This is a genomic window from Klebsiella sp. JN_Kp121 (assembly GCF_040062145.1).
GTDB lineage: Bacteria > Pseudomonadota > Gammaproteobacteria > Enterobacterales > Enterobacteriaceae > Klebsiella > Klebsiella aerogenes.
The window spans coordinates 1-351,155 of sequence record NZ_JBEAHX010000007.1; the positions used below are offsets into that span (position 1 = coordinate 1).

The following is a 351,155-nucleotide window of genomic DNA, read 5'->3' on the forward strand; positions in this document are numbered from 1 at the left end:
CGCAACGCGCCGCCATCCGGGGGTATTCCCTGCTCGCGCTGCGCTTAGCAGGGCTACGGTTCCGGGCCGTTGGGTAGCCCGGATAACGCGGATTCAGTGGCTTTTGCGGATCAGGTAGCGGTACGGCAGGGCTTCGGTTTCCTGCGCCACCAGCTCATGCTCCATAAAGAGGCAAAAACCGGGGATATCGCGGGTGGTGGCCGGATCGTCGGCAATAATCAGCAGGGTCTCGCCCACCGGCATGGTACGCACGGTTTTACGCACCATCATCACCGGCTCCGGGCAGCGGAGCCCAAGGGCGTCCAGCGTATGGTCAGGACTGGAAAAAAGTTCGCTCATTTTTATCTCACTTCAACAAAACGGCCCTAGTTTACCCCCACTTCGCCAGTACGCAAGCCAGGTTAACGTTTGCGCGAAAAACAACCATTGCATTACGCTCGCAACGCAGTATCATGCAGCCGTTTTTAATTGGGTTCCCTCACCCCAACGTTCCGCTCCCGATTCCTTCATTGGTATGAAGCATGACGGACATAAAAAGGTCACAATATGAATCCCTTTACTACCGTACAGCGTAAGAAAGCGCTCGTCTGGCTTTCGCTATTTCATCTGCTGGTGATCACCTCCAGCAACTATCTGGTCCAGCTGCCGATCTCCATTTTTGGTTTCCATACCACCTGGGGGGCGTTCAGTTTTCCCTTTATTTTTCTCGCCACCGATCTGACGGTGCGCATTTTCGGCGCCCCGCTGGCGCGACGCATCATCTTCGCGGTGATGCTCCCGGCGCTGATTATTTCCTATGGCATTTCGGCGCTGTTTTATATGGGCGAATGGCAGGGCTTTGCCGCGCTGGGCACCTTTAATCTGTTCGTCGCCCGTATCGCCGCCGCCAGCTTTATGGCTTATGCGCTGGGGCAAATTCTCGACGTCCACGTTTTCAACCGCCTGCGTCAGAATCGTCGCTGGTGGCTGGCGCCGACGGCGTCGACCCTGTTCGGTAACGTCAGCGATACCCTGGCCTTCTTCTTCATCGCCTTCTGGCGCAGCCCGGATCCGTTTATGGCCGCCCACTGGGGAGAAATCGCCATGGTCGACTACTGCTTCAAAGTGCTTATCAGCATTGTCTTCTTCTTGCCGATGTACGGCGTGCTGTTGAATATGCTGTTGAAAAAACTGGCGGATAAATCTGATTTGTCGGCATTGCAGCCAGGTTAAAGGTACTCGCTAACGGTTGTGATAAGATAACCGGATGAGCCGTTAATGGCCGTTTATCGAAAGGAAGATGTCAATGCGCAATTTGGTTAAATATGTCGGTATTGGCCTGCTGGTTATGGGGCTTGCGGCCTGTGATAACAGCGATTCAAAAGCGCCGACCGTCGGGGCGGCAGCAGAGAGCAATACCAGCGGCCAGGCGATTAGCCTGCTGGATGGTAAACTGAGCTTCACTCTGCCCGCGGGCATGGCCGACCAGAGCGGTAAGCTCGGTACCCAGGCCAACAATATGCATGTCTATTCTGACGCCACCGGCCAGAAAGCGGTGATTGTGATTGTCGGCGACAACACTAATGAAGATCTGGCGGTGTTGTCCAAACGTCTGGAAGATCAGCAGCGCAGCCGCGACCCGCAGCTGCAGGTTGTGTCTAACAAATCGATTGAGATTAAAGGCCACACCTTACAGCAACTGGACAGCATTATCTCCGCCAAAGGTCAGACCGCGTGGTCTTCCGTACTGCTCGGTAAGATCGATGACAAGCTGCTGACCCTGCAGGTCACTCTGCCAGCGGACAACCAGCAGCAGGCGCAGACCGAAGCGGAAAGCATCGTCAACACGCTGGTCATTAACTAATTTTATTGCCCTGATGCAGCGGCCTCCGGTTCAGCCACCGGGGGCCGTTTTTTTAACCGCCAGCCCAACAGTAGCGCGGCCATCACCAACCCTGCCGCCGCCAGATAAATCGCCGGTATCCCGGTCCACGCCATCAAAAGCCCGGCCAGCGGCCCGGTTATCCCCAACGACAAATCCATAAATACGGTATAGGTCGCCAGCGCCGAGCCCTGATTGTGCTGCGGCACGGCTTTTACCGCCACCACGCCCAGCGCCGGGAAGACCAGCGAGAAACCCGCGCCGGTGAGGAAAGTCCCGACTTTCGCCATCAGCGGCGTTTGTGCAAAGCCCACCAGCAGCAGGCCAATAACCTCCACGCTAAAACAGAGCATCGCCACGTTCAGGCCGCCGAGGCGGTTAATACCGTTGGGAAAAAGCAGCCGCGTGCCGACAAACGCGCAGCTGAACAGCGTTAACGCAAAGGCCGCGCCGTCCCAGCCTTTCGCGTCATAAAACAGGGTAATAAAGGTCGCGATAACCCCAAAGCCGGCAGAAGCCAACGCCAGCGCCATGCCGTAAGGCCAAACCCGGCCCAGCACCGCGCGAAATGACATCGCTTTCCCTTTCGTTGCCTTCACCGCCGTTCGCGGTAGCGCGCAAATGATAGCCACCAGAGCAACCGCCATAATGACCATCGCCAGGCCGCTGAGGCCAATGTATGAATAGCACAGCACGCCCAGCGGCGCGCCCATCGCCATCGCGCCGTAGGTCACAATGCCGTTCCACGAAATCACCCGCCCGATATGCAGCGAGCCGACAACGCCTACGCCCCATAGCGTCGACCCCGTGCCGGCAAAGCTCTGGCCAATGCCGAGGATCGCTCGTCCAAGGCATAACAGCAGCAGACTCAGCAGTGGCCAGCTGCTGCTCCAGGCTGCCAGCAGGTAGCTCAAACCACTCAGGAAGCAGCCGCACAGGCCGAAAACGACAATCTTTTTCGGCCCGAGCAGATCGGCGTAGCGCCCGGCGTGCGGTCGGCTCAGCAGCGTGGCGAAATACTGGAGACTAATCACCAGCCCGGCCCAGAAGGCGCTAAAACCCATCACATCGTGAACGTAGCCCGGCAGAACCGCCAACGGCAGGCCGATAGTGAGATAGCTGGCAAAGTTGAAAATAACGACGGAGACAATCCGCAGATTAAGGCGCAGTCCATTGAGCGCCGGTTCGGCGACGGGTTCGGGCATCAGGTTCCACCAGATATTGGCAACAGATATCTACTATTTACCATGTCCGGTCGGTAATTGCAGTTCCCGCTATTGGCGCCATCTATTCAGCGGAATTATCATCCTTTATGGGGAGATTAACGCAATAAATTGCACTAAGCGGTGAAAATACCGAAAATACAGCATTATCTCATCGCAAAGTTTTGCGCTGCGGATATGCTTGGCGTCACCCTTAGCTGGCGAGGCTGATTTTCGGTTGCAAAGCCCCCAATTAACGGCTTCGTGATGGTTATCGCCGGGTTTCGGGTTCTATAAACGTCGCGATCATAGAACTACAGGCTTACCGCGGACGCGCGTAGATGAATTTTACCCTGAACATAATCGACTGGCAGGCGAGAGCGCCTGGGCTTTGCGAAGCCGAGCAGTGGCAGCAATGGTCACGGGATTCACACGCCATCGATCCGGCGGCCCCGGCGGCCAAACTCAACGAACTGCCAATGATGACCGCTCGCCGACTTAGCTCCGGCAGCAAGCTGGCGGTTGAGTGCGGGCTGGCGATGCTGCGCCGCCATGAGATCGACGCCGTTCTCTATACCAGCCGTCACGGCGAACTAGAGCGCAACTATCGGATCCTCCACGCCCTGGCGATGGAGCAAGCGGTTTCGCCTACCGATTTCGCCTTATCGGTACATAATTCCGCCGTTGGTAATCTGACGATTGCGGCGAAAAAACCCATTGTATCATCATCGCTTTCTGCCGGGCGCGACACTTTCCAGCAGGGATTATACGAAGTCATGGGGCTTCTGCAGGCAGGTTATCAACGCGTGTTGATGGTTGATTTTGATGGTTTTCTGCCGGAGTTTTACCATTCGCAGCTGCCGACGGCTATGCCGACCTGGCCCTATGCGACGGCCTGGGTTATTGAGTCCGGCGGCGAATGGCAGTGCCAGGCCGAGCGCCATGATGCCGTTCCTGAAAGCCCCCTACCGCAAAGCCTGCTGTTTTTACGGCACTATCTGCAGAATTCCCGTACGTTCACCCTGCCCGGCGAGCGCGTGCAGTGGCGCTGGAGCCGCGCATGACGCCGCTTTTCCAACGGTTAAATCGCCTGTGGCGCGCGGCGATGACCGGATTCTGTTTCGCACTGTTTGGCGTCGGTGGGCTGCTGCTGTCACTGATCTGGTTCAATCTGCTGCTGATCGTAGTGCGCGATAGCACCCGCCGTCGTCATCTCGCGCGGCGCAGCATTTCCGCCAGCTTTCGCGTTTTTCTTAACGTCGTGAAAGCCGTCGGCGTACTGGACTACCAGATTAAAGGGCGCGAGATTTTACGTCAGGAGCGCGGTTGCCTGGTGGTCGCTAATCATCCCAGCCTCATCGACTACGTGATGCTGGCCTCGGTGATGCCGGAAACCGACTGCCTGGTGAAAAGCGCGTTGCTGAAAAACCCATTTGTCAGCGGCGTGATCCGCGCGGCGGATTATTTGATTAACGATCGCGCCGATACCCTGCTTCCGGCCAGTCGGCAACGCTTACAGCAGGGCGATACTATTTTGATTTTCCCGGAAGGAACCCGAACGGTGCCGGGAGAAAAAATGCAGCTGCAGCGCGGCGCGGCCAATATCGCCGTGCGCTGCGGCAGCGATTTACGCGTCGTCGTTATCCGCTGTACCGAGCATATGCTGGGCAAACAGAGCAAATGGTACGACCCGCCGCGAACGAAGCCGTTATTTACCGTTGAAGTCGGAGAACGGCTACGAATAGACCAATTTTACGATGCCAACACACAAGAACCGGCGCTGGCCGCACGGCAGTTAAACCGGCATATTTTGCTTAAATTAGAATCAGGCGTTGCGCCTGAAACAGGAATTAATGATGGAAGCGCTCTATCTTGAAATTAAAAATCTGATTATCAGTACATTGAACCTGGACGAGTTGTCCGCTGATGATATCGACACCGATGCCGCGCTGTTTGGCGATGGTCTGGGTCTGGACTCCATCGATGCGCTGGAGCTGGGTCTGGCGGTGAAAAAACAGTACGGCGTGGTGCTGTCGGCAGAAAGCGAAGAGATGCGCCAGCACTTCTTTTCCGTCGCCATGCTGGCATCCTTTATTCAAGCGCAGCGTGCCTGAGGAGAACCGTTATGACCGAACAAAAAGCTATTTACGAAGAAGTCTCCGCGCTGCTGGTGAAGGTGTTTGAAATCGATCCGCAGGATATTAAACCTGAGGCCCGCCTGTACGAAGACCTCGAACTGGACAGCATCGACGCCATCGACATGATCGTCCATCTACAAAAGAAAATCGGCAAGAAAATCAAGCCAGAAGACTTTAAAACCGTACGCACCGTGCAGGACGTGGTCGATGCGGCGGATCGCCTGCTGAAAGAAGCGTAATTCACCGTGTCGGGCATCCGCTCGCTGCCGGTCGTTTCAATTATGACGGGGTTATTACTGCTGACCTGGCCATTTTTGATCTGGTTTGGCCTCGCGCATAACAGCCTGCCATGGCTGTTGCCGCTAATGGCGCTACTGCTGTTTTTACGCTTTCGCCAGACCCGGCGACAGTCAGGGCCGTTGAGCGTGGTCACTCAGATCGTTGCGGTAGCCGGCATGACGCTGTGCATTGCCAGCTACCTGCTAAAGACCCATCAGCTACTGCTATTTTACCCGGTGGTGGTGAGCGGCGTGATGCTGGCGGTGTTTGGCGGTTCGCTGTGGTCAAGTATGCCTGTAGTCGAGCGCCTGGCGCGGTTGCGGGACCCGGTTCTTTCTGAGCAAGCCGTGCGCTACACCCGCCGGGTCACCCAAATCTGGTGCGCCTTTTTCATCGGCAACGGCGGTATAGCGCTGGTTACCGCGTTATACGACGATATGTCGCTATGGACGGCGTGGAACGGCATGATTTCCTATCTGCTGATGGGCATGTTGATGGCCGGAGAGTGGCTGGTGCGCCAGCGGGTGATTAAACGAGATAAACCATGATGCAGCCCCTCACGCTGGCCCAGTGGCTCAGCGCCCCGCGTCCGCCGCAAACGCTGATTGCGTGGCAGGAAGCGCACAGCTGGACGCTGGCGCATCTGCGCTATGATGTCGCTCACCTGCTTAACAACCTGCAACAACAGCCAGGCGAGCGTTGGGCGCTCTGTTTTGACAACAGCTACCTGTTTTTGGTCGCGCTGTTGGCCACGCTGCATGCGGGGAAAACGCCAGTGCTTCCTGGCCATAGCCGAGCGGCGTTATTACACGAACAGCGAGCGCTTTTCGACGGCATCCTGAGCGATAAGACGCTGCCATGGCGCGGGCCGCTGCGGGTTATCCAGTCCGCCATGGCGACCGCATCCCACGAATACGCGTTCCCGGCGATCGGCGATAACGCCTGCATTGAGCTTTTTACCTCCGGTTCTACCGGTGAACCAAAGCGAATTAGTAAGCCCGTTAAGAGTCTCGACCGCGAGGCGGCGCTGATAGCCGCGCACTATGCCGGGCGCCTGACAGGCAGTCGGGTAGTGGCATCGGTCGCGCCGCAGCACTTGTACGGCCTGACGTTCCGTCTGTTCCTGCCAATGGCGCTGGGGTTGCCGCTGCACGCGGCGATGATTGAGTACGCCGAGCAGCTGGCGGCATTAAGCCATGATCATCATTATTTGTTTATCAGTAGCCCGGCTTTTCTCAAACGTCTCGACTATCGGCTTATCCCGCCGCCGGTCGCGATGATTTTGTCCGCCGGCGGCAAGCTGCCCTGGCAGGATGCCGTGCACACCGCTAACTGGTTCAATACCTGGCCGGATGAAATCTACGGCAGCACGGAAAGCGGGGTTATCGCCTGCCGCCAGCGCCTGCAGGATAATGCGCCGTGGCAGCCGTTCCCCGGCATCCGCTTTCAGCCGCAGGGCAACACAATTCGTCTATTTTCGCCGCTTATCGCCGACGATAACGGCCTGGTTATCGATGATATTTTGCATTTCAATGAAAGCGGTCAATTCCAGCTGGCAGGCCGTCGCGACCGGGTAGTGAAAATTGAAGAGAAGCGCATTTCACTAAGCGAAGTGGAATACCGGTTACTGCAACTGGATGGCATTCTTGAGGCCGCCGTCCTGCCGATTACCCGCGGCAGCCGCCAGAGCGTTGGCGCGTTGTTAGTGCTCGATCATGACGCCCGCCGCCGCTGGGGGAAAAGCCAGGAATTACAATGGCGGAAAGCGCTGCGCGCCTCGCTGGAACCTGTGGCCATCCCTCGCTACTGGCGGGTGGTTGACGAGATCCCCGTTAATAGCATGAATAAGCGTGTCTACGCGCAATTACAGGAGTTATTTCATGAAGCCCCATGAAATTGAGCGCCGTCAGCCGCAAGCCGATCGGGTTGAAATCGTGCTCTCTCTCGACCCGGCGCTATTCTGGTTTCGCGGCCATTTTGCCGTGCAGCCGCTGCTACCCGGCGTCGCACAGATCGATTGGGCGATGCATTACGCCACCCGCCTGCTCGTGCCCGGCTGGCGCTTTCATGACATTCAGAACGTGAAATTTCAGTCGCCGCTGCTGCCGGGCGCGATCGTCACGCTCACCCTGACATGGCAGGAGGCGCGCCAGACCCTGACCTTTAACTATCAGCGCCATGACGGTGAAACCCGGCACACCGCCAGCAGCGGGAAAATTCGCTTATGCCGCTAGCTTTCTCTCCCTGCGTGCTGATCCCCTGCTATAACCACGGCGCCATGATGCCGCAGGTGCTGGCGCGCCTGCAGCCCTTTGGCCTGCCTTGCATCGTGGTGGACGACGGCAGCGATAGCAGTACGCGGCAGCAGTTGGAGCGGCTGGCGGCGGAAACCGCTAATCTGACCTTAATCCGCTTACCACAGAACGCGGGCAAAGGCGCAGCGGTGATCCGTGGGCTACAGGCCGCAGCGCAAGCCGGGTTCAGCCACGCGGTGCAGGTCGATGCCGATGGTCAGCACGCCATCGAAGATATTCCGCAACTGTTGGCGCTGGCGCAGGCCCATCCCGAAGCGCTGATTTCCGGGCAACCGATTTACGACGACTCCATCCCACGTTCCCGCCTCTACGGGCGCTGGATAACCCACGTCTGGGTATGGATTGAAACGCTGTCGCTGCAGTTGAAAGACAGCATGTGCGGTTTTCGCGTCTACCCGGTGACGCCAACGCTACAGCTGGCGCAGCGCGTGTCACTCGGCCAGCGAATGGATTTTGATACCGAAGTGATGGTGCGCCTCTACTGGCAGGGAAATACCAGCTATTTTGTGCCAACCCGCGTGACCTACCCGCCGGACGGTTTGTCGCATTTTGATGCCATCAAAGATAACTGCCGCATCTCGCTGATGCACACGCGTCTGTTCCTCGGCATGCTGCCGCGGATCCCCTCGCTGTTGTTTCGCCGCGCCTCGCCGCACTGGGCGCGTCAGCAGGAGGTAAAAGGATTATGGGGAATGCGCCTGATGCTACTGGTGTGGCGGCTGCTGGGGCGCAAGGCGTTCTCGCTGCTGCTTTATCCGGTGGTCGGCGTGTATTGGCTGACGGCCGCGACGGCCCGCCGTGCTTCGCAACAATGGATAACCCGCGTGCGCGAACAGTTCGCCGCTCGCCAGATGCCGATACCGCCAACGCTAACCAGCTATCGGCACTTCCAGCGCTTCGGCGAAGCGATGCTGGATAAAATCGCCAGCTGGCGCGGCGAATTGCAGTTCGGCCGCGACGTGGTTTTTACCGCAGGCGCCGAGGAGACGCTAAATATCAGCGATCCGCGGGGGAAGCTGCTGTTGGTTTCGCATCTCGGCGATGTCGAAGCCTGCCGCGCGCTGGCGCAACTACAGGGCGGCAAAACCATCAACGCTCTGGTATTCAGCGAAAATGCGCAACGTTTTAAACAGATTATGACGGAAATGGCCCCTCAGGCCGGGCTCAACCTGATGCCGGTGAACGATATCGGCCCGGATACCGCCATCCTGTTGCAAGAAAAGCTGGATCGCGGCGAGTGGATCGCGATTGTCGGCGACCGTATTGCGGTTAACCCGCAGCGTGGCGGCGAATGGCGTGTCTGCTGGAGCCGTTTTATGGGGCAAGCCGCCCCCTTCCCGCAGGGGCCATTTATCCTCGCCGCCATTTTGCGCTGCCCGGTTAATTTGCTTTTCGCTCTCCGCCAGCAGGGCAAACTGCGCATTTACTGCGAGCCGTTCGCCGACCCGCTGCTATTACCGAGCGCCGATCGCCAACAGGCATTGCAACACATCATCGACCGCTACGCCGAACGGCTGGAACACTACGCGCTGCAGTCGCCGCTCGACTGGTTTAACTTTTTCGATTTCTGGCGTTTGCCGGATCCCAAAGACAAGGAGTAAAGGGTGCTTAACGATCCCCGTTTTACTGCTGAAGTAGAGCTGACTATTCCGTTTCATGACATCGATATGATGGGCGTCGTGTGGCATGGCAACTATTTCCGCTACTTCGAAATTGCCCGTGAGGCGCTGCTTAACCAGTTCAACTACGGCTACCGGCAGATGAAAGCCTCAGGCTATTTGTGGCCGGTGGTCGATACCCGCGTGAAATACCGCGACGTTATCACCTTCGAGCAGCGCATTCGCGTGCGCGCGCGGATAGAAGAGTTTGAGAACCGCCTACGCATTGGCTACGAAATTTTTGATGTCGATAGCGGCAAGCGCACCACCACCGGCTACACCATCCAGGTTGCGGTGGATGAAAACAGCCGCGAGATGTGTTTCGTCAGCCCGGATATCCTGTTTGAACGCATGGGGGTTACGCCATGAGATTACTGCTGCTGTTAGGGCTGTTTATCAGCCCGCTGGTCAGCGCCCTGACGCTTGATGACCTGCAAAAACAATTTAGCGAACAGCCGGTGGTGCGCGCCCATTTCGATCAAGTTCGCACGATTAAGGATCTGCCGCAGCCGCTGCGATCCCAGGGGCAGATGTTGATCGCCCGCGATAAGGGGTTGCTGTGGGATCAAACCTCGCCATTCCCGATGCAGCTGTTGCTGGATGACAAACGGATGGTGCAGGCGATCAACGGCCAGCCGCCGCAAACCATTACTGCCGAAAACAATCCGCAGATGTTCCAGTTCAACCATTTGCTGCGCGCGTTGTTCCAGGCGGATCGAAAAGTTCTGGAAGATAACTTCCACGTGGAATTTGCCGATAAAGGCGAAGGCCAGTGGACGCTGCGCCTGACGCCCATCACTACGCCGCTGGATAAGATTTTTGCCCGCATCGATTTGGCCGGGAAAGACTATCTGGAACATATTCAGCTCAACGACAAGCAAGGCGATCGCACCGAGATCACGCTTTCCCAACACCAATTGACGCCTGCGCAACTGACCGATGACGAACGCCAACGCTTTGCCGCCCAGTAAACGCCCCGCGCTGTTATGGGCCGTCGTCTGCCTTCTCCTGGCGGGCGCGCTGCTGGCGCTGCTGCCGCAGGCCCGGCTCAACAGCAGCGTACTGGCGATGCTGCCGAAGCAGACGCTTGGCGCAATCCCGCCCAGCCTGAACGACGGTTTTATGCAGCGCCTTGACCGCCAGCTGGTCTGGCTGGTCAGCCCCGGTAAACAGGCCGACCCGCAGGTGGCCGGCGACTGGCTGCGTCTGCTGCAAACCTCGAAGGCGCTGGCAGACGTCAAAGGCCCAATCAATGCCGATAATCAGCAGGCCTGGGGGACCTTTTTCTGGCAGCATCGTAACGGTTTAATTGACCCCGCTACCCGCGCGCGCCTGCAAAACGGCGGCGAAGCGCAGGCGCAATGGATCCTCTCACAGCTCTATTCGGCATTTTCCGGCGTCAGCGGCAAAGAACTGCAAAACGATCCGCTGATGCTGATGCGCGGCTCGCAGCTGGCGATGGCGAAAGGCGGCCAGCGGATGCAACTGCAGGATGGCTGGCTGGTGACCAAAGATGCCCAGGGCAACCTCTGGTATCTGTTGCATGGCGAACTGGCGGGTTCCTCATTCGATATGCAGCAAACGCACCGGCTGGTCACTACGCTCGGCGAGCTGGAGAAGCAGTGGAAAACGCAGCATCCGCAGGCGCAGCTGCTGTCGCGCGGCACCGTGTTCTATAGCGATTACGCCAGTCAGCAGGCGAAGCACGATATTTCTACACTCGGCGCGGCGACGCTGTTCGGCGTGATCCTGCTGATCGTCGTGACGTTTCGTTCGCTGCGCCCGCTGCTGCTGTGCCTGATTTCCATCGCCATCGGCGCGCTGGCCGGCACCGTCGTCACGCTGCTGCTATTTGGCGAACTGCATCTGATGACCCTGGTGATGAGCATGAGCATCATCGGCATCTCCGCCGACTATACGCTCTATTATCTGACCGAACGGATGGTGCATGGCGCGGAATCAACCCCGTGGCAAAGCCTCGCCAAAGTGCGTCATGCGTTGCTGCTGGCGCTACTTACTACTGTGGCGGCTTATCTGATTATGATGCTGGCCCCCTTTCCGGCGATTCGCCAGATGGCGCTCTTCGCGGCGGTCGGCCTGAGCGCCTCGTGTCTGACGGTAATTTTCTGGCATCCATGGTTGTGCCGTGGACTTCCCGTGCGCCCGGTTCCGGCGATGGCATTGTTGTTACGCTGGCTTGCCGCCTGGCGACGCCATAAAAAGCTGTCCATCGGCCTCCCCGTCGCGCTGGCCCTGTTCTCGCTGGCGGGTCTCGCGACGCTGCGGGTGGATGATGATATTTCGCAGCTCCAGGCGTTGCCGCAGGATATCCTGGCCCAGGAAAAAGCCATCACCGCGCTCACCGGGCAAAGCGTCGATCAAAAGTGGTTTGTGATTTACGGCAAAACGGCCCAGCAGACGCTGCAGCGCCTGGAGGCATTTATGCCCGCGCTGACGCAGGCGCAAAGCGACGGCCTGCTCGGCGGATATCGCGCTATCCCCCTGAATTCACTCGCTCGCCAACAGCAGGATCTTGCCCTGCTGCAACGCGCCGCGCCCACCGTCAGTAACGTGCTGAACCACGCCGGACTGGCAACGATCGATCCCGATCTCAACCCGATGCCAGTGACCGTCGACGTCTGGCTTGCCAGCCCGGCCAGCGAAGGTTGGCGACTGCTGTGGCTGACGCTGCCGGATGGCGAAAGCGGCGTACTGGTCCCGGTGAGCGGCGTGAAAGACAGCGCGGCGCTAAAAACGCTTAGTACACAACAGGCTGGCGTTGCGTGGGTCGATCGCAAAAGCGATTTTGACCAGCTGTTCGCGTTCTACCGCCACATTCTAACCGGCCTGCTGGGCGTTGCGCTGGCGGTGATTGCCTGCGGCGCTATGCTCCGCCTTGGATGGCGCAAAGGGCTGGTTAGCCTGGTGCCGTCGGTATTGTCGCTGGGATGCGGGCTGGCGGTGCTGGCATTTAGCGGCCACGCGGTTAACCTGTTCTCCTTGCTGGCGCTGGTGCTGGTACTGGGCATCGGCATTAACTACACGCTGTTTTTCAGCAACCCGCGCGGTACGCCGCTGACATCGCTGCTGGCGGTCACCCTGGCGATGATGACCACCTTATTGACGCTCGGCATGCTGGTGTTTAGCGCCACGCAGGCCATTAGCAGTTTTGGTATTGTTTTGGTAAGCGGCATTTTCGCCGCCTTCCTGCTTTCGCCGTTAGCGATGCCGACCAAAAAAGAGAAAAAGAGACGATGAGAAGACCATCATTCTGGCGCGCCTTCGCGCTACTCGCCGCCTTATTGCTGGCCGGCTGCAGCCGTTCGCAGCCGGAGCCGCAAGGCCGCCCGCAGGCGTGGCTGGAACCGGGTACGCGCGTTACGTTACCGCCGCCTGGCATCTCGCCGGCTATCAGCTCGCAACAGTTGCTCACCGGCAGCTTCAACGGCCAAACCCAGTCGCTGCTGGTCATGCTCAATGCCGATGATAAAAAGCTCACGCTGGCGGGTCTGTCGTCCGTCGGTATCCGCCTGTTCCTGGTGACCTATGATGAAAGAGGGCTGCGCGCTGAACAGTCGATGGTGGTTCCGCAACTGCCGCCAGCCAGCCAGGTGCTGGCCGATGTGATGCTCAGCCACTGGCCGGTTAGCGCATGGCTGCCGCAGTTGCCAAAAGGGTGGACGTTGACCGAGCGCGGCGACAAACGCGAACTACGTAACGCGCTCGGGAAGCTGGTCACCGAAATCACCTATATCAACCGCCAAGGCCAGCGCGTGCCGATCAGCATCGAACAGCACGTCTTTAAATACCACATCACCATTCAATACCTGGGTGACTGAGATGATCTACATTTCTGCCGTCGGCATGATTAACGCGCTGGGTCGCGATAATGATGAAGTCGCCGCCAATCTGGCTCGCGGTATCGCGCCCGGCATGCGCCCGCGCGAGGGGTGGCTACAGGGACATCCGCAGGCGGTTTTCGCGGGCGTGGACGGCGAATTACCCGCCATTCCCGATACCTTTAGCGCCCATCGTTCACGCAATAATCAACTGCTGCTGGCGGCGCTGGCGCAAATTCAGCCGCAGGTGGATGACGCCATCGCCCAATACGGGCGTGAACGCGTTGCCGTAGTGCTTGGCACCAGCACCTCGGGGCTCGACGAAGGTGACGCGCACGTCACGTTGACCCTTAGCGGCGCGGAAAGCGCGGCCTGGCAATATCCGCAGCAGGAGCTGGGAGACCCGTCGCGTTTTCTCAGCCACTGGCTGGCGCTGGATGGCCCGGCATTTACGCTGTCAACCGCCTGCTCATCCAGCGCCAGAGCCATTATCAGCGGACGCCGACTGATTGAAGCCGGGCTGGCGGATGTGGCGATTGTCGGCGGCGCGGATACCCTCAGCCGAATGCCGATCAACGGCTTTCACAGCCTGGAGTCGCTCTCCACGACTCAGTGCCAGCCGTTTGGCCGCGATCGCTGCGGCATCACTATCGGCGAAGGGGCGGCGCTGATGCTGCTGACCCGCGAGCCGCAGCCTATCGCGCTGCTGGGTATCGGCGAGTCCAGCGACGCCTGGCATATTTCCGCCCCGCATCCTGAGGGAGAAGGGGCAATTCGCGCTATCCAGCAGGCGCTGGACGATGCGGGCATCGCCCCTGAACAGGTGGGCTATATCAACCTGCACGGCACCGCCACGCCGCTGAACGATCGGATAGAGTCTCACGTCGTCAACGCGCTATTTGGCGAGCAGGTGCCATGCAGCTCCACCAAACATCTGACCGGGCATACGCTGGGCGCGGCGGGGATCACCGAAGCCGCCATCGGCATGCTGATCCTGCAACGCAATCTGCTGCTGCCGGCGCAGGACTTCAGCCAGTCGCCGCGCGACGCGACCCTTCCGCCGTGCGGGATTATCGAACGTCCCCTACCGTTGCCGCGACCGATTATCCTGTCGAACTCTTTTGCTTTTGGCGGTAACAACGCCAGTATCCTGCTCGGGAGCATTCAATGAACCACTATTTATCGCCCGGCGACTATCTACCGCACGATGCACCGATGCTGCTGCTGGAAGAGGTCGTCAATGTGACCGACGAAACCGCGACCTGCCGGGTCACGGTCTCGCCCCATAGCGTCCTGGCGCCATTTCTCGATGCCGAGGGCAATCTCCCCGGTTGGTTCGCCCTTGAATTAATGGCGCAAACCGTCGGCGTCTGGTCCGGCTGGCACCGCCTGCAAAAAGGGCAAGCGTCCATCTCATTAGGTATGGTGCTTGGCGCGCGAGAATTAGTCTGCGCGGCCGGCTCCCTGCCGCGCGGCAAAGCACTGTCCATTACCGTTAAACTGCTCATGCAAGACGAGCGTTTCGCTAGCTTCGAAGGCGCCGTGATGGCGGACGATGACCTGCTGGCCAGCGGAAGGGTTAATACCTTCCAGCCAACGCCAACAGAACTTAACACCCTATTTCAACAAGGAGCGTCAGAATGAGTCGTTCAGTTTTGGTTACCGGCGCCAGCAAAGGTATCGGTCGCGCCATCGCCTACCAGCTGGCGGCGGACGGTTTTATGGTAGGCGTCCACTATCATCGCGACGCGTCAGGCGCGCAGCAGACGCTGGAGGCGATTACCGCCGCCGGCGGCGCGGGGCGTCTGCTGAGCTTTGACGTCGCCAATCGCACGCAGTGCCGCGAAGTCCTTGAGCAGGATATGGCCGAACACGGCGCGTGGTACGGCATTGTCAGCAACGCCGGCATCGCCCGCGACGGCGCCTTCCCGGCGCTCGGCGAAGACGACTGGGACGCGGTGATCCACACCAACCTCGACAGCTTCTACAACGTCATTCATCCGTGCATCATGCCGATGATTAGCGCACGCCAGGGCGGGCGTATCATCACGCTCTCGTCCGTATCCGGCGTGATGGGTAACCGCGGTCAGGTCAACTATAGCGCCGCCAAGGCGGGGATCATCGGCGCCACCAAAGCGCTGGCGATTGAGCTGGCGAAGCGCAAAATCACCGTGAACTGCATCGCCCCCGGGCTTATCGACACCGGGATGATCGAAATGGAAGAGGCCGCGTTGAAAGAGGCGATGTCGATGATCCCGATGAAACGCATGGGACAGGCGGAAGAAGTGGCGGGGCTGGCGAGTTATTTAATGTCGGATGTGGCGGGTTATGTCACCCGGCAGGTCATTTCCATCAATGGAGGGATGTTATGACACGCCGTGTGGTCATTACCGGGATGGGCGGCGTCACCGCATTTGGCGAAAAATGGCAGGATGTCTCGGCGGGGCTGAAGAGATATAAAAACGCCGTACGCGCCATGCCGGAGTGGCGTATTTACGACGGGCTGCATACGCTGCTGGGCGCGCCGATCGATGATTTCACCCTGCCCGACCACTATACCCGCAAGCGCATTCGCGCGATGGGGCGCGTATCGTTGCTCTCCACCCGCGCCACTGAACTGGCGCTGGAGCAGGCCGGGCTAATCGACGATGCCATACTGAGTAACGGCGAAACCGGCATCGCCTACGGTTCATCAACCGGCAGTACCGCCCCGATGAGCGAATTCGCCACCATGTTGACGGAAAAGCACACCAATAATATTACTGCTACCACCTACGTGCAGATGATGCCGCATACCACCGCCGTCAATACGGGCCTGTTTTTTGGCCTGCGCGGCCGCGTGATCCCGACGTCCAGCGCCTGTACCTCCGGAAGCCAGGCGATTGGTTACGCCTGGGAAGCGATTCGCCACGGCTATCAAACGGTGATGGTCGCCGGCGGCGCGGAAGAGCTTTGCCCGTCGGAGGCCGCGGTATTCGATACTCTGTTTGCTACCAGCCAGCGCAATGAGCAGCCCGACATTACCCCCTCCCCCTTTGATGTGCTGCGTGATGGGCTGGTGATTGGCGAAGGGGCCGGTACTCTCATTCTGGAAGAACTGGAGCACGCCAAAGCACGCGGGGCGACCATTTACGGCGAAATCATCGGCTTCGCCACCAACTGCGATGCTGCGCATATCACTCAACCGCAGCGTGAAACCATGCAGATCTGCATGGAACAATCATTAAAAATAGCAGGCCTGAGCGCCCGGGATATCGGCTACATTTCGGCCCACGGCACCGCGACCGACCGCGGCGATATCGCCGAAAGCCAGGCGACGGCGGCGATTTATGGCGATAGCGTGCCGATCTCCTCGCTGAAAAGCTATTTCGGCCATACCCTTGGCGCCTGCGGGGCGCTGGAAGCGTGGATGAGTCTGCAGATGATGCGCGAGGGCTGGTTCGCGCCAACGCTGAATTTGCATAATCCGGACGCCAATTGCGGAGAACTGGATCACATCATGGGCGAAGCGCGCCAGATTGATTGTGAATTCCTGCAGAGTAACAACTTCGCCTTCGGCGGTATTAACACCTCAATGATTATTCAGCGCTGGTCCTGAAATGTATCAGCTTATCCTTGGCCAAATCTCAACGCTTAGTGCCCTGCCGTTACCGACTGGGTTAGCGGCCCAGGCCCCTGATGGCCCGCGGCGGGCAAGCTGGCTTGCCGGGCGCGCGCTGCTGGCGCATGCGGCGGCCCCGCTGGCGGATATTGCGTATGGCGAGCAGGGCAAACCGGCTTTCCCGCCCGGCTGCGGGCGGTGGTTTAACCTTAGCCACAGCGGCGACCATATTGCCCTGCTGCTGAGCGATGAAGGCGAGGTTGGCTGCGATATCGAAGTGATTCGTCCGCGCAACGGCTGGCAGCGGTTGGCCAACGCCCTGTTTAGCGAGGGCGAGCATCAGGAACTGGAGCGCGAACCGCCGGAGCGGCAGCTAGCCGCCTTTTGGCAAATCTGGACGCGCAAAGAAGCGCTGGTAAAGCAACGCGGCGGCAGCGCCTGGCAGATGGCCTCTGTTGACAGCGCCTTTCGCGGCGCGCTGTCATTAAGCCAGATTCAGTATCAAGGGTTAAGTATTGCGGTCTGTACGCCAACGCCGTTCTCGCTGACGGCGGCGCACATTCAATGTTTCAACGGCGCGGCTTGACCGGCCAGAAGATAGTCAGCACGCCGGCGATAATAATCAGCACGCCCAGCAGCGATTGCCAGTAAAACGGCTCGTGCCAGCCGGGCAGCCAGATGGCGGCGGCCCACACCAGAATGTAGCTCAGGCTGAGCAGCGCGTAAGCTTTGGCCAACGGTAAGCGGTGTAGCGCGAAATACCAGCAGACCATCGACAGCAGATAGCCAACCAGGCCGAAACCCAGGCTGAAGGTACCGGTGCGCAAATGCAGTAGATAATTGAGAAAGGTCAGGATATCGGTCAATGGCGGCAGCTCGACCATCGCGCTGCGCAGTAACAGCTGCGCGCCGCTGACCAGCCCGACGCTCAATAACGCCCAGATTAACCCCATCAGACGCTACTCCCCAGAACGGCGATACCGACGACGATCAGCCCGACGCCAAGCCAGTGGCGGCGCGCCACCGGCTCGCGCCAGATGCCCCATGCCGCCAGCGTCACCCAGACAAAATTGAGGCTCAGCATCGGATAGGCAATACCGACCGGGATTGCCTGCAGTACCCCCAGCCACAGCAGCATACCGCCGCCGAGCGCCAGCAGGGCTAAGCCCAGCCACAGCAAAATATGCCGCCCGCGCCGCCCGCTACGGGACGGCCGGGTCGCCTGCTTCTGGCACAGCTGACCGGCGCAGCTAAGCAGACTGGCGAGTATCAGACAGAACCAGACACTCATTGCGGCAGATACTGAATAAACACCACGCGCCCCAGCTCGTAGGAGTTATCAGGTTTCGGTAACGCCAGTTCGTTCATCGTTTCACCTTTATCCATCAGCAGCACCAGTGAGATCGGTCCCTGCTGGCGGTGCGCCGCCAGCCAATCAGCAAAAGCTTGAGTCGACACGAATTTGCTCTGCGCATCCGGCCAGCCGAGGCCATATTTTAGCTCCCCCTGCCTTTCATACAGGATGATGTCGTCACGCTTGAGCTCCCACGCCAGCCCCGCTCCGATACCGACGCTGTTGGTCAGTACATAGCGGCTTGGCGCCAGCGATTCGCTAACAATATCCACCAGAAACTGCGGCTGTTTGCTGTCGATAACCCGATCCGGGATAGCGAAGCCCACCAGCAGCGCCACTCCCAGCGGACAGATGGCGGCCAGCGTCCAGCGACGACCGTTGTCTTTTATCGCCAGCCAGCCCATCAGCGCCCATACGGCAAAGGCAATCGCCGCCAGCAGACATTTATACAGCTCGATCTTCGTCCACACCGGCTTATGCATGACGCCCCACGGCGAGACCACCAGCACGGCGACCAGGCCGATCAGACCAAAACCGAGGTTGATCATGCCGTTGATGCGCAGCGCTTTCGCCCCCGCCTTCGCGGCATCCAGCGCGTAGCGGGCCATCAAAATCGACAGCGGCATAAAGCACGGCAGAATGTAGGTCGGCAGTTTTCCCTTGGCGATGCTGAAGAACAGGAACGGCATCGCTATCCAGCCTAGCAGATACAGCGCGCCGCGGGCATCATCGCGCTCGCTCCAGCCGCGCTTCAGCGCGCCCGGTAACAGCGCCAACCACGGCAGGCTGCCGGCAATCAGGAACGGAATGTAGTACCAGAACGGCGCTTTATGCTGCGCGTCTTTCTCAGCGAAACGCTGAATATGCTCGACCCAGAAGAAATAGCGCCAGAAATCGGGTTCGCGATTGGCAATAGCCAATCCCCACGGCAGCACCACCAACGTACAGACCGCCACCGCCAGCCAGCCGTAGGTCAGCACTTCGCGCCAGCGTTTACGCGCCATCACCCACGGCAGCACGCCAACCACCGGTACCGCCAGCGCCAGGAAGCCCTTGGTCATCACCCCCATACCGCAGGCGACTCCCAGCAGGACATAACCCAACATCTTCCCGCTGCGGCTCTGCGCCTGGGAGGCTCCCCAGAAGCTGCACATCGCCAGCGCCAGCCACATGGTGATCATCGGATCCAGCACCGCATAGGTTCCGATACCGTATACCAGCATCGCGGTCAGGAAGATAACCGGCGACAGGATCGCCACGCGTTTATCGCGGAAAATACGCCACGCCAGCCACGCCACCAGCAACGCGCTGACGGTAATGGCGAAGACCGAACCGAAACGCACGCCAAAGTTATTATGACCAAATAGCCACTGACCAATACTGTTAATCCAGTAACCGGCAATCGGCTTTTCAAAGTAACGCAGGCCCAGCAGATGCGGCACCACCCAGTCGCCGGAGGCCAGCATTTCACGACTGATCTCGGCATAGCGGGTTTCATCAGGCTGCCACAGCAAACGGAAATTTAACGGCAATAAGTAATACAGCGCAAAGAGTACAACCAGAGAGATGCCATAACGAATGCTTTTCATACACCCGAGCCCAGTAATTGTTCACGTCCAAGCCAACCTTCCCGGCCAGCCAGCTCACCACGGACCACTTTGCCTGACGGCAGCTCGCTAAAGTCAGCGGGCAGCAGCTGGCTCAGTGGGCAAAATTGTATTTCTTCTTCCTCCGCCATGGTCAGCAGCGCATCGAACTGATCGGCGTAGGCAATGCCTTCCACTTCGGCGTGGATGGTATAGACCGGCGTTCCCTTGTCACGATGAATGCAGTCCAGCAGATAGCGGTTGAAGCCAGCGGTATCGACGGCGCTACCGACCACTTCATCCCAGGTGGGAAGCGTCACCGGAATTTGTACGGTGCCGGAGGCCCCGCCGCCAATCTGCGGCAGGAATGGCCGCGTGCCGCGACAATCGCTGTTGTAGAGGAAATCGAAGGATTCTTTCGCTTTTACCACCCGCTGGTCGGCACGCCAGCCGGCGACGGCGGAGCAGGTCACCGGGCGGCCGATAATGCGTTCCAGTTCGAGCAGACCGCGTTCAATTTCCAGCGTCAGACGTTCCTGCGGCCAGACGCCGCTCCACGCTTGCCAGCTGTAGTGGTCCCAGGCGTGCAGGCCCACTTCATGGATGTGCGCGGCGGCGCGAATAACCTCTTCGTTACCCGCGCCAATCCTGCGCCCCGGCCACGCGGTGCCGGCCAGCAGAATATCCCAGCCATACAGCGAGGCCGCGTTGGAGCGCAGCATTTTCCACAGAAACTTCGGTTTTACCAGGCGCCATAAATGGCGCCCCATATTGTCCGGCCCGACGCTGAAAAAGAAGCTTGCCTGAATCCCGTGCTTGCCCAGCAGGGCCAGCAGCCGCGGTACGCCATCACGCGTCCCGCGAAAGGTATCGACATCTATGCGTAAGCCGACTTGTTTCATGAGTTTTTATCGTCCGTGAGCTCAACGGTGCGCAGGAAGAAGTCCAGAGTGTGTTCAACGGTCTCTTCCATCTCGACGGTCGGTTCCCAGTTCAGGCAGCGTTTCGCGTTGCGAATGCTCGGTTTACGATGCTCAACGTCCTGGTAGCCTTTACCGTAGTAATCGCTGCTTTCCACTTCGCGGAAGCCGGCGAACGGCGGGAAGCGATCGCGCAGCGGATGGCGCTCGAAGCAGGCGAGCAGCATTTCCGCCAGCTCTTTGATGCTAGCTTCGTTTTCCGGGTTACCGATGTTGATGATCTGACCATCGCAGCGACCATCTTTGTTCTCAATGATGCGGAACAACGCTTCGATACCGTCGCTGATATCGGTGAAGCAGCGCTTCTGTTTGCCGCCTTCGATAAGCTTAATCGGCGAACCTTCCACCAGGTTGAGGATCAGCTGAGTGATGGCGCGGGAGCTACCGATACGTGCGGCATTAAGGTTATCCAGACGCGGCCCCATCCAGTTGAACGGACGGAACAGGGTGAACTTGAGGCCGTTCTTATCGCCATAGGCCCAGATCACGCGGTCCAGCAGCTGTTTAGAAACCGAGTAGATCCAACGCTGTTTGTTGATCGGCCCGACCACCAGATTGGAATTATCTTCGTCGAAGTTTTTGTCGGTGCACATGCCGTACACTTCCGAGGTCGACGGGAAGATAATGCGCTTATTGTATTTCACGCAGTCACGGATGATCTTCAGGTTCTCTTCGAAATCCAGTTCGAACACGCGCAGCGGGTTACGGGTGTATTCGATAGGCGTCGCGATCGCGACCAGCGGCAGTACCACATCGCATTTCTTAATGTGGTATTCGATCCACTCGGAGTGAATGCTGATATCGCCTTCAACGAAGTGGAAACGCGGGCAGTCAAGGAAACGGCTGATGGCGTCGGAGCCGATATCCAGGCCGTAAATCTCATAGTTGTCGTCCTGCAACAGGCGCTCGGTCAGGTGGTTACCGATAAAGCCGTTGACGCCGAGGATCAGCACGCGGGTACGGCGCTTCACCGCCACCACCGGTTTGCTGCTCAGCACCGCGCTGCTCACCAGCCCCAGCGCCTGCGCCAGCTGGGCGCCCTGCATGTAAACGCCGCGTTCGGTCTGGCCGGTGACGATTTCCAGCGCCCCCTGCTGACAGGCAACCACTAGCGGCGCGACGGAGATAACGGTGCCGGGCTTCGCCGCCGGCAGATCGGCGCGCACGCGGGATTTCCAGACGATAAATTTGTTCGCGCCGGCATAGGCGAAGGCGCCCGGCCACGGATCGGATACCGCACGCACCAGGTTGTGCAGAGTCTGCGCCGGTTTGTCCCAATCGAGACGCCCGTCTTCCGGGGTACGACGGCCAACGTAGGTCGCCTGGCTGTGGTCCTGCGCCCGCTCCTCAGTCTTACCCTCACGAATAGCCGGCAGCGCCTGGCCCAGCAGATCGGAGGCGGCGGCACACAGCTTACGGTGTAGCGCCAGCGCCGCGTCATCCGGGCCGATAGCCACAGCTTGTTGAGCGACGATATCGCCCGCGTCGGCGCGGTTAACCATCCGGTGCAGGGTCACACCGGTTTCGCTTTCGCCGTTGACCAGTACCCAATTCAGCGGCGCGCGACCGCGGTATTTCGGCAGCAGAGAACCATGCAGGTTGAAAGCCCCCTTCGGCGCGATATTCAGGATCTCATCGCACAGCAGGTTGCGGTAGTAGAACGAGAACAGCACATCCGGCTTCATCTCGCGAATACGTTCAATCCACAGCGGATGGTTAACATCTTCCGGCGCCCATACCGGGATACCTTGCTCGGCGGCAATGCGGGCAACGGAACCAAAGAATTGGTTTTCGCCAGGGTTATCCGGATGGGTGAAAATAGCGGCAATGTCATACCCGGCATCCAGCAGTGACTGAATACCTGCGCAACCCATATCGTGATAAGCGAAGACTACTGCTTTCATGAACGATCTTCCTCTTGAGACGCCGTTTCCGGCTGGCGAACAACACGTTGAATAAAGTAACGGGGACGGGCGCGAACATCGTTATAGATGCGGCCGATATACTCCCCGAGCAGGCCCATACCGACAAACTGGGCGCCGATGAACATGAACAGCACGGCGAAGAGCATAAACACCCCTTCCGCCGCCCATTGCGGACCGAAGGCCAGACGCAGCACCACCAGCAGCAGGCCGAAGGCGAAGCCCAACAGGGCTATCACGCTGCCGAAAATACTCAGTAAACGCAGCGGGGTGGTGGTCAGACAGGTCACCAGGTCATACATCAGGTTAATCAGACGCATGAAGCTATATTTGGAGTCGCCGAATTCGCGCTCGGCGTGCATCACCGGGATCTCGACCGCCCGGCGGGCGAAGGTATTCGCCAGAATCGGGATAAAGGTGCTGCGCTCATGGCAGTTGAGCATGGCGTCGATGATATGGCGGCGATAGGCACGCAACATGCAGCCGTAGTCGCCCATGGCTTTACCGGTGGTTCGCTGAATCAGGCGGTTAATCATCTTCGAGGCAGATTTACGGAAGATGCTGTCCTGACGGTTCTGGCGCACGGTACCGACCACGTCATAGCCTTCATCGGCTTTTGCCACCAGCCGCGGGATCTCTTCCGGCGGGTTTTGCAAGTCGGCATCGAGGGTGATGATCAGATCGCCGGTGACATGGCTGAAACCGGCCATAATCGCCGAGTGCTGGCCGTAGTTGCGGTTCAACAGCACCGCCACCACGTGGCTGCCTTCGGCTTCGGCGGCCTCGGTCAGCATGCGCGCGGAATCGTCGCTGCTGCCGTCGTCGATTAGCAGAATTTCATATTGGCGTCCTAGCGTCGCACAGGCGGCGTCGGTCCGACGCAGCAGCTCCGGCAGACTATCCTGTTCGTTATAAACCGGGATCACCACCGAGACTTTTTTTACGGGAGGATAAGTAAGCATATCAACGTCCTGACAACTGATGCAGCGCGGTAATGACGCGGGTGACATCGTCGTCGGTCATATCCGGGAACAGCGGGATAGAACAAATGCGCGCGCTGTTCCATTCGGTATTCGGTAACGAAACTTCAGGAAAACGCTCGCGGTAATACTTTTGCGTATGGGCCGCGCGGAAGTGCAGACCGGTGCCTATGCCCATGGCTTTGAGTTTTTCCATCAGGACATCGCGGCTGATGCCGCAGGCCGCTTCATCAACGCGGATAATAAACAGGTGCCAGGCGTGTTGGTGATCCCATGCCGGAATGGTCAGCGGCTTAAAGGGGGTATCCGCCAGCTCGCGCAGGTAGCGTTGGGCGATTTCAGCGCGACGTTGATTCGCCTGCGCCAGCTTATCCAGCTGCACCAGCGCCAGCGCGGCGTTGATATCGGCCAGATTGTATTTGAAGCCGGGGGTAATCACTTCCGCCTGCGGTGCGCGGCCGTGGGTCTGGCGGTCGTAGGCGTCAACGCCCAGGCCGTGGAATTTGAGGCTGCGGATGCGGGAAGCCAGCTCGTCATCATCGGTGACGATAAGCCCCCCTTCGGCGCAGGTCATATTTTTGATCGCGTGGAACGAGAAAATCGCGGTGCCGCGCCAGCCGACGTGGCGGCCTTTATAGTGCGTTCCCGCGGCATGCGCGGCATCTTCGATTACCGGTATACCGTGGCGCTCGCCAACGGCGCGGATCGCATCGATATCCGCAGGCGCGCCCGCGTAGTGGACAGGTATAATCGCTTTCGTCCGCGAAGTGATCGCCGCTTCCACCGCCTCAGGGGTAATCATCAGATTGTCGTGGTCGACATCGATCATCACCGGCGTAGCGCCCAGCAGACAGATCATGTTCAGCGTCGAGACCCAGGTTTGCGAAGGGGTGATCACTTCGTCGCCAGGGCCAATGCCCATCGCCATTAGCGTAACGTGCATACCGCCGGTAGCGGAGCTGACGGCGATGGCGTGGCGGTTGCCGGTCAGTTGGCAAAACGCCTCTTCCAGCGCCTGGTTTTTAGGACCGGTAGTGATCCATCCTGATTGCAAAACTTCACGCAGCGCAGCCAGCTCTGCGTCGCCCATCGACGGGCGCGAAAACGGCAGAAATTCGCTCATCTTTTTCCTGTTCTATTAATAACCCACTAAAAAAGGGGGCCGGTAGAAAGAAATATCCTGCGCCAGCGGACTTAAACAAAATGAAAATGAAGTCGGTTCACCGCCACATTTCATTCCAGGGTATTTCGACGGTTATAAATCTAGTCGCTGTTGCTTAGGATAATATTAAGAAATTAATATTTTTCGCGAGAATAGTAATATCTCATTTAAAATCAGATAGATAGTATTTTCTTATGACAGGAATTAGCAGCAAAAAGCCCCAGTTTCATAGAGAAAACTGGGGCTTAACGGGTGAAAGTAAACGAATCGTCAACCAGCCCGCAATAAATATTTATTTACGTTTTAATCTAGCGGAAAAATTAGCGTTAGATCACAGAATTATTTCTGCTGTATTACAAATTTGCAGGAAAATCTGCGGGTAATTCATTAGCCGGGCAATTAATTACATCGTTATTATCCGCGCCGCAATCGCGAACAAAGGTGATAGTCGCGAATTCATCAATCACTTCGGTCGGGTAGGCCGGGCCGGCGTCACGGTAGGCGTTCATTAACGGAATATGATCGTTCTGGAAGCAGACGGTTTTTTCCGGGTTATTCATGATCCAGCGGGGGAAGAAAATGGTGCCGTGGAACAGTTTGTCGCCCAGGTTGACGATCAGGCTGACGTCGGTACCGGTTGGTTCAGTCCAGGAAATTTTATAAATGCTTTCGCCTACCCGCACGATGTACGCATGCTGGTCTTTCACCCAACGATTAGCAACGATACCGCTGTGAATACGATAGTCCAGAGTGGTGCCATTTTTAACGTAAATTTCGTAGTTCCAGCCGTTGTCGTAGGTATAAACCAGATGTTTACCGATAAAGCCGCTGAGGTCATGTTTGTCGAAAGTGCTCATTATTTATTCTCCTCTGTTTCGTTGAGGTAAGAATACGGCTTTAAAAATTGAATGAATAACGCTATGTTTGAATGAAAATGATCTAATTTTTAGATGAATTATGCACAAGACCACGCTGGAACAATGGGCGCTGCTGGAAAAGGTGATTGAGCTGGGCAGCTTTGCCAAAGCCGCGGAAGAGACCAACCGCAGCCAGTCTTCGGTGAGCTATAACCTGGCGCTGCTGCAGGAACGTTTAGGGGTGGCGCTGCTGGCGCCGTCCGGGCGACGGGCGGTGCTGACGCCCGCTGGCGAACTGCTGCTTAATCAGGTGAAACCGTTACTGAAGGCCTTTTCGTGGGTTGAGACCCACGCCGCGACGCTGCGCAACGGCGCGCGCACCCGTCTGGATCTGGTCGTCGACAGCATTTTTCCCCGCCAGCGGCTCTTCGCTATTTTGCGTCAGTTTCAGCAACGCTACCCGCAAACTCAGGTTCGGCTGACCGAAGTGCTGGAAAACATCGATGAGGCTAGCGCCGCCCGCAGCGAGGCCGATGTGATGGTCTTAACCCGTCGCCAGGATATTACCGGACGCGGCGAATGGCTGATGAATATCGATTTTATCGCGGTCGCCCATCGCGACCATCCGCTGTCGCAATCGGAAGAACCGCTGGACGACAACGCGCTGGCCCCCTGGCCGCTGATCCGCATTGCCGACCGTAGCGGCGATGCCTCATCCACCCGCGATGCCTGGACCTTTTCTACTATTGATGCCGCCATAGATGCGGTGCTGTATCAGGTGGGATTCGGCTGGTTGCCGGAGGAGCGGATCCGCGCACATCTGGAACAGGGCGTGCTGAAAGCGCTGCCGCTGAGCCATGGCGCCCGCCGCGCCACGCCGCTGCATTTGATAGTCAAGCGGGACCTGGCGCCGCTCGATGAACAGGTCACCACCCTGTTGGATTTGTTCAGACAATCGTAATCTTATGCTACATATGATTTTGTTATGGTTTTCTCCCATCATATTGATCCAGGTTACTCCTTAAGTATGACAAATTATTAAAATCGTCATACTTTTCGTTCCTTCTGGATGTAAACCTTGTCTATTTTCCGCACCATCTTGCTGGCGCTCTGCGCCTGCATTCCTCTGCTCGCGCCCGCCGCCATGCATGAAATCGCCATCGCCTGGCCGGTTAACGTCGGTCCTCTCAATCCACATCTGTATACGCCGAACCAAATGTTCGCCCAAAGTATGGTGTATGAGCCGTTAGTCAAATATCAGGCCGATGGCCGGGTTAAACCCTGGCTGGCTACCCGCTGGATCCACTCAGCCGATGGTAAAATTTGGCGTTTCACCCTGCGCGATGATGTCTACTTCTCCAACGGCGAACCGTTTAACGCCCAGGCCGCAGTGGCCAATTTCCAGGCGGTGCTGGCCAACCGCCAGCGGCACGCCTGGCTGGAGTTGACCAATCAGATAACCGACGTTCAAGCGCTCAGCGATAACGAACTACAAATCACCCTGAAAAGCGCCTACTACCCGTTCCTGCAGGAACTCGCCCTTCCCCGCCCGTTTCGTTTTATCGCCCCCTCGCAGTTTGTTGACGGTAGTACGCAGCGAGGCATCAAAGCGCCCATCGGCACCGGTCCGTGGATGCTGTCCAGTTCGCAGCTTAATCAGCAGGATGTGCTGGTACGCAACCCGCGCTACTGGGGCAAAAAACCGGCGCTTGAAAAAGTCACCGTGAAAGTGATCCCCGACGCCACCAGCCGGGCGGTCGCCTTTGAAACCGGTGAAGTTGATCTGCTGTACGGTGATGAAGGGCTACTACCGCTGGATACGTTCGCCCGTTTTCGCCAGCAGGATGAGTATCACACGCGTCTTTCCGCCCCGACGCAAACCGTGATGCTGGCGCTCAATACGCTGCAAGCGCCCACGAATGATTTAGCGGTACGCGAGGCGCTTAACTATGCCGTCAATAAACAGGCGCTCATTGACGGCGTGCTGTACGGCACCCAACAGGTCGCCGACACGCTTTTCGCGCCCTCGGTACCTTACGCGCCGGATGATCTGCCGCCGCGCCGCTTCAATCCGGATAAGGCCCGTACGCTGCTGGAAAACGCCGGCTGGACGCTAACGCCCGGCAAGGATATTCGTGAAAAAGAGGGGCGCCCGTTGCGACTTGAACTGGCGTTTATCGGCACCGATGCGCTGGCCAAATCGATGGCGGAAATCATCCAGGCCGACCTGCGCCAGGTAGGTATCGATGTCGCGCTGGTCGGCGAAGAGGAGAGCAGTATCTACGCTCGCCAGCACGATGGCCGCTTCACGATGATTTTCAACCATACCTGGGGCGCGCCGTTCGACCCGCACGCGTTTATGAGCTCAATGCGCGTCGCTTCGCACGCCGACTATCAGGCGCAGCGCGGCCTGCCGGATAAAGCAGTGATTGATAAAGAGATCGGCGAGGTCCTGACTACCACCAACGAGGGCCGCCGTCGCGAGCTGTATCGCGATATCCTCACCCGTCTGCACAACGAAGCGGTCTATCTGCCGATAAGCTACGTCTCGCTGATGTCCGTCGCCCGCAAAACGCTCGGCGAAGTGCCCTTCGCGCCGGTGACCACCGATCTGCCGTTAGAGCTGATTACGCCGGTGGCGCCATGATGCTGAAATATCTCCTTCGCCGCCTGCTCCCGCTGCCGTTGATGCTGCTTGCCGCCTCGGCGATCATCTTCCTGTTATTACGTCTTGGCGCCGGCGACCCGGCGCTGGACTATCTGCGTCTCTCCAACGTGCCGCCCACCAGCGAAATGATTGCCGCTACCCGCGAGCAGCTCGGGCTCAATCAGCCGCTGGCGCTGCAGTATCTACACTGGCTGTGGCGCGCGCTGCATCTCGATTTTGGCGTCTCCTACGCCAGCCAGCGCCCGGTGCTGGACGACCTGCTGCATTTTCTGCCCGCGACGCTGCAGCTCACCGGCGCGGCGCTGGTGATTATTCTGCTGACCTCGCTACCGCTGGGGATCTGGGCGGCGCGGCATCGCGACCGCTTACCTGATTTCGCCGTACGATTGATTGCCTTCCTCGGCGTCTCAATGCCCAACTTCTGGCTGGCATTTTTGCTGGTAATGCTCTTTTCCGTCCATCTGCGCTGGCTACCGGCGATGGGCTACGGCGGCTGGCGACATCTGCTACTACCGGCGTTTTCCATCGCCCTGATGTCGCTGGCGATCAATGCCCGTCTGCTGCGCGCCAGCATGCTGGAAGTGTCCAGCCAGCGCCACGTGGTCTGGGCGCGTCTGCGCGGGCTGAGCGAGGGTCAGGTGGAGCGGCGACACGTGCTGCGTAACGCGACGTTGCCGGTAGTGACGGCGCTGGGTATGCACATCGGCGAGCTGATCGGCGGGACGATGATCATCGAAAATATCTTCGCCTGGCCCGGCGTCGGTCGCTATGCGGTTTCCGCGATATTCAATCGCGACTACCCGGTGATCCAGTGCTTTACCCTGATGATGGTGGCGGTGTTCGTGCTGGCCAATCTGGCGGTCGACCTGCTTAACGCCGCGCTCGATCCGCGCCTGCGCCGCCATGAGGAGGCCGCCGTATGACGCTGTTCGCGACCTTCCGCTGGCCGGTAAAACTGGCGCTACTCATTATTGCGCTGCTGGCGGCAATCGCCATGAGCAGCGGCTGGTGGCTGCCCTATGACCCGGCGGCCATCGATCTCCATCAACGTCTGCTCTCTCCGGGCGACGCCCACTGGCTCGGCACCGATCATCTCGGGCGGGATATTTTCTCGCGCCTTCTCGCCGCCACCCGCGTCTCGCTGGGCGCGGTGATGGCCTGCCTGCTGCTGGTGCTGCTGATCGGCCTTACGGTGGGCGGCGCCGCCGGGATGGTGGGCGGACGTGTCGATCGCGGCCTGATGCGCCTGGCCGAGCTGTTTATGACCTTCCCGACTTCAATACTGTCATTCTTTATGGTCGGTGTACTCGGTACCGGTCTTAGCAACGTGATTATCGCCATTGCGCTGTCGCACTGGGCCTGGTACGCAAGGATGGTGCGCAATCTGGTGGTCTCTCTGCGCCAGCGCGAGTTTATTCTCGCCGCGCGCCTGAGCGGCGCGGGACATTGGCCATTGTTTCGTGACCATCTGGCCGGCGCGGTGATCCCTTCGCTGCTGGTGCTCGCCTCGCTGGATATCGGTCATATGATGCTCCACGTAGCCGGGATGTCATTCCTCGGCCTCGGCGTCAGCGCGCCGACGGCGGAATGGGGGGTGATGATCAACGACGCCCGCCAGTACATCTGGACGCAGCCGCTGCAAATGGTCTGGCCCGGACTGGCGCTGTTTATCAGCGTGATGGCTTTTAATCTGGTGGGCGACGCGCTGCGCGATCGTCTCGATCCTCAGCTGATCGCGGAGCATAACCACTGATGCCGCAAAAGATCCAACTGGAACAACTTTCGCTCGTCGCCGACCGTCCGCTGGTCAGCGACGTTTCCCTAACCCTGCGTCGCGGTCAGGTACTGGCGCTGCTCGGCAGTAGCGGCAGCGGTAAATCGCTGACCTGCGCCGCCACGCTCGGCATTTTACCGCCCGGCGTCAGACAAACCGCGGGCAGGGTGCTGCTCGACGGTATCCCGGTATACGGTGAACAGCTGCGCGGCGCGACCATCGCCACCATTATGCAAAACCCGCGCAGCGCCTTTAATCCGCTGCACACCATGGCGGCGCATGCGCGGGAAACCTGCCGGGCAGCGGGCCACGAGGCCAATAACGTCGCGCTGCTGGCGGCGATGGAAGAGGTGGGGCTGGAAAATCCGCTCTCGCTGCTCAAGCGCTATCCCTTCGAGATGAGCGGGGGCATGCTGCAGCGGATGATGGTGGCCCTGGCCCTGCTCAGCCGCGCGCCGTTTATCATCGCCGACGAACCCACCACCGACCTTGATGCCGTCGCCCAGGCGCGCATTCTCGACCTGCTGGCGGATATCGTCGCCAACCGAGGGCAGGGGCTGCTGCTGGTGACCCATGATATGGGCGTTGTCGCCCGGCTGGCGCATGACGTGGTGGTGATGGAAAACGGCCGTCTTGTTGAACGCTGCGACGTTAACACGCTATTTAGCGCCCCACAGCACCCGCTCAGCCAGCGCCTGCTGGCCGCCCATCTGGCGCTATATGGCCTGGAGAAAACACCATGAATTTACTCAGCGTGAACGCAGTGAGCCACGATTATCCCCACCACGGTGCGGTATTGCGCGATATCCAGTTCGACATCGCCCTCGGTGAAACGGTGGCGCTGCTCGGGCGCAGCGGCTGCGGCAAAAGTACCCTGGCACGGATGCTGGTCGGTCTCGAAACGCCGCGGTATGGCGATGTCGCCTGGCGCGGCGCATCGCTGACCTCCCTGAAGGGGGAGGCGATCGGCGCCTTTCGCCGCGATATTCAGCTGGTGTTTCAGGATGCCATTAGCGCGGTGAATCCGCGCAAAACGGTGCGCGAGATTATCAGCGAGCCGCTGCGGCACCTGTTTAGTTTATCGCGTGAAGAGCGTACGCAGCGGGTGGAGGAGATGCTGCTGGCGGTTGACCTCGCCCCGGCGCTGCTCGACAAGCGTCCGGCGCAGCTCAGCGGCGGACAGCTGCAGCGCGTGTGCCTGGCGCGGGCGCTGGTGGTCGGGCCGCAGCTATTAATTCTCGACGAAGCGGTATCGAATCTCGATCTGATGCTTCAGGCGGATATTATCGCCCTGCTCAAACGCCTGCAGGCGCAGTTCGCCACCGCCTGCCTGTTTATTACCCACGACCTGCGGCTGGTGGAGCGTTTTTGCCAACGGGTACTGGTGATGGATAGCGGACGCATCGTCGAAACGGCCGCAGTAAGTTTGCCGCTGCGCCTTACATCCGCTGCCGGACAGGCGCTACAACGCGCGGTACTCCCGCCCTTTCCCCGCACTCTGCTTAACGAGGCCATGCTATGCAGCGCGTAACCCTGACTCTGGATGATGATCTGCTGGCCGCGCTCGACGCGCACAGCGCCCACCGCGGGTACCACAACCGCTCGGAAGCGGTGCGCGATATTCTGCGTGACGCTCTTCATCACAATCCGCTACAGCAGCCGGCGCAACGCGGCTATGCGGTTCTGTCGTACGTGTATGAGCATGAAAAACGCGAACTGGCGAGCCGGCTGGTCGCCTCTTCGCATCAGCATCACGATCTCTCGGTCGCCACGTTACATGTCCACATCAATCATGATGACTGTCTGGAGATCGCGGTGCTAAAAGGCAACATGGACGAAGTACAGCATTTTGCCGACGAGGTGATTGCCCAGCGCGGCGTGCGGCATGGGCATTTGCAGTGTTTAGCGGATGATAATTAAAACGATGGCAATTTGATGCAGATTGTTTTAAGCCTGTTTGAGACGTTCATTGAGCGTCTCAAGGATCCAGGTATTTACGGAAACCTGCTCCTCTGCAGCGGCGGAGCTAAGACGCTCACCAAATGATTCAGGATAGCGCAATGTGAAGGTTTTCAGCTTTTCCGGCTGAGCATAAGGCTCGATGCCCGCTTCACGACAATCAGCAAGATATTCCTGTAATGATATCTCGCCCTCCTGTTGTAACCCTTGAATGCTATCGGAAACAAAATCGCAATATCCTGATAATCCCAGGAACTTACCGCGGAATGCATTGAGTTCAGGCACGTAGTTAATAACAGCAGGCTGCCCGGCAATCTCCATTGAATTTGGCGTTTTAGGTTTGATCATGGTTTTACCCCTATAGTGATTAACCAATCGCGCACGCTCTCCACGGCGCCTTTGTCAGTATCCGGCGAAGGGTGAGGCCTGTGAAAGCTGGCAATGCTGTGGTTCAACAAAAATTTACAGCGCGAGCCGCGTCCTTCTTTAATCTCCCCACCTAACGCTTTAATTAGCGATTCAATGTCGGCCCATTTAATACCCTGCGGCACGGGGGTTTTAAACAGCTGCTCCAGCGTGTTGCGCTGTTTTTTACGTAAAGATAAAACCTGCTGCTCCATCGCCTTGCTCCATGACTTCATCCATTGAAGTCAATATCATGATAGCACAAGATGAAGTCAAGCTGTGTCCTGATGAAGTTTGTTTATCAACAGTTGATAAACCACATAAACTATACGCTTTGTTAATTATCCCTGTTCGCCAATAATGGCGCCTCATTTAACGATCTCGTTATGGCGAGGCTCCTGCATAAATACAAGTTACCGCCCTGTTGGTATCGAGAGAGACCACTCAGGGAAATACAGGCTTCCATCGAATCAAGGTGTTGCCAAGGTAACTTCTGGCGGTATTAACCGTTCAGATACGTTATGCAGTGCTAAAACCAGGACGTAGGGATCTGCCTGCGCTAACCCTGTCTTGTTCGCCCCTATGAGTGATTTTTTATAGGGATTTTAATCATGTCTTCCATTCAACTCTGCGCCGCGCATCAGGCGACCTCTGGCTTCGACGGCGATGCGATCGCCCAGTACATGCGTACCGACTTTATTACGCTGCAGGAACATTTCAGCGTCCATGAGGCGCGTGAACACTTTATCTCGCAGCTCGCCAGCGACGATATTCCCGGCCAGGTATTTGTCGTCGCCGGTAACAAGCTGCGCGGCAGCTTATCAGTCAAAAAACTTTTGCAGGAGGCAGAGGTAGGCCAGTCTATTCGCTACCTGATGGACAGCTGTCTGTTTCGCGTCAAACCCGACGATGAGCGCCCTCAGGTTATTGCCGAACTCACCGAGCGCGGCCTCGATCTGGTGCCGGTTGTCGATAAAGGCGAGCTGGTCGGCTGCCTGATGGAAAAAGAAATTGCCCATCTGCTGGAGGATGACGTCACCGAAGACGCCCAGCTGCAGGGGGCGACGCTACCGCTGGAAAAACCGTATCTGGAAATCAGTCCGTGGACGCTGTGGAAGAAACGCTCGGTCTGGCTGCTACTGTTATTTGTTGCCGAAGCCTACACCAGCAGCGTGCTGCAGCATTTTGAAGAGGCGCTGGAATCGGCCATCGCACTGGCCTTCTTCATCCCGTTACTGATCGGCACCGGCGGCAACAGCGGAACTCAGATCACCTCAACGCTGGTGCGTTCGATGGCGCTGGGTGAAGTCCGTTTACGTGACATGGGACGGGTTATCCGCAAAGAGGTGTCGACCTCGTTTCTGATTGCCCTGACCCTGGGTCTGGCGGGCTGCCTGCGCGCCTGGATGATGGGGATTGGCATGGAAATCACGCTGATCGTCAGCCTGACGCTGGTCTGCATTACTTTGTGGAGCGCGGTGGTGTCTTCGGTTATTCCGATGTTGCTTAAGCGGATCGGTATCGACCCGGCGGTGGTTTCCGCGCCGTTTATCGCCACGCTGATAGATGGCACCGGGCTGATTATCTATTTCAAAATCGCCCAGTATTTTCTTGGGTTGAACTGATCGAAACAGCCCGGGCGCCAGGGTGCCCGGGCTCTCTGATTAAGCTTCCGCCAGCGCCTGCGCGCAGGCCCAGGCGCTTGACCACGCCCACTGGAAGTTATAGCCGCCAAGCCAGCCGGTGACGTCCATCACTTCACCGATAAAGTAAAGCCCCGGCGCTTTGCGCGCCTCCATGGTGCGTGACGAAAGCTCATTGGTATCCACGCCGCCGAGGGTCACTTCCGCGGTACGATAACCTTCAGTTCCGTTCGGCTGCACGCGCCACGCGGTTAGCGTCTCCACCAGCGCCTGCTGATCGCGAACGTTCAGTTGCTTCAGTGTCACATCAGGTATCTGCCCAAGCTGCTGTAAACATTCGACCAGCCGCTTCGGCAGCTGCATCGCCAGGGTATTTTTCAGGCTTTGGTTGGGATGAGCGCCCCGCTGCTCGTTGAGGAACGCCTCAAGATCGCAGTCCGGCAGCAGGTTGACGGTGACAAACTCGCCGGGCTGCCAGTAGCTGGAAATCTGCAGCACCGCCGGGCCGGAAAGGCCACGATGGGTAAATAGCAGGTTTTCGCGAAACAGCGTACCGTTCTCGGCGGTAATCGTAGAGGGCACCGAAACGCCGGAAAGCACCTGCAGCTGCTCAAGCAGCGGTTTATGCAGGGTAAACGGCACCAGACCCGCGCGGGTCGGCAGCACCTTCAGACCAAACTGTTCGGCCACCTTGTAACCAAACGGCGACGCGCCCAGCCCCGGCATCGACAGGCCGCCGGAAGCGATCACCAGCTTCTTCGCCGTCAGCATTTCGCCGTTCGCCTGTAGCCGGTAGCCTTGTTCATCGCGTTCGACGCTGAGAATTTCGCTGCGCAGACGGATCTGTACGCCGCCTTTTTCACATTCCGACAGCAGCAGATTGACGATTTGCTCCGCGGAATCATCGCAAAACAGCTGACCTAAGGTCTTCTCATGCCAGGCAATACCATATTTGCCAACCAGCTCGATAAAGTCCCACTGGGTATAGCGCGCCAACGCAGATTTGCAAAAATGCGGGTTTTGGCTGAGATATGCCGCGGGTTCGACATACATGTTAGTAAAGTTGCAGCGGCCGCCGCCGGACATCAGGATTTTGCGCCCCGGCTTTTTGCCATTATCGAGCAGCAGCACCCGGCAGCCCAACTGCCCCGCCTGCGCCGCACAAAACATTCCCGCCGCACCGGCACCGATCACAATGGCATCAAACCTTTCCACTCAACTTTCCTCATTCCCCAATTGTCGGGAATTGTAAATATTTCACTCTGGTCACACCAGCACGAAAAAAACAACATTCAGTTACGTCTTTGAAAGATATAGGATTACTCCCAACCGGGTAGAAACCAAACAGGAAGAAAATCAAAAAAAGTCTATATTTCACTTTGCCCGCGCCGCTAAAGTCACTGATAATGCGCCGCGTTCATGTCCTCAAAATGGCGTAACGTCCTATGCTACATTTATTTGCCGGTCTGGATTTACATACCGGACTATTATTATTGCTTGCTTTAGCTTTTGTACTGTTTTACGAAGCGATTAACGGTTTTCATGATACCGCAAACGCAGTTGCAACGGTGATTTACACTCGCGCAATGCGGTCGCAGCTTGCTGTTGCGATGGCGGCACTCTTCAACTTTTTCGGCGTTCTGCTGGGCGGTCTCAGCGTAGCCTATGCCATCGTGCATATGCTGCCAACGGACCTGCTGCTTAACATGGGTTCCGCACATGGCCTCGCCATGGTGTTCTCTATGCTGCTGGCGGCAATCATCTGGAACCTCGGAACCTGGTATTTCGGCCTACCGGCCTCCAGTTCTCACACCCTGATTGGCGCCATCATCGGTATTGGTTTAACCAATGCGCTGATGACCGGTACTTCAGTGGTGGATGCGCTGAATATCCCGAAAGTCATCGGCATTTTTGCCTCACTTATCGTCTCGCCGATTGTTGGCCTGGTGGTAGCGGGCGGCCTGATTTTCATTCTGCGTCGTTACTGGAGCGGTACCAAAAAACGCGCTCGTATACACCTGACCCCAGCGGAACGCGAAAAGAAAGACGGTAAGAAAAAACCGCCGTTCTGGACCCGTATCGCGCTGATCCTGTCCGCTATCGGCGTGTCGTTCTCGCACGGCGCCAATGATGGGCAGAAAGGCATTGGTCTGGTCATGCTGGTACTGATTGGCGTCGCGCCGGCGGGCTTCGTGGTCAACATGAACGCGTCTGGTTACGAAATCACTCGTACCCGCGATGCAGTCAACAACGTGGAAACCTTCTTCCAACAGCGCCCTGAGCTGCTGAAGAAAGCCACCGGCGTTGATCAACTGGTTCCGTCACCGGAAACCAATACCGCGGCCAACGGCGAGTTTCACTGCCATCCGGCGAACACCATCAACGCGCTTGACCGCGTGAAGACAATGCTCACCGGTACGGAAAGCTACGATACACTGTCAGTGGATCAGCGCGGCCAGCTGCGTCGCATTATGCTCTGCATCTCCGACACCACCGACAAAGTGGCCAAACTGCCGGATGTGAGCACTGACGACCAGCGCCTGCTGAAGAAACTGAAAACCGATATGCTAAGCACCATCGAGTACGCGCCAATCTGGATCATTATGGCGGTCGCGCTGGCGCTGGGTATTGGCACCATGATCGGCTGGCGCCGCGTGGCGACCACTATCGGCGAGAAGATTGGTAAGAAGGGTATGACCTACGCGCAAGGTATGTCCGCCCAGATGACCGCCGCGGTTTCTATCGGCCTTGCCAGCTACACCGGCATGCCGGTTTCCACCACCCACGTGCTCTCTTCCTCGGTTGCGGGGACGATGCTCGTTGATGGCGGTGGTCTGCAGAAGAAAACCGTCACCAGCATCCTGATGGCATGGGTACTCACCCTGCCGGCAGCCATTTTGCTGTCAGGCGTGCTGTACTGGCTGGCTCTGAAGCTTATCTAAGCAATAGCCATGCGAAAAATGGGTCAGGAAACTGGCCCATTTTTTTTGCACTCAATTCAGGCAGCTCAATGCCAGATAAGCAGTGCAATCATACTCACCAGCACCAGACCACACAGCGCGCTGGTCAGGATGAACTGCCGGCGAACACGCTCACAGCGACGAATAAACTCGTCATCATGATGATCGCGATATCGTTGGGCATAGATATACCAAACCAGCCGCATTTGTTTACTGGGCTGCCCATGCGAGGTGAAAAAACCTCCGCCATCAACATATTGATAGAGCAAGGGATCGCAACCACGTAGCACAACCAATAATGCACGCAACGATGAGAAGTAACGTGCCATATTCACCACACAAACGATACACAGGGCCCAAAACAGCGCAACAGTGCTGATCATACTTCCTCCCCGGCGACCCATCCACGGAGATCCCTCCGGGACTACCGCTCCCCAATATCATCCAACCCACCGTACAGTAAAAGAGTGCGATTCCGGTCACGTTTATTTATCCGACCGGCTCATTAAATAGTGTAGGAGATCAGTTAATTTTTTTACCACAAGGTTAATCGTTATCAATACGTAAGACGGAATAATTTGTTTAACTAACGGTGAACCAGGTGCATTGACGGAGTGCGAGGGGCGCTATATTGTAGAAATTATCTTCTACAATTAAGTCCTTAAAGGCTTACCCCCCGCGAATCTAGCTTGCAGGACGCGGGCGAATCGACAGCACAGGCTGTCTGGTCCAACGGTCATCGACAACTTATGGAAGGAGTAACACTATGGCTTACAAACACATTCTTATTGCAGTAGACCTATCACCGGAAAGCAAAGTGCTGGTAGAGAAAGCGGTTTCTATGGCGCGTCCCTACAATGCGAAAGTTTCCCTGATTCACGTGGATGTGAATTACTCCGACCTCTACACCGGTCTTATCGATGTTAATCTGGGCGACATGCAGAAACGCATCTCTGAAGAAACGCACCACGCGCTGACCGAGCTTTCCACTAACGCTGGCTACCCGATTACCGAAACCCTGAGCGGCAGCGGCGATCTGGGCCAGGTGCTGGTCGATGCGATTAAAAAATATGATATGGACCTGGTGGTCTGCGGTCACCATCAGGATTTCTGGAGCAAGCTGATGTCCTCCGCGCGTCAGCTGATCAACACCGTTCACGTTGATATGCTGATCGTACCGCTGCGCGACGAAGAAGACGAATAATCGCTTTTCCTCGCCAGCCAACGCCCGCGCCTGCGGGCGTTTTTGTTTTTATGCTGTATCCCGCCTGAAGCGCACCGATCCCATCAGGATATCAATCCAGATAATTAATATCGGTTAGTGTGATCAACCATTTATTAGAATTAATATCTATATAATAATCTATACATTCAGCCAATGGCCGAATCATTATGGGCCATCAGACTTTTTCGGCGCGTTTTGGCAGACGCGTTCATACTTTTTGGGATAGCACTAAAAGGCGAAGGAATATGAAAACAACTGCACCTACGGGTTTGCTACAGCAACCCCGTCCGTTCTTCATGATTTTTTTTGTAGAGTTATGGGAGCGTTTTGGCTATTACGGCGTCCAGGGCATCCTGGCGGTGTTCTTTGTTAAACAGCTTGGTTTCTCTCAGGAACAGGCATTTATCACCTTTGGCGCCTTTGCGGCGCTGGTCTACGGCCTCATTTCCATCGGCGGCTATGTCGGTGACCATCTGCTTGGAACCAAACGCACGCTGGTGCTCGGCGCCATCGTGTTGGCAATCGGCTATTTTATGACCGGTCTGTCGCTGCTCAAACCCGACCTTATCTTTATCGCGCTTGGCACTATCGCCGTCGGCAACGGGCTGTTTAAAGCCAATCCCGCGAGCCTGCTATCAAAATGCTATCCGCCTAAAGATGCCCGTCTCGACGGCGCCTTCACCCTGTTTTATATGTCGATTAACATCGGTTCGCTGCTCTCGCTGTCGCTGGCGCCGGTTATTGCCGATAAGTTCGGCTATGCGGTGACCTACAATCTGTGCGGCGCCGGGCTTATCGTCGCGCTGCTGGTCTACTTCGCCTGCCGCGGAATGGTGAAAGATATCGGTTCAACCCCGGATCATCAGCCGCTGAGTTTCCGTAATCTGCTGTACGTGCTGGTCGGCACCGTGGTGATGATTTTCCTCTGCGCCTGGCTGATGCATAACGTTAAAATCGCCAACCTGGTGCTGATCGTGCTGTCCATCGTGGTGACGATTTTCTTCTTCCGCGAAGCTTTCCGCCTCGATAAAACCGGCCGCAACAAGATGTTCGTCGCCTTCATCCTGATGCTCGAAGCGGTGGTGTTTTATATCCTGTATGCCCAGATGCCAACCTCGCTGAACTTCTTCGCCATCAATAACGTGCATCACGACATTCTCGGCATCGCAATTAACCCGGTGAGTTTCCAGGCATTGAACCCGTTCTGGGTGGTGGTCGCCAGCCCGGTACTGGCGGCTATCTACACCCGTCTTGGCAACAAAGGTAAAGACCTGACCATGCCGATGAAATTCACTCTCGGCATGTTCCTCTGCGCGCTGGGCTTCCTGACCGCCGCGGCGGCCGGGATGTGGTTTGCCGACCCGCAGGGGCTCACCTCGCCGTGGTTTATCGTGCTGGTTTATCTGTTCCAGAGTCTCGGCGAACTGCTGATTAGCGCCCTGGGCCTGGCGATGGTTGCCGCGCTGGTTCCGCAGCGGCTGATGGGCTTTATTCTGGGGATGTGGTTCCTGACTCAGGCCGCCGCGTTCCTGATGGGCGGCTATGTCGCGACCTTCACCGCGGTACCGGAAAATATAACCGACCCGCTGCAGACGCTGCCGATCTACACCAACGTGTTTAGTAAAATTGGTCTCGTGACCCTGGCGGTGACGGTGGTGATGGCCTTTATGGTGCCGTGGCTGAACCGGATGATTAATACCCCGGCCAGCGCCGAGTAACCGTTTGAGATGGCCGATCCGCTGGCGCCGTTTGTTTAAATATTGAGGTTCCCGGCTCGCGCTACAATTTGGTAGCCCGGATAAGGCGCTTTGCGCCGCTATCCGGGTGATATCACAACGGCGAAAAATTACGCCGGAGTACCGGCGTAAATATCAAACCGATGTCCTTTGGTCACTACCGCGTTAGGCGTGGCGACATCCGCCAACGGCGGCGCATAGTCCGGACGCTTCACCACCACTCGTTTGGTTGCCAGCTGTCGAGCCGGCGCCAACAGACCATCGGCGTCTAAATCCGGCCCCACCAGCGACTGAAATACCCGCATCTCTTTTTTGACCAGCGCGCTTTTCTGCTTATGGGGAAACATCGGATCCAGATACACCACCTGCGGGCGCGGGGTGATATCGGTCAACGCATTGAGGCTGGATGCATGAATCAACTGTAAGCGCTCCTGCAGCCAGCCGCCGATCTCCGCATCGGCATAGCCACGTTTCAAACCATCGTCGAGCAGCGCGGCGACCACCGGGTTACGCTCAAGCATCCGCACGCGGCAGCCGACCGACGCCAGCACGAAGGCATCGCGCCCCAGGCCGGCGGTGGCGTCAACCACATCCGGCAGATAATCGCCTTTAATACCCACCGCTTTGGCTACCGCTTCACCGCGGCCGCCGCCAAACTTGCGGCGATGAGCCATCGCGCCGCCGACGAAATCGACAAAGATGCCGCCAAGCTTTGGCTCATCGCGCTTACGCAGCTCCAGATGCTCGTCCGTCAGCACCAGCGCCATCGGATTCTCTGCATCATGCTCCAGCCCCCAACGGGCGGCCAAAACAGATAAGGCGCCGTCACCGGCGCCTGTTTCATCAATTAAGCAGATCTTCACGTAGCAATCAGCCTTTAATCCCGTAATGCTCAAGCATCGCGTCCAGCTGCGGCTCGCGCCCGCGGAAGCGTTTGAACAGCTCCATCGGCTCTTCGGAACCGCCGCGGCTCAGGATATTGTCGAGGAATGATTGACCGGTTTCACGGTTGAAAATTCCCTCTTCTTCGAAGCGCGAGAAGGCATCCGCCGCCAACACATCGGCCCACAGGTAGCTGTAGTAGCCCGCCGCGTAACCACCCGCAAAGATGTGGCTGAACGCATGCGGGAAGCGGCCCCAGGTTGGGCCCGGCACCACGGCGACCTGCTTTTTAATCTCGGCCAGAGTCTCGAGGATTTTCGCCCCCTGCTCCGGCGAGTATTCCGCGTGTAGACGGAAATCGAACAGACCGAACTCCAGCTGGCGGAGAATAAACATCGCCGCCTGGTAGTTTTTCGCCGCCAGCATTTTCTCCAGCAGTTCCTGCGGCAGCGGTTCACCGGTTTCGTAATGCCCGGAGATAAAGGCCAGCGCTTCCGGCTCCCAGCACCAGTTTTCCATAAACTGACTCGGCAGCTCGACCGCATCCCACGGCACCCCGCTGATGCCGGAAACACCAGCAGTATCAATGCGGGTCAGCATGTGGTGCAGACCATGGCCAAACTCGTGGAACAGGGTAATCACTTCATCGTGCGTGAACAGCGCCGGTTTGCCGTTTACCGGGCGGTTGAAGTTACAGGTCAGATAAGCGACCGGTTTTTGCAGGGAACCATCCAGCTTACGCATCTGGCCGACGCAGTCGTCCATCCACGCCCCGCCGCGTTTATGTTCGCGGGCATACAGGTCAAGATAGAAGCTGCCGCGCAGCTCGTTATTTTCGTCATACAGCTCGAAGAAACGCACTTCCGGATGCCACACATCGACATCGGTACGCTCTTTGGCGGTAATGCCATAAATACGCTTAACCACTTCAAACAGGCCGTTAACGGCTTTGTTTTCCGGGAAATACGGGCGCAGTTGCTCATCGCTAATGCTGTAGAGATGCTGTTTCTGTTTTTCGCTGTAGTAAGCGATATCCCACGGCTGCAGTTCATCGACGCCAAACTCGGCTTTGGCGAAAGCACGCAGCTGAGCCAGCTCTTTTTCGCCCTGCGGACGCGCGCGTTTTGCCAGGTCGGTCAGGAAATCGAGGACCTGCTGCGGATTTTCAGCCATTTTGGTGGCCAGAGATTTAAAGGCGTAGCTGTCAAAGCCCAGTAGTTGCGCCAGGTCGTGACGCAGCGCGAGGATCTCCGCCATCACCGGGCTGTTATCCCATTTCCCGGCGTTCGGGCCCTGATCGGAGGCGCGGGTGGAATAGGCGCGATACATCTCTTCGCGCAGCGCCTGATTGTCGCAGTAGGTCATCACCGGCAGATAGCTCGGAATATCCAGCGTCAGCAGATATCCTTCCTGCTCTTTCGCCTGCGCCTGGGCCTGAGCGGCGGCCAGCGCGCTTTCCGGCATGCCTGCGAGATCGGCGACGTCGGTCACCAGCTTGTTCCAGCCCATGGTGGCATCAAGCACGTTGTTGCTGTACAGATTGCCAAGCTCAGAGAGGCGCGCGGCGATTTCACCGTAGCGTTTCTGCGCTTCTGCCGGCAGCCCAATCCCGGATAATTCAAAATCGCGCAGCGCGTTATCGACCGCCTTTTTCTGCGCGGTGTTCAACGTGGCGTAGTTATCGCCGTCGCGCAGGTCGCGGTAGGCTTTATACAGGCCTTCATGCTGGCCGACCCAGGTGCTGTACTCGGAGAGCAGCGGCAGCGTCTGTTCGTAGGCTTCACGCAGCTCCGGGCTGTTTTTTACCGAATTCAAATGGCTGATTGGCGAGAAGATGCGTCCCAGCACATCGTCCACTTCCGCCAGCGGCTGGCAAAGATTTTCCCAGCTATACGGCGCGCCGTGCGCCACCGCGCTTTCCACCGCGGCCCGGCAATCATCCAGCGCTTTGGTGACCGCAGGGACCACGTGCTCCGGTTTAATTGCAGAAAATGGCGGCAATGAAAAAGGCGTCAGTAATGGATTGGTCATATGCGCTGTCCTGTTGAAGAGGGTGAATGAAGCGCGCGTTCCGGCGCTTTTGCATGAGATCTAGAATGGGGGATAGTTGCAGGAATTTCAATGACAGGCGGTGCGACAGCGGCAATCCTGGGCGAACTGCGGTAAACTGTCGGTTAACTTGTTTATTTCCGGAATCTCTGCATCCATGCTCAGTTATCGCCACAGCTTTCACGCAGGCAACCACGCCGACGTCCTTAAACACACCGTTCAGAGTTTGATCATTGAATCGCTGAAAGAGAAAGAAAAACCGTTTCTCTACCTGGACACCCACGCCGGCGCGGGCCGCTATCAGCTGAGCGGCGAGCACGCCGAACGTACCGGCGAGTATCTTGAAGGCATCGCCCGTATCTGGCAGCAGGACGATCTACCGACCGAACTGGAGCCGTATATTTCGGTCGTCGAACACTTCAACCGCAGCGGCCAACTGCGTTACTACCCTGGTTCGCCGCTTATCGCCCGCCAGCTGCTGCGCGAGCAGGACAGCCTGCAGATGACCGAACTGCACCCGAGCGATTTCCCGCTGCTGCGCGCCGAGTTCCAGAAAGACAGCCGCGCGCGCGTCGATAAAGCCGATGGCTATCAGCAGCTGAAGGCCAAGCTGCCGCCGGTTTCCCGCCGCGGTCTGATTCTTATCGACCCGCCGTACGAAATTAAAACCGATTATCAGGCGGTGGTCACCGGGATCAACGAAGGTTATAAACGCTTCGCCACCGGCACCTACGCGCTGTGGTATCCGGTGGTGCTGCGCGCGCAAATCAAACGCATGATCAAAGATTTAGAAGCCACAGGTATCCGCAAAATTCTGCAAATCGAGCTGGCGGTGCGTCCGGACAGCGACCAGCGCGGCATGACCGCCTCCGGGATGATCGTCATCAACCCGCCGTGGAAGCTGGAACAGCAGATGAATAACGTGCTGCCGTGGCTGCACAGCAAACTGGTTCCAGCCGGTACCGGTCACGCGACCGTGAGTTGGATCGTACCGGAGTAATCGCAACCATCGGTGGAACCTTTTAAGCCTCGCGCTACAATCGCGGCAATTAACGATTAAGGACATATGGGCATGAGCAAACATTATGATTACCTCGCCATCGGCGGCGGCAGCGGCGGCATCGCCTCGATTAACCGTGCGGCGATGTACGGCCAGAAGTGCGCGCTGATTGAAGCCAAAGAGCTGGGCGGCACCTGCGTTAACGTCGGCTGCGTGCCGAAAAAAGTGATGTGGCATGCGGCGCAGATCCGCGAAGCAATCCACCTGTATGGCCCGGATTACGGTTTCGATACCACCATCAACCATTTCGACTGGGATAAGCTGGTTGCCAGCCGCAGCGCCTATATCGACCGTATTCATACCTCTTACGACAACGTGCTGGGTAAGAATAAAGTTGATGTTATCAAAGGGTTCGCGCGCTTTGTCGATGCCAATACCGTGGAAGTCAACGGCGAGACCATTACCGCCGATCATATCCTGATCGCCACCGGCGGCCGCCCGAGCCACCCGAACATTCCGGGTGTGGAATACGGTATTGATTCCGACGGTTTCTTCGAACTGCCGGCGCTGCCGAAGCGCGTAGCGGTAGTCGGCGCGGGCTATATTGCCGTTGAACTGGCCGGCGTGATTAACGGCCTGGGCGCCGAAACCCACCTGTTCGTGCGTAAACACGCGCCGCTGCGCAGCTTCGATCCGCTGATCGTTGAGACTCTGGTGGAAGTGATGAACGCCGAAGGTCCACAACTGCACACGAACGCAATTCCGAAGGCGGTAGTCAAGAATGCCGACGGCAGCCTGACTCTGGAGCTGGAAGATGGCCGCAGCCAGACCGTAGATTGCCTGATTTGGGCGATTGGCCGCGAACCGGCGACCGATAACTTCAACCTGGCGGCAACGGGCGTTAAAACCAACGATAAAGGCTACATCATCGTTGATAAGTTCCAGAACACCAATGTGCCGGGCATCTACGCGGTGGGCGATAATACCGGCGCCGTTGAGCTGACGCCGGTCGCCGTGGCCGCAGGCCGTCGTCTGTCCGAACGCCTGTTTAACAACAAGCCGGAAGAGCACCTCGACTACAGCAATATCCCGACCGTGGTCTTCAGCCACCCGCCAATCGGCACCGTCGGCTTAACCGAGCCGCAGGCGCGCGAGCAGTACGGCGACGACGCCGTGAAGGTGTACAAATCGTCCTTCACCGCAATGTATACCGCCGTGACCTCTCACCGCCAGCCGTGCCGCATGAAGCTGGTCTGCGTCGGCCCGGAAGAGAAGATTGTCGGTATTCACGGTATCGGCTTCGGAATGGATGAGATGCTGCAGGGCTTTGCGGTAGCGCTGAAAATGGGCGCCACCAAAAAAGACTTCGACAATACCGTCGCCATTCACCCGACCGCAGCGGAAGAGTTCGTCACCATGCGTTAATCCGCGAAGCCCCGTCTCAGGACGGGGCTTCATTTTGACTCCGTCACCAGATTACGTAGGATCTGATGGCCGATGTAGTTACTCCAGTTAAAGCTGTTTTGCAGCACCACCACCGCATTCTGATTCGCTTTATCGAAGCCGATATAGCTTGAATAGCCGCCGATGTATCCCACCTGATAAGTTAATCGCTGCCGACCAAATGTGTCGGTCACCCAGGCAATGTTCGCCGCTTCGACCCGCCGCGGATAATAATCAACGCTAACGTCTTTGAACGCCCGATCCAGTGCCGCCTGCCCCGTGGGGGCGAAGTGAGCGCGGGCATAGTTAATCAGATCGCCGGCGTCGCTGTACAGACTCGCCGCGCCAACCATGTTATTCGTGAACTGCCAGTCCGGCGTCAGCGCGCCGCGCGGTTTAAACTTCGGCTGATCGCCTGCGTGTCCCAGCGCCCGCCACGGATATTCATGCAGCGTTTGCGGCAGGAAGCTGGTATTCCCCATCGCCAATGGCCGGAAGATCATCCGTGACGCCAGCGTCTCAATCGATTCGCCGGTTTGGTATTTGAGAAGATACCCAAGTATCGCAAAACCCAGGTTGGAGTAACTCGGCTCGCGCTCCAGCGGCGCATTGAAGTTGCTCAGATAGCTCAGCACCCCGTCGGCATCGAGTTCGTGATAAAAGTTTTCACCGTTGTTGAGATAGGCCAACAGATGCTCAAGCGACAGCATGTTCATCGGCTGACGCGGCAGCCCGGAGGTATGAGTGACCAGCTGCAGTAAGGTTATCTTGCGGGCATCTTCACTGAGCACGGACCCCGGCGGCAGCAGGGTTTGCAGCGTATCGTTCCAGTGTAAACGCCCCTCGTTGACCAGCATCGTCACCACTTCAGCGGTAACACCTTTACTTAACGAACCGAGGGCAAAAAGCGTTTGCGGGGTTATCGGGTAGCGCTGCTTATCATCCGTCACGCCGAAGCAGTGAAACTCCGCCGGGCCGTTGTGATGAATAATCGCCACCACCACGCCGCTGACCTGCTTCTCGCGCATGTATTGGCTGACGAAAGTATCGACGGAAAGCCGCTGCCCGTTATGCCCCACCAGGCTGGTTTCATTGCTGGGAGGGCTCATTTGCGACAGCGTGCCGGCGCAGCCTGAAACCAACAGTAATGCCAATAGCACAAGGCCTAACCGCCTGTTCAAACTCCACCTACCTGCCGCGCGTTTTTGGGATGAGATAAAAAATAGACGCGGATCGTAGCGGCATTACCCCGCCGGCGCAAAGCGAATACGCTGAAAAATAAATAAGGCCGTCGGCACAGACAGCCGACGGCCCGGGCTTTATACCAGTCCGGTGGCGTAGTAAACGCCGATAATGAAAAAGGCACCGAGGATTTTAAACAACGTGATGCCGAGAATCGGTTTATAGGCCTGGCGATGCGTCAGTCCGGTCACCGCCAGCAAAGTGATGATCGCCCCATTGTGCGGCAATGTATCCATGCCGCCCGCCGCCATCGACGCCACACGGTGCATCACTTCCAGCGGGATCCCCGCAGCATGGGCCGACTCCACAAAGCGATCCGCCATCGCCGCCAGGGCAATACTCATTCCACCGGAGGATGAACCGGTGATCCCGGACAAAATATTGATCGTAATCGCCTGATTGAGTAAAGGATTTGGGATCGCTTTTAGCGCATCGGCCACCTGAACAAAGCCCGGCAGCGCGGCAATCACCCCGCCAAAACCATACTCTGATGCAGTATTCAACGCCGCCAGCATCGCGCCGCCAACGGCGACTTTGCTACCGTCGGCCAGCTTACCCTTCAGGCTACGCCCGGCAAACAAGAAGATAGTGATAATTCCGCACAATAACGCCGCCATCACCGCCCAAATCGCCACCATCTTCTTCACGTCGCTTTCCATCGGCGCTTTCAGTCCCGGCAGGTCAATCAGGAAATGGCTACCGTACGCCTGAGGGATAAGCCAGGTAAACAGCAGGTTGGCGACGCCGACGATAATCAACGGCAGCAGCGCGATCACCGGGTGCGGCAAGTTAAGGTCTGCCGGGGTTTCAGGTTCATTTACCAACTCGCTTCCATAACCTTCTCCCTTGCGCTGCGCTTTACGCCGCATCGCCTCCAGATATAACCAGCCGCCAATAGCCACAAATGCGGAACCCAGCACCCCAAGCCAGGGCGCTGCCCAGGAGGTCGTACCGTAAAAAGTAGTCGGAATAATATTCTGAATCTGTGGCGAACCCGGTAGCGCATCCATCGTAAAAGTGAAGGCGCCCAGCGCGATAGTCGCAGGCATTAGCCGTTTCGGAATTTGGCTCTGGCGGAACATCTCAGCGGCGAAGGGATAGACCGCAAATACCACCACGAATAGCGAAACCCCGCCATAGGTTAACAACGCGCAGACCAGAATAATCACCGGCATCGCCTTGTTTTGCCCCATCAGCCGGGTAACAGCACTCACGATTGACCGGGAGAATCCGGAAAACTCAATTAATTTCCCGAAGACCGCGCCCAGTAAAAATACCGGGAAATAGAGTTTTACGAACCCGACCAGCTTATCCATGAAAATATCGCTGAATACCGGGGCAACGGCGGCTGGCTGGGTGAGTAATACGGCGCCGAGCGCAACCAAAGGGGCAAAAAGGATCACGCTATAGCCGCGATAGGCGGCGAGCATCAGCAATCCTAACGCCAGTAAGGCAATCAATACGTCCATAGGGTTATCCGTCAGCATGGCCGCCGCTTATTTCCTTGTTATCGGGCGGCCGATGTTAAGTTGGGGAGCGTATCCCGCTTCCCGTTTCAGACCTTACGGGTTATTCAGGAATCCCAGCGTAAGGAACGTCTTTATTGCCGTAGCGGCGCACGCGGACGTTGGCCTGTTCACCATGGCCGGAGAAACCTTCGAGGGCGCACAGACGCGAACAGTACTCGCCGATCTGCGCGGAGGCGCTATCGGTAAGAACCTTTTGATAGGTGCAGGTTTTGATGAACTTCCCAACCCACAGCCCCCCGGTATAACGCGCCGCTTTACGCGTCGGCAGGGTATGGTTGGTGCCGATGACTTTATCGCCGTAGGCCACGTTAGTACGAGGTCCCAGGAACAATGCGCCAAAGTTCTGCATATTTTCGAGGAACCAGTCCGGGTCGCGGGTCATTACCTGCACATGTTCGAACGCCAGCTCATTGGCGATTTTCAGCATTTCTTCCCGGTCTTCAGCCACAATGATTTCGCCAAACTTCGCCCACGACTGGCGCGCGATTTCCGCGGTGGGCAGCACCGCCAGCAGACGATCGATTTCCGCCAGCGTTTCGCGCGCCAGCGTTTCCGAGGTCGTCAACAAAATCGCCGGAGAATCAGGACCATGCTCAGCCTGACCTAACAGGTCGGTGGCGCAGATTTCACCATCCACGCTTTCATCGGCAATGACCAGGGTCTCCGTCGGCCCGGCGAACAGATCGATACCGACGCGGCCAAACAGCTGACGTTTGGCTTCAGCGACAAAGGCGTTGCCCGGCCCCACCAGCATATCCACCGGTGCGATGCTCTCGGTACCGACGGCCATCGCCGCCACGGCCTGAATACCCCCCAGGCAGTAGATTTCGTCGGCCCCCGCCATATGCTGCGCCACCACAATCGCCGGCGCCGGTTTACCGTTAAACGGCGGCGCACAGGTGACAATGCGCGGCACACCTGCGACTTTCGCGGTGATAATCGACATATGCGCCGACGCCAGCAGCGGGTATTTCCCGCCCGGCACGTAGCAGCCCGCCGCGCTGACCGGAATATTTTTGTGTCCCAGAATGACGCCCGGTAGCGTTTCAACCTCGATATCTTTCAGGCTGTCGCGCTGGTGCTGAGCGAAGTTACGCACCTGCTCCTGCGCAAAGCGGATATCGGCAATATCGCGCTCCGACAGCTGCGCATAGCAATCATCGATTTCCTGCTGCGACAGGCGGAAGTTTGCGCGATCGAGCTTATCGAACTTAATCGACAGCTCGCGCACCGCTGCGTCACCGCGCGCTTCAATATCCGCCAGGATTTTCTCTACCGCTTCACGAACCGTACGGTCGTGAGATTTCACTGCTTCAGATTCCGCACCGCGCTTGAGCCAGATAGCCATAACTTGCCTCACTATGATGTTAATGAAATGCTAATGCATTCGAATTCACTTGCATCCTGGCGTGAATAAAATGTTATGTGAAGCAGCAATGCATTCGAATGCAACGGAGATCGCAAAATTAGTGACAGGGGGGAAGATTCACGCATAATGGCGGGGCATGGGTCAGGAGAGGCAACGGAATGGCAGGTCAAAACAAACGAGCAGTCACCAGTTACGATGTCGCGAAAGCGGCTGGCGTCTCGCAATCTGCGGTATCCCGCGCCTTTACCGAAGGAGCGAAAATTTCGCCAGCCACCAAAGAAAAGGTGCGTAAGATCGCCGCCGAGCTGGGCTATCGTCCGAGCTTTATCGCCCAGTCGCTGATCACCCGCCGCTCAACGCTTATTGGTGTTGTCGTTCCGGGGTTGGTGAATCCCTTCTACGCCGCGGTTCTGGATGAACTGTCACAGGCGTTGAACCTGATGGGATACCGGGTACTGTTGTTTTCGATGTACCGCGATGATGACACTACCCCCATCATGGAAGAGATTCTGCGTCATCGTGTTGAAGCGCTAGTGCTGGTGTCCAGCAGCCTTTCTTCACACTTTGCTCATGAATGCCAGCAGCTCGGCCTGCCGGTGCTGCTGCTCAACCGCAAAAACGACAGCCGGTCGGTTTCCAGCGTCACCAGCGATAACCTGGCTGGCGGCGCCGCGATTGCCGATTTCCTGCTGGATCTCGGCCATCAGCAGCTGGCATTTGTTGCCGGTAGAGATACCTCCTCTACCAGCCGCGACCGGGAGACAGGCTTTCGACAGCGTCTGGAGGCCCGCGGCGCCCGCCCGATGCTGCGCGATAGCGGAATGTGGTCGATAGAAGAAGCGATGAACGCCACCCGCAGGCTGATGGCGCTACCAACGCCGCCGGACGCGCTATTTTGCGCCAACGATATGATGGCCATCGCCGCCCTCAACGTGGTTGTCGGCGAAATGGGCATGAAGGCGGGCGAAGATATCTCCATCGTCGGGTTCGATGATATCGCCATGGCCAGCTGGCCGCTGATAAATTTAACCACCTGGGTCCAGCCGCTATCGGAAATGGTGGATACCGCCATCGCCGTACTGAAAACGCAGCTAGGCGCGGCTGAAACCAGTGCCGTTCAGCACGTTCTGCAGGGGAAGCTTATCGTCAGGGGCAGTACCCGCCCGCGACGCTAAATCAGCGGCTACGCTACGCCGTTATTGCCGTGGCGCATAAATGCCGGGCGCTGGTTAAGGGCCATATACCATCGTTCGACGTTTGCCATCTCCGGATGGGCGAACGGCGTCATTTTCCAGCGATGAACCGAAAGCCCCAGCACGATATCCGCCAGCGTAAACGTCTCGCCGGTCAGCCACGCGCCGGTGCGCTGTAGCTGATTGTCGACAATCTGTACGCAGCGCGTCCACGCGGCAATACTCTCTTTAATTGCCGCCGGATCCTGAAAACGCGGATCTTTACGCACCAGCCCCGTGAACGCGTAGCGCCACGCGCTGTTAAACTCCGTCGCCTGCCAGTCCATCCAGTGTTCTACCTGCGCCGCGGCACGTAACTCAGAGGGCAGCAAATCGTCACGTCCGACCTTACGCGCCAGATAGCGGCAGATGCTGTTCGACTCCCAAAGGACAAAATCGTCATCCACCAGCACCGGCACTAACGCATTTGGATTCAGCGCCAAAAATTCCGGCGTATCAAGCGGGCTATAGCCGCTGCCATAATCTTCCTGCTGATACTCGATACCCGCCTCTTCGCAGGTCCAGAGGACTTTACGCACGTTAATAGACGAGCGTTTACCCAAGATTCTTATCATCGTCAGCAACCTTTTTTCGTAATATGGCAGACATGAAGCTTGCCGGATAATGTGTATAGTGGATTGCAGAATAATTATCCACTACAGGTACCCTTACACATGGTCACTCCCTTCAACATTTTAACGCCCGGCAATATCCGCTTTGGCCGCGGGCAGGCCCGCAGCGCCGCGCCGTGGCTGGCGCAATATGATGCCCCGGTGCTGCTGGTTCACGGCGCGACCAAAAATCGCGCCCAGTTTTTACTGAACGAACTGACCGCATTGCATCTTCAGGTCAGCACTGTTGCTATCGCCAATGAACCCACGCTGGACGATATTGAACGCGGCGTACGGCTGGCGCGCGAGCGCGGCGTCGGCGCGGTGGTCAGCCTCGGCGGCGGCGCGGTCATTGATGCTGGTAAAGCCATTGCCGCGCTGGTCCCGGCAAGCGGGCCTGCCATCGACTATCTGGAAGTCGTCGGAACGGGGAGAATACTGGAAGCCAGCCCGCTACCGTTTGTCGCTATTCCCACAACGTCCGGCACCGGCGCGGAGGTTACTAAAAACGCGGTCATCAACGTCCCCCAGCAGCAGCGCAAAGTCAGCCTGCGCGACGATCGCATGCTGCCGCAACTGGCGATTGTCGATCCGGCGTTAACGGATAACGCCCCCCGCGCCGTCACCCTCGGCTCCGGCCTTGATGCCTTAACTCAGGTTATCGAACCCTGGCTGTGCACCCGGGCGACGCCCTTCACCGATGCCCTGTGCCGGGAGGCGATCCCCCGCGGCATCGCCGCGTTAAAAACGCTGATGGAAAAAGAGTGTGCCGACAGCCGCGACGAGCTGGCATGGGTCAGCCTGTGCGGCGGGCTGGCGCTCGCCAATGCCGGCCTGGGTGTGGTTCACGGTCTTGCGGGGCCGCTTGGCGGGCTAAGCGATGCCTCCCACGGCGCGCTCTGCGGCTGCCTGCTGCCTTTTGGGCTGGAACTCAATGAGTCGCAGGTAACCAATCCGGCGCTGCGCCAGCGTTTCCTCGACGTGCGCCAGTGGATCGCCGCCGGACTTGGCGTCTCGCCGGATGACGCCTGGCAAAGCCTGCGCGAATGGAGCCAGCGCTCAGGGCTCGGCAATTTACGCGACCTCGGCGTACCGCGCGAAGCGCTGGAACCCGCCGCGCTGGCGGCCAGTAGTTCATCGTCGATGAAAGCCAATCCGGTCACGCTGGAGTCAGAGCAACTGCTGGAGATGCTGGAAGCCGCCTGGGAGTAAACGAACCAACCGCCTGCGTTTACCGGGGCGGTTCAAATTTTGTTGCATAATGAATGCTCCGAATTTCGTTTTCGCGCATCCACCACAGCGGTAAATATTCACCCTTTAATTTCAAATACCTGCTCGTCTTACCTGCCATTTTTATGCACTGAAAAGCGTGACCTGACGCACAGTTTATCTTCCGCAGACCGAAGCGAGTGTCTACGCTTATTAGAGAGCCCGGGCATGCCCGGCCCCTAAACTCACGCTATCCGGAGGCCTGTATCGCTATGTTCAGCCAGAAACTACGCAACGTTGATGACGACGAGTTGAGGATCGAAAACGATCCGTGCTACGAAGCCGATCCGTATGAGTTAAAACTGGATGAAATGTTCGACGCCGAACCGGAGCCGGAGATCATCGAAGGGCTACCGGCGTCTGACGCCCTGACCCCCGCCGACCGCTATCTCGAGTTGTTTACCAACGTCCAAAAGTCGCGCATTTTTCTTGATAGTAAAACCTTTCCCGACTGCGCGCCGAAACACGATCCGCTGGATATCCTGATGCACTACCGGCGGGTTAAGCGTACGCCGGAGTTCGATTTGCGTCAGTTTGTGGAAGACAACTTCTGGTTGCCAGATAACCGCTCCGATGAGTACACCTCTGACCCGAAACTGACGCTAAAAGAGCATATTGATAAGCTGTGGCCGGTGCTCACCCGTGAACCGCAGGATCATATTCCGTGGTCATCGCTGCTGGCGCTACCGCAGTCGTACATCGTCCCCGGCGGGCGTTTTAGCGAGACCTACTACTGGGATTCCTACTTCACCATGCTGGGGCTGGCGGAAAGCGGCCGTGAAGATTTGCTCAAATGCATGGCCGACAACTTCGCCTGGATGATTGAAACCTACGGCCACATTCCCAACGGCAACCGCACCTACTATCTCAGCCGCTCCCAGCCGCCGGTATTCGCCCTGATGGTGGAGCTGTTTGAGGAAGATGGCGTTCGCGGCGCGCGCCGCTATCTCGACCATCTCAAATTAGAGCACGCCTTCTGGATGGACGGCGCGGAATCGCTGATCCCTAACCAGGCCTACCGTCACGTGGTGCGTATGCCTGATGGTTCACTGCTTAACCGCTACTGGGACGACCGTGATACGCCGCGCGATGAATCCTGGCGAGAAGATGTCGAAACGGCGAAGCATTCCGGCCGGCCGCCAAACGAGGTCTATCGTGACCTGCGCGCCGGCGCGGCTTCCGGCTGGGACTACTCCAGCCGCTGGCTGCGCGATATCACCAGGCTTGCGAGTATCCGCACCACCCAGTTTATTCCCATCGACCTCAACGCTTTTCTGTTTAAGCTGGAAAATACCATCGCCAATCTTTCCGGCCTGAAGGGCGATCGCGAGGCTGAAGCCGAATTTCGCCGTAAAGCCAACGCGCGCCGGGAGGCGGTTACCCGCTACCTGTGGGATGAAGAGTGCGGCTGTTTTCGCGATTACGATTGGCGCCGTGAGCAGTTGGCCTTGTTCTCCGCCGCCAGCATCGTCACGCTGTATGTCGGGATGGCGACCCACGCCCAGGCCGAACGGCTGGCGGATGCCGTACGCGCGCGTCTGCTCACCCCTGGCGGCATCATGGCGACGGAATATGAAAGCGGCGAACAGTGGGATAAACCCAACGGCTGGGCGCCGCTGCAGTGGATGGCGGTACAGGGATTCAAAATGTACGGCCACGACCCGCTTGGCGATGAAATCGCCCAGAGCTGGCTGCAGACGGTGAATCAATTTTATCTCAAACACCACAAGCTGATTGAGAAATATCATATCGCCAGCGGCGTACCACATGAGGGCGGCGGCGGGGAATATCCGCTGCAGGATGGCTTCGGCTGGACCAACGGCGTGGTGCGGCGGCTTATCAGCCTGTACGGCGAGCCGAGGTCTTCGTAAGGCACTTTCCGTCGGCAGGCTGTGCTGCTAAGGTTTTATTTTCCCTTTGCCAGAGCCGACAACATGCCCGAACTGCTTACGCCGCGGCTGCGCTGCTCGCCGCTGCAGCTTGACGACTGGTCTTTTTTTCTCAGCCTGCAACAGGATCCGCAGGTGATGCTCTATGTTGCGGATAACCGGCCCATCGCCGATATCCGCGCCGCGTTTGATGCACGCCTGCCGCTCTGGTCGCCTAAGTCCTCGCACTGGCTATGCCTGGTGGTTCGCGATCGGCAAAGCCATACGCCCCTTGGCCTGACCGGCTATTGCCATCACGATGATGATATCGCCGAAGTGGGCTTTCTCTTCGCCCCACAGGCGCAGGGGCTAGGCTATGGATATGAATCACTGTGTGCGCTATGTGATTACGCATTTTCTACAGGCGGCATTCGTCGTCTTACCGCCAGCGTCACCGCCGGAAACCAGGCCTCAAAACAGCTGCTGCTAAAAACAGGATTTATACAGGAAGGAGAGCTACGCGAGAGCTACTGGCTACATGGCCGTTGGCACAATGACTGGCTGTTTGGCCTGATGCGCCACGATTACCAATAAGGCCCTGGGCCATCCGGCGAATGGGGGCGACCCCGCTTTTCCTCTACACTGCCGCCAACAATAGAGGAAAAGACCATGACTATCACCACGTTAAGCCTGGCGGGACTGCGATTTATTCAGCAAACGCAAGGGCTGGCGCTACTGCCATATCAGGACCAGTTTGGCCAATGGCGGGTCGGCTATGGCCACGCTATTGATGAAGATGAGAAAGAGACGCCCATCACCGCTGAACTGGCGATGATGCTATTGACGGTAGACCTGCTGCAGTGCCAACAGATTCTACAGCGCAGGTTGGTCGTGGAACTGACTCAGCCGCAGTACGATGCCCTGCTGGCGCTGGTATTTAGTTTAGATGGCAGCGCCCAGCCGCAGCTGGACGCTATTTTGCATTATCTTAACGGCCACAACATGACGCAGGCGCTGACGATATGGCGGAAAATTGACCGCGATAACGCCTTCCGCCTGCAGGAGTGCGAGTGGTTTTGTCAGGCCAGTTAGTTTTCACCGACGTTGTTAAACGCCATCGCCGCCTGGGTCCTGTTTTTCACATCCAGCCGCCGATATAACGACTCAAGATGCGCTTTCACGGTCCCGGCGCTGATATTTAACGTACGGCTAATTTCCTTATTAGAGCTGCCTTCCGCCAGCAGTTTTAAAATTTCCTGCTGGCGACGACTTAAATGTACAGCGTGCTTTCCGCGCTCCGCCGAAGTCATTAACCAGGTGCCAGGCAGACACATCATGCCCAACATGATGCTATTAATGATCTGGGCAAACATATCGGCGCTATCCTCACGCTGGGCAATGGCGCGCACGTTCCACGCCAGCGCCCGTTGCAGCCAGCTTTTATTATCATCCGAAACCACTAATAATACTTTGGCATGCGGAAAACGCTGCTGCTTCTCCTGGAGCAACCAGCAACAAAATTCACTGTTCAGATCGCCATCAAGTATGAGGAGCGCCTGCGGATGAGCCGTGAGCAGTTGCCACAGCTGTTCTGCCTGACAGGTGCTATGAATATTAATTTCAGGAATACGTTGTTGTAAGCCGACCTTCATTCCATGAATAAATATTGACTGCCTGTCAAACATGATTACTTGCATGGACTGCTCTCCATCGAAAATACCCCTTTTAAAAGTGGGTGAAGGGTAATATCAGCCGACAAAAATAAGAACTCGCCGTATGACCTAAGCCATTTTACCGATGGAGGAGATGATATAAACATCATGATGATGAATAGTTACACGCCAGCGCGGAACGATTACTCATTCATAATATTTATTACATTTGATATGAGGAATTCCTTAATTAAACGGATAGCTAACAGGATAATAATATTATTTCTTCCAGTGTAATCGAGTCGCTGAAAATCAGCGATACGCATGATGCAAAAGAGTGTTACGGAATAATAAAAAGCACAATATGAAGGCGCCCTACGCTATTATGCGCAGGGCGTGATCATTATAAAAACATGCCGCCGGAAACCTCAACGCGCTGGGCGTTCATCCAGCCAAGCTCGTCACTCAGCAACGCGGCGATAGCATCGCCGATATCATCCGGCAGGCCGACGCGGCCTAGCGCCGTCTGGGCGGCAATATGCTGGTTAAGCGGGGCATTATCGCGCACCGCGCCGCCGCCAAAGTCGGTCTCAATCGCGCCGGGGGCAATGATATTAACCGATATTCCGCGAGCGCCGAGCTCCTTCGCCTGATAACGGGTTAACACTTCCATCGCCCCTTTCATCGCCGCATAAGCGGAATAGCCCGGTAGTGCAAAGCGTGCCAGCCCGCTGGAGACGTTCAGAATGCGCCCACCGTCTTTAAGCAAAGGCAGCAGCTGCTGGGTAAGGAAGAACGGTCCCTTAAAGTGGATGTTCATCAACTCGTCAAACTGCGCTTCGCTGGTCTCGCTAAACGGCGCGGTCAACCCGATGCCGGCATTGTTCAATAAATAATCGAAGCTGTCGCGCTGCCACTTCTCCTTCAGACATTGCGTCAGCTGTTGTACAAAGCCTGCAAAACTGGCGGTATCGCCGACGTTCAGCGGCAATGCTGCCGCTTTCGCTCCTGTTTGCTCAATTTCGCGCACCACTTCCCGCGCCGCCTGCTGGTTGCTGTGGTAAGTCAGAATAATATCGGTTCCCTTCGCCGCCAGCTTCAGCGCCGCGTTTTTTCCCAGACCGCGGCTGCCGCCGGTTACTAAAGCGATACGTTGTGTCATCAGAAACCCCTTCGTCATGACGTGTGTGTGAATAAAGAGCTTATTAGCAGACGTAGTAACAATAAATGGGCTAAATTACGTTTTACTGTTTCAGTATCAACAACAATAGGCAGTAAGCATGGATAAAATTCACGCAATGCAACTCTTTATTCGTGTCGCGGAACTGGAGAGTTTCTCTCGCGCCGCCGATACCCTTGGGTTGCCCAAAGGTAGCGTATCGCGACAGATCCAGGCGCTGGAGAGCCATCTCGGCGCTCGCCTGCTGCACCGCACCACCCGCCGGGTGCAGTTGACGCAGGACGGCATGGTCTATTACGAACGCGCCAAAGACCTGCTAAGTAATCTCGAAGAACTGGATGGTATGTTTCAGGGCGATCCGTCAAGCATTAGCGGCCGCCTGCGTGTCGATATGCCGATCAGCGTCGCCAAAAAACTGGTCATCCCGAAACTTCCCGCGTTTTTACAACAGTATCCCGGCATTGAAATCGAACTGAGCAGTAGCGACCGGCTGGTCGATGTGGTGCGCGAAGGCTTCGACTGCGTGATCCGGGTGGGTACGCTTAAAGACTCGGGACTCATCGCCCGCCCGCTCGGCAAACTCACGCAAATTAACTGCGCCAGTCCGCATTATCTGGCGCGCTTCGGCTACCCGGAAAGTCTCGACGATCTGGCAGATCATGCACTGATCCACTACGCCAGCAACTTCGGCGCGCGGCAGTCAGGCTTTGAAGTCGTCAGCGATGGCGCCGTGCGCTGGGTGAAAACCGGCGGCGTGTTGACCGTCAATAGCACCGAAACCTATCAGGCGGCCTGCCAGGCCGGGCTCGGCATTATTCAGGTCCCGCGCATTGCCGTACGTGAACCGCTGCGTACCGGCGAGCTGGTTGAGATCCTGCCGCAGTACCGCGCCGAACCGATGCCGGTGTCGATTATCTATCCACATCGGCGCAATCTCTCCCGCCGCGTGCATCTCTTTATGGAGTGGCTGGGCGGATTGATGAAAGGTTATGTCGATTAATCGGCGCGGGTCGTCAACCCCTCTCGGGCCGATGGGCGCCTGCAAGATGCGTCGTTTAAGGTATACTTTTGGCTGAATATCGCTGTAAAGAAAGGAAGAAATCACTTATGACGCCGGAAAACGACGATCGCCAACCGCCACAGGAAACGGGCCAGCAGCCGGAGAAAAACAAAAGTACGCTCGCCGCCATCAACGATTCCGCCGTTGGGCAGAAAGCTAACCAGGCGCTGAAAACGGTCACCGGAACGGCGGCCAAAGTTCAGCGCAATCCGGTAATAGCCCACCTGCTGCGCGCCGCCGAGCGGTTCAATGACAGGCTTGGCAATCAGTTTGGCGCAGCCATCACCTACTTCTCATTTTTGTCGATGATCCCCATTCTGATGGTCTCATTTGCCGCCGCTGGTTTCGTACTGGCCTGGCATCCGACGCTGTTGCAGGACATCTTCGATAAAATTCTGCAAAACGTCAGCGACCCGACGCTGGCGGCAACGCTTAAAAACACCATCAACACCGCCGTACAGCAGCGTACCGCCGTCGGGCTGGTCGGCCTGTTGGTCGCGCTCTACTCCGGTATTAACTGGATGGGCAACCTGCGTGAAGCGATTCGCGCCCAGTCACGCGACGTGTGGGAACGTACGCCGCAGGATCAGGAAAAAATCTGGGTAAAATACTTTCGCGATCTGATCTCGCTGATTGGCCTGCTGGTCGCGCTGGTTATCACGCTGTCGATTACCTCCGTTGCCGGATCCGCACAGCAGATGATCATCTCCGCGCTGTATCTCGATTATATAGAATGGCTGAAACCCGCATGGCGCCTGATTGGCCTGGCGATTTCCATCTTCGCGAACTATCTACTGTTTTTCTGGATCTTCTGGCGACTGCCGCGCCACCGTCCACGCCGCAAAGCGCTGTTCCGCGGTACGCTAATTGCGGCGATTGGCTTTGAGATTATTAAAATCGTGATGACCTGGACGCTGCCGGCGCTGGTGAAATCCCCATCCGGCGCCGCCTTTGGTTCCGTACTCGGACTAATGGCATTCTTCTACTTCTTCGCCCGTCTGACCCTCTTCTGCGCCGCATGGATTGCGACCGCGGAGTACAAAGACGATAAGCGGATGCCGGGCAAAGCCCACGATTAAAGTCATTATCGGGCTGAATAAAGACGCAAAATTCAGCCCGACCTATCATTTCAGCAGATAAATCCAGTGCGTAACTTTTATTTAACCTAAAACTGGTTTTATTCTCTAATATTTTAATTATGTGAAGCATTTCATAGAAGATATTTTCTCAGGGCGAAAATTATCCGCTTTTTGCCTGTTTTTTGCGCGATAGCGAGTTTTGTTACAGATTGAAATGTCTCTTTTGCTGTGGCTATATGGCTTTTCGTTCGCTCAAAAATAAGAAAGATCTATGCAAGCCACAGCCACTACTATCGACAACGCGCAAGACGCCACGCCGGTTAACTCGCGTAATAAAGTCGTCGTCGCCTCACTCATCGGCACCGCCATTGAGTTCTTCGACTTCTATATTTACGCCACCGCCGCGGTTATCGTCTTCCCCCATATCTTTTTCCCACAGGGTGATGCCGCCGCCGCGACGCTCCAGTCGCTGGCGACGTTCGCCATCGCCTTTGTCGCGCGCCCGATTGGCTCAGCGCTATTCGGCCACTTTGGCGACCGCGTAGGCCGCAAAGTCACACTCGTCGCCTCGCTGCTGACTATGGGCATCTCCACCGTGGTCATCGGCCTGCTGCCGGGCTATGAAAGCATTGGCATCCTGGCGCCGATGCTGCTGGCGCTGGCGCGCTTTGGTCAGGGTCTCGGCCTTGGTGGCGAATGGGGCGGGGCGGCCCTGCTGGCGACGGAAAACGCTCCGCCGCGCAAACGCGCGCTATATGGCTCCTTCCCGCAACTGGGGGCGCCAATCGGCTTCTTCTTCGCCAACGGCACCTTCCTGTTGCTGTCGTGGCTGTTGAGCGACCAGCAGTTCATGGAATGGGGCTGGCGCGTGCCGTTCATCTTCTCTGCGGTACTGGTCATTATCGGTCTGTATGTTCGCGTGTCGCTGCATGAAACCCCGGTGTTCGCTAAGGTGGCGGCGGCGAAAAAACAGGTCAAAATTCCGCTTGGCACGCTGCTGACTAAGCACGTGCGCGTGACCGTGCTCGGCACCTTCATCATGCTGGCGACCTATACCCTGTTCTATATCATGACCGTTTACTCCATGACCTTCAGTACCGCTGCCGCGCCGATTGGCTTAGGTTTGCCGCGTAACGAAGTGCTGTGGATGCTGATGATGGCGGTCATTGGTTTTGGTGTGATGGTGCCGGTGGCGGGCCTGCTGGCGGATGCCTTTGGCCGTCGTAAAAGCATGATTATCATCACCACGATGATTATTCTGTTCGCGCTGTTCGCCTTTAAACCGCTGCTCGGTTCCGGCAACCCGATTCTGGTCTTCGCCTTCCTGCTGCTGGGCCTCAGCCTGATGGGGCTGACATTCGGCCCGATGGGGGCGCTGCTGCCGGAGCTGTTCCCGACGGAAGTTCGTTATACCGGCGCCTCTTTCTCCTATAACGTGTCGTCGATCCTCGGCGCGTCGGTCGCACCATATATTGCCGCCTGGCTGCAGGGCAATTACGGCCTGCCGGCTGTCGGTATCTACCTGGCGGCGATGGCGGCGCTGACGCTGATCGCCCTGCTGTTGACCCACGAAACCCGCCATCAATCGCTGTAAGTTGCAGGCCCTGACGCTGTTGCCGTCAGGGCCATCGCTCATCTCATCCTTACTTTTTCATCTGCGACAAAATCGTCCGGCACTGATTCGCCTCGCCTTCCGCCGGCGAGATCAGCGCCAGTAAAGCGGCCGCCGGCGTGACCAGCGTCGCTAACGCTGCCGCCACCGCGCCGCGGGCAATCAACGGCCCGGCTTTCACCCCGGCATCCGGCGATTTAAAGGTACCGCGCACGTACAGCGGAGAACGCAGAGTAATCACCCGCAGGCCCTTACTTTCCGGGTCAACGGTCAGATCCAGCTGTTCAGAGGCAAAGCTGGCGGTGCCGGTAATGTTAATCAGCGCGTTCTCGGTATCGAAGGCGAAAATTTGCGGTCGCGCCACGCCGTTGACCACATCAATATTGGCCGCCGCGCAGTTCACCCGAACCTCCTCATCGCCAAAAATCTGCCCGATGATAAAGTTACCGACGTTTAAGCCGAGGATTTCCATCAGGTTGCGGCTAATCAGACCATCATTCATCAGCAGCTTAAGGTTGCCGTTGCTGTTACCAAGCAGCGCCGCCACCGAATTACCGCTGCCGCGCAGTTGTACATCGCCGCTCATCTCACCGAGCGTTTTCTGCATCATTTCAACGTTCGGCATCAGCGCCTTGAGCTTAAGCCGCCGTGCCTGCAGATTGGCTTCGCCCTGTAGCGGTTTTTTATCGCCCTGCAGATGCACGCTGCCGGCAATCGAACCGTTGGCCAGGCCAAAGCGCACCGGTTGCAGGCGCAGGTCGCCGCGTTCAAGAATAATGTGGGTCGCCAGGTCGCTGATGGGCAGAGTACCGCCGTGTTCGATTCGCCGCCCCTTGAAGCGCACATCGGCGTCCATCACCTGCCATTTATCCGTCTCAAAGCGATCGGCCGGCAGGACTTTTCCCGCTGGCTGTACGGCATCGCCCGCTTTACGTGATGAGGATTTCTTCGCCCCGCCGCCGGAATCAACGCCAATCAGCGGGCCGAGGTCCGCCAGACGCAGCTGTTTAGACTCCAGATCGCCGGTAAGCTTCGGTCGCGGTTTGCCGGTGGTATAGGTCAACGAACCGTGGATATCGCTGTCGCCAATCCGGCCGTTAAAATCGCGATAGTCAAAACGCATGCCGTTTTTATGTTTAAAGTCGGCGCGCAGGCGGCCATCGGTGGAAAAGGACGGCGTTTCCGGCAGCAGAACGCCGGTCAGGTCGTAGAGGTCGCGCAACGAGTCGCCGGCGAATTTCAGCCGCAGATCGAGCCCGCCGACATTAAGCGGATCGCTGACCGTGCCGCTAAACGCTATCCGGGTATTACCAGAGTGAAAATCGCCTTGTAGCGGGAACGGGGTACTATCGCTACGCAGCGCCAGCATGCCGCCAATTTTGCCGCTGCCGCTCAGCGGCTGGCCTTTGTAGCGCCCCTTCACCGACAGGCCAAAGATATAATCGCCGGCTTTTGTCGCCTGCGCTTTGTTGCCCGCACCGGTGACTTCGCTAAACGGCAGCGCTTTGCCAAGCGGATCGACCACGATCGCGATATCGCTGCGGGTTACCTTATCGTCAATGGCGATGTTGCCGCGATCGAAGAGAATATTATCAAGGCGGAAAGACCAGGCCGATGGCGGGTTGGCTTTTTCGGATGCCGGGTCAGAAGCTAATTTAAAGGTCCAGTTATTGCTGTTTACCGTCAGCCTTATCAGCCGGACGTCGGGCTGTTCGAGCTTAATCCACGGCAAGTAGACCGTTTTGCTCAGCAACGCCAGCGGAGCCAGCGTCGCTTCCACGCGCGGCAGATGTACCATCGTCACTTGCGGAATGTCGGGCGGGTTGCCCAACACGATCTCTTCGGCATGCACATGCGGCCACGGTATCCAACTGCGCCAGCCGCGCTCCTCAGGCTGTCGCTCCCACACTACGCCCAGGTCGCCGCGAATGGCGAATGGCCGATTGAGCTCGGCGGAAACTTTCTGATTGATCGTCGGCTTCAGCCGGTTCCAGTCAAAGGTCGCCAACACGATGAAAAAAAGAACGATTAACAGCACAATCGTTCCCGAGATAATAGCAATCGTTTTACGGGTTCTGGTCATCCCCTCTCCGCTCCTTTTGCGTCTCGTCACTCCTCACTATAGTTGAAGAGCGCGGATTCATCCGCCAAATGCGCTTTTCGTCACATTTTGCGCGTCAGGTCAAAAAATAATGGAACGATGTTTTAATATGGTTGACCCTGCCGGGTGCCCAGCGCAAACTACCGTTAATTTCGATTCAATTTCAGGTCAGCACTATGTCTAAGAAAATTGCCGTGATTGGCGAATGCATGATTGAACTGTCAGAGAAAAACGCGGCGGTGAATCGCGGTTTCGGCGGCGATACCTTAAACACATCCGTCTACATCGCGCGCCAGACCAGCGCGGATGCCCTAAGCGTACACTACGTGACCGCGCTGGGCACCGACACCTTCAGCCAGCAGATGCTGGAGTCCTGGCAGGGCGAACAGGTAAAAACCGATCTGATTCAGCGCATGGCTGACCGCCTGCCTGGCCTTTACTACATTGAAACGGACGAGACCGGCGAGCGAACCTTCTACTATTGGCGCAACGAAGCGGCGGCCAAATTCTGGCTCGAAAGCGAGCGCGCAGGCGCCATCTGCGAAGAGCTGGCTACCTTTGATTACCTCTATCTGAGCGGTATCAGCCTCGCCATCCTCAGCCCGGCCAGCCGGGAAAAGTTGCTCACCCTGCTACGCGAATGCCGCGCCAACGGCGGGAAAGTGATTTTCGATAACAACTACCGTCCGCGCCTGTGGGCCAGCCAGCAAGAGACTCGCCAGGTGTACCAGCAAATGTTGGAATGTACCGACATCGCTTTTCTGACGCTGGATGATGAAGATGCGCTGTGGGGAGCGGTACCGGTTGCCGAAGTTATCGCCCGCACCCACGCCGCTGGCGTTGAAGAGGTGGTGGTGAAGCGCGGCGCCGACTCCTGCCTGGTGGCGATCGCCGGCCAGCCGCTGCTGGAGGTGCCCGCGGTGAAGCTGCCGAAAGAGAAAGTAGTTGATACCACGGCGGCGGGCGATTCGTTCAGCGCCGGCTATCTGGCGGTGCGCCTGACCGGCGGCGACGCGGAATCCGCGGCGAAACGCGGACATCTCACCGCCAGCACGGTTATCCAATATCGCGGGGCGATTATCCCGCGCGAAGCGATGCCGGACTAAGACCCTATTCCCCCTGCTTGCGCTGCGCTTAGCAGGGCTACCAAATCGTACAGTGCTGTAGCCCCGGTAAGCGGTAGCGCCTCCGGGGATTTTGAGGCCACCAACACCGGCTATAAATTAAAGGCAAGTCGTACGAACCGTAGGCCGGATAAGGCGTAGCCGCCATCCGGCGCAAAAGCGGCTCCGCGCCCGCTGCCTGTGTTACTGCCCAGGGGGAATATCCGTCGCCTCGTTATGCGCATCAACCGTATCCGGCGTCGCGCTCACCGCCGCAGCGGGTGCTGGCGCCATCAGCTTTTCCCATGTCGCTTTCAGATCTTTCATGTTGTACTCCGGCTCGCCTTTCGGCTGCTGCAATACCAGCGCCATATCCTGCGACAGCTGCTGGCGCAGATATTGGTTCAACATGTCGACCGTCAGTGAGTTCAGGAACTCCTGGCGCAGTTTCTGATACTGCTCCGGCGCGATATCCACCACCTGATTTTGCAGCGAACGCATACGTTGGCTAATCAGGATATCGGTATCCGTGCGGGCATAGGTGGCGAACAGTTTTTGCAGTTCGAGATTCTTTTGCGCAATCAGTGCATCGAACTCTTCCTGAGGCAGACCATTGTCGCGTACCTTCGCCAGTTCGCGCGATACCGCGCTCAGGTTGGCGTTCAGGCGTTCGCCCGGCGAGTCGATATTGATCGCACACTGAGCGCGCTGGTACAGCACGCGGCAATCAAAACCGAGACCGATGTCTTTTACGTTGCTTTTGCTCAGGTTCTGCTGCACGTGCCAGAACAGCGCTTCCCGAGCCAGGTCATCGCGCCAGTAGCGCTGCAGCGCGGCGGAATCGCGGATTGGCTGCCATGGAGAATCCCACATGATCGACAGCTTATCCTGACGCACGGCATCGGTCATGATACTCACCGGTACAGCCGGCAGAGGTGATAGCGTTGGTACCGCCGCCGGGGTCTCGCGTTTACCTTTCAGTTCGCCGAAGATTTTGTTGATCTGCTCAGCGACGCTGCGGCTATCGACGTTACCGACAACAATCAGCGTCATCGCATCCGGGGTATACCATTTCTGATAAAATTCTTTCAGCTGTTTAATATCAATCGGTTGCTTCAACGGCGCCGCCGGATCGTGACCGAGCATCGTTGAGCCCTTCAGGCGATAGCGCCACCAGCCTTCCTGGGTATCCAGCGGCCAGGTCGCCACCATATCGCTGCCCTGCAGCGCATGATTGACGGCTTGTTGGGTAATACTCAATTTACCGTTAGCGTCCGCCAGCCAGTTCAACGCTTCTTTTAGCAGGTCGTTGCGGTTGTTCGGCAGGCTCAGATTAAACAAGGTGAAATCGTAAGAAACGATCGCCGGCGGTAGAGGACGCTTCGGGTCAATACTCTGCTGCCACAGCGAACGCGCCTGCATCGTCGGGAGGCTGCCGCTTTGGGTCAGCGCCAGGCGCGGAATGAAATGACTGAAGCCGCTCTGCTGAGTGCTTTCGCTCAGCGAGCCAATATTCACAGCCAGGCGGACTTCGACGCGATCGCTAGGGCGCTGCGGCGTGGAAAGTACCTGCCACGAAAAACCGTTCGCCAACGTCCCCTGTTGCCAGGCCGGGTCCGGCTGGAGCGCTTCTGCCTGCACAGAACCGGCCGTCGCTATCATCAGCAAACCACCGGTTAAGAGTCGAATTTTTGTGCCCTGCATGTGAACCCCTGATGAACATTCCTGGTTACATAGGCAACCCATCGCCGGGTTACCGAAAAAGGTGGTGAATCAAATACGTCGGTTAGACCACGCGTAGGCGAAAATGTCACATGAAGACGTAAAATAATCATGAGGTATCATTCCCCCAGAAGGGGAATGATACCTAATTTTGCGCAGGAGCCCATAGTCCATGGGCATAACATGAGGAATTACGAGGATAATTCTTGCGATTTGTCCGCGGGAACGCGGTTATTCAACACATCATCGAGCTGTTTGGCATCGAGTTCTTTCACCCATTTCGCGACAACCACGGTCGCCACGCCGTTACCCACCAGGTTGGTCAACGCGCGCGCTTCGGACATAAAGCGGTCGATACCGAGAATCAGCGCCAGGCCCGCCACCGGCAGATGCCCTACCGCAGAGATGGTCGCCGCCAGCACGATAAATCCGCTCCCGGTGACGCCCGCAGCCCCTTTCGAAGAGAGCAGCAGCACCACCAGCAGGGTGATCTGATGGAAGATATCCATATGGCTATTGGTGGCCTGGGCGATGAACACCGCCGCCATCGTCAGGTAGATGGAGGTGCCGTCGAGGTTAAAGGAGTAGCCGGTCGGTATCACCAGCCCCACCACTGATTTACGGCAACCCAACTTCTCCATCTTATCCAGCATTCGCGGCAGCGCGGATTCGGACGAAGAGGTCCCCAGTACAATCAGCAGCTCTTCGCGGATATAGCGAATGAACTTGAAGATGCTAAATCCAGTGGCCCGCGCGATAGAACCCAGTACCAGCACCACGAACAGGATACAGGTGATGTAGAAGCAGATGATCAGTTGGCCCAGCTGTACCAGGGTACCGACGCCGTATTTACCGATGGTGAAGGCCATGGCCCCGAAAGCACCGATCGGCGCCAGGCGCATAATCATGTTAATGATGCCGAAAATGACCTGCGAGAAGCTTTCAATGACGTTGAAAATCAGCTGGCCTTTGCTGCCTAAACGATGCAGCGCAAAGCCAAACAGGACGGCAAACATCAGCACCTGCAGAATATTACCGCTGGCGAAAGCGCCAATCACGCTGCCCGGAATAATATCGAGTAAGAAGGCGACAACACCCTGATCTTTAGCCTGCTCGGCGTAGACTGCCACCGCGTGTGCGTCCAGCGTCGCGGGATCGACGTTCATGCCCGCGCCGGGTTGCACTACGTTGACGATGATAAGACCGATAATCAACGCAATGGTACTCACCACTTCAAAGTAGAGTAGCGCCACCGCACCGGTACGACCGACGGCCTTCATGCTTTCCATCCCGGCAATCCCTGTTACAACGGTACAGAAGATAACCGGAGCAATGACCATTTTAATCAGTTTTACGAAGGCGTCGCCGAACGGTTTCATCTGCGCGCCAAGTTCCGGGTAGAAATGGCCCAGCAAAATACCGATAGCTATGGCCGATAAAACCTGGACATAGAGGCTTTTGAAGAGAGAGAGTTTCATAGGGTGTCCTTTGGGAATAACCACAGACAATGAAAGGTTATCTGTGTCTGTGGCTTAAAAATAACACCCTGGAAACATTTCAGAAATAAGTAAGCGCGAAGTTGCAACGGAATTGTTAAAATATTTGAGCTGACTCGCACAAACAAATAAAAATGTTACAAACTTGCATCGTCCTTATCGGCCTGCAGGAAGCGCTGCATAAAGCTTTCCAGCGGCAAGGCGCAACCAAACAGGTAACCCTGAGCGACATCCACGCCAGCCGCTTGCAACCATTTCAGCTGTTCTTCTTTTTCAACGCCCTCAGCAACGATCCGCAGCTTGAGCCCGCGTGCAAGCTGAATTATCGCCGGGACCATACTGGTATCATCCGGCAACATATCAATAAACACCTTGTCGATTTTCAGGATATCAACCGGCAGCGATTTCATATGTTGCAACTGGCGCAACCCGGCATAACCCATGCCGAAATCATCCAGCGCAATACGCGTGCCGGCGTCGCGCAGCGGGCGCAGCAGGTCAATCACCGCCTGCGGATCGTCGAGACGGCAGCTTTCCGTCACCTCCAGCACCAGGGTGCCCGGGGCGATACGATAGCGTTCAATGAGTGCCAGCAGCTCAACGCCGCGGTCAGGATGCAGCAACTGCAGTAACGAGACATTCACCGACAACGGCAACATGATCCCCTGCTGCTGCCAGGCTGCCAGCTGGCGGCAGGCTTCTTCCATCACCCAATAGCCTACCGGCACCATCAGCCCGCAGTTTTCAATACGCTCAATCAGATCGCACGGCAGCGACCAACCGCCATCGGGCTGTCGCTGGCGCAGCAGAACTTCCGCACCGCAAATATTGCCGCTGGTAATATCCACCTGCGGTTGAAACCAGATGGCGAACTGCTGATTCTCGAGCGCGGTGAGGATGTCGTGCTCTTCCATTAACCGACGCTGGGCTTTTTCCATCTGCTCGGGGTCAAAGAACTCGATCTGATTTTTGCCCTTGCGCCGCGCCGTCACCGCGGCGGAAACCGCCCGACGATAAAACTGTTCGGCGCTCAGTTCGCTATTAAACATCGCGATACCGACACTGGCGCAGGGCCGCAGCTGGACACCGTGCAGCGGCAATCGCTCGCTAATGGAAGTAAGCACTTGCTTACTTAACGACACCGCTTCCCACGGCTTGCTGAGTCCGGGGGCGAAAATAGCGAAATCGTAACCGCTCACCTGCGTCAGCACCATATTGGGTGGGATAACCGCTTTCAGCTTCTCAACCAGCGTCAGGAGCAGCATCTCGCGCTGGCTCTCTTTCAGGACGCCTGCGGCATCTTGCAAGGTCTCACAGGCTACCACCAGCAGCGCCGAGGGTTGCGGACGGGTTGTGGTCTGCTCCAGCATCGCCATCAAAAAGGCTTTGTTGGGGAGCTCAGACACCGGGAAACGGGTCGATTGCAGCGATAGCTCATCATGCTGACGCAGCAAAGACTGCTGGTTGCGATTGTAGCAACGCACCAGCATGCCGATTTCATCATCCTGGTGCAGTCGCGGCAGGCTCAGCTGATATCCGAGCCGCTCCTGCGGCGGAATATCGTTAAGCTCGCGGGCAATGGCGCGCAGCGGGCGAACAATCAGCCGGTTAATGCACCAGGTAAGCGCCACCGTCAAAATGAGCACCAAAAGTAAGTAAGTAGTCACTAACGTCGCAAGCGCGCTCATGACGAATTTATACATGCGATAGGAATCCGCCTGCAGCACCAGATAGGCCAACGGCTGCGGGTTAGCCGGACGCTCGAGTGAGTAAATCGGCAGGGATATCTGTACCGGCAGTTCAAACAGGCGAGTGATCATCACCGGCACCGGGCGTTCGGGAATAAAGCGCATCCGCAGCGCCTGAAATTGATTCGGTAGTACCACATCCGCCCGGCTGACGATGCCAGCAGGCTGAATGCGGCCCAGAATGGCTTCCGCTTCGGGAATATCGGCTTTCAAAATTGCCGCCGACAGGGGCTCGCGAACGGAACGGGCGATACTTTCTAATTGCGTGGCCGTGGTATAGCGACTCTGTTGCACAAAGTGAAACAGCAAAATAGAGCAAAAGACCAGGACAAACGCCATGGACACGCTCGCGACCATCGCCATCTGTTTAATTGTAAGTGAGCGGCTGACGCGCAACTGTGTTCTCCACTGAAACTGAACGACTATCCGGCAATATCCATCGATACCGGTCGTTTTCAGGCTGATTATATACGCAAATGGTTCGCTCTCGCCCGCAAGGCGGGTTCTTCCCGAAAGCGGCGGGCGAGGTACGGCGAGTATACGCGAACAGCGCGGTGGATTGGCGATTAGCCGTAGAAATCAGGCTAATCTGCTACCAATCCGCATAAGGCACCAACGGCTGCGGCGGCATATCCATGTCGCCCTGCCAGCCGGAAGCAGAATAGCGCACGTACAGCAGCGCGTGGCTCGGGGTGTAATCTTTAGCCTGCTGAATATCCACAGCCGCGCCGACAAACCAGTTGCCGGTGACCCGCCGTTCCACCAGCGCCCTTGCGGTATAACCGAAACCCTGGCTGCTGCCGCCCTCTTCTTTTTGCTGGCTGGCATCGTAGCGATACTGTGAAGGAATCAAATTCAGCAACGGATAGCGCGCATGAGTTTGCGTACGCGAATGGGACCACGACACCGACCCGCCGAGTTCCCACGACCAGTTTTCGGTACGCTGACGCCAGATGACCGGCACCGAGAAGGAGAGATACTCCTGCGGGCTGTAGTAACCGCCCTGGCCCAGCGTGTAACCGCTGAGGTCTTTGTCGTAGTGCCAGATCATATTGGTCAGGCCGACGGTCACCCGGCGATTATTTTCATTGATCGCTTTATAGTAGTAACCGGTCATCCAGCGTACGCGCCAGTTGTCCTCGACGTTTTTGCCGGTGAGTTGGTCAGCCCCCAGCGATGACCAGATGCCGTTAGCCTCGCCTTTATCGTAGCTGAGGCTGATGCCGCCGCCGGCGGCGCGGACGCCGCCCCAGGTAGTGCCGGTATGGCCGTCGTTAGGATTATCTTTTTGCCCGCCGAAGGAGAGCAACGAGCTGGAAATGGGTCGCCGGTGGACGTTGACGGTATAGCCGACCGGGCCGGCATCGCCGCTATAACTCAGTCCCCCCACGACATCCACCACGTTAAAGCCCATCGGCGTGGTGCCGATATCGCCGCTCCAGGTGTCGTTCTTCCAGCCAACCGCTACGCTGGCGCCGCCATCGCTCTGATTTTTACTGCCGCCATAGCAGCTAATTTCACCACAGGTTCCCCAACTCGGCGAATAACCGCCATCGCTATTAGTGGAAAACGACCCGGCGTTCATATTCACCACATCGGTACGGAAGAACATCCGCCCGTCATACAACGGCGCGTCCACCTGCAACATGGTAGTGTGCGCTTTGAGGTCTGAATAACCGCCGGTGCCGCTCGATCCCCAATAGTCGTGCTCAAGGGTAACGTTAAGATCCTGCTGGCGATAAAGATCGGCGGCGTCGCTGCGGATCCCGCGCTTCAGCCAGTCATCCTGGCTATCGTTGCGGGTCAGGCGGGTAAAGGTGTCATTATCCTGCGGGCGAACGCGGGTCACGCCAGCGGCCACCATCGCGTCTTTATAGCTTTCCAGGGCCTGCTGTGGTTGCTCGCTTTGCGTCTGGAAACGCGCGGCATCACGCAGCACCAGCGCGCTTTCCATCGACGGCGGCTGGCTTTTCGCCTGCGGAACGATGCGGTCAAATATTTGTTGCGCGCCCGCGGTATCGTCAAATCCGGCGCGGGCCAGCGCTACCCGGCGCTGCATGTTGATCGATTCCGTATCCGCATCCTTCAACTGCGCGACCTGCGCGCGGGCGGCGTTTTTATCGCCCTCGGCGAGATAGACTTCCGCCAGGCCAAGACGCGCATCGCCATTATCAGCCTGCTGGCTCAGCACCCGATGGTACTGGGCTATCGCCTCTGCGCTATCGCCGCGCTGCTGCGCCCAATCCGCCAACGCCAGATCGTAGCGGATCGATTCCGGCTGCTGTTTAATCAAGGCAATGGCCTGCGCTTCCTGCCCGCTATCGCGAAGTTGGTTGGCCTCGCGCATCACTTTGTCACTTTGCAGACGCCCTTCCAGTTCACGAATATTATCGGTCCACTGTCCGCGCGGTAGCGCGTTAATTTGCGCCAGCGCCCTATCATCCTGATTATTACCGGACAAATAGAGGCCGTAGGCGTAAACCCGTTCGGCATCGCCCGGCTTGCGGTTGGCCATGTTACGCATCAGCGCGTCCGCTTCCGGCCGCTGGCCGGCGCTGACCAGATCTTTCGCCAACCGATAGGTTATCCACACGCTTTCAGGATCCAGAGCCAGACGCCGCCGCTGCACCTCCGCGGCCTGCGCCCAACTGCCCTGGCTTTCCAGCGCTTCGGCCTGTTTTTCCAGCCGATCGTTGGTAAGACTGCGTTCGATATCATCAATACTGCGCCGCTGGCTGGCGGGGAGGCTGGCAATATAGGCGCTGGCTTTTTCCGGCGATTCACGACGATAAACATTCGCCAGACCGCGTACGGCGAGATTATTGTCGCGATCCATGCGTAACGCCTGGCGATAGTAACGTTCGGCGGCGGCGTCATCTTTGCGCGCCGCGGCAACATCGCCTAACCCCAGAACCGCGTAGCTGTCGGTGTTATCCACCCGCTGCGCCTGGGCGTACGCATTTTGCGCCTGCGCCAGTTGGCCTGCTTTCAGCGCGTTATCGCCCTGTTTAATCAACAACCAATAGCGGTTGGTCTTCAGCAAACTGTCCCACTTATCGCGATTCGGGCTTTTCGGATCCATCGCGATCGCTTTATTAAGCTGCGCCACCGCCCGCGCCCGGTCGCCGCGCTGTGAGTAGGCGGCGCCCAGCGCGCCGACGGCATCGCTATCGCGGGCATCCGCGCGTACCGCCTGCTGCAGATCGGCCACCGCCTGCGCCGCATTCCCGGATTTCACCGCCGCCAGCCCTTCGCTTTTGGTGAGGAAGGCTGGGTCTTGCAGTTGAGTTTGCTGCTGCGCCAGCAACACCCGGGCGTTAGCGGCGGCGGAACCGGCGGGGAACTGGAGCAGGAATCGCTGTAGTGCCTGAACGCTGCCTCTGCTGACCGGCATACTTTTAATTTCGCCGAGCCACATATCAGCCGCAATTCCGCGGCCTGAGGCCGAACGCGCCATCTGTTCCAGATAGGCGAAGCCCTCCTGCGGCTTGTTATCTGAAAACATCAGCTTCGCCAGCGAGGTCAATAACGTGACGTTATCCGGGGTTGTGGCATTAAGTTTTTTCAGCTGGCTGACGCCTTCGCTATGGCGAGCGGGCAATCGCGCCACCAGCGTCCAGTATTCGATAGCGGCTTCGGTATCCGTTGGGACGCCGCCGAAGAGCTTTTCATAGGCGGCGACGGCTTCATCGACTTTCCCGGCAACGCCGAGCAATCGCGCCTGCTGCAACGCCTGGCGACCGCTACCGGTACTGATCTTCATCTCGTTACGCGTCGCTTGTAGCGCCGACGATTCCGGGGCCAGCTTTGCCAGCAGATCGAGTTGCTTTTGCGCGCCGGCGGTGTCGCCCTGGCGCAGCAGATAGCGCGTCCGCGCGGCAAGATAATCGGGGTTATTCGGGTCGATCAGTTCCAGCCTATAAAGTGACTGACGCACCAGGTCCTCACGACTGCTGGCCTCGCCGAGACGCACTTGTTCCAGCAGATGCTGCTGCGCAGGGGTATTCTCCGCCTGCGCCAGCGGCAACAGGCCAAGGCCGACAGACAGCGTGATGAAGCTTAGTGAGAACTTGCGCATGCCTGGTTCCAGTCAGGTTGTAATTCGCCACCCGCGGCGAAACGAAAACGATGTTGATCCCATCCCTGGCCGAACAGCGTCAGCACCGCGCTGTAGTAGGCGTCCGCGTCGGGATAATGATCGGCGACCCGTTGGCGTTGTAGCGCGCGGGCGTCGTCATCTTGTAAAAACGGCAGCATGGCGGCGGAGAAGCCAACCGGCCCCTCGCCAGTCGTTTTCCCGCTGGCGATATTGGTTTTTTCCGGCGGTAATCCCTGTTTGATCGTCTGAACCGCCATCGGTTTGAAACGCGCCAACAGCGGCGCTTTTTGTTTATCGGCGTTATTGAGCATTCCGACCCACAGATAGACGCGGATAGCGTCATAGCTGCCAATAATCGGTTTATCGGTTTTCAACTGCCAGCCGCTACCTTTCTCATAGCGCACCCAGTCCGGCGAGAAGCCTTTTGGCGCCGTTTCCAGCAGCAGTCGCAGATTGCTGTCGCGGATCTTCGGCCACGGCGCGCCAAAGCGGGTAAAGTAGGTGGCGAGCTGCGGCGGCAGATAACTTGGATTAAAGCGCCAGCCCTTGTCGTCCGCGAAACCAACTTTCCCCGGCAGTACCGACGGCCCGAGCCCCGGAACATCAGCGACTTCTTCATCGGCAATCCGCGCCAGCAGCGCTTTTCCTACCTCAGTATAGTTATCAACCTTCCACAGGCGTCCGGCTTCCAGCAGCGCCCAGGCAATCCACAAATCAGAATCCGCAGCCGAATTGCTGTCCAGCAGCGTCCATTCATCCTCGCTCTTTTTCCCCCATAGCCATCCCGGCAGATGGGCGCGCAGATCGCCCTGCGCCAGGTTGTTCTGCGTCCACTGGAACAGCTTATCGAAGCCCTGGCGTTCGTTGGCCGCGAGAGCGAAGAACAGCGCGTAGCTTTGCCCTTCGGAGGTGGTGATTTTGCGCGCATCGCTGGGGTCGATGACCCGCCCTTCGGCGCTGACATACGCTTTTTTAAACTGCTCCCAGGCGGGCCACTGGCAGGCGGCGCTAACCTGCCCCGCCACCAGCATCAATACCGAGAGAAGTACCCCACGAAATGCGTTCATCAGCAATTACTCATCATCAGGATCAAGACGGCGACGGCTGAGGATACGCAGCATGCGCCACAGCACCCACGCCAGCAGCACAATGCTGACGGCCGCCAGAATCGCCAACAGTATCGGATGGCTGGAGAGCGCAAACCAGATGCGCTCGAACCACGGCAGATGGCCGACATAATAGATATCGCCAACCCGTAGGCTATTGACGCCGGATTCGCGAATCACCGCCACCGAACCGAACATCGCCGCCCGTTTGCCGCTGTCATTTAAGGCGTTTGTAAGCAGCTCGTTGCCGCGTGGGCTATCGGCCATCAGGGCGATCACGCTGCGCTGGTCGTTGTATGGCGACTGGAAGCCGATAATCGCCGCCATTGGCCCGGAAGAGGTGATGTCGGTTCGCGTATGCGGCGTGCGGGCGTCATCGTCCGGGTAGATGCTGGCCAGGTCATAGTGACGCATCGGCGTTTTCACCCAGCTTTTGGTCGCCTCAACCAGCAGATTGATTTTGCTATCGTCTTTCAGCGATGGCGGAATAGCGCCAATCAGCATCAGGTCGGCATCTTTGCCCTTAATCTGGTTGCCGTCATCGGTCATCTGCAAGTTGATAGCCGCCAGTCCGCTCTGCGCGCCGATGCCGCCTACCGCCTGCAGTAGCGTCTCCACCTGGCCCGCATCAGGCGTTTTCGGCACCACGATTAGCGTCTGAGAGAGATCGGCCATGCGGGTATACGGGAAACCGGCGTTGGCGAAGACGCGCAGATCCGGCATCGCCAGGAAGTGGTAATACTTCGAAAAATCGATGGTGGAGTCATCGCCGATGACCACGTGATTCTGCACCGGCTGGAAGGTAATGCAGTTATCGATGTTGCCGCCGGGCATCGGGTTCATGTACTGGAAATCGAAGCGCAGCTGGTTCATCGCGCCCAGGCGCAGCGCGGGTATGGTCACCTGGTTCTGGCCGTCCAGTAACCCCTGCAGCACCGGTAGGCGTAAAATCAGCTTATTCACATCCTGCGAGCTATTGAGGCTGAACGACTGCAGGAACTGATCGTTTAGGCTGATATCCATCCGCGAGCTATCTTTGATCGGCGGCATGGTATAGCGATACTTCAGGTCCATATCGATGCCGTTAGCGCGCAGCAGATACAGATCCGGCGGCAGATTCAGCGCCACGTTAATCGAATCTGGCACCAGGCCGCTTGATTGCAGTTGCTGTTCATAGGTTTTCAGCTCGCCGAAAGTCACCGGCCTGTCGGTACGAACCCAGTTCGGCGCGTCATAGGGCTGGCGGGCCTTCAACTCTTTCACGCCATCCACGACGACACTATCGCCGCGGAACAAAATATTCCCCTGGGCAATGCCCTTGGCCGCCAACAGCAGGTCTTGATCGTTGCGACCGAAGATCACCAGCAGCTTGACGTACGGGTTGCTCGGATGGTTGACCATTTCGATGGTCGGCGCTTTCACCGGCGGATGGTCTCGCAGAAAGTCCGGACGCTTATCGTTGGTCGCGAAGATGATAGCGTTACGTTCCGGTATCTCATTGAAGTGGACCGGGAACTGCTGGCCGCGCCAGCCAGCCTTGCTGCCAAACCAGGAGGCGACAATCGCCGCCGCCTGCTGTTGTATGACGTCAGGCGCGGCAGCAAAAACCATCGGCAACGTCAGCGGACGGTTGTCGCGCGAGTCGTAGAACGGCACCGGGAAGTGGGAGAGATCGTTACGGACCTGCAGCGACTGATAGGTTAAATCCAGCGAGCTCTCACGACCGATATCAAGCCACAACGTACTGCTCGCCGGGTTTTCGCAAACGTCGCGATAGTGGCCGACGAACTCCAGCCGCACGCGGTTAAAATCGGTGATATACAGCGGATCGACGGGGATCTGGGCGCTCACTTTTTTACCCAGTTGCTCTTTGGTGACCGGCAGTACGCCCATCAGCTCGTCGTTAAGATAAACCTTCAGTTGCGACTGCACCGGCAGCAGCGATGGCGACGGCGTGTAGTCAAGATTGAGCAGCGCTTTGGCGACCACCTCATCGCTGCGCATACCGAACTCTACGGCGCCCTCAGGATGCGAACCGCGCAGCACCATGCTCCCCGGCGGCGGCGCGATTTGCGCAAAAGTCAGCTTCACATCGCGAGAGGGAATGTTGTCCGCCACCACCACCGGCGCGGCGGCAGAATCGATAACCGTCGCCGTTGGCTGGCCATCGTTAACGACCGGCGCTGGCTGAACAGCTCCCGCTGTCGCTGGAGCTCCGGCAACCACGGCCTCCGGCGACGTCGCCGGAGCCGAAAATGTTGCGAAGGGGTACCAACTGCTCATTCCCACCGCCACTGCACAAATCAAGGAAAGTTTTCTTTTCATCGCATTATCATCATTGTTGAGCCATTGCCGGTTCTGCCGAAAGCACCGCCGCGGCGCGTTCGGGACGGCGCGGTAAAAACGATACAATCCAGGCCACCAGCGAGGTGAGCGAGCGGAAAATAACCTTCACCGACGGCGGCGAGAACTCCGCCAGGTGACGATATCCACGGAACCCCAGCTTGAGGATATCCAGCAGGCTTTCCATCGGCTTATCTTCCGGGAAGCTATCCTGCCAAAGCGCCCACGTATCAGCGCGGGCAAACGTACACTGCACAAAATCAATATGTTGCTGGTTTGTCAGCGGCAGCAATTGCAGACCGACTTCGCCGCCGTTCACCCGCGCGACGCGTACCGGGAAGTCATATTCTTGCTGTCCGCGTTTGAGCAGCAGATTCACGTGTTGCCCTTCCAGTACCCGCGCTTCACCGTGAATTTTTATCCCCAGGCCGCCGTCCGAGTAGTCATGAACGGTACAGGAGAACAGGTGGCCATCCGGGCGGGCAATCGCCGCCGGCATCGACATCTCTACGCGGTGCGAACGCCGCACCTGTTTGCTCTCCACCGACACCGCCACGGCGCCGCCGAGGATGATTAAGTTATAAAACACCCAGATGATACTGACCCAGACGGTCAAAATTTCGTTCTCGGGCCCGTACATAAAGCGCCAGATGCCGACCGCCACGCCCACCAGATTGAGCAACACCAGATAAATATAGGGGCGGGAGATAACCCAATCGACATACTCATCCTTCACCAGTCCGCCTTTGGCGGTGACGTTAAACTTGCCTTTATGCGGGTTAATCAGCGCGACGAAGGTCGGCGGCGCGATATACCAGGCCAACACCGTTTCGTAGATTTCACTCCAGAAGGAGTGGCGGTACTTGCCCTGGATCTTCGAGTTGGTCAGGCTGGCATGAATCATATGCGGCAGCACGAACAAGGCGATCATCAGCGCCGGCGCATAGATGATATAGGCGTGTAGCAGCAGGAAGGCCAGCGGCGCGGTGAGGAAGATAAGCCGCGGTATACCGGACAAAAAGTGCAGCATCGCGTTGACGTAGCAGATACGCTGCGCCAGCTTCAACCCTTTACCGAATAAGGGGTTGTCGAGACGGAAAATCTGCACCATCCCGCGCGCCCAGCGAATACGCTGGCCGATATGCGCCGACAAGCTTTCCGTCGCCAGCCCCGCCGCCTGCGGGATGCGCATATAGGCGGAGGTGTGGCCACGACGATGCAGGCGCAGTGAAGTGTGAGCATCCTCGGTGACCGTCTCAACGGCGATACCGCCGATTTCATCCAGCGGGCCGCGGCGAATTACCGCGCAGGAGCCGCAGAAAAAGGTCGCATCCCACATGTCGTTGCCGTCCTGCACCAGGCCGTAAAACAGCGTCCCTTCATTTGGCGTTTTACGAAAACGGCCCAGGTTGCGTTCGAACGGATCCGGCGAGAAGAAGTGGTGCGGCGTCTGCATCATCGCCAGCTTTTTATCCTTCAGGAACCACCCCATAGTCATCTGCAGAAACGAGCGGGTGGGCACGTGGTCACAGTCGAAAATAGAGACGAACTCGCCTTTCGCATACTTCAGCGCATTGTTGATATTACCGGCCTTGGCATGTTCGTGGCTGGTACGCGCGATGTAATGTACGCCGACATCTTTCGCGAACTGGCGAAACTCTTCGCGACCACCGTCATCAAGGATCCAGATATTGAGCTTATCCTTCGGCCAGTCGATACCCTGCGAAGCGTAGATGGTATTTTTCACCACGCTGAGGTCTTCGTTGTAGGTCGGGACGAAGATATCCACCGTCGGCCATACGTTCATATCTTCCGGTAGCGGCACCGGCTGGCGATTCAGCGGCCACACCACCTGGAAATAGCCCAGTACCAGCACAATCCAGGCGTAGGTTTCGGCAAACAGCAAAATCAGCCCGCACACCAGACTGACCGGATCGTTCCAGTTCAGCGTGGAGGTATAGCGCCACCAGATATAGCGACAAGAAACGGTCAATGACAACACGATCAACATCAGGGCAGAGAAACGCCCCGGAATACGCCGCACCAGCAGCGCAACGCCCCACAGTAACAGCAGGAAGATAAACTGCGACAGCGGGTTAAACGGCTGGGTGATACACAACAGCGCCAGAATCAGCGAGAAGAAGGTAATGGTGCCAAGCACCAGCCGCCGCAGCTGCGGATGCAGATGTTCAAGCTCTTTTTGCTTATCGAGGTGGCCGGTACGGGTGTTGACCTTCTCCGGTAATTTTTCCAGCCACTGCGCGTAGCGCCCGTGAACCCCTTCCAGCGCCGCCAGCGAGCGCCAGTTTATTTTTTTATCCGCTTCCGGCACCCGGGTCGCCAGCAGCCAGAGCGACTGCAGCAAATAGCGCAGCGGATCTAACGGGCGTGGGCGATGCGGATTAATATGCGGAAAATAGTCGCCATGGTGTTCGCGAATAGCTTGCCAGCGCGGCGTCTCAAGCGGCATGAATGCCCACGCCAGCGACGCCCACAGGCAACCGAGAAAAGCCGAAAGCACCGACGCGCCATGCTGACGATAGTCATCATAACGTTCACTCAAGCGCTCGCCCACCGGCGGCGCCAGCAGCAACGTACTCAGGCGGATCATGCCGCCCCCTCCCTGGCATAGTGCAGCAGGCACCAGTTGGCCAGCGTCAGCACCTCTTCCGCCGCCAGCGAATCCTGGCGGTATTCGCCAAGAGGCTGTTTCGCCGCCAGACACTCCGCCATCGCTTCATCGCGGTGAATCGTGACCGGCAAAATACGCCGCTGGCTTTCCAGCCACAGTTGATAGAGATCTTCCTGCAGCTGGCTGCCGACGCGCAGGTCGTTAATCAAAATATCCGCGTTGGCAGGCAGCGCCTGCTGATGCAGACGTATATGACTGTTACCGTCGGGGTGCACAACCTGCAGCGCACGATCGCAGACGCTCAGCAGTTCGCGGGTAAGCGGAGAGTAGCCTTCCGGAATATCAAGCAGCAGCCAGCGGTGGCTCCCCTGCTGATCGAGCAATTTGATTTGCGCTGCGATGGGTTCCAGGGTCGGACTCAGTTTATCAACGTGCTCGCGTTCGCCGGGGGTCAGGCGGCCAAACGGCAGAAGATCGATATGCGCGGTGTAGCGCAGTCCGGCGTCGCGCCAGTCGCGACCGTCAATCAACGAGCGCGCCCAGCCGTTGTGATGGTCGAAATCAACGTTGAAAAAAAAGCGCAGCATATTGTCCGGGCTGGCATCGACCACCAGCACCGTTTCGCCGAGCAGCTGTAGCGCCCAGGCCAGTGCGGCGGTAATGGAGGTGGTGCCTACGCCGCCGCGTATGCCTTGTAATCCCAGAATCGCCATCGACGGCTTCCTTACTTTTTCTCTGCTAATTCGGCCAACAGCGGCCAGCGTTGCAACGCCGCGGCGAGCTGTTCGCGTCGGGAAATATCGTGGTAATCAATATCCGGCAGGGAAAATGCCCGGCTTAATGCCAGGAAATCATTTTGGAAGGTATATCCCAGCGTCGCATCGCCAGGTACCGCAGGGTCTTTTTCCGGCATTTCTCTGTCCATTCGAAAAACACATTATAAAACCAGGAAGTGTAAACCGCTCATCCCTAAAATTACGTGTACATGCTAAAACTGATGTCCTTTAATTTCAATGTTAGGTTTACTCTCACGCTTTCGCTAGTAAACTAATCATTGTAAATAGGGCGCGCGAGGGACATCGTGGATATTGTATATACGTTGGGTATTTCATCGTTATGGGACGAAGTATGCCATATGCCCGTTGGCGGGGTGTGGTGGCTTAATGTCGACCGCTATGCCGAGGCCGTCAGCCTGATGAATCAAACGCTGGAAAGCCAGGCGCAGGACAGCAAAGTCGCCGCCATAGTGATGGGAAAAAACCCTAAAGAAGTCATGTCATTAAAAAAAGATCGCGGCCCTAATAAAATCGCATTATTCACCATGCCCGATCGCCCGGAAGGCCTGAAGGAGTTGCACCGCGACCTGCTTTGTTCGGTAGATCCTGGCAATTATTTATTTATTCTGCTATGTACAGAAAATTCCTGGCAAAATATAAAAACAGAAGAATTACTCCATTGGGTAGAAAAATCGAATCGATGGGCCAAATATCATAACTGCTCTCTTATGATACTTAATTCTGCTAACGATACCGACAAACAACTTTCCCCGTTATTACGCCAGTATCGAGCCCTTTCCGGGCTGGCGAGCATTCGTTATCAGGGTGATAGCCATCTATTTGATATCGCATGGTGGGGCAGTGAGAAAGGTATTAGCGCGCAGCAACAGTTGGTTATTTTACACGATGATGAGGGCTGGCGACTGGCGCAAAACGAAGAAGCGGTGGTACAGCCGCGCAGCGACGAAAAAATCGTCCTCAGTAATTTGCGCGTGCTGGAAGGGGCCCCCGCGCTTTCCGAATACTGGACGCTGTTCGAAACCAATGATGCCGTCTTTGAAGCCGGTCGTACCGCACAATCGGCCACCTTGCTATTTTCCATCACCCAGAACGAACAAATAGAGCAGCTCGGCCGCTATATCCATACCCTGCGTCGCCAGCGCGGCAGCGCCCTAAAAATCGTGGTACGTGAACAAACGCCGAGCCTGCGCGCCACTGATGAACGCTTGCTGCTAAGCAGCGGCGCCAACATGGTGATCCCCTGCAGCGCCGGGCTTTCACGCTGCCTGACGCTCATTGAAAGCGTGCAAAAGCAGAAATTTACTCGTCACGTTCCGGAAGACTTCAACACGTTGTTGACCTGGAGCCGGCCGCTTAAACTTCGCGGCTATCAAAAGTGGGACGCCTTCTGTGAAGCAGTCGGTAATATCATGGCCAACACGCTGCTGCCGCCGGATAGCAAAGGGGTGATGGTGGCGTTACGCCCTGCGCCGGGGCTACGCGTTGAACAGGCATTAACCCTGTGTAAACCTAACCGCATGGGCGATATCGTGACGATCGGCAATAATCGATTAGTGCTGTTCTTATCGTTTTGCCGGGTAAATGACCTCGACACTGCATTAAACCATATCTTCCCATTACCGACCGGAGACATTTTCTCTAACCGTATGATTTGGTTTGAAGACAAGCAAATTTCAGCGGAAATCCTGTTGATGCGAGGCCTCTCCCCGGACAACTGGAACACGCCGCTGCCAATTACCATAGGCAAAAACGAAGCCCTTAACGTTAAGCACGATGGGCGCCAGTGGCGGCGAATCCCGGAACCCTGGCGGCTCTCCACCGACGGAGAACCGCGGTCATGATGTCTATCGCCGATATCATTCAGCTGATCGTATTGTGCGCCCTGCTGTTTTTCCCGCTGGGATATCTAACGCGCCATTATCAGCGCCGTATTCGCACGACTTTGCGTTTGATGTTCTTTAAACCCCGTTATGTGAAACCAGCCGGCGTGCTGCGCCGGGATAATGCGACCAGGCAGGGCAAACTGAAAAAATGACCAAAGCAAAAACTACCGCTACGCCGCTTCCGCTATGGCAGTACTGGCGCGGCCTGTCTGGCTGGAACTTCTATTTTCTGGTGAAGTTTGCCCTGCTGTGGGCGGGGTACCTGAACTTCCATCCGATGCTTAACCTGGTGTTCCTCGCCTTTCTGCTGGTGCCGATCCCCCGAGAAAAACTGCACCGGGTACGCCACTGGATAGCGATTCCGCTCGGCTTTGCCCTGTTCTGGCATGATACCTGGTTACCGGGTCCGGAAAGCATCATGAGCCAGGGTTCGCAAATTGCCGGTTTCAGCGCCGATTACATCTGGGATCTGATCACCCGCTTTATTAACTGGAATATGGTCGGCGCCTTCTTTGTGCTGCTGGTGCTGTGGCTATTCATCAGCCAGTGGCTACGCGTTACCGTATTTGTTTCGGCTATCATGGTCTGGCTGGTTATCAGCCCGCTGCTGCCCTCCTTCACCTTATGGCCTGCCGGTCAGCCGACCACGGCAGCGGCCACGCCGGCGGCAACAACCGGTGGAACCACAACAGCCGCGGCATCCACCAGCGCTGCCGCCAGCGGCGATATCCCGCCGCAGACCGAACCGCCAACCTCGGCTAACCTCAGCAACTGGCTGAAAACTTTCTATGCTGCTGAACAGAAAAGAAAAACGTCATTCCCCGCTCAGCTTCCTGAGGATGCGCAGCCATTCGATCTGCTGGTGATCAACATCTGTTCCCTGTCATGGTCGGACATCGAGGCTGCCGGGCTGATGGATCACCCGCTGTGGAAACATTTCGATATTGTCTTCAAAAACTTCAACTCCGCGACCTCCTACAGCGGCCCGGCAGCGGTTCGCCTGCTGCGCGCCAGCTGCGGCCAGCTATCTCATAACAACCTGTATCAGCCATCGGGCAGCGAGTGCTATCTGTTCGAAAATCTGGCGAAACTGGGCTTTACCCAACAGCTGATGCTGGGGCATAACGGCGTATTCGGCGACTTCCTCAAAGAGGTTCGCTCACTCGGCGGCATGCAAAGTCCATTGATGGATCAGAGCGGTTTGCCGGTTATCCTGCAAGGCTTCGACGGATCGCCGGTTTACGACGACCAGGCGACGCTCGATCGCTGGCTACAGTCCACCGAGAAGCTTAACACGCCGCGTACCGCGACCTTCTACAACACGCTGCCGCTGCACGATGGCAACCATTATCCCGGCCAAAGCAAAACGGCAGACTACAAAGCTCGCGCGCAGAAATTCTTTGATGAGCTGGACGCCTTCTTCACCGAACTGGAAAAATCGGGGCGTAAAGTGATGGTGGTGGTGGTGCCGGAACACGGCGCCGCGCTGAAGGGGGATAAGATGCAGGTTTCCGGGCTGCGCGATATCCCAAGCCCATCGATTACCAACGTCCCTGCGGCGGTGAAATTCTTCGGCATGAAGGCGCCGCACCAGGGCGCCGCGGTGGAAATCACACAGCCTTCCAGCTACCTCGCGGTTTCTGAACTGGTGGTGCGCGCCCTGGACGGCAAGATGTTTACCGAGGATAACGTCAACTGGCAGCAGTACACCGCTAACCTGCCGCAGACCGCGGCGGTATCGGAAAACTCCAACGCTATTGTTATTCAGTATCAGGGCAAACCCTACGTGCAACTCAACGGCGGCAGTTGGGTGCCATATCCGCAGTAAATACGAAAAAGGCCGCAGGAGGATTCCTGCGGCCTGTTCGGGCGCAAATTGCCAACGCAGCAGACTCACGCCCGCCGGTCCGTCACTTCTGGTTATGCATCCAGCTGACGATAATACTGACCACAATGCCAGCGATTATCGGCGCCGCCAGATCGTCCCATAAGATCAGACCCAACTGTGTGAGCGTCATAGAGCCGCCTGTATTGCAATGGCAACCGTTCGCGGCTATCTTTAACTTGTCTGGAGTTAGTGATAGCCCTCGTTCAGTTGCCTGGTTAACACCAGCAACGTGCGAGGGTTTTCTCTTTCCAGCAACTTATCTATGCCGCCGGGGTTCAAGCCCCCGCAACATTGCGCCTCACCGGGCGAACCCGGCTTGGCGTCGATTCTACTGCTCCGTGTTATCGCCTTCACCACGCCCTTTGGCAATCTGCGAGGCGCATTCCAGCTCTCCCCCGCAGAAATCATCACGCGACAACCCGCCTACCATCACGCTCGCGCTTTCTCCGGATTCTCATCCTGATCAACGGCAAAGCAGGCCACCAGTTGGCCGCCATAATCCTTAAGCTGTGGTTGAAGCTGGGTGCATGGGCCAAAGCGTCGGCGGCAACGCGCATTAAAGGCGCAGCCCGGCGGCGGATTCAGCGGGCTCGGCAGTTCGCCGGTCAGCTTGATGCGCTCGCGCCGATCGTCCGGGTTCAGTCGCGGCGTCGCCGACAGCAGCGCCTGAGTATACGGATGACGCGGGTTATTAAAGATCTGATCCTTGGTCCCCTTCTCTACGCAACGGCCAAGATACATCACCATGACTTCATCAGCGATGTGCTCGACGACCGACAGGTCGTGGGAGATAAATACGTAGGACAGTCCTAAATCCTGCTGCAAATCCATCATCAGATTCAGCACCTGGGCGCGTACCGAAACATCCAGCGCCGAGACCGGCTCATCGGCAATCACCACGTCAGGATCCAGCATCAGCCCGCGGGCAATGGCGATACGCTGGCGCTGACCGCCAGAGAACATATGCGGGTAGCGATCGTAATGCTCCGTTTTCAGGCCCACCTTCGCCATCATCGCTAGCGCCTTTTCACGCCGCTGCTCTTTGCTCAGGCTACTGTTAATCAACAGCGGCTCTTCCAGAATCTGCCCCACTTTTTTACGTGGGTTTAGCGAACCATACGGGTTCTGGAACACAATCTGGATTTTTTGCCGCCGCAGCTTTTGCGCCTGCGGGTCGTGCTTGAGCAGATCCTGCCCCTGATAATACAACTCGCCGCCAGTGGGAATTTCAATCATCGTCAGCAAACGACCCAGCGTCGATTTACCGCAGCCCGACTCCCCCACTACCGCCAGCGTTTTACCGCGCTCAAGAGTAAAGGAGACGCCGTCCAGCGCTTTCACCAGCCGTTCCGGAGCGAACAGCCCCTTCTTCACCGGATAGTGTTTTTTCAGATCAATGGCCTGCAACAGCGGTTGTTGCGTGGCGGCCTTTTGCGTACTCATAATCCAGGCCTCCCGGCATCATCGAGTGGGTAGTGGCATTTTGACTGACGGCCGCCGTCGAGATCCGCAAGCGCGGGCTCTTCGCTCCGGCATTTATCCGTTGCGTAGGGGCAGCGCGGGTTCAGCAGGCAGCCGTTAGGACGATCGTATTTACCCGGCACCACACCCGGTAGCGAGGCCAGACGCGCCTTATCCTGGGCAAACTCCGGCAGCGCCCGCAGCAACGCCTGGGTGTAAGGATGACGCGGCGCGCGGAAGATATCTTTCGCATCACCGGTCTCCACCACCTGACCCGCGTACATGACGATAATTTTATGCGCGGCTTCCGCCACCAGCGCCAGATCGTGGGTAATCAGCACCAGCGCCATATTCTCTTGCTGCTGCAACTCCAGCAGCAGTTCGATAATCTGCGCCTGAATGGTCACATCCAGCGCGGTGGTCGGTTCATCGGCAATCAGCAGTTTTGGCCGGCAGGCAATCGCCATCGCGATCATCACGCGCTGGCTCATCCCGCCGGAAAGCTGGTGCGGATAAACGTCCAGCCGCGACGCCGGGTCAGGAATACCCACCAGGTTCAGCAAGTCGATCGCCCGCTGGCGGCGGGTTTGCTTATTGCCGCCCTGATGGACCTTAATCGCTTCCATAATCTGGTAGCCGACGGTAAAGCACGGGTTGAGGCTGGTCATCGGATCCTGGAAGATCATCGCCACTTCCGCCCCCACCAGCTGGCGCCGCTCTTTTTCCGAAATACGCTGCAAATCGCGGCCGTTAAATTCCAGTTTGTCCGCCATCACCCGGCCGGGGTAATCAATCAGTCCCATGATCGCCAGCGAGCTCACCGACTTACCGGAACCCGATTCCCCCACGATGCCGACCACTTCGCCCTGCTTCACGCTATAGCTGATGCGGTCTACGGCACGGAACGGCGCATTCTCATCGCCGAAATGCACCGATAACTTATCTACATTTAATAACGCCATCTCGAACCTCTTACTGCTTCAGTTTGGGATCGAGCGCGTCACGCAGACCGTCACCCATCAGGTTAAATGCCAGCACCGTCAGCAGGATCGCCACACCCGGGAAGGTCACTACCCACCAGGCGCTTTGCGCGAACTGCAATACGTCGGAAAGCATGGTGCCCCACTCAGGCGTCGGCGGCTGCGCGCCCATACCGAGGAACCCCAGCGCTGCCATGTCGAGAATGGCGTTAGAGAAGCCCAGCGACGCCTGAACAATCAGCGGCGCAAGACAGTTAGGGAGAATATTAACGAACATCTGGCGCATCGCGCCGGCGCCCGCCACGCGGGAAGCGGTAACGTAATCGCGGTGCACTTCCACCAGCACCGCCGCGCGCGTCAGACGCACATAGTGCGGTAGGGCAACGAAGGTGAGCGCCAGCGAAGCATTGACGATTGACGGCCCGAAGATAGCCACCAGCACCAACGCCAGCAGCAGGCTCGGCAGCGCCAGCATGATATCGACCACGCGCATGATGACGGAGTCCACCACCCCGCCGAAATAGCCAGCAATCAGCCCCAGCACCACGCCGAGGATCAGCGACAGTACTACTACCAGACAGCCCACCAGCAGCGACAGGCGCGCGCCGTACATCAGGCGTGAGAGAATGTCGCGACCCACGTCATCGGTGCCAAGCAGATGCGCCAGGCTGCCGCCATCCTGCCAGAACGGCGGCGCCAGCAGCGAATCACGGAACTGATCCGCCGGGTTATAAGGGGCGAGAAAGTTGGCAAATACCGCGATGATAATCATCACCACCACATACACCAACCCGACGACGGCACCCTTATTGCGTTTGAAATAGTGCCAGAACTCCTGCAGCGGGGTCATTGGCACCGGTGCGGCGACAACTTTATTTTCTGTAATTTGTGACATGATGGCCCCTTACTTCTTATGCCGGATACGCGGGTTCACCACGCCATACAGCAGGTCGACCAGCAGGTTGACGAGAATAATCATCGTCGCCACCAGCAGAACCCCGCCCTGCACAACTGGATAATCGCGGCGCTGTAGCGCATCGATAAGCCAGCGGCCTAAACCTGGCCACGAAAAAATGGTTTCGGTCAGAATGGCGCCCGCCAGCAGCGTGCCCACCTGGAGACCAATCACCGTCACTACCGGCAGCATCGCGTTGCGTAGCGCATGGATGACAATCACCCGCATGCGGGTCAACCCCTTAGCGCGTGCGGTACGGATGTAATCCTCGCCAAGCACTTCCAGCATCGATGAGCGGGTCATACGCACAATCACCGCCAGCGGAATCGTACCCAGCACGATGGCGGGTAGGATCATATGCATTAAGGCATCAATAAAGTCGCCCTGCTCGCCCCAGATGGCGGTGTCAATCAGCATAAAACCGGTCAGCGGCAGGGTATCGTCAAGGAATACCGTATCGCTAATACGTCCGGAGACCGGCGTCAGGTTCAGCTGCACCGAAACCAGCATAATCAGCATCATGCCCCACCAGAAGATAGGCATCGAGTAGCCGGTCAGCGCCAGACCCACGGCAGTGTGGTCAAAGATGGAGCCGCGTTTTACCGCAGCCAGCACGCCCACCGGAATACCGACGGCGACGGCGAAAATCATCGCGCAGACGCCCAGTTCGAGGGTGGCCTTGAAGCGTGGCACAAACTCTTGCCACACGGGAATTCGGCTTTTCAGCGAGATCCCTAAATCACCGTGCAGTACGCCCCAAATATAATGGGCATATTGCTGCCACAGCGGCTTATCAAGGCCCATTTCGGCCAGCAACTGCGCGTGACGTTCGGGGGAAATACCACGTTCGCCCGCCATAATCATCACCGGATCGCCGGGGATCATATGAACGAAAGCAAAGGTGAGAAGGGTAATACCGATAAATGTCGGGATGACGAGTCCCAAACGTCGGAGAATAAACTGCAACATAACCCGGATTCTCTATAGTGACGCCAGGCCTGGTGACAAGGCGTCTGTATTGCTCACAAAAGTACTCCCCGAATAGCGGGAATACGCCCCCCGCCTCTCCCGCGCGGGGAGAGGGGGTCAGGCATCGTGCTTATTATTCGACAGAGACGTTATCGAAGTGGTGTTTGCCAAGCGGATCAACCACATAGCCTTTGACTTCTTTACGCACTGGCTCGTAAACGGTGGAGTGAGCAATGATCAGCGCCGGAGCCTGGTCATGCATCACTACCTGAGCCTGTTTGTACAGTTCAATACGCTTGTTGTGGTCGTCGGTGGCGCGTGCCGGTTGAATGAGGTCTTCAAACGGCTTATAGCACCAGCGAGAGTAGTTAGAGCCGTCTTTCGCCGCGGCGCAGCTGAACAGGGTCGCGAAGAAGTTATCCGGATCCCCGTTGTCGCCGGTCCAGCCCATCATCACGGTCTGATGCTCGCCCGCTTTCGCGCGTTTCAGGTACTCGCCCCACTCGTAGGTGACGATCTTGGCCTGTACGCCGACTTTCGCCCAGTCGGCCTGGATCATTTCAGCCATACGGCGCGCGTTCGGGTTATACGGACGCTGTACCGGCATTGCCCACAGGTCGATGGTGAAGCCTTTTTCCATGCCCGCTTCTTTCAGCAGTTGCTTCGCCTTCTCAGGATCGTAGGTGTAGTCTTTAACGTCATCGTTATAGCCCCACATGGTCGGCGGGATCAGGTTCTTCGCCGACTGGCCGGCGCCCTGATAAACAGCTTTGATGATCGCTTCTTTGTTCGCCGCGTAGGTCAGCGCCTGGCGAACTTTGACGTTATCCAGCGGTTTTTTCTCGGTATTGAAGGAGAGATAACCCACGTTCAGACCCGGCTGTTCCAGCAGGTTGATGTTTTTATCTTCCTTCATGCGCGCGATGTCAGCCGGGTTCGGATACGGCATCACCTGGCACTCGTTTTTCTGCAGCTTGGCGTAGCGTACGGAAGCGTCCGGAGTGATGGAGAAGACCAGACGATCGATCTGCGGCTTGGTGCCCCAGTAGCCCGGGAAGGCTTTATACAGAATGCGCGAGTCTTTCTGATACTGCAGCAGCTGGAATGGGCCGGTGCCGATTGGGTTAAGGTCTACTTTTTCCGGCGTGCCGGCTTTCAGCATGTTGTCGGCATATTCTTTCGACAGAATAGAAGCAAAGTCCATCGCCAGGTCAGCGAGGAACGGCGCTTCCGGGCGAGTCAGCACGAACTGGACGGTATTATCGTCCACTTTCTTCACTTCGCTAATCAGGTCCTGCAGGCCCATCCCTTCGAAGTACTCATAGCTGCCGCCAGAGACTTTATGGTACGGGTTTTTGTCATTTTTCTGGCGGTCGAAGGAGAACACCACGTCGTCGGCATTCAGCTCGCGCGTTGGTTTAAAGTCTTTATTATCCTGCCACTTCACACCTTTACGCAGGTGGAAGGTATAGGTTTTACCGTCCTCGCTGACATCCCACTTCTCAGCAAGACCAGGAATAACTTCAGTCGTACCGGTTTTGAATTCAACCAGACGGTTATAAATAGGCACCGAACTGGCATCATAGGTGGTACCCGAGGTGAAGAGCTGTGGGTTAAAGCCTTCCGGCGAACCTTCAGAACAATAAACCAGGGTTTTAGCTTGTACGCTTGCGGCGACGGTCATGGCGACCAGGCTCAGACCAAGCTTCAGCATCCCTGACTTTTTCAAGGAAATACTCATTATTCTGCTCCAAAACTGTGATGTTGTTTGCATATAGCCGCCAGACCTTTATTTATTTTTTACCCGGTCTGGTCGGTGGTGCCCGAAGGCGTTGAGAGAGATGGGGATTCCGTTCGCTAAAACGACTGAGTTGCAGTACGGATTCTCCATGAAATGCCCCTCATGCCGTACAATCTGTCAACAGAATGGTTAAACGTCAATACAGCTAACCGGGTTTTGCGTCAGGGGTGAGAATCGGTGGGCAAAGATTAAAAAAACTTGGTGGCGCTATTTTCAGCAGAGAAATTTATGCTAGCGGCCTTAAGCCAGAATAAACCCCTTAATAGTTTGCAACATCTGGTGATAAACAATTCTTAAAAATGGTGAAAATTTCTTCCCATGTGACCATTATGTGAGCGATTAATAGCGCGAACGTTAAAACGCACAGCGGAAAATGCTGTAGTTAGCCATAAGCTTCGCGAAAAAAGATCTGTTCATCGATAAAAAAATGCAATGGAAGATGTCACAAAACAGCGAACAGCTGGCGAGATACGCGGGGAAATGCGATTTTTGTGATTATGGCGGGGTTTTCGCCCCGGCTTGCGCTGCGCTGAGCCGGGCTACCGGGTTCGCCAAGCGCTGTACGGACGTAGCCCTGATAAGGCGCTTGTGCCGCAATCAGGGAAGTGCTCGAGTCGAACCTCCCCCCGGAGGTTCTCATCCTCTTCGGGCCGCAGATGCAAAAAAGCCTGCTCGTTGAGCAGGCTTTTCGAATTTGGTCGGTGATAGAGGATGACTCGCCACTTCGTGGCTCGCCCTACGGGCCGTTGCTGACGCAACGTTCTCTCGCTACGCTCGAGTCGAACCTCTGCCCCCGGAGGTTCTCATCCTCTTCGGGCCGCAGATGCAAAAAAGCCTGCTCATTGAGCAGGCTTTTCGAATTTGGTCGGTGATAGAGGATTCGAACCTCCGACCCCTTCGTCCCGAACGAAGTGCGCTACCAGGCTGCGCCAATCACCGAATGCGGGGCGCATCTTACTGCTGGGATGCCCCCCCGTCAATGCCTTATTAGCAAAAAATCAATCAAGCGGCGAGAATCTCGCCACTGCTGCTATTCCTTCGCCGTTTTCGCCGCTGCCGGCACGCGACACCAGTTATTGTTCTCATTAATCCCACCATCCGGCGAGGTATAACCAAGACAACCCATAATGGTGTCATACAGCTCAACGTGACGGTGCGGAACCTTCATTGCCGCCTGCTGCTTGAGGCGCGCAAAGGAGGCGGCGTGATCCGGATTCGCCAGATACTTATCCGACATCCAGACCATCATCGGCACGCGGAACTGCTCCGGCGGCGCCATCATACGCGGCGTGCCGTGCAGATGTTCGTGTTCATTAATCGACTCGCCGTGATCGGCGGCGTAGAACACGATAGCCTTTTTATCCCGCAGTTGGTCCAGCACGCTGACGATAAAGTGATCCACATAAGTGACGCTGTTATCGTAGGAGTTAATCAACTCGGCCTTCGAACATTTGCTGTCCACCCCTACACATTCTGGTTTCCACTGCGCAAAGCTGCGTGGATATCGCTGGGTATAGTTAAAATGCGACCCCTTGGTATGGAGAATAATCAGACGCTTGCCGCTCGGGTTTTGCTCCATGCCGCGCTTCATTTCATCGACCAGCAGCATATCATCCACGTTCTTGCCGCGGTTGTGCGGCTCGGCGCCGATCTGCTCGCGATAGGCGATATTGTTGGCCATCGTATTGCTGTAGAACCACATCTCGCTCTGCATCGCGTACAGGTCGCCGGCAAAGCCTAACTGGTGCAGAACAGCAAACACATTCTGCTCTTTCAGCGTCCGCTGCGGATTATCATCCGCCCCGCCCTCGCGCACGAACATACAACGCAACGACAGCTTGGTGGCGGTATCGCAAGAGGTACCGCGGAAGGCGACAAGATTCTTCTCCTGCGCCAGCTTCGGCGTGGTATTACGGTTATAGCCGAGAATACCCATATGATCCCAGCGGGTGGTCTCGCCGATAATAAACACCACATAAGTATCATCAAGATCCTGCGGCGCTACGTAGGTGAATTTTTTCGCGGGGTTAATCAGCGATTTATTATCGGACGACTCATCCACCTGCGCCCAGGCGTACAGCCCGAGCGCCGACAGCCAGTTAGAAGGTAGGTAAGAGTTGGCAATCACGCCGCCGTAGCTCGGCATATCGACTTCTGAATTGCGCTCGACGTTCTTCTGGCGCACTTCCAGCAGGCGAATCGGCCCCCAGACCATCAGCCCGGCCAGCACGACTATCAGGATATTTTTCGCCCGCTGACCTGGCGTTTTCACCTGCTGTAGCAGCGTCTTACGGCAGCGGTTGCTCCAGATAAGCAGTAGCGGTAAAGCGCTAACCGCGGCCAGCCACAGGATCAGATGCCAGCCAATGACCTCTTTCGACAGGTCAATATCGGTGGTCATCACCGAAGCGATAATACCGTAGCCAATGACCACGTTGAGGAAGGTCATGTAATAGCTTGCCGCCGCGGAAAACAGCACCACCAGCGTCGCTAATATGCGCCATACCCGGCGGCCGAATAACGACAGCAGGCGCAGAAGGAAGAAAGTAACCAGAACCGTCGCTACCAGTTCCACCAACCCGGACAACCCTTTCCAGACGGTAAACTCTTGAGCGTAGCCATCGAAGCGGCGGAAAAACACCGCGGCGTTCATAAACCAGCCGATGTACAGCGCAAGCCAAAAACTTAGCTTCTGCTGCGACATCGTTTTAATGTATTTCATGCAAGCAAACCTGGGAAACGAAGAGATGAAACCGCCCTGTTTAAAACGATATAAACAGGAAGATTAATTAAGTGCGTCTGGGTTGGTTATCGGAAACCTCTACAAAGCGCGCTAAGTAGACCACAGCAAATGGCAAAAGTATCCGGAGAGAATGTGATTCAGCCAGATATTTACAAAATATCTGGCTGGTAAGGCATTATTAGCTTAGGGAGGGCGACGCTATCAGGCGTGTGCTTGATGATAAATTTCGCTTTTCGGCTGGCGAATAGTGGTGGAGAGCGCCAGCGACAAAATCAGCAGAGCGAAGATGACGCAGAAGGTGACATAGAAGCCGCCGAACACGGAGGCAATCAGCGAACCGCAGATACTACCAATACCGAAGCCGAGGTAAATCACGCCATAGTTTTTCGCCAGATTATTGAGGCCAAAGAATTCGCTCACCAGCGACGGGAAGACGGTAATGGTGCCGCCGAAGTTAAAGGCCACGCAGGCAATCGCCGCAAAGAAGGTCATTGCATTCAGCGGGGCGAACAGCAGGGCCGCCATACCGACCAGAGAGACCACCTGACCGATAGTAATCACGCGGATACGGGAGATCTTATCAGACAGGATGCCCAGAACCAGACGGCCGCTCAGGTTGGCGATAGAAATCACGGTAACCGCATTCGCCGCCGTCGCCACGTCGAGATGTACCATGCCCTGCGCGATATCTTTGGCGACGCCAATCACATACAGGCCGCTCATGCAGGCCGTCAGGAACATCACCGCCAGCATCCAGTACTGTGGTTTACGCATGGATTCAGCGAGGGTGAAATCATTTTCGACAACGCCGTTCGCGGTGGTCGTCGCGGGATGATTAGGCGCATCTTTCATCAGCATCGCGCCAAAGACAATCATCACCAGCACGATAGCGCCCCAGATAACAAAGGTTTTTTCCAGCCCGACCGTCGCCAACAGGTGACTATCGATAAATTTAAAACCGAGGCTGCCAAGGCCATAAGCGCCAATCGAGAAGGCGGAAATCAGACCTTTACGCTCCGGGAACCACTTCACGCAGTTAGATAACGTCAGTAAATAGCCCGCGCCGTCCGCCAGACCGACCAGCAGGCCAGCGCTCAGCCACAGCATCATCAGGCTGTTGGCATGGGCAGTGAGGAAAAAGCCGGCGCCAAGCAGGATACCGGAGGCCATGGTGACGCGTTTCACGCCAAAGCGTTCCTGCAATTTACCGGCAACGGAAGAGGATAATGCCAGCCCAAGACTTAACAGGCCGAAGGAAAATGCCACCTGGCTTACTGGCTCGTCCAGTTTGTTGGCCAGAGAACTATTAAACAAACTCCATGTATAAACCGATCCCAGTGCGAATTGCGTAATGATCGTGCCAATCAGCGTGAGCCAACGGGTATATTGAGTGTTTGCAGCGTTCATAGCAGATGTCCTGAAGGATTAACTGCCGCCACAATACCCAAATCCCCAAATCCGGTGGGGGAAAACGGCATGAACTGCCATCAACGAGGAATGAAATGCATTTATGGCGGAATGAATGGCATTGCAAAACATTCATTCCCTAAATTTTCACCAACAAGTTAGTGTGCGCTATCTCACAGAAACGCGCCGTTACTGAGATTTAACAATAACGACTACGTTTCAAATGCGTAACAAAATCATTTAGAAATTGGCGCTGACCCCCATCAGATACAGCGTATTTTCACCCGATGGCACATTATCTGCCTGCGAAAGCGTGGCCCATGCCGCCAGATGCGAACCCAGCGGCATATCGGCGCCCAGCGTAACGTCACCCCAGCTACCGTCTTTGCCACGGCTAATCGACGCATTGTTGTCGATAGAGATAGACTGGTTATAGCTCACCTGCGCCCATGGATGCACGCCCCACAGCTGCTGATAGTCCATACGCCAGCCGAGCGTGTTGACGTAAATACTTTCGCCCGCGCGACGCGTCGCTGGCGGCGGATTGAGATCGCTACGCAAGCTGGCGACCGGCCCGGAGGTCACGCCGCTGGCCAGTGAATAGTTCCATCCGACGCTCATGCCGTGACTCAAATCAGGCGGCGCCAGGGCCTGATTCAACGCCAGCCCTGCTGGGGCTTCTGACGCTCTCATTCGCTCGGCGAGAATATCTTCATAACGCGGTTGGTGATCGCTATCCCATGTATAGCGTTCGGACGTATTACTTTTTGTATCGTTAGCGATATATTCCTGTTGCCAGGCATTAGCGCATGAAACACACGACACCCAGATAGTGATGCACGCCGGGATCAACCCACCCCGGAGGCCATTGCATTTCTTTATTATCATTAATGCGACTCCAAAAGAGCCGAATCGGCAATGTTGCTGTGTTTTTATACTCAAAATAATTCGAGCTGCCGCCCACTTCTACGCAACTTGAAGTATAAGGAGTTGATGGGAAGTGGTTTCCCTGTATTAACTATTATCTTTATCTTTCAGCCGTCAAGGCGGATGAAAAAGTTTTCTGACGAAAGGGAGAGAAACATGCAACGTTGCGGATGGGTAAGCCAGGATCCTCTTTATATCCAGTATCACGATAACGAATGGGGAGTCGCCGAGAGAACGCCGCAAAAGCTGTTTGAAATGATCTGCCTGGAAGGCCAGCAGGCGGGGCTCTCGTGGATCACGGTTCTGAAAAAACGTGAAAACTATCGTCAGGCCTTTCACCAGTTTGACCCGGTTCGCGTAGCGGCCATGGATGAAGCGGACGTCGAGCGCCTGCTACAGGATGCGGGCATTATCCGCCATAGGGGAAAGATCCAGGCCATCATCGGCAATGCGCGGGCGTTTCTCGCCATGGAAGCCAACGGTGAAGCATTCAGCGATTTCGTCTGGTCGTTTGTCGATAATCAGCCGCAAATTACCCATGCGGCGACACTCGCCGAAATCCCCACCACCACACCAGCCTCCGATGCGCTATCTAAGGCGCTAAAAAAGCGCGGCTTTAAATTTGTCGGCTCCACTATCTGTTATTCATTTATGCAGGCCTGCGGGTTAGTCAACGATCATGTGACCGGCTGCTGTTGCTACCCCGGGAGACCAGCATGATCCAAAAATGGGATGCCACGGAGACCGGCCCGCTACTCGAGTTATGGCTGGAAAGCACGATTTACGCGCATCCGTTCATTGCTGAAAGCTACTGGCGGGAAAGCCTGGAAGTTGTGCGCGATGTCTATCTTCCCGCCGCCGCCACTTGGGTGTGGCAGGAGAATGACGCACTGAAAGGGTTTATCAGCGTGATGGATTCGCGCTTCGTCGGGGCGCTTTTCGTCGCCCCGCAAGCGATCCGCCACGGTATCGGCCGCGCGCTGCTTGATGAGGTCAAGCAGCACTACGACTGGTTAAGCCTGGAGGTCTATCAGAAAAACGTGCGGGCGGTAAATTTCTACCACGCGCAAGGTTTCCGTATAGAAGACTGCGCATGGCAGGACGATACCCAGCACCCAACCTGGATTATGCATTGGCCGGCGGATCAAATGCGCTAAGCGCCAGCGCGGGTCCATCGTATTTTTCCAGCCATGCCAGCGCCGTATTCCCAGCGCAACCATTGCCCAGACGCGAGGTCGGAATATCTTTCGTCAGCACGTTCACTGCGCCGTTTTTGCATATGCCGGCATCGGGGTCGATATCCGGCCACGCGCCTTCATGCAGGCAAATCACCCCCGGACGAATGCCTTCCGTGACCACTGCGCCAGCCAGTACCTGACCACGCGAATTCCACACCCGCACCAGATCGCCGTCGGCGATATTGCGCGCCTGGGCGTCCAGCGGATGGATAGTCAGCGGTTCGCGCCCGGCGACGGCATAGCGTTCACGCAGCGAAGTCTGGTTCAACTGGCTATGCAGGCGGTGCGCCGGATGGGCGGAAAGTATCTGCAGCTGACCCACCTCGGCGTTGCCGTGCCACTCGTCAGGTTCGAGCCACATCGGGTGCGGCGGACAATCGGCATAGCCAAACCCGGCAATGGTCGGCGAGTGAATTTCAATTTTTCCGCTCGCGGTTTTTAACGGGTTAGCCTGCGGGTCTGCGCGAAATGCCGCGAAGCGGGAGAAACGGGCGTTATCCGGGTTTTCCGGCATTTCAATTAGCTGGTTCGCTTGCCAGAATTCGGCAAACGGCGGCAGCGTCACTTGCTGCTGCGCCCCACGCTGGGCGGCAATCTGGTAGAAGGTCTCCAGCCATTGCAAATCGTTTTTTCCTTCGGTGAAGCGTTCGCGGCCGCCCGCCTCCCAGCGTTCACTCAGATCGGCAAAAACATCGAAATCGTCGCGCGCTTCATCGCGCGGCGCGACCACCCGCTTCATCGGCACCAGATGCTGATTGCTGTAGTCGCCGGTCATGGTCAGATCGTTACGCTCAAACGAAGTGGTCGCCGGTAAAACGATATCAGCATGGCGCGCGGCGGCGGTCCAGAAGCATTCGGAAATCACAATCAGCTCCGGCTTCTGCCAGGCCTGAATCAGGCGGTTGGTATCCTGATGATGGGTAAAGTTGGCGCCACCCGCCCACCAGATAAAGCGGATGTCGGGAAAGCGCCGCGTCATCCCGTTGTGCTGATAGCTTGCGCCGGGGTTTTCCAGGGCCTCAACGATGCGGGCAACCGGGATTTTTTCCACCGCATCTACGCCGCCCGCTACGCTGCCCTGCATGGAGGCCAGCACCGCGGCGCGGCGCGTGGGGTTGCCGCCGTTGGCAAAGTGGTAAGAAAGACCAAAACCGCCGCCGGGCGTGCCAATCTGCCCCAGCATCGCCGCCAGCGTCACCAGCATCCAGTGTTTTTGCTCACCAAACTGCTGACGCTGCATGCCCCAGCCGGACATCAGCATGGTGGTGTTTTCGTGGAAAAGTTTCGCCAGCTCGCGGATTTTATCCGCCGCTACGCCGCAGATTGCCGCCGCCCATTCGGCGGTTTTGGCGACGCCATCGCTTTCACCACTCAAATAGCGGGCGAAAATGTCATAACCGCTAGTACAGCGGGCGAGGAATTCATCGTCCTGCCAGCCATGCTCGACCAGGGTATGGGCGATCCCCAGCATCAACGCGACGTCAGTACCCATATGTGGCGCGATCCATTCCATCGATTCGCCAAAGAAATCAACGCTTTCCGATCGCATAGGATCGATACAGATCAGCCGCTTGCCGCTCTGGCGCAGGCGATCAAACCAGGGGATCCCCTGTTCATCCGAGGCGTTCCAGGCGATTTTCAGCGTATTCAGCGGATTAGCGCTCCACAACACCACCACCTCGCTGTGCTCCAGGATAAGCGGCCAGCTGGTTTGCTGTTGATAAACTTCATTACCGCCAACCACATAAGGCATGATCGCCTGCGCCGCGCCGGTTGAATAATCGCCGAGGTGTCCGGTATAGCCCCCGGCAAGACTCATATAGCGCTGCAGCAGGGTTGCCGCCTTATGCAACACGCCGTTAGAACGCCAGCCATAGGAACCGGCGAAAATCGACTGCGGGCCGTAGCTTTCGCGGATCCGTCGATGCTGGGCATCAATCAGATCAAGCGCCTGCTCCCAGCTTACCCGCACGAATTCATCCTGGCCGCGTACGCCCTGCGGCTGTTGCGGCGAGGCGAGATAGCCTTTTCGCACCATCGGATAGCGAACGCGAGTTTTACTGTGCACCTGTTCGCGCACCGCCGTTTGCAGCGAGTTGGCGAAGGGGGTGTCCAGCGCGCCGCGGGACGAAATCACATTTTCACCATCCGTCTCCACCAGCATTGGCCCCCAGTGGGCCGCGGTTAAGATGGTTTTAGTTGCAGATAAAGTTGGCAAAGCAGGCTCCTGGGTCAGCGAATGCAGGTGTTGTGACGGTTTGTTAGTCAACCGTTCAATGTTACTTACAAAAAGAGATACCCTACGGGGAATTTTCTCCGTATTCGGACGTCATAATCAACCGTCACGCTTGCGGTGGCAAAGAATAAAAAGGATTAAGGAAATAAGATGAAAAAACGCGTACTCATGATTGCTGCTATCGTTAGCGGCACACTGGCTATTTCTGGTTGTACTACCAACCCTTATACCGGCGAACGCGAAGCGGGAAAATCCGGCATCGGCGCGGGTATCGGCTCCTTAGTAGGCGCAGGCGTCGGCGCGCTCTCCTCTTCCAAGCATGACCGCGGCAAAGGCGCGCTGATTGGCGCAGCGGCAGGCGCGGCGCTCGGCGGCGGCATCGGTTACTACATGGACGTGCAGGAAGCGAAACTGCGCGAAAAAATGCAGGGAACCGGCGTCAGCGTGACGCGAAATGGCGATAACATCGTGCTCAACATGCCGAATAACGTCACCTTTGACAGCAGCAGCGCCAACCTGAAACCTGCAGGCGCCAACACCCTGACCGGCGTCGCGATGGTGCTGAAAGAGTACGAGAAAACCGCCGTTAACGTCGTCGGCTACACCGACAGCACCGGTAGCAACGATCTCAACATGCGTCTGTCGCAACAGCGTGCCGACAGCGTCGCCAGCGCGCTCATCACTCAGGGCGTAGCGGCCAACCGTATTCGCACTACCGGCATGGGCCCGGCGAACCCGATCGCCAGCAACAGCACGGCGGAAGGCAAAGCGCAGAACCGTCGCGTGGAAATTACCCTCAGCCCGCTGCAGTAATCTTCTCGTTTCCGGCCCGGCAGCCTCCCTGCCGGGCAAAATGCTTGATATCGCTATTTTTCGCGCTAAGGTGTTGGCAGATTTTCAGCAAAGGAAGCCATCATGGCGAAAGCGGCGCGAGCAACCATCAGCGACGTGGCGAAAGCCGCGAAGACCGGTAAAACCAGCATTTCACGCTATCTCAACGGCGAAAAGCATCTGCTTTCCGACGATCTGCTGGCGCGGATTGAAAAAGCGATTGCCGAGCTCAACTACCGTCCCAGCCTGATGGCCCGTGGCCTCAAACATGGCCGTACCCGCCTGATTGGCCTGATCATCGCCGATATCACCAACCCTTACTCCGTGAACGTGTTAAGCGGGATTGAAGCCGCCTGCCGCGAAAAAGGCTTCACCTTGCTGGTGTGTAATACCAACAACGAGGTCGATCAGGAGCTGCATTACCTTGACCTGCTGCGTAGCTATCAGGTTGAAGGGATTGTGGTTAATGCAGTCGGCATGCGCGAAGAAGGCCTCAACCGCCTGCAGCAATCCTCGCTACCGATGGTGCTTATCGACCGTAAAATCCCCGATTTCGCCTGTGATGTCGTGGGGCTGGATAACACTCAGGCCGCCACCACCGCCACCGAACATCTGGTGGAAAAGGGTTTTGAAGCGCTGTTGTTTTTAAGCGAGCCAATCGGCTCCGTAAACACCCGCCGCGAGCGCCTGGACGCCTTTCGCGCGACCCTACAGCGCTATGCTGGCGTGGTGGCGGAAAACGCCGAGGTGCCGCTCAACGACGGCGCCATGATGGATAACGTCCTGCGCCAGTTCCACGCCCGCCACCGCGGAATGCGCAAAGCGGTGATTTCCGCCAATGGCGCCCTGACGTTACAGGTCGCCCGTTCACTGAAGCGCGTTGACCTCATCTGGGGCAGCGATATTGGCCTGCTGGGCTTCGATGAGCTGGAATGGGCGGAGCTGGCGGGCGTCGGTATTACCACCCTCAAACAGCCAACCTGGCAAATTGGCTATGCTTCGGTCGAACAGGTCGTCAGGCGTATCGAAGGCGGCAGCGACCCCATCTGCGAGCGGGTCTTCTCCGGCGAGCTTATTGTCCGGGGATCAACGTCTCGTTAACGATTCATCGTGATGACGATCATAAATTAAACATCCTGGCCTTTCTTTTGGAACCGGTACCATCTAGCGTAATAGGGAGTTAAGCCCCACCACGCCAGGAGTTTGTTCAATGGCCAGAAAAATCATTGTCGTCACCGCCGCTTATGGCAACGACCACGTTAAAGCGCTTGGCGGGCAGTCCGCCGTATTACCCTTTATCGCCGGTTCCGGCGCCGATGGCGTGGAAATTCGCCGCGAGTTGTTCAGCGCGGCGGAACTGAAGCAGTTGCCGACGCTGGCGGCCGACATTGAAAAACAGGGGCTGCTGGCCTGCTACTCCGCGCCACAAGCGCTGTTCACCAACAACGGCGAGCTCAATCCCCATCTCCCGTCGTTACTTGAAGAAGCGCAAACCCTCAACGCCCTGTGGCTGAAGCTCTCCCTCGGTAATTTCATCCATAACCAACAGCTGGAGACGCTGCGCGACATTCTGAGCGCCAGCGGCATGGCGCTGGTGGTGGAAAATGACCAGACCGATTGCGGCCAACTGGCGCCAATGCAGCGCTTCAAAGCCGCCTGCCGGGTCCATCAGATGCCGGTGACGCTGACTTTCGACATGGGAAACTGGCTGTGGGTTGGCGATTCGCCGGAAGAAGCCGCGCGCCATCTCGCCCCCGCTGTCAGCTATATTCATGTGAAGGCGGCGGAGCCTCATCATGAGAAGTATCGCGCCGTCCCACCGGACCAGGCGGACGCTCGCTGGCTGGCGCTGCTCGATAACCTGCCCGCCGACGCGCCGCGCGGTATTGAATTCCCGCTGGTCGGCGACGACCTGACCGCCGTCACCCGCCATTACGTTGATCTGTTACGCGAGGATTAAGCCATGGAAAACTTAGATGTCATTACCATTGGCGAAGCCATGGCGATGTTTGTCGCCACCGAAACCGGCGAACTGGCGGAGGTTGAACGCTTTATCAAACGCGTCGCCGGCGCTGAACTGAACGTGGCGACCGGCCTGGCGCGCCTGGGGCTGAAGGTGGGCTGGGTGAGCCGCGTCGGCAACGATAGCTTTGGCCGCTTCGTGCTGAATTCGCTGGCCAAAGAAGGCATCGACGCGCGCGGCGTGGCCGTTGACGAGCGCTACGCTACCGGCTTCCAGATGAAATCTAAAGTCGAAAATGGAACCGATCCCATCGTGGAATATTTCCGTAAAGGATCGGCTGCCAGCCATCTGTCGACGGAAGATTTCCGCGCTGATTACTTCACCAGCGCCCGCCATTTGCACTTAAGCGGCGTCGCCGCCGCGCTGTCCGACAGCTCGTATGCATTGCTGGAACATGCGGCCAGGGTGATGAAAGCCGAAGGGAAAACCCTCTCATTTGATCCAAACCTGCGCCCGGTACTGTGGAAAAGCGAAGCCGAGATGGTGGAGAAACTGAACCGCCTCGCCTTCCAGGCTGACTGGGTTTTGCCAGGCTTAAAAGAGGGCGTGATTCTTACCGGCCAGCAGACGCCGGAAGGTATCGCTGATTTCTATCTGTCGCGCGGCGTTAAGGCGGTGGTGATTAAAACCGGCTGCGACGGCGCATGGTTCAAGACCGCCAACGGCGAACAGGGCGCCATCGCAGCCATTAAAGTCGACAACGTGGTGGATACCGTCGGCGCGGGTGATGGCTTTGCCGTTGGCGTAATCAGCGCGCTGCTGGAAGGCAAAACGCTGACGCAAGCCGTGAACCGCGGTAACAAAATTGGCTCGCTGGCCATTCAGGTACAGGGCGATAGCGAAGGGCTGCCCACCCGCGAAGCGCTGGGCGAATAATCTTTTCACCTAAAACAGCCGTCCTGTACCCTACATGCAGCGCGGCACAGCAGCGCCCGTTCCGGCGGGCGTATGTCACCTCATTGACAGAGGCAAGCCTATGAACAGTTCAACAAATGCAGCAAAACGTTGGTGGTACATCATGCCTATCGTGTTTATCACGTATAGCCTGGCGTACCTTGACCGCGCCAACTTCAGCTTCGCATCGGCCGCGGGCATTACCGAAGACCTTGGCATCACCAAAGGCATCTCATCGCTGCTTGGCGCCCTTTTCTTTCTTGGATACTTCTTCTTCCAGATCCCAGGAGCGATTTACGCTGAACGCCGCAGCGTGCGTAAACTTATCTTTATCTGCCTTATCCTGTGGGGCGGCTGCGCCTCGCTAACCGGCGTGGTGCATAACATCCCGGCGCTGGCGGCCATCCGCTTTATCCTTGGCGTGGTGGAAGCGGCGGTCATGCCGGCGATGCTGATTTACATCAGTAACTGGTTCACCAAATCAGAGCGTTCACGCGCTAACACTTTCCTGATCCTCGGTAACCCGGTCACCGTACTGTGGATGTCGGTCGTATCGGGTTATCTGATCCAGGCCTTTGGCTGGCGTGAAATGTTTATCATTGAAGGGATCCCTGCTGTGATTTGGGCCTTCTGCTGGTGGGTACTGGTGAAAGACAAACCGTCGCAGGTGAACTGGCTGGCGGAAAGTGAAAAAGCGGCGCTGCAGGAACAACTGGAGCGCGAACAGCAGGGCATCAAAGCGGTACGTAACTATGGCGAAGCCTTCCGTTCACGCAACGTGGTGCTGCTGTGTATGCAATATTTCGCCTGGAGCATCGGCGTGTACGGTTTCGTACTGTGGCTGCCGTCAATCATCCGCAGCGGCGGCGAAAACATGGGGATGGTCGAAGTAGGCTGGCTCTCTTCAGTACCCTATCTGGCGGCAACGATTGCGATGATTGCCGTCTCCTGGGCTTCCGATAAGATGCAGAACCGTAAGCTGTTTGTCTGGCCGCTGCTGCTCATTGGCGGGCTGGCGTTCATCGGCTCCTGGGCCGTCGGCGCCAACCATTTCTGGGTCTCTTATACCCTGCTGGTGATCGCTGGCGCGGCCATGTATGCCCCGTATGGCCCGTTCTTTGCGATTATCCCGGAGATGCTGCCACGCAACGTCGCCGGCGGCGCGATGGCTCTGATCAACAGTATGGGAGCGCTGGGTTCTTTCTTTGGTTCGTGGTTCGTCGGCTATCTCAACGGCGCAACCGGCAGCCCGTCCGCCTCGTACATTTTCATGGGTGTGGCGCTTTTCGCCTCGGTATGGCTTACTTTAATTGTTAAGCCTGCTAAGAATCAAAAACTTCCGCTTGGCGCTCATCACGCCTGAACTACTTACGCTACGGAGATTCGCATGAAGCCGTCTGTCATTCTCTATAAAACGCTCCCCGACGATCTGTTACACCGTCTGGAGGAACACTTTTCCGTCACCCAGGTGAAAAACCTGCGTCCGGAAACCGTTTCACAGCACGCGGAGGCCTTCGCCCAGGCGGAAGGTTTACTGGGTTCGAGTGAAAAGGTTGACGCCGCGTTACTGGAGAAAATGCCGAAGCTGCGTGCGACCTCTACCGTGTCTGTCGGCTACGACAATTTTGATGTCGATGCGTTGAACGCGCGCAAGATTTTGCTGATGCATACGCCGACCGTGCTAACCGAAACCGTCGCCGATACGGTGATGGCGCTGGTGCTGAGCACCGCGCGTCGGGTGGTTGAGGTCGCTGAACGCGTGAAAGCGGGCGAATGGACCAGGAGCATCGGGCCGGACTGGTTCGGCTGCGATGTACACCATAAAACCCTGGGCATCGTCGGCATGGGCCGCATTGGCATGGCGCTGGCGCAGCGCGCCCACTTCGGTTTCGGCATGCCGATTCTGTATAACGCTCGCCGGCAACATCCGCAGGCGGAAGAGCGCTTCAATGCGCGCTACTGCGATCTCGATACCCTGTTACAGGAAGCGGATTTCGTCTGCCTCATTCTGCCGCTGAGCGAAGAGACCCACCACCTGTTCGGCGAAGCGCAGTTTGCCAAAATGAAATCTTCCGCCATCTTCATTAACGCCGGGCGCGGTCCGGTCGTTGACGAGCAGGCGCTGATTGCGGCGCTGCAGGCCGGTGAGATCCACGCTGCCGGTCTTGACGTCTTTGAACATGAACCACTGGCAAAAGATTCGCCGCTGCTGACGCTGCCGAACGTGGTCGCGCTGCCGCACATTGGTTCCGCCACCCACGAGACCCGCTATAACATGGCGGCCTGCGCGGTAGATAACCTGATTGACGCATTGAACGGCAAGGTTGAGAAGAACTGCGTGAACCCGCAGGTGAAGTAAGCGAGGAAAGCAGAAGCCCGGCCGGCGGCGCTTACGCCGTCAGCCGGGAGAACAGCGATATACCGATTAACGCGTGGCGTTAACCGCCGCCGTCCAGGCCTGATTAAAGGCCTGATGCTGAGCGGCCAGCGGAGCAATCAGCGCATTGTACTGGCTTGCCTGCTGAGACGTCGGGAACTGAATACCGTTAGCCACGAAGCTCACCTGCGTCCCCTGCTGAGCGACAAAATCACCCACCTGGACCAGTTGCTGAGTAAAGACCTGCGCGGCCGGAATCAGCGGCTGCAGCGCATTCGCCGGCGCCGTCACGACTTTATTAAACACCTGGTCATAAACCGGCTTAAGATCATCAGCCTGCTTCAGCGCGCCATGCGCGGCATCCGCCTGCATTTTGGCGTTTTCCAGCTGCTGGCTCAGCACGCCCAGCGCGCCGTTAGCCTGCCGCAGCGGCTCACGCTGAGTGGTATAATCCTGCGCCACGCGAATGGCGTTAACGCTATCAACCACCGGGCGCAGACCCGCATCCATCGCCTGGCTGACCTGCTGTGAATAAGCGTAAATCACCGCATAATCGGACACGAAGGGGCCGAACTGTTTTTTCTGATCGGCGGTCAGCGTAGGCAGACGTTCGCCACTACGCATCGCCGTATTCTGCAGGAAGTCGATGAACGCTTTGCGCTGATCGCCTTCTTTATCAAAACACCCACTCAGGCTAACCACCATTAATATGGCCGCAACGGCCGCAAACCAGCGAGAGCAGGACTTTCCTGTCGCCATTTTTTTACTCCTTCAGCCAAAAAAAGCGCAAACAGGCACACGCGTGCCAGACGCTGACAAGGATAGTCCAGGACGGCCTTGCAGGATACCCTTTCCTGATAATCTTACCGCGGAAAATACCCTTTTTCGCCTTCCCGGCGCCAGCCAGGCCCGCTGTTAAGTTCATCACATTTAACGCGATAACTTAAGCCAAAAAAATAATAAATATCTTTTTGATTTAATTAAAATTAATAAAATTACCGGCGAAGGAATTACGCAAAGCGGACGATAATCGCACGCTTCCTGAAGGCGGCACATTGTCTACAGGCAGGTTCAATGGTTTGATTAATGAGCGATTAACGGCGTTATGTTCGATTATCGCACAAACAACATCAATGACAGCGAGGGAGACTATAACAATACCTCTGTCCCCCGCTCAGCCTGCCAGGAATGCCGTATGAAGAAAACAACCATCGATATTCAGGCTTTTATCAACGAACATCCATTCACGAAGTACCAATGGATGATTCTCGCCTTATGTTTTATTACCGTCGCGATGGACGGATTTGATACCGCGATTATTGGTTTTATCGCCTCAGACCTGGTACAGGAATGGGGGGTTGAGAAATCCGCGTTGGGCCCGGTAATGAGCGCCGCTCTGGTCGGGCTCGCCGTCGGCGCGCTGACGGCCGGGCCGCTCGCCGATCGTATTGGCCGCAAGAAAGTGCTGATTATGTCGATCCTGGTGTTCGGCGGCTTTAGTTTGTTAACCGCGTTTGCCAGCAGCCTTAACCAACTGACATTATTGCGCTTCCTCACCGGATTGGGCTTAGGCGCGGCAATGCCGAATGCCGCGACGCTAATGAGCGAATATGCTCCGGAACGCCGCCGCGCGCTGATGGTAAACCTGATGTTCGTCGGCTTCCCAATGGGGTCGTCGCTGGGAGGTTTTCTGTCGGCCTGGATGATCCCGCATTATGGCTGGCAAAGCGTGCTGGTGCTTGGCGGCGTGATGCCGCTGCTGCTGGCCGTGGCGTTAATGTTCCTGCTACCGGAATCCGCACGCTATATGGTCGTGAAACGGCAGCCGGCGCAGCGGATCGCCGCCATCCTGAAGCGTATCGCGCCGTTGCCGGATGCGGTTGAATTTGAGCTACGTGAAGCAGGCCAGGTGAAGGAAAAGTCAGCCATTGGCGTGATTTTCTCCCCGCGCTACGCCGTGGGCACCGTGATGCTGTGCCTGACCTATTTTATGGGATTGCTGATTTTCTATCTGCTGACCAGTTGGCTGCCGCTGCTTATCCGCGAGACCGGCGCCTCGATGGGCCAGGCTTCTATCATCACCGCCCTGTTCCCGCTCGGCGGCGGGATTGGCGTGCTGATCCTCGGCGCGCTAATGGATAAGATCAACCCTAACAAAGTGGTTGCCGTCGGCTGGCTGCTCACCGGCGTCTTTGTTTGCCTGGTGGGTTTCTCAACCAGCAATCTGCTGTTGATGGGGGTAATGGTGTTTATCGCTGGCAGCATTATGAACGGCGCGCAATCATCAATGCCGGCGCTGGCTGCCGGGTTCTATCCAACCCAGGGCCGCGCCACCGGCGTTGCCTGGATGCTCGGTATCGGCCGCTTCGGCGGGATCCTCGGCGCCTTCAGCGGCGCTTTCCTGATGCAGGCGCAATTGTCGTTTGAAACCATCTTCACGATGCTGGCGATCCCGGCGTTTTTATCCGCCATCGCCCTGGTAGTGAAATACAAACTGAGCCAGCGCCAACCTGCCGTTAAGCCAAATGACGGTAAAAACCTACAGAAAGCCTAATCAATCCAGCCAGCGCTCTGCGCTGGCTTTTTCTTGCCGCTAACCATCATTTACATAAATTTTCCAAAGCTGCTGACACTCTTAGTAATCATCCCCTTAGCTTTTACGCACGCCGCTTTTCCAGGTGATTAACGAAACCACGCCGATAAATAATCACTTCGGTTATTATTTTCCTTGCTTTTGCGACTATTCTTAAATGGCTCGATGTATTTTCCTCTCCGCAGTGAGACAGAATAGGAGCTCTCAATGGAATATAAAGATCCCGTATTTGATTTGTTGAGTAACCTGGAACAGATTGTTTTTAAAGACCAGCCGCAAACGGCTACGCACGCCCGTACCCCAAGCGTTTTTAATGAATTCGAACGGCTGCGTAAGGGCACAGGCCTTAAGACAGATGATTTCGCCAATGCTATGGGCGTCAGCGTCGCGATGGTTGAAGAGTGGGAATCGCGACGGGTAAAACCTTCATCCACGGAGCTCAAATTGATGCGCCTGATGATGGCCAATCCACAGCTCTCAAGGCAGCTAATAGATTGAAAAACTGGTTTACTATCTTCTTTTGGTAACGGTCCTGATGCAGGGCCGTTTTATATCCTGATGAAAAAAAGTTTGCTATCCGACTGAGAACATGCGTTAATGCTCGCAGGTTTGATGTACAGACCACAGAGCAGTCGAATAGAGCAGTCCTTCAAAGGTTATCCATTAGATATCCCCGTAGTGAACTTTCCCTTTATCGCTTTAAATCTGTAGTCCAGACCACTACGCCGCAAGGCTCACTAATTTTTTTAAAGGTAATTCACTATGTCCGGTAAAATGACTGGTATCGTAAAATGGTTCAACGCTGACAAAGGCTTCGGCTTCATCACTCCTGACGATGGCTCTAAAGACGTGTTCGTACACTTCTCTGCTATCCAGAACGATGGCTACAAATCCCTGGACGAAGGTCAGAAAGTTTCCTTCACCATCGAAAGCGGCGCTAAAGGCCCGGCAGCTGGCAACGTAACTTCTCTGTAAGTTCAAGCCGCTAAGAATAATAAATCCCTGCCTTATGGCGGGGATTTTTTTTATCTGTCGTCAACAGTCGCCATCAGCAGATGGCGCCTGTTGTCATTCAGAGGGCGGCAAAATGCCAGCCCGTTTCCCCCCACTCCAGACAATGGGTCAGCTTCAGACCCTGTAAAAATGCCTCGTCATGCGATACCACCAGCATCGCGCCGGGAAACGTCGCCAGCGCGCTTTCAATTGCCTGGGTCGACGCCAGATCGAGGTGATTGGTTGGCTCATCCAGCAGCAGCAATTGAGTTGAGTCCCGCCGCCAGAGCACGCAGGCAAGCGCCGCTTTCAGGCGTTCGCCGCCGCTTAACGCCGCCAGCGGAAGACTGACCTTGTCAGCTCCCAACTGGAGCTGCGCCAGACGGCTACGCAGTACTCCCTCATCCAGTGGGGTATCGCCCAGGTTAAGGTGCGCCATCACCGACAATGATAAATCCAGCTGCGTCAGATGCTGATCGAGATACGCCGCACTCACCGACAGCCGGATGTCGCCAGCGGTTGCCTGCTCCAGCCCCATCAGGGTTTTCAATAATGTTGTTTTGCCACAGCCGTTTGGCCCCTTTAGCGCGATGCGCATCGGGCCATCCACCCGCCAGTCGAGCGGCGCGGGGGATGAGTGAGCCAACTGCAGCGATTCCAGCACCAGTACCTGCTTGCCGGCAGCCACTTCACTGCCAGGCAGTGTGAACATCACCGGATTATCTTCTTCTACCCGCTCCCGTGCCTGGTGCACAGCGGCATTCAGACTACAGTTCTGTTCGCGATGCTGACGGCGCAGCGTGCCAGGACGCTCTTTTGCCGCCCCTTTGTACTTCACACGCTCGAAAGAGGCGATATTCAGCGTATCGACGGTACGCAGCGTCTGCGCCGAACGCCGCTGGGCCGCATCATGCTCCTTTTGCATCCGCGCCCGGGTGCGCCGCCGTTCGATTGCGGCATGTTCCAGCGCCGAGCGGGCAGCCTGTTGCTCCGCTTCACGCTGCTGCTGATATTCAGCATAATTGCCGCCGTAGTTGCGCAGCGCCGCCGGCGTCAGCTCAATAATCCTCGGCATCAGGGCCAGCAATTCACGGTCATGGCTGGCGATTAAGGCCCCGCCCCGCCAGAGTTTCAGCTGTTGATACAGCCACTCCCGGCCCAGACGATCGAGATGGTTGGTGGGTTCATCCAACAGCAGATAGTCCGCGCCAGAAACGAATGCGCCGCACAGTAGCGCCTTCATTCGTTCGCCACCACTGAGCGAAAAGGCAGGACGATCGGCGGCGAATGCCGGGAGCCCGGCATCGCAGAAGGCTGAACTCAGGCGGTCGGGCAGATCCCAACGGCCATCCAACAGTTCGAAGTCATTTGCCAGCCCTTTTCCCTGTTCAAGGCGGGACAGGGCGTCGAATAGGGACGCATAACCCAATAGCGAGGCAACGGTTGTCCCGGCGGTGAGGGTCGGTTGCTGCGCCACCCAGGCAACGGTGGCTGACCGTTCGATATGCCCGCCGGAAGGAGAATCAAGGCCCGCCAGCAGACGCAACAGGCGTGTCTTACCAACGCCATTTCGCCCGACAAGGCCACAAAGCAACGGTTCCAGCGATAAATTCAGCGGGCCAAAAAGCGTCTGTCCCGTCGCGAACTGACAGGTGACCTGATGTAAAACAAAAGAGGGGGTGTGGGCACAATGAGCCATAAGCACTCCTGAATGAAATCAATACTCCCCTACCCGCAGCGTTTGCGAGGTAAGGCGTGAAATTCATCAGTCGTGTTTGTTCATTTGTCGTGTGCGCTCCAGTGAGACGAGGGATTCGTCGGGGCATAGGATAGCCAGGCCCGAGCCTGGATTTCAAGATTATTTTTTCACCATTGCAATAAGGCAAAAAAAAGCCTGCCGGATGGCAGGCTTTTGACCTTTCTCGAGATAGTTACTGCAGCAGTGAAATATCCGCAACCTGCAGGAACAACTCGCGCAGTTTGGACAGCAGCGTCAGACGGTTGATGCGGACATCTTTGTCTTCAGCGTTAACCATCACATTTTCGAAGAACTCATCTACCGGCTCGCGCAGCGCAGCCAGCTCAATCAGCGCATCCTGATAACGGCCTTCGGCGAAGTAAGGCTGGAGTTTATCACGCAGCACCACCAGATTACCGGCCAGCTTAATTTCCGCCGCTTCTTTCAGCACCGAGGCATGAACGATATCGTTCAGGGTCTCGTCGGATTTCGCCAGGATGTTGGATACGCGCTTGTTTGCCGCCGCCAGGGCGGAGGACTCTTCCAGCGTACGGAAGTGCGACACGGCCTTCATGCGCGCATCGAAATCCGCCGGGCGGGTCGGACGACGCGCCAGTACCGCCTGAATAGTGTCAACGCCGTAGCCTTCGTCCTGATACCAGGCGCGGAAGCGTCCCAGCATGAAGTCGATGACGTCATCAACGACGTTGGCGTTAGTGAGTTTCTCGCCGTACAGACGCACCGCTTCTTCGGTCAGCGTTTGCAGATCGAGATTCAGGTTCTTCTCAACGATGATACGCAGCACGCCCAGCGCGGCACGACGCAGCGCAAACGGGTCTTTATCGCCTTTCGGATGCTGGCCGATACCGAAAATACCCGCCAGGGTGTCCATCTTGTCGGCAATAGCCACCGCGCAGGCAACCGGGTTAGACGGCAGCGCATCGCCGGCAAAACGCGGCTGATACTGCTCGTTCAGCGCCACTGCGACGTCTTCCGCTTCGCCGTCATGACGCGCGTAGTGCATCCCCATCACGCCCTGCGTGTCGGTGAACTCGAAGACCATATTGGTCATCAGGTCACACTTGGACAGCAGACCCGCGCGGGTCGCATGGTTAACATCAGCGCCGATTTGCTCGGCAATCCAGCCCGCCAGCGCCTGAATGCGATCGGTCTTGTCGCGCAGGGTTCCCAGCTGCTGTTGGAACAGCACGGTTTCCAGACGCGGCAGGTTATCTTCCAGACGTTTTTTACGGTCGGTATTGAAGAAGAACTCGGCATCGGCCAGACGCGGACGAACGACCTTCTCGTTACCGGAGATGATCTGCTGTGGATCTTTGGACTCGATATTCGCCACGAAGATGAAGTTCGGCAGCAGTTTGCCGTCGTTTGCATAAACCGGGAAGTACTTCTGGTCGCCCTTCATGGTGTAAACCAGCGCTTCGGATGGCACCGCGAGGAATTTCTCTTCAAACTTCGCCGTCAGCACTACCGGCCATTCGACCAGCGAGGTCACTTCTTCCAGCAGGCTTTCGCTCAGGTCAGCGTTACCGCCAATCTTACGCGCCGCCGCTTCAGCATCCGCTTTGATTTTGGCTTTACGCTCGGCGTAGTCGGCCATCACTTTACCGCGCTCCAGCAGAATCTGCGGATACTGGTCGGCATTGTCGATGGTGAATTCCGGCTCGCCCATAAAACGGTGCCCGCGGATGATACGGTCGGAAGCGATACCCAGAATGGTCGCCGGGATAACCTGATCGCCCAACAGCAGGGTCACGGTGTGAACCGGACGCACAAAGTGAACGTCAGAAGCGCCCCAGCGCATCAGTTTCGGGATCGGCAGCTTAGCCAGCGAGGTCGCAACCATGTTCGGCAGCAGCGTTTGCGCGCTTTCCCCCTTAACGTGGGCGCGATACAACAGCCATTCGCCTTTATCGGTGGTCAAACGTTCAGCCTGATCGACGGTAATACCACAGCCGCGCGCCCAGCCTTCGGCCGCTTTGCTTGGTTTACCTTCAGCGTCAAACGCCTGGGCAATGGCCGGGCCGCGTTTTTCGACTTCGCGATCCGGCTGCGAGGCGGCCAGATTCGCCACTTTCAGCGCCAGACGGCGCGGCGCGGCAAACCATTCGACGGCGCCGTGCGCGAGGCCAGCGTTGTCCAGTTCCGCAGTAAAGTTGGCAGCGAAGGATTCAGCCAGGCTGCGCAGTGCTTTTGGTGGCAGCTCTTCGGTGCCGATCTCCACCAGGAAAGTTTTCTCAGACATGGCCGCCTCTTATTTGTCTTTGTTGCACATCGGGAAGCCAAGGGCCTCACGGGAAGCATAGTAAGCTTCTGCCACTGCTTTAGTCAGGGTGCGGATACGCAGAATATAGCGCTGACGCTCGGTGACGGAGATGGCTTTACGCGCATCCAGCAGGTTAAAGCTATGGGCGGCTTTGAGAATACGCTCGTAGGCTGGCAGCGGCAGCGGAGTTTCCAGCGCCAGCAGTTGCTGCGCTTCTTTCTCGTACTGCTCGAAGCAGGTGAACAGGAAGTCTACGTCCGCATATTCAAAGTTATAGGTGGATTGTTCCACTTCGTTCTGGTGGAAAACGTCGCCGTAAGTGGTTTTACCCAGCGGGCCATCGCTCCAGACCAGATCGTATACGCTGTCCACGCCCTGGATGTACATCGCCAGACGCTCCAGGCCGTAGGTAATTTCGCCGGTGACCGGTTTACACTCCAGCCCGCCAACCTGCTGAAAGTACGTAAACTGCGTTACTTCCATACCGTTCAGCCACACTTCCCAACCCAATCCCCAGGCGCCCAGAGTCGGGTTTTCCCAGTTATCTTCAACGAAGCGGATGTCGTGGATAGTCGGATCCATACCCAGCTCTTTCAGAGATCCGAGATACAGTTCCTGAATGTTGTCCGGGGACGGCTTAATCACCACCTGGAACTGGTAATAGTGCTGTAAGCGGTTCGGGTTTTCGCCATAGCGGCCATCGGTCGGGCGACGAGAAGGCTGTACGTAGGCGGTCGCCATCGGCTCTGGCCCCAACGCGCGTAAGCAGGTCATTGGGTGGGATGTGCCGGCGCCGACTTCCATGTCCAGTGGTTGAACAATGGTGCAGCCCTGACGAGCCCAGTAATCCTGTAAGGTCAGGATCAGGCCCTGGAAGGTCCTGGTATCAAACTTTTGCATATTATTTCGTGCTGGATACGTGTGGATTTAAAGGAAGGGATCAGTATACCCGCTGGCTGCGAGATATACAGTATGAAACGGCCTTTGTTTAGCGAAATTTGAGCAAAGCGGCGCCATCGTGCGGCGTTTAAGCCGCATTTAGCGCACAGAAAGATGTAAAAACTGGCCGTCTGGATCAAAAGAACAGACAAAGCGTTCATTCCGCGAAGTCAGACCGGAAAGCTCATAGCTTGCCTGGAACTGCTCGAAATGATTGACGTCGACGCGACGGGTGTCGGTGCTGTAACGTAACGCCGCCTGATCCTTGCATAATTTTTCCATATTCAGCGTAGTTTGCGGCGTAATACGTGCTTTTTGCGCTTTTTGAACGGGTTGAGCAGGTGTCTGGCTGCAGCCGACCAGCAGCAGCGCCGCCAGGGCAGATACGAAATATTTCATCACCATTTTTCTCAACCGCCTTGTTAGCCAATTGTTATCGTGCAGACCATGTAAAACTAGCCAAACATTTTGCGAATCTCACTGATGCTCTACAAGAGTGTGGCGAAAAACTCAGAATATTCCATTGTGATGACGACAAACGACGAGAGTCAGACTCTTTTTACGCAGGGGCCAATGAGGTACAGATGCAGGAAAAAATAAGCTGGATTACCAACTTGCGCGGCATAGCATGCCTGATGGTAGTAATGATTCACAGTACCACCTGGTACATTACCCATCCTCATAGCATCAGCTTGTTCGAATGGGATATCGCGAATCTGCTTAACTCGGCATCGCGGGTCAGCGTCCCGCTTTTTTTCATGATTTCAGGATATCTGTTTTTTGGCGAACGCAGCGCCCAGCCCCGCCATTATCTGCGCATCGCGCTGTGTATTCTGTTCTATAGCGCGCTGGCGCTGCTCTATATCACCCTGTTTACCCACATCAACGTTGAGCTGTCATTAAAAAATTTACTGCAGAAGCCGGTGTTTTATCACCTGTGGTTTTTCTTTGCCATTGTGGTGATTTATCTGCTCTCGCCGCTGATTCAGGTGAAGCAGGTCAGCGGCAAAATGCTGCTGGCGCTGATGCTGGTGATTGGCCTCATCGCCAACCCCAATATGGTAAGCATCAAGGCGGGCGGCATTGAATGGCTACCGATAAACCTCTATATCAACGGCGATACCTTTTACTACGTACTGTACGGGATACTGGGCCGGGCGATCGGCGCCATGAATACCGACAGAAGAGGATTGACCCTGATGTGCGCGCTGCTGTTTACCGCCGCGGTGTGGGTCATTTCACGCGGCACGCTGCATGAACTGCAATGGCGAGGCGATTTTGGCGATACCTGGTATCTGTATTGCGGGCCGGCTGTGTTTATCTGCGCAATCTCGTTATTCACCTTGGGCAAAAACATCCTCAATAGCCGTGAGCTCCCGGGTATCGCGTTAATCTCCAGACATTCATTAGGCATTTATGGCTTTCACGCATTGTTTATTCACGCTCTGCGCGCCAGCGGCCTTGAGCTAAGCCGCTGGCCCTTGCTGGATATTGTGTGGATTTTCGCCGCCGCGCTGTTGGGTAGCCTGGCGCTGTCTACGCTGGTTCAGCGAATTGATCGCCGTCGGTTGGTGAGCTGAAAATCGCCAATCAGCGCAATCCATGAGATCAGATGAAACGCGGGTGAATAGGTCGTCGCTTTTGTTTCCATTGCCGACGACCTCTCTTTACCGTCGGTTGACAGTTTATTCCACTGAGTTATTGCGCGCTTTATCCGCGACTTTAGCGGGATAAGACGTTGCTGACGCACCGTACATACAGACAAACCATGCCATCACGTAAATACTTTTTTCGCGCCACGGCGCCGGAACAAACCAGGCGCCGACCAACAGCAATCCTGCCGATAGCAACAGAACCAACCGGCACAGGGAGATAAAATCATCATCTCGCTGCGCTTCCTGCTCCGTTCGTTGATGGGTGAGGACAGCAAACATCCCCATCACCAGCACGCCAAGAAAATAGCCTTTACCGCTGAACAGCGGGCACGTTCGCCAGATGCCGATGAGATAAACCAGCGAGCCCAGCAGCATGACTAATCTTGCCGTCGTACGTTTTAATTTCATTGCGCCTCCCTGGCCATGGTAACCCTCATTATGACCGGGGAATCGCCGGTTGCGGCGGTTTCAGCAAGTTGGAATCAACAATTCGGAATAAATAAATATGCGAATTAAATCAATGCAAAGCGAATCATTCAGGAAGGGAATTCGCCCCAATAGATGGGGCGAGAACAACTTATGACATCAGCGGCTTAAGCTGCTGATAAATCTGGCGGAACGTTTCACGACGCGGCGCATAACGGGCAAACCGTTGAGCATCAGGCAGATGCGCCTGCTCCAGCGGTAGCTGCGGCAGGAGGTCAGAGAAAGCCGCATCATGATGAACGGCCAGTTGCGCCAATCTTGCCGCGCCTAACGCCGGGCCGACATCGCCGCCGGTGCGGAAATCCAGCTGTTGTCCGCTGATATCGGCGAGCATTTGCCGCCAGTATGCGCTGCGCGCGCCGCCGCCGATAAGGGTGACGCTGTCTGGCTTCACACCACAGGAGTGCACAACATCCATACCGTCAGCCAGCGCGTAACCCACCCCCTCAAGCACCGCCCGCGCCAGTTCGGCGGGACCATGTTGATGGGTAAGGCCGAAGAACACGCCTTTAGCCTGCGGATTGTTGTGCGGCGTACGCTCGCCGGAAAGATAAGGCAAGAACCACACCGGGTCGGCATTGTCATCCGCCGACTGCGCCGCGGCGATCAGCGCCGGTACGCTGCCGAGGCCGGTCAGCTTTGCCGCCCAATCCAGACAAGACGCGGCGCTGAGCATCACCGACATCAGATGCCAGCGGCCCGGCAGGGCGTGGCAGAAACTATGCACCGCGCTTTCCGGTTTACTCAGAAAACCATCGCTGACGGCGAAATAAACGCCGGAGGTCCCCAGCGATAACATCGCCTGCCCCGCATCGGCCATGCCAACACCGACAGCGCCTGCCGCGTTATCGCCGCCGCCCGCTACCACCAGCGCCCGCGGCATATTCCACGCCTGAGCGACCTCTGCGCGCAGATGGCCGGTCACCTCGCAGCCTTCAAAGAGGGCCGGCATATTGTCGCGGCTGAGCCCGCAGGCGGCGAGCATTTCATCGCTCCAGTCACGACGCGCGACGTTCATCCACATCGTGCCGGCGGCGTCGGACATATCGCTGGCGTACTCACCGCTCATGCGCAGCCGCAGGTAATCCTTCGGCAACAGGACCTTATCGATCTGTTTAAAGATTTCGGCTTCGTGACGCTGTACCCACAGCAGCTTCGGCGCCGTAAAACCCGGCATCATCAGGTTGCCGGTGATTTGCCGCGAAGCGCCGACTTTTTCTTCCAGCAGCATGCACTCTTCGCCGCAGCGGCCGTCATTCCACAAAATCGCCGGACGCAGGACCCGCTGCTGTTTATCAAGCAGCGTGGCGCCATGCATCTGCCCGGCGATGCCTAAAGCTTTTACCTCGCGCAGGGAGTGTTGCGCGCCCAGCGCTTGCATCGCGGTATTCGTCGCCTGCCACCACTGTTCGGGATCTTGTTCGGACCAGAGCGGATGCGGGCGCGAGACGGTCAGTTTTTCGGTATGCGTCGCCAGTACGTCGCCCTGTTCATTGAGCAGAATGGCTTTTACGCCCGAGGTCCCTAAATCAATCCCGATATACATGCAGCGTCTCCTTAACGCGAACGCCACGGCAAAGCGTGGCGCAGCACAAATGGTTTACAGCCAGTGCCCGGTTTTAGCGGGCACTTTTGTCGGCATTACTTATCGAACAGATAATGGTTTACCAGGTTTTCCAGCAGTTCCTGATGCCCGCTGTGGTGCTGCGGCGCCAGGTTATGCTGAGTCGCATAGTGCGCGATGTCGGTCAGGGTCATCTGGCCTGTGAGGATCTGCTGGCCCAATTCACCGTTCCAGCCGGCGTAGCGTTTCGCCACGCGTTTATCCAGCTCGCCGTCTTCAATCATGCGCGCCGCAACTTTCAGCGACAGCGCCATAGTGTCCATCGCGCCGATATGGCCGTAGAACAGATCGTATTTGTCGGTGCTCTGGCGACGAACTTTAGCATCAAAGTTCAGGCCGCCGGTGGTGAAGCCGCCCGCCTTGAGGATCTCATACATCACCAGGGCGTTCTCTTCTACGCTGTTCGGGAACTGGTCGGTATCCCAGCCCAGTTGCGCATCGCCGCGGTTCGCGTCCACCGAACCGAACAGGCCCAGCGCAATAGCCGTGGCGATCTCGTGGTGGAAAGAGTGGCCGGCAAGGGTGGCGTGGTTGGCTTCAATGTTCAGTTTAATCTCTTTTTCCAGACCAAACTGTTTCAGGAACCCGTAAACCGTGGAGGCATCATAATCATATTGGTGCTTGGTCGGCTCCTGCGGCTTCGGCTCGATCAGCAGGGTGCCCTGGAAACCAATTTTGTGTTTGTGTTCAACCACCAGTTGCATAAAGCGGCCAATCTGCTCGCGCTCCTGGCGCAGATCGGTATTAAGCAGGGTTTCGTAGCCTTCGCGACCGCCCCACAGAACGTAGTTTTCACCGCCCAACTTGTGGGTCGAATTCATTGCGGTGACCACCTGAGTCGCCGCCCAACTAAAGACTTCCGGATCGGGGTTCGTCGCCGCCCCTGCGCCATAACGCGGGTTGGTAAAGCAGTTTGCCGTCCCCCACAGCAGTTTAACACCGCTCTGCTGCTGTTTTTCCGCCAGTACGTCCACCATCTGCGCGAAGTTGTTGCTGTACTCTTTCAGCGAAGCGCCTTCCGGAGAAACGTCGACATCATGGAAGCAGTAATACGGCACATTCAACTTATGGAAAAACTCAAATGCCACTTCGGCTTTACGTTTCGCCATTTCCAGCGCTTCGCCCGGCTGCTGCCATGGACGATCGAAGGACCCCACGCCAAACATATCCGCGCCATTCCAGCAGAAAGTGTGCCAGTAGCAGGCAGCGAAACGCAGGTGGTCTTCCATGCGTTTACCCAGTACTAATTCATCCGGATTGTAGTGACGGAAAGCCAGTGGGTTAGTCGATTTCGGGCCTTCATAACGAACGCGATCGAGTTGATCGAAATAGGTCTGCATAGAGAACTCCATATTCAGGGGTGCGGCGAGTAACAAGTTATACGTCAATATAGAATTCCACTTTCGCCTTCCTCAATTACGTTATTTCACACCGCCATTGAGAGAATCCACAAACGTGCGCCAGCTCGCAAAAATAATTCCTCTCCACATCATTTATGGAATCCTATGATGGATGTGAAATGAAATAACCTGCATACTCTTGAATAAAATACGATCGCGGTCATAAATTACAAAACAAACTAAATTTCATAATGCGAAAATAAGAACAGGTAATTGCCAGTCCTCGCTTCCCCGTTAAGAATCTGCAACGTATCTGCAACCTGAAGTTTATTCCTGTACGCCTTACCTACCCTTTGAAAAGGTATCGTTATTATGAAGATAAAGAACCTTTGCCTTACGCTCTGCGCCTCATCGCTCCTTCTCGCCAGCATGGCGGGCATGGCTAAAGAAGTTAAGATTGGGATGGCCATCGACGACCTTCGTCTGGAACGCTGGCAAAAAGATCGCGATATTTTCGTCAATAAAGCGGAATCATTAGGTGCCAAAGTATTTGTGCAATCCGCCAATGGCAACGAAGAAACGCAAATGTCGCAAATTGAAAATATGATCAATCGCGGCGTCGATGTTTTAGTAATTATTCCTTACAACGGCCAGGTGCTCAGCAACGTTATTAAAGAAGCGAAGCAGGAGGGAATTAAAGTCCTCGCCTACGATCGCATGATTAATAATGCTGACATCGATTTTTATATTTCTTTCGACAATGAAAAAGTCGGTGAAATGCAGGCCCAGAGCCTGGTCGACAAAGTGCCGCAGGGTAATTATTTCCTGATGGGCGGCTCGCCGGTGGATAATAACGCCAAGCTGTTCCGCGCCGGCCAGATGAAGGTGCTCAAACCTTATGTCGATGACGGCAAAATTAAGATCGTCGGCGATCAGTGGGTCGACGGCTGGCTGCCGGAAAATGCGTTAAAAATCATGGAAAACGCGCTGACGGCGAATAACAACAAAATTGACGCGGTAGTGGCTTCCAATGATGCGACCGCCGGCGGCGCTATCCAGGCGCTAAGCGCCCAGGGGCTGGCGGGTAAAGTCGCCATTTCCGGGCAGGATGCCGATCTGGCTGGCGTGAAACGTATTATTTCCGGCACCCAGACAATGACCGTTTATAAACCGATTACCACGCTTGCCACTAGCGCTGCCGAAATCGCCGTTGAATTAGGCAATGACCAGCAACCCAAGGCTGACGCCACGTTGAATAACGGCTTAAAAGATGTCCCCTCGCGCCTGTTAACGCCAATTGAAGTCAATAAAGAGAATATTGACGCCACGGTGATTAAAGACGGTTTCCACAAAAAGAGTGAACTGTAATGGCTGACGCCCCGCCTCGGGGCGTCATTTTCGTCCTGCCGGATATCGCTTTTGCGGAGTCTCTATGTCCTGGTTACTCGAAATGAAGAACATCACCAAAGCCTTTGGCGCGGTTAAGGCCGTGGATAACGTCAGCCTGCGGCTGAATGCCGGGGAAGTGGTGTCGTTATGCGGTGAAAATGGTTCGGGGAAATCAACGCTGATGAAAGTGCTGTGCGGGATCTATCCTCGCGGCAGCTACGAAGGTGAAATTATTTTCGCTGGCGAGACGTTACAGGCGAATCATATTCGCGATACCGAGCGTAAAGGTATCGCCATTATTCACCAGGAGCTGGCGTTGGTGAAACATCTCACGGTGCTGGAAAATATCTTTCTCGGCGCCGAGGTCTCACGCCATGGCCTGCTGGATTACGAAACCATGACCCTGCGCTGCCAGAAGCTATTGGCGCAGGTGAATTTATCGATCTCACCGGATACACGCGTTGGCGATTTAGGCCTGGGCCAGCAGCAGCTGGTCGAGATCGCTAAGGCGCTGAATAAACAGGTACGTTTGCTGATCCTCGATGAACCCACGGCATCATTAACCGAACAAGAAACCGCGACGCTGCTGGCAATTATTCGCGATCTGCAAAACCACGGCATCGCCTGTATTTATATTTCGCACAAGCTCAATGAAGTTAAAGCCATCTCCGACACTATCTGCGTAATACGTGACGGCCAGCATATTGGCACCCGCGACGCCAGCGGGATGAATGAAGATGACATCATCACTATGATGGTCGGGCGCGAGCTCACGGCGCTGTACCCAAATGAACCACATAGTCATGGCGATGAGATCTTGCGGGTCGAGCATCTCACCGCCTGGCACCCGGTTAACCGTCATATCAAGCGCGTCAACGACGTGTCGTTTTCCCTCCGCCGCGGTGAAATCCTTGGCATCGCTGGGTTAGTCGGCGCCGGGCGTACCGAGGCGGTGCAGTGTCTGTTTGGCGTCTGGCCGGGGCGCTGGCAGGGAAGCATCTTTATCGACGGACAGCAGGTGACGATTAACAACTGCCAACAGGCGATTGCCCATGGCATCGCCATGGTGCCGGAAGACCGCAAAAAAGACGGCATCGTGCCGGTGATGGCTGTCGGCAAGAACATCACTCTCGCGGCGTTAAACCAGTTCACCGGCCCGGCAAGCAGCCTCGACGACGCCGCGGAGCAGCACTGCATTCAGCAGTCGATTCAGCGGCTGAAAATCAAAACGTCATCGCCGGATCTGGCGATAGGCCGCCTGAGCGGCGGCAATCAACAAAAAGCGATTCTGGCCCGCTGCCTGCTGCTCAATCCGCGCATTTTGATCCTCGATGAACCAACCCGCGGCATCGATATCGGTGCGAAATACGAAATCTACAAGCTTATCAATCAACTGGTGCAGCAAGGCATCGCCGTCATCGTCATCTCATCCGAACTGCCCGAAGTGCTCGGGCTGAGCGATAGGGTGCTGGTGATGCACGAAGGCAAGCTTAAGGCCGATTTGCATAATCAAGGTCTGACCCAGGAACAGGTGATGGAAGCCGCACTGAGGAGCGAACGCCATGTCGAAAAACACGTCGTCTGAAATCAAACTTACGCCATCCGCCCCTGCCGTTTTTCCGGCGCTGAAAGGGCTCAATCTCCAGGTTTTCGTGATGATCGCCGCGATTATCGCCATTATGCTGTTCTTTACCTGGGTTACCGACGGCGCCTATCTGAGCGCGCGTAATATCTCCAACCTCCTGCGGCAAACCGCCATCACCGGCATCCTCGCCGTCGGCATGGTGTTCGTGATCATTTCGGCGGAAATCGATCTGTCCGTCGGCTCGATGATGGGGCTGCTCGGCGGCGCGGCGGCGATTTTCGACGTCTGGCTCGGCTGGCCGCTGCCGCTCACCATCCTCGTTACGTTGGTCATGGGGCTGCTGCTCGGCGCGTGGAACGGATGGTGGGTCGCCTATCGCAAGGTGCCCTCTTTCATTGTTACCCTTGCCGGCATGCTGGCGTTTCGCGGAATTCTGATCGGTATTACCAACGGTACCACCGTCTCGCCCACCACGCCGGCGATGTCGCAAATCGGCCAAAGTTATTTACCGGACGGCATCGGCTTTGGTATCGGCGTTATTGGCATGGCGGCCTTTATCATCTGGCAATGGCGCGGGCGGATGCGCCGGCAGGCGTTAGGGCTGGCGACCACCAGTTCTGGCGGCGCCGTTGGCCGTCAGACCATCACCGCAGTTATCGTGCTGGGCGCTATCTGGTTGCTCAATGATTATCGCGGCGTGCCGACGCCGGTGCTCATACTCGCCGCCCTGCTGCTGGCAGGCATGTTTATGGCGACCCGCACCGCTTTTGGCCGTCGTATCTATGCCATTGGCGGCAATCTGGAAGCGGCCCGCCTCTCCGGGATTAACGTCGAGCGCACCAAGCTGGCAGTCTTCGCTATTAACGGCCTGATGGTCGCCATCGCCGGGTTGATCCTCAGTTCGCGACTGGGAGCGGGTTCGCCTTCCGCCGGCAATATCGCCGAACTGGACGCCATCGCCGCCTGCGTGATTGGCGGCACCAGCCTGGCGGGCGGTATCGGCAGCGTGGCAGGGGCCGTAATGGGGGCGTTTATTATGTCGGCACTGGATAATGGCATGAGCATGATGGACGTCGCCACCTTCTGGCAATACATCGTCAAAGGCGCCATTTTACTGTTGGCGGTCTGGATGGATTCGGCTACCAAGCGGAGAACATAACGGTATCACTATGAAAAATGCCCGAATAACTTGCGCCACCGCCAAACTTCGCCAAAAGGCGCTTGAAATAATTCGGGCATTAGCCGGTATTGTATGACCGGGGTAAGAGCAGGAATATCATCTATGTTTGAAAAGCGTCACCGCATTACGCTGTTATTCAACGCCAACAAAGCCTATGACCGTCAGGTGGTTGAAGGCGTTGGCGAATATCTGCAGGCATCACAGCTGGAATGGGATATTTTTATCGAAGAAGATTTTCGCGCGCGTATCGAAAGCATCAAAGAGTGGTTGGGCGATGGCGTTATCGCCGATTACGACGACCCGGAGATAGAAAAGCTGCTGGCGGATGTCAAAGTGCCAATTATCGGCGTCGGCGGCTCCTACCATAAGCCAGAATGCTATCCGCCTGTTCACTATATCGCCACCGATAATGCCGCGCTGGTCGAAAGCGCATTCCTGCATCTGAAAGAAAAAGGCGTGAACCGTTTCGCTTTTTACGGGCTACCGACCTCCAGCGGCAAGCGGTGGGCGATGGAGCGCGAACACGCCTTCAGCCAGCTAGTCGCCAAAGAGAAATACCGTGGCGTGGTCTATCAGGGGCTGGAGACCGCGCCGGAGAACTGGCAGCATGCGCAAAATCGGCTCGCCGACTGGCTGCAAACGCTGCCGCCGCAAACCGGCATTATCGCCGTGACCGATGCCCGGGCACGTCACGTCCTGCAGGCCTGTGAGCTGCTGCATATTCCGGTGCCGGAAAAATTGTGCGTCATTGGCATCGATAACGAAGAACTGACCCGCTACCTCTCCCGCGTCGCGCTCTCTTCCGTGGCGCAGGGTACCCGGCAGATGGGCTACCAGGCGGCGAAACTTCTGCATCGATTACTGGAAAACGAAGCGCTACCGCTACAGCGGCTGCTGGTGCCGCCGATGCGCGTCATTGAGCGACGCTCCACCGATTATCGCTCGCTCACCGACCCTGCGGTGATTCAGGCGATGCATTATATCCGCAATCACGCCTGCAAAGGCATCAAGGTTGAGCAGGTGCTCGACGCCGTCGGCATCTCTCGCTCTAATCTGGAGAAACGCTTTAAAGAAGAGGTCGGCGAGACCATCCACACGGTGATCCACAGCGAAAAGCTGGAAAAAGCGCGCAGCCTGCTGGTCTCCACCACGCTATCGATAAACGAAATTTCGCAGATGTGCGGTTATCCGTCGCTGCAGTATTTCTATTCAGTGTTTAAGAAAGAGTACGACGTGACGCCGAAAGAGTACCGCGATCGGCACAGTGAAGTGATGATGTAGCAGAAAAGAAAAATGCCCGGGCTTACGCACCGGGCATTGATGATTACATATGAGCGGCAATTAGGCGCTGATTGTCCTGATACATAGCGAAGAGATAGTTGTTATAGCTCGACCCTTTCGTCGAGTACCCCTTCAACTTGTGGATCATCGCGCTGGCAGTCACTTCCTGGTCCGTCTTACGCAGCTGTGCGCGAGACTTACGGAAGGATGAATAAGCCGGATGCGTGTTAAGGTTTCTCACGTAAGCCTGAACCGACTGCTCGACCGATTCAAACTGGGAGTAGCCTTTCATCGCACCGCGACAATTGCCGCCGCCGCACTTCATACCAAACAGGTTGTTGTTGACGCGCGCCAGCTTCGAGGTGCCCCAACCGCTTTCCGCCGCCGCCATGGTCGCCACCATGCTGTTTGGAATAATGTCGACGCGCTCAAGCAGCGAGTTCCATGGTATACGGCGAGTATTGCCAGACCACTTCACTTTATAACGTGAGGCGATATCTTTCAGACGCGCCTGCTCGCTCGGCGACCAACGGCCGTCGTATTGCTTAGAGACAAGCCAGTTACGATCTGCCGTGATCGCTTGATTTTGCTTTGTAATGTAAGGCATAACCGTCCGGAGAAACGCTTTTTTCCTTGGTGTCCCGGAAGGGTATTTTCGCAAATCAGGAAGTGAACTGCTCTTTACACTATTGCGAGAATACTCTTGTTTACTGCTAACCTTGATACTACTTGGCTTCTTTACTTTCTTAACTACTGAGGCTTTATGACTCTTTGTTGCTGTGTGCGTTGTCGCCAACACACTACCTGAAAATATACAGGTAAGTAACATGAGTATCGCAGCCCCATATCGTCGCATGGGAATCGATATCATTAGGTCTCCTGGTCGGATTTACTCATTCCAACACCTTGTTTTTCGCAAAAAATCGATAGTTGAATCGCGAATAGTATCAAAAATACCCAGAGAGAGCATCAAGAGAAATAGTCCAATTCCGAATTGCTGTCACCTGAAATCGGTTTCTGCACCGTCGCGAATGCGCAGAAATGCTATCTCCGTCTCATTTATAGCTCATTTTTTGAGCTAAATCACTCACCCCTTTTCATCCTCCCCGCAAAATTACCGGCGGGATGATTTCAACCTTATGGCGCGCAGACACACTGTGATAAAAACCACTAACAGGACTCCAGCATGAAACTCGCTGCGCTTGCCTCGCTACTGCTGCCCGGGATGGCCTTTGCCGCCTGGACAACCGCTGACTTCCCCGCCTTCACTGAACAGGATGCAGGCCGTTTCACGACGCAAAATGAGGTGACGAAGGGTACCCGCCCTTTGCGGATAAGTTTTGACCAACAGTGCTGGCAGCCTGCGGGGGCGATAAAACTCAATCAGATGCTGTCGCTGGAACCCTGCCGGGATACGCCGCCGCAGTGGCGCGTGTTCCGTGACGGGCGCTATACGCTGGAAGTCGATACCCGCTCCGGTACGCCAACGCTGATGCTGTCGCTGGCGGAACAGCACACTACCAGTACGCAGCCGCTGCTGCGCCAGTGTCCCAAATGGGATGGTAAACCGCTGACGCTCGACGTCGGCCAAACGTTCGCTGAAGGAAGCCAGGTCCGCGATTTTTATAGTGGTAATATCGCCACGGTGAAAGCGGGCAAAATCACGCTGCGGCCCGCCGCTGGTAGTAATGGGCTCCTGCTGCTTGAACAAGCGAATAGCGCCGCCAGCGCGCCGTTTAACTGGCACAACGCCACGATCTATTTTGTCCTGACCGATCGCTTCGTCAACGGCAATCCGGCCAACGACAACAGCTACGGGCGCCATAAAGACGGTATGCAGGAGATAGGCACCTTCCACGGCGGCGATTTACAAGGGCTGACCAGCAAGCTGGATTATCTTCAACAGCTTGGCGTCAACGCGCTATGGATAAGTTCACCGCTGGAGCAAATTCACGGCTGGGTCGGCGGCGGCACCAAAGGCGACTTTCCCCACTACGCCTATCACGGTTACTACACCCAGGACTGGACCCGTCTTGACGCCAACATGGGCGACGAAGCAGACCTTCGACAACTGGTTGATGAGGCCCATCGGCGCGGTATACGCGTGCTGTTTGATATCGTCATGAATCACGCCGGTTACGCCACGCTCGCCGATATGCAGGAATTTCACTTCGGCTCGCTGTATCTGAAAGGCGATGAACTGAAAAAAACGCTTGGCGAGCGCTGGACCGATTGGAAACCGGCGTCGGGGCAAAGCTGGCACAGCTTCAATGATTACATCAACTTCAGCGATAAAGCAGGCTGGGAACAATGGTGGGGGAAAAAATGGATCCGCACCGATATCGGCGACTACGACAATCCGGGTTTCGACGATTTCACCATGTCGCTGGCGTTCCTGCCGGACCTGAAAACCGAATCGACGATCCCTTCTGGCCTGCCAAATTTCTATCGTCACAAGCCGGATACCGCCGCCAAAGAGATAGCCGGCTACACGCCGCGCGACTATCTGACCCACTGGCTTAGCCAATGGGTACGCGACTACGGGATTGACGGTTTCCGCGTCGATACTGCGAAACACGTCGAACCGGACGCCTGGCAGCAGCTCAAAACGCAGGCCACGGCCGCGCTGGCAGACTGGAAAAAAGCGAATCCGCAGAAAGCGCTGGATGACGCGCCATTCTGGATGACCGGCGAGGCCTGGGGTCACGGCGTAATGCAAAGCGACTACTATCACCACGGCTTCGACGCGATGATCAATTTCGATTATCAGGATCAAGCGGCGAAAGCGGTGGACTGTCTGGCAGACATGGACGCCACCTGGCAGCAGATGGCGGACAAGCTGCAGGGTTTCAACGTGCTGAGCTATCTCTCCTCGCACGATACCCGCCTGTTCCGCGAAGGCGGCAGCCGGGCGGCGGAACTGCTATTACTCGCGCCAGGCGCCGTACAACTCTTCTATGGCGATGAATCTTCACGCCCGTTCGGCCCCACGGGTTCCGACCCGCTGCAGGGTACTCGCTCCGATATGAACTGGCAGGATGTGGTCGGTAGCGCATCCGATAACGTCGCGCACTGGCAAAAAATCGCCCAATTCCGTGCCCGCCATCCGGCCATTGGTATGGGTAAACAACAGACGCTGACGCTAGAGCAGGGCTATGGTTTCGTGCGTGAAAGCAGCGCTGATAAAGTGATGGTTGTCTGGGCCGGACAGCAATAGCAGTCGCTTACCGGGCTCCTTGCCGCTGGCGGGAGCCTTTTCAGCACAAATTACTAATATCTCCCCTATTAGCAGAACAAAAAATAAATCGCTCCCTCCTGTGCCGATTTGCACCGCGTTGACGCTGGCGTTATGGTAATTCCCTTTCCAGAAGACCAACAGAATATCCGCGATGACATTTTCACTTTTCGGCGACAAATTCACCCGTCATTCAGGCATCACCCGCCTGATGGAAGACCTCAATGACGGCCTGCGCACACCGGGCGCGATCATGCTGGGCGGCGGCAACCCCGCGCAAATCCCGGAGATGAATGAATACTTCAATAGCCTGCTGGCCGATATGCTGGATAACGGCAAAGCCCTTGATGCGCTTTGCAATTATGATGGTCCGCAAGGGAAAAGCGAGCTTCTGACCCTGCTTGCGCAAATGCTGCGTGAAGAATTAGGTTGGGAGATCGAACCACAGAATATTGCTCTAACAAATGGCAGTCAGAGCGCGTTTTTCTACTTATTTAACCTGTTTGCCGGCCGCCGTGCCGACGGCACCACCCGCAAAGTGCTGTTCCCGCTGACGCCAGAATATATCGGCTACGCCGATTCCGGGCTGGAAGAGGATCTGTTTGTCGCCACCCGTCCCAACATTGAGCTGCTGCCGGAAGGCCAGTTTAAGTATCACGTGGACTTCGAACATCTGCAGATCACCGAAGAGACGGGGATGATCTGCGTCTCCCGGCCAACCAACCCGACCGGCAACGTCATTACCGACGAAGAGCTTATTAAGCTGGATGCCCTCGCCAATCAGCACGGCGTCCCGCTGGTTATTGATAACGCCTATGGCGTGCCTTTCCCGGGTATTATTTTTAGCGAAGCGCGCCCGCTGTGGAATCCGAACATCGTGCTGTGCATGAGCTTATCCAAGCTCGGCCTGCCGGGCACGCGCTGCGGCATTATCATCGCCAACGAGAAAATCATTACCGCCATCAGCAATATGAACGGCATTATCAGCCTCGCTCCGGGCGGCATTGGTCCGGCAATGATGTGCGAAATGATTAAGCGTAAAGACCTGCTGCGTCTGTCGGAGACGGTGATTAAACCGTTCTATTATCAGCGTGTTCAGGAAACTATCGCTACCATTCGCCGCTATTTGCCGGAAGAACGCTGCCTGATTCATAAACCGGAAGGGGCGATTTTCCTCTGGCTGTGGTTTAAGGATCTGCCGATCTCCACCGAGCTGCTGTATCAGCGCCTGAAACAACGCGGTGTGCTGATGGTGCCGGGCGATTACTTCTTCCCGGGGCTGGACAAGCCGTGGCCGCATACGCATCAGTGCATGCGCATGAACTACGTGCCGGACCCGGAGAAAATCGAGGCGGGAGTGAAAATTCTTGCCGAAGAGATTGAGCGCGCCTGGCAGGAGCAAGACGCCTGATGGTGTTTCCCGGCCATGACTGACCGGGAACATCCGATTACATTGCCTGCGCCGCCCAACGGCGGCGCTCGGCGCTTAATCTTTCCAGCTCGGCGGGCTCAATACAGCGCAGCGCCTGAGTCGGACAGGCCGCTACGCACGCCGGCCCCGTTTGCCGGTGCGCGCACAGATCGCACTTCAGCGCCTGCACGCCTTCGTCGGTCAACATCACCGTCATCGCCCCATAAGGGCACGCCACCATACAGCTTTTACAACCAATGCATAGCCGTTGATCGACTCGCCAGACGTCGCCTTCATGGCGTATTGCCCCTTCCGGGCAGACGTTCGCGCAGGGCGCATCCTCGCACTGACGGCACAGCGTCGCCGTTGATAGCTCATCGCTCTTAACCACCCGAATCCGCGGCGCAAAGCGTCTTGCAGAAACGGTAGAACAATCTTGATCCTGCTGATGCGACACCACGCAGGCCACCTCGCAGGTTCGGCAGCCGATACACTTTTGCGTATCGGCGATAATAAACCGGTTCATCCTCAACTCCATTCGGGATAAAAACGCAGCGTGCCAGAAAAGCCCCGCTACGCGCTTTGATCCTGAATGGAATCAGCAACGTTTTAGGCAAATGCGACATCAAATTTGGGTAAAACCGGGGAGAATGGCGCTTCACCCGGCGGCGTATCGCCGCCGGGGAGTTTTTAGGATTACATCGCGGCGCGGAAAATCGCCATGATTTCTTCGTGAGTCGCCTGAATCGGATTGGTTAAGCCGCAGGCATCTTTCAGCGCGTTGCTGGCCAGCAGCGGGATATCCTCTTCTTTAACGTTCAGATCGCGCAGACCGGCCGGGATGCCGACTTTACGCGCCAGCTCGCGGATGGCCGCGATGCAGGCTTCCGCGCCCTGCTTATCGTTCAGCCCGGCAACGTTCACGCCCATCGCCTGCGCGCAGTCACGCAGACGCGCGGCGGCGACGCTGCAGTTGTACTCCTGCACAAACGGCAGCAGTACGGCGTTGCAGACGCCGTGCGGCAGATCGTAGAAGCCGCCCAGCTGGTGCGCCATCGCGTGGACGTAGCCCAGCGACGCGTTGTTGAAGGCCATACCGGCAAGGAACTGCGCATAGGCCATCGCTTCACGCGCCTGTTCATTGCCGCCATCTTCCACTGCGTGAGTTAAATTCTGTGAAATCATGGTCATCGCTTTCAACGCGCAGGCATCGGTGATCGGCGTCGCCGCGATAGAAACATAGGCTTCGATAGCGTGAGTCAACGCGTCCATACCGGTGGCGGCGGTCAGCGATTTCGGCATCCCCATCATCAGCGAGGAGTCGTTAACCGACAGAACCGGCGTCACGTGCTTATCGACAATCGCCATTTTGATGTGGCGATCGACATCGGTAATGATGCAGAAGCGGGTCATTTCGGAAGCCGTACCGGCGGTGGTATTGATAGCGATCATCGGCAATTGCGGTTTTGCCGAACGGTCCACCCCTTCATAGTCACGGATGTTGCCGCCATTTGCCGCGACCAGCGCGATACCTTTCGCGCAATCGTGCGGGGAACCGCCGCCCAGGGAAATCACGCAGTCGCAGTTATTCTCTTTCAGCAGCGCCAGGCCGTTTTCGACGTTCAGAGTCGTCGGGTTCGGGTGCACGCCGTCATACACCACGCTGAAAATATCCCGCTCCTGTAACGCCTTTTGTACTTCACCCGCCATACCTAATTTATTCAGCATCGCGTCGGTGACGATTAATGCCCGACGATATCCGTATTGCTGGATAGTATTCATCGCTTCAGTAACAGAACCAGCGCCAATAACGTTTACTGGCGGAATATAAAAAGTCGATGCAGCCATGATGATTCCTTCATTTAGGTGAATATCATGGAAGGGTACGAGGATGTCGAAATAAAAAACATGACCTGAACGCCATTTCTGGCAAGAAATTTGATTAAAAACAGTACGTTAATATTTTCATTTTTAACGTACTGTTAAACATTACCGGCTTAATTTTTCATTTGCGTTATTATTCGCCGTTTTTATTTTCAGGGAATAACAGCGCATCGCGGAGAAGATGATCGTTACCCCGACGGCGGGTAAAGCCAATGCGGTCGAAATATTCGAGAATTTGAATCGCCAGTTTACGGCCAATATTCAGCGTATCGCGAAAATCCGCCGCACAGGTGGAACCACGCTGCAGATCCAGGCGGCGGATCAATTGCGCAAATTCAACAATCCGATCGTTGCGATAATAACGATCTTTTACGATCGCCGTAATCATCCCCTGCTGCGCCGCCTGGCGCAGCACCGCGCGCATCAACGACTCTTCGACGTTCAGATCGCGCGCCAGATCGCGCACCCACCATGGCTCATCGGCGAAGAGCGATGCCGCGCGCTGCCAGATGACCTGCTGCTCATCGGTAAACCCGGCTTTATGTTCCGGCAGGTGCAGCCAGCCGTGATGGCTTTGAATGACGCCGCTGCTGCGCATCTGTTCAATCAACAACAGCACCAGCGCTTCATCTTCCATCGGCAGCGCAATCCGCCGCAGGCGTTCACGCCCCGGCCCCGGCTCATCGCGATGCTGGTCGTGATAACGGGCCAGCGCGTCGAGCAGTTTTTTCTGCCAGCGGGCGGCCAGCGGCGCACTAAGCAGGCTATTCCCGGCCTGCAGGTAGTCCGGACGGTTAATTAATGCCGTCAGGCCGTCGGCGCTCAGCTGCCGCGCCCAGGCAAACTCGTCAAGACGCACCGCATCGCGCTGCAAATGAATATCCAACGCCTGCGCATCGTCGCCCCGCGCCGCCGCCAGTGCGTAAAGCCACTGCAGATATTCCGGCTTGCGTTTACCGCGGCGCGGCGGATTCAGCGTCACCACCCGCGCGCCGGCCAGCGTCAAACGGGCGGAGATATCGCGCAACACCAGGCGATCGTTGTCCGCCAGCCACAGCGGCGTATCCAGCACCAGCTCGGCCAGATTGCCTTCCAGTAACGAAACGCGGCCAGTGATATGACTGGCGGCATGGTGGATATGCAGCGACTGCCACTGGCTGAGCGGCGCGTGACAGGTGAGCTCGACGATCGCCCGCTCGCAAGGTTCTGCGGGCTGCGCCGAGAGCAGCCAGTCGCCGCGGCTGAGATCCTCTTTTTGCGCGTCGCCGACGATGTTCAGCGCGATACGCTGCCCGGCCCGCGCCTGTTCAACCGGCTGATTCTGCGCATGTAGCCCACGGACGCGCATGGGTTTATTGGCGCCGGTCAGCCAGAGGGTATCGCCGATTTTTACCTCGCCGGATAACGCCGTCCCGGTCACCACCAGCCCCGCGCCCTTAACGGTAAAGGCGCGATCCAGCGCCAGACGAAAACGCTGCTGTTGCGGATGCGCGCGCTCGGTCAGCTGGAGCAAATGGCTGCGCAGTTCGGTAATGCCGCGGTTTTCCGTCGCCGCGGTGGCGAAGAAAGCCACGTCGTCGAACCCCAGCTCGCTCAGCGTGGATTCCACCTGTGCCCGGACTTCGGCAACCCGCGCCGCGTCCACACGGTCCGTTTTGGTCAACGCAACGGTTAACGTCGGTTTTCCCGTTAACTGCAGAATTGCCAGGTGCTCGCGGGTTTGCGCCATCACGCCGTCATCGCAGGCCACCACCAGCAGCGCGTGATCGATCCCGCCCACGCCAGCCAACATGTTGGACAAAAACTTTTCATGCCCCGGCACATCGATAAAACCCAACACCCGGCCATCAGGCTGCGGCCAATAGGCGTAGCCGAGATCGATAGTCATCCCTCGCGATTTCTCTTCCGGAAGACGATCGGCGTTGACGCCGGTAATCGCCTGCAGCAGCGTGGTTTTGCCGTGGTCCACATGTCCGGCGGTGGCAATAATCATCTCAATAACATCTCCATAAACCGGGGTTCATCTTCAAGACAGCGCAGATCCAGCCATAAGCGGCCATCATAAATTCTGCCGATCGTCGGTATCGGCAAGGCGCGCCAGCGCGCGGCCAGCGCTTCCAGCTGGCTGCCGCGACCATCGCGCGGCGTAAAGGTTAACGCGGCGCTGGGCAGTCGGTCGACCGGCAACGACCCGCTGCCGATTTGCGATAAACACGCTTCGACGCGCACGTCAAAATCGCTATAGTGCGCCGCCAGCCCAGGCTGAATACGCTCGCCCTGCTGACGAATATCTTCAGCGCGGCGGGTTAGCAGGCGCAGCGTCGGCAGCTCGTCGGCCAGCGCTTCCGGATGCAGATACAGCCGCAGAGTCGCCTCCAGCGCCGCCAGCGTCATTTTATCCGCCCGCAGCGCGCGCTTAAGCGGATGACTCTGTAACTTCGCGATCAGCGCCCGATCGCCGACGATAATCCCCGCCTGCGGTCCGCCGAGCAGCTTATCGCCGGAAAAGCTCACCAGATTCACGCCCGCCGCAATCAATTCCTGCGGCATCGGTTCTTTCGGCAAACCGTACTGGCTCAAATCCACCAGCGAGCCGCTGCCGAGATCGGCCACCACCGGCACGCCATGTTCGCGGCCCATTTCCGCCAGCTCCGCCTCATCGACCTCTTTGGTAAAGCCTTCAATGCTGTAGTTGCTGGTATGCACTTTCATCAGCAGCGCAGTCTGCTCATTGATAGCCTGACAATAATCTTTGGCGTGGGTGCGATTAGTGGTGCCCACTTCATGCAGCAAACAACCGGCCTGGCGCATGACGTCGGGGATGCGGAATGCGCCGCCGATCTCGACCAGCTCGCCGCGCGAGACCACCACTTCTTTCCCGCTGGCCGTCGCCGCCAGCATCAGCAGCACCGCCGCCGCGTTGTTATTGACGATACAGGCATCTTCCGCGCCGGTAATGCGGCACAGCAGATCGGCCAATGCCCGGTCGCGATGACCGCGTCCGGCATCGTCGAGATCGTATTCCAGCGTGACCGGCGCGCGCATCGCCTGCGCTACCGCCTGTACCGCGGCTTCCGCCTGGATTGCGCGCCCCAGATTGGTGTGCAGCACGGTGCCCGTGAGGTTGAATACCGGACGCAGCGCGCTCTGCTGGTTAAGATTCAGCCGGCTGGCGGTCTCTTGCGGCCAGTCGTCGCACCACTCTGGCAATGCCTGCGCCTGGCGGATATGCTCCCGCGCCTCATCCAACATCTGGCGCAGCAGCGCCACGATTTGCGAATGGCCATGACGATCGAGCAGTAAAGCAAAAGCGGGATCGCGAAGTAAACGATCAATGGCCGGAAGCCGGGTATAAAGCGCGCGAGTATCGGTAGACATGAGTGAACCTGACGATAAGTTATTTTCCCCCCTCCCGACGGGAGAGGGAGTCAACAATGAGTGGCGATTGTAACGCCTGCGCGAGGAAACTGTTACCTGCCTGGGTCAACTCCCTGGCGGTTCGGTACGCGCAAAACTGGCGCGCTGAAATAAGGTCTCGACCAGTTTGACCAGTTTTGGCCGCGTCGCGCACCATCCGGGAGCCACGCGACGGAAATTCAGATAAGCAATGGCGCAGGCGGCAGTAATGGTCGCCAGATTCAGTTCACCATTACGCAAGGTACCGTCGGCGGCGTACCCTTCCAACATATCAAGGCCGCGAGCGATTTTTTCCCGCTGGCGGAGCAGCTCGGTTTCTGACTGCTGGGCCGCCGGACGCGCTTTTTCCCGCACCAGCGCGATCGCCGCCTCCATGATGCCGTCAGATAAGGCTTCCAGCTGGCGTATCTTCAGCGCCGCCAGAGGTTCCGCGGGCAGCATCGCCGGCGCGACGTTAAGCAGTTCCAGATATTGCGCAATAATGGGCGAATCAAACCAGCACGCGCCGTCATCGGTCAGCAGCGCCGGGACTTTACCCAGCGGGTTGTACTGCGCCACGCCGTTGACGTCGTTATAGGGGAGTTCGTTCACAAACTCGAAGGGAATCGCCTTTTCCAGCAAGATGACGGAAATTTTACGTACAAAAGGACTGGTATAGCTGCCGATAAGTTTCATTGCCTGCTCCTTTCGCCAACGAAAAGATCAGTATGGTTCAGGCGCAGGCAAATGGCAGGCGCGACGTTGTCTCAACCTGCCGCCGATCGCATTAATGATCGAGATAGAGGTAGTGCATCCAGCTGGTCATGCGCAGCAGCACTTTTCTCATCACCGACACGTGGGTGAAATGGTCGGAATAGACCGCTACCTGGGCGTAGATGCCGTCGGGCAGCGCATCGACTTGCGCATCGGGATCCAGTTCAATCGTCGCCAGCACGCCATCGGTACCCGGCGTGACGCTCAGCGACTGCAGCGATCCCTGCGCCTGATAAGTCCCCCCCGGCACCACCGGCAATACGTTGACCAGTTTACCGTGGAATACCTGCCCTGGCAGGGCGTTAAACACCGCTTCGGCATCATCGCCGGCTTCCAGCCTGAGCAACGAATTCTGGCGGAACTGGGCGACAATCAGCCGTTTTTGTTGCGGAATAAAGACCATCACCGGGCGCAGCGGCAGCGACGCGGCGTAGGTTCCCGGGCGAATCAGTACCTGGGTAATGTAGCCATCGCTCGGCGCCCGGACGGTGGTCTGATCGAGATTATATTTCGCTTCCGCCAACTGCGCGCGCAGGCTCACCACCTGCGACTGTTCGCCATTCAGCGTGCTATCCAGTTGGCTCTGAATCTGCGCCTGCTCGGCGACGGAGGCTTTCACCAATGCATCCTGGGCAAGGTAGTTTTGCCGGGCATTATCGATATCGCTTTCCGAAAACGGGTTGACCCGCGCCTGGCTGCCTTTCAAATAGCGCTGATAATCTTTATACAGCCGGTCGCGCTCGGCGGAAACGCGCACGGTGTTCGCCTGCGCTTCCTGCAGTTGGGCTTTCAGGGTGTTGATACTGTGCAATGCGGTGACCAGATCGGCCTGCAGTCGGTCAACACGCGCCTGGTAGCGCGCCGGGTCGATAGTAAATAATACCTCGCCCTTTTTCACCCGCTGGTTGGCTTTATCGGTCACGCTGCTGACAATGCCGGTAACCTGCGGCGTAATAGGAATGGAAATAACCGCTTTCTGCGCCGTAAAAGTATAAGGATGGTTATAGTTCATCAATAAAATAAGCGCGCTAACAATAAATACTCCGCCCAGGGCCGCGGTCGGGACCGTCCATTTATTTACCGGAATACGGAATATTTTAAATACCGACCACGCAATGGCCACGTACGTCAAAATGATCAACAGGTCCATGATTATTTCTCCGTCGAGGATGGCGGCGCTGTCGGCTGCAGTTGCGCAATTTTATGTTCGAGTTCAGCGATACGCTGATTGAGCTGCGCCAGCTCGCTGTCGGCATCATCAGGCCCTGCTTCATTCGGCTTATGCTGCATTCCCCAGCCGCGCTCCGGCTGATAGAGGGTGGCCCAGATCCATAAAAATGGCCATATTACGTGCAGCGTAAACAGGCTAACCCACCCCGCGACGTGAATTGCGTCAGAGTGCGGATGATTACGTTTCTTCGCAATCAGGTACGGAATATCGTGCAAAATAATAATCCCGTAAAAAATAACCAGAAAAACGAAGATCAGAACGCCCAGCGCAAAATAATTGAGAAACATAATTTCCTCGATTCACGCTAATAGATTATTGGAATTGTGAGCGACCGCGAAGCGGCGCCTGGCTGACAATTTGAGCATAATTCACCGTATTCATTTCCGCCATCAGCGGCAAAAAATGTTCTTCATGCAGGTGAGTTGCAAAGTTACATCGTTGGCCGCTGGGGAAAGCAGAACCTGCGGCAGATCACACCTGGCGGAATTGAGCGCAAAATATTTTGTGATGCTCATCACAAACAAATAACAAAATCGCAAAGTTATAATGTGACGAATATCACATAAATATGCGATTCAGGAGCTTTCATGGCCTGTTGTTGTTTTTTTACACATCATTTTTGTGATGATGATCACTACATATAAGCACCAGACACCTATATTTATGTGATCAAAATCACATAAAAAGCCGCTCGCTGGACAGCTTAACGATTCAGTGCCAGATTTCGCACTATCAATCAGGGTCCGGCTACCTCTGCCGCCACATTAACAACAAACCTCGGGCGTTCAGCCTGCGCGATAAGCAAAACAGAAGAAGGGGTGTTTTATGTCATCCGATATCAAGATCAAGGTGCAAAGCTTTGGTCGTTTCCTCAGCAATATGGTGATGCCGAATATCGGCGCGTTTATCGCGTGGGGGATTATCACCGCGTTATTTATCCCAACAGGGTGGTTGCCGAACGAGACGCTGGCGAAGCTGGTCGGCCCGATGATCACCTACCTGCTGCCGCTACTGATCGGTTATACCGGCGGTAAGTTGGTTGGCGGTGAACGCGGCGGCGTCGTCGGCGCTATCACCACCATGGGCGTTATCGTCGGCGCGGATATGCCGATGTTCCTCGGCTCAATGATCGCCGGCCCGCTCGGTGGCTACTGCATTAAGAAATTTGACGCCTGGGTAGACGGTAAAATCAAATCCGGTTTCGAAATGCTGGTGAATAACTTCTCCGCCGGCATCATCGGGATGATCCTTGCCATTCTGGCGTTCCTCGGCATCGGCCCGGCGGTTGAAGTGCTGTCAAAACTGCTGGCGGCTGGCGTTAACTTCATGGTGGCGCACGACATGCTGCCGCTGGCGTCTATCTTTGTTGAACCGGCGAAAATCCTGTTCCTCAATAACGCGATTAACCACGGTATCTTCTCGCCGCTGGGTATTCAGCAGTCCCATGAGCTTGGCAAATCCATCTTCTTCCTGATTGAAGCTAACCCGGGTCCGGGGATGGGCGTTCTGCTGGCGTACATGTTCTTTGGCCGCGGCAGCGCGAAGCAGTCTGCGGGCGGTGCGGCAATCATCCACTTCCTGGGCGGTATCCACGAAATTTACTTCCCGTACGTGCTGATGAACCCGCGTCTGATTCTGGCCGTTATCCTCGGCGGTATGACCGGTGTCTTCACCCTGACTATCCTCAACGGCGGCCTGGTTTCCCCGGCTTCCCCGGGTTCCATTCTGGCGGTACTGGCGATGACGCCAAAAGGCGCCTACTTCGCTAACATCGCGGCCATTATTGCGGCGATGGCGGTCTCCTTTATTGTCTCTGCCATTCTGCTGAAAACCAGCAAAGTGAAAGAAGAAGACGATATCGAAGCCGCAACCCGTCGCATGCACGACATGAAAGCCGAGTCCAAAGGCGCGGCGACGCCGCTGGCCGCGGGCGACGTGGCTAACGACCTGAGCCACGTGCGTAAAATCATCGTTGCCTGCGACGCCGGTATGGGTTCCAGCGCCATGGGCGCCGGGGTACTGCGTAAGAAAGTCCAGGATGCCGGACTGAGCAATATCTCTGTCACCAACAGCGCGATTAACAATCTGCCGCCGGATGTCGACCTGGTGATCACCCACCGCGACCTGACCGAGCGCGCCATGCGCCAGGTACCGCAGGCGCAGCATATTTCGCTGACCAACTTCCTCGACAGCGGCCTGTATACCAGCCTGACCGAGCGTCTGGTGGCGGCGCAGCGCCACATCGACAACGAAGTGAAAGTCACCGATAGCCTGAAAGACAGCTTTGATGCGGGCAACAGCAACCTGTTCAAGCTGGGCGCGGATAACATCTTCCTCGGGCGCAAAGCGGCGACCAAAGAAGAGGCCATTCGCTTCGCCGGTGAACAACTGGTGAAAGGCGGATACGTTGAGCCGGAATACGTGCAGGCGATGCTCGACCGCGAGAAGCTGACCTCAACCTATCTTGGCGAATCTATCGCGGTACCGCACGGTACCATTGAAGCGAAAGACCGGGTACTGAAAACCGGCGTCGTCTTCTGCCAGTATCCGGAAGGCGTGCGCTTCGGCGAAGAAGAAGATGAAGTCGCGCGTCTGGTCATCGGTATCGCCGCCCGCAACAACGAACACATTCACGTTATCACCAGCCTGACTAACGCGCTGGATGATGAAACCGTGATTGAGCGGCTGGCGAAAACCACCAGCGTCGAAGAAGTCCTGTCGTTGCTGAATAAATAACCACAACGCTCCATACCCTCTCCCTTTGGGAGAGGGTTGGGGTGAGGGAAAAGCCTCACCCCAGCCCTCTCAGGTAAAAACATTAATTGAAGGTTAATACTATGAAAGCATTACATTTTGGCGCAGGTAATATCGGACGTGGCTTCATTGGCAAACTGCTGGCTGACGCCGGTATCTCCCTTACGTTCGCCGATGTTAATCAGGTGGTCCTTGATGCCCTGAATGCCCGTCATAGCTATCAGGTCCACGTGGTGGGTGAAAACGAACAGGTTGATACCGTCTCCGGCGTGAATGCCGTCAGCAGCATTGGCGATGAGGTGGTGGATCTGATCGCCGATGTCGACCTGGTGACCACCGCGGTCGGCCCCGTCGTTCTGGAGCGTATCGCCCCTGCCATCGCCAAAGGCCTGGTGAAACGTAAAGCGCAGGGTATTGAACGCCCGCTGAATATCATCGCCTGCGAAAACATGGTACGCGGCACCAGCCAGCTGAAAGGCCATGTGTTTAACGCGCTGGCGGAAGAGGACAAAGCGTGGGTTGAAGCACATATCGGCTTCGTCGACTCCGCCGTAGACCGCATCGTTCCGCCGTCGGCTTCCGCCACCCACGATCCGCTGGAAGTCACCGTTGAAACCTTCAGCGAATGGATTGTGGATAAAACCCAGTTTAAGGGCGAGCTGCCGAACATCCCAGGAATGGAATTAACCGATAACCTGATGGCATTTGTCGAGCGTAAGCTATTCACCTTAAACACCGGGCATGCTATAACCGCCTACCTCGGGAAACTGGCGGGCCATCAAACGATTCGCGACGCGATTCTCGATGAGCACATTCGCGCCGTCGTGAAAGGCGCAATGGAAGAGAGCGGCGCGGTGCTGATTAAACGCTACAGCTTTGATGCGCAGAAACACGCGGCTTATATCCAGAAGATCCTCGGTCGCTTTGAGAACCCGTATCTGAAAGATGATGTGGAGCGCGTCGGCCGCCAGCCGCTGCGTAAATTGAGCGCGGGCGATCGTTTGATCAAGCCGCTGCTTGGCACGCTGGAATACGGCCTGCCGCACCGGAACCTGGTAAAAGGGATTGCCGCGGCCATGCATTTCCGCAGCGAAGACGATCCGCAGGCTCAGGAACTGGCGGCGCTGATTGCCGAAAAAGGGCCACAGGCCGCGCTGGCGCAGATTTCCGGTCTGGATGCGGCAAGCGCTGTAGTGGCGGAAGCCGTTAACGACTACAACGCGGTAAAATGATGTACAACCTGGCGCGGCCGATGCCGCGCCCAATACCACTCCTGTCAGATATGCAGGCAATAATGGAAGAAACACAGGCATTTGAAAACCGCGTACTTGAGCGTTTAAATGCTGGTAAGACCGTAAGAAGTTTCCTGATAGCCGCCGTCGAACTCCTGACGGAGGCAGTCAATATTCTGGTACTTCAGGTATTCCGCAAAGACGATTACGCGGTGAAATACGCAGTGGAACCATTGCTGGACGGCAGTGGGCCGCTGGGCGATCTTTCCGTACGCCTGAAGCTTATCTACGGCCTTGGGGTGATAAGCCGCGCCGAATACGAAGATGCCGAGCTATTGATGGCCTTGCGTGAAGAGCTCAATCATGACGGCAATGAGTACGCTTTCACCGACGATGAAATTCTCGGGCCGTTAGGCGAGCTGCACTGCGTCGCCGCGCTTCCGCCAACGCCGCTGTTTGATGAGAGCGATAAGGAACTGCTGGCAATGCAGAAACTGCGCTACCAGCAGATGGTACGTTCTACGATGGTGTTGTCTCTGACTGAGCTGATTTCCCGAATCAGCTTAAAAAAAGCCTTCCAGAAATCAACGCTCTGACTCCGCTTCTTGCTGGTCGCACGTCGGCCGGTACAGCTGCCGGTAATACTCCAGACGACTCAGAAATAGCGCTTTTTTATCCTCAGGAATATCGCGCGGTATCCGCTGTAAACGCGGGCATTTTTTCAGATATTCCATAAACGCCTGGCTCGAGGCCATGAAATCTACCGTTTTATCGATGATACGTGGTACGCCGTCGCCGATTTTCGCCATCACGCTCTCCTCTGTTCAGGGGGATCTTATTAAGGATTGGCGAAAAAAAGGGAGCAAGTTGAGGAAAACGTGCTGAATGGTCGTCAGGCTTCACAAAAATGATAAACAGCTTAATTAAAATTACAATATCACTACTATTCAGATAGTTATAATGTATCAGGTCTCATGCTTACGGCGGTGAAGCCACGAGTATTTCGATAAAAAACTATCAACAAAGGCCCGCCCGGCCCATACTATGTAACGTCGAAGCCCTTTTATTCACAGATAAAATTACCATGAAAGAAGTCGAAAAGAATGAAATCAAGCGTTTGAGCGACCGTCTCGACGCCATCCGCCACCAGCAGGCCGGCCTGTCGCTGGTCGAAGCCGCCGATAAATACGCGGAGCTGGAAAAAGAAAAAGCGACCCTGGAAACGGAAATCGAACGCCTGCGTTCCGTTCAGTCGCAGAAGCTGAGCAAAGAAGCGCAGAAACTGATGAGCATGCCGCACCGCCGCGCCATCACCAAAAAAGAGCAGGCCGATATGGGCAAGCTGAAGAAAAGCGTGCGCGGACTGGTTGTCGTCCATCCGATGACCGCGCTGGGCCGCGAAATGGGCCTCAAAGAGATGACCGGCTTCGCGAAGAGCGAGTTTTAATCTTTTGCCGCTGTGAGTTTGTCGTCTATTACCCGGTAGCCCTACCGGGCCGTGAACTCACAGCCAATTTCCCCTTCTCCGCTAAATTGGCCCAACCAATTATTTCTTAAACCGTCAATCGGTTCACATATCCATCACTTTGCATCACAAACGCGTTGCTATGCCATAACACTTGGTTAACCATCAATTGTCGTTAACCCTACAATCGCAATTTGGCTGGGCCAATTTTACAAACAGTGTGATCGGCAATGGGCGCAGACCCAACCTGATGCATTGGATGTGGCCCGATGGAGACCTGCATGAACCTCTGGCAACAAAATTACGATCCGGCTGGTAATATCTGGCTATCGAGCCTTATCGCCTCACTGCCGATTCTGTTTTTCTTTTTCGCCCTGATTAAGCTCAAGCTTAAAGGCTATATCGCCGCCACCTGGACCGTAGCCATCGCGCTGCTTGTCGCCCTGCTGTTCTACAAAATGCCGGTCGATCGCGCCTTATCGTCGGTGGTATACGGCTTCTTCTACGGCCTGTGGCCTATCGCGTGGATTATTATCGCCGCGGTCTTCGTCTATAAAATCTCGGTAAAGACCGGGCAGTTCGACATTATCCGCTCGTCGATTCTTTCGATTACACCGGATCAGCGCCTGCAGATGCTGATTGTCGGCTTCTCCTTCGGCGCCTTCCTCGAAGGGGCCGCCGGTTTCGGCGCGCCGGTGGCGATCACCGCCGCGCTGCTGGTTGGGCTCGGCTTCAATCCGCTATACGCCGCCGGGCTGTGCCTGATTGTTAACACCGCGCCGGTGGCCTTCGGCGCCATGGGGATCCCGATTCTGGTCGCCGGCCAGGTGACCGGCATCGATAGCTTCGCCATCGGCCAGATGGTTGGCCGCCAACTGCCGTTCCTGACCATTATCGTGCTGTTCTGGATCATGGCAATTATGGACGGCTGGCGCGGGGTGAAAGAGACGTGGCCTGCGGTGATGGTCGCAGGCGGCTCGTTCGCTATCGCGCAGTACCTCAGCTCTAACTTCCTCGGCCCGGAACTGCCGGACATCATCTCTTCGCTGGTGTCGCTGGTGTGCCTGACGCTGTTCCTCAAGCGCTGGCAGCCGGTACGTATCTTCCGCTTTGGCGATATGGGCGCCGCGCAGGTTGATCAAACGCTGGCGCGCACGCATTACACCGCCGGTCAGGTCATTCGCGCCTGGTCGCCGTTCCTGTTCCTCACCGCCACCGTCACCCTGTGGAGCGTACCGCCGTTTAAAGCGCTGTTTGCGCCGGGCGGGGCGATGTATGACTTCGTGGTTAACATCCCGGTACCGTTCCTCGACAAAATGGTCGCCCGTATGCCGCCGGTGGTGAGCGCCGCGACGCCGTACGCCGCGGTGTACAAATTCGACTGGCTGTCGGCGACCGGCACCGCCATCCTGTTCGCCGCTATACTGTCTATCGTCTGGCTGCGTATGAAGCCAAAGGATGCGCTGACCACTTTCGCCGGGACGCTGAAAGAGCTGGCGCTGCCTATTTACTCCATCGGCATGGTGCTGGCGTTCGCCTTTATTTCAAACTACTCCGGGCTGTCATCGACGCTGGCGTTGGCGCTGGCGCATACCGGCCACGCGTTTACCTTCTTCTCGCCGTTCCTCGGCTGGCTGGGGGTCTTCCTGACCGGTTCGGATACTTCGTCTAACGCGCTATTCGCCGCGCTGCAGGCGACGGCAGCCCAGCAAATCGGCGTCTCCGATATTCTGCTGGTCGCCGCGAATACCACCGGTGGGGTGACAGGCAAGATGATTTCGCCCCAGTCGATCGCCATTGCCTGCGCCGCGGTAGGCCTGGTGGGTAAAGAGTCGGACCTGTTCCGCTTTACCGTCAAGCACAGTCTGATCTTCACCTGCATGGTGGGCCTGATTACCACCCTGCAGGCTTATGTCTTAACCTGGATGATTCCGTGAAAGTGATGCCAAAACGCCTGGCTGACGACGTCGCAAATCGCGTCCGGGCGCTGATAGAAGAACAACAGCTGGAGGCGGGCATGCGTTTGCCCGCCGAGCGCCAGCTTGCCGTCCAGCTCGGTGTTTCACGCAATTCGCTGCGTGAAGCGCTGGCGATGCTGGTCAACGAAGGGGTGCTGCTTAGCCGTCGCGGCGGCGGCACCTTCGTGCGCTGGCAGCACGAGCCCTGGTCGGAGCAAAACATCGTCCAGCCGCTGAAAACGCTGCTCGCCGACGACCCCGACTACAGTTTTGATATTCTCGAAGCCCGCCACGCTATTGAAGCCAGCACCGCCTGGCATGCGGCGATGCGGGCCACCGACGCCGAAAAAGAAAAAATCCGCCTCTGTTTTGAAGCCACCCTCAGCGATGACCCGGATCTCGCCTCACAGGCGGATGTTCGCTTCCACCTGGCGATCGCTGAAGCCTCACATAATGTGGTGCTGCTGCAAACCATGCGCGGTTTCTTCGAGCTTCTGCAATCCTCGGTGAAGCAGAGCCGCCAGCGCATGTATCTGGTGCCGCCGGTGTTCGCGCGTCTGACCGAACAACATCAGGCGGTAATGGAAGCGATCTTCGCCGGCGACGCGGAAGGCGCCCGCCAGGCGATGATGGCCCACCTCGGTTTTGTCCACTCCACCATTAAACGTTTTGATGAAGACCAGGCCCGCCAGGCGCGTATTACCCGCCTGCCCGGTGACCACAATGAAAATTCCAGGGAGAACTCGTGATGATTATTTCCGCCGCCAGCGACTATCGCGCCGCCGCACAGCGTATCCTGCCACCATTTCTGTTCCACTATATCGACGGCGGCGCCTACGCCGAACATACCCTGCGCCGCAACGTTGAAGACCTCTCCGACGTGGCGCTACGCCAGCGCATTCTGCGCAATATGTCGGATCTGAGCCTGGAGACCACGTTATTCAACGAAAAGCTGGCGATGCCAACGGCGCTGGCGCCGGTCGGGCTGTGCGGCATGTACGCGCGCCGCGGCGAAGTGCAGGCAGCGGGCGCGGCGGACGACAAAGGCATCCCGTTTACCCTCTCTACCGTTTCCGTTTGCCCGATTGAAGAGGTCGCCCCGACCATCAAACGCCCGATGTGGTTCCAGCTGTATGTCCTGCGCGATCGCGGATTTATGCGCAATGCGCTGGAGCGCGCCAAAGCCGCAGGCTGCTCCACGCTGGTCTTTACCGTGGATATGCCGACCCCCGGCGCGCGCTATCGCGACGCCCATTCTGGCATGAGCGGCCCAAACGCCGCCATGCGCCGCTACTGGCAGGCCGTCACTCATCCGCAGTGGGCATGGGACGTCGGTCTCAACGGCCGCCCGCACGACCTGGGCAATATCTCCGCCTACCTCGGCAAACCGACCGGGCTTGAGGATTACATCGGCTGGCTGGCGAATAATTTCGATCCGTCGATTTCATGGAAAGACCTGGAGTGGATCCGCGACTTCTGGGACGGCCCAATGGTGATCAAAGGGATCCTCGACCCGGAGGACGCCCGCGATGCGGTGCGCTTCGGCGCTGACGGCATTGTCGTCTCCAACCACGGCGGCCGCCAGCTTGACGGCGTGCTCTCTTCCGCCCGCGCCCTGCCCGCCATTGCCGATGCGGTTAAAGGCGACATCACTATTCTCGCCGACAGCGGTATCCGCAACGGTCTCGACGTGGTGCGGATGATCGCCCTTGGCGCCGACAGCGTGCTGCTGGGCCGCGCGTATCTGTACGCGCTGGCGACCCACGGCAAGCAGGGGGTGGCGAATCTGCTCAACCTTATCGAGAAAGAGATGAAAGTGGCGATGACGCTGACCGGGGCGAAATCCATCAGCGAAATCAGCCGCGATTCGCTGGTGCAGAATGCCGAAGCGCTGCAGACCTTCGATGCGCTCAAGCAGGACAATGCCGCGTAATTCTCCGCGTTTTCCCTTACGCCGCCCCTCTCCCTCAGGGTGAGGGGCCCGTCCGGCTGGAATCGGTTTTCTCCTTCTCCCTCTGGGAGAGGGTCGGGGTGAGGGTTCAACAAATATCTGCTATTCTGCCCCCCGCAATTAAGGGGGCAGTATGCTGAACATCGTGTTATTCGAACCAGAAATCCCGCCGAACACCGGCAATATCATCCGCCTGTGCGCCAACACCGGCTTCAATTTACATATCATTGAGCCGATGGGCTTTACCTGGGACGATAAACGCCTGAGACGCGCCGGGTTGGATTATCACGAGTTCACCGCCGTACAGCGCCACGCGGATTACGCGGCGTTTGTCGCCAGCGCGAAGCCGCAACGGTTGTTCGCCCTCACGACTAAAGGCACGCCCGCCCACAGCGCGATAAGCTATCAGGATGGTGATTTCTTGATGTTTGGTCCGGAAACGCGCGGCCTGCCGGCCAGCATCCTCGATGCCCTGCCGGCGGAGCAAAAAATCCGTATTCCGATGATGCCGGACAGCCGCAGCATGAACCTGTCAAACGCGGTGTCGGTGGTGGTGTATGAAGCCTGGCGTCAGTTGGGATACCCCGGCGCCGTGTTGCGCCGCTAACCTGAGCGGTTCCCGGATTGCGGCGCGCTGCGCCTTATCCGGGCTACTCGCGCTACAACCGCATCAATACTGCCTGAAACTGCCGGTGTTGGTGGCCTCAAAATCGCTGAGACGTTCCCGGAAGGCCGGGGCAGCCCGCATGGATGCGGGCTGAGGGCCGTGTTTTGCACGGACGCTGCCTCGGCCCGACCCGAAGCCTGCCGGGATAAGTCGAAGGTACCACGAAGTGGCGATTTTGGCGGCCAGAGCCCGGGAGTACAGTGGGCGGCGGCGACTGGCCGCCCTCTGTGCGCTCCCTGCGCCATGAAAGACATAACGCAGAAGAAATATCGGGAGCGCAATGTGCTCGGAAACAGCACAGAACAACCGTTTATCCAGGAGCGAAACAGTTGCAAAGTGATAGCAGATATCTACATTTCTGAGCTTCGCGGCGGCAAATGGCAATACATCAAATTCCGTCGCCGTACTCGAAGGTATGGTGGATGCCATTAAAATGCTGATCCATATCCATCGCCGGTTTGTCGCTCTCCGGCTTGCCGACGATGCGCGCCGGTACGCCTGCGGCGGTGGTATGCGGCGGCACAGGTTGTAGCACCACGGAACCGGCGCCAATCTTCGCCCCGCGCCCGACTTCGATATTGCCGAGGATCTTCGCCCCGGCGCCAATCATCACGCCTTCGCGAATTTTCGGGTGACGGTCGCCGCTGGTTTTACCGGTACCGCCGAGGGTCACAGACTGCAGGATGGATACGTCGTCTTCAATCACCGCCGTTTCACCGACCACGATACCGGTGGCGTGGTCGAGCATGATCCCACGGCCAATCTTCGCCGCCGGATGAATATCGACCTGGAACGAGACGGAAACCTGGTTCTGCAGGAAAATAGCCAGCGCGCGGCGACCCTGATTCCACAGCCAGTGGCCGATACGATAGGCCTGCAGCGCATGGAAGCCTTTCAGGTACAACAGCGGCGTTGAGTATTTATCGACCGCAGGGTCACGGGTACGTACCGCCTGGATATCACAGGCGGCGGAAGCGATCATCTCCGGGTCAGCAGCATAGGCCTCTTCCACCACTTCGCGAATAGCGATAGCAGGCATAATCGGCGAGGCCAGCTTATTCGCCAGCATATAGCTCAGGGCGCTGCCCAGATTTTCGTGCTTGAGTAGCGTTGCATGGTAAAAACTGGCGAGCATCGGCTCACAGTCGGCCAAAGCCCGGGCTTCGGCTTTAATATTGTTCCAGACGATATCCAGTTCTTCACACGGCATTGCATACTCCAGACGATAAGAATTATGACCGGTCAGTTCTTCGCTGACCGGGTCATACAGGTAACAGACTTTCCCTGCGGCTAGTTGGCGCTGCGTTCGTCCTTGCGTGCGCGACCTAATAAGGTCAATGCTGCCTCGCGCGCAATTTTTCCGCAATACAATACCTGATAAATTTCCTCGGTTATTGGCATTTCGACGCCTAAACGCTGCGCCAGAACGCGAACCTCTTTGGTATTGCGATAGCCTTCAACCACCTGGCCAATCTTGTCCTGCGCGCTTTGCACGTCCATGCCCTGTCCGAGCATCATGCCAAAACGGCGGTTTCGCGATTGGTTATCGGTACAAGTCAGTACCAGGTCGCCCAACCCGGCCATGCCCATGAAGGTTTCCGGATCGGCGCCTAGCGCCGCGCCGAGACGGGACATTTCCACCAGCCCACGGGTGATCAACGCCGTACGCGCATTCGCGCCAAAGCCGATGCCGTCAGACATCCCGGCGCCGATGGCGATAACGTTTTTCACCGCGCCGCCCAACTGCACGCCGATAAAATCCGGGTTGATGTAGACGCGGAAGCTTTTACCGCAGTGCAGCAAGCGCTGAAGGTCTTCTGCAAACTGCGGATCCGTCGCCGCCAGCGAAATCGCCGTCGGTAGGCCGGCGGCCAGCTCTTTGGCAAAAGTCGGACCAGAGATGACCGCTAATGGGATGTCATCGCCCAGCGCTTCACGCGCCACGTCCTGCAGCAGACGGCCGGTTTCGGCCTCCAGACCTTTCGTCGCCCACACCAGACGCGCATCGGAACGCATCAGCGGTTTAATCTGGCGCAGAACCTGGCCGAAGACGTGGCTCGGCACCACCACGAGGATATCGCGGCTGGCGGCCAGCGCCGTCGCTAAATCGCTCTCAAGGCGCAGCGTGTCCGGGAAGGGCACATCGGGAAGGAACGCGGCGTTGCAGCGATCGTGTTGCAGCGTCGCGATATGTTTCGGGTCATGGCCCCAGAGGACAACCTCGTGGCCATTTCTTGCCAGGGTGATGGCAAGAGCGGTGCCGTAAGAGCCGGCACCGATCACAGTCATTGCAGCATTAAGCGCGTTCATCAGGCATCCTGATGTTGTTCAGCACCTTCGCCAGCCTGCTGTTGCAGATAGTTCATAAACAGCGCGTCAAAGTTCACCGGCGCAAGGTTGAGTTGCGGGAAGGTGCCGCGGGAAACCAGGCTGGTAACGGTCTCGCGAGCGTACGGGAACAGAATGTTCGGGCAGTACGCGCCGAGGCAGTGCGCCATTTGGTTGCCATCGATGCCGTCGATGGAGAAGATGCCGCCCTGCTGTACTTCGCACAGGAATGCGGTTTCTTCGCCCAGCGATGCCGTTACGGTGACACGCAGCACCACTTCATAAACGCCTTCAGCCAGTTGGCTGGAAGCGGTATCCAGATCAAGTTTAACTTCCGGCTGCCAATCTTTCTGGAAAACTTGCGGCGCATTTGGCGCTTCGAAGGAAACGTCTTTGGTGTAGATGCGCTGAATCTGGAAAGTCATTTCGGTGCTGTTTTGTTCTGACATAGTAAAACCCTTTCGTGTTGTCCTTAAATACGCGCCCCTGGATGGGGAAAGCGTAAAAATTAGCGCAAGAGGGGATCAAGTCCACCACGTGAATCAAGCGCATACAAGTCGTCACAGCCGCCAATGTGCTGCGCATCAATAAAAATCTGCGGAACCGTCGTCCGGCCGCTGCGCTGGATCATCTCTTCACGCTTTGCGGCATCGCCATCGATAGGCAGTTCGTTGAACGTCACGCCCTTGCTGTTCAGCAGCGCTTTAGCGCGGATGCAAAACGGGCAGGTCGCTTTGGTATAGATCTCAATATTGGCCATGACTCACTCCTGTTTTTACCCCGAGGGATTTTACGCCGCAGAGGCTCCCCGCCGCCTGAGAGGTTATCGGGGAAACCGCTGCGCCATAACGACGCGGGGGTAAATTATTTGCCGCGTACCAGCGGAAGGTTCTCGCCGCTCCAGCCTGCGATACCTTCTTTCAGTACAAAGACTTTTTCGAATCCGGCTTTATTCAGCAGGCTGGCAGGTTCTTGCGCCTGCATGCCGGACCCATCCACAACAATAATGGGTTGTGCTTTGTGTTTTTCCAACTCGCCGACGTTATTTGCTTTGATATCGGCAGGCAGCAGGTTGATAGCGCCGGCGATATGGCCTTTACGGAAGTCGTCACGCTGACGCAGGTCGACAACAACGGCTTCTTCTTTGTTGATAAGACGCGTCGCTTCACCACGAGTAATGACTTTAACTTTTGACATCAAGCCTTTAAAGGTGGTGAACAGTACCGCACCCAGCAGCGCGATCCACGCGATGCTCAGGACCGGGTGACGGCCGATGAATTGCATAATTTCTTGCATGGGGGGTTACAACTCCCGACTAAGTGATAAAAAAACCAGGGAAGGAGTATACCTGTGCATTGCGGCAAATACAGCCAGTGAGCGCGATGTAATGTATTTTCTGCGGCCCGTCACGAAAAAAAAACCGACTTCGCCATCGACTGTGGCGTCACCCCTTCCCTTTCTTTGATCTTTTACGGTGATTTGATCGATTCAGCTGTAGTAAAATTACGCAAATTTTCTGTCTTTGAGCATGAGGTTGTCGCAATGTCGGTTACTAAAAAACCTATGGTACTGGTGATTCTGGATGGCTACGGCTACCGTGAAGACCAGCAGGATAACGCCATTTATAGCGCGAAAACGCCGGTAATGGACGCACTGTGGGCAAAACGCCCGCACACCCTGATTGATGCATCCGGTCTGGAAGTCGGCCTGCCTGACCGCCAGATGGGTAACTCCGAAGTGGGCCACGTTAACCTCGGCGCGGGCCGTATCGTGTATCAGGATCTGACCCGTCTGGACGTTGAAATCAAAGAACGCACCTTCTTTGCCAACCCGGTGCTGACCGGCGCGGTCGACAAAGCCGTCGCCGCCGGTAAAGCGGTACACATCATGGGCCTGATGTCGCCTGGCGGCGTTCACAGCCACGAAGACCACATCATGGCGATGGTAGAACTGGCCGCCGAACGCGGCGCAGAGAAAATCTATCTGCACGCTTTCCTCGATGGCCGCGACACGCCGCCGCGCAGCGCTGAAGCCACGCTGGCTAAATTCGAAGCTAAATTCACCGCGCTTGGCAAAGGCCGTATCGCCTCTATCATTGGCCGCTACTACGCCATGGACCGCGACAACCGCTGGGATCGCGTAGAGCAAGCCTATGACCTGATGACGCTGGCCAAAGGCGAATTCCAGGCCGACACCGCCGTGGCGGGCCTGCAGGCAGCCTACGCGCGTGACGAAAACGACGAGTTCGTCAAAGCGACCGTTATCCGCGCCGCCGGCCAGGCCGATGCCGCAATGGAAGACGGCGACGCGCTGATCTTCATGAACTTCCGCGCTGACCGCGCGCGCGAAATCACCCGCGCCTTCGTTAACGCCGACTTCGACGGCTTCGCGCGTAAGAAAGTGGTTAACCTCGATTTCGTGATGCTGACCGAATACGCCGCCGACATCAAAGTCGCTTGCGCTTATCCACCAGCTTCACTGGTGAACACTTTCGGCGAGTGGATGGCGAAGCACGACAAAACCCAGCTGCGCATCTCCGAAACCGAGAAATATGCGCACGTGACCTTCTTCTTTAACGGCGGGGTAGAAAATCCGTTCAAAGGCGAAGACCGTATTCTGATTAACTCGCCGAAGGTCGCCACTTACGACCTGCAGCCGGAAATGAGCTCCGCCGAGCTGACCGAGAAACTGGTTGCGGCCATCAAAGGCGGTCAGTATGACACCATCATCTGCAACTACCCGAACGGCGATATGGTAGGCCATACCGGGGTGATGGAAGCCGCCGTGAAAGCGGTTGAAGCGCTGGATCACTGCATTGAGCAAGTGGCCGCGGCCGTTGAATCCGTCGGCGGCCAGCTGCTGATCACCGCCGACCACGGCAACGCCGAACAGATGCGCGATCCGGCGACCGGGCAGGCGCACACCGCGCATACTAACCTGCCGGTTCCGCTGATCTACGTTGGCGACAAAACGGTGAAAGTGGCCGAAGGCGGCAAGCTTTCCGACATCGCGCCAACCATGCTGTCGCTGATGGGAATGGAAATCCCGCAAGAGATGACTGGCAAGCCGCTGTTCATCGTGGAATAATCCTTCCCCATGAGGGGAAAGGCGACTTATTCAAATACATGGATCGCAACGGCTGTTCGATCCGTTCTTTACGCCAGCGCGCTTAGCGCTGGCGTATTGCTGTGCGCCGCATCCGCTCACGCCGATGACCGCGACCAGCTGAAATCCATTCAGGCCGATATCGCCGCCAAACAGCGCGCGATTAAGCAACAGCAGCAGCAACGCGCCTCCCTGCTCGCCCAGTTAAAAGCGCAGGAAGAGGCCATTTCCGCCGCCGCGCGCAAACTGCGTGAAACTCAGGATACTCTCAATCAGCTCAATAAGCAGATTGACGACATGAACGCGTCTATCGCTAAGCTGGAGCGCCAGCGCGCCTCCCAGGAACGGAATCTCGCCGCGCAGCTTGACGCCGCGTTCCGCCAGGGGCCGCACACCGGCATGCAGATGATCCTCAGCGGTGAAGAGGGGCAGCGTAACCAGCGCCTGCAGGCCTATTTTGGTTACTTTAACCAGGCCCGTCAGGAGACCATCGCCCAGCTCAAGCAGACGCGCGAAGAAGTCGCGGTGCAAAAATCGATGCTGGAAGAAAAACAAAGCCAGCAGCAAACGCTGGTTTACGAGCAAAAAGCGCAGCAGGCCAAGCTTGAGCAGGCGCGCAACGAGCGTAAAAAGACGCTCTCCAGCCTCGAATCCTCCATTCAGAAAGGCCAACAGCAGCTCAGCGAACTGCGCGCTAACGAATCGCGCCTGCGCGGCCGCATCGCCCAGGCGGAAGCGGCAGCCAAAGCCCGCGCCGACCGCGAGGCTCGTGATGCCCAGGCGGTACGTGACCGCCAGCAGGAGGCCTCGCGCAAAGGCACCACCTATAAACCAACCGAAAGCGAACGTTCGCTGATGTCGCGAACCGGCGGCCTCGGCGCGCCGCGCGGGCAGGCTTTCTGGCCGGTACGCGGAACAATTCTTCATCGTTATGGCGAACAGCTGCAAGGTGAACTACGTTGGAAAGGGATGGTTATCGCTGCGTCTGAAGGCACCGAAGTCAAAGCCATTGCCGATGGCCGGGTGATCCTCGCCGACTGGCTACAGGGCTACGGCCTGGTGGTGGTCGTTGAACACGGCAAAGGCGACATGAGTCTTTACGGCTATAACCAAAGCGCGCTGGTTAGCGTCGGTACCCAGGTCCGCGCGGGCCAGGCTATCGCGCTGGTAGGCAGTAGCGGCGGTCAGGGTCGTCCGTCGCTCTATTTCGAAATTCGCCGCCAGGGTCAGGCGGTCAATCCACAGCCGTGGTTGGGAAGATAAGTTTTGCTTCAATTTCGCATGATTGCACTTGCTGTAGCCGGTTCGCTGGCTATGGCTGCGCCGGTTTTTGCCGGTAAACTCTCTATCGTTATCGATGATTTCGGCTACCGTCCGCAGACGGAAAATAAGGTGCTGGCGCTACCGCCCACCATCTCCGTCGCCGTACTTCCGAATGCCCCCCACGCCCGGGAAATGGCCACTAAAGCGCATAATCTGGGCCATGAAGTGCTGATCCATCTGCCGATGGCGCCGCTCAGCAAGCAACCGCTGGAAAAAGACACGCTGCGCCCGGATATGAGCAGCGATGAGATCGAACGTATTATCCGTGAGGCTTACGGGAAAGTGCCTTACGCCGTCGGGCTGAATAACCACATGGGTAGCGCCATGACCTCAAACCTGTTCGGCATGCAAAAGGTGATGCAGGCGCTGGAACGCTACAATCTCTATTTTCTCGATAGCGTGACCATCGGCAACACCCAGGCCATGCGCGCCGCCCAGGGTACCGGCGTGAAGGTGATTAAACGCAAAGTGTTTCTCGACGACACCCAGAACGAGGCGGACATCCGCACTCAGTTCAATCGCGCCATCGCACTGGCGCGGCGTAATGGTTCGGCGATCGCCATTGGCCACCCGCATCCTTCAACGGTGCGGGTACTACAGCAAATGGTCTATAACCTGCCGCCTGATATCACGCTGGTGCGCCCGAGTAATCTGCTGAACGAACCGCAGGTCGACAACTCGACGCCAAACACGCCCGTCCAACCAAACGCGCCGCAGCAGCAGAAGCCGCGTAACCCGTTCCACGGTGTGAAGTACTGCAAACCGAAGCGTCCGCTGGAGCCGGTGAACGCCAGCCGCTTCTTTAGCATCCTCAGCGAAAGCATCAGCCAGAGCGCGCTGGTCCAGTATTACCAGTTGAAATGGCAGGGCTGGGACAGCCCCACCAACTAATCTTCATCAGGGATCCGTGCGCTTCTCCGTCACGGTTCCCTGCTGCTTACCATTGTAGGCATACCAGGCTTTAAAATACTTCATGAAGCTGTACAAGGTGGCGTACAAACCGGTTACGGCCCCCACCTTGCCGCTACGCCAGGCGCCGCTGAATAAATACCACTTAAAAAACGCACCGATGGCGCTGATAATCCCGCGGCTGAGCGACGGCCTGACCTTCTGCATCTTCACCAGCCGGGTGGTATAGCTGTTGAGCTTGTTAAACACTTCATGCAGTGAATAGAAGGTATCGTGGCGGACAAAGCCCGGCAGCCTGGTCGAGGTCAGATGGCCGACTACCTGATCGTCTACCGGACGCTGGTTAAAACTGGCCCGCTGACGGTTGAACAGACGTACCGGGTAATCCGGCGATGAGATGGGATAGATGGTCCGCACCTGTTCGCCAAGCACGAACCAGTAGCGCGGCAGGCGCCACGCGCAGGTCGGATCCGGCTCCTCTCCCGCCTTAAGCGCAAGAATCGCCGCAACCACTTCATCATCGAGGATTTCGTCGCTATCCATGCACAGCACCCAGTCATGAGTCGCCAGCGAGGTCGCATAGTTCATCTGCATGCCGTGGGCGGCATAGGGGTGATGGTGAACCGTTAAGCCAAACTGCTGACATATCTGTAGCGTTTCATCCATACTGCCGGAATCAACGACAATAAACTCATCTGCCACCCGCAACAACGGCGGCAATACTTCCCGTAATAAGCGGGCCGAATTACAGGTCAGCAAGCATACTGAGAGTTTAAACATAGTGTTTATGCGATTAAACGAAGAGTAAACTAACTGTATAAACGAATAGGTAAAAAATCGATGCAGAAATAGTGCGATAGATACGTATTATTTTAGAAATGTTATCCAAATCTAAATAAATCTACCTTGAGATAAATTTCATCACATTGCCCGATACCACCGGGTGTCAGTTATCTGGTTTGAGATGCCCTCTCCTTATGTACCCCCGTTTGTCACTCATACGGTCCGCTTTGCTGTCATCGTAAAGAGCGGCATAGATCCAGTATTTGTTAATAGTGCGTATTTTCACCACCACGTCATCAGCCATAACGGAATATGTATTATTCGCATTATCATCTGGCCATTCTTTGAATGAAAGCTGATTCCATTCATGCTGTAAATGATATGTCGTTAACCAGGGATAGCGCCCGTCCCCGCCGCAGGGGACCTGAGCATTCATATCGTCTATATTTGATGCAGGTTTATTTTGCACAGGAACAAAAGAAAGCAATACGGCGCTATAATTCTCACTGCTGCATTCGATATACTGCGCGATATTATTAACCAGCAGACTACCCTGCTGGTTAACGTACCACTCGCGAAATTTGATAAAATTTTCCGGGATATCACTAAAGTTCTGCCGAATAAACAGCAACTGTTCTTTCAGCGTTGCCTTAACATATATATTGATGACTTTTTTTAATTTCCCCTGGTCATCCAGCCAATAATAGCGAAATCCGAGGGCAGGAACATTAATGGTCGCGTTATCGCTCCATTGCGCCTTCCAGTAGGCTTGCAGTACGCCATGCTCAAGCCTGCGCTCAGCCTGAATGCCAAAACTTACCATTAGCAGTAGTACCGGCAAGATAATATTCTTCAATTGCCAAAGACGGCTGATAAAAATAGGGTGTGCCATATATCTCATCCTTGTTATATGAAGATATGGCAGAATATAAATAAACCCGACACCAGTTCAATAGTGACCGTAGTAATAACAATAACTTTATTATCGATATATATGAAAAGGATAAGCTGCCCATGATTCATGGGCAGCAAGAATGCTTATTATCGTCATCCTGACGATAATTCGCTTAATCCCAGCTCAGCACCACTTTACCAGACTGGCCGGAACGCATCGCGTCAAAGCCTTTCTGGAAGTCATCAATACCGAAACGGTGGGTGATAATCGGCGAAAGATCGAGGCCAGACTGGATCAACGCCGCCATCTTATACCAGGTTTCAAACATTTCGCGGCCGTAAATCCCTTTGATAAACAGCCCTTTGAAGATGACCTTGGTCCAGTCGATAGACATATCCGACGGAGGAATACCCAGCATCGCAATACGTCCGCCGTGGTTCATGGTATCGAGCATGGTACGAAACGCCGGCGGCGCGCCGGACATCTCCAGACCCACGTCGAAGCCTTCGGTCATCCCCAGCTCGGCCATCACGTCGTTAAGATTCTCTTTAGCGACGTTAACCGCGCGGGTGACGCCCATTTTACGCGCCAGCTCCAGACGATATTCGTTAACATCGGTAATCACCACGTTACGCGCGCCGACATGTTTCGCCACTGCCGCGGCCATCACGCCGATCGGGCCAGCGCCGGAAACCAGAACATCTTCACCGACCAGGTCGAAGGAAAGCGCGGTATGCACAGCGTTGCCGAACGGGTCGAAGATGGATGCCAGATCGTCAGAGATATTATCCGGGATTTTGAAAGCGTTGAAGGCCGGGATCACCAGATATTCAGCGAAACAGCCCGGGCGGTTTACCCCCACGCCGATGGTATTACGGCACAGATGGGTACGACCGCCACGGCAGTTGCGGCAATGTCCGCAGGTGATATGCCCTTCGCCGGAAACGCGATCGCCAAGCTTAAAGCCGCGAACTTCCTGACCGATACCCACGACTTCGCCAACGTACTCATGCCCCACCACCATCGGAACCGGAATGGTTTTCTGCGACCATTCGTCCCAGTTATAGATGTGCACGTCGGTACCGCAAATCGCGGTCTTACGGATTTTAATCAGCAGATCGTTATGGCCGACTTCCGGTTCCGGTACGTCGGTCATCCAGATGCCTTCTTCCGCTTTCAGTTTGGATAACGCTTTCATCTCACACCCTTATTAGGCGATGACGCCCAGTTGTTTGCCGATGCGGGTAAAGGCTTCCACCGCACGTTCAATTTGTTCAGGGGTATGCGCCGCCGACATCTGGGTGCGAATACGCGCCTGGCCTTTTGGAACCACCGGATAGAAGAAACCGGTGACGTAAATACCTTCTTTCTGCAGTTCACGCGCGAATTCCTGCGCGATGGTGGCTTCACCGAGCATCACCGGGATGATCGCGTGGTCGGCGCCTGCGAGGGTAAAGCCTGCGGCGGTCATTTTTTCGCGGAACAGGCGCGCGTTAGCCCACAGGCGATCGCGCAGTTCGCTGCCCGCTTCCACCATCTCCAGCACCTTGATAGAAGCGGCGACGATAGCCGGCGCCAGGGAGTTGGAGAACAGATAAGGACGGGAACGCTGGCGCAGCCACTCAACGACTTCTTTGCGCGCCGCGGTGTAACCGCCTGACGCGCCGCCCAGCGCTTTACCCAACGTGCCGGTAATGATGTCGACGCGGCCCATCACGTCGCAATATTCATGGGAACCGCGGCCATTTTCGCCGACAAAGCCCACGGCGTGAGAATCATCGACCATCACCAGCGCATCATATTTATCCGCCAGGTCACAGACGCCTTTCAGGTTGGCGATCACCCCGTCCATGGAGAAAACGCCATCGGTGGCGATCAGCACGTGGCGAGCGCCAGCTTCGCGCGCTTCTTTCAGACGCGCTTCCAGCTCCTGCATATCGTTGTTGGCATAGCGGAAACGCTTCGCTTTACACAGGCGCACGCCGTCGATGATCGACGCATGGTTCAGCGCATCAGAGATAATGGCGTCTTCCGGCCCCAGCAGCGTTTCAAACAGGCCGCCGTTGGCATCAAAGCAAGAGGAGTAGAGAATCGCGTCTTCCATACCGAGGAAATCCGCCAGTTTTTTCTCAAGCTGCTTATGCGTGTCCTGGGTACCGCAGATGAAGCGCACCGAGGCCATCCCGAAGCCGTGGCTGTCCATGCCGGATTTCGCCGCGGCGATCAGTTCCGGGTGGTTCGCCAGGCCCAGATAGTTGTTGGCGCAGAAGTTAATGACGTGGCTGTCGCCGACGGTGATGTCCGCCTGCTGAGCCGAAGTAATGATACGTTCTTCTTTAAACAACCCTTCCGCGCGCGCGGTATCCAGGTCATTGGTTAACTGTTTGTAGAAATCACCACGCATTGCAACTCTCCAGATTCGGCAAAATTTGGCACATATTACCCAAAGCTATACGTTGATACGAGATGATGCATGCCTGAATGAATTATTTGCAGCATAAATCACGCGCGGCCAGCACCTTTTCGGCGAATGGCTGAAGCCTTTCGGATGTAGTGATATGATATGAGTATTCGTGTCCGGATTGTCTCCGGACCCTCTACTTCAAAGGTACAGTTATGATCATCGTAACCGGCGGCGCAGGCTTTATCGGCAGCAACATCGTTAAAGCCCTGAATGACAAAGGCATCACCGATATTCTGGTTGTAGACAATCTGAAAGACGGCACCAAATTCGTAAACCTGGTGGATCTGGACATCGCTGACTACATGGATAAAGAAGATTTTCTGATCCAGATTATGGCTGGCGAAGAGTTCGGCGAGGTCGAAGCGGTATTCCACGAAGGCGCCTGCTCTTCCACCACCGAGTGGGACGGCAAGTATGTGATGGATAACAACTATCAGTACTCCAAAGAGGTGCTGCACTACTGCCTGGAGCGTGAAATCCCGTTCCTGTACGCCTCTTCCGCCGCCACCTACGGCGGGCGCACCAGCGACTTTATCGAATCCCGCGAATTCGAAAAACCGCTGAACGTCTACGGCTACTCAAAATTCCTGTTCGACGAATACGTCCGTCAGATCCTGCCGGAAGCAGATTCGCAGATTGTCGGCTTCCGTTATTTCAACGTCTACGGGCCGCGCGAAGGCCACAAAGGCAGCATGGCGAGCGTGGCCTTCCACCTCAATACCCAGTTGAATAATGGCGAAAATCCGAAACTATTCGAAGGCAGCGATGGATTCAAACGCGACTTCGTCTATGTCGGCGACGTCGCCGCGGTGAACCTGTGGTTCTGGGAAAATGGCGTTTCCGGTATCTTCAACCTTGGTACTGGCCGCGCGGAATCCTTCCAGGCGGTCGCCGATGCGACCCTGGCGTACCATAAGAAAGGCAGCATTGAGTACATCCCGTTCCCGGACAAACTGAAAGGCCGCTACCAGGCATTCACCCAAGCCGATCTGACTAACCTGCGTAAAGCGGGCTATGACAAACCGTTCAAAACCGTTGCCGAAGGCGTAACGGAATATATGGCCTGGCTCAACCGCGACGCGTAAGAAACAAGCATGAAAATATTGGTGATAGGCCCGTCTTGGGTGGGCGACATGATGATGTCGCAAAGTCTTTATCGTACGCTCAGGGCGCGCTATCCCCAGGCGATTATCGACGTGATGGCGCCGGCATGGTGCCGTCCGTTGTTATCGCGCATGCCGGAAGTCAATGAAGCGATTGCCATGCCGCTCGGCCACGGCGCGCTGGCTATCGGCGAACGCCGCAAACTCGGCCACAGCCTGCGCGATCGTCGTTACGATCGTGCTTATGTGCTGCCGAATTCGTTTAAATCGGCATTGGTGCCTTTCTTTGCCAACATCCCGCTGCGCACCGGCTGGCGCGGCGAAATGCGCTACGGCCTGCTCAACGACGCCCGCGTGCTGGATAAAGACGCCTGGCCGCTGATGGTGGAGCGCTACGTGGCGCTGGCCTACGATAACGGCGTCATGCGCTGCGCTAAAGACCTTCCACAGCCGCTGCTGTGGCCGCACCTGCAGGTCAACGACGGCGAAAAATCACAGGCCTGCAACGCCTTTAATCTCTCAAACGATCGGCCAATTATCGGCTTCTGCCCCGGCGCGGAATTCGGCCCAGCAAAACGCTGGCCGCATTATCACTACGCCGCGCTGGCGAAAAAGCTCATTGACGATGGTTATCAGATAGCGCTCTTCGGCTCAGCAAAAGATAACGATGCCGGCAAAGAGATCATCGCCGCGCTCAGCAGCGAGCAGCAGGCCTGGTGCCGTAATCTGGCTGGCGAAACCCAGCTGGAACAGGCCGTGATTCTGATTGCCGCCTGTCAGGCCGTGGTCAGCAACGATTCGGGGCTGATGCACGTCGCCGCCGCCCTGGACCGCCCGCTGGTGGCGCTGTACGGCCCGAGCAGCCCGGACTTTACCCCGCCGCTGTCGCACAAAGCACGGGTTATTCGCCTGATTAGCGGCTACCACAAAGTGCGCAAAGGGGATGCCGCTGAAGGTTATCATCAGAGCCTGATCGACATCACTCCAGAACGCGTCTTGCAGGAGCTGAACGAACTGTTAGCGGAAAAAACCGAGCACGAGGAAGCGTAACGGATGCGGGTATTGATCGTAAAAACCTCATCCATGGGCGACGTACTACACACGCTGCCCGCGCTAACCGATGCTGTGCAGGCCATTCCCGGCATCCGCTTTGATTGGGTGGTTGAAGAGGGCTTCGCACAGATCCCTTCATGGCATGAGACCGTCGAGCGGGTGATTCCGGTGGCGATTCGCCGCTGGCGCAAAGCCTGGTTTTCCGCGCCTATCAAAGCGGAAAGAAAAGCCTTTCGCGAGGCCGTAAAGGCCGTCAACTACGATGCTATTATCGATGCCCAGGGGCTGGTGAAAAGCGCCGCGCTGGTGACGCGTCTGGCGCATGGCATTAAACATGGCATGGACTGGCAGTCCGCCCGCGAGCCGCTGGCGAGCCTGTTTTATAACCGTCGCCACCATATCGCCGTTCAACAGCATGCGGTAGAGCGTACGCGCGAACTGTTCGCCAAAAGCCTCGGCTATGCCCGGCCGCAGACGCAGGGTGATTACGCCATCGCGCGCCACTTTATTCGCCCCGACTCACCGGTAGCAGAGCCGTATCTGGTCTTCCTGCACGCCACCACCCGCGATGATAAACACTGGCCGGAAGCGCGCTGGCAAGAGCTTCTCGATCTGCTGGCAGATAGCGCCGTACGGATCAAACTGCCGTGGGGCGCGCCGCATGAAGAGGCGCGGGCAAAACGGCTGGCGGAAGGGCGCAAGAACGTCGACGTATTGCCGCGCATGAGTCTTGAGCAGGTCGCCCAGATTCTGGCTGGCGCACGCGGCGTGGTTTCCGTCGATACTGGCCTGAGCCATTTGACCGCCGCGCTCGATAAACCCAATTTCACGCTCTACGGCCCAACCGATCCGGGACTGATTGGCGGATATGGTAAAAATCAGCATATTATCCGCCCGGTTAACTCATCGCAGCTTGCCGATTTAGACGCTGCTGCGGTTTTTGCACAAATAGAGCCATTGCTGGTAGCAGAGAAAGCCTATGTCTGATTTTTTTTCAGAGCAACGTCCGCCTAAACGCGTGCTGATCATCAAGCTTCGCCACCATGGCGATGTACTTTTAACATCTCCAGTCTTTACGGTAATGAAAAAAAACTGGCCAGACGCCGAAGTGGATGCCCTGGTGTATGACGATACTCAGGCGATGTTGACCAGTCATCCGTATATTAATCAGGTGCATACGATTGGCCGCCAGTGGCGAAAAAAAGGCTGGCTCGCGCAGTTTCGCTTATATCGCGAACTGCTCAATACGCTAAAAGCGCGTCAGTATGACGTGTTGATTAACCTGACCGAACACTGGCACGGCGCGCGTCTGGCGCGTCGCCTGAAGCCCCGCGTGTCGGTCGGTTTCAAACCCGATAAGCGCAGCGGCCTGGCGCGTCGTCGTTGGGTAAAATCATTTACCACGCTGTATCCGGCGATTCAGGATAACTCTCGTCATATGGTTGAGGTGAATCTCGATGCGTTGCGCCGTATCGGTATCCACCCGCAAAACGCGGCGGACAAAAATACGCTCTTTGTACCAGGAGAGGCGGCAGAGAAATCGATCGCTGAAAAACTCGACGCCTTCGGCCTTAGCAGTAAATCCTATATTCTGGTGCACCCGACCTCGCGCTGGATGTTTAAGGCCTGGCAAATCGACAAACTGGCAAGGACCATTGACACCCTGGCCGCTCGCGGATTGCCTGTTATTCTTTCTGCCGCGCCGTCGAAAGAAGAAACGGCCTACATGAACGAGTTACGCGCCGCTCTCACCCAGCCGGTTTTCGATTTGAGCGGACAGTTAAATCTGAAAGAGCTTGGCGCCTTGATGAAGCACGCCCGTCTCTACTTCGGCGTTGATTCAATGCCGATGCATTTAGCCAGCGCGGTCGGAACGCCGACGGTGGCCATTTTCGGCCCAACCGGCGCTATCAAGTGGTCGCCGTGGGGCGTGCCATATCGTGTGATTACCGCCGGGTTTACCTGCCAGCCGTGCGGCAAAGCCGGCTGCGGCGACAGTCAGGTTTCGGACTGCATCACTGCTATTACTCCGCAGCAAGTCCTGAGCGCGATTGACACTCTGTTACTGGAATCTCCATGATGAAACTGGCTATCGTTCGCCAAACCTGGAACCCTAACGGCGGCGCAGAGCGTTTTGTCTCGCGCGCGCTTAACGTGTTAGCGCAGGATTCCGCGCTGGACGTCACGCTGATCGCCCGCTCATGGGAGGAGTCGGCAAACTGGAAAACGTTGACGGTAAATCCTCCTTTCCGTAACCGCACGGTACGTGAACGCGGCTTCGCTCAGGCCGCTGCCGCTCATTTCGCAGACTTTGATATCGTACAGTGCCATGAGCGCATCCCCGGTGCGACGATCTTCCGCGCTGGCGATGGCGTGCACGCGGCCTGGCTTGAGCAATATAACCGTATCCTTTCGCCGCTCTCTCGTCTGGCGCAGTCCTTTAGCCATTACCATCGCTATATTCTCAGCGCTGAGCGGGAGATGTTCACACACCCCGCGTTACGCAAAGTTATCTGTAATTCAAAAATGGTTCGCGATGATATCGCGCGCCGCTTTCAACTCGCCGACGATCGGCTAACCGTTATCTACAACGGTGTCGATACCGCGCATTTTCATCCGGACGTTAAAGCGTTGTCCCTGCGTAGCTCACTGGGGATCCCCGAGTCAGCGCCGGTACTGGCCTATGTCGGATCAGGATTTTCGCGGAAAGGCGTCGCGACAGCGCTGCGCGCCGTCGCCGCTCATGCTGACGTTTGGTTGCTGATCGCCGGGCGCGATAAACATGCGCATCGTTTTAGCGCGCTGGCGAAGCGGTTGAAGATTACCGATCGCGTCAAATTTCTCGGTCCGGTTTCCGATGTACGCCAGGTATATGGTTCGGCCGACGCTCTGATCTTACCTACGTTGTACGATCCATTCCCTAACGTCTGCGTCGAGGCTATGGCCTGCGGACTACCGCTGCTAACCAGTTTCGGCTGTGGCGCAGCGGAGTGGATTGAACAAGGCATCAACGGCTGGGTATGCGATGCGCTCGACGTCATTGGCTATCAGGATGCCATCGGCGAATGGTTAAAGGGCCGCGAGCGCAACGTTGATTTTGCGGCCAACGCACGCGCCACCGCCGCCCCCTATACGCTTGAACGCATGGCGGAAGAACTGCAGGCGCTTTATCGCGATCTTTTACGCTGAGCCGCCGAGCGGAAAACGCTTTCCATCGCCTCTAACATACATTCGCGAGTAAAATGGGTTGTGAGATACTCATAGCCCTGCTCCGCTAACTGGCGGCGCAGTGATGCGTCCTGATAGAGAGTAACGATCGCTTCCCGTAGCGCATCAACATCATTCTGCGCAATAAGTAACCCCGTCCGGCGGTCGATAACCGCATCACCAGTACCACCAGCATCAGTAGCAATCGTCGCTATCCGCGAAGCCAGAGACTGTAAGACCCCCTGCGGCACGCCTTCCATATCATGAGAAGGACTAATTGCCACATCAAAAGCCGGGAACCAGCGCTGCGGGTCAGGGCGATGTCCTGCCATCACCACACGAGATAGCAGATTGAGCTGAATAATCTGCTCCTCCAGGGCCTCACGGTGCGGCCCCTCACCGACAATCGCCAGCTTCACCGTGGGATCGTTTATTTGCGCTAACGCTTTCAGCAACACGCTGTGGCCTTTGTTAGGGCGCAGATGCGATACGACACCTAGCCAAAAATCGTTCTGCGAGAGCTCGCAATACGCTCGGGCATCATATTTGTCATCAGGATAGAAACGCTGCGTATCCACACCGCTCGGTACTGAAGTGGTTTGTTCAAGCGGTACGCCCAGTGCCGTCATTTGATGACGAAGCGCTTCGCCAGTCGTAACGATGTGCGCACAGGCGGTGCGAAACAGCCAACGCGTTGTCCAGTTATTACGCGGGACGCCGGAGGCATGGCGCGTACGTACTAACGGAATAGGATTTGCCAGAGTCAAGTTAGCCAACGCCACCAGCCAGGTATCGGCTGAGTTATGGCTGTTAATAACATCAATATTATTACCCTGTTCCAACAGCCAGCGCCGCAGCCGCATCAGATTACTCAGATTTTTACGCTTTAATGGCATCGTGACGACGGTTAATCCTGCCGCCTGCGCCATCTGATGCAACGGCGCAGATTCCGGGCACAGTATGGTCACGGTGTGACCCCGGGCCACCATACCTAACGATTCATTAATGATGCGCAGAGGCTGGCCGCCCTTGCCGCCATCGGCTTCAGTGTGAACGATGTGCATACTTTTCCAGTTCCTGACAGTGGAGCGATAGTATATACATCGAGAGCGGAGATGTGCATGGTCTGTGAGGAACGCAACGAGGAATGCGCGACCGCTTACAATTATCCCTCTTCTTCATAAGTACGATGTATGTTAGTTTTCCCATCCACGGATTATTGACGGTGGCTGGCATTTCAGCTTCTGTCATATTGTTAACTCACGCTGCCGGAAAGCTGGTTTGTCAAACCCGCCTCTAAACTATGACTAAAACCCGTAATTTTTTTGCAGGACTGACGTTTTTGTACGTCCTGGCATTATGTTTTGTCTGGCCGATTCCTAACGACCAACTCCTTTTCAACCGCAATGGTTTTATCTACACCATTATTTTATGCAGTTTCGGCCTATTCTTTACCAGCCGCACCGCTCGCCAGAAGCTTGATACACACCAAATAAAGTTTGTATTGATTACCCTCTGGCTACTAACGCTTTATATCTTGTTCAACGGCCTGTTCGTCGCCCCGGATCTGAAAGAAATGGTCGGTACCTGGGATGGACAATGGCTGCGCCCGGTCCTGCTGTTTTGTTCCGGTCTGATTCTGATGCCGGTACTGCAAACCCAGTTCCCTTCCCTAACCAGCGCACGGCTGTTCACACTGATCGTGCTGTGTTTCTGGGGCGTGATTTGTATTCATCTCCTGGATTCCGCCTGGCTGTACTGGCGCGATGGCTATATCCACTGGGGCGAAACGCGGATTGTTTATAACCGCACCCGTATGAGCTTCCAGGTCAATATGATAACCGGCTTCCTGCTGGCGGAATTACTGGCCCGAGCGTTAATCAAAAAACGCTTCCTGTGTCTGAATACCCCGATCGTTACGCTGTTGTTGATCTCTAACCTCATCTGTACCGCACTGGTTGATACGCGCTGGGGCACAATAGGGCTGGTCGGCAGCCTGTTCTCGACCTTTATCCTGCTTAGCCTGAACGCCCAGCGCCGCAGCCGCGTCGTACTTACTTTAGGCCTGTTAGTCGCTCTGTTCTGCTCCGCGATTTTCCTCGGTTACGCCTCCTGGAAAACCGATCCGCGCTGGCAGAGTCTGGAAAGCGATGCGGTCGCTGGCTGGAACGCGCCATTTACCAGCTTCTGCTATAACCGCGTTGACGGCACTATCCCGCTCAACGCCCAGGGTAAAGAGATCGATCACTCTAACGGCTGCCGAGCCAGCTTCTTCCATCAAGGCTGGAAGCTTGTTGGCGAGCACCCGGCAGGAATTGGCCCTCGCAAAGAGGCGTTTCGCTATATTCTGCGTCGCGATACTCAGGATATGCATATTACGATTCCGCACAGCCATTATGGGCTAATCGAATTTGGCCTGCAGAACGGCGTGGTCGGGATTGCCGGCTGGCTTATCTTACTGGCGGGCTGCTGGTATATCGGCTGGCGTGAATTCCGCCATGGTAAAACTATGGTTGGGTTATTCCTGCTGCTGTTTACCATCGGCTTCTTCTCGCGAACCATGGTCGACCACAATCTCAAAGACCATTATCTCGAGCAATATATGATGTTGACTGGTTTGCTCATCGGCATCGCCGCGCTGCGACCGCGTGAGAATTATTCGCCAAACGACTAACCATACCTCCGCGCCAGTGGCTTTCTTTATCGCATCATAGATAATAGAGAGCGCTGGCGCAGTTCATATCCGAACTCTGCAACACAAACAGTGTCCAAGCGTAGCACTAGACGTCCCGCTTTTATCACGGAGTAAGCATGTCAGACATTCCTGTCCTGAGCCTTATCGTCGCGGTTTATAACGGTGAGAAATTCCTGAGCGCATTTTTTGACAGCATAAAAGCTCAGCAAATTAGCGGCCTTGAAATCATCGTCGTTAATGACGGTTCAACGGACAACTCTGCTTCTGTTATCAACCACTACGCCGGTGAGTTTGCCCAGTTCCACGTCATCGATCAGGCCAACGGCGGCGTGTCCGCGGCACGTAATAGCGGTCTTGCGGTAGCGCGGGGAGAGTATGTCGCCTTCCCCGATATCGATGACGTAATCTACCCGGGGATGTATTCCCGTTTACTGGAGATCGCCCACCAGAACAACCTTGACGTCGCTACCTGTAACGGTAATTACATTTATGATGATGGGCGTCCCAGCAAAAAAATATTCCCTTCAGACCGTCTTGCGTCCACTGGCGTCCTTGAGGGGCCGGATTGGCTAAATATGGCGCTGGAGTCGCGCAAGTTTTTGCACGTCACCTGGCTAAATATTTATCGCCACGCGCTGATTAAAGAAAATAATTTTTCTTTCGAACCGGGGCTACGCCATCAGGATATTCCCTGGACGACCGAAATACTGCTGGTAGCCAAACGCGTGCAGTACATCGATGAAGTCTTTTATGATTATCTGATCCACTCAGCTTCGGTATCCCATACCCCTGGTACCGACGATACGCGGATGCGCTCTTCACGTCACTATATGAAAATACTGACAATGCTGGATGCCATTAATCAGCGCTACCCGGAACAGGTGAAACGCGTTCCCGGCTGTCATTGGCAAATCGCTAAAGAGGGTTTAGGTATTCTGCATAGCATCAATAATATCGAAGACCTCGCCAAAAAAAGGGAAATTACGCAAGAACTCTTTGACCGCGGCATCTGGTCGATGATCTGGAAAAATGCGCGTGGATTACGCCTCCGCTGGCGTCTGGGACGTCGTTATTTTCGTTTAAAAAAACTGGTCAAATAAAGCGAACCTATGAATAAGCTTAAATTGCACGCCGTTTCTCGCAGCGATTTTATCGCTAAAAATTATGCTGACTTCCAGACGCTGCTCGATAACCGGGTCGATCCCAACACCATTCCAGAGCGTTTTTATTGCGGAGGACGCGGTGGCTGGACATTCCAGACGACGCTGGCCCTCAATTATTATTATGGCGACGCGATAGAATGCTCTTTCGGCTCTGAATGCCGCCCCGATGCTATCAATCTGATGCATAACGATGATTTCGGTTCTCGCGTCAAGCCCTGGCGAGGTGTCACCGTCGTCGCGCGCGCTGACCGACCACCGGTTATCGGCGCGGATTATGTCGTTGACCAAAATCCGGAAGTTGACGGTCACAGTAATCGTATCTTCGTCCCTTATTGGCCGCAGCCGGGTGTTCAGCCGCGCGAGCGCACGGATAACACTATTCAAACCGTGGCCTATTTCGGGCGCGTCGATAGTTTCCCGGCGGAATATCAAAGCGATGAATTTAAACAACGCCTGGCTGAACAAGGTATTGCCTTGCGTATCTCGTTCAACAACTGGACAGACTACCGCGATGTCGATATTTGTGTGAGTTTCCGTAAATCACATGACCATAAGCTAGCGCGCAAACCGGCCAGCAAGCTTATCAATAACTGGTTGGGCAAAACGGTAATGATTTGCGACGATGAACAATCGTTCCGGGCAATTCGCGAAAGCGAACTCGACTATCTGATAGCTAAGAATCCGGACGAAGCCTTCGCAGCGATCATGAAGTTAAAGAACGACCCCGAGCTCTATCAAAAGATGCGCGAACAAGGGGAGAAACGGCTTCAGGTCTATTCAAGGGAAGCCGTTGCCGCCCGTTGGATGGCGCTTTTTGAAGATATCTGGCGCAAGGGTTTGAATGCACGTTCAATGCCGGTCCGCGCCCTCCGCTTTGGTTTTGGCAAAGCGATTCGTCCTTTGACCAAAAAGTACTGAGTTACGATGATGACTTTACACCGCAATCTTATACGTACATTACTGCTGACGGTCGCTTTTGCCGTGCTGTTCGCGCTGCCAGAAATCATTATCCTGTTAAAGGACCACGTCTATAGCCCGAAGGCTGGAGACCTCTCGCTTTATCTGATTATTTCGCTGCTGGCGGCGGTAAGTATACGCTTCTTAATCACCCGCTTGCTGTTGGCGATTACCTTCATCGTGCAAATTAGCGAAGCGATTTACTATCAGTTTTATGGCCAGTTCTATGGCCCAAGCGAGGTATGGCTGGCGTTCGTCGAAACCAAAGATATCGCCAGCGGCATTACCGACAGCCTCGGCACGTTGGGAATTTACTTCGTTATCATGTTTATCGCTGTTGTTTTTGCCCTGTTCTTTACGCGCCGTTTTGCGCCGCAGTGGCCTAAGCTGCTGGCCGTGCCATGTCTGGTAGCGATTCTGGTGATGTTTGTCGGCCAGTTTTACAAAGCGATCAACGGCCAGATGTATAAGTTCAACCCGGATCTGCGTCACTCGCTTCTGCGTAACGGCCTTTCGGCCATGAGCTACAGCGCTATTCGCCTGATACCAGAGGCGATTTCCGGTGATAACCAGAAACTAACAACCTACGAGCCGTATAAAGTCACGCCGATCCCGCAAAGCCAGGTCGGCCGCTACTCTATTATTCTCGCTATCGGTGAAAGCCTGAACCCGCACCACATTAGCGCGTTGGGTTATGAACGAGATACCACCCCTGAATTGAAAGCGCTTATGGAGCAATATCAGGGAACCGGACGGCTAATCGTCTCCAATGCCGTCTCTACTCGCGTGGCTATTCCGATGTTGGTCAATAACCTGCGCGAGCCTGACAACTACGCCGCCTACAAGAATAAATCAGCGAACATTTTTGTTAATGCGCAGAAGCGTGGTTATCAAACGGCATTTATCTCTGCCCAAGGGCTGGAAGGCTTAAGTAACTGGATTGGCATCCACGCGCTCAACCTGTGGGAAGATACACAGGTGCGACCGGCGCCAGAAATCGGCGCTGATGTGGTTCTTACCCCCTCAGTAGAAAAAGCCGATATTAACTGGGCGAAGCCGTTCCTGATGGTTCTTAACAGCCGGGCGCCACATATCCCTTACGACCGCAACATTCCGCAGGGATTTGCCCGCTTCTCAACACCGGAAGCCGGCGATGAAGTCACCCAGAAGAAAAACGAGTATGATGACGCGGTTCGCCTTTACGATCGTGAACTGGCCTCGGCGATTCGCACGGTAATGGCCAAGTCGAAATTACCCGTCCTGGTCTTCGTCACCTCCGATCACGGTGAACGCGTCGGCGATGGCGGCTTATTTGGCCACTCTATCGTTTCAATGCCAATCGCGCAGGTTCCGTTCCTCTACTTTAGTAACGACCCGGCCTATTCAATGCACAATATTGCGCCTCAGATGCCGTTGAACCACTATCAACTGGCAACGCTGATCAACAAAATGTTAGGGTACACCATTGAAAACCCTAATCTGAAAGATGACAGTTACTTTATTACTGGCGGCGATATTCGCGGTCTTTCTGAGCGTGTAACCTATCATTTGAATGCACTCCCTCCTGCGGAACAATAATTCTGCGGCGTATAGAAGGTGGGCAATCATTGCCCACCTTTGCCAACATCGGGTATGGAAGACAACAAAAGGACTGGGAAAGCGCCAAAGAGATAGCTTTACGCGGGTTAAATGCTTAGAATTTGCCCGCAAAAAACCTAAAACGGATAAATAGTTTGGAATTGCTTTATACCACCCTACTCTACCTCATTCAGCCGCTGGTGTGGCTGCGACTGCTGCTGCGCAGCCGTAAGGCGCCGGCCTACCGAAAACGCTGGGCTGAACGTTATGGCTTCTGTCAAAACAAGGTAGTGCCGGATGGCATTCTGCTGCACTCCGTCTCCGTCGGTGAAACGCTGGCGGCGATCCCGTTAGTACGCGCGCTACGCCATCGCTATCCCTCACTGCCCATCACCGTCACGACCATGACGCCAACCGGCTCAGAGCGAGCGATGTCTGCCTTCGGTAAAGATGTTCATCACGTGTATCTGCCGTATGACCTACCCTGCGCCATGAACCGCTTCCTCAACAGCGTACAGCCGAAACTGGTCATCGTGATGGAAACCGAGCTGTGGCCGAACATGGTCGCCGCGCTGCACAAACGTAAAATCCCGCTGGTTATCGCCAACGCGCGCCTGTCAGAGCGTTCCGCGAAAGGCTATGCCAAACTCGGCGGCTTCATGCGCCGCCTGTTAAGCCGTATTACGCTTATCGCCGCGCAAAATGAAGAGGACGGCAACCGCTTCCTCGCGCTTGGCCTCAAACGTAACCAACTGGCGGTGACCGGCAGCCTGAAATTCGATATTTCCGTAACCCCGGAACTGGCGGCCCGCGCCGTTACCCTGCGTCGCCAGTGGGCGCCGCACCGTAAAGTGTGGATCGCCACCAGCACGCACGACGGCGAAGAACAAATCATCCTGCAGGCACATAAAAAACTGCTGGAAACCTTCCCCGACCTGCTGCTGATCCTCGTGCCGCGCCATCCGGAACGCTTCGGCGACGCTCGCGATATGGTGCAAAAGGCCGGGATGAGCTTCACCATGCGCAGCACCGGTGAAATTCCGTCGAACAGCACCCAGGTGGTGATTGGCGATACCATGGGCGAATTGATGCTGCTCTACGGCATTGCCGACCTGGCGTTCGTCGGCGGCAGCCTGGTTGAACGTGGCGGGCATAACCCGCTCGAACCCGCCGCCCATGCTATTCCGGTGCTGATGGGCCCGCATACCTTCAACTTTAAAGATATCTGCGCCAAGCTGCAGCAGGATGATGGCCTGATCACCGTCACGGACGCCGACTCGCTGGTCAGAGAGGTTTCTACCCTGCTGACGGACGAAGATTATCGACTGTGGTACGGCCGCCACGCGGTGGAAGTGCTGCACCAAAACCAGGGCGCGCTGTCGCGTCTGCTACAGTTACTGCAACCCTACCTGCCGCAGCGGAGCCACTAATGTCGACCCGACTCTCCGTCGTGATGATCGCCAAAAACGCCGCCGACCTGCTCGCCGATTGCCTGGCGTCGGTAAGCTGGGCGGATGAAGTGGTGGTGCTGGACTCCGGCAGTACCGACAATACCGTCGAACTGGCCCGTAGCCTCGGCGCGCGGGTCTATAGCAATACCGACTGGCGAGGCTATGGCATTCAGCGCCAGCGCGCACAGGATTACGCCACTCACGACTGGGTGCTGATGATTGATACCGACGAGCGCGTTACGCCTGAACTGAAAGCGGCTATTCTCAAGGTACTGGACGCGCCGCAGCGCGGCGTTATCTACAGTATCGCCCGGCGTAACTACTTCCTCGGGCGTTTTATGCGCCACAGCGGTTGGTATCCCGATCGGGTGATGCGCCTGTACGAACGCGCGCGTTACCGCTATAACGATAATCTGGTGCATGAATCTCTGGATAGCCTCGGCGCCGAAGTCGTGCCGCTCAGCGGCGATCTGCTGCACCTGACCTGCCGCGACTTCTCCGGCTTCCAGCAGAAACAGCTGGCGTATGCCGCAGCCTGGGCGCTTGAGCGCCATCAGAAGGGCAAGAAAACCTCGATGGCGGGGATTTTCAGCCATACGCTGGGCGCCTTCGTGAAAACGCTGCTGCTGCGCGGCGGCGTGCTGGATGGAAAACAGGGTTGGCTGCTGGCGGTAGTCAATGCGCAATACACGTTTAATAAATACACCGAGCTGTGGGCACTCAGCCGCGGCTACTCGGAGAAAGTGTAATTATGGGCACAAAAGCGATCTATCCGGGCACCTTTGACCCTATCACCAACGGCCATATCGATATCGTCACCCGTGCGGCGGGTATGTTTGATAAGGTTTTGCTGGCCATCGCCGCCAGCCCGAGCAAAAAACCGATGTTTAGCCTCGATGAACGCATTGCGCTGGCGGAGCAGGCAACGGCGCATCTGGTCAACGTTGAGGTGATTGGCTTTAGCGATTTGATGGCCAATTTCGCCCGCGCGCAGCAGGCGAATATTTTAATTCGCGGCCTGCGGGCAGTGGCGGATTTCGAATATGAAATGCAGCTGGCGCACATGAACCGCCATTTGATGCCCACGCTGGAAAGCGTGTTCCTGATGCCGTGCAAAGAGTGGTCGTTTATCTCTTCATCGCTGGTTAAGGAAGTGGCGCGCCACCAGGGCGACGTCTCCCACTTCCTGCCGCCTAACGTACATCAGGCGCTGTTAAATAAGCTGAAGTAGCATTTCCTGCCCCCGCTCGCGCTGCGCGTAGCGGGGCTGCCAGCTTATCTGGCCTGGCATAATCCACAACCCTCTCCACTACTTCTGACACTGGCGGCAATAAAAGGTCGCGCGCTGAGCGTGTTTGCTGGCGATAATCGGCGTGCCGCAGATCCGGCACGGCTCGCCTTTGCGGCCATATACCTGCAGCTCCTGGGCGAAATATCCCGGTTTACCGTCGCTTTGCAGGAAATCCTTCAGCGTCGTTCCACCCTGCTCAATCGAGCGCAGCAGCACCAGCTTAATCATCTTCACTAACCACTCGCATTCCTGATGCGAGAGCGACGAGGCCAGCCGATCGGGATGGATCCCGGCGGAAAACAGCGATTCGCTGGCGTAGATATTCCCCACGCCCACCACCAGCTTGTTATCCATCAGCCAGGGTTTAATGGCGGTTTTCTTCTTCGCGCAACGCTGCTGGAGATAGTCGGCGTTGAATTCATCGCTTAGCGGCTCCGGGCCGAGATGCGCCAGCACCGGATGACCATCCAGCTCTTTAGTCCATAACCAGGCGCCAAAGCGGCGAGGATCGGTATAGCGCAGCACTTTACCGTTACTCAGCACCAGGTCGACGTGGTCGTGTTTTTCAGCCGGCTGCTCTTCACTGAGGATGCGCAGGCTGCCGGACATGCCAAGATGAATAATGATCCAGCCGTGACGCAGCTCCAGCAGCAGGTATTTGGCGCGTCGGCGCACGCTCAGCACCGGTTCATCGCTGAGGCGATAAATCTCTTCAGATACAGGCCAACGCAGGCGCCCGTTGCGTACTACGGCATGCAGGATGTTAGCGCCTACCAGATGCGGCTCAATGCCGCGACGGCTGGTTTCGACTTCGGGTAATTCAGGCATTTTTTTCCTCTTAACCACACAGTTTCGGGTGACAGGGAGGCAGCGGGAAGAGAGGCCGGAAGGCTTAATAAAGCAAGCGGCCAGACTGAACGCATGCAGCCAACGCACCTGTAGCTCGAAGGATGAAGCATAAAACAAAAAACCCCGCCGGGGCGGGGTTTTAGTACAAGGAGACTAAAATTATTTGATTTTAGCTTCTTTGTAGATAACGTGCTGACGTACAACCGGATCGTACTTTTTCAGTTCCATTTTTTCCGGTTTGGTACGCTTGTTCTTCGTGGTGGTATAGAAGTGACCAGTACCAGCGGAAGAAACCAGCTTGATTTTCTCACGAATACCTTTAGCCATGATTTATTTCCTCTAAGTACTTAGTACTTTTCGCCACGGGCACGCAGTTCAGACAGAACTGTATCGATGCCTTTTTTATCGATTACACGCATACCTTTAGCAGATACGCGCAGGGTGACAAAACGCTTCTCGCTCTCAACCCAGAAACGGTGAGAGTGCAGGTTCGGCAGGAAACGGCGTTTAGTCGCGTTCAGTGCGTGGGAACGGTTGTTACCGGTCACCGGACGCTTGCCAGTAACTTGGCAGACTCGGGACATGTCTATTCTCCAAAAATCAAATTAGCTCGAGCTTCGTATGGGGTATTGGCGCCTCGTCAGGCTTTACAGCCCGGTCATCGCATAGTTCTATTGAACTCTCGATTGCCAGGCCCAAATGCCAAACCCGAGATTCTCAAAGGTGGCGTAGTATACGCTGACTCGGCGGTGTGCTCAAGTCCCGAACAGACAAAGATCCCGATAGATCGCATGATCGGGGCTAAATCCAGCCACGTTCGGCAAAAGAGACGTACGCGCCGCGGCCAATAATCAGATGATCAAGCACGCGTATCTCCATGAATCTACAACACTTAACCACCCTGTCGGTCATCAACTTATCCGACTTACTCGGCTCAGGACTACCTGAAGGATGATTATGGGCAAGGATCACCGCGGCGGCGTTCACTTTGATTGCTTCGCGTACAATTTCTCGCGGATGCACCTCTACGTGGCTAAGAGTACCAGAAAAAAGGCGGCTATGTTTCAATACCCGGTTCTGATTATCTAAAAAGATCGCCATAAAGATCTCCCGCTCTTCATCGGCGAGCTGGCTTTGTAAAAATTCTCGCGTCATGAGCGGCGTGACCAGCGACGGCTCCTCTCTCATCCGCAGGCTAAAATAACGCCGCGCCAGCTCGGCAATACCTTTAAGTTGCGCATATTTCGCAATGCCGATACCGTCGATATCTGCAAATTGTTCTATCTCAGCCGATAACAGCCCGTACAGCGAACCGAAGCGCTGTAGCAAGCTGTGTGAAAAAGTCAGCACATCCTGGGTACGCGTGCCGGTACGCAAAAACAACGCCAGCAACTCAACGTCGCTCAACGTTTCAATACCGTCGCGGAGCATTTTTTCCCGCGGCATCAATGATTCCTGTATATCCATTACCCTGTCTCCTTTCCCGTTCCTCGCCCATCCTGGCATACCCTTTTCGCGCTGCCGACCGGTGATTTCAAGGCCTGCGTAGCCCCTCGCAAAGTGAGTGTCCGGCATACGCACGATGCCACCGGGATTGTGATAAGATGCGCGGATTCTGGTGTATTTCAACAGGACAAAATCATGATGAGTCTGGCTGGTAAAAAGATCGTTCTCGGCGTGAGCGGCGGCATCGCCGCCTATAAAACGCCGGAACTGGTGCGCCGACTGCGAGAACGCGGCGCCGATGTACGCGTCGCCATGACCGAAGCCGCCAAGGCCTTTATTACCCCGTTGAGCCTGCAGGCGGTTTCCGGTTATCCGGTCTCCGATAGCCTGCTGGATCCGGCTGCCGAAGCGGCAATGGGCCATATTGAACTGGGCAAGTGGGCCGATCTGGTTATCCTTGCCCCGGCAACCGCCGATTTAATCGCCCGCGTCGCCGCCGGAATGGCGAACGATCTGGTCTCCACGATTTGCCTGGCTACGCCCTCTCCGGTGGCCGTCGTTCCGGCGATGAACCAACAGATGTATCGCGCCGCCGCCACCCAGGATAACCTTGCCACTATTGCCGCCCGCGGCCTGTTGGTATGGGGCCCCGATAGCGGCAGCCAGGCCTGCGGCGACGTTGGGCCGGGCCGCATGCTCGATCCGCTCACTATCGTGGAGATGGCGGCGCAGCATTTCTCGCCTGTCAAAGATTTGCAACATCTCAACATCATGATTACCGCGGGCCCAACCCGCGAGCCGCTGGACCCGGTGCGCTACATCACCAACCATAGCTCCGGCAAAATGGGCTTCGCGATTGCCGCCGCCGCCGCACAACGCGGTGCGAACGTCACGCTGGTTAGCGGCCCGGTGTCGCTGCCGACGCCGCCGTTTGTGCAGCGCATCGATGTTGGCACCGCGCTGGAAATGGAAGCGGCGGTGCAGAATGGCGTGCAACAGCAGCATATTTTCATCGGCTGCGCCGCCGTTGCCGACTACCGCGCAGCGATTGTCGCCGACGAGAAAATCAAAAAACAAGGTGATGAATTAACAATAAAAATGGTCAAAAATCCGGACATCGTCGCCGGGGTGGCCGCACTAAAAAATCACCGCCCGTACGTTGTTGGATTTGCCGCCGAAACAAATAATGTGGAAGAATACGCCCGGCAAAAACGTGCCCGTAAAAATCTCGACCTGATTTGCGCCAATGATGTTTCTCAGCCAAATCAAGGTTTTAATAGCGATAACAACGCATTACACCTTTTCTGGCAGGATGGGGATAAGCGCTTACCACTTGAGCGCAAGGAATTCCTGGGCCAATTATTACTCGACGAGATCGTTACCCGTTATGATGAAAAAAATCGACGTTAAGATTCTGGACCCGCGTGTTGGCAAGCAATTTCCGTTGCCAACCTATGCCACCTCCGGCTCAGCCGGACTTGACCTGCGTGCCTGTCTTGACGACGCCGTAGAGCTGGCGCCGGGCGCAACCACCCTGCTGCCGACTGGCCTTGCGATTCATATCGCCGATCCGTCTCTGGCGGCGGTGATTCTGCCGCGTTCCGGCCTGGGCCATAAACATGGCGTCGTGCTGGGCAACCTGGTCGGACTTATCGACTCCGACTATCAGGGCCAGCTGATGGTGTCCGTCTGGAACCGCGGCCAGCAGAGCTTTACTATCGAGCCGGGCGAGCGCATCGCGCAGATGGTCTTTGTGCCGGTGGTACAGGCGGAGTTTAATCTGGTGGAAGAATTTGACGCCACCGACCGCGGCGAAGGCGGCTTCGGCCATTCAGGGCGCAAATAAGCCCGGCTATACGGAACCCGCATCCCAAAGCGCATAATGCAATAACATCACCGCAAACTAAGGTTTGCGGTCGCTTTGTGGATGCCTGCCTGACAAGTGCTTATTTTCAGGGGTATTTTAAAACATGGCAGAAAAACAAACTGCGAAAAGGAATCGTCGCGAAGAAATACTTCAGTCTCTGGCGCTGATGCTTGAATCCAGCGATGGTAGTCAACGTATTACCACGGCGAAACTGGCGGCCTCCGTCGGTGTTTCCGAAGCGGCGTTATACCGTCATTTTCCCAGTAAAACCCGCATGTTTGACAGCCTGATCGAGTTCATTGAAGACAGTCTGATTACGCGCATCAATTTGATTTTGAAAGATGAAAAGGACACCACGGCTCGTCTGCGCCTGATTGTTCTGCTGATTCTTGGGTTTGGCGAGCGTAATCCTGGGCTGACGCGTATCCTTACCGGCCACGCCTTAATGTTCGAACAGGACCGTCTGCAGGGTCGTATCAACCAGCTATTTGAACGTATCGAAGTTCAATTGCGTCAGGTGATGCGTGAAAAGAAAATGCGTGAGGGAGAAGGCTACACCCTTGACGAGACGCTGCTGGCAAGCCAGCTGCTGGCATTTTGCGAAGGCATGCTGTCGCGTTTTGTACGTAGCGAATTCAAGTACCGCCCTACGGATGATTTCGATGCCCGCTGGCCGCTGGTCGCCGCGCAACTGCAATAAAGCTCTATATGCAGCCGCAAGGCTGCATGACTCATGCATTCACCTTCTCAGCGTGCTCTGGCTATACCGGCAGCCAGGCTGCCGGTTTCTGCATCAGACGCCGTAGGCTTCGCGGTAAGCGCGTACCGATGCCAAATGCTCAGCCATCTCAGGCTTTTCTTCCAGATAGGCGATAAGATCTTTCAGAGTGACGATAGAAATCACTTTGCAGCCATAATCACGTTCCACTTCCTGAATCGCGGAGATCTCGCCGCGGCCGCGTTCCTGGCGGTCAAGCGAGATCAGCACGCCGGCCAACTCAGCGCCATTAGCCTGAATAATTTCCATTGATTCACGAATTGCGGTACCGGCGGTAATCACGTCGTCCACCAGCATCACGCGACCCTGTAGCGGGCTACCGACCAGGTTGCCGCCTTCACCGTGGGTCTTCGCTTCTTTACGGTTGAAGCAGTACGGCAGGTCTCGGTCATGATGTTCAGCCAGCGCGACGGCGGTAGTGGTGGCGATTGGGATGCCTTTATAGGCCGGGCCGAACAGCAGGTCGAACTCGATCCCGGAATCCACCAGCGCCTCGGCGTAGAAACGGCCCAGCAGAGCCAGATCGCGCCCGGTATTAAACAGGCCGGCGTTGAAGAAATAGGGGCTCTTACGCCCGGATTTCAGCGTAAATTCGCCAAACTTAAGAACCTGCTTGCTAAGCGCAAACTCAATAAACTGGCGCTGATACGGCTTCATGGATTCGCTCCTTTTAGTACTGTCATCATTGTCGGACTACGCGCCCTATCCTTCGCAGGTGTAATGAGGGATAAAGCGCAAAAAAAAGGCGACTTCTCAGTCGCCTTAATCATTAATTTTCTAACGCCGCTTTCTGCGTCGCAATAATAGATTCGATTCCCCCTCGCGCTAACGCCAGGAGAGTGAGGAGCTCTTCATGGGTGAACGGCTCGCCTTCCGCCGTACCCTGCACCTCAATGATGCGACCGTCTTCGGTCATTACCACATTCATATCGGTTTCCGCGGCGGAATCTTCCACGTACTCCAGATCGCAAATGGCTTCGCCATTAACGATACCAACGGAAACGGCGGCCACCATTCCCTTCATTGGGTTGGTTTTGAGTTTACCGGCAGCAACCAGCTTGTTCAGCGCATCGGCCAGCGCAACGCAGGCGCCGGTAATGGACGCGGTACGGGTACCGCCATCGGCCTGCAGCACATCGCAATCGAGCGTAATGGTGAACTCGCCCAGCGCTTTCAGATCCACCGCAGCGCGCAGCGCGCGGGCAATCAAACGCTGAATTTCCATCGTGCGGCCGCCCTGCTTGCCTTTTGCGGCTTCGCGAGCGTTACGGGTATGGGTGGAGCGCGGCAACATGCCATATTCGGCGGTGATCCAGCCCTGGCCCTGACCTTTCAGGAAGCGCGGTACGCCTTCGTCGATGGAGGCAGTGCACAGCACTTTGGTGTCGCCAAATTCGACCAGCACGGAGCCTTCAGCATGTTTTGTATAGTTACGGGTCAGGGTTACTGGACGCACCTGATTAGCGCTACGGCCTGCTGGACGCATGATTACTCTCCGGCTTGAAACGAATGTGGCTGCGCATTATACACAAATTCGACCAAGTTGCATCGCGACGACGCACGCCTGCCGATGCGGATAATGCGCGCTTATTCCTATCCTGAAAGAGCCTCGAAAGCTATAATCCTCCCCACTCTCCTTAAAAAACAGGAACGTCTATGATCCGCAGTATGACCGCCTATGCCCGGCGTGAAATCAAGGGTGACTGGGGTAGCGCCGCGTGGGAACTGCGCTCGGTAAACCAACGCTATCTGGAAACCTACTTCCGCCTGCCGGAGCAGTTCCGGAGCCTGGAACCCGTGGTTCGCGAGCGCATCCGCTCTCGTCTGACTCGCGGCAAAATCGAATGCACCCTGCGTTTTGAACAGGATCCCAGCGCCCAGGGTGAATTGATCCTCAATGAGAACCTGGCGAAGCAGCTGGTGAACGCCGCGAACTGGGTAAAAATGCAGAGCGATGAAGGCGAGATCAACCCGGTTGATATCCTGCGCTGGCCTGGAGTGATGGCGGCGCAAGAACAGGACCTTGATGCGATTGCCGCTGAAATCCTCAACGCCCTGAACGGCGCGCTGGACGACTTTATCGTCGCCCGTGAAACCGAAGGTCAGGCACTGAAAACGCTGATCGAACAACGCCTGGAAGGCGTCAGCGCCGAAGTCAGCAAAGTCCGCGCCCATATGCCGGAAATCCTGCAGTGGCAGCGTGAGCGCCTGGTCGCCAAGCTTGAAGACGCCGAAGTGCAGCTGGAAAACAACCGTCTCGAGCAAGAGCTGGTGTTGATGGCTCAGCGTATCGACGTCGCCGAAGAGCTCGATCGCCTGGAAGCGCACGTTAAAGAGACCTACAACATTCTGAAGAAGAAAGAAGCCGTGGGTCGCCGCCTCGACTTCATGATGCAGGAGTTCAACCGAGAGTCGAATACTCTGGCGTCAAAATCCATCAATGCCGACGTGACCAATTCAGCGATCGAGCTGAAGGTGCTGATCGAGCAGATGCGCGAGCAGATTCAGAATATCGAGTAATGTCCTCTCCTGCTGGCTCGCCTTACGGGCCAGCATTATTTTTTCTTATCACTTTTAAAAAAGAAAAATATACATAACCCCATATCAGGGACTACCCCTTCATTTTTGCATTAGATTTTTTCATGTAAATGAGCTCGCTTTAGAAAAACTCAATCGTGATCTGCCGCACAAATCGCTACCCTTTGCCCATCATTGTGGGGGATTTATGCTGCTTCATGTTCTTTATCTGATTGGTATTACGGCGGAAGCGATGACTGGCGCTTTAGCAGCCGGGCGTCGCCGTATGGACACCTTTGGGGTGATTATTATCGCCACCGCTACCGCACTCGGCGGGGGTTCTGTACGCGATATCCTTCTCGGCCATTATCCGCTCGGTTGGGTGAAGCATCCGGAATACGTCATTATTGTGGCGGTAGCCGCCGTCCTCACGACTATCGCCGCGCCGGTAATGCCACACCTGCGCCGCCTGTTTCTGGTGCTGGATGCCCTGGGTCTGATTGTGTTCTCAATTATTGGCGCGCAAATCGCGCTGGATATGGGCGAAGGGCCGATAATCGCGTCTATTGCCGCCGTGATCACCGGCGTCTTCGGCGGCGTACTGCGTGATATGTTCTGTAAGCGCATTCCGCTAGTGTTTCAGAAAGAGCTGTACGCCGGCATCTCCTTTGCCGCGGCCATTCTGTACATCGCCTTACAGCATTACATAAGCGACCATGACGTGGTGGTTATCACAACGCTTCTGTTTGGCTTTACCACCCGGCTGCTGGCTATACGTTTAAAATTAGGTCTACCGGTTTTTTATTACCGACATGGGTCACACTAATTGACGGGAGGGCACATATAGCCCCCACCAACAATCAGAAAAGACTTATAATACCGACCTTATTTCACTAAAGCCCATGTTAAGCACTAATGTCATTTGCTAAAAGCCTTGCTCTGACCATCAACAGAAAATTTTCTGGGCACTTTATCGCCTTATTGGCGATATCTATCCTCATCCAGCTCTGGCCTGTTTTTTTCACGCAGCCCATCCGATTTGCATTGCGCATCGCCATCTGCAACGCGCTTTTGTTACTAAGCGTGTCGTGGATTTATCGCTATACATCCGGGAAAGTCATTCTCTTTTTGTTAACCAGCGCCCTGACGCTTAATTTCGCCATCGCTTTCAGTACCTGGGATATCTACAAAAGCGAGTTCAATACCGTTTTCGCCATGAGTATTTTGGCAACTAATTATTCTGAAGCGAAAAGCATAGCCGGTTTGTACCTCTATATTCTGCCAATAGCGGCTTTCTACTTCGTGATTACCTGGTGGGCGGTGAAGTTGCTCAGCGAGAAGCTATCAACGCGAACCAAAGGTATCAGCGTTATTCTACTCGCGCTCTTTATGGGCTATTTCTCCATCTCCAGCATCATCAAAAAGAACCAGGATTTAGAGGTTTATTACCCGCTTAGTTCGCGAATTCTGGTTAACACTCCGTTGTATACTGCTTCTGAATTCGTCATCGCCGATCGCGATAATTCACTAGCCGAACACATTACGCAGTCAACGCCTCACTATCCTGCGCTACAGGCACATGATACGGGCATCGACACTTATGTTGTCATTGTTGGTGAATCCGCACGCAGAAGTAACATGCAGCTCTACGATTTCTCCCAGCAAACGACACCGGTTGCCAGCGCATTTACCCACAACGCGCTTATTTTTAAACACGCTATCGCACCTGCCTCCGCCACGGTACTTGCTGTACCTATGGTTCTCAGCAAGGCCGATCCGGATAACTTTACCGCCGACTCGATGGCCGATAATATCGTGAATATTTCCCGGCAATCCGGCTTTTATACCGAGTGGATCAGTGCGCAGGGCAACTCAGGAAAAAGTAATAACTATATTGTGGCGATCGCCTCAACCAGCGAAAAGCATCAATGGATACATACCCAATACGATAGTGACCTGCTTCCCGCGCTGGATGAAGCATTAAAAGTGCCGGGCAAAAAAGTCATTTTTTTACATATTAACGGTAGCCATGAAATGGCCTGCGACCGATATCCACAGTCCGCCGCAATTCTCAATACCGGTGATAAATACGAGGATTGCTACAATAACGCCATCCGATTCACCGACTCTTTTATCGGCGAAGTCGTTAAGCGCATACAAAATAGCGCCTCTTCTCTAATTTATTTTTCCGATCATGGTCTGGAAAAAAATCCCGATCTGGCTTCACTGTATATGCACGGTTCCCGTAATCCCAGTAAAGAGGCTTATGACGTGCCACAGTTCATTTGGTATAGCCAAAGCGCCCTGGCCAACCAGAAACGACGTACTGGCTGGGTAAACGAACGCTGGCCAACCACCAACAACTACGCCCTGATGTTAAGTTGGTTAGGTATCAGCACCGGTATCGAAAATTGTGATTCTCTCCTCGAGAAGTGCTATCAACCCGAATCGCAAATTTCGGTCATGGACGGCGGACGGCATATATTCAATTATGACCAGTTACGCAATACATTCAGCGCACCGGACCAAAAGACCCCATGGCGTAAAGTAAAAAGAAATTCGCTATAGATTACGAAAAACCGTCCACCTCCAGTTGACCAAGTTTTAGCACTATCGACTTGATGACCGGATGGTGAATAAACTCAACAAGCCGTTGAGCATTCTTTGGCCCAACGCCGGGTAACGTTTGCCAGCTCGCGACATCACGCTTCTCAATTAGCCGCCATGAATTATCTTTTAAGACCCGCATGGCAGCGCGCGGAAGCGGCACACCAAGCGCACTTATCCATCGATGAAAGGGTGCGCGCCGTGTTAGTGCAAAGCGATGCCAAAGTTGCTCTGCGCGGGTTGCCGTTAAGCCAGGAATGTTTTCCAACTGCGACACCGTCAACTCAAGCCAGGAGAAGATATGTTGGAAATGGCGCGACTGAGCAAGCTGTCTCCATCCTGCTTCTCCCAGGCTATCAATGCCTAATCCTTGCTCGGAGCTTATCCAAACCAATCGCGCGATGAACTGCTCCCGGCATTCATCGGAGTTTTCAAAACAGGTAAGAGAGTGATAGCGAGTATCAGGCACCAACGGCTTCGTTCTGTTCAGGCCACGCCATACTACATCATCCAGCCGCGGGATCCCTTGCCCCGCAAGGCTCACCAGGATCTGATCGCCTGGGGCGAGATCTAGCTGCCGCCAGCGGGCCACCGAACCAACATTGACCCGCCGCACGAGCTTGTCGTCCAGCTTTATCGGTTGTAGATGCGCCACAACGGCTATTTTACCGCTACGCCCGATAGCAAACTGGATTGTGCTCACTTCCGCCACTTGTGAAACTGGCTGATATTTCCAGGCCGCCACCCAGACCCCCTGTCCGGGAAGCCAACCGTCACCGGCGGGTTCTCTCTGAGTACGAATTACGATACCGTCGGTGACAAAGGGCAGCGGCGAGGTAAACCAGCGCTCCCGCCAGGCGGCAGCCTGCTGCCAATCTTTAACCGGATGGGAATAGCGCTGCGCTACAGGAAACCCACCGTCAGCAAGCAGCGCCAGACGGGTAGACATCTGGGCCGGGCCATCAGGCCAGGCCCAGATAAACACCCCCAGCGTGCTCAACGCCGCCGACGGCGCTTTGCGCATCAGTATCCCGGCCACTCTCGCCCGTGAATTCATACCGCCCATCCCCTTTTGTATATGCCCCTCTCGCCGCTGAAAAATCTCGTCCTGCAGAACGCTATTCGCCAGCGCCCCGGAGGTGGTCAGCGGTACGCCGGGGATCTGGCGCACTTTAGCCGTCCAGTCTTCCCCCGCCAGACCGTCGCCGCGGCTAATCGCCCGTATAAACCTACCGCCGCGATAAACCAGCGTCACCGCGACACCGTCGACTTTCGGTTGTACCCACAGGTCGGTTTTATCGCGCATCCAGTGGCCAACGCTCGTGGCATCAGGCAGTTTGCGCACGCCGGTATGCGCGATAGGATGCTTGACTTCGCCGCGTGGCGGCGGCAGATCGTCTTCAGGCGGCGCCTTCTCACCGAAGCAGCGCCGCCACTGCGCCAACCGGGCCGAGAGCATGTCGTAGACCTCGTCGCTGACCCCGCTGCTGCCCTGCTGCCAGTAGGCCTCTTTCCAGTCGGCAATTTGCCGACTGAGGTGGCCTATCTCCTGCTCCGCGCGTTGCAAAGACCACGCCGGGCAGGCCGCCATTGGGCTTGCCGCCGCCATCCATAACGCTGCCGCTATCAGCCATCTGCGCATGTTTACCTCCTTGTTCTACCTTGCGGCATCGTGCGCTAAAGACCGGAGCCGCGGCGACAGGCAAATCATCACGCTGCGAGCGGCTTTCCAGAATTTACGCATGGTTGCTGCAACCGCTTAAGAAATCAGGAAAGCGGCAGGCAAAATGAAAGAAACAGCGGCAAAAAGTGTGACAATGACTGCGTCACGCAGCGGCGGCGTGTATAATAGGCTCGTATGTAGGATCTCTTTCGACAATCACATACAAAAGACACTCATGGCTCAAGGCACGCTTTATATTGTTTCCGCCCCTAGCGGCGCGGGTAAATCCAGCCTGATTCAGGCTTTATTGAAAACCCAACCGTTGTACGACTCCCAGGTTTCTGTGTCGCATACCACGCGCAATCCGCGCCCGGGTGAAGTTCACGGTGAACACTATTTCTTTGTCGATCATGATAAATTCAGGTCGATGATTAGCGAAGACGCTTTCCTTGAGCACGCTGAGGTTTTTGGCAACTATTACGGTACCTCTCGTGAAGCTATTGAGCAGGTTCTGGCGACCGGCGTCGATGTTTTCCTCGATATCGACTGGCAGGGCGCCCAGCAAATTCGTAATAAAATGCCCGGCGCGCGCAGTATCTTTATTCTGCCGCCGTCAAAAGACGAGCTTGACCGCCGCCTGCGCGGCCGCGGTCAGGACAGCGAGGAAGTCATCGCAAAACGTATGGCGCAGGCAGTTGCAGAAATGAGCCATTACGCGGAATATGATTACCTTATTGTGAATGATGATTTTGATACCGCTTTAGGCGATCTGAAAAACATTATCCGCGCTGAACGTCTGCGCATGAGCCGCCAAAAGCAGCGACATGGCGCTTTAATCACCAAACTATTGGCAGACTGAACCCACATTCAGTATCATGCCCAGTCATTTCTTCACCTGTGGAGCATTTTAAGTATGGCACGCGTAACTGTTCAGGACGCTGTAGAGAAAATTGGTAACCGTTTTGACCTGGTACTGGTCGCCGCGCGTCGCGCTCGTCAGATGCAGGTAGGCGGAAAGGATCCGCTGGTACCGGAAGAAAACGATAAAACCACCGTTATCGCACTGCGCGAAATCGAAGAAGGTCTGATCAACAACCAGATCCTTGACGTACGTGAGCGCCAGGAACAGCAAGAGCAGGAAGCCGCTGAATTACAAGCCGTTACCGCGATTGCTGAAGGTCGTCGTTAATCACACAGCGGGTCGCCCTTGTATCTGTTTGAAAGCCTGAATCAGCTGATTCAAAACTACCTGCCGGAAGAGCAAATCAAGCGCCTTCGGCAGGCGTATCTCGTTGCACGTGACGCTCACGAGGGTCAGACACGTTCAAGCGGTGAACCCTATATCACGCACCCGGTAGCGGTGGCCTGCATTCTGGCCGAGATGAAACTCGACTACGAAACGCTGATGGCCGCGCTGCTGCATGATGTGATTGAAGATACCCCTGCCACCTACCAGGACATGGAACAGCTTTTTGGTAAAAGCGTCGCCGAACTGGTAGAGGGGGTGTCGAAACTTGATAAGCTCAAGTTCCGCGATAAGAAAGAGGCGCAGGCCGAAAACTTTCGCAAAATGATCATGGCGATGGTGCAGGATATCCGCGTCATCCTCATCAAACTTGCCGACCGCACCCACAATATGCGCACCCTGGGCTCGCTACGCCCGGATAAACGCCGCCGCATCGCCCGCGAAACGCTGGAAATTTATAGCCCGCTGGCGCACCGTTTAGGTATCCATCACATCAAAACCGAGCTCGAAGAGCTGGGCTTTGAAGCGCTGTACCCTAACCGCTACCGCGTCATCAAAGAAGTGGTTAAAGCAGCGCGCGGTAATCGTAAAGAGATGATTCAAAAGATCCTCTCTGAAATCGAAGGGCGTTTACAGGAAGCGGGGATCCCCTGCCGCGTCAGCGGTCGCGAAAAGCATCTGTACTCCATTTACTGCAAAATGGTGCTTAAAGAGCAGCGTTTTCACTCGATCATGGATATTTACGCCTTCCGCGTTATTGTTCACGATCCCGATATCTGCTATCGCGTGCTGGGCCAAATGCACAGCCTCTACAAGCCGCGTCCCGGTCGTTTCAAAGATTACATCGCCATTCCAAAAGCGAACGGCTATCAATCTTTGCACACCTCGATGATTGGCCCCCACGGCGTCCCGGTCGAGGTACAAATCCGTACCGAAGATATGGACCAGATGGCGGAAATGGGGGTTGCGGCGCACTGGGCTTATAAAGAGCACGGCGGCGAAAGCAGCACGACCGCGCAAATCCGCGCTCAGCGCTGGATGCAAAGCCTGCTGGAACTGCAGCAGAGCGCCGGTAGCTCGTTTGAATTTATCGAGAGCGTTAAATCCGATCTGTTCCCGGATGAGATTTACGTTTTCACCCCGGAAGGGCGCATTGTCGAACTGCCTGCCGGCGCCACGCCGGTGGACTTCGCCTACGCGGTGCATACCGATATCGGTCATGCCTGCGTCGGCGCGCGCGTCGACCGTCAGCCCTATCCGCTGTCGCAACCACTCTCCAGCGGCCAGACTGTCGAAATCATTACCGCGCCGGGCGCACGCCCGAATGCCGCATGGCTGAACTTTGTCGTCAGCTCAAAAGCGCGCGCCAAGATCCGCCAACTGCTGAAGAACCTTAAGCGCGACGATTCGGTCAGCCTTGGCCGCCGGCTGCTTAACCACGCGTTAGGCGGCAGCCGCAAGCTGGCAGAGATCCCGCCAGAGAACATCCAGCGCGAACTTGACCGCATGAAGCTGGCCACGCTTGACGATCTGCTGGCGGAAATCGGTCTCGGTAACGCGATGAGCGTGGTGGTGGCGAAAAACCTGCAGCAGGGCGAAGCCTCTGCCGCACCGGTGCCGGCCAACGCGTCGAATCACGGCCATCTGCCGATCAAGGGCGCCGACGGCGTGCTGATTACTTTCGCCAAGTGCTGTCGTCCGATTCCGGGGGATCCGATCATCGCCCACGTCAGCCCAGGCAAAGGGTTGGTTATCCACCATGAATCCTGTCGTAACATCCGCGGCTACCAGAAAGAGCCTGAGAAGTTTATGGCGGTCGAATGGGATAAAGAAACTGCGCAGGAATTTATCGCCGAAATTAAGGTGGATATGTTCAACCACCAGGGCGCGCTGGCTAACCTGACGGCCGCAATCAACACCGCGTCTTCCAATATTCAGAGCCTGAATACGGAAGAAAAAGATGGCCGCGTTTACAGCGCCTTTATCCGCCTGACCGCGCGCGATCGTGTGCATCTGGCGAATATCATGCGCAAAATTCGCGTCATGCCGGACGTGATTAAAGTCACTCGTAACCGAAATTAGCTTTTACAAAAATCGAATCCCCAGGAAGGTACTGAAGTACGTGACTGGGGTGAGTGAGTGCAGCTAACGCCGAGGCAGTTCGAAGGATTAAGTAGAATGAATTCACAGCGTTATGCGCGTATCTGCGAGATGCTCGCTAGGCGTCAGCCTGATCTGACGGTCTGCATGGAGCAGGTCCATAAACCCCATAACGTCTCTGCGGTCATCCGCACCGCAGACGCCATCGGCGTACACGAAGTACACGCCATCTGGCCTGGCAGCCGTATGCGCACCATGGCCTCTGCCGCCGCCGGCAGCAATAGTTGGGTGCAGGTGAAAACACACCGCACTATCGGCGATGCCGTCAGCCACTTAAAAGGCCGGGGCATGCAAATCCTCGCGACGCACCTTTCCGACAAAGCCATCGATTTTCGCGAAATCGACTATACGCGCCCGACCTGCATCCTGATGGGCCAGGAGAAAACCGGCATCACCCAGGAAGCGCTGGCGCTGGCAGACCAGGACATCATTATCCCAATGGTCGGTATGGTGCAGTCGCTGAACGTCTCCGTCGCCTCCGCGCTGATCCTTTACGAAGCGCAGCGTCAGCGGCAGAACGCTGGAATGTACCAACGCGCCAATAGCATGCTGCCGCCTGAAGAGCAGCAGCGGCTGCTATTTGAAGGCGGTTACCCGGTGCTGGCGCGCGTCGCCAAACAAAAAGGGCTGCCTTATCCCCACGTCAACGAGCAGGGTGAAGTCGAAGCCGATGCCTCGTGGTGGGCAACGATGCAGGCGGCGAGGTAAATCCAATGTCAGGCCGCCTGTTAGATGCCGTCCCGCTCAACTCGCTGACCGGCGTTGGCGCCGCACAGAGCAGCAAACTGGCGAAAATCGGTCTGCATACGGTTCAGGACCTGCTACTTCACCTGCCGCTACGCTATGAAGACCGAACCCACCTGTATCAAATCGGCGAACTACTGCCGGGCGTCTACGCAACCGTAGAGGGTGAAGTGCTCAACAGCAATATCACCTTCGGCGGCCGCCGGATGATGACCTGTCAGATCAGCGACGGCTCCGGCATCCTGACCATGCGTTTTTTCAACTTCAACGCGGCGATGAAAAACAGCCTGGCGACCGGTCGTCGCGTGCTGGCCTACGGCGAAGCTAAACGCGGCAAGTTTGGCGCCGAGATGATCCACCCGGAATATCGCGTACAGGGCGATATGAGCACCCCGGAGCTGCAGGAAACCCTCACTCCGGTCTACCCAACCACTGAAGGCATTAAGCAGGCGACGCTGCGCAAACTCACCGATCAGGCGCTTGAGCTGCTGGAAACCTGCGCGATTAGCGAACTGCTGCCGCCGGAGTTGGCGCAGGGGATGATGAGCCTGCCGGAGGCGCTGCGTACGCTGCACCGCCCGCCGCCGTCGCTACAGCTCAGCGAGCTGGAGAGCGGTAAACATCCGGCACAGCAGCGTCTTATCCTGGAAGAGTTGCTGGCGCATAATCTCAGCATGCTGGCTCTTCGCGCCGGCGCCCAGCGCTACCATGCGCTGCCGCTCAGCGCCAACGACACGCTGAAAACCCAGCTTCTGGCTTCCCTGCCCTTTAAACCAACGGGTGCGCAGGCGCGCGTCACCGCGGAGATCGAGCGCGATATGGCGCTGGACGTGCCGATGATGCGCCTGGTGCAGGGCGACGTCGGATCCGGTAAAACGCTGGTTGCCGCGCTGGCCGCCTTGCGCGCTATCGCCCATGGTAAGCAGGTGGCGCTGATGGCGCCGACCGAACTGCTGGCCGAGCAGCACGCCAATAATTTCCGCAGCTGGTTCGCGCCGCTGGGCATTGAAGTCGGCTGGCTGGCTGGCAAACAGAAAGGCAAAGCGCGCCAGGCGCAGCAGGAAGCCATCGCCAACGGTGAAGTGCAGATGATTGTCGGCACCCACGCCATTTTTCAGGAGCAGGTGCAGTTTAACGGCCTGGCGCTGGTGATTATCGACGAACAGCACCGCTTTGGCGTTCATCAACGCCTGGCGCTGTGGGAAAAGGGCCAGCAGCAGGGCTTCCACCCGCATCAGCTGATCATGACCGCTACGCCGATTCCGCGCACCCTGGCGATGACCGCTTATGCCGATCTCGATACCTCGGTTATCGATGAGCTGCCGCCGGGCCGTACCCCGGTAACGACCGTCGCTATCCCGGACACGCGCCGCAGCGACATTATCGACCGCGTGCGTAACGCTTGCACCCAGGAAGGTCGCCAGGCCTATTGGGTCTGTACGTTGATTGAAGAGTCCGATCTGCTGGAAGCCCAGGCGGCGGAAGCCACCTGGGAAGAGCTCAAGCTGGCGCTGCCGGAACTGAATATCGGCCTCGTCCACGGGCGGATGAAACCAGCGGAGAAACAGGCCGTGATGCAGGCCTTCAAGCAGGGCGAGATGCACCTGCTGGTCGCCACCACGGTGATTGAAGTCGGCGTTGACGTCCCTAACTCAAGCCTGATGATTATTGAAAACCCGGAGCGTCTTGGTCTGGCGCAGCTGCACCAGCTACGCGGGCGCGTTGGGCGCGGCGCCGTCGCCTCCCACTGCGTGCTACTCTATAAATCGCCGCTCTCCAAAACGGCGCAGAAGCGCCTGCAGGTGCTGCGCGACAGCAACGACGGTTTCGTCATCGCCCAGAAAGACCTGGAAATCCGCGGCCCCGGCGAGCTTCTCGGCACCCGCCAGACCGGCAACGCCGAATTTAAAGTAGCGGACTTGCTGCGCGATCAGGCCATGATCCCCGATGTTCAGCGTATTGCTCGCCATATTCACGAACGCTATCCGCTGCAGGCACAGGCGCTGATTGAGCGCTGGATGCCGGAAACCGAACGCTATTCCAACGCGTAGCGCGTCCTTCTTGCCGCGCTACGGGCAACTTTTCTACACAACGAGTGGATTATGAAACGAGAACTGGCCATCGAATTTTCGCGTGTCACCGAAGCCGCCGCGCTGGCGGGTTATAAATGGCTGGGCCGCGGCGATAAAAATACCGCCGACGGCGCAGCGGTTAACGCCATGCGCATTATGCTTAACCTCGTCAATATCGACGGCACCATTGTCATCGGCGAGGGCGAAATCGATGAAGCGCCGATGCTCTATATCGGCGAAAAAGTGGGTACCGGCAAAGGCGACGCGGTAGATATCGCCGTCGACCCAATTGAAGGCACCCGCATGACGGCCATGGGCCAGGCCAACGCGCTGGCGGTGATGGCGGTTGGCGATAAAGGCTGCTTCCTCAACGCGCCGGATATGTATATGGAAAAGCTGATTGTCGGCCCCGGCGCCAAAGGCGCCATCGATCTCAATCTGCCGCTGGAAGAGAACCTGCACAACATCGCCCGCGCGTTGAACAAACCGCTTGGCGAACTGACCGTCACCGTGCTGGCAAAACCCCGCCACGACGCGGTCATTGCGCAACTGCAGCAGCTGGGTGTACGCGTGTTCGCAATCCCCGATGGCGACGTGGCAGCTTCTATTCTGACCTGTATGCCGGATAGCGAAGTCGACGTGCTGTACGGCATCGGCGGCGCGCCGGAAGGCGTGGTTTCGGCGGCGGTGATCCGCGCGCTGGACGGCGATATGCAGGGCCGCCTGCTGGCTCGCCACCACGTGAAGGGCGACAGCGAAGAGAACCGCCGTATCGGTGAAAACGAACTGGCGCGCTGCAAAACCATGGGCATCGAAGCGGGCAAAGTGCTGCGTCTTGATGAAATGGCGCGCAGCGATAACGTCATCTTCTCCGCCACCGGGATTACCAAAGGCGATCTACTGGACGGCATTACCCGCAAGGGCAATATGGCGACCACTGAAACGCTGCTAATCCGCGGTAAATCGCGGACTATCCGCCGTATTCAGTCGATTCATTACCTCGACCGAAAAGACCCGGACGTCCAGCAACACATCCTGTAAAACATTTGATCAATCGAGCTTTCCAGCCTTTTCGGGCTGGAAATCTTCTCCCGTCGCGGTGAAGATAGACTGACGAGATTGAGAGGAGAGACGCAATGGCAAACTGGGTTACAGGTAAAGTTGTAAAAGTGCAAAACTGGACCGATGCACTGTTTAGCCTCACCATTCACGCGCCCGTTGAGCCGTTCACCGCAGGGCAGTTTGCTAAACTGGGCCTGGATGTTGACGGCGAGCGCGTGCAGCGCGCCTACTCCTACGTCAACGCCCCCAGCAATCCCGATCTTGAGTTCTACCTGGTCACCGTTCCGGAGGGTAAACTCAGCCCGCGACTGGCCGCGCTGAAACCCGGGGACGACGTTCAGATAGTCAGCGAAGCCGCCGGTTTCTTCGTGCTGGAAGAGGTGCCGGACTGCGACACGCTGTGGATGCTCGCCACCGGTACGGCGATCGGCCCCTATTTGTCGATTCTGGAAGAAGGGAAAGACCTGGATCGCTTCAAAAACCTGGTGCTGGTGCATGCGGCGCGCTACGCAGCCGACCTCAGCTATTTACCGCAAATGCGCGAGCTGGAGCAGCGCTACGCCGGCAAATTGCGTATCCAGACCGTGGTTAGCCGCGAGACAGCGGAAGGTTCGCTGACCGGCCGGGTGCCGTTTCTGATTGAAACCGGCGCGCTGGAAGAGGCGGTCGGCCTGGCTATGACCGCCGATACCAGCCACGTGATGCTGTGCGGTAACCCGCAGATGGTGCGTGATACCCAGCAGCTGCTGAAAGAGACCCGGCAGATGACCAAACATCTGCGTCGCCGACCGGGCCATATGACCGCAGAGCACTACTGGTAATCAGGCGTCCGCTTTCCAGCGGACATCCTGCGTCTCTTTGCCAAACTTATTTTCGCCTTGGGTGCCGACAAACGCGCCCAGGTCGATCAACATCATGACGATAATCAGCGTCGGTACAAAGCGCCCGACGCCCCACTGCCAGACCTGCGGCAACATCGCCCAGTTACCCGCCAGCAGCATCCACGCCAGAATCATCAGCAGCGCCCAGAGGCCGGATCTCCCGCGATCGTGCAGACGCTTCACCACCACCGCCGCCGTCGGCCAGAGCAGGCAGACGAGAATAAACGCCGCGGTCTGTAAACTCAGCAAATTGCTGCCCGCGAGGGTAAACAGCGCGCTCATGGTCAACACCCAGATAACGATCCAAATCCAGAAATCCCGGCGGCCAATACGGCCTTTAATTGAGAATAACCACTGCTGTAGGGTCATGTTTTATTCCTTATCATCATCATTCGCGTAGTTTACCCTGAAGGCGTCACTTTTTGACAAGCGTGACGGTTCCCGTTTTAATCGTCGGCAGGCAAAAAAAGGAAAGACAGGCATGAAGAAGTGGGCAATCTTAAGTTTGATTGGGCTGACAGCGTTATCTGTCGGCCCGATGGCGTTGTCCGCAGAAACAGAATCCGCCGCCACCGCCCCCTATCTTTTACCCAGCGCGCCGATTTTTGATGTCAGCATCAGCGAGTTCCGCGAGAAATTTAATGCCGATAATCCGAAACTGCCGCTTAACGAGTTTCGTTCCATCGCCTCCAGCCGCGATAAAGCCAACCTGACCCGCGCCGCTACCAAGATTAACGAGAATCTGTATGCCTCTACCGCGCTGGAGCGCGGCACGCTAAAGATTAAATCGATGCAGATAACCTGGCTGCCGATTCAGGGGCCGGAGCAAAAAGCGGCGAAAGCGAAAGCGCAGGAGTATATGAGCGCTATTCTCCGCGCTTTTGTACCGACGCTAAGTCCACTGCAGAGCCAGCAAAAGTTGCAAAAACTGCTGACCGCCGGCAAAGGCAAACGCTACTACACCGAAACCGAAGGCGCGGTGCGCTATGTAGTGGCAGATCACGGGGAAAAGGGGCTAACTTTCGCCATTGAACCGATTAAGCTGGCGCTATCTGAAACGCTGGAAGACAACAATAAATGACAAAAAGCAAAGCCTTTCCAGTGACGAGTCTCTATACTGTTTCACAGACCATGCTGCCCTCTGGGGCGGCTATATTCCTTAATTCGCTTAGTAGCGTGGAGAATTAAAATGCGACATCCTTTAGTGATGGGTAACTGGAAACTGAACGGCAGCCGCCACATGGTAAACGAACTGGTTGCTAACCTGCGTACTGAACTGGCCGGCGTAAGCGGCTGTGCAGTGGCAATCGCGCCGCCGGAAATGTATCTCGACCTGGCTAAGCGTGCGGCAGAAGGCAGCCACATCCACCTGGGCGCGCAGAACGTTGACGTGAATCTGTCCGGCGCATTCACTGGTGAAACCTCCGCCGAAATGCTGAAAGATATCGGCGCGCAGTACATCATCATCGGCCACTCCGAACGCCGTACCTACCACAAAGAATCCGACGAACTGATCGCGAAGAAATTCGCTGTACTGAAAGAGCAGGGTCTGACGCCGGTTCTGTGCATCGGTGAAACCGAAGCTGAAAACGAAGCGGGCAAAACGGAAGAAGTGTGCGCGCGTCAGATCGACGCGGTGCTGAAAACTCAGGGCGCAGCCGCTTTTGAAGGCGTGGTTATCGCTTATGAACCAGTATGGGCTATCGGTACCGGTAAATCCGCTACCCCAGCGCAGGCTCAGGCGGTACACAAATTCATCCGTGACCACATTGCTAAAGCTGACGCTAAAATCGCTGAGCAGGTCATCATCCAGTACGGCGGTTCCGTTAACGCCGGCAACGCCGCAGAGCTGTTCACCCAGCCGGACATCGACGGCGCGCTGGTTGGCGGCGCATCCCTGAAAGCAGACGCTTTCGCGGTGATCGTTAAAGCTGCAGAAGCGGCGAAAAAAGCGTAATTCGCTTTCCCGGTAGTGAAACGCCGCCGGGGTTGCTGAAAAATTCGCACGAGTAATAACCCGGCTTAGCGTAGCGCAAGCCGGGTTTTATTTTCCCGCTACAATTTCCCCAATAGCTGATACCACGCGTAATCCAGCGGCAGCAAAATCAAATAGCTCACCGCCGCCAGCGCCAGGCATAGCAACATCCCCGCTCTCGCCGGGACTTTACCTAATCCCATCGCCACCACGATCGGTGACGCCTGGTATGGCAGCAGCGGCGTGGAATAACCCAGCACCTGAATCATAATCACGCTCAGCAGCGGAAAGCCGGTCGCGTCGGCAAAGCTCTGCGCAAAAGTCGTATACAGCGCCGGGACGCCGTTGGCGGTCATAATAAAATTCAGCGCGCTGGTAATTCCGGTGAGCGCCAGGAAGCTGGTGAACGGATTATCTTTATCCAGCGGCATCACCTGCAGCAGCGCGTTACCCACCGCGCCGCCAATCCCGGTTTGGGTCACGGTAATCGCCAGTCCCAAAATGCCGGCAACATAAATGCAGGTGCGCATATTCACCCCGCTGGCGAACTCCTCACCGCTGATAAATCCTACTCGCGGCAGCAGCGTGACCACCGCTGCCGCCAGGCCGGTCCACGCCGGGCCGACGCCGTGCCAGCTTTCGGTCACCCATAACGTCAACACCACCGCCAGTAGCCACGCCAGACGCTTTTCATCGCGGCTCATTGGCGCCTGCGGCGCCAGCTCGCGCGGCGGATGCGGCTTGCCGGGAAACAGCCAGCAGATCAGCGCCACCAGCACCGCCCCTTTCAACCAGCCAAGCACTGGCGTATGCAGCAGTAAATAGGGAACGTAATTCAAATGGATCCCGTAAGAGCCTTCCGCCGCCCCGCTCATCACCAGATTTGGCACGTTAGCAGGCAAAATGGTCGCAGATAGCTGGAAGGTGCCAAAGCCCACCGCCAGCGCCAGGCCGTACCAGCCGCGCGTGCCGTCGGCTATCCCCGCGCGCCGGGCCATCGCCGCCACAATCGGCATCAACAGCGCGATGCGCCCCATGTTTGATGGCATCACGAACGCCAACGCATAACTCAGTAATACCACGCTGCCGACCATCCGCGGCCAGGAGTCGGTGAGCCGCGCCGATAGCGCCTGCGCCGCTCTATCCGCCAGTCCGGTTTTACGGATGGCGATCCCCAACACAAAGCCGCTGAACACCAGCCAGAACGCCGAGGAAGCAAAACCGCCGAAGATCACCTCCGGCGGAGCGATTTTGGTCATCATCGCCGCCGCGAAGAACAGCAGCGCGGTGATAAATTCCGGTAACAGCGAAGTCGCCCAGAGCACAATGGTGATGCCGACGATCAGCGAAGGGAGGAACAGCGGGTGGGTTAGCCAGAGCGACATGCCTGTCTCCTGTCGTTTTTTTCAGCAAGAATACGACGACAGGAAAGACAGGTAAACGCCAGAACTAGTGGTTTGCGTTAAGAATTGCGCAGCTATGATCCTGAATTTCTTCCGCCGAAGCACGGTTGAGAGTCAGCAAATTACGCTCTGTCGCCAACAGCACCAGCGAGCCGTCGCTTTGCCGCGCCATCGCTAACGCATAACGCCCCATATGTTCACGCGCTTCCGGTACCTCTTCCGCCAGCATCAGGAACGGGCTGCGCTGAGCCAGCTCGGTTTCCGTTACCCGACGCGCCAGATATTGATGGCCCTGCAGACCGCCCGGCAAGGGTAGCCAGCGGCTGCTAATCGTCGCCGCATCATTATCTAACTGCGCGCGGACATTGGGACGCAGGCAGGAGATATGAATATGGAAGTGGTTTTGCGTGCGCCCGCTGCGCGAGTTAATCGCCAGCGATACCGCGTTATCATCAATTGGCGCGCCGCGGCGCTGGCTCATAATTTCGCGCCCCTGCCAGGCCTGCCAGAAGAAATTCGGCGTTAACGGATCCAACAGCAGCGGACTTTCGGTACCGTTAATACGGTAGGTCGGCATTAGCAGATATTGCAGCGGGCCATTGCGATCTTTAAACAACACGTAGCCGCCTTTCAGGTTCACTTCCGCGCACGGCGACGGGTTCTGATGTTGCTGCTGATTGGGTACGCACTGCTGCAGGACAATATGACGTAACGCGTTCGGGTTGCCGGAATGCAGCCAATAGTAGCCGCCGGCCAAAGCCGCCAGAATAACCACCAGCAGCACCCATAAAAGGTATCTTACTCTTCTCATTATTGTTCCCTGTTAAGCCTGAACCGGAAGAGTAACGTAATTTGATGACTAAATAAAAACAGATGACGGGCGGGGAGTTATCCCGGGTGGCGGCTGACGCCTTACCCGGGCTACCAAAGGGCGGAGAATTGTAGCCCTGCTAAGCGTAGCGCAAGCAGGGACAAGAGGATTAACGCTGGCTAATCTGGTCGAAGGTACCGCCGTTGGAGAAGTGCTCCTTCTGCGCTTTCGTCCAGCCGCCGAACTCCTGATCGATGGTAAACAGCTTCAATTTCGGGAACTCGTTGGCATATTTCTTCGCCACATCAGGATCGCGCGGACGATAGAAGTTCTTCGCCGCAATCTCCTGGCCTTCCGGCGAGTAGAGATACTTCAGGTACGCTTCCGCCACCTGGCGAGTGCCTTTCTTATCCACCACTTTATCGACGACGGAAACCGTCGGCTCGGCCAGAATGGACTCGCTCGGCGTCACGATTTCAAACTTGTCCTTGCCCAGCTCTTTCGTCGCCAGCAGCGCTTCGTTCTCCCAGGCAATCAGCACGTCGCCAATCCCGCGTTCCACGAAGGTGTTGGTGGAACCGCGCGCGCCGGAATCCAGCACTTCAACGTTTTTATACAGCGCTTTCACGAACTCCTGCGCTTTAGCCTGATCGCCGTGATTCTGATGCAGGGCATAGCCCCATGCCGCCAGATAGTTCCAGCGGGCGCCGCCGGAGCTTTTCGGGTTCGGGGTGATGACCGATACGCCGGGTTTAATCAGGTCGTTCCAGTCATGGATCTGTTTTGGGTTGCCCTTACGGACGAGGAACACGATGGTTGAGGTATACGGCGCGGAGTTATCCGGCAGGCGCTTCAGCCAGTTTTTATCGATACGACCACGTTCAGCAATGGCGTCTACGTCGTAGGCCAGCGCCAGGGTGACGACATCCGCTTCAATCCCGTTGATAACCGACGTCGCCTGTTTGCCGGAGCCGCCGTGCGACTGACGAATCACCACGTTATCGCCGGTTTCCTGCTTCCAGTGCGCGCTAAACGCTTTATTGTACTGTTCGTACAGCTCGCGCGTCGGATCGTACGATACGTTTAACAGCTGATAATCTTTTGCCAGCACGCTGGCGGATGCCAGCAACAGAGTTAACCCTACGCCCCACTTATTCATCGCACCGCTCTCTTTATGTCGTGTTGTGATGAACTAAGCGTGCCAGAAAGCGAATCAATGATTAAAGAATAAAAAAAGATTGGCTATAACCTGGAGATATAAAGCGGGGGGATAGAGAAAACCCCTTCCCGGGCGGGAAGGGGCGGGAAGCGATTAGACTTCTTCCATGCGGCCCAGCAGCGCCTGCAGACGATCCTGCCAGCCTTGCTGTTGTTCTCTCAGTTGGCTATTTTCACGCTCCAGCTCCTCGCGGCCGTGCTGCGCGCTCTGCACTTCCTGCGCCAGCGTGGTGTTCTTTTCTTTCAGCTCTTCGATTTCCATCTGCAACAGAGTGATGGTATCAATCGCCTGCTGAACTTTAGATTCTAATTTCTCAAACACTTCTAATGACATCGTCATACCTCTCCTGATCTTGCAAGGCGTTGATAGAAACTCGTGTTTCGTATACGCGGTCCCGCCTTAACGAATTAGCGCACAATAGCGGTGTTGTCGTCGATTGTATGAATCCCCGCCTCACCTGTCCAGCGACAACCCGCGCAGATTGCGGTTTGCAACACTTTTCAGTCTTTACCTGGTGCGTTCGCGGCAATTGCCCCGAACTTCTCTGGCGATTGTTAATCAATGAGATAACAAAATACGCAGAAAAAGGTGGGTAAATGTGCCGCAACACGCGTTTATGGCGCGAAAACGCTCATTTTCTTGACGAGGGACACAAATTTAAATTTCGATATTTCTCGTTTATGCTCGTTAACGATAAATTAACACTATGCCTACAAGGCACCGTGGTCGTCCGCGACCAACATACTTACAATAATCACTTCGCTTCAGGATCCGATTATGAGCCAGACATCAACATTAAAAGGCCAGTGCATCGCAGAGTTTCTCGGTACCGGGTTGTTGATCTTTTTCGGCGTTGGGTGCGTAGCTGCGCTCAAAGTCGCAGGAGCCAGCTTCGGTCAGTGGGAAATCAGCATCATCTGGGGTCTGGGGGTGGCTATGGCTATCTACCTGACCGCGGGCGTATCCGGCGCGCACCTTAATCCGGCAGTCACCATCGCCTTATGGTTATTCGCCTGCTTTGATGGGCGCAAAGTTGTTCCTTTTATTATTTCGCAATTCGCTGGCGCCTTTTGCGCTGCGGCATTAGTTTACGGGCTTTATTACAATCTTTTCTTCGATTTCGAACACACCCACAACATGGTACGCGGCAGCGTGGAAAGCCTTGAGCTCGCCGGTATCTTCTCGACCTACCCTAACCCGCATATCAATTTTGTGCAGGCCTTCGCGGTAGAAATGGTGATTACCGCTATCCTGATGGGCGTGATTTTAGCGCTGACCGACGACGGCAACGGCGTGCCGCGCGGCCCGCTGGCGCCGCTGCTGATTGGTCTGCTGATTGCCGTTATCGGTGCTTCTATGGGTCCGCTGACCGGCTTCGCGATGAACCCGGCGCGTGATATCGGACCGAAAGCCTTCGCCTGGCTGGCAGGCTGGGGTAACGTCGCCTTCACCGGCGGCAAAGATATTCCTTATTTCCTGGTGCCGCTGTGCGCACCGGTGGTCGGCGCGGCGCTGGGCGCATTCAGCTACCGCAAATTCATTGGCCGCCATCTGCCTTGCGACACCTGCGTCGAGGAAGAAAAAGAATCCGCTTCTTCCGCGTCGCAACAAAAAGCTTCGCTGTAATCTGACTACGGGACACCAATTATGACCGAGAAAAAATATATCGTTGCGCTCGACCAGGGCACTACCAGCTCCCGCGCCGTCGTGATGGATCACGACGCCAATATCGTCAGCGTGTCACAGCGTGAATTCGAACAAATTTATCCGAAGCCAGGCTGGGTTGAGCACGACCCGATGGAGATTTGGGCCTCGCAGAGCTCTACGCTGGTCGAAGTGTTGGCGAAAGCCGATATCAACTCCGACGAAATTGCCGCCATCGGCATCACCAACCAGCGTGAAACCGCCATCGTTTGGGAGCGTGAGACCGGTAAGCCTATTTACAACGCCATCGTCTGGCAGTGCCGCCGCACCGCGGATATCTGCGAGCAGCTCAAGCGCGACGGCATGGAAGAGTACATCCGCAAAGCCACCGGCCTGGTGGTGGACCCGTACTTCTCCGGCACCAAAGTGAAGTGGATCCTTGACCATGTCGAAGGCGCCCGCGAGCGCGCCAAGCGCGGCGAGCTGCTGTTTGGTACCGTGGATACCTGGCTTATCTGGAAAATGACCCAGGGGCGCGTGCACGTCACCGACTACACCAACGCCTCACGTACCATGTTGTTCAACATCCATGAACTGGACTGGGACGACAAAATGCTCGACGCGCTGGATATTCCGCGCGCCATGCTGCCGGAAGTGCGTAAGTCTTCTGAAGTGTACGGCCAGACCAACATCGGCGGTAAAGGCGGCACCCGTATTCCTATCTCCGGCATCGCCGGCGACCAGCAGGCGGCGCTGTTTGGCCAGCTGTGTGTGAAAGAAGGGATGGCGAAAAATACCTACGGTACCGGCTGCTTCATGTTAATGAACACCGGTGAAAAAGCGGTCACCTCAACCCACGGCCTGCTGACCACCATCGCCTGCGGCCCTACCGGCGAAGTGAACTACGCGCTGGAAGGCGCGGTGTTTATGGCCGGAGCGTCGATTCAGTGGCTGCGTGATGAAATGAAACTCATCAACGATGCTTTCGATTCTGAATACTTCGCCACTAAGGTGAAGGACACCAACGGCGTGTATGTGGTACCGGCCTTTACCGGTCTTGGCGCGCCTTACTGGGATCCGTATGCGCGCGGCGCGATTTTCGGCCTGACCCGCGGGGTGAACGCCAACCATATTATCCGCGCCACGCTGGAATCTATCGCCTATCAGACGCGTGACGTTCTGGAAGCGATGCAGGCCGACTCCGGTATTCGTCTGCACGCCCTGCGCGTGGACGGCGGCGCGGTAGCCAACAACTTCCTGATGCAGTTCCAGTCCGATATTCTCGGCACCCGCGTGGAACGCCCGGAAGTGCGTGAAGTCACGGCGCTGGGCGCCGCCTATCTGGCAGGTCTGGCGGTCGGCTTCTGGCAAAATCTCGACGAGTTGCAGGAGAAAGCGGTGATTGAACGTGAGTTCCGCCCGGGTATTGAAACCACCGAGCGTAATTTCCGCTACAGCGGCTGGAAGAAAGCGGTGAAACGCGCGTTAGCGTGGGAAGAGCACGACGAAGCGTAAGATTGTGGAGGTATTCCCGGCTTGCGGCGTAAACGCCTTAGCCGGGCTACAAAACCCCAAACAGCACGATCTTGTAGCCCGGACAGGTGCGCAGCACCGCCTCCGGGTTTTTTATCAGCCAAATATCGGCAACAACAGGTACAGCTTAATCACCAGCGCGTTGACGATGTCGATAAAGAACGCCCCCACCATCGGCACCACCAGGAAAGCCATATGCGACGGGCCAAAACGGTCGGTAATCGCCTGCATATTGGCAATCGCCGTCGGCGTCGCGCCAAGCCCGAACCCGCAATGACCGGCTGCCAGAACGGCGGCATCATAGTTCTTACCCATCATCCGGTAAGTCACAAACACCGCATACAGCGCCATCGCCACCGCCTGTACCGCCAGAATAATAATCATCGGCAGCGCCAGCGACGCCAGTTCCCACAGCTTGAGGCTCATCAGCGCCATCGCGAGGAACAGCGACAGGCTGACGTTGCCCAGTACCGATACCGCGCGGTCAAACACGCGATACAGCCCAGCCAGCGCCAGGCCGTTGCTGAGGATCACGCCGATAAACAGCACGCAGACGAAGGTCGGTAATTCAAACACGGTACCCGCCAGCAGTTGCGCAACCACCTTCCCTACGGTCAGGCAGATAGCGATTAACGCAATACTTTCAATCAGCACCAGCGAGGTGATCATGCGGCCCATATCCGGCTTCTCAAACGCCGTCGGCGCCAGCTGGTCGTCCGGTGTACCGTCCGGCGAGGAAGAGTGCTTCACCAGATAACGCGCCACCGGCCCGCCGATCAGGCCGCCGAGCACCAGGCCGAAGGTTGCGCAAGCCATGGCGACCTCGGTGGCATTGGCAAAACCGTAACGCTCAACGAACAATTTACTCCACGCCGCCCCGGTGCCGTGGCCGCCGGAAAGCGTGATAGAACCGGCCAGCAGACCCATCAGCGGATCCAGCCCCAGCAGCTTCGCCATGCCGATACCGAGAGCGTTCTGCAGCAGCAGCAGGCCCACCACCACAATCAGGAAAGTGCCAAGCACTTTGCCGCCCGCCCGCAGGCTGGCAAGGTTAGCGTTAAGGCCGATAGTGGCGAAGAACGCCAGCATCAGCGGGTCCTTCAGGCTCATATCGAAATCGATTTCGATATCCATGCTTTTTTTCAAAACCAGCAGCGCCAGCGCCACCAGCAGGCCGCCGGCGACGGGTTCAGGAATGGTATATTTTTTGAGGAATGGGACGTTCTGAACGAGCTTTCGCCCTAAAAGCAACACCATGGTTGCGGCAACGAGCGTCGATAAGGTATCGAGATGCAACATAAAAAAGAGCTCCTTATGGGCGCATGATTCATTCACACGCGACGGTATTCCCGGTGTCGATTACTTCTCATCTTGAGGAGTCGGAGAGCGATTTTAAGCAGAAGTGCGCAAAAAATGACAGAAAAAGATATTTTGTATTAGCGTTGATGCGATCAAGCATACAAAATGTTAATTAATTTGTTACATCTATTCAGTGAGGATATTTTTTGCGCCAAATCGTGGCAAACGTTTGCTTTTGGTCTACAGTCCGATAAAATTCCCGCTTTGCCACCTTGGGATTGTTTGTGATGTCCGTTACGACCGCAGAGTCAGAAAATGCGCAACCGGTTGCGCATAAACCAGCCAGCGAATTAATCTATCGCCTCGAAGACCGTCCGCCGCTTCCGCAAACGCTGTTTGCCGCATTCCAGCACCTGCTGGCGATGTTTGTCGCGGTCATCACCCCGGCGCTGCTCATCTGTCAGGCGCTCGGCCTCCCGGCCGAAGATACGCAACACATCATCAGCATGTCGCTGTTCGCCTCCGGCGTGGCATCCATTATCCAGATTAAAGCCTGGGGACCAGTTGGCTCCGGCCTGCTCTCCATCCAGGGCACCAGCTTCAACTTCGTCGCCCCGTTGATTATGGGCGGCACCGCGCTGAAAACCGGCGGCGCCGACGTGCCGACGATGATGGCCGCGCTGTTCGGCACCCTGATGCTGGCGAGCTGCACCGAAATGGTCCTCTCGCGGGTTCTGCATCTGGCGCGCCGTATTATTACGCCGCTGGTCTCCGGCGTGGTGGTGATGATTATCGGCCTGTCGCTCATTCAGGTTGGCCTGACTTCTATCGGCGGCGGCTATGCGGCGATGGCCGACCACACCTTCGGCGCGCCGAAAAACCTGCTGCTGGCGGGCATCGTGCTGGCGCTGATTATTATCCTCAACCGCCAGCGCAACCCGTACCTGCGCATCGCCTCGCTGGTGATCGCGATGACTGCCGGTTATCTGGCGGCGTGGTTCCTCGATATGCTGCCGGCTAACACCGCGCCTACCAACAGCAGCCTGATCACTATCCCTACGCCGCTCTATTACGGCCTGGGCATCGACTGGAGCCTGCTGCTGCCGCTGATGCTGGTCTTTATGATCACCTCGCTGGAAACGATCGGCGATATCACCGCAACCTCCGACGTTTCTGAACAACCGGTCTCCGGCCCGCTGTATATGAAACGCCTGAAAGGCGGCGTACTGGCGAACGGCCTGAACTCATTTGTTTCCGCCGTTTTCAATACCTTCCCGAACTCCTGCTTCGGCCAGAACAACGGCGTGATCCAACTGACCGGCGTCGCCAGCCGCTATGTGGGCTTTGTGGTGGCGCTGATGCTGATTGTGCTCGGCCTGTTCCCGGCGGTAAGCGGCTTTGTGCAGCATATTCCTGAGCCGGTACTTGGCGGCGCGACGCTGGTGATGTTCGGTACCATTGCCGCATCCGGCGTGCGCATCGTCTCCCGCGAGCCGCTGAATCGCCGCGCTATCCTGATTATCGCCCTCTCTCTGGCGGTGGGTCTCGGCGTATCGCAGCAGCCGCTAATCCTGCAATTCGCGCCGGACTGGCTGAAAAACCTGCTCTCTTCCGGTATTGCCGCTGGCGGTATCACGGCGATTGTTCTGAATTTAATCTTCCCGCCTGAGAAGAACTAAAGCATTGAAGTTGCGCTCCCCGGTATCGCCACGGCGACCAGGGAGCGCGGCGGCGGTAACATCTCTTCACCTCACTTCATCTCATTTCACTATTCCCGCCTTGAGGATTGCGCATAAATCGTGCATAACACGGTGATGTGTACTTATCAGGATGGAAGATCATGAAATTTCTTGGAAAGCTGGTTCTCTGGCTGCTGATCGCCCTGCTGGTCGTTATCGTCGCCGCTTACTTTGCGCTGCAAACCCGCTGGGGGGCGAGCCAGGCGAGCAGTTGGTTAAGCGAAAGCACCGGCTGGAAAATCGCCTTCGATAAGATGGCGCATGACTTCTCTTCCCCACTACATCTGCAGTTGCAAAATGTCACCTTTGGCCGCGACGGCAAGCCACCGACGCTGGTTGCCAGAACGGTGGATATCGGTTTTAGCACCCGCCAGTTCAGCGACCCGCTGCACGCTGATGAAATCGTTCTCAGCAACGGCACGCTGAATCTTTCTCCGGCTTCCGCCTCGATGCCGTTTGCCGCTGACCGCCTGCAGCTACGCGATATGGCCTTTAACAGCCCGGACAGCGAGTGGAACCTGAGCGCGCAGCGGGTGACCGGCGGCGTGATGCCATGGCAGCCGGAAGCGGGCGACGTGCTGGGCAGAAAAGCGCAAATTCAGATGAGCGCGGGCTCGATGAATATTAACGGCGTCGAAGCCAGCAACGTCCTGATCCAGGGGGCAATGGATAATGGCGAGGTGACCCTGAACACCCTTGGCGCCGATATCGCGCGCGGCACGCTGACCGGCAACGCCAAACGCCGTGCCGACGGTAGCTGGCTGGTTGATAACCTGCGCCTGAATGAAATTCGTCTGCAGAGCGCCAAACCGCTGAATGAGTTCCTTGCGCCGCTCACCTCGGTGCCGTCGCTGCAGATTGGCCGGCTGGATGTGACCGATGCTCGTTTGCAGGGGCCAGGCTGGGCGGTGACCGACCTCGACCTCAACTTGCGCAATCTGACCTTGAGCCATAACGGCTGGCAGAGCGACGACGGGACGCTATCGATGAACGCCAGCGAGTTTATCTACGGTTCGCTGAATTTCCTCGATCCCATCGTTAATGCCGAATTCTCGCCGCAGGGCATTGCGCTACGCCAGTTCAGCTCCCGCTGGGAGGGCGGCATGGTGCGTACCTCCGGCAACTGGCTGCGCGCCGGTAATGCGCTGGTGCTCGACGATGCCGTCTTCGCCGGGCTGGAATATACGCTACCGTCCAACTGGAAACAGCTGTGGATGGAGCCGATGCCGGGCTGGCTGCAAAGCCTGACGCTGAAGAAATTCAGCGCCAGCCGAAATCTGATTATCGATATCGACCCAGCCTTCCCGTGGCAGATCACCGCGCTGGACGGTTACGGCGGCGAATTACAGCTGGTGAAAGATGGTCAGTGGGGCGTGTGGAATGGCAGCGCCACCCTCAATGCCGCCGCTGCGACCTTCAACCGCATCGACGTGCGCCGTCCGTCGCTGAAGCTGAACGCGAACGCTTCTACGGTCAACATCAGCGAGCTGAGCGCTTTTACCGAGCGCGGCATTCTGCAGGCGACCGCCGCGGTGTCACAATTGCCGCAACGCCAGGTTAATCTGAGCTTGAACGGCCGCGGCGTGCCACTGAATATTCTACAGGCCTGGGGCTGGCCTGCGCTACCGATTAGCGGCGACGGCAACTTCCAGCTAACCGCGAACGGTAGCGTGCAGGCCAATGCGCCGCTGAAACCGAGCGTCAACGGCCAGCTCAGCGCCACCAATATGGACAAGCAGCAGGCGGCGCAGGTGATGCGCAACGGCGAGGTTAGCAACGCGCCTGCCGCGTCGGTTCCCGTAACGCCGTAGCCATTTTCCTCTTGCCCTCTTCCCGGCGGAAGAGGGCTAATCCCCCTCCCTGAAACCTGTATACAATTAGCGGCTATCTGTGCCTATTTCCCGCAACAGGTTCCTTTCAAATATCAGAATTGCTATAACCAAAATACTGGAAGTTGATAAGAATAATGATCCCCTGTACCTACAAAAATAAAAGGAACAACCATGTCTGTAATACGTCAACGTATTCTGGAGAATATGCAAAAATTCTCCAGGGCCATGATCGGCGCAGTATTGTTCTTGCCGGTCATTGGATTAATTCTGGCTCTCAGTTCCGTCTTAACTAACCCGACTCTTATTGCTGAAACCAGTTTCCTTCATCAATTAGGGCAAGTGCTTGGCGATACCTTCTGGCCATTATTCGGTAACCTCGGATTATTGTTTTGCGTGGGAATAAGTTACGGCCTGGCAAAAGATAAAAAAACGGAGGTCGCGCTTGTCTCGGTGATGTGTTTTATCATGTTTCTCGGCGCCAACCATTCATGGCTGGAACATACTCATGCGGTGGCGGAAAAAATTAACGGCGAATATTACGGTACCGGGCAAACGCAGCTATTAGGCTTTGTGGTCGTCGATATGGGAGTATTCCTCGGAATCATTCTTGGCTGCACCATTGCCTGGGTACATAATAAAGTCTCCAATATTGAGCTGCCCGGCGCGCTATCGATGTATGGCGGGGCGAAGCTGACGCTGGTCGCCATGACGCCGGTCATTATCTGCTACGCCATTGCTTTTACCTGGATTTGGCCGTTTATAACCCACGGCATTAGCGCGCTGACCGGGTTTATGAAGAACGCCGGCGTTGCGGGAGTGTTTGTCTACGGCTTCTTTGAAAAATTCCTTATTCCCACCGGTTTGCACCATTTCGTGTGGTCGCCTTTCCAGCTCACGCAAATCGGCGGCACGCTAAATGTCGATGGCCAGGTCGTCTCCGGCACCCAGGCGATTTTCCTCGCCTATATGCGCCATCCCGATCTGACGCCGGTGATGAACGATGCATTACGTTTCTCGCAACAGGGGATGACCACCATCTTTGGCCTGGCGGGCGCATCGCTGGCGTTTTATCACACCGCGAAGCCGGAGAAGAAAGCGATGGCGAAGGCGATTCTGCTGCCGGCAATTATCACCTCGATGCTGACCGGCATCACCGAACCCATTGAATTCACCTTCTTATTTGTCTCGCCGCTGCTGTGGGTGATCCATGCGACCTTAACCGCCGCTTCGCAGGCAATTTGCGACATCTTCACCGTGCGGCCGTGGGGCGCCTCCGGTCTGATTGAATTTCTGATCTACAACCTGCCGCTGCCGGTGTCGTTAACCCGCTGGCCGGGGTACGTGCTGATCGGTATTGGCCAATTTATCGCTTATTACGCGATATTCCGCACGCTGGTAGTGAAGTTAAATCTGAAAACGCCGGGCCGCGAGGATGACGATAACGTTAAGTTATACAGTAAGGCGGACTACCGTAAAAAAGTCAGCGGCCCGCAGTCGATGACGGATGAAATTATTAATGGCTTAGGTGGTAAAGCCAATATTATCTCCGTTGATAACTGTTTCACGCGCCTGCGGGTGGTTGTCCATAATATGACATTAGTTGATGATGAAATATTAAAAAGCACCGGCGCAAATGGCGTAGTACGCAATCGTAATGAAGTTCAGGTTATTTATGGCGTCAAAGTCGGGCAAGTCCGTTCCCGGGTTGATAGCTGGCTAGCAGAAAATTAATTGGGAGTGATGTATGAAATTAACCGTATTAGGCGGGGGCGGCGTGCGCTCTGCATTTCTGGCAAAGTCGCTGGCTTATAACGCGCACCGCATTGGTTTAACGGAAGTAGTATTTCAGGATAGCTCAGCGGAGAATTTATCGCTATTTGGTGAAATCGCCCGCTATGTATTTAATACCATTCGACCGGATATTCATTTTACTACCACCAGCGATCCGGTCGCCGCGCTGCAGGGTACCCATTACGTGATTACCACGCTGCGCGTCGGCGGTGATGAGAGCCGCATCCGCGACGAGCGAATCGCGCTGGAGCATAACACGCTGGGTCAGGAGACCACCGGCGCGGGCGGTTTTGCCATGGCGATGCGCTCGATCCCGGCGATCCTGCGCTACTGCCGTCTGATCGAGGAGCACGCCGACAAAGACGCGATCCTGTTTAACTTTACTAATCCGTCCGGGCTGGTCACCGAAGCGATTATCAAATCCGGTTTCAAACGCCGGGTGTACGGGATTTGCGATGCGCCGTCGGAACTCATCCGCGAGCTGCCGGAGATCCTCGGCTGCGACCCGCACGACCTGAGCGTGGAATGCTACGGTTTAAACCACTTTTCCTGGTTTACGCACTTCACCGTGCGCGGGGAAGAGGTTACCGCGCAGCTGGTCGCTAACCCGGATTTATACCGCAAAACGGCGATGCAGTACTTCTCGCCGGAGCTGGTCAAACTGTGCGATAACCAGTTGCTTAACGAGTATCTCTATTACTACTACTATCGCGAAGTGGCGCTACGGGCGATTCAACAGGCGCCGGAGACCCGCGGCGAGCAGATTGCCCGTATCAACCACGATATGCGTCAGGAGCTCAGCGGCGTGGATGTTAAAGCGGATCCGCAGGCGGCCTTTACCATCTGGATGAAGCACTACCTACGCCGCGAAAACAGCTATATGCAAAACGAGTCGCAGCAGGAAAAATTCCATACCCGCGAGCCGTTAACGCTGCGGCAGTTTATCGAAGAGCCGGATACCGGCGGCTACGCCGGGGTGGCGCTGGATATTCTGGAGGCGGTCAACAGCATCACCACCAAACGCATCGTGGTGTCGCTACAAAATAACGGCACGCTCGATTTTTTACGCCCCGACGATGTGATTGAAATCAGCTGCGATCTGAGCAAAGAGGGTCTTAAGCCGGTGACGCCGGTTAACGTGCCGACGGCGCAGAAAAATATGATTGCCAGCGTGAAGGAGTATGAGCGGCTGGCGGTGGCGGCAATTCTGCAGCAGGACAAATCGCTGGCGCTGCAGGCGTTGATGGCTCATCCGCTGGTCGGTTCATATTCGCTGGCGAAGAAGCTGGTTGAGGCCTATCTCGACGATGAACAGTTCGCCGGGTGGCGGTAACGAGTCGCCCCCGCTCGATTGAGTAGATACTGTTATCGGTTTGCAACCTTTTAGCTTGAGAAAAGCGTTTATCTCGTTTCGCTCCAGAGGATATTGCGCTCCCGGTTAATTTTTCTGCAATATGCTTTCCGTGGCGCAGGGAGCGCACAAAGGGCGGCCAGTCGCCGCCGCCCTCTGTACTCCCGGGCTCTGGCCGCCAAAATCGCCGCTACGCGGTCCCCTCGCCTTATCCCGGCAGGCTTCGGGTCGGGCCGAGGCAGCGTCCTTGCAAATCACGGCCCTCAGCCCGCATCCATGCGGGCTGCCCCGGCCTTCCGGGAACGTCTCAGCGATTTTGAGGCCACCAGCACTGGCAGTTTCAGCCAGCGTGGTGAAGACATTAAAGGCAGATCGCACGGACTGTAGGCCGGGTAAGGCGAAGCCGCCACCCGGCGCAAAAGCGGCTCCTTATCCGCGGATATTGCCCGGCGGCGCTACGCTTAGCGGAGCGGGGCTACCTTTGCTATGTACGCTGGTAAACCACATTTTTAACAGCCGCTCAAAGCCCAATATGCAGTAGCCAAAAAACGGGTTGCTCCAGTAAATATCATCGTCGAACTTCTGCGGGTCGTGAATAATAAACGCCGTATTCGCGGCCTGCGCCAGCGGGCTTTGATAATCGCCGGTAAAGCAGACAAGGTTTATCTCTTTGCCTTCCAGCGCCTTGACCCAATTTAATGCCGAACTGCTGCGTCCGGATTTAGAAATGATCCAGATGGAATCAAAGCGGGCAGCGTTTTTTTGCTCAAGGATTTCGTAATCGGGCCACAGCGCCAGGCTGGCGTTCACACCGGTAACGAGAAACTTATTATAAATATACTGGGCGATCAGCTGCGAAAAACCGCTGCCGTGGATCAAAATACGCTGCTGCTCAAGGCCTGCCAGCAGCGGCGTCAGCGCTTCTGCCGGCTGAATGCTCATATAATCAATATCGTTGGTGACATCGAGCTTTGGCATGGTGATATTGAACTTGATGAAATAGACCAGCTCCAGCCAGCCGCTGAACTTAAGCTTCTTCGCCAGCCGCACCAGCGAAGAAGGATTACTGTAGCAGCGCTCCGCGACGGTGCGGATCCCTTCGCGGATACATAGCTGCGGGTCATTTTGAATAAAACGCAGCACGGTCATTTCGGTTTTACTCAACTTCACGTCACGAAAGATATTTTCTAAGTCCATTACGGGCTCCTCTCAGCGGCAGATTACGCTACCACCGGAGAGCAAATCGGTCTGTGGGATGGCTCTCAACGTCACTGCCGGTATTCACTGCACAGCAGCCATCTTGCAGGTTCATCTTCCTCAATGGAGGGAAAGCGCCCGCCCGCCTCGAGAAAACGATTATCCGTATGGTCGTCATTAACCATTGAAATTTCCCAACCCATCACTATCCCTTTTTCGGCCCAGAAGCGATGATAGAGCCCCACCGGTAGACAGACGCTCTGCCCCGGATGCAGCACCAGCGTCTCAGCGGGTTTCAGCGTACGCTGGCAGCCATCGATCATCACGCTAACATGGCGCTGTTGGTCTAACTGTTCGTCCTGTGTCGCCCAGGCCAGTTGCATGCAGAGGTCGCCGCCGCCGCGGTTAATGATGTCCTCCATTTTGTGGTAATGGAAATGCCAGGGGGTTTGCTGATCTTGCTGAATCTGCAACATTTTTTCCGCGTAGGGTTTGGTATAACGCGGGTCGGATAAAGAACCGTTGCGTAACGTCAACAGCGTAAGGCCCGTTTCGCGAAAGCAACCGCTGGCGAAATCCGTCACATCCCATCCAAGCTGTAGATCCTGGACTTCATGCCAACCTTCATGCCGTTTTTGTGGCCAGCTTGACGCCGTAAAGTGGGCAAATTCCGGCAGGCTGATACGAAAAGTTTCGGCCATCGCCAGCGCTTTATCTATCGCATAGTTAATCTGGGAACGTTTCATGGTTTAACTCCGCTTCGCACGGCAAGCCAGGCGGCGCCGCGCATACCGCTATTGTCGCCATGCCGCGCAGAAATGATAGGGGTAGAAAAATGGTCGGTGAAGACGAGCGGTGCGACCGCCGATGGTAAATCCGCTACCAGCTGCGGCGCGTTGGATAAACCGCCGCCCAACACAATCACGCCGGGGTCGATGATATTGACAATAGTCGCCAGCGTCCGCGCCAGCTGTTGACGAAAGCGGTGGACCTGATGGCAAGCGGCGGATTCTCCCGCCTGCGCGCGGGCGAGAATCTGCTCGCTCGACACACACTCTCCGCTGAGCAGTCGATAGCGTTCACGTAGCCCCGTTGCGGAAATAAAAGACTCCACACAGTTAAATCTGCCGCAATAACAACGTGTCGGCGGCCCATCCTCCTCAGGAGAATAGCCGGGCAAGGCGATATGCCCGCACTCTGCGGCAATACCTGAGGCGCCGACGAAAGGCTGCCGCTCCAGGGCAATACCACCTCCGCAGCCGGTCCCTAACGTCATGCCGAAAACCGATGAAAACCCTTCTCCGGCGCCATCGCATGCTTCTGATAAGGCGAAACAATTGCCATCGTTGGCTAACACCACCGGCTGACCGAGCGCCTGTTCAAGCGCATCCTGTAAACGATAGCCGTTAATCACCTGAATGTTGGCGTTACGAATGACGCCATGCTGTGGCGAAACGCTACCCGGCAACGCGATGCCAATAGCCATCGGCGTTCCCGTCCGCGCGCGAATATCGGCAACGAAATCCACGATGCACGACATAAATGCCTGACGGTTTTCTTTCCGTGTTGCGCAGCGGTAACGGCCCTGCTCCCGTCCCTGCTCATCCATCACGACGGCGGCGATTTTCGTCCCACCGACATCCAGTCCGAGGTAATTCATCTTTGCCTCCTGCCGATTGGAAGGCGGGCGTACCCGCCTTCCGACTGGGTCAATACAAGCTTGCTTTGCCGGTGGAACCAAACAACTTCATTTTGTGGCGAATAACTTCACGTGCGGCATTAATCGGTTCCGGATAAATCACATTCGGATCCCACCAGCTCTCTTTACTCAAAATTTCACGTACTTTCAGGAAGTAAGCGTGTTTCATATCGCTGGAGATATTGATTTTCCCGACTCCGAGCGTGACAGACTCGGCAATTTCCGCATCCGGATTGGCGGAGCCGCCGTGCAGTACCAGCGGGATCGACACTCGTCCGGCAATATCGCGCAGGATGTGCATCTGCAGTTCAGGTTGCATCCCTTTTGGATAGATGCCGTGCGCGGTACCAATCGCCACCGCCAGGGTATCGACGCCGGTACGAGTGACAAAATCCTGCGCCTGCGCCGGGTCGGTATAAGTCACTTTCGACACTCCGCCCTCTACCGACGTTCCCGTCTGGCCGATGGTCCCCAGTTCACCTTCGACAGAGACGCCAACCGCATGCGCCAGCCTGACCACTTCCCGCGTTAGAGCGACGTTTTCTTCATAGGGCAGCAGCGACCCATCGATCATCACCGAGGTAAAACCGCACTGGATCGCACGCAGCACATGCTCCACCGAGGCGCCATGATCGAGATGTAATGTAAACGGCACCCGGCTACGCTGGGTGATATCCCGCACGTAGCTAAAAAAGGAATCGCCGACAAAGTCGTGCTCGCTGGGGTGAATTGAAATGATGGCGGGAGTATTTGTCGCTTCCGCCTCTTCCACGACGGCGCGAATAAAGCAGCTGTCCGCAACGTTAAATGCACCGATGGCAAAGCCGTGTTCACGAGTCGGTTTAAGTATTTCTTGCATGGAAACTAACATGGTCTTCTCCAGTTTCAGGGTGTAGTTCGCCCTGCCAGGGCGAATATGCGCTGGCATAAAGGGCGTGACTGATAAGTGAATCAGGCGCGGTTTATCGCGCCGGATGCTTGTAAGTAAGGGACGATAGCTTCAGCGCTGGCGTGTTCCATCACCGCCATGGCATCGGCCAGTTCAATAGAGCTGTCATGGCAAAGGGTATGGAGTAGTGCGGCTTTACCTGCTTCAAACACCGCCGCGCCGACATTAATCTTCGCCACGCCAAATGCCGGGCAGCAGGCAAGCTGATCAAATGGCGTGCCGCTGCCGCCGTGCAGGGCCAGGGGCACCGAAGAGGCTCGCTGCACCTGCGCCAGACGGTCAAAGTCCAGCGCGGGCGTGACCCCAGGCGCATACATGCCGTGGGCCGTGCCGACGGAGACCGCCAGTAAGTCGATACCGGTTTGCTCGATAAACGGGGCGACGTCCTCAGGTTGCGTCATCAGGTCGGCGTTCGTCGCAGAGTCATAGCGCGGAGCATCAGCCAGATGCCCCAATTCCCCTTCAACACACAGCCCGATGCTGGCAGCCAGAGTGGTGACCTCTCGGGTCTGGCGGATATTTTCCGCAAGTGGAAATGCAGAAGCATCAATCATCAACCCGCTGAATCCAGCGCGAAAAGCCTGGCGGATCTTCACCGGTTCTTTCCCATGATCGAGACTCAAGGTCACGGGAACGCTGGCCTCTTCGGCAAGGGTCCTGGCCACCGCCATCGCTGTCGCTGGCGGAAAATGCGCCAGATGGCCCTGATAGAGATTGAGAATAATCGGCGCGCGGTATTTTTCCGCCACGCGTACCGCGGCGCGGGCGCTCTCCAGATTCATACAGTTAATCGCCAGCAGGGCATACTGTTCACGCCAGGCTTTCTCAACCATCTGCTTCATATCGGCAAACATAGGGCCTCCGTTTACTCAAGGGTAAAGGTGATTTCATCATCGGCGACTTTTTGGTCGCTCAGTTCATCAAACTCTTCATCACGCTCCGTGACCGGTTTTTTCCATAGCGACAACATCACGCCGCAGATAACCGTCCCAATCGCCAGCGCCAGACAAAACAGCAGTGGATGGGTGAATAGCGGCACCACAAACATACCGCCATGTGGCACCGGGCTTTCCACACCCCATGTCATAATCAAGCCGCCTGCCACCGCTGAAGCCACGACGCAGGATCCCACCACCCGCAGCAGATCGCGGGCCGCGATAGGGATCACCCCTTCGGTGATCATGCAAATACCCATCGGGAAGGCGGCCTTTAACGCTTCACTTTCAGCACGGGTATATTTATGGCGGGTCAGCAGGAAGGACAACGTAATACCGAACGGCGGGATCATGGAGCCGACAAACTTGACCGCCTCCGGACCATAGACCCCGCTCACCAGCAAGCCATCGGCGAATAACGACATGGTTTTATTCACCGGCCCGCCAAAATCAAAGGTGGCCATCGCGCCAAGAATGGCCCCCAACAGGAATCGTGAACCACCCTGCATCGACTCCAACAGATGAATCAAGGCCTCCTGCAGCCAGGCAATCGGCTTGCCTATCAGGGTCATCATCAACAGACCGCTGATAATGGTGCTTAATACCGGCAGCACCATAATGGGCATCAGCCCTTGTATCGATTTTGGCAACCGCACGTAATGCTTTAACAGCAGCACCGTATAGCCCACCAGGAAACCGCCCAGCATTCCGCCGATGAAACCGGTGTGGATTTGCCCGCAGACAAACCCAACAATCAGTCCAGGGGCAAAACCAGGTCTGTCGGCAATGGAATAGGCAATCGCCGCACAGATGAGCGGGACGATGAGCCCCATCCCCCAGCCGCCGATTTGATTCAACATCCATGGAATAGTGCCGACTTTCTCGGCGACATTGGTACCGCCCAGAACCTGACCGAGGGCAATGCAGATCCCGGCGGCAACAATCAGCGGTATCATCCATGAAATACCCGTTAACAAATGCTTTTTAATTTCCTGCGAGACAGGTGGTTTATTCTCACTCATGGTAGATCCCTCCAGAATAAGGATCAGGCATTAGCTAAGGATTTCTCGACCTTTTCGATAAACTGAATCGGTGACTTAATAACGACCTCCGTTTTCACGCGGACAATTCGTTTGTTTTTAAAACGCTCTTCGCCTTTAATTTTCACATCAACGGCAAGAATAACGACATCGGCGGCAGCGATATCTTCGGTTGTCAGTTCATTCTCAGTACCTATTGTTCCCTGAGTTTCAACTTTGACATTATGGCCCAGCGCTTTCGCGCCTTTCATTAACTTCTCACGTGCGATATAAGTATGAGCAATACCTGCCGTACAGGCGGCAACACAGACAATATTCATCTCAGACTCCACTAGTTATTGTTAGTAAACGTCCGATTCAGCATATTGACTAAAGAGATCAATAATCTTCTGCGGACTGGTTTCTTCGAGCAATTGCGCAATAATGTCATCATCGGCCAACGCTCCAGCGACCTGGGAGAGTAAGCGGATATGGGTGGTATTTTGATCTTCCAGACGGACGGCAAATAAAATAATGCAACGAACCTGGCTTCCATCGAGCGTTTCCCAGGCAATATCCTGACGAGTACGGCCAATGGCGAGCGTAGTATTCAGCACCGCGGATGATTTTCCATGAGGAATAGCGATGTGGTTTTCAAATCCGGTCGAACCTTCCGACTCACGCTGCCAAACGTCCTGAATAAACGTTTCGCGACAGCTTATGGCCCCATCTTTCTGCAGCAGGTCGGTTAATTCTTCAATAACTTCCGCTTTAGTCGTGGCCTTCATATCCAGCAATACACGCTTAGTATTTAAAATCCGGCTGATGTCCATATTATTTACCTCATGGATATAAAATTTCATTGCTGGCAGTTGACGTTGCAGCATGGTGTAATTTCTCGGTGATAACTTTTTCTGTTACCCGCTTAATATCGGCATCGTTAAAAAAAGCCGTGACATAGACTACCGGTAACGCAATCTCCGGCAGATGAATGGTTGAAATGACCAATTCAATATCATCCTGTCGCTGTAGCGTATGTAGACTACCCGCAGGCAGTACGCCGACGATGGTCCAGTCAGGAAAGGCCCTGAGGACCCGGCTTTTCAACAGATGCGAGGTACCAATCCCGGTCGAACACACCAGCAGTACCCGCTTTCTGGCCACCTGCCTCTCCATCGCGGCCTGGAAATGCACGGTTAAATAACCCACTTCATCTTCCGAAACCGCGTTCTCGCCCCAGGCGGCAAATACCTGATTCACCACCCGCAGAGTTAATGGCCACACCTCTGTTAATTCGCCCTTGATATCTTCCAGCAGCGGATTACGGATATAGATACGATAATTCAGCCGGTTGAGCAGCGGCTTGATATGAATGAGCAACCCTTCATATAACGCGGTGTCATGCGTCAGATCGATATCAACCACCGAGGAAAACAGGGCGATCAGCCGGGAGGTGATTTGCCGGGCCTCATCGCTGGAGCGTATATTGCGCAGCATGCTGACATCATCACGCTCTTCCACCAGCATGCCGGACGAAATAATGTATTGATAAATAAACCAGCTTTCGTCCTCTGGTAAAGGGTGGGCAATGCGGGCCTCAATTTTTTGCAGCATATTCTGCGCGATACGAAAGATGGACTCATCAAATAATGGATGTCCCTGCTCCCGGCGCGGTAGTGCATTGCCGCGGGTGATGCGATACATCATAATCAGGATATGGGTGAAGATATTGACGTAATACGGCTCGCCCAGCGACCAACTTAATTTTCGTTCCATATCCTGAAGAAGCGACTGCACAAAGATGACATCTTCTTCACCGAAATAATGCACCAGGGCTTTATAGCTACCGCTATCCAGACGGGAGTGAATAATATTTCCTGGTTCATTATGGTTAATAACACCATTAATTAATAAGGCCATAGCCTGGCGAACATGTGATTCACTCCCCTCAATATGAGTGCCGCTCTGGCTACGAATGAGCATCAGACCTAGTGGCCTAATCCATGATTCGATCACTTTTAAATCATTCACAATTGAGGCGCTGCTAATAAAATAACGTTCAGACAATTTACTGATCGATGTTTCGCGCGGCGTTTCACTTAATAACTGAGAAGCAATTTTCACACGCCGGGAATTATTCATCATGGCATCTGTATCATCGCTTTCGCTACTGAGCAACTGGTCTAATTGCAACAGATCGGCGACGTTATCAGCCAATAGCATGACGCCCGCGCCGGCACGTTTATCAATACTGATTTTCCAGTCAGAGAGCCATTGTTCAAGAAAACGTAAGTCACGCTGAACTGTTTTTTCTGAAACATTTAAGTATTCAGCCATTTTTAATAACGTAACGTATTCTCGTTTAGGCAAGAGAAATTTTAATAATCTGTTCTGTCGCGAGGTAACCATTTGCATTATTTACCCTTATTGCATAGCAGATTAATGCCAATAAGATATCGCTATACGACGCGATCTCTATGAAAATCATTGAGGATAAATATAGGGAGGCGGGGAGTAAACAACAATACTAAATCGTGTCCGGATATCCGGACAGAAATAAGACAAGACAGAGAAAGGACCGATATTTATAAGTCAGATCACATTTCAGTCATTAATATACGTGATAACGATCTCAAATTCGCAGAAAGAAAAACTCCCGCGATATGCTGCGGGAGTTGTTATTTACAGCGTAATCGTCAGCACATTGCCCTGGGCGCTCACCACCACGCCCAGTTCGCTGCCCGCCTGCGTCCCGCCCTCCACGCCCGCTATCTGCGGGATATTGCGCAGACACAGCGTCCAGCCGCGGGCTTCGCCTTCGCCGCTCACGGTGATGGTGTTACCCTGGCGCTTCGCCTTCAGAGTGAAGATCGCGGAACCGTCGGCCGCCGGAACCTGACAGACCGTTTCATTGCCATCGCCCAGCTGGAACAGCTGGAAGGCGGTGCCTTCATGCCAGGCATAATCGGGTTTCTGGTCGTTGTTGCCCAGCGCCAGCAGGGTGTTGTCACGAACGTAGACCGGCAGGCTCAGTGCATCGTGACGCTGCTTATGCCAGCGGCTACCCGGCAATTCATCGTTATGCCACAGGTGCGTCCAGCGCCCCTCCGGCAGATAAAACTGCACCTCGCCCGCTTCGGAGAACACCGGCGCCACCAGGACCGAATCGCCGAGCATATACTGACGGTCGAGATAGTCGCAGGCCGGATCGTCCGGGAATTCGAGCATCATCGCACGCAACATCGGAGTGCCGAACTCGTTGGCCAGCGCCGCCTGGCGATAGAGATACGGCATCATGCGGCATTTCAGCTGCGTGAAGTGGCGCACCACGTCACAGGACTCTTCGTCGTAGGCCCACGGCACACGATAGGATTTGCTGCCGTGCAGGCGGCTGTGGCTGGAGAGCAGGCCAAAGGCGCACCAGCGCTTATAAACGTGGGCCGGCGCGGTGTTTTCGAAACCGCCGATATCGTGGCTCCAGAAACCGAAGCCGGACATGCCGATCGACAGCCCGCCGCGCAGGCTTTCCGCCATCGATTCGTAGTTGGCGTAGCAGTCGCCGCCCCAGTGCACCGGGAACTGCTGCGCGCCCACCGAGGCGGAACGGGCGAACAGCACCGCCTCCTGCTCGCCGACGGTCTCTTTCAGCACCTTCCACACCAGCTCGTTATAGATGAATGCGTAGTGGTTGTGCATTTTCTGCGGATCGGAACCGTCAAACCACTGCACGTCGGTCGGGATACGCTCGCCGAAGTCGGTCTTGAAGCAATCGACCCCCATCGCTACCAGACCTTTTAACTTGCTGGCGTACCACTGGCAGGCTTCCGGGTTGGTGAAGTCATAAATCGCCAGCCCCGGCTGCCACTTATCCCACTGCCACAGCGAACCGTCCGGGCGCTTAAGCAGATAGCCCTTCTCTTTCAGCTCCTTGAACACCGGCGAGCGCTGGCCGATGTACGGGTTGATCCACACGCAGACCTTCAGCCCTTTCGCCTTCAGGCGCTTGATCATCCCTTCCGGGTCCGGGAAAGTTAGCGGATCCCATTCAAAATCGCACCACTGGAAGGCCTTCATCCAGAAGCAGTCGAAGTGGAAGACGTGCAGCGGCAGATGGCGCTCGGCCATGCCGTCGATAAAGCTATTTACCGTCGCTTCGTCATAGTTGGTAGTGAACGAGGTCGTCAGCCACAGACCGAACGACCATGCCGGCGGCAGCGCCGGGCGGCCGGTGAACTGCGTATAGCGGTTAAGCACCGCTTTCGGCGTCGGGCCGTCGATCACGAAGTACTCGAGATATTCGCCTTCAACGCTGAACTGGACTTTAGAGACTTTCTCCGAGCCCACCTCGAAGGAGACGCGCTGCGGGTGATTCACCAGCACGCCGTAGCCGCGGTTGGTCAGATAGAACGGAATGTTTTTGTAGGATTGCTCGGTGCTGGTGCCGCCGTCTTCGTTCCAGGTTTCTACCGTCTGGCCGTTGCGCACCAGCGCGGTAAAGCGCTCGCCGAGGCCGTAGACGGTTTCGCCGACGCCGAGGTCGAGGCGCTCAAACATGTAGTTGCGCTGGGTCTTACTATCCTGCACGTAGCCGTTGTTTTTCAGTTGGCTACCGGTGATACGCACACCGTCGCGCAGAAAATCCAGCGCCCAAAATTCACCTTTAGTCACCCGCACGCTGAGGCTGCCGCTTTTCAGCTCGGCGAACTCGGCCGTATTTTCTATTTCGACATGGACGTCTTTCTGCACGTTCAGCGGATAGTGCGGGCCGTTATCCAGCGCGCCCTGGAAGTGCTCCATGCGCACGCCGATTATCCCTTCCTGAGGCGAGAAAAAGCGCAGGGTGAACAATGGCGTATCCAGCTGCCAGGCGCGTTCGCGGACATCGCGCGGTGCGGCATAGACCACCATTTCATTCCCCTGCCGCTCCACCTCGTAAACCTGTACGGGTTGGATCAGGCTGAGCCCTGGTTGAATGAGCCAGTTTCCATCACTGATTTTCATTAAAACGTCCTCTTAGTTTTGCCATTCTTTTTCGATCGGGGCTGCCGTGAATTCTTGTTCGTTGCGACGCGCGCCCTCGGCCAGCTCGGCCATCATTTTTTTCAGGAACGGCGTTTTCAGCGTGTAGTAGCGTTTGGCGATTACCGCGCTCAGCAGGTAGCACATCGCCGGAACGAGGGTGAACAAGGCGATAATGATGGTGAGGGTGGCGCTGTTCTGGGTTTTAGCGGCGGCGTCATAGCCGCCGCCGGCCAGCATCCAGCCGATCAGCGCGCCGCCCAGCGCCAGCCCCAACTTAAGCACAAACAGGGTGCCGGCGAAGCTGATGCCGGTCAGGCGTTTGCCGTTGCACCATTCGCCGTAGTCGACGGTGTCGGACATCATCACCCACTGGATTGGCGTCACTAGCTGGTGCAGTACGCCAATGATGAAGATAAAGACGAACATGGTGATTTCGGCGTCCATCGGTACGAAGAACATCGCCACGCTGAGCACCGCCAGGAGGGCGTTGGTCCACCAGAAGACGCTGACTTTACATTTCCAGTCGGTCAGCGGCTTCGCCAGCGCCGAGCCAATCAGGTTGCCGACGCAGTAGGTGGTGAGGAAGACGGTGAACAACGCCGCCGAGCCCATGATCCAGGTGGTGTAGTACATCATCGCGCCACCGCGAACGCAGACCGCGAGGATATTGAGGATGGTGAGCACGCCGACCACCCGCCACTGGTCATTACGCCAGATATCGCGCAGGTCTTCACGCATCGAGGTACTGCTCGGCGGCGCTTCGACACGCTCTTTGGTGGTGAAAAAACAGAAGGCCAGCATCAGGAAGGCGACCACCGAGAGCACCGCAATGCCGCCCAGGAAGCCGAGCGCTTTATTTTCGCCGCCGATAAAGTTGACCAGCGGCATCATCAGCACGGTGGAGAGCATGCCCCCCGCCGTCGCCAGCACGAAGCGCCAGGACTGCAGCGAGATGCGCTGCGTCGGGTTGTCGGTGATCACGCCGCCGAGCGCGCAGTAGGGGATATTCACTACGGTGTAGAGCAGGGTCAGCAGCGTGTAGGTCACGGCGGCGTAGATCAGCTTGCCGTTGTGGCTTAAATCCGGCGAGCTGTAAGCCAGCACGCAGACGAGGCCGAACGGGATAGCGCCGAAGAGGATCCACGGGCGGAACTTACCCCAACGGCTGCGGGTACGGTCGGCAAGCAGGCCCATGCACGGGTCGGAAATCGCATCCAGCGCCCGCGCCAGCAGGAACATGGTGCCGACAAAGCCGGCGGGGATACCGAAAATATCGGTGTAGAAAAACATCATGTATAACATGACGTTATCAAAAATGATGTGGCTGGCGGCGTCACCCATACCGTAGCCAATTTTCTCTTTGACGGACAGAATATGATCTTTCATTTGCGCACTATTCCCTTAGCGGCACCGCGGATTGGTACCGGTTACGGTTTTTTTAAACCTTTGGCGCAGTAAGATGAATTGCGATATCTCGTTATCAAATTACGTTTCTTGTTTTCTGTGATCGCGGTAGCCCGAAAGAGTGTGAAAAAGTGTAACCCATGGATTTTGAACGGATTTGTCTCAGACTGTTCTGCAAAGTCCAGTTTTAACAGTAAAAAAGTGCGTTTAGGTATGTGGTAAATGCCTGAAAGTAGCTATAATGCGCCCGCCTCCATGTAGCAATCGAGGCGCGGAAGATCGTCATCTCCGGTGAGGTGGCTGGACTTCAAATCCAGTTGGGGTCGCCAGCGGTCCCGGGCAGGTTCAACTCCTGTGATCTTCCGCCAAAGTTTCTCATCCTCTATCGGCCATTCGGCATGTATCCAATATCTTACAGTTAGCCTATCCTATTGAATTCTCTTTTTATTCTAACTTTATATCTTATAAAAATATGGATTCTAAAATGAGTTTAATGCTATCGATCACAATGGTGATAGTGACTTTAATCAGCCCTGTTGTTGCCGTTCAAGTTCAGAAATTTATTAAAAGATATACTGATAGAAAGACGCTCAAAATAGATATTTTTAAACAATTGATGGCCACCAGGTCGCAGAACGCAAGGCTATCAAATGAACATGTCAGAGCACTTAATATGATCGATATTGCTTTTTATGGTCGGGTAAGGAAAGGTCTGACATCAATATTCACTGATGAAGGGGTTATAAAAATGGAGATTGTTGGTGTTCCCAGCCGAGTGGAGAGTTAAATTAATCGACCCCATCAAGTACTCGCAATACCTGATGAGAGCTAACCTCACCAACTATCAAGGAGTTGATTATGGCTGAGTTGCATTCTACCCCCAGATATCATCGTTAGCGGAACCGAACGTCAGCTGCTGGTTGGCTATCGGCCCAATGGCCGGGATACCAGTACACCAAGTCTTCCCCTTTCCGGCAAGTGGCTACGCGAAGCGGGATTCGATACCGGGAAGCCGGTCACGGTTAAGGGGATGGATGGCTGCATTGTATTGCTGCCTCTCAGCGATAAAGAAGAGAAGCTAACAGCCGAATTACGGCATATTCAACAATCGCTGAAAAGCGTCAACGGCACGCTGCAACATACCTGATAGCGCGAGCAAGCCCCCGGGTGGCGGCTAGCGCCTTACCCGGGCTACCAGACGGCGCAGAACCGTAGCCCTGCTGAGCGCAGCGCGAGCAGGGAAAATTCCCGCCTCAGAAGTAATAGCCAATATTAACGTTAGTGCGAAAGTACCATTTGCCGCTGCCCTCGGACTGGGTGCTGGTCCAGCCGGTGGCGTTCAGCGCGCCGCCCCACGGATTAACATTCTTCGCCCAGCTGAGATCGACCCAGAACATTACCGGCAGCGCAAAGACCTGTACGCCAAGGGTGTTCATCTGCGAATCGCTCCAGCCGCTTTTATCTTTCCACAGCACGCTGTAGTCGTTGTAAAAACGCAGCTTCGATACGCCGCCCCACTTCACGTCGACATCGCGGGCGACGTTAAGCGACGCGGTCGTCGCTTTCGCCGGGATCAGGTAGGCCGGCGTCAGGCCGTTGCCGCCCATCAGAATCGTATCGTCGCTGACGCCCGCCGGGTTCTTCGGATCGTATTGGTAGCGAATCAGCTGTGAGGTCAGCTGCCACGGCCCGTTATGCAACATGCCGTGCACGCCTGCCGCCCAGAAGGTGCCGTCGTCGTCGGTCTCGCGGTTGTGCAACCGCGCCAACGCCAGTGAGCCGCCCAGCTCGTTATTCCAGCCGCCGCCGTGAAAATCCCGCGCAATACGCACATTCACCTGGTCCCGCTTTTCATTATGCTGCTGATGCTGAGTCGGATAGATAGTGTTTTTCAGCCGATCGTAATCGCCAACGTCCGGCGCATAGCGCAAATTCTCCGGCTCCATCCACGGGAAATAGGCCACATCCAGCGACCAGTTATTATCATGATATTGATAGTTCACGCCGCTACCGGCGCTCACGCCAAAGCCTAAATAAAACGGAATACCATAGGACCAGCCAAATTGCGGATAAGGTTCAAGGCCAAATGGTTTGCCGGGGATCCCCAGCTGGATATTATTATTATTGTCGAAGCGATACCCTACGTAAGCGCGGTCGATGGCGTATTTACGGTGATCCTGGAACCAGAACCCGGCATCAAAGAAATAATTATCATAGAAGCCGCTGCTGTCGATACGGAAGGTATCAAAACGCAGATGCGGCGGGTTGCGATAATTACTGCCTTTCCAGTCTTCATAGCGATAATTTGCCCGCAGCGCGCCGCCGAAATCCAGCCCGGCGAGATTATCCGCGCTGCGCCAGCCGATATGCGGGAACGGCTTGCCGTCGTCCGCCAGCGCCAGCCCGCTGGTCACGGCAGCCAGCAGCAGCGAAAGGAGTATTTTACGCATAGCACATCCCTCACTTTATTTTTATAAGCGATAAAAGACCGTCGATTAATATCGACTTATTATTTTGTCTCAGTGGTGAAACTCTTAATTAAATAGCACGATGGTTTTATTTTTGTTCCAAATATGAAACTCTGTTTATTATTTGATAGAAGAAAAATCGCACGCAGGATGTCGGGAGTCAAGGTATAAACCTTGAGCCATAACGCAATATTATTATTCTGCCGGAGTGATATTAATATTTGCGACATGGAAAGGAAAAGGGTCTCAAATATGAAACCATTATACTTCCGGGTGATGACCATCGCTATATGGCGTACTGGTAATTGGCTAACTCTTTTACCGTCATCGGCAAGCCCTGCTTTAGCAGCATCTCCAGGAACTCATCGACGGTCATTGGAGGATGCTTGAGAGACTGCCGCTGCCTTCTCACCGCCTCCAACGCCAGAGCATGATTAAGGTCAAACAGGTCCGATATGAATACATCAGGATGAAGTGTTTCAATTTCAAATGGAAGCAATGATTCTGCTGGAAAGTCTTTATGATTTAACGTAACGATAATTTCAGCCTTCGCTCTGATTGCCGCAGCAAGGACATGCCGATCGTCAGGGTCGGGTAAAACTAGTCCGTTAATTAATCCTGCAAAACCCGTTACATTAGCATCCGGTAAAGCTGCATTCATGAGATCAACGGTACGACGCAGCGCTTCAGGTGCTATATCAGGCCGATTTATAAGAAGATTCCTGCACCATTCATCGTGAATGAAGCGGCTCCATTTTGGTTGATAAAGTCCAGCGATCCCTAAGTGCATTAATAAATCCCTGAGCCGTGCTGGATATAATACACAAGCATCTAAAATCACCGGATAAGGTGAATGTCGCATTAATACATCCCTAAGTCCTGCGCCTGATCCGCCAGCGCTTGCATCGCGTCCAGGCTTTCCTGTTCCCTACGTTTTTTATACTCCATCAGATCGGCAAACAGAACCCGGCGATGGCGTCCAGTTTTATGAAATGGAAGCTTCCTCGCTTCCAGCAGTTTAACCATATGCGGACGAGAAACATTGAGGATATTCGCTGCTTCCTGGGTGGTGAGTTCAGCATGAACAGGAACAATCTGCACCGCGTTGCCACAAGCCAATTCCCCAAGGATCTCCATCAGCATAGTCAGAGCGCTGGTTGGCAACTCAATGGTATGAGTTTTGTCATCTTCACCCACAATCGCAATACGCTGCGTTTCAAGATGAGTAGAAAGGTATGCCGCCAGCTCACGCTGCCCGCGCTGGGCAAGTTCACTCTCCAGCGGGTCCGGAAGGTTCAGTTTAGTCATGCGCTTGTCTCCAATGGCCATGTAAAAATTATAATCGCAATATTCGAAACCCACAATATTCGAAATAAACGAAACTTGCCAATGTCGCATTCGCCGATTTTCACTTTTTTTATATAACTGTTATCGCCGCCGGGCCGTTTTTCCCGATGGTAGAGCGGTCTATCCTCGATGCATTCACACCATGAATCCTTTTTGTAGACCGGAGAACCTATGAAAGCCATTGCTATTACCCAGGCCGCCGCCGACGGCAACAACATTCCCTTTTTACGCGATATCGATTTGCCGGATCCGCAGGCGCAGGGCCACGATCTGCTGGTCGAGGTCAAAGCCATTTCGGTGAACCCGGTCGACACCAAAGTGCGCGCCGGGTTTAATGCCGATACCCCGCGGGTGCTGGGCTGGGATGCGGTTGGCGTGGTGAAAGCCGTTGGCGATGCGGTGACGCTATTCACGCCGGGCGATGAAGTGTGGTACGCCGGCGCGCTGGGCCGTCCCGGCAGTAACAGCGAACTGCAGCTGGTTGATGAACGCATCGTGGCGCTGAAGCCGCGCTCGCTGGAGAATGCCGCCGCCGCCGCGCTGCCTCTGACCGCTATCACCGCCTGGGAATTGCTGTTCCACCGCCTTGGCGTGCAGGAAGGCGGTAACGCCGGCGATACGCTGCTGATTGTCGGCGCGGCGGGCGGCGTTGGCTCTATCCTCACCCAGTTGGCCAGCAAACTCACCAACATGACGGTGATTGGTACCGCATCGCGCCCGGAAAGCCAGAAGTGGGTACGCGAGGCCGGGGCGCATCACGTCATTGACCACAGCAAGCCGCTCGGTGAAGAACTGGCGAAAATCGGCATTCATGCCGTGACCCACGTCGCCAGCCTGACCAATACCGATCAGCATTTTAACGAACTGATCGCCGCGCTCGCCCCGCAGGGTAAGCTGGCGCTAATTGATGACCCGGAGAGCCTGGACGTGGTGCCGCTGAAAGCGAAAAGCATTTCGCTGCACTGGGAATTTATGTTCACCCGCTCAATGTTTGAGACGGATGATATGATCGCCCAACATCAGCTACTGACCCGCGTCGCCGCGTTGATTGACGATAACACGCTGCGCACTACCCTTGGCGAACACTACGGCACTATCAACGCCGCCAATCTGCAAAAAGCCCACGCTAAGTTGGAAACCGGGCGCTCGGTCGGCAAAATCGTGCTGGAGGGTTTCTAAATGCGCGACGACACTATTGCGCTTATCGCGGTTCTGAAGGCGAAAGCCGGGCAAACCGAGGCCCTGCGCGACGCGCTGCAGGCGCTGCTGCTGCCAACCCGCGAGGAGCAGGGTAATCTCGACTACGCGCTGTTTCAGCTGCGCGACGCGCCGGATACCTTCTACATGCGTGAGTCCTGGCGCGACCAGCAGGCGCTGGATGAGCATATCGCCCAGCCCTACTTCCAGGCCTTTATCGGCCAGATGGAGAGCCTGCTCGCCGAGCCGCTGCGGCTGGATTATCTGACACCCATCGCGCCTTGATATCACGAGCGTCTCACCCCGGTGAGGCGCCTTCTTTAACCCTTTGAGCTGCGCTTTTCTCATCCTGCCCTAACCAGGCTACGCTTACCCTTGCCGCGCAAAAAACACTCACCCCCTTCCGCTTGATTTATCACGCTATTGCACAAGAGGTAATGCTATGCAGATCAACGCTATAGGTACGTACTCCGCCAGCCAGCCGCTCGAATCGATGTCTATCACCCGCCGCGAACCCGGCCCACAAGATGTGCAGATCGCTATTGCATACTGCGGCGTCTGCCATTCCGATCTCCATCAGGCGCGAGCGGAATGGGCCGGGACGCTGTATCCCTGCGTGCCGGGCCATGAAATCGTTGGCCGGGTGACGGCGGTCGGCGATGCCGTCTCAGGTTACGCCGTCGGCGATCTGGTGGGCGTCGGCTGTATGGTGGATAGCTGTAAACAGTGCGAGGAGTGCGCTGAAGGGCTGGAGAACTACTGTGACCATATGGTGCTGACCTATAACGGGCCGACCCAGGACGCGCCAGGGCATACGCTGGGCGGTTATTCACAGCAGATCGTGGTCAATGAACGCTACGTACTGCGGATAAACCATCCCGAAGCGCAGCTCGCCGCCGTCGCGCCGCTGTTGTGCGCCGGGATCACGACCTATTCGCCGCTACGCCACTGGCACGCCGGGCCGGGCAAAAAAGTCGGCGTCGTCGGCATCGGCGGGTTGGGGCATATGGGGATCAAGTTGGCCCACGCCATGGGGGCCCACGTGGTGGCCTTTACCACCTCGGAATCCAAGCGCGACGCGGCCAGAGCGTTGGGCGCGGATGAGGTCGTGGTGTCGCGCAACGAAGACGAAATGGCGGCCCACGTCAAAAGTTTCGATTTCATCCTCAACACCGTGGCGGCGCCGCACAATCTCGATGCCTTCACCACGTTGCTGAAACGTGATGGCACTATGACCCTGGTTGGCGCCCCGGCCACGCCGCATCCATCGCCGGAAGTGTTCAATCTGATCTTCCGCCGCCGCTCGATTGCCGGCTCGATGATCGGCGGTATCCCGGAAACCCAGGAGATGCTCGACTTCTGCGCCGAACACGGCATCGTCGCCGATATCGAGCTGATTCGCGCCGATCAGATCAACGAAGCCTGGGAAAGAATGGTCAAGGGCGACGTGAAATATCGCTTCGTGATCGACAGTTCGACTCTCGCCGGCTAAACGCCGCGGCGGAAAGTCCGCCGCCACTCCGTCGGGCTAACGCCAAAACGCGCTTTAAACTGCTGGCGCCAGGTCACGGCGGAGAGATAGCCCACCGCTTCCGCCACCTGCTCGACCGGCAAATCCCCCGCTTCGAGCAGGCTCTGGCTGCGGCGCAGACGTTCAGCGGTCAACCAATCGGCAATGCTCATCCCGGTCGCCCTGGCGAAGTGGCGGGTCAGGGTACGGCGGCTCATCGCCACCACCTCGGCCAGCGAATCAAGATTATGCGGCTCGGCAATGTGCTGCTGCAGATAATCCAGCAGGCAGTTAATCCGCGCGTCGCGGGTGTTGCGCGGCACCGGCTGGGCAATAAACTGCGCCTGGCCGCCCTCGCGGTGCGGCGGCACGATCATCCGCCGGGCGATCTGGTTGGCGGCGAGGCTGCCAAAACGCTGGCGAATGATATACAGGCAGCAATCGAGCGCCGCAGCGGTCCCCGCCGAGGTAATCACCTTCTGGTCATCGACGTACAGGGCGTTGATATCGAGCCGCACCTGCGGAAACAGGCGCTGGAAATCCTGCTCGAACTCCCAGTGGGTCGCCGCCCGCTTACCGTCGAGCAGCCCGGCGTAGCCAAGGACAAACGCGCCGAGGCACAGGCCGACGATTTCCGCGCCGTTATCGCGCGCTCGAACCAAACTCGCGATCAACGCCTGCGGCGGGCGCTGGTTGACCTCGCCCCAGTAAGGCACCACCACGATATCCGCCTGTTCCATCGCGGTAAAATCACCGCTGGCGTATAGCGCGAAGCCGTCGCGGGCGCTGAGTAATCCCGGCTGTTCGGCGCAAATCTGCAGATTAAAACGTTTGGTTTCCGAGACCGTATCGCCAAACAGCATACAGGGGACGGAATAATGAAACGGGCTAAAGCCCTCTACGGCGACAATCGCCACGTCGGTTAATGTCATCATCCCTTCCCCTTGAGCAGGTTAATAAACAACGGTTTCCCCATCCTGCGGAATACTCACTACCCCGGCAATCTGATTATCCGCGACGTACTGGCGCATCTCTTCGCGGCTCACCAGACAATGGTTGACCGCCTCCAGGTGGATGGCCATGATTTTCGCTTCCGGCAGGGCGAAATGCGCCTTCAGCAGGTCCTCTTTGCCCATGATGATTGGGCCAAAGCCGATAACGTGAGCGTAGCCGGCGTTCAGCACCACCACATCCGGGCGCAGCTTCAGCATGTCGGCTTCAATCTCATCGCGCCAGATGGTATCGCCAACCAGCCACAGCGTCTTTTCCTGCGGATGACGGAACACCACGCCGCAAGCCTCGCCCAGACGTTCAGCCATCGCCGGTACCGCATAGGTACGGTCGCTGCCATGTTGCCCGGAAGTGGTTTTCTGCAGATTTACGCCGGCAAATTCACTGTTTGCCGACAGCAGGCGGATATCCTGAAATCCCTGGCTGCGCAGCAGCGCGGCGTCGGCCTCATGCTGGACGAAAACCGGCAGGGTTTTCGGGATCGCCGCGATCGCCGCCTCGTCCCAATGATCGTCATGGGTATGGGTGACGATAACCGCATCGACGTCGATAATTTTTTCACGAGAAAACGGCAACGCCACCAGCGGATTGCGCAGCTCGCTGCGCGCGGTTCCTGGAAATCCCGGCCAGGCGCCTTTGTCCGCCAGCATCGGGTCAATCAGGAATTTTTTACCTGCGTATTCAATAACCTGTGTAGCATTTCGGATATGGGTGATGTTCATGTTAGCGTTCCTCTGTGGGGTAATCTGACGAACATCGTACTGAGTACCAGCCTGGCGCAATATGGGCATTTGGGCAATGATCGATGGAATCGGGCCAACCTGCGACGGTTGCCAATCGCAGCCGGCTATGTTGTTCTGAAGATTAAACTTTATACAGGAATGGCAGGATGAAGAAGAAACTAACCGCCGCCGATATGCACAATCCACAGGTCATCGCCGAGACGCCGTGGTTCAGCATGCGCAAGGTAGGTATTGATGTCGCCCCAGGCGAGCGGCGCGATTTTTATTCCATTCACTATCCGCGCCCGGCGGTCGGGATTGTGGCGCTCCAGGATGACAAAGTGCTGCTAATTCGCCATTACCGCTATCTGATCGATAAGGTGGTGTGGGCTATCCCGTCAGGCGGCGTCGATGAAGGCGAAGAACCCGCCGTCGCCGCGCTGCGCGAACTACGCGAAGAGACCGGCTGGCAAGCGCAACACGCTGAGGAAATCATCCGCTACAACCCGTCATACGGCAGCAGCGACCAGCTGTTTATCACCTGGCTCGCCACCGATTTAAGCTGGGTTGGCATGGACGCAGATCAGGATGAAGTGATGGAAACCGGCTGGTTTACCTTCGAGGAGATAAACCAGCTGATCGCCCGCGGCGAAATGCCGGACGGGCTGTCTCTGGTGCCGCTGCTGCACCTGATGGCGCAGCGTAGATGATTACCAGCCCGGTACCGCGCCGCCGTTGAAGATGGTTTCTGCCGCCTTCGCCACTTCCGGCGACTGGTACGACTGCATAAACTCTTTCACGTTTTCGGCGTCTTTATTGTCTTCACGCGCCACAATGATGTTCACGTACGGCGAGTTTTTGTCTTCAATAAAGATGCCGTCGCGTACCGGAGATAACCCGGTTTGCTGCAGGTAGGTGGTACTGATAATGGCGACATCGACCTTCGGATCGTCCAGCACCCGCGGCAGCTGCGCGCCCTCCAGCTCCATAATTTTCAGGTTACGCGGGTTACTGGTGATATCCACCGCCGTCGGCAGCAGGCCGGTACCCGCTTTGAGGGTAATCAACTGCTCTTTTTGCAATAACAATAGCGCGCGGCCGAGGTTGGTCGGGTCATTGGGAATGGCGATGGTCGCGCCATCTTTAATATCGGCAACGGATTTAATCTTGCGCGAATAGCCGGCCATGGGAAAGACGAAAGTATTGCCGATGGCCACCAGGTGGTAGCCGTGCGCTTTGTTGTCTTGTTCCAGATAGGGACGATGCTGGAAGACGTTGGCATCCAGCTCCCCGGCGTTGGTAGCATCGTTCGGCAACAGCGAGCCGCTAAAGCCTACCAGCTCGACGTCGAGGCCATACTTTTCTTTCGCCACCTTCTTCGCCACTTCCGCCACATCCTGTTCCGCGCCGTTAATCACGCCGACTTTTATGTGTTTGGCATTGTCATTCTTCTGGTCACAGCCCGCTAACAGCAGGCCAGCCAGCATCACTGCCGCCGCCGTGCGTAAACGCAATTTCATCATCAGTACCCCATCAGTCCATGGAAAATCATTATTATTTTTCGAGCAAAACTATAACGATTTTGTGCTCGATTTTTAAACACGAAAAGGTATCAATAAGATGAAAATCGTCTAAGCGCCTTCCCCGGTAGCGCTTACGCTTACCGGGGCTACCGACCAAATGCCTAACCGTAGCCCGGATGAGGCGTTAGCCGACATCCGGGACCCTTCCCCGGTAGCGCTTACGCTTACCGGGGCTACCGGCCGAATGCCCAACCGTAGCCCGGATGAGGCGTTAGCCGACATCCGGGACCCTTCCCCGGTAGCGCTTACGCTTACCGGGGCTACCAACCGGATACCCAACCGTAGCCCGGATGAGGCGTTAGCCGATATCCGGGACTCTTCCCCGGTAGCGCTTACGCTTACCGGGGCAACCGTAGCCGGGGAAATACGCTTAACTCAGGTCAACGTTTTTGCTGGCGAACAGCCAGGTGAGGACAAAACCGCATAGATACGAAACCACCAGACCGCCGGCGTACACCGCCATCCCGGCATAAATTCCGCTACCGGAGGTCATCAGCGGCAGCGCCACCAGCCCGGACGGGCCGAACACCGTGTTCAGGCCAACCGGCAGCCCCAGCCAGGCAATCAGGCCCACGAAGAAACCGCCGCAGGCGCCGCCGATACAGGCGGTGATAAACGGTTTCATGCGCGGCAAGGTCACGCCGTAAATCAGCGGTTCGCCAATACCGAGGAAGCCCGGAATAATCGCCCCTTTGATTTGGGTTCGCAGCAGCGAATCGCGCTTCGCGCGCCAGAACAGCGCCAGCGCCGCGCCCACCTGCCCGGCCCCGGCCATCGCCAGGATAGGAAACAGCGAGTTAAAGCCCTGCGCATCCACCAGCGCAAAATAGACCGGCACAAACCCCTGATGCACGCCGAACATCACCGCCAGCAGGAACAGCCCGGCCAGCACCGCCGAGCCAAACGGATTGCCGTTAAGATGCAGGAACAGCCACGACATACCGGTAAACAGCCAGCCGCCAATCGGCATAATCACCGTAAAGGTCACCGCGCCCATAATCAGCAGCGTCACCGCCGAGGTAAGGATCATATCGAGGTTAGCGGGCATTATCCGCCGCACCTGACGCTCCACCCACGCGCCAAGAATCGAGGCGATTAGCACGCCGATAATATTGCCGCGCGGGTCGATACCATGGCCGAAGAAGGTCGAAATTCCGGCGTAGAATCCGCTGGTCGCTTCCGGGTTGTAGCCCAGCACGAACAGCGAGGCGATAATCGCGCCGTTCACGCCCGAACCGCCGAAGGCTTTCTGAGCGTTATAGCCAATCAGGATACTCAGGAAGGTAAACATCCCTTTGCTGAATACCTTCATGTAGCCAATCAGCGCCACCAGACTGGCGTTAGGATGCGCGTTCTCCAGCACGAAGATTTGTTCCGCCAGCGTGGCGAAGCCTAACAACAGCCCGACGGCGATAAAGCCGGGGATCAGCGGCGTAAAAATAGTGGCGAACTTCGCGAGAAACTTCTGTACACCGCTGGTCTGCTTACTCTTTAACGCCTGCTTTTTCTCCGCTGCCACATCCGCCAGCGAGGCGGCTGCCTGCGGCGCCGCTTCCATCAGGCCGTTCATCATTTCCGCGGCGGTCTGCGCCTTGCCGGGCCCTAATACCACCTGGAACTGTTCATCGCTGACGATAACCCCCATCACGCCGTCAATCTGGCGAATGGCGGCGCTATCGGCCAGGCTTTCATCGCGCAGGGTCAAGCGCAGGCGCGTCATACAGTTACCCGCCTGCGCCACGTTTGCGGCCCCGCCGACGTGAGCCAGGATCCGCGCTATCATCTCTTTAGTTATTTTTGCCATTGCCTGTTACCTGTCTGTCGGCGCTCAGGTGTTGCTTAGCGCCTTGCGGATATAACCGTTGTTTTTCGCCAGCAGCGACTGCGCTTCTGCAGCGCTTAAGTCAGCCAACACCATCACAATCGCCGTCTTACAGTGGCGGCCACAGGCATCCAGCGCATTCTGCGCGGTGGCGCGATCGCAGTCTGTCGCTTCCATCACGATAGACACCTGGCGCTCAATCAGCTTGGCGTTGGTCGCTTCGACATCCACCATCAGGTTGCTGTAGACCTTGCCGATGCGGATCATCGCCCCGGTGGAGATCATGTTTAGCACCAGCTTCTGCGCGGTGCCGGCTTTCAGGCGGGTCGATCCGGTAACCACTTCCGGGCCGACCACCGGGGTAATCGCCACGTCCGCCAGCTGCGCCATTTCACCGTGCGGGTTACAGCTGACGATAGCGACAAACGCATTCTGGCTATGGGCGTATTCCATCGCACCAATGACGTACGGCGTACGTCCGCTGGCCGCCAGCCCCACCAGCACATCACGGTTGCTGAAGTTAAGGTTCTGCAGGTCCATCGCCCCTTGCGCTTTATTGTCTTCCACGTTTTCCACGGCGCTCAGAATCGCTTTATGTCCGCCGGCGATAATCCCCACCACCTGCTCCGGACGGGTGCCAAAGGTCGGCGGGCATTCGCTGGCGTCCAGAATACCCAAACGCCCCGACGTACCGGCGCCGATGTAAATCAGCCGTCCCCCGGCCCGCAGCGCCGCCGCCACTTTATCCACGACTTCCGCTATCTGCGGCAAGTAAGGCGTTATCGCCTGCGCCACTTGCTGATCTTCCTGGTTTATCACCGTCAGCATGTCGACAGTGGAGAGGGTGTCAATGTTGGCGCTGTTGGCGTTGCGTCGCTCGGTCAGCAGTTTGCTCAGGTCGATACTCATAAAAACCTCGTTATTCTCAGTTGCGCGCAGTATAAGGAATTTTTTATTCCATTCATGTGAAGAGTATCACGATTAATACGCTTGGGATAATAGGAGAATTGTAGGTATAGCCAGAGATATTGCGGTAATAAAGGTGGAATATTTTATTACCGCAATCTGGAGTTAACGCATGTGCCAGGAGTGATTAAGGTGCTATAACGCGTCCGAAGAGGAACATTAACTGGCGCCGCCGCCCAGCGATTGCCAGAGCGTAATGCGGTTATTGAGGTCGGTCTGCTGCAGCGACAGCAGCGTCGCCTTCGCCGACCACAGCGTCCGCTGGGCGGTCAGCACCGACAGATAGTCGCCGACCCCGGCCTGATAACTCTTCATCGCGATATCCAGCGACTTCTGCTCGGCGGCAACATACTGCTGCTGGGCATCGAGCTGTTCACTCAGCGTTTCCCGGCGCGCCAGCGCATCGGCAACGTCCTTAAAGGCGCTCTGAATGGATTTCTCGTAGGTGGCAATCAGCCCCTTTTTCTCAGCCTGCGCATAGCGTAGCTGCGCCAGATTACTGCCGCCGGTGAACAGCGGCAGGCTGATGGACGGGGCGAACGACCACACCTGCATGCCATGGCTAAACAGCGACGATAGCGAATCGCTGCCGACCCCAGCGCTGGCGGTCAGCGAAATGGACGGGAAAAAGTTCGCTCGCGCCGCACCGATATCGGCATTAGCGCTCTTGAGATTATGTTCCGCCTCCTGAATATCCGGCCGGCGCAACAGTACCGATGATGATACCCCCGCCGGCACCAGCGCGATGCTGTTATCCCCCAGGCTCTCCAGCGTACCGGGCAGCAGGCTCTCCGGTACGGTTTCCCCCGCCAGTAGGTTAATGGCGTTTTTATCCTGCGCCACCAGCGTACGATAGCTGGCGACGCTGGCTCGCGCCTGCTGATAGACGCTTTCCGCCGAACTTAAATCACCGGCGGAGGCGGTGCCCACCGCCATCTGGCGAGCGACGATTTTACGCGAGTTCTCCGCGCTATCCATCGTCTGCTGCGCCAGCGCCAGATTGCTATTATCCGTCGCCAGCGTCACCCAGGCGGTGGTCAAATCGGCAATCATCGTCAGTCGGGTATTTTGCGCGGTGAATTCGCTGGCAAGCCAGCTTTCTCGCGCTGCGCGCGACAGGCTCTGGTTCTTGCCGAACAAGTCCAGTTCGAAGCTCGAGACCGCGCCGTCAGCCTGCGAGGTAGAACTTAGGCCGCTGGCGATCGTTTTGCTGCGGGTATGGCTCAGCTCGGCATCGACGGTGGGAAACAACGATGCGCGCGTTTCGCCATACTGGGCGCGAGCGGCTTCAATATCGGCCAATGCCTTTTGCACATCGCGGTTGCTATTAAGCGCGATGCTGACCACTTTTTTTAACCGCGCATCATTGACCACTTTTTGCCAGTCGCCGACCACCGCCGTTGATTCGCCGTGCGCGCCGGGAAGGGTCGCCGGCACCGGCGCGGCCGGGCGCTCGTAGTGCGGGTCAAGAGAGACGCAGCCCGCGGTCAGGAGCGCGATAAACATTAAACTCAAACGAAACATAACTTACTCCTGAGAAGGACGTGGGCGGGTAAAGAGACGCTTCACCAGCACAAAGAACAGCGGGACGAAGAACACCGCCAGCAGCGTCGCCGTCAGGGTGCCGCCGATAATCCCGGTACCAATCGCCACGCGGCTGTTGGCCCCGGCGCCGGTAGCAATGGCCAGCGGCAGTACTCCGGCGATAAATGCCAGCGAGGTCATGACAATCGGGCGCAGACGGGTCTGCGCGGCGCGGATCGCCGCCCGCGAGAGCGAATAGCCCTCATCCACCGCGGATTCAGCGAATTCAACGATAAGAATGGCGTTCTTCGACGACAGGCCAATGGTCGTCAACAGCGCCACCTGGAAATAGACGTCGTTACTTAAGCCGCGCAGCGTAGCCGCCAGCGCCGCGCCAAGCAGGCCTAACGGGATGACCATGATCACCGAGAACGGCACCGACCAGCTTTCATACAGCGCCGCCAGGCACAGGAACACCACCAGAATCGAAATGGCGTACAGGCTCATCGCCTGGCCGCTGGCCAGTTTTTCCTGTAGCGAAATACCGCTCCATGCCCAGGTGGAACCCGCCGGCAGGCTATTGGCCAGTTTTTCCATTTTGTCCATTGCCGCACCTGAGCTGAAGCCCGCGGCGTTTTCCCCCTGGATCTCAAAGGCGGCCGAGCCGTTGTAGCGTACCAGGCTTTCCGGGCCGTATTCCCAATGGGTGGTGGCGAACGCGGTGAACGGCGTCATGCTGTTATCGCTGCCGCGGACAAACCATTTACCAAGATCGGACGGCACGGCGCGCGCGTCGCTCTCGCCCTGGATATAGACCTTTTTCACCCGGCCGCGATCGATAAAGTCGTTGACGTACGTGCCGCCCCAGGCGCTGGAGAGCGTATCGGTCACGTCGCTGAGCGACAGCCCCAGCGAGACGGCTTTATTGTTATCGATATCCACCTGCAGCTGTGGCATTTGTGGCAGATCGTTGGCGCGAACCGACTGCAGTTCGCCGCTCTGATTGGCTGCGGCCAGCAGTTGGCTGCGCAGCTTCATCAGGCTATCGCGATCGGTACCCCCGCTGGCCATCAGCTCGAAAGTGAAGCCGTTACTTTGCCCAAGGCCGTCCACCGATGGCGGCGTCATGGCGAACAGGGTGGCGTCGCGGATCGCGCCCAGCTCTTTGTTGGCGCGCAGCGCAATGGCTTGCGCGGTATTTTCGTCGCCTTTGCGCTGCGACCAGTTTTTCAATGAGACGAAGGCCATTCCGGCGTTCTGACCGCTGCCGCTGAAACTGAAGCCGTCGACGGTGAAGATAACCTCGGTATTGGCTTTCTCTTTGGTGAGGAACCAGTCGGTCACCTGACGGCGCACCTCGGCGGTACGCACCGCCGTCGCCCCGGCAGGCAAGGTGTACTGGACCATGATTTCGCCCTGATCCTCCACCGGCAGAAAGCTGCCCGGCAGTTTCCACATCGCCAACGCCATCGCCCCGCAAATCAAGGCGTAAGCGCCCATCATCACCGCGCCGCGGCGTAAGCCGCCGAGTACGCGACGCTGGTAGCCATCTTCCGTACGCCCCCACAGGCGATTAAAGGTGCCGAAGAAACCTTTGTCATGAGGTTTGGAGTGGCTTAGCAGCGCGCCGCACAGCGCCGGAGTGAGGGTTAACGCTACGACCACCGACAGCATCATCGCCGAGATAATCGTCACCGAGAACTGGCGATAGATTACCCCGGTCGAACCGCCGAAAAAAGCCATTGGCAGGAATACCGCCGACAGCACCAGGGCGATCGCCACCAGCGCGCCGGAGATTTCGCCCATCGATTTTTCGGTGGCTTCGCGGGCGGGCAGCCCTTCGTCGCGCATAATCCGTTCGACGTTTTCCACCACCACAATGGCATCATCCACCAGCAGGCCGATCGCCAGCACCATGGCAAACAGCGTCAGGGTATTAATGGAGTAGCCGAACAGCGCCAGCACCCCAAAGGTGCCAAGTAACACGACCGGTACCGCTACCGCTGGAATGAGCGTCGCGCGGAAGTTCTGCAGGAACAGATACATTACGCAGACCACGAGAATAATCGCTTCAAACAGCGTCTGGATAACATCCTCGACCGAGATTTTGATGAACTCGGTGCTGTCTTTCGGGTAGGCGATATCGTAGCCCTGCGGCATCTGACGCTGGAATTCAGCGATTTTGCTTTTCACCAGCGTCGCGGTATCCAGCGCGTTGGCGCCGGGCGCCATCATCACCGCAATCCCGGCGGCGGGGTGGCCGTTCAGATTAGCGGTAGCGGTGTAATCCTCGCTGCCCATCTCCACCCGCGCAACATCGCTCAGGCGCACCACCGACCCGTCGGACTGGCTCTTTACAATGATCGCTTTGAACTGGTCAGGCGTTTGCAGCCGCGACTGCGCGCGCACGGTAGCAGTCAATTGCTGGGCATTGGACGACGGTAGCGCGCCGATTTTACCCGCGGAGACCTGCACGTTCTGCGCCTCAATCGCCGACTGTACATCGGAAGGCATCAACGAATAAGAGGCGAGTTTGGTCGGATCCATCCAGATGCGCATCGCGTATTCGGCGCCGAATACCTGCAGGCTGCCGACGCCCTCCACGCGCGCCAGCGGGTCCTGCATATTGCTGACCAGCCAGTCGGAGATATCAGAACTGGTGGCGCGGTTGGTTTTGTCATACACCGCGAGGATTAACAGGAAGCTGCTTTGCGATTTTTCTACCGTTACGCCAGATTGCTGTACTTCACTCGGCAGACGCGATTCCGCCTGCTGCACTTTGTTTTGCACCTGTACCTGAGCGGTATCCGGATCGGTCCCCTGCTCAAAGGTGACGGTAATACTTACCGTACCATCCGAACTGCTGGTGGAGGTGAAATAAAGTAAGTTATCCAGCCCGGTGAGTTGCTGCTCGATAACCTGGGTGACGCTGTTTTCCAGGGTTTCTGCGGAAGCTCCAGTATAGGTCGCGGATATTTTTACTGCTGGCGGGGCGACGTCCGGATATTGTCCCACCGGCAGCGTGCGGATCGCCAGCGCCCCGGCAAGCATGATAAGGATAGCGATCACCCAGGCAAAGACCGGGCGACGCACGAAGAAACGGGAGAACATCAGGCATTGCCTCCGTTATTTTTGACGGCAACGGCCTTCACCGCTTGTCCGGGGGACACTTTACCGGTGCCTTCGACAATCAGCTTGTCGCCCGCTTTCAGACCGCTCAGCACCAGCCATTTATCGCCGTAGGTATCGCCGGTTTGCACGGTACGCTGCTCAACGTTGTTGTCGGCATCGACAACCAGCGCCGTGGCGTCGCCTTTGGCATCGCGGGTGATACCCTGCTGCGGCGCGAGGATCGCGTCGTTCATGATACCTTCATCGATACGCGCGCGGACAAACATTCCCGGCAGCAGGACGTGCTGCGGGTTGGGGAAGATGGCGCGCAGAGTCACCGAGCCTGTGGATTCATCGACGGCGACTTCGGTGAGCGCCAGACGCCCTTTTTCGGGATAGGTACTGCCATCCTCAAGGGTTAACGTCACGCTGAGGGTATCGCTGTTGCTGGCCAGGCTCTGCCTGCGTAAACGCAGGAGATCGACACTGGATCGCGTCAGATCGACATACATGGTGTCGAGGCCGCGGATCGTCGCCAGCGCGGTATCCTGGTCGGCAGAGACCAGCGCTCCCGGCGTAACCGAGGAGATGCCGATGCGCCCGGCAATCGGCGCGGTGACGGTGGTCCAGTTCAGGTTGATGCGCGCGCTCTCGAGCGCCGCTTTTTTCGACTCCACACTGGCCTTGTCCTGGGCGCAGGCGGAGGCAGCGTCGTCGGCATCCTGGCGAGAGACGCCGTTATCTCTGACCAACGACGCGTAGCGCTGGGCTTTCTGGCAATCAGAGACCACCAGCGCCTGCGCCTGCTTCAACGCGGCCGCCGCTTCGTTCCAGGTGGCGCGATAACTGGAGGGATCGATCTGGTAAAGGGCCTGCCCGGCCTTCACCATATCGCCTTCGGTAAACAGGCGCTTCTGAATGATACCGCCGACCTGCGGGCGCACTTCGGCGCTGAGCGAGGCGGTAGTGCGGCCAGTCAGTTGGCTGACCACCGGCACCGGCTGGGCTTGCAGCGTAACAATTCCCACCTCCGGTGTGGGTTGTTGCGGCGCAGTTGTCTGCGCATTATCGCATCCGCTCAGGAGAAATAATGCTGTCGCGATGGGGGCTATGATGTGTTTCATTTTATTTTCTCAAGATGTAAGACGTCCCCCCGTGAATTAAATCGCGAGGAAAAGAGGGGCGCGGTGACATTTCGTCTCAATGGAAATATCGCAATGGAGCTCAGATGTTCCTTAACACTATTATTATTGTGGGGATTCTCAGCCCGCCCTTTCGAAAGTCATGGAAAGGTTATTTCGCTTACTTTGAAGGTCAAAATTAAGACAAAAAATAATGGAGAAAATAAGAATATTTTGTGAAAGTCAGGAGAGGAAAATATAACGATAGCCTGTGCAACTGGAGAAACTTAATGGCTCTAATAATTACAAAAAGCATTAATCCCGACGATCAACAAGAATTGTTTGCCGGCCTACGGCAGTATAATCAGCAGTATCTCGACGCAGATCAGTTTGGCGATCTGGGCATTTACTCCCGCGATGAGCAAGCGGTGATGCGCGGCGGGCTTATCGCCAAACGCAAAGGCAACTGGCTGTGTATCGAATACCTGTGGGTGAGCGAAGCGACGCGCGGCAACGGTCTGGGCCGCGAGCTTATGCAGGAAGCGGAACGGCAGGCTCAGGCGTTGGGCTGCAGTCATCTCCTGGTCGATACCTTCAGCTTCCAGGCGCTGCCGTTTTATCAGAAATTAGGCTATCAATTGCAGATGTCGCTGCCCGATTTTCCGCACGCGGGTATGCAACGCCACTACTTGTCGAAAGCGCTATAACGATAACCGTGGATAAGGCGCGACTTTTGCGCCGGATGGCGGCTACGCCTTATCCGGCCTACAGTTCTTTGGTAGCCCGGACAAGGCGCAACGCGCCGCCTCCGGGAAAATCCCTGCGCCAGGAGAGCCATAAGACAGAAGCAATATCAGCATCTGAATTAACACAACATCACGCCTTAACCGCCGACCCCGTGGCCCATTAACGCCAGCGCGTGGCTAACAATGGTCTGCCGGGTTACCGCCTGTAAACGCGGGTCGCTATGGATGCGCGAGAACGGCACCAGCACCAGGCTAATCACCGTGGTAAACAGCAGTTCCGGCGCCAGCGCCGGGTTAATTTTCCCCTCCTGCTGCCAGCGGCGAACCGTCTCCAGCATCACCTGAAAACGCTCCTCGCCGAAGCGCGCATCCATGTGCTGGCGCAGTAGCGGCATCTCGCCGATGATCTCCTGCATCCACAGCGGCGCGAACCAGGCATTTTGCTCCGCCATGTCCGCCAGCGTCTCAACCATCATCGTCAACGCCGTCACCGGATCCTGCGGATGGTCGACAAAAATGCGGCTGATATCGTTGCGCAGCGGCATAAAGCGCTCTTCCAGCAAATTCTCAATCAGCGCTTCCCGCGACGTAAAATAGTAATTCAGCATCGCCGGCGTCACCCCGGCCTCTTTGGCAATGGCATTGAGCGACACGCGGGCCGCGCCGTGACGAGCAAACAGCGCCAGGGCGATATCTATCAACTGCTCGCGGTTAGCGGTTCCCGGTTTTTTACCGCGTGGCCGACCGGGGCGGCGCGGCGCTTCATTAGCTTTTTGTGCTGGCATATGTTGGCGATCTCTTGACCCGATTCATCATTTCACTAAATATTAATTATGCATTTAATTAATTTCAAGCGAGTGATGCAATGACATCTGAAGTCGCAAACCAACCGGCGCCCTCAATCCGCCTGCTGTTCAGCGCCCTGCTGCTGGTGATGCTGCTGTCGGCGCTGGACCAGACCATTGTCTCCACCGCCTTGCCTACTATCGTTGGCGAGCTCGGCGGACTGGATAAACTCTCGTGGGTGGTTACCGCCTATATCCTCAGCTCGACCATCGTGGTGCCGCTGTACGGTAAATTCGGCGATCTGTTCGGGCGTAAAATCGTGCTGCAGGTGGCGATCGTGCTGTTTCTTGCCGGTTCCGCGCTCTGCGGGCTGGCGCAAAACATGACGCAATTGGTACTGATGCGCGCGCTACAGGGGCTCGGCGGCGGCGGCCTGATGGTGATCAGCATGGCGGCGGTCGCCGACGTTATCCCACCTGCCAACCGCGGACGCTATCAGGGACTGTTCGGCGGCGTCTTCGGCCTGGCGACGGTTATCGGCCCACTGATCGGCGGTTTCCTGGTACAGCACGCCTCATGGCGCTGGATTTTCTATATCAACCTACCGCTGGGCCTGTTCGCGTTGCTGGTCATCGGCGCGGTATTCCACAGTAGCAACAAACGTAGCCAGCATCAGATTGACTGGCTGGGGGCGATTTACCTCAGCATGGCGCTGTTGTGCATCATCCTGTTTACCTCCGAAGGCGGCAGCGTCCATGCGTGGAATGACCCGCAGCTGTGGTGCATTCTGGCCTTCGGCATCGTGGGGATCATCGGTTTTATCTACGAAGAACGGATCGCCGCCGAGCCGATTATTCCGCTGTCGCTATTCCGCAACCGCAGCTTCCTGCTGTGTAGTCTGATTGGCTTTGTTATCGGCATGTCGCTGTTCGGTTCGGTCACTTTCCTGCCGCTCTATCTGCAGGTGGTGAAAGAGGCGACGCCAACCGAGGCCGGGTTACAGTTAATCCCGCTGATGGGCGGCCTGTTGCTGACCTCGATCATCAGCGGCCGGGTGATTAGCCACACCGGGAAATACCGGATTTTCCCGATTATCGGTACCCTGCTCGGCGTGACCGGCATGGTGCTGCTGACCCGCATCACCATACATTCGCCAATGTGGCAGTTATACCTGTTTACCGGCGTGCTCGGCGCGGGCCTGGGGCTGGTGATGCAGGTACTGGTGCTGGCGGTACAGAATGCGATGCCGGCGCAGATGTACGGCGTCGCCACTTCCGGCGTGACTCTGTTCCGCTCGATTGGCGGCTCCATCGGCGTGGCATTGTTCGGCGCGGTCTTTACCCATGTGCTGCAAAATAACCTGCAGAAACTGCTGCCGGAGGGCGCGGTGCTGCCGCCAGCCATGAACCCGGTGGCGGTACAGCATCTGCCAGCGGCGATCCGTCTCGATTATCTCGACGCCTTCGGCGCGGCGATCCATGCGGCATTCCTGATGGCGGCCTGCATTATGGCCGTCGCGTTTGTCCTTTCCTGGCTATTGAAGGAGGCGCCGCTGAAAACCGCGGCGCATTAAGCGGCCCCGGCAATGCGTAGCAAGGACTGGCGCAGCGCCGGCGCGGCAAAATCGATAAATTTCCGCAGCTTAAGCGGAGCCAGCTCCCGCGCGGTATATAACAAATGAACCGGCGCGGGCTCCGGCTCGACGCTTTCCAGCAGCAGACGCAGTTCCCCGCAGCGCAGGCCATCCAGCGCCTGGTAGTGTAGCAAGCGGGCCACGCCAACGCCCAGCCGCGCGGCATCGGCGGCGCTCTCCGGCGTGGTGACGGCTAACACCGGCGGCAGATGAATGAGCTGGTCCTCGCGCTCAACGGCGCGAAAGCGCCAGCCGCGATAGGGCATCGGCGATTCAATACGGATGATCGGCAGCGCCGCCAGATCGCGCGGCCGCTGCGGTTCGCCGTATTTCGCCAACAGCGCGGGATGGGCGCAGGCGACAATGCGCATCGCGCCGAGCCGGGTCGCCACCATGCTGCTATCAGCCAGTTCGCCAATCCGTACCGCCAGATCGATATGGTCGTCGACCAGATCGGCATTACTGTCGCTAAGTAACAAACGTACGCGAATTTGCGGATAACGGGCAATAAATTCACTAATGACTGGCAGAACGTGCTGGCGACCAAACATCGTCGGCGCGGAGATCACCAGCTCGCCCTTCGGCTCCTGGTATTCACCCGTTGCCCGGCGTTCGGCGTTTTCCACCTCTTCGAGGATTCGCCGCGCGGCGGCGACATAATCGACGCCGGCATCGGTGAGGGTGAGTTTACGGGTGGTGCGCGTCAATAAACGGACTCCCAGCGCGCTCTCCAGCTCGCCGATATTACGGCTCACGGTAGTCAACGGCGTATTCAGCGCCCGCGCCGCCGCCGACATACTGCCCAGTTCAGTGACTTTCACCAGCAGCGCCATAGCGCTTAATCGGTCCATTATTCTCCCGCTTTTCGGAAAGATGATTACCAGATAAGCAGTATTATCATTTTTCACAGCACAGTCCATGATAGCCCCCTACCTTCAGGAGGCGTTATGGCAGCAACCTTTCTCGATATCGCTATCACCCCGGATGTCATGGATGTGCAACATGAAATGGGCAGCGACCAGCTGTGGCAAACGCCGCACAGCCGCCGTCAGGCGGATCGCTTCGGCGCCAGCGAAGAGGGGATGATCGCTACCCGCGACAGTTTTTATCTGGCGACGGTGTCGCAAAGCGGCTGGCCCTACATTCAGCATCGCGGCGGCCCGCCGGGTTTTCTGCGCCTGCTGGATGACACCACGCTGGCCATGGCCGATTTCGGCGGTAATCGCCAGTACATCACCACCGGCAACCTGCGCGGCAGCGACCGGGCCTGCCTCTTTTTGATGGATTATCCGCGCCGTGCCAGGCTGAAAATCTACGCCACCGTCGAGGTGCTGGCGGCGGAAGAGCAGCCTGAGCTGCTGGCATTAGTGACGCCGACAAACTATCGCGCCCGCATCGAACGCCTGTTTCGTTTTCATCTGCAGGCTTTTGACTGGAACTGCCCGCAGCACATTACGCCGCGCTACAGCGCACAGCAGGTCGCGGAATACAGCCAGAGCCTGCAAGAGCGTATTCATGAACTGGAGCAGGAGAATCAGCGCCTGCAGCAACAATTATCCCCAAAAGGAGAGTTTTGATGAGCGAACAACGTCCCCCGTTACCGCCGTTTACCCGCGATAGCGCCGCGCAGAAGGTGCGCGCCGCCGAAGATGGCTGGAACAGCCGCGATGCGCAAAAAGTCGCGCTGGCTTATACCGTGGATAGCGAATGGCGCAACCGCAGCGAATTTGTCCACGGACGGGGGCAAATCGTGGCGTTTCTGCAGCGAAAATGGCGTAAAGAGCTGCAATACCGGCTGATTAAGGAGCTTTGGGCGTGGCAGGATAATCGCATCGCCGTACGCTTCGCCTACGAGTGGTGCGACGACAGCGGCAACTGGTTTCGTTCATACGGCAATGAAAACTGGCAGTTTGATGAGCACGGGCTAATGTCCACGCGCTACGCCTGCATCAACGATTTGCCGATCGCGGAAAGCGAGCGCCTGTTCCACTGGCCCCAGGGTCGCCGCCCTGACGATCATCCGGGGCTAAGCGAATTGGGACTGTAAACAGGCGCGCGACGACGGGTTAATCGGCTTTCGGGAAGTCCACTACCGTGTCGTTAACCCGGTTCACCATGTTGGTGAATAGGATGGCGCTGACGGCGCTGATGATCTCAATCACCTGCTGGTCGCTAAAACCGGCGTGACGCAGCGCGGCGACATCCGCTTCCGGCAGCGTACCGGTGGTGGTCACCAGGGTTTGGGCGAATTTCACCAGCGCGTCCAGGTGCGCATCTTCCGTATACTCGCCGCGGCGCAGGGCGTGGATTTGCTCGCCGCTGAAGCCCGCTTTTTTGGCCATCAGGGTATGGGCGGCCAGGCAGTAATCACAGCCGGTCGCTTCGCTGACCGATAAATTAATCGCCTCCAGCTCCTGCGCGCTAAGGCTGCTTTTATGCAGCATCGCGTTGTGCGCCAGCGCCTGCTGCAGCGCCGCCGGCGAGTGGCCGCCGATGGTCAGATAGGCATTCGGCACTTTACCCATCGCTTTTTTAATTCCGGCGAAAATATCGGCGGCTTTACCGGTGGCATCTTGTTCACGGATATCGGCTAAACGGCTCATGGTGTACTCCTGTTATTTGAGGGTATGTTGTGGCAATGGAGACATCTTAGTGGTCGGCGACGTGCTAGACTGGCGCTCTTCGTCTCATTTTTTTGTCTTATCGTCTCAGGAGTCGCATGGATAGTTTGAGCCATCTGTTGACGCTGCTGGCCCCGCGTTGCGAAGTGAATCTGCATTGCCGTTTCGGCGGCCGCTGGCAGGCCGGACACGATCAAATGCGAGCGGGCGTGGTGCCGTGGCACTTTGTGTTGCGCGGCGAAGGGCGCCTAACCGTCGGTCATCAAACCCGCCACATGCGCGCCGGCGACGTGATCCTGCTGCCGCACGGTTCGCCGCATCTGATGGAGAGCCTGGTGGAGTGGGGTCAGGTACTGCCCGTCGCCCACCGCTTTAACGGCACGCTGACGGAAGTCCGCACCGCCGAAGAGAGCGATGCGCTGGAGATGTTATGCGGCGAGTTTTACTTCGGCCCGCACGTCAACTGGCTGTTCGCCGAAGAGTCGGCGCTGATCCATTTACATACCGATGAGCGCGAAGATTGCCCGGAACTGGATATTTTGCTTAACGTGCTGGTACGCGAAAGCCTGGCGGAACATCCCGGCGGCAGCGCTATCGTACGCAGTCTTGGCGATACGCTGCTGATACTGCTGTTACGTACCCTGCTCGGCGCGCAGGAGCCGCCGGGCGGCCTGTTGCGCCTGATGAGCGATGCGCGGCTGATGCCGGCCGTTCTCGCGGTGCTGGCCGCGCCGGAACAGTCGTGGACTATCGAGAGCATGGCGGCGCGGGCGTTTTTATCGCGCGCCACCTTCGCCCGCCATTTTGCCCGCGTCTATCATCTGACGCCGCAGGCGTGGCTGTCGCAGCTGCGGATGGCGATGGCCGCTCGCCTGCTGCATCTCGATCGCCAGGCGCGGCTGGAAGTGATTGCCGAACGCTGCGGTTTTCAATCACAGGCTTCGTTTGCGAAAACCTTTAAAAAACACTACGGCATGACGCCGGGCGAGTGGCGTCGGCAGTAAAGCGCGCGCCGTGTCGCGCCGTGCTATGATTCCTGCTTTGCGCTATTTCACGCGAGGGAAAAATGGGTTCCAGCAAAAGAGGGATGTTGAACGTATTGATCGCCGCCGTCCTGTGGGGCAGTTCCGGGGTCTGCGCGCAGTACATTATGCAGCAAAGTCAGATGTCATCGCCCTATCTGACCATGATCCGCCTGCTGTTCGCCGGGCTGATTTTGCTGATGCTCGCCTTCGTTCACGGCGACAAAATTTTCCGCGTTATGCAAAACCGCAAAGATGCCCTTAGCCTGCTGTTTTTCTCGCTGGTCGGCGCGTTAACCGTGCAGTACACCTTCCTGATGACTATCGAGAAGTCGAACGCCGCCACCGCCACGGTGCTACAGTTTTTGTCGCCGACGATTATCGTCGCCTGGTTCGCGCTGGCGCGTAAGGCGCGGCCCAGTCCCTTTGTGCTACTGGCGATTGGCACCTCACTTGCCGGCACCTTCCTGCTGGTCACCCACGGCAACCCAACCTCGCTCTCCATCTCGCCGGCGGCGCTATTCTGGGGGATCGCCTCAGCCTTCGCGGCGGCGTTTTATACCACCTATCCCTCAACGCTTATCGCCCGCTACGGCACGCTGCCGATCGTCGGCTGGAGCATGCTGATTGGCGGGGCGATGCTGTTGCCGTTTTATGGCAGCCAGAGCGCGAACTTTGTAGTGAACGGCCGTCTGCTGCTGGCGTTTTTCTATCTCGTGGTGATCGGCACCTCGCTGACCTTCAGCCTGTATCTCAACGGCGCTCAGAAAATTGGCGGCGCGAAAGCCGGGATCCTCAGTTGCGCCGAGCCGCTGAGCAGCGCCCTGCTCTCTCTATTGCTGTTGGGCATTACCTTTACTCTGCCGGACTGGCTGGGGACGCTGTTGATTCTCTCTTCGGTCATTCTTATCGCGGTGGATTCCCGGCGGCGGGTACGCGCGGCGTAATAGCAATCGTCTGATTTTAAACAACAAAAAGTGTCTAACATTTGCGCAATTCACCTGCTGCGCATATAGTTGACTGAAGCGAAAAGTGAAGGAGAAGCGCCATGAAAGCGTGTTGGATGTTGTGTCTGGTTACTGCCCTTAGCGCCAGCGCGGCGTGGGCCGAATCGCCGCTGCAAAGCCTGCAGTTTGAGCAGCAAAAACAGCAGGTGTTGAAAGCGGTGAAGGAAAAATGCGCCCCGGCGAGCACCCTCAGCGATACCGATTTCGCCAATAAAATCCTCGCCTCGAAAGACAACCAGAGTTACGTTCGCGAAGCGACGCTGGCGAAAGAGCGCAATAATCAAAAAGGCTATCTGGCCGCCATTGATAAAATTCGCTGCCCGGGTAAATAACGGGCTGAATTATCAGGAAAACCGTTGCCTGCCGCGACGGTTTTTTTATTTCCCCCAACGCTCGGGAATAATTAAGTCGCCGCGCAGCAGGCTGCCGCCGGGCTGCGGGCTTTTGCCGATCAGCCAGTTGACGATCCGCGAAGCCATCGCATCCATCGAATACTCAATCGCTGGGATGGTCGGAATACCCGGCATCTGCAGCGAACCCGCGAGACTGAAGACCATTACTTTTTCCGGCACCGCGCGGTTAAACGCCTGCAGCTGCGGCACTACCCGCTGCGCCTGCAGTTCATCGCTCACCAACAGCGCATTAAAGTTCAGGGTAGTGGCGTTATTCATCAACTCCTGTACCGCCACCGACGACGAGGCGCAGTCCAGGAAGACCAGGTTGCGATTAAACGGCAGGAAGTTCTTCTCCAGCGCATGCTTATAGCCCAGCAGCACCTGATCGGCAAAGCCGCTCCCCTGCGGATGGATCAGCGCAATCTGCCGCCGCCCCTGATTAATCAGATAATGACAGGCGGTTTCCGCGGCGAAGGCGTGATCAAACTGAATACTGTTCTCGCCATCGCTTTCCAGACAATCAATCAGCACCACATCGGGGCGCTCGATCTGCAGCGGAAAGCGCGCGCCGATGATCAGCACGTCATCGCACAGGCCACAGGTGAGTTCATCCAGCGCGCTTAATACGTCGCCGCGGTTATTGGCGAAGCGCAGCAGTAGATGCTTCTGATGCTGGCTGAGCTGTTTTTCCAGGGCGTAGAGATAGCTGGTGGTCTGATTGATGTTGTCCTGCGCGCAAATCACGCCGATACAGCCCGTCGACTGGCTCAGTAAGGATTGGGCAATCATATTGGGCCGGTAGTTCAGCGTTTCCGCCGCCTGAAGCACCGCCTGGCGGCTGGCCTCTTTTACCCCGCGCGAACCGCTCAGCACGCGCGAAACCGTGGCTTTCGATACCCCGGCTAACCGTGATACATCATTGATTGTCGACATCTTTTTTCCCCTGGCAGGTGCGGCTTAGCCCCTGTAACGCTGTGTCCTGAATCGCTTCAATTATAACCAGCGGCAGTATAGCCGTTTCCTTTTTTATTTGGAAACCGATTTTCCATTTCGGCAAAAAACCACGCCAAATCGACATTATTTTGTGAGCGAAATCTAATTAGTAAGCCCGCTAACGGTGAGTTATTGACCGCGCTCACAGTTCTGTTTTTTATAAATGGAAACCGGTTTCCGTCTGATATCAAATCATCCTCGCAATAACTTTTTACATATGAGGAAAGCCGTCGATGTACAAGATTATGCTGTGTTGCTCCGCCGGGATGTCCACCAGCCTGCTGGTGAGGAAAATGGTGGATGCCGCAAAGGAACGCGACCTGCCGGTGCAGATTGACGCCTATGGCGTTGCCGAATTTGATATGCAGTTTCCACAATACCAGGTGGTGCTGCTTGGCCCCCAGGTCAAATACATGCTGAAAATGCTTAGCGAGAAAGCCGCTCCCCTGAATATTCCCGTCCAGCCTATCGATACGATGGATTACGGAATGCAGCGGGGAGATAACGTTCTGAATTATGCCCTGTCGCTGATCGCCGCGGCGCACTAAGAGGTGTTCAAATGAGTTCTCTGTATCAGTCGATGATTGCCGTGATCGAGCAATCTATTACTCCGCTGGCAGGACGCCTTGGGCAACAGAAATATGTTATCGCCATCCGCGATGGCTTTACCGCCGCATTGCCGTTCATGATCATCGGCTCTTTCATGCTGGTATTTATTTTTCCGCCTTTCTCGCCGGAGACCACTAACGGTTTTGCCCGCGGCTGGCTGGATTTTTCCCAGCAGTACCGTGAACAGCTGATGCTGCCGTTTAACCTCAGCATGGGCGTTATGACCTTCTTTATCTCGGTCGGCATCGGCGCCAGCCTCGGACGCCAGTTCCAGCTCGATCCGGTCATGTCCGGCCTGCTGGCGTTTATGGCCTTCCTGCTGGTCGCCGCGCCCTATGCCGATGGCAAAATTTCTACTCAGTATTTATCCGGCCAGGGCATTTTCACCGCGCTGATCACCGCCATCTACTCCACCCGCGTTTACGCCTGGCTGAAGCAAAACAACGTGACCATTCGCCTGCCGAAAGAGGTGCCGACCGGCGTCGCCCGTTCGTTTGAGATCCTCATTCCGGTACTGGTGGTCATCGGTACTCTGCATCCGCTCAACCTGTTCATTGAGGCGCAAACCGGCATGATCCTACCGCAGGCGATTATGCATCTGCTGGAACCGCTGGTCTCCGCCTCCGATTCGCTGCCGGCGATTCTGCTGTCGGTGCTGATGTGCCAGATTTTCTGGTTCGCCGGTATTCACGGCTCGCTTATCGTCACCGGCATTATGAACCCGTTCTGGATGGCCAACCTGTCGGCAAACCAGGCGGCACTGGCGGCCGGCGCGGCGCTGCCGCACGTTTACCTGCAGGGCTTCTGGGATCACTATTTGCTGATTGGCGGCGTCGGTTCGACCCTACCGCTGGCCTTCCTGCTGCTGCGTAGCCGGGTCACGCATCTGCGGACTATCGGCAAAATGGGTATCGTGCCGAGCTTCTTTAATATCAACGAACCGATACTGTTCGGCGCGCCGATCATCATGAACCCAATGATGTTTATCCCCTTCGTCTGCGTGCCGATGGTTAACGCGGTGCTGGCTTACGGCGCAACCCGTCTTGGCTGGCTGAGCCAGGTGGTGTCGCTGACGCCGTGGACGACGCCCGCGCCGATTGGCGCCTCGTGGGCGGCTAACTGGACTTTAAGCCCGGTGGTGATGTGCGTTATCTGCATGGTGATGTCGGCGGTGATTTATCTGCCATTCCTGCGTGCCTATGAGCGTTCATTAATAAAAAATGAAGTCGAAAAGGCGAAAAGCGTTGCACCGGTCGCCGGAGCCGTTAGCCAGTAATTCCTGTATTACCTGAAAATATGTATTTATGCGGAAAAGGGATTTTCGCCAAATAATCTGATTATAAACGCAATAACCTCAGGAAATATATTTTGAGAAAAAATTAATACATCTGCATTTGTACTAGCCGTTAAATTTCGCCACTGAGAGTAAGATATTTATTCTCCGGCGTAGCTGTACCCTGAAAAAACAAATCAGCTTATTTTGGTTATTTTTATTTTAACCAGAATGGGGCGGTTATTGTCTGCATATATTAATTATTAAAGTGAGATAACCATGAATACAGTTAAAAAGCTGCCATTGGCCATGGCGGTTATCGCCGCGCTGTGCCCAATTTCCGTACTGGCGCAGGAGTTTACCCAGGAACAGATCGACGCCATCGTCGCCAAAGCGGTTGATAAAGCGCTGGCCGACCGCCAGGCTAAAATTGATGCCGCGGCCGATAAAAAGGTCGACGTGATGACCAACCCGCAGACCACCGCCGCTTCGCCGGATATGGCGATCCCTTTCGGCCTGAAATTTAGCGGCTACGCCCGCTATGGCGCCCATTTCCAGACCGGCGACCAGAAATATGTCGGCGTCGACGGCTCCTATAACGGCGCCTCGGCGATTGGCCGTCTCGGTAACGAAAGCAACGGAGGCGAATTCCAGATCAGCAAAGCATTCAAAAGCGCGCAGGGAGCCATCTGGGATCTCAACGTCATGTTTGACCACTGGAGCGACGAGGTTAACCTGAAAAAAGCCTACGTCGGCGTCACCAACGTCCTCGAATCCAACCCCAACGCCTATATCTGGGCCGGCCGCGATTTCCACCAGCGCCCGCAACAGGGGATCAACGACTACTTCTGGATGAACCACGACGGCCAGGGCGCGGGGGTGAAGAACTTCGATATCGGCGGCGTGCAGTTCGACGTGGCGACGGTGTCGCAGGTGAAATCCTGTAGCCCGGAAGTGATGGCCGATGAGACCAACCCGTCGCGCATCACCTGTACCGGCAGCTCCGATACCGGCGATAACGGCCACTACGCGCTGACCACCAAAACCCACAACATCAAGGCCGGGCCGATCGACGTCGAGGTATACGCCAACTACGGCTTTGACTCAAAAGCGGTGGACAGCGACGCGCGCCTCGATGCCTGGCAGGGCGGGCTGGTGCTGAGCCATAGCAACGACAGCGGAGTGAACAAAGTGATCCTGCGCTATTCCGATAACTCGGATAACAGCGTCTATAACAAAACCGACGACCTGACCACGGTCTACGCCAGCTTCGAGGGCAGCCATAAGTTCACCCAGCAGGCGCAGATCGAGTATCTGCTGGCCTTCCACGACTACGACAACGGCAAGGATAATACCGACAACCGTAAAAACTACGGCGCGATCGTCCGGCCAATGTACTTCTGGAACGACGTGCACTCGACCTGGCTGGAAGCGGGCTACCAGCGCGTTGACTACGACCAGGGCGGGGATAACCACGGCTGGAAGCTGACGCTGTCGCAGAACATCGCCATCGGCATGGGGCCGGAGTTCCGCCCGATGCTGCGCTTCTATGTGACCGGCGGCCAGGTGGATAACGAACACACCGCGAAAGTAGACGGCACCAGCGACGAGCGGCTGGATTCGCTGAACATCGGCGGCATGTTTGAGGCATGGTTCTGAGGTAATCCAATTCCCGGCTGGCGCTACGCTGAGCCGGGCTACAGCTCCGGGTACAACTTATCTTTGGCTTAATCGGCGGGCGATGCGCTCAAGCTTCATCATCAACAGCAGCGTGACGCCCACCAGCACAATGGTCAGCGCCGAGCCATCGGCGATATTGCCGCGATCGGTGAGGCTGAAAATGGTCACCGGCAGCGTCGTCCAGCCCGGCGGATAGATCATCACCGTCGCGCCCAGTTCCCCCATTGACAGCGATAAGCTCAGCGCCAGCGCTGAAATCATCCACGGCGTCATCAGCGGCAGCGTCACATGACGCAGGCGATACCACGGCGAGGCGCCAAGACTGGAGGCGACGTTTTCAATATCGGCGGAAATCCGCGCCAGCCCGGTCGTTACGTTGCTGAAGGTAAAGGCGGAAATCAGTACAAAGTGCGCCGCCAGGACGATCCAAAAAGTACCATTCATCTGCAGCGGTCCCTGGCTGAACGCCACCAGAATGCCCAGTCCGACGGAAACCGAGGGGATAGCGCTGGGCAGATAAAACGCCAGGCCAAGATATTTCTGTAGCGTCGCGCCATACTGGCGCAGCGCCAGCGCCGCCCACATCCCACACAGCAGCGCCAACAGGCTGGCGCAGAAACCCACCATCAGGCTCGAAAACAGCGAATCCCACGCCGCGCCGCGAAAGGCGTTAACAAAGTGGGCAAAGGTAAAGCCGGTGGGCAGCAGGCCATTCCATTGTTTACTCAGGCTGGAGAGTAAAATCACCGCCAGCGGCAGCAGGAAAACGCCGACAAAAAGCGTCACCGCCAGCGCGCCCGCCGCCGCGCGGCCTTTACGCGACCAAATCAACATCGTTAACTCCTTACGCCAGTGCGCGCCGCCGCCAGCCGATAGAGCATAAACAGCCCCAGCGACAGCAGAATATTAATCAGCGCAATCATGCAGGCCACGCTGTAATCCGACTCCAGAATCGCCTTGCTGTAGACCATCATCGGCAGGGTATTAACCCCTTTGGCGCCAATAAACAGCACGATGCCAAACTCGTTGGTCGTCAACAGCAGGCACAGGCTGCCGCCCGCCATCAGCGCCGGTAGCGCCGCCGGGAAGATAATCTGGGTAATCACCCGTAGCGGATGGGCGCCGAGAATACTCGCCGCTTCCAGCTGGCTCTTATCTATCTGCCGCAGTCCCGCCATCAGCGGGCGCATCACCAGCGGCGTAAAGACGGTAATCTCCGCCAGAATCACGCCGTTAATCGAATAGAGAAAGTCTACCGGCGGCAGTTCAAAAGCAAACAGCGCCATCAGGGTGCCGTTGAGCAGCCCCGCCGAGCCGTAAATAAAGGTGAACGCGAGAGTAATCAGGAAGGTCGGCAGCGCGATAAACGTATCGATGATCCGGCTCACCAGTTGGCTGCCGGGGAACGGAATAAAGACCAGAATCAGCGCCAGCACGCTGCCGAGCACCAGGCAGCCAAGGGTAGCGAACACCGCAATCTGTAAGGTATTGAGCAGCGCGCCAATAAAGCGTTTTGAGTCAATCACCTGCCAGAAAGTCTCGAGGCTCAGGTTGCCGCTGGCGTCACGTAATGCCTGTTCAGCGATCAACAGTAGCGGATAGAAAAATAGCGTCGCCAGCACCAGCAGCGGCAATGCCAGCCACAGGTAAGGCCGTAAGTTTCGCGCCGGACGCGCAAGCGTGAGGGTTTGCGCCATTATTGCACCTCGATCAGAACCGCATCGCCAGGTTCGAAGTAGAGCGCCAGCTTGTCCCCCGCGCGCGGCAGCGGGTTCACGTGGGTCATGACGATCCGCACCGCTTCGCCGGCAACATCGCACAGCAGATGCGTCAGATCGCCCTGCCAGTGTACCGAGGTCAGGGTGGCGTTGAGACGATTACTGGTTGCCGATCGCGGCGCCAGGCTCATGTGCTGCGGGCGAATGCATAACAGCTTGTTGTTGCCATGCAGGCCGCCCCGGCTGAAGGCGTTAATCAGGCCGCCGCCACAGCTCACGCTAACCAGCCCCGGCTCGGTGCTGTCTTTCAGCGCCGTCGCCTGCAGGATATTGGCGCGGCCGAGGAATTCGGCGCTAAAGCGGTTCGGCGGATAGTGATAGAGCTCGTGCGTTTCGCCGTGGGCGATCAGCGAACCGTCTTTCATGATGCCGATTTTGTCCGCCAGGGTCAGCGCTTCGGTCTGATCGTGGGTGACGTAGAGAATGGTCAGTTCCGGCAGTTCGCGGTGCAGACGGGCAATCTCTTCCACCATGTTATGACGAATTTGCGCATCCAGCGCCGACAGCGGTTCATCAAGCAACAGTACCCGAGGACGCACGGCAATCGCGCGGGCTATCGCGACGCGCTGCTGCTGGCCGCCGGAAAGCTGATGCGGGTAGCGGGTGGCGTAATCCGCCATACCGACGATTTTTAAGGCTTCAGCCACCCGCTCGGCGATAAGCGCCCTGGGCTGCTTTTGCGCCCGCAGGCCGAAGGCGACGTTATCTTCTACCTTCATATGCGGAAACAGCGCGTAGTTCTGCACCACCATCGCCAGCCCGCGTTGATACGGCGGCAGCTGGGTGACGTCAGTATCACCGATCACAATCCGACCGCCAGCCGGTTGCACAAAACCGGCAATCGCCCGCAGCACCGTGGTTTTCCCGGAACCGGAAGGGCCTATCAGCGCCAGCACCTCACCGGGTTCAATGGTCAATGACAGCGGTTTTAAGACCACGTTGCCGTGGTATGAAACACGCAGCGAGTCCAGGGTGATCCCGGAAGTCCCCGCCAGCGACGGGGAAGAAGTGACGGTGGTTTTCATCAACATCAGGCTTACTCGCTATCGGTCACTTTATGCCAGCGGGCAATGTCAGCCGACAGCGATACCGCGACATCATCCCAGTTCGGCTCCCAGCTCTTCACGCCGTCGAGCGCCGCTTTCGCCGCCTTAAAGTTAGCGTCATCCGGCGCCACATCGCTGCGTACCGGCAGGCCCCAGGAGAGCGCGCTGACGCTGGATTGCGCCGGTTTATCCAGCAGGAAATTGATCAGCTTCTTGCCGTTTTCGCTGTTCGGTCCGTTCTGTACCAACCCGATGGTGTAGGGCAGCGCCAGCGCGCTGCGCTCGCCTTTATCATCCGCCGGCCAAAAAATTTTAACGTTCGGGTTACGCGCCATCTGCGACAGGTTCATCTGCAAATCGCCGTTGGCGACGTACAGCTCGCCTTTATTGACCAGCGCAGTCAGCTTGCCGGTCGAGGCCGATGGGCCAACGTTATTGGCCTGCAGCTTACCCAGATACGCAAAACCGGCGTCTTTACCGCCGAGGCTGTGGAACGCCTGCAGCATCACCGCGGTACCGTCGCCCGCCTGCCCCGGCGTGGAGTACTGCAACTTGTTCTTAAAGCGGCTATCCAGCAGATCCTGCCAGCTGGCCGGCGCGGTTTTCAGCAACTGGCCGTTATAGATGAAGGTCAGATAGTTATTCACCAGCGGCGCGTAGCGGTCGTTAGCGCCGGGGATCTGCGCGCTACCTTGCGGGGTAAAGGTTGCCAGCAATTGCTCTTTCGCGGCGCGCTGGATAAACGGCGGCACCGTGACCAGCACGTCAGCCTGCGGATTGGTGCGCTCCTTCGCCAGACGTTCGACGATCGCGCCGGAGCCGCCTTCCACATACTGCACTTTGATGCCAGTCGCTTTGGTGAAGGCGTCGAACTGGCTCTGATACCAGCTGTTATCGCCATCATGCAGGCCGTCGGCGGAGTAAACCGTGACGACGCCGTCCGCCCAAACCGGAGAGCTGGTCAGCGCGAACAGGGACAGCAGAGCAAGTCGGGAGAGTTTCATCGTTTAAGCCTCATCGGATAGTCAGTTATTCTGGTGTAGACCAGATTTGCTTTCACGCTACCGGGGGTTTATGACAAAACGATGAAAGAAGTGTGTCGAAAGAGTTAAAACGAGGGGAAGTGCGTAGCCCCGGTAAGCGCTAGCGCCACCGGGGAGATCAAAAAATTTAACTAATAAAATCAATGTGTATCTACTTCGATCCGCAGGCTGTCATGCCGCCAGTATTCAATATCGTAATCGAGAATACGCCCATGCTGATCGTAATTCAGCCGGCGCAGCAGCAGCGCCGGGCGCCCTTCCATCACCCCCAATGCTTCGGCAGCCTGCGGCGGCATTGAAGTGGGATAAAACGACAGATGCATACTGGTATAGATCAGGTCGTACTGAGTTTGATAAATCTCGGTCAGACTGCCGTTAAGATCGTGGCGCAGCAGCTCAGGCACCCGCGCGGGCAGGCAGTGGTTTTCGCAGTAGCACACCGGCCGGCCGTCGGCATAGCGCAGACGCGTCAGCAGGTAAACCTGATCGAAGGGCTGCAGCGCCAGCGGGGCCATCACGTCCAGCGGCACGGCGGTTAAGCGCCCTTCAAGCAGCACCGTTTTCGGTTCGCGCCCCTGCTCGAGACATAGCTTGTGGAAGTTGGTGTTCTGCGTCGGATCCAACCACAGACGCTCCGGCGTCACGAACCAGCCGCGGCGGTCAGCGCGGTAAATCACGCCGCTGGCCTCCAGCTGCGCCAGGCTCTCGCGTACCGTAATCCGGGTCGTGTTGAACAGCGCGCACAGTTCGCGCTCTGAAGGCAGCTTATCGCCGCTTTTCAACGCGCCGTTTTGAATACGCGCCTGCAGCTGCGCCTTAATCATCAGGTATTGCGGCATCTCGCCAGAGGGTGATTTCATGTTTACTCACTGCCACTTTTCGTGCGCTCATTATACATAGCCAGATGAATTTTTTGTTGCAGCGCCACATTTCCTTTGACCCTGCCCCGGCTTTGTCTCCATGATAAATATAAATCTGGTATAGACCAAATGGTGAGACAAATGACTTCACGGAACTACTTGCTGCTGACCCCCGGCCCGCTAACCACCTCCCGTACGGTAAAAGAGGCGATGTTGTTCGATAGCTGTACCTGGGATGATGATTACAATCTCGGCGTGGTACAGACCATTCGCCAGCAGCTGGTGCAGTTGGCTACCCCGGCCGACGGTTATACGGCGGTGCTGCTGCAGGGTAGCGGCAGCTACGCGGTCGAAGCGGTGCTCGGCAGCGTCATCGGCGAACAAGGCAAAGTGCTGATCGTCAGCAATGGCGCCTATGGCGCGCGTATGATTGAGATGGCGCAACTGATGGGCATCGCCTGCCACCCTTACGACTGCGGCGAAGTCTCCCGTCCAGATGCGGCCGCGATCGAACAGATCCTGCAGAACGACCCGGCGATCACCCATATCGCGATGGTACATAGCGAAACCACCACCGGCATGCTGAATCCGATCGAAGAGGTAGCCGAACTGGCAAAACGGTACGATAAACGCTATATCGTCGATGCGATGAGCAGCTTTGGCGGCATTCCGTTGGATATCGCCGCGCTGAATATTGATTACCTGATAAGCTCCGCCAACAAATGCATTCAGGGCGTACCGGGCTTTGCCTTCGTGATTGCTCGCGAAGCGGAACTGGCCGCCTGCAAAGGCCGTTCGCGCTCGCTATCACTGGATCTGTACGCCCAGTGGCGCTGCATGGAAGATAACCACGGTAAGTGGCGCTTCACCTCGCCGACCCATACCGTGCTGGCCTTTGCCCAGGCGCTGAAAGAGCTGGCGCAGGAGGGCGGCGTTAGCGCCCGCTACCAGCGCTACCGCAACAATCAACGCCGTCTGGTCGCCGGGATGCGCGCGCTCGGCTTCCGGCCACTGCTCGACGATAGCCTGCACTCGCCGATCATTACCGCCTTTTATTCACCGGATGCGCCGCAGTATCGCTTTCACACCTTCTACCAGAAGCTGAAAGATCAGGGCTTCGTTATCTATCCGGGCAAAGTATCGCAAAGCGATTGCTTCCGCATCGGCAACATTGGCGAAGTCTACGACGCCGATATCACCGCCCTGCTGGCGGCTATCGACAACGCCATGTACTGGAAACAATAAGGAACCGCCATGAACCGTATTAGCGCACTGATCCTTGACTGGGCAGGCACCACCGTAGACTTCGGCTCTTTCGCCCCAACGCAAATTTTCGTCGAGGCCTTCCGCCAGGCCTTCGATATTGAGATTACCCTTGAAGAGGCCCGCGTGCCGATGGGGCTTGGCAAGTGGCAGCACATTGAGGCGCTGGGCAAACTCCCTGCTGTCGATAGCCGCTGGCAGGCCAAATTCGGCCGCGCGATGACTGCCGCCGATATCGATGCGATCTACGCCGCGTTTATGCCGCTGCAAATCGCTAAGGTTGTCGATTTTTCCGCACCGATTGCCGGCGTTGTCGACACTATCGCCGCGTTTCGCGCCGAGGGCCTGAAGATCGGCTCCTGCTCGGGTTATCCGCGCCCGGTGATGGAAAAGCTGGTACCAGCCGCTGCCGCCCAGGGCTACGCCCCGGACCACTGGGTCGCCACCGATGACCTTGCCGTCGGCGGTCGTCCGGGCCCGTGGATGGCGCTGCAGAACGTGATTACCCTGGGCATAGACGATGTGGCCCACTGCGTGAAGGTCGATGATGCCGCACCGGGCATCAGCGAAGGGTTACATGCCGGGATGTGGAGCGTCGGGCTGGCGGTGTCCGGTAACGAATTCGGCGCTACCTGGGAGGAGTACCAGACGATGTCGAAAGAGGAAATCGCCACCCGTCGCGAGCGGGCGGCAGGCAAACTGTATGCCGCCGGGGCTCACTATGTGGTTGATACCCTGGCGGATCTGCCGGAAGTGATTGCCGACATCAACGCCCGGCTGGCAAAAGGCGAACGGCCGTAAGCGGGTTAATTCACCTTCACTTTGGTCGTCACCAGCAGGCCGGTAAACAGCATTAATATTCCTGACAACACCAGCGGCGACAGCAGCCCTAAGTGGTCGAGCGCAACGCCGCCGACCGCGGCGCCGCAGGTGTTGGCAAGCTGGATCACCGCCACCTGAATCGACCCGGCTTTTTCCGCCTGATCGGAGAGCGAACGGGTGATCCACGTTGACCACCCCACCGGGATCAGCGCAAACGCGAAGCCCCAGATAATCGCCACCGTCGAGGCGACGATTTTGCTTTCTCCCCACAGTACCAGCGCCGCCGCGCAGGCGGTCAGCACCAGCGGCGAAATCGCCAGCGCCGCTTTAACCGAGCGCTTCAGCACCACCGAGGAGAGCGAGGTGCCGATAAAGCTGGCGATACCAAAGCTCAGCAGCACCAGCGTCAGGCCGTCGACGTCAAAGCCGGCGAGTGTCATGTATACCGGTCGAATATAGGTAAAGAAGGCGAACTGTCCGGCAAAGGCCATGAAAATGGCGCACATCCCGGCCATCACCCCCGGACGCTTCAGCAGACCAAACATATTTTGCTGCTGAGCCGCCGATTCACCCGGCAGCGACGGCAGCGCTTTCAGCACCCAGAGCGTACACAGCACGCCCATCACCGCCGCGCCGTTAAAGACGTTGCGCCAGCCGATAAGCCCGCCAAGGAAACTGCCCAACGGGGCGGCGATCACCAGCGCGATTGATACCGCGCCGAAAATAATCGATAGCGCTTTCGGCACCACGCGCATCGGCACCAGACGCATGGTCAGCGATGCCGACATCGCCCAGAAACCGCCGAGCGCCAGGCCCAGACAGGCGCGCCCCAGCAGCAGCAGGGTGAAGCTATCGGCAAACGATACCAGCAGGCAAGAAAGGGTCAGCAGCAGCGAAAACAGGATAACCACGTAGCGGCGATCGGTTTTACCTATCACCGTGGTGATAAACAGGCTGGAAAACATCGCGACGAATGCCGTCGTCGTCACCGACTGCCCGGCCATCCCTTCGGAGATGCCTAAATCCAGCGCCATCGGCGTTAACAGGCTGACCGGCAAAAACTCGACGGTAATCAGGCAGGCGACGCAGAAAGCAACCGCGAAGACCGCCGACCAGTTTGGCCGCGCGAGATCGCGTGCGTGAGGTTTGGTTTCATTTGAATGACTCATGAGTGACCTGCGAACAAAGTGGCGGAAAGCTGCGCAGTGTAACATTTTGTATGTGACGTACTTAACGTTTTCGCAACTCTTCTCGCTTTTCATAAGAGGATGCGTAGCTGCTCGCATGTTTAAAAAAACGATGCTTGCTATCGCTTTAACAAATCTCAGGAGAATTTAATATAGCACTATGTGCTATACTTTTAACGACAGGATGTCAGCAATGCGTATCTTTAAAACCAAATGGTTCGCCAGAGAGGCTAGCTCTCATGGCATTTCCGACGACGAGCTCTATCAGGCAATTCAATCTGCGCTTCAGGGCAAAGTGGTTGATTTAGGAGGGGGGGTTTATAAAAAGCGACTCAACAAGAATCGCGATCGCGCAATCATCCTTACCAAAAGCGCAGGGTATTGGTTTTATACCTTTCTATATGCCAAACAGGATATGGCCAATATCAACCATCGCGAATTAATGGGGTTTCGTGAGTTAGCAAAACACTATGCCAATCTCTCTGAAGAGAAAACGACGGCCTTAGTTAAAAGTAAAGAACTGGTGGAGATTTGCGATGACAGCAAAAAATAAATACAAAAGCCCGGCTTTCGAAGCGATCCATAGCGCTGCGTCGGGGCTATTCAGCGTTGGCGCAATCCCACAGGAAACAATGCGCCATTTTGATGAATCATGTCTCGGTAGCGTAGCCGCACTTCAACCCATTGAAATTAAAGCGCTACGTGAACAACTCAATGTTAGCCAACCCGTGTTCGCTCGTTATCTGAATACCAGCGTGTCTACCGTGCAAAAATGGGAGACTGGCGCTAAACGACCGAGCGGAATGTCATTAAAATTGCTTAGCGTCGTACAAAAACACGGCCTGAAAATCCTACTGTAGTCATTCTGCCGGATGGCGCTTACGCTTATCCGGCCTACAAAGAACGTAAGGGAGATATGGTTTTGAACCACAGGCCGGATAACAATGAGATCAGTGCAGCCAGTGCACGCCGTCTTCCGGGAGAAACAGGTCGTTATAGCGCTGCTGTAGGTTATGTAAATCGCTCGCATCCGGGTCCAGCTCGCGCAGAAAACCTTGCGCCAGGCGGAGCTGCGCGTCGGTAATCGGCGCCGCTAAACGCGCTTTTTGCATCAGGCGATACCAGTAATGCAGATTTTTTTCGCTGGCGTCGACAATCGCGACCTGCCAGATGAGCAGCACCTGCGCGGCATTCTGCAAATGTGCTTCATTCGGCCGCTCCAGGTAACGCAAATACTCATTACCGGCGGTTTTTCCCAGCTGATCGATCATCGATTCCAACGGAACAGGCGTAATGCCAAGGCGTTCGCTCAGGCGACGAATCGCGCGGCGTGAATCAGAGGTAAGCACCCGAAATCCCACAACAAATACCACTACCAGGGTGGCCAGTCCTATCCAGATCATGCATCCTCTCATCCAATCGCAGCCTCACTATCATAATGGGAATTTGCCTGCTGTCGACTGTCGGACCTGGCATATTACGCAAGAAATAAAAAAGCCCGGCGCAATGGCCGGGCAAGGTTACCAAATACCTGGTGAATCAGGCAGTCTGCAAAACTCGATTCTTTTTCTCGCGGCGAATTTTACGCTCTTCGAAGATAGCCACGATGGCCATCAGGCAGATACAGCCGATGGCGGCGGCGTCCAGCGCCGCAAAGGTGCCGGCCCAGCCGGTCAGGCCGAAGATCGGCGTGCCGTCGGCGATCATCCCAAGACCCAGCTTGGCGAAGCTATCACCGATCAGATAGGCGAAGGTGCCCTTGATTCCATCGGCGGCGCCGATCGCTTTTTTCGGTACGAAACCGACGGCGGCGACGCCGATCAACAGCTGCGGACCAAACACCAGGAAGCCCAGCGCAAACAACGAGGCCAGATAGACGTACTGGTTGCTGGCATGTTGGTAAACCCCGAGGGTGGCGATAATAAGCGCCAGCGCTACGCAGGCCACCAGCGCGCGGCGGCCGTTGGCCAGATCCGACAACCAGCCCCACAGTAGCGTGCCAACCAGCGCGCCGACTTCAAACAGGGTAAAGCCCTGAATCGCCACCTCTTTAGACAGCTTCAGCTCCTGGAAGGCATACACGGTGGACCACTGATCGATACCGATACGCACCACATAGAGGAAGATGTTGGAGAAACACAGCAGCCAGATCACTTTGTTTTTCAGCACATACTCAACAAAGATCTGCCACTTGGTCATCGCATTTTCTTCGGTCTCTTTGTCCTCTTCGCTGATCGCTTCGCCAAACAGCTCTTCCGCCGTGCCAAGGCCGTAGGATTCCGGAGAGTCGCTACCGTAGCGCAGGCCAATAAAGCCAACGATCAGCGCAATAATCGACGGGAAGATAAACATGCCGATCACGTGGCCGTCGAACAGATAGTTGGCGCCAAACAGCGCCACGCCCGCGGCGCCCGCGCCGCCGAGGTTGTGGGAGATATTCCAGAAGCCGAGGAAGGTGCCGCGTTTGCGTCTGGGCGTCCACTTGGTGATGGTGGAATAGCTGCACGAACCGCCGGTGCTTTGAAAGAAACCGCTCAGCGCATAGAAGGCGATCATCAGGAACAGGCTGGTTGAACCCGCCCCCATGCTGGCGCTAAAGCCCAGCATACAGATGGCGGACAGGATCAGCATAAACGGCAGGAACTGCTTGGTATTTTTACCGTCGGCATAATAAGAGACGAGCGTCTTGCCCACGCCGTAGGTAATGGAAAAGCCCAGGCCAATCATCCCCAGCTGCGTCATGCTCAACCCGTAAGTGGAGATCATGTCGTTCTGCGCGATGTTAAAGTTTTTGCGGATCAGGTACATGGTCAGGTAGCCGATGAAGACCACCAGATAGGACTGCATGAAAGGTTTGAACCACATTTTGCGCCGCACATCGAGCGGCAGATCCAGGGTCGGCTTGCGCACCTGATTCAGAAAGGCCAGCATGGGTATCTCCTGAGCTGATTTTTTTATGCCTGCGTAATAACCAGGCATTGTAAAAACCCACGCGCCGTCTGGCCTGAGACGGCTTCCAGGTAAAACCGGGAAAATTTCTTAGTTTTGCCCCGTTCGCGGCGAAAGGGTGAGCTACATCACGCTTCGCTGGCGGTACGCGGCGCCTGCGCGTTTAAAAACGGCAGCAGCAGCAGCGCGGAAATGCCGGCGGCAATCGCAATCACCACAAAGAATCCGGTCCAGTGCCAGATATCCATCACCTGCGCCAGCGGCCAGCCGGAAAGCGAGGCGCCAAGATAAGCGAACAGGCCGACAAACCCGGTTGCCGCCCCGGCGGCTTCTTTATGCGAACATTCCGCCGCCGCCATTCCGATGAGCATTTGCGGGCCGAAAACGAAGAACCCGGTGGTGAAGAAGCAGGCCGCCTGCATGACGTAGCTGGCGAACGGCATCAGCCACAGCCCGCCAACCGACAACAAAATTCCGGCGGCGAAAATCAGGTTCATCGGCCCACGGTTGCCGTTAAACAGCTTATCCGAGCCCCATCCCGCCACCAGCGCGCCGATAAAACCGCCCAGCTCAAACATGGTGACCGCCGAGTTAGCGGTCACCAGATCGACGCCGAGCGTCTCCGACATATACAGATTGCCCCAGTCGTTAATCGCCGCCCGCACCACGTACACCAGCACATAGCACAGCGATAACAGCCAGATATAGGGATTGGCCAGCACGTAGCGGGTCAGGATCTCTTTGCGCGTCAGCCCAGCGCCTTCCTGCTGCTGGGCGATTTCCAGCGCATCGTGACGCCAGTCGCCCACGGCGGGTAACCCCACCGCCTGCGGGCGATCGCGCAGCCGCCAGCACAGATACAGTCCGGCGAGGATCGCCAGACAGCCGGCAATCGTCATCCCCATTCGCCAGCCGTAATGCAGCGCCGCCGCGCCCACGACCATTGGGATCAGCGCGCCGCCGACGTTATGCGCGGTATTCCACAGCGCCCACCAGCCGCCGCGTTCGGTTCGCGAATACCAGGCCGTCAGCAGTCGGGCGCACACCGGCGAGCCCCAGCCCTGGAAGAAGGCATTCAGCGCCCACAGCAGCGCGAAGGCCCACAGCGAGGTAGAAAAACCGAACAGGATATTAACCACCCCGGTGGCAATCAGCCCCAGCCCCATAAAATAGCGGGCGTCGGAGCGGTCGCTGACGATACCGGAGAAAAATTTCGACAGCCCGTAAGTGATGTAAAACAGCGTGGCCAGCAGGCCGATATCGCTGCGGGTCAGCACGTTACTGGCGAGGATCTCGGGAACCGCGGCATTAAAGCTTTTTCGGGTGAAATAAAACAGCGCGTAACCAAGCCAGATGGTAAGCAGAATATGGCGACGCCAGTAACGATAACGCTCGTCCAGCTCGCGTTTATCGCTAATTGGCGCGGCGTCCGGCGGCGCTTTTAAAAAGGCAAACATCGGCGCTCCTTTCAGGCGTAACGCAGCGGTAAATTGACGCACACGCGGGTACCGTGTGTGCAGGAGATAGTTAACGTACCACCCAGCGCTGTCACGCGCTCACGCATGCCGGTCAGGCCGAACCCCTGCAGATTCGACCCCGGCGGCAGGCCGCAGCCGTCATCTTCCAGCACCAGCATCAATTGCCCATCCTGTTGCCAGCCCTGGAGGGTGACGGCGCTGGCGCTGGCGTGCTTGACGATATTATTCAGTCCTTCCTGGCAAACGCGAAACAGCGTCACGCGCTGGTTTTCGCTCAGCCCCGCCTCGTTAATCCGCCATTCGAGATGACTGACGATACCGCGGTCTTCCAGTTCCATTTCACGCATCAACGAACGTACCGCCTGTTCAAGCGGCAGATCGTCAAGCTGGCGCGGACGCAGACGACCAAGCAGTCTTCGCACAGAGTCGTAAACCCCCAGCGACAGCTGTTCTATCAACTGACCGCTCTGCCGTACGCTGGCGTTGTTTGGCGCCAGACGCTGCACGATCCCCGCCTGGGTGCGAATTGCCGTGATAGTCTGGCCAATATCATCGTGGAGCTCGCGCGCCACGTCACGCCGCACGCTCTCTTCCGTTTCCAGCAGGCGTTCCGCCAGCCGCCGATTACGCGCCAGCTCGTTCTGTAGCGACAGGTTAAGCTCGCGCAATCGCTGGATCCCCGCGCCCAGCAGCAGTCCGGTCAGGCTCTGCGCCAGCAGTGAAAGCAATAAATCAACCGGGTGATCGTGCCAGGTCTGGCTGGCAATCAACGCAATGGCGTTCATCAGGGTGGCGATCAGCGCCCCCTGCCAGCCGTAGTGCCAGGCGAGAGCGATAATCGGCAGCGCCAGACAAAAAGGGGTAAAGCGGGAGAGTTCGGCGGGCAACCCGAGCTGTAGCCACAGGCTGACGGTAAAGAGCAGCAGGTACCAGATCAGATGCCGGCCACGCCAGTTAACCGGCTGCGACACCAGCGACGGCCCCAACGGCCGCCAGACGGTACTGGTCAGATAATGCCAGATAACCAAGCAGGTCGGCGCCAGCGTCAGGCCGCCAGTCAGCGTCAACAACAGCGCGGTCAGTCCCTCACTGCCTTCTTGTGCCAGCCACGGCAGCGATTGCAGCAGCGAGGCGGCGATCAGTGCCCCGCCCTGGCGCAACAATGTCAGCCAGTCTCGCTGCTGGCGATAGCGTGAAATCAATGCCACCGGCAGCAGGGTCAGCAGACTTCCGGTCATCAATATTATCGGATGCGCCAGCGCCACTTCCTGCGCCAGCCAGAAGATAAGCAGCCACTCGGCTCCCAGCAGCACCGGCCAGTAGCCACGCGGGCATTGCAGCATCAGCCCTAAACGCAGGCCAAAGGGAAACAGCAGCACCGCTAAATCCGCGCGTTCCACCAGATGCAGACTGATACTCCACAGGCAAAACCAGGCGGCTGAGAAGATAAAGGCGCAGCCGATCACCGACAGCAATCGTGAAACGACGGTGTTCATTGCCAGCTATCGAACATGCGGCGCGCCAGCTCAACGTCGTTACTGACGCCCAGTTTTTCCAGCAGGTTGGCGCGATGAACGTGAACGGTTTTCGGCGACAGACCGAGCTCAGCGGCGATCTCTTTCACCGCCATACCCTGCGCCAGCTTTTCCGCCACCTGGCGTTCGCGTTTGGTGAGCGGATCCTGGCGCCCGGCGGCCAGCTTCATGGCGATATCCGGCGTGAGATAGCAACCGCCCGCCGCCACCGTGCGGACCGCGGCGATAAGTTCATCCGGACTGCAGCGTTTCGACAGGAAGCCGCGCGCGCCGGCGTTCAGCGCCTGCTCGATCAGCGCCGGGCTATCGTGCACCGACAGCATGATGGTCGCCATCCCCTTAGGCAGCTGGCTTAACAGCTCCAGCCCGGAAATATCCGGCATTGAGATATCGCAGATACAAACCTGTACACCGCGCCCCGGTAGCCCCGCCAGCGCCTCCCGTCCACAGCCGAATTCAGCGACAACCTGAAAATCAGCTTCCAGCCCCAGTAGCTGAGCAAAACCGGAGCGGACAATCAAATGATCGTCAATAAGGGCGATGGTAGTCATGGTGTTTCCTGGTGCCTGAAAGCGCCGGATGGCGGCGTAAACGCCTTATCCGGCCTACGGATTCACTCCCTGTAGGCCGGATAAGCGCAGCGCCATCCGGCAAAGGCGCTTACCTTAGCGGTAAGCGCGTAGCTGTTCAAGCCTTGAGCGCTATTCGAAGAACACCGCAATTTTGTTAAACATGGTGGGATCGGACTGGTTACGCGCCACATTGGTGACATCTTCCAGCTTTTCAATCTGGCTAATCATCTGCCCCAGCCGCTGGTCATCATTTACCAGCAGCCAGATGCGGCTGTGCTCGCTGCCCTGAATCGGCAAGCAGAGAATGCCTTCAACGTTAAACGCGCGGCGGGCAAATAGCCCGCAGACGTGGGTCATGACGCCTGGGTGGTTGCGGACGGTGAGTTCCAGAATGACGTTATCGTGTTGCTTTTGCATGGCTTATTCCCCCACCATCTCAGTATTGGCCGCACCCGGCGGTACCATCGGATACACTTTTTGCTGCGCGTCGATACGCACGTGGATCAACGCCGGACCTGGGCGGTCGATAATCGCCTGCAGCGCCGCCTGCGGATCGGATTCGTTATTTAAATCACAGGTTTGCAGACCAAAACCGGCAGCTATCTGCATAAAGTTAATCATCCCCGGATAGGTCGCGGCGAAGACGCCCTGCTGATAGAACAGGCTCTGCTGCTGATGCACCAGCCCCAGCGCTTTGTTGTTCATCAGGATAATTTTTACATCCAGCTGATTTTCGGCGGCGGTGGCCATCTCCTGAATATTCATCATCAGGCTGCCGTCACCAGAGAAACAAATAACCTTACGTTGCGGATTCGCCAGCGCCGCGCCGATGGCCGCCGGCAGGCCGAAGCCCATGGTGCCGAGACCGCCGGAAGTCAGCCACTGGCGCGGACGGTTGAGCGGATAGGCCTGCGCCGTCCACATCTGATGCTGACCCACATCGGTGGTGATGATCGCCTCATCATCAACGCAGGCGGCCACGGCGTTAATCAGGCCGTAATGGGAGAGCGGATCGCTTTCCTGCGGGATGGCGCAGGGGAATTCTTTTTGTAAATCAGCCACCAGTTGGCGCCACTCATCACGCGGCTGCGCCTCAATCTGCGGAATAAGCTGGGCTAAGACCTCCGCCACATCGCCCTGAATCGCTACGTGCGGTTGCTTAATTTTACCAAGCTCAGAGCGGTCGATATCGACGTGAATAATCTTCGCGTTCGGGCAGAACTGCTCGGTCTTGCCAATCGCCCGGTCATCAAAACGCGCGCCTAAAACAATCAGTAAATCAGCCTCTTGCAGAATAAAGTTAGTGCTGCGCGCGCCGTGCATCCCCAGCATGCCCAGCGACAAAGGATGCGCCTTCGGCAGCATACCCAGCGCCATTAAGGTCATGGTGGTCGGCAGGTTGGCTTTTTCCGCCAGGTCCCGAATCGGCTGCGGCGCGTTTATCACGCCGCCGCCCAGATACAGTACCGGGCGTTTCGCCGCGTTGATCATTGCCGCCGCTTCACGCACGCTTTCAGGCACGCATGCCGGTGCCGGGGCGCGCTCGCCGGGCTCTGGAAGCGTTTCCAGTTCAATCGTCGCCGACTGTACGTCCTTAGGAATATCTATCCACACCGGCCCGGGGCGCCCGGACTGGGCAATACGGAAGGCGTCGCTCATCACCTGCGGCAGCTCGGCGATGTCGCGCACCAGGTAGTTATGCTTGGTGATGGGGATAGAGATGCCGTAGGTATCGACTTCCTGGAAGGCGTCAGTGCCGATCATTGAGGCCGGAACCTGCCCGGTGATGCAGACCAGCGGAATAGAATCGAGGCGGGCATCGGCGATGGCGGTAATCAGGTTGGTGGCGCCAGGGCCGCTACAGGCCATGCAGACTGCGGGTTTACCTTCGGTACGTGCCATCCCCTGAGCGATAAAACCCGCCCCCTGCTCGTGGCGTGCCAGGATGTGGCGGATCTGCGTGCTTTGGCTCAAGGCATCATAGATAGGCAGGATGGAGCCGCCCGGAATGCCGCTGACCATAGTGATACCCTGGCGTTCCAGTAAATGAACAACCAGCTGCGCGCCGGTAAAGCGCATTGTGTTTGATGTGGTGCCCGAACTTGCCATGCTCCAGTCCTTTTATTCTGGGCCGACTTTACCGGGGGGCTCGCCAACAAAAAACCCCGCTCGGTTTGCGCCGGCGGGGTTTGGAATTCGTGTTGTTCCGGACCCTACGGCGCATTGCCGACGACGACCACCACAGACACGACGACCACCGCGGCAGGCGCGGTTTTTAGTAGGGTCGAAGTCATCATGGCAGCGTTCATTAGGGACCTGTTGTGTCGAAAAATAAGCTGAATTTATACAAACACAGGTTTTGCGTTTTCACAATGGATTTATTTTCATCCACGAGAATTTGCGCGAAAGATCACAATTCGCGACATCAGCGGCAGAAAACAAAAAACCCCGCCGGAGCGAGGTTTTTATCAGCATTTTTACGGGTGGTAGCCGCAAGCACACTGTATTACGTCAACGACAAAAGTATACGCGATCGCTGCAATTCGCGCAATTTAAGGTCGAAATTTCTCTGTCATAGAGTATGGACGACGGGTGCGAATTTGTCCAAAAAATACTGTTCATGCATACAGTATTTATCTATACTGGATGTGTTCACTTTGTGCCATTCGGGGGCCGCAAGTTTGACCGGCGCAACGAAGTCCTGGCTGAAACGGGTGGTGCCGTCAGTGCCTTAACCCCGAGAGAGCACACTGTGTTACGTCAACAATGCGTCGTGTCCGGCCCGTACGGCCACCACTGCGCAACCCCTGTGAGAACAGGGATAAGCTGGCAACAGGCAGCGGAAAGGTACGTCAGCTTATTGTGCTCCTTAACCACAGGAGACGCGCGTATGGGCGGAATGGATATTATTATTTTAATCCTGAAACTCATGGTTGCTGTGTTGCAACTACTTGATGCAGTCCTGAAACAGTTCCGCTGATTCAGGTTCAAGTCGCACCTGAGGGGGGCGGGAAACCGCTCCCCTACAGGCGTCCTTCGGGCGTTCCGGGAAGACTTGATGGAGGAACCATGCCACCGCTATTAATTGCCGCAACAACGCCGGAGGATCCGGGGTTCGTTGCGCTGCGCGCCGAAAGCCTTGAACAGCACTTCAATATGCTGCGCCGTCTGGCGGAAAACTGGCAAAGCGGCAAAAACCGCTTTAACGCCCCTGGTGAAAAGCTGCTGGGCGCGTTCGTCCGTGGCCAGTTAGTTGGGGTCTGCGGTCTGAACGTCGACCCCTTCAGCCAGCAGCCGCGGGCCGGGCGCATTCGCCATCTCTATATTCGCGATAGCCATCGCCGCCAGGGAATTGGCCAGCAGCTGCTGCTCTCAGTCATCACGCATTCCGGCGCCTGGTTCGATTTCCTTAACACTCATGCCCCGGCGCAGGCCTGGCCCTTTTATGAACGCTTTGGTTTCCGCCCGGTATACGATGAGCCGCGGGTCACGCATCGCCTGTTCTGCTCGCTGTAAGCGTGGCTGGCTGGCGGAACGGGGTCATGTTACAGTCCGCTGACCTTAACTGCTGAATCTGCCTGCGATGACCATCACCGTATTCTGCATTTTGCTTTTCGCCGCACTGCTCCACGCCAGCTGGAACGCTATCGTCAAAGCCAGCGGCGATAAAATGTACGCGGCGATAAGCGTCAGCGGGTCGGCCTCGCTGATCGCCCTGGTGATGCTCCCCTTCGCGCCGCAGCCGACGCTGGCCAGCGCCCCTTATCTGGTGGCGTCATGTGCATTGCAGGTGGTGTATACGGTACTGGTGGCGAAGACCTATCAGGTGTCGGATATGAGCCAGACCTATCCGCTAATGCGCGGCACCGCGCCGTTGCTGGTCGCGGCTATCAGCGTGATATTTCTCGGCGATCGCTTATCGCCGCTGGCCAGGTTGGGTATTGGCGTCATCTGCCTGGCGATTCTGGCGATGGCCTTTAACGGCCGCGTCAGTTCCCGCAAAGGCATCATGCTGGCGCTGATCAACGCCTGTTTTATCGCGGGTTATACGCTGGTGGACGGCACCGGGGTACGGCTGGCGGGATCGGCGCTCGGCTATACCCTGTGGACCTTTTTTATGAACGGTTGCTGCCTGCTGTGCTGGGCGATGGTGGCGCGGCGGCGCGAAGCCAGCCGTTATTTACGCCAGCACTGGAAAAAGGGCATCCTCGGCGGCGTCGGCACCATGGGATCCTACGGCCTGGCGCTATGGGCGATGACTCAGGCGCCGCTGGCGGTAGTCGCCGCGCTGCGTGAAACCTCCATTCTGTTCGGCGCGCTGATCGCGTTTATCGTCCTGAAAGAACAGGTGGTAGCGCTGCGCATCGTTGCCGCCTGCGGTATTGCCGCTGGAGCAATCCTGCTGCGCCTCTCATAGATTAAAATGGCAACATTAGTTGCCGATCCTGTTTACAAAACCTGCCTGAAATTTCCCCAACAATCGGTGCTATGTAGTTGTTCTGTCATTTTATTGTGGTAGATTCCTCCATCGTTTAAGGGGTGTGCCAGTCACATATTCTCCATTTCTCATTGCTCACGAAGTATTCATCGACATGAAACGGCATAAGAACTTCAATTTGTTGTTGATGCTGGTACTGCTGGTGGCCGTTGGCCAGATGGCGCAGACCATTTATATTCCGGCTATCGCCGACATGGCGGTATCGCTTAACGTCCGCGAAGGGGCGGTACAAAGCGTGATGGCGGCCTATCTCCTGACGTACGGCATTTCCCAGCTGTTCTACGGCCCGCTCTCCGACCGCGTGGGCCGCCGTCCGGTGATCCTCGTCGGGATGTCTATTTTTATGCTGGCGACGCTGGTTGCCATTACCACCCATAGCCTGCCGGTATTGATCGCCGCCAGCGCCATGCAGGGGATGGGCACCGGCGTCGGCGGCGTGATGGCGCGCACCCTGCCGCGAGACTTGTATGAAGGCGCGCAGCTGCGTCACGCCAATAGTTTGTTAAATATGGGAATACTGGTCAGCCCGCTGATTGCGCCGCTGCTCGGCGGCATCCTTGATACCCTGTGGAACTGGCGCGCCTGCTACGCTTTCCTGCTCATACTGTGCGCTGGCGTGACGATTAGTATGGCGAAATGGATGCCGGAAACGCGCCCACAAGGCGCGCCGCGGACGAAACTACTGGCCAGCTACAAAACGCTGTTCGGTACCGGCGCCTTTAACTGTTACCTGTTGATGCTGGTGGGCGGGCTGGCCGGGATTGCGGTGTTCGAAGCCTGTTCCGGCGTGCTGATGGGCGCGGTCCTCGGCCTGAGCAGTATGGCGGTCAGTATTCTGTTTATTCTGCCGATCCCGGCGGCGTTCTTCGGCGCGTGGTTCGCTGGCCGTCCGAATAAACGCTTCTCAACGCTGATGTGGCAGTCGGTTATCTGCTGCCTGCTGGCGGGAATTATGATGTGGTTGCCGGGGCTGTTCGGCATTATGACCGTCTGGACACTGCTGGTGCCTGCGGCGCTGTTCTTCTTCGGCGCGGGTATGTTGTTCCCGCTGGCTACCAGCGGCGCGATGGAACCATTCCCGTTCCTCGCCGGTACCGCTGGCGCGCTGGTTGGCGGCCTGCAGAATATCGGCTCCGGCGTGCTGGCCTGGCTGTCGGCAATGATGCCGCAAACCGGGCAAAGCAGCCTCGGCCTGCTGATGATGTTAATGGGTCTGTTGATTCTGCTGTGCTGGCTGCCGCTGGCCTCGCGCTTTACCAGCCACCAGCAGCCGGTCTAAGCGCCGCTGGCGCTCCCCGGATAGCGGCTTACGCCTTATCCGGGCTCCCCCCCGGTGGCTGCTTTTGCCTTATGTCAGGCAGTGCAACCATTCGATAAAGGCATCGATTTTCGGCCACTGACGGCCCGGCAGGGTCGTCACATAGTAGTGCTGGTGACACTTCAGCGTCATGTCGCCGAACGGCGCGATAAGCTCCCCGCTTTCTAACCGCTTCTGCACCAGCCGTTTACGCCCCATCGCTACCCCGACGTGATTCATCGCCGCAATCACCGCTAAATCAGAACGATCGAAGCCGATACCCGACGATTGCGGCAATTCAATCGCAAATTGCTGCGCCCAACTGAACCACTCATCGGTACCGGAATCATTGCTCCATGCCTGGCGGTCATGGAGCAACGTGCAGTAGCGCAGATTGCCTGGATTGTGGATTAACTGCTGCTGTTGCGCGTAATTCGGCGTACATACCGGCACGATCGCTTCATCCATCAGAAAATGATGGCTTAGCTGTGATGACGGCGCATCATCAAAATAGATCGCCAGATCGATACCCGCCCGCTGTAGATTGACGTTATCGTTGCCGGTGAGCACAGTCAGCGAAATGGACGGATAGCGGCGAGTGAAATCGCCCAGCGCCGGTACCAGCCAGCACTGCGCGATCGACGGGCGCGAGTACACCGTCAGCGTGCCGGAGAGCTCCTGATTTTTAATATCCAGAATCTCCTGGTTAAGGCTATCCAACGAGGATTTCAACGCCCAGAATACCCGCCGCCCCTCGCGGGTCAGCTCCACCTTGCGGTGCGAACGTATAAATAGCTGAATACCCAGCTCTTCTTCCAGCTGGTTGATGCGATGGCTAACGGCGCTCGGCGTCAGCGACAGCTCTTCCGCCGCCAGTGCAAAGGACTCATGGCGAGCCGCGACTTCAAAGGTATACAGCTTTGACAACTGCCAGCCGTTCAGCAGCCGATTACCCATCTCTTTCATCACATCCATCACGATTCCCCCGCCTTTTCTTTGCCGGTAAGTGTAAAAAAAAACGCAGCCGGAGCGCGCCTGAAAGATGAATAAAAGTGACTCAATACACATTTAACGGTCTATTTAAGAACCAAATCACGCTTTTGCATCAATCTGTCTCACCTGAAAGGCGATTTATATCGTTTGTCAGCCTATGTCGCTTTTCTGTTCAATAACCACACGTTATTTACGGCGAGGTGGGGTATGGAATCTCAAATCTGGGTGGTATGCACGCTATTTATCAGTATCGTGTTAATCGTTTTAACGATCGTCAAACTGAAGTTTCATCCGTTTCTGGCGCTCCTGCTGGCGAGCTTTTTCGTCGGCGCGATGATGGGCATGGGGCCGCTGGATATGGTCAACGCCATTGAGAGCGGTATTGGCGGTACGCTTGGTTTCCTGGCGGCAGTGATCGGTCTCGGTACCATCCTCGGGAAGATGATGGAAGTCTCCGGCGCGGCGGAACGCATCGGCCTGGCGCTGCAGCGCTGTCGCTGGTTGTCGGCGGACGTAATTATGGTGCTGGTTGGCCTGATCTGCGGTATTACGCTGTTTGTTGAAGTCGGCGTGGTGCTGCTAATCCCGCTGGCGTTCTCCATTGCCAAAAAAACCAATACCTCGCTGCTGAAGCTGGCCATCCCCCTGTGTACCGCGCTGATGGCGGTGCATTGCGTGGTGCCGCCGCATCCGGCCGCGCTGTTCGTGGCGAATAAACTCGGCGCAGATATCGGTACGGTCATCGTCTACGGCCTGCTGGTTGGCCTGATTGCCTCACTGGTTGGCGGCCCATTGTTCCTCAAGCTGCTCGGCAACCGCCTGCCGTTTAAACCGGTGCCGACCGAGTTTTCCAACCTTGAAGTACGCGAAGAATCGACGCTGCCCTCGCTCGGCGCAACGCTATTTACCGTGCTGCTGCCGATTGGGCTGATGCTGGTGAAAACCGTCGCTGAATTGAATATGACTAAAGGCGGCACGCTGTATATGTTGCTGGAATTTATCGGCAACCCGATCACCGCGATGTTTATTGCCGTTTTTGTCGCTTATTACATTCTTGGTATTCGTCGCCAAATGGGGATGGGCGTCCTGCTGACCCATACTGAAAACGGCTTCGGATCGATTGCTAATATTCTGCTGATTATTGGCGCGGGTGGCGCGTTCAACGCGATTTTGAAATCCAGCGGCCTGGCCGATAGCCTGGCGGTGATCCTCTCGAATCTGCATATGCATCCGATTCTGCTGGCCTGGCTGGTGGCCCTGATCCTTCACGCCGCCGTCGGTTCCGCTACCGTGGCCATGATGGGCGCCACCGCTATCGTCGCCCCGATGCTGCCGCTGTATCCCGGCGTAAGTCCGGAGATCATCGCTATTGCCATCGGTTCCGGCGCGATTGGCTGCACGATCGTAACGGATTCCCTGTTCTGGCTAGTGAAACAATACTGTGGCGCAAGCCTCAGCGAAACATTCAAGTATTATACGACGGCGACATTTATCGCTTCTTTACTTGCACTCGCCGCCACCTTCCTGCTTTCTTTCATCATCTAAGCGAACGAGACGTAATATGAAAAACGCTGACCTGACCCAATTAACCGCGACCTTCCCGCTTGTGCAGGAGCTGATCGCGCTGAAAGAAACCACCTGGTTTAACCCGGCGACGACGACGCTGGCGCAAGGTTTGCCCTATGTCGGCCTGACCCCCGAAGATGTAAAAGACGCTCACGAACGCCTGCAGCGCTTCGCGCCGTATCTGGCGGAAGCCTTTCCGGAAACGGCCGCCACCGGCGGGATTATCGAATCAGAAGTGGTTGCCATTCCGGCAATGAAACGCCGCCTCGAGCAACAATTCAATCAGCCGATTAATGGCGATCTGTTACTGAAAAAAGATAGCCACCTGCCGATTTCGGGTTCCATTAAGGCGCGCGGCGGCATTTATGAAGTGCTGACCCATGCGGAAAAGCTGGCGCTGGAAGCCGGGCTGCTCACCATCGCAGATGATTATCGCAAATTGCTGACGCCGGAATTCAAACAGTTCTTCAGCCACTACAGCATCGCCGTCGGTTCTACCGGCAACCTCGGTATGTCGATTGGCATCATGAGCGCGCGCATCGGTTTTAAGGTCACGGTGCATATGTCGGCGGATGCCCGCGCATGGAAAAAGGCCAAACTGCGCAGCCACGGCGTAACGGTCGTTGAGTATGAAGAAGATTACGGCGTGGCGGTCGAACAGGGGCGCAAGGCGGCGGAATCCGACCCAAACTGCTTTTTCATCGACGATGAAAACTCGCGCACGCTGTTCCTCGGCTATGCCGTGGCCGGCGAGCGCCTGAAAGCGCAGTTTGCCCAGGCAGGGCGCGTGGTCGATGCCGATCACCCACTGTTTGTCTATCTGCCATGCGGCGTTGGCGGTGGCCCCGGCGGCGTCGCATTCGGCCTGAAACTGGCGTTTGGCGACCACGTTCACTGTCTGTTCGCCGAACCGACCCATTCCCCATGCATGCTGCTCGGCATTTACACCGGGCTCCATGACCAGATTGCGGTGCAGGATTTAGGGATTGATAACCTGACCGCCGCCGATGGTCTGGCGGTCGGCCGCGCTTCCGGCTTCGTTGGCCGGGCGATGGAGCGCCTGCTCGACGGCCTGTATACCCTCGACGATCAAACGATGTACGACATGCTGGGCTGGCTGGCAACGGCGGAAAATATTCGCCTTGAGCCGTCCGCGCTGGCCGGGATGGCCGGGCCGCAGCGCGTCTGCGCCAGTAAAGCGTACCATCAGCTACAAGGTTTGAGCGACGAACAGCTACGTCAGGCCACCCACCTGGTATGGGCGACCGGCGGCGGCATGGTGCCGGAAGAAGAGATGGCGCAGTATCTGGCGAAGGGGCGTTAAATCGCCCGCAGCAGCGGCATCAGTTCGCCCGGTGACCGCTGCTGTTTACGCAGATCGCGCATAACCCGCATACAGGGGGCGCTGGCGACATAGAACTGGCGGTAGCCTTCACAGAGCGGATCGTCGTCGCCTGCGCATAATCGCCGCCACGCACAGACAAAACAGGCGCTATTGGCGGCCACCTGCCGTTGTTCGCGCAGCGGTTCGCCGCACCAGATACGCAGGGTTTCCTCAAATAACGTAATCGTTATGCGGCCAATATCTTCCCGCGCCCAGATGTGGAAAATGGCGCAAAGGAAATTTCCCCATGCATTGGCATCTTCCGCTCTGAGCTGTGGAATAAAACGAACGGCGCGCACGCCCTGTGCGCGTAGCTCCCGATAGAACTGTAGCGGTTGCTGGCAATGGTGGCGATAAACTTTCACCTCCCGCACTGCCGGTTCGTTATGAGCGAGGGAGTGGCATTCTGTCCGACATCCTGTCATGTCACATCCTTAAGAAATAAAATGATCTGCCGTAGATGCGTTACAGCAAACAATAATGACAGCGAAAGCACTGCGAGGGAGATCAAAAATTTGTCACGAACTGCTCCCGGCTGCAAAAAATCGCTCTCGCCGACATCCATTAAATGGCGGCTGCGGGTGTAGCGCCAGAGAATGATCGCCACCACTGCCAGTACGCCAATCGATATCCAGAACGCCAGCCCGGCGCTATGCCAGTTATGCTTAATCGCCAGCGCCATCAGCGCCCCGTAGCCAAGCAGAGTACGGAACCACGCCAGCGAGGTGCGCTCCGGCTGCAAACCAGGATCACTCTCCCGCCGCGCCCGGCGTTTATCCGCCATACAGCACCAGCAGCATCACCGCCGCCACGACCGCCAGCAGCAGGACGCTAATCACCAGCAGCGTACGGGTATAGGGAAGATCCTGCTTCAGGCGCATCGCCTTTTCGTTACTCAACCAGCGCAGATAGCCATACACCGCCAGCCCGCCGGCAAACAGGCACAGCAGCAGTGCCAGCACTTCGCGAATAAGCGGAGTGGCAAAATCCGGCGCCAGCTGATCGAGCCCGACGCCCGCGGCGAGAAAGCCGAGCGCCGTACGGATCCACGCCAGAAAGGTGCGTTCATTGGCCAGCGAAAAGCGGTAATCCGGCGCTTCACCAATGCGGGAAATTTTCATCAGCAGTCCTTGTTCGTCAGGCAAACAGGCCACAGCATAGCCTAAATCACGAACAGGAGAGAAGAACCGGCACCCGATGGATGCCGGTAAAACGAGGGTTAATGCAGCTCAGGCCAGTACGCTTTATTGGCGGCAATCAGGTCATCGAGGATCGCTTTCGCCACCGAGGCGCTCGGTACGGTTTTCGATAGCGTAATCGCCTGCCACAGCTTGTGATATGAACGCTGCTCCCACGCATCCACCACCAGTTTTTCCACCGCCACCTGCTGGCTCATCATCCCTTTCTGGAAATGCGGAATATCGCCCACCGTCAACGGCTCCGGTCCGTTATGACCGACCAGACAAGGGATCTCTACCATCGCGTCGGCATCAAAGTTATGGATTGCGCCATTGTTCGGCACAATCAACAACATTCGTTCCTGAGTGTTAAAGGCGATAGCCGTCGCTAAATCGACGATATACGACGCGTGTTCATCGATCTCCAGATCGCCCGCGGAAGATTTACCGGCGGCAATAATCGCCCGGCAGGCGCTAAAGACGTTTTTCTCCCGATGATCCATTACCTCATTCGCGCGGGTACGCTCCGGGTTGGAGTGCGCGACCACGTAATCCGGGAACAGATAATATTTCAGGTAAGTGTTTGGCATCGTTTGCGGATCCAGCGCCTGTACATCTTTCGCTTTGGCAAACGTATCGTTCCAGCTGGCTTCGGTGTGCGGGTCGTTCGATGGCGGTACATAGCCGTATTTCGCCACATACTCGCGCAGTTTCGGCATCAAATCGTTGCCGTCGAGATCTTCAATCGAGGTCCACCAGCCGAAGTGATTAAGGCCGTAGTAACGCACGCGCATCTGTTTGCGGTCTTTCAGCCCGACGATTTGCGCCATCCGCCCTTCAATGCCGATCGGCATATCGCAAATATTGAGAATTTTAGCATTAGGCCGCAGGCGACGTGTGGCTTCAGCCACTATCGCCGCCGGGTTGGAGTAGTTGAGCATCCAAGCGTTTGGCGAATATTTCTCCATATAATCCACCAACTCCAGCACGCCGCCGATAGAGCGCATACCATAGGCAATCCCGCCCGGTCCGCAGGTTTCCTGACCCAACACGCCGTGGCGCAGCGGTATTTTTTCATCTTGCTCGCGCATCGGATATTTGCCGACGCGGATGTGCGCCATCACGAAGTCGACATCGCTAAAGGCGGCCTGCGGGTCGGTGGTGTAGCTGAACTCAATCTCTGGCGCCTGTTCTTTGAGGATAATTTTACAGGCTTCGGCGATAGTCTCCTGACGCGCACCGTCGTTGTCATAAAATTTTAGCGCCCGCAGCGGGAAACGATCGCGGTTTGCCAACAGCATTAAAACGATGCCAGGGGTAAAGGTGCTGCCGCCGCCTGCGATAACAACTGAGAATTTTTTCATGATACTGCCTCCGTCATGGTGGTGTGTTCGGTCGATAAAGAATCTTTCATTAAGGTTTCCAACTGGTCGCGAACCTGCGGGACATGCAGACCAACAATGACCTGAATGCCGTTGCCGCGGCGGACCACGCCGTGAGCGCCGAGTGCTTTAAACACCTCGTCGCTTTGCGTTTTCGCCATATCCACCAGCGCAATACGCAGTCGGGTGGCGCAGTTATTGATGCTTTCAATATTGCCGGCCCCGCCCAGCGCCTGCAGGAAGCCGGCGGCCTGACCCAGCTTGTTTTCCGCAGCTGCCGCCACGCTGGTTTTACCGCGCGCCTCCTGATAATCCGCTTTGCTGTAAAGCTTGATTTCGCTGTCTTCGCGACCCGGCGTTTTCAGGTTCAGGCGCAGAATCAGGGTGCGGAAGATGACGAAGTAGATGCCGGTAAAGCAGACGCCGATGCCTATCTGGATAAACATCATCGACGCGTGGTGATGGAACATCGGGATCCAGTTTTGCGGCAGGAACTGATCGAGCAGGCCGCCGCCGAAGTTCCCCACGACGCCGCAGATATACATCACCGTCGCCATAGTGGCCGCCAGCAGCGCATGCACGGCAAATAGCAGCGGTGAGATAAACAAGAAGGTAAACTCGAGTGGCTCGGTAATGCCCACCAGCACCGCGGTCAGGGTGGCGGGGATCAGCAAACCGGCGACCTTCACCCGGTTTTGCGGCGCGGCGGTGAAGTAAAGCGCCAGCGCAATACCCACCGAACCAAAGACTTTCGAATTGCCATGCAGCGCAAAACCGCCCTCAGGGAACAGCGCTTTCAACGGTTCAACGCTCTGGCTAAATTCCTGCAGATGCTGCGCCCAGTAGACCTGGATGCCGCCTTCCACTACCGCCGGACCAAAGATAAATGGCCCATAGACAAAGTGATGCAGGCCGGTCGGGATCAAAATGCGCTCAAGAAAGATGTAAACCCACACCCCGAGCGCGCCGGCTGAGCGCAGGAAAGCCTGCAGCGACTCAATCCCCATCTGTACCTTCGGCCAGCCGAGCAGCGTTAGCCAGGCACAAGGGATCATCGCGAGAAAAGCAACTATCACCACGAACGACGATCCCTGAAAAATACCCAGGAACACCGGCAGCGGTTTATCGAAGTAACGATTGTGCAGCGCGGTGACGATGCCGGAGATAACGATGGCTCCGATAATGCTGGTATCCAGGGTTTTAATCCCGGCAATCATCGTCAGGCCGCTTCCCGCCGTGGGATCCAGGGTGAAATCAACGCCGAAGAAGTGGCCCCAGGTCATCCCCATGGCGTTAATGAAGTAGTTCCAGGTAAGAAAACTGACCAGTACCGCCAGGCAGGCCCGGCCCTGGGCCTGCTTCGCCAGGCCAATCGGCAGGCCGACGGCGAAAATCAGCGGCATATTACGAAAGACGGTCCAGCCGCCCTCTTCAATGATGTGAACAATTTGCGCGAACAGGCTATCGGGTGCGGTGAGCGCTTCGCCGACAAACATCGGATTACGCAGCATAATGGCGATACCCACCACAATCCCGGCAAATGGGAACAGCAAAACCGGGGTAAACATGGCGCCGCCAAAGCGTTGTATTTGACTGAGCATTTGAAAATCCTCATGTAACAACTCGTAGGGTAAGTGGCCTTTTTTTGTTCTTTACCGGCCTGCTTCGAGCATAGGAATTCGCCCCGTCGGCAACATGCTGCGCCGCTGCGATTCGTGATCGCATTCATGGTTTTAATTCGGTCAATGTTGTCTACTTTTTGCGTAAAACATAGACACGATGAATTGAGGTGACGAAATCAACGTCAGCAATAGTTTTTAATTTATTGTTTTTTATAATTTTATAATTCACGTCAGCTGACTATCGCTGATTCATCAATGACGAATAGAGGTCTACTGGTGATCTACAAATCTATTGCTGACAAACTGCGTTTACGGCTCAACTCTTCCGATTTCAACATTGGCAGCCCGTTACCGGGCGAGAAAAAACTGGCGCAGGAGTTCGGCGTGGCGCGCATGACGATTCGCAAAGCCATTGACCTGCTGGTGGAAAGTGGATTAGTGGTGCGCCGCCACGGCTCCGGCACCTATGTCGCGCGCAAAGATGTACACCATGAGACCAGCAACCTGACCGGGCTGGCGGAAGTTCTGCGCCAGCAGGGTAAAGAAGTGGTGAGTCAGGTGTTGATATTCGAAGTGATGCCCGCGCCGCCGGCTATCGCCAGTCAGCTGCGAATTAAAATTGATGAACGGATCTATTTCTCACGCCGGGTGCGCTACGTCGATGGTAAACCGCTAATGCTGGAGGACAGTTATATGCCGGTTAAACTGTTCCGCCATCTGTCGTTGGGTCATCTGGAGGGGTCGAAGTTCGACTATATCGAGAAAGAATGCGGTATCACCATCAGCGGCAACTATGAAACCCTCACCCCGGTACTGGCGGATAAACAGTTGGCCCGCTCAATGAACGTGCCGGAGCAGACGCCGCTGCTGCGCATTACCTCACTTTCCTACAGCGATAGCGGCGAGTTTCTTAACTATTCCGTGATGTTCCGCAACGCCAGCGAGTATCAGGTGGATTACCACCTGCGCCGGGTCCAGGCACAGAGCCCGCTAACTCAGCCCCCAGAACAGCACGGCCAGTAGCTGAGGGGTGATTATCCGCAGGAACATCACCAGCGGATAAACCGTGGCGTAGGAGAGCGCCGCCGCGCCGCTGGTGGCGTGCAGGTTGTTGGCGAAGGCCAGCGCCGGCGGGTCGGTCATTGAGCCCGCCAGCATGCCGCAGAGAGTCAGATAGTTCATCTTCGCCAGTATCCGCGCCAGTATGCCCACCGTCAGCAGCGGGATAGCGGTGATGAAAATACCGTAGGCGATCCAGCTGAGCCCTTCGCCGTGGAGCAGGGTGTCGACAAAATTGCCGCCGGATTTCAGCCCCACCACCGCCAGAAACAGCACAATACCGAGTTCGCGCAGCGCCAGGTTGGCGCTCGGCGGCATAAACCAGTACAGCTTGCCGATGCTGCCGATACGCCCGAGGATCAGCGCCATAATCAGCGGCCCGCCGGCCAGCCCCAGTTTTAACGCTGCCGGGAAGCCAGGAATAAACAGCGGAATAGACCCCAGCAGCACCCCCAGGCCAATGCCGATAAACACCGGTAGCATTTGTACCTGTTGCAGTTTTTGCTGTGCGTTGCCGAGTTCATTGGCCACCGCGTCAATGGCCTGTGGACGCCCAACTAAGTTAAGAATGTCGCCAAACTGCAGGCTGGCATGGCTGCTGGCCACCAGCTCCACCCCGGCGCGATTAAGCCGCGAGATCACGACGTCATAGCGTTGTTTAAAGTGCAGATCGCGGATTTTCCTCCCTAATACCTTCTCGTTAGTGACCACCACGCGTTCCACTTTGAGATCGGTTCCGCGCGTTGAGAGCGAAGTCGCCACCTCTTTACCAATCACCAGCTGCGCATTGTGTAAATCCTCCGGCCGCCCGACCAGGTGCAGCAGATCGCCATGCTGGATAAGCGTACCCGGCGCCGGCACCATCAATAGCTCATCGCGCTTCAACCGCGAGCAGATAATTTTGTCGCTGTTGAGCATTGGCACATCCTGAATCGCCATATTATTCAGGTTCGGGTTCTCCACCCGCACGTTAATGGTGTGCAGATGAGCGTGCCCGTTACCGCTGCTCTCATCAAACTGCTGCGCCTCTTTTTCCACATTGATGCGGAAGAACAGCCGCACCAGCCACATGGTCAGCAAAATGCCGCAGATACCAAACGGGTAGGCCATCGCGTAACTCATCCCCATCTGATCGACGACATCAAACGGTAGGCCAAGATCGCGCAGGATTTGCTGCCCGGCGCCAAGCGCGGGGGTATTAGTGACCGCACCGGAGAAGATACCAAGCACCACCGGCAGCGGAATACTGAACAGTTTATGCAGGATCGCCGTCACCAGCCCGCCAAGTACGACAATAAGAATGGCGAACAGATTGAGCTTAAGTCCGGAGACGCGTAACGAGGCAAAAAAGCCCGGCCCGACCTGAATACCGATGGTATAAACGAAGAGAATAAGGCCGAATTCCTGGATAAAATGCAGCATCGGGCTGCTCAGCGTAATCCCTGCCTGATCCACAAAGTGGCCCACGATAATGCCGCCAAACAGCACGCCGCCGATGCCAAAACCGACGCCGCGGATTTTGACATTACCGATCCACAATCCCACCACCGCAACCAGCGCCAACACGCTGACGGTCAATGCTATATCACTCATACTATTTTCCCTGTGAATAACATTATTATTAACAGGGATTATGACTGAAGGCGGGAATACTGTATGTAGTCCCGCGCACAAAAAAGCCCCGAGTTATCGGGGCTTGAAAGCGATGTGGCTTAATTAACTATTCAGTGCCGGGCGCTCGCTAATGGCGATACGCTGCGGGGCGGCGACTTCCGGCTCGTGGCGGGTTAAGTCGATATGCAATAAGCCATTGGTAAAGGTGGCGCCGGAGACTTCCATATTGTCCGCGAGGGTGAAACTCAGGCTGAAGGCCTGATTCACCAGCCCCTGGTGCAACCATTTGGTCTCTTTTTCAGCTGCCTGCGGCGTGCCTTTAACGGTCAGACGCGTACCTTCCAGCTGAATATCCAAATCTTCCTGACGGAACCCGGCTACCGCGAGGGTAATGCGGTAATGGTTATCGTCGCTTTTTTCGATGTTATAGGGCGGGAAGGTTTGGCTTTCACCGGCGGTTTGCAGGGCGTTAGCCAGTTTGTCAAAACCGATCCATTGACGCAGCAGTGGGGATAAATCGTAGTTACGCATAGTGTTTTCTCCTTCTGAGAAGCGAGTAGGTACCTGCGAATTCAGCGAATTCGCATTTGCTCCCTGACGGCGAGCAAGTTGTATATTCAGGCCGCCGCGCGGCCTGAAGAGGACGATTAGTTAATTTCGATACGGCGCGGTTTGTTCGCTTCCGGAATCACACGTTCCAGATCGATATACAGCAGGCCGTTGACCAGGTTCGCGCCGCGAATATGAATGTTATCGGCGAGCTGGAATTTACGCTCGAAGTTGCGCTCCGCGATACCCTGGTACAGGTAGGTGCGCTCTTTCTGCTCGGCGGCATGGGAGCCTTTCACCACCAGAAGATTGTCTTGCGCGGTTATCTCTAATTCGCTTTCCGCAAAACCGGCGACGGCAATCGCGATGCGGTAATTGTTTTCATCTACTAATTCAACGTTATACGGAGGGTAGCCGCCGTTGCCCTGGCTTTGATTATTTTCTAACAGGTTGAACAGACGGTCGAAACCAATAGCAGAACGATAAAGCGGGGAGAGATCGAAATTACGCATAGTAAATAGCTCCTGAAATCAGCGAGAATTCAATGGCTTTCCATCATGGACAAGCCGTTATGACCCGGAATACCCCTCAGGCGTATCCTCATTGGGTGACACTACTAAAATGGGTGTGCCCCGACGCTTTTCAAGGCCTTTTCGGCCAAATTTTTTTGCAGTTTGCTGGCGAATGCTTAGACTGGTTGCAAAGCACAAAAGGCAAAGTGCGATACTCGCCACAGTGCAGTGCAATAACGCTAGGCATTCACGGGACGGCTCGTTATAACCGAAGTAACCCCGATAAAATGACGGAAGAGTGATGAAAAGCGGATTGTTAAAGCTGGTCCTGTTCAGCGGGATGATTAGTTTGGGCGGTTGCTCCAGCGTGATGTCGCATACCGGCGGCAAGGAAGGAACCTACCCAGGCACGCGCTCCAGCGCCCATACGCTGGGCGATGACGACACTAACTGGGGCGTGAAATCGCTGGTGGCCCTCGATATGCCGTTCACCGCGGTCATGGACACGCTACTGCTGCCGTGGGATTTATTCCGCACCGATAGCTCGGTCAAATCGCGCGTCGAAAAAAGCGAGCAGGAGACGCTGGCGACCAACTCCGTCATCCCGCCAGCGCCAATGCCTTCGCGCTAAGCTAGCGCTGCGTTTCGGTTATCCACAACTGGCGATAACCGTCGACGTCTTCCATCCACGCCAGGTATTTGCCATCCGGTGAAAATACGACGGCATCCGCGGACGGCGGATTTTCGCGATCGGTCGTCAAATAACTTACCGCGCCGCTGCGGGCATCGCAGAGCGCGATTTTGTTTTCCACCACACATCCCAGCCACGCGCCCGACGGATGCCAGTTAAATGCTGACTGGATGCCCGTTACCGTATGTGTCAGCTGGCGCGGCTCGCCGCCCGCAGGCGGGATAAGCCACAGCTGTACAACGCCTGCGTCATCACGCATCAGAAAGGCGATCTCGGTGGCCTGCGGATTGGCGCGTACCCAATGGCGCGGTACATTCACCAGCCCCGGATAGCGGCGCTGGTGGGTAAAGGTCAAGCGGCGCTGGTTAATGCCTGCCGGCGGCGCGGGCAGCGTCGTTGCGGTACCGGCCAGCGGCATATCGCCCTGCCGCTTCCAGCCCGCCTCATCCCGCGGCAGCGTCACCATAAACAGTTCAGGCACTTTGTCGCCGTTTTCCGCCAACGTATCGCCAATGAACGCCAGGGCATGATTACCCACCCATCCCTCTTCATAGGCGCGATTGATCTCATCGCTGCCCGGTAATGGGTTCGCCGTGGTACGGCTCACCAGCACGCACCAGTGGCTGCCGGCATATTCACGGGGATGCGTGCTCTGCGGGCTCACCGGGCCATAGGGCGCGGCCACGCCAACGTTGCGCAGATCCAGCGCCGGATCGTACTCGTGCAGTACGTGGTCGTTATAGGTGAAGCTAACAAACTGGCCGTCAGGGCTGAAGACATGAACATGGCTGCCGCCGCGCAGCGCGCCGGGGGTATAAGGCGCGGTAATATCCAGCGCATCAAGATTGCGGGTTTCACCCTGCCAGCTCACCACCCCGCGGCGGTGATGAAAATCGTAATGCCAGTTGGCATCCGGGTGTTCAGGGCCGTGAATAAAAACGTATTTATCTTGCGTCGGGTGTACGGTGACCACGCCAACGCAGGCGCCGTCAGCGGCGCGATAGAGCGTCTCAACGGCACCGCTATGGATATTCACCCGCTCAATGGTCTCGCCGGTGAAAGAGGCCCCCGACGGGCGGACGTCGAAAACCAGCCACTGGCTGTCCGGGGTCCAGGTATTGATATTGGTAAGCTGATGGTGACGGGGAGCAAAAGTGACTTGTTTCATGACGATACCCTGATGCGAGACTTACGCATCAGGGTAGCGTATCGCCAAAATTTAGCCTACACGTTTCACATCGCCGACCAGCAGGATATAAGACAGCGCGCCGATCAGCGCCACCACGGAGATATAAACCAGTGCCGGGCCAAAGCCATAATCCTGCGCCAGATAACCAATCACCAGCGGTACGGTGATACCACCCAGTCCGCCAACAAAGTTAAACACCCCACCGGTCAGGCCGATCAGGCGCATCGGCGCCAGGGAGGAGACCAGCGACCAGGTGATAGACGCAAAGCCGTTGCCGAAGAATGCCAGCGCCATCAGCGCCATGATCCACACGGGGTCGTTGGTATAGTTCGCCCCCATGATGCAGGTGGAGATCAGCAGCCCGCAGATAATCGGCGTTTTGCGCGCTACGCCCAGCGAGTAACCTTTTTTCACCAGCTTATCCGCCAGCCAGCCGGAGAGCAGGACGCCAAAAAACGCGGCGAGGAAGGGCACCGTGGTCATAAAACCGGCCTTCAGCGCGGTGATGCCTTTTTCCTGGGTTAGGTAGTTCGGGAACCAGGTCAGGAAGAACCACAGCGTCGAGGTAACCGCGAACTGCCCAAGGTAAACGCCAACCAGCTTACGGTGAAAGACCAGCTTCCAGTCCGCTTTTGATAACGGTTGACGCGCCTCTTTCTTCAGCGGCGCATCGCCATCCACCAGGCCGCCGCCGTCGCGGATATAGTCGAGCTCGGCTTTGCTGATGCTTTTAGTCAGGCGCGGCGGTTGATAAACCTTAAACCAGATTAACGACCAGATAATGCCGATCCCGCCGGTAACGATAAATACCCAATGCCAGCTTAATAGCTCCTGGATCCAGATCAGTAGCGGCGTGAGGAAGGCCAGGCCCACAAATTGCCCCGAGGTATAAAACCCGACGGCAGAGGCGCGTTCGTGCTCCGGGAACCAGCTGGTCACCATGCGGTTATTGGTCGGGAAGGCTGGCGCTTCGAAGATGCCGGTAATGGCGCGTAAACCGATAAGCGACATTAAGCCGGTGGCGAAGCCTTGTAACAACGTCGCCACGGACCAGCCAAATATAGCGATAAAGTAGGTAAGCCGGGATCCCACGCGGTCAAGGAACCAACCGCCAGGGATCTGACAGAGGGTATACAGCCAGGCAAAGGCGGAAAATACGTAGCCCATTTCCGCTTTGCTAATACCAAACTCCTCCTGAATATGCGCCGAGGCGACGGCGAGGTTGGCGCGGTCAACATAACAAATAACCACGGTAATAAAGATCATGATGAGCGTCAGATAACGGCGACGCCCGGTTTTTACAGCGGTAACTGAAATATCCATCGCAATCTGTCTCCAGATTTTGGGCATAGCGAAGCCGCTCACCATGCCCGGTAATTTACAGAGGGTGTTTTTGTTTTTTATTAATAACTATGTTGCGATGCGCTAAATAATTCGTGCTGGGGAAAGGCGGCAAATTTTCGCATCCCTGGGAGCATACAATAGTATGTGACCAGGGTAAGAAAATGCAGCCAACGCATCACCAGTGCGAAGTATGACGCGCATTTACCATTCGGCGACAGATCCATCCTCATACCGCCACAACGGATTTCGCCAGTCCGGCGCATTTTTACTTAACTCAATCACGCGGGCCTCATCAATTTCTACGCCCAGCCCCGGCTTCATCAGAGGTTTAAAGAAGCCGCCTTCCATATTGAAATCTTCTTTATTTTTCACAAAATCAAGCAGTTCTGCGCCTTTGTTGTAGTGGATCCCCATGCTCTGCTCCTGGAAGACCGCGTTATGTGAAACGAAATCGACGTGCAGACAAGCGGCCAGCGCGATCGGCCCCAGCGGGCAGTGCGGCGCCAGCCCAACGTCATAGGCTTCCGCCATTCCGGCAATTTTATAGCATTCGGTAATACCGCCTGCGTGCGACAAATCGGGCTGTAAAATAGCCACCCCGCCCGCTTCCAGTACTCGTTTAAATTCAAAGCGCGAGAACATACGTTCGCCGGCGGCAATTGGAATATGCGTTTGCGCCGCCAGCCGTGGATAATATTCCGCCTGCTCGGCTAATACCGGCTCCTCAATAAATAACGGGCGATATGGCTCCAGCTCTTTAATTAATACTTTGGCCATCGGCGCGCTAACGCGGCCATGAAAATCGAGACCAAACTCAATTTCATTGCCAAACGCTTCGCGGATTTGCGCTACGGTATTCACCGCCGCGTCAACCGCGCGGGAATTATCGATGAGCCCCATCTCTTCGCAGCCGTTTAATTTAAAGGTGTCGAAACCAATGCCGCGCAGCTTCTTAATCCCGTCAATTACTTCGGCGGGGCGGTCGCCGCCCACCCAGCTGTAGGCTTTAATTTTGTCACGCACCAGCCCGCCCATCAGTTGCCAGACCGGGGCATTCAGAACCTTACCTTTAATATCCCATAGCGCCTGGTCAATACCGGCGATGGCGCTCATCATAATCGGGCCGCCGCGATAAAAGCCGCCGCGGTACATCACCTGCCACAGGTCGTTAATCCGCGCCGGATCCTGGCCAATCAGGTAGTCGCCAAATTCATGAACGGCCGCCTCCACCGTGCGGGCGCGCCCTTCAATCACCGGTTCGCCCCAGCCGACAATGCCTTCATCGGTTTCAATCTTCAGGAACATCCAACGCGGAGGTAAACGGTACGTGGTGATATTGGTTATTTTCATTTCACTGCCTCTCGATATGCTTTTACGAATGCGGCTGCCTGTTGCGCGGTACGTTCAACCGGCTGGCCGGCGCGATAGAGATCGCTACCCAGCCCAGCCCCCACACAACCGGCATTAATCCACTGCGCCAGGTTTTCCGGCGTCACGCCGCCAACGGCAAAGACCGGAACCTCCGGCGGCAACACGGCTTTCAACGCTTTGATGTAATCCGGTCCAAAAGCCGATGACGGGAAGATTTTCAGCGCCTGCGCGCCGGCATCGAGCGCGCTAAAGGCTTCACTGGCGGTGGCGCAGCCTGGGCACACAGTCATGCCGTAACCCACCGCTCGCCGGATCACTTCCGGTTGAATGTTTGGCGTCACAATCAGCCGACAGCCCATGGCCGCCAGCCTGTCGACCTGCTCCGGTTGCAGCACGGTGCCCGCGCCGATAAGCGCCTGCTCGCCGTAAGCGTCGACGACCTGCGGAATACTTTTCTCCCACTGCGGCGAGTTCAGCGGGATTTCGACTGCGTCGAAACCGGCGTCGATAACGGCGCCAACGTGAGCCAGCGCCTCGTCTGGCGTAACGCCGCGCAGGATAGCGATAAGCGGAAGGTTAGTTTGCCACTGCATAAGCGATGCTCCTTATTCCTGTCTGAAATGCCGTATCGCCCGCAACCGCGGTGACTTCGCGGCCAATGGCGGCGAATGCCTGCTGATAGCGGGACGTTAACGATGATCCGGCGACGAGGCCGATCGCCTGCTGTCCGGCGAACGTGTCGCTGAGGGTGGCAACTTCAGCGCCAATCAGCAGGCCGGAAAGAAATTCGCTAACCTGCTCGCGAGGCAGCGCGCCCAGCACGTGCGAAGCGCGAACTTCAAACAGCTGCGGCAAGACGGCGGGGTTGTTGATACCGCGCTGCAGACCGGCCGCGAATGCGGCAGCGGACGTCTCCTGCGGCGGTAAGCCGGCGCCCACCAGCGAGTGCTGAAGCAACAGATGATGCAACTCACCGGTCAAAACGGTACGAAAATCGTGAATTTGCAGGCGATCGGCCAGTACCCATTTGCAGTGGGTTCCCGGCATCACGTAGACAGATGAAGGGGCTAAGGCGCGTGCGCCCAGCAGTTGCGTTTCTTCTCCGCGCATGACGTTATGGTTATCGTCACGGGAAACGCAAAGACCGGGAATTATCCAGATATTATCGCCAACGGCAGTTAACTGCTGGCCAATGTCCGAGAAAGCGGCAGGAAGCGGCAAATAGGGGGCGATTTTCCAGCCCACGTTGCTGCCGACCATCCCTGCCATCACCACCGGTGTGGCGCCATCGCGCCAGTGTTGGGTAATTTCCGCTAACACCGCAGCGGGAGAGCGACCGTTCAGGCGCGTTACGCCTGCTTCAGATTGCCTGCTTTCCAGGCATTCTTCGCCGTGATAAAGCCAGGCGCGTAAATTCGTCGATCCCCAATCTATTGCGATGTAGCGAGCCGTCATGTGATTTCCTTGAGCCTTCGTGTCGAGCTGGCGATCATCGTCAACGCCGCCTGCTCCGCCGCGTCGCTATCCTGATGCCGAATGGCGTCAAATAGCGCTTTATGTTCCTGGAGGGTTTTCGGCATGTTGCCTTCATCGCCCATCCAGGTCCGTTCAAATACCGCCCGCTGCAGCGAACTGATCGCCACGCTAAGCTGCTGCAAAACCGGGTTATGTACTGACTGCAGCACCGCTTCGTGGTAACGAATATCGGCCTCGTTAAAGGCATCCCGGTTTTGGTTGTTGGCGATCATGTCATTGAGCGCCGACTCGATTTCCGCCAGATCGCTCGAGGTGGCGCGCTCTGCCGCCCAGCGGGCAATGGCGGGCTCGACCAGGTTGCGCACTTCACTCATCGCGCTGATAAGACGCGGGTCATAATCATTTTCCAGTACCCACTGCAGTACCTCGGTATCGAGGTAGTTCCACTGGTTTCTCGGAGCGACAAACGCGCCTCGGTAACGCTTCATTTCGATCAGCCGCTTCGCCATTAGCGAGCGAAATACTTCGCGGATGATGTTGCGCGAAGTTTCAAACTCTTCACACAGTTCCGCTTCGGCCGGTAGCGCTGAACCCGGTACGTACTTACCGCTGACAATCTGTTTGCCCAGCGTGATCACGATGCGATCGGTCTTATTGAGAGTCATGGAGAGTCCTTATGCTCTATGTGTACTCCTCTACTTTACCGTCGCTGCTGAATTTCGCCTCACTTTTGTACTACTAGCGTGATGTCAGGCGTCGTCGTCATGAGCTAAATGTAGTACAACATTATTGTGTTGTACTACAATTTAGATCACAAAAAGAACAATCCATAAAAATAAAAGTGCCTGTGGCCACGACAGTTGGCGCCGTCAAAGCTGGAAAGGAGGATAAAAAAGAGTTAGAACGCTTCGCCGACCTGGAAGTAAAAGCCGCTGCTGCCCTTACCGATACCGTAGTCGAGGCGAATATTAACGCGAGGTTTGAATTCAAAGCGGTAGCCGACGCCTGCCGAAGGTAACCAGCGTCCGTCATTCAGGGAATCAATAGATGGCCCCATGGTGCCCGCGCCGACCCAGGCAACAACGCCGTGTCGCCACGTCAACTGACGACGATATTCCAGCTGAGAGCTGACCACGTTTTTATCGCGGTAGCGCCCCTGGTAGTAGCCGCGCATACGCTCATCGCTGCCGAGCAGCGGCATCATGCTCCACGGCACATCGCCCTGGGTGAAGGTGCCATCCGCTTCCCAGGCCAGCACGCTTTTATCGCTCAGGGCCTGATAGCGGCTGTAGTGCAGGCGAAATTCATCAAATCGCGTGTCGCTGCCGAGTCCCGGCGCATAGTGGGTATAGCGAAAATCGGCGTATTGGCCCTTGCGTGGGTTGGGGACAAAATCGCGATCGTCCCAGTTGATATCGATACTGGCGCCGGAACTGAATACCGACGGCCCCTGTGGAGTGTTTTCTATTTTCGGCAGATCGTCATGGTCCATCTCATCGGCATTTTGCGCCGCCAGCGACCACCCCGCCCCCAGATAAACATTGTCGATGAGCTGCCGGTAGATCATCGGGCGCAATGTCAGCACCTGGGCGGTATATTTTTCTTTCTCATTGTCTTTGTCGCCGGCGTGAAAACCTTGTCCCCAGTAGTAAGTCGGTGTGTTGGCCATCGAGCCTTCAACAAAAACCCGCCACAAATCGTTGTCGAAAAAGGCATAGTTTTTAACGCTGAGGCCAAACGCGCCTGTCGAGCTGACGTAGCCGCTAAGCGTCAGCGTGGAGTTCTGGCTGATGGTGTCATGTGGGTCCGGGCGATACATGCCCACAACAGCCGTACCCAATCCAAGCCCCAGCTCCGGCGTATAAAATGGCCCCGGCATCACGCCCCAGTCGATGCCTTTGCTGGCGTCAAACTTGTCGCTGGCGCCAAGGTTCTGTAACCAGCCGTCGATTTCCTCGCGGATGAGCGCCTGCGCCTGTGCCTGCCCAATAACAAGGCAGGTTAACAACAACAGGATAGGGTTAAACGGTCGGCTCAAAAGCGATACTCGCCGGCGATAAAGAAGCTATTACGTTCGGCAAAACCAAACTCCGTAGTGATATTAAAATTCCGGGTCATCTCATACTGCGCGCCCACCAGCACGTTCCACGGCGACTGCAGATGCTGTTTCACATCAAAGCGACCGTTGCCGTTCTTATTGGCCAGATTGACCATGTTTTGCAGCATCGTCGACGGCATCGACAGATCGTTCAGGCTGCCCTTAAATTCTTGCTGCACATCCTGATACATGCTGCCAACCCAGACATTCAGCTTCCCGTTCGGCAGATGCAGCGCATCTACCGACGGCGTATTGAAACGATAGCCCAAACGCGGCGAAAAGGTAAAAGCATCAATGCTGCCGTCGAGGATATCAAAACGCGTCTGCGTATAGTTGGCGTCTAAAACCGTGAACCAGTTGCCAACGCCGCCCACCAGCGTGGTACCGACGCCGTAGGTAGTGCCTTTAAAATCAAGGCGAAAATCAAGATTCTGCATACCTGGCATGGGCACCACTTTGCCATTCGGCCCTTTCAGGCCGACGGCAATTTGCGAGATAGAATGGCCTTTAGTATGTCCAACCAGGCCATAGACGTTCATAAACGGCAGCAGCCAGGCATCCAGCTTAAGCGTCTCGGTTTTGCTACTTTCTCGCGTATTACCGACGCCAATCTGGAAGGCGTTATCCAGTGAAAAATTACCTAACGATAAACCGGTAAAATTAATGCTATCGACATTAATATTCTGCCGCATATCCATGTAGTTAACGCCGACACCAAAAGGCAGCGGTAGGACATAGCCGTGCTTTCTGGCTTCATCGCCTAAAAAAGGCAATACCGATGTCGACTCCGGCGCCGCGGCCTGGCTATTGTCAGGCGCGGGCAGATCCGCCGGTTCGCTACCGTGCCAGGCGTATACGGGTTCAGGTTCTGCGGCCGCGCAGGCCTGAAAAGAGGAAAAAGGCAGCGCAACCAACATCAAAAAGTGATTTTTATTCATAGGAATATGATGTTAGTTATTAACGTATTGTTAAAAGGGGGCTGGTAGCTTATAGAATCCCCTGCGCTGATTAAGGGATTTAAATGCGGATTAACATCTATTCATGAAAAAAGAGAAGACAGGCCCGGAGAATTCCGGGCCTGAGATTGATGACAAACCTCATGCAACCGTTGCACTTACAAATTGCACCAGACAAAAAACATGGAAAATCAATTTATTGATTTTCGGCTGATAACCACAAAGAAGGAAAAACCACGCTTTTTCCTTCTTTGTCAGCAGTCTGAGGCCCGGAGAATTCCGGGCCCGAAATGCGCTTAGGCTAAAACGTATTTTTCAATGGCGAAGGCTACGCCATCTTCAAGGTTCGATTTGGTGACGAAATTCGCCGCTTCTTTAACGGTCGGGATAGCGTTATCCATCGCCACGCCGACGCCGGCAAATTCAATCATCGCAATATCGTTTTCCTGATCGCCAATCGCCATAATTTCTTCCGGCTTAATACCCAGCGTATCGGCCAGCGACTTCACGCCGGTGCCTTTATTGACGCGTTTATCGAGGATTTCGAGGAAGTACGGCGCGCTTTTCAGCACGGTATACTTCTCTTTCACTTCCGCCGGAATACGAGCGATGGCCCGATCGAGAACGGCAGGCTCATCGATCATCATCACCTTCAGCAGCTGAATATTACGGTCCATCTTTTCTGCTTCGCAGAATACCAGCGGAATGGTCGCCACGTAGGATTCATGCACCGTGTAGTAGCTGATATCGCGGTTCGCGGTATAAAGCGTATTACGATCGAGCGCATGGAAATGCGAGCCAACGTCGCGAGAGAGTTGCTCAAGGAAGCGATAATCATCGTAGCTTAACGCCGTTTGTGCCACGGTGCTGCCGTCGCTGGCTTTCTGAACCAGCGCGCCGTTATAGGTGATGCAGTAGTCGCCCGGCTGTTCCATGTGCAACTCTTTCAGGTAGCTATGAACACCAGCGTAAGGGCGACCAGTCGTCAGCACCACGTTAACGCCGCGGGCGCGCGCTGCCGCGATGGCGGTTTTCACCGCCGGAGAAATGGTATGGTCCGGCAGCAACAGCGTGCCGTCCATATCAATTGCAATCAGTTTAATAGCCATGGGATCCCCGGGTAAGATGAGTCTTCACTCATGCTAACGCGATTCCGCTCAAAAAACAGCTCTCGCAACGGGAGAAAACGAGGATGGATTGCGTGGGAGGATTCCTCTTTTGCCGCAAAAGAAAAACCCGGCAGCGCAACGCATACCGGGTTTAGCAAAGCCGTGGCCCCGGTAGACATTATGTCGCCGGGGAAATACAGGCTTAGATATCGATGTTCGCCGCTTTCAGGGCGTTCTCTTCGATAAAGGCGCGACGCGGTTCAACGGCATCGCCCATCAGGGTGGTGAACAGCTGGTCGGCGGCAATCGCATCCTTCACGGTGACGCGCAGCATGCGGCGGCTGTCCGGATCCATGGTGGTTTCCCACAGCTGATCCGGGTTCATCTCGCCCAGACCTTTATAACGCTGGATAGAGAGGCCGCGACGCGACTCTTTCACCAGCCAGTCGAGCGCCTGTTCGAAGCTAGCTACCGGCTGGCGGCGCTCGCCGCGTTCGATAAACGCGTCGTCTTCGATAAGCCCGCGCAGCTTCTCGCCGAGGGTGCAGATGCGGCGGTATTCCGCGCCGGTGATGAACTCGTTATCCAGCGGGTAGTCGGTATCGACGCCGTGGGTACGCACGCGCACGATAGGCTCGAACTGCTGCAACTCGCTGTTTTCACGAATATCAAACTTCCACTGGCTGCCGTGCTGCTCTTTTTCGTTCAGCTCGCTAATCAGCTGATTAACCCAGCGGGTGACGGTCTGCTCGTTGCTCAGATCGGCTTCGGCCAGCGTCGGCTGATAGATAAGCTCTTTCAGCATCGCTTTCGGGAAACGGCGCTCCATGCGGCCAATCATTTTCTGCGTCGCGTTGTACTCGGCCACCAGTTTTTCCAGTGACTCGCCGGCTAAGGCCGGTGCGCTGGCGTTGGTGTGCAGGGTCGCGCCGTCGAGCGCGATGGAGATCTGGTACTGATCCATCGCTTCGTCGTCTTTAATGTACTGTTCCTGCTTGCCTTTCTTCACTTTGTACAGCGGCGGCTGAGCAATGTAAACGTGACCGCGTTCAACGATTTCCGGCATCTGACGATAGAAGAAGGTCAACAGCAGGGTACGAATGTGCGAGCCGTCGACGTCCGCATCGGTCATGATGATGATGCTGTGATAACGCAGTTTATCCGGGTTGTACTCATCGCGGCCGATGCCGCAGCCCAGCGCGGTGATAAGCGTGGCTACTTCCTGAGAAGAGAGCATTTTATCGAAGCGGGCTTTCTCAACGTTAAGGATTTTACCCTTCAGCGGCAGGATAGCCTGGTTCTTACGGTTACGGCCCTGTTTCGCAGAGCCGCCCGCGGAGTCCCCTTCCACGAGGTACAGTTCAGACAGCGCCGGGTCGCGTTCCTGGCAATCCGCCAGTTTGCCCGGCAGGCCTGCCAGGTCAAGCGCGCCTTTACGACGGGTCATTTCACGGGCGCGACGCGCGGCTTCACGCGCACGCGCGGCGTCGATAATTTTGCCGACCACGATTTTCGCATCGGACGGGTTTTCCAGCAGGTATTCGCTCAGCAGTTCGTTCATCTGCTGTTCAACCGCCGATTTCACCTCGGAGGAGACCAGCTTGTCTTTAGTCTGAGAGGAGAACTTCGGATCCGGCACCTTTACGGAAACCACGGCAATCAGGCCTTCACGCGCATCGTCGCCGGTAGCGCTGACTTTCGCCTTTTTGCTGTAGCCTTCTTTATCCATGTAGGCGTTCAGGGTACGGGTCATCGCCGCGCGGAAGCCCGCCAGGTGAGTACCGCCGTCGCGCTGCGGAATGTTGTTGGTAAAGCAGTAGATGTTTTCCTGGAAACCATCGTTCCACTGCAGCGCCACTTCAACGCCAATACCGTCTTTTTCGGTGGAGAAATAGAAGATATTCGGGTGGATCGGCGTTTTGTTCTTGTTGAGATACTCAACAAACGCCTTGATGCCGCCTTCGTAGTGGAAATGGTCTTCTTTGCCGTCGCGCTTATCGCGCAGGCGGATAGAGACCCCGGAGTTGAGGAACGACAGCTCGCGCAGACGTTTCGCCAGGATTTCGTATTCGAATTCAGTGACGTTGGTAAAGGTTTCCAGGCTTGGCCAGAAACGCACCATGGTACCGGTGCTTTCGGTTTCACCGGTTACCGCCAGCGGCGCCTGCGGCACACCGTGCTCATAAATTTGTTTGTGAACTTTGTTATCGCGTTGGATAACCAGCTCCAGCTTCTGCGACAGGGCGTTAACCACCGAGACGCCTACGCCGTGCAGACCGCCGGACACTTTATAGGAGTTATCATCGAATTTACCGCCGGCGTGCAGGACGGTCATGATAACTTCCGCCGCGGAGACGCCCTCTTCCGGGTGAATGCCGGTTGGGATGCCGCGGCCGTCATCCTGTACGGAGACGGAGTTATCGCTGTGGATAGTAACAACGATGTCTTTACAGTAACCTGCGAGCGCTTCGTCGATAGCGTTATCCACAACCTCGAATACCATGTGGTGCAGACCGGTGCCGTCATCCGTGTCGCCGATATACATACCCGGGCGCTTACGCACCGCATCCAGCCCTTTCAGGACTTTGATACTGGAGGAGTCATAAGAATTCGACATCAACGTTTCTCGCTCATTTAATCTTGGGTTAATCCGTTATTTTACCCTTTTCCACGGTGAACATCTTCGAATTTTTGTCCGACATGTCCATTACGTGTTCAGCGCTGATTGCGCTGACGAAAACCTGCGATTGCGTGGCTTTTAAGCGGCTGGCAAGCAGCCCGCGCCGGGCATCGTCAAGCTCCGAGGCAAAATCATCTATCAGGTACAGGCAGCGCCGCCCGCTTTCGCGGGTCAGGAACTCGCCCTGCGCCAGTCGTAGGGCGCACATCAGCAGCTTAAGCTGCCCGCGCGACAAGGTGTCTTCCACCGGCGCCCCATCGGCGCGAATGCGAAAATCCGCTTTATGCGGACCGTGGGCGGTGTAGGTTAACATTCTGTCGCGTTCGAAATTCCGCTCCAGCACCTCGGCGTAGTCCGTTTCTTTTTCCCAGCCGCGCTGGAAAGAGAAGGTGAGGGTGAATTCCGGTAAAAATTGCTGACAGGTATCCGCCATGTCTTCGACAATAGCGGCGCTGTATTCGGCACGCCAGCGGCTGATTTGTTCCGCCAGCGGGATTAATTCCAGGTCCCACGGCCGCAGTTGCGCATAGCGGCTCACCTGGCGCAGCGCGGCGTTGCGCTGTTTCAGCAGGCGCTTCAGGTTGCTCCAGGCGGTGAAGAATCCGGCTTCGTTATGAAAGCATCCCCAATCAAGGAACGCTCTTCTGTATTTGGGGCCGCCGTTGAGTAAAGTAAACCCCTCCGGCGTGATCAGCTGCATCGGCATCAGGTGCGCCAGTTCCGCCACCTTGTGGCCATCGGTGCCGTCGATACGCACTTTGCTGTCGCCCTGTTTGTCTTTGGTCAGGCCGATGGCGGTTTCCCGCTCTTCGCCCTGTAAACGCCCGTGCAGGACAAACGAATCCTGCTCGTGACGAATTACCCGGCCAATTTGCAAACTGCGAAACGCCCTGCCATGGCCGAGCGTATAGATAGCTTCCAGCACGCTGGTTTTGCCGCTGCCGTTTGCGCCAACCAGGAAGTTAAAGCTGGGGGATAAAGCGAGATCCGCATTTTCGATATTGCGGAAATCTTTGATAAGGAGTCGGGATAGCGACATATCAGCTCGTCATCATTCAAGGGGCGTGGGTGTCGCAGCCAGTTCGTCTACCGCCAGCGCGCAGAAAGCGGAGCGTACACGAAGTACGTGAGCATTTGCTCGCTCCGCTCGTCCTTCGGACCGTCTTACAGACGTCCAAAACGCATAGCGTTTTGTCGAGCACTGCCGGAAGGCGAAATGGCAAGTAAACCAGCCCCTTTGCAGATTCTACAATCTCATAGGCATGACAACATAGGCTGCGGATTGCGAAGCCGCATCCTCAATCTGCACGCTCGATACGGAATCCGTCAGCAGTATGCGCACATTCTCGCATTTCAGCGCATTGAGCACATCCAGCACGTAGCTAACGTTAAAGCCGATTTCCATCTCGCTGCCCGAATAAGTGACATCGAGAATCTCTTCCGCCTCTTCCTGTTCCGGGTTATTCGCGGTGATTTTCAGCTGGTTCTCGCTGACGTATAACCGCACGCCGCGGAATTTCTCGTTCGACAGAATTGCCGCGCGGGCAAAGGCCTGCTTGAGAATGTCGCAGCCGGCATCAAGGTGTTTATCCGGGTTTTTCGGCAATACGCGGCGATAGTCCGGGAAACGGCCATCAACCAGCTTCGAGGTGAAGATAAAATCGCCGACGTGAGCACGGATATTGTTGCTGCCGATCTGCACGCGCAGCGGCGTATCGCCGCCATCGAGCATACGCATCAGCTCAATCACCCCTTTACGCGGCACGATCACCGAATGGTTCGGCAGCGACTCTTCCAAAGGCATTGAACAAACCGCCAGACGGTGGCCATCGGTGGCGACGGTGCGCAGTTCGCTACCTTCGGTTTCAAACAGCATGCCGTTTAAGTAGTAACGAACGTCCTGGTGCGCCATCGAAAACTGGGTGGCTTCAATCAGGCGCTTCATCGTCGCCTGCGGCAGGGTAAATTCCACTTCGCTCTGCCAGTCGTCGAGATTCGGGAAATCGGCGGCAGGCAGGGTCGACAGCGAGAAGCGGCTGCGGCCGGAGCGCACCAGCATACGGTCGCCTTCGAGCTGCACGGCGATCTCCGCGCCTTCAGGCAGGCCGCGGCAGATATCAAAGAATTTACGCGCCGGAACGGTGGTGGCGCCCGCTTCGTGCGGCTGAATCAGCGACACGCGCGCGACCATTTCCATTTCCAGATCGGTACCGGTTAGCGACAGCGTGCCGTCCGCGACCTGAAGCAGCAGGTTACCGAGAATTGGCAGCGTCGGACGACCACCTAACGGACCGCTCACCTGTTGCAGCGGTTTTAATAAATGTTCACGTTCTACGGTAAATTTCATAGCGTCACGAGGATAATGTTCTGATTAAATTGGAAAAATCTTCTTTAATATCGTGGCTTTCTTCACGCAACTGCTCAATCTTACGGCAGGCGTGCAGCACGGTGGTATGGTCGCGGCCGCCAAACGCATCGCCGATTTCCGGCAGGCTGTGGTTAGTCAGCTCTTTGGCCAGCGCCATCGCCATCTGGCGTGGGCGCGCCACCGAACGGGAGCGGCGTTTGGACAGCAGGTCCGCTACCTTAATCTTGTAATACTCCGCCACCGTCTTTTGAATATTGTCGATGGTGACTAATTTTTCCTGCAGCGCCAGTAAATCGCGCAGCGCTTCGCGCACGAAATCGATGGTGATCGCCCGGCCGGTAAAGTTGGCGTTAGCAATGACGCGGTTCAGCGCCCCTTCCAGCTCACGCACGTTTGAACGCAGACGCTTAGCGATAAAGAACGCGACTTCGCCCGGCAGGCGGATATCGTTCTCATCGGCTTTCTTCATCAGGATCGCGACGCGGGTTTCCAGTTCAGGCGGCTCGATCGCCACCGTCAGGCCCCAGCCAAAGCGCGATTTCAGACGATCCTCAACGCCGTTGATCTCTTTTGGATAACGATCCGAAGTGAGGATGATCTGCTGATTACCTTCCAGCAAGGCATTGAAGGTGTGGAAGAACTCTTCCTGCGAACGCTCTTTATTGGCGAAGAACTGAATATCATCGATCAGCAGGGCGTCAACGGAGCGGTAATAGCGTTTAAATTCTTCGATGGCGTTGTTTTGCAGGGCTTTTACCATGTCCTGCACGAAACGCTCGGAGTGCATATAAACCACTTTAGCATTTGGCTTACGCGCCACAATGCCGTTGCCGACGGCGTGCAACAGGTGGGTTTTACCCAGACCGGTGCCGCCATAAAGGAACAGCGGGTTATACGCGCCGCCCGGGTTATCGGCCACCTGACGCGCCGCCGCGCGTGCCAGCTGGTTAGATTTACCCTCGACAAAGTTATCAAACGTATGCTTGACGTTGACGTTGGAACGGTAGGTGGGCTCTGCCGGCGCTGGAACGTTATCCCAGCCCTGACGGGCGACAGCCGGCGCGACGCGCGCGGTTTGCACCTGAGCGGCCGGGATCGCCGTGGCGACGTTGGCCGTCCCCTGGTGGGACGGCGCCGCAGGCTTCGCGCCCACTTCAAAGCGCAGCTGTGGGGCGTCCGCACCACAAAAGTCATTGAGGAGCCCATTGATATTATTGAGGTATTTGTCCCTTACCCAATCGAGCACAAAACGGTTTGGCGCATACAGTGCCAGCGTGTTATCGCTCAGTTCCGCCTGCAATGGGCGGATCCACATGCTGAATTCTGTGGCTGGTAACTCATCCTGCAATCGGGCAAGACACTGCTGCCAAAGCGAAAGTGACACGGCGGACTCCACTCGAACATAAAATCGATATAAAAGAAAAACTGAAACAATCGTGATTGTTGGCACACGTCGCAAGACCCTGCATTAGCCGAAAAAGCCCCTGCGCAAAAGGGGTGACGTGCGAACCGCTATTTGCGGTTTTACCCGGGACGGATCCGTGGATCGCGATCGGGACCGGGGATCATAGCCTAAACTGAGAAAGAGATCTTGTGTTTCTCAACAGATTCTTCCCGATTTATCCACAGGAGGATCGAAACCGGGTAAGTGTAATCGATCCTGGCGAGAGTGCGGCACGATTTCGCCCGCATATTGGAAAAATTAATGAGCTATGCCGGTTTTGAACAGAATTGATCTAACAAAGATCCTTTACGATCCTTGCGCTTTACCCGCCAGGCCGTATAATCCCCCACCCGGCGCGTAACGCCCGTTTTCGCAACTCGTCTCAGCTTATTTTTTGTGCGGCAAGGTGCGAGAAATAAGGAAAGAGAATTGACTCCGGAGTGTACAATTATTACAATCCGGCCTCTTTAATCACCCACGCTGAGGCGTAAGTCGTTCGAAGTTCGTTCGGGTCTACGCAAAAGTCAGTGAATTTATTCAAGTTTAGGTAGAAATCGCCATGAAACGCACTTTTCAACCGTCTGTACTGAAGCGCAACCGTTCTCACGGCTTCCGTGCTCGTATGGCTAATAAAAATGGTCGTCAGGTTCTGGCACGTCGTCGTGCTAAAGGCCGCGCTCGTCTGACCGTTTCCAAGTAATAAAGCTAACCCTGCGTGGTTAAGCTAGCATTTCCCAGGGAGTTACGTTTGTTAACTCCCAGTCATTTCACTTTCGTCTTCCAGCAGCCACAACGGGCTGGCACGCCGCAAATCACCATCCTCGGCCGCCTGAATTCGCTGGGGCATCCCCGCATCGGTCTTACCGTCGCCAAGAAAAACGTTAAGCGCGCGCATGAACGCAATCGGATTAAACGTCTGACGCGTGAAAGCTTCCGTTTACGTCAACATGAACTCCCGCCAATGGATTTCGTGGTGGTGGCAAAGAAAGGGGTTGCCGACCTCGATAACCGTGCTCTCTCGGAAGCGTTGGAAAAATTATGGCGCCGCCATTGTCGCCTGGCTCGCGGGTCCTGATAGGCCTTATCAGGGTCTATCAGCGCCTGATTAGTCCGCTACTCGGGCCGCACTGTCGTTTCACGCCAACCTGTTCTCAATACGGAATTGAGGCATTGCGCAGGTTTGGAGTGATAAAAGGCAGTTGGTTGACGGTGAAACGCGTATTAAAATGCCACCCTTTACACCCTGGTGGTGACGACCCCGTCCCGCCTGGACCATTTGATACCAGAGAACACTAACGATGGATTCGCAACGCAATCTTCTTATCATCGCTTTGTTGTTCGTGTCTTTCATGATCTGGCAAGCCTGGGAGCAGGACAAAAATCCGCAAACCCAGCAGCAGACCACGCAGACTACGACCACAGCAGCGGGTAGCGCCGCAGACCAGGGCGTACCGGCCAGTGGCCAGGGGAAACTGATTACGGTTAAAACTGATGTGCTTGATCTGACCATCAACACCAGCGGTGGTGATGTTGAGCAAGCGCTGCTTCCGGCTTACCCGAAAGCGCTGAAATCTACTGAACCGTTCCAGTTACTGGAAACCACGCCACAGTTTATCTATCAGGCACAGAGCGGCTTAACCGGTCGTGACGGCCCGGATAACCCGGCTAACGGCCCGCGTCCGCTGTATAACGCTGATAAAGATGCGTATGTACTGGCTGACGGCCAGAACGAAATCGTTATTCCGCTGACCTACACCGACAAAGCGGGCAACGTCTTCACCAAAACCTTCACCCTGAAACGCGGTGATTATGCGGTGAACGTTGGCTACAACGTGAAAAACGTCGGCGAAAAACCGCTGGAGATCTCCTCCTTCGGTCAGCTGAAGCAAACAGCAGCGCTGCCATCGAGCCGCGATACGCAAACCGGCGGTCTGTCTACCATGCACACCTTCCGTGGCGCGGCGTACTCCACTGCTGATTCGAAATACGAAAAATATAAATTCGATACTATCGTCGATAACGAAAACCTGAACGTCAGCACCAAAGACGGTTGGGTGGCGATGTTGCAGCAGTACTTCACCACCGCGTGGGTTCCGCATAACAACGGCACCAACAACTTCTATACCGCTAACCTCGGTAATGGCGTTGTCGCTATCGGCTATAAATCACAGCCGGTACTGGTGCAGCCAGGTCAAACCGACAAGCTGGAAAGTGTGCTGTGGGTCGGTCCGGCTCTGCAGGATAAAATGGCTGCCGTCGCGCCGCACCTGGATCTGACCGTCGACTACGGCTGGCTGTGGTTCATCTCCCAACCGCTGTTTAAGCTGCTGAAATTCATCCACGGCTTCCTCGGCAACTGGGGCTTCTCGATTATCGTTATCACCTTTATCGTTCGTGGCATCATGTACCCGCTGACTAAAGCGCAGTACACCTCCATGGCGAAGATGCGTATGCTGCAGCCGAAGATTCAGGCTATGCGCGAGCGTCTGGGCGACGATAAACAACGTCAAAGCCAGGAAATGATGGCGCTGTATAAAGCTGAAAAAGTTAACCCGCTGGGTGGCTGCTTCCCGCTGATTATTCAGATGCCTATCTTCCTTGCTCTGTACTACATGCTGAGCGCCTCGGTTGAACTGCGTCATGCGCCGTTTATCCTGTGGATCCATGACCTGTCCGCGCAAGACCCGTACTACATCCTGCCGATCATCATGGGCGCGACCATGTTCTTCATCCAGAAGATGTCGCCGACCACCGTGACCGACCCGATGCAGCAGAAGATCATGACCTTTATGCCGGTCATCTTCACGGTGTTCTTCCTGTGGTTCCCGTCTGGTCTGGTGGTGTACTACATCGTCAGCAACCTGGTAACCATTATTCAGCAGCAGCTGATTTACCGTGGTCTGGAGAAGCGTGGCCTGCATAGCCGCGAGAAGAAAAAATCCTGATTCGGTGTAGGCCGGATAAGGCGAAGCCGCCATCCGGCAATGCGCGCCGGGTTGCCTGATGGCGCTAACGCTTATCAGGCCTACAATCAAAAGGCGGTCTAATGACCGCCTTTTTTTATTGCGATTTGAAGAGACATATCATGAGCCATAACGACACTATCGTCGCCCAGGCAACCCCACCGGGACGCGGGGGTGTGGGCATCCTGCGTATCTCCGGCCTTAAGGCGCGCGACGTCGCGCAGGCGGTACTCGGCAAGCTGCCGAAGCCGCGCTATGCCGACTACCTGCCGTTCAAAGACGCCGACGGTACGCCGCTGGATCAGGGGATTGCGCTGTGGTTTCCGGGGCCGAACTCCTTTACCGGCGAAGATGTCCTCGAACTGCAGGGCCACGGCGGCCCGGTCATTCTGGATCTGCTGCTCAAACGTATTCTGACCTTGCCCGGCGTTCGCATCGCCAATCCGGGCGAGTTTTCCGAGCGCGCGTTCCTCAACGACAAGCTCGACCTGGCGCAGGCAGAGGCCATCGCCGACCTTATCGACGCCAGCTCAGAGCAGGCGGCCCGTTCGGCGTTGAACTCCTTGCAAGGGGCCTTCTCCACGCGTGTGAACCATCTTGTGGAAGCGCTCACTCACCTGCGCATCTACGTGGAAGCGGCGATTGATTTCCCGGATGAAGAAATTGATTTCCTCTCCGACGGTAAAATTGAAGCCCAACTGAACGACGTGATCGCCGATCTCGATGCCGTCCGCGCCGAAGCCCGTCAGGGCAGCCTGCTGCGTGAGGGGATGAAAGTGGTGATCGCCGGGCGGCCAAACGCCGGTAAATCCAGCCTGCTAAACGCGCTGGCCGGACGCGAAGCGGCGATCGTCACCGATATCGCCGGCACCACCCGCGACGTACTGCGCGAACATATTCACATCGACGGTATGCCGCTGCATATCATCGATACCGCAGGCCTGCGTGACGCCAGTGATGAAGTGGAGCGTATCGGCATTGAACGCGCCTGGCAGGAAATTGAACAGGCGGATCGGGTGCTGTTTATGGTCGACGGTACCACCACCAGCGCCGTTGACCCGGCGGAGATCTGGCCGGACTTTATCGAGCGCCTGCCCGCTAAGCTGCCGATTACCGTGGTGCGTAATAAAGCCGACGTCACCGGCGAAGCGCTGGGGCTCAGCGAAGTAAATGGCCACTCACTAATCCGCCTGTCGGCGCGTACCGGTGAAGGGGTCGAGGTGCTGCGCAACCACCTTAAGCAGAGCATGGGCTTCGATACCAACATGGAAGGCGGCTTCCTCGCCCGTCGTCGCCACCTGCAAGCGCTGGAAACGGCTGCGGACCATCTGCAGCAGGGCAAAGCGCAGTTGCTGGGCGCCTGGGCCGGTGAATTACTGGCGGAAGAGCTACGTCTGTCGCAACAGGCATTAAGCGAAATCACCGGCGAATTTACCTCTGACGACCTGCTGGGCCGCATCTTCTCCAGTTTCTGTATTGGTAAGTAAGCCTTACTGGTAAGCATCTACTAACCCGCCATAACCATCTGTTATGGCGGTTTTTTTTATTTGATTGCCTTAATCACATCAACTCTGTGAAGCAATCAACTGTTTTTCCTTTCAGGAAAAGAGTGTTGTCCAAATGGCAACTCGTACTCCCTGGCGTTAGCCACTATGCTGTACGCCATTCTTATTGCGAGGGTCCTATGGCACGCTTTCTTATCTGCAGTTTCGCATTGGTACTGCTCTATCCATCCGGCATTGATATGTATCTGGTCGGTCTACCGCGCATCGCCCAGGATCTTGGCGCCAGCGAGGCACAGCTGCATATCGCCTTTTCGGTCTATTTAGCCGGCATGGCTACCGCGATGCTTTTTGCCGGGCGAGCGGCGGATAAATCCGGGCGTAAACCGGTCGCGATTTTCGGCGCCATCACCTTCATACTGGCCTCGTTGTTGTGCTCGCAGGCGCATAACAGCACGCATTTCCTGATCGGCCGCTTTATCCAGGGGATCGGCGCGGGAAGCTGCTACGTCGTCGCCTTTGCCGTTCTGCGCGATACGCTGGACGAGCGCCGCCGCGCCAAGGTACTGTCGCTGCTTAATGGCATTACCTGCATTATTCCCGTCCTCGCGCCGGTACTTGGCCATCTGATCATGTTGAAATATCCGTGGCAGAGCCTGTTCTACACCATGACAGGCATGGGGGTGATGGTGGGGTTATTGTCGGTGTTTATCCTGCGTGAGACGCGCCCGAAAACGCATCCGCAGGCAGGCGCACAGCACAATGGCGCCGCTGAGTCGCTGCTAAACCGTTTTTTCCTCAGCCGCATAGTCATTACGACTCTCAGCGTCACCGCAATTTTGACCTACGTAAACGTCTCACCGGTACTGATGATGGAAGAGATGGGTTTCGACCGCGGAACTTATTCAATGGCGATGGCGCTGATGGCAATGGTCAGCATGGCCGTGTCGTTCTCCACGCCGTTCGCTCTGACGCTGTTTAAACCACGTACCCTGATGCTGACCTCGCAGACGTTGTTCCTTATCGCTGGCGTGGTATTGAGCCTCGCCGCCAGCCAGCCCATCACCATGCTGGGATTAGGTATGATCTGCGCGGGTTTCTCGGTTGGCTTTGGCGTCGCGATGAGCCAGGCGTTGGGGCCTTTCACGCTGCGGGCGGGCGTCGCCAGCTCCGCCCTCGGCATCGCCCAGGTCTGTGGTTCTTCGCTGTGGATTTGGCTGGCGGCTATCATTGGGCTTAGCGCCATGAATATGCTGATCGGGATACTCATTGCCTGTAGCATAGTCAGTATTGTTCTGATACTGGTCGTCTCGCCGGCGCGCGCGACGCAATATGATGAAGAAATCCCTGTCGAGTCTCGATCTTAACTTACTGTTATGTCTGCAGCTTCTGACCCAGGAGCGCAGCGTCACCCGCACGGCGAAACGGATGAACGTTTCGCCGTCGGCGGTGAGTAAATCATTGGCCAAGCTACGCACCTGGTTTGACGATCCGCTGTTTGTTAAAACACCGCTAGGGCTGGCGCCAACGCCGTTAATGAGCAGCATGGAGCAGGATCTTGCCGACTGGATGCAGATGGGCAATCAGATCCTCGATAAACCGCACCACACTATGCCAAGCGGCCTGAAGTTCGAGCTGGCGGCAGAATCACCGCTGCTGATGATCCTGTTCAACACCCTCTCCCAACAAATTTATCAACGTTATCCACAAGCGCTGATCCGTTTACGCAACTGGGATTACGACTCGCTGGATGCCATCATTCGCGGCGAGGTTGATATCGGTTTTTGCGGCAAGGAAACCCATCCGCGTTCGCGCGAACAGCTGAGCCTGCTGCCGTGGTATATCGATTTTGATGTCCTGTTTAGCGACCTGCCGCAGGTGTGGCTGCGCGCCGATCATCCGGCGCTCAATGAAGAGTGGAACCTGGCGGCTTTCCTGCGCTATCCGCACATCAATATCTGCTGGGAACAAAGCGATACCTGGGCGCTGGATGATGTGCTGCATGACCTGGGCCACAAACGGACCGTTGCCCTGACCCTACCCGGCTTTGAGCAGTCGCTGTTTATGGCGGCGCAACCAAATCACACCATGATAGCCACCGCGCCGCGCTACTGTCAGCACTACAATCAGCAACATCATCTGCCGCTGGTTTCGCGCCCGCTGCCGCTGGAGCCGCAGCTGCTGGAAAAAATGCGCGTGCCGTTTACCCTGCTGTGGCATAAGCGTAATAGCTATAATCCAAAGATCGTATGGCTCAGAGAGACCCTCAAACAGCTTTATTCCAATACGCTGTAGGGAAATTGCCCATCATCCTCACGTTGTTGCGCAAGAAATTGTAAAAGTCAGACATTATCCCTTCTCAAGGAAGAATTTCCGCATTAAAACCTGCTCATTGTGAGCGATAATATCATTCACAATTTTTATCTCTGACCATTAATCACGGAGCGACGAATGGCAACGCATTTTGCAAGAGGGATACTCAACACCAGGGAGCCGCTATCGACGCGTTTGTCGGCGGCATGTCATCAATCCGCACGTAACCTACCTGAATACCGACAGAGCCGCTATCGCGCCTCGCGTTCGCTGCTCGCAGAACTGCTTTTCATGCTTTATGGTATCGGCGAGCTGCCGGAAATCATCAGCGAACCCAATGGACGGCCCGTATTTCGCGATCCCCACCTTCCCCGCTTTTCCATCTCTTATGCCGGGAATATCGTCGGCGTAGCGCTGACGACCGAAGGTGACTGCGGTCTCGATATGGAACTACAGCATGCCTCGCGTGGCGTCCATCCGCTACATGCAGCCGATCGCTATGTCTTCAATAGCAATGAGAATTTATGGATTAACATCCAGCACGATCCGGATGAAGCCCGCGCCCAACTGGTGGCGCTGCGCCGCAGCGTGCTGAAGCTCACCGGTGAAGCCCCCGTGCGAGTACAGCTGCTGCCGGGGTCTGGTCGCCTGCGTACCGCTGGCACCCAATCGATTGAAGCCATCTGTGATGCTGAAACGTTGCTGGTGTGGTCAATCGCCGTCACCCCGAATATCGGGCCGCTGAAGGTCTGGGAATATGATAGTAAAGAGGGCTGGCGCTGCCTGCCTGATGCGCAAACGCGCGCCAAAGAGACTGACGCGCGCCTGATGCGCTTTACCAGCTTACCGGTAGAAAAAGTATTCTCCCTCAACTGACCGGTTTAGCCGGCCATCATGATGCAAAGGAGCACTCATGTCTGATACGTTGAAAGTTGTTACGTTACTCGGAAGTCTACGCAAAGGTTCTTTTAATGCCATGGTTGCGCGCACGCTGCCGGGCATTGCGCCTGCGGGCATGGAAATCTCCGCGCTGCCGTCGATCGGCGATATCCCGCTGTACGATGCCGATATCCAACAAGAAGAGGGGTTCCCGCAGAGCGTGCAGGCGATCGCGAAACAAATCCGCGAAGCGGACGGCGTGGTGATCGTTACTCCGGAATATAACTACTCGGTACCCGGCGGCCTGAAGAACGCCATCGACTGGCTCTCGCGTCTGCCGGAACAGCCGCTGGCCGGTAAGCCGGTGCTGATCCAGACCAGCTCCATGGGCGCTATCGGCGGGGCGCGCTGCCAGTATCATCTGCGCCAGATTCTGGTATTCCTCGATGCGATGGTCATGAACAAGCCGGAGTTTATGGGCGGTGTGATACAAAACAAAGTCGATCCGCAGGCGGGTGAAGTGGTCGATCAGAGCACGCTGGACCATCTGCGCGGCCAGCTGACCGCCTTTGGCGATTATATTCAGCGGGTTAAAGCATAAAAAAAGCCCGGCAGCGATGCCGGGCCATTTCATCATGCGTGCGGATCAATGCGCATCGATAAAGACAATTTTCAGCACGAACAGCAGCGAAACGATGATCACGCACGGGCTGAGTTCACGCAGACGGCCGGTACCAATCTTCATCACGCAGTAGGAAATAAAGCCCAGGGCGATACCTTCGGTGATCGAGAAGCTGAACGGCATCATCACCGCGGTGATAAACGCCGGTACTGCTTCCGTCAGGTCATCCCACTTCACGCGCGCCAGGCTTGAGGTCATCAGCACGCCAACGTAAATCAGCGCCCCAGCGGCGGCATAGGCCGGAACCATCCCCGCCAGCGGCGACAGGAAGATGACCAGCAGGAACAGGATACCTACGACAACGGCGGTCAGGCCAGTACGCCCGCCAACCGAAACGCCGGAGGAGGATTCGATATAGGCCGTAACCGAAGAGGTGCCAATAAAGGAGCCGGCAACAGACGACACGCTATCGACGAACAACGCCTGCTTCATGCGTGGGAATTTACCCTGCGCATCTGCCAGCCCGGCTTTATCGGTGACGCCAATCAGGGTGCCGGAGGAGTCGAACAGGTTAACCAGCATGAACGAGAAGATCACGCCCGCCAGGCCAAGGTTCAGCGAACCGGCCAGATCGACCTGACCCACAACCGAGGTTACGCTCGGCGGCGCGGAGACGATGCCGGTATAGTGCACATCGCCGAGCATCCAGCCCAACAGGGTGGTGACGACGATGGAGACCAGCACGGCGGCATGAATATTACGCGATGCCAGGATAGCGATAATAAAGAATCCGAGCACGCCCAGCAGCACGCTGTGGGAAGTCAGGTTGCCGATGCTGACCAACGTGTCCTGGTTCGCCACGATAACGCCGGCGTTCTTCAGGCCCATCATGCCGATAAACAGCCCGATACCGCTGGTGATACCCACGCGCAGGCTCACCGGGATATTGGCAATCATCCAGTAGCGTACGCGGAAGAGGGTCAGCAGCAGCAGGCCAACGGCGCCCCAGAAAATCGCGCCCATACCCACCTGCCACGGCAGGCCCATCGCCTGAACTACCACGAAGGCAAAGAAGGCATTCAGACCCATCGCTGGCGCCAGCGCCACCGGCAGATTCGCGAACAGACCCATCAGAATGCTGCCGAAGGCCGCGATCAGACAGGTGGTCACAAAGACAGCGCTGGTATCCATACCCGCCACGCCAAGAATTTGTGGGTTCACGAAGACGATGTAGACCATCGTCAGGAACGTGGTGAAACCGGCGATCGCTTCAGTGCGCACCGTGGTGCCGTGTTCGCGCAGTTTAAATACGCGCTCCAGCAGACCCTGGCCAGAAGACTGGCTGGTTGGTTGTTGACTCATTATCGGTTTCCGAACGTAAAGGAGGGAAAATTCGAGGCTATCCTATACCAAATTACGGCACCAGGCGCGGTTGTATGGTAATTTTTTTCATTTATTTTGCTTATACGGCAACGATTGCGTCGCGGCATTGAGCATTACGAAAACGTTAAACTTGTTAAACTGGAAAGAGTATGACCCAACCACAAGCAGTATTTTTCGATTGTGACGGCACGCTGGTCGATAGCGAGGTGATTTGCTCACGCGCCTATGTTCACATGTTTCAGGAATTCGGTATTACGCTGGATTTAGCCGAAATTTTTAAGCGCTTCAAGGGCGTTAAGCTGTACGAGATTATCGACACCATCAACGCTGAATATGGCGTTAACCTGCAGAAAGAGACTCTGGAGCCGGTGTATCGCGCCGAAGTCGCCCGTCTGTTCGATAGCGAGCTGGAGATCATCCCCGGCGCCGCTGCGCTGCTGGACGCGGTGAAGATCCCCATGTGCGTGGTGTCGAATGGCCCGGTCAGTAAAATGCAGCATTCGCTCGGTAGAACGCAGATGCTACACCACTTCCCAGACCGGCTGTACAGCGGTTACGACATTCAGCGCTGGAAACCCGACCCGGCGCTGATGTTCCATGCGGCAGAGGCCATGCAGGTACAAGTCGAAAACTGTATTCTGGTCGATGATTCCAGCGCGGGAGCCCAATCAGGAATTGCCGCGGGTATGGAAGTCTTTTACTTCTGCGCCGACCCGCACAACCAACCGATCGATCATCCGAAAGTAACGACCTTTACCGATTTAGCTGAGCTGCCGGCATTGTGGAGAGCGCGTGGCTGGGATATTACTCGTTAAGACCCGACGTCGCTACGCTCGGTCGGGCTACGGTTGGTCACAACGGTAGCCCCGCTGGCCAGCGGCTTTTTAGTGCTGCAATTCCGCCGCAGCCGCTTTATCCGCAATAATCACCAACGAAGGGTGCAACTTGAGTACAGAGGCCGGCACCAGTTCGCTGACCGGGCCTTCCACCACCTGCTTTAGCGCTTGCGCCTTTGCCGCGCCGCTGACAATCAGCAGCAGGTTTTTTGCCGCCATCACGCTTTTCGGCCCCATGGTGACATAGCTATCCGGCACCACATTGAAATCGCCCCCCATTTCGCCGTTCGCGACAATGCCAATCAGCTCCCCCTGAATCGGTACTTCGACCGTCTCATCATGAAAACGTGTAGTGTTCGGCAGGTTGCCGCAAAAATGGCCGTCGGCGCCCAGCCCCAGCACGACCAGGTCAAGACCGCCGGCCTCTTCGAGGCGGCGATCGTGTTGAGCCGCGTTCTCCAGCGTCAATTTATGGATGTTGTCTTCTTTGATTTGCGCTGGAGTAAAAAACAGCTGGCGCAGGTTGGAAATCGTCACTCCTTCACGCTGCTGGCCGCGAAAAGGTATCTCATCAAAGTTGTAATAGTGAACCCGATCATAGAATGATTTCCCTTTGATGGCGGCGGTCAAATGCTCATACATGCGCTTCGGCGTACTCCCCGCCGTCACCGCCAGATTCATCCGTCGCGGCACCGTGATATAGCCTAAAAGATGATGGCAGGCGACCAGGCTCATCTCTTCATAATCTTCCGTCACAATCAATTTCATCTCATCTTCCTTTACTGGTTGAGACAGGGGGCGCCATGCCCCCTGACGGTTATTTAAAGAGCTTTTGCACAAACTCGGCATAGGCCGGACGCCAGACGTCCATTTCATGATTCAGGCCGGGATAAGAGTGGTAATCAAATTTGATCTTCTGCTTTTCCAGTTCGCTTTTCAGGCCGGCAATATCTTTGCCAGTGACGGAGTCTTTTTCGCCAACCACCAGCGTAAAGTTACGCAGTTGCTTATTAATGGCGTCAGGGTTATTCAACTGCGCCTCCACGCCAGCATCGGGAACCGTGGTTGTCGTAACCCCGCTAAAGGTGGCAAGCCACCCGAAGCTCTCAAGATGGTTCATCCCGGACACCAGCGCCTGGTAACCGCCCTGCGACAGCCCTGCCAGCGCCCGGCCGTCGGCATCTTTACGCACGTTAAATCGGGAATCGATCAGCGGAATGATGTCATGCATCAATTCGTTGTCTGCGGCTTTCGCATTGAGTGGATAGAAGTTTTTACGCCGCTCCTGCGGCGGGAAGTTTTCCGCGATCGCTTGAGGAATATCGGTTTCGGTATCCGGCACCACCACCAGCATCGGCTTGATTTTGCCCTCCGCCAGCAGGTTATCCATCATTTGCGGGATGCGCCCCTGGTCGATGGCCGACAGACCGCTATCGCCAAAACCGTGGTAGAAGTAGAGCACCGGCAAAGGCTCGCCGCTGCCGTTATAGCCCGGCGGCGTCCAGACGTAGACGCGGCGTTCTGACTTAAGCGCCGTCGAATGGTAGGTGACGGTACGCAGATCGCCGTGCGGGACTGCCCGATCGTCAAGAATGCTGCCGGGCACCAGGATCAGGCTGGTATTCACCTGACGCTGCGGCTTCTGATAACGGCTGCCGGTATCGACAGAACGAAAACCGTCCACGTCGAAGTAGTACTCATAAAGATTGGCGGCCAGGCGATCGCTCTTCCACGTCCATACGCCCTGGGTATCTTTGGTCATGTCATGAGAGACAAAGGTATCCGGCGTCGACCCCGTGACGACGGAAACACGCCTGGCATCGGGGGCAAATAACCGGAAAGTCACACTGTTATCCGTATTCACCTGAGTAATATATTGGCTGACAGGAATGGCGGCATCAGGCATCGTCGGCAGCGGCGCGGCGTGTGCCGTAAATGTGGTGCCAGCCAGCGCCAGGGTGAAGTAGATTGCATGTCGTTTCATCTTGATTCCTTTTACGTTTTTATGAGCAGGCGCTTGCGGCCTTACCACCAAATTTCGGCCTGCGCGCCGAGTGCGAATTGGTCGTTCTTGCCATCTTCAAAAACCGCGGTGGTATTGTTAGCGGCCTTATCCAGGTCGATATCTTCGGCTTTAATATAAGTCGCATAAAAACGGATTTCCGGGCGCGAGGTCAGCATACTGGTATTAACTTTGAAGGTATGGAATAAGGTGGTCTTATAACCGGATTCGTTATATTTCTTGCCCGTCACATCTTTGTTCTGCTGTTTGAAGTAGCCCAATTCAACGCCGGTCTGATTATATTTATTCCAGATATATGCCGGACGAATCACAGCGCGAATAGATTCAAAGTCTGAATGGGCGCCGGTTTCATAGCTATAGACGTCATTACCAAATGAGTAGACGATTGCATTCGCCATAATGACATCATCGCGCAAATAGGTTTCCCCCTGCGAGGTTAAGCGCACGGCGGTGCCGTTGGTATGATCGCCATAATAGCGCCCATTATTGGTGGTATACGGGCTCGAACCGGCATAGCGCGAGAAGCTGCTGGCGATGGAGTTATTCGCCAGTAATAATGAGAACTCGTTAAAGCCGCCGTTATCAAATTTCTGCGTTAACGAAGTTCCCACCATCCAGGTATCTTTCCATTGGTAGTAACCTTCATTCCCCTCTTTATATTTCTCTGATGAGCTTTGATTGGCGGCGACATAGCGCCCGCTCACCATCAGCGAGGCTTTATCCCACAGCGGAATATCTTTGTAACGCACATCCAGGGTATTGGTATTAATTTGCTGCTTATTAGTCAAAGAGCGGTCGTAATCATCAATATCTTCGCGCACCAGCGCGATATCAAATTTACCGGCGCCCACTTTCCAGTTTTCAAGCCCTACGCCAGCTGCCGCATCGGTTCTTTGTGTTTTCCAGTCCAGCATCTGGATCTCGATTTTCGGCGCACCGTGCTTACCGACCCAAAAATCCGCTTCCGGGGCAAACGGCAAAAAGCCTTTGGTGTTGACGTACATATCCGAGAACTGAAGGTAGTTTTCGCCGCCGGCGTTGTCGCCAAACCAGCCGGCAGAATATTGCTGACCCACGTTGCCATCGAGCATCACGATGGCGTCCACACGTTTGTCGCCTTCCTGAAAAACACGCTGTTTAAGCTGTAAATCAAACCAGCCGGAATACTCGTTACCCAAACGGCCAAGCGAGCCGATGGCCCACGATTTTGGCGAGCCGTGCGAGGCACTTCCCCAGCCAGAACGGTAATAGCCGTTATAGCTAAAGCCAATTTCATCTTTCACGAATTTGCTAAAATCTTTCAGCGTCATGGCGCTATAGGCTGGCTCACCGCCCTGCGCCGGCTGTTCATTTTTGACCAGTACCGCGTCTGGCTTAACGGCCGCTTGGGTCACCGTAGGCGCTTTCGCGCTCTGGCTCTTCTGGCTATTTACCGGTTGCGACCAGGCGGCCCAAACCTGGTTTCTTTTTTTCTCCTGATCCTGATATTTCTTGAGTTCTTTTTGCGTGTCCTGAAGCGCTTTTTCCAGAAGCGCCAATCGTTGTTCAACCGTAAGCTGTCCGGCAATAAGATTTGTTGAATAAGAAAGCGGCGCCAGCAAAACCATCGCTGAAGCGATCATATTTCTTCTAATCATAATAATCCCTTATATAAGCATTGGCGTAAATGAAACACGTAACGAATAAATAGCGTTATGTTTTTAATAAACTGCATTAATACCATTCCACGTAACTGCAGCTTTTATTTTCATGCCGAATAAGTGGCAAAAAAAAAACCTGAAGGAGACCATCTGCATTAACAGATAATCCTCTTCAGGTTTTGCCCGCTCATTGCGGTAGCAACCCTTATCAGCAAACCATTCAGCGTCTAAAACAAAAAACCTGACATCGCCACCAGGGGCAATATCAGGTTTTGCCTGCTATCGCAGTAACAATCCATTTTAACTATCTGAGCTTCAGCACTCAGTCAGTGAGAAGGATTGTTACGCGAGAAAATTTAAAACTCAAATAGCCAGAGTATTAATTGTGACGATAATCGCAGCAATATTTCAGAGATGCGCAAAATCATAGTCGATTCTGATAATTTCCTTTACCAGAATCGGCCACCATGATTTTTACTCTTTCGGATCTTTACCCGCGAGCAGTTTATCCAGTTCGTCGCCGCCTACGTGACGGAAATCCTGGCCTTTAACGAAGTAGAAAATATATTCGCAGATATTCTGGCAGCGATCGCCGATACGTTCGATAGAGCGCGCGCAGAATAATGCGGTCAGGACGCTCGGAATAGTACGTGAATCTTCCATCATATAGGTCATCAGTTGACGCACGATGCCTTCATATTCCTGATCGACTTTCTTGTCTTCGCGATAGATACGTACCGCTTCATCAAGATCCATCCGCGCAAAGGCATCCAGCACATCATGCAGCATCTGTACGGTATGGCGGCCCAGCGACTCCAGGCTCACCAGCAGCGGTTGGTGCTGCTGGGAAAACTTCTCCAGCGCGGTACGGCAGATTTTATCCGCCACGTCGCCAATACGTTCCAGCTCGGCGATAGTCTTGATGATCGCCATCACCAGCCGCAGGTCGCTGGCGGTCGGCTGACGTTTAGCGATGATGCGCACGCAGGCCTCGTCGATCGCCACTTCCATCATATTGACCTGCTTGTCGCCATCGATTACGCGCTTCGCCAGATCGCTGTCCTGATTGTGCATCGCGGTGATCGCATCAGAAAGCTGTTGCTCCACCAGCCCACCCATGGTCATTACCTGGGTGCGAATGTACTCCAGTTCTGCGTTGAACTGGCCGGAAATATGTTTATTAAGATTTAAGTTATCCATGATGTCTCCTGATTGCCCATCGGGTTAGCACCTGAAAGCAGAAGGGCAATCAACCGTAGCGGCCAGTAATATAATCTTCAGTTTGCTTCTTAGCGGGCTTGGTAAACAGATCGTCCGTGTTGCTGAATTCAATCAGCTCGCCAAGATACATAAATGCCGTATGGTCGGAACAACGCGCAGCCTGCTGCATGTTGTGGGTAACGATAACGACGGTGTAATCCTGCTTCAGCTCGGTGATAAGTTCCTCGATGCGCCCGGTGGAGATCGGGTCCAGCGCTGAGCAAGGTTCATCGAGCAGCAGCACTTCCGGGCGAATCGCGATACCGCGGGCGATACACAGACGCTGCTGCTGACCACCGGAGAGAGAATACCCGCTCTGGTGCAGTTTATCTTTGGTTTCATTCCATAATGCGGCTTTGGTCAACGCCCACTGCACGCGCTCGTCCATATCGGCGCGCGACAGCTTCTCGAACAGGCGCACGCCGAAGGCGATGTTGTCGTAGATAGACATCGGGAACGGCGTCGGCTTCTGGAATACCATCCCTACTTTCGCGCGCAGCAGCGCGATATCCTGTGTATTAGTGAGAATATTGTCGCCATCGAGCAGAATTTCGCCTTCTGCACGCTGCTCCGGGTACAGCTCAAACATCTTGTTGAACGTACGCAGCAGAGTGGATTTACCGCAGCCTGACGGGCCGATAAACGCCGTCACCTGGTTCTTAGCGATATCCAGGTTGATGTTCTTCAGGGCATGGAATTTGCCGTAGTAGAAGTTCAGGTCACGAACTGAAATTTTACCCGGATTCGCGTTCACCATACTCATCTCAATCTCTTCCTCATTCGGCGCCGCTTAGGCCGCGCCGCAAAAATTAACCGTATTTCTTCTTCGCGAAGACAACGCGCGCCAGAATATTCAGCAGCAAGACGCACAGGGTGATAATCAATACCCCGGCCCATGCCAGTTGCTGCCATTCCGCGAACGGACTCATGGCAAATTTAAAAATGGTCACCGGCAGGTTGGCGATCGGCTGCATCATATCGGTGCTCCAGAACTGGTTGGAGAGCGCGGTGAACAGCAGCGGCGCCGTCTCCCCGGCGATACGGGCAATGGCCAGCAGGATACCGGTCATAATGCCGGATACCGACGCCTTAAGGGTGATCGCGGAAATCATCTTCCACTTCGGCGTCCCCAGCGCATAGGCTGCTTCACGCAGGCTATCCGGCACCAGCTTCAGCATGTTTTCAGTGGTACGAATCACGATTGGCACCTGCAGCAGCGCCAGCGCGATAACGCCCGCCCAGCCGGAGAAGTGCTGCATCTGCGCCACCACGATGGTGTAGACGAACAGCCCCACGACGATAGATGGCGCGGAAAGCAGAATATCGTTAATAAAGCGGATGATTTCCGCCAGTACCGACTTTCTGCCGTACTCCGCCAGATAGATACCGGCCATGATGCCAAGCGGCGTACCAAAAACGGTCGCCCACAGGATCAGCAGGCCGCTGCCCGCCAGGGCGTTCGCCAGACCGCCGCCCGCGGTATTCGGCGGCGGCGTCATTTCGGTAAACAGCGCCAGACTCATGCCGTCGATGCCACGCGTAATGGTCGACATCAGGATCCAGATAAGCCAGAAGAGGCCAAACGCCATGGTCGCCATCGACAGGGTCAGAGCGATACGGTTCTTCAGGCGGCGCTTAGCCTGCATCTTGCGACGGGATTCCGCCAGCGCGGCGGTGGTTTGCAATTCGATCGTTGCCATTAGCGTGCCCCCTCGTTCTTAGCGAGACGCATAATCATGAACTTCGACGCGGCCAGAACGATAAAGGTGATAACGAACAGGATCAGACCCAGTTCCATCAGCGCCGCTACGTGCAGGCCGCTTTCCGCTTCCGCGAATTCATTGGCCAGCGCCGAGGTAATACTGTTGCCCGGCATATACAGTGAAGCGCTGTCGAGCTGATAGGTGTTACCGATAATAAAGGTGACGGCCATGGTTTCACCCAGCGCGCGGCCCAGGCCGAGCATGACGCCGCCAATCACCCCGTTTTTGGTGAACGGCAGCACGATGCGCCAAATTACCTCCCACGTGGTGCAGCCGATCCCATATGCGGACTCTTTCATCATCACCGGCGTCTGCTCGAAGACGTCACGCATTACGGCGGCGATATAAGGAATGATCATGATGGCCAGAATGACGCCGGCCGCCAGGATGCCGATACCGAACGCCGGGCCGGCAAACAGCGCGCCGACAAACGGGATCGTCGAAAGGACGTTGCCGACTGGTTCCTGGAAGTAAGTCGCAAACAGCGGGGCAAAAATAAACAGGCCCCACATGCCGTATACGATACTCGGGATTGCCGCCAGCAGCTCAATAGCGATACCCAGCGGGCGTTTTAGCCAGGCCGGGGAGAGTTCAGTCAGGAACAGCGCGATGCCGAAGCTCACCGGAACGGCGATCAACAACGCGATAATTGAGGTAACCAGAGTCCCGTAAATCGGTACCAGCGCACCGAAGATTTCATTCGGCGCATCCCACTCTTTGGTCCACAAAAAGGAAAAGCCAAATTTCTGAATACTTGGCCATGAAGAGATGATGAGGGAAACGATGATGCCACCCAGCATCAATAGCACAATCAGCGCAGCCAGTTTCACCAGCGCGCTGAAGATCATGTCACCCTTTTTCCCCGGAGGGTTGAATGCCGGCTTGGTTGCAGCCATAGGTTACTCTTTAAGTTCGGGCCCAAAAAGCCAGCATTTTACTGAGCTTACGGGCAAAGGTAATGCTATACCCGAAATAATTCGAGCTGCTGGAAGCTAGCCGGCAGCTCGACATTCCGCGGGTATTAGTACAGCGCTTTACCGCTGCTGTCTTTCACGTTGGTTTTCCATGCGGCGCGAACCTGCTCAACCACGCTGTCCGGCAGACTGGCGTAATCCAGCGCATTCGCTTCTTTGCCGCCGTTTTTGTATGCCCAGTCGAAGAACTTCAGCACTTCCGCGGTATTCTCCGGCTTATTGGAAGCCTTGTGGACGAGGATGAAAGTGGTTGAGGTGATCGGCCATGCATTTTCACCTTTCTGGTTAGTCAGGTCCTGAGCGAAGGACTTGCTCCAGTCGATACCTTTCGCCGCATTAGCGAAGTTATCTTCCGTCGGGCTGACCGGTTTGCCGTCAGCGGACAGCAGTTTGGTGTAGGCCAGGTTATTCTGCTTAGCGTAAGCATACTCGACGTAGCCGATAGCGCCCGGCAGACGCTGAACGAAGGCTGCGATACCGTCGTTGCCTTTACCGCCCAGGCCGGTTGGCCAGTTTACGGTAGAGCCTGCGCCAATTTTAGATTTCCACTCTTCGTTCACTTTCGCCAGATAGCTGGTGAAGACGAAGGAAGTACCGGAACCATCCGCACGGCGAACCACGGCGATGTTCTGAGCCGGCAGCTTCAGGCCAGGGTTGAGTTTAGCGATCGCTTCGTCATCCCATTTTTTGATTTTGCCCAGATAGATGTCGCCGAGGGTTTTACCATCGAGCACCAGCTCGCCGGATTTAACGCCCGGCAGGTTAACCGCCAGCACCACGCCGCCGATAACGGTCGGGAACTGGAACAGGCCTTCCTGCGCCAGTTTGTCATCAGCCAGAGGAGCATCAGAAGCACCGAAATCCACGGTGTTGGCAATAATCTGTTTAACGCCGCCAGAGGAACCGATACCCTGGTAGTTAACTTTATTGCCCGTTTCTTTCTGATAGGTATCAGCCCATTTGGCATACACCGGAGCAGGGAAAGTTGCACCTGCGCCAGTCAGGCTTGCTGCTGCGAAAGCAGAGAAAGCGCTCATCGATAAGGTCGCGGCGACAACTGTTGCGACGGTGGTACGCATAACGTTCATAATGTCTCCTGCTGGGATTCGTAAACCGTTGTTTCGAAGCTATGGTGAGCAAAATAGGACAAACAGGTGACAGTAAAATGTACGAATTATGACAGTTTTATGACATGCCAGGGCAATGTAAGACAAGCCAAAATAAAATAAATTATATCAATGAATTACGATTTTATCTTTTGGTCATATGACAGGAAGATTTGGCTTTTATTACATGATTATGGATAGCGTAAAATCATCTGGCAACGTTGAGATGTTGGGCAACTCACTCCTAAAAAGATGGTTTTTTATAAGCAATGGCGGTAACGCTATCCGCAAACACACAATCAACCGCTGATAGCTGATAAAAAAATCCGGTATCCCTTGCAGAAATACCGGATTATAGCGTCACTCACAAGAGTGTCGGTCCGTACAGCCTGATTACTCTACGGTCACCGATTTCGCCAGGTTACGCGGCTGGTCAACGTCGGTGCCTTTGATCAGCGCAACGTGATAAGCCAGCAGCTGCAGCGGCACGGTGTAGAAGATCGGCGCAATCACCTCTTCGACATGTGGCATCTCGATGATGTGCATGTTGTCGCTGCCGCTGAAACCGGCGTCTCCATCGGCGAAGACGTACAGTTCACCGCCGCGGGCGCGAACTTCTTCAATATTGGATTTTAGTTTTTCCAACAGTTCGTTGTTCGGCGCCACAACGATGACCGGCATTTCGGCATCAATCAGCGCCAGCGGGCCGTGTTTCAGCTCGCCCGCCGCATAAGCTTCAGCATGAATGTAGGAGATCTCTTTCAGCTTCAGCGCCCCTTCCAGCGCGATCGGGTACTGATCGCCGCGGCCAAGGAACAGCGCGTGATGCTTATCGGAGAAACGTTCCGCCAGCTGTTCGATGCGCTTATCCTGCGACAGCATCTGCTCGATACGGTTCGGCAGCGCCTGCAGGCCATGCACGATATCCTGCTCGATAGCCGCATCCTGGCCCTTGAGACGCGCCAGCTTCGCCACCAGCATCAACAGCACGGTCAGCTGAGTGGTAAAGGCTTTGGTCGATGCCACGCCGATTTCGGTACCGGCTTTGGTCATCAACGCCAGGTCAGACTCGCGCACCAGCGAAGAGCCCGGAACGTTGCAGATGGCCAACGAACCCAGATAGCCAAGCTCTTTAGAGAGGCGCAGCGCCGCCAGAGTATCCGCCGTCTCACCGGACTGGGAGAGGGTGATCATCAGGCTGTTGCGGCGCACCGCGGATTTGCGGTAGCGGAATTCCGAAGCAATCTCGACATCGCACGGCACGCCGGCTAACGCTTCGAACCAGTAACGGGAGACCATCCCGGAGTTATACGAGGTTCCGCAGGCAACAATCTGGATATGCTCAACCTGCGACAGCAGCGCGTTGGCATTCGGCCCCAGCTCGCTGAGATCGACCTCGCCATGGCTGATGCGCCCGGTCAGGGTGTTCTTAATCGCGTTCGGCTGCTCATAAATCTCTTTCTGCATATAGTGGCGATAAATCCCCTTATCACCGGCGTCATACTGCAGATTAGATTCGATCTCCTGGCGATTCACTTCCGCGCCGGATTTATCGAAAATCACCACCGTACGACGGGTAACTTCGGCAATATCACCCTCTTCGAGGAAGATAAAGCGGCGGGTCACCGGTAGCAGCGCCAGCTGGTCAGAAGCGATAAAGTTTTCGCCCATGCCCAGGCCAATGACCAGCGGGCTGCCTGAGCGTGCCGCCAGCAGCGTCCCCGGATCGCGGGTATCCATGATCACCGTACCATAGGCGCCGCGCAGCTGCGGGATTGCACGCAGTACGGCTTCACGCAAGGTACCGCCCTGTTCCAGCTCCCAGTGCACCAGATGCGCGATAACTTCGGTATCGGTCTCAGAGACGAAGACATAGCCGCGAGACTGCAGCAGGGCGCGCAGCGGCTCATGGTTCTCGATGATCCCGTTATGGACCACCGCAATATGTTCAGAAACATGCGGATGCGCATTGCTCTCAGACGGCTCGCCGTGCGTCGCCCAGCGGGTATGGGCAATCCCGGTACCGCCGTGTAACGGTTGCTCTTCTACCGCCTGAGCCAGCATCTGAACTTTACCGAGACGACGAACGCGGGTCATATGACCTTCGTTATCGACCACAGCCAGACCGGCAGAGTCATAGCCACGGTATTCCAGACGACGTAAACCTTCGAGAAGGATTTCAGCAATATCACGCTGCGCGACTGCGCCAACAATTCCACACATAGTTAAATTTCCTGATAATGGCGATATGCCATGCGTTGTCGCTGACCTGTATTTGCCCTTTACGGGCGCCCCGAGCCTTGTAGAGAGTGGGGTTATTTTTATGGTACTGCCTGCGGACGGGGACCTATATTGATCCTCTCATCCTGGTTTGCCGGGCGATCTCTCACCCGGCGACAATCTAATCACTACTTTTTCTTCACCGGTCGCTGCCAGCCCTGTTTGTGGACCTGCGGCACGCGACTTAGCACCAGTTCGTTGTCAGCTATATTACGCGTGACGGTGGTGCCCGCGGCAATCGTCACGCCATTACCGACGCTGACCGGCGCGACCAGTTGCGTATCAGAACCGACAAACACATCATCGCCGATGATCGTTTTATGCTTATTTGCGCCATCATAGTTACAGGTGATAGTACCCGCGCCGATATTAACGTTGTCGCCAATTTCAGCATCGCCGAGGTAGGAGAGGTGTCCTGCCTTCGAACCTTTGCCCAGACGCGCTTTCTTCATTTCGACAAAGTTGCCGACGTGAGCGCCTTCCAACAGCTCAGCCCCCGGACGCAGACGCGCAAACGGGCCGATGGTGCAGGCGGCCTGCAGCTGCGCATCTTCAACCACGCTATACGGGCTGATTTCGCAGTCATCACCGATGACGCTGTCTTTGATGACGCAGCCGGCGCCGATCTTCACGCGATCGCCCAGCACGACATGACCTTGCAGAATAACGTTAGTATCAATTTCGACATCGCGCCCGTGTTTCAGCACGCCGCGCAGATCGAAACGCGCCGGATCGCGCAGCATCACGCCCGCCAACAGCAGTTTTTCCGCCTGCTCTGACTGATACACTCTTTCCAGACGCGCAAGTTGCAGGCGATTGTTCACCCCTTCAACTTCGCTCAGGCGCTGAGGATGCACCGCAACGATCTCATGACCTTCCTGATGGGCCATCGCGATAATATCGGTGATGTAGTATTCGCCCTGGGCGTTATTGTTAGTGAGCTTCGCCAGCCAGCGTTTCAGGTCCGCGCCGTTAGCAACCAGAATCCCGGTATTGATTTCCTGAATCTGGCGCTGAGCTTCGCTGGCGTCTTTATGCTCAACGATACCTGTCACCTGGCCATTTTCACGCGTGATGCGCCCATAACCGGTTGGATCATCCAGCTTCACCGTCAACAGGCCGATACCGCCCTGCGGTTTTGCGGCGCGCAGGCGCTGTAGCGTTTCAACCGAAATCAGCGGCACATCGCCATAGAGCATCAAGATATCTTCATCATCATTGAAGAACGGCGCCGCCTGCTGCATCGCATGGCCGGTACCGAGCTGCTCTGCTTGCAGCACCCAGTTGAGGTTATCTTCATGCAGCGTTTGACGCAGCAGATCGCCGCCGTGGCCGTACACCAGGTGTACCGCGGCAGCGCCTAAATCTTTAGCCGCATCAATGACGTGTTGCACCATTGGCTTCCCGGCCAGAGTATGCAGCACCTTAGGAAGATCGGAATACATGCGGGTCCCTTTGCCTGCGGCAAGGATAACCACGCTCATCGCACTGTTTGACATACGCATCCTGACAGCTGTTAGAACGAAAAGTAAAAGCCTTTCACGTTGAAATTGCTACATATTTTTCATCATGAAACGAGACGCGGAGAAAACGTCCAGGCTCAATGCTATACACCATTTTAGGGCGCTATTTTTAACCATCGTAAAACAGTTTAACGCTGAAAAACGATGATAGTGAGGGGAAAGGCCTTCTATCTCACTGCTTTTGCTGTTTTTTTGTCACCTGAATAAAGCAGTGTTTACCGTTGTCGCTGATAAACCGTAAGTTTATAACCTGACAGAATTTTAGCCTGTCCCGGGCGGGAAAGGTCAATGAGTTTGGGCTGGAAAGTGGTTAAAGAGAGGCATAAAAAGCAAAGAGGCCACCCTCGGGTGACCTCTTTTCCGTTGTTTCACATCGCATGTGTTGTCGTTTTGATGAGCGATAGTGCGTGAAAGCAGGACGGTAGCGCGGCGATCAGAAGCTCAGGGCGCTAAATTTGGCGATGATTTTGTGGAACAGTTTCATGATGATTTCCAGATTGCAGGTGCGGTTTGATAGTGTTTTTTGTGATTTGCATCACAAAAATCAGTCTACGCTTCATCATTTAACTAATCAATAACAATTAAGGGGGAGTGTGTTTTGTCCGACGTCACCGCTGTCGTATTAAGCATAAAAAAAGCCAGTCTGTTTCCAGACTGGCTTTTAGCTTTCAAGCCGGTGTTACATCGCTTTTTTGGTCAATTCGATAACGCGCAGTTTAGCGATCGCTTTGGCCAGTTCCGCGGACGCCTGAGCGTAATCCACGTCGCCGTGAGAGCTCTTGATGTGCTCTTCCGCTTTACGTTTCGCTTCCAGGGCTCGCGCTTCGTCGAGATCCTGACCACGAATTGCCGTATCGGCCAGAACGATCACGTTGCCCGGTTGCACTTCAAGAATGCCGCCGGACAGATAGATAAACTCTTCGTGACCGAACTGTTTAACGATGCGAATCATACCAGGCTTAATGGCGGTGAGCAGCGGCGCGTGACCCGGGAAAATACCCAGCTCACCTTCGCTACCCGTTACCTGGATTTTCTCGACCAGGCCAGAGAACATCTGTTTCTCTGCGCTGACGACATCCAGGTGGTAAGTCATTGCCATATCACCCTCCGATTAAGGCGTTAAAGTTTTTTGGCTTTTTCCACGGCTTCTTCGATGGAACCGACCATGTAGAACGCCTGCTCCGGCAGGTGATCGTATTCGCCTTCCATGATGCCTTTAAAGCCACGGATGGTGTCTTTCAGCGAAACGTATTTGCCCGGGGAACCGGTAAATACTTCTGCTACGAAGAACGGCTGGGACAGGAAGCGCTGGATCTTACGAGCGCGAGCTACCACCAGTTTATCTTCTTCAGACAGTTCATCCATACCCAGGATGGCGATGATGTCTTTCAGTTCCTGATAACGCTGCAGCAGGGACTGTACGCCACGCGCGGTGTCGTAGTGTTCCTGACCAACAACCAGCGGATCCAGCTGACGGCTGGTGGAATCCAGCGGGTCAACGGCCGGGTAGATACCCAGAGACGCGATCTGACGGCTCAGTACCACGGTTGCGTCAAGGTGCGCAAAGGTGGTTGCTGGGGATGGGTCAGTCAAGTCATCCGCAGGTACGTATACCGCCTGAACGGAGGTGATAGAACCGGTTTTGGTGGAGGTGATACGTTCCTGCAGAACGCCCATCTCTTCCGCCAGAGTCGGCTGATAACCTACCGCTGAAGGCATACGGCCCAGCAGTGCAGATACTTCAGTACCGGCCAGGGTGTAACGATAGATGTTATCGACGAACAGCAGAACGTCACGACCTTCGTCACGGAATTTCTCAGCCATGGTCAGGCCGGTCAGCGCAACGCGCAGACGGTTTCCCGGCGGCTCGTTCATCTGGCCGTAAACCAGGGATACTTTATCCAGAACGTTGGAGTCGGTCATTTCGTGATAGAAGTCGTTACCCTCACGAGTACGCTCACCAACGCCCGCAAACACGGAGTAACCGGAGTGCTCGATCGCGATGTTACGGATCAGCTCCATCATGTTTACGGTTTTACCTACACCCGCACCACCGAACAGACCAACTTTACCGCCCTTAGCGAACGGACACATCAAGTCGATAACTTTGATGCCGGTTTCCAGCAGTTCCTGAGAGCTGGACAGCTCTTCATAGGAAGGCGCCGCGCGGTGGATAGCCCAACGTTCTTCTTCGCCGATGTCGCCTTTCATGTCGATCGGCTGACCCAGGACGTTCATGATACGGCCCAGAGTCGCTTTACCTACCGGGACTTCGATCGGGTGCTCGAGGTCTTTAACTTCCAGACCACGACGCAGACCGTCGGAAGAACCCATGGCGATAGCACGAACTACGCCACCGCCGAGCTGCTGCTGAACTTCCAGCACCAGGCTCTCATTACCATTCTGTACCTCAAGGGCATCGTACACGCGTGGTACGGCATCCTGAGGGAACTCGACGTCGACCACGGCGCCGATTACCTGGACAATCTTTCCAGTAGCCATCTTAAATCCTCTACGAAATAACCTGGTTAAACCGCGGCGGCCCCCGAGACGATCTCGGTGAGTTCCTGAGTAATGCTGGCCTGACGAGCTTTGTTGTATACCAACTGCAGCTCTTTAATCAGGCTGCCGCCATTATCGGTCGCGGCTTTCATCGCCACCATACGGGCGGCCTGCTCGCTGGCCAGGTTTTCTACCACGCCCTGATAAACCTGAGATTCCACATAACGACGCAGGAGGGTATCCAGCAGCGCTTTCGGATCGGGCTCATACAGGTAATCCCAGGACTTACGTTTCAGATCATCATCTTCTGAAGCCGGTAACGGCAGCAGTTGAGTGATGGTCGGAGCCTGAGACATGGTGTTAATAAATTTGTTGCTGACAACGTAAAGCTTGTCCAGACGGCCTTCATCGTAGGCCTGCAACATCACTTTTACCGGGCCGATCAGTTCGGACAGGGACGGGTTATCACCCATACCGGTCACCTGGGCCACAATATTGCCGCCCACGGAGTTAAAGAAAGACACGCCTTTAGAGCCGATCATTGCGAGGTCGCACTGAACGCCTTTATCGGACCATGCTTTCATATCCGCCAGCAGTTTTTTGAACAGGTTAATGTTCAAGCCACCGCACAGACCACGGTCGGTCGACACCACCAGGTAGCCCACGCGTTTAACGTCGCGTTCTTCCAGGTACGGGTGCTTATATTCCAGATTACCGTTCGCAAGGTGACCAATCACTTTGCGCATAGTATCTGCATATGGACGGCTGGCCGCCATGCGATCCTGCGTTTTACGCATTTTGGAGGCGGCGACCATCTCCATCGCTTTGGTGATCTTTTGCGTGTTCTGGACGCTTGCGATCTTACTACGTATCTCTTTTGCGCCGGCCATGAGCTTCTCCTCAATGCCTTGCGGCCTGCCCTAAGGCAAGCCGCCAGACTTTACCAGGACTGGGTTGCTTTGAAGGAGTCGAGGATGCCTTTCAGCTTGCCTTCGATCTCGTCGTTATAGCCACCGGTCTGGTTAATCTCTTGCATCAGCGGAGCGTGGTCACGGTCAACGTAAGCCAGCAGAGCGGCTTCGAAGCTACCGATTTTCGCCAGTTCCACATCTTCGAGGTAACCGCGTTCAGCAGCGAACAGTACCAGGCCCTGCTGTGCTACAGACATAGGGGCATACTGTTTCTGTTTCAGCAGTTCGGTCACTTTCTGACCGTGGCTCAGCTGCTTACGAGTCGCTTCGTCCAGATCGGATGCGAACTGAGAGAACGCAGCCAGTTCACGATACTGCGCCAGCGCGGTACGGATACCACCGGACAGTTTCTTGATGATCTTGGTCTGAGCAGCACCACCAACACGGGATACGGAGATACCCGGGTTAACCGCCGGACGAATACCGGAGTTGAACAGGTTGGTTTCCAGGAAGATCTGACCATCGGTAATGGAAATTACGTTGGTCGGAACGAATGCGGAAACGTCACCCGCTTGCGTCTCGATAATCGGCAGCGCAGTCAGGGAGCCGGTTTTACCTTTAACTTCACCATTGGTGAACTTCTCAACGTATTCCGCGTTAACGCGGGATGCGCGCTCCAGCAGACGGGAGTGGAGGTAGAACACGTCGCCCGGGAATGCTTCACGTCCTGGCGGACGACGGAGCAGCAGGGAAACCTGACGGTAAGCAACAGCCTGTTTAGACAGGTCATCGTAAACGATCAGCGCATCTTCACCGCGGTCGCGGAAGTATTCGCCCATTGCGCAACCGGCATACGGCGCCAGGTATTGCAGCGCAGCAGATTCAGAAGCGGTCGCCACAACAACGATAGTGTTGGACAGCGCGCCGTGCTCTTCCAGTTTACGCACCACGTTAGAGATGGTGGACGCTTTCTGGCCGATAGCTACGTATACGCATTTGATGCCGGAATCACGCTGGTTGATGATCGCATCGATTGCCATCGCGGTTTTACCGGTCTGACGGTCACCGATGATCAGCTCACGCTGGCCACGGCCGATTGGAATCATGGCATCAACAGATTTGTAACCGGTCTGTACCGGCTGGTCTACGGATTGACGATCGATAACGCCCGGAGCGATAACTTCGATTGGCGAGAAACCATCGTGCTCAACAGGACCTTTACCGTCAATTGGCGCACCCAGGGTGTTCACTACGCGGCCTAACAGACCACGACCGACCGGAACTTCCAGAATACGGCCAGTACACTTAACCTTCATGCCTTCGGCGAGGTCAGCATACGGACCCATCACAACCGCACCAACGGAGTCGCGCTCCAGGTTCAGTGCGATAGCGTAACGGTTACCCGGCAGGGAGATCATTTCACCCTGCATACAATCGGCCAGGCCGTGGATGCGGATAACACCGTCACTTACAGAAACAATAGTACCTTCGTTGTGAGCTTCACTCACAACATTGAACTGAGCAATGCGCTGCTTGATCAGTTCGCTGATTTCGGTGGAATTCAGTTGCATGCTCCAGTCCCCTTAAGACTGCAAGACGTCTGCCAGGCGATCAAGACGGCCGCGTACGCTACCATCAATGACCATATCACCCGAGCGGATGATAACTCCTGCCATAACAGACTTATCGATTTTGCAATTCAGCTTAACTTTGCGTGACAGACGCTTTTCCATCGCGCCGGAGATCTTCGCAAGCTGTTCTTCACTCAGTTGGTTGGCAGAAATAACATCTACCTCTGCGATGGCCTCGCTGGCCGCACGCAGGTGAATGAACTGCTCAAGAACATCCGGGAGCACCTTCAGACGACCATTTTCAGCCATCACCCGAATCAGGTTCTGACCGTTTTCGTCAAGTTGCTCGCCGCAGATAGCGATAAACGCATCTGAGAGCGTTTCCGGCGCCAGGGCACCGGAGAGAAGCTCTGCCATTTGTTCGTTTTTAGTCACTTCAGCGGCAAACGCCAGCATATCCTGCCAGCGCTCAACACTTTTGTGTTCGACGGCAAAGTCAAAAGCTGCTTTGGCGTAGGGGCGAGCTACCGTTACAAATTCAGACATCAGCCCCTCCCTCCTTACAGTTCAGCGACAAGTTTATCCACGATGTCGCTGTTAGCAGCTTCATCCACGGAACGTTCGATGATCTTCTCGGCGCCAGCAACAGCCAGGATAGCAACCTGCTTACGCAGTTCTTCGCGAGCACGTTTACGTTCGGCATCGATTTCAGCCTGCGCCTGTGCGACGATTTTGGTGCGTTCCTGTTCTGCTTCAGCTTTAGCTTCGTCCAGAATCTGAGAGCGACGCTTGTTCGCTTGCTCGATGATTACCTGGGCTTCCGCTTTCGCTTTTTTCAGCTGGTCGGTCGCGTTGGCCTGTGCAAGGTCCAAATCTTTCTTAGCGCGTTCTGCAGAAGCTAAACCGTCAGAAATTTCTTTCTGGCGCTTTTCGATGGCAGCCATTAATGGCGGCCATACGTACTTCATGCAGAACCATACGAAGATAACAAACGCGATGGCCTGGCCGAGGATTGTTGCGTTCATGTTCACAGCACAATACCTCTTAAATTAACTCTGTGGCTTAGGTTTCTTTCGAACAACTTACTACGCGACAGCAAACATCACGTACAGACCCAGACCTACAGCGATCATCGGGATAGCATCCACCAGACCCATAACGATAAAGAACTGAGTACGCAGCAGAGGAATCAGATCCGGTTGACGCGCTGCGCCTTCCAGGAATTTACCCCCGAGGATGCCGATACCGATCGCAGCACCGATTGCCGCCAGACCCATCATCACAGCGGCAGCCATGTACAGCAGATCCATATTCAGGTTTTCCATGACAGTCTCCAGTTTGTTTCAGTTAAAACGTAGTAGTGTTGGTAAAAATCAATGCTCTTCGGATGCCATCGACAGATAGACAATCGTCAGAACCATGAAGATGAAGGCTTGCAGCGTAATAATCAGGATGTGGAAAATGGCCCAAGGCACATTCAGAATCCACTGTGACCACCACGGCAACAGACCAGCAATCAGAATGAAAATCAGCTCACCGGCATACATGTTGCCGAACAGTCGCAGACCGAGAGAAACCGGTTTGGACAGCAGGCTTACCCCTTCAAGGATTAAGTTGACAGGAATGAACGCCCAGTGATTGAACGGCTGCATGGTCAGTTCTTTAACGAACCCACCAACGCCTTTCATTTTGATGCTGTAGAAAATAATCAGGATGAACACGCCAAGCGCCATTGACAGGGTGATGTTCACGTCAGCAGACGGAACCACGCGCAGTGCAGGCAGGCCGAAAATGTGTTCGCCGATATAAGGAATCAGGTCGATTGGCAGCAGGTCCATCAGGTTCATCAGGAATACCCAGACGAACACGGTAAGCGCCAGCGGCGCGATGACCTTGCTCTTGCCATGGTACATGTCTTTGACGCTGCCATGGACGAAGCCGATGATCATTTCGATGAAGGTTTGGAATTTCCCTGGTACGCCGCTGGTCGCTCTCTTAGCAACGCTACGGAACATGGCAAGGAACAGCAGACCGAGAACCACCGAGAAAAACATGGAGTCAATATTGAGCGTCCAGAAGGTGGCTGGGGGGTTGTGCGGATCCACCAGCGAGAATGTACGTAGGTCCAACTGAAGGTTATTCAGATGGTGTCCTATGTAATCCTGCGGCGTCATATTTTCTGAAGCCATGATGCCTTTTACCCTTTGTTGTTAATTACAGCTGGAGCCAGAATTTGTACCACCAGCACCAAAACCCACGTCACTATCAGCGGCAAAAATACCACTTCAAAAACCGCCAGCGCCATCGCCAGTAGGGCGAAGGTCAGCAACACCTTGAATGCTTCACCGAAGGCGAAGGTCCAGGCCACTCGGCCTTGAGCTGGTGTATGCGCCTGATGGCGCCAGGCAAAAATCATAAACAACGCGTTTGGCAAAACGACTGCCAAACCTCCGCATATGGCGGAGATGCCCCAGAAGGGGTCTTTGAGGCTGAACAGCAGTCCACTTGCTATTACTGCCAGTAACTGAATAAACAGAAGCTTTCGAGCAACGTTTCGACTCACGAGCGACATAGACATCACGTTTTTACTCCTGCTCCCTTCGAGGTATGCCGCGTGTCGTATAAAACGTTCTTTAAGACCAAGAGTCAAGCGTCAAAAAGCGGACAAATTATACGGTGACAACACGTGATTTCAAACATTAAGTAGCAAAATAGTGAATAAATGTTTAATTATTTTCTGAGCGGCAATTTTTCATGCATTTCGTCAATCAGTGAGGGATCAACCAGAAGTGCAAATAATGAGAAAACGCGGCCATTAAAGCGTGCATCAGATCACATAATAAACATTTTCGGCGCAATCGAATTAAATCTGTACAGAATCAGTAAGTTTTCATCTTTTTGATATTCAAGATAAAAAGTGAGGTCTTTTTGTAAAACAACCCCACATACAATAAAAACCTTTTATTGACATTTATAATAAAAATTTAACATCAATATGAACTGACAGTTCATCGATTTTTAGCACCCTGATATTTTCAAAGTTGACTATTCTGCCAGTAAACCACCACGCTAAAGTTAAACACTAGAAAAGCCATAGTAAAAACAAGGTTAAAAGTGGCCAGATAATACCCGCAGGTAACTTTGATTTTTGTAACATGCGCAGGCCACATTTTTTCCACATTTTTTGATAAAAATTATAAGGCGTTTGGCTTAATGACCACCAAATGTCTCTCCCCTTCCAACTGGGGTACATGCAGTTTAATCACGTCGCAAACCTGGTAACCTTCTGGCAGGTCTGCCATTTCACTTTCCTGCGCCTGCCCTTTCAACGCGTAGAAATGCCCATCTGCCGCCGGCAGGTGGTGGCACCAGCTCACCATGTCGTTCAGCGAGGCAAAAGCGCGGCTAATGACGCCATCAAACGGCGGCTCGGCGGGAAACGCTTCCACACGGCTCTGCACGGGGGTGATGTTATCCAGTTTTAGCTCATGCTGGACCTGGCGCAGGAAGCGCACACGCTTGCCAAGGCTATCCAGTAATGTGAAATGAGATTCCGGGCGCACGATAGCCAGCGGAATACCCGGCAGGCCCGGGCCGGTTCCCACATCGATAAAGCGGGAGCCCTGTAGATATGGCGCAACGATAATGCTATCGAGGATATGGCGAACCAGCATCTCGTTAGGATCGCGAACAGAGGTCAGGTTATAGGCTTTGTTCCACTTATCCAGCAGCCCGACATACGCCACCAGCTGGTTTTTCTGGTGATCGGTGAGCGAAATACCCGCTTCGTCCAGCAGACGAGAAAGTTTGTTGAGCACGGTGAGTACCTTCTAAAAATAATGAGCCCGGAGGCGCTAACGCTTACCGGGCTGTGAATTATAAAGGCGATCGCTGATTTTGCATCCGCCAAATTAACGCGCTCTGACGATTATCAGGCGCTGCGGCGCAGCATCCCCTGCTTTTTCAGCCACACCAGCAAAATAGAAATTGCCGCCGGGGTAATCCCGGAAATACGCGATGCCTGGCCGATCGATGACGGTTTATGGTCGTTCAGCTTGGCAATAACCTCGTTGGACAGGCCGGATACCTGACGGTAATCGAGCGTTGCCGGCAGCAAAGTATTCTCGTTGCGCTGCTGTTTTTCGATCTCGTCCTGCTGGCGAGCGATATAACCTTCGTACTTAACCTGAATCTCAACCTGCTCGGCCGCCTGTTGATCCTGCAGGCCCGGCGCGAACGGAGAAAGCTGAACCAGCTGTTCGTAGGTCATTTCCGGGCGACGCAGCAGATCTTCGCCGCTGGCTTCGCGCGACAGCGGCGCGGTCAGGTGAGCGTTCACTTCGGCTGCGCTTTCCGCCAGCGGGTTAACCCAGCTGGTTTTCAGGCGTTGGCGTTCACGCTCAATGCTTTCCAGTTTCTCGTTGAAACGCGCCCAGCGCTCATCGTCCACCAGCCCCAGCTCACGCCCCTGTTCAGTCAGGCGCAGATCGGCGTTGTCTTCACGCAGCATCAGGCGATATTCCGCACGGGAGGTAAACATGCGGTATGGTTCTTTAGTACCAAGTGTGCACAGATCGTCCACCAGCACGCCAAGGTAGGCCTGATCGCGACGCGGCGCCCAGCCTTCTTTTTCCGCAGAGAAGCGGGCGGCATTAAGACCGGCAAGCAAACCCTGCGCGGCGGCTTCTTCATAACCGGTAGTGCCGTTAATCTGGCCGGCGAAGAACAGACCCTGAATGTATTTGCTCTCCAGCGTCGGCTTCAGGTCACGCGGGTCAAAGAAATCGTACTCAATGGCATAGCCAGGGCGAACGATCTTCGCGTTTTCCATCCCCTGCATTGAACGGACGATTTGCATTTGCACATCAAACGGCAGGCTGGTGGAGATACCGTTTGGATAAATTTCGTTTGAAGTCAGCCCTTCCGGTTCAAGGAAGATCTGATGCTGGTTGCGATCGGCAAAGCGCATGACCTTGTCTTCGATCGACGGGCAGTAACGTGGGCCGATACCTTCAATCACCCCGGCGTACATGGGGCTGCGATCGAGGTTGCTGCGGATCACATCATGGGTTTTCTCGTTGGTGTGCGTGATATAGCACGGTACCTGGCGCGGATGTTGATCCGCGGAACCCATAAACGAGAAGACCGGCATCGGGTTATCGCCGTGCTGTTGCGCCAGCACGCTAAAATCGATGGTGCGTGCGTCAATACGCGGCGGAGTACCGGTTTTCAGGCGGCTTACGCGCAGCGGCAGTTCACGCAGACGGCGAGACAGCGGGATCGACGGCGGATCGCCAGCGCGACCGCCGCTGTAGTTGTCCAGCCCAATGTGGATTTTGCCATCCAGGAAGGTGCCGACGGTTAGTACCACCGACTTAGCGCGGAACTTGAGGCCCATTTGGGTCACCGCGCCGACGACACGATCGTTTTCGACAATCAGATCTTCTACCGCCTGCTGGAAGATCATCAGGTTCGGCTGGTTCTCCAGCGCGGTGCGTACCGCCTGGCGATACAGCACGCGGTCGGCCTGGGCGCGGGTCGCACGAACAGCTGGGCCTTTGCTACCGTTTAGTATCCTAAACTGAATACCTGCCTGATCGATCGCTTTCGCCATCAGACCACCGAGCGCGTCCACTTCTTTTACCAGGTGTCCCTTCCCAATGCCGCCAATCGCCGGGTTGCAGCTCATCTGCCCCAGCGTGTCGATATTGTGTGTCAAAAGCAGGGTTTGTTGGCCCATTCGCGCTGCTGCCATCGCGGCCTCAGTGCCTGCATGACCCCCGCCAATGATGATGACGTCAAAAGGATCCTGATAAAACATGGTGATCTGCCTCGCATAACGCGGTTTGAAAATGGATTGAAGCCCGGGCCGTGGATTCTACTCAACTTTGCTCTTTCGAGAAAGGGGCCGGGATCCTGAGTATTAAAAAGAAGATCTTTTATTTAGAGATCTGTTCTATTGTGATCTCTTATTAGGATCGACTCTCTTTGTGGATAAGTCGGATCCACTGTTTAAGATCAAACGCTTAAGAAGGATCGCAATCTGTGAATGATCGGTGATCCTGTTCCGTATAAGCTGGGATCAGAATGAAGGGTTATGCACAGCTCAAAAAGCGTACTCCGGTTATTCTTTGGATAACTACCGGTTGATCCAAGCTTTTGAGCAGGGTTATCCACAGAAGAAGCTGCGGATCTTTACAAAACTCAGAGTAAATCTTTCCAGGATCCCACCCAAACCTCGGCCGGATCTTCAGGAATCTCGTGTTCGAGGACATTAATTTTCAGCGTTTCACCGATCTGTTTTGCCCCGTTGGCCTTTAATGCTGCTTCGAGTTTGTCGATTGCGCCGCAAAAAGTGTCATATTCGCGGCTACCGATACCCACCGCGCCAAAGCGAACGGCAGAAAGATCGACCTGCTTCTCCAGCAACGCTTCATAAAAGGGGACCAGGTTGTCCGGAATATCGCCGGCGCCATGGGTAGAAGAGATAACTAACCAGATCCCTTCTGCCTGCAGATCGTCAACCAGCGGACCGTGCTGGATATCAGTGCTGTAGCCCGCTTCTTCCAGCTTTTCCGCCAGATGTTCTGCTACATATTCCGCACTGCCCAGGGTGCTGCCGCTGATAAGTGTAATGTCTGCCATGATCGCCGATCGCTCGCTCAACTATTCTGAGTGGCGTATTGTACGCTGTGAGCGAGCTGGGATCTACCTGTGGAAAAATGTGGGATTAAAAAAAACGATCAGGGCTTGATGGTACGCATGATCGGGTTTTGCAGCACGATCAGGGTTTCAGTGGACTGAATTTCATCGATTGTTTGGATCTTGTTGATAAGTACCTGCTGCAGGGCATCGATGGATTTACACATCACCTTAATAAAGATGCTGTAGTGGCCGGTGGTGTAGTAAGCCTCGGTCACCTCCTCCAGGCTCTCCAGCCGGGCGAGAGCGGAAGGATAGTCTTTGGCGCTCTTAAGAATAATGCCGATGAAGCAGCCGACGTCATAACCGAGCTGTTTCGGGCTGACGTCGATTCGCGCCCCCGTAATTATGCCCGCCTGTTTCATTTTCTCTACGCGTACGTGAATCGTACCTGGACTCACGCCGAACTGTTTGGCCAGTTCGGCGTAAGCGGTGCGCGCATTCGCCATTAGGGCATCAAGAATGCCGCGGTCCAGATTGTCGATCTGATAATTTTCCATTGTTTTTTCTTATGATGTTTGATGATTCTTTCTATTTTAGCTTTTTAATTTAATGAATCAAAACTCAAGGCGTCTTTTTATTGATTGATTATTGAATTCAGTGCCATTTCTGTTGCTTAATCAATATCAACAGGACGCAGGAGTAATAAAAAATGAAAACCGCATACATCGCAAAACAACGCCAGATTAGTTTCGTTAAATCCCATTTTTCCCGTCAGCTGGAAGAGAAGCTTGGCCTGATTGAAGTGCAGGCGCCGATCTTAAGCCGCGTAGGAGATGGGACGCAGGACAACTTGTCCGGCTGCGAGAAAGCGGTTCAGGTAAAAGTGAAAACACTGCCAGACGCCCAATTCGAAGTGGTTCATTCACTGGCGAAGTGGAAGCGTCAAACCCTGGGACAACACGACTTCAGCGCGGGCGAAGGGCTGTACACGCACATGAAGGCCCTTCGCCCCGATGAAGACCGCCTCACCCCAATTCACTCCGTTTACGTTGACCAGTGGGACTGGGAACGCGTCATGGGCGACGGCGAACGCCATACTGGCACGTTGAAAGCGACGGTTGAGGCGATCTACGCCGGGATCAAAGCCACCGAGCTGGCGGTAAGTCAGGAATTTGGTCTGACGCCATTCCTGCCGGAACAGATCCACTTTATTCACAGTCAGGAGTTGCTGAGCCGTTATCCGGATCTGGATGCCAAAGGCCGCGAGCGGGCGATAGCTAAAGAGCTTGGCGCCGTTTTCTTAATCGGTATCGGCGGTAAACTGTCTGACGGCAAGCGCCACGATGTTCGCGCGCCGGATTATGATGACTGGAGCTCGCCATCAGCGGAGGGTTTTGCCGGCCTGAACGGCGATATCCTGGTGTGGAACCCGGTGCTGGAAGACGCTTTTGAGCTTTCCTCTATGGGGATCCGTGTTGACGCCGAGGCGCTGAAGCGCCAGTTGGCGGTGACCGGCGATGAAGACCGTCTGCAGCTTGAATGGCACCAGGCGCTGCTGCGCGGCGAAATGCCGCAGACCATTGGCGGCGGTATTGGCCAGTCTCGTTTAACCATGCTGTTGCTGCAGCTTGACCATATCGGCCAGGTACAGTGCGGCGTATGGCCCACGCAGGTGCGTGAAAGCGTCGCCGCTCTGTTGTAAAGATTAACGCCGCCAGCGACGCAGCAGGCGGCTACGCAATCCGGTATCAAAGCGCCAGATATGATCGAAGATGCGCATGATGCCGGGTTTGCCGTGTACCGACATCGCCACCGCGTGAAAACGGTGCTGATGTTTGTGCTGCAACTCCCCCACCTTATTGACCACCTCATCCGGCAACCGCTGGGCGATAAAATCGGAAATCACCACCGCATCGGCATCGACCCATTGCGGGCTTTGCAAACGTTCAACGATCGCGCGAAAACAGCTGGCCAGATCGGTGCCGCCGCGAAAACGCTGGCTTAAAAAACGGATCGCCTGTTCAAGCCCCTGCGGGCCGGTTAGCTCGTAGTGCACCACTTCGCTGGAGAACAGCATGATGTAGCAGCGACGGTTATCCGCCAGCGCGACGCGCATCAGCGCCAGACAAAAGGCTTTAGCGCATTGCTCGTTAAAGCCGCCCATCGAACCTGAGGTATCTACGCAGACAATAAATGGCCCCCGCGGCTGCTCATCAAAATCCTGCCGGGTTACCGGGCGTTCGGTTATTTTCTCCCGCCATGCGTCGCCGTGCAGGCGATAGGTTAACAACTGTTTTTCCACCAGCTTACGGTAGAACTCGAACTCGAGTTCGGTGATGCCGAGCGTTGCCAACTCTGGCGGCAACAGACGTAGAATATCGTCGCTTTGCTGCAGGCCATCGACCTGCTCTGGTACCGTTGCCGGTTCACGAACCATCGCGCGGAAGGTCTCCATCGGCGCATCTTTCTTCGGCACCAGTTTGGCTTCCCGCGATCTGCCCAACTGCTCAGCCAGTTGCATCAGTTCCGGTTGTTGGCTGAGAAAATCGCCATAGCGCACGATCAGCTGATAATCGCCACGTTTAAGCTCGCCGGCGCTCATATCCCACAGGCGGCCAGCGGCGTTGTCGTTTTCCACCAGCACCGGCTCTAGCTGCCCGCTGAGCGTCATTCGTTCCTGCACCTCGCTGAGCAGCTGATCGCGCTCATCGTCTAATAGGTGCTGGTTGAGGGTGGTGGTCTGTACCACGAGGCTTAAGCGCCAGCGTTGTAAGAACAGAGTATGTAGCGCTGGGGTGAAGGTCGCGTTATCGTCCACCAGCTGCTGCGCCTGAGCGGCAAAGGGCGACTGTAGCTTATGCAGCTTGCCGAGGATCTGCGGCAGTTGCACAATAAATTGCGACGTTGAAAGCAGCTGAGCCTGCTGATAGATCTGCACTTCGGCGTCCAGTTCAGGAGGGATTTGCGTCTCTTTGAGCCGGGCGCGAACCGCTTCTCGCCAGCGCGGAATATCGGCGGCGATGATATTTTTCAGCCGCGGAAATTTTTCAAAGAACACCGCCAGTTGAGGAGAGGCCAGCAGCGCCAGCAGCATCTCCTCGATCATCCCTTCTTCGCTGACCGCCAGCATGACATTCAGCATGTCGAGCGTCATGGCTGGCGCGCCTGTTTAATTTGCGCGCCGACGTCCTGCAGGCTGGCTTCGATACGCCCCAGCCAGTCGCCGGGAATAAACAGGCATTTTTGCTGTTCGCTAAAGCGGTTATGTTGCTGGTGCCACTCGTCATCCAGCGCTTCCAGCTGCTGGCGGATCTCGGCAGGCATATTTTCCTGAGATTCGCTGCCTGGCAGCGACAGGCGCGAGCCTTGCAGGCTGACGTCGCGCACCACCAGGTGCTGGCTGGCATCGACATCCATCGTCAATGGCTGGGCAAAACCGATGCCGTTGAGCTTGCCGCGGATCTCGCCGCCTTTTTCCAGCCAGTTGACCAGCGCTTCGCGTTCGAAGGCGATATGAATGACTTCGAGATCGTGCAATTTCAGCGGTTGCTGGAGAAGCAGCGTCAACGTCTCGCCTTCAATTCCGTCCGGCAGTTCATAATGTGGCTTACGGCTGAACATGCCGCCCACGCGCGTGACTTTAAACGCGGTTTTATCGCTGTGCTGCTGCTGGATTTGGATGCGGCGTTGGATGATAGCGCCCAGTTTAGTCAGCATCGCCTGCTGGCCCCAGGCATGGCTGGTCATCAGGGATTCCAACTGCTGAGACATCAGATTCATGCTTTCGATGTTATGCCACAGGCAATCTTTCAACAGGATCAGGTCGATAGGGGCGATGGCGTCGCGGCCGCTAAAGAAGGCGCTGGCCTGCAGCAGACGGATGGCTTTTTTCCAGCGGCGATCGGAAACGTAAGGCGCATTAGGCAAGGCATCTAATTGTTGGCGCAGTTGGAAAACCAGCTCGAAGACATTGTCCGGCAACTTCACGGTACCAATGTCATGCTGCCACTGGGTGAACTCTTCGGTGCTGATTTGCAGGTTTTCGGGAACCGGATTGCTGTTTTCATCCTGTTGGCTCACCAGCATCGAGCGGAAGTTAGTTTTATCCTGCACTTTATCCAGCCACAGGCGGATCAGCATGCGGTCATATAAGGCTTCGAGGCTGTTATCCGCTTCGGGAAGTTCGTTCGACGCCGCAACCAGCAGGCGCATCGGGATTTTCTCTTCATGGGCGCCGTTGCGGAAGTGGCGTTCGTTGATGGCCGTCAGCAGGGTATTAAGGATAGCCGGGCCGGCTTTCCAGATTTCATCCAGGAAGACGATTTCCGCCTCTGGCAGATAGCCTGCCGTTAAACGCTCATAGCGCCCTTCATCTTTGAGCGCCTGAATAGACAGCGGGCCGAAAACTTCTTCCGGGGTGGAGAAGCGGGTCATCAGATATTCGAAAGCGCGCGCCTGCTTGAAAGCGAACTTAAGCCGGCGGGCGATCAGGCTTTTCGCGATGCCGGGTGGACCCAGCAGGAATACGCTCTCGCCGCTGAGCGCAGCCAGCAGGCACAGACGTATTGCGTGGCTGCGTTCAAAGAGTCCTTTTTCCAGGGCGGCGCTAAGTCGGGAAATTCTTTCTGCCAGTAAATGTGATTGAGCCATAATAGAGTTGCGTGCTTTGTCGTGTGTCGTTATTGCGTCGAGTATAGATGTTTGATTAGGGGTGGTAATAGCCTGAAGAATCGATTTATTTTCTTTGAGCTAAGTTAATATGGTGTCAGTTAGGGGTACGATTCAGCAAATAATCGTGCATACTGTGCGCTTTTTGTGGGCCAAGGGACTAGGCACACATTTGTTTTATAAACGAAAAGACTAGTCTATGAGCACTGATAATAAACAATCGTTGCCGGCAATAACGCTGGCGGCAATCGGCGTGGTTTACGGCGATATCGGTACCAGTCCACTGTATACTCTTCGCGAATGTCTGTCAGGCCAGTTTGGCTTTGGCGTTGAACGCGATGCGGTGTTTGGCTTTCTGTCGCTGATTTTCTGGCTGTTGATCTTTACCGTATCAATTAAATACATCACCTTCGTGATGCGGGCGGATAACGCCGGCGAGGGCGGGATCTTAACGCTGATGTCGCTGGCGGGGCGCAACACCTCGGCAAAGATGACCTCCGTGTTGGTGATCCTCGGCCTGATTGGCGGTAGCTTCTTCTATGGTGAAGTAGTAATAACCCCGGCAATATCGGTGATGTCGGCGATAGAGGGGTTGGAAATTATCGCCCCACAGCTGGATACCTGGATTGTCCCCATCTCCATTATTGTGCTGACCCTGCTATTTGCTATTCAAAAACACGGTACCGGGATGGTCGGCAAGCTGTTCGCGCCAATTATGCTGATCTGGTTCCTGTTGCTGGCGGTGCTTGGCGCTCGCAGTATCCTCGATAACCCGGAAGTTCTGCAGGCGCTGAACCCTTACTGGGCGGTACATTTCTTCCTGCAGTACAAAACGGTCTCCTTTATTGCGCTTGGCGCGGTGGTGCTGTCGATTACCGGTGTGGAAGCGCTGTATGCCGATATGGGCCACTTCGGCAAACTACCGATTCGCGTGGCGTGGTTCTCGGTGGTGCTGCCATCACTGGTGCTTAACTATTTTGGCCAGGGCGCGCTGCTGCTGAAGCACCCGGAAGCCATTAAAAACCCGTTCTTCCTGCTGGCGCCGGAATGGGCGCTGATCCCGATGCTGATTATCGCGACCCTGGCGACGGTTATCGCCTCGCAGGCGGTGATTTCCGGGGTCTTCTCGCTGACTCGCCAGGCCGTGCGTCTGGGCTATCTGTCACCAATGCGCATTATCCATACTTCGGAAATGGAGTCCGGGCAGATTTACATCCCGTTCATTAACTGGCTGCTGTACGTTTCTGTGGTCATCGTCATTGTCAGCTTCGAGCACTCTTCTAATCTGGCGGCGGCGTACGGTATTGCGGTAACGGGCACCATGGTGTTGACCTCCATTCTTTCGGCGACCGTGGCGCGCAAAAACTGGCACTGGAATAAGCTGTTTGTCGGCCTGATGCTGGTGGCCTTCCTGTGTATCGATATTCCGCTGTTCTCGGCGAACCTCGATAAAATCGTCTCCGGCGGCTGGTTGCCGTTATCGCTGGGCCTGGTGATGTTTACGGTGATGACCACCTGGAAGAGCGAGCGTTTCCGCCTGCTGCGCCGGATGCACGAGCATGGTAACTCGCTGGAAGCGATGATCTCCTCGCTGGAGAAATCGCCGCCGGTGCGCGTACCGGGTACCGCGGTCTATATGTCTCGCGCCCTGAACGTGATCCCTTTTGCTCTGCTGCATAACCTGAAACACAACAAGGTGCTGCATGAACGCGTGATCCTGCTGACTCTGCGTACCGAAGATGCCCCGTATGTGCATAACGTTCGCCGCGTGCAGATTGAGCAACTGTCGCCGTCGTTCTGGCGCGTCGTGGCAAGCTATGGCTGGCGTGAAACGCCGAACGTCGAAGAGGTGTTCCATCGCTGCGGCCTGGAAGGGTTGAGCTGTCGAATGATGGAAACGTCGTTCTTTATGTCCCACGAGTCGCTGATTATTGGCAAACGGCCATGGTATCTGCGCCTGCGTGGCAAGCTGTATCTGCTGCTGCAGCGTAACGCCCTGCGCGCGCCGGATCAGTTTGAAATCCCTCCTAACCGGGTTATTGAGCTCGGTACGCAGGTGGAAATCTGATGTCAAAAAGCCCTTCAATAATGAAGGGCTTTTTTGTCTCTCACATCTTGATGTAACTTCTTGTCCCCGCGTTGCGAAACGTTTCGATGGCGATCACATTTCTCTCTTCTGCCGGTGGTTTTCTGTTCGCTGATTGACAATACTTAGGGCAGCGAAACGTTTCGCTAGTGGAGCAAAAGAGACAAAATGAAAAAAGGCACCGTACTTAACGCTGATATTTCTTCCGTTATCTCCCGCCTCGGTCATACCGATACGCTGGTTGTTTGCGATGCCGGATTGCCGGTTCCCCGCAGCAGCGCGCGCATTGATATGGCGCTTACTCAGGGCGTACCTTCTTTTATGCAGGTTCTGGAAGTCGTAACGGCGGAAATGCAGGTTGAGGCGGCGGTCATCGCGGAAGAGATTAAAATCCATAATCCGCAACTCCACGCGACGTTGCTCAATCATCTTGAGCAGCTGCAGCAGCACCAGGGAAATACGATTGAAATTCGTTACACCAGTCATGAGCAGTTCAAAAAACAAACCGCAGATAGTCAGGCGGTAATTCGCAGCGGGGAGTGTTCCCCGTATGCGAATATTATTCTCTGTGCTGGCGTCACTTTCTGAGGTCGCCGTCATGGAAGCTTTATTACAGCTGAAAGGGATCGATAAAGCGTTCCCTGGCGTCAAAGCGCTCTCGGGCGCGGCGCTGAATGTCTATGCCGGCCGGGTAATGGCGCTGGTAGGGGAAAATGGCGCCGGTAAATCGACAATGATGAAGGTGCTGACCGGTATCTATACCCGTGATGCCGGTTCTTTGCAGTGGTTAGGTAAAGAAACGACCTTTAACGGCCCAAAATCCTCACAGGAAGCTGGTATCGGCATCATTCATCAGGAACTCAACCTGATCCCGCAATTAACGATTGCCGAGAACATCTTCCTCGGCCGCGAGTTCGTTAACCGCTTTGGCAAAATCGACTGGAAAAAGATGTATGCCGAAGCGGACAAGCTGCTGGCGAAGCTGAATTTACGCTTTAACAGCCAGAAGCAGGTGGGCGATCTGTCGATTGGCGATCAGCAAATGGTGGAAATCGCCAAAGTGCTGAGCTTTGAATCGAAGGTCATCATTATGGATGAGCCCACCGATGCCCTGACCGATACCGAGACCGAATCGCTGTTCCGCGTCATTCGCGAATTGAAGTCGCAGGGGCGCGGTATCGTCTATATCTCCCACCGCATGAAAGAGATCTTCGAAATCTGCGATGACGTCACCGTATTTCGCGACGGGCAATTTATTGCCGAGCGCGAAGTGGCTTCGCTGGATGAAGATCGACTAATCGAGATGATGGTTGGCCGTAAGCTGGAAGATCAATATCCGCATCTCGATAAGGCGCCGGGCGCGGTACGTCTGAAGGTTGATAATCTCTGCGGCTCCGGTGTGGAAAACGTGACGTTTACCCTGCGTCAGGGCGAAATCCTCGGCGTCGCCGGGCTGATGGGCGCCGGGCGTACTGAACTGATGAAGGTGCTGTACGGCGCGCTGCCGCGTAGCAGCGGTTCCGTGACGCTGGATGGCCATGAAGTCGTCACCCGTTCGCCGCAGGATGGCCTGGCGAACGGCATTGTCTATATCTCCGAAGACCGTAAGCGTGATGGCCTGGTGCTCGGAATGTCGGTCAAAGAAAACATGTCATTGACCGCGCTACGCTACTTCAGCCGGGCGGGCGGCAGCCTTAAGCATAAAGATGAACAGCAGGCGGTCAGTGATTTCATTCGGCTGTTTAATGTGAAGACGCCTTCAATGGAGCAGGCAATCGGCCTGCTTTCCGGCGGTAACCAGCAAAAAGTCGCTATCGCTCGCGGGCTGATGACCCGGCCGAAAGTGCTGATCCTCGATGAACCGACCCGTGGCGTCGACGTTGGTGCGAAGAAAGAGATCTACCAGCTGATTAACCAGTTTAAAGCCGATGGCCTGAGCATCATTCTCGTCTCTTCGGAGATGCCGGAAGTGCTGGGCATGAGCGATCGCATCATTGTTATGCATGAAGGGCATCTCGGCGGTGAATTCACACGCGAGCAGGCCACCCAGGAAGTATTGATGGCTGCCGCTGTGGGCAAGCTTAACCGTGTGAATCAGGAGTAAAAAAGATGACTACCCAGGCTGTTACTGGTCGCCGCTATTTCACTAAAGCGTGGCTGATGGAGCAAAAATCGCTGATCGCCCTGCTGGTGCTGATCGCGATCGTTTCGACCATGAGCCCCAACTTTTTTACCGTCAATAACCTGTTCAATATTCTGCAGCAGACTTCCGTTAACGCCATCATGGCGGTCGGGATGACGCTGGTCATTCTGACATCGGGGATCGATCTGTCCGTCGGTTCTCTGTTGGCGTTGACCGGCGCCGTCGCGGCGTCTATCGTCGGTATCGAAGTGAATGCGCTGGTGGCCGTTGCCGCCGCGCTGGCGCTCGGTGCGGCTATTGGCGCGGTGACCGGGGTGATTGTCGCGAAAGGGCGTGTGCAGGCGTTTATCGCCACTTTGGTAATGATGCTGCTGCTGCGCGGCGTGACGATGGTTTACACCAACGGCAGCCCGATCAACACCGGCTTTAGCGATAACGCCGATCTGTTCGGCTGGTTCGGTATCGGACGCCCGCTGGGGATCCCTACGCCGGTATGGATTATGGCGATTGTCTTCCTGGCGGCCTGGTACATGCTGCACCATACTCGCCTGGGTCGTTATATTTATGCCCTGGGCGGTAATGAAGCGGCGACGCGGCTTTCCGGCATCAGCGTAAATAGAGTGAAAATCATCGTCTATGCGTTATGCGGAATGTTGGCTTCACTGGCCGGGATCATCGAAGTGGCGCGTCTTTCCTCTGCGCAGCCGACGGCGGGGACGGGCTATGAATTAGATGCGATTGCAGCGGTCGTACTTGGCGGCACTAGCCTGGCCGGTGGTAAAGGTCGTATCGTCGGCACGCTGATTGGCGCGCTGATCCTTGGCTTCCTGAACAATGGTCTGAACCTTTTAGGCGTTTCTTCCTATTACCAGATGATCGTCAAAGCGGTGGTGATTTTACTGGCGGTACTGGTAGATAACAAAAAGCAGTAACTGAGAACTCTACAGGACATCTTAACTATGAATATGAAAAAACTGGCGACCCTGGTCTCTGCTGTTGCTCTAAGCGCGACCGTTAGCGCAAACGCGATGGCGAAAGATACCATCGCACTGGTTATCTCTACCCTGAATAACCCGTTCTTCGTTTCTCTGAAAGACGGCGCGCAGAAAGAAGCCGATAAGCTGGGTTACAACCTGGTGGTGCTGGATTCTCAGAATAACCCGGCAAAAGAGCTGGCGAACGTACAGGACTTAACGGTGCGTGGCGCTAAGCTGCTGCTGATTAACCCAACCGACTCCGATGCTGTCGGCAATGCGGTGAAGATGGCGAACCAGGCTAAAATCCCGGTCATTACCCTTGACCGCCAGGCTTCTAAAGGCGATGTGGTGAGCCATATTGCTTCCGATAACGTGCTGGGCGGTAAAATGGCCGGCGACTATATTGCGAAGAAAGTCGGCGAAAGCGCGAAAGTGATTGAGCTGCAAGGTATTGCTGGTACCTCTGCGGCGCGCGAGCGCGGCGAAGGTTTCAAACAGGCCGTGGCGGCGCATAAGTTCAACGTACTGGCCAGCCAGCCCGCTGACTTCGACCGTACTAAAGGTCTGAACGTGATGCAGAACCTGCTGACGGCGCATCCGGACGTGCAGGCGGTGTTTGCGCAGAACGACGAAATGGCGCTGGGCGCGCTGCGTGCGCTGCAGACTGCAGGAAAATCTGATGTGATGGTGGTTGGATTTGACGGCACTCCGGATGGCGAAAAAGCAGTAAATAGTGGCAAACTGGCAGCGACTATCGCCCAGTTGCCGGAGCAGATCGGCGTTAAAGGCGTCGAAACCGCTGATAAAGTGCTGAAGGGCGAAAAAGTGGATGCCAGCTATCCGGTTGAGCTGAAACTGGTCATTAAGCAGTAAAATGCGATTCGGGCCGGCAACGGCCCGAGGGACAACATAAAAAGAAAAGCAGGGCATGCGCCACCGGAGTCCGGTGGCGCGCTTTCCCGGGAATAAAGATGATGAAAACCGCAGGCAAACTTGTCGTCCTTGGCAGCATCAATGCCGATCACATTCTTAACCTTGAATCCTTCCCTACTCCAGGTGAGACCGTCACCGGAAACCACTATCAGGTCGCATTCGGCGGTAAAGGCGCTAACCAGGCGGTGGCTGCCGGGCGTAGCGGCGCGGATATTGCCTTCATTGCCTGTACCGGCGATGACGACATTGGCGAACGCGTCCGCCGCCAGCTCGCGAGCGATAACATCGACGTGGCGCCGGTGCGTACCGTTGCTGGCGAATCTACTGGCGTCGCGTTAATTTTCGTTAACGCGGAAGGTGAGAATGTCATCGGTATTCATGCCGGCGCTAATGCAGCGCTATCGGTTTCTCAGGTAGAGGCGGAGAAAGAACGTATCGCCAACGCGCAGGCATTGTTAATGCAGCTGGAGTCGCCGCTGGAGAGCGTGATGGCTGCCGCGAAAATCGCTCATCAGCATCAGACGACGGTGGTACTCAATCCCGCACCGGCGCGTGAACTTTCGGATGAGCTATTGGCGCTGGTGGATGTTATTACGCCGAATGAAACCGAAGCGGAAAAGCTGACCGGTATTCGCGTTGAGAGCGACGACGATGCCGCGAAAGCCGCCAGTGCGCTTCATGCGAAGGGAATTGGTACGGTGATGATTACTCTCGGCAGCCGCGGCGTTTGGTTAAGCTGCGAGGGCGAAAGCCGCCGGGTTCCAGGATTTAAAGTTCAGGCCATCGATACGATTGCCGCTGGCGACACTTTTAATGGCGCATTTGTCACCGCGCTGCTGGAAGGCCGTGAAGTGTCAGACGCCATCCGTTTTGCCCATGCCGCCGCCGCGATTGCCGTCACCCGTAAGGGGGCGCAACCGTCTGTGCCGTGGCGCAAAGAGATCGACGAATTCTTGCGTCAACAGGGGTAATGCTTGGCTACCATGAAGGATGTGGCCCGCGTCGCGGGCGTTTCCACCTCGACCGTTTCTCACGTCATTAATAAAGACCGCTTTGTCAGCGAGGCGATTACCGCCAAAGTTGATGCGGCGATCAAAAGTCTTAACTACGCGCCTTCGGCGCTGGCGCGCAGCCTCAAGTTAAATCAGACGCGAACCATCGGCATGCTGATCACCGCCAGTACTAACCCGTTTTATTCGGAGCTGGTGCGCGGCGTGGAACGCAGCTGTTTCGAGCGCGGCTACAGCCTGGTGCTATGTAATACCGAAGGCGATGAGCAGCGGATGAACCGCAATCTGGAAACGCTGATGCAAAAACGCGTCGATGGTCTGCTGCTGCTGTGCACCGAAACGCATCAACCTTCCCAGGAGATCATGCAGCGTTATCCGTCGGTGCCGACGGTGATGATGGATTGGGCGCCGTTCGACGGCGACAGCGATCTGATTCAGGATAATTCGTTGCTCGGTGGCGATATGGCGACCCAGTATCTGATCGATCGCGGTCATACCCGTATTGCCTGCATTGCCGGGCCGCTGGATAAAACGCCGTCGCGACTGCGGCTGGAGGGCTATCATGCGGCGATGGCGCGCGCCGGGCTGGATGTCGCCGAAGGTTATGTCATTACCAGCGATTTTGAATTTGGCGGCGGTTTTACTGCGATGCAGCAACTGCTGGCGTTAACGCCACGGCCGCAGGCGGTCTTTGTCGGTAATGATGCGATGGCGGTCGGCGCGTATCAGGCGCTGTATCAGTCCGGGTTGCATATTCCGCAGGATATGGCGCTGGTGGGGTATGACGATATTGAACTGGCGCGCTATATGACCCCGCCGCTCACCACCATTCATCAACCTAAAGATGAACTGGGAGAGCTCGCTATCGATGTGCTGATTCACCGCATGGCGGATCCCGGGCAAAAACAGCAGCGCGTGCAGCTCACTCCAGAGCTGGTGATTCGCGGTTCAGCTTAGTGCTTGTGCCGCTCCGTTATCAGGTTGCGGCCATCTTTGGCTCTGAGCAGCATAAACATCAACGCTGACACCACGGTGATCGCACCCATCGTGATAAAGGTATAGTGGAATTGTTCGATGGTACTGGCGTTATCAAACCCTTCATAAAAACGCAGAACCGCCGCGCTGATGGCTACGCCAAGGCTAATCGACAGCTGCTGGGTTACCGCGAGCAGGCTGTTGCCGCTACTGGCATTGTCATCGGTTAAATCAGCAAGCGTAATGGTGTTCATCGAGGTGAACTGCGTGGACATCGCCATCCCCAGTACAAATAGCGGCAGTAGTAGCAGCCACAGCGGCATTCCCGGCGACTGCAGCGCAAACTGCGCGATCATCAAACCAATAAAGATGGTGACTCCCACCAACGTTTTGCGATAACCAAACCAGCGCAGGATCTGCGTGACGGTCGACTTGGCGATTATCGAGCCGATGGCCGTCGGCGCAATCATGCAGCCGGCGATAATGGCCGGGTAGCCGAAACCGACTTGTAGCATCAGCGGCATCAGGAACGGCACGCAGCCGGTACCTAACCGTGTCGCCAGGTTACCGGCGATCCCGACAGAGAAGGTATGGGTCTTAAATAGAGAGAGCGAAATCAGCGGAGTGGGATGGCGACGAGCATGCCGAATATAGGCCAGCATGAGCACGACGCTCAGGGCGATGACGGCCAGCGCTATCCAGCTGGCGACGATTTTCTCGCCAAAGAGCTCAATACCACTGGAGAACAGCACCAGGCTTAAACCAAAAAGCACAAAACCGCTGGTGTCGAAACGACGGCGGGGCGTGGTGAAGTCCGGCATATATTTGCGGGCGTAGAGAATGCCGATGATGCCAATCGGGATGTTAATCAAGAAAATCCAGTGCCAACTGGCCCAGGTGACTAACACGCCGCCGAGTACAGGGCCGAGGATGGGGCCGACCAGTCCGGGCATGGTAACGAAGTTGAGTACCGGCAGCAGTTCGCTACGCGGATAGGCGCGTAACAGCGCCAGGCGCGCAACCGGCATCATCATTGCGCCGCCGATCCCCTGGATGACGCGGAAGACAACCAATTCGGGAAGCGAAGTGGAAAGCGCGCAGGCGAGGGAGCCCAGGGTAAACAGGCTAACGGCAACGATAAAGACCTTGCGGGTGCCAAAGCGATCGGCCAACCAGCCGCTCACCGGAATCAGCATCGCTACCGTCAGGGTGTAGCTGATAATGGCGGATTGCATCGCCAGCGGGGAGTGACCGAGGCTATGCGCAATCGCGGGAAGCGCGGTATTAAGAATAGTGGCGTCCAGCGCCTGCATAAAGAAAGCCATGGCCGCAATCCATGGCAGTCCGGCCATACTCAGCCCTTTCTTCCCGGTCATGCCATTTCCTTCTTTATTTACCTGTGTGGTTTGGGGTGTTCAATAATGTCTGGCAGGCAAGCTGCGCGCGTGGACCGTCGCTTTCCTGAATGGCGTCAACAATAGCCTGGTGTAGATCGAGTTTAACGACTTCATTTTGCGTAATCGAGGTGAAATAGGTCTGATATACCGAATGGAATAACGACGCGAAAGAGGTGAGAAACGGGTTGCCGCTCATCGCATAAATATGTTCATGCCAGGCCATATCGACTTCAATCCAGCGTTCGCGGATAAAATGTCTTTTCAGCTCGATCATTTCTTCCATTAGCGTATTGAGCTGCGCTTTCTGCTCGGAGGTGCCGTTTATCGCCGCCAGAAAACAGGCCTGAGGCTCCAGGCTACTACGCATCACCAGAAAATGGCTAACCACCTCGGCAAAATTATCTTCCGTCAGCCACCAGGCAAGCAGCTCTTTATCCAGAAAATTCCAGCTGCTGCGTGCCAGAACGCGAGTTCCGATACGCGGGCGCGGAAGCAGCATGCCTTTAGCTGCCAGCGTTTTTACCGCTTCTCGTACTGCCGTCCGGCTCACGCCAAACTGTTCGCCCAGTTCCATTTCACCAGGAAGAATGCTCTCTGGCGGATATTCGCCGGTGAGAATTTTTTGGGCGATCTTCTCCGCGATGACCCAGGAGATGTTTTTTTGTGCCGCCAGCTGCTGTGCGCTTATAGACATAAATGCCGTTCCTTTCTCTTTTCTACTTCATCAGTATGCCACCTGGCGGCTTGTTTCGGTGGTTAAAACAGCAAAAGGGCGATTTTTTACGGTTTTGACACCGCCTTTGGTGAAAAAAGAGACGGTTGAAAAGTTTTTTGAAAACAGGGCTTGTCAACGTCTCAGAACTCCCTATAATGCGCCTCCACTGACACGGAACAACGGCAAGCAAGCCGCCGGGTCAACAGGGTTTCAGCGGTAAATAACAACGCTGAAAACCGACAGAGAAAAGTGAAAATAAACGCTTGACTCTGAATGAGGAAAACGTAATATACGGGACCTCGCAACGGTGAGCTGAAAGCCGCGTTGCAACTGCTCTTTAACAATTTATCAGACAATCTGTGTGGGCACTCAAAGTGACATGGATTCTTAATGTCTTCGGACAATAAATGAATACCAAGTCTCTGAGTGAACATGCGTAATTCATTACGAAGTTTAATTCACGAGCATCAAACTTAAATTGAAGAGTTTG

Annotated in this window: 324 protein-coding genes, 2 tRNA genes, 1 other RNA gene, 2 pseudogenes, 1 riboswitch and 1 other annotated feature; of the genes and pseudogenes, 155 read left to right on the plus strand and 174 right to left on the minus strand. The window is 56.2% G+C overall.

The genetic code is table 11. From position 1 onward, the window contains the following. Positions 1–93: 93 nt before the first annotated feature. Positions 94–339 carry a sulfurtransferase TusA gene (gene tusA, locus ABLU86_RS11460; protein WP_015703711.1) on the minus strand — a complete coding sequence of 82 codons (246 nt, stop codon included), beginning with the start codon at positions 337–339 and terminating at the stop codon, positions 94–96. A 207-nt stretch (positions 340–546) separates the two neighbouring features. On the opposite strand from tusA, the gene ABLU86_RS11465 reads away from it, so the two are divergent. After that, positions 547–1,212 carry a 7-cyano-7-deazaguanine/7-aminomethyl-7-deazaguanine transporter gene (locus ABLU86_RS11465; RefSeq protein WP_348796269.1) on the plus strand — a complete coding sequence of 222 codons (666 nt, stop codon included), beginning with the start codon at positions 547–549 and terminating at the stop codon, positions 1,210–1,212. A 73-nt stretch (positions 1,213–1,285) separates the two neighbouring features. Further along, positions 1,286–1,843, plus strand: coding sequence for a DcrB family lipoprotein (locus ABLU86_RS11470; RefSeq protein WP_015369308.1), 558 nt, complete (start codon positions 1,286–1,288; stop codon positions 1,841–1,843). Positions 1,844–1,845: 2 nt separating this feature from the next. On the opposite strand, the gene ABLU86_RS11475 is transcribed toward ABLU86_RS11470, so the two are convergent. Next, the gene (locus tag ABLU86_RS11475) at positions 1,846–3,066 is read right to left on the minus strand and encodes an MFS transporter (RefSeq protein WP_015369307.1); all 1,221 of its coding nucleotides are present in this window, start codon (positions 3,064–3,066) and stop codon (positions 1,846–1,848) included. 338 nt (positions 3,067–3,404) lie between these two features. Here ABLU86_RS11475 and ABLU86_RS11480 point away from each other — a divergent pair, with 338 nt between their 5' ends. The 17 genes from ABLU86_RS11480 to acpT are packed head-to-tail and all read left to right on the plus strand — an operon-like array spanning position 3,405 to position 17,479. Continuing rightward, entirely contained in the window at positions 3,405–4,127 is a 723-nt protein-coding gene (locus ABLU86_RS11480) for a beta-ketoacyl synthase chain length factor (protein ID WP_046883655.1), read from the plus strand. Then, on the plus strand, positions 4,124–4,939 hold the full coding sequence (locus ABLU86_RS11485; RefSeq protein WP_032715236.1) for a lysophospholipid acyltransferase family protein: 816 nt from the start codon (positions 4,124–4,126) through the stop codon (positions 4,937–4,939). The genes ABLU86_RS11480 and ABLU86_RS11485 overlap by 4 nt, the downstream gene beginning before the upstream one ends. After that, positions 4,920–5,177, plus strand: a complete 258-nt coding sequence (locus ABLU86_RS11490; protein ID WP_348796299.1) for a phosphopantetheine-binding protein — start codon at positions 4,920–4,922, stop codon at positions 5,175–5,177. Before ABLU86_RS11485 ends, ABLU86_RS11490 begins: the two co-directional genes overlap by 20 nt. Positions 5,178–5,188: 11 nt before the next feature. Continuing rightward, positions 5,189–5,440 carry an acyl carrier protein gene (locus ABLU86_RS11495; protein ID WP_015369303.1) on the plus strand — a complete coding sequence of 84 codons (252 nt, stop codon included), beginning with the start codon at positions 5,189–5,191 and terminating at the stop codon, positions 5,438–5,440. Positions 5,441–5,446: 6 nt separating this feature from the next. Then, the gene (locus tag ABLU86_RS11500; RefSeq protein WP_125992418.1) at positions 5,447–6,028 is read left to right on the plus strand and encodes a hypothetical protein; all 582 of its coding nucleotides are present in this window, start codon (positions 5,447–5,449) and stop codon (positions 6,026–6,028) included. Then, positions 6,025–7,374 carry an AMP-binding protein gene (locus tag ABLU86_RS11505; protein ID WP_015703717.1) on the plus strand — a complete coding sequence of 450 codons (1,350 nt, stop codon included), beginning with the start codon at positions 6,025–6,027 and terminating at the stop codon, positions 7,372–7,374. Before ABLU86_RS11500 ends, ABLU86_RS11505 begins: the two co-directional genes overlap by 4 nt. Further along, a complete protein-coding gene (locus tag ABLU86_RS11510; protein ID WP_117026028.1) occupies positions 7,361–7,714 on the plus strand; it encodes a beta-hydroxyacyl-ACP dehydratase in 354 nt (117 codons plus the stop codon). Before ABLU86_RS11505 ends, ABLU86_RS11510 begins: the two co-directional genes overlap by 14 nt. Beyond that, on the plus strand, positions 7,705–9,396 hold the full coding sequence (locus ABLU86_RS11515) for a glycosyltransferase (protein ID WP_348796270.1): 1,692 nt from the start codon (positions 7,705–7,707) through the stop codon (positions 9,394–9,396). The genes ABLU86_RS11510 and ABLU86_RS11515 overlap by 10 nt, the downstream gene beginning before the upstream one ends. Before the next feature lie 3 nt (positions 9,397–9,399). Then, positions 9,400–9,822: a thioesterase family protein gene (locus ABLU86_RS11520; protein ID WP_015369298.1), complete on the plus strand. Its 423-nt coding sequence runs from the start codon at positions 9,400–9,402 to the stop codon at positions 9,820–9,822. Beyond that, complete coding sequence (locus tag ABLU86_RS11525; RefSeq protein WP_042895054.1) at positions 9,819–10,424, plus strand: outer membrane lipoprotein carrier protein LolA; 606 nt, start codon at positions 9,819–9,821, stop codon at positions 10,422–10,424. The genes ABLU86_RS11520 and ABLU86_RS11525 overlap by 4 nt, the downstream gene beginning before the upstream one ends. Continuing rightward, positions 10,393–12,711, plus strand: coding sequence for an MMPL family transporter (locus ABLU86_RS11530; RefSeq protein ID WP_348796271.1), 2,319 nt, complete (start codon positions 10,393–10,395; stop codon positions 12,709–12,711). Before ABLU86_RS11525 ends, ABLU86_RS11530 begins: the two co-directional genes overlap by 32 nt. Next, a complete protein-coding gene (locus ABLU86_RS11535; protein WP_348796272.1) occupies positions 12,708–13,292 on the plus strand; it encodes a DUF3261 domain-containing protein in 585 nt (194 codons plus the stop codon). The genes ABLU86_RS11530 and ABLU86_RS11535 overlap by 4 nt, the downstream gene beginning before the upstream one ends. A 1-nt stretch (position 13,293) precedes the next feature. Further along, complete coding sequence (locus ABLU86_RS11540; RefSeq protein ID WP_348796273.1) at positions 13,294–14,463, plus strand: beta-ketoacyl-[acyl-carrier-protein] synthase family protein; 1,170 nt, start codon at positions 13,294–13,296, stop codon at positions 14,461–14,463. Beyond that, positions 14,460–14,936 (plus strand): 3-hydroxy-fatty acyl-ACP dehydratase, encoded by a 477-nt coding sequence (locus ABLU86_RS11545; RefSeq protein ID WP_015369293.1) that lies wholly within the window; start codon positions 14,460–14,462, stop codon positions 14,934–14,936. Before ABLU86_RS11540 ends, ABLU86_RS11545 begins: the two co-directional genes overlap by 4 nt. Beyond that, entirely contained in the window at positions 14,933–15,664 is a 732-nt protein-coding gene (locus ABLU86_RS11550; protein ID WP_348796274.1) for a 3-ketoacyl-ACP reductase FabG2, read from the plus strand. The genes ABLU86_RS11545 and ABLU86_RS11550 overlap by 4 nt, the downstream gene beginning before the upstream one ends. Next, positions 15,661–16,890, plus strand: coding sequence for a beta-ketoacyl-ACP synthase (locus ABLU86_RS11555; RefSeq protein ID WP_348796275.1), 1,230 nt, complete (start codon positions 15,661–15,663; stop codon positions 16,888–16,890). Before ABLU86_RS11550 ends, ABLU86_RS11555 begins: the two co-directional genes overlap by 4 nt. A 1-nt stretch (position 16,891) precedes the next feature. Beyond that, the gene (gene acpT, locus ABLU86_RS11560) at positions 16,892–17,479 is read left to right on the plus strand and encodes a 4'-phosphopantetheinyl transferase AcpT (protein ID WP_348796276.1); all 588 of its coding nucleotides are present in this window, start codon (positions 16,892–16,894) and stop codon (positions 17,477–17,479) included. On the opposite strand, the gene arnF is transcribed toward acpT, so the two are convergent. The 8 genes from arnF to ABLU86_RS11600 all read right to left on the minus strand — a co-directional run bounded on the left by arnF (position 17,463) and on the right by ABLU86_RS11600 (position 25,737). Further along, positions 17,463–17,846, minus strand: coding sequence for a 4-amino-4-deoxy-L-arabinose-phosphoundecaprenol flippase subunit ArnF (gene arnF, locus ABLU86_RS11565; RefSeq protein ID WP_047038058.1), 384 nt, complete (start codon positions 17,844–17,846; stop codon positions 17,463–17,465). The genes acpT and arnF overlap by 17 nt on opposite strands. Next, positions 17,846–18,184, minus strand: coding sequence for a 4-amino-4-deoxy-L-arabinose-phosphoundecaprenol flippase subunit ArnE (gene arnE / locus ABLU86_RS11570; protein WP_015369288.1), 339 nt, complete (start codon positions 18,182–18,184; stop codon positions 17,846–17,848). The genes arnF and arnE overlap by 1 nt, the downstream gene beginning before the upstream one ends. Continuing rightward, entirely contained in the window at positions 18,181–19,836 is a 1,656-nt protein-coding gene (gene arnT, locus ABLU86_RS11575) for a lipid IV(A) 4-amino-4-deoxy-L-arabinosyltransferase (protein ID WP_015369287.1), read from the minus strand. Before arnT ends, arnE begins: the two co-directional genes overlap by 4 nt. Beyond that, positions 19,833–20,735, minus strand: coding sequence for a 4-deoxy-4-formamido-L-arabinose-phosphoundecaprenol deformylase (arnD, locus tag ABLU86_RS11580; RefSeq protein ID WP_042895061.1), 903 nt, complete (start codon positions 20,733–20,735; stop codon positions 19,833–19,835). Before arnD ends, arnT begins: the two co-directional genes overlap by 4 nt. Next, positions 20,732–22,717, minus strand: a complete 1,986-nt coding sequence (gene arnA / locus ABLU86_RS11585; RefSeq protein WP_072383314.1) for a bifunctional UDP-4-amino-4-deoxy-L-arabinose formyltransferase/UDP-glucuronic acid oxidase ArnA — start codon at positions 22,715–22,717, stop codon at positions 20,732–20,734. Before arnA ends, arnD begins: the two co-directional genes overlap by 4 nt. Further along, positions 22,714–23,697, minus strand: coding sequence for an undecaprenyl-phosphate 4-deoxy-4-formamido-L-arabinose transferase (gene arnC, locus ABLU86_RS11590; protein WP_015369284.1), 984 nt, complete (start codon positions 23,695–23,697; stop codon positions 22,714–22,716). Before arnC ends, arnA begins: the two co-directional genes overlap by 4 nt. Before the next feature lies 1 nt (position 23,698). Further along, positions 23,699–24,838, minus strand: coding sequence for a UDP-4-amino-4-deoxy-L-arabinose aminotransferase (gene arnB / locus ABLU86_RS11595; protein ID WP_015703732.1), 1,140 nt, complete (start codon positions 24,836–24,838; stop codon positions 23,699–23,701). A 392-nt stretch (positions 24,839–25,230) separates the two neighbouring features. Then, positions 25,231–25,737 (minus strand): phenolic acid decarboxylase, encoded by a 507-nt coding sequence (locus ABLU86_RS11600; RefSeq protein ID WP_026612202.1) that lies wholly within the window; start codon positions 25,735–25,737, stop codon positions 25,231–25,233. Between the two features lie 97 nt (positions 25,738–25,834). Between ABLU86_RS11600 and ABLU86_RS11605 the strand changes: the two genes are divergently transcribed. From ABLU86_RS11605 to nikR, 7 genes are all read left to right on the plus strand, one after another. Further along, positions 25,835–26,695 carry a LysR family transcriptional regulator gene (locus ABLU86_RS11605; RefSeq protein WP_015703733.1) on the plus strand — a complete coding sequence of 287 codons (861 nt, stop codon included), beginning with the start codon at positions 25,835–25,837 and terminating at the stop codon, positions 26,693–26,695. Positions 26,696–26,812: 117 nt separating this feature from the next. Further along, positions 26,813–28,381, plus strand: a complete 1,569-nt coding sequence (gene nikA, locus ABLU86_RS11610) for a nickel ABC transporter substrate-binding protein (protein ID WP_047740247.1) — start codon at positions 26,813–26,815, stop codon at positions 28,379–28,381. Beyond that, positions 28,381–29,325: a nickel ABC transporter permease subunit NikB gene (gene nikB, locus ABLU86_RS11615; protein ID WP_015703735.1), complete on the plus strand. Its 945-nt coding sequence runs from the start codon at positions 28,381–28,383 to the stop codon at positions 29,323–29,325. The genes nikA and nikB overlap by 1 nt, the downstream gene beginning before the upstream one ends. Next, complete coding sequence (gene nikC / locus ABLU86_RS11620; RefSeq protein ID WP_032713130.1) at positions 29,322–30,155, plus strand: nickel ABC transporter permease subunit NikC; 834 nt, start codon at positions 29,322–29,324, stop codon at positions 30,153–30,155. Before nikB ends, nikC begins: the two co-directional genes overlap by 4 nt. Then, positions 30,155–30,919, plus strand: a complete 765-nt coding sequence (locus ABLU86_RS11625; protein WP_020077746.1) for a nickel import ATP-binding protein NikD — start codon at positions 30,155–30,157, stop codon at positions 30,917–30,919. The genes nikC and ABLU86_RS11625 overlap by 1 nt, the downstream gene beginning before the upstream one ends. Then, on the plus strand, positions 30,916–31,707 hold the full coding sequence (gene nikE, locus ABLU86_RS11630; RefSeq protein ID WP_020077745.1) for a nickel import ATP-binding protein NikE: 792 nt from the start codon (positions 30,916–30,918) through the stop codon (positions 31,705–31,707). Before ABLU86_RS11625 ends, nikE begins: the two co-directional genes overlap by 4 nt. Next, positions 31,695–32,096, plus strand: coding sequence for a nickel-responsive transcriptional regulator NikR (gene nikR, locus ABLU86_RS11635; protein ID WP_020077744.1), 402 nt, complete (start codon positions 31,695–31,697; stop codon positions 32,094–32,096). The genes nikE and nikR overlap by 13 nt, the downstream gene beginning before the upstream one ends. A 27-nt stretch (positions 32,097–32,123) precedes the next feature. Here the strand turns inward: nikR and ABLU86_RS11640 are convergent, their stop codons facing one another. Both ABLU86_RS11640 and ABLU86_RS11645 read right to left on the minus strand, forming a co-directional pair. Further along, positions 32,124–32,483 carry a type II toxin-antitoxin system HicB family antitoxin gene (locus ABLU86_RS11640; protein ID WP_015703740.1) on the minus strand — a complete coding sequence of 120 codons (360 nt, stop codon included), beginning with the start codon at positions 32,481–32,483 and terminating at the stop codon, positions 32,124–32,126. Next, positions 32,480–32,755 (minus strand): type II toxin-antitoxin system HicA family toxin, encoded by a 276-nt coding sequence (locus ABLU86_RS11645; protein ID WP_015703741.1) that lies wholly within the window; start codon positions 32,753–32,755, stop codon positions 32,480–32,482. Before ABLU86_RS11645 ends, ABLU86_RS11640 begins: the two co-directional genes overlap by 4 nt. Positions 32,756–32,913: 158 nt before the next feature. Then, a riboswitch (M-box (ykoK) riboswitch) is annotated at positions 32,914–33,095 on the plus strand. 56 nt (positions 33,096–33,151) lie between these two features. On the opposite strand from ABLU86_RS11645, the gene ABLU86_RS11650 reads away from it, so the two are divergent. Next, the gene (locus tag ABLU86_RS11650) at positions 33,152–34,165 is read left to right on the plus strand and encodes a magnesium transporter (RefSeq protein WP_015369274.1); all 1,014 of its coding nucleotides are present in this window, start codon (positions 33,152–33,154) and stop codon (positions 34,163–34,165) included. A 39-nt stretch (positions 34,166–34,204) separates the two neighbouring features. On the opposite strand, the gene ABLU86_RS11655 is transcribed toward ABLU86_RS11650, so the two are convergent. Beyond that, positions 34,205–35,398 (minus strand): NAD(P)/FAD-dependent oxidoreductase, encoded by a 1,194-nt coding sequence (locus ABLU86_RS11655; protein ID WP_047079885.1) that lies wholly within the window; start codon positions 35,396–35,398, stop codon positions 34,205–34,207. A 230-nt stretch (positions 35,399–35,628) separates the two neighbouring features. Here ABLU86_RS11655 and pitA point away from each other — a divergent pair, with 230 nt between their 5' ends. Continuing rightward, entirely contained in the window at positions 35,629–37,125 is a 1,497-nt protein-coding gene (pitA, locus tag ABLU86_RS11660; protein ID WP_015369272.1) for an inorganic phosphate transporter PitA, read from the plus strand. 65 nt (positions 37,126–37,190) lie between these two features. Here pitA and uspB read toward each other — a convergent pair whose 3' ends face one another. Beyond that, positions 37,191–37,526: a universal stress protein UspB gene (gene uspB, locus ABLU86_RS11665; protein WP_015703743.1), complete on the minus strand. Its 336-nt coding sequence runs from the start codon at positions 37,524–37,526 to the stop codon at positions 37,191–37,193. Between the two features lie 383 nt (positions 37,527–37,909). On the opposite strand from uspB, the gene uspA reads away from it, so the two are divergent. After that, the gene (gene uspA / locus ABLU86_RS11670) at positions 37,910–38,347 is read left to right on the plus strand and encodes a universal stress protein UspA (RefSeq protein WP_004145166.1); all 438 of its coding nucleotides are present in this window, start codon (positions 37,910–37,912) and stop codon (positions 38,345–38,347) included. 266 nt (positions 38,348–38,613) lie between these two features. Continuing rightward, positions 38,614–40,086: a dipeptide/tripeptide permease DtpB gene (dtpB, locus tag ABLU86_RS11675; protein ID WP_020077742.1), complete on the plus strand. Its 1,473-nt coding sequence runs from the start codon at positions 38,614–38,616 to the stop codon at positions 40,084–40,086. 128 nt (positions 40,087–40,214) lie between these two features. Here the strand turns inward: dtpB and rsmJ are convergent, their stop codons facing one another. Together rsmJ and prlC are read right to left on the minus strand one after the other, a co-directional pair. Further along, positions 40,215–40,967 carry a 16S rRNA (guanine(1516)-N(2))-methyltransferase RsmJ gene (rsmJ, locus tag ABLU86_RS11680; protein ID WP_015369267.1) on the minus strand — a complete coding sequence of 251 codons (753 nt, stop codon included), beginning with the start codon at positions 40,965–40,967 and terminating at the stop codon, positions 40,215–40,217. Positions 40,968–40,974: 7 nt separating this feature from the next. Continuing rightward, on the minus strand, positions 40,975–43,017 hold the full coding sequence (gene prlC, locus ABLU86_RS11685) for an oligopeptidase A (protein ID WP_348796277.1): 2,043 nt from the start codon (positions 43,015–43,017) through the stop codon (positions 40,975–40,977). Between the two features lie 175 nt (positions 43,018–43,192). Between prlC and ABLU86_RS11690 the strand changes: the two genes are divergently transcribed. Together ABLU86_RS11690 and gorA are read left to right on the plus strand one after the other, a co-directional pair. Further along, positions 43,193–44,035 carry a 23S rRNA (adenine(2030)-N(6))-methyltransferase RlmJ gene (locus tag ABLU86_RS11690; protein WP_015703746.1) on the plus strand — a complete coding sequence of 281 codons (843 nt, stop codon included), beginning with the start codon at positions 43,193–43,195 and terminating at the stop codon, positions 44,033–44,035. 72 nt (positions 44,036–44,107) lie between these two features. Next, positions 44,108–45,460 carry a glutathione-disulfide reductase gene (gene gorA, locus ABLU86_RS11695; protein WP_149271327.1) on the plus strand — a complete coding sequence of 451 codons (1,353 nt, stop codon included), beginning with the start codon at positions 44,108–44,110 and terminating at the stop codon, positions 45,458–45,460. A gap of 29 nt (positions 45,461–45,489) precedes the next feature. Here the strand turns inward: gorA and ABLU86_RS11700 are convergent, their stop codons facing one another. The 3 genes from ABLU86_RS11700 to hisD form a co-directional block, all read right to left on the minus strand. Next, positions 45,490–46,587 carry a serine hydrolase domain-containing protein gene (locus tag ABLU86_RS11700; protein ID WP_348796300.1) on the minus strand — a complete coding sequence of 366 codons (1,098 nt, stop codon included), beginning with the start codon at positions 46,585–46,587 and terminating at the stop codon, positions 45,490–45,492. 210 nt (positions 46,588–46,797) lie between these two features. Then, on the minus strand, positions 46,798–48,189 hold the full coding sequence (locus ABLU86_RS11705; RefSeq protein ID WP_045375919.1) for a GntP family permease: 1,392 nt from the start codon (positions 48,187–48,189) through the stop codon (positions 46,798–46,800). A 100-nt stretch (positions 48,190–48,289) separates the two neighbouring features. Beyond that, positions 48,290–49,597, minus strand: coding sequence for a histidinol dehydrogenase (gene hisD / locus ABLU86_RS11710; protein WP_045365087.1), 1,308 nt, complete (start codon positions 49,595–49,597; stop codon positions 48,290–48,292). A 179-nt stretch (positions 49,598–49,776) separates the two neighbouring features. Between hisD and ABLU86_RS11715 the strand changes: the two genes are divergently transcribed. Next, the gene (locus ABLU86_RS11715; protein WP_015369259.1) at positions 49,777–50,793 is read left to right on the plus strand and encodes a LacI family DNA-binding transcriptional regulator; all 1,017 of its coding nucleotides are present in this window, start codon (positions 49,777–49,779) and stop codon (positions 50,791–50,793) included. Between the two features lie 8 nt (positions 50,794–50,801). Here ABLU86_RS11715 and ABLU86_RS11720 read toward each other — a convergent pair whose 3' ends face one another. Further along, positions 50,802–51,425: a glutathione S-transferase gene (locus ABLU86_RS11720; protein WP_015703750.1), complete on the minus strand. Its 624-nt coding sequence runs from the start codon at positions 51,423–51,425 to the stop codon at positions 50,802–50,804. 99 nt (positions 51,426–51,524) lie between these two features. On the opposite strand from ABLU86_RS11720, the gene ABLU86_RS11725 reads away from it, so the two are divergent. The 4 genes from ABLU86_RS11725 to ABLU86_RS11740 all read left to right on the plus strand — a co-directional run bounded on the left by ABLU86_RS11725 (position 51,525) and on the right by ABLU86_RS11740 (position 55,690). Further along, complete coding sequence (locus tag ABLU86_RS11725; protein ID WP_015369257.1) at positions 51,525–52,673, plus strand: iron-containing alcohol dehydrogenase; 1,149 nt, start codon at positions 51,525–51,527, stop codon at positions 52,671–52,673. A gap of 269 nt (positions 52,674–52,942) precedes the next feature. Next, the gene (locus tag ABLU86_RS11730; RefSeq protein ID WP_047740246.1) at positions 52,943–54,601 is read left to right on the plus strand and encodes an alpha,alpha-trehalase; all 1,659 of its coding nucleotides are present in this window, start codon (positions 52,943–52,945) and stop codon (positions 54,599–54,601) included. Between the two features lie 63 nt (positions 54,602–54,664). After that, on the plus strand, positions 54,665–55,192 hold the full coding sequence (locus tag ABLU86_RS11735) for a GNAT family protein (protein ID WP_032713117.1): 528 nt from the start codon (positions 54,665–54,667) through the stop codon (positions 55,190–55,192). A gap of 75 nt (positions 55,193–55,267) precedes the next feature. Further along, entirely contained in the window at positions 55,268–55,690 is a 423-nt protein-coding gene (locus ABLU86_RS11740; protein ID WP_045365100.1) for a muraminidase, read from the plus strand. Here ABLU86_RS11740 and ABLU86_RS11745 read toward each other — a convergent pair. Then, on the minus strand, positions 55,687–56,295 hold the full coding sequence (locus ABLU86_RS11745) for a response regulator transcription factor (protein ID WP_047740245.1): 609 nt from the start codon (positions 56,293–56,295) through the stop codon (positions 55,687–55,689). The two genes, ABLU86_RS11740 and ABLU86_RS11745, sit on opposite strands and share 4 nt — an antisense overlap. 358 nt (positions 56,296–56,653) lie before the next feature. Further along, complete coding sequence (locus tag ABLU86_RS11750; RefSeq protein WP_045386498.1) at positions 56,654–57,412, minus strand: SDR family oxidoreductase; 759 nt, start codon at positions 57,410–57,412, stop codon at positions 56,654–56,656. A 118-nt stretch (positions 57,413–57,530) separates the two neighbouring features. Here ABLU86_RS11750 and ABLU86_RS11755 point away from each other — a divergent pair, with 118 nt between their 5' ends. The 3 genes from ABLU86_RS11755 (at position 57,531) to ABLU86_RS11765 (ending at position 61,163) form a co-directional block, all read left to right on the plus strand. Beyond that, complete coding sequence (locus ABLU86_RS11755) at positions 57,531–58,430, plus strand: LysR family transcriptional regulator (RefSeq protein ID WP_015369250.1); 900 nt, start codon at positions 57,531–57,533, stop codon at positions 58,428–58,430. 107 nt (positions 58,431–58,537) lie between these two features. Further along, the gene (gene yhjD, locus ABLU86_RS11760) at positions 58,538–59,569 is read left to right on the plus strand and encodes an inner membrane protein YhjD (protein WP_020077734.1); all 1,032 of its coding nucleotides are present in this window, start codon (positions 58,538–58,540) and stop codon (positions 59,567–59,569) included. Positions 59,570–59,840: 271 nt separating this feature from the next. Continuing rightward, positions 59,841–61,163 carry an MFS transporter gene (locus ABLU86_RS11765; protein ID WP_015703754.1) on the plus strand — a complete coding sequence of 441 codons (1,323 nt, stop codon included), beginning with the start codon at positions 59,841–59,843 and terminating at the stop codon, positions 61,161–61,163. Between the two features lie 49 nt (positions 61,164–61,212). Here the strand turns inward: ABLU86_RS11765 and ABLU86_RS11770 are convergent, their stop codons facing one another. Continuing rightward, complete coding sequence (locus ABLU86_RS11770; RefSeq protein WP_348796278.1) at positions 61,213–63,264, minus strand: AsmA family protein; 2,052 nt, start codon at positions 63,262–63,264, stop codon at positions 61,213–61,215. Positions 63,265–63,458: 194 nt separating this feature from the next. Here ABLU86_RS11770 and ABLU86_RS11775 point away from each other — a divergent pair, with 194 nt between their 5' ends. Next, entirely contained in the window at positions 63,459–64,388 is a 930-nt protein-coding gene (locus ABLU86_RS11775; protein ID WP_015703756.1) for a sugar kinase, read from the plus strand. 201 nt (positions 64,389–64,589) lie between these two features. Here the strand turns inward: ABLU86_RS11775 and ABLU86_RS11780 are convergent, their stop codons facing one another. From ABLU86_RS11780 to bcsR, 9 genes are all read right to left on the minus strand, one after another. Beyond that, positions 64,590–66,089, minus strand: coding sequence for a pitrilysin family protein (locus tag ABLU86_RS11780; RefSeq protein ID WP_015369245.1), 1,500 nt, complete (start codon positions 66,087–66,089; stop codon positions 64,590–64,592). 209 nt (positions 66,090–66,298) lie between these two features. Continuing rightward, on the minus strand, positions 66,299–67,585 hold the full coding sequence (locus tag ABLU86_RS11785) for a dicarboxylate/amino acid:cation symporter (protein ID WP_015369244.1): 1,287 nt from the start codon (positions 67,583–67,585) through the stop codon (positions 66,299–66,301). A gap of 155 nt (positions 67,586–67,740) precedes the next feature. Continuing rightward, entirely contained in the window at positions 67,741–69,747 is a 2,007-nt protein-coding gene (gene hmsP, locus ABLU86_RS11790) for a biofilm formation regulator HmsP (protein WP_348796279.1), read from the minus strand. Between the two features lie 196 nt (positions 69,748–69,943). Next, positions 69,944–73,429, minus strand: a complete 3,486-nt coding sequence (gene bcsC, locus ABLU86_RS11795) for a cellulose synthase complex outer membrane protein BcsC (protein ID WP_348796280.1) — start codon at positions 73,427–73,429, stop codon at positions 69,944–69,946. After that, positions 73,411–74,517, minus strand: coding sequence for a cellulose synthase complex periplasmic endoglucanase BcsZ (gene bcsZ / locus ABLU86_RS11800; RefSeq protein WP_086630598.1), 1,107 nt, complete (start codon positions 74,515–74,517; stop codon positions 73,411–73,413). Before bcsZ ends, bcsC begins: the two co-directional genes overlap by 19 nt. Before the next feature lie 6 nt (positions 74,518–74,523). After that, entirely contained in the window at positions 74,524–76,881 is a 2,358-nt protein-coding gene (gene bcsB / locus ABLU86_RS11805) for a cellulose biosynthesis cyclic di-GMP-binding regulatory protein BcsB (protein WP_047057682.1), read from the minus strand. Positions 76,882–76,891: 10 nt separating this feature from the next. Then, positions 76,892–79,510 (minus strand): UDP-forming cellulose synthase catalytic subunit, encoded by a 2,619-nt coding sequence (gene bcsA / locus ABLU86_RS11810; RefSeq protein WP_042893589.1) that lies wholly within the window; start codon positions 79,508–79,510, stop codon positions 76,892–76,894. Beyond that, entirely contained in the window at positions 79,507–80,244 is a 738-nt protein-coding gene (bcsQ, locus tag ABLU86_RS11815; RefSeq protein ID WP_015369238.1) for a cellulose biosynthesis protein BcsQ, read from the minus strand. The genes bcsA and bcsQ overlap by 4 nt, the downstream gene beginning before the upstream one ends. Positions 80,245–80,255: 11 nt before the next feature. Continuing rightward, on the minus strand, positions 80,256–80,444 hold the full coding sequence (gene bcsR, locus ABLU86_RS11820) for a cellulose biosynthesis protein BcsR (protein ID WP_015369237.1): 189 nt from the start codon (positions 80,442–80,444) through the stop codon (positions 80,256–80,258). Between the two features lie 168 nt (positions 80,445–80,612). Between bcsR and bcsE the strand changes: the two genes are divergently transcribed. The 3 genes from bcsE to bcsG are packed head-to-tail and all read left to right on the plus strand — an operon-like array spanning position 80,613 to position 84,039. Beyond that, positions 80,613–82,169: a cellulose biosynthesis protein BcsE gene (gene bcsE / locus ABLU86_RS11825; protein ID WP_348796281.1), complete on the plus strand. Its 1,557-nt coding sequence runs from the start codon at positions 80,613–80,615 to the stop codon at positions 82,167–82,169. Next, the gene (gene bcsF / locus ABLU86_RS11830) at positions 82,166–82,363 is read left to right on the plus strand and encodes a cellulose biosynthesis protein BcsF (protein WP_015369235.1); all 198 of its coding nucleotides are present in this window, start codon (positions 82,166–82,168) and stop codon (positions 82,361–82,363) included. The genes bcsE and bcsF overlap by 4 nt, the downstream gene beginning before the upstream one ends. Then, positions 82,360–84,039, plus strand: coding sequence for a cellulose biosynthesis protein BcsG (gene bcsG / locus ABLU86_RS11835; RefSeq protein ID WP_042893594.1), 1,680 nt, complete (start codon positions 82,360–82,362; stop codon positions 84,037–84,039). Before bcsF ends, bcsG begins: the two co-directional genes overlap by 4 nt. Before the next feature lie 82 nt (positions 84,040–84,121). Here bcsG and ABLU86_RS11840 read toward each other — a convergent pair whose 3' ends face one another. The 11 genes from ABLU86_RS11840 to ABLU86_RS11890 all read right to left on the minus strand — a co-directional run bounded on the left by ABLU86_RS11840 (position 84,122) and on the right by ABLU86_RS11890 (position 95,240). Continuing rightward, entirely contained in the window at positions 84,122–84,229 is a 108-nt protein-coding gene (locus ABLU86_RS11840) for a type I toxin-antitoxin system toxin Ldr family protein (protein WP_015703763.1), read from the minus strand. Positions 84,230–84,528: 299 nt separating this feature from the next. Then, positions 84,529–85,542 (minus strand): dipeptide ABC transporter ATP-binding subunit DppF, encoded by a 1,014-nt coding sequence (gene dppF, locus ABLU86_RS11845; RefSeq protein WP_015369233.1) that lies wholly within the window; start codon positions 85,540–85,542, stop codon positions 84,529–84,531. Beyond that, entirely contained in the window at positions 85,539–86,522 is a 984-nt protein-coding gene (dppD, locus tag ABLU86_RS11850) for a dipeptide ABC transporter ATP-binding protein (RefSeq protein WP_015703765.1), read from the minus strand. The genes dppF and dppD overlap by 4 nt, the downstream gene beginning before the upstream one ends. Before the next feature lie 10 nt (positions 86,523–86,532). Further along, positions 86,533–87,435 (minus strand): dipeptide ABC transporter permease DppC, encoded by a 903-nt coding sequence (dppC, locus tag ABLU86_RS11855; RefSeq protein ID WP_046883628.1) that lies wholly within the window; start codon positions 87,433–87,435, stop codon positions 86,533–86,535. A 9-nt stretch (positions 87,436–87,444) separates the two neighbouring features. Then, entirely contained in the window at positions 87,445–88,464 is a 1,020-nt protein-coding gene (gene dppB / locus ABLU86_RS11860; RefSeq protein WP_002921786.1) for a dipeptide ABC transporter permease DppB, read from the minus strand. A 133-nt stretch (positions 88,465–88,597) separates the two neighbouring features. Continuing rightward, positions 88,598–90,205 carry a dipeptide ABC transporter periplasmic-binding protein DppA gene (dppA, locus tag ABLU86_RS11865; protein ID WP_348796282.1) on the minus strand — a complete coding sequence of 536 codons (1,608 nt, stop codon included), beginning with the start codon at positions 90,203–90,205 and terminating at the stop codon, positions 88,598–88,600. Between the two features lie 755 nt (positions 90,206–90,960). Further along, a non-coding RNA gene (locus ABLU86_RS11870) (RtT sRNA) lies at positions 90,961–91,093 on the minus strand. A gap of 34 nt (positions 91,094–91,127) precedes the next feature. Continuing rightward, positions 91,128–91,204 (minus strand) — tRNA-Pro (locus tag ABLU86_RS11875). Positions 91,205–91,295: 91 nt separating this feature from the next. Further along, a complete protein-coding gene (gene eptB / locus ABLU86_RS11880) occupies positions 91,296–92,987 on the minus strand; it encodes a kdo(2)-lipid A phosphoethanolamine 7''-transferase (RefSeq protein WP_045359241.1) in 1,692 nt (563 codons plus the stop codon). A 222-nt stretch (positions 92,988–93,209) separates the two neighbouring features. After that, positions 93,210–94,415: an MFS transporter gene (locus tag ABLU86_RS11885; RefSeq protein WP_015369227.1), complete on the minus strand. Its 1,206-nt coding sequence runs from the start codon at positions 94,413–94,415 to the stop codon at positions 93,210–93,212. A gap of 240 nt (positions 94,416–94,655) precedes the next feature. Then, positions 94,656–95,240, minus strand: a complete 585-nt coding sequence (locus ABLU86_RS11890; RefSeq protein ID WP_161798733.1) for an autotransporter outer membrane beta-barrel domain-containing protein — start codon at positions 95,238–95,240, stop codon at positions 94,656–94,658. Positions 95,241–95,498: 258 nt separating this feature from the next. On the opposite strand from ABLU86_RS11890, the gene tag reads away from it, so the two are divergent. Further along, a complete protein-coding gene (tag, locus tag ABLU86_RS11895) occupies positions 95,499–96,062 on the plus strand; it encodes a DNA-3-methyladenine glycosylase I (RefSeq protein ID WP_042893598.1) in 564 nt (187 codons plus the stop codon). After that, positions 96,059–96,499 (plus strand): N-acetyltransferase, encoded by a 441-nt coding sequence (locus ABLU86_RS11900; RefSeq protein ID WP_015369224.1) that lies wholly within the window; start codon positions 96,059–96,061, stop codon positions 96,497–96,499. Before tag ends, ABLU86_RS11900 begins: the two co-directional genes overlap by 4 nt. Here ABLU86_RS11900 and ABLU86_RS11905 read toward each other — a convergent pair. After that, positions 96,468–98,798 carry a molybdopterin guanine dinucleotide-containing S/N-oxide reductase gene (locus ABLU86_RS11905; protein WP_348796283.1) on the minus strand — a complete coding sequence of 777 codons (2,331 nt, stop codon included), beginning with the start codon at positions 98,796–98,798 and terminating at the stop codon, positions 96,468–96,470. The genes ABLU86_RS11900 and ABLU86_RS11905 overlap by 32 nt on opposite strands. Positions 98,799–98,966: 168 nt before the next feature. On the opposite strand from ABLU86_RS11905, the gene ABLU86_RS11910 reads away from it, so the two are divergent. From ABLU86_RS11910 to ghrB, 6 genes are all read left to right on the plus strand, one after another. Continuing rightward, entirely contained in the window at positions 98,967–99,629 is a 663-nt protein-coding gene (locus tag ABLU86_RS11910; protein ID WP_015369222.1) for an OmpA family lipoprotein, read from the plus strand. Positions 99,630–99,731: 102 nt separating this feature from the next. Further along, positions 99,732–100,748, plus strand: a complete 1,017-nt coding sequence (locus tag ABLU86_RS11915; RefSeq protein ID WP_015369221.1) for a LacI family DNA-binding transcriptional regulator — start codon at positions 99,732–99,734, stop codon at positions 100,746–100,748. A 109-nt stretch (positions 100,749–100,857) separates the two neighbouring features. Continuing rightward, complete coding sequence (locus ABLU86_RS11920; protein ID WP_015703772.1) at positions 100,858–101,607, plus strand: hypothetical protein; 750 nt, start codon at positions 100,858–100,860, stop codon at positions 101,605–101,607. Positions 101,608–101,610: 3 nt separating this feature from the next. Further along, a complete protein-coding gene (locus ABLU86_RS11925; RefSeq protein WP_032715299.1) occupies positions 101,611–102,546 on the plus strand; it encodes a sugar kinase in 936 nt (311 codons plus the stop codon). A gap of 100 nt (positions 102,547–102,646) precedes the next feature. Continuing rightward, on the plus strand, positions 102,647–103,927 hold the full coding sequence (locus ABLU86_RS11930; protein ID WP_015369218.1) for an MFS transporter: 1,281 nt from the start codon (positions 102,647–102,649) through the stop codon (positions 103,925–103,927). A 24-nt stretch (positions 103,928–103,951) separates the two neighbouring features. Continuing rightward, entirely contained in the window at positions 103,952–104,923 is a 972-nt protein-coding gene (gene ghrB, locus ABLU86_RS11935; protein WP_020077712.1) for a glyoxylate/hydroxypyruvate reductase GhrB, read from the plus strand. Between the two features lie 66 nt (positions 104,924–104,989). On the opposite strand, the gene ABLU86_RS11940 is transcribed toward ghrB, so the two are convergent. After that, positions 104,990–105,700: a DUF3053 domain-containing protein gene (locus ABLU86_RS11940; RefSeq protein ID WP_015369216.1), complete on the minus strand. Its 711-nt coding sequence runs from the start codon at positions 105,698–105,700 to the stop codon at positions 104,990–104,992. A 436-nt stretch (positions 105,701–106,136) separates the two neighbouring features. Here ABLU86_RS11940 and ABLU86_RS11945 point away from each other — a divergent pair, with 436 nt between their 5' ends. The 3 genes from ABLU86_RS11945 to cspA all read left to right on the plus strand — a co-directional run bounded on the left by ABLU86_RS11945 (position 106,137) and on the right by cspA (position 108,509). Continuing rightward, positions 106,137–107,495, plus strand: a complete 1,359-nt coding sequence (locus ABLU86_RS11945) for an aromatic acid/H+ symport family MFS transporter (protein ID WP_032709366.1) — start codon at positions 106,137–106,139, stop codon at positions 107,493–107,495. Positions 107,496–107,741: 246 nt separating this feature from the next. Continuing rightward, the gene (locus ABLU86_RS11950) at positions 107,742–108,032 is read left to right on the plus strand and encodes an HTH-type transcriptional regulator (RefSeq protein WP_015369214.1); all 291 of its coding nucleotides are present in this window, start codon (positions 107,742–107,744) and stop codon (positions 108,030–108,032) included. A 264-nt stretch (positions 108,033–108,296) separates the two neighbouring features. Next, positions 108,297–108,509, plus strand: a complete 213-nt coding sequence (gene cspA / locus ABLU86_RS11955; protein ID WP_000014594.1) for an RNA chaperone/antiterminator CspA — start codon at positions 108,297–108,299, stop codon at positions 108,507–108,509. Between the two features lie 97 nt (positions 108,510–108,606). On the opposite strand, the gene ABLU86_RS11960 is transcribed toward cspA, so the two are convergent. The 4 genes from ABLU86_RS11960 to ABLU86_RS11975 all read right to left on the minus strand — a co-directional run bounded on the left by ABLU86_RS11960 (position 108,607) and on the right by ABLU86_RS11975 (position 113,893). Then, positions 108,607–110,226, minus strand: coding sequence for an ABC-F family ATP-binding cassette domain-containing protein (locus ABLU86_RS11960; protein WP_063443088.1), 1,620 nt, complete (start codon positions 110,224–110,226; stop codon positions 108,607–108,609). 232 nt (positions 110,227–110,458) lie between these two features. After that, positions 110,459–112,528: a glycine--tRNA ligase subunit beta gene (gene glyS / locus ABLU86_RS11965; protein WP_020077709.1), complete on the minus strand. Its 2,070-nt coding sequence runs from the start codon at positions 112,526–112,528 to the stop codon at positions 110,459–110,461. A 9-nt stretch (positions 112,529–112,537) separates the two neighbouring features. Then, a complete protein-coding gene (gene glyQ / locus ABLU86_RS11970) occupies positions 112,538–113,449 on the minus strand; it encodes a glycine--tRNA ligase subunit alpha (RefSeq protein ID WP_015369211.1) in 912 nt (303 codons plus the stop codon). Between the two features lie 138 nt (positions 113,450–113,587). Next, entirely contained in the window at positions 113,588–113,893 is a 306-nt protein-coding gene (locus tag ABLU86_RS11975; RefSeq protein WP_348796284.1) for a YsaB family lipoprotein, read from the minus strand. Positions 113,894–114,072: 179 nt separating this feature from the next. Between ABLU86_RS11975 and ABLU86_RS11980 the strand changes: the two genes are divergently transcribed. Then, complete coding sequence (locus ABLU86_RS11980; protein WP_015703777.1) at positions 114,073–115,068, plus strand: acyltransferase; 996 nt, start codon at positions 114,073–114,075, stop codon at positions 115,066–115,068. Positions 115,069–115,173: 105 nt separating this feature from the next. On the opposite strand, the gene yiaB is transcribed toward ABLU86_RS11980, so the two are convergent. The 3 genes from yiaB to xylA all read right to left on the minus strand — a co-directional run bounded on the left by yiaB (position 115,174) and on the right by xylA (position 118,593). Beyond that, positions 115,174–115,551, minus strand: a complete 378-nt coding sequence (gene yiaB, locus ABLU86_RS11985; protein WP_015703778.1) for an inner membrane protein YiaB — start codon at positions 115,549–115,551, stop codon at positions 115,174–115,176. Positions 115,552–115,720: 169 nt separating this feature from the next. Further along, on the minus strand, positions 115,721–117,175 hold the full coding sequence (gene xylB, locus ABLU86_RS11990) for a xylulokinase (RefSeq protein WP_032709373.1): 1,455 nt from the start codon (positions 117,173–117,175) through the stop codon (positions 115,721–115,723). A gap of 95 nt (positions 117,176–117,270) precedes the next feature. Beyond that, entirely contained in the window at positions 117,271–118,593 is a 1,323-nt protein-coding gene (gene xylA / locus ABLU86_RS11995) for a xylose isomerase (RefSeq protein WP_032709374.1), read from the minus strand. A 372-nt stretch (positions 118,594–118,965) separates the two neighbouring features. Between xylA and xylF the strand changes: the two genes are divergently transcribed. The 4 genes from xylF (at position 118,966) to xylR (ending at position 124,028) form a co-directional block, all read left to right on the plus strand. Then, a complete protein-coding gene (gene xylF, locus ABLU86_RS12000; RefSeq protein ID WP_015703782.1) occupies positions 118,966–119,961 on the plus strand; it encodes a D-xylose ABC transporter substrate-binding protein in 996 nt (331 codons plus the stop codon). Positions 119,962–120,025: 64 nt separating this feature from the next. Then, positions 120,026–121,567, plus strand: coding sequence for a xylose ABC transporter ATP-binding protein (locus tag ABLU86_RS12005; protein WP_032709376.1), 1,542 nt, complete (start codon positions 120,026–120,028; stop codon positions 121,565–121,567). Next, a complete protein-coding gene (xylH, locus tag ABLU86_RS12010; RefSeq protein WP_015369203.1) occupies positions 121,545–122,726 on the plus strand; it encodes a xylose ABC transporter permease XylH in 1,182 nt (393 codons plus the stop codon). The genes ABLU86_RS12005 and xylH overlap by 23 nt, the downstream gene beginning before the upstream one ends. Before the next feature lie 123 nt (positions 122,727–122,849). Then, positions 122,850–124,028: a D-xylose utilization transcriptional activator XylR gene (gene xylR / locus ABLU86_RS12015; protein ID WP_348796285.1), complete on the plus strand. Its 1,179-nt coding sequence runs from the start codon at positions 122,850–122,852 to the stop codon at positions 124,026–124,028. Between the two features lie 43 nt (positions 124,029–124,071). Here the strand turns inward: xylR and ABLU86_RS12020 are convergent, their stop codons facing one another. Then, positions 124,072–124,899: a protein bax gene (locus tag ABLU86_RS12020; protein ID WP_020077703.1), complete on the minus strand. Its 828-nt coding sequence runs from the start codon at positions 124,897–124,899 to the stop codon at positions 124,072–124,074. 315 nt (positions 124,900–125,214) lie between these two features. On the opposite strand from ABLU86_RS12020, the gene ABLU86_RS12025 reads away from it, so the two are divergent. Together ABLU86_RS12025 and avtA are read left to right on the plus strand one after the other, a co-directional pair. After that, entirely contained in the window at positions 125,215–127,245 is a 2,031-nt protein-coding gene (locus ABLU86_RS12025; RefSeq protein ID WP_045359264.1) for an alpha-amylase, read from the plus strand. 172 nt (positions 127,246–127,417) lie between these two features. Further along, positions 127,418–128,674 (plus strand): valine--pyruvate transaminase, encoded by a 1,257-nt coding sequence (gene avtA / locus ABLU86_RS12030; protein ID WP_015369199.1) that lies wholly within the window; start codon positions 127,418–127,420, stop codon positions 128,672–128,674. A 37-nt stretch (positions 128,675–128,711) separates the two neighbouring features. Here avtA and ABLU86_RS12035 read toward each other — a convergent pair whose 3' ends face one another. The 7 genes from ABLU86_RS12035 to ABLU86_RS12065 all read right to left on the minus strand — a co-directional run bounded on the left by ABLU86_RS12035 (position 128,712) and on the right by ABLU86_RS12065 (position 136,246). Continuing rightward, positions 128,712–129,200 (minus strand): 4Fe-4S binding protein, encoded by a 489-nt coding sequence (locus ABLU86_RS12035; RefSeq protein ID WP_015369198.1) that lies wholly within the window; start codon positions 129,198–129,200, stop codon positions 128,712–128,714. Positions 129,201–129,370: 170 nt separating this feature from the next. Further along, positions 129,371–130,522: an L-threonine dehydrogenase gene (yiaY, locus tag ABLU86_RS12040; protein ID WP_045359266.1), complete on the minus strand. Its 1,152-nt coding sequence runs from the start codon at positions 130,520–130,522 to the stop codon at positions 129,371–129,373. 169 nt (positions 130,523–130,691) lie between these two features. Then, positions 130,692–132,551 (minus strand): selenocysteine-specific translation elongation factor, encoded by a 1,860-nt coding sequence (gene selB, locus ABLU86_RS12045; protein ID WP_045359268.1) that lies wholly within the window; start codon positions 132,549–132,551, stop codon positions 130,692–130,694. Continuing rightward, the gene (gene selA, locus ABLU86_RS12050) at positions 132,548–133,936 is read right to left on the minus strand and encodes an L-seryl-tRNA(Sec) selenium transferase (RefSeq protein ID WP_045359270.1); all 1,389 of its coding nucleotides are present in this window, start codon (positions 133,934–133,936) and stop codon (positions 132,548–132,550) included. The genes selB and selA overlap by 4 nt, the downstream gene beginning before the upstream one ends. A 105-nt stretch (positions 133,937–134,041) precedes the next feature. Next, positions 134,042–134,650 (minus strand): glutathione S-transferase, encoded by a 609-nt coding sequence (locus ABLU86_RS12055; RefSeq protein WP_042893610.1) that lies wholly within the window; start codon positions 134,648–134,650, stop codon positions 134,042–134,044. Between the two features lie 91 nt (positions 134,651–134,741). Beyond that, complete coding sequence (locus ABLU86_RS12060; protein ID WP_042893612.1) at positions 134,742–135,878, minus strand: HlyD family secretion protein; 1,137 nt, start codon at positions 135,876–135,878, stop codon at positions 134,742–134,744. A 2-nt stretch (positions 135,879–135,880) separates the two neighbouring features. Continuing rightward, a complete protein-coding gene (locus tag ABLU86_RS12065) occupies positions 135,881–136,246 on the minus strand; it encodes a DUF3302 domain-containing protein (protein WP_042893614.1) in 366 nt (121 codons plus the stop codon). Between the two features lie 538 nt (positions 136,247–136,784). Between ABLU86_RS12065 and mtlA the strand changes: the two genes are divergently transcribed. The 3 genes from mtlA to mtlR all read left to right on the plus strand — a co-directional run bounded on the left by mtlA (position 136,785) and on the right by mtlR (position 140,541). Then, the gene (mtlA, locus tag ABLU86_RS12070) at positions 136,785–138,695 is read left to right on the plus strand and encodes a PTS mannitol transporter subunit IICBA (RefSeq protein ID WP_047064494.1); all 1,911 of its coding nucleotides are present in this window, start codon (positions 136,785–136,787) and stop codon (positions 138,693–138,695) included. A 101-nt stretch (positions 138,696–138,796) separates the two neighbouring features. Then, positions 138,797–139,945 carry a mannitol-1-phosphate 5-dehydrogenase gene (mtlD, locus tag ABLU86_RS12075; RefSeq protein ID WP_015703789.1) on the plus strand — a complete coding sequence of 383 codons (1,149 nt, stop codon included), beginning with the start codon at positions 138,797–138,799 and terminating at the stop codon, positions 139,943–139,945. Then, a complete protein-coding gene (gene mtlR / locus ABLU86_RS12080) occupies positions 139,945–140,541 on the plus strand; it encodes a mannitol operon repressor MtlR (RefSeq protein ID WP_020077694.1) in 597 nt (198 codons plus the stop codon). Before mtlD ends, mtlR begins: the two co-directional genes overlap by 1 nt. On the opposite strand, the gene ABLU86_RS12085 is transcribed toward mtlR, so the two are convergent. After that, the gene (locus ABLU86_RS12085) at positions 140,530–140,754 is read right to left on the minus strand and encodes a hypothetical protein (protein WP_015369187.1); all 225 of its coding nucleotides are present in this window, start codon (positions 140,752–140,754) and stop codon (positions 140,530–140,532) included. The genes mtlR and ABLU86_RS12085 overlap by 12 nt on opposite strands. A 275-nt stretch (positions 140,755–141,029) precedes the next feature. Between ABLU86_RS12085 and ABLU86_RS12090 the strand changes: the two genes are divergently transcribed. The 5 genes from ABLU86_RS12090 (at position 141,030) to trmL (ending at position 145,926) form a co-directional block, all read left to right on the plus strand. Then, positions 141,030–141,392 carry a YibL family ribosome-associated protein gene (locus ABLU86_RS12090; protein WP_047038008.1) on the plus strand — a complete coding sequence of 121 codons (363 nt, stop codon included), beginning with the start codon at positions 141,030–141,032 and terminating at the stop codon, positions 141,390–141,392. Positions 141,393–141,691: 299 nt separating this feature from the next. Further along, the gene (gene lldP, locus ABLU86_RS12095; protein WP_015369185.1) at positions 141,692–143,347 is read left to right on the plus strand and encodes an L-lactate permease; all 1,656 of its coding nucleotides are present in this window, start codon (positions 141,692–141,694) and stop codon (positions 143,345–143,347) included. Next, positions 143,344–144,117 carry a transcriptional regulator LldR gene (lldR, locus tag ABLU86_RS12100; protein WP_047043057.1) on the plus strand — a complete coding sequence of 258 codons (774 nt, stop codon included), beginning with the start codon at positions 143,344–143,346 and terminating at the stop codon, positions 144,115–144,117. Before lldP ends, lldR begins: the two co-directional genes overlap by 4 nt. Further along, complete coding sequence (lldD, locus tag ABLU86_RS12105) at positions 144,117–145,301, plus strand: quinone-dependent L-lactate dehydrogenase (protein ID WP_020077693.1); 1,185 nt, start codon at positions 144,117–144,119, stop codon at positions 145,299–145,301. The genes lldR and lldD overlap by 1 nt, the downstream gene beginning before the upstream one ends. Before the next feature lie 151 nt (positions 145,302–145,452). Beyond that, a complete protein-coding gene (gene trmL / locus ABLU86_RS12110; protein ID WP_047053582.1) occupies positions 145,453–145,926 on the plus strand; it encodes a tRNA (uridine(34)/cytosine(34)/5-carboxymethylaminomethyluridine(34)-2'-O)-methyltransferase TrmL in 474 nt (157 codons plus the stop codon). Positions 145,927–146,374: 448 nt separating this feature from the next. On the opposite strand, the gene cysE is transcribed toward trmL, so the two are convergent. The 5 genes from cysE to ABLU86_RS12135 all read right to left on the minus strand — a co-directional run bounded on the left by cysE (position 146,375) and on the right by ABLU86_RS12135 (position 149,610). Continuing rightward, positions 146,375–147,196 carry a serine O-acetyltransferase gene (gene cysE, locus ABLU86_RS12115; RefSeq protein WP_004106845.1) on the minus strand — a complete coding sequence of 274 codons (822 nt, stop codon included), beginning with the start codon at positions 147,194–147,196 and terminating at the stop codon, positions 146,375–146,377. Between the two features lie 80 nt (positions 147,197–147,276). After that, the gene (gpsA, locus tag ABLU86_RS12120; RefSeq protein ID WP_015369181.1) at positions 147,277–148,296 is read right to left on the minus strand and encodes an NAD(P)H-dependent glycerol-3-phosphate dehydrogenase; all 1,020 of its coding nucleotides are present in this window, start codon (positions 148,294–148,296) and stop codon (positions 147,277–147,279) included. Further along, a complete protein-coding gene (gene secB / locus ABLU86_RS12125) occupies positions 148,296–148,763 on the minus strand; it encodes a protein-export chaperone SecB (RefSeq protein WP_015369180.1) in 468 nt (155 codons plus the stop codon). Before secB ends, gpsA begins: the two co-directional genes overlap by 1 nt. A 59-nt stretch (positions 148,764–148,822) precedes the next feature. Continuing rightward, a complete protein-coding gene (gene grxC, locus ABLU86_RS12130) occupies positions 148,823–149,074 on the minus strand; it encodes a glutaredoxin 3 (protein WP_015369179.1) in 252 nt (83 codons plus the stop codon). A 104-nt stretch (positions 149,075–149,178) separates the two neighbouring features. Further along, the gene (locus ABLU86_RS12135; protein WP_015369178.1) at positions 149,179–149,610 is read right to left on the minus strand and encodes a rhodanese-like domain-containing protein; all 432 of its coding nucleotides are present in this window, start codon (positions 149,608–149,610) and stop codon (positions 149,179–149,181) included. Between the two features lie 246 nt (positions 149,611–149,856). On the opposite strand from ABLU86_RS12135, the gene gpmM reads away from it, so the two are divergent. Genes gpmM through ABLU86_RS12150 form a run of 3 tightly spaced genes read left to right on the plus strand, consistent with a single transcriptional unit; the run spans position 149,857 to position 153,633 of the window. Further along, on the plus strand, positions 149,857–151,401 hold the full coding sequence (gpmM, locus tag ABLU86_RS12140; RefSeq protein WP_015703792.1) for a 2,3-bisphosphoglycerate-independent phosphoglycerate mutase: 1,545 nt from the start codon (positions 149,857–149,859) through the stop codon (positions 151,399–151,401). A gap of 9 nt (positions 151,402–151,410) precedes the next feature. Then, on the plus strand, positions 151,411–152,682 hold the full coding sequence (gene envC, locus ABLU86_RS12145) for a murein hydrolase activator EnvC (RefSeq protein ID WP_032706535.1): 1,272 nt from the start codon (positions 151,411–151,413) through the stop codon (positions 152,680–152,682). Between the two features lie 3 nt (positions 152,683–152,685). Further along, a complete protein-coding gene (locus tag ABLU86_RS12150; protein ID WP_020077690.1) occupies positions 152,686–153,633 on the plus strand; it encodes a divergent polysaccharide deacetylase family protein in 948 nt (315 codons plus the stop codon). A 6-nt stretch (positions 153,634–153,639) separates the two neighbouring features. Here the strand turns inward: ABLU86_RS12150 and ABLU86_RS12155 are convergent, their stop codons facing one another. From ABLU86_RS12155 to kbl, 4 genes are all read right to left on the minus strand, one after another. Then, complete coding sequence (locus tag ABLU86_RS12155; protein WP_020077689.1) at positions 153,640–154,431, minus strand: glycosyltransferase family 2 protein; 792 nt, start codon at positions 154,429–154,431, stop codon at positions 153,640–153,642. 166 nt (positions 154,432–154,597) lie between these two features. Beyond that, positions 154,598–155,326: a hypothetical protein gene (locus ABLU86_RS12160; protein ID WP_032709391.1), complete on the minus strand. Its 729-nt coding sequence runs from the start codon at positions 155,324–155,326 to the stop codon at positions 154,598–154,600. 175 nt (positions 155,327–155,501) lie between these two features. Beyond that, on the minus strand, positions 155,502–156,527 hold the full coding sequence (gene tdh, locus ABLU86_RS12165) for an L-threonine 3-dehydrogenase (RefSeq protein ID WP_015369171.1): 1,026 nt from the start codon (positions 156,525–156,527) through the stop codon (positions 155,502–155,504). A gap of 12 nt (positions 156,528–156,539) precedes the next feature. Next, positions 156,540–157,733: a glycine C-acetyltransferase gene (gene kbl / locus ABLU86_RS12170; RefSeq protein WP_015703795.1), complete on the minus strand. Its 1,194-nt coding sequence runs from the start codon at positions 157,731–157,733 to the stop codon at positions 156,540–156,542. Positions 157,734–157,945: 212 nt separating this feature from the next. Here kbl and rfaD point away from each other — a divergent pair, with 212 nt between their 5' ends. The 5 genes from rfaD to ABLU86_RS12195 are packed head-to-tail and all read left to right on the plus strand — an operon-like array spanning position 157,946 to position 163,138. Further along, positions 157,946–158,878 carry an ADP-glyceromanno-heptose 6-epimerase gene (gene rfaD, locus ABLU86_RS12175; RefSeq protein WP_015369169.1) on the plus strand — a complete coding sequence of 311 codons (933 nt, stop codon included), beginning with the start codon at positions 157,946–157,948 and terminating at the stop codon, positions 158,876–158,878. Between the two features lie 9 nt (positions 158,879–158,887). Further along, a complete protein-coding gene (gene rfaF / locus ABLU86_RS12180; RefSeq protein ID WP_020077687.1) occupies positions 158,888–159,946 on the plus strand; it encodes an ADP-heptose--LPS heptosyltransferase RfaF in 1,059 nt (352 codons plus the stop codon). 3 nt (positions 159,947–159,949) lie between these two features. Then, positions 159,950–160,936: a lipopolysaccharide heptosyltransferase RfaC gene (gene rfaC, locus ABLU86_RS12185; RefSeq protein WP_015369167.1), complete on the plus strand. Its 987-nt coding sequence runs from the start codon at positions 159,950–159,952 to the stop codon at positions 160,934–160,936. Next, on the plus strand, positions 160,929–162,029 hold the full coding sequence (gene rfaQ, locus ABLU86_RS12190) for a putative lipopolysaccharide heptosyltransferase III (protein ID WP_015369166.1): 1,101 nt from the start codon (positions 160,929–160,931) through the stop codon (positions 162,027–162,029). Before rfaC ends, rfaQ begins: the two co-directional genes overlap by 8 nt. Beyond that, positions 162,029–163,138 (plus strand): glycosyltransferase family 4 protein, encoded by a 1,110-nt coding sequence (locus ABLU86_RS12195; protein ID WP_026612195.1) that lies wholly within the window; start codon positions 162,029–162,031, stop codon positions 163,136–163,138. The genes rfaQ and ABLU86_RS12195 overlap by 1 nt, the downstream gene beginning before the upstream one ends. Here ABLU86_RS12195 and ABLU86_RS12200 read toward each other — a convergent pair. Continuing rightward, positions 163,117–164,220, minus strand: coding sequence for a glycosyltransferase family 4 protein (locus ABLU86_RS12200; RefSeq protein WP_015369164.1), 1,104 nt, complete (start codon positions 164,218–164,220; stop codon positions 163,117–163,119). The genes ABLU86_RS12195 and ABLU86_RS12200 overlap by 22 nt on opposite strands. A 239-nt stretch (positions 164,221–164,459) precedes the next feature. On the opposite strand from ABLU86_RS12200, the gene ABLU86_RS12205 reads away from it, so the two are divergent. The 7 genes from ABLU86_RS12205 (at position 164,460) to coaD (ending at position 172,231) form a co-directional block, all read left to right on the plus strand. Next, a complete protein-coding gene (locus ABLU86_RS12205; RefSeq protein ID WP_015369163.1) occupies positions 164,460–165,830 on the plus strand; it encodes an O-antigen ligase family protein in 1,371 nt (456 codons plus the stop codon). 137 nt (positions 165,831–165,967) lie between these two features. After that, the gene (locus ABLU86_RS12210) at positions 165,968–166,951 is read left to right on the plus strand and encodes a glycosyltransferase (protein ID WP_015369162.1); all 984 of its coding nucleotides are present in this window, start codon (positions 165,968–165,970) and stop codon (positions 166,949–166,951) included. 9 nt (positions 166,952–166,960) lie between these two features. Continuing rightward, the gene (locus tag ABLU86_RS12215) at positions 166,961–167,932 is read left to right on the plus strand and encodes a hypothetical protein (protein ID WP_015369161.1); all 972 of its coding nucleotides are present in this window, start codon (positions 166,961–166,963) and stop codon (positions 167,930–167,932) included. 6 nt (positions 167,933–167,938) lie between these two features. Then, positions 167,939–169,549, plus strand: coding sequence for a sulfatase-like hydrolase/transferase (locus ABLU86_RS12220; protein ID WP_020077685.1), 1,611 nt, complete (start codon positions 167,939–167,941; stop codon positions 169,547–169,549). Positions 169,550–169,704: 155 nt separating this feature from the next. Next, positions 169,705–170,979 (plus strand): lipid IV(A) 3-deoxy-D-manno-octulosonic acid transferase, encoded by a 1,275-nt coding sequence (gene waaA, locus ABLU86_RS12225; RefSeq protein WP_015369159.1) that lies wholly within the window; start codon positions 169,705–169,707, stop codon positions 170,977–170,979. After that, on the plus strand, positions 170,979–171,749 hold the full coding sequence (locus ABLU86_RS12230; RefSeq protein WP_020077684.1) for a glycosyltransferase family 2 protein: 771 nt from the start codon (positions 170,979–170,981) through the stop codon (positions 171,747–171,749). The genes waaA and ABLU86_RS12230 overlap by 1 nt, the downstream gene beginning before the upstream one ends. Positions 171,750–171,751: 2 nt before the next feature. Further along, complete coding sequence (coaD, locus tag ABLU86_RS12235) at positions 171,752–172,231, plus strand: pantetheine-phosphate adenylyltransferase (RefSeq protein WP_015703808.1); 480 nt, start codon at positions 171,752–171,754, stop codon at positions 172,229–172,231. A gap of 78 nt (positions 172,232–172,309) precedes the next feature. Here coaD and mutM read toward each other — a convergent pair whose 3' ends face one another. From mutM to radC, 4 genes are all read right to left on the minus strand, one after another. Beyond that, positions 172,310–173,119 (minus strand): bifunctional DNA-formamidopyrimidine glycosylase/DNA-(apurinic or apyrimidinic site) lyase, encoded by an 810-nt coding sequence (mutM, locus tag ABLU86_RS12240; protein WP_015369156.1) that lies wholly within the window; start codon positions 173,117–173,119, stop codon positions 172,310–172,312. Between the two features lie 180 nt (positions 173,120–173,299). Beyond that, entirely contained in the window at positions 173,300–173,467 is a 168-nt protein-coding gene (gene rpmG / locus ABLU86_RS12245; protein ID WP_002922510.1) for a 50S ribosomal protein L33, read from the minus strand. Positions 173,468–173,487: 20 nt separating this feature from the next. Then, complete coding sequence (gene rpmB, locus ABLU86_RS12250) at positions 173,488–173,724, minus strand: 50S ribosomal protein L28 (protein ID WP_002436699.1); 237 nt, start codon at positions 173,722–173,724, stop codon at positions 173,488–173,490. 217 nt (positions 173,725–173,941) lie between these two features. After that, on the minus strand, positions 173,942–174,607 hold the full coding sequence (gene radC, locus ABLU86_RS12255) for a DNA repair protein RadC (protein ID WP_015369154.1): 666 nt from the start codon (positions 174,605–174,607) through the stop codon (positions 173,942–173,944). A gap of 177 nt (positions 174,608–174,784) precedes the next feature. Between radC and coaBC the strand changes: the two genes are divergently transcribed. The 3 genes from coaBC (at position 174,785) to slmA (ending at position 177,153) form a co-directional block, all read left to right on the plus strand. Then, positions 174,785–175,996 (plus strand): bifunctional phosphopantothenoylcysteine decarboxylase/phosphopantothenate--cysteine ligase CoaBC, encoded by a 1,212-nt coding sequence (coaBC, locus tag ABLU86_RS12260; protein ID WP_072383351.1) that lies wholly within the window; start codon positions 174,785–174,787, stop codon positions 175,994–175,996. Next, positions 175,974–176,432, plus strand: a complete 459-nt coding sequence (gene dut / locus ABLU86_RS12265) for a dUTP diphosphatase (RefSeq protein WP_020077682.1) — start codon at positions 175,974–175,976, stop codon at positions 176,430–176,432. Before coaBC ends, dut begins: the two co-directional genes overlap by 23 nt. Positions 176,433–176,556: 124 nt before the next feature. Further along, on the plus strand, positions 176,557–177,153 hold the full coding sequence (gene slmA, locus ABLU86_RS12270) for a nucleoid occlusion factor SlmA (RefSeq protein ID WP_015369151.1): 597 nt from the start codon (positions 176,557–176,559) through the stop codon (positions 177,151–177,153). A gap of 93 nt (positions 177,154–177,246) precedes the next feature. Here slmA and pyrE read toward each other — a convergent pair whose 3' ends face one another. Both pyrE and rph read right to left on the minus strand, forming a co-directional pair. Then, positions 177,247–177,888 (minus strand): orotate phosphoribosyltransferase, encoded by a 642-nt coding sequence (pyrE, locus tag ABLU86_RS12275; RefSeq protein ID WP_015703811.1) that lies wholly within the window; start codon positions 177,886–177,888, stop codon positions 177,247–177,249. Between the two features lie 112 nt (positions 177,889–178,000). Beyond that, the gene (gene rph, locus ABLU86_RS12280; RefSeq protein WP_015369149.1) at positions 178,001–178,717 is read right to left on the minus strand and encodes a ribonuclease PH; all 717 of its coding nucleotides are present in this window, start codon (positions 178,715–178,717) and stop codon (positions 178,001–178,003) included. A gap of 170 nt (positions 178,718–178,887) precedes the next feature. Between rph and ABLU86_RS12285 the strand changes: the two genes are divergently transcribed. From ABLU86_RS12285 to ABLU86_RS12295, 3 genes are all read left to right on the plus strand, one after another. Continuing rightward, entirely contained in the window at positions 178,888–179,751 is an 864-nt protein-coding gene (locus tag ABLU86_RS12285; RefSeq protein ID WP_015369148.1) for a YicC/YloC family endoribonuclease, read from the plus strand. Between the two features lie 205 nt (positions 179,752–179,956). Continuing rightward, the gene (locus ABLU86_RS12290) at positions 179,957–180,574 is read left to right on the plus strand and encodes a trimeric intracellular cation channel family protein (RefSeq protein WP_015369147.1); all 618 of its coding nucleotides are present in this window, start codon (positions 179,957–179,959) and stop codon (positions 180,572–180,574) included. Between the two features lie 89 nt (positions 180,575–180,663). After that, complete coding sequence (locus tag ABLU86_RS12295; RefSeq protein ID WP_163374217.1) at positions 180,664–182,316, plus strand: phosphoethanolamine transferase; 1,653 nt, start codon at positions 180,664–180,666, stop codon at positions 182,314–182,316. A 1-nt stretch (position 182,317) separates the two neighbouring features. Here the strand turns inward: ABLU86_RS12295 and ligB are convergent, their stop codons facing one another. Continuing rightward, positions 182,318–183,997, minus strand: coding sequence for an NAD-dependent DNA ligase LigB (gene ligB / locus ABLU86_RS12300; RefSeq protein WP_348796286.1), 1,680 nt, complete (start codon positions 183,995–183,997; stop codon positions 182,318–182,320). A 256-nt stretch (positions 183,998–184,253) separates the two neighbouring features. On the opposite strand from ligB, the gene gmk reads away from it, so the two are divergent. From gmk to fpr, 7 genes are all read left to right on the plus strand, one after another. Next, positions 184,254–184,877, plus strand: coding sequence for a guanylate kinase (gene gmk / locus ABLU86_RS12305; RefSeq protein ID WP_015369144.1), 624 nt, complete (start codon positions 184,254–184,256; stop codon positions 184,875–184,877). 54 nt (positions 184,878–184,931) lie between these two features. Further along, the gene (rpoZ, locus tag ABLU86_RS12310; protein ID WP_000135058.1) at positions 184,932–185,207 is read left to right on the plus strand and encodes a DNA-directed RNA polymerase subunit omega; all 276 of its coding nucleotides are present in this window, start codon (positions 184,932–184,934) and stop codon (positions 185,205–185,207) included. A gap of 18 nt (positions 185,208–185,225) precedes the next feature. Further along, positions 185,226–187,346 carry a bifunctional GTP diphosphokinase/guanosine-3',5'-bis pyrophosphate 3'-pyrophosphohydrolase gene (gene spoT / locus ABLU86_RS12315; protein WP_015369143.1) on the plus strand — a complete coding sequence of 707 codons (2,121 nt, stop codon included), beginning with the start codon at positions 185,226–185,228 and terminating at the stop codon, positions 187,344–187,346. 96 nt (positions 187,347–187,442) lie between these two features. Next, the gene (trmH, locus tag ABLU86_RS12320) at positions 187,443–188,132 is read left to right on the plus strand and encodes a tRNA (guanosine(18)-2'-O)-methyltransferase TrmH (protein WP_015369142.1); all 690 of its coding nucleotides are present in this window, start codon (positions 187,443–187,445) and stop codon (positions 188,130–188,132) included. A 5-nt stretch (positions 188,133–188,137) separates the two neighbouring features. Beyond that, the gene (recG, locus tag ABLU86_RS12325; protein ID WP_015703814.1) at positions 188,138–190,219 is read left to right on the plus strand and encodes an ATP-dependent DNA helicase RecG; all 2,082 of its coding nucleotides are present in this window, start codon (positions 188,138–188,140) and stop codon (positions 190,217–190,219) included. Between the two features lie 51 nt (positions 190,220–190,270). Then, complete coding sequence (gene glpX, locus ABLU86_RS12330; protein WP_045359298.1) at positions 190,271–191,281, plus strand: class II fructose-bisphosphatase; 1,011 nt, start codon at positions 190,271–190,273, stop codon at positions 191,279–191,281. A gap of 95 nt (positions 191,282–191,376) precedes the next feature. Next, the gene (fpr, locus tag ABLU86_RS12335) at positions 191,377–192,123 is read left to right on the plus strand and encodes a ferredoxin--NADP(+) reductase (protein ID WP_015369139.1); all 747 of its coding nucleotides are present in this window, start codon (positions 191,377–191,379) and stop codon (positions 192,121–192,123) included. On the opposite strand, the gene ABLU86_RS12340 is transcribed toward fpr, so the two are convergent. Further along, positions 192,124–192,552, minus strand: a complete 429-nt coding sequence (locus ABLU86_RS12340) for a DUF805 domain-containing protein (protein WP_015369138.1) — start codon at positions 192,550–192,552, stop codon at positions 192,124–192,126. Positions 192,553–192,664: 112 nt separating this feature from the next. Between ABLU86_RS12340 and ABLU86_RS12345 the strand changes: the two genes are divergently transcribed. Then, on the plus strand, positions 192,665–193,264 hold the full coding sequence (locus ABLU86_RS12345) for a DUF1454 family protein (protein ID WP_015369137.1): 600 nt from the start codon (positions 192,665–192,667) through the stop codon (positions 193,262–193,264). 108 nt (positions 193,265–193,372) lie between these two features. After that, on the plus strand, positions 193,373–194,140 hold the full coding sequence (tpiA, locus tag ABLU86_RS12350; protein ID WP_002922909.1) for a triose-phosphate isomerase: 768 nt from the start codon (positions 193,373–193,375) through the stop codon (positions 194,138–194,140). A 98-nt stretch (positions 194,141–194,238) separates the two neighbouring features. Here tpiA and ABLU86_RS12355 read toward each other — a convergent pair whose 3' ends face one another. The 4 genes from ABLU86_RS12355 to zapB all read right to left on the minus strand — a co-directional run bounded on the left by ABLU86_RS12355 (position 194,239) and on the right by zapB (position 197,930). Further along, complete coding sequence (locus ABLU86_RS12355) at positions 194,239–195,543, minus strand: SLC13 family permease (RefSeq protein WP_032709408.1); 1,305 nt, start codon at positions 195,541–195,543, stop codon at positions 194,239–194,241. 64 nt (positions 195,544–195,607) lie between these two features. Then, on the minus strand, positions 195,608–196,372 hold the full coding sequence (locus ABLU86_RS12360; protein ID WP_348796287.1) for a CDP-diacylglycerol diphosphatase: 765 nt from the start codon (positions 196,370–196,372) through the stop codon (positions 195,608–195,610). Positions 196,373–196,541: 169 nt separating this feature from the next. Then, positions 196,542–197,531, minus strand: a complete 990-nt coding sequence (locus tag ABLU86_RS12365) for a sulfate ABC transporter substrate-binding protein (protein WP_015369134.1) — start codon at positions 197,529–197,531, stop codon at positions 196,542–196,544. A gap of 153 nt (positions 197,532–197,684) precedes the next feature. Next, positions 197,685–197,930: a septal ring assembly protein ZapB gene (gene zapB / locus ABLU86_RS12370; protein ID WP_020077673.1), complete on the minus strand. Its 246-nt coding sequence runs from the start codon at positions 197,928–197,930 to the stop codon at positions 197,685–197,687. A gap of 438 nt (positions 197,931–198,368) precedes the next feature. Between zapB and ABLU86_RS12375 the strand changes: the two genes are divergently transcribed. Both ABLU86_RS12375 and glpK read left to right on the plus strand, forming a co-directional pair. Further along, positions 198,369–199,217: an MIP/aquaporin family protein gene (locus tag ABLU86_RS12375; protein ID WP_015369132.1), complete on the plus strand. Its 849-nt coding sequence runs from the start codon at positions 198,369–198,371 to the stop codon at positions 199,215–199,217. Between the two features lie 21 nt (positions 199,218–199,238). Beyond that, a complete protein-coding gene (gene glpK / locus ABLU86_RS12380; protein WP_015369131.1) occupies positions 199,239–200,750 on the plus strand; it encodes a glycerol kinase GlpK in 1,512 nt (503 codons plus the stop codon). Between the two features lie 114 nt (positions 200,751–200,864). Here glpK and gltS read toward each other — a convergent pair whose 3' ends face one another. Further along, entirely contained in the window at positions 200,865–202,067 is a 1,203-nt protein-coding gene (gene gltS, locus ABLU86_RS12385) for a sodium/glutamate symporter (protein WP_015703819.1), read from the minus strand. 287 nt (positions 202,068–202,354) lie between these two features. On the opposite strand from gltS, the gene ABLU86_RS12390 reads away from it, so the two are divergent. The 4 genes from ABLU86_RS12390 to ABLU86_RS12405 all read left to right on the plus strand — a co-directional run bounded on the left by ABLU86_RS12390 (position 202,355) and on the right by ABLU86_RS12405 (position 208,762). Further along, positions 202,355–203,746, plus strand: coding sequence for a uracil-xanthine permease family protein (locus ABLU86_RS12390; protein ID WP_348796288.1), 1,392 nt, complete (start codon positions 202,355–202,357; stop codon positions 203,744–203,746). Between the two features lie 161 nt (positions 203,747–203,907). Next, positions 203,908–205,617, plus strand: coding sequence for an AsmA family protein (locus ABLU86_RS12395; protein ID WP_348796289.1), 1,710 nt, complete (start codon positions 203,908–203,910; stop codon positions 205,615–205,617). A 192-nt stretch (positions 205,618–205,809) separates the two neighbouring features. Then, the gene (locus ABLU86_RS12400; RefSeq protein WP_348796290.1) at positions 205,810–207,369 is read left to right on the plus strand and encodes a PTS transporter subunit EIIC; all 1,560 of its coding nucleotides are present in this window, start codon (positions 205,810–205,812) and stop codon (positions 207,367–207,369) included. A 13-nt stretch (positions 207,370–207,382) separates the two neighbouring features. After that, positions 207,383–208,762: a glycoside hydrolase gene (locus ABLU86_RS12405; protein ID WP_072383288.1), complete on the plus strand. Its 1,380-nt coding sequence runs from the start codon at positions 207,383–207,385 to the stop codon at positions 208,760–208,762. Positions 208,763–209,209: 447 nt separating this feature from the next. On the opposite strand, the gene ABLU86_RS12410 is transcribed toward ABLU86_RS12405, so the two are convergent. The 11 genes from ABLU86_RS12410 to ABLU86_RS12460 all read right to left on the minus strand — a co-directional run bounded on the left by ABLU86_RS12410 (position 209,210) and on the right by ABLU86_RS12460 (position 220,987). Continuing rightward, positions 209,210–209,977: an SIS domain-containing protein gene (locus tag ABLU86_RS12410; RefSeq protein ID WP_049052860.1), complete on the minus strand. Its 768-nt coding sequence runs from the start codon at positions 209,975–209,977 to the stop codon at positions 209,210–209,212. A 71-nt stretch (positions 209,978–210,048) separates the two neighbouring features. After that, positions 210,049–210,723 carry a D-lyxose/D-mannose family sugar isomerase gene (locus tag ABLU86_RS12415; protein WP_015369124.1) on the minus strand — a complete coding sequence of 225 codons (675 nt, stop codon included), beginning with the start codon at positions 210,721–210,723 and terminating at the stop codon, positions 210,049–210,051. Continuing rightward, on the minus strand, positions 210,720–211,637 hold the full coding sequence (locus tag ABLU86_RS12420) for an ROK family protein (RefSeq protein WP_100279369.1): 918 nt from the start codon (positions 211,635–211,637) through the stop codon (positions 210,720–210,722). Before ABLU86_RS12420 ends, ABLU86_RS12415 begins: the two co-directional genes overlap by 4 nt. A 49-nt stretch (positions 211,638–211,686) precedes the next feature. Continuing rightward, positions 211,687–212,547, minus strand: a complete 861-nt coding sequence (locus tag ABLU86_RS12425) for a ketose-bisphosphate aldolase (RefSeq protein WP_015369122.1) — start codon at positions 212,545–212,547, stop codon at positions 211,687–211,689. Positions 212,548–212,627: 80 nt separating this feature from the next. Further along, positions 212,628–213,479, minus strand: a complete 852-nt coding sequence (locus tag ABLU86_RS12430) for a class II fructose-bisphosphate aldolase (protein ID WP_015369121.1) — start codon at positions 213,477–213,479, stop codon at positions 212,628–212,630. A gap of 11 nt (positions 213,480–213,490) precedes the next feature. Further along, a complete protein-coding gene (locus ABLU86_RS12435) occupies positions 213,491–214,582 on the minus strand; it encodes a PTS fructose transporter subunit IIC (RefSeq protein ID WP_348796291.1) in 1,092 nt (363 codons plus the stop codon). Positions 214,583–214,605: 23 nt separating this feature from the next. Next, positions 214,606–214,920 carry a PTS fructose transporter subunit IIB gene (locus ABLU86_RS12440; protein ID WP_015369119.1) on the minus strand — a complete coding sequence of 105 codons (315 nt, stop codon included), beginning with the start codon at positions 214,918–214,920 and terminating at the stop codon, positions 214,606–214,608. Between the two features lie 21 nt (positions 214,921–214,941). Then, a complete protein-coding gene (locus ABLU86_RS12445; RefSeq protein ID WP_015369118.1) occupies positions 214,942–215,412 on the minus strand; it encodes a fructose PTS transporter subunit IIA in 471 nt (156 codons plus the stop codon). 10 nt (positions 215,413–215,422) lie between these two features. Continuing rightward, entirely contained in the window at positions 215,423–216,994 is a 1,572-nt protein-coding gene (locus ABLU86_RS12450) for a transcription antiterminator (RefSeq protein ID WP_032715329.1), read from the minus strand. A gap of 267 nt (positions 216,995–217,261) precedes the next feature. Next, the gene (gene yicI, locus ABLU86_RS12455) at positions 217,262–219,580 is read right to left on the minus strand and encodes an alpha-xylosidase (RefSeq protein WP_154105564.1); all 2,319 of its coding nucleotides are present in this window, start codon (positions 219,578–219,580) and stop codon (positions 217,262–217,264) included. 12 nt (positions 219,581–219,592) lie between these two features. Then, positions 219,593–220,987, minus strand: a complete 1,395-nt coding sequence (locus tag ABLU86_RS12460) for a glycoside-pentoside-hexuronide family transporter (RefSeq protein ID WP_348796292.1) — start codon at positions 220,985–220,987, stop codon at positions 219,593–219,595. A 291-nt stretch (positions 220,988–221,278) separates the two neighbouring features. Here ABLU86_RS12460 and ABLU86_RS12465 point away from each other — a divergent pair. The 3 genes and pseudogenes from ABLU86_RS12465 to ABLU86_RS12475 all read left to right on the plus strand — a co-directional run bounded on the left by ABLU86_RS12465 (position 221,279) and on the right by ABLU86_RS12475 (position 222,152). Beyond that, a tRNA-Sec gene (locus tag ABLU86_RS12465) sits at positions 221,279–221,373 on the plus strand. Positions 221,374–221,489: 116 nt separating this feature from the next. Then, the gene (locus tag ABLU86_RS12470; RefSeq protein ID WP_046883275.1) at positions 221,490–221,792 is read left to right on the plus strand and encodes a DUF6680 family protein; all 303 of its coding nucleotides are present in this window, start codon (positions 221,490–221,492) and stop codon (positions 221,790–221,792) included. Between the two features lie 71 nt (positions 221,793–221,863). Beyond that, positions 221,864–222,152: pseudogene (locus ABLU86_RS12475) on the plus strand (SymE family type I addiction module toxin). Between the two features lie 106 nt (positions 222,153–222,258). Here ABLU86_RS12475 and ABLU86_RS12480 read toward each other — a convergent pair. The 3 genes from ABLU86_RS12480 to ABLU86_RS12490 all read right to left on the minus strand — a co-directional run bounded on the left by ABLU86_RS12480 (position 222,259) and on the right by ABLU86_RS12490 (position 224,781). Next, positions 222,259–223,455 carry a hypothetical protein gene (locus ABLU86_RS12480; protein ID WP_042893658.1) on the minus strand — a complete coding sequence of 399 codons (1,197 nt, stop codon included), beginning with the start codon at positions 223,453–223,455 and terminating at the stop codon, positions 222,259–222,261. Positions 223,456–223,759: 304 nt separating this feature from the next. Further along, positions 223,760–224,335 (minus strand): PIN domain-containing protein, encoded by a 576-nt coding sequence (locus ABLU86_RS12485; RefSeq protein WP_032706547.1) that lies wholly within the window; start codon positions 224,333–224,335, stop codon positions 223,760–223,762. Beyond that, positions 224,335–224,781 (minus strand): helix-turn-helix domain-containing protein, encoded by a 447-nt coding sequence (locus ABLU86_RS12490; protein ID WP_015369110.1) that lies wholly within the window; start codon positions 224,779–224,781, stop codon positions 224,335–224,337. The genes ABLU86_RS12485 and ABLU86_RS12490 overlap by 1 nt, the downstream gene beginning before the upstream one ends. 210 nt (positions 224,782–224,991) lie before the next feature. Here ABLU86_RS12490 and ABLU86_RS12495 point away from each other — a divergent pair, with 210 nt between their 5' ends. The 3 genes from ABLU86_RS12495 (at position 224,992) to ABLU86_RS12505 (ending at position 227,509) form a co-directional block, all read left to right on the plus strand. Next, positions 224,992–225,999 carry a zinc-binding alcohol dehydrogenase family protein gene (locus ABLU86_RS12495; protein ID WP_042893659.1) on the plus strand — a complete coding sequence of 336 codons (1,008 nt, stop codon included), beginning with the start codon at positions 224,992–224,994 and terminating at the stop codon, positions 225,997–225,999. Next, the gene (locus ABLU86_RS12500; RefSeq protein ID WP_045390549.1) at positions 226,000–226,302 is read left to right on the plus strand and encodes a putative quinol monooxygenase; all 303 of its coding nucleotides are present in this window, start codon (positions 226,000–226,002) and stop codon (positions 226,300–226,302) included. A 157-nt stretch (positions 226,303–226,459) separates the two neighbouring features. After that, a complete protein-coding gene (locus tag ABLU86_RS12505) occupies positions 226,460–227,509 on the plus strand; it encodes an NAD(P)-dependent alcohol dehydrogenase (RefSeq protein ID WP_015703849.1) in 1,050 nt (349 codons plus the stop codon). Here ABLU86_RS12505 and ABLU86_RS12510 read toward each other — a convergent pair. Next, positions 227,506–228,459: a helix-turn-helix domain-containing protein gene (locus ABLU86_RS12510; RefSeq protein ID WP_015703850.1), complete on the minus strand. Its 954-nt coding sequence runs from the start codon at positions 228,457–228,459 to the stop codon at positions 227,506–227,508. The two genes, ABLU86_RS12505 and ABLU86_RS12510, sit on opposite strands and share 4 nt — an antisense overlap. Before the next feature lie 21 nt (positions 228,460–228,480). Further along, positions 228,481–229,260, minus strand: a complete 780-nt coding sequence (locus ABLU86_RS12515; RefSeq protein ID WP_072383282.1) for an MBL fold metallo-hydrolase — start codon at positions 229,258–229,260, stop codon at positions 228,481–228,483. 167 nt (positions 229,261–229,427) lie between these two features. Here ABLU86_RS12515 and ABLU86_RS12520 point away from each other — a divergent pair, with 167 nt between their 5' ends. Continuing rightward, complete coding sequence (locus ABLU86_RS12520; RefSeq protein WP_020077657.1) at positions 229,428–229,970, plus strand: NUDIX hydrolase; 543 nt, start codon at positions 229,428–229,430, stop codon at positions 229,968–229,970. On the opposite strand, the gene nlpA is transcribed toward ABLU86_RS12520, so the two are convergent. Beyond that, the gene (gene nlpA / locus ABLU86_RS12525; RefSeq protein ID WP_015703853.1) at positions 229,971–230,780 is read right to left on the minus strand and encodes a lipoprotein NlpA; all 810 of its coding nucleotides are present in this window, start codon (positions 230,778–230,780) and stop codon (positions 229,971–229,973) included. A 160-nt stretch (positions 230,781–230,940) separates the two neighbouring features. Between nlpA and ABLU86_RS12530 the strand changes: the two genes are divergently transcribed. Then, a complete protein-coding gene (locus tag ABLU86_RS12530; protein WP_228302594.1) occupies positions 230,941–231,270 on the plus strand; it encodes a hypothetical protein in 330 nt (109 codons plus the stop codon). On the opposite strand, the gene murP is transcribed toward ABLU86_RS12530, so the two are convergent. The 5 genes from murP to eefA form a co-directional block, all read right to left on the minus strand. Further along, the gene (gene murP / locus ABLU86_RS12535) at positions 231,214–232,647 is read right to left on the minus strand and encodes a PTS N-acetylmuramic acid transporter subunit IIBC (protein ID WP_213193596.1); all 1,434 of its coding nucleotides are present in this window, start codon (positions 232,645–232,647) and stop codon (positions 231,214–231,216) included. The genes ABLU86_RS12530 and murP overlap by 57 nt on opposite strands. A 24-nt stretch (positions 232,648–232,671) precedes the next feature. After that, entirely contained in the window at positions 232,672–233,574 is a 903-nt protein-coding gene (gene murQ, locus ABLU86_RS12540; protein WP_015369100.1) for an N-acetylmuramic acid 6-phosphate etherase, read from the minus strand. Between the two features lie 216 nt (positions 233,575–233,790). Continuing rightward, positions 233,791–235,155 (minus strand): multidrug efflux RND transporter outer membrane subunit EefC, encoded by a 1,365-nt coding sequence (gene eefC / locus ABLU86_RS12545; protein ID WP_032715335.1) that lies wholly within the window; start codon positions 235,153–235,155, stop codon positions 233,791–233,793. Between the two features lie 3 nt (positions 235,156–235,158). Beyond that, entirely contained in the window at positions 235,159–238,266 is a 3,108-nt protein-coding gene (gene eefB / locus ABLU86_RS12550; RefSeq protein WP_045411407.1) for a multidrug efflux RND transporter permease subunit EefB, read from the minus strand. Next, positions 238,266–239,390, minus strand: a complete 1,125-nt coding sequence (gene eefA, locus ABLU86_RS12555) for a multidrug efflux RND transporter periplasmic adaptor subunit EefA (RefSeq protein WP_015703858.1) — start codon at positions 239,388–239,390, stop codon at positions 238,266–238,268. The genes eefB and eefA overlap by 1 nt, the downstream gene beginning before the upstream one ends. A gap of 287 nt (positions 239,391–239,677) precedes the next feature. Here eefA and ABLU86_RS12560 point away from each other — a divergent pair, with 287 nt between their 5' ends. Then, positions 239,678–240,094, plus strand: a complete 417-nt coding sequence (locus ABLU86_RS12560; RefSeq protein ID WP_045362954.1) for a GNAT family N-acetyltransferase — start codon at positions 239,678–239,680, stop codon at positions 240,092–240,094. Positions 240,095–240,270: 176 nt separating this feature from the next. Here the strand turns inward: ABLU86_RS12560 and ABLU86_RS12565 are convergent, their stop codons facing one another. Beyond that, entirely contained in the window at positions 240,271–240,918 is a 648-nt protein-coding gene (locus tag ABLU86_RS12565; protein ID WP_045386591.1) for a TetR/AcrR family transcriptional regulator, read from the minus strand. Positions 240,919–240,998: 80 nt separating this feature from the next. Between ABLU86_RS12565 and ABLU86_RS12570 the strand changes: the two genes are divergently transcribed. Further along, complete coding sequence (locus ABLU86_RS12570) at positions 240,999–242,492, plus strand: MDR family MFS transporter (RefSeq protein WP_015369093.1); 1,494 nt, start codon at positions 240,999–241,001, stop codon at positions 242,490–242,492. Here ABLU86_RS12570 and ABLU86_RS12575 read toward each other — a convergent pair. Beyond that, positions 242,489–243,460 (minus strand): LysR substrate-binding domain-containing protein, encoded by a 972-nt coding sequence (locus ABLU86_RS12575; RefSeq protein WP_162619651.1) that lies wholly within the window; start codon positions 243,458–243,460, stop codon positions 242,489–242,491. The genes ABLU86_RS12570 and ABLU86_RS12575 overlap by 4 nt on opposite strands. Positions 243,461–243,499: 39 nt before the next feature. Here ABLU86_RS12575 and ABLU86_RS12580 point away from each other — a divergent pair, with 39 nt between their 5' ends. Together ABLU86_RS12580 and ABLU86_RS12585 are read left to right on the plus strand one after the other, a co-directional pair. Continuing rightward, on the plus strand, positions 243,500–244,129 hold the full coding sequence (locus ABLU86_RS12580; RefSeq protein WP_032709456.1) for a pyridoxamine 5'-phosphate oxidase family protein: 630 nt from the start codon (positions 243,500–243,502) through the stop codon (positions 244,127–244,129). Beyond that, positions 244,129–244,599: a nuclear transport factor 2 family protein gene (locus ABLU86_RS12585; protein ID WP_032709458.1), complete on the plus strand. Its 471-nt coding sequence runs from the start codon at positions 244,129–244,131 to the stop codon at positions 244,597–244,599. Before ABLU86_RS12580 ends, ABLU86_RS12585 begins: the two co-directional genes overlap by 1 nt. Before the next feature lie 19 nt (positions 244,600–244,618). Here ABLU86_RS12585 and ABLU86_RS12590 read toward each other — a convergent pair whose 3' ends face one another. Beyond that, entirely contained in the window at positions 244,619–245,155 is a 537-nt protein-coding gene (locus ABLU86_RS12590) for a peroxidase-related enzyme (protein ID WP_045362948.1), read from the minus strand. A 116-nt stretch (positions 245,156–245,271) separates the two neighbouring features. On the opposite strand from ABLU86_RS12590, the gene ABLU86_RS12595 reads away from it, so the two are divergent. From ABLU86_RS12595 to ABLU86_RS12605, 3 genes are all read left to right on the plus strand, one after another. After that, positions 245,272–246,177 (plus strand): AraC family transcriptional regulator, encoded by a 906-nt coding sequence (locus ABLU86_RS12595; protein ID WP_047054664.1) that lies wholly within the window; start codon positions 245,272–245,274, stop codon positions 246,175–246,177. Positions 246,178–246,239: 62 nt separating this feature from the next. Further along, on the plus strand, positions 246,240–247,142 hold the full coding sequence (locus ABLU86_RS12600) for an EamA family transporter (RefSeq protein WP_015369087.1): 903 nt from the start codon (positions 246,240–246,242) through the stop codon (positions 247,140–247,142). Positions 247,143–247,243: 101 nt separating this feature from the next. Next, positions 247,244–247,534: a YicS family protein gene (locus ABLU86_RS12605; protein WP_015703867.1), complete on the plus strand. Its 291-nt coding sequence runs from the start codon at positions 247,244–247,246 to the stop codon at positions 247,532–247,534. Between the two features lie 45 nt (positions 247,535–247,579). Here ABLU86_RS12605 and ABLU86_RS12610 read toward each other — a convergent pair whose 3' ends face one another. After that, positions 247,580–248,530, minus strand: a complete 951-nt coding sequence (locus ABLU86_RS12610; RefSeq protein WP_020077647.1) for a LacI family DNA-binding transcriptional regulator — start codon at positions 248,528–248,530, stop codon at positions 247,580–247,582. A 293-nt stretch (positions 248,531–248,823) separates the two neighbouring features. On the opposite strand from ABLU86_RS12610, the gene ABLU86_RS12615 reads away from it, so the two are divergent. From ABLU86_RS12615 to ABLU86_RS12625, 3 genes are all read left to right on the plus strand, one after another. After that, positions 248,824–249,138 (plus strand): PTS sugar transporter subunit IIB, encoded by a 315-nt coding sequence (locus ABLU86_RS12615; protein WP_015369080.1) that lies wholly within the window; start codon positions 248,824–248,826, stop codon positions 249,136–249,138. An 11-nt stretch (positions 249,139–249,149) separates the two neighbouring features. Continuing rightward, positions 249,150–250,475, plus strand: a complete 1,326-nt coding sequence (locus ABLU86_RS12620) for a PTS cellobiose transporter subunit IIC (RefSeq protein WP_015703869.1) — start codon at positions 249,150–249,152, stop codon at positions 250,473–250,475. Between the two features lie 276 nt (positions 250,476–250,751). Then, positions 250,752–252,131: a carbohydrate porin gene (locus ABLU86_RS12625; protein ID WP_200783395.1), complete on the plus strand. Its 1,380-nt coding sequence runs from the start codon at positions 250,752–250,754 to the stop codon at positions 252,129–252,131. A gap of 57 nt (positions 252,132–252,188) precedes the next feature. Here the strand turns inward: ABLU86_RS12625 and phnV are convergent, their stop codons facing one another. The 5 genes from phnV to phnR form a co-directional block, all read right to left on the minus strand. Further along, entirely contained in the window at positions 252,189–252,986 is a 798-nt protein-coding gene (gene phnV / locus ABLU86_RS12630) for a 2-aminoethylphosphonate ABC transport system, membrane component PhnV (protein WP_042894045.1), read from the minus strand. A 2-nt stretch (positions 252,987–252,988) separates the two neighbouring features. Then, positions 252,989–253,849: a 2-aminoethylphosphonate ABC transporter permease subunit gene (gene phnU / locus ABLU86_RS12635; RefSeq protein WP_042894048.1), complete on the minus strand. Its 861-nt coding sequence runs from the start codon at positions 253,847–253,849 to the stop codon at positions 252,989–252,991. Beyond that, the gene (phnT, locus tag ABLU86_RS12640; RefSeq protein ID WP_045412616.1) at positions 253,849–254,961 is read right to left on the minus strand and encodes a 2-aminoethylphosphonate ABC transport system ATP-binding subunit PhnT; all 1,113 of its coding nucleotides are present in this window, start codon (positions 254,959–254,961) and stop codon (positions 253,849–253,851) included. The genes phnU and phnT overlap by 1 nt, the downstream gene beginning before the upstream one ends. A gap of 5 nt (positions 254,962–254,966) precedes the next feature. Beyond that, the gene (phnS, locus tag ABLU86_RS12645) at positions 254,967–255,980 is read right to left on the minus strand and encodes a 2-aminoethylphosphonate ABC transporter substrate-binding protein (protein ID WP_045412613.1); all 1,014 of its coding nucleotides are present in this window, start codon (positions 255,978–255,980) and stop codon (positions 254,967–254,969) included. Between the two features lie 179 nt (positions 255,981–256,159). Further along, positions 256,160–256,879 (minus strand): phosphonate utilization transcriptional regulator PhnR, encoded by a 720-nt coding sequence (phnR, locus tag ABLU86_RS12650; RefSeq protein WP_015369072.1) that lies wholly within the window; start codon positions 256,877–256,879, stop codon positions 256,160–256,162. A 141-nt stretch (positions 256,880–257,020) separates the two neighbouring features. Between phnR and phnW the strand changes: the two genes are divergently transcribed. Further along, positions 257,021–258,124 (plus strand): 2-aminoethylphosphonate--pyruvate transaminase, encoded by a 1,104-nt coding sequence (phnW, locus tag ABLU86_RS12655; protein WP_020077639.1) that lies wholly within the window; start codon positions 257,021–257,023, stop codon positions 258,122–258,124. 9 nt (positions 258,125–258,133) lie between these two features. Continuing rightward, complete coding sequence (gene phnX, locus ABLU86_RS12660; protein ID WP_047075847.1) at positions 258,134–258,943, plus strand: phosphonoacetaldehyde hydrolase; 810 nt, start codon at positions 258,134–258,136, stop codon at positions 258,941–258,943. A 5-nt stretch (positions 258,944–258,948) separates the two neighbouring features. Here phnX and nepI read toward each other — a convergent pair whose 3' ends face one another. Next, entirely contained in the window at positions 258,949–260,133 is a 1,185-nt protein-coding gene (gene nepI, locus ABLU86_RS12665; protein WP_015369069.1) for a purine ribonucleoside efflux pump NepI, read from the minus strand. A gap of 211 nt (positions 260,134–260,344) precedes the next feature. Between nepI and ABLU86_RS12670 the strand changes: the two genes are divergently transcribed. Both ABLU86_RS12670 and ABLU86_RS12675 read left to right on the plus strand, forming a co-directional pair. Beyond that, entirely contained in the window at positions 260,345–260,704 is a 360-nt protein-coding gene (locus tag ABLU86_RS12670; RefSeq protein ID WP_032454415.1) for a type II toxin-antitoxin system RelE/ParE family toxin, read from the plus strand. Further along, positions 260,688–261,011: a DNA-binding transcriptional regulator gene (locus ABLU86_RS12675; protein ID WP_004173862.1), complete on the plus strand. Its 324-nt coding sequence runs from the start codon at positions 260,688–260,690 to the stop codon at positions 261,009–261,011. Before ABLU86_RS12670 ends, ABLU86_RS12675 begins: the two co-directional genes overlap by 17 nt. A 90-nt stretch (positions 261,012–261,101) precedes the next feature. On the opposite strand, the gene ABLU86_RS12680 is transcribed toward ABLU86_RS12675, so the two are convergent. The 8 genes from ABLU86_RS12680 to ivbL all read right to left on the minus strand — a co-directional run bounded on the left by ABLU86_RS12680 (position 261,102) and on the right by ivbL (position 268,994). Further along, positions 261,102–261,554, minus strand: coding sequence for a DUF1198 family protein (locus ABLU86_RS12680; protein WP_348796293.1), 453 nt, complete (start codon positions 261,552–261,554; stop codon positions 261,102–261,104). Between the two features lie 136 nt (positions 261,555–261,690). Further along, on the minus strand, positions 261,691–263,082 hold the full coding sequence (gene uhpT, locus ABLU86_RS12685; protein ID WP_015703879.1) for a hexose-6-phosphate:phosphate antiporter: 1,392 nt from the start codon (positions 263,080–263,082) through the stop codon (positions 261,691–261,693). Positions 263,083–263,228: 146 nt separating this feature from the next. Then, positions 263,229–264,557 carry an MFS transporter gene (locus ABLU86_RS12690; RefSeq protein WP_015369066.1) on the minus strand — a complete coding sequence of 443 codons (1,329 nt, stop codon included), beginning with the start codon at positions 264,555–264,557 and terminating at the stop codon, positions 263,229–263,231. A gap of 11 nt (positions 264,558–264,568) precedes the next feature. Then, positions 264,569–266,053, minus strand: coding sequence for a signal transduction histidine-protein kinase/phosphatase UhpB (uhpB, locus tag ABLU86_RS12695; protein ID WP_163312527.1), 1,485 nt, complete (start codon positions 266,051–266,053; stop codon positions 264,569–264,571). Between the two features lie 17 nt (positions 266,054–266,070). Next, positions 266,071–266,664: a transcriptional regulator UhpA gene (uhpA, locus tag ABLU86_RS12700; RefSeq protein ID WP_015369064.1), complete on the minus strand. Its 594-nt coding sequence runs from the start codon at positions 266,662–266,664 to the stop codon at positions 266,071–266,073. A gap of 150 nt (positions 266,665–266,814) precedes the next feature. Then, entirely contained in the window at positions 266,815–267,102 is a 288-nt protein-coding gene (ilvN, locus tag ABLU86_RS12705; RefSeq protein ID WP_016162014.1) for an acetolactate synthase small subunit, read from the minus strand. Between the two features lie 3 nt (positions 267,103–267,105). Beyond that, complete coding sequence (gene ilvB, locus ABLU86_RS12710) at positions 267,106–268,794, minus strand: acetolactate synthase large subunit (RefSeq protein ID WP_348796294.1); 1,689 nt, start codon at positions 268,792–268,794, stop codon at positions 267,106–267,108. Positions 268,795–268,898: 104 nt separating this feature from the next. Beyond that, positions 268,899–268,994 carry an ilvB operon leader peptide IvbL gene (gene ivbL, locus ABLU86_RS12715; RefSeq protein WP_016162016.1) on the minus strand — a complete coding sequence of 32 codons (96 nt, stop codon included), beginning with the start codon at positions 268,992–268,994 and terminating at the stop codon, positions 268,899–268,901. A gap of 12 nt (positions 268,995–269,006) precedes the next feature. Here ivbL and ABLU86_RS12720 point away from each other — a divergent pair. The 5 genes and pseudogenes from ABLU86_RS12720 to emrD all read left to right on the plus strand — a co-directional run bounded on the left by ABLU86_RS12720 (position 269,007) and on the right by emrD (position 272,462). Next, positions 269,007–269,175, plus strand: a pseudogene (locus ABLU86_RS12720) (hypothetical protein). A gap of 370 nt (positions 269,176–269,545) precedes the next feature. Next, positions 269,546–269,665 (plus strand): type I toxin-antitoxin system toxin TisB, encoded by a 120-nt coding sequence (gene tisB / locus ABLU86_RS12725; RefSeq protein ID WP_004145059.1) that lies wholly within the window; start codon positions 269,546–269,548, stop codon positions 269,663–269,665. A gap of 89 nt (positions 269,666–269,754) precedes the next feature. Continuing rightward, positions 269,755–270,201, plus strand: coding sequence for a GNAT family N-acetyltransferase (locus ABLU86_RS12730; RefSeq protein WP_015369061.1), 447 nt, complete (start codon positions 269,755–269,757; stop codon positions 270,199–270,201). Between the two features lie 67 nt (positions 270,202–270,268). After that, the gene (locus tag ABLU86_RS12735) at positions 270,269–271,102 is read left to right on the plus strand and encodes a DMT family transporter (RefSeq protein ID WP_020077634.1); all 834 of its coding nucleotides are present in this window, start codon (positions 270,269–270,271) and stop codon (positions 271,100–271,102) included. A 175-nt stretch (positions 271,103–271,277) separates the two neighbouring features. Then, positions 271,278–272,462, plus strand: a complete 1,185-nt coding sequence (gene emrD / locus ABLU86_RS12740; protein WP_015369059.1) for a multidrug efflux MFS transporter EmrD — start codon at positions 271,278–271,280, stop codon at positions 272,460–272,462. Positions 272,463–272,531: 69 nt separating this feature from the next. On the opposite strand, the gene dsdC is transcribed toward emrD, so the two are convergent. Then, a complete protein-coding gene (dsdC, locus tag ABLU86_RS12745) occupies positions 272,532–273,455 on the minus strand; it encodes a DNA-binding transcriptional regulator DsdC (RefSeq protein WP_047041680.1) in 924 nt (307 codons plus the stop codon). 225 nt (positions 273,456–273,680) lie between these two features. Here dsdC and dsdX point away from each other — a divergent pair, with 225 nt between their 5' ends. Further along, entirely contained in the window at positions 273,681–275,018 is a 1,338-nt protein-coding gene (gene dsdX / locus ABLU86_RS12750; protein WP_047041683.1) for a D-serine transporter DsdX, read from the plus strand. A gap of 16 nt (positions 275,019–275,034) precedes the next feature. Beyond that, the gene (gene dsdA, locus ABLU86_RS12755; protein ID WP_047058291.1) at positions 275,035–276,363 is read left to right on the plus strand and encodes a D-serine ammonia-lyase; all 1,329 of its coding nucleotides are present in this window, start codon (positions 275,035–275,037) and stop codon (positions 276,361–276,363) included. Here dsdA and ABLU86_RS12760 read toward each other — a convergent pair. The 5 genes from ABLU86_RS12760 to ABLU86_RS12780 all read right to left on the minus strand — a co-directional run bounded on the left by ABLU86_RS12760 (position 276,360) and on the right by ABLU86_RS12780 (position 280,584). Further along, the gene (locus ABLU86_RS12760) at positions 276,360–276,848 is read right to left on the minus strand and encodes a hypothetical protein (protein WP_064578502.1); all 489 of its coding nucleotides are present in this window, start codon (positions 276,846–276,848) and stop codon (positions 276,360–276,362) included. The genes dsdA and ABLU86_RS12760 overlap by 4 nt on opposite strands. After that, complete coding sequence (locus tag ABLU86_RS12765) at positions 276,845–277,207, minus strand: DUF202 domain-containing protein (RefSeq protein ID WP_015703888.1); 363 nt, start codon at positions 277,205–277,207, stop codon at positions 276,845–276,847. Before ABLU86_RS12765 ends, ABLU86_RS12760 begins: the two co-directional genes overlap by 4 nt. After that, complete coding sequence (locus ABLU86_RS12770) at positions 277,197–277,544, minus strand: DUF202 domain-containing protein (RefSeq protein WP_015369053.1); 348 nt, start codon at positions 277,542–277,544, stop codon at positions 277,197–277,199. Before ABLU86_RS12770 ends, ABLU86_RS12765 begins: the two co-directional genes overlap by 11 nt. 98 nt (positions 277,545–277,642) lie before the next feature. After that, entirely contained in the window at positions 277,643–278,965 is a 1,323-nt protein-coding gene (locus ABLU86_RS12775; RefSeq protein ID WP_020077628.1) for a 6-phospho-alpha-glucosidase, read from the minus strand. Then, positions 278,962–280,584, minus strand: coding sequence for an alpha-glucoside-specific PTS transporter subunit IIBC (locus ABLU86_RS12780; protein WP_020077627.1), 1,623 nt, complete (start codon positions 280,582–280,584; stop codon positions 278,962–278,964). Before ABLU86_RS12780 ends, ABLU86_RS12775 begins: the two co-directional genes overlap by 4 nt. A 297-nt stretch (positions 280,585–280,881) precedes the next feature. Between ABLU86_RS12780 and ABLU86_RS12785 the strand changes: the two genes are divergently transcribed. Then, positions 280,882–281,628, plus strand: a complete 747-nt coding sequence (locus tag ABLU86_RS12785; RefSeq protein WP_015369049.1) for a GntR family transcriptional regulator — start codon at positions 280,882–280,884, stop codon at positions 281,626–281,628. Here the strand turns inward: ABLU86_RS12785 and ABLU86_RS12790 are convergent. From ABLU86_RS12790 to ibpA, 3 genes are all read right to left on the minus strand, one after another. Continuing rightward, complete coding sequence (locus ABLU86_RS12790; protein ID WP_103826379.1) at positions 281,596–283,257, minus strand: putative transporter; 1,662 nt, start codon at positions 283,255–283,257, stop codon at positions 281,596–281,598. The genes ABLU86_RS12785 and ABLU86_RS12790 overlap by 33 nt on opposite strands. A 123-nt stretch (positions 283,258–283,380) precedes the next feature. Further along, positions 283,381–283,809, minus strand: coding sequence for a small heat shock chaperone IbpB (gene ibpB / locus ABLU86_RS12795; RefSeq protein ID WP_015369047.1), 429 nt, complete (start codon positions 283,807–283,809; stop codon positions 283,381–283,383). Between the two features lie 116 nt (positions 283,810–283,925). Continuing rightward, positions 283,926–284,339: a small heat shock chaperone IbpA gene (ibpA, locus tag ABLU86_RS12800; RefSeq protein ID WP_015703892.1), complete on the minus strand. Its 414-nt coding sequence runs from the start codon at positions 284,337–284,339 to the stop codon at positions 283,926–283,928. Beyond that, positions 284,333–284,407: a sequence feature (ROSE (Repression Of Heat Shock gene Expression) occurs in the 5'-region of heat shock genes and acts as an RNA thermometer to modulate expression.), on the minus strand. (Overlaps the previous gene by 7 nt.) 233 nt (positions 284,408–284,640) lie before the next feature. Here ibpA and ABLU86_RS12805 point away from each other — a divergent pair. Beyond that, positions 284,641–284,970, plus strand: a complete 330-nt coding sequence (locus ABLU86_RS12805) for a YceK/YidQ family lipoprotein (protein ID WP_015369045.1) — start codon at positions 284,641–284,643, stop codon at positions 284,968–284,970. Position 284,971: 1 nt separating this feature from the next. Here the strand turns inward: ABLU86_RS12805 and ABLU86_RS12810 are convergent, their stop codons facing one another. The 13 genes from ABLU86_RS12810 to dnaA all read right to left on the minus strand — a co-directional run bounded on the left by ABLU86_RS12810 (position 284,972) and on the right by dnaA (position 301,005). After that, complete coding sequence (locus ABLU86_RS12810) at positions 284,972–286,198, minus strand: DUF3748 domain-containing protein (RefSeq protein WP_042894082.1); 1,227 nt, start codon at positions 286,196–286,198, stop codon at positions 284,972–284,974. A 51-nt stretch (positions 286,199–286,249) separates the two neighbouring features. Beyond that, entirely contained in the window at positions 286,250–287,587 is a 1,338-nt protein-coding gene (locus ABLU86_RS12815; protein WP_032706561.1) for an MFS transporter, read from the minus strand. A 177-nt stretch (positions 287,588–287,764) separates the two neighbouring features. After that, positions 287,765–288,913 (minus strand): galactonate dehydratase, encoded by a 1,149-nt coding sequence (gene dgoD / locus ABLU86_RS12820; RefSeq protein WP_016946147.1) that lies wholly within the window; start codon positions 288,911–288,913, stop codon positions 287,765–287,767. Further along, a complete protein-coding gene (locus ABLU86_RS12825; protein WP_047080118.1) occupies positions 288,910–289,527 on the minus strand; it encodes a 2-dehydro-3-deoxy-6-phosphogalactonate aldolase in 618 nt (205 codons plus the stop codon). The genes dgoD and ABLU86_RS12825 overlap by 4 nt, the downstream gene beginning before the upstream one ends. Further along, a complete protein-coding gene (locus tag ABLU86_RS12830; protein WP_227393429.1) occupies positions 289,511–290,389 on the minus strand; it encodes a 2-dehydro-3-deoxygalactonokinase in 879 nt (292 codons plus the stop codon). The genes ABLU86_RS12825 and ABLU86_RS12830 overlap by 17 nt, the downstream gene beginning before the upstream one ends. Beyond that, a complete protein-coding gene (gene dgoR, locus ABLU86_RS12835) occupies positions 290,386–291,075 on the minus strand; it encodes a D-galactonate utilization transcriptional regulator DgoR (protein WP_015369039.1) in 690 nt (229 codons plus the stop codon). The genes ABLU86_RS12830 and dgoR overlap by 4 nt, the downstream gene beginning before the upstream one ends. A gap of 233 nt (positions 291,076–291,308) precedes the next feature. Continuing rightward, positions 291,309–292,448, minus strand: coding sequence for an outer membrane protein assembly factor (locus ABLU86_RS12840; protein WP_260842000.1), 1,140 nt, complete (start codon positions 292,446–292,448; stop codon positions 291,309–291,311). Next, entirely contained in the window at positions 292,445–293,446 is a 1,002-nt protein-coding gene (locus ABLU86_RS12845) for a hypothetical protein (RefSeq protein ID WP_348796295.1), read from the minus strand. Before ABLU86_RS12845 ends, ABLU86_RS12840 begins: the two co-directional genes overlap by 4 nt. A 314-nt stretch (positions 293,447–293,760) precedes the next feature. Then, complete coding sequence (gene yidA, locus ABLU86_RS12850; protein ID WP_015369035.1) at positions 293,761–294,573, minus strand: sugar-phosphatase; 813 nt, start codon at positions 294,571–294,573, stop codon at positions 293,761–293,763. A gap of 202 nt (positions 294,574–294,775) precedes the next feature. Then, positions 294,776–297,190 carry a DNA topoisomerase (ATP-hydrolyzing) subunit B gene (gene gyrB / locus ABLU86_RS12855; RefSeq protein WP_015703899.1) on the minus strand — a complete coding sequence of 805 codons (2,415 nt, stop codon included), beginning with the start codon at positions 297,188–297,190 and terminating at the stop codon, positions 294,776–294,778. 28 nt (positions 297,191–297,218) lie between these two features. Beyond that, positions 297,219–298,292 carry a DNA replication/repair protein RecF gene (gene recF, locus ABLU86_RS12860; RefSeq protein WP_015369033.1) on the minus strand — a complete coding sequence of 358 codons (1,074 nt, stop codon included), beginning with the start codon at positions 298,290–298,292 and terminating at the stop codon, positions 297,219–297,221. A 207-nt stretch (positions 298,293–298,499) separates the two neighbouring features. Beyond that, positions 298,500–299,600: a DNA polymerase III subunit beta gene (gene dnaN, locus ABLU86_RS12865; RefSeq protein WP_015369032.1), complete on the minus strand. Its 1,101-nt coding sequence runs from the start codon at positions 299,598–299,600 to the stop codon at positions 298,500–298,502. Between the two features lie 4 nt (positions 299,601–299,604). Next, complete coding sequence (gene dnaA / locus ABLU86_RS12870) at positions 299,605–301,005, minus strand: chromosomal replication initiator protein DnaA (RefSeq protein WP_015703901.1); 1,401 nt, start codon at positions 301,003–301,005, stop codon at positions 299,605–299,607. Positions 301,006–301,624: 619 nt separating this feature from the next. On the opposite strand from dnaA, the gene rpmH reads away from it, so the two are divergent. From rpmH to ABLU86_RS12915, 9 genes are all read left to right on the plus strand, one after another. After that, positions 301,625–301,765: a 50S ribosomal protein L34 gene (gene rpmH / locus ABLU86_RS12875; RefSeq protein ID WP_015369029.1), complete on the plus strand. Its 141-nt coding sequence runs from the start codon at positions 301,625–301,627 to the stop codon at positions 301,763–301,765. A 15-nt stretch (positions 301,766–301,780) separates the two neighbouring features. Next, complete coding sequence (gene rnpA / locus ABLU86_RS12880; protein WP_015703902.1) at positions 301,781–302,140, plus strand: ribonuclease P protein component; 360 nt, start codon at positions 301,781–301,783, stop codon at positions 302,138–302,140. Then, positions 302,104–302,361, plus strand: a complete 258-nt coding sequence (yidD, locus tag ABLU86_RS12885) for a membrane protein insertion efficiency factor YidD (protein ID WP_015703903.1) — start codon at positions 302,104–302,106, stop codon at positions 302,359–302,361. The genes rnpA and yidD overlap by 37 nt, the downstream gene beginning before the upstream one ends. A 2-nt stretch (positions 302,362–302,363) precedes the next feature. Further along, positions 302,364–304,010: a membrane protein insertase YidC gene (yidC, locus tag ABLU86_RS12890; RefSeq protein ID WP_015369027.1), complete on the plus strand. Its 1,647-nt coding sequence runs from the start codon at positions 302,364–302,366 to the stop codon at positions 304,008–304,010. 140 nt (positions 304,011–304,150) lie between these two features. Beyond that, positions 304,151–305,515 (plus strand): tRNA uridine-5-carboxymethylaminomethyl(34) synthesis GTPase MnmE, encoded by a 1,365-nt coding sequence (gene mnmE / locus ABLU86_RS12895; RefSeq protein WP_348796296.1) that lies wholly within the window; start codon positions 304,151–304,153, stop codon positions 305,513–305,515. Between the two features lie 197 nt (positions 305,516–305,712). After that, the gene (locus ABLU86_RS12900) at positions 305,713–306,897 is read left to right on the plus strand and encodes an MFS transporter (RefSeq protein ID WP_348796297.1); all 1,185 of its coding nucleotides are present in this window, start codon (positions 305,713–305,715) and stop codon (positions 306,895–306,897) included. After that, positions 306,866–307,825 carry an HTH-type transcriptional regulator YidZ gene (gene yidZ / locus ABLU86_RS12905; RefSeq protein WP_032709491.1) on the plus strand — a complete coding sequence of 320 codons (960 nt, stop codon included), beginning with the start codon at positions 306,866–306,868 and terminating at the stop codon, positions 307,823–307,825. Before ABLU86_RS12900 ends, yidZ begins: the two co-directional genes overlap by 32 nt. Positions 307,826–308,134: 309 nt before the next feature. Next, positions 308,135–308,719: a hypothetical protein gene (locus ABLU86_RS12910; protein ID WP_162378695.1), complete on the plus strand. Its 585-nt coding sequence runs from the start codon at positions 308,135–308,137 to the stop codon at positions 308,717–308,719. Positions 308,720–308,756: 37 nt separating this feature from the next. Continuing rightward, positions 308,757–309,323, plus strand: a complete 567-nt coding sequence (locus tag ABLU86_RS12915; protein WP_015369022.1) for an NADPH-dependent FMN reductase — start codon at positions 308,757–308,759, stop codon at positions 309,321–309,323. A 45-nt stretch (positions 309,324–309,368) separates the two neighbouring features. Here the strand turns inward: ABLU86_RS12915 and ABLU86_RS12920 are convergent, their stop codons facing one another. Beyond that, complete coding sequence (locus ABLU86_RS12920; RefSeq protein WP_015369021.1) at positions 309,369–310,706, minus strand: NCS2 family permease; 1,338 nt, start codon at positions 310,704–310,706, stop codon at positions 309,369–309,371. A gap of 170 nt (positions 310,707–310,876) precedes the next feature. Between ABLU86_RS12920 and yieH the strand changes: the two genes are divergently transcribed. Continuing rightward, positions 310,877–311,542 (plus strand): 6-phosphogluconate phosphatase, encoded by a 666-nt coding sequence (gene yieH / locus ABLU86_RS12925; RefSeq protein WP_015369020.1) that lies wholly within the window; start codon positions 310,877–310,879, stop codon positions 311,540–311,542. 69 nt (positions 311,543–311,611) lie between these two features. Here the strand turns inward: yieH and ABLU86_RS12930 are convergent, their stop codons facing one another. The 23 genes from ABLU86_RS12930 to asnC all read right to left on the minus strand — a co-directional run bounded on the left by ABLU86_RS12930 (position 311,612) and on the right by asnC (position 336,318). Beyond that, positions 311,612–312,331 (minus strand): glucosamine-6-phosphate deaminase, encoded by a 720-nt coding sequence (locus tag ABLU86_RS12930; RefSeq protein WP_032715364.1) that lies wholly within the window; start codon positions 312,329–312,331, stop codon positions 311,612–311,614. Positions 312,332–312,380: 49 nt separating this feature from the next. Further along, entirely contained in the window at positions 312,381–313,547 is a 1,167-nt protein-coding gene (locus ABLU86_RS12935; protein ID WP_163388967.1) for an alpha/beta hydrolase-fold protein, read from the minus strand. Between the two features lie 41 nt (positions 313,548–313,588). Next, positions 313,589–315,223, minus strand: a complete 1,635-nt coding sequence (locus ABLU86_RS12940; protein WP_163366374.1) for a carbohydrate porin — start codon at positions 315,221–315,223, stop codon at positions 313,589–313,591. A gap of 477 nt (positions 315,224–315,700) precedes the next feature. Then, positions 315,701–316,426, minus strand: coding sequence for a phosphate signaling complex protein PhoU (gene phoU, locus ABLU86_RS12945; protein WP_004145007.1), 726 nt, complete (start codon positions 316,424–316,426; stop codon positions 315,701–315,703). A 49-nt stretch (positions 316,427–316,475) separates the two neighbouring features. Beyond that, positions 316,476–317,249: a phosphate ABC transporter ATP-binding protein PstB gene (gene pstB / locus ABLU86_RS12950; protein ID WP_015369015.1), complete on the minus strand. Its 774-nt coding sequence runs from the start codon at positions 317,247–317,249 to the stop codon at positions 316,476–316,478. A 46-nt stretch (positions 317,250–317,295) separates the two neighbouring features. After that, complete coding sequence (gene pstA / locus ABLU86_RS12955) at positions 317,296–318,186, minus strand: phosphate ABC transporter permease PstA (protein ID WP_348796298.1); 891 nt, start codon at positions 318,184–318,186, stop codon at positions 317,296–317,298. Then, the gene (pstC, locus tag ABLU86_RS12960) at positions 318,186–319,145 is read right to left on the minus strand and encodes a phosphate ABC transporter permease PstC (RefSeq protein WP_015703914.1); all 960 of its coding nucleotides are present in this window, start codon (positions 319,143–319,145) and stop codon (positions 318,186–318,188) included. Before pstC ends, pstA begins: the two co-directional genes overlap by 1 nt. Before the next feature lie 125 nt (positions 319,146–319,270). Beyond that, a complete protein-coding gene (pstS, locus tag ABLU86_RS12965; protein ID WP_015369012.1) occupies positions 319,271–320,311 on the minus strand; it encodes a phosphate ABC transporter substrate-binding protein PstS in 1,041 nt (346 codons plus the stop codon). Between the two features lie 411 nt (positions 320,312–320,722). Next, positions 320,723–322,552 (minus strand): glutamine--fructose-6-phosphate transaminase (isomerizing), encoded by a 1,830-nt coding sequence (gene glmS / locus ABLU86_RS12970; protein WP_015703916.1) that lies wholly within the window; start codon positions 322,550–322,552, stop codon positions 320,723–320,725. Positions 322,553–322,737: 185 nt separating this feature from the next. Further along, positions 322,738–324,108 (minus strand): bifunctional UDP-N-acetylglucosamine diphosphorylase/glucosamine-1-phosphate N-acetyltransferase GlmU, encoded by a 1,371-nt coding sequence (gene glmU, locus ABLU86_RS12975; RefSeq protein ID WP_015369010.1) that lies wholly within the window; start codon positions 324,106–324,108, stop codon positions 322,738–322,740. Positions 324,109–324,811: 703 nt separating this feature from the next. Then, positions 324,812–325,231: a F0F1 ATP synthase subunit epsilon gene (locus ABLU86_RS12980; RefSeq protein WP_015703917.1), complete on the minus strand. Its 420-nt coding sequence runs from the start codon at positions 325,229–325,231 to the stop codon at positions 324,812–324,814. 20 nt (positions 325,232–325,251) lie between these two features. Further along, positions 325,252–326,634, minus strand: coding sequence for a F0F1 ATP synthase subunit beta (atpD, locus tag ABLU86_RS12985; protein ID WP_015369008.1), 1,383 nt, complete (start codon positions 326,632–326,634; stop codon positions 325,252–325,254). Between the two features lie 26 nt (positions 326,635–326,660). Continuing rightward, positions 326,661–327,524 carry a F0F1 ATP synthase subunit gamma gene (gene atpG / locus ABLU86_RS12990; protein WP_015369007.1) on the minus strand — a complete coding sequence of 288 codons (864 nt, stop codon included), beginning with the start codon at positions 327,522–327,524 and terminating at the stop codon, positions 326,661–326,663. Positions 327,525–327,574: 50 nt separating this feature from the next. Further along, a complete protein-coding gene (atpA, locus tag ABLU86_RS12995) occupies positions 327,575–329,116 on the minus strand; it encodes a F0F1 ATP synthase subunit alpha (RefSeq protein ID WP_015369006.1) in 1,542 nt (513 codons plus the stop codon). 12 nt (positions 329,117–329,128) lie between these two features. Then, positions 329,129–329,662 carry a F0F1 ATP synthase subunit delta gene (gene atpH, locus ABLU86_RS13000; RefSeq protein ID WP_015369005.1) on the minus strand — a complete coding sequence of 178 codons (534 nt, stop codon included), beginning with the start codon at positions 329,660–329,662 and terminating at the stop codon, positions 329,129–329,131. A 14-nt stretch (positions 329,663–329,676) separates the two neighbouring features. Then, a complete protein-coding gene (gene atpF, locus ABLU86_RS13005; protein ID WP_004107293.1) occupies positions 329,677–330,147 on the minus strand; it encodes a F0F1 ATP synthase subunit B in 471 nt (156 codons plus the stop codon). A 54-nt stretch (positions 330,148–330,201) separates the two neighbouring features. Continuing rightward, positions 330,202–330,441 (minus strand): F0F1 ATP synthase subunit C, encoded by a 240-nt coding sequence (gene atpE, locus ABLU86_RS13010; RefSeq protein WP_000429386.1) that lies wholly within the window; start codon positions 330,439–330,441, stop codon positions 330,202–330,204. Between the two features lie 48 nt (positions 330,442–330,489). Beyond that, positions 330,490–331,305 (minus strand): F0F1 ATP synthase subunit A, encoded by an 816-nt coding sequence (atpB, locus tag ABLU86_RS13015; protein WP_015369004.1) that lies wholly within the window; start codon positions 331,303–331,305, stop codon positions 330,490–330,492. Positions 331,306–331,313: 8 nt separating this feature from the next. Continuing rightward, the gene (atpI, locus tag ABLU86_RS13020; RefSeq protein ID WP_015703918.1) at positions 331,314–331,694 is read right to left on the minus strand and encodes a F0F1 ATP synthase subunit I; all 381 of its coding nucleotides are present in this window, start codon (positions 331,692–331,694) and stop codon (positions 331,314–331,316) included. A gap of 616 nt (positions 331,695–332,310) precedes the next feature. Further along, entirely contained in the window at positions 332,311–332,934 is a 624-nt protein-coding gene (gene rsmG / locus ABLU86_RS13025; RefSeq protein WP_015369001.1) for a 16S rRNA (guanine(527)-N(7))-methyltransferase RsmG, read from the minus strand. 113 nt (positions 332,935–333,047) lie between these two features. After that, the gene (mnmG, locus tag ABLU86_RS13030) at positions 333,048–334,937 is read right to left on the minus strand and encodes a tRNA uridine-5-carboxymethylaminomethyl(34) synthesis enzyme MnmG (RefSeq protein WP_015369000.1); all 1,890 of its coding nucleotides are present in this window, start codon (positions 334,935–334,937) and stop codon (positions 333,048–333,050) included. 383 nt (positions 334,938–335,320) lie between these two features. Beyond that, positions 335,321–335,761, minus strand: coding sequence for an FMN-binding protein MioC (gene mioC, locus ABLU86_RS13035; protein WP_015703919.1), 441 nt, complete (start codon positions 335,759–335,761; stop codon positions 335,321–335,323). 98 nt (positions 335,762–335,859) lie between these two features. Beyond that, complete coding sequence (gene asnC / locus ABLU86_RS13040) at positions 335,860–336,318, minus strand: transcriptional regulator AsnC (protein ID WP_015368998.1); 459 nt, start codon at positions 336,316–336,318, stop codon at positions 335,860–335,862. Positions 336,319–336,470: 152 nt separating this feature from the next. On the opposite strand from asnC, the gene asnA reads away from it, so the two are divergent. Next, entirely contained in the window at positions 336,471–337,463 is a 993-nt protein-coding gene (gene asnA / locus ABLU86_RS13045) for an aspartate--ammonia ligase (RefSeq protein WP_032712991.1), read from the plus strand. 3 nt (positions 337,464–337,466) lie between these two features. Here asnA and viaA read toward each other — a convergent pair whose 3' ends face one another. After that, entirely contained in the window at positions 337,467–338,915 is a 1,449-nt protein-coding gene (gene viaA / locus ABLU86_RS13050; protein ID WP_015703920.1) for an ATPase RavA stimulator ViaA, read from the minus strand. Then, a complete protein-coding gene (gene ravA, locus ABLU86_RS13055) occupies positions 338,912–340,411 on the minus strand; it encodes an ATPase RavA (protein WP_015368995.1) in 1,500 nt (499 codons plus the stop codon). Before ravA ends, viaA begins: the two co-directional genes overlap by 4 nt. A gap of 217 nt (positions 340,412–340,628) precedes the next feature. Here ravA and kup point away from each other — a divergent pair, with 217 nt between their 5' ends. The 7 genes from kup to rbsR all read left to right on the plus strand — a co-directional run bounded on the left by kup (position 340,629) and on the right by rbsR (position 348,535). After that, positions 340,629–342,497, plus strand: coding sequence for a low affinity potassium transporter Kup (gene kup, locus ABLU86_RS13060; RefSeq protein WP_015368994.1), 1,869 nt, complete (start codon positions 340,629–340,631; stop codon positions 342,495–342,497). A 186-nt stretch (positions 342,498–342,683) separates the two neighbouring features. Next, positions 342,684–343,103: a D-ribose pyranase gene (rbsD, locus tag ABLU86_RS13065; RefSeq protein WP_032712989.1), complete on the plus strand. Its 420-nt coding sequence runs from the start codon at positions 342,684–342,686 to the stop codon at positions 343,101–343,103. A 10-nt stretch (positions 343,104–343,113) separates the two neighbouring features. Beyond that, positions 343,114–344,619 (plus strand): ribose ABC transporter ATP-binding protein RbsA, encoded by a 1,506-nt coding sequence (gene rbsA, locus ABLU86_RS13070; protein ID WP_259925722.1) that lies wholly within the window; start codon positions 343,114–343,116, stop codon positions 344,617–344,619. A 5-nt stretch (positions 344,620–344,624) separates the two neighbouring features. Then, positions 344,625–345,590: a ribose ABC transporter permease gene (gene rbsC / locus ABLU86_RS13075; protein WP_015368991.1), complete on the plus strand. Its 966-nt coding sequence runs from the start codon at positions 344,625–344,627 to the stop codon at positions 345,588–345,590. 27 nt (positions 345,591–345,617) lie between these two features. Then, the gene (gene rbsB / locus ABLU86_RS13080; RefSeq protein WP_015368990.1) at positions 345,618–346,508 is read left to right on the plus strand and encodes a ribose ABC transporter substrate-binding protein RbsB; all 891 of its coding nucleotides are present in this window, start codon (positions 345,618–345,620) and stop codon (positions 346,506–346,508) included. A 98-nt stretch (positions 346,509–346,606) separates the two neighbouring features. After that, a complete protein-coding gene (rbsK, locus tag ABLU86_RS13085; RefSeq protein ID WP_020077610.1) occupies positions 346,607–347,539 on the plus strand; it encodes a ribokinase in 933 nt (310 codons plus the stop codon). 3 nt (positions 347,540–347,542) lie between these two features. Then, the gene (gene rbsR / locus ABLU86_RS13090) at positions 347,543–348,535 is read left to right on the plus strand and encodes a ribose operon transcriptional repressor RbsR (protein ID WP_015703923.1); all 993 of its coding nucleotides are present in this window, start codon (positions 347,543–347,545) and stop codon (positions 348,533–348,535) included. On the opposite strand, the gene mdtD is transcribed toward rbsR, so the two are convergent. Beyond that, a complete protein-coding gene (gene mdtD / locus ABLU86_RS13095; RefSeq protein WP_015368987.1) occupies positions 348,532–349,929 on the minus strand; it encodes a multidrug transporter subunit MdtD in 1,398 nt (465 codons plus the stop codon). The genes rbsR and mdtD overlap by 4 nt on opposite strands. 13 nt (positions 349,930–349,942) lie before the next feature. Then, complete coding sequence (locus ABLU86_RS13100; RefSeq protein WP_015368986.1) at positions 349,943–350,644, minus strand: FadR/GntR family transcriptional regulator; 702 nt, start codon at positions 350,642–350,644, stop codon at positions 349,943–349,945. Positions 350,645–351,155 lie beyond the last annotated feature (511 nt).

Bases quoted from the DNA above. Each gene is read 5' to 3' on its own strand.
- ABLU86_RS12810 (WP_042894082.1), bottom strand. From the start codon at position 286,198: ATGAAACAAGTCACTTTTGCTCCCCGTCACCATCAGCTTACCAATATC.
- rfaQ (WP_015369166.1), top strand. From the start codon at position 160,929: ATGTCTGATTTTTTTTCAGAGCAACGTCCGCCTAAACGCGTGCTGATC.
- ABLU86_RS12285 (WP_015369148.1), top strand. From the start codon at position 178,888: ATGATCCGCAGTATGACCGCCTATGCCCGGCGTGAAATCAAGGGTGAC.
- xylH (WP_015369203.1), top strand. From the start codon at position 121,545: ATGTCGAAAAACACGTCGTCTGAAATCAAACTTACGCCATCCGCCCCT.
- ABLU86_RS12940 (WP_163366374.1), bottom strand. From the start codon at position 315,223: ATGATTAGAAGAAATATGATCGCTTCAGCGATGGTTTTGCTGGCGCCG.
- ABLU86_RS11515 (WP_348796270.1), top strand. From the start codon at position 7,705: ATGCCGCTAGCTTTCTCTCCCTGCGTGCTGATCCCCTGCTATAACCAC.
- ABLU86_RS12485 (WP_032706547.1), bottom strand. From the start codon at position 224,335: ATGCGACATTCACCTTATCCGGTGATTTTAGATGCTTGTGTATTATAT.
- ABLU86_RS11525 (WP_042895054.1), top strand. From the start codon at position 9,819: ATGAGATTACTGCTGCTGTTAGGGCTGTTTATCAGCCCGCTGGTCAGC.
- coaD (WP_015703808.1), top strand. From the start codon at position 171,752: ATGGGCACAAAAGCGATCTATCCGGGCACCTTTGACCCTATCACCAAC.
- ABLU86_RS12060 (WP_042893612.1), bottom strand. From the start codon at position 135,878: ATGGACCTGTTGATCATTTTGACGTACGTGGCCATTGCGTGGTCGGTA.
- ABLU86_RS12210 (WP_015369162.1), top strand. From the start codon at position 165,968: ATGTCAGACATTCCTGTCCTGAGCCTTATCGTCGCGGTTTATAACGGT.
- arnF (WP_047038058.1), bottom strand. From the start codon at position 17,846: ATGGGGTTAATCTGGGCGTTATTGAGCGTCGGGCTGGTCAGCGGCGCG.
- cysE (WP_004106845.1), bottom strand. From the start codon at position 147,196: ATGCCGTGTGAAGAACTGGATATCGTCTGGAACAATATTAAAGCCGAA.
- ABLU86_RS11900 (WP_015369224.1), top strand. From the start codon at position 96,059: ATGATCCAAAAATGGGATGCCACGGAGACCGGCCCGCTACTCGAGTTA.
- nikC (WP_032713130.1), top strand. From the start codon at position 29,322: ATGACGCTGTTCGCGACCTTCCGCTGGCCGGTAAAACTGGCGCTACTC.
- asnC (WP_015368998.1), bottom strand. From the start codon at position 336,318: ATGGAAAATTATCAGATCGACAATCTGGACCGCGGCATTCTTGATGCC.
- ABLU86_RS12400 (WP_348796290.1), top strand. From the start codon at position 205,810: ATGTCTGTAATACGTCAACGTATTCTGGAGAATATGCAAAAATTCTCC.
- dgoR (WP_015369039.1), bottom strand. From the start codon at position 291,075: ATGACTCTCAATAAGACCGATCGCATCGTGATCACGCTGGGCAAACAG.
- yidZ (WP_032709491.1), top strand. From the start codon at position 306,866: ATGAAGAAATCCCTGTCGAGTCTCGATCTTAACTTACTGTTATGTCTG.
- ABLU86_RS12625 (WP_200783395.1), top strand. From the start codon at position 250,752: ATGAATACAGTTAAAAAGCTGCCATTGGCCATGGCGGTTATCGCCGCG.
- asnA (WP_032712991.1), top strand. From the start codon at position 336,471: ATGAAAACCGCATACATCGCAAAACAACGCCAGATTAGTTTCGTTAAA.
- ABLU86_RS12025 (WP_045359264.1), top strand. From the start codon at position 125,215: ATGAAACTCGCTGCGCTTGCCTCGCTACTGCTGCCCGGGATGGCCTTT.
- ABLU86_RS11785 (WP_015369244.1), bottom strand. From the start codon at position 67,585: ATGAAACTCTCTCTCTTCAAAAGCCTCTATGTCCAGGTTTTATCGGCC.
- arnC (WP_015369284.1), bottom strand. From the start codon at position 23,697: ATGCTTACTTATCCTCCCGTAAAAAAAGTCTCGGTGGTGATCCCGGTT.
- atpH (WP_015369005.1), bottom strand. From the start codon at position 329,662: ATGTCTGAATTTGTAACGGTAGCTCGCCCCTACGCCAAAGCAGCTTTT.
- ABLU86_RS11705 (WP_045375919.1), bottom strand. From the start codon at position 48,189: ATGGACGTATTGATTGCCTTACTGGCGTTAGGATTGCTGATGCTCGCC.
- ABLU86_RS11930 (WP_015369218.1), top strand. From the start codon at position 102,647: ATGAACAGTTCAACAAATGCAGCAAAACGTTGGTGGTACATCATGCCT.
- murQ (WP_015369100.1), bottom strand. From the start codon at position 233,574: ATGAGTATCGACCTGAGCAAACTGCTGACCGAGCGACGCAACGCCAAC.
- ABLU86_RS12505 (WP_015703849.1), top strand. From the start codon at position 226,460: ATGCAGATCAACGCTATAGGTACGTACTCCGCCAGCCAGCCGCTCGAA.
- ABLU86_RS12760 (WP_064578502.1), bottom strand. From the start codon at position 276,848: ATGACAGGATGTCGGACAGAATGCCACTCCCTCGCTCATAACGAACCG.
- dgoD (WP_016946147.1), bottom strand. From the start codon at position 288,913: ATGAAAATAACCAATATCACCACGTACCGTTTACCTCCGCGTTGGATG.
- arnD (WP_042895061.1), bottom strand. From the start codon at position 20,735: ATGAAACAAGTCGGCTTACGCATAGATGTCGATACCTTTCGCGGGACG.
- arnA (WP_072383314.1), bottom strand. From the start codon at position 22,717: ATGAAAGCAGTAGTCTTCGCTTATCACGATATGGGTTGCGCAGGTATT.
- gpmM (WP_015703792.1), top strand. From the start codon at position 149,857: ATGTCGGTTACTAAAAAACCTATGGTACTGGTGATTCTGGATGGCTAC.
- gyrB (WP_015703899.1), bottom strand. From the start codon at position 297,190: ATGTCGAATTCTTATGACTCCTCCAGTATCAAAGTCCTGAAAGGGCTG.
- dnaN (WP_015369032.1), bottom strand. From the start codon at position 299,600: ATGAAATTTACCGTAGAACGTGAACATTTATTAAAACCGCTGCAACAG.
- pyrE (WP_015703811.1), bottom strand. From the start codon at position 177,888: ATGAAGCCGTATCAGCGCCAGTTTATTGAGTTTGCGCTTAGCAAGCAG.
- ABLU86_RS12910 (WP_162378695.1), top strand. From the start codon at position 308,135: ATGCTTTATGGTATCGGCGAGCTGCCGGAAATCATCAGCGAACCCAAT.
- lldD (WP_020077693.1), top strand. From the start codon at position 144,117: ATGATTATTTCCGCCGCCAGCGACTATCGCGCCGCCGCACAGCGTATC.
- phnS (WP_045412613.1), bottom strand. From the start codon at position 255,980: ATGAAACTCTCCCGACTTGCTCTGCTGTCCCTGTTCGCGCTGACCAGC.
- ABLU86_RS12520 (WP_020077657.1), top strand. From the start codon at position 229,428: ATGAAGAAGAAACTAACCGCCGCCGATATGCACAATCCACAGGTCATC.
- eefC (WP_032715335.1), bottom strand. From the start codon at position 235,155: ATGTTTCGTTTGAGTTTAATGTTTATCGCGCTCCTGACCGCGGGCTGC.
- ABLU86_RS11700 (WP_348796300.1), bottom strand. From the start codon at position 46,587: ATGAGCCCTCCCAGCAATGAAACCAGCCTGGTGGGGCATAACGGGCAG.
- rpoZ (WP_000135058.1), top strand. From the start codon at position 184,932: ATGGCACGCGTAACTGTTCAGGACGCTGTAGAGAAAATTGGTAACCGT.
- ABLU86_RS12395 (WP_348796289.1), top strand. From the start codon at position 203,908: ATGAAATTTCTTGGAAAGCTGGTTCTCTGGCTGCTGATCGCCCTGCTG.
- dsdA (WP_047058291.1), top strand. From the start codon at position 275,035: ATGAAAAACGCTGACCTGACCCAATTAACCGCGACCTTCCCGCTTGTG.
- phnX (WP_047075847.1), top strand. From the start codon at position 258,134: ATGAACCGTATTAGCGCACTGATCCTTGACTGGGCAGGCACCACCGTA.
- ABLU86_RS12085 (WP_015369187.1), bottom strand. From the start codon at position 140,754: ATGGCGAAAATCGGCGACGGCGTACCACGTATCATCGATAAAACGGTA.
- ABLU86_RS11980 (WP_015703777.1), top strand. From the start codon at position 114,073: ATGCAGGAAAAAATAAGCTGGATTACCAACTTGCGCGGCATAGCATGC.
- dppA (WP_348796282.1), bottom strand. From the start codon at position 90,205: ATGAGTATTTCCTTGAAAAAGTCAGGGATGCTGAAGCTTGGTCTGAGC.
- dppD (WP_015703765.1), bottom strand. From the start codon at position 86,522: ATGGCGTTATTAAATGTAGATAAGTTATCGGTGCATTTCGGCGATGAG.
- cspA (WP_000014594.1), top strand. From the start codon at position 108,297: ATGTCCGGTAAAATGACTGGTATCGTAAAATGGTTCAACGCTGACAAA.
- ABLU86_RS12610 (WP_020077647.1), bottom strand. From the start codon at position 248,530: ATGTCGACAATCAATGATGTATCACGGTTAGCCGGGGTATCGAAAGCC.
- atpA (WP_015369006.1), bottom strand. From the start codon at position 329,116: ATGCAACTGAATTCCACCGAAATCAGCGAACTGATCAAGCAGCGCATT.
- ABLU86_RS12375 (WP_015369132.1), top strand. From the start codon at position 198,369: ATGAGCCAGACATCAACATTAAAAGGCCAGTGCATCGCAGAGTTTCTC.
- hisD (WP_045365087.1), bottom strand. From the start codon at position 49,597: ATGGCTATCTGGCTCAAGCGCGGTGCGGAATCTGAAGCAGTGAAATCT.
- ABLU86_RS12805 (WP_015369045.1), top strand. From the start codon at position 284,641: ATGAAAAGCGGATTGTTAAAGCTGGTCCTGTTCAGCGGGATGATTAGT.
- eefB (WP_045411407.1), bottom strand. From the start codon at position 238,266: ATGTTCTCCCGTTTCTTCGTGCGTCGCCCGGTCTTTGCCTGGGTGATC.
- yiaB (WP_015703778.1), bottom strand. From the start codon at position 115,551: ATGAAATTAAAACGTACGACGGCAAGATTAGTCATGCTGCTGGGCTCG.
- ABLU86_RS11650 (WP_015369274.1), top strand. From the start codon at position 33,152: ATGTCTTCCATTCAACTCTGCGCCGCGCATCAGGCGACCTCTGGCTTC.
- ABLU86_RS12195 (WP_026612195.1), top strand. From the start codon at position 162,029: ATGAAACTGGCTATCGTTCGCCAAACCTGGAACCCTAACGGCGGCGCA.
- bcsC (WP_348796280.1), bottom strand. From the start codon at position 73,429: ATGCGCAAGTTCTCACTAAGCTTCATCACGCTGTCTGTCGGCCTTGGC.
- atpI (WP_015703918.1), bottom strand. From the start codon at position 331,694: ATGTCTATGTCGCTCGTGAGTCGAAACGTTGCTCGAAAGCTTCTGTTT.
- yidC (WP_015369027.1), top strand. From the start codon at position 302,364: ATGGATTCGCAACGCAATCTTCTTATCATCGCTTTGTTGTTCGTGTCT.
- ABLU86_RS11725 (WP_015369257.1), top strand. From the start codon at position 51,525: ATGGTCACTCCCTTCAACATTTTAACGCCCGGCAATATCCGCTTTGGC.
- ABLU86_RS12935 (WP_163388967.1), bottom strand. From the start codon at position 313,547: ATGAAACGACATGCAATCTACTTCACCCTGGCGCTGGCTGGCACCACA.
- glyQ (WP_015369211.1), bottom strand. From the start codon at position 113,449: ATGCAAAAGTTTGATACCAGGACCTTCCAGGGCCTGATCCTGACCTTA.
- ABLU86_RS11690 (WP_015703746.1), top strand. From the start codon at position 43,193: ATGCTCAGTTATCGCCACAGCTTTCACGCAGGCAACCACGCCGACGTC.
- ABLU86_RS12730 (WP_015369061.1), top strand. From the start codon at position 269,755: ATGCCACCGCTATTAATTGCCGCAACAACGCCGGAGGATCCGGGGTTC.
- mutM (WP_015369156.1), bottom strand. From the start codon at position 173,119: ATGCCTGAATTACCCGAAGTCGAAACCAGCCGTCGCGGCATTGAGCCG.
- ABLU86_RS11555 (WP_348796275.1), top strand. From the start codon at position 15,661: ATGACACGCCGTGTGGTCATTACCGGGATGGGCGGCGTCACCGCATTT.
- rfaD (WP_015369169.1), top strand. From the start codon at position 157,946: ATGATCATCGTAACCGGCGGCGCAGGCTTTATCGGCAGCAACATCGTT.
- bcsF (WP_015369235.1), top strand. From the start codon at position 82,166: ATGATGTCTATCGCCGATATCATTCAGCTGATCGTATTGTGCGCCCTG.
- ABLU86_RS12065 (WP_042893614.1), bottom strand. From the start codon at position 136,246: ATGTTTCTCAATTATTTTGCGCTGGGCGTTCTGATCTTCGTTTTTCTG.
- xylB (WP_032709373.1), bottom strand. From the start codon at position 117,175: ATGTATATCGGGATTGATTTAGGGACCTCGGGCGTAAAAGCCATTCTG.
- ABLU86_RS11780 (WP_015369245.1), bottom strand. From the start codon at position 66,089: ATGCAGGGCACAAAAATTCGACTCTTAACCGGTGGTTTGCTGATGATA.
- uspA (WP_004145166.1), top strand. From the start codon at position 37,910: ATGGCTTACAAACACATTCTTATTGCAGTAGACCTATCACCGGAAAGC.
- ABLU86_RS12605 (WP_015703867.1), top strand. From the start codon at position 247,244: ATGAAAGCGTGTTGGATGTTGTGTCTGGTTACTGCCCTTAGCGCCAGC.
- ligB (WP_348796286.1), bottom strand. From the start codon at position 183,997: ATGCGCAGATGGCTGATAGCGGCAGCGTTATGGATGGCGGCGGCAAGC.
- ABLU86_RS12600 (WP_015369087.1), top strand. From the start codon at position 246,240: ATGGGTTCCAGCAAAAGAGGGATGTTGAACGTATTGATCGCCGCCGTC.
- ravA (WP_015368995.1), bottom strand. From the start codon at position 340,411: ATGGCTCAATCACATTTACTGGCAGAAAGAATTTCCCGACTTAGCGCC.
- ABLU86_RS12900 (WP_348796297.1), top strand. From the start codon at position 305,713: ATGGCACGCTTTCTTATCTGCAGTTTCGCATTGGTACTGCTCTATCCA.
- pstA (WP_348796298.1), bottom strand. From the start codon at position 318,186: ATGGCAACGATCGAATTGCAAACCACCGCCGCGCTGGCGGAATCCCGT.
- ABLU86_RS12570 (WP_015369093.1), top strand. From the start codon at position 240,999: ATGACATCTGAAGTCGCAAACCAACCGGCGCCCTCAATCCGCCTGCTG.
- ABLU86_RS12055 (WP_042893610.1), bottom strand. From the start codon at position 134,650: ATGAAACTTATCGGCAGCTATACCAGTCCTTTTGTACGTAAAATTTCC.
- ABLU86_RS12915 (WP_015369022.1), top strand. From the start codon at position 308,757: ATGTCTGATACGTTGAAAGTTGTTACGTTACTCGGAAGTCTACGCAAA.
- ABLU86_RS12585 (WP_032709458.1), top strand. From the start codon at position 244,129: ATGAGCGAACAACGTCCCCCGTTACCGCCGTTTACCCGCGATAGCGCC.
- dppF (WP_015369233.1), bottom strand. From the start codon at position 85,542: ATGAGTACGCAAAAGGCCGCCACGCAACAACCGCTGTTGCAGGCCATT.
- ABLU86_RS12620 (WP_015703869.1), top strand. From the start codon at position 249,150: ATGAGTTCTCTGTATCAGTCGATGATTGCCGTGATCGAGCAATCTATT.
- ABLU86_RS12460 (WP_348796292.1), bottom strand. From the start codon at position 220,987: ATGAAAGATCATATTCTGTCCGTCAAAGAGAAAATTGGCTACGGTATG.
- atpB (WP_015369004.1), bottom strand. From the start codon at position 331,305: ATGGCTTCAGAAAATATGACGCCGCAGGATTACATAGGACACCATCTG.
- ilvN (WP_016162014.1), bottom strand. From the start codon at position 267,102: ATGCAAAAGCAACACGATAACGTCATTCTGGAACTCACCGTCCGCAAC.
- atpE (WP_000429386.1), bottom strand. From the start codon at position 330,441: ATGGAAAACCTGAATATGGATCTGCTGTACATGGCTGCCGCTGTGATG.
- ABLU86_RS12815 (WP_032706561.1), bottom strand. From the start codon at position 287,587: ATGGTGAGCGGCTTCGCTATGCCCAAAATCTGGAGACAGATTGCGATG.
- ABLU86_RS11740 (WP_045365100.1), top strand. From the start codon at position 55,268: ATGACTATCACCACGTTAAGCCTGGCGGGACTGCGATTTATTCAGCAA.
- tusA (WP_015703711.1), bottom strand. From the start codon at position 339: ATGAGCGAACTTTTTTCCAGTCCTGACCATACGCTGGACGCCCTTGGG.
- dppB (WP_002921786.1), bottom strand. From the start codon at position 88,464: ATGTTGCAGTTTATTCTCCGACGTTTGGGACTCGTCATCCCGACATTT.
- ABLU86_RS11770 (WP_348796278.1), bottom strand. From the start codon at position 63,264: ATGACCAGAACCCGTAAAACGATTGCTATTATCTCGGGAACGATTGTG.
- ABLU86_RS11720 (WP_015703750.1), bottom strand. From the start codon at position 51,425: ATGATAAGAATCTTGGGTAAACGCTCGTCTATTAACGTGCGTAAAGTC.
- tag (WP_042893598.1), top strand. From the start codon at position 95,499: ATGCAACGTTGCGGATGGGTAAGCCAGGATCCTCTTTATATCCAGTAT.
- ABLU86_RS11735 (WP_032713117.1), top strand. From the start codon at position 54,665: ATGCCCGAACTGCTTACGCCGCGGCTGCGCTGCTCGCCGCTGCAGCTT.
- phnT (WP_045412616.1), bottom strand. From the start codon at position 254,961: ATGTTGATGAAAACCACCGTCACTTCTTCCCCGTCGCTGGCGGGGACT.
- ABLU86_RS12435 (WP_348796291.1), bottom strand. From the start codon at position 214,582: ATGAGTGAGAATAAACCACCTGTCTCGCAGGAAATTAAAAAGCATTTG.
- ABLU86_RS11945 (WP_032709366.1), top strand. From the start codon at position 106,137: ATGAAGAAAACAACCATCGATATTCAGGCTTTTATCAACGAACATCCA.
- ABLU86_RS12035 (WP_015369198.1), bottom strand. From the start codon at position 129,200: ATGAACCGGTTTATTATCGCCGATACGCAAAAGTGTATCGGCTGCCGA.
- ABLU86_RS11915 (WP_015369221.1), top strand. From the start codon at position 99,732: ATGGCGAAAGCGGCGCGAGCAACCATCAGCGACGTGGCGAAAGCCGCG.
- kbl (WP_015703795.1), bottom strand. From the start codon at position 157,733: ATGCGTGGTGATTTCTACAAACAGTTAACCAATGACCTGGATACCGCG.
- ABLU86_RS12510 (WP_015703850.1), bottom strand. From the start codon at position 228,459: ATGACATTAACCGACGTGGCGATTGTCGCCGTAGAGGGCTTTAGCCCG.
- eefA (WP_015703858.1), bottom strand. From the start codon at position 239,390: ATGAAACACATCATAGCCCCCATCGCGACAGCATTATTTCTCCTGAGC.
- ABLU86_RS12220 (WP_020077685.1), top strand. From the start codon at position 167,939: ATGATGACTTTACACCGCAATCTTATACGTACATTACTGCTGACGGTC.
- ABLU86_RS11640 (WP_015703740.1), bottom strand. From the start codon at position 32,483: ATGATCAAACCTAAAACGCCAAATTCAATGGAGATTGCCGGGCAGCCT.
- ABLU86_RS12530 (WP_228302594.1), top strand. From the start codon at position 230,941: ATGCCTAACCGTAGCCCGGATGAGGCGTTAGCCGACATCCGGGACCCT.
- nlpA (WP_015703853.1), bottom strand. From the start codon at position 230,780: ATGAAATTGCGTTTACGCACGGCGGCGGCAGTGATGCTGGCTGGCCTG.
- pstS (WP_015369012.1), bottom strand. From the start codon at position 320,311: ATGAACGTTATGCGTACCACCGTCGCAACAGTTGTCGCCGCGACCTTA.
- glmS (WP_015703916.1), bottom strand. From the start codon at position 322,552: ATGTGTGGAATTGTTGGCGCAGTCGCGCAGCGTGATATTGCTGAAATC.
- ABLU86_RS11645 (WP_015703741.1), bottom strand. From the start codon at position 32,755: ATGGAGCAGCAGGTTTTATCTTTACGTAAAAAACAGCGCAACACGCTG.
- ABLU86_RS12470 (WP_046883275.1), top strand. From the start codon at position 221,490: ATGAGTTTAATGCTATCGATCACAATGGTGATAGTGACTTTAATCAGC.
- arnT (WP_015369287.1), bottom strand. From the start codon at position 19,836: ATGAAAAGCATTCGTTATGGCATCTCTCTGGTTGTACTCTTTGCGCTG.
- ABLU86_RS11475 (WP_015369307.1), bottom strand. From the start codon at position 3,066: ATGCCCGAACCCGTCGCCGAACCGGCGCTCAATGGACTGCGCCTTAAT.
- xylA (WP_032709374.1), bottom strand. From the start codon at position 118,593: ATGCAGACCTATTTCGATCAACTCGATCGCGTTCGTTATGAAGGCCCG.
- ABLU86_RS11605 (WP_015703733.1), top strand. From the start codon at position 25,835: ATGCACAAGACCACGCTGGAACAATGGGCGCTGCTGGAAAAGGTGATT.
- ABLU86_RS12340 (WP_015369138.1), bottom strand. From the start codon at position 192,552: ATGACCCTACAGCAGTGGTTATTCTCAATTAAAGGCCGTATTGGCCGC.
- ABLU86_RS12425 (WP_015369122.1), bottom strand. From the start codon at position 212,547: ATGTTAGTTTCCATGCAAGAAATACTTAAACCGACTCGTGAACACGGC.
- ABLU86_RS11510 (WP_117026028.1), top strand. From the start codon at position 7,361: ATGAAGCCCCATGAAATTGAGCGCCGTCAGCCGCAAGCCGATCGGGTT.
- ABLU86_RS12845 (WP_348796295.1), bottom strand. From the start codon at position 293,446: ATGAATAAAAATCACTTTTTGATGTTGGTTGCGCTGCCTTTTTCCTCT.
- ABLU86_RS12160 (WP_032709391.1), bottom strand. From the start codon at position 155,326: ATGGCACACCCTATTTTTATCAGCCGTCTTTGGCAATTGAAGAATATT.
- bcsA (WP_042893589.1), bottom strand. From the start codon at position 79,510: ATGATCCGCCTGAGTACGTTGCTGCTGGCGCCGCCGGTGGGCGAGCGC.
- ABLU86_RS13100 (WP_015368986.1), bottom strand. From the start codon at position 350,644: ATGTCTATAAGCGCACAGCAGCTGGCGGCACAAAAAAACATCTCCTGG.
- ABLU86_RS11960 (WP_063443088.1), bottom strand. From the start codon at position 110,226: ATGGCTCATTGTGCCCACACCCCCTCTTTTGTTTTACATCAGGTCACC.
- ABLU86_RS12450 (WP_032715329.1), bottom strand. From the start codon at position 216,994: ATGCAAATGGTTACCTCGCGACAGAACAGATTATTAAAATTTCTCTTG.
- ABLU86_RS11470 (WP_015369308.1), top strand. From the start codon at position 1,286: ATGCGCAATTTGGTTAAATATGTCGGTATTGGCCTGCTGGTTATGGGG.
- rpmB (WP_002436699.1), bottom strand. From the start codon at position 173,724: ATGTCCCGAGTCTGCCAAGTTACTGGCAAGCGTCCGGTGACCGGTAAC.
- kup (WP_015368994.1), top strand. From the start codon at position 340,629: ATGAGCACTGATAATAAACAATCGTTGCCGGCAATAACGCTGGCGGCA.
- bcsZ (WP_086630598.1), bottom strand. From the start codon at position 74,517: ATGAACGCATTTCGTGGGGTACTTCTCTCGGTATTGATGCTGGTGGCG.
- rbsK (WP_020077610.1), top strand. From the start codon at position 346,607: ATGATGAAAACCGCAGGCAAACTTGTCGTCCTTGGCAGCATCAATGCC.
- ABLU86_RS12930 (WP_032715364.1), bottom strand. From the start codon at position 312,331: ATGAAATTGATTGTGACGGAAGATTATGAAGAGATGAGCCTGGTCGCC.
- ABLU86_RS11920 (WP_015703772.1), top strand. From the start codon at position 100,858: ATGGCCAGAAAAATCATTGTCGTCACCGCCGCTTATGGCAACGACCAC.
- ABLU86_RS12490 (WP_015369110.1), bottom strand. From the start codon at position 224,781: ATGACTAAACTGAACCTTCCGGACCCGCTGGAGAGTGAACTTGCCCAG.
- nikE (WP_020077745.1), top strand. From the start codon at position 30,916: ATGAATTTACTCAGCGTGAACGCAGTGAGCCACGATTATCCCCACCAC.
- uhpA (WP_015369064.1), bottom strand. From the start codon at position 266,664: ATGACTACCATCGCCCTTATTGACGATCATTTGATTGTCCGCTCCGGT.
- selB (WP_045359268.1), bottom strand. From the start codon at position 132,551: ATGATTATTGCCACCGCCGGACATGTGGACCACGGCAAAACCACGCTG.
- ABLU86_RS11950 (WP_015369214.1), top strand. From the start codon at position 107,742: ATGGAATATAAAGATCCCGTATTTGATTTGTTGAGTAACCTGGAACAG.
- eptB (WP_045359241.1), bottom strand. From the start codon at position 92,987: ATGAAATACATTAAAACGATGTCGCAGCAGAAGCTAAGTTTTTGGCTT.
- ABLU86_RS11755 (WP_015369250.1), top strand. From the start codon at position 57,531: ATGGATAAAATTCACGCAATGCAACTCTTTATTCGTGTCGCGGAACTG.
- atpG (WP_015369007.1), bottom strand. From the start codon at position 327,524: ATGGCCGGCGCAAAAGAGATACGTAGTAAGATCGCAAGCGTCCAGAAC.
- ABLU86_RS12775 (WP_020077628.1), bottom strand. From the start codon at position 278,965: ATGAAAAAATTCTCAGTTGTTATCGCAGGCGGCGGCAGCACCTTTACC.
- mtlA (WP_047064494.1), top strand. From the start codon at position 136,785: ATGTCATCCGATATCAAGATCAAGGTGCAAAGCTTTGGTCGTTTCCTC.
- ABLU86_RS12790 (WP_103826379.1), bottom strand. From the start codon at position 283,257: ATGAGTGATATAGCATTGACCGTCAGCGTGTTGGCGCTGGTTGCGGTG.
- rpmH (WP_015369029.1), top strand. From the start codon at position 301,625: ATGAAACGCACTTTTCAACCGTCTGTACTGAAGCGCAACCGTTCTCAC.
- ABLU86_RS11530 (WP_348796271.1), top strand. From the start codon at position 10,393: ATGACGAACGCCAACGCTTTGCCGCCCAGTAAACGCCCCGCGCTGTTA.
- emrD (WP_015369059.1), top strand. From the start codon at position 271,278: ATGAAACGGCATAAGAACTTCAATTTGTTGTTGATGCTGGTACTGCTG.
- ABLU86_RS11745 (WP_047740245.1), bottom strand. From the start codon at position 56,295: ATGCAAGTAATCATGTTTGACAGGCAGTCAATATTTATTCATGGAATG.
- ABLU86_RS11480 (WP_046883655.1), top strand. From the start codon at position 3,405: ATGAATTTTACCCTGAACATAATCGACTGGCAGGCGAGAGCGCCTGGG.
- ABLU86_RS12675 (WP_004173862.1), top strand. From the start codon at position 260,688: ATGACAGCAAAAAATAAATACAAAAGCCCGGCTTTCGAAGCGATCCAT.
- ABLU86_RS12590 (WP_045362948.1), bottom strand. From the start codon at position 245,155: ATGAGCCGTTTAGCCGATATCCGTGAACAAGATGCCACCGGTAAAGCC.
- ABLU86_RS12410 (WP_049052860.1), bottom strand. From the start codon at position 209,977: ATGGACTTAGAAAATATCTTTCGTGACGTGAAGTTGAGTAAAACCGAA.
- coaBC (WP_072383351.1), top strand. From the start codon at position 174,785: ATGAGTCTGGCTGGTAAAAAGATCGTTCTCGGCGTGAGCGGCGGCATC.
- ABLU86_RS12680 (WP_348796293.1), bottom strand. From the start codon at position 261,554: ATGATCTGGATAGGACTGGCCACCCTGGTAGTGGTATTTGTTGTGGGA.
- ABLU86_RS12770 (WP_015369053.1), bottom strand. From the start codon at position 277,544: ATGAAAATTTCCCGCATTGGTGAAGCGCCGGATTACCGCTTTTCGCTG.
- dsdX (WP_047041683.1), top strand. From the start codon at position 273,681: ATGGAATCTCAAATCTGGGTGGTATGCACGCTATTTATCAGTATCGTG.
- ABLU86_RS12390 (WP_348796288.1), top strand. From the start codon at position 202,355: ATGTCCGTTACGACCGCAGAGTCAGAAAATGCGCAACCGGTTGCGCAT.
- mtlD (WP_015703789.1), top strand. From the start codon at position 138,797: ATGAAAGCATTACATTTTGGCGCAGGTAATATCGGACGTGGCTTCATT.
- ABLU86_RS12690 (WP_015369066.1), bottom strand. From the start codon at position 264,557: ATGTTTGCCTTTTTAAAAGCGCCGCCGGACGCCGCGCCAATTAGCGAT.
- yidD (WP_015703903.1), top strand. From the start codon at position 302,104: ATGGCGCCGCCATTGTCGCCTGGCTCGCGGGTCCTGATAGGCCTTATC.
- recF (WP_015369033.1), bottom strand. From the start codon at position 298,292: ATGTCGCTATCCCGACTCCTTATCAAAGATTTCCGCAATATCGAAAAT.
- avtA (WP_015369199.1), top strand. From the start codon at position 127,418: ATGACATTTTCACTTTTCGGCGACAAATTCACCCGTCATTCAGGCATC.
- radC (WP_015369154.1), bottom strand. From the start codon at position 174,607: ATGGATATACAGGAATCATTGATGCCGCGGGAAAAAATGCTCCGCGAC.
- ABLU86_RS12560 (WP_045362954.1), top strand. From the start codon at position 239,678: ATGGCTCTAATAATTACAAAAAGCATTAATCCCGACGATCAACAAGAA.
- ABLU86_RS11885 (WP_015369227.1), bottom strand. From the start codon at position 94,415: ATGAACGCTGCAAACACTCAATATACCCGTTGGCTCACGCTGATTGGC.
- zapB (WP_020077673.1), bottom strand. From the start codon at position 197,930: ATGACGATGTCATTAGAAGTGTTTGAGAAATTAGAATCTAAAGTTCAG.
- rph (WP_015369149.1), bottom strand. From the start codon at position 178,717: ATGCGTCCAGCAGGCCGTAGCGCTAATCAGGTGCGTCCAGTAACCCTG.
- ABLU86_RS12780 (WP_020077627.1), bottom strand. From the start codon at position 280,584: ATGCTCAGTCAAATACAACGCTTTGGCGGCGCCATGTTTACCCCGGTT.
- gmk (WP_015369144.1), top strand. From the start codon at position 184,254: ATGGCTCAAGGCACGCTTTATATTGTTTCCGCCCCTAGCGGCGCGGGT.
- ABLU86_RS11545 (WP_015369293.1), top strand. From the start codon at position 14,460: ATGAACCACTATTTATCGCCCGGCGACTATCTACCGCACGATGCACCG.
- ABLU86_RS11465 (WP_348796269.1), top strand. From the start codon at position 547: ATGAATCCCTTTACTACCGTACAGCGTAAGAAAGCGCTCGTCTGGCTT.
- arnE (WP_015369288.1), bottom strand. From the start codon at position 18,184: ATGAGTGTCTGGTTCTGTCTGATACTCGCCAGTCTGCTTAGCTGCGCC.
- bcsG (WP_042893594.1), top strand. From the start codon at position 82,360: ATGACCAAAGCAAAAACTACCGCTACGCCGCTTCCGCTATGGCAGTAC.
- ABLU86_RS12415 (WP_015369124.1), bottom strand. From the start codon at position 210,723: ATGAAACGTTCCCAGATTAACTATGCGATAGATAAAGCGCTGGCGATG.
- pstC (WP_015703914.1), bottom strand. From the start codon at position 319,145: ATGGCTGCAACCAAGCCGGCATTCAACCCTCCGGGGAAAAAGGGTGAC.
- ABLU86_RS11540 (WP_348796273.1), top strand. From the start codon at position 13,294: ATGATCTACATTTCTGCCGTCGGCATGATTAACGCGCTGGGTCGCGAT.
- ABLU86_RS12005 (WP_032709376.1), top strand. From the start codon at position 120,026: ATGTCCTGGTTACTCGAAATGAAGAACATCACCAAAGCCTTTGGCGCG.
- mdtD (WP_015368987.1), bottom strand. From the start codon at position 349,929: ATGACCGGGAAGAAAGGGCTGAGTATGGCCGGACTGCCATGGATTGCG.
- atpD (WP_015369008.1), bottom strand. From the start codon at position 326,634: ATGGCTACTGGAAAGATTGTCCAGGTAATCGGCGCCGTGGTCGACGTC.
- nepI (WP_015369069.1), bottom strand. From the start codon at position 260,133: ATGAGTCATTCAAATGAAACCAAACCTCACGCACGCGATCTCGCGCGG.
- ABLU86_RS12580 (WP_032709456.1), top strand. From the start codon at position 243,500: ATGGCAGCAACCTTTCTCGATATCGCTATCACCCCGGATGTCATGGAT.
- ABLU86_RS11505 (WP_015703717.1), top strand. From the start codon at position 6,025: ATGATGCAGCCCCTCACGCTGGCCCAGTGGCTCAGCGCCCCGCGTCCG.
- ABLU86_RS11490 (WP_348796299.1), top strand. From the start codon at position 4,920: ATGGAAGCGCTCTATCTTGAAATTAAAAATCTGATTATCAGTACATTG.
- ABLU86_RS12980 (WP_015703917.1), bottom strand. From the start codon at position 325,231: ATGGCAATGACTTACCACCTGGATGTCGTCAGCGCAGAGAAACAGATG.
- ibpB (WP_015369047.1), bottom strand. From the start codon at position 283,809: ATGCGTAACTACGATTTATCCCCACTGCTGCGTCAATGGATCGGTTTT.
- ABLU86_RS12440 (WP_015369119.1), bottom strand. From the start codon at position 214,920: ATGAATATTGTCTGTGTTGCCGCCTGTACGGCAGGTATTGCTCATACT.
- uhpT (WP_015703879.1), bottom strand. From the start codon at position 263,082: ATGCTGGCCTTTCTGAATCAGGTGCGCAAGCCGACCCTGGATCTGCCG.
- ABLU86_RS12215 (WP_015369161.1), top strand. From the start codon at position 166,961: ATGAATAAGCTTAAATTGCACGCCGTTTCTCGCAGCGATTTTATCGCT.
- ABLU86_RS12565 (WP_045386591.1), bottom strand. From the start codon at position 240,918: ATGCCAGCACAAAAAGCTAATGAAGCGCCGCGCCGCCCCGGTCGGCCA.
- ABLU86_RS12615 (WP_015369080.1), top strand. From the start codon at position 248,824: ATGTACAAGATTATGCTGTGTTGCTCCGCCGGGATGTCCACCAGCCTG.
- gltS (WP_015703819.1), bottom strand. From the start codon at position 202,067: ATGTTGCATCTCGATACCTTATCGACGCTCGTTGCCGCAACCATGGTG.
- gorA (WP_149271327.1), top strand. From the start codon at position 44,108: ATGAGCAAACATTATGATTACCTCGCCATCGGCGGCGGCAGCGGCGGC.
- ABLU86_RS12230 (WP_020077684.1), top strand. From the start codon at position 170,979: ATGTCGACCCGACTCTCCGTCGTGATGATCGCCAAAAACGCCGCCGAC.
- dut (WP_020077682.1), top strand. From the start codon at position 175,974: ATGATGAAAAAAATCGACGTTAAGATTCTGGACCCGCGTGTTGGCAAG.
- ABLU86_RS12355 (WP_032709408.1), bottom strand. From the start codon at position 195,543: ATGTCGCTCTGGCTAACCCACCCGCTGTTCCTCCCTTCGCTGATCGTC.
- mioC (WP_015703919.1), bottom strand. From the start codon at position 335,761: ATGGCAGACATTACACTTATCAGCGGCAGCACCCTGGGCAGTGCGGAA.
- viaA (WP_015703920.1), bottom strand. From the start codon at position 338,915: ATGACGCTCGACATGCTGAATGTCATGCTGGCGGTCAGCGAAGAAGGG.
- pstB (WP_015369015.1), bottom strand. From the start codon at position 317,249: ATGAGTATGGTGAACGCGAATCCGGGTAAAATTTCAGTTCGTGACCTG.
- secB (WP_015369180.1), bottom strand. From the start codon at position 148,763: ATGTCAGAACAAAACAGCACCGAAATGACTTTCCAGATTCAGCGCATC.
- ABLU86_RS11940 (WP_015369216.1), bottom strand. From the start codon at position 105,700: ATGGCGACAGGAAAGTCCTGCTCTCGCTGGTTTGCGGCCGTTGCGGCC.
- murP (WP_213193596.1), bottom strand. From the start codon at position 232,647: ATGGCAAAAATAACTAAAGAGATGATAGCGCGGATCCTGGCTCACGTC.
- prlC (WP_348796277.1), bottom strand. From the start codon at position 43,017: ATGACCAATCCATTACTGACGCCTTTTTCATTGCCGCCATTTTCTGCA.
- ABLU86_RS11550 (WP_348796274.1), top strand. From the start codon at position 14,933: ATGAGTCGTTCAGTTTTGGTTACCGGCGCCAGCAAAGGTATCGGTCGC.
- ABLU86_RS11485 (WP_032715236.1), top strand. From the start codon at position 4,124: ATGACGCCGCTTTTCCAACGGTTAAATCGCCTGTGGCGCGCGGCGATG.
- ABLU86_RS12365 (WP_015369134.1), bottom strand. From the start codon at position 197,531: ATGAATAAGTGGGGCGTAGGGTTAACTCTGTTGCTGGCATCCGCCAGC.
- ABLU86_RS12430 (WP_015369121.1), bottom strand. From the start codon at position 213,479: ATGTTTGCCGATATGAAGCAGATGGTTGAGAAAGCCTGGCGTGAACAG.
- ABLU86_RS12670 (WP_032454415.1), top strand. From the start codon at position 260,345: ATGCGTATCTTTAAAACCAAATGGTTCGCCAGAGAGGCTAGCTCTCAT.
- ghrB (WP_020077712.1), top strand. From the start codon at position 103,952: ATGAAGCCGTCTGTCATTCTCTATAAAACGCTCCCCGACGATCTGTTA.
- xylF (WP_015703782.1), top strand. From the start codon at position 118,966: ATGAAGATAAAGAACCTTTGCCTTACGCTCTGCGCCTCATCGCTCCTT.
- dsdC (WP_047041680.1), bottom strand. From the start codon at position 273,455: ATGGATGTGATGAAAGAGATGGGTAATCGGCTGCTGAACGGCTGGCAG.
- mnmE (WP_348796296.1), top strand. From the start codon at position 304,151: ATGAGCCATAACGACACTATCGTCGCCCAGGCAACCCCACCGGGACGC.
- glpX (WP_045359298.1), top strand. From the start codon at position 190,271: ATGAAACGAGAACTGGCCATCGAATTTTCGCGTGTCACCGAAGCCGCC.
- bcsB (WP_047057682.1), bottom strand. From the start codon at position 76,881: ATGAAAAGAAAACTTTCCTTGATTTGTGCAGTGGCGGTGGGAATGAGC.
- phoU (WP_004145007.1), bottom strand. From the start codon at position 316,426: ATGGATAACTTAAATCTTAATAAACATATTTCCGGCCAGTTCAACGCA.
- ABLU86_RS12205 (WP_015369163.1), top strand. From the start codon at position 164,460: ATGACTAAAACCCGTAATTTTTTTGCAGGACTGACGTTTTTGTACGTC.
- ABLU86_RS12480 (WP_042893658.1), bottom strand. From the start codon at position 223,455: ATGCGTAAAATACTCCTTTCGCTGCTGCTGGCTGCCGTGACCAGCGGG.
- yieH (WP_015369020.1), top strand. From the start codon at position 310,877: ATGACCCAACCACAAGCAGTATTTTTCGATTGTGACGGCACGCTGGTC.
- ABLU86_RS12420 (WP_100279369.1), bottom strand. From the start codon at position 211,637: ATGAATTACCTCGGACTGGATGTCGGTGGGACGAAAATCGCCGCCGTC.
- nikB (WP_015703735.1), top strand. From the start codon at position 28,381: ATGCTGAAATATCTCCTTCGCCGCCTGCTCCCGCTGCCGTTGATGCTG.
- ABLU86_RS12500 (WP_045390549.1), top strand. From the start codon at position 226,000: ATGCGCGACGACACTATTGCGCTTATCGCGGTTCTGAAGGCGAAAGCC.
- grxC (WP_015369179.1), bottom strand. From the start codon at position 149,074: ATGGCCAATATTGAGATCTATACCAAAGCGACCTGCCCGTTTTGCATC.
- rbsB (WP_015368990.1), top strand. From the start codon at position 345,618: ATGAATATGAAAAAACTGGCGACCCTGGTCTCTGCTGTTGCTCTAAGC.
- ABLU86_RS11750 (WP_045386498.1), bottom strand. From the start codon at position 57,412: ATGACACAACGTATCGCTTTAGTAACCGGCGGCAGCCGCGGTCTGGGA.
- ABLU86_RS12295 (WP_163374217.1), top strand. From the start codon at position 180,664: ATGTCATTTGCTAAAAGCCTTGCTCTGACCATCAACAGAAAATTTTCT.
- ABLU86_RS11975 (WP_348796284.1), bottom strand. From the start codon at position 113,893: ATGGTGATGAAATATTTCGTATCTGCCCTGGCGGCGCTGCTGCTGGTC.
- ABLU86_RS11715 (WP_015369259.1), top strand. From the start codon at position 49,777: ATGGCAGGTCAAAACAAACGAGCAGTCACCAGTTACGATGTCGCGAAA.
- gpsA (WP_015369181.1), bottom strand. From the start codon at position 148,296: ATGAACGCGCTTAATGCTGCAATGACTGTGATCGGTGCCGGCTCTTAC.
- arnB (WP_015703732.1), bottom strand. From the start codon at position 24,838: ATGAGCGAATTTCTGCCGTTTTCGCGCCCGTCGATGGGCGACGCAGAG.
- ABLU86_RS12360 (WP_348796287.1), bottom strand. From the start codon at position 196,372: ATGAGAAGAGTAAGATACCTTTTATGGGTGCTGCTGGTGGTTATTCTG.
- ABLU86_RS12135 (WP_015369178.1), bottom strand. From the start codon at position 149,610: ATGCAAGAAATTATGCAATTCATCGGCCGTCACCCGGTCCTGAGCATC.
- ABLU86_RS12200 (WP_015369164.1), bottom strand. From the start codon at position 164,220: ATGCACATCGTTCACACTGAAGCCGATGGCGGCAAGGGCGGCCAGCCT.
- ABLU86_RS11925 (WP_032715299.1), top strand. From the start codon at position 101,611: ATGGAAAACTTAGATGTCATTACCATTGGCGAAGCCATGGCGATGTTT.
- ABLU86_RS12405 (WP_072383288.1), top strand. From the start codon at position 207,383: ATGAAATTAACCGTATTAGGCGGGGGCGGCGTGCGCTCTGCATTTCTG.
- ABLU86_RS11775 (WP_015703756.1), top strand. From the start codon at position 63,459: ATGTCTAAGAAAATTGCCGTGATTGGCGAATGCATGATTGAACTGTCA.
- bcsQ (WP_015369238.1), bottom strand. From the start codon at position 80,244: ATGGCGATTCTGGGATTACAAGGCATACGCGGCGGCGTAGGCACCACC.
- fpr (WP_015369139.1), top strand. From the start codon at position 191,377: ATGGCAAACTGGGTTACAGGTAAAGTTGTAAAAGTGCAAAACTGGACC.
- rfaF (WP_020077687.1), top strand. From the start codon at position 158,888: ATGAAAATATTGGTGATAGGCCCGTCTTGGGTGGGCGACATGATGATG.
- glpK (WP_015369131.1), top strand. From the start codon at position 199,239: ATGACCGAGAAAAAATATATCGTTGCGCTCGACCAGGGCACTACCAGC.
- xylR (WP_348796285.1), top strand. From the start codon at position 122,850: ATGTTTGAAAAGCGTCACCGCATTACGCTGTTATTCAACGCCAACAAA.
- trmH (WP_015369142.1), top strand. From the start codon at position 187,443: ATGAATTCACAGCGTTATGCGCGTATCTGCGAGATGCTCGCTAGGCGT.
- phnV (WP_042894045.1), bottom strand. From the start codon at position 252,986: ATGTTGATTTGGTCGCGTAAAGGCCGCGCGGCGGCGGGCGCGCTGGCG.
- pitA (WP_015369272.1), top strand. From the start codon at position 35,629: ATGCTACATTTATTTGCCGGTCTGGATTTACATACCGGACTATTATTA.
- ivbL (WP_016162016.1), bottom strand. From the start codon at position 268,994: ATGAACGCTGCCATGATGACTTCGACCCTACTAAAAACCGCGCCTGCC.
- bcsR (WP_015369237.1), bottom strand. From the start codon at position 80,444: ATGCCGGAAAAAGACCCTGCGGTACCTGGCGATGCGACGCTGGGATAT.
- ABLU86_RS11625 (WP_020077746.1), top strand. From the start codon at position 30,155: ATGCCGCAAAAGATCCAACTGGAACAACTTTCGCTCGTCGCCGACCGT.
- mnmG (WP_015369000.1), bottom strand. From the start codon at position 334,937: ATGTTTTATCAGGATCCTTTTGACGTCATCATCATTGGCGGGGGTCAT.
- uspB (WP_015703743.1), bottom strand. From the start codon at position 37,526: ATGATCAGCACTGTTGCGCTGTTTTGGGCCCTGTGTATCGTTTGTGTG.
- glmU (WP_015369010.1), bottom strand. From the start codon at position 324,108: ATGTCAAACAGTGCGATGAGCGTGGTTATCCTTGCCGCAGGCAAAGGG.
- tpiA (WP_002922909.1), top strand. From the start codon at position 193,373: ATGCGACATCCTTTAGTGATGGGTAACTGGAAACTGAACGGCAGCCGC.
- ibpA (WP_015703892.1), bottom strand. From the start codon at position 284,339: ATGCGTAATTTCGATCTCTCCCCGCTTTATCGTTCTGCTATTGGTTTC.
- trmL (WP_047053582.1), top strand. From the start codon at position 145,453: ATGCTGAACATCGTGTTATTCGAACCAGAAATCCCGCCGAACACCGGC.
- rpmG (WP_002922510.1), bottom strand. From the start codon at position 173,467: ATGGCTAAAGGTATTCGTGAGAAAATCAAGCTGGTTTCTTCCGCTGGT.
- ilvB (WP_348796294.1), bottom strand. From the start codon at position 268,794: ATGGCAAGTTCGGGCACCACATCAAACACAATGCGCTTTACCGGCGCG.
- selA (WP_045359270.1), bottom strand. From the start codon at position 133,936: ATGTCTACCGATACTCGCGCGCTTTATACCCGGCTTCCGGCCATTGAT.
- ABLU86_RS11495 (WP_015369303.1), top strand. From the start codon at position 5,189: ATGACCGAACAAAAAGCTATTTACGAAGAAGTCTCCGCGCTGCTGGTG.
- ABLU86_RS12155 (WP_020077689.1), bottom strand. From the start codon at position 154,431: ATGTTTAAACTCTCAGTATGCTTGCTGACCTGTAATTCGGCCCGCTTA.
- ABLU86_RS12515 (WP_072383282.1), bottom strand. From the start codon at position 229,260: ATGAACATCACCCATATCCGAAATGCTACACAGGTTATTGAATACGCA.
- ABLU86_RS12090 (WP_047038008.1), top strand. From the start codon at position 141,030: ATGAAAGAAGTCGAAAAGAATGAAATCAAGCGTTTGAGCGACCGTCTC.
- nikR (WP_020077744.1), top strand. From the start codon at position 31,695: ATGCAGCGCGTAACCCTGACTCTGGATGATGATCTGCTGGCCGCGCTC.
- recG (WP_015703814.1), top strand. From the start codon at position 188,138: ATGTCAGGCCGCCTGTTAGATGCCGTCCCGCTCAACTCGCTGACCGGC.
- glyS (WP_020077709.1), bottom strand. From the start codon at position 112,528: ATGTCTGAGAAAACTTTCCTGGTGGAGATCGGCACCGAAGAGCTGCCA.
- yidA (WP_015369035.1), bottom strand. From the start codon at position 294,573: ATGGCTATTAAACTGATTGCAATTGATATGGACGGCACGCTGTTGCTG.
- ABLU86_RS12595 (WP_047054664.1), top strand. From the start codon at position 245,272: ATGGATAGTTTGAGCCATCTGTTGACGCTGCTGGCCCCGCGTTGCGAA.
- ABLU86_RS11765 (WP_015703754.1), top strand. From the start codon at position 59,841: ATGCAAGCCACAGCCACTACTATCGACAACGCGCAAGACGCCACGCCG.
- ABLU86_RS12445 (WP_015369118.1), bottom strand. From the start codon at position 215,412: ATGGACATCAGCCGGATTTTAAATACTAAGCGTGTATTGCTGGATATG.
- dtpB (WP_020077742.1), top strand. From the start codon at position 38,614: ATGAAAACAACTGCACCTACGGGTTTGCTACAGCAACCCCGTCCGTTC.
- rbsA (WP_259925722.1), top strand. From the start codon at position 343,114: ATGGAAGCTTTATTACAGCTGAAAGGGATCGATAAAGCGTTCCCTGGC.
- slmA (WP_015369151.1), top strand. From the start codon at position 176,557: ATGGCAGAAAAACAAACTGCGAAAAGGAATCGTCGCGAAGAAATACTT.
- phnR (WP_015369072.1), bottom strand. From the start codon at position 256,879: ATGAAATCACCCTCTGGCGAGATGCCGCAATACCTGATGATTAAGGCG.
- ABLU86_RS12920 (WP_015369021.1), bottom strand. From the start codon at position 310,706: ATGAGTCAACAACCAACCAGCCAGTCTTCTGGCCAGGGTCTGCTGGAG.
- ABLU86_RS12765 (WP_015703888.1), bottom strand. From the start codon at position 277,207: ATGGCGGATAAACGCCGGGCGCGGCGGGAGAGTGATCCTGGTTTGCAG.
- ABLU86_RS12345 (WP_015369137.1), top strand. From the start codon at position 192,665: ATGAAGAAGTGGGCAATCTTAAGTTTGATTGGGCTGACAGCGTTATCT.
- rbsD (WP_032712989.1), top strand. From the start codon at position 342,684: ATGAAAAAAGGCACCGTACTTAACGCTGATATTTCTTCCGTTATCTCC.
- yicI (WP_154105564.1), bottom strand. From the start codon at position 219,580: ATGAAAATCAGTGATGGAAACTGGCTCATTCAACCAGGGCTCAGCCTG.
- ABLU86_RS12290 (WP_015369147.1), top strand. From the start codon at position 179,957: ATGCTGCTTCATGTTCTTTATCTGATTGGTATTACGGCGGAAGCGATG.
- yiaY (WP_045359266.1), bottom strand. From the start codon at position 130,522: ATGGCTGCATCGACTTTTTATATTCCGCCAGTAAACGTTATTGGCGCT.
- ABLU86_RS11535 (WP_348796272.1), top strand. From the start codon at position 12,708: ATGAGAAGACCATCATTCTGGCGCGCCTTCGCGCTACTCGCCGCCTTA.
- ABLU86_RS12735 (WP_020077634.1), top strand. From the start codon at position 270,269: ATGACCATCACCGTATTCTGCATTTTGCTTTTCGCCGCACTGCTCCAC.
- yhjD (WP_020077734.1), top strand. From the start codon at position 58,538: ATGACGCCGGAAAACGACGATCGCCAACCGCCACAGGAAACGGGCCAG.
- rbsC (WP_015368991.1), top strand. From the start codon at position 344,625: ATGACTACCCAGGCTGTTACTGGTCGCCGCTATTTCACTAAAGCGTGG.
- ABLU86_RS12020 (WP_020077703.1), bottom strand. From the start codon at position 124,899: ATGATATCGATTCCCATGCGACGATATGGGGCTGCGATACTCATGTTA.
- phnW (WP_020077639.1), top strand. From the start codon at position 257,021: ATGACTTCACGGAACTACTTGCTGCTGACCCCCGGCCCGCTAACCACC.
- ABLU86_RS12825 (WP_047080118.1), bottom strand. From the start codon at position 289,527: ATGCAGTGGCAAACTAACCTTCCGCTTATCGCTATCCTGCGCGGCGTT.
- acpT (WP_348796276.1), top strand. From the start codon at position 16,892: ATGTATCAGCTTATCCTTGGCCAAATCTCAACGCTTAGTGCCCTGCCG.
- mtlR (WP_020077694.1), top strand. From the start codon at position 139,945: ATGTACAACCTGGCGCGGCCGATGCCGCGCCCAATACCACTCCTGTCA.
- rfaC (WP_015369167.1), top strand. From the start codon at position 159,950: ATGCGGGTATTGATCGTAAAAACCTCATCCATGGGCGACGTACTACAC.
- ABLU86_RS11840 (WP_015703763.1), bottom strand. From the start codon at position 84,229: ATGACGCTCACACAGTTGGGTCTGATCTTATGGGACGATCTGGCGGCG.
- ABLU86_RS11730 (WP_047740246.1), top strand. From the start codon at position 52,943: ATGTTCAGCCAGAAACTACGCAACGTTGATGACGACGAGTTGAGGATC.
- phnU (WP_042894048.1), bottom strand. From the start codon at position 253,849: ATGGCGCAAACCCTCACGCTTGCGCGTCCGGCGCGAAACTTACGGCCT.
- ABLU86_RS12830 (WP_227393429.1), bottom strand. From the start codon at position 290,389: ATGACGGCTCGCTACATCGCAATAGATTGGGGATCGACGAATTTACGC.
- dppC (WP_046883628.1), bottom strand. From the start codon at position 87,435: ATGTCACAAATTACAGAAAATAAAGTTGTCGCCGCACCGGTGCCAATG.
- tdh (WP_015369171.1), bottom strand. From the start codon at position 156,527: ATGAAAGCGTTATCCAAACTGAAAGCGGAAGAAGGCATCTGGATGACC.
- envC (WP_032706535.1), top strand. From the start codon at position 151,411: ATGAGGGGAAAGGCGACTTATTCAAATACATGGATCGCAACGGCTGTT.
- ABLU86_RS12495 (WP_042893659.1), top strand. From the start codon at position 224,992: ATGAAAGCCATTGCTATTACCCAGGCCGCCGCCGACGGCAACAACATT.
- lldP (WP_015369185.1), top strand. From the start codon at position 141,692: ATGAACCTCTGGCAACAAAATTACGATCCGGCTGGTAATATCTGGCTA.
- ABLU86_RS11910 (WP_015369222.1), top strand. From the start codon at position 98,967: ATGAAAAAACGCGTACTCATGATTGCTGCTATCGTTAGCGGCACACTG.